At 51.1% G+C, this 461,373-nt stretch carries 427 protein-coding genes, 5 pseudogenes, 3 riboswitches and 1 other annotated feature (1 of these 436 only partly in view); of the genes and pseudogenes, 360 read left to right on the top strand and 72 right to left on the bottom strand.

Annotated elements, in window-relative coordinates; all coding sequences use genetic code 11:
• Positions 1–559 carry the 5' portion of a hypothetical protein gene (locus MKX70_RS16210; RefSeq protein WP_042138799.1) on the bottom strand. Its footprint begins 2 nt before the window's first position, so 559 of the gene's 561 nt are visible here — the first part of the coding sequence; its start codon is at positions 557–559; only part of the stop codon is in view: it crosses the left edge, with 1 base visible at position 1.
• Between the two features lie 162 nt (positions 560–721).
• On the opposite strand from MKX70_RS16210, the gene MKX70_RS16215 reads away from it, so the two are divergent.
• From MKX70_RS16215 to MKX70_RS16230, 4 genes are all read left to right on the top strand, one after another.
• Entirely contained in the window at positions 722–1,297 is a 576-nt protein-coding gene (locus MKX70_RS16215; protein WP_340840345.1) for a TetR/AcrR family transcriptional regulator, read from the top strand.
• A 157-nt stretch (positions 1,298–1,454) separates the two neighbouring features.
• Positions 1,455–2,120, top strand: coding sequence for a ribonuclease H (rnhA, locus tag MKX70_RS16220; protein ID WP_340840346.1), 666 nt, complete (start codon positions 1,455–1,457; stop codon positions 2,118–2,120).
• 70 nt (positions 2,121–2,190) lie between these two features.
• The gene (gene ung, locus MKX70_RS16225; RefSeq protein ID WP_039295373.1) at positions 2,191–2,859 is read left to right on the top strand and encodes a uracil-DNA glycosylase; all 669 of its coding nucleotides are present in this window, start codon (positions 2,191–2,193) and stop codon (positions 2,857–2,859) included.
• 31 nt (positions 2,860–2,890) lie between these two features.
• On the top strand, positions 2,891–3,295 hold the full coding sequence (locus MKX70_RS16230) for a hypothetical protein (protein ID WP_039295375.1): 405 nt from the start codon (positions 2,891–2,893) through the stop codon (positions 3,293–3,295).
• 950 nt (positions 3,296–4,245) lie between these two features.
• Here the strand turns inward: MKX70_RS16230 and MKX70_RS16235 are convergent.
• The gene (locus tag MKX70_RS16235; protein WP_063840078.1) at positions 4,246–5,385 is read right to left on the bottom strand and encodes an AI-2E family transporter; all 1,140 of its coding nucleotides are present in this window, start codon (positions 5,383–5,385) and stop codon (positions 4,246–4,248) included.
• Between the two features lie 211 nt (positions 5,386–5,596).
• Here MKX70_RS16235 and MKX70_RS16240 point away from each other — a divergent pair, with 211 nt between their 5' ends.
• Positions 5,597–6,070 carry a general stress protein gene (locus MKX70_RS16240; protein WP_340840347.1) on the top strand — a complete coding sequence of 158 codons (474 nt, stop codon included), beginning with the start codon at positions 5,597–5,599 and terminating at the stop codon, positions 6,068–6,070.
• Positions 6,071–6,083: 13 nt separating this feature from the next.
• Here MKX70_RS16240 and MKX70_RS16245 read toward each other — a convergent pair whose 3' ends face one another.
• Complete coding sequence (locus tag MKX70_RS16245) at positions 6,084–6,383, bottom strand: hypothetical protein (protein ID WP_042237985.1); 300 nt, start codon at positions 6,381–6,383, stop codon at positions 6,084–6,086.
• A 400-nt stretch (positions 6,384–6,783) separates the two neighbouring features.
• Between MKX70_RS16245 and MKX70_RS16250 the strand changes: the two genes are divergently transcribed.
• From MKX70_RS16250 to MKX70_RS16280, 7 genes are all read left to right on the top strand, one after another.
• Positions 6,784–7,545: a DeoR/GlpR family DNA-binding transcription regulator gene (locus tag MKX70_RS16250; protein ID WP_197072957.1), complete on the top strand. Its 762-nt coding sequence runs from the start codon at positions 6,784–6,786 to the stop codon at positions 7,543–7,545.
• A gap of 40 nt (positions 7,546–7,585) precedes the next feature.
• Positions 7,586–8,497, top strand: a complete 912-nt coding sequence (gene pfkB / locus MKX70_RS16255) for a 1-phosphofructokinase (RefSeq protein WP_042237981.1) — start codon at positions 7,586–7,588, stop codon at positions 8,495–8,497.
• A 44-nt stretch (positions 8,498–8,541) separates the two neighbouring features.
• Positions 8,542–10,491: a PTS fructose transporter subunit IIABC gene (locus tag MKX70_RS16260; RefSeq protein WP_340840348.1), complete on the top strand. Its 1,950-nt coding sequence runs from the start codon at positions 8,542–8,544 to the stop codon at positions 10,489–10,491.
• 204 nt (positions 10,492–10,695) lie between these two features.
• A complete protein-coding gene (tnpB, locus tag MKX70_RS16265; protein ID WP_340840349.1) occupies positions 10,696–11,817 on the top strand; it encodes an IS200/IS605 family element RNA-guided endonuclease TnpB in 1,122 nt (373 codons plus the stop codon).
• Positions 11,818–12,031: 214 nt separating this feature from the next.
• Positions 12,032–12,532, top strand: coding sequence for a Crp/Fnr family transcriptional regulator (locus MKX70_RS16270; RefSeq protein WP_340840350.1), 501 nt, complete (start codon positions 12,032–12,034; stop codon positions 12,530–12,532).
• A 315-nt stretch (positions 12,533–12,847) separates the two neighbouring features.
• Entirely contained in the window at positions 12,848–13,534 is a 687-nt protein-coding gene (locus MKX70_RS16275; RefSeq protein ID WP_042237973.1) for a YitT family protein, read from the top strand.
• 433 nt (positions 13,535–13,967) lie between these two features.
• Positions 13,968–14,765 (top strand): TIGR00266 family protein, encoded by a 798-nt coding sequence (locus tag MKX70_RS16280; protein WP_042237971.1) that lies wholly within the window; start codon positions 13,968–13,970, stop codon positions 14,763–14,765.
• A 414-nt stretch (positions 14,766–15,179) separates the two neighbouring features.
• Here the strand turns inward: MKX70_RS16280 and MKX70_RS16285 are convergent, their stop codons facing one another.
• Positions 15,180–15,977, bottom strand: a complete 798-nt coding sequence (locus MKX70_RS16285) for a class I SAM-dependent methyltransferase (RefSeq protein WP_340840351.1) — start codon at positions 15,975–15,977, stop codon at positions 15,180–15,182.
• 107 nt (positions 15,978–16,084) lie between these two features.
• Here MKX70_RS16285 and MKX70_RS16290 point away from each other — a divergent pair, with 107 nt between their 5' ends.
• Both MKX70_RS16290 and MKX70_RS16295 read left to right on the top strand, forming a co-directional pair.
• Positions 16,085–16,783 carry a response regulator transcription factor gene (locus MKX70_RS16290; RefSeq protein WP_340841671.1) on the top strand — a complete coding sequence of 233 codons (699 nt, stop codon included), beginning with the start codon at positions 16,085–16,087 and terminating at the stop codon, positions 16,781–16,783.
• A gap of 1 nt (position 16,784) precedes the next feature.
• Positions 16,785–17,759, top strand: coding sequence for a sensor histidine kinase (locus tag MKX70_RS16295; RefSeq protein WP_340840353.1), 975 nt, complete (start codon positions 16,785–16,787; stop codon positions 17,757–17,759).
• A gap of 23 nt (positions 17,760–17,782) precedes the next feature.
• On the opposite strand, the gene MKX70_RS16300 is transcribed toward MKX70_RS16295, so the two are convergent.
• The 3 genes from MKX70_RS16300 to MKX70_RS16310 all read right to left on the bottom strand — a co-directional run bounded on the left by MKX70_RS16300 (position 17,783) and on the right by MKX70_RS16310 (position 19,754).
• Positions 17,783–18,058, bottom strand: coding sequence for a PQ-loop domain-containing transporter (locus tag MKX70_RS16300; RefSeq protein ID WP_039295394.1), 276 nt, complete (start codon positions 18,056–18,058; stop codon positions 17,783–17,785).
• 128 nt (positions 18,059–18,186) lie between these two features.
• Positions 18,187–18,621 (bottom strand): MarR family winged helix-turn-helix transcriptional regulator, encoded by a 435-nt coding sequence (locus MKX70_RS16305; RefSeq protein WP_340840354.1) that lies wholly within the window; start codon positions 18,619–18,621, stop codon positions 18,187–18,189.
• A 95-nt stretch (positions 18,622–18,716) separates the two neighbouring features.
• A complete protein-coding gene (locus MKX70_RS16310; protein WP_340840355.1) occupies positions 18,717–19,754 on the bottom strand; it encodes an NADH:flavin oxidoreductase/NADH oxidase in 1,038 nt (345 codons plus the stop codon).
• A gap of 249 nt (positions 19,755–20,003) precedes the next feature.
• On the opposite strand from MKX70_RS16310, the gene MKX70_RS16315 reads away from it, so the two are divergent.
• The 5 genes from MKX70_RS16315 to metE all read left to right on the top strand — a co-directional run bounded on the left by MKX70_RS16315 (position 20,004) and on the right by metE (position 26,776).
• Positions 20,004–20,774, top strand: a complete 771-nt coding sequence (locus MKX70_RS16315) for an ABC transporter ATP-binding protein (protein ID WP_042237956.1) — start codon at positions 20,004–20,006, stop codon at positions 20,772–20,774.
• Positions 20,749–22,698: an ABC transporter permease gene (locus MKX70_RS16320; protein WP_340840356.1), complete on the top strand. Its 1,950-nt coding sequence runs from the start codon at positions 20,749–20,751 to the stop codon at positions 22,696–22,698. The genes MKX70_RS16315 and MKX70_RS16320 overlap by 26 nt, the downstream gene beginning before the upstream one ends.
• Positions 22,699–22,713: 15 nt before the next feature.
• On the top strand, positions 22,714–23,337 hold the full coding sequence (locus MKX70_RS16325) for a DedA family protein (RefSeq protein ID WP_340840357.1): 624 nt from the start codon (positions 22,714–22,716) through the stop codon (positions 23,335–23,337).
• A 25-nt stretch (positions 23,338–23,362) separates the two neighbouring features.
• A complete protein-coding gene (locus MKX70_RS16330) occupies positions 23,363–24,223 on the top strand; it encodes an undecaprenyl-diphosphate phosphatase (RefSeq protein ID WP_340840358.1) in 861 nt (286 codons plus the stop codon).
• Positions 24,224–24,475: 252 nt separating this feature from the next.
• Positions 24,476–26,776 (top strand): 5-methyltetrahydropteroyltriglutamate--homocysteine S-methyltransferase, encoded by a 2,301-nt coding sequence (gene metE / locus MKX70_RS16335; RefSeq protein ID WP_340840359.1) that lies wholly within the window; start codon positions 24,476–24,478, stop codon positions 26,774–26,776.
• Positions 26,777–26,962: 186 nt separating this feature from the next.
• Here metE and MKX70_RS16340 read toward each other — a convergent pair whose 3' ends face one another.
• Complete coding sequence (locus MKX70_RS16340) at positions 26,963–27,115, bottom strand: DUF1540 domain-containing protein (RefSeq protein WP_076245672.1); 153 nt, start codon at positions 27,113–27,115, stop codon at positions 26,963–26,965.
• A gap of 370 nt (positions 27,116–27,485) precedes the next feature.
• On the opposite strand from MKX70_RS16340, the gene MKX70_RS16345 reads away from it, so the two are divergent.
• On the top strand, positions 27,486–28,631 hold the full coding sequence (locus MKX70_RS16345; protein WP_340840360.1) for a DUF4349 domain-containing protein: 1,146 nt from the start codon (positions 27,486–27,488) through the stop codon (positions 28,629–28,631).
• A gap of 50 nt (positions 28,632–28,681) precedes the next feature.
• Positions 28,682–29,089, top strand: a complete 408-nt coding sequence (locus tag MKX70_RS16350; RefSeq protein ID WP_042237950.1) for a GNAT family N-acetyltransferase — start codon at positions 28,682–28,684, stop codon at positions 29,087–29,089.
• Between the two features lie 112 nt (positions 29,090–29,201).
• Here MKX70_RS16350 and msrA read toward each other — a convergent pair whose 3' ends face one another.
• Both msrA and MKX70_RS16360 read right to left on the bottom strand, forming a co-directional pair.
• The gene (gene msrA / locus MKX70_RS16355) at positions 29,202–30,188 is read right to left on the bottom strand and encodes a peptide-methionine (S)-S-oxide reductase MsrA (protein WP_042237949.1); all 987 of its coding nucleotides are present in this window, start codon (positions 30,186–30,188) and stop codon (positions 29,202–29,204) included.
• Positions 30,189–30,279: 91 nt separating this feature from the next.
• A complete protein-coding gene (locus MKX70_RS16360) occupies positions 30,280–30,888 on the bottom strand; it encodes a TVP38/TMEM64 family protein (protein WP_042237948.1) in 609 nt (202 codons plus the stop codon).
• A 148-nt stretch (positions 30,889–31,036) separates the two neighbouring features.
• Between MKX70_RS16360 and MKX70_RS16365 the strand changes: the two genes are divergently transcribed.
• From MKX70_RS16365 to MKX70_RS16380, 4 genes are all read left to right on the top strand, one after another.
• Positions 31,037–31,972, top strand: coding sequence for a Gfo/Idh/MocA family protein (locus MKX70_RS16365; RefSeq protein ID WP_340784346.1), 936 nt, complete (start codon positions 31,037–31,039; stop codon positions 31,970–31,972).
• 32 nt (positions 31,973–32,004) lie between these two features.
• Entirely contained in the window at positions 32,005–32,334 is a 330-nt protein-coding gene (locus tag MKX70_RS16370; protein ID WP_042138776.1) for a hypothetical protein, read from the top strand.
• A gap of 126 nt (positions 32,335–32,460) precedes the next feature.
• Entirely contained in the window at positions 32,461–32,778 is a 318-nt protein-coding gene (locus tag MKX70_RS16375) for a winged helix-turn-helix transcriptional regulator (protein ID WP_042138775.1), read from the top strand.
• Between the two features lie 356 nt (positions 32,779–33,134).
• Complete coding sequence (locus MKX70_RS16380; RefSeq protein WP_340784351.1) at positions 33,135–33,857, top strand: hypothetical protein; 723 nt, start codon at positions 33,135–33,137, stop codon at positions 33,855–33,857.
• 157 nt (positions 33,858–34,014) lie between these two features.
• Here MKX70_RS16380 and MKX70_RS16385 read toward each other — a convergent pair whose 3' ends face one another.
• Together MKX70_RS16385 and MKX70_RS16390 are read right to left on the bottom strand one after the other, a co-directional pair.
• On the bottom strand, positions 34,015–34,458 hold the full coding sequence (locus tag MKX70_RS16385; RefSeq protein WP_340784355.1) for a hypothetical protein: 444 nt from the start codon (positions 34,456–34,458) through the stop codon (positions 34,015–34,017).
• The gene (locus MKX70_RS16390) at positions 34,445–34,660 is read right to left on the bottom strand and encodes a helix-turn-helix transcriptional regulator (protein ID WP_042237945.1); all 216 of its coding nucleotides are present in this window, start codon (positions 34,658–34,660) and stop codon (positions 34,445–34,447) included. The genes MKX70_RS16385 and MKX70_RS16390 overlap by 14 nt, the downstream gene beginning before the upstream one ends.
• A gap of 232 nt (positions 34,661–34,892) precedes the next feature.
• Between MKX70_RS16390 and ric the strand changes: the two genes are divergently transcribed.
• The 6 genes from ric (at position 34,893) to MKX70_RS16420 (ending at position 40,844) form a co-directional block, all read left to right on the top strand.
• The gene (gene ric, locus MKX70_RS16395; protein WP_042242967.1) at positions 34,893–35,588 is read left to right on the top strand and encodes an iron-sulfur cluster repair di-iron protein; all 696 of its coding nucleotides are present in this window, start codon (positions 34,893–34,895) and stop codon (positions 35,586–35,588) included.
• 144 nt (positions 35,589–35,732) lie between these two features.
• Positions 35,733–36,419: a hypothetical protein gene (locus tag MKX70_RS16400; protein ID WP_042237943.1), complete on the top strand. Its 687-nt coding sequence runs from the start codon at positions 35,733–35,735 to the stop codon at positions 36,417–36,419.
• A 202-nt stretch (positions 36,420–36,621) separates the two neighbouring features.
• Positions 36,622–39,048, top strand: coding sequence for a nitrite reductase large subunit NirB (gene nirB / locus MKX70_RS16405; RefSeq protein WP_081956599.1), 2,427 nt, complete (start codon positions 36,622–36,624; stop codon positions 39,046–39,048).
• 25 nt (positions 39,049–39,073) lie between these two features.
• Positions 39,074–39,415, top strand: a complete 342-nt coding sequence (nirD, locus tag MKX70_RS16410) for a nitrite reductase small subunit NirD (RefSeq protein ID WP_042237941.1) — start codon at positions 39,074–39,076, stop codon at positions 39,413–39,415.
• A gap of 24 nt (positions 39,416–39,439) precedes the next feature.
• Positions 39,440–40,258, top strand: a complete 819-nt coding sequence (locus tag MKX70_RS16415) for a formate/nitrite transporter family protein (RefSeq protein ID WP_042237939.1) — start codon at positions 39,440–39,442, stop codon at positions 40,256–40,258.
• A 103-nt stretch (positions 40,259–40,361) separates the two neighbouring features.
• Complete coding sequence (locus MKX70_RS16420) at positions 40,362–40,844, top strand: NUDIX hydrolase (RefSeq protein ID WP_042237937.1); 483 nt, start codon at positions 40,362–40,364, stop codon at positions 40,842–40,844.
• Positions 40,845–40,978: 134 nt separating this feature from the next.
• Here the strand turns inward: MKX70_RS16420 and MKX70_RS16425 are convergent, their stop codons facing one another.
• Positions 40,979–41,698 carry a Crp/Fnr family transcriptional regulator gene (locus tag MKX70_RS16425; RefSeq protein ID WP_216626496.1) on the bottom strand — a complete coding sequence of 240 codons (720 nt, stop codon included), beginning with the start codon at positions 41,696–41,698 and terminating at the stop codon, positions 40,979–40,981.
• A 411-nt stretch (positions 41,699–42,109) separates the two neighbouring features.
• Here MKX70_RS16425 and MKX70_RS16430 point away from each other — a divergent pair, with 411 nt between their 5' ends.
• The 19 genes from MKX70_RS16430 (at position 42,110) to MKX70_RS16520 (ending at position 69,427) form a co-directional block, all read left to right on the top strand.
• Entirely contained in the window at positions 42,110–44,413 is a 2,304-nt protein-coding gene (locus tag MKX70_RS16430) for a glycoside hydrolase family 65 protein (RefSeq protein WP_042237935.1), read from the top strand.
• Positions 44,413–46,749 carry a glycosyl hydrolase family 65 protein gene (locus tag MKX70_RS16435; RefSeq protein WP_340784365.1) on the top strand — a complete coding sequence of 779 codons (2,337 nt, stop codon included), beginning with the start codon at positions 44,413–44,415 and terminating at the stop codon, positions 46,747–46,749. Before MKX70_RS16430 ends, MKX70_RS16435 begins: the two co-directional genes overlap by 1 nt.
• A 98-nt stretch (positions 46,750–46,847) precedes the next feature.
• Positions 46,848–47,477, top strand: coding sequence for a beta-phosphoglucomutase (pgmB, locus tag MKX70_RS16440; RefSeq protein WP_042237931.1), 630 nt, complete (start codon positions 46,848–46,850; stop codon positions 47,475–47,477).
• A gap of 79 nt (positions 47,478–47,556) precedes the next feature.
• Positions 47,557–48,357 (top strand): alpha/beta hydrolase, encoded by an 801-nt coding sequence (locus MKX70_RS16445; protein WP_042242962.1) that lies wholly within the window; start codon positions 47,557–47,559, stop codon positions 48,355–48,357.
• Positions 48,358–48,397: 40 nt separating this feature from the next.
• Positions 48,398–48,907, top strand: coding sequence for a GNAT family N-acetyltransferase (locus MKX70_RS16450; protein WP_042237929.1), 510 nt, complete (start codon positions 48,398–48,400; stop codon positions 48,905–48,907).
• A gap of 18 nt (positions 48,908–48,925) precedes the next feature.
• Complete coding sequence (locus MKX70_RS16455; protein ID WP_042237927.1) at positions 48,926–49,888, top strand: alpha/beta hydrolase; 963 nt, start codon at positions 48,926–48,928, stop codon at positions 49,886–49,888.
• 164 nt (positions 49,889–50,052) lie between these two features.
• A complete protein-coding gene (locus tag MKX70_RS16460; RefSeq protein WP_042237926.1) occupies positions 50,053–51,846 on the top strand; it encodes a cache domain-containing sensor histidine kinase in 1,794 nt (597 codons plus the stop codon).
• A 13-nt stretch (positions 51,847–51,859) separates the two neighbouring features.
• Positions 51,860–53,188 carry a response regulator gene (locus tag MKX70_RS16465; protein WP_042237924.1) on the top strand — a complete coding sequence of 443 codons (1,329 nt, stop codon included), beginning with the start codon at positions 51,860–51,862 and terminating at the stop codon, positions 53,186–53,188.
• A gap of 116 nt (positions 53,189–53,304) precedes the next feature.
• Entirely contained in the window at positions 53,305–54,228 is a 924-nt protein-coding gene (locus MKX70_RS16470; protein WP_042242960.1) for a carbohydrate ABC transporter permease, read from the top strand.
• A gap of 1 nt (position 54,229) precedes the next feature.
• Positions 54,230–55,102, top strand: a complete 873-nt coding sequence (locus MKX70_RS16475) for a carbohydrate ABC transporter permease (protein ID WP_042237922.1) — start codon at positions 54,230–54,232, stop codon at positions 55,100–55,102.
• A 133-nt stretch (positions 55,103–55,235) separates the two neighbouring features.
• Positions 55,236–56,702 carry an ABC transporter substrate-binding protein gene (locus MKX70_RS16480; RefSeq protein WP_042237920.1) on the top strand — a complete coding sequence of 489 codons (1,467 nt, stop codon included), beginning with the start codon at positions 55,236–55,238 and terminating at the stop codon, positions 56,700–56,702.
• A gap of 447 nt (positions 56,703–57,149) precedes the next feature.
• Positions 57,150–59,771 carry a bifunctional acetaldehyde-CoA/alcohol dehydrogenase gene (gene adhE, locus MKX70_RS16485; protein WP_042237918.1) on the top strand — a complete coding sequence of 874 codons (2,622 nt, stop codon included), beginning with the start codon at positions 57,150–57,152 and terminating at the stop codon, positions 59,769–59,771.
• Between the two features lie 262 nt (positions 59,772–60,033).
• On the top strand, positions 60,034–62,295 hold the full coding sequence (gene pflB / locus MKX70_RS16490) for a formate C-acetyltransferase (protein WP_042237916.1): 2,262 nt from the start codon (positions 60,034–60,036) through the stop codon (positions 62,293–62,295).
• Between the two features lie 123 nt (positions 62,296–62,418).
• A complete protein-coding gene (gene pflA / locus MKX70_RS16495; protein ID WP_042237913.1) occupies positions 62,419–63,156 on the top strand; it encodes a pyruvate formate-lyase-activating protein in 738 nt (245 codons plus the stop codon).
• A gap of 334 nt (positions 63,157–63,490) precedes the next feature.
• Positions 63,491–64,894: an ABC transporter substrate-binding protein gene (locus MKX70_RS16500; RefSeq protein WP_340784386.1), complete on the top strand. Its 1,404-nt coding sequence runs from the start codon at positions 63,491–63,493 to the stop codon at positions 64,892–64,894.
• Between the two features lie 171 nt (positions 64,895–65,065).
• Positions 65,066–65,950, top strand: a complete 885-nt coding sequence (locus MKX70_RS16505) for a carbohydrate ABC transporter permease (protein WP_340840361.1) — start codon at positions 65,066–65,068, stop codon at positions 65,948–65,950.
• Positions 65,950–66,777 carry a carbohydrate ABC transporter permease gene (locus tag MKX70_RS16510; RefSeq protein WP_340840362.1) on the top strand — a complete coding sequence of 276 codons (828 nt, stop codon included), beginning with the start codon at positions 65,950–65,952 and terminating at the stop codon, positions 66,775–66,777. Before MKX70_RS16505 ends, MKX70_RS16510 begins: the two co-directional genes overlap by 1 nt.
• Before the next feature lie 27 nt (positions 66,778–66,804).
• Entirely contained in the window at positions 66,805–68,658 is a 1,854-nt protein-coding gene (locus MKX70_RS16515; protein ID WP_340784391.1) for a cache domain-containing sensor histidine kinase, read from the top strand.
• Positions 68,636–69,427 (top strand): response regulator transcription factor, encoded by a 792-nt coding sequence (locus tag MKX70_RS16520; RefSeq protein WP_340840363.1) that lies wholly within the window; start codon positions 68,636–68,638, stop codon positions 69,425–69,427. Before MKX70_RS16515 ends, MKX70_RS16520 begins: the two co-directional genes overlap by 23 nt.
• Before the next feature lie 92 nt (positions 69,428–69,519).
• Here MKX70_RS16520 and MKX70_RS16525 read toward each other — a convergent pair whose 3' ends face one another.
• From MKX70_RS16525 to MKX70_RS16535, 3 genes are all read right to left on the bottom strand, one after another.
• Complete coding sequence (locus MKX70_RS16525; protein ID WP_052416604.1) at positions 69,520–69,954, bottom strand: nitroreductase family protein; 435 nt, start codon at positions 69,952–69,954, stop codon at positions 69,520–69,522.
• 10 nt (positions 69,955–69,964) lie between these two features.
• Positions 69,965–70,981, bottom strand: coding sequence for an iron-siderophore ABC transporter substrate-binding protein (locus tag MKX70_RS16530; protein WP_340840364.1), 1,017 nt, complete (start codon positions 70,979–70,981; stop codon positions 69,965–69,967).
• 91 nt (positions 70,982–71,072) lie between these two features.
• Positions 71,073–72,449: a helix-turn-helix domain-containing protein gene (locus MKX70_RS16535; RefSeq protein ID WP_340784399.1), complete on the bottom strand. Its 1,377-nt coding sequence runs from the start codon at positions 72,447–72,449 to the stop codon at positions 71,073–71,075.
• Between the two features lie 551 nt (positions 72,450–73,000).
• Here MKX70_RS16535 and MKX70_RS16540 point away from each other — a divergent pair.
• The 8 genes from MKX70_RS16540 to MKX70_RS16575 all read left to right on the top strand — a co-directional run bounded on the left by MKX70_RS16540 (position 73,001) and on the right by MKX70_RS16575 (position 83,016).
• On the top strand, positions 73,001–75,301 hold the full coding sequence (locus MKX70_RS16540) for a copper amine oxidase N-terminal domain-containing protein (RefSeq protein WP_340784401.1): 2,301 nt from the start codon (positions 73,001–73,003) through the stop codon (positions 75,299–75,301).
• 274 nt (positions 75,302–75,575) lie between these two features.
• Entirely contained in the window at positions 75,576–76,037 is a 462-nt protein-coding gene (locus MKX70_RS16545) for a Fur family transcriptional regulator (protein ID WP_039295454.1), read from the top strand.
• Between the two features lie 2 nt (positions 76,038–76,039).
• Positions 76,040–76,303 carry a membrane protein insertion efficiency factor YidD gene (gene yidD, locus MKX70_RS16550; protein WP_042237893.1) on the top strand — a complete coding sequence of 88 codons (264 nt, stop codon included), beginning with the start codon at positions 76,040–76,042 and terminating at the stop codon, positions 76,301–76,303.
• Positions 76,304–76,656: 353 nt separating this feature from the next.
• Positions 76,657–78,690, top strand: a complete 2,034-nt coding sequence (metG, locus tag MKX70_RS16555; protein WP_042237891.1) for a methionine--tRNA ligase — start codon at positions 76,657–76,659, stop codon at positions 78,688–78,690.
• A 225-nt stretch (positions 78,691–78,915) separates the two neighbouring features.
• Entirely contained in the window at positions 78,916–79,884 is a 969-nt protein-coding gene (locus tag MKX70_RS16560) for a metal ABC transporter solute-binding protein, Zn/Mn family (protein WP_042237889.1), read from the top strand.
• A 34-nt stretch (positions 79,885–79,918) separates the two neighbouring features.
• Positions 79,919–80,668: a metal ABC transporter ATP-binding protein gene (locus MKX70_RS16565; protein ID WP_042215981.1), complete on the top strand. Its 750-nt coding sequence runs from the start codon at positions 79,919–79,921 to the stop codon at positions 80,666–80,668.
• A gap of 743 nt (positions 80,669–81,411) precedes the next feature.
• Positions 81,412–82,215, top strand: coding sequence for a metal ABC transporter permease (locus MKX70_RS16570; RefSeq protein ID WP_042138749.1), 804 nt, complete (start codon positions 81,412–81,414; stop codon positions 82,213–82,215).
• Between the two features lie 87 nt (positions 82,216–82,302).
• Positions 82,303–83,016 (top strand): cytochrome c biogenesis CcdA family protein, encoded by a 714-nt coding sequence (locus tag MKX70_RS16575; RefSeq protein WP_042237882.1) that lies wholly within the window; start codon positions 82,303–82,305, stop codon positions 83,014–83,016.
• A 9-nt stretch (positions 83,017–83,025) separates the two neighbouring features.
• Here the strand turns inward: MKX70_RS16575 and splB are convergent, their stop codons facing one another.
• On the bottom strand, positions 83,026–84,102 hold the full coding sequence (gene splB, locus MKX70_RS16580) for a spore photoproduct lyase (RefSeq protein ID WP_340840365.1): 1,077 nt from the start codon (positions 84,100–84,102) through the stop codon (positions 83,026–83,028).
• A gap of 192 nt (positions 84,103–84,294) precedes the next feature.
• On the opposite strand from splB, the gene mntR reads away from it, so the two are divergent.
• The 3 genes from mntR (at position 84,295) to MKX70_RS16595 (ending at position 87,600) form a co-directional block, all read left to right on the top strand.
• Complete coding sequence (gene mntR / locus MKX70_RS16585) at positions 84,295–84,720, top strand: transcriptional regulator MntR (RefSeq protein WP_039295471.1); 426 nt, start codon at positions 84,295–84,297, stop codon at positions 84,718–84,720.
• A 175-nt stretch (positions 84,721–84,895) separates the two neighbouring features.
• On the top strand, positions 84,896–86,572 hold the full coding sequence (locus MKX70_RS16590) for a family 10 glycosylhydrolase (protein ID WP_340784421.1): 1,677 nt from the start codon (positions 84,896–84,898) through the stop codon (positions 86,570–86,572).
• A gap of 68 nt (positions 86,573–86,640) precedes the next feature.
• A complete protein-coding gene (locus MKX70_RS16595; RefSeq protein WP_042237876.1) occupies positions 86,641–87,600 on the top strand; it encodes a patatin-like phospholipase family protein in 960 nt (319 codons plus the stop codon).
• A 101-nt stretch (positions 87,601–87,701) separates the two neighbouring features.
• Here the strand turns inward: MKX70_RS16595 and MKX70_RS16600 are convergent, their stop codons facing one another.
• The gene (locus tag MKX70_RS16600; protein ID WP_042237874.1) at positions 87,702–88,043 is read right to left on the bottom strand and encodes a hypothetical protein; all 342 of its coding nucleotides are present in this window, start codon (positions 88,041–88,043) and stop codon (positions 87,702–87,704) included.
• Positions 88,044–88,050: 7 nt separating this feature from the next.
• A complete protein-coding gene (locus MKX70_RS16605) occupies positions 88,051–89,004 on the bottom strand; it encodes a DUF1385 domain-containing protein (protein ID WP_152679709.1) in 954 nt (317 codons plus the stop codon).
• A gap of 207 nt (positions 89,005–89,211) precedes the next feature.
• Between MKX70_RS16605 and MKX70_RS16610 the strand changes: the two genes are divergently transcribed.
• The 4 genes from MKX70_RS16610 to MKX70_RS16625 all read left to right on the top strand — a co-directional run bounded on the left by MKX70_RS16610 (position 89,212) and on the right by MKX70_RS16625 (position 92,955).
• On the top strand, positions 89,212–89,703 hold the full coding sequence (locus MKX70_RS16610; RefSeq protein WP_042237871.1) for a YqhR family membrane protein: 492 nt from the start codon (positions 89,212–89,214) through the stop codon (positions 89,701–89,703).
• Between the two features lie 75 nt (positions 89,704–89,778).
• Positions 89,779–90,849 (top strand): M24 family metallopeptidase, encoded by a 1,071-nt coding sequence (locus MKX70_RS16615; RefSeq protein ID WP_042237870.1) that lies wholly within the window; start codon positions 89,779–89,781, stop codon positions 90,847–90,849.
• A 45-nt stretch (positions 90,850–90,894) separates the two neighbouring features.
• Positions 90,895–91,452, top strand: coding sequence for an elongation factor P (gene efp, locus MKX70_RS16620; RefSeq protein WP_042237868.1), 558 nt, complete (start codon positions 90,895–90,897; stop codon positions 91,450–91,452).
• A gap of 249 nt (positions 91,453–91,701) precedes the next feature.
• Positions 91,702–92,955, top strand: coding sequence for an aspartate kinase (locus MKX70_RS16625; protein WP_039295541.1), 1,254 nt, complete (start codon positions 91,702–91,704; stop codon positions 92,953–92,955).
• A gap of 537 nt (positions 92,956–93,492) precedes the next feature.
• Here the strand turns inward: MKX70_RS16625 and MKX70_RS16630 are convergent.
• The gene (locus tag MKX70_RS16630; protein ID WP_042237864.1) at positions 93,493–94,359 is read right to left on the bottom strand and encodes a YitT family protein; all 867 of its coding nucleotides are present in this window, start codon (positions 94,357–94,359) and stop codon (positions 93,493–93,495) included.
• A gap of 340 nt (positions 94,360–94,699) precedes the next feature.
• Between MKX70_RS16630 and MKX70_RS16635 the strand changes: the two genes are divergently transcribed.
• From MKX70_RS16635 to MKX70_RS16820, 38 genes and pseudogenes are all read left to right on the top strand, one after another.
• Positions 94,700–94,963 (top strand): YqhV family protein, encoded by a 264-nt coding sequence (locus MKX70_RS16635; protein ID WP_445323668.1) that lies wholly within the window; start codon positions 94,700–94,702, stop codon positions 94,961–94,963.
• An 82-nt stretch (positions 94,964–95,045) separates the two neighbouring features.
• Positions 95,046–96,047: a stage III sporulation protein AA gene (gene spoIIIAA / locus MKX70_RS16640; RefSeq protein WP_340784435.1), complete on the top strand. Its 1,002-nt coding sequence runs from the start codon at positions 95,046–95,048 to the stop codon at positions 96,045–96,047.
• On the top strand, positions 96,040–96,558 hold the full coding sequence (gene spoIIIAB / locus MKX70_RS16645; RefSeq protein ID WP_042237859.1) for a stage III sporulation protein SpoIIIAB: 519 nt from the start codon (positions 96,040–96,042) through the stop codon (positions 96,556–96,558). Before spoIIIAA ends, spoIIIAB begins: the two co-directional genes overlap by 8 nt.
• A 13-nt stretch (positions 96,559–96,571) precedes the next feature.
• The gene (gene spoIIIAC / locus MKX70_RS16650) at positions 96,572–96,775 is read left to right on the top strand and encodes a stage III sporulation protein AC (RefSeq protein WP_020426549.1); all 204 of its coding nucleotides are present in this window, start codon (positions 96,572–96,574) and stop codon (positions 96,773–96,775) included.
• Between the two features lie 9 nt (positions 96,776–96,784).
• Entirely contained in the window at positions 96,785–97,174 is a 390-nt protein-coding gene (spoIIIAD, locus tag MKX70_RS16655; protein WP_039295491.1) for a stage III sporulation protein AD, read from the top strand.
• Between the two features lie 46 nt (positions 97,175–97,220).
• On the top strand, positions 97,221–98,474 hold the full coding sequence (spoIIIAE, locus tag MKX70_RS16660) for a stage III sporulation protein AE (protein WP_340784440.1): 1,254 nt from the start codon (positions 97,221–97,223) through the stop codon (positions 98,472–98,474).
• Positions 98,475–98,547: 73 nt separating this feature from the next.
• Positions 98,548–99,351 (top strand): stage III sporulation protein AF, encoded by an 804-nt coding sequence (locus MKX70_RS16665; RefSeq protein WP_340840366.1) that lies wholly within the window; start codon positions 98,548–98,550, stop codon positions 99,349–99,351.
• Between the two features lie 54 nt (positions 99,352–99,405).
• Positions 99,406–100,044, top strand: coding sequence for a stage III sporulation protein AG (gene spoIIIAG, locus MKX70_RS16670; protein WP_039295496.1), 639 nt, complete (start codon positions 99,406–99,408; stop codon positions 100,042–100,044).
• A 78-nt stretch (positions 100,045–100,122) separates the two neighbouring features.
• Positions 100,123–101,013 carry a SpoIIIAH-like family protein gene (locus tag MKX70_RS16675; RefSeq protein ID WP_340840368.1) on the top strand — a complete coding sequence of 297 codons (891 nt, stop codon included), beginning with the start codon at positions 100,123–100,125 and terminating at the stop codon, positions 101,011–101,013.
• Between the two features lie 271 nt (positions 101,014–101,284).
• Positions 101,285–101,794 (top strand): acetyl-CoA carboxylase biotin carboxyl carrier protein, encoded by a 510-nt coding sequence (gene accB / locus MKX70_RS16680; RefSeq protein WP_042237852.1) that lies wholly within the window; start codon positions 101,285–101,287, stop codon positions 101,792–101,794.
• Between the two features lie 56 nt (positions 101,795–101,850).
• Positions 101,851–103,194, top strand: coding sequence for an acetyl-CoA carboxylase biotin carboxylase subunit (gene accC / locus MKX70_RS16685; RefSeq protein ID WP_340840369.1), 1,344 nt, complete (start codon positions 101,851–101,853; stop codon positions 103,192–103,194).
• Between the two features lie 119 nt (positions 103,195–103,313).
• A complete protein-coding gene (locus MKX70_RS16690) occupies positions 103,314–103,730 on the top strand; it encodes an Asp23/Gls24 family envelope stress response protein (RefSeq protein WP_039295505.1) in 417 nt (138 codons plus the stop codon).
• A gap of 72 nt (positions 103,731–103,802) precedes the next feature.
• Positions 103,803–104,342 carry an alkaline shock response membrane anchor protein AmaP gene (gene amaP, locus MKX70_RS16695; RefSeq protein ID WP_042237850.1) on the top strand — a complete coding sequence of 180 codons (540 nt, stop codon included), beginning with the start codon at positions 103,803–103,805 and terminating at the stop codon, positions 104,340–104,342.
• A 15-nt stretch (positions 104,343–104,357) separates the two neighbouring features.
• Entirely contained in the window at positions 104,358–104,591 is a 234-nt protein-coding gene (locus tag MKX70_RS16700) for a DUF2273 domain-containing protein (RefSeq protein ID WP_042138734.1), read from the top strand.
• Positions 104,592–104,734: 143 nt separating this feature from the next.
• Entirely contained in the window at positions 104,735–105,184 is a 450-nt protein-coding gene (gene nusB, locus MKX70_RS16705) for a transcription antitermination factor NusB (RefSeq protein WP_039295510.1), read from the top strand.
• Positions 105,185–105,215: 31 nt separating this feature from the next.
• Entirely contained in the window at positions 105,216–106,073 is an 858-nt protein-coding gene (folD, locus tag MKX70_RS16710) for a bifunctional methylenetetrahydrofolate dehydrogenase/methenyltetrahydrofolate cyclohydrolase FolD (protein WP_042237848.1), read from the top strand.
• A 9-nt stretch (positions 106,074–106,082) separates the two neighbouring features.
• Positions 106,083–107,468: an exodeoxyribonuclease VII large subunit gene (gene xseA, locus MKX70_RS16715; protein ID WP_340840370.1), complete on the top strand. Its 1,386-nt coding sequence runs from the start codon at positions 106,083–106,085 to the stop codon at positions 107,466–107,468.
• Positions 107,440–107,697, top strand: coding sequence for an exodeoxyribonuclease VII small subunit (gene xseB, locus MKX70_RS16720; protein WP_039300434.1), 258 nt, complete (start codon positions 107,440–107,442; stop codon positions 107,695–107,697). Before xseA ends, xseB begins: the two co-directional genes overlap by 29 nt.
• Positions 107,684–108,631 (top strand): polyprenyl synthetase family protein, encoded by a 948-nt coding sequence (locus tag MKX70_RS16725; RefSeq protein ID WP_340840371.1) that lies wholly within the window; start codon positions 107,684–107,686, stop codon positions 108,629–108,631. Before xseB ends, MKX70_RS16725 begins: the two co-directional genes overlap by 14 nt.
• Before the next feature lie 96 nt (positions 108,632–108,727).
• Entirely contained in the window at positions 108,728–110,641 is a 1,914-nt protein-coding gene (gene dxs, locus MKX70_RS16730; RefSeq protein ID WP_340840372.1) for a 1-deoxy-D-xylulose-5-phosphate synthase, read from the top strand.
• A gap of 41 nt (positions 110,642–110,682) precedes the next feature.
• Positions 110,683–111,582, top strand: coding sequence for a TlyA family RNA methyltransferase (locus MKX70_RS16735; protein ID WP_340840373.1), 900 nt, complete (start codon positions 110,683–110,685; stop codon positions 111,580–111,582).
• A gap of 124 nt (positions 111,583–111,706) precedes the next feature.
• Positions 111,707–112,177: a hypothetical protein gene (locus MKX70_RS16740; protein WP_052416600.1), complete on the top strand. Its 471-nt coding sequence runs from the start codon at positions 111,707–111,709 to the stop codon at positions 112,175–112,177.
• 28 nt (positions 112,178–112,205) lie between these two features.
• Positions 112,206–112,655, top strand: coding sequence for a transcriptional regulator AhrC/ArgR (ahrC, locus tag MKX70_RS16745; RefSeq protein WP_039300423.1), 450 nt, complete (start codon positions 112,206–112,208; stop codon positions 112,653–112,655).
• A 56-nt stretch (positions 112,656–112,711) separates the two neighbouring features.
• The gene (gene recN, locus MKX70_RS16750; RefSeq protein ID WP_340840374.1) at positions 112,712–114,439 is read left to right on the top strand and encodes a DNA repair protein RecN; all 1,728 of its coding nucleotides are present in this window, start codon (positions 112,712–112,714) and stop codon (positions 114,437–114,439) included.
• A 114-nt stretch (positions 114,440–114,553) separates the two neighbouring features.
• Positions 114,554–115,687: a SpoIVB peptidase gene (gene spoIVB / locus MKX70_RS16755; RefSeq protein ID WP_042237836.1), complete on the top strand. Its 1,134-nt coding sequence runs from the start codon at positions 114,554–114,556 to the stop codon at positions 115,685–115,687.
• 170 nt (positions 115,688–115,857) lie between these two features.
• A complete protein-coding gene (spo0A, locus tag MKX70_RS16760; RefSeq protein WP_042237835.1) occupies positions 115,858–116,676 on the top strand; it encodes a sporulation transcription factor Spo0A in 819 nt (272 codons plus the stop codon).
• A 182-nt stretch (positions 116,677–116,858) separates the two neighbouring features.
• On the top strand, positions 116,859–117,833 hold the full coding sequence (locus MKX70_RS16765) for a tyrosine-type recombinase/integrase (protein ID WP_340840375.1): 975 nt from the start codon (positions 116,859–116,861) through the stop codon (positions 117,831–117,833).
• A gap of 407 nt (positions 117,834–118,240) precedes the next feature.
• Positions 118,241–118,576, top strand: a complete 336-nt coding sequence (locus tag MKX70_RS16770) for a hypothetical protein (RefSeq protein WP_340840376.1) — start codon at positions 118,241–118,243, stop codon at positions 118,574–118,576.
• Positions 118,577–118,589: 13 nt separating this feature from the next.
• Positions 118,590–118,829 carry a hypothetical protein gene (locus MKX70_RS16775; protein WP_340840377.1) on the top strand — a complete coding sequence of 80 codons (240 nt, stop codon included), beginning with the start codon at positions 118,590–118,592 and terminating at the stop codon, positions 118,827–118,829.
• A 391-nt stretch (positions 118,830–119,220) separates the two neighbouring features.
• Positions 119,221–120,123 carry a hypothetical protein gene (locus tag MKX70_RS16780; protein WP_340840378.1) on the top strand — a complete coding sequence of 301 codons (903 nt, stop codon included), beginning with the start codon at positions 119,221–119,223 and terminating at the stop codon, positions 120,121–120,123.
• Positions 120,124–120,804: 681 nt separating this feature from the next.
• Positions 120,805–121,053, top strand: coding sequence for a hypothetical protein (locus MKX70_RS16785; protein WP_340840379.1), 249 nt, complete (start codon positions 120,805–120,807; stop codon positions 121,051–121,053).
• Between the two features lie 516 nt (positions 121,054–121,569).
• Positions 121,570–121,836, top strand: coding sequence for a hypothetical protein (locus MKX70_RS16790; protein WP_340840380.1), 267 nt, complete (start codon positions 121,570–121,572; stop codon positions 121,834–121,836).
• Positions 121,837–122,502: 666 nt separating this feature from the next.
• Complete coding sequence (locus MKX70_RS16795; protein WP_340840381.1) at positions 122,503–122,772, top strand: AbrB/MazE/SpoVT family DNA-binding domain-containing protein; 270 nt, start codon at positions 122,503–122,505, stop codon at positions 122,770–122,772.
• A gap of 730 nt (positions 122,773–123,502) precedes the next feature.
• Complete coding sequence (locus tag MKX70_RS16800) at positions 123,503–125,290, top strand: type I restriction-modification system subunit M (protein ID WP_340840382.1); 1,788 nt, start codon at positions 123,503–123,505, stop codon at positions 125,288–125,290.
• Positions 125,275–126,537, top strand: coding sequence for a restriction endonuclease subunit S (locus tag MKX70_RS16805; RefSeq protein ID WP_340840383.1), 1,263 nt, complete (start codon positions 125,275–125,277; stop codon positions 126,535–126,537). The genes MKX70_RS16800 and MKX70_RS16805 overlap by 16 nt, the downstream gene beginning before the upstream one ends.
• A 2-nt stretch (positions 126,538–126,539) precedes the next feature.
• A complete protein-coding gene (locus MKX70_RS16810; protein WP_340840384.1) occupies positions 126,540–129,656 on the top strand; it encodes a type I restriction endonuclease subunit R in 3,117 nt (1,038 codons plus the stop codon).
• A 350-nt stretch (positions 129,657–130,006) separates the two neighbouring features.
• Positions 130,007–130,138 (top strand): annotated as a pseudogene (locus MKX70_RS16815) (sporulation initiation factor Spo0A C-terminal domain-containing protein); the annotation flags it as partial.
• A 188-nt stretch (positions 130,139–130,326) separates the two neighbouring features.
• Positions 130,327–130,608: a copper amine oxidase N-terminal domain-containing protein gene (locus tag MKX70_RS16820; RefSeq protein WP_340840385.1), complete on the top strand. Its 282-nt coding sequence runs from the start codon at positions 130,327–130,329 to the stop codon at positions 130,606–130,608.
• Positions 130,609–130,672: 64 nt separating this feature from the next.
• Here MKX70_RS16820 and MKX70_RS16825 read toward each other — a convergent pair whose 3' ends face one another.
• Positions 130,673–131,044, bottom strand: a complete 372-nt coding sequence (locus MKX70_RS16825) for a hypothetical protein (RefSeq protein WP_042237833.1) — start codon at positions 131,042–131,044, stop codon at positions 130,673–130,675.
• A 269-nt stretch (positions 131,045–131,313) separates the two neighbouring features.
• Here MKX70_RS16825 and MKX70_RS16830 point away from each other — a divergent pair, with 269 nt between their 5' ends.
• Together MKX70_RS16830 and MKX70_RS16835 are read left to right on the top strand one after the other, a co-directional pair.
• Positions 131,314–131,973 (top strand): helix-turn-helix domain-containing protein, encoded by a 660-nt coding sequence (locus MKX70_RS16830; RefSeq protein WP_042237829.1) that lies wholly within the window; start codon positions 131,314–131,316, stop codon positions 131,971–131,973.
• A 119-nt stretch (positions 131,974–132,092) separates the two neighbouring features.
• Positions 132,093–132,401, top strand: a complete 309-nt coding sequence (locus MKX70_RS16835) for a hypothetical protein (protein WP_039300408.1) — start codon at positions 132,093–132,095, stop codon at positions 132,399–132,401.
• Positions 132,402–132,509: 108 nt separating this feature from the next.
• Here the strand turns inward: MKX70_RS16835 and MKX70_RS16840 are convergent, their stop codons facing one another.
• The 5 genes from MKX70_RS16840 to MKX70_RS16865 all read right to left on the bottom strand — a co-directional run bounded on the left by MKX70_RS16840 (position 132,510) and on the right by MKX70_RS16865 (position 137,423).
• Positions 132,510–135,134, bottom strand: coding sequence for a bifunctional 2',3'-cyclic-nucleotide 2'-phosphodiesterase/3'-nucleotidase (locus tag MKX70_RS16840; RefSeq protein WP_445323669.1), 2,625 nt, complete (start codon positions 135,132–135,134; stop codon positions 132,510–132,512).
• A 191-nt stretch (positions 135,135–135,325) separates the two neighbouring features.
• Positions 135,326–135,505 (bottom strand): sporulation histidine kinase inhibitor Sda, encoded by a 180-nt coding sequence (gene sda / locus MKX70_RS16845; RefSeq protein ID WP_042237823.1) that lies wholly within the window; start codon positions 135,503–135,505, stop codon positions 135,326–135,328.
• A gap of 265 nt (positions 135,506–135,770) precedes the next feature.
• Positions 135,771–136,109, bottom strand: coding sequence for a LytTR family DNA-binding domain-containing protein (locus MKX70_RS16850; RefSeq protein ID WP_340840386.1), 339 nt, complete (start codon positions 136,107–136,109; stop codon positions 135,771–135,773).
• Between the two features lie 143 nt (positions 136,110–136,252).
• Entirely contained in the window at positions 136,253–136,771 is a 519-nt protein-coding gene (locus tag MKX70_RS16860; protein WP_340840387.1) for an accessory gene regulator ArgB-like protein, read from the bottom strand.
• Positions 136,752–137,423, bottom strand: a complete 672-nt coding sequence (locus tag MKX70_RS16865) for a hypothetical protein (protein ID WP_340840388.1) — start codon at positions 137,421–137,423, stop codon at positions 136,752–136,754. The genes MKX70_RS16860 and MKX70_RS16865 overlap by 20 nt, the downstream gene beginning before the upstream one ends.
• A 130-nt stretch (positions 137,424–137,553) precedes the next feature.
• Between MKX70_RS16865 and MKX70_RS16870 the strand changes: the two genes are divergently transcribed.
• Both MKX70_RS16870 and MKX70_RS16875 read left to right on the top strand, forming a co-directional pair.
• Positions 137,554–138,072 (top strand): DinB family protein, encoded by a 519-nt coding sequence (locus MKX70_RS16870; protein ID WP_340784485.1) that lies wholly within the window; start codon positions 137,554–137,556, stop codon positions 138,070–138,072.
• Between the two features lie 15 nt (positions 138,073–138,087).
• Positions 138,088–138,342, top strand: coding sequence for a hypothetical protein (locus MKX70_RS16875; protein ID WP_042237815.1), 255 nt, complete (start codon positions 138,088–138,090; stop codon positions 138,340–138,342).
• 119 nt (positions 138,343–138,461) lie between these two features.
• Here MKX70_RS16875 and MKX70_RS16880 read toward each other — a convergent pair whose 3' ends face one another.
• A complete protein-coding gene (locus MKX70_RS16880) occupies positions 138,462–139,031 on the bottom strand; it encodes a thymidine kinase (protein WP_039300387.1) in 570 nt (189 codons plus the stop codon).
• Positions 139,032–139,188: 157 nt separating this feature from the next.
• Between MKX70_RS16880 and MKX70_RS16885 the strand changes: the two genes are divergently transcribed.
• Genes MKX70_RS16885 through MKX70_RS16895 form a run of 3 tightly spaced genes read left to right on the top strand, consistent with a single transcriptional unit; the run spans position 139,189 to position 143,047 of the window.
• Complete coding sequence (locus MKX70_RS16885) at positions 139,189–139,422, top strand: hypothetical protein (protein ID WP_156123253.1); 234 nt, start codon at positions 139,189–139,191, stop codon at positions 139,420–139,422.
• 18 nt (positions 139,423–139,440) lie between these two features.
• Positions 139,441–141,219 carry an ABC transporter ATP-binding protein gene (locus tag MKX70_RS16890; RefSeq protein ID WP_340840389.1) on the top strand — a complete coding sequence of 593 codons (1,779 nt, stop codon included), beginning with the start codon at positions 139,441–139,443 and terminating at the stop codon, positions 141,217–141,219.
• A complete protein-coding gene (locus tag MKX70_RS16895; RefSeq protein WP_042237810.1) occupies positions 141,200–143,047 on the top strand; it encodes an ABC transporter ATP-binding protein in 1,848 nt (615 codons plus the stop codon). Before MKX70_RS16890 ends, MKX70_RS16895 begins: the two co-directional genes overlap by 20 nt.
• 466 nt (positions 143,048–143,513) lie before the next feature.
• Here MKX70_RS16895 and MKX70_RS16900 read toward each other — a convergent pair whose 3' ends face one another.
• Positions 143,514–143,819, bottom strand: coding sequence for a DUF2627 domain-containing protein (locus MKX70_RS16900; RefSeq protein WP_042237807.1), 306 nt, complete (start codon positions 143,817–143,819; stop codon positions 143,514–143,516).
• A gap of 167 nt (positions 143,820–143,986) precedes the next feature.
• Between MKX70_RS16900 and lpdA the strand changes: the two genes are divergently transcribed.
• The 5 genes from lpdA to lipB all read left to right on the top strand — a co-directional run bounded on the left by lpdA (position 143,987) and on the right by lipB (position 150,175).
• On the top strand, positions 143,987–145,408 hold the full coding sequence (gene lpdA, locus MKX70_RS16905) for a dihydrolipoyl dehydrogenase (protein ID WP_340784493.1): 1,422 nt from the start codon (positions 143,987–143,989) through the stop codon (positions 145,406–145,408).
• A gap of 269 nt (positions 145,409–145,677) precedes the next feature.
• A complete protein-coding gene (locus MKX70_RS16910) occupies positions 145,678–146,709 on the top strand; it encodes a thiamine pyrophosphate-dependent dehydrogenase E1 component subunit alpha (protein ID WP_042237805.1) in 1,032 nt (343 codons plus the stop codon).
• Between the two features lie 3 nt (positions 146,710–146,712).
• Entirely contained in the window at positions 146,713–147,699 is a 987-nt protein-coding gene (locus MKX70_RS16915; protein ID WP_042237803.1) for an alpha-ketoacid dehydrogenase subunit beta, read from the top strand.
• 270 nt (positions 147,700–147,969) lie between these two features.
• A complete protein-coding gene (locus MKX70_RS16920; protein ID WP_042237801.1) occupies positions 147,970–149,400 on the top strand; it encodes a dihydrolipoamide acetyltransferase family protein in 1,431 nt (476 codons plus the stop codon).
• 73 nt (positions 149,401–149,473) lie between these two features.
• Complete coding sequence (gene lipB / locus MKX70_RS16925; RefSeq protein WP_197073128.1) at positions 149,474–150,175, top strand: lipoyl(octanoyl) transferase LipB; 702 nt, start codon at positions 149,474–149,476, stop codon at positions 150,173–150,175.
• Positions 150,176–150,248: 73 nt separating this feature from the next.
• Here the strand turns inward: lipB and prli42 are convergent, their stop codons facing one another.
• Positions 150,249–150,350, bottom strand: a complete 102-nt coding sequence (gene prli42 / locus MKX70_RS16930) for a stressosome-associated protein Prli42 (protein ID WP_099052488.1) — start codon at positions 150,348–150,350, stop codon at positions 150,249–150,251.
• Between the two features lie 97 nt (positions 150,351–150,447).
• On the opposite strand from prli42, the gene MKX70_RS16935 reads away from it, so the two are divergent.
• The gene (locus MKX70_RS16935; RefSeq protein ID WP_042237795.1) at positions 150,448–151,575 is read left to right on the top strand and encodes a M20/M25/M40 family metallo-hydrolase; all 1,128 of its coding nucleotides are present in this window, start codon (positions 150,448–150,450) and stop codon (positions 151,573–151,575) included.
• Positions 151,576–151,729: 154 nt separating this feature from the next.
• Here the strand turns inward: MKX70_RS16935 and MKX70_RS16940 are convergent, their stop codons facing one another.
• Entirely contained in the window at positions 151,730–151,903 is a 174-nt protein-coding gene (locus MKX70_RS16940) for a hypothetical protein (protein ID WP_160311813.1), read from the bottom strand.
• Positions 151,904–151,980: 77 nt separating this feature from the next.
• On the opposite strand from MKX70_RS16940, the gene MKX70_RS16945 reads away from it, so the two are divergent.
• The 3 genes from MKX70_RS16945 (at position 151,981) to spoIIM (ending at position 154,447) form a co-directional block, all read left to right on the top strand.
• Complete coding sequence (locus MKX70_RS16945) at positions 151,981–152,553, top strand: NUDIX hydrolase (protein WP_042138703.1); 573 nt, start codon at positions 151,981–151,983, stop codon at positions 152,551–152,553.
• Entirely contained in the window at positions 152,544–153,740 is a 1,197-nt protein-coding gene (locus MKX70_RS16950; protein ID WP_340840390.1) for an endonuclease Q family protein, read from the top strand. The genes MKX70_RS16945 and MKX70_RS16950 overlap by 10 nt, the downstream gene beginning before the upstream one ends.
• A 71-nt stretch (positions 153,741–153,811) precedes the next feature.
• Positions 153,812–154,447, top strand: a complete 636-nt coding sequence (gene spoIIM, locus MKX70_RS16955) for a stage II sporulation protein M (protein ID WP_340784508.1) — start codon at positions 153,812–153,814, stop codon at positions 154,445–154,447.
• A gap of 138 nt (positions 154,448–154,585) precedes the next feature.
• Here spoIIM and MKX70_RS16960 read toward each other — a convergent pair whose 3' ends face one another.
• Complete coding sequence (locus tag MKX70_RS16960; protein ID WP_156123251.1) at positions 154,586–154,822, bottom strand: hypothetical protein; 237 nt, start codon at positions 154,820–154,822, stop codon at positions 154,586–154,588.
• A 612-nt stretch (positions 154,823–155,434) separates the two neighbouring features.
• Here MKX70_RS16960 and fur point away from each other — a divergent pair.
• The 7 genes from fur to MKX70_RS16995 all read left to right on the top strand — a co-directional run bounded on the left by fur (position 155,435) and on the right by MKX70_RS16995 (position 162,068).
• On the top strand, positions 155,435–155,902 hold the full coding sequence (gene fur, locus MKX70_RS16965) for a ferric iron uptake transcriptional regulator (protein WP_042237788.1): 468 nt from the start codon (positions 155,435–155,437) through the stop codon (positions 155,900–155,902).
• Positions 155,903–156,103: 201 nt separating this feature from the next.
• Entirely contained in the window at positions 156,104–156,337 is a 234-nt protein-coding gene (locus MKX70_RS16970; RefSeq protein WP_042237787.1) for a DUF4227 family protein, read from the top strand.
• Positions 156,338–156,482: 145 nt separating this feature from the next.
• Positions 156,483–157,376, top strand: coding sequence for a site-specific tyrosine recombinase XerD (gene xerD / locus MKX70_RS16975; RefSeq protein WP_340840391.1), 894 nt, complete (start codon positions 156,483–156,485; stop codon positions 157,374–157,376).
• A 199-nt stretch (positions 157,377–157,575) separates the two neighbouring features.
• Positions 157,576–158,754 (top strand): phosphopentomutase, encoded by a 1,179-nt coding sequence (gene deoB / locus MKX70_RS16980; RefSeq protein WP_042237783.1) that lies wholly within the window; start codon positions 157,576–157,578, stop codon positions 158,752–158,754.
• 243 nt (positions 158,755–158,997) lie between these two features.
• A complete protein-coding gene (locus tag MKX70_RS16985; RefSeq protein ID WP_042237780.1) occupies positions 158,998–159,822 on the top strand; it encodes a purine-nucleoside phosphorylase in 825 nt (274 codons plus the stop codon).
• Between the two features lie 51 nt (positions 159,823–159,873).
• Complete coding sequence (locus tag MKX70_RS16990) at positions 159,874–160,737, top strand: purine-nucleoside phosphorylase (RefSeq protein WP_042237778.1); 864 nt, start codon at positions 159,874–159,876, stop codon at positions 160,735–160,737.
• Positions 160,737–162,068: a pyrimidine-nucleoside phosphorylase gene (locus MKX70_RS16995; RefSeq protein ID WP_340784517.1), complete on the top strand. Its 1,332-nt coding sequence runs from the start codon at positions 160,737–160,739 to the stop codon at positions 162,066–162,068. The genes MKX70_RS16990 and MKX70_RS16995 overlap by 1 nt, the downstream gene beginning before the upstream one ends.
• Before the next feature lie 173 nt (positions 162,069–162,241).
• Here MKX70_RS16995 and MKX70_RS17000 read toward each other — a convergent pair whose 3' ends face one another.
• Positions 162,242–163,285, bottom strand: a complete 1,044-nt coding sequence (locus MKX70_RS17000; protein WP_340784520.1) for a serine hydrolase domain-containing protein — start codon at positions 163,283–163,285, stop codon at positions 162,242–162,244.
• A 294-nt stretch (positions 163,286–163,579) separates the two neighbouring features.
• Here MKX70_RS17000 and MKX70_RS17005 point away from each other — a divergent pair, with 294 nt between their 5' ends.
• The 28 genes from MKX70_RS17005 (at position 163,580) to MKX70_RS17140 (ending at position 195,152) form a co-directional block, all read left to right on the top strand.
• Positions 163,580–164,530 (top strand): DUF1177 domain-containing protein, encoded by a 951-nt coding sequence (locus tag MKX70_RS17005; RefSeq protein WP_340784522.1) that lies wholly within the window; start codon positions 163,580–163,582, stop codon positions 164,528–164,530.
• Positions 164,531–164,642: 112 nt separating this feature from the next.
• Entirely contained in the window at positions 164,643–165,314 is a 672-nt protein-coding gene (locus MKX70_RS17010; RefSeq protein ID WP_340784524.1) for an AroM family protein, read from the top strand.
• Positions 165,315–165,330: 16 nt separating this feature from the next.
• The gene (locus MKX70_RS17015; RefSeq protein WP_340840392.1) at positions 165,331–166,275 is read left to right on the top strand and encodes an aminopeptidase; all 945 of its coding nucleotides are present in this window, start codon (positions 165,331–165,333) and stop codon (positions 166,273–166,275) included.
• Positions 166,276–166,386: 111 nt separating this feature from the next.
• Complete coding sequence (locus MKX70_RS17020) at positions 166,387–167,040, top strand: aspartate/glutamate racemase family protein (RefSeq protein WP_340840393.1); 654 nt, start codon at positions 166,387–166,389, stop codon at positions 167,038–167,040.
• Between the two features lie 766 nt (positions 167,041–167,806).
• Positions 167,807–169,333: a PucR family transcriptional regulator gene (locus tag MKX70_RS17025; RefSeq protein WP_340841674.1), complete on the top strand. Its 1,527-nt coding sequence runs from the start codon at positions 167,807–167,809 to the stop codon at positions 169,331–169,333.
• Between the two features lie 254 nt (positions 169,334–169,587).
• Positions 169,588–170,598, top strand: coding sequence for an ABC transporter permease (locus MKX70_RS17030; protein WP_171716738.1), 1,011 nt, complete (start codon positions 169,588–169,590; stop codon positions 170,596–170,598).
• A 30-nt stretch (positions 170,599–170,628) separates the two neighbouring features.
• Complete coding sequence (locus MKX70_RS17035) at positions 170,629–171,528, top strand: ABC transporter permease (RefSeq protein WP_042237769.1); 900 nt, start codon at positions 170,629–170,631, stop codon at positions 171,526–171,528.
• Positions 171,529–171,674: 146 nt separating this feature from the next.
• A complete protein-coding gene (locus tag MKX70_RS17040) occupies positions 171,675–173,279 on the top strand; it encodes an ABC transporter substrate-binding protein (RefSeq protein WP_340840394.1) in 1,605 nt (534 codons plus the stop codon).
• Between the two features lie 144 nt (positions 173,280–173,423).
• Positions 173,424–174,707 carry a M20 family metallopeptidase gene (locus tag MKX70_RS17045; protein ID WP_340840395.1) on the top strand — a complete coding sequence of 428 codons (1,284 nt, stop codon included), beginning with the start codon at positions 173,424–173,426 and terminating at the stop codon, positions 174,705–174,707.
• Positions 174,708–174,733: 26 nt separating this feature from the next.
• Positions 174,734–175,711: an ABC transporter ATP-binding protein gene (locus MKX70_RS17050; RefSeq protein ID WP_042215690.1), complete on the top strand. Its 978-nt coding sequence runs from the start codon at positions 174,734–174,736 to the stop codon at positions 175,709–175,711.
• The gene (locus MKX70_RS17055; protein WP_340784541.1) at positions 175,708–176,670 is read left to right on the top strand and encodes an ABC transporter ATP-binding protein; all 963 of its coding nucleotides are present in this window, start codon (positions 175,708–175,710) and stop codon (positions 176,668–176,670) included. Before MKX70_RS17050 ends, MKX70_RS17055 begins: the two co-directional genes overlap by 4 nt.
• Before the next feature lie 273 nt (positions 176,671–176,943).
• Positions 176,944–177,972, top strand: coding sequence for an acyltransferase family protein (locus MKX70_RS17060; RefSeq protein ID WP_340784544.1), 1,029 nt, complete (start codon positions 176,944–176,946; stop codon positions 177,970–177,972).
• A gap of 99 nt (positions 177,973–178,071) precedes the next feature.
• Entirely contained in the window at positions 178,072–178,497 is a 426-nt protein-coding gene (locus tag MKX70_RS17065; protein WP_052416594.1) for a hypothetical protein, read from the top strand.
• Positions 178,498–178,795: 298 nt separating this feature from the next.
• On the top strand, positions 178,796–179,530 hold the full coding sequence (locus MKX70_RS17070) for a FadR/GntR family transcriptional regulator (protein WP_340784547.1): 735 nt from the start codon (positions 178,796–178,798) through the stop codon (positions 179,528–179,530).
• 8 nt (positions 179,531–179,538) lie between these two features.
• Positions 179,539–180,723 carry a M20 metallopeptidase family protein gene (locus tag MKX70_RS17075; protein WP_340784549.1) on the top strand — a complete coding sequence of 395 codons (1,185 nt, stop codon included), beginning with the start codon at positions 179,539–179,541 and terminating at the stop codon, positions 180,721–180,723.
• A gap of 23 nt (positions 180,724–180,746) precedes the next feature.
• Positions 180,747–182,327, top strand: a complete 1,581-nt coding sequence (locus tag MKX70_RS17080; protein WP_340784552.1) for an ABC transporter substrate-binding protein — start codon at positions 180,747–180,749, stop codon at positions 182,325–182,327.
• Between the two features lie 91 nt (positions 182,328–182,418).
• Positions 182,419–183,336, top strand: a complete 918-nt coding sequence (locus MKX70_RS17085; RefSeq protein ID WP_042237754.1) for an ABC transporter permease — start codon at positions 182,419–182,421, stop codon at positions 183,334–183,336.
• 16 nt (positions 183,337–183,352) lie between these two features.
• Positions 183,353–184,282, top strand: coding sequence for an ABC transporter permease (locus tag MKX70_RS17090; protein ID WP_340840396.1), 930 nt, complete (start codon positions 183,353–183,355; stop codon positions 184,280–184,282).
• Between the two features lie 13 nt (positions 184,283–184,295).
• Positions 184,296–185,267, top strand: coding sequence for an ABC transporter ATP-binding protein (locus MKX70_RS17095; protein WP_042237752.1), 972 nt, complete (start codon positions 184,296–184,298; stop codon positions 185,265–185,267).
• A complete protein-coding gene (locus MKX70_RS17100) occupies positions 185,267–186,286 on the top strand; it encodes an ABC transporter ATP-binding protein (protein WP_042237750.1) in 1,020 nt (339 codons plus the stop codon). The genes MKX70_RS17095 and MKX70_RS17100 overlap by 1 nt, the downstream gene beginning before the upstream one ends.
• Positions 186,267–187,049, top strand: a complete 783-nt coding sequence (locus MKX70_RS17105; protein WP_052416593.1) for a creatininase family protein — start codon at positions 186,267–186,269, stop codon at positions 187,047–187,049. The genes MKX70_RS17100 and MKX70_RS17105 overlap by 20 nt, the downstream gene beginning before the upstream one ends.
• Before the next feature lie 15 nt (positions 187,050–187,064).
• Positions 187,065–188,291, top strand: a complete 1,227-nt coding sequence (locus MKX70_RS17110) for a trans-sulfuration enzyme family protein (protein ID WP_042237748.1) — start codon at positions 187,065–187,067, stop codon at positions 188,289–188,291.
• A 30-nt stretch (positions 188,292–188,321) separates the two neighbouring features.
• Entirely contained in the window at positions 188,322–190,787 is a 2,466-nt protein-coding gene (locus MKX70_RS17115) for a S9 family peptidase (RefSeq protein WP_340784563.1), read from the top strand.
• A gap of 254 nt (positions 190,788–191,041) precedes the next feature.
• A complete protein-coding gene (locus tag MKX70_RS17120) occupies positions 191,042–192,253 on the top strand; it encodes a D-alanyl-D-alanine carboxypeptidase family protein (RefSeq protein ID WP_442950527.1) in 1,212 nt (403 codons plus the stop codon).
• 186 nt (positions 192,254–192,439) lie between these two features.
• A complete protein-coding gene (gene spoIIAA, locus MKX70_RS17125; RefSeq protein WP_036727462.1) occupies positions 192,440–192,793 on the top strand; it encodes an anti-sigma F factor antagonist in 354 nt (117 codons plus the stop codon).
• Positions 192,790–193,245, top strand: coding sequence for an anti-sigma F factor (gene spoIIAB / locus MKX70_RS17130; protein WP_042237747.1), 456 nt, complete (start codon positions 192,790–192,792; stop codon positions 193,243–193,245). The genes spoIIAA and spoIIAB overlap by 4 nt, the downstream gene beginning before the upstream one ends.
• An 11-nt stretch (positions 193,246–193,256) precedes the next feature.
• Entirely contained in the window at positions 193,257–194,012 is a 756-nt protein-coding gene (gene sigF / locus MKX70_RS17135) for an RNA polymerase sporulation sigma factor SigF (RefSeq protein WP_036727459.1), read from the top strand.
• A 603-nt stretch (positions 194,013–194,615) separates the two neighbouring features.
• Complete coding sequence (locus tag MKX70_RS17140; protein ID WP_340784575.1) at positions 194,616–195,152, top strand: RNA 2'-phosphotransferase; 537 nt, start codon at positions 194,616–194,618, stop codon at positions 195,150–195,152.
• 90 nt (positions 195,153–195,242) lie between these two features.
• Here the strand turns inward: MKX70_RS17140 and MKX70_RS17145 are convergent, their stop codons facing one another.
• Positions 195,243–197,414, bottom strand: a complete 2,172-nt coding sequence (locus tag MKX70_RS17145) for a YDG domain-containing protein (RefSeq protein ID WP_340840397.1) — start codon at positions 197,412–197,414, stop codon at positions 195,243–195,245.
• A gap of 312 nt (positions 197,415–197,726) precedes the next feature.
• On the opposite strand from MKX70_RS17145, the gene MKX70_RS17150 reads away from it, so the two are divergent.
• The 3 genes from MKX70_RS17150 to MKX70_RS17160 all read left to right on the top strand — a co-directional run bounded on the left by MKX70_RS17150 (position 197,727) and on the right by MKX70_RS17160 (position 201,634).
• Positions 197,727–199,307, top strand: a complete 1,581-nt coding sequence (locus tag MKX70_RS17150; RefSeq protein ID WP_340784579.1) for a sigma-70 family RNA polymerase sigma factor — start codon at positions 197,727–197,729, stop codon at positions 199,305–199,307.
• A gap of 251 nt (positions 199,308–199,558) precedes the next feature.
• Positions 199,559–200,701, top strand: a complete 1,143-nt coding sequence (gene tnpB, locus MKX70_RS17155; protein ID WP_340840399.1) for an IS200/IS605 family element RNA-guided endonuclease TnpB — start codon at positions 199,559–199,561, stop codon at positions 200,699–200,701.
• Between the two features lie 204 nt (positions 200,702–200,905).
• Positions 200,906–201,634, top strand: coding sequence for a metallophosphoesterase family protein (locus MKX70_RS17160; RefSeq protein ID WP_231637688.1), 729 nt, complete (start codon positions 200,906–200,908; stop codon positions 201,632–201,634).
• A 12-nt stretch (positions 201,635–201,646) separates the two neighbouring features.
• On the opposite strand, the gene MKX70_RS17165 is transcribed toward MKX70_RS17160, so the two are convergent.
• Positions 201,647–202,582 carry an aldo/keto reductase gene (locus MKX70_RS17165; RefSeq protein WP_042237738.1) on the bottom strand — a complete coding sequence of 312 codons (936 nt, stop codon included), beginning with the start codon at positions 202,580–202,582 and terminating at the stop codon, positions 201,647–201,649.
• Between the two features lie 151 nt (positions 202,583–202,733).
• On the opposite strand from MKX70_RS17165, the gene MKX70_RS17170 reads away from it, so the two are divergent.
• From MKX70_RS17170 to MKX70_RS17215, 10 genes are all read left to right on the top strand, one after another.
• Positions 202,734–203,348, top strand: coding sequence for a TetR/AcrR family transcriptional regulator (locus MKX70_RS17170; RefSeq protein WP_042237736.1), 615 nt, complete (start codon positions 202,734–202,736; stop codon positions 203,346–203,348).
• 135 nt (positions 203,349–203,483) lie between these two features.
• Positions 203,484–205,178 (top strand): oleate hydratase, encoded by a 1,695-nt coding sequence (locus MKX70_RS17175; protein ID WP_340840400.1) that lies wholly within the window; start codon positions 203,484–203,486, stop codon positions 205,176–205,178.
• A gap of 137 nt (positions 205,179–205,315) precedes the next feature.
• Positions 205,316–205,537 carry a hypothetical protein gene (locus MKX70_RS17180; RefSeq protein ID WP_042237732.1) on the top strand — a complete coding sequence of 74 codons (222 nt, stop codon included), beginning with the start codon at positions 205,316–205,318 and terminating at the stop codon, positions 205,535–205,537.
• A 140-nt stretch (positions 205,538–205,677) separates the two neighbouring features.
• Entirely contained in the window at positions 205,678–205,989 is a 312-nt protein-coding gene (locus MKX70_RS17185) for a hypothetical protein (RefSeq protein ID WP_042237731.1), read from the top strand.
• A gap of 250 nt (positions 205,990–206,239) precedes the next feature.
• The gene (locus MKX70_RS17190; protein WP_042237729.1) at positions 206,240–207,298 is read left to right on the top strand and encodes a FecCD family ABC transporter permease; all 1,059 of its coding nucleotides are present in this window, start codon (positions 206,240–206,242) and stop codon (positions 207,296–207,298) included.
• Positions 207,299–207,300: 2 nt separating this feature from the next.
• Positions 207,301–208,335: a FecCD family ABC transporter permease gene (locus MKX70_RS17195; RefSeq protein ID WP_042237727.1), complete on the top strand. Its 1,035-nt coding sequence runs from the start codon at positions 207,301–207,303 to the stop codon at positions 208,333–208,335.
• Positions 208,336–208,362: 27 nt separating this feature from the next.
• Complete coding sequence (locus MKX70_RS17200) at positions 208,363–209,403, top strand: NAD(P)/FAD-dependent oxidoreductase (RefSeq protein ID WP_340784594.1); 1,041 nt, start codon at positions 208,363–208,365, stop codon at positions 209,401–209,403.
• Between the two features lie 157 nt (positions 209,404–209,560).
• Entirely contained in the window at positions 209,561–211,144 is a 1,584-nt protein-coding gene (locus tag MKX70_RS17205; protein ID WP_081956593.1) for a spore germination protein, read from the top strand.
• Positions 211,134–212,339: a Ger(x)C family spore germination protein gene (locus MKX70_RS17210; protein ID WP_042237724.1), complete on the top strand. Its 1,206-nt coding sequence runs from the start codon at positions 211,134–211,136 to the stop codon at positions 212,337–212,339. The genes MKX70_RS17205 and MKX70_RS17210 overlap by 11 nt, the downstream gene beginning before the upstream one ends.
• Positions 212,340–212,374: 35 nt before the next feature.
• Positions 212,375–213,472, top strand: coding sequence for a GerAB/ArcD/ProY family transporter (locus MKX70_RS17215; protein ID WP_042237722.1), 1,098 nt, complete (start codon positions 212,375–212,377; stop codon positions 213,470–213,472).
• Between the two features lie 11 nt (positions 213,473–213,483).
• Here the strand turns inward: MKX70_RS17215 and MKX70_RS17220 are convergent, their stop codons facing one another.
• A complete protein-coding gene (locus MKX70_RS17220) occupies positions 213,484–213,705 on the bottom strand; it encodes a hypothetical protein (RefSeq protein WP_042237720.1) in 222 nt (73 codons plus the stop codon).
• 250 nt (positions 213,706–213,955) lie between these two features.
• Here MKX70_RS17220 and MKX70_RS17225 point away from each other — a divergent pair, with 250 nt between their 5' ends.
• From MKX70_RS17225 to MKX70_RS17240, 4 genes are all read left to right on the top strand, one after another.
• Entirely contained in the window at positions 213,956–214,315 is a 360-nt protein-coding gene (locus tag MKX70_RS17225) for a (2Fe-2S) ferredoxin domain-containing protein (RefSeq protein ID WP_039301636.1), read from the top strand.
• A gap of 113 nt (positions 214,316–214,428) precedes the next feature.
• Complete coding sequence (locus MKX70_RS17230) at positions 214,429–214,620, top strand: hypothetical protein (protein ID WP_340840401.1); 192 nt, start codon at positions 214,429–214,431, stop codon at positions 214,618–214,620.
• A gap of 311 nt (positions 214,621–214,931) precedes the next feature.
• Positions 214,932–216,089 (top strand): AI-2E family transporter, encoded by a 1,158-nt coding sequence (locus MKX70_RS17235; protein ID WP_042237718.1) that lies wholly within the window; start codon positions 214,932–214,934, stop codon positions 216,087–216,089.
• A 19-nt stretch (positions 216,090–216,108) separates the two neighbouring features.
• Complete coding sequence (locus MKX70_RS17240; protein WP_042237716.1) at positions 216,109–217,587, top strand: carboxylesterase/lipase family protein; 1,479 nt, start codon at positions 216,109–216,111, stop codon at positions 217,585–217,587.
• Between the two features lie 139 nt (positions 217,588–217,726).
• Here MKX70_RS17240 and MKX70_RS17245 read toward each other — a convergent pair whose 3' ends face one another.
• On the bottom strand, positions 217,727–218,905 hold the full coding sequence (locus MKX70_RS17245; RefSeq protein WP_042237714.1) for a PstS family phosphate ABC transporter substrate-binding protein: 1,179 nt from the start codon (positions 218,903–218,905) through the stop codon (positions 217,727–217,729).
• 227 nt (positions 218,906–219,132) lie between these two features.
• A riboswitch (FMN riboswitch) is annotated at positions 219,133–219,281 on the top strand.
• 129 nt (positions 219,282–219,410) lie between these two features.
• On the opposite strand from MKX70_RS17245, the gene MKX70_RS17250 reads away from it, so the two are divergent.
• From MKX70_RS17250 to MKX70_RS17275, 6 genes are all read left to right on the top strand, one after another.
• Complete coding sequence (locus MKX70_RS17250; RefSeq protein ID WP_340841675.1) at positions 219,411–220,382, top strand: DMT family transporter; 972 nt, start codon at positions 219,411–219,413, stop codon at positions 220,380–220,382.
• A 530-nt stretch (positions 220,383–220,912) separates the two neighbouring features.
• A complete protein-coding gene (locus MKX70_RS17255) occupies positions 220,913–221,572 on the top strand; it encodes a stage V sporulation protein AA (RefSeq protein ID WP_042237709.1) in 660 nt (219 codons plus the stop codon).
• A 2-nt stretch (positions 221,573–221,574) separates the two neighbouring features.
• Complete coding sequence (locus MKX70_RS17260; protein WP_042237707.1) at positions 221,575–222,000, top strand: stage V sporulation protein AB; 426 nt, start codon at positions 221,575–221,577, stop codon at positions 221,998–222,000.
• Positions 222,001–223,244: 1,244 nt separating this feature from the next.
• Positions 223,245–224,918 (top strand): spore germination protein, encoded by a 1,674-nt coding sequence (locus tag MKX70_RS17265; RefSeq protein WP_340790180.1) that lies wholly within the window; start codon positions 223,245–223,247, stop codon positions 224,916–224,918.
• A gap of 193 nt (positions 224,919–225,111) precedes the next feature.
• Positions 225,112–226,446, top strand: a complete 1,335-nt coding sequence (lysA, locus tag MKX70_RS17270; RefSeq protein ID WP_042237706.1) for a diaminopimelate decarboxylase — start codon at positions 225,112–225,114, stop codon at positions 226,444–226,446.
• A gap of 140 nt (positions 226,447–226,586) precedes the next feature.
• Positions 226,587–227,018, top strand: coding sequence for a peptidylprolyl isomerase (locus MKX70_RS17275; protein ID WP_039301672.1), 432 nt, complete (start codon positions 226,587–226,589; stop codon positions 227,016–227,018).
• 67 nt (positions 227,019–227,085) lie between these two features.
• Here MKX70_RS17275 and MKX70_RS17280 read toward each other — a convergent pair whose 3' ends face one another.
• The gene (locus MKX70_RS17280; RefSeq protein ID WP_340784611.1) at positions 227,086–227,847 is read right to left on the bottom strand and encodes a YwaF family protein; all 762 of its coding nucleotides are present in this window, start codon (positions 227,845–227,847) and stop codon (positions 227,086–227,088) included.
• A 275-nt stretch (positions 227,848–228,122) separates the two neighbouring features.
• Here MKX70_RS17280 and MKX70_RS17285 point away from each other — a divergent pair, with 275 nt between their 5' ends.
• From MKX70_RS17285 to glpK, 23 genes are all read left to right on the top strand, one after another.
• Positions 228,123–231,623 (top strand): collagen binding domain-containing protein, encoded by a 3,501-nt coding sequence (locus tag MKX70_RS17285; protein WP_340840402.1) that lies wholly within the window; start codon positions 228,123–228,125, stop codon positions 231,621–231,623.
• 178 nt (positions 231,624–231,801) lie between these two features.
• A complete protein-coding gene (gene mscL, locus MKX70_RS17290) occupies positions 231,802–232,203 on the top strand; it encodes a large-conductance mechanosensitive channel protein MscL (protein ID WP_197073126.1) in 402 nt (133 codons plus the stop codon).
• 106 nt (positions 232,204–232,309) lie between these two features.
• A riboswitch (FMN riboswitch) is annotated at positions 232,310–232,482 on the top strand.
• Between the two features lie 223 nt (positions 232,483–232,705).
• Entirely contained in the window at positions 232,706–233,806 is a 1,101-nt protein-coding gene (gene ribD / locus MKX70_RS17295; protein ID WP_042237702.1) for a bifunctional diaminohydroxyphosphoribosylaminopyrimidine deaminase/5-amino-6-(5-phosphoribosylamino)uracil reductase RibD, read from the top strand.
• 189 nt (positions 233,807–233,995) lie between these two features.
• Positions 233,996–234,664, top strand: a complete 669-nt coding sequence (gene ribE / locus MKX70_RS17300) for a riboflavin synthase (protein WP_042237700.1) — start codon at positions 233,996–233,998, stop codon at positions 234,662–234,664.
• Positions 234,665–234,724: 60 nt separating this feature from the next.
• Positions 234,725–235,978: a bifunctional 3,4-dihydroxy-2-butanone-4-phosphate synthase/GTP cyclohydrolase II gene (locus MKX70_RS17305; RefSeq protein WP_042237698.1), complete on the top strand. Its 1,254-nt coding sequence runs from the start codon at positions 234,725–234,727 to the stop codon at positions 235,976–235,978.
• A 42-nt stretch (positions 235,979–236,020) separates the two neighbouring features.
• Complete coding sequence (gene ribH, locus MKX70_RS17310) at positions 236,021–236,488, top strand: 6,7-dimethyl-8-ribityllumazine synthase (RefSeq protein ID WP_042237697.1); 468 nt, start codon at positions 236,021–236,023, stop codon at positions 236,486–236,488.
• Positions 236,489–236,724: 236 nt separating this feature from the next.
• Positions 236,725–237,516, top strand: a complete 792-nt coding sequence (locus MKX70_RS17315; RefSeq protein WP_042138653.1) for a segregation and condensation protein A — start codon at positions 236,725–236,727, stop codon at positions 237,514–237,516.
• On the top strand, positions 237,485–238,087 hold the full coding sequence (gene scpB / locus MKX70_RS17320) for an SMC-Scp complex subunit ScpB (protein WP_039301691.1): 603 nt from the start codon (positions 237,485–237,487) through the stop codon (positions 238,085–238,087). Before MKX70_RS17315 ends, scpB begins: the two co-directional genes overlap by 32 nt.
• A gap of 183 nt (positions 238,088–238,270) precedes the next feature.
• Positions 238,271–238,966, top strand: a complete 696-nt coding sequence (locus MKX70_RS17325; RefSeq protein ID WP_340840403.1) for a DUF2953 domain-containing protein — start codon at positions 238,271–238,273, stop codon at positions 238,964–238,966.
• 82 nt (positions 238,967–239,048) lie between these two features.
• Positions 239,049–239,537 (top strand): GerW family sporulation protein, encoded by a 489-nt coding sequence (ytfJ, locus tag MKX70_RS17330; RefSeq protein WP_042237694.1) that lies wholly within the window; start codon positions 239,049–239,051, stop codon positions 239,535–239,537.
• Between the two features lie 173 nt (positions 239,538–239,710).
• Positions 239,711–240,949: a D-alanyl-D-alanine carboxypeptidase family protein gene (locus MKX70_RS17335; RefSeq protein WP_042237692.1), complete on the top strand. Its 1,239-nt coding sequence runs from the start codon at positions 239,711–239,713 to the stop codon at positions 240,947–240,949.
• Between the two features lie 294 nt (positions 240,950–241,243).
• Positions 241,244–241,915, top strand: a complete 672-nt coding sequence (locus MKX70_RS17340; protein WP_042237690.1) for a nucleoside recognition domain-containing protein — start codon at positions 241,244–241,246, stop codon at positions 241,913–241,915.
• Positions 241,916–241,922: 7 nt separating this feature from the next.
• Positions 241,923–242,456 (top strand): spore maturation protein, encoded by a 534-nt coding sequence (locus MKX70_RS17345; protein ID WP_156123243.1) that lies wholly within the window; start codon positions 241,923–241,925, stop codon positions 242,454–242,456.
• Positions 242,435–243,070: a hypothetical protein gene (locus tag MKX70_RS17350; protein ID WP_156123241.1), complete on the top strand. Its 636-nt coding sequence runs from the start codon at positions 242,435–242,437 to the stop codon at positions 243,068–243,070. The genes MKX70_RS17345 and MKX70_RS17350 overlap by 22 nt, the downstream gene beginning before the upstream one ends.
• 49 nt (positions 243,071–243,119) lie before the next feature.
• The gene (locus tag MKX70_RS17355) at positions 243,120–243,608 is read left to right on the top strand and encodes a hypothetical protein (RefSeq protein WP_042237687.1); all 489 of its coding nucleotides are present in this window, start codon (positions 243,120–243,122) and stop codon (positions 243,606–243,608) included.
• Between the two features lie 812 nt (positions 243,609–244,420).
• Complete coding sequence (locus MKX70_RS17360; protein WP_042237685.1) at positions 244,421–244,765, top strand: hypothetical protein; 345 nt, start codon at positions 244,421–244,423, stop codon at positions 244,763–244,765.
• A 20-nt stretch (positions 244,766–244,785) separates the two neighbouring features.
• Complete coding sequence (locus MKX70_RS17365) at positions 244,786–245,544, top strand: pseudouridine synthase (protein ID WP_039301714.1); 759 nt, start codon at positions 244,786–244,788, stop codon at positions 245,542–245,544.
• Positions 245,545–245,656: 112 nt separating this feature from the next.
• A complete protein-coding gene (locus MKX70_RS17370; RefSeq protein WP_340784629.1) occupies positions 245,657–246,181 on the top strand; it encodes a redoxin domain-containing protein in 525 nt (174 codons plus the stop codon).
• Positions 246,178–247,866 (top strand): cytochrome c biogenesis protein ResB, encoded by a 1,689-nt coding sequence (gene resB, locus MKX70_RS17375; RefSeq protein WP_042237683.1) that lies wholly within the window; start codon positions 246,178–246,180, stop codon positions 247,864–247,866. Before MKX70_RS17370 ends, resB begins: the two co-directional genes overlap by 4 nt.
• A complete protein-coding gene (ccsA, locus tag MKX70_RS17380; RefSeq protein WP_340840404.1) occupies positions 247,863–249,125 on the top strand; it encodes a cytochrome c biogenesis protein CcsA in 1,263 nt (420 codons plus the stop codon). Before resB ends, ccsA begins: the two co-directional genes overlap by 4 nt.
• Positions 249,126–249,200: 75 nt before the next feature.
• Positions 249,201–249,917: a response regulator transcription factor gene (locus MKX70_RS17385; protein WP_039301726.1), complete on the top strand. Its 717-nt coding sequence runs from the start codon at positions 249,201–249,203 to the stop codon at positions 249,915–249,917.
• Positions 249,918–251,357 (top strand): HAMP domain-containing sensor histidine kinase, encoded by a 1,440-nt coding sequence (locus tag MKX70_RS17390; RefSeq protein WP_042237678.1) that lies wholly within the window; start codon positions 249,918–249,920, stop codon positions 251,355–251,357. It begins immediately after the preceding gene.
• Positions 251,358–251,478: 121 nt separating this feature from the next.
• Positions 251,479–252,972 (top strand): glycerol kinase GlpK, encoded by a 1,494-nt coding sequence (gene glpK / locus MKX70_RS17395; protein WP_042237677.1) that lies wholly within the window; start codon positions 251,479–251,481, stop codon positions 252,970–252,972.
• A gap of 196 nt (positions 252,973–253,168) precedes the next feature.
• Here glpK and MKX70_RS17400 read toward each other — a convergent pair whose 3' ends face one another.
• The 6 genes from MKX70_RS17400 to MKX70_RS17425 form a co-directional block, all read right to left on the bottom strand.
• The gene (locus MKX70_RS17400; RefSeq protein WP_042237675.1) at positions 253,169–254,161 is read right to left on the bottom strand and encodes a 3-oxoacyl-[acyl-carrier-protein] synthase III C-terminal domain-containing protein; all 993 of its coding nucleotides are present in this window, start codon (positions 254,159–254,161) and stop codon (positions 253,169–253,171) included.
• Positions 254,162–254,262: 101 nt separating this feature from the next.
• The gene (locus MKX70_RS17405) at positions 254,263–254,613 is read right to left on the bottom strand and encodes a hypothetical protein (protein WP_042215586.1); all 351 of its coding nucleotides are present in this window, start codon (positions 254,611–254,613) and stop codon (positions 254,263–254,265) included.
• Between the two features lie 200 nt (positions 254,614–254,813).
• Positions 254,814–255,176, bottom strand: a complete 363-nt coding sequence (locus tag MKX70_RS17410; protein ID WP_042242919.1) for a carboxymuconolactone decarboxylase family protein — start codon at positions 255,174–255,176, stop codon at positions 254,814–254,816.
• A 51-nt stretch (positions 255,177–255,227) separates the two neighbouring features.
• On the bottom strand, positions 255,228–256,871 hold the full coding sequence (locus MKX70_RS17415; protein WP_052416588.1) for a thiamine pyrophosphate-binding protein: 1,644 nt from the start codon (positions 256,869–256,871) through the stop codon (positions 255,228–255,230).
• Positions 256,872–256,989: 118 nt separating this feature from the next.
• Positions 256,990–257,086, bottom strand: a riboswitch (cyclic di-GMP riboswitch).
• 503 nt (positions 257,087–257,589) lie between these two features.
• Positions 257,590–258,840 carry a methyl-accepting chemotaxis protein gene (locus MKX70_RS17420; RefSeq protein ID WP_042237673.1) on the bottom strand — a complete coding sequence of 417 codons (1,251 nt, stop codon included), beginning with the start codon at positions 258,838–258,840 and terminating at the stop codon, positions 257,590–257,592.
• A 119-nt stretch (positions 258,841–258,959) separates the two neighbouring features.
• Positions 258,960–259,919 (bottom strand): helix-turn-helix transcriptional regulator, encoded by a 960-nt coding sequence (locus MKX70_RS17425; protein ID WP_042237671.1) that lies wholly within the window; start codon positions 259,917–259,919, stop codon positions 258,960–258,962.
• A gap of 181 nt (positions 259,920–260,100) precedes the next feature.
• On the opposite strand from MKX70_RS17425, the gene MKX70_RS17430 reads away from it, so the two are divergent.
• The gene (locus MKX70_RS17430) at positions 260,101–260,457 is read left to right on the top strand and encodes a hypothetical protein (RefSeq protein WP_197072951.1); all 357 of its coding nucleotides are present in this window, start codon (positions 260,101–260,103) and stop codon (positions 260,455–260,457) included.
• 38 nt (positions 260,458–260,495) lie between these two features.
• Here the strand turns inward: MKX70_RS17430 and serA are convergent, their stop codons facing one another.
• Together serA and MKX70_RS17440 are read right to left on the bottom strand one after the other, a co-directional pair.
• The gene (gene serA / locus MKX70_RS17435; protein WP_039301745.1) at positions 260,496–262,088 is read right to left on the bottom strand and encodes a phosphoglycerate dehydrogenase; all 1,593 of its coding nucleotides are present in this window, start codon (positions 262,086–262,088) and stop codon (positions 260,496–260,498) included.
• A gap of 241 nt (positions 262,089–262,329) precedes the next feature.
• Positions 262,330–262,556: a binding site (T-box leader), on the bottom strand.
• 113 nt (positions 262,557–262,669) lie between these two features.
• Positions 262,670–263,575 carry a hypothetical protein gene (locus MKX70_RS17440; RefSeq protein WP_042237668.1) on the bottom strand — a complete coding sequence of 302 codons (906 nt, stop codon included), beginning with the start codon at positions 263,573–263,575 and terminating at the stop codon, positions 262,670–262,672.
• A 65-nt stretch (positions 263,576–263,640) separates the two neighbouring features.
• On the opposite strand from MKX70_RS17440, the gene MKX70_RS17445 reads away from it, so the two are divergent.
• Genes MKX70_RS17445 through MKX70_RS17455 form a run of 3 tightly spaced genes read left to right on the top strand, consistent with a single transcriptional unit; the run spans position 263,641 to position 265,435 of the window.
• A complete protein-coding gene (locus tag MKX70_RS17445; RefSeq protein ID WP_042237666.1) occupies positions 263,641–264,234 on the top strand; it encodes a CPBP family intramembrane glutamic endopeptidase in 594 nt (197 codons plus the stop codon).
• On the top strand, positions 264,231–264,608 hold the full coding sequence (locus tag MKX70_RS17450; RefSeq protein ID WP_042237664.1) for a hypothetical protein: 378 nt from the start codon (positions 264,231–264,233) through the stop codon (positions 264,606–264,608). Before MKX70_RS17445 ends, MKX70_RS17450 begins: the two co-directional genes overlap by 4 nt.
• Positions 264,605–265,435 (top strand): metallophosphoesterase, encoded by an 831-nt coding sequence (locus tag MKX70_RS17455; RefSeq protein WP_340784646.1) that lies wholly within the window; start codon positions 264,605–264,607, stop codon positions 265,433–265,435. The genes MKX70_RS17450 and MKX70_RS17455 overlap by 4 nt, the downstream gene beginning before the upstream one ends.
• 147 nt (positions 265,436–265,582) lie before the next feature.
• Here MKX70_RS17455 and MKX70_RS17460 read toward each other — a convergent pair whose 3' ends face one another.
• Complete coding sequence (locus tag MKX70_RS17460) at positions 265,583–266,494, bottom strand: polysaccharide deacetylase family protein (RefSeq protein WP_340840405.1); 912 nt, start codon at positions 266,492–266,494, stop codon at positions 265,583–265,585.
• Between the two features lie 85 nt (positions 266,495–266,579).
• Between MKX70_RS17460 and MKX70_RS17465 the strand changes: the two genes are divergently transcribed.
• The 52 genes from MKX70_RS17465 (at position 266,580) to MKX70_RS17720 (ending at position 311,597) form a co-directional block, all read left to right on the top strand.
• Positions 266,580–266,951: a hypothetical protein gene (locus MKX70_RS17465; protein ID WP_039301760.1), complete on the top strand. Its 372-nt coding sequence runs from the start codon at positions 266,580–266,582 to the stop codon at positions 266,949–266,951.
• 285 nt (positions 266,952–267,236) lie between these two features.
• Complete coding sequence (locus MKX70_RS17470) at positions 267,237–267,851, top strand: genetic competence negative regulator (RefSeq protein WP_039301763.1); 615 nt, start codon at positions 267,237–267,239, stop codon at positions 267,849–267,851.
• A gap of 150 nt (positions 267,852–268,001) precedes the next feature.
• The gene (gene prsW, locus MKX70_RS17475) at positions 268,002–268,697 is read left to right on the top strand and encodes a glutamic-type intramembrane protease PrsW (RefSeq protein ID WP_042237660.1); all 696 of its coding nucleotides are present in this window, start codon (positions 268,002–268,004) and stop codon (positions 268,695–268,697) included.
• A 400-nt stretch (positions 268,698–269,097) separates the two neighbouring features.
• The gene (ypeB, locus tag MKX70_RS17480) at positions 269,098–270,456 is read left to right on the top strand and encodes a germination protein YpeB (protein ID WP_042237658.1); all 1,359 of its coding nucleotides are present in this window, start codon (positions 269,098–269,100) and stop codon (positions 270,454–270,456) included.
• 184 nt (positions 270,457–270,640) lie between these two features.
• The gene (locus MKX70_RS17485; protein WP_340840406.1) at positions 270,641–271,294 is read left to right on the top strand and encodes a flagellar brake protein; all 654 of its coding nucleotides are present in this window, start codon (positions 270,641–270,643) and stop codon (positions 271,292–271,294) included.
• Between the two features lie 214 nt (positions 271,295–271,508).
• A complete protein-coding gene (gene cmk / locus MKX70_RS17490; protein WP_039301774.1) occupies positions 271,509–272,219 on the top strand; it encodes a (d)CMP kinase in 711 nt (236 codons plus the stop codon).
• On the top strand, positions 272,216–272,803 hold the full coding sequence (locus tag MKX70_RS17495; protein WP_042237655.1) for a lysophospholipid acyltransferase family protein: 588 nt from the start codon (positions 272,216–272,218) through the stop codon (positions 272,801–272,803). The genes cmk and MKX70_RS17495 overlap by 4 nt, the downstream gene beginning before the upstream one ends.
• A 156-nt stretch (positions 272,804–272,959) precedes the next feature.
• The gene (rpsA, locus tag MKX70_RS17500) at positions 272,960–274,273 is read left to right on the top strand and encodes a 30S ribosomal protein S1 (protein ID WP_081956592.1); all 1,314 of its coding nucleotides are present in this window, start codon (positions 272,960–272,962) and stop codon (positions 274,271–274,273) included.
• 173 nt (positions 274,274–274,446) lie between these two features.
• Entirely contained in the window at positions 274,447–275,772 is a 1,326-nt protein-coding gene (der, locus tag MKX70_RS17505; protein ID WP_042237654.1) for a ribosome biogenesis GTPase Der, read from the top strand.
• Between the two features lie 12 nt (positions 275,773–275,784).
• Positions 275,785–276,402 (top strand): glycerol-3-phosphate 1-O-acyltransferase PlsY, encoded by a 618-nt coding sequence (plsY, locus tag MKX70_RS17510; protein ID WP_039301782.1) that lies wholly within the window; start codon positions 275,785–275,787, stop codon positions 276,400–276,402.
• The gene (locus MKX70_RS17515; RefSeq protein WP_340784664.1) at positions 276,395–277,435 is read left to right on the top strand and encodes an NAD(P)H-dependent glycerol-3-phosphate dehydrogenase; all 1,041 of its coding nucleotides are present in this window, start codon (positions 276,395–276,397) and stop codon (positions 277,433–277,435) included. The genes plsY and MKX70_RS17515 overlap by 8 nt, the downstream gene beginning before the upstream one ends.
• A 66-nt stretch (positions 277,436–277,501) precedes the next feature.
• On the top strand, positions 277,502–277,777 hold the full coding sequence (locus MKX70_RS17520; protein ID WP_039301788.1) for a stage VI sporulation protein F: 276 nt from the start codon (positions 277,502–277,504) through the stop codon (positions 277,775–277,777).
• Positions 277,778–277,967: 190 nt separating this feature from the next.
• On the top strand, positions 277,968–278,147 hold the full coding sequence (locus tag MKX70_RS17525; protein WP_039301791.1) for a DUF2768 family protein: 180 nt from the start codon (positions 277,968–277,970) through the stop codon (positions 278,145–278,147).
• A gap of 80 nt (positions 278,148–278,227) precedes the next feature.
• Entirely contained in the window at positions 278,228–278,845 is a 618-nt protein-coding gene (locus MKX70_RS17530; RefSeq protein WP_340840407.1) for a hypothetical protein, read from the top strand.
• 26 nt (positions 278,846–278,871) lie between these two features.
• The gene (locus MKX70_RS17535) at positions 278,872–279,240 is read left to right on the top strand and encodes a 2Fe-2S iron-sulfur cluster-binding protein (RefSeq protein WP_340840408.1); all 369 of its coding nucleotides are present in this window, start codon (positions 278,872–278,874) and stop codon (positions 279,238–279,240) included.
• Between the two features lie 50 nt (positions 279,241–279,290).
• A complete protein-coding gene (locus MKX70_RS17540; protein WP_340840409.1) occupies positions 279,291–280,043 on the top strand; it encodes a hypothetical protein in 753 nt (250 codons plus the stop codon).
• A gap of 561 nt (positions 280,044–280,604) precedes the next feature.
• Complete coding sequence (gene spoIVA / locus MKX70_RS17545; RefSeq protein ID WP_039301803.1) at positions 280,605–282,083, top strand: stage IV sporulation protein A; 1,479 nt, start codon at positions 280,605–280,607, stop codon at positions 282,081–282,083.
• A gap of 364 nt (positions 282,084–282,447) precedes the next feature.
• Positions 282,448–282,720: an HU family DNA-binding protein gene (locus tag MKX70_RS17550; protein WP_019909963.1), complete on the top strand. Its 273-nt coding sequence runs from the start codon at positions 282,448–282,450 to the stop codon at positions 282,718–282,720.
• A gap of 110 nt (positions 282,721–282,830) precedes the next feature.
• Positions 282,831–283,079: a trp RNA-binding attenuation protein MtrB gene (mtrB, locus tag MKX70_RS17555; protein WP_042138627.1), complete on the top strand. Its 249-nt coding sequence runs from the start codon at positions 282,831–282,833 to the stop codon at positions 283,077–283,079.
• Between the two features lie 106 nt (positions 283,080–283,185).
• Positions 283,186–283,725, top strand: a complete 540-nt coding sequence (locus MKX70_RS17560; RefSeq protein ID WP_340840410.1) for a hypothetical protein — start codon at positions 283,186–283,188, stop codon at positions 283,723–283,725.
• A 113-nt stretch (positions 283,726–283,838) separates the two neighbouring features.
• A complete protein-coding gene (locus MKX70_RS17565; protein WP_042237643.1) occupies positions 283,839–284,708 on the top strand; it encodes a heptaprenyl diphosphate synthase component 1 in 870 nt (289 codons plus the stop codon).
• A gap of 27 nt (positions 284,709–284,735) precedes the next feature.
• Entirely contained in the window at positions 284,736–285,464 is a 729-nt protein-coding gene (locus MKX70_RS17570) for a demethylmenaquinone methyltransferase (RefSeq protein WP_042242904.1), read from the top strand.
• Positions 285,457–286,332, top strand: coding sequence for a UbiA-like polyprenyltransferase (locus MKX70_RS17575; protein ID WP_039301813.1), 876 nt, complete (start codon positions 285,457–285,459; stop codon positions 286,330–286,332). The genes MKX70_RS17570 and MKX70_RS17575 overlap by 8 nt, the downstream gene beginning before the upstream one ends.
• Positions 286,329–286,931 (top strand): UbiX family flavin prenyltransferase, encoded by a 603-nt coding sequence (locus tag MKX70_RS17580; protein WP_042237641.1) that lies wholly within the window; start codon positions 286,329–286,331, stop codon positions 286,929–286,931. Before MKX70_RS17575 ends, MKX70_RS17580 begins: the two co-directional genes overlap by 4 nt.
• Before the next feature lie 3 nt (positions 286,932–286,934).
• A complete protein-coding gene (locus tag MKX70_RS17585) occupies positions 286,935–287,795 on the top strand; it encodes a menaquinone biosynthetic enzyme MqnA/MqnD family protein (RefSeq protein WP_340840411.1) in 861 nt (286 codons plus the stop codon).
• A complete protein-coding gene (locus MKX70_RS17590) occupies positions 287,792–288,760 on the top strand; it encodes a polyprenyl synthetase family protein (protein ID WP_340784683.1) in 969 nt (322 codons plus the stop codon). Before MKX70_RS17585 ends, MKX70_RS17590 begins: the two co-directional genes overlap by 4 nt.
• Before the next feature lie 137 nt (positions 288,761–288,897).
• A complete protein-coding gene (gene ndk, locus MKX70_RS17595) occupies positions 288,898–289,341 on the top strand; it encodes a nucleoside-diphosphate kinase (protein WP_340840412.1) in 444 nt (147 codons plus the stop codon).
• Between the two features lie 27 nt (positions 289,342–289,368).
• Positions 289,369–290,172 carry a CheR family methyltransferase gene (locus MKX70_RS17600; protein WP_042237635.1) on the top strand — a complete coding sequence of 268 codons (804 nt, stop codon included), beginning with the start codon at positions 289,369–289,371 and terminating at the stop codon, positions 290,170–290,172.
• Positions 290,173–290,280: 108 nt separating this feature from the next.
• Complete coding sequence (locus MKX70_RS17605; RefSeq protein WP_167549564.1) at positions 290,281–290,457, top strand: hypothetical protein; 177 nt, start codon at positions 290,281–290,283, stop codon at positions 290,455–290,457.
• A gap of 186 nt (positions 290,458–290,643) precedes the next feature.
• A complete protein-coding gene (gene aroC / locus MKX70_RS17610) occupies positions 290,644–291,813 on the top strand; it encodes a chorismate synthase (RefSeq protein WP_340840413.1) in 1,170 nt (389 codons plus the stop codon).
• Between the two features lies 1 nt (position 291,814).
• Positions 291,815–292,918 carry a 3-dehydroquinate synthase gene (gene aroB, locus MKX70_RS17615; RefSeq protein ID WP_042237632.1) on the top strand — a complete coding sequence of 368 codons (1,104 nt, stop codon included), beginning with the start codon at positions 291,815–291,817 and terminating at the stop codon, positions 292,916–292,918.
• A complete protein-coding gene (gene aroH / locus MKX70_RS17620; protein WP_042138621.1) occupies positions 292,912–293,283 on the top strand; it encodes a chorismate mutase in 372 nt (123 codons plus the stop codon). The genes aroB and aroH overlap by 7 nt, the downstream gene beginning before the upstream one ends.
• 352 nt (positions 293,284–293,635) lie before the next feature.
• Positions 293,636–295,192, top strand: coding sequence for an anthranilate synthase component I (gene trpE, locus MKX70_RS17625; protein ID WP_340784693.1), 1,557 nt, complete (start codon positions 293,636–293,638; stop codon positions 295,190–295,192).
• 133 nt (positions 295,193–295,325) lie between these two features.
• On the top strand, positions 295,326–296,366 hold the full coding sequence (trpD, locus tag MKX70_RS17630) for an anthranilate phosphoribosyltransferase (protein WP_039301835.1): 1,041 nt from the start codon (positions 295,326–295,328) through the stop codon (positions 296,364–296,366).
• Entirely contained in the window at positions 296,356–297,186 is an 831-nt protein-coding gene (gene trpC / locus MKX70_RS17635) for an indole-3-glycerol phosphate synthase TrpC (protein WP_042237627.1), read from the top strand. The genes trpD and trpC overlap by 11 nt, the downstream gene beginning before the upstream one ends.
• Complete coding sequence (locus MKX70_RS17640; RefSeq protein ID WP_340840414.1) at positions 297,179–297,859, top strand: phosphoribosylanthranilate isomerase; 681 nt, start codon at positions 297,179–297,181, stop codon at positions 297,857–297,859. The genes trpC and MKX70_RS17640 overlap by 8 nt, the downstream gene beginning before the upstream one ends.
• A complete protein-coding gene (trpB, locus tag MKX70_RS17645; RefSeq protein ID WP_340840415.1) occupies positions 297,856–299,052 on the top strand; it encodes a tryptophan synthase subunit beta in 1,197 nt (398 codons plus the stop codon). Before MKX70_RS17640 ends, trpB begins: the two co-directional genes overlap by 4 nt.
• The gene (gene trpA / locus MKX70_RS17650) at positions 299,052–299,873 is read left to right on the top strand and encodes a tryptophan synthase subunit alpha (RefSeq protein ID WP_340840416.1); all 822 of its coding nucleotides are present in this window, start codon (positions 299,052–299,054) and stop codon (positions 299,871–299,873) included. The genes trpB and trpA overlap by 1 nt, the downstream gene beginning before the upstream one ends.
• A gap of 57 nt (positions 299,874–299,930) precedes the next feature.
• Positions 299,931–301,028: a histidinol-phosphate transaminase gene (hisC, locus tag MKX70_RS17655; protein ID WP_340840417.1), complete on the top strand. Its 1,098-nt coding sequence runs from the start codon at positions 299,931–299,933 to the stop codon at positions 301,026–301,028.
• Positions 301,029–301,083: 55 nt separating this feature from the next.
• Positions 301,084–302,178 carry a prephenate dehydrogenase gene (locus MKX70_RS17660; RefSeq protein ID WP_340840418.1) on the top strand — a complete coding sequence of 365 codons (1,095 nt, stop codon included), beginning with the start codon at positions 301,084–301,086 and terminating at the stop codon, positions 302,176–302,178.
• 963 nt (positions 302,179–303,141) lie between these two features.
• On the top strand, positions 303,142–303,729 hold the full coding sequence (locus MKX70_RS17665; RefSeq protein WP_042237617.1) for an RNA polymerase sigma factor: 588 nt from the start codon (positions 303,142–303,144) through the stop codon (positions 303,727–303,729).
• Positions 303,730–303,734: 5 nt separating this feature from the next.
• On the top strand, positions 303,735–304,325 hold the full coding sequence (locus MKX70_RS17670) for an anti-sigma factor family protein (protein WP_042237613.1): 591 nt from the start codon (positions 303,735–303,737) through the stop codon (positions 304,323–304,325).
• Between the two features lie 157 nt (positions 304,326–304,482).
• Positions 304,483–305,070, top strand: coding sequence for a histidine phosphatase family protein (locus tag MKX70_RS17675; RefSeq protein ID WP_042237611.1), 588 nt, complete (start codon positions 304,483–304,485; stop codon positions 305,068–305,070).
• An 89-nt stretch (positions 305,071–305,159) separates the two neighbouring features.
• Positions 305,160–306,248, top strand: coding sequence for a hypothetical protein (locus MKX70_RS17680; protein ID WP_340840420.1), 1,089 nt, complete (start codon positions 305,160–305,162; stop codon positions 306,246–306,248).
• A gap of 11 nt (positions 306,249–306,259) precedes the next feature.
• Complete coding sequence (locus MKX70_RS17685) at positions 306,260–306,766, top strand: gamma carbonic anhydrase family protein (RefSeq protein ID WP_042237606.1); 507 nt, start codon at positions 306,260–306,262, stop codon at positions 306,764–306,766.
• An 18-nt stretch (positions 306,767–306,784) separates the two neighbouring features.
• Positions 306,785–306,964: an IDEAL domain-containing protein gene (locus MKX70_RS17690; RefSeq protein WP_039309877.1), complete on the top strand. Its 180-nt coding sequence runs from the start codon at positions 306,785–306,787 to the stop codon at positions 306,962–306,964.
• An 80-nt stretch (positions 306,965–307,044) separates the two neighbouring features.
• Entirely contained in the window at positions 307,045–307,467 is a 423-nt protein-coding gene (locus tag MKX70_RS17695) for a DUF2487 family protein (protein ID WP_042237604.1), read from the top strand.
• Positions 307,468–307,691: 224 nt separating this feature from the next.
• Positions 307,692–308,246: a ubiquinol-cytochrome c reductase iron-sulfur subunit gene (locus tag MKX70_RS17700; RefSeq protein WP_039309880.1), complete on the top strand. Its 555-nt coding sequence runs from the start codon at positions 307,692–307,694 to the stop codon at positions 308,244–308,246.
• Between the two features lie 5 nt (positions 308,247–308,251).
• Positions 308,252–308,923 carry a menaquinol-cytochrome c reductase cytochrome b subunit gene (gene qcrB / locus MKX70_RS17705; RefSeq protein WP_020427667.1) on the top strand — a complete coding sequence of 224 codons (672 nt, stop codon included), beginning with the start codon at positions 308,252–308,254 and terminating at the stop codon, positions 308,921–308,923.
• Positions 308,924–309,021: 98 nt separating this feature from the next.
• Positions 309,022–309,897: a menaquinol-cytochrome c reductase cytochrome b/c subunit gene (locus MKX70_RS17710; protein ID WP_042138609.1), complete on the top strand. Its 876-nt coding sequence runs from the start codon at positions 309,022–309,024 to the stop codon at positions 309,895–309,897.
• A gap of 91 nt (positions 309,898–309,988) precedes the next feature.
• Positions 309,989–310,636 (top strand): DUF1405 domain-containing protein, encoded by a 648-nt coding sequence (locus MKX70_RS17715; RefSeq protein WP_042237602.1) that lies wholly within the window; start codon positions 309,989–309,991, stop codon positions 310,634–310,636.
• A 55-nt stretch (positions 310,637–310,691) separates the two neighbouring features.
• A complete protein-coding gene (locus MKX70_RS17720) occupies positions 310,692–311,597 on the top strand; it encodes a sporulation protein YpjB (RefSeq protein ID WP_340840421.1) in 906 nt (301 codons plus the stop codon).
• Positions 311,598–311,964: 367 nt separating this feature from the next.
• Here the strand turns inward: MKX70_RS17720 and MKX70_RS17725 are convergent, their stop codons facing one another.
• Entirely contained in the window at positions 311,965–312,837 is an 873-nt protein-coding gene (locus MKX70_RS17725) for a YitT family protein (RefSeq protein ID WP_042138607.1), read from the bottom strand.
• Positions 312,838–313,004: 167 nt separating this feature from the next.
• Here MKX70_RS17725 and MKX70_RS17730 point away from each other — a divergent pair, with 167 nt between their 5' ends.
• The 24 genes from MKX70_RS17730 (at position 313,005) to MKX70_RS17845 (ending at position 337,210) form a co-directional block, all read left to right on the top strand.
• Positions 313,005–313,334, top strand: coding sequence for a nucleotide pyrophosphohydrolase (locus tag MKX70_RS17730; RefSeq protein ID WP_042237600.1), 330 nt, complete (start codon positions 313,005–313,007; stop codon positions 313,332–313,334).
• Positions 313,335–313,393: 59 nt separating this feature from the next.
• On the top strand, positions 313,394–313,915 hold the full coding sequence (locus MKX70_RS17735) for a tetratricopeptide repeat protein (RefSeq protein WP_042237599.1): 522 nt from the start codon (positions 313,394–313,396) through the stop codon (positions 313,913–313,915).
• Between the two features lie 33 nt (positions 313,916–313,948).
• Entirely contained in the window at positions 313,949–314,752 is an 804-nt protein-coding gene (dapB, locus tag MKX70_RS17740) for a 4-hydroxy-tetrahydrodipicolinate reductase (RefSeq protein ID WP_042237598.1), read from the top strand.
• A 15-nt stretch (positions 314,753–314,767) separates the two neighbouring features.
• Positions 314,768–315,190 carry a methylglyoxal synthase gene (mgsA, locus tag MKX70_RS17745; RefSeq protein WP_039309895.1) on the top strand — a complete coding sequence of 141 codons (423 nt, stop codon included), beginning with the start codon at positions 314,768–314,770 and terminating at the stop codon, positions 315,188–315,190.
• Positions 315,190–315,894, top strand: coding sequence for a bacillithiol biosynthesis deacetylase BshB1 (bshB1, locus tag MKX70_RS17750; protein WP_042237595.1), 705 nt, complete (start codon positions 315,190–315,192; stop codon positions 315,892–315,894). Before mgsA ends, bshB1 begins: the two co-directional genes overlap by 1 nt.
• A gap of 92 nt (positions 315,895–315,986) precedes the next feature.
• Positions 315,987–317,144 (top strand): N-acetyl-alpha-D-glucosaminyl L-malate synthase BshA, encoded by a 1,158-nt coding sequence (gene bshA / locus MKX70_RS17755; RefSeq protein WP_042237593.1) that lies wholly within the window; start codon positions 315,987–315,989, stop codon positions 317,142–317,144.
• Positions 317,145–317,154: 10 nt separating this feature from the next.
• Positions 317,155–318,558 (top strand): CCA tRNA nucleotidyltransferase, encoded by a 1,404-nt coding sequence (locus MKX70_RS17760; protein WP_340840422.1) that lies wholly within the window; start codon positions 317,155–317,157, stop codon positions 318,556–318,558.
• Positions 318,548–319,348, top strand: a complete 801-nt coding sequence (locus tag MKX70_RS17765) for a biotin--[acetyl-CoA-carboxylase] ligase (protein WP_445323670.1) — start codon at positions 318,548–318,550, stop codon at positions 319,346–319,348. The genes MKX70_RS17760 and MKX70_RS17765 overlap by 11 nt, the downstream gene beginning before the upstream one ends.
• Before the next feature lie 319 nt (positions 319,349–319,667).
• Positions 319,668–320,534 carry a 3-methyl-2-oxobutanoate hydroxymethyltransferase gene (gene panB, locus MKX70_RS17770; protein ID WP_340840423.1) on the top strand — a complete coding sequence of 289 codons (867 nt, stop codon included), beginning with the start codon at positions 319,668–319,670 and terminating at the stop codon, positions 320,532–320,534.
• A 1-nt stretch (position 320,535) separates the two neighbouring features.
• Complete coding sequence (gene panC / locus MKX70_RS17775) at positions 320,536–321,426, top strand: pantoate--beta-alanine ligase (RefSeq protein ID WP_042237589.1); 891 nt, start codon at positions 320,536–320,538, stop codon at positions 321,424–321,426.
• Positions 321,419–321,802 carry an aspartate 1-decarboxylase gene (panD, locus tag MKX70_RS17780; RefSeq protein ID WP_340840424.1) on the top strand — a complete coding sequence of 128 codons (384 nt, stop codon included), beginning with the start codon at positions 321,419–321,421 and terminating at the stop codon, positions 321,800–321,802. The genes panC and panD overlap by 8 nt, the downstream gene beginning before the upstream one ends.
• A gap of 114 nt (positions 321,803–321,916) precedes the next feature.
• Entirely contained in the window at positions 321,917–322,558 is a 642-nt protein-coding gene (locus tag MKX70_RS17785; protein WP_171716658.1) for a hypothetical protein, read from the top strand.
• A gap of 116 nt (positions 322,559–322,674) precedes the next feature.
• Positions 322,675–325,533: an ATP-dependent DNA helicase DinG gene (gene dinG, locus MKX70_RS17790; RefSeq protein WP_340840425.1), complete on the top strand. Its 2,859-nt coding sequence runs from the start codon at positions 322,675–322,677 to the stop codon at positions 325,531–325,533.
• A 217-nt stretch (positions 325,534–325,750) separates the two neighbouring features.
• Positions 325,751–326,404 carry a redox-sensing transcriptional repressor Rex gene (locus MKX70_RS17795; RefSeq protein WP_042237585.1) on the top strand — a complete coding sequence of 218 codons (654 nt, stop codon included), beginning with the start codon at positions 325,751–325,753 and terminating at the stop codon, positions 326,402–326,404.
• Entirely contained in the window at positions 326,391–327,692 is a 1,302-nt protein-coding gene (locus MKX70_RS17800; protein WP_340840426.1) for an amidohydrolase, read from the top strand. Before MKX70_RS17795 ends, MKX70_RS17800 begins: the two co-directional genes overlap by 14 nt.
• Before the next feature lie 26 nt (positions 327,693–327,718).
• Complete coding sequence (locus MKX70_RS17805; protein WP_340840427.1) at positions 327,719–328,240, top strand: cell wall elongation regulator TseB-like domain-containing protein; 522 nt, start codon at positions 327,719–327,721, stop codon at positions 328,238–328,240.
• Positions 328,241–328,528: 288 nt separating this feature from the next.
• Positions 328,529–329,296 (top strand): aminoglycoside adenylyltransferase domain-containing protein, encoded by a 768-nt coding sequence (locus MKX70_RS17810; protein ID WP_042237578.1) that lies wholly within the window; start codon positions 328,529–328,531, stop codon positions 329,294–329,296.
• A gap of 614 nt (positions 329,297–329,910) precedes the next feature.
• Complete coding sequence (locus tag MKX70_RS17815; RefSeq protein WP_340840428.1) at positions 329,911–330,453, top strand: hypothetical protein; 543 nt, start codon at positions 329,911–329,913, stop codon at positions 330,451–330,453.
• Positions 330,446–331,948: an AAA family ATPase gene (locus MKX70_RS17820; protein ID WP_340840429.1), complete on the top strand. Its 1,503-nt coding sequence runs from the start codon at positions 330,446–330,448 to the stop codon at positions 331,946–331,948. Before MKX70_RS17815 ends, MKX70_RS17820 begins: the two co-directional genes overlap by 8 nt.
• A 132-nt stretch (positions 331,949–332,080) precedes the next feature.
• On the top strand, positions 332,081–332,953 hold the full coding sequence (locus tag MKX70_RS17825; RefSeq protein ID WP_042237572.1) for a 3-hydroxyacyl-CoA dehydrogenase family protein: 873 nt from the start codon (positions 332,081–332,083) through the stop codon (positions 332,951–332,953).
• The gene (locus MKX70_RS17830; protein ID WP_042237571.1) at positions 332,950–334,158 is read left to right on the top strand and encodes an acetate/propionate family kinase; all 1,209 of its coding nucleotides are present in this window, start codon (positions 332,950–332,952) and stop codon (positions 334,156–334,158) included. The genes MKX70_RS17825 and MKX70_RS17830 overlap by 4 nt, the downstream gene beginning before the upstream one ends.
• A gap of 21 nt (positions 334,159–334,179) precedes the next feature.
• Positions 334,180–335,475, top strand: coding sequence for an asparagine--tRNA ligase (asnS, locus tag MKX70_RS17835; protein WP_340840430.1), 1,296 nt, complete (start codon positions 334,180–334,182; stop codon positions 335,473–335,475).
• A 23-nt stretch (positions 335,476–335,498) separates the two neighbouring features.
• Positions 335,499–336,266, top strand: coding sequence for a DnaD domain-containing protein (locus MKX70_RS17840; protein ID WP_042237569.1), 768 nt, complete (start codon positions 335,499–335,501; stop codon positions 336,264–336,266).
• 143 nt (positions 336,267–336,409) lie between these two features.
• Positions 336,410–337,210 carry an aminoglycoside N(3)-acetyltransferase gene (locus MKX70_RS17845; protein ID WP_042237568.1) on the top strand — a complete coding sequence of 267 codons (801 nt, stop codon included), beginning with the start codon at positions 336,410–336,412 and terminating at the stop codon, positions 337,208–337,210.
• A gap of 102 nt (positions 337,211–337,312) precedes the next feature.
• On the opposite strand, the gene proC is transcribed toward MKX70_RS17845, so the two are convergent.
• The 3 genes from proC to proB all read right to left on the bottom strand — a co-directional run bounded on the left by proC (position 337,313) and on the right by proB (position 340,717).
• Positions 337,313–338,179, bottom strand: coding sequence for a pyrroline-5-carboxylate reductase (gene proC / locus MKX70_RS17850; RefSeq protein ID WP_042237567.1), 867 nt, complete (start codon positions 338,177–338,179; stop codon positions 337,313–337,315).
• Positions 338,180–338,271: 92 nt separating this feature from the next.
• A complete protein-coding gene (locus MKX70_RS17855) occupies positions 338,272–339,519 on the bottom strand; it encodes a glutamate-5-semialdehyde dehydrogenase (RefSeq protein WP_340840431.1) in 1,248 nt (415 codons plus the stop codon).
• A gap of 94 nt (positions 339,520–339,613) precedes the next feature.
• Positions 339,614–340,717, bottom strand: a complete 1,104-nt coding sequence (gene proB, locus MKX70_RS17860; protein WP_042237565.1) for a glutamate 5-kinase — start codon at positions 340,715–340,717, stop codon at positions 339,614–339,616.
• 441 nt (positions 340,718–341,158) lie between these two features.
• Here proB and MKX70_RS17865 point away from each other — a divergent pair, with 441 nt between their 5' ends.
• Positions 341,159–341,356 (top strand): hypothetical protein, encoded by a 198-nt coding sequence (locus MKX70_RS17865; RefSeq protein ID WP_340840432.1) that lies wholly within the window; start codon positions 341,159–341,161, stop codon positions 341,354–341,356.
• Between the two features lie 84 nt (positions 341,357–341,440).
• On the opposite strand, the gene MKX70_RS17870 is transcribed toward MKX70_RS17865, so the two are convergent.
• Positions 341,441–342,352 carry a LysR family transcriptional regulator gene (locus MKX70_RS17870; RefSeq protein ID WP_042237562.1) on the bottom strand — a complete coding sequence of 304 codons (912 nt, stop codon included), beginning with the start codon at positions 342,350–342,352 and terminating at the stop codon, positions 341,441–341,443.
• Positions 342,353–342,596: 244 nt separating this feature from the next.
• On the opposite strand from MKX70_RS17870, the gene MKX70_RS17875 reads away from it, so the two are divergent.
• The 9 genes from MKX70_RS17875 (at position 342,597) to MKX70_RS17915 (ending at position 353,430) form a co-directional block, all read left to right on the top strand.
• Entirely contained in the window at positions 342,597–342,989 is a 393-nt protein-coding gene (locus MKX70_RS17875; RefSeq protein ID WP_042237560.1) for a hypothetical protein, read from the top strand.
• Positions 342,990–343,186: 197 nt separating this feature from the next.
• Positions 343,187–344,611: a 3-isopropylmalate dehydratase large subunit gene (leuC, locus tag MKX70_RS17880; protein ID WP_042237558.1), complete on the top strand. Its 1,425-nt coding sequence runs from the start codon at positions 343,187–343,189 to the stop codon at positions 344,609–344,611.
• Positions 344,612–344,641: 30 nt separating this feature from the next.
• Positions 344,642–345,244: a 3-isopropylmalate dehydratase small subunit gene (gene leuD, locus MKX70_RS17885; RefSeq protein ID WP_042237556.1), complete on the top strand. Its 603-nt coding sequence runs from the start codon at positions 344,642–344,644 to the stop codon at positions 345,242–345,244.
• A gap of 214 nt (positions 345,245–345,458) precedes the next feature.
• The gene (locus tag MKX70_RS17890; protein ID WP_042237555.1) at positions 345,459–347,033 is read left to right on the top strand and encodes an N-acetylmuramoyl-L-alanine amidase family protein; all 1,575 of its coding nucleotides are present in this window, start codon (positions 345,459–345,461) and stop codon (positions 347,031–347,033) included.
• 163 nt (positions 347,034–347,196) lie between these two features.
• Complete coding sequence (locus MKX70_RS17895) at positions 347,197–348,639, top strand: N-acetylmuramoyl-L-alanine amidase family protein (RefSeq protein WP_042237553.1); 1,443 nt, start codon at positions 347,197–347,199, stop codon at positions 348,637–348,639.
• 109 nt (positions 348,640–348,748) lie between these two features.
• Positions 348,749–349,405 (top strand): GerMN domain-containing protein, encoded by a 657-nt coding sequence (locus MKX70_RS17900; RefSeq protein WP_042237552.1) that lies wholly within the window; start codon positions 348,749–348,751, stop codon positions 349,403–349,405.
• Positions 349,406–349,427: 22 nt separating this feature from the next.
• The gene (locus tag MKX70_RS17905) at positions 349,428–352,238 is read left to right on the top strand and encodes an S-layer homology domain-containing protein (RefSeq protein WP_340840433.1); all 2,811 of its coding nucleotides are present in this window, start codon (positions 349,428–349,430) and stop codon (positions 352,236–352,238) included.
• A 212-nt stretch (positions 352,239–352,450) separates the two neighbouring features.
• Positions 352,451–353,161, top strand: coding sequence for an endonuclease III (gene nth, locus MKX70_RS17910; RefSeq protein WP_042138565.1), 711 nt, complete (start codon positions 352,451–352,453; stop codon positions 353,159–353,161).
• A gap of 2 nt (positions 353,162–353,163) precedes the next feature.
• On the top strand, positions 353,164–353,430 hold the full coding sequence (locus tag MKX70_RS17915; RefSeq protein WP_039308864.1) for a hypothetical protein: 267 nt from the start codon (positions 353,164–353,166) through the stop codon (positions 353,428–353,430).
• Between the two features lie 145 nt (positions 353,431–353,575).
• Here MKX70_RS17915 and MKX70_RS17920 read toward each other — a convergent pair whose 3' ends face one another.
• The gene (locus MKX70_RS17920; RefSeq protein WP_052416580.1) at positions 353,576–354,133 is read right to left on the bottom strand and encodes a DUF2812 domain-containing protein; all 558 of its coding nucleotides are present in this window, start codon (positions 354,131–354,133) and stop codon (positions 353,576–353,578) included.
• Positions 354,123–354,473 (bottom strand): PadR family transcriptional regulator, encoded by a 351-nt coding sequence (locus MKX70_RS17925; protein WP_042237550.1) that lies wholly within the window; start codon positions 354,471–354,473, stop codon positions 354,123–354,125. The genes MKX70_RS17920 and MKX70_RS17925 overlap by 11 nt, the downstream gene beginning before the upstream one ends.
• A 367-nt stretch (positions 354,474–354,840) precedes the next feature.
• On the opposite strand from MKX70_RS17925, the gene MKX70_RS17930 reads away from it, so the two are divergent.
• From MKX70_RS17930 to MKX70_RS18015, 18 genes are all read left to right on the top strand, one after another.
• Positions 354,841–356,508 (top strand): dynamin family protein, encoded by a 1,668-nt coding sequence (locus tag MKX70_RS17930; RefSeq protein ID WP_340840434.1) that lies wholly within the window; start codon positions 354,841–354,843, stop codon positions 356,506–356,508.
• Positions 356,465–358,495: a dynamin family protein gene (locus MKX70_RS17935; RefSeq protein ID WP_340840435.1), complete on the top strand. Its 2,031-nt coding sequence runs from the start codon at positions 356,465–356,467 to the stop codon at positions 358,493–358,495. Before MKX70_RS17930 ends, MKX70_RS17935 begins: the two co-directional genes overlap by 44 nt.
• Positions 358,496–358,643: 148 nt before the next feature.
• A complete protein-coding gene (gene purT / locus MKX70_RS17940) occupies positions 358,644–359,834 on the top strand; it encodes a formate-dependent phosphoribosylglycinamide formyltransferase (protein ID WP_042237549.1) in 1,191 nt (396 codons plus the stop codon).
• The gene (locus tag MKX70_RS17945; RefSeq protein ID WP_039307750.1) at positions 359,824–360,288 is read left to right on the top strand and encodes a GNAT family N-acetyltransferase; all 465 of its coding nucleotides are present in this window, start codon (positions 359,824–359,826) and stop codon (positions 360,286–360,288) included. Before purT ends, MKX70_RS17945 begins: the two co-directional genes overlap by 11 nt.
• Positions 360,289–360,920: 632 nt before the next feature.
• Positions 360,921–362,570 (top strand): response regulator transcription factor, encoded by a 1,650-nt coding sequence (locus MKX70_RS17950; protein WP_042237546.1) that lies wholly within the window; start codon positions 360,921–360,923, stop codon positions 362,568–362,570.
• Between the two features lie 3 nt (positions 362,571–362,573).
• Positions 362,574–364,400 carry a sensor histidine kinase gene (locus MKX70_RS17955; RefSeq protein ID WP_081956590.1) on the top strand — a complete coding sequence of 609 codons (1,827 nt, stop codon included), beginning with the start codon at positions 362,574–362,576 and terminating at the stop codon, positions 364,398–364,400.
• On the top strand, positions 364,397–365,419 hold the full coding sequence (locus MKX70_RS17960; RefSeq protein ID WP_042237544.1) for a substrate-binding domain-containing protein: 1,023 nt from the start codon (positions 364,397–364,399) through the stop codon (positions 365,417–365,419). The genes MKX70_RS17955 and MKX70_RS17960 overlap by 4 nt, the downstream gene beginning before the upstream one ends.
• A gap of 147 nt (positions 365,420–365,566) precedes the next feature.
• Complete coding sequence (locus MKX70_RS17965) at positions 365,567–366,646, top strand: galactose ABC transporter substrate-binding protein (RefSeq protein ID WP_156123228.1); 1,080 nt, start codon at positions 365,567–365,569, stop codon at positions 366,644–366,646.
• A 151-nt stretch (positions 366,647–366,797) separates the two neighbouring features.
• On the top strand, positions 366,798–368,309 hold the full coding sequence (locus tag MKX70_RS17970) for a sugar ABC transporter ATP-binding protein (RefSeq protein ID WP_042237542.1): 1,512 nt from the start codon (positions 366,798–366,800) through the stop codon (positions 368,307–368,309).
• Positions 368,310–368,361: 52 nt separating this feature from the next.
• Entirely contained in the window at positions 368,362–369,369 is a 1,008-nt protein-coding gene (gene mglC / locus MKX70_RS17975) for a galactose/methyl galactoside ABC transporter permease MglC (RefSeq protein WP_340784802.1), read from the top strand.
• Between the two features lie 1,149 nt (positions 369,370–370,518).
• A complete protein-coding gene (locus MKX70_RS17980) occupies positions 370,519–372,483 on the top strand; it encodes a WG repeat-containing protein (protein ID WP_042237539.1) in 1,965 nt (654 codons plus the stop codon).
• A gap of 344 nt (positions 372,484–372,827) precedes the next feature.
• The gene (locus MKX70_RS17985; protein ID WP_042237537.1) at positions 372,828–373,616 is read left to right on the top strand and encodes a CAP domain-containing protein; all 789 of its coding nucleotides are present in this window, start codon (positions 372,828–372,830) and stop codon (positions 373,614–373,616) included.
• A 658-nt stretch (positions 373,617–374,274) separates the two neighbouring features.
• Positions 374,275–375,204 carry a GDSL-type esterase/lipase family protein gene (locus MKX70_RS17990; protein ID WP_052416578.1) on the top strand — a complete coding sequence of 310 codons (930 nt, stop codon included), beginning with the start codon at positions 374,275–374,277 and terminating at the stop codon, positions 375,202–375,204.
• Between the two features lie 91 nt (positions 375,205–375,295).
• Complete coding sequence (locus MKX70_RS17995) at positions 375,296–376,264, top strand: ABC transporter ATP-binding protein (protein ID WP_042242878.1); 969 nt, start codon at positions 375,296–375,298, stop codon at positions 376,262–376,264.
• Entirely contained in the window at positions 376,257–377,246 is a 990-nt protein-coding gene (locus MKX70_RS18000; protein ID WP_042237534.1) for an ABC transporter permease, read from the top strand. The genes MKX70_RS17995 and MKX70_RS18000 overlap by 8 nt, the downstream gene beginning before the upstream one ends.
• A 70-nt stretch (positions 377,247–377,316) precedes the next feature.
• Positions 377,317–379,299 carry a DNA topoisomerase IV subunit B gene (gene parE / locus MKX70_RS18005; protein WP_042237532.1) on the top strand — a complete coding sequence of 661 codons (1,983 nt, stop codon included), beginning with the start codon at positions 377,317–377,319 and terminating at the stop codon, positions 379,297–379,299.
• 480 nt (positions 379,300–379,779) lie between these two features.
• The gene (gene gyrA, locus MKX70_RS18010; protein ID WP_340840436.1) at positions 379,780–382,221 is read left to right on the top strand and encodes a DNA gyrase subunit A; all 2,442 of its coding nucleotides are present in this window, start codon (positions 379,780–379,782) and stop codon (positions 382,219–382,221) included.
• Positions 382,222–382,615: 394 nt separating this feature from the next.
• The gene (locus MKX70_RS18015; protein ID WP_039309191.1) at positions 382,616–383,053 is read left to right on the top strand and encodes a MarR family winged helix-turn-helix transcriptional regulator; all 438 of its coding nucleotides are present in this window, start codon (positions 382,616–382,618) and stop codon (positions 383,051–383,053) included.
• Between the two features lie 55 nt (positions 383,054–383,108).
• Here MKX70_RS18015 and MKX70_RS18020 read toward each other — a convergent pair whose 3' ends face one another.
• Entirely contained in the window at positions 383,109–383,855 is a 747-nt protein-coding gene (locus tag MKX70_RS18020) for an RluA family pseudouridine synthase (protein WP_340840437.1), read from the bottom strand.
• 3 nt (positions 383,856–383,858) lie between these two features.
• The gene (locus MKX70_RS18025; protein ID WP_042237524.1) at positions 383,859–384,722 is read right to left on the bottom strand and encodes a class I SAM-dependent methyltransferase; all 864 of its coding nucleotides are present in this window, start codon (positions 384,720–384,722) and stop codon (positions 383,859–383,861) included.
• 418 nt (positions 384,723–385,140) lie between these two features.
• Here MKX70_RS18025 and MKX70_RS18030 point away from each other — a divergent pair, with 418 nt between their 5' ends.
• The 6 genes from MKX70_RS18030 (at position 385,141) to MKX70_RS18055 (ending at position 388,866) form a co-directional block, all read left to right on the top strand.
• Positions 385,141–386,046, top strand: a complete 906-nt coding sequence (locus MKX70_RS18030; RefSeq protein ID WP_042237523.1) for a helix-turn-helix domain-containing protein — start codon at positions 385,141–385,143, stop codon at positions 386,044–386,046.
• A gap of 110 nt (positions 386,047–386,156) precedes the next feature.
• A complete protein-coding gene (locus MKX70_RS18035; protein ID WP_042237521.1) occupies positions 386,157–386,531 on the top strand; it encodes a VOC family protein in 375 nt (124 codons plus the stop codon).
• Positions 386,532–386,534: 3 nt separating this feature from the next.
• The gene (locus tag MKX70_RS18040; protein ID WP_042237519.1) at positions 386,535–386,930 is read left to right on the top strand and encodes a VOC family protein; all 396 of its coding nucleotides are present in this window, start codon (positions 386,535–386,537) and stop codon (positions 386,928–386,930) included.
• 254 nt (positions 386,931–387,184) lie between these two features.
• Positions 387,185–387,637, top strand: coding sequence for a flavodoxin (locus MKX70_RS18045; RefSeq protein ID WP_340840438.1), 453 nt, complete (start codon positions 387,185–387,187; stop codon positions 387,635–387,637).
• Positions 387,638–387,672: 35 nt separating this feature from the next.
• Positions 387,673–388,419, top strand: coding sequence for a hypothetical protein (locus MKX70_RS18050; RefSeq protein ID WP_156123226.1), 747 nt, complete (start codon positions 387,673–387,675; stop codon positions 388,417–388,419).
• Positions 388,420–388,497: 78 nt separating this feature from the next.
• Complete coding sequence (locus MKX70_RS18055; RefSeq protein WP_042237514.1) at positions 388,498–388,866, top strand: winged helix-turn-helix transcriptional regulator; 369 nt, start codon at positions 388,498–388,500, stop codon at positions 388,864–388,866.
• A 44-nt stretch (positions 388,867–388,910) separates the two neighbouring features.
• Here MKX70_RS18055 and MKX70_RS18060 read toward each other — a convergent pair whose 3' ends face one another.
• From MKX70_RS18060 to MKX70_RS18070, 3 genes are all read right to left on the bottom strand, one after another.
• Positions 388,911–389,981 carry an SDR family oxidoreductase gene (locus tag MKX70_RS18060; protein ID WP_042237512.1) on the bottom strand — a complete coding sequence of 357 codons (1,071 nt, stop codon included), beginning with the start codon at positions 389,979–389,981 and terminating at the stop codon, positions 388,911–388,913.
• Positions 389,982–390,199: 218 nt separating this feature from the next.
• A complete protein-coding gene (locus tag MKX70_RS18065; protein WP_042237511.1) occupies positions 390,200–391,051 on the bottom strand; it encodes a GNAT family N-acetyltransferase in 852 nt (283 codons plus the stop codon).
• A 12-nt stretch (positions 391,052–391,063) separates the two neighbouring features.
• On the bottom strand, positions 391,064–391,339 hold the full coding sequence (locus MKX70_RS18070; RefSeq protein ID WP_039309214.1) for a GNAT family N-acetyltransferase: 276 nt from the start codon (positions 391,337–391,339) through the stop codon (positions 391,064–391,066).
• 113 nt (positions 391,340–391,452) lie between these two features.
• Between MKX70_RS18070 and MKX70_RS18075 the strand changes: the two are divergent.
• The 8 genes and pseudogenes from MKX70_RS18075 to MKX70_RS18110 form a co-directional block, all read left to right on the top strand.
• A pseudogene (locus tag MKX70_RS18075) lies at positions 391,453–391,589 on the top strand (peptide ABC transporter substrate-binding protein); the annotation flags it as partial.
• Positions 391,587–391,726: pseudogene (locus MKX70_RS18080) on the top strand (peptide ABC transporter substrate-binding protein); the annotation flags it as partial. The pseudogenes MKX70_RS18075 and MKX70_RS18080, both read left to right, overlap by 3 nt.
• Before the next feature lie 293 nt (positions 391,727–392,019).
• Positions 392,020–392,634 carry a 50S ribosomal protein L25 gene (locus MKX70_RS18085; RefSeq protein ID WP_340840439.1) on the top strand — a complete coding sequence of 205 codons (615 nt, stop codon included), beginning with the start codon at positions 392,020–392,022 and terminating at the stop codon, positions 392,632–392,634.
• Between the two features lie 195 nt (positions 392,635–392,829).
• The gene (locus MKX70_RS18090) at positions 392,830–394,167 is read left to right on the top strand and encodes a vWA domain-containing protein (RefSeq protein ID WP_042237508.1); all 1,338 of its coding nucleotides are present in this window, start codon (positions 392,830–392,832) and stop codon (positions 394,165–394,167) included.
• A gap of 306 nt (positions 394,168–394,473) precedes the next feature.
• A complete protein-coding gene (locus MKX70_RS18095; RefSeq protein ID WP_156123222.1) occupies positions 394,474–396,312 on the top strand; it encodes a fibronectin type III domain-containing protein in 1,839 nt (612 codons plus the stop codon).
• A 265-nt stretch (positions 396,313–396,577) separates the two neighbouring features.
• The gene (locus tag MKX70_RS18100) at positions 396,578–397,207 is read left to right on the top strand and encodes a YhbD family protein (protein WP_042237507.1); all 630 of its coding nucleotides are present in this window, start codon (positions 396,578–396,580) and stop codon (positions 397,205–397,207) included.
• Positions 397,208–397,221: 14 nt separating this feature from the next.
• Positions 397,222–397,908 carry a hypothetical protein gene (locus tag MKX70_RS18105; RefSeq protein ID WP_042237504.1) on the top strand — a complete coding sequence of 229 codons (687 nt, stop codon included), beginning with the start codon at positions 397,222–397,224 and terminating at the stop codon, positions 397,906–397,908.
• Complete coding sequence (locus tag MKX70_RS18110) at positions 397,898–398,578, top strand: hypothetical protein (RefSeq protein WP_042237502.1); 681 nt, start codon at positions 397,898–397,900, stop codon at positions 398,576–398,578. The genes MKX70_RS18105 and MKX70_RS18110 overlap by 11 nt, the downstream gene beginning before the upstream one ends.
• Here MKX70_RS18110 and MKX70_RS18115 read toward each other — a convergent pair.
• Complete coding sequence (locus MKX70_RS18115) at positions 398,575–399,210, bottom strand: GyrI-like domain-containing protein (RefSeq protein ID WP_340841677.1); 636 nt, start codon at positions 399,208–399,210, stop codon at positions 398,575–398,577. The two genes, MKX70_RS18110 and MKX70_RS18115, sit on opposite strands and share 4 nt — an antisense overlap.
• 220 nt (positions 399,211–399,430) lie before the next feature.
• Between MKX70_RS18115 and MKX70_RS18120 the strand changes: the two are divergent.
• The 7 genes and pseudogenes from MKX70_RS18120 (at position 399,431) to MKX70_RS18150 (ending at position 408,984) form a co-directional block, all read left to right on the top strand.
• A pseudogene (locus tag MKX70_RS18120) lies at positions 399,431–399,866 on the top strand (SMP-30/gluconolactonase/LRE family protein).
• A gap of 378 nt (positions 399,867–400,244) precedes the next feature.
• Positions 400,245–401,204 (top strand): ABC transporter permease, encoded by a 960-nt coding sequence (locus tag MKX70_RS18125; protein ID WP_340840440.1) that lies wholly within the window; start codon positions 400,245–400,247, stop codon positions 401,202–401,204.
• 15 nt (positions 401,205–401,219) lie between these two features.
• Positions 401,220–402,113, top strand: a complete 894-nt coding sequence (locus tag MKX70_RS18130; protein WP_042237496.1) for a carbohydrate ABC transporter permease — start codon at positions 401,220–401,222, stop codon at positions 402,111–402,113.
• Between the two features lie 30 nt (positions 402,114–402,143).
• Positions 402,144–404,000: an ABC transporter substrate-binding protein gene (locus tag MKX70_RS18135; protein WP_042237494.1), complete on the top strand. Its 1,857-nt coding sequence runs from the start codon at positions 402,144–402,146 to the stop codon at positions 403,998–404,000.
• Positions 404,001–404,130: 130 nt separating this feature from the next.
• A complete protein-coding gene (locus MKX70_RS18140) occupies positions 404,131–405,876 on the top strand; it encodes a sensor histidine kinase (RefSeq protein WP_340840441.1) in 1,746 nt (581 codons plus the stop codon).
• Positions 405,869–407,281, top strand: coding sequence for a response regulator transcription factor (locus MKX70_RS18145; protein ID WP_340840442.1), 1,413 nt, complete (start codon positions 405,869–405,871; stop codon positions 407,279–407,281). Before MKX70_RS18140 ends, MKX70_RS18145 begins: the two co-directional genes overlap by 8 nt.
• Positions 407,278–408,984 carry an extracellular solute-binding protein gene (locus MKX70_RS18150; protein ID WP_052416570.1) on the top strand — a complete coding sequence of 569 codons (1,707 nt, stop codon included), beginning with the start codon at positions 407,278–407,280 and terminating at the stop codon, positions 408,982–408,984. Before MKX70_RS18145 ends, MKX70_RS18150 begins: the two co-directional genes overlap by 4 nt.
• A 147-nt stretch (positions 408,985–409,131) precedes the next feature.
• On the opposite strand, the pseudogene MKX70_RS18155 reads toward MKX70_RS18150, so the two are convergent.
• Both MKX70_RS18155 and MKX70_RS18160 read right to left on the bottom strand, forming a co-directional pair.
• Positions 409,132–409,467 (bottom strand): annotated as a pseudogene (locus MKX70_RS18155) (hypothetical protein); the annotation flags it as partial.
• A gap of 27 nt (positions 409,468–409,494) precedes the next feature.
• Entirely contained in the window at positions 409,495–410,004 is a 510-nt protein-coding gene (locus MKX70_RS18160) for a YbaK/EbsC family protein (protein WP_042237485.1), read from the bottom strand.
• A gap of 155 nt (positions 410,005–410,159) precedes the next feature.
• Between MKX70_RS18160 and MKX70_RS18165 the strand changes: the two genes are divergently transcribed.
• Complete coding sequence (locus MKX70_RS18165; protein ID WP_042237483.1) at positions 410,160–410,804, top strand: DUF1796 family putative cysteine peptidase; 645 nt, start codon at positions 410,160–410,162, stop codon at positions 410,802–410,804.
• 148 nt (positions 410,805–410,952) lie between these two features.
• On the opposite strand, the gene MKX70_RS18170 is transcribed toward MKX70_RS18165, so the two are convergent.
• Entirely contained in the window at positions 410,953–411,396 is a 444-nt protein-coding gene (locus MKX70_RS18170) for a MarR family winged helix-turn-helix transcriptional regulator (protein WP_042237481.1), read from the bottom strand.
• 174 nt (positions 411,397–411,570) lie between these two features.
• Between MKX70_RS18170 and MKX70_RS18175 the strand changes: the two genes are divergently transcribed.
• The 3 genes from MKX70_RS18175 (at position 411,571) to MKX70_RS18185 (ending at position 414,624) form a co-directional block, all read left to right on the top strand.
• Positions 411,571–413,025 carry an MFS transporter gene (locus MKX70_RS18175; RefSeq protein ID WP_042237479.1) on the top strand — a complete coding sequence of 485 codons (1,455 nt, stop codon included), beginning with the start codon at positions 411,571–411,573 and terminating at the stop codon, positions 413,023–413,025.
• A 149-nt stretch (positions 413,026–413,174) separates the two neighbouring features.
• On the top strand, positions 413,175–413,621 hold the full coding sequence (locus MKX70_RS18180) for a carboxymuconolactone decarboxylase family protein (protein WP_340784888.1): 447 nt from the start codon (positions 413,175–413,177) through the stop codon (positions 413,619–413,621).
• Between the two features lie 64 nt (positions 413,622–413,685).
• Positions 413,686–414,624, top strand: coding sequence for a sigma-70 family RNA polymerase sigma factor (locus MKX70_RS18185; protein ID WP_042242866.1), 939 nt, complete (start codon positions 413,686–413,688; stop codon positions 414,622–414,624).
• Between the two features lie 110 nt (positions 414,625–414,734).
• Here MKX70_RS18185 and MKX70_RS18190 read toward each other — a convergent pair whose 3' ends face one another.
• Positions 414,735–416,090, bottom strand: a complete 1,356-nt coding sequence (locus tag MKX70_RS18190) for a PFL family protein (RefSeq protein ID WP_269322117.1) — start codon at positions 416,088–416,090, stop codon at positions 414,735–414,737.
• 33 nt (positions 416,091–416,123) lie between these two features.
• Entirely contained in the window at positions 416,124–416,393 is a 270-nt protein-coding gene (locus MKX70_RS18195) for an ACT domain-containing protein (RefSeq protein ID WP_042237473.1), read from the bottom strand.
• A gap of 247 nt (positions 416,394–416,640) precedes the next feature.
• On the opposite strand from MKX70_RS18195, the gene MKX70_RS18200 reads away from it, so the two are divergent.
• The 12 genes from MKX70_RS18200 (at position 416,641) to MKX70_RS18255 (ending at position 433,749) form a co-directional block, all read left to right on the top strand.
• On the top strand, positions 416,641–418,275 hold the full coding sequence (locus MKX70_RS18200; RefSeq protein WP_340840443.1) for a GGDEF domain-containing response regulator: 1,635 nt from the start codon (positions 416,641–416,643) through the stop codon (positions 418,273–418,275).
• 48 nt (positions 418,276–418,323) lie between these two features.
• Positions 418,324–418,695 (top strand): response regulator, encoded by a 372-nt coding sequence (locus MKX70_RS18205; protein ID WP_171716592.1) that lies wholly within the window; start codon positions 418,324–418,326, stop codon positions 418,693–418,695.
• Complete coding sequence (locus MKX70_RS18210; protein ID WP_340840444.1) at positions 418,682–421,939, top strand: ATP-binding protein; 3,258 nt, start codon at positions 418,682–418,684, stop codon at positions 421,937–421,939. The genes MKX70_RS18205 and MKX70_RS18210 overlap by 14 nt, the downstream gene beginning before the upstream one ends.
• Before the next feature lie 405 nt (positions 421,940–422,344).
• Positions 422,345–423,319: an aldo/keto reductase gene (locus tag MKX70_RS18215; protein ID WP_042237467.1), complete on the top strand. Its 975-nt coding sequence runs from the start codon at positions 422,345–422,347 to the stop codon at positions 423,317–423,319.
• Between the two features lie 526 nt (positions 423,320–423,845).
• The gene (gene lspA / locus MKX70_RS18220; RefSeq protein WP_042237466.1) at positions 423,846–424,301 is read left to right on the top strand and encodes a signal peptidase II; all 456 of its coding nucleotides are present in this window, start codon (positions 423,846–423,848) and stop codon (positions 424,299–424,301) included.
• A 258-nt stretch (positions 424,302–424,559) separates the two neighbouring features.
• Positions 424,560–426,431 (top strand): assimilatory sulfite reductase (NADPH) flavoprotein subunit, encoded by a 1,872-nt coding sequence (locus MKX70_RS18225; protein ID WP_340841678.1) that lies wholly within the window; start codon positions 424,560–424,562, stop codon positions 426,429–426,431.
• 84 nt (positions 426,432–426,515) lie between these two features.
• Positions 426,516–428,231 carry an assimilatory sulfite reductase (NADPH) hemoprotein subunit gene (gene cysI, locus MKX70_RS18230; protein WP_340840445.1) on the top strand — a complete coding sequence of 572 codons (1,716 nt, stop codon included), beginning with the start codon at positions 426,516–426,518 and terminating at the stop codon, positions 428,229–428,231.
• A 377-nt stretch (positions 428,232–428,608) separates the two neighbouring features.
• Positions 428,609–429,355 (top strand): type I methionyl aminopeptidase, encoded by a 747-nt coding sequence (gene map, locus MKX70_RS18235; protein ID WP_042237463.1) that lies wholly within the window; start codon positions 428,609–428,611, stop codon positions 429,353–429,355.
• Between the two features lie 176 nt (positions 429,356–429,531).
• A complete protein-coding gene (locus tag MKX70_RS18240; protein WP_340840446.1) occupies positions 429,532–430,962 on the top strand; it encodes a SpoIIE family protein phosphatase in 1,431 nt (476 codons plus the stop codon).
• A gap of 82 nt (positions 430,963–431,044) precedes the next feature.
• Positions 431,045–431,437, top strand: a complete 393-nt coding sequence (locus MKX70_RS18245) for an ATP-binding protein (protein WP_340784909.1) — start codon at positions 431,045–431,047, stop codon at positions 431,435–431,437.
• Positions 431,438–431,459: 22 nt separating this feature from the next.
• A complete protein-coding gene (locus tag MKX70_RS18250) occupies positions 431,460–433,469 on the top strand; it encodes a methyl-accepting chemotaxis protein (RefSeq protein ID WP_340840447.1) in 2,010 nt (669 codons plus the stop codon).
• A complete protein-coding gene (locus tag MKX70_RS18255) occupies positions 433,462–433,749 on the top strand; it encodes an STAS domain-containing protein (RefSeq protein WP_339841658.1) in 288 nt (95 codons plus the stop codon). Before MKX70_RS18250 ends, MKX70_RS18255 begins: the two co-directional genes overlap by 8 nt.
• 102 nt (positions 433,750–433,851) lie before the next feature.
• Here the strand turns inward: MKX70_RS18255 and MKX70_RS18260 are convergent, their stop codons facing one another.
• The 3 genes from MKX70_RS18260 to MKX70_RS18270 form a co-directional block, all read right to left on the bottom strand.
• Positions 433,852–434,256 (bottom strand): CBS domain-containing protein, encoded by a 405-nt coding sequence (locus MKX70_RS18260; RefSeq protein ID WP_039293958.1) that lies wholly within the window; start codon positions 434,254–434,256, stop codon positions 433,852–433,854.
• A gap of 213 nt (positions 434,257–434,469) precedes the next feature.
• The gene (locus tag MKX70_RS18265; protein WP_042237459.1) at positions 434,470–434,895 is read right to left on the bottom strand and encodes a VOC family protein; all 426 of its coding nucleotides are present in this window, start codon (positions 434,893–434,895) and stop codon (positions 434,470–434,472) included.
• A 322-nt stretch (positions 434,896–435,217) separates the two neighbouring features.
• Positions 435,218–436,123, bottom strand: coding sequence for a TIM barrel protein (locus tag MKX70_RS18270; protein ID WP_340841679.1), 906 nt, complete (start codon positions 436,121–436,123; stop codon positions 435,218–435,220).
• Between the two features lie 485 nt (positions 436,124–436,608).
• Between MKX70_RS18270 and MKX70_RS18275 the strand changes: the two genes are divergently transcribed.
• The 8 genes from MKX70_RS18275 to MKX70_RS18310 all read left to right on the top strand — a co-directional run bounded on the left by MKX70_RS18275 (position 436,609) and on the right by MKX70_RS18310 (position 448,593).
• Positions 436,609–437,712 (top strand): winged helix DNA-binding domain-containing protein, encoded by a 1,104-nt coding sequence (locus tag MKX70_RS18275; protein WP_340784921.1) that lies wholly within the window; start codon positions 436,609–436,611, stop codon positions 437,710–437,712.
• Positions 437,713–437,764: 52 nt separating this feature from the next.
• Positions 437,765–438,244 carry a heme-degrading domain-containing protein gene (locus MKX70_RS18280; protein WP_340840448.1) on the top strand — a complete coding sequence of 160 codons (480 nt, stop codon included), beginning with the start codon at positions 437,765–437,767 and terminating at the stop codon, positions 438,242–438,244.
• A gap of 90 nt (positions 438,245–438,334) precedes the next feature.
• Positions 438,335–438,802: a GNAT family N-acetyltransferase gene (locus MKX70_RS18285; protein WP_340840449.1), complete on the top strand. Its 468-nt coding sequence runs from the start codon at positions 438,335–438,337 to the stop codon at positions 438,800–438,802.
• Positions 438,803–438,966: 164 nt separating this feature from the next.
• Positions 438,967–440,133, top strand: coding sequence for a small-conductance mechanosensitive channel (locus MKX70_RS18290; protein ID WP_340840450.1), 1,167 nt, complete (start codon positions 438,967–438,969; stop codon positions 440,131–440,133).
• Between the two features lie 13 nt (positions 440,134–440,146).
• Positions 440,147–445,570, top strand: a complete 5,424-nt coding sequence (locus MKX70_RS18295) for a diguanylate cyclase (protein WP_340840451.1) — start codon at positions 440,147–440,149, stop codon at positions 445,568–445,570.
• A gap of 96 nt (positions 445,571–445,666) precedes the next feature.
• Entirely contained in the window at positions 445,667–446,509 is an 843-nt protein-coding gene (locus MKX70_RS18300) for a methyl-accepting chemotaxis protein (protein ID WP_340840452.1), read from the top strand.
• Between the two features lie 91 nt (positions 446,510–446,600).
• Positions 446,601–446,855 carry a hypothetical protein gene (locus tag MKX70_RS18305; RefSeq protein ID WP_340784930.1) on the top strand — a complete coding sequence of 85 codons (255 nt, stop codon included), beginning with the start codon at positions 446,601–446,603 and terminating at the stop codon, positions 446,853–446,855.
• Positions 446,856–447,000: 145 nt separating this feature from the next.
• A complete protein-coding gene (locus MKX70_RS18310; protein WP_340840453.1) occupies positions 447,001–448,593 on the top strand; it encodes an amino acid permease in 1,593 nt (530 codons plus the stop codon).
• 44 nt (positions 448,594–448,637) lie between these two features.
• Here MKX70_RS18310 and MKX70_RS18315 read toward each other — a convergent pair whose 3' ends face one another.
• The gene (locus MKX70_RS18315) at positions 448,638–449,234 is read right to left on the bottom strand and encodes a TetR/AcrR family transcriptional regulator (RefSeq protein ID WP_042237442.1); all 597 of its coding nucleotides are present in this window, start codon (positions 449,232–449,234) and stop codon (positions 448,638–448,640) included.
• Between the two features lie 219 nt (positions 449,235–449,453).
• On the opposite strand from MKX70_RS18315, the gene MKX70_RS18320 reads away from it, so the two are divergent.
• A complete protein-coding gene (locus MKX70_RS18320; protein WP_340840454.1) occupies positions 449,454–450,566 on the top strand; it encodes an NADH:flavin oxidoreductase in 1,113 nt (370 codons plus the stop codon).
• A 91-nt stretch (positions 450,567–450,657) separates the two neighbouring features.
• Here the strand turns inward: MKX70_RS18320 and MKX70_RS18325 are convergent, their stop codons facing one another.
• A complete protein-coding gene (locus tag MKX70_RS18325) occupies positions 450,658–451,359 on the bottom strand; it encodes a hypothetical protein (RefSeq protein WP_340840455.1) in 702 nt (233 codons plus the stop codon).
• A gap of 157 nt (positions 451,360–451,516) precedes the next feature.
• Here MKX70_RS18325 and MKX70_RS18330 point away from each other — a divergent pair, with 157 nt between their 5' ends.
• The gene (locus tag MKX70_RS18330; protein WP_042237436.1) at positions 451,517–452,221 is read left to right on the top strand and encodes a response regulator transcription factor; all 705 of its coding nucleotides are present in this window, start codon (positions 451,517–451,519) and stop codon (positions 452,219–452,221) included.
• Entirely contained in the window at positions 452,218–453,621 is a 1,404-nt protein-coding gene (locus MKX70_RS18335) for a sensor histidine kinase (protein WP_340840456.1), read from the top strand. The genes MKX70_RS18330 and MKX70_RS18335 overlap by 4 nt, the downstream gene beginning before the upstream one ends.
• A 92-nt stretch (positions 453,622–453,713) precedes the next feature.
• On the opposite strand, the gene MKX70_RS18340 is transcribed toward MKX70_RS18335, so the two are convergent.
• The gene (locus tag MKX70_RS18340; RefSeq protein WP_042138440.1) at positions 453,714–454,751 is read right to left on the bottom strand and encodes an asparaginase; all 1,038 of its coding nucleotides are present in this window, start codon (positions 454,749–454,751) and stop codon (positions 453,714–453,716) included.
• A gap of 182 nt (positions 454,752–454,933) precedes the next feature.
• Between MKX70_RS18340 and MKX70_RS18345 the strand changes: the two genes are divergently transcribed.
• Together MKX70_RS18345 and MKX70_RS18350 are read left to right on the top strand one after the other, a co-directional pair.
• Positions 454,934–455,857: an MBL fold metallo-hydrolase gene (locus MKX70_RS18345; RefSeq protein WP_340840457.1), complete on the top strand. Its 924-nt coding sequence runs from the start codon at positions 454,934–454,936 to the stop codon at positions 455,855–455,857.
• 14 nt (positions 455,858–455,871) lie between these two features.
• Complete coding sequence (locus tag MKX70_RS18350) at positions 455,872–456,717, top strand: GNAT family N-acetyltransferase (RefSeq protein ID WP_340840458.1); 846 nt, start codon at positions 455,872–455,874, stop codon at positions 456,715–456,717.
• A gap of 157 nt (positions 456,718–456,874) precedes the next feature.
• Here MKX70_RS18350 and MKX70_RS18355 read toward each other — a convergent pair whose 3' ends face one another.
• A complete protein-coding gene (locus MKX70_RS18355) occupies positions 456,875–457,630 on the bottom strand; it encodes a PIG-L deacetylase family protein (RefSeq protein ID WP_340784950.1) in 756 nt (251 codons plus the stop codon).
• A 43-nt stretch (positions 457,631–457,673) separates the two neighbouring features.
• Positions 457,674–459,011, bottom strand: coding sequence for an MFS transporter (locus MKX70_RS18360; RefSeq protein ID WP_340840459.1), 1,338 nt, complete (start codon positions 459,009–459,011; stop codon positions 457,674–457,676).
• A gap of 317 nt (positions 459,012–459,328) precedes the next feature.
• Between MKX70_RS18360 and MKX70_RS18365 the strand changes: the two genes are divergently transcribed.
• Positions 459,329–460,918, top strand: coding sequence for a methyl-accepting chemotaxis protein (locus MKX70_RS18365; RefSeq protein ID WP_340840460.1), 1,590 nt, complete (start codon positions 459,329–459,331; stop codon positions 460,916–460,918).
• Positions 460,919–460,941: 23 nt separating this feature from the next.
• Entirely contained in the window at positions 460,942–461,367 is a 426-nt protein-coding gene (locus MKX70_RS18370) for a chemotaxis protein CheW (RefSeq protein WP_042237428.1), read from the top strand.
• Positions 461,368–461,373 lie beyond the last annotated feature (6 nt).

Consider the following 461,373-nt stretch of genomic DNA (forward strand, 5'->3'; position numbering starts at 1 on the left):
ATTTCTTGACTTCAGTCACACCGGTTACCTTGCCTTGGTCAGCTGCTGTGTAGGTAGCCTGGTATTTGGCATCCGAGAAATAGACATTGCCTTCGATGGTAGCATTCACAACAGCGAAGCCGTCAGCTTCAACGTAGACATCCCCAACAAAGGTACCGCCCTGAATACGGGCATTTTCACTGCGGATTGTCATTTTTGGAGCGGTAAGTGTGAAGGAATTGGTGATGTTGTGATCTGCATCCTGGGTATAGAGCGCGATTTTGCGGGCCGGCTCTTCCTTATTGATGAACTGTCCGTCTACCACAAGCTCTTCCGTGAAGGTCAGGTCATTCAGGACTGCGGCGATCCAGTGGCCGTCTTTGCTGATCGCCTTCTTGAAGGCTTCATTATTATCAACGACGGAGACTGATGTTACAGCATCCGGTGCTTCGGTGGCCGTGGCCGTATTGCCGTTATTTGCGGACGTGTTTGTATTTGCCGCATTGTTGTTGGCCGAGTTGCCGCATCCGACGAGCAGGGTCAGAGTGAATACGGCTGCTATTGCTGCGAGCTTTCTCATGTAAATAACCTCCTTATGGTGTGTGTTGCTGTAGATTTATTTTTCCTTTAAAATTAATATAGAATGACTAGTGCGGAATTAATGTGATTCAATTCACAATTGTTAATTATATTTACCGATCGTTCTATAAATGGTAAAATTGACTCAGAAAGGAGCATGGTGATGGCGAGAAGCAAAGAATTCGAGATTGATGATGTACTGTTAAAGGCGATGAATATCTTCTGGCAGCAGGGCTATGAGAAAACCTCGATGCAGGATCTTGTAACTGGCATGGGGATTCACAAGAGAAGCATGTATGACACATTTGGAGACAAGCATACTTTATATATAAAAGCACTGGAGCGGTTCGCAGCCATCAACGCCTCCCGGATGGAGAGCCGGATCGAAGGTATTTCCTCGGCTAAAGCTGCGATTACCCTGCTGTTCGAAGCAACGATTCACAGAAGTGAAGACGAGCCCAAGGGTTGTCTGCTGGTGAATACCGCAGTGGAGCTGTCCAATCATGATCCGGAAGCAGCAACCAAAGCGAATGATGCTTTTCTGAATACCGAACGTCTCATTGAACGGCTGATCCAGCACGGACAGGCTAGCGGTGAGCTCTCCGGTCGGTATCAGGCCTCCGCGCTTGCTGCTTACCTGCATAATGCCCTCGTCGGGCTGCGGGTCATGGTCAAAGCCACCCGGGATATGGACAAGCTCCAGACTATCGTTAACACTACGCTTGCCGTACTGGAATAATGCGGCCCTAATAGTATGAACGCGCCTGCTGGTAATTATCCAATTTAAATTTCGGCTCACAGCAGGCGCTGAGCTTATTTGCACTTCAATATCGCCGCGGTTTGGATTACAATATGATTTTGATGATTCATGAGGCGTGCAGGAAGGAGCTATATTCATGGCTAAGCAGAAATACTATGTAGTGTGGGAAGGCAAGCAGCCGGGAGTGTACAGCACTTGGGCAGAATGCCAGGCGCAGACCGATCATTATACCGGAGCGAAATATAAATCCTATGAGAGCAAAGCGGCGGCGGATACGGCCTATAAGGCGGGCTGGAAAGGCAACTGGGGAACAGGTGCGGCATCAAACGGCACGGGTGCCAAGAGTAAAACGGCAAACAGCTGGAGCCGCAGTGCCTCGGTAGAAACGTCAGAGGAGATTGATTATGACAGCATCTCTGTAGATGTCGGCACCCGCGGCAATCCCGGACCGGTAGAATACAAAGGCGTAGACACGCAGACCGGAGACATTATTTTTTCCTGCGGTCCAATCAGTAAGGGAACGAATAACCTCGGGGAATTTCTGGCGATTGTCCATGCGCTGGCTCTGCTTAAGAAGGAAGGCAGCAGCCGTACGGTCTATACCGACTCCGTGAATGCTATGAAGTGGGTGAAGCAGAAGAAGGTCGCTACTACCTTGCCCCGGGATGCTTCCACAGCGGAAATCTGGACGCTGATTGACCGGGCGGAGAGCTGGCTGCGCAGCCATACATATGAGAATAAGGTGCTGAAATGGCAGACTAAGGTGTGGGGCGAGATCAAAGCAGATTACGGGCGCAAATAAATTCTGCGGGTTCTGGTTAATAACAGGTAATGAATGAATACTACAGGGAAGCAAGCAGGAGGAGAACGGGATGTTCGGCAATGATTGGGATGAGGTACTGCAGGAAGAAACGCATAAGCCCTATTTTGAAGAGCTGCGTTATGCGCTGGCACGTGAATATAAGCAATATACAGTCTATCCGCCAAAAGACAAGCTGTTCTCAGCGCTGAAGCTGACGCCTTACAGCAAGACCCGGGTGGTCATTCTGGGTCAGGACCCCTATCATGGGGCGGGACAGGCTCATGGCCTGAGTTTCTCGGTCGAGCCGGGAGTGCGGATTCCTCCGTCACTGCGCAATATCTATACCGAGCTGCATAATGATCTGGGCGTACCTGTGCCGAACCATGGTTCTCTGCTCCACTGGGCAGAAGAAGGCGTGCTGATGCTTAACGCAGTGCTGACCGTACGTGAAGGCCAGCCGAACTCGCATAAAGGCCTGGGCTGGGAGACGTTTACAGATGCCATCATGGAGAAGCTCAATGAACGTACAGAACCGATGGTGTTCATCCTGTGGGGCAGTCATGCCCAGCTCAAAGGGGCTTCGATTGACCGCAGCAGGCATAAGGTTATTCAGTCTCCGCATCCAAGTCCGTTCTCGGCCCACCGCGGATTTCTAGGCAGCCATCCGTTCTCACAGGCTAACTCCTATCTGGAGTCACACGGGCTTACAGGAATCGATTGGTCCATACCGAATGTATAAGTAGCACGGACACAGCGAAGGGGGTGGAGCCATGAAGCATTGGGTAGGCAGACCGGTCATTATGTACTGCGGAGAAGAGCCATATACAATCATGAAAGGCGTGCTGCGCAGATGGGACCCTGCAGCTTCAGTAGCCGTAATCGGACATCAGGAGATTGCCGTCCCTTTTCGTGACATTGTGTTCATCAAGGCATTGGCTCCCAAGGAGAGGGCATTGCCCCCGGTCCTCCATTCCGTAGGGTATGTGATGAGGGAACGCCAGCAGTTTGACAACGCGGTATATTTCAAGTCGGCGGTCACCATCTGGAAAGGCGATCAGCTGGTTGCCCTCAATACGACCATCGTAGCGCACACCAAGGGTTCAGTTACGCTCCGCGACGGGCAGAACCTGCTGAAGGGCAATCACATTTTTGTGGTGCGCTCTCTGCGGGGCTGAGATTGCGAAACGGAAGGCTTCGGAAGGTACAGCAAAACGGGCCAATCTCTTATTTAGAGATTGGCCCGTTTTGCTGTTTTTGTTATTTGGATATTATGATATTTGACTGTTGTGGATAAGATCTGCGTATTAGTTATAGATAAGATGCTTTCGAATTGTGGCGATCCGTTTGTAGAATGAATTAATTCTTATTCTTATATCAGAAATCCCTCTGTTCCCGCCGATAGTAAGCGGAACAGGGAAATTAAAGGGATAAATTCCTCTAATCCCGCCGAAAGTAGGCGGAACGGAGAAATCAAGGGGATAAATCCCTCTAATTCCGTCGAACTTTGAGCAAATGACCAAATGAGGAACATTAGTGCTCTTGATTCCACCGGACGCAACCCAAATGAGCAAATGAGGGGCATTAATGCCCTTGATTTCACCGGACGCAACCCAAATGAGCAAATGAGGGGCATTAGTGCTCTTGATTCCACCGGACGCAACCCAAATGACCAAATGAGGGACATTAATGCCCTTGATTCCCCCGGACGCAACCCAAATGAGCAAATGAGGGGCATTAATGCCCTTGATTCCCTCGGACGCAACCCAAATGAGCAAATGAGGGGCATTAGTGCTCTTGATTCCACCGGACGCAACCCAAATGAGCAAATGAGGGGCATTAATGCCCTTGATTCCACCGGACGCAACCCAAATGAGCAAATGAGGGGCATTAATGCCCTTGATTCCCCCGGACGCAACCCAAATGAGCAAATGAGGGGCATTAATGCCCTTGATTCCACCCCCTGGTATCCCAGAATTAGTCTACTTGGAGCAATGTGAGGTTGCCTTATAAGCTTTATTGCCTGTATGAGCTTATATTAGTTCGCACATGCCCCATCTGCTCCAGCAGAATTCGCCCTTGGGCGAATCAGTCTTGAAATATAACACTCAAACCAGGTTTAACTGAACTACAACTGCTCTTCCTTAACTATCTCGACCTCAATCCCTTCCGGTGCTATAGGCCCGGGACCGCCCGGATCATCCTCACGCTCAGCGATAATGATTTCATAAATTCGCAAGAAGAGGATTTTGAGAATCATATATACAGGCAGCGCAATGAGCACACCGATAATGCCGAAGAAGTCGCCGCCTATCAGGACAAGCACAACGGTTGTCAGCGGATGTACATCCAGGGATTTACCGTAGATAATCGGTGACAGAACATTATCCTGAATCTGCTGGGCAACGACGATGATGACCAGAGACCAGAGCGCCATCGAAGGTGATTCAATGAATCCTACGATAATAACCGGGATTGCCGCTAGCAGCGAGCCGACATACGGAATGAAGTTAAGCGGAATGGAGATGACGGCCAGCAACAGGGAATAAGGCAGGCCGATTACCAGGAATCCGATGTAGAGAATAATGCCCAGCACCACATTCAGCAGGACGCGCGTAACGATGAAGCCGCTTAGCGCACTGTCGATATCCTTCAGCATATCCTGGCCTTCCTTGCGGAACTTTCTTGGTATCAGGCCCTGAAGAATCGGAGACAGCTTATGTCCATCCTTCAGCATGTAATAGAGAATAATCGGCAGCGTGGCGATGACTACTACGATGCTGGAGATGACACCGATCAGATTGGACATGGAATTGGTCACCCAGGTAATAGCGTCATTCAAGTACCCGGAGAGCCGGGTAGCCAGATCGGTATCGCCCTTGAAAAAACGGGATAATGACGGATCATTCTGCAGCTTGTTGAACTGATTCTGCAGTCCCTCTACCAGATACGGCGTGTTGTCAATGAAATTCTGGATTTGCTCGCGCAATGTCGGCCAGACCAGCACCCAGAACAGGACGAACAATCCGATAAAGACGAGATAGATTAGGAGAATCGAGAGTGCGCGTCCAAGTTTTTTGGTCTCCAGAAAGTTGACGAGCGGGCGAAGCAGATAAAACATGAAGCCCGACAGCATCATTGGCACAAGCAGAAGATTAAAGATGGACACGAGAGGCGTGAATAAGAAGATAACTTTGGAACCCAGATACAATATCGTCAAAAAGGCGATAATGGCCAGGCTTGTCCGGAAATATTTGCTTTGAAGCACAGGAGCCCCTCCAATCTTATAATTTATGTTTATGTATACGCATCAGGAGCAACAGCGTTCTATCTTATTTTATAAGACTGCTGTATATCAATTTGCCTGATTCTATCTTTATAACCGAATTAGGAGAGATTGATTCACTACTGGTGAGTCTTGCCGTCAGGTTCAAGCTGCAGGCAGAGTGGTAATATCGCACTAACAGGAGGGATGTTAGATGCCTACATTGGTACTCGGGATTTTTGGCCATCGGACCGATGCTGCACTGGCGATTGGGGAAATGAAAGAGAATGGAATCAATTCGAAGAATATATCTGCAGTAACCAAGCAGAAAAATACGCTGGAGATCATCAGCCACGATACCGGAATTGGTACTGCGCAGACCGGGGAAGGCAATGAGGGATTATTCGGTACAGCCCGCGGGTTAGGAGCTGGACTCGACATGCTGGCCGATACTGCTGTGGCTGCGGGTCCGGCTGCACGCAAACTGGCTGGAGCGGATATTGAAACGGATGGTCTTACTGTAAGTCTGATCGGTATTGGCATTCCGCAGGAGGATGCGGAGGCTTATGCCAGGCATGTAGAGCTGGAGCATATTATAGTCATTGTTTTCCTTGATGAGGAGGAGCAGCGAGAGAAGGTGGACTCTATATTCGCGAAGCATCAGGTTCTGCCTTTGAAGATTTCTTAAGCACAAGAATATATCAACGCGGCCGGCGGGATTTTCGTCTGGCTGCTTTTTTTTTTCGTGACTGTACGAATAGGATAGGGTCCACTTCAAAGCCTGCCTGTCCTCCGGTTTCTTTGGTGACCTGTTTGGCTTTGACCAGAGAGAGAAAAGCAAAGATTTCACCTAATGCCCCAAAACCTGCGGCAATGATTGCATAGTCTTCGGCACTAAGTTCTTCAGCTTCTGCAGGGGAGGATTTGCCCGCACCTCCGTTAGTGTTATTGTTGTTACCGCCTGTATAGCCGGATCCATAATTATTATTGTTATAGGCCATCTCCTGTTCACCCGCTTTTCCCCATATGTAATATAAAATATGTCGCTGAACGCGTTTGTGAAATAGGCGTTCGGGTGGTTATTTGCTGCAGCCGGTATTTGCCCCTTTCAGGATGAAATGAGCAGAGATGAGCATCCATTCAGCCATTCGATCAGCGGATAACGAAAAAAGCCGCCGCATAAGGCATAGTATAAGCTTTTTCCGTAAAAAATAAGCGGATAAAAAAGCACTTTACAGTTTATGAAAACGCTGTTACAATCATAAATGAGCAGAAATGATCAATATCAGTCACGAATGAGCTTTTATATAAATTCAATTAACAATAAGCCCGAACACAAATAGACGATTGTGTATAAAAGGAATCCGGCAGCAGGTGCTGCAAGTCCGAGGAGTGAAGCGCATGTTTGAAGAAGAACGGAAGCTGAGTATTCTGCAGTTTATTGAGAATCATACAAGAGCATCGGTTCAGGAGCTGAGCCAGGAGCTGTCCGTTTCAGAATCAACGGTCCGCCGCGATCTCAAGGAGCTTGAGGAAGCACGGCTGCTGAAACGTACGCATGGCGGGGCGGTATCCCTGCAGAGTGTGAACTTTGAAGCGGCTGTTCCGGATAAAGAAGACCGGTTCCTTGATGAGAAGCTGCGGATTGCCCGCAAGGCCGTGGAGATGATTGAGGAAGGCGATGCAATTCTTCTGGATGGCGGAACGACTACGCTGCAGATTGCCCGGGCGCTGAAATCCTTCCGTAATCTCAAGGTCATCACCAACTCGATTATGGCGCTTAATGAGCTGAAGGATTGCCGCCATATCGAAGTCTCGATTACAGGCGGAATGCTGCGGCCGGACACGATGGCTTTTGTCGGACCGATGACAGAACGCTCACTGGATATGGTTCGGGTAGACAAAGCCTTCCTTGGAACCAACGGGCTGGATATACATGAAGGCATCACGACTCCCAATATGCTGGAGGCTGCAACCAAGCGCAAAATGATTGCTGTCGCAAAGCAAGCCATTCTGCTCGCAGACCATAGCAAGATCGGGCAAATCTCCTTTTGTAAAGTCGCGGATCTGCAGGAGATGGATCACTGCATTCTTGATACGGATACGCCGGATAACTTCCGCCGGGAGCTGGAGAAGATGGACGTTGATTATACATTGGTGTGAGTGTGAGAAGAAGACAAACATTATAAATGAGGGATGAATGATGATTTATACAGTGACACTTAATCCTTCCGTCGATTATATCGTGGAGGTTGAAGAGTTTACACTAGGCGGGTTAAACCGGATGAAGCGGGATATGAAGCTGCCTGGTGGGAAGGGAATCAATGTATCCCGCGTACTGAAGCAGCTGGGGGTCGAGAATACGGCAACCGGATTCCTTGGCGGTTTTACGGGCGGATATATTGAACAGTGGCTGCGTCAGGAGATGATTGCAAGTGATTTCGTTCACATAACAGATGATACCCGGATCAATATCAAGCTGAAAGCCGGGGAAGAGACGGAAATTAACGGAGCCGGACCGGAGATTTCGCAGCCTGAGATCGCTTCTCTGCTGCACAAGCTGGATGCCCTGAAGCAGGGTGATGTTGTTATTCTGTCGGGAAGTACTCCACCGTCACTTGGCGGAGATTTCTATAGCAGGCTGATCGCAGTATGCAAACAGAAGGGGGCAGAGTTTGTAATTGATACAACGGGACAGGCGCTGAAAGACGCGTTGCCTTTGGGACCGCTGCTTGTCAAACCGAATCACCATGAGCTGGCAGAGCTGTTCGGCGTTCAGATCAGCACCAGGGAGGAGATTATTACCTACGGACGCAAGCTGCTGGAAGCAGGGGCCAGGCATGTGCTGGTATCGATGGCCGGTGAAGGGGCATTGTTTATTTCGGAGCAAGGTGTCTACCATGCAGCTGCTCCTGCAGGGCAGGTGAAGAATTCAGTAGGTGCAGGAGATTCCATGATCGCCGGGTTTGTGGGGAACTTGTCGCTGACCGGAGATGTGCTGGAGGCATTCCGTGCCGGCGTCGCCTCAGGAAGCGCAACGGCATTCTCGGACGATCTGGCGGACAGACAGAAGATAGATCAGCTTCGGCCGCTCGTTGTAATTTCCCAGCTGTAAACAACATAACGAAAGATTTTAAGTAAACCGGGGAGTTGAGATTAATGAAAATTACAGATTTGATGATACAGGAAACTATGATTATGGAGCTGAAGGCTACAACGAAGGAAGCGGCGATTGACGAACTGATTGCCAGCCTCGCAGCCAGCGGACGCATTAATGACGTGAAGCTGTTCAAAGACAAGATACTGGACCGTGAAGCCCAGTCCAGTACGGGAATCGGCGGAGGCATCGCTATGCCTCATGCCAAGACCAAAGCTGTGAATGAAGCAACGGTTGTGTTCGCCAAGAGCAGCGCCGGACTAGATTTTGCCTCACTGGATGAAGCGCCGGCTCATTTGTTCTTCATGATTGCAGCGCCGGACGGAGCTGGAAATATGCACCTGCGCACACTGGCTGCATTATCAAGGCTGCTCATTGAAAGCGAATTCATCGAGCAGCTCATGAGTGCCAAGACTCCTGCTGAAGTAACACACTTGTTCGATGCCAAGCAAGCTGAGGCCGAAGCTCAGGCGGAAGCGGAAGCTAAGGCAGCTGCGGAGCAAGAAGCCCGGAAGACAGCGGCGCCGCAGGCTGAACCTGCACGGATGATCACCGGGAACCCGGATTCGCAGAGCTTTGTTGTGGCTGTGACAGCATGTCCTACGGGAATTGCCCATACCTTCATGGCTGAGGATGCCCTGAAGAAGAAAGCCAAAGAGATGGGAGTTAACATCCGTGTAGAAACGAACGGTTCAGAAGGTGCGCAGAATGTGCTGACTGCGGATGAGATTGCCCGGGCGAGCGGAGTTATTATTGCTGCGGATAAGAACGTGGAGATGGACCGCTTCAACGGCAAGCCTGTACTTCAGCGTCCCGTAAGCGATGGAATCCGCAAGTCAGAGGAATTAATCCGCATCGCGGTCCAAGGCAATGCGCCAATCTACCGCAGCTCCGGCCGTAATGAGGATGGTGCCGCATCGGCGAAGTCCGGTACAATCGGAAGCAAAATTTATAAAGACCTGATGAATGGCATCTCCCACATGCTGCCGTTCGTAGTCGGCGGCGGGATTCTGCTGGCGATCTCCTTCCTGATTGAACAGGTAGCCAGTGTCGATAATCCGCTGGTGAAGCTGCTGCAGACGATTGGCGGAGGAGACGGGGCGTTCCACTTCCTGATTCCAATTCTGGCCGGATTTATCGCACTTAGCATCGGCGACCGCCCGGCGCTGATGCCTGGTATGGTCGGCGGTATCATGGCTCTAAATGCCAATGCGGGCTTCCTGGGCGGCCTGGCTGCCGGTTTCCTGGCCGGTTATGTGGTGATTATGCTCCGCAAAGCCTTCTCTGGCCTGCCGCGTACGCTTGACGGCCTGAAACCGATTCTGTTGTATCCGGTGTTCAGTTTGCTTATTACCGGCGCGGTCATGTTCTATCTGTTCAATCCGGTATTCAGCTGGATTAATGAAGGTATGATTGATGCGCTTAACCACCTGGGTACTGGCAACAAAATACTGCTGGGATTGGTGCTTGGCGGTATGATGGCTATCGATATGGGCGGTCCGTTCAATAAAGCAGCATACACCTTTGCTATCGGTGTGTTCACCTCAAGCGGCAATACAAACGGACTGATGATGGCTGCCGTCATGGCCGGAGGGATGGTGCCTCCGCTGGCGATTGCCCTTGCAACTACGTTCTTCAAGAATAAATTCACTGAAACTGAACGCAAATCCGGATTAACCAACTACGTGCTGGGCTTGTCGTTCATCACCGAAGGTGCCATTTCGTTTGCTGCAGCAGATCCGCTGCGGGTGCTCACTTCCTGTATCGTGGGTTCAGCCGTAGCCGGCGGACTGACCCAGCTGTGGAATATCAATGTACCTGCACCGCATGGAGGTGTGTTCGTAGCCTTCTTGTCCAGCAGCGCGCTGCTGTTCCTGCTGGCTGTGCTGATCGGCTCCGTTATTTCCGGGCTGATGCTGGGTCTCTGGAAGAAGCCGCTCGCATTGAAGTAACGTAATCATTTCCTGTCCTTAACCGTATGGAAGCAGAGCAACATTCTGCATTCATACGGTTTCTTTGTTTGCACGCTCCATTTTATCTAAAAAAGCTGAGAATACCCCACCCTCGATAGGGTGGGGATGAATCTGTAGTTTTCGATTTCAAGACGAACGTATGTGCTATAATATGGATGAGATCACTAAAAGGAGGTGTTGCACATGCTCGTGTCTGCGCAGGAGGTTTCTTCGAAACACCTGGTTCATCAAGCCTATAAATATCGGATCTACCCCAATACAGAGCAACAGCAACTCATTCGTCGAATGTTTGGCTGCTGCCGTTTTGTGTTCAATTACTTCTTGGGAGCTTGGAATCAAAGCTATGCGGAAACGGGAAAAGGCTTGTCTTATCACGCTTGTGCGACACAACTCCCCGGTTTAAAAGCACAATACGACTGGCTGAAAGAAGTCGATAGCATCGCTTTGCAGTCGGCTGCTCGTCATGTGGCGGATAGCTTTGATCGTTTTTTCAAGAAGCAAAATCAAGCGCCACGCTTCAAGAGCCGAAAGCATCCGATTCAAAGTTACACGACCAAATTCACCAACGGGAATATCGCCATGGAGGGCAGTCGCTTGAAGCTCCCCAAACTCGGCTGGATACGTTTTGCAAACTCCCGGAAGCTGGAAGGCCGGATATTGTCCGCTACCGTTCGTAAAAACGCCAGCGGGAAATTTTTCGTCTCGCTCGTTTGCGAAGTTCAAAAGAACCCTCTGCCCCAAGTGGATACACCTATTGGCATCGACTTAGGTTTGAAAGAATATGCAGTATGCTCAAACGGCGAACATATCGCCAATCCTCGCTTTTACCGTCAATACGAGAACAAGCTGGCGTTTTGGCAGCGGCGGATGGCTCGGCGTACTCCGGGCGGCTCCAACTGGAAGAAAGCAAGGCAGCATATCGCTCGTATTCACGAACGCATTGCCAATAAACGAAATGACTTCCTCCACAAGCTGACCACGAGACTGATTCGTGAAAACCAAACGATTAGTATCGAACATCTGCGTGTGGCGAATATGATTCAGAACCCCAAGCTTTCAAAATCCATTGCTGATGCGTCTTGGGGCGAGTGGGTGCGACAGCTGACGTATAAAGCGAAATGGTATGGACGAAATCTTCGGATCGCCGACACGTTTGAGCCGACCAGTCAGCGTTGCCATGTGTGTGGCACAATCCACCCCGAGGTGAAGAACCTGTCCATTCGGGAATGGACGTGTACGGCCTGCGGGACGATCCATGACCGTGACGAAAACGCCGCTCACAATATTGAACAAGTAGCGGTTTAACCCCCACCTAACCAAACGATAGAATTCAAGATTTCACTAGCGTCAAAAATGTAAAACTGCGGGAACGCAGGGATCGCTTGCTCCATAAGAAGAGGGTACTCTTCTGTTCGCAAGAATCCGCCACTTCAAGCGTTAGCTAAGTGGGGGAGAATTCAATGTCGTATTTCGGTATAATTAAAAATATATATAAAGAGAAAGCAAAGGAGAATGCGAAATGATTCTGCACAAAGGGGAAGTCTTGTTCCGCCAGGGCGACGGCGGCGAGAACCTGTACCGGGTGAAGAGCGGGCTGTTCAAGGTGACAAGACTGCACGAGAACGGGAACATGGTACTGTTCAACCTGCTGTATCCGGGTGAGACCGTCCCCCATCATTCCCTCATTTCGCCGAAGGAGGCGCATGGAACAGCGGTGGCAATGATGAGAAGCGAGGTCGAGATCGTTCCCGCTGCGGAATGGTACCGCGAGCTGCGGGAGAATCCTGAGAAGGTGATGGAGATCGCCCTTTTGCTGCAGGAGAAGGTGCGGTTTATGCAGACACGGCTCGACCACCTCACGGTCGGATCACCCGCAGAACGGATGGCACTCCTGACCGACTGGCTGAAGGAATATTCTCATGGCGCACAGCTCACAGATCTGCTGACACAGGAAGAGATCGGACAATTAATTGGTGTACGCCGGGAAACAGTCAACCGCTTATTGCGAAATCAGGGCTAATTGCTTATTTTTACTGGAAACTGTTTAGAGTGGCCGTTCCGCGTGGTATAATCTATTCAGAACATATCAAACTAAAGAAAGGATCAGGATACCATGTGTCCCCGAAGGACGATTCCCCAAAGGACGATTTGGAAACGTTATGATCTGTCTTATACTTAGCTTCCCTGTAGAATGTGCGCGAACCGTTGTTAATTGACGAACCGCCTCTGCGAGGGAAGGGAGTATTGTATGCGAAGGAGCAACACCTCCGGTTTAACCCGTCGTAGAGGCTGGTGGGACGTCTAGCCGCCATATACGATAAGGGGAGACCGAGTAATGAGGAAACAAGACAGTGGCATGAGTTTGCCGCTCCGACTAGCTGTTATTTTGTCCGGAACACTATTGCTTGCATTTACGTATTATCACATTAATTATCAGAACCATTTGACCGAGGGCGGATTCGTAGGCTTGTCCCTGCTCGGCAAATATGTACTAGGGATTTCACCATCACTATCGATCCTGATCTTAGACATTCCAGTGCTCTTAATCGCCATCATCTTCAAAGGGAAATCGTTCGTTGTGAACACCTTCATTTCTGTAGCGGCCTTTACGGTATTCTACGGATTGATGGAACGTTATTCCGGATGGGTTATTGATCTGCAGGGTAACTTGCCGCTTGCGGCACTGTTGTCCGGTGTACTGACAGGTCTAGGAGCGGGAATGGTTCTGCGAGGCGGCGGAGCGAGCGGCGGTGATGATATTTTGTCGCTATTGATTAGTGAATGGAAGGGAATTAAGGTAGGAACCGTATTTATCCTGATGGATGTAATTGTACTGGCATTGTCCCTCTTCTATATGCCGTTAAAAGAGACCCTGTACACAGTGATGGCTGTAGTTGTGGCCGGATATGTGATTACTTTTACAACCTCTCTGGGCAGACCGAAGCTGGTCAAGGCTCCGAAGATTCCATCTCCACTAGCCAAGACTCAGGATGGCACGGTGAATGTGAACAATGCAATGTGAACCCCTATACGGGGATGATGAAAGGTCAGCGGACTTAAGTCCAGCTGGTCTTTTTTTTGAAAAAATCCTGCATTTCATACAACATTCCGCCCGTAATATCGACCGTAACCGGAAATTGCTTTATGAAATGCAGCATTCTGCCCCCTCCAAGCCGATTAACGAGAGGATTCTTGTATTTCATACAACAATCCTTCCGCACACCCCGGTATCAGTGAATCGAAGTTGTAATATTGCAACAATTTTACATATCATCCTCTGTTAGTTTGTTTTCGGTAAAATGTGTATTTCTTCGTTTGCGCCACAATTCACACATTGACCTCCCAGGTGTTCCTGGATACTGAAACCGTGAGGCGTGAGCGCGCGTATATATTTCATTCAAACTGCAAGGCCCGAGGTTACACTATGCTCAGAATGTAGAGGAGGATGTACGAGAATGAGTGCTCACGAAATTGATTATGCGATTATGGGTGAGGAAATTCAGTGTGTGGAGGTGCAGCTCGACCCGGGGGAGAGTGTCATTGCTGAAGCGGGCAGCTTCATGATGATGGACCCGGAGATTACGATGGAGACGATCTTTGGTGACGGCAGCGGCAACTCGCGGGGCGGCGGCGGACTTATGGGCATGCTGAAGGGTGCAGGCAAACGGCTGCTGACCGGGGAGAGCCTGTTCATGACCGTCTTCACGCACAGCGGGGCATATGGACGGAAAAGCGTAACCTTTGCCGCCCCATACCCGGGCAAGATTATTCCGCTGGATCTTCAGCAATACGGCGGCAAAATCATCTGCCAGAAGGATTCCTTCCTCTGCGCAGCCAAAGGCGTGTCGATCGGCATTGAATTCCAGCGCAGGCTGGGGGCGGGCTTCTTCGGCGGCGAAGGCTTCATCATGCAAAAGCTCGAAGGAGACGGACTCTCCTTCGTTCACTCCGGAGGTCATGTGCTGGAGCGGACACTTCAGCCTGGAGAGACCATCAAGCTCGACACCGGCTGTCTCGTCGCCATGACATCCAATGTCGACTATAATATCGAGATGGTCAAAGGTGTGAAAACTGCGCTCTTCGGCGGCGAAGGCCTGTTCTTCGCGACCCTGCGCGGACCGGGCAAGGTGTGGGTGCAGTCGCTGCCGTTCAGCCGGATGGCTGACCGTATTCTGTCGGCCGCCGGACCTTCCGGGCGCAAGGAAGAGGGCAGCATCCTTGGCGGATTGGGTAATCTGCTGGACGGCAAGTAAGTGGAGCGGCGACAAAATAAGCCGCCGCTCCAAATTCAACCGTAACAAATTGCCGCCTCGCGGGATTGAGCGGAATGCAGCCGCTGCTTCACGGGATTCCCCGGTAAGTGCAACAGCCGCCTCGCCGGATTCCCCGGGAGGCGGCTGTTTGGTCTGCGGAGGGAAGCGGACTGAGATGCCCTTATTTCCCGGAAAGACCTTTTTTTGCTGATGAAACGGACTGCAGAGATTCCTTTATCCTGTTGATTTCAGCTCAAAAGGAGGAATAATCGGCCCCATAACGGAATCTGAGTCCGCTTACCCTGTGAAATCACTCGATTTGCACAAATAACGGAATCTCAGTCCTCCCCACAAGCTGATGAGTGAGTTATGAAGAACCGCAATTTTGTTTCTCAAACGCACGCTATATACCGGCTAATTCTTCACCGCAGACAGCAGCAGGAACATCGGACGCCGGGTTTCCTCCTGCCAGGCAGCATTATTCTCCAGCATAGCTGCAGTCGGCTGCAGCTCGGAGATCCGGGTCAGGGTGAAGCCGGAACCGATCAGCGTATTAATGTAGGTGGCGGTATTACGGTGGTACTTCATGACTGCATGATCAAGGAAATTGGCTTGCCTCGGTCCTTCGAGATGATAATTGTCAACAGGCCAATGCTGCTTCCCGCCTTCAAGACCGTAATGCCAATCCTGCGCGGCGAGCGCGGTGAAGATGGGATGCTCGACCGAGAACACGAAGGCTCCGCCAGGCTTCAGGCAATAGTAGACCTGGCGGCAGAGGCTGGCGATGTCTTCTACATAGTGAATGGCAAGTGAACTGATGACTGTATCGAATTCATCCGCACCGAAAGCGGCATCTTCAATTGCCAGCTGGAGGTATTCAATCTTCGGATCGCGGGTCATCGCCCTGGCCCGCTCCAGCATATTCGCGGAAAGATCGATGCCCACTACAGATACGGCCCCCTGCTCACGGGCATACCGGCAGTGCCAGCCGAAGCCGCAGCCCAGATCCAGTATCCGCTGACCCTGCAGGTCAGGCAGCAGCGTGCGGAAGGTTCCCCATTCTCCGGCGGACTCAAGTCCGCCTGTAGAGCGCGGCATCCGGCTGTAATTTTCAAAAAAGCTGGTCTCATCATATTTGTTTTGCTTCATGCGGGGTACCTCCTTAACGGCTTTAAGCCCGTTATTTTTTCGAAACAGGAATTGTACTGGCATTCACCGCTTCCCGGAAAGTATACCGCAGATTTGACTGGAACGCAGGTACTGTATATATTATGGGGCAAACCCCTTAGACTACTTAAGGCGGCAACCGGAGGGCTATGATGTTCAAAATATTTATCATTGAGGACGACAAGGGACTGGTAACCCTGCTCCAGGACTACTTACATAAGTTTGGATACGAAACACGGGCGGTGCATGATTTTGAAGCGGTACGGACCGAGTTCGAGACGTTCGCCCCGCAGCTGGTCCTGCTGGACGTGAACCTGCCCAAATTCGACGGATATTATTGGTGCCGCCAGATCCGTGCGGTCTCGACTTGTCCCATTCTGTTCATCTCCGCGCGAGACGGGAAGATGGATCAGGTCATGGCGCTGGAGAATGGCGCGGATGATTATATTACGAAACCCTTTGATTACGAGATTGCAATGGCCAAAATCAAAAGCCACCTGCGCCGCGCTTACGGCTCCTACGCCGGGGGCGGCACTGAACGCAGCCTCACCGTCTCGGGACTGATGCTGGACGTGGAACGGCTGATCCTGACACGGGGCGGAGCCAGAATCGACCTCAGCCACACCGAGGCCAAGATTCTCGATGAGCTGATGCAGAAATCCGGTACCCTCGTTACGCGTGACCGGCTGCTGGAGAAGATTTGGGATACCGAAGCTTTTGTGGATGACAACACACTGAATGTCTACGTAACCCGGGTACGCAAGAAGCTGGCTGCGCTGGACATTATGGAGGGGCTGCAGACGGTGCGCGGTCAAGGGTACAGGCTCACCGGGAATTGGGAGGAGGGGTGACATGAAGCTGTTCATGCGGGAACAATCGCCTTTGATCATCGTCTATCTGGCCCAGCTTATCATAATTACGCTTGTCTACCGGCTGGACGGGGGGAGTGGAGTCACAGTGAGCCTGTATGCGGCGCTGCTCAGTACAATTCTGCTGCTGGGTTATCTGGCCTACCGTTATCTCACAAACCGTACATTCTATGAGCGGCTTTTGACGGTGCCGGCATCGCTCGAGGAATCCGGCGGGCCGGCGCAGAACACGCCTTTGGCCGGGAGTCTGCGTATGTTGCTGGCCCAGCAGTTCCGGCTGTACCAGAACGACCTGCACAACTACCGCCACAAGCTGGAGGAGCATATTCACTTCATCAACCAGTGGGTGCATGGCATGAAGACGCCGCTTTCAGTGATTCATCTGATGATACAGGATAAAGACGGGGCTCCGTTCACGGCCATTGGCGATGAGCTGGACCGGCTGAAGAAAGGGCTGGAAACGGTGCTCTACACCGCCCGGCTGGATACCTTTGAGCATGATTTCTATGTCGAGCGGCTGGAGCTCTCGGCCGTGGTGCGGAGCGTAACCTCGGAACAGAAACGGCTGTTTATCCGCAAGCGGGTGTTTCCGGTGATTTCTGTGGAGAGCGGGATTTCGGTTACCTCGGACGAGAAATGGCTGTCCTTCGTCATAACCCAGCTGATAACCAATGCCCTGCGCTATACAGTGGAGGAGGGGAAGTTTGTGCATTTCCATGGGTATCTTCAGGAGCAGGGCAGGGCTGTGCTGGAGGTGCGCGATGAAGGCGTGGGCATCCCTCCGGGTGACCTGCCGCGGGTATTCGATCCTTATTTTACCGGCGTCAATGGGCGCAGCTTTCAGGAGTCTACAGGCATGGGCTTGTATCTGGTGAAGCAGATCTGCGGCAAGCTGGAGCATGAGGTGGAGATTACCTCGGAGGTGGGCAAGGGGACGGCAGTACGGATTACATTTTGATACAAGCGGTAGTCAGTTCGGCTCTACCTGCTGCCGGCCCGGTAGCGGATAATCAGGAGGACGACCGTTGATACGACTGCCAGCGACAGGGTATTGGTAATCAGAAAAGCGAGCCCCACCCCCTGAGCGGCCAGGTTAACCGCATAGGCTTCCATAAGGGCGATGCCCAGCAGCATCAGCAGGTAGGACTTCAGGCTAAGGTCTGCGACAGACCGGGTCTTGATGATTTGCAGAATTTGTGGAATCCAGCCCACAGAGAGAATGATACCGCCAATCAGCTGCATAACCGTGAACAACATGCGTACACCCCGCTATTCTTCGTTTAGTACGTTGTATGCTCAATGGGCGGATGAGGTTCGGTCCATATCAAAAACCCGCCGCCCCTGTAAGGGACGGCGGGTTCACCCGGCAGGCGCTCTGCCCGGGTCTATTGCTGTTTCAGCTGCACAAGCTGTTCCAGCAGCTGCTGTATATCGGCTACAGGAAAGGCTTCCTGCAGCACTTCATTTACGGTCACCTGCGCCCGGTCCACCTTATTCTGACCGATGTCAGTCAAAGAGGTATAGATGCTTCTGCGGTCATCATCACAAACCTTGCGTTGCAGCGCGCCGCAGCCTTTGGCTTCGAACCGGCTGACCAGCCGGGATACGGCGCTCTGGCTCAGCCCGACCATGGACTCAAGCTGCTGGAGCTTCAGCTTCTTCTCGGGTGCCTCGGACAGAAACAGCAGTACGTAGAACTCCTTGAGCGATAACTGATAGTTCTCCACCAGCTTTGCTTCAAGTGCAGCGGCAACATTCATTTGTATATGAGAGAGTGACAACCAGCTGGTTATCAGGTCATTTGCAGGGGTGTTCTTCATGTCTTCAATCCTCCCGGTGCATGCCATTCATGAATATATATTTCACTCTAGTATATCATCTGGAAGAAGAGAAGGACATCTCAGGGAATGCTGAATTATTTGGCGGCCCGGGGAAAACCGAGCTCATACTGCTTAGGAACACCCGCGTCTTTGCCGAGCACTACACCTGCTTCCAGCGTCCAGTAAGGGTTTCTCAGCATGCCCCGTCCAACCGCTACGAGATCAGCCTCTTCATTGCCGATAACCGCATTGGCGAGTACCGCTTCATCCAGCCTGCCGACGGCAATTACCGGTACATTCAGCTCCTGCTTGATAGCTCTGGCCAGCGGCACCTGATAGGCAGCATGTGTGCCCGGTCTGCCGGCTGCAGCTATCGGGCCTTCACCGCCTGCACTGATGTGGAAGATATCCGCTCCGGCTTCCTTATAAGCTCTGCTGATTATCAGGCTCTCGGTGAGTCCATAGCCGCCCTCAACGTATTCCTGCGCGGAAATGCGCATGATCAGCGGCATACCCTCAGGCATTACGCTCTTCGCGGCGGCAATCACTTCCCGGCCGAACAGCGTCCGGTCCTGTCCGTATTCATCCGTTCTCTGGTTGGTCAGTGGTGAGTGGAACTGGTGAATCAGATAGCCGTGGGCACCATGCAGTTCAATGACATCGAAGCCGGCCTGAACAGCCCGCTGCACACCCAGCTTGAATTTGCCTACCATAGCTTTCACTTCTTCCGTAGTCAAGGCATGCGGAGTAGTGGACTTATCGTCAAAAGGAATAGCGGAAGAGGAGACAGGAAGCACGGCATCCTCGGCCTTGCGTCCGGCATGGGCGACCTGAATCCCCACTTTGGCACCGTAGGCATGGCTGGCCTCCACGATCCGGGCCAGGGCAGGGATCTGTTCATCGGACCAGAGTCCCAGATCATAGTCGGTGATACGGCCATCCGGGTCAACATCAGCCATCTCTACAATAATCAGTCCGGCACCGCCGACTGCACGGCTCACATAATGGTTATAATGCCAATCTGTAGCGATTCCATCTTTATTGGTGACCGAATACTGGCACATAGGCGGCATAACTACCCGGTTCTTCAGCTTCAGGCTCTTATACTCATAGGGGGTGAACAGATCCTTCATTATTCGTCGCGCTCCTTCGTTCCATCTGGAATTGGCATGCGGCAGGGGGAGGATTATGGTAAAAATCGGCTCTCCATAAAATACATGCATGCTCATGCATTTAAATATAAGGCTTTATTTCTACACTGTCAACTATCAACTACAACTGTGCTTACAATACTGTAAGGTAGCTGTAAGTTTCAGAAATAGCAGCATTAGTTTACAGTTTGTATAATGAAAGCAATCCAGGTGAAAGAGGAGCGGTAGCCCTTGCCCCTATTAGACGTACACAATTTATCCAAAATATATGAAGGCAAGGTATCCATTCACGCGCTGAACCATATCCGGTTCGCCGTAGAGAAGGGGGAATTCGTCGGAATTATGGGCCCGTCCGGCAGCGGCAAAACCACGCTGCTCAATGTTATCGCGACGATTGATGAACCCACCTCAGGCCAGGTAATGATCAGCGGCCGGGACCCTAACCTGCTGGGCCGTAAAGAGAAGGCGCTGTTCCGCCGCAAGGAGCTGGGGTTTGTATTCCAGCATTTCAATCTGCTGGACACGCTCACGGTAGAAGAGAATGTAGTATTGCCGCTGACGCTAAGCGGGAGTTCCGTTGCGGAAATGGAAAAGCGGCTGGCCGAAGTGGCCTCCAGGCTGGATATTGCCGGGCTGCTGAACAAACGCACCTATGAAATCTCCGGCGGCCAGATGCAGCGTGTAGCCATTGCCCGGGCGATGATCCACCGCCCTTCGCTGATTCTGGCGGATGAACCCACCGGCAGTCTGGATTCCAAGGCATCGGAAGAAGTGATGGGGCTGCTGGCTGAAGTGAATGAAGCCGAGGGGGCCACTGTGCTGATGGTTACGCATGACGCGGTGGCAGCGAGCTTTTGCCACCGGGTGATTTTTATCAAAGACGGCCGTTTCTACAGCGAGATGTACCGGGGCAGCAGCAGAGCCGCATTCTTCCAGAATATCATCGACATGCTGTCGCTGCTGGGAGGAGCCGGCCATGACCTTTCGGCAATTCGCCTATAGGAATGTAACCCGGAGCAAGCGCAAATATGCCGCCTACTTCGTCAGCAGTGCCTTTTCGGTGATGATTTTCTTTCTGTGTGCCCTGTTCATCTTTCATCCGGTAATCTCAGGAGATCTGATCCTGGATACTGCGGCTAAGACAATGATGATGGCGGAAGGGATCATCTATGTTTTCTGCTCATTGTTCGTACTGGTATCCGTCGGCTCCTTCCTGCAGTCCCGCAAGCTGGAATTCGGTATTCTGCTGATGCATGGCATGACCAAGCAACAGCTCAACAAGATGGTGTTTCTGGAAAATATGCTGATCGGCGGCTCGGCCATCTTCACCGGCACACTGCTCGGGATGCTGCTCGGTAAGCTGTTCCTGATGATCGGCTCCGCCTTTCTCGGCATTCCCCCGCTGGATTTCCATCTAAGCTGGCAGGCACCCGTGCTGACTATTATCAGCTTTGTGCTGCTGTTCGTACTGATCTCGCTGTGCACCTTCTTTTTTATCGGCAATGAGTCGCCGCGGGGAATGTTCCAAGGCGGACGCAGAGGAGATACGGAGCCGCGCGTTCGCCGCTGGCAGGCGCTGCTCGCCGCTCTGCTGCTGCTTGGCGGTTATGTGCTGGCAGTGCTCACTACAGCCACAACGGTTGAGGTGATGATGTTCCCGGTAGTGGCTATCACGGTTGTGGGTACCTACCTGTTCTATACACAGCTGAGTCTATACGTGGTGGAACAGCTGAGAAGAATCCGGCGCTTCTATTGGCAGCGGATGCGGATTATCACCTTCTCGGGTTTATCCTACCGCTGGAAGGATAACGGGCGGATGTTCTTCATGGTGACCATTGTCTCGGCGGTATCCTTCACTTCGGTGGGCGTTTTCGCCTCAATCCATACCCTGTCCCGGGAGCTGAAGCTGGATTATCCCGCAGCCGTAGGCTACGTCGCCAAAGGCGGAGCGGCCAGTTCCACGGCAGTGCAGGATCTGGACGGCATCGAGTCGGAGCTGAAGCAGTTGGGACTAGCGTATGATACCTTGTCGATCCCGGTGAAATATGCCGATGTGGCCGCGCAGAGCGGACCGGACCATACCGAACGGTTGCCGCTCATGGCTTACAGTGACTATAGGCTGGCTCTCCAATATGCCGGCTTCGATTCCTCTGAACCTCCGCTGGAAGGACACGACGGTCTGGTGATGATCGGCTCTCAGCGGGACCGCAGCCTGATCAGTGAGCGTGTCAAAGCCACTTATACGCTGGAGCAGGGAACAGATATCCGGGAAATTGGCTACACACAGCATGTGCCGGTTGCCGAATATCTGCTGCCGGAGCTGGACGGGCGGGGCGGAGGAGATTTCAGCGGCCTGGTGGTCAGCGACAGTCTCTATAACTCTATAGCTCCGGTCCAGCAGGATATATACTACGGCTTTTACATGGAGGATTTCCCCCAGACGGTAGGCATTGCTTCAAGTCTTGCGGACGGTGGCAAGGTCGCCTATGAGCAGAAGGCAAATTACGCTGTCGTGGTCAGCGGAACATTGTTTGAGATTCAGCGGACAATGTACAGCACCATGCTGTTTGCTTCCCTCCTGGTGGGGACCGTCTTCTTCATCGCGGCAGGAAGCTTCCTGTATTTCCGGCTGTACATGGATCTGGAGCATGACCGTTTCCAGTATTCTGCGTTGTCCAAAATGGGCTTCACCGATCAGGAGCTGGACCGCAGCGTCACCCAGCAGCTGGCCCTGATGTTCTTCGTTCCGGTGCTGCTGGCCATATTGCACAGCGTCTTTGCTTTCATTGCCCTGCAGCGCCTGTTCTATCTGTCGATTGCGGCCGAGACAGGGGCAGTGCTGGCCGGCTATCTGGCAGCCCAGGGAATCTATTTCTTCTTCATCCGCAGCCGTTATTTACGTAATCTCAAGAAAAATCTGCTCTAAACAGGAGGCCCGCATATGCAAACATGGATTACGGATTTTATGGAGCAGTTCGGATACTTCGGCATCTTTCTGATGCTGGCGCTGGAGAATGTTTTTCCGCCCATTCCCTCAGAGGTCATTCTCCCCTTCGGCGGATTCATGACCACTACGACTGACATGACGATTCCCGGAGTGCTAATCGCTTCAACCGCCGGTTCACTGCTGGGAGCAGTGATTCTGTACTGGATCGGACGGATGCTGGATGTGGACAGACTGGAGCGGATCGTAGACCGCTGGGGCGGCCTGCTGCGGATCAGCGGGAAGGATATCCGCAAGGCGGACGCCTGGTTTGACAAATACGGCTACTGGACCGTGCTTTTCTGCCGGATGATTCCGCTCGTACGTAGTCTGATCTCCATTCCCGCAGGGATGTCCGGGATGAAATTCGGCGTGTTCATGCTGTTTACAACGATCGGAACCTTAGGCTGGAATGTGCTGCTGGTGCTGCTTGGGGCCGCGCTTGGAGAGTCGTGGGAGGATATTGCCGGTATTATCGGCACCTATTCCAGTGTCGTATACGCGATTATTGCCGCAGGACTATTGTTGCTCGGATTTCTGTACTACCGTAAAAGACTGAACACCGGCAAGGCACGGGGATAAATTCATCAACTAAAGGAGGATAACCATGGAGCTGCTGACCATTGTCAAAGCAATCATACTGGGAATTGTAGAAGGACTAACTGAATTTGCTCCGGTATCCTCAACAGGCCATATGATCATCGTTGATGATATGTGGCTTAAATCGCAGGAGTTTCTGGGAAAATATACGGCGAACACGTTCAAGGTTGTTATTCAGCTGGGCTCCATCCTTGCTGTAGTAATTATTTTCCGTAACCGGTTCATCGATCTGCTCGGACTGAAGAAATTCAGCCGCAAGGAGCTTACGGTGGTGCCTGAGGGGCAGCCGCAGGCACCTGCCGAAGGCCGTCTGAAGTTAGCCCAGGTAATCGCAGGCCTGATTCCGGCCGGGATATTCGGTTTTTTGTTCGAGGACTACATTGATGAGCATTTATTTTCCACTTCTACAGTGCTGATCGGACTGGTTGTAGGTGCTGTATTTATGATCTGCGCCGACCGGTTTGCACCCAAAACCATCACAACAGAGAGTGTGGACCAGATTACATATAGGCAGGCGCTATCGGTCGGATTGATCCAGTGTGTCTCCCTGTGGCCGGGGTTCTCGCGGTCCGGCTCGACGATATCCGGCGGTGTTCTGCTGGGGATGAGCCACCGCGCGGCTGCCGATTTCACCTTCATTATGGCTGTGCCGATTATGGCCGGAGCGAGCCTGATTTCGCTGCTGAAGAATTGGCAGTACTTCACACTGGATGCCCTGCCGTTCTTCATTGCAGGCTTTATCAGCGCCTTCCTGTTCGCGCTGTTGTCGATGCGTTTCTTCCTGAAGCTGATTAACAGAATTAAGCTGCTGCCCTTCGCCATCTACCGGATTATTCTCGCCGGTGTAGTCTATCTGATCTGGTTCTGAGCCGTCTGCACGGTTGCCACAGCCGCACCTCCTTCATTGGAGACTGCGGCTTTTATTATGTTCGGGGTCCCCGCAAAGTACCTGAGTGATCCCCGAAGCTATCCCCCGCTTTGTGTGGGGATTTGCTTTTGTTATAAGGAATCTGTATAGCCAAACTCCCCGGAATCTGTTGCGGACCTCGGAAAATGTGAAGTAAGATGGCAGCAGATTAAGGATGCAGCACCTAACTTAACCCAAGAGGAGCGGACATAAATGAGCAAAGGAATTAAGACAAGCAGCCTCGGCTATCCGAGAATCGGCAAGAACCGCGAATGGAAAAAGACATTGGAGGCTTACTGGGCCGGGAAAATAGATGAGCAGAATTTCCGCTCGCAGATGGAAGAAATTCAGCTACAGCATTTACAAACCCAGCAGCAGGCTGGCATAGAGCTGATTCCGGTGGGCGACTTCACCTTCTATGATCATGTGCTGGATACAGCAGCGATGTTCGGAATTGTACCGGCGCGCTATGGTTATCAGGGTGGAGAGATTCCGCTCGACTTGTACTTTGCCATGGCCCGCGGCAATGCAGGGGCTACAGCCTGCGAGATGACCAAATGGTTCAATACGAACTACCATTATATTGTGCCTGAGATTGGCAGCATTACACCTGTCCTGACAGAGAATAAGCCGCTGGCAGCCTACCGGTTCGCTAAAGAGCGGGCGGGCATACAAGGCAAGCCTGTTATAGTAGGGCTCTATACCTTCCTCAAGCTGTCCAAGGGCTTCCCGGCTGCCGAGATATCCGCAGTTGCTGCCCGCTTCCTGCCGGTATACGTGCAGCTATTGCAGGAGCTGCTGCAAGAAGGCGTGGCCTGGGTACAGATCGATGAGCCGGCAATTGTAACGGGTATAACGGCAGAGGACATCACATTGCTTAAGACAATCTACGGGGAGATCGCCGCTTCAGTACCGGGCCTTAATGTTATTGTGCAGACGTATTTCGAAGCTGCCGAGCCGCTGGAAGCCTTGCTGGAATTGCCAGTGCAAGGTCTGGGCCTGGATTTCGTCCATGATGGAGGCAAGAACCTGGAGTCCATTGCCCGGCTGGGCTGGCCGCAGGATAAGACCTTGGCTGCCGGAATTATCGACGGACGCAATATCTGGCTTTCGGATATAGATGCCAAGCTGGAGCTGGTTGCTGAACTGCAGAAATATGTGCCACAAGAGCAGCTGATTCTTCAGCCCGCCTCGAGCCTGCTGCATGTGCCCGTTACAGTCGAAGGGGAAAATAAACTGAAATCCGCGGTCAAGAATGCATTAGCCTTCGCCAATGAGAAGCTTAAAGAGCTGGTTCTAATTGCGGCAGCTGCAAACGGGGGGACTGAACGTTATGCAGCGGAGCTCGCTGCAAACCGTGAGAAGCTTGCTGTATTCCGTGCCCTTCCGGAACGTGGGCGTGAGGATGTAGCTGAGCAGGTACGCTCATTGGAGAAGCTGCCGGACAACCGCAGTCTTCCTTTTGCAGAGCGGGTGAAGGTTCAGCAGGAGAAGTGGCGGTTACCGCTGCTGCCTACAACCACTATCGGCAGCTTCCCGCAGACAGCTGAGGTCCGCCAGGCCCGGCTGAAGTGGCGCAAGGGGGTATGGACCCAGGAGCGTTATGACGGGTTCATCAAGCGTCAAATCGCTGAGGCTATCACCCTTCAGGAGGAGCTTGGGCTTGACGTACTGGTACACGGGGAGTTTGAGCGTACAGATATGGTCGAATTCTTCGGAGAGAAGCTGGCCGGTTATCTCTTCACCGGAGGCGGCTGGGTTCAATCGTATGGCTCACGCTGCGTGAAGCCGCCGGTTATCTATGCCGATGTTGCTTTTATCGAGCCGATGACCGTCAAAGAAAGCCTGTATGCCCAGTCGCTGACGAAGCTGCCGGTCAAGGGGATGCTGACGGGTCCGGTCACGATCCTGAACTGGTCCTTTGTCCGCGATGATCTCAGCCGTGAAGCCGTTGCAGGGCAAATCGCACTTGCGCTGCGCCATGAGGTAACAGCCCTGGAGGAGGCGGGTATCGAGATGATCCAGGTCGATGAACCGGCCATCCGCGAAGGCTTGCCGTTGAAGGCGGGAGATCATGAGCACTACCTGAACTGGGCTGTGAAGTCGTTCCGGATCGCGACGAACCATGTCAAGGATACGACCCAGGTGCATACGCATATGTGCTACAGCGAATTCAACGACATGATTGGTTCGATCTCGGCGATGGACGCGGATGTTATCTCCATTGAGACCTCCCGCAGCCACGGGGAGCTGATCGTCAGCTTCGAGGAGCAGGAATATGACAAGGGCATTGGACTTGGAGTGTATGATATCCACAGCCCGCGGGTTCCGGTCGTAGAGGAGATGACTTCGGCCATCGAGCGGGCGCTGCGCGCTCTTGATGTGCAGCAGTTCTGGATTAATCCGGACTGCGGATTGAAGACTCGTGGATGGGAAGAGACCACAGCCGCGCTTCGTAATATGGTGAAGGCTGCTGTCCTTGTACGGGAGAAGAGCGGAGCAGTCACCCGATAAACGATTTAGCTAATCTGTGGTAGCTGCCGGACACAAATAAATCACTATATCCGGGGTAATTCACTCTGGTTAAAGTGATTTATTTTCATTTTTTGAAAGAAACACTTGATAATAATTATCATTCTTGATAAAATGAGAAAAAGAAAAGAAGGAACCGTGGAGGGTCCCTTCGATATTTTTCAGAACTTATTTGCTTTCGAAGGTTTTGCAATCTGTTTCTTCAGAATGAGTAGGTTCTTTGGAGCTGTGGTAAGCAACGAAGATGGACTCAGCGTTGCATTTGTTTTCTTCAGCCCAGTAAGTACAGGAGTTAACTGCACACAATACGTCTTTTGCCATGAGGGTTCACCTCCTCTTATAGTAGTTGGCATCATAAATCAGTTAGCAATTGAATAGATCTGTCCGGCAAGGTGGAGCTTGTCCGAACAGCACCTTACCCTTATTCCTTGAGAATGGAGGGTATTTGGTGTTTTTTGTCTTTTACAAACACTATAATTGTAACAAATAAAGAGCTATTACGCAAACGGGATCATTCAGCTGTTGAGTGGTCCTGTTTGGCATTTTACCGATATGGGAAAAAACACAAAAAAAGGCTGCGATCCTCCTAATTGTCTGCAACCTTCCAGCTTTTGGAACGTCAAAGGTATAAGTGCGGAAGAGATCTATAGATATAACGGCCTTTCGCAATTACACTTTTGGAGGAATGAACATGCGAAAATGGGGTCTGCATTCTTTGTTATGTTTAATTGTTTTGGCAGTGGTTCTGGCAGGTTGCGGGGCTGGAAACAACAATTCCAATTCGGCGGCAGATACAGCGGGTAATGCGCTGACTGCTGAGTCCGCGGCGGCAGTGGAAGAAGACTCAGCTGCCAGTGTGCCGGCAGCGAAGGAAATGACCGAAAATTTCAACTCCACCACCGCGGTGGCTGTGAATGATCAGAATGCAGTGCAAGTCAGTGGTGCGAATCCTGCGGTCCCTAATCCGGGAGCAGAGCAGGCGGCAGACGCTTCAGCCGGGTTCACAGGAACCGATGTAGTGGCAGGACTGAACAAAAAGCTGATCTATAAGGCTAACCTCAACATGGAGGTGGCCGATTACGGGGCGGCACAGACCGAAGTACGGAATATGATTACACTGGCAGGCGGTTACATTATTGAATTTTCAGAGAATATGTCTGAGTATGAACAGGGCGGAACCTTCATCCTCAAGGTACCGGCGTCGGGTTTCTCTTCTTTTCTGAACAATCTGGAGAAGGTCAAACATGAGAAGCTGCAGAGAAGTATTCAGGGGCAGGATGTCTCGGAAGAGTACGTAGATCTGGAGTCACGCCTCAAAGCCAAGCAGATGATGGAGACCCAATATATCGATTTTATGAAAAAAGCGACCAAGCCGGCAGATCTTGTGCAGTTTGCCAACCAGCTGGGTGCAATCCAGGAGCAAATCGAACAGATCAAGGGCAGAATGCGTTACATCGACCAGAACGTATCCTTCTCAACCGTGGAGCTTCGCCTTTACCAGTCAGAGGAGAGCAATGCCGTCACACAGGTAAAAGCACAGGGGCCGCTGGGTGAACGTGCTTCGGAGGCGCTGCAGGGCAGCATGAAGGCATTATCTGTGATGTTCCAGTGGCTTGTAGTTGTGCTGGCGGCAGCGCTTCCGGTGCTGATTGTGGCTGGAGTGGTTGTGGCCATTGTGATCTGGGTCCGCAGAATCTATAAGCGGCGGGAGCGGGAGCACCTGGCAGGGGTACGTCAGGGCAACCGGGAGCAGAACCGGGAGCTGCTGAACCGTGACGTTGAGGCGCCTATCGCACCAGCTGAAATAGAGAGTGATACTGAGAAAGACAATAAATAAGCAGTTGAATAGTCATGTTCAGAGTTTGAAGTGATTAAGGGGGATGTAGAGTGGGCTTTACTTACCGCACAGATATTCCGGACATGGATGAGTATTACAGCTTATATCAGTCCACCGGCTGGAATGCAGACGGGCTCTGGACGAAGGAGCATATGCACATGGCGCTGAAGAACAGCTGGCATGTTCTCACGGTGTATGAGGATAACCGCCTGGTGGCCTCCGGCCGGATCGTGTCCGATGGTGTAATCCAGTGTTATGTATGCGATATGATTGTGCTTCCGGCTTATCAGAAGCAGGGGCTGGGACGCGTAGTTATGGATCAGCTGATCAATCATTGCCGCAGCCGGGGAATCCGCTGGATTCAGTTGTCATCCGCCCAGGGGAAATCGGGCTTCTATACTCAGTTCGGATTTCAGGAACGTCCTGCCGGGGCGCCGGGGATGACTTTGTTTTTATAGGAGCGATAGCGTCATTACACAAAGCCTCCAAACCCGTTGTAACCGGGCTGGAGGCTTTGTGCTGTAGCTGTAACTGTCTATGGGTGGATGAGACGGCCCTTATTCCCCTGCATCAGGCATGCTGAAAAAGAACGCGGTACTCGCCGTAGCCTTCCTTCTCCAAATCTTCTTTGGGAACAAAACGCAAGGCCGCAGAATTGATGCAATAGCGCAGCCCGTTTGCCCCGGGACCATCATTAAAGACATGGCCGAGATGGGAATCGGCTTTTTTGCTGCGCACTTCGGTACGGATCATCAGATGGCTGAGGTCAGTTTTCTCCTTGACCGCATAATCGCGGATCGGACGCATGAAGCTCGGCCAGCCGCAGTCGGAATCGAATTTATCCTGTGAGCTGAACAGGGGTTCACCGGAAACAATATCCACATAGATTCCATCCCCGTGATGATCCCAGAATTCGTTGCGGAAAGGAGATTCGGTAGCGCTGTTCTGCGTAACTTCATACTGCAGCGGAGTCAGACGCTCCTTCAGGCTTTTTTTGTCTTCCTTGTGGGTCCAGTGGGTTTCGATAAAAGCTTCCCTTCCTGAGCCCTTGCGGTAACGCTTGTAATGGCCGGGATTCTTGTGGTGATATCCCTGATGATATTCTTCAGCCGGATAGAATGGCTTAGCCGGAAGAATCGGAGTCACAATAGGAGCAGAGAAACGTCCGCTGGCTTGCAGTGCTGCCTTAGATGCCTCAGCCTGCTGCCGCTGTTCTTCCGAATGGGTGAAAATCGCTGTTCCGTAGGAGGTTCCACGGTCATGGAATTGTCCTCCGGCATCAGTAGGGTCAATCTGCTGCCAGAACAACTCAAGCAGCTTGGTATATGGGAAAATATCCGGATTAAACGTAATCTGCACAGCCTCGACATGTCCGGTCGTTTCCGAGCAGACTTCCTCGTAAGTCGGATTCGCGGTATGACCGCCTGTATAGCCGGAGATTACCTCGACAATACCGGGAAGTTCTTCAAACGGGGATACCATGCACCAGAAGCATCCGCCGGCGAACGTAGCTTTTTCCGTCTTGACGTTTATAGAATCAGATTGAACTTCACTCATTAATATCCCTCCATCTATAGAATGCAATTAAATAGATCACAATTTAATTATAAATCAAATAGCTGCACTCTGCCAGCTTGACGGGTCACGCTCAGATTTTAGCGGACCGCGGACGCAGGGAGAATCCGGCAGCTGCAAGCACGGCAACGTATAGAATCACGGCAATGGCAGCACTGCGCGGATGCTGGAACATCTGGCCGCCGAGGAAGGCGTACAGGGTAATCCCCGGGATTTTACCAATGCCGGTTGCTGCAAGATAACTCCAGAAGGGCAGTCCGGCAGCACCGGCGTAGATATTTACGGCCATTTGTGGAATCACAGGCGCCAGCCGGGCAAGGACTACAGAGGCAAACGGACGCCGCTGTACGGCCCCGGTGAATTTATCCAGCGCCGAAATCGAGTTCAGATAAGTCATGGATTTATTCTGGAACATAAATTTAACTAGACCATACACGATCGCTGCAGCCAATGTGGTTGCGCTCCAGCATAGTAACGCTCCCGCCAGGCTTCCATAGGCGTATCCGAACAGACCGATGATCAGCTTGTAGGGGATTACCGGAAATAAGGCCAGAACAGTGGCGGCGAGCATGGACAGCAGCAGATTATGGTCCTCTTTGAGCCAGGCCAGAATGTCATACCTGTAGATAAACGCAAGGATTATAGACGAAACATACAGAATTACGGTCAACCATTTTCTCATTTTACTATGCCCCTTCTTCACTCCATACATTTCATCATACTGAAAAAAAAGTGATTATTGAAGCAAAGATCATTGTCGAAGCCGCTTGTCACGGTATAATACACCTATAAGGGATAGAAATCCCCCAATATTTAAGGGAGATACCTCAATGAATATACCTGTACGCAAAAGAGTAGCATTAATTGGCATCGGCGATATTGCCCGTAAAGTCTATTTGCCGCTGCTCTCCCGTCATGATCAGGCAGAAATTGTAGGGGTACTCAGCTATTCCTCTGCGACGGTGCAGCGGGCAGTTCAGACTTATCGTCTTCAGAAAGGGACAACAGAACTGAATGAGCTGTTATCCTGGGATCTTGATGCTGTATTCGTGCATAGCCCTACACCTACACATTATGAACTTGTTACCCGTTGCCTGGAACATGGGGTGTCCGTATATGTGGATAAGCCGCTGTCGTATAATCTGGAAGAATCCCGGCGGATGGCTGAACTCGCGGAGAACAAGGGTCTGCTGCTGGGTGTCGGCTTCAACCGCCGCTATGCTCCGATGTACATGGCGGCCAAGTCCTGGCTGCTGAAGGCCGGGGGCATTAGCCAATGCAGTGCAATCAAGCACCGGACGAAGCTGCAGCAGGGAGCAAGCCGTGAGACTATTCATGATGATCTGATCCATATGCTGGATCTGCTCCTCTGGCTGTGCGGCGGCGATTATGAGCTGCTTCACAGCAGCCTGAAGACAGATGCGGAGGACAGATTGTTACAGTCATTGGGACAGCTGGACTGGAAGAGCGGAGCAACCGGAATATACAGCATGGTGCGTGATGCCGGTGCTGATCTGGAGAAGCTGGAGCTGCACGGAAACGGCAGATCAGTCGAAGTGACGGATATGGAACGGGCGACATTATATGAGCAGGGTTCCCTGCCGCGCACGCAGAATTTCGGCAGCTGGGACACTATACTGGAGCGCAGAGGCTTCAGCGGAGCCGTCAGCCATTACCTGAGTAATATCGCGACTCCGGAGCAATGCGGCATTTCCGCTTCAGCCGTATTGCCGAGCCATGAGCTGGCAGCGAAGCTCAGCCGTTGAATTATCAGATGAGCAGCAGAGAGGAGAACAACATGGAGGATCAGGATTACGGCAAGTCAATGGAAGAGAGAATTATCGAAAGCTACAAACGGGATGAGGAAATGATGATTCTTGTTTTTGCCCAGTGGTGTGTGAATAACAAGTTGGACCCGCACGCACTGTATTTACAGGCATATCCGCAGCAGGAAGGCAATCAGGCGCTGAGCAATGCCCTGGCACTGACTGTATCCGAGGAAGAGGCCGGTTTTATCTCCGATGACACCGTACTTGGTGTACTGTCGCTATATAGCAATGATGACCTCGCTTACGTGGTAACTGAAGCGATTCATCAGCGGGAGCAGAAAGCAGACACAAGGGATTGACAACGAAGATATAATAGTTATGGTTAATGAACTTTTTTTTGGTAAACGATGTTCATTACAGAATAAATGTGGTAAAATTATATATACTAACTAATAGTAAGCTTCACAAGTGAGAGGTGAAAAACAATGGAAGAACATCAACTGACGATGTGCCCGAGATTCGAGACGGCCTTTTCTTTTTTAGGCAAACGTTGGAATGGACTTATTATTCAGACATTGATGAGCGGCCCTAAGCGGTTCAAGGATATTTCCGGACTGATTCCGACAATGAGCGACAAGATGCTGTCCGAGCGTATGAAGGATCTGGAATGTGAAGGCATTCTGGTACGGCATGTGTACCCGGAAACACCTGTGCGCATTGAGTATGAATTAACGGTCAAAGGCCGGGCGCTTGAGCCGGTTATGCAGCAAATTCAGTTCTGGGCCGAGAGCTGGGTTGAGTAGTTACGTTTCATATTCCTAATGACAGCCCCTTACCCGGTCTCCGGTTTAAGGGGTTTTTGCTTCGGTTCTGCTAAATAAAACTTGCACTGTGTCCAAACCTGTGTAATATAATAGAACAAACTAAAGTTACGGATGTGTGGAAGCGCTGACAAAACTGGGAAAAGCCTAAGGAGGATGTGAATAAGCCAAAGTTAAGGCAAGCAAACTAAGACGAGGCTTTCGGGGCAAGTTTTGAACGATGTCTGATTCAGGGATGTTTAGGCTCACAAAACCAAGCGTATGCTTTCGATGCAAGTTTTGAACGATGTCTGATTCAGGGATGTTTAAGCTCACAAAACTTTTAGGAGGCGAGGATCATGACCATCACCTTGTTTTCCCGCGAAATAGCCTATGGAAAAAAGGATGTCGCTGAACTGGAGACTGCTTCAATTAGAGTGCAGCTGATTTATGACAAGGTGTTGTTTATGCTTCATAGCCATCTTCCCGCTTCATTATGGGATGCCTGGATTGGCGTGCCTTATGAGATCATATCCTCTCTATATAAAGGGGACAATGATGGCGGCAGTGTGTTTCAGAAGTGGATTCAAAGCCCCTCCGGCTGGAAATGCATCGGTTGTGAACGGCATTGTCTGGAGCCTGTCGCGGCTGAGGCTGGCGATCTGTCCGGACCGAAGCGCCGATTCACATTTCATAACGGAATTAGCCAGAGCATGGTGCTGCAGGCGGTCATCTGGTCGATGTATGAGAATACACTGCTCCTCCAGCCCTACCTGGGCGGAGAGGCTTTTCTAAGCGAGGACGATTTGGAACTTATAGCTGCCTATTTCGTGCCTACCTATCTGACACAGACCCCGCTTATGGAGAGGAACAAGCCTGCTAAAGAATATAAGGACAAGAATATTAGAGTCTATCAGGAATGGATCTCCGCCCCCGATCTGGTGCTGGAGTGGAATGGAGGTCTGACTGAAGGCAGATGGATGACGGGTGTGTACGTGGACCATTCGCGCTTTGCCGGACTCGGACCCTATCTGAAGGATGCACAGGGTAAGCGGACGTATATGCAGGCGACTGTTCAATAAATCATATTATGCATACATTGAAGAGTTAAAGGTGGCTTTGAGAATGATTCTAGAGGAAAAACAAGAATGAAAGTGCTGCTGAATAACTTGTTGAGCTCCTTGATGCGGCAGCACTTTGGGAATGATTGAGTATCATTAGGAATCCGCCAGGTACTTTTTACGCCTCATCCCGGTTATTCCTTCTTCTGATCCAATAAACCAAACTTAAGATCACCACTCCAACTGCTGCAGATATGATCAGAATTGCGTTTCCGCTTGCACTACCGTCTGGTATTATCGGGGATGGACTCATGCGCGCGGTAATAATGATGCATACTGCAATCAGAATTGCTAGAAGGATAACGGCTGCGCTTCTGCTATTAGCTGTCAGGCCCTCCCGTCCAGGTCCTACATAGGAACCGTTCCAGATCAGACGTACCAAATAGGAGCCGACACCAATCATAAAAATAACATAATTACTCAATGGATACTTGAGCCAGTCTATTCCGTAATTATGCAGGCCCATATCTGCCAACAGCAGGAAGGCCAGTAAAATAAATGACTGATTCCCCGCTTTGTTCCGCTTCAACAGTTGTCTTTCGTCCAGGTTAGCTTTGCTCATGCTCAGTTCCCTCCCAAAAAAGTTGATCCAGCGTCTTACCCAGTGTTAGGCAAATATCAATACATAACCTGATTGTGGGATTGTAGTCACCGTTCTCAATCGCAATAATCGTCTGTCTGGTGACCCCCACAGCATCCGCCAGCTGCTTCTGCGACATATCTTTTGCCGCTCTTGAGGCCTTAAGCCTCAGGTTTTTCCCCATTCCCTCACCTCGCGTAGATTGTAATATATATTTAACATTATGTCTACTATATTATACACAGTGGATTTTATCATAATCATTCCGTTCAATAAAATTTTATATATCCAGTGCGTACAATCACTAGTCCGACTTCCTGCCGGTGTTAAGGTGTAAAGGTGATCAGCAACAAAAACCTATACCCATAACATGAGGAGGGGCCACAATGGCGTCCAATCAATTAAACGATATAACAATTCAATCAGGTTTTACCTCTGAAGCAATGGTCAGAGACATCGTCCTGCAGTTCCCTAAGTCTGCGGATTATTTCAAGGCTAAGCGCATTGATTTCTGCTGTGGAGGCGCGAAGCCGCTGGCTGAAGCTGCTGCCGAGAAAGGGCTTGATCCGGAAGCGATGATTCAGGATCTGAACAAGCTGCAGGAAGAGCATCCGGTGCTGGAAGAGGATACAGCCTGGAACGAGGCCTCCTCTGAAGAGCTGGTGAATTATATCGTGAACAAGCATCACCGCTACCTGCGTGAAGAGCTTCCGTTAATCAGCCAGAATGTGACCAAGGTCTTCCGCGTTCATGGCGAGGATTCTCCGCATCTGGGTGAGATGCACCGCCTGTTTAATCTTTTGCGCGAAGATCTGCTTCAGCATACGGCGAAGGAAGAAGAGAGCGAATTCCCTAAAATGCTGGCCTACACACAGAACCCGACTGAAGAAGGCCTATCGGAGCTGCGCGGCCTGCTGCATAATCTTGAAGCTGAGCATGACGGTGCCGGTGAGATCCTCCGCGAGCTCCGCAGGGTAACCAACGATTACACACCGCCTGCGCACGCCTGTACGACTTACCGCCTGACCTATGCACGCCTTGAGGAGCTGGAGGGTATGACCTTTGAGCATGTGCATCTGGAGAATAATATCCTGTTCCTGCGTTATCAATAAAATGTAGTGCTACGGAAAGTCCCTCCGGGGACTTTTTTGTTATAAAGAACGTTAGGTTTAGAGCAGAAATAATTTGAGAACAGGTCTTCTATGCGGTATCCTTAAAGGAGTCAGGGATATTACATAAGAAGGCGGTGCCGTGGAATGTCCACGAAATGGATGGGGCGCTTACTACTGTGCCTTGTTTTTATACTCACAGCCAGCGGCTGCAGCTCGGATCTGGGACCGGGAAATACGGGCGGCAGCACAGGACTATCTTTTTCAATTCTGGTGGGTGAACGTGAAATGGCCGGAACCTCCGGCAGACTGCTTAACGAAGCTTATATTGAAGGTAATTCCATTATAGAACTGCTGAGAAAGAGCGGGATCGTTACTTTTGCAGCAGACGGCTATAGTATTCTTGAGGTCAATAGGGTTGCGCTCAGTCAGGATATGATGTGGGAAGTACAAGTGAACAGCAAGAAGCTTACGGACTGGAACAGTAAAATCGAGGCTGGAGCAGCGATTGTCTTCTCAGCGCAGCCGGCCGCAGCCGGGGCGTTATTTCAACCGGTTATCCTTATGGTGAATGGCGGGAGTGAACAGCCTGAGCTGACACATTCGCATGTGCTGTCCTATACGGAAGATTTGTCAGTGAAGGGACTTATGAAGAACAGCGGAATGATTAAGCTGGCAGAGAATAACAAGACGGTTCTTACCGTAATGGATTACACACCACTCAGCAGTGAGGAGTGGAAACTGAAGGTTAATGACAAAGCGCTGCTGGGAAATGGTGTGGATATGAAGCTCAGACCGCAGGACAAGCTGGAGATATCACTGGTTCTGAGGTAATTACGATAGCGGAATCCGTTTTATCGGATACAAGGATTTCTGTGCCGAGTGCGCAGGGGTCCTTTTTTTGTATTTTACTTTATGTGAAATGTTTCACATTTAATGTGACTGGAATCACAAATGCCGGGGAATTTTGGACAGTATAATTTCAATATCAAGCAAGTTTGTGAAGAAATCTGAGTTTCGAAGGAGGGTTCTACCAGTGACAGCGAACAGAGAAAAGTTAGTGCTGATTGGCAATGGCATGGCGGGTGTAGGCACTATTGAGCAGATTTTAAAGCTGGGCGGGGCTTATGATATCACGATTATCGGCAGTGAGCCGCATCCCAATTACAACCGGATTATGCTGTCCTATGTTCTCGAAGGCAGTAAAACCATTGAAGATATTATTCTGAATGACCGCCAGTGGTATGAAGATAACAATATTACCCTGCATACTGGAACGACTGTGATCCGGATTGATGAACAAACCAGGCAGGTGATTACTGATAACGGACAGGCGGTTCATTACGACAAGGTTATCATTGCTACGGGTTCTAATTCGTTTATATTACCTGTTCCTGGCAGTTTAAAAGACGGGGTAGTCGGCTTCCGTGATATCGCAGATTGCGATGCCATGCTGGCTGCAGCGAAGCAGTACCGCACGGCAGCTGTGATCGGCGGAGGTCTGCTTGGTCTTGAAGCAGCCAAAGGCCTCGTGAATCTGGGGATGGACGTTACCGTTGTGCATCTGCTTGAGGATCTGATGGAACGGCAACTGGACCGTACGGCATCTTCTATGCTGCAGGCGGAGCTTGCGCGTCAAGGTGTGAAATTCGCCATGGGTAAGCAGACGGTCGAATTGACTGGAGAAAAGCGGGTTACGGGGCTGCGCTTCAGTGACGGCAGTGAGTTGCCCGCAGAATTTGTGGTAATGGCAGTCGGAATTAAACCTAATGTTCAGCTTGCCAAGGATAGCGGCATCGAGGTTAACCGCGGGATTGTCGTCAATGACTATCTGCAGACCTCCATGGCTAATGTGTATTCTGTCGGTGAATGTACGGAGCACCGGGGCACCTGCTATGGTCTGGTAGCGCCTCTCTTCGAGCAGGGGATGGTACTGGCCAAGCATTTGTCTGGTGTGCAGACTCCGGGATACGAAGGTTCGGTTGTCGCGACGAAGCTCAAGATTTCCGGTGTTGATGTTTTCTCGGCCGGAGAGTTCACCGAAACAGCGGAGCATACCGTCATATCCGCCAAGGATGAGTGGAAGAGAACCTATAAGAAGATTCTGCTCAAAAACAACATTATTGTCGGCGCGGTTCTGTTCGGTGATGTAACGGAAGCAGCGAGCCTGCAGAAGCTGGTGAAGCAGGGAACAGAAATGACCGATGAGATCTATGGAGAGGTCATGGGCACAGGCTGCTGCGGCGGAGGCGGAGCCAAGAAAGGGCTATCGGTTGAAGCGATGGCCGATGAAGAAATTGTCTGCGGCTGCAACGGGGTAACCAAAAAGGCGATTGTTGATGCCGTTACGGAGAATGGATTCACTACAGTGGATGAGATCAAGGCTTGTACAGGCGCAACCCGCTCATGCGGCGGCTGTAAGCCTGTAGTTGAGCAGATTCTGCAGTTCGTTCTGGGAGATAGCTTCCAGCAAAGCGCCAAGCAGGGGATCTGCAGCTGTACCCCGCTTAGCCGGGATGAGATTGTAGCCGAAATTACGGCTAAAGGCCTCAAAACCACCAAAGAAGTTATGCATGTGCTGGACTGGAAGCAATCAGAAGGCTGTTCTAAATGCCGTCCTGCTGTGAACTATTATCTGGGTATGATCTATCCGGACACCCATGAGGACGAGAAGGAATCGCGCTTCGTGAATGAACGGATGAGCGCCAATATTCAGAAGGACGGAACTTATACGGTTGTTCCGCGGATGTACGGCGGGGTTACCACTCCAGAGGATTTGAAACGCATCGCCGATGTTTCCCTGAAGTATGATGTGAAGGTTGTGAAGGTGACCGGCGGGCAGCGTCTGGACCTGATCGGTGTCAAAAAAGAGGATGTGCCGAAGGTGTGGGAGGAGCTGGATATGCCATCCGGCTATGCCTATGCGAAATCCTTACGTACGGTCAAGACCTGCGTTGGTTCACAGTTCTGCCGCTTTGGCACACAGGATTCCATGGGCATGGGCGCTATGCTTGAGCGCAAGTATGAGCGCCTGGATATGCCAGCCAAGTTCAAAATGGCGGTTAACGGCTGTCCGCGCAACTGCGCAGAATCCTGCACGAAGGATATCGGCATTGTTGGCAACGACGGCGGCTGGGAAGTATTCATCGGCGGCAACGGCGGGATTAAGCCACGGATCGCAGATGCCTTCTGCAAGGTAAGAACCGATGAAGAGCTGGTCGAGGTCTGCTCCGCCGTAATGCAGTATTACCGTGAAACCGGAAATTACCTGGAGAGAACTTCAGAATGGGTAGAACGTATGGGCCTTGAGCATATCCAGAACGTTATTCTGGGCAGTGATGACAACCGGAAAGAACTCGCTGCACGGATCGACTTCGCCCTGGCACAAGTCAGCGATCCATGGAAAAAGATGCTGGATGACAACAGTACCCGCACAGCACTGTTCGAACAGACACGGGTCTAGCCTGAAGGGAGAGGGAGAGAAAATTATGGAACTCAGTAATCGAGAGTATGCAGTAGGAGCCGCAGACGATTTCATGCTGCAGATTGGCCGGGTAGTAAATGCAGGCGAGGTGGAGTTAGCGATATTCCGCACATCGGATGGCGCTTTCTATGCCGTGGAGAACCACAGTCCCCACCCCAAGGGCGGTCCGCTCGCTGAGGGGATTGTATCCGGCTATTATTTGTATGACCCGCTTCATGACTGGAAAATCGATCTGCGGACCGGAGAAGTTCAGGCTCCGGACCGCGGTCAGGCAGTAGTCCATCCGGTTGTTGTGGAGGACGGAGTCGTCAAGGTTAGTCTGCCTGCGGCAGTGGCAAGGCTATAAATTAAAAGAAGAGCAGGTGTAGATATGTTTACGCAGAGCGTAGAGAATATCGTTGAGACAGCCGTAGGCAAACGCGACAAGATGAATGAGAGCCTGCCCAAATATTTCTTGGCGGCACTCCTGGCAGGAGCTTATGTAGGTATTGGTATTATTCTGATCTTCTCGCTGGGGGCGCCGCTGGCAGCGATCAAGTCACCGTTCCAGCCGCTGATTATGGGTGCATCCTTCGGGATTGCCTTGACCCTGGTTGTATTCGCTGGCTCGGAGTTGTTCACAGGAAATAATATGTTCTTCACGGTAAGCACGCTTGCCGGGAGAACTACGGTCTGGGATACCGTGAAGAACTGGGTTCTCGTCTTCTTTGGCAATGTAGCCGGAGCAATAATCTTGGCCCTGCTCATTCAGGGTTCGGGACTGTTCAAGGCAGCTCCGGTGGATCATCTGATCTTCACTGCAGCAGCCAAGAAGATGAGCCTGCCGTTCTCGGAGCTGTTCTTCCGCGGTATTCTGTGTAACTGGCTTGTCTGTCTCGCACTGTGGATGTCCTCCCGTGCCAAGAGTGAAGCGGCGAAGCTGGTGCTGATCTGGTGGTGCCTGTTCGCCTTCATCGCAAGCGGCTACGAACACAGTGTAGCGAACATGACGCTGCTCAGCGTGGCAGTGCTGCTGCCGAATCACCCTGAGACCGTGAGCATTGCCGGCTGGCTGCATAACATGATTCCTGTTACGCTCGGCAATATCATCGGCGGCGGTGTATTCGTCGGCATGGCATACTGGCTGATCTCACCTGTGCGTAGTCCCCGTAAAGTATCAACTGCCATGCAGACTAAGAAAATAAGTTAATTTAGAAGCCCCGCAGTTTAATTACTGCGGGGCTTTTTTGTCACTGAAAGGAGCATCTATCTGTGGTAAGCTGTTTAGGACTCGAATCAGGGAGTGGACAGTCATGAAGAGCTTTAACCATTTTGGCGTATATGGAATTTGCCAGTGTGACCGCAAGCTGCTGGTAATTCATAAGGGAAGAGGGCCATACACGGGAAGATACGATCTGCCTGGTGGAAGACTCGAAGAGAACGAATCACTGCTTGACGGCCTGGTCAGAGAATTCAAGGAAGAGACCGGATTCACAGTCAAGGTAGAACGAAACCTGGGCATATTCGATTTTTTTGTCCGTTATCAGGAGGAAGAATTCACGCATATGCATCATTTGGCAGCGTTGTACCAGGTTGAATTGGACGGGGAGCAGACGCCAGCAGTTATTTCAGCTTTTGCGGAACAGGATTCGAGCGGAATGGAATGGGTGGAATTAGCACGGATCACGCTGGATTCGGCTTCACCGGCAGCTGTACTGGCAGCGAAATGGCTTAGCGGGGATGTGCTGACTATGGGGACGGAATACTATGATTCTTGGGAAATAAAGACCTTGTAGAATTGCTGGCAGCGCGGGAATCTCTTCAGCAGACAAGAAAAAAAGACGCCGGACAAGGCGCCTTCGACCACTCTATTAATTTATTGGGTCATATATGTTTCATTGAGGTGAATAGAGGGTATTATTATTAGGAATTAAATTCGGCAGATTTCGTTAGGGCACAATTCACAATGGCAGATGTCTTGAAGCATCGACAGATCCTTAATGACAATCATGCCGTTCTCATACTCTACAGCGTCTTTTTTACGCAGATCACTCAGCATGCGGTTAACACTCTCACGGGTAGCGCCGATCATGTTGGACAGGTCTGTATGCGTGATTTTTTTGTTGATCAGAATGCTGTCGCCTGTCTTCTCGCCATAGGTGTTGCCCAGACGGATCAGCGTAGAGCAGAGTGCACCTGGTTTGCCGTACATCATCAGATCGCGGAATTTCGTCTGCGTGAGACGGTGATGAATCCCCATCCATTTCATGAAGTCAATCGCGAAATCACAGTGCTGGCAGATCAGAATCTCCAGATCCTTCTGCTCGATGACGCCGACTTCACTTTCTTCAATTACTTCGGCAGTAAAGCTATGCTTCGTGCTGAAGAAGGGGTCTGCCTGACCAACCATGTCACCGGCCTGATACATATACAGGATTAGTTCCTTGCCTTCGTCAGTTGATTTGGTTAGTTTCACACGTCCACGTTTGATATAAAACAATTTATCCGAATAGTCGCCTTCCCAGAATAGGTGAGAGCCTTCAGGGACCATGCGCTCCTTCATTGTGACCAATAGCCGGTTAAAGTTCTGTTCGGAGAAACAGTTTGTATTGCCGCGGGCTTCGATAACATTATAATGTTCCTTTATCATAATCGACATCCCCTTTATTCCCTCAGTTTTTCAGTAAATTTTAAATTAATTATACATGTTAATTCCTCTTTATGGTTAAAAAATTTCGCGAAAAAGTGTCGATTTTTTTACATTGTGATAATTTTCACTTCGTTTGTGTGAAATATGATATGTTTTCGCACCAAAAGTGGGTCCATAACCTGTATTACAGGATATTATAGCAGCTGTCTCCTATTCTGGATAGATCCTGGGAGCTTGCGGCTTTTTTTGTTTTTGCTGGATCTCCCCATTTCCGTAAAAATGCACATAACTCCGTTATAAGCAGACCTTGGTCCTGAAGGTACTTAGAGATACTCTGGAACTGAGCGTCCGTACCTCCGTGGACAACTGCGGGAAGGGCGGAACATTCCCTTAGAGAAGGAGAAATCAAATATGGCAAAAGTGGCGGACAAATATCTGAAGGTCGATCCGTGGGCGATAATAGAAGAGGGCTTTGATCCGGAGCGTAACCGGACCTCGGAATCGATTTTTTCACTGGGCAATGAGTATATGGGCGTGCGGGGGTATGCCGAAGAAGGGTACAGCGGAGATTCACTGCCTGGCAGCTACTTGAATGGGCTAAACGAGCAGATGAATGTCGGCAACCATTATAAGGGCATTATCCGGACACTCCGTTATATGGTGAATGCGGTGGACTGGCTGTATACGCGAATATCCGTTGATGGCTTACAGCTCGATCTGGCTCATAGCAAGGTTACGAATTACTCCCGCAGACTGGATTTCCGTACCGGGACATTCCGGAGGGAATTCATCTGGCATCTGCCGGACGGCAAACAGCTGCAGATCAGCTTCGCGCGCCTGGTAAGTATGACAATGTCTCATCTGGGTCTGCAGCAGATCACCTTTGAGCCGCTTAACTTCACGGGGAGTGTAGATATCTGTACGGGTCTTGATTTCAACATGATCCACGAAGAACACGGCCAGAGCATGTGGAAGCAGCTGCGCAGCGGAGACGTAGAGGCAGTTACAGCTATCCTGGGAAGTACGCTGACAACCGGGAACAAGCTTTTCTCCGGGTTTATACTTCAGTCCTCCCAGCCACTAAATACAGAGCTTGTGGAGCGTGACCGGTTCATCGGACGGAAGTTCTCTCTTGAACTGTCTCAAGGAGAACCGGCTTCCTTCACCAAGCTCGTCGTGAATGCGGCGGACAACAAAGCCTCCCGTACGGAGGATAGCCTCTGGGCTGAAGGTATGGAGCTTGCGGCCGGGGTAAGCGGGCTGGAAAAGCAACAGGTGTTTGCTGACCAAGCCTCTTACTGGAGTGGTATCTGGGCAACCAGTGATATCACTATTGAAGGCGATCCCGAGAATCAGCAGGGGATAAGGTTCTGCATTTTCCAGCTGTATCAGACCTATCATGGAGATCATCCGGGCTATAACATCGGTGCCAAAGGGCTGACGGGAGAAGCATACCGCGGTCTGGCCTTCTGGGATACGGAATCCTACTGTCTGCCGTTCTATATGTTCAATAATCCGAAGGCGGCCCGCAGCCTGCTGGAGTTCCGCTATAAGTCACTGCCGGAAGCCATGCAGCGCGGGAAGGATGTGGATTGCGAAGGTGCTTTTTATCCCATTGCCACGATTGACGGGACTGAGAGCTGTGATCTGTGGCAGCACTCTAACCTTCAGCTGCATGTTGGAACAGCTGTTTCCTACGGCATCTGGCATTATGTGAAGAATACAGGTGACCGGGAATTCCTCTACAGCAAAGGTGCTGAGATGCTGATTCAGATCAGCCGCTTCTATGCAACCCGCGGCCAGTGGGGTCAGCGCAGCGGAGAATACGGTTATTTCGGAGTAATGGGACCTGACGAATTTCAGCTGATGGTCAACAATAACTGCTATATCAATCTGATGGCTAAGAAATTATTTGAATTCACACTCGAAACCATTGCCGAGATGAAGGTGAAGACGCCTGAAGCATATGCAGCCGTTGTTGCCAAAACGGAGCTCCGCGAAGAGGAATTGGCGGATTGGGACAACAAACACGAGCATATGAAGATTCCGCTGGATACGGAGAGCGGGGTGTATGAGGAGCATGACGGATTTTTTGATATGCCTCATATTGATATTCACTCGATTCCGGTATCCGAATTCCCGCTCTACTCGAATTGGTCTTATGACCGCCTGTACCGCTATGACATGATCAAGCAGCCGGATGTGCTGATGTTCATGTTCTTATATAACGGACAGTTCTCCAGAGAAGCCAAGCTTGCGAATTATGAATACTACGAATCCAGATGTATCCATGAATCTTCACTCTCGCCGTCCATTCATTCCATTCTGGCCAGTGAAGTCGGCAAACATGAGGAAGCGTATCATTTCTTCGAATTCGCTACCCGGCTGGATCTGGATAACTACAACCGAAATACCAGAGAAGGATTGCATACAACTTCGATTGCAGCAGCCTGGATGAACATTGTGTACGGCTTCGGCGGCATGCGTTCTGATGGTACCCGTCTGTCCTTCCAGCCTACACTGCCGCAGCGCTGGACCTCCTATAGCTTCCAGGTGAGGGTTGAGGGCGTGCTGCTCGGAATTATTGTGAACAAGGATTCGGTTAGCTTCAGAGCCATAGAGGGTGGAAGCACTGAGGTTATGATTTACGGACGGCTGGTGAAGGTGGATGTTGCAGGTACGAAGCTTCCGCTGGGTGAAGGGATGATGGCATAATGAACTGGACCGTAAGCGAAAGCAGCTTCGAACCTGGCAGGATTACAACCAACGGGAATAAATATATGACCGGTAACGGGTATATGGGCTTCCGGGGTGTGCTCGAGGAGTTCGGCAAGGAGCAGCTCACGGCGGTTACTTTGGCCGGGGTATACGACAGAGCGGGAGATAAATGGCGCGAGCCGGTGAATGCCCCGAACGGTATGTTCACCGTAATCAGCTGTGACGGGAAAGTGCTTAGCGTTCTGGAGACGGAGCCGCAGGCTCATATACAGAGCCTGGAACTCCGCGCAGCAGTCCACCGGCGGGAGACGGTGTTCAGTGTCCGGGACGGTGGACAGTTGACCCTCACAGCGGAGCGGTTCGTCAGCATGGATCAGCTGCATGTGCTGGCCGGTAAATGGACAATTCATAGTACGGTGGATTGCCGGATAGAGATTGAAACAGGGATTGACGGTGAGGTCTGGGATATCAACGGCCCCCATCTGTTTGAGCAGCGGAATCAGCTGAAGGAAGGCGTGCTCCTGGCAACGGCTGTTACGGGTGAATTACAGCTGCCGGTCGCGGTTGCTGAGCAGGCGGATTTCGCGTTTGCGGAGCAGCGTATCCATGGGGAGGCAGCGCTCCGGACGGTTTCTTTTGACGCCAAGGCTGGAGAGATCTATGAATGGTACAAATATGTGGCCGTCTTCACCGGGCTGGACATGGAGGGGGAAGCTGCTGTACAGGCGGTACGAACAGTCAGGACTGCGGCTGCGGCAGGTTATGCAGAGCTGCTGGCAGCCCATTGCCGGAAATGGGAAGAGCGGTGGTTAAGCAGCGATGTGGTGATCGAAGGAGATAATGATGCGCAGTTCGCTCTCCGGTACAGCATTTATCAGCTGCTGATTATTGCGCCAACGTTGTCTGAGAAAGTATCCATTCCTGCACGCGGCCTATCCGGCCAAGTCTATAAAGGAGCTGTGTTCTGGGATACGGAAATGTTCATGCTGCCGTTCTTCCTGCATAGTGATCCCGGCATTGCCCGCAATCTGATGATGTACCGCATCCATACACTGGACGGTGCCCGCCGTAAGGCAGCAGAGTATGGGTATCTGGGTGCTTTTTATGCCTGGGAGAGCCAGGATTCGGGAGATGATGCCTGTACACTGTTCAATGTGAATGATGTGTTTACCGGACGGCCAATGCGGACCTATTTCCGGGATAAGCAGGTGCATATCAGTGCAGATGTCGTGCACGGGATCTGGCAGTATATCCAGTTCACCGGAGATGACAGTATGCTTGCGGACGGCGGAGCTGAAGTCATCTGGGAGTGTGCACGTTTCTTGTACTCGTATGCTTATTATAATCCGGTGAAGAAACGTTACGAGATTCTGGATGTTACCGGACCGGATGAATATCATGAGCGGGTCAACAATAATGCGTTCACCAATGCTCTGGTGCAGGAGACACTGGAAATTGCACTGCGGACAGCGGGTCTGCTGCAGGACAAATACCCGGCTGTGTATGCGGAGCTGGCAGGACGGTTTGCTGAGGGGCCGTTCCTGGCTGAGTTCACAGATATGCTGGAGCATTTCTATGTTCCGCAGCCGGACCCGGACACCCTGGTTATTGAACAGTTCGACCGCTATCTGAAGCTGGAAGAGGTTGCACTGGCTGAGCTGAAATCACGGGTGATCAACAAACATGAATACTGGGGTGGAGGCAACGGGCTGGCCACCTCCACAAGAATATTGAAGCAGGCTGATATCGTGCTGATGCTGAACCTGTTCAAAGAGAAATTCAGTAAGGAAGTGAAGAGGGCCAACTGGGAATTCTATGAGCCGCGAACCGAGCATGGTTCCAGCCTTAGTCCGTGCATTTACGCACTTGTCGCTGCCGATATCGGCTTACCTGACTGGGGATATCCGTACTTTATGCGTACAGCCACTGTAGATCTCACCGGAGAATCGAAGCAGTATGTTGGCGATCTCTATATCGGCGGGACCCATCCGGCTGCGAACGGCGGCGCATGGATGGCAGCGGTGCTCGGCTTCGGAGGTCTTCAGTTTGATGGTGTGACCGCTGTGATGAATCCGGCGCTGCCTAAGGCGTGGACAGCTGTGGAGCTGCCGGTTGTGCTGCGAGGAGGCAGCTTCCGGCTGCAGATCAGCCGGGAAGAGATCACCGTCACCGCGGCGCCGGACAACAGTGAAGCTGTAGCATTCGCCGGCTTCGGCGGCGAACCGGAGCTGTGCCGTCCGGGCATACAGCTGCGGCTGCGGGCTCAGGGTAGAGTGGAAGGGGCTGCAGAGGAGAATGCGGACTCCGGAGTCACGACAATTCGGCAACATTAGAATTAATATTGTATGCTGGGCAGGAATTAGATAATTTACCGGATCTTCACTACAAAATAATCAAGCAAACAAGAAGCAATAAGGAGGACATATAACAGATGCTGGAGCAAATGAAAGGTGCTATTTTTGATCTGGACGGTGTAATTGTAGATACCGCCAAATATCACTATCTTGCGTGGCGCTCGCTGGCAGAAGAGCTTGGATTCCAGTTCACGGTAGAGCATAATGAACGGCTCAAGGGTGTCAGCCGGATGAGGTCACTGGATATCCTGCTGGAGATTGGCAGGCTGGAATTCAGTGAAGCGGAGAAGCTTGTCATGGCAGATAAGAAAAACCGCCTTTACGTGGAATACATCTCCGGACTGGATGAATCGGAGCTGCTGCCTGGTGTCATGACATACCTCAGCGGTCTTAGAATGCGCGGTGTAGGGGTTGCCCTCGGTTCAGCCAGTAAGAATGCCGTATTTATACTGGATAAGCTGAATATTGCTGGGCTGTTCGATGCCGTTGTTGACGGCAATAAGGTATCCCGGGCAAAACCGGACCCGGAAGTGTTTCAGACTGCCTGCCGGGAACTGGGCCTGCAGCCGCAGGACTGCGTGGTATTCGAGGATGCCGAGGCCGGTGTAGCCGCCGGGAAAGCTGCGGGAATGCAGGTCGTTGGCATCGGGAAACGGGAAGTGCTGAAGGAGGCAGATCTGGTAGTATCCGGATTGCATGATCTGTAAGACCTTGATAGAATTGCCTAGAGGAACTTATTTCCTCTACTACCTATTCTATTATAGAAGGAAAGCTTGAGGGATGATGATGGAAACGTTATTGCTATGGCCTGAGGGTGCGCCCGGAGCGCTGGGAAACAGTGATGAGGACCGGCCCGCGATTACACCTTATTTAGTTGAAGGCAAGCAGAATGCCGCTGTTGTGATTTGTCCGGGAGGCGGCTATGCGATGCGTGCCGATCACGAGGGAGGGCCGGTTGCAGAATGGTTGAACACACTCGGGATTTCAGCGTTTGTGCTGCGCTACCGTGTTGCACCTTATAAATACCCGAGTGCGCTACAGGATGCGCAAAGAGCGTTGCGGACGATCCGCTTCCGGGCGGATGAATTCGGAATTGACCCGGACCGACTGGCCATTCTGGGCTTCTCCGCCGGTGGACATCTGGCTTCGACGGCCGGGGTGTTATATGATCTGGGAAATCCCGATCATCCGGAGCCGCTGGAGAGGCTGTCCAGCCGGCCGGACCGGCTGATTCTATGCTACCCGGTCATTTCCATGACCGAAGGGGTAACGCATCAGGGCTCGAAGGAGAACCTGCTGGGAGTAAGCCCGGATGAGCAATTGCCGCTGCGGCTTAGCAGTGAGTTCCAGGTGAGCGCAGAGACTCCGCCAACATTCCTCTGGCATACCTCAGATGACGCTTCCGTTCCCGTAGAGAACAGCCTGCTGTTCGCCGCAGGGCTGAGCCGTCACCGTGTTCCGTTCGATCTGCACATTTATGCACATGGGATACACGGGATTGGTTTAGGAGCCGATGAGCCGCATACACGGACCTGGACCGATGCCTGTGCTTCCTGGCTGGAATTGAACGGCTATACCAAAGCATGAGCGTCTGCTTCGATGTCCGCGCCCAAAGGAGGTACATATAATGAAACTTAGATTTCCACATGTGCATACAGCGGAAGAAACCGCTGAAGTTGCCCGATTGGCGGCAGAAATATGGCGCGAATATTATGTTTCCATTATTACCGCCGAGCAGATCGAGTATATGCTTGACAAGTACCAGTCGGTTCCTGCAATTACGCAGCAGATCCATCATCAGGGTTATGAATATTACTTAATCCATAACGGGGAAGGCGCCACGGTGGGGTATATGTCGGCGAGACAAGAGGAAGGAAAGCTCTTCTTGAGCAAGTTCTATATAGGCAAGGAGTACAGGGGTCGCAGCTATGCCAGCCAAGCGTTGGCCTTCCTGGAGAAGCTGTGCCAAGAGCGGAACCTGACTCATATTTGGCTAACGGTCAATCGTGATAATGCATCCAGCATTGCAGTCTATAAGAGAAAAGGCTTTCGGACCCTAAGGGAACAAATGGCGGATATCGGGAATGGATTCGTCATGGATGATTTTATTATGGAAAAAGAAATTCCGGTCCCCTGAGAGAGGGACGGCATATTTATGAACAAGGATTCTTCCTATAATCAATCGGTGACCTATTGGAAACAATATCAAAAGTTTTTCCCTGATGACATGCAGATCAATGAAAGTCACTTACCCACAGAAGAGTGGATGACCTGGAACAATGCTCATATTCACCTGGATCGTATGCCTGTTCCTGATGCACAATTGAAAATCATTTTCATTCATGGAGCTGGCGGCAATGGCAGGTTGCTCGCTCCTTATGCACGAATGCTGCAAACCTACGGTTATGAAGTAGTGTCGCCGGATCTGCCGCCTTATGGTCTAAGCTATACCGATTCAGCGGAATCATTGGATTATCAGCTCTGGATTGACATCCTTAATGAATTGATCGAACAGGAGCTGAAACGGGACGGCAAGCCTGTCATTCTGCTGGGCTCCAGTATTGGAGGCATGTTAGCTTATCACACGGCTGTACAAAGTAAACGGGTCAAAGGGTTGATTGCAACAACATTTGTGGATACGAGTGATTCAAAAGTTCGTGATCAGTTAGCTCCTAACAAACTCATTAGCCGGTTAGGGGGATGGTGTATGAATCAATTCCCTTCCCTATTAGACTCCTTGCAGATCTCTGTCAATAAAGTATCCCGGATGAAATGGATCACGAACAACGCTGAACTGACCAGACTCATTATGAATGATCCTCTTGCGGCAGGCACATCTATTCCCTTACGCTTATTAAGAACGTTCTTAAATATGAAACCTGTGATTAAACCTGAGAACTTTGAGGTTTGCCCGGTATTGCTCGTTCATCCTCAATTAGACCCTATGACTCCTTACCGCTTCAGTAAACCGTTTTATGATAATCTCAAAAGCAGAAAAGAGTATGTGAGTTTAGAGGGTGCGGGTCATTTTCCGATTGAACAACGGGGGCTGGAGCAGATGATTGTTGCTGTGCTTGCTTTTTTGAGAACGATAGAGAACGAACTCGAGAGAGAATGATTGTGATAATAACCAGTCTGACACGGTAGCTTCGTGTTATGGCTGGTTTTTGTTTAAATATAATAATGGTGAAACTCCATACAAATGAACATAAAGAACTTTGAAATAAACATATGTAAGCGCTTGTAGGTTTGTTATATTATTGAAACTGGAGGTGTATCCAGATGTTGTCGATGCTTATTAAACCTATCGTGAAGCTGAACGTCAAGCAGCAGCTGATTCTGCTGTTCCTGATTATGATCTCGCCCATCCTGATTTTGAACAGCTACGGCAACTATAAGGCAGAAGAGATTCTTAAGCGCCACGTCACCAATGCCTATGTGGAGCTGAACAAGCAGAATTTCGCCATCATTAACAGAGATATTGATACGGTTAACAAAATAACAACGACCGTCATCCAGAATCCGATCCTGCAGCAGCTCAATATGAGCGGGGATGATCCCGTGCTTGAACGCGTTGAGCGGTACGAAACCATTGAGAAGCTGCTGGGCAGCTACTCCCAGGGAGCCGAGCGGGGCGACGGGATCTATTACTCGCTGTATGTGTATGATCCGGATAACTATTACTTTTTCGCTCCCAATTTTCCTCAGGTGAAGAAGGCGGGGGTTTATTTTTTCTCCAAGGGTGAAATGCCGTATTGGTTCGAGCAGGTGGTGCAGCAGAAGGGCCACGGTTATCTGATGTTCACCGAGAAGCTGAGCCCGCAGGCCGAGGATCTGAAGACACTCACTTATGTCCGGGCAGTTAATAATATCTATAGAGGTGCTGGGACGATCGGTGTGCTCGTTGTGACCAAGATGGAATCGAAGATCGGTGAATCGCTGAAATCCATCTCCCTGCCGGACGGGGAAATTTATCTGACCGACATGAGTAACCGTGTGCTTGCCTCTACTACGAATTCAACGGGGGAAGTTATTGCTCTGCCTGAGGGATCTGAAGCCGGTGACCCGGAGGGGACCGAGGATATCATCACGGATGACTTCATATATGTAGTCAACAACAATCACGCCTTCGAGCAGAAGCTGGTGTATAAGGTTCCGGTCAAGGCGCTGCTGCAGCAGCAGAACGAAATGAAACGTGTCATTCAATACATAACCGTTGCGTACGCACTGTTTGGGCTGATCATCATCACCTACTTCTGGCGTTCGCTGATGACTCCTTTGCAGAAGCTGGCTTTTTTTGTGCGCAAGTATGAGCCTGGCAACCGCGTTCCCGAGACTCCCCGGAGAGGCAGCAATGATGAGGTCAGTGTGCTGATCGCTTCCACCTATGATATGGCCCGCAGGCTCAACAGCCTGATCATGTACAAATACCAGATGGAGATCAAGCAGAAGGAATCTCAGCTGCAGCTGCTCTATCAGCAGATCAATCCGCATTTACTATACAACACCCTGGAGAGTATTTATTGGAAAAGCTCGCTGGAGGGCAATGTGGAATCCGCGGAAATGATCAAGGAATTATCCAAGCTGATGAAGATCAGCTTAAGCCGGGGGAGAGAGCTGATCACGCTTGAGGAGGAGCTTGAGCATGCCAGTGCCTACATCAAGCTGCAGCAGCATCGGTATGACTATGTGTTCGCCGTCATCTGGAATATTGCTCCTGAAACCAAAAGCAATCTGATTCCCAAGATCACCCTGCAGCCGTTAATCGAAAATGCCATTATTCACGGTGTCAAAAATATGGATGAGGACGGCGAAATCATCATCACCTCCGTTCTGCAGAATGACAGGATTCTGATTACCATTGAGGATAACGGCTATAAGCAGGTCGACTACAAGGCAATTGATCTGGTGCTGAATGATGAGAGCCCCAATCCTGTCAGCGGATATGGCATCCGTAATATTAATCAGCGGGTTCATCTGCATTTTGGCCCGGACTACGGAATCAGCTATGGCCCGCGTGCCGCCGGAGGAACCGTCGTGACAGTAACCCTTCCGAAATCAGAGACTATAGAGTAGAGGAGATATCCTGATGTTCAATATATTAGTTGTTGATGATGAGCCGCTCATTTGTAAAGGACTCAGCAATCTGCTGGCTGCCTCCGGGCTGGATATCGATCATATTTTCACCGCGAACAGCGGGTTTGAGGCACTGGATTGTATCCGGATGGAAGAGATCGATCTGCTCGTCACGGATATTCAAATGGGTGCAATGAGCGGGATCGAATTGATGCAGCATGCCAAAATGACCAAGCCCTGGGTGCAGACGATTGTCATCTCTGCGCACGAGACCTTTCAATATGCCCAGATGGCCGTCCGGCTGGGAGCCAAGGATTACCTGATCAAGCCGCTGAACAGCGAGCAGTTTCTGGACTCGGTGCGGAGTGTTGTGCTCAAAATGGATAAACCTTCCCCCGAGCTGGTCACCTATATGGCCGATATCAGTGAAAGCTTCCGTCTGGAGGAGCCGCTTCCGGAATACAGCAAGCTGCTGAATGTACTGCTGGCCGAAACGGCTGCGGTGCTGGGAACGGAGGAAGAGCTGCGCAAGCTGGACGAACTGAAGCTGCAGGGGCCGTTCTTTGCTGTAATCAAGATCAAGCTCCCCTTCCCGGAGGAGCACCATGCACAGAAATATACCTCCCGTGACCACGGACTGCTGCGTTACGCTGTTCTTAATATTGCCAAGGAGCTGCTGAATCAGGAGTGGAATTCCACAGCATTCTATTCCCCCGATGAAGAGATTACGGTCATTATTCAGTGGGATGAGAAGAGCTACGAGGAATCGGCGACAGGCCAAGTGAGCAGGCTGGATGCGCTGGGCCGCAGTCTGCATTTCAATATTCACCGTTATCTGCATCTGAATGCTGTAATAGGGATCAGCCAGATTCTGAAGGGAATCAGTTTCATGGATGTGCTGAACCGGCAGGCTTCGAAGGCCATTCTCTGGAACAAGGAGCATGCGGACCATTATGTGTTCTACTACGGGGATTTCAACTGGAACAACTATGCTGCCGATCCTTCCGCCGAGGAGCTGCATACGCACAGCAATCTGATTGTGCAGAAGGCGAAGGAATATATCGATGAGAATTACGCCCAGAAGGGCTTGACCATCCATGAAGTAGCCAAGAAGAATCATGTCAGCCCCAATTACCTGAGTTATCTCTTTAAGAAAAATACAGGCCATAACCTGTGGGAATATGTCATCAAGCTGCGGATGGAGGACAGCCGGGAGATGATTCTGAATACCGATCTGCGCCGTTATGAGATTGCCGAGCGGGTGGGGTATGAGTCGCCGGAGCATTTCAGCAAGATTTTCAAAAAATACTATGGAATCAGCCCCAGCGAATTGAAGAAGTAAAAACGCTTACGATTGCCATAGATATAGACATGTTCAGTCCCTCCCCCATTTCCTACAATTAAGGTAGGAGGCGCTTTGCGAAAGTGCTGAAAGACGAAAGGAATGAGGGAGCCAGAATGAACCAGTCTGCTGCGTTACACGATCAACTTCCAGCGGAACTAGAGAGCAAGCCGTATAAACAGAACCGCTGGAAAAAGAACTTTTGGGGCTTTATGTTCCTCGTCCCCGCAATCATCATCTTTATCATGTTTATGTGGGTGCCCATTTTCAAAGGATTTCTGTACAGCTTCTACACGGTGGATTTCGTCAAAGGAAATACATTCGTAGGCATGGACAATTATGCCAGAGCGCTCACGGATTCGGATGTGCTTATCGCTGTGAAGAACACCCTGTACTACATGCTGCTGTGTCTTGTAATCGGTTTCTGGGTTCCGATTGCGTTTGCGATCGCGATTTCGGAGCTGAGAAAATTCGGCGGATTCGTACGTGTAGCAGCGTATTTGCCTTATGTCATGCCTGCGGTTGTCTTGTACGGACTGTGGAGATGGCTGTATGATCCCGTCGGACCGATTAATGCCCTGATTGGCAGCACGGGGGCGGACCAGATCGCCTTCCTGACCGATACCAGGTGGTCGATGATCTCGCTTGTCTTCATGGAGACCTGGCAGCAATTCGGCTCGGGGATGCTCATCTATCTGGCTGCCGTGCTCAGTATTCCCAGGGACTGGTATGAGGCCGCCGAGATTGACGGAGCCGGAGTCTGGGCACGCATCCGCCATATTACACTGCCTTCGCTGCGCAATCTGATTCTGCTCATGCTGATTCTGCAGATCATTGCTACCTCTCAAGGGTACCAGTCGCAGATGGCCCTGCTCGACGGAGGACCGAACAATGCTACGCTGACCTATGCGCTGCTCATTGTGAAATATGCTTTTACAAGACTGGATTATGGTACGGCGACTGCGCTGGGAATGCTGATGTTTGTTGTTCTGGGCGGTTTGGGCATTTTACAGTTCAAGCTTAACAAGGAGGACAACTAGGATGAAGAGCGCAGACAGAGGGATTCTCTCCGAACATGATCTTAAGAAGACCGGCAATAAAATCGTATATGGAATCATGGTGTTTTTCATTCTGTTAATGATTTTTAGCATGCTATATCCTATATTGATGACCATGTTCAACGGACTTAAGTCCAATGTTGAGGTTAACTCATTCCCGCCGCATTTTTTCCCGCAGGAATGGCATTTCAGCAATCTTAAGGATGCGCTGGATTATATCAATCTGCCGATGTTTCTAAGAAACACGCTGTACATTTTCGCCGGGAACATGGTAGCTACCCTGGTTGTACTGGGCCTGGCCTCCTTCAGCATCTCGCGGATGAATGTGCCTTACCGCAAGGCCTTCTACTTCTTCTTCCTGATGACGCTGTTTATACCGGCCACGAGCTATATGATTCCGAACTTTGTCAATCTCAAGGAACTCGGACTCTTGAACCAGTATGCTGCTTTCTGGCTGCCGGCAGGTGCGAATACCTTCTTCTTCCTGCTGCTCAAGAACTTCTTCGACGGAATTCATCCTGAGATTCTTGAAGCCGCACGGATTGACGGGGCCTCGGAGCCGAGAAGCTTCTTTACCATTGCTGTTCCGCTGTCCATTCCGATTTTTGCGACACTCGCGATCTTTATCTTCTCCACAGCCTGGAACGACTGGTTCTGGCCGTCGCTTGTCATGCACAGTGAGGAGAAGTACACTCTCGCAACAGCGATCTATAAATACGTTATTAATGTAAAAGCACTGAATACGAATATCAAATTTGCCATTCTGTTCATTGTCTCGCTGCCGCCGATCCTGGTTTTCCTGATCTTCCAGAAGTTTATTATGCGCGGTGTCTCGTTGTCGGCTGTTAAAGGGTGATCAGAATTATGCTGCAGAAGGATATGGATCGTAAACCTGCACATGAAAGGAATATAAATACACCTCGTTTGTAAACAGTTTCTCTTTTATGATGAATTTGTAAGCTAATTATGAATTGAAAAGGGGAGTTTCAATGCGTAAATTTTCCAGTGTATTAGCATGTCTCCTGGTGACGGGATCGTTATTGTCCGCTTGCGGCGGCAATAATAACGGGAACAAACCGGCGGCAAATGGAGGAGAGGCGACACCAGCACCAGCAGCTACTAATGCAGCAGAAGAGACCACGGCTCCTACAGAAGCACCGGTAGATGATATCACCCAGAGAAAAGTAACGATCAAAATTCACTATCCAACTCCTGACCTTACCGAAGTAAGAGCACAGGAGGATGACAAGATCAAACGGTTCCAGGAAGTCTATCCGAATGTGGAGATTGTCAAGGATGACTGGCAGTACAATGTAAGTGAAATCGGTGTGAAGATGGCTGCGAACGAAGCGCCAACCTTCTTCAATACGTACGCAACAGAAGCGAAATTCCTGGTCGAGAAGGGCTGGGTCGCTGATGTTACGGATCTGTGGAATAACTATGAATTCAAGGATCAGATCAACCCTGTACTGCAGAACCAGTTCATTATTGACGGCAAAGTGTACGGTGTAACGCAGAAGGGCTATGTCACCACGACGATGATCAATAAGAAGATGCTCGATGAAAAAGGTGTAGCTGTCCCTCCAATGGACTGGACCTGGGATGACATGCTGAATACAGCCAAAGGCGTAGCAGATACCAAGAAAGGGATCTCCGGTATTGCTCCAATGGGTAAAGGCAACGAAGCAGGCTGGAACTGGACCAACTTCCTGTTCGAAGCAGGTGGTGAAATCCAGAAGATTGAAGGCGGCAAGGTTGTAGCTACATTCAATTCGGATGCCGGTGTGAAGGCGCTGGATTTCTATAAGAAGCTAAGATGGGAAGCAAAAGCTGTTCCTCAGGACTGGGCGCTTGGCTGGGGCGATGCTGTAGGCGCGTTCCAGCAGGGACGTACTGCTATGGTAATGGCCGGATCTGACGGTGTTATCGAGCAGGCGCTCAACCAGGGCGGACTCAAACCTGAAGATGTACTTACTTACCCGATGCCTGCTGCTGAAAAAGGCGGCAAGCATACCGGCGTACTCGGCGGGGACTATCTGGTTATCAATCCGAACGCCAGCAAAGACGAGCAGGAAATGGCCTTCCGCTATATTACTTTCGATTACTTCTCTGACAAAGGTCTTGAAGCTCTTGACGCGATTATCAGCCAGCGCAAAACGGACGGCAAATACTACATCCCGCCGCTCCTTGATTACTATGCTGCCGATTCCGACTTCGGCAAGAAGACCAAAGCTGTCTATGACAAGTACGACATCGTCTATCAATATAGCCCTGAAATCATGGCGCTGCTTGATGGTAAACCTGAAGCGCAATACAATACTCAGGATTACTACGCCACCATGTCTAATGTAATCCAGGAGCTATTCTCGAAAGAGGGTACAGATTCCAAGGCCCAGCTCGACGCTGCAGCCAAAACTGTGCAGGAGAAATTCTTCGATACTATTAAAGTGGAGTAGCAGCGGGTTTCATAAATGAACGGTTCAGGAGTATTGAACTGAGCAATATTACTTAAAGGCAGGGGGCCTTAGTCTCCTGTCTTTTTGCTATATTATTTATATTATAACTAAATGCAGGAATGGAATTTGGGGGTCCAGAGCCGAGTGGAGCATATGACAGAGGAGATCCTGTTCAGAAATTTAGAGCCGATAAGAAGGCCTCCAAGGATGAATGCGGCTAAAACAGATGATCTAGGCAGTACCCCGTTAGCAGAAAAGACAAAATTCGAGCAATTATAACACATAAAATGGTAAAATAACCTGATTATGATCGAATGAAAGCGCTTTGAAAACAAATCAAAAAAACTTTATACTTTGTGAAAGATTTCACTATACAATGCGTAGAGAATATGATAAGATAAATGTGTAGAGAAAAACAACCTAAAAATTGACAGGAGGACGAGGGAGATGGCAGTTAAAAACGAAGTCGCCGCCCAAGTGAAACAAACCACCGCTGAAGAATATATTCAGACTTTGGTGGATAAAGCAAAGAAAGCTCATGCAGAGTTTATGGGGCTGGATCAAGAGCAGACAAACACAATCGTTCATGCAATGGCGTTGGCCGGACTCGACAAGCACATGTACTTGGCTAAGCTGGCTGTTGAAGAAACAGGCCGCGGTGTCTATGAAGACAAAATTACGAAGAATATCTTCTCAACTGAATATATCTGGCACGGAATTAAGTACGACAAGACAGTAGGCGTTATTGAGGATAACGCTTATGACAACTTCCAGAAGATTGCTGAACCAGTCGGAATCATTATGGGTATCACACCGGTAACCAACCCAACATCCACCACGATGTTTAAAGCGTTGATTTCCGCCAAGACACGTAATCCTATTATATTCGGTTTCCATCCGTCAGCGCAAGAGTGTAGTGCGGCAGCAGCCAAAATTCTACATGATGCAGGCGTAAAAGCCGGCGCTCCTGAGAACTTCATCCAATGGATCGAGCTTCCGACCATGGACAAAACAAATGCACTGATGAACAATCCTGACGTTGCACTGATTCTGGCAACCGGCGGATCGGCAATGGTTAAAGCAGCTTACAGCTGCGGCAAACCGGCACTCGGCGTAGGTCCTGGTAACGTACCTGCCTTCATTGAGAAGAGTGCTGACATTGATCAGGCAGTAACTGACCTTATCCTTTCCAAGACTTTTGATAACGGTATGATCTGTGCTTCTGAGCAAGCGGTTATTATTGAAGAAGCGATTTTTGACCAAGTGAAGAAAAAAATGATTGCGAACGGCTGCTACTTTGTAAACAAAGAAGAAGCTGGCAAGCTGACAAGCGGCGCAATGAACGTAGAGAAATGTGCGGTTAACCCTGCTATCGTAGGCCAATCCGCTGTGAAGATCGCTGAAATGTGCGGTATTCAGGTTCCTGCCGGAACGAAGATCCTGGTAGCTGAGCTTGAAGGCGTAGGTACTAAATATCCGCTGTCTGCTGAGAAGCTGAGCCCGGTTCTGGCTTGCTACAAAGTGAAGAATGCTGACCAGGGTATTGAACGCGCAGCTGAAATCGTTGAATTTGGCGGCATGGGCCACAGCTCGGCCATCCACTCCAACAACGAAGAAGTAATCATGAAGTTCTCCAACCGTCTGCAAACCGGACGTATTCTCGTCAACTCGCCATCTACACACGGCGCAATCGGCGATATTTACAACACCAATATCCCTTCACTGACACTGGGCTGCGGATCTTATGGACGCAACTCTGTATCGCAAAACGTGACTGCAATCAATCTGATCAACGTGAAAAGGGTGAACCGTCGTACCGTGAATATGCAATGGTTTAAAGTACCTGACAAGATTTACTTCGAAAAGGGATCCACACAGTATCTGGCCAAAATGCCTGACATCACTCGTGTAGCAATTATCACCGACCCTATGATGGTTAAACTGGGTTATGTAGAAAGAGTTGAGCACTATCTGCGTCAACGCCAGACTCCTGTAGCTATCGAAGTGTTCTCGGAAGTTGAACCGGATCCATCGACAACTACTGTAGAAAAAGGTACTGCCATGATGAACAGATTCCAGCCTGACTGCATCATCGCACTCGGCGGCGGTTCCCCAATGGACGCAGCAAAAGGAATGTGGTTGTTCTACGAACATCCGGATGCAGACTTCAACGGCCTGAAACAGAAGTTCATGGATATCCGCAAACGGGTATACAAATTCCCTAAGCTCGGCAACAAAGCGAAATTCGTTGCAATTCCAACAACTTCCGGTACGGGTTCCGAAGTAACATCGTTCGCAGTAATCACAGACAAGACAACGGGTAATAATACAAAGTATCCGCTGGCCGATTATGAGCTGACTCCAGACGTAGCGATTATCGATCCTGAGTTTGTATATAGCTTGCCTAGAACTGCTGTTGCCGATACAGGTATGGATGTATTGACACATGCAATCGAAGCTTATGTATCTGTAATGGCTAGTGACTATTCAGATGGTCTGGCAATCAAAGCGATTCAACTGGTGTTCCAGTGGCTGGAGAAATCCGCACTGACTGGCGACAAGCTTGCCCGCGAAAAAATGCACAACGCATCTACACTTGCCGGTATGGCCTTTGCAAATGCATTCCTGGGTATCAATCACAGCTTGGCGCACAAATGGGGCGGCCAGTACCACACAGCGCATGGCCGTACTAATGCGATCCTGATGCCGCACGTTATCCGTTACAATGCTAAGAAACCTACGAAGTTCGCTTCGTTCCCTAAATATTCGCACTTTGTAGCTGACGAACGGTATGCTGAAATCGCCCGTATCCTGGGATTGCCAGCACGCACTACTGAAGAAGGCGTAACCAGCCTGATCAATGCAATCCGCGACATGAACAAAAAACTCGGCATCGAAGAATCCTTCTCGGCTCTTGGTTTTGATCCTAAGGACTTCGAATCCCGTGTAGATTACCTGGCTGACCGTGCATTTGAAGACCAATGTACAACTGCCAATCCAAAAATGCCGCTGGTATCTGAGCTTGCTGATGTATACCGCAACGCATTCTACGGAAAATTCGACAACTAATCTAAGATTGCCTGGTAAAGTATAAGGTTAAAGGTTAATATGGAACTGGATGGAAGTGACAAATATCACTGAAAGAGTGATATTTGTCACAGTCCTTTTTCAGAAAATAAACTAAAATGTTTATATAAACAACGATCCCAGTTATGAAGTCGCGATTGTGAATTTTATAACAACCGAGTAGCTATGGGATCACGAGACACGGGATTAACCTTCAAGCCCGCGATCTCTACAAATATACTAAATATAAATGGAGGGATTTAGCATGTCGGTGATTGAAAAAGAAGTACAAGAGGTTAAGTCGAGTTGGAGAAGTTTTACTAAAGGTACATGGGCCAAGAAAGTTGACGTTAATAACTTTATTGCCAAGAACATCAATCCTTATGAAGGAAACGAAGAATTCCTTGTAGGTCCTACCAGCAATACTACTGAATTGTGGAAGATTATCTCCCAACTGAGTAAGGAAGAAAGAGAAAGAGGCGGCGTATGGGATGTTTCCCTCGATACTGTCTCCACCATCACTTCCCATAACCCAGGTTATATTGACAAGGACAAGGAACAAATTGTCGGCGTTCAGACTGATGCCCCTTTCAGACGTTCCATTCAACCGTTCGGCGGTATCAAAATGATGATCGATGCTACTAAGGCTTACGGCTTCGAACTTCCGCAAAATATCGTTGACATGTTCACGAACATCCGCAAAACGCATAACCAAGGCGTTTTTGATGCATATACACCAGATATGAGAGCTGTGCGTAAATCCGGCGTAATCACAGGTCTTCCTGATGCATACGGCCGCGGACGCATTATCGGCGACTATCGCCGTATTGCCCTGTACGGTATCGATTTCCTGATTAAAGACAAGAAGCAACAACTAACCGAGCTTGAAGTGGATTCCATGACTGAAGATGTAATTCGTCTGCGTGAAGAGCTGTCCGAGCAAATGCGCGCTCTGGGCGAATTGAAGCAAATGGCTGCTGCTCATGGTCTTGATATTTCCAAACCTGCTAATAACTTCAAAGAAGCTACTCAATGGGTATACTTCGGTTATCTTGCAGCAGTTAAAGAGCAAAACGGTGCCGCAATGTCCTTGGGACGCGTATCCTCTTTCCTTGATATTTATGTACAACGCGATTTTGAAGAAGGTACTCTTACTGAAGAACAAGCGCAAGAAATCGTTGACCATTTCGTAATGAAGCTGCGTATCGTGAAATTCCTGCGTACGCCTGACTATAACGATCTGTTCTCTGGCGACCCTACTTGGGTAACTGAATCCATCGGTGGTATGGCTGAAGACGGAACAACTCGCGTAACCAAGAACAGCTTCCGCTTCCTGCATACCCTGTACAATCTGGGTCCTGCACCAGAACCAAACCTGACTGTACTGTGGTCTGAAAAGCTGCCTGAAGGCTTCAAAAAATATTGTGCCAAGGTTTCCATTGAAACCAGTGCTATCCAATATGAGAACGATGATGTAATGCGTCCATACTGGGGTGAAGACTACGCGATTGCTTGCTGTGTATCCCCAATGCGTATCGGTAAACAAATGCAGTTCTTCGGCGCCCGCGCCAACCTTGCAAAAGCCTTGCTGTATGCGATCAATGGTGGTGTAGACGAGAAGTCCGGTGCCCAGGTAGGTCCTGAATATCCTGCTATTACTTCCGAATATCTTGATTACAACGAAGTAATGAAACGCTTCAAACCGATGATGGAATGGCTGGCTAAGACTTATGTCAATACCCTGAATATCATCCACTATATGCATGACAAATATTCCTATGAACGTATTGAAATGGCGCTGCATGACCGCGACATTCTGCGTACAATGGCTTGCGGTATTGCCGGCTTGTCCGTTGCTGCTGACTCCCTGAGCGCAATTAAATATGCCAAGGTTAAACCGATCCGCAACGAACAAGGTATTGCAATCGACTTCGAAACAGAAGGCGAATTCCCTTGCTACGGCAACAACGATGATGCTGTTGACAATATCGCAGTGGAACTGGTTGAAACCTTCATGTCGATGATCCGCAAAAACAAAACTTACCGTGATGCTGTGCCGACTCAATCGGTATTGACAATCACTTCGAACGTGGTATATGGCAAGAAGACTGGTACTACTCCTGATGGACGTAAAAAAGGCGAACCATTCGCACCTGGTGCTAACCCAATGCACGGACGCGACAAGAAGGGTGCACTTGCTTCCCTGAACTCTGTTGCTAAACTGCCTTACTCCGATGCACAGGATGGTATCTCCAACACATTCTCGATTGTTCCTAAGGCTCTGGGTAAAGACGAAGAATCCCGTAAGTCCAACCTGGTATTCATGATGGACGGATACTTCCACAACAACGCTCAGCACTTGAACGTTAACGTATTTAACCGTGAGCAGCTGATTGATGCAATGGATCACCCTGAGAACTACCCGCAATTGACCATTCGTGTATCCGGCTATGCTGTTAACTTCATCAAGCTGACCCGCGAACAACAGTTGGATGTTATCAACCGTACGTTCCACGATTCCATGTAAGAATTGTTCTTGCAGATCAAGAATTGAAATAAATCAAAGAGCTGCCGCCCTTGCAAGAGGGCGGTACACTCTTGTTTAAAAGTAATTAAAATTTTAAGGTTTTTTTCGAAAGGATGACATCTCATGCTTAAAGGACATATCCACTCCTTAGAAACATTTGGGACGGTGGATGGCCCCGGTATCCGCTTCGTGCTTTTTATGCAGGGCTGCCTACTTAAGTGTCAGTATTGCCACAACCCGGATACCTGGGGACTGAATGAAGGCAAGGAAATGACCGTTGAAGAAGTGCTTGCGGAAATTGAACCTTACCTGAATTATTATAAAACTTCCGGCGGCGGGCTTACCGTATCCGGCGGTGAACCCACACTGCAGGCACATTTCGTCAAACAGCTATTCACCGAAGTGAAGAAACGCTGGAATTTGCATACTACGCTTGATACTAACGGCTATAATGATGGTTCGAAAATCAGCGACTTGCTGGATGTTACCGATCTTGTGTTGCTGGATCTGAAGCACATCGATGATGAAGCTCATATTAAGCTGACTGGCAAATCCAACGACCGTACCTTAAAGCTTGCCCGCTGGTTGTCAGATAATAACCGTAAAATGTGGATTCGCCACGTATACGTTCCCGGCATTCATAATAAGGAAGAGGATTTGCGGAATCTCGGCCGATTCATTGGTACGCTTAATGGAGTAGAGAAGTTTGAAATTCTGCCTTATCACGTAATGGGAATTTATAAATGGAAAGAGCTTGGCCGTCCCTACGAGCTTGAAGGGGTGGAGTCACCGGACGAAGAAGAAGTGCAGCGTGCATACCGGCTGATTGAAGAGGGCCGTAAACAGTCTGCTTTGGTATAAATTCATACACGATATAACGAAAGCGGAGCTTCCAATTTGAGGAGTTTCGCTTTTTTGATGTACGGTGTAGTGAGTTCAACATACATAGCAACGTGTGAAATTGATAATTGTAATTTATATGTATAGGTATTCTGACGTGAAAGTATTGGAATTTCTTTTTTGAAGCTTTTGTGTGATGAAATATAACTTAATGATGTCACTAAACACAACTGAATTCGCTTACATTAGAGTATTTTATCCCTATTGTAGATGAATCTTAACCTTACGATTACAATCAGGGTTTTCTATAATAAGAGTTGTAAGGGAAACCATTAAATAGGGAGGGTCACCCGTAATGAGAAAAAGCTTAACTATGCTGTTGTCCCTGATGTTCGTTACCTCAGCGCTGCTGGCAGGTTGTGGAGGCAACAATAACAATGCTGCTGCAACGGAAGAACCGGCTGCAACGAATGAGCCTGCTGCAACCAATGCTGTCGAAACCGAAGAACCGGTTAGCGCTGAACCTTTTGAAATGACGGTCCGTCATACTCAGGTAGGTGCAGATAAACAGAAACGCCTGGCGATCCTGGAGGATGTAGTCGGCAAGGTGCAGGAAGAAGTACCGGGATTGACCTTCAAGCTGGATGGAGTCGATTCGGATGTGAACCGTAAAGAGAAGCTGCGCGGGGAAATGGCGGCCGGGAATCCTCCGGAGATCTTCGACCTGTTCGGCAGTCCGGATTCCAAGATCTATGCCAAAGAAGGTAAGCTTCTCGATCTGACCCCGATCCTCGATGAACTAGGCATTAAAGACAAATTCTCCAATCTGGATCCATTTACTTACGAAGGTAAAATCTACGGTCTGCCAATCGGCGGTTCAGGTGAAGGGTTCTTCTACAATAAAGAATACTATGACAGCAAGGGCTGGAAGGCTCCGGCCACCTTCGCTGAGCTGGAACAGCAGCTGGCTGATATCAAGGCTGACGGCAAAGTGCCGCTTGCCGGGGCTTCCAAGGCTGGCTGGGTACCGCTAATGCTTGCCAACCATCTCTGGTCACGTTATGCCGGACCGGATGTTACAGCGAAGTTCGCTACGGGTGAAGCTAAATGGAATGATCCGAATGTAGTCAAAGGCTTTGCGAAATACAAGGAATGGGTAGACAAAGGCTACTTCAAAAAAGGCGAACTCGGCTTCGAGTATGCTGAATATACAACCCAGTTCACCAGCGGCGAAGCAATCCTGATGTATGACGGCACATGGAAGTCCTCTGTATTCAAAGCCGGACAATCCGGTGAAGGTCTGATTGGTAAAGTCGGATTCTTCAATATTCCGGCGGTAGACGGCGGAGTGGGCGATCAGACGGCACTCATGCGTGATGTGAACAACGGCTATGGCTTCTCGGCATCTGCAGGTGAAGATGAACGTCAACTCGCTGCAGTCAAATCATTCATTAAGAATATGTTCAATGAAGAAATGCAGCTGCGCGGTCTGGTGGAAGATGGAGTACTGCCGGCTATGAAGATTGATCAGGCGGTACTAAATGAGAATATTACCGATGATCTGATGAGTGAGATTGTAGCAGTACTCAACAGCTCACAGTCCTCCTTCCCGGCATTTGACTCTCTGGTGCAGGCAGATGTGACTACCGAGATCAGTAATATCCAGATTCAAAGCTTGATTGGCGGACAGACCACTCCTGAGAAGATGGGAGATGCACTGCAGAAGATTCAGGAAGAAGCGAACGCAGCAGTAGAATAAGAGGCGGTAAATTGAATGTACCCTGGTGCTTGCTCCAGGGTACATTTTTAAAAGACAAGACTTTATATGTTTCGGGGTCCCCGCAAAGTACCTGAGTAAGCTTCGAAGCCAAAGCCCCACTTTGTGGGGTTATTTTAAAGTGAGAGATGTCTAAGCAACTTGGAGGTAGTCATGAATAAGGCACTAAGAAATCCTCTGGTGTTCATTCTGTTCGTTATACCGGCACTGGTTCTGTTCATTATGTTCTTCATTTACCCTATTTTCAGTTCACTCTACTATAGCTTCACCAGTTGGAACGGTGTATCCGATACAGTGAAATACGCCGGACTGGGCAACTTCAAAAAAGCCCTGGGAGATGAACGCTTCTGGGTTTCTGTTAAAAATAACGGCTGGTTCATTCTGTTCTCCGTATGCATTCAGGTGCCGCTGATTGTCTTCTTCTCCTTATTAATTGCTAATGTGAAGAAGCTGAAGGGCCTTTACAAGACAGCAGTATTCATGCCATCCATTATGTCTACTGCAGTTATCGGTATTCTGTGGGGCTTCATTTATGAGCCGAATATCGGCTTGTTCAACAAAGTGCTTGGTCTTGCCGGCATTGAGCCTGTCTACTGGCTGTCGGATGAACGCTTCGCCATGCTGTCGATTCTGATTACGAATGCCTGGCAATGGACCGGATTCTACATTGTAATGGTGCTGGCGGCTATTCTCTCCATCCCCGGTGAACTGGATGAGGCTGCGGCCATCGACGGTGCTACGGGCTTCCAGCGTGCTACACGCATCACTTTGCCGCTGATCGTTCCCATTATCTCGGTAGTAATCATGCTCTCTATTGCCGGAGCGATGAAGGCCGCAGATATCGTCATTGTTATGACCAAAGGCGGCCCGGCAGGTTCAACTGAGGTTATGGCCACCTATATGATTAAATATGCGATCACTAATTTCAAGTATGGGTACGGCAATACGATTGCAGTTCTGATCTTTATGTTCACGCTCGTGGTTACAGCTCTCTATCAGCTGCTGTTTGCCCGTCGTAATGAAAGGATTGAATACTGATGCTGCGCCTGAAGAAAAGCTTACCTCATGTTGCTCTGCTGGGATACCTGATCGTTGTACTCTTTCCGTTTCTCTTTGTCCTGTTCTCCTCGGTGAAGAAGGATAACAATGCGATCGCCCTGAATCCGTTCGGGATTCCGAAGACATTCGAATTCTCGAACTACGTTGAAGCATGGGTGAACGCTAAGATCAGCACATACTTTTTTAACAGCTTATATATTTCGATCCTGTCATCGGTGGTATCCATTCTGCTGGCTTCTATGTTTGCCTTCGCGGTTACGCGGATGCGCCAGGGGAAATGGAACAAGATTCTATTTTCGCTGGTCCTGATCGGCATGCTTATTCCGAACAATGCACTGATGCTGCCTATCTACACGATTGTCCGCAAGCTTCATATTCTCAATACACACTGGGCACTGATTATTCCTTATATCGCCAATGCAATTCCATTCACGATTATTATCCTGGCTGCATTCATGCGCTCACTTCCCAGTGAAATTGAAGAGGCGGCGGTCATGGATGGCTTGAAGGCTCCAGGTATCTTTGCTAGAATTATTGTACCTTTGACAGTTCCCGCCATGGTTACGGTCTTCATTGTTAATTTCCTGGGAAATTGGAACGAGTTCCTGCTGGCTAACTATTTCCTCTCTAATGACGAGCTGCGCACCCTTCCGGTGGGCATGGTTCAATTCCGTGATCAATATCAGATGAACTACGCGCAAATGTCGGCGGGTATTGTCTACAGCGTGGTCCCGGTTATCATCATTTATGCTATTTTGCAGGAGAAGATTATTGAAGGCGTAACGGCAGGCAGTGTAAAAGGATAACCCTATTCATGTCAGGAGCATGGGCCGATGAATTTGCGCTACAAATTATTTACGGCATTTCTGGGCCTGATTATCATTCCCTTATTCATTCTTGGCATGATTATGTTCTTCGTCACCTATAATTCGATAGAGAAGAAGTACAGCCAGCAATCTGAATATTCACTTAAGGCGATCAGTTACAGCATTTCGAATGTATTTAAAGATATGGACAACGTGACAGACAACGGAATTGCCACCTCGGTGTTTCACATGGCGCTCAGTGCGGATGATCCCTCCAAACAGGATTTGACCGACGCCGAGCAGCTCAGCCTGAATGCCAGCCAACGCAATTTCCGTAGTCTGCTCTATAATCATCCGTCGATCAGCTATGCGTTTCTGTATAATTTTAATGGAAAAGGCAGCTCGGAGATCGTATCGGTATTCACCAAAGAAAATTTCCGCACACTCCCTTACGATAAGTTCAAAGGAAGTGATCTCTACCAGGAGGTTATGAAGCTAAACGGGGTTCCGAAATGGCTGGCTCCGCATGAGTATCCCGAACTGACGGGAACGGAGGCTGTGTTTACCCAGATCCGGCTGATCAAGGAGCTAAGCTTTTTTCAGAACATCGGTATTCTGGTAGTCCAGATCAAGAACTGGGAGTTCGAATCGATATTCCGCAATCTCAAGATCGGGGACAGCAGCCAGAAGGTATCTTTTATGCTGGTCAACGATGACGGGATGATCCTGCTTGACCCCGACAGGCAGCTGGACGGACAGGATTTCCGCGACTTTACTACGAAGGATATTACCTTTAACCCGGGCTTCCAGAGCTACAAAACCCAATTTGACGGCGAAAAGAGCATTCTGTCAGTCTACCACCTGAAGGACTATCCCTGGAGCCTGGTTTCTGTGACCTCCTGGGGCTCGTTGTCCCATGAAGTAACTGTGTTTGCCCGTTGGTTTGTGGTGGTTATATTCCTGTGCCTGCTCGGTGCAGTGATCTTCAATCTGTTCTTCATGAACCGGATTACAGGGGGGATTGCTGTGATCGTCCGCTTCATGCGGCGGGTGGAGGATGGAGACCTGACAACCCGGGTCGAGGAGAAGGGCAGTGACGAAATGACGCTGCTTGCCAGAGGCTTCAATGATCTTATGGACAAAATCAATTCATTATTCAACAGGGTCAATGAAGAGCAGCGGCGCAAAAATCAGGCGGAAATGCGCGTGCTGCAGGCGCAGATCAAACCGCATTTTCTGTTCAATACGCTGGAATCCATCAATGTGCTGGCTGTGCAGAATGAAGGGCGCAAAGTCAGTGAGATGGTCTACAGGCTGGCCAGTATTCTGCGGATCAGTATCCAGGACAGAGATGAAATCACGCTGGAAGAAGAGGTTAAGCATCTGCGCAACTATCTGGATATTCAAAAATTCCGGTTCGAGGACTTGTTCGATTACCAGCTTGAGGTTCCGGAGGAACTGCTGGGCTGCGGGGTTCTGAAGCTTACACTGCAGCCGCTGGTCGAGAACAGCATTCAGCATGGCTTTGAAGGGATCAGCTACAAAGGACTGGTAAGTGTCAGGGTCTGGGAAGAACGGGGGAATCTGATTCTGCGGATTCAGGATAACGGGATCGGCATGACTCCGTCCCAGCTGTCCATGTTTCAGTATATGGTTAACGATCCGGCGGAGCAGAAGCCTGAAGGTAAACCGGAACACGGAATTCACCTGGAACGGAGGGGGCTTGGCGTTCGCAGTGTAGCAGACCGCATCCGCATAGAGTACGGCGACAGATATGGGATTTTCATCTGTGCGAGTCCTGGTGAGGGGACAATTATCCAGTGCGTCATACCTAAATACGGGCAGGGGGAAGATCATTATGCTAAAGGTATTATTGGTTGACGATGAGGCGCCTATCCTGAACAATCTCAACAAAGTGCTGCCTTGGCATGACATGGGGATGGAGGTTACGGGGATGGCCCGCAGCGGAATGGAAGCTCTGCGTATCGCTGAAGAGGCGACGCCCGATCTGGTGCTCTGTGACATCCGTATGCCGGTGATGGACGGACTTACATTCATCGGCAAGCTGCGTGAGATGGGGCTGGAGAGTGAGGTTCTGCTACTAAGCGGGTATCAGGAGTTTGATTATGCGCGTGAGGCCATCCGCCTTGGTGTGAAGGAATATATCTGCAAGCCGATACATTATGAGGAGCTTGGCAACAAGGTGCGGGAGATTGGAGCCCTAATCCGCAGCAAACAGTATAAGGATAAACTGTATAACAGTATTCCCTTGTTTCAGGAGATGCCTGTACCCGAGGATTCCGCCAAAAAAACTCCGGATCAATTGATGAGCCAGGCGGCGAATTATATTACCGAGCGGCTGAGCTATGACCTTGGCATTGAAGAGGTAGCGAACCGGATCGGCATTAGCAGCAGCTATTTCTGCCTGCTCTTCAAGAACCGCTTTGCGATGACCTTTGTGGAGTATGTAACTTTGCAGAGGATTGAAGCCGCCACATTCATGCTGGCCAGCAGTGACAAAAGCATTACTGCGATCAGCTCGGGAGTGGGTTATCAGGAGCGGCGTTATTTCACCAAGGTATTCCAGAAACAGACGGGGATGTCCCCTAAGGAATACCGCGATAAATACAGGACAGCTGAGGCACGGTAAGTCTGCCTTCATATCATTTGAGCTTGCGGAAAAAAGAAGCCAGCGGCTAAGCAACCGCTGGCTTAAGTATGTTCATCTGTCGGGGGAATTCATCAGTCTTCTTCATTAAAGGCTGTTCTCTTCCATACCACGCCGATTTCCTGTTCCCAGGCCAGCAATTGAACATTCTGAATCAGAGCGGCAGTTGCTGCCAAGGCCTCCTCCCAAGCCTTTTGGGGAAGGGCGCTATTCATAATCACGAGGAGGTGGGCTGGAATCCGCCTGCAATACGTATCATAGATCTGTGCTCCGTATTGTTGAATGAAGGCTTCTGGACGTGTTTTCAGAACGGCGTCGGCAAATTTCTTCCGGCCGGACCCGGCGAGCAGGATGAAGCGCCAAGGCTCTTTTTTGGAGTGAAAGGGTGCCCAAACCGCGTTGTTCAGCAAGCCGAGAAGTGTGTTCCGGGCAATGGGAACGCCATTGAATTCCTGTATGGTTCTTCTGCCGCGTATCGTCTGTATGAGCTGGCTGTCAGGAGAGGTCATAGCTTGTCCCTCACATTTCCGGTACGTAGGCACCCGAGATTTCGTCAATGACCTTGCTGAGTCCAATGGGGCCATAGCCTGCAAACCACAGATTTGCATCTCCGATATATACATGGTTATTCTTGACTGCTGTAAGGTTAGCCCAGATTGAAGTGTTCATAATGTTATCCAGAGCCGTCTGATTACTGTCACCGGGACGGAGAATGATGAACATACGGTCAGGATTCAGCTCGGGGAGTACTTCTTCAGAGATGGCTACATTCCATGAGTCCTTGAAATCTATGCGCTCTGTGGAAGCAGGGGTTCGTCCGAGAGGACCGAACAGCGTGAAGTTATCACCCGGTTGGATCAGCTGCAGCTGCTTGTCCTGTATCCGCATATAAGCGACAGTTTCATTAGGAGCAGCAGCAGCCAATTTGTCTCTTACCTTGGCTATCTTCGCTTCATAATCGGCATGGATCTGGTGAGCCTCGGCTTCTTTGCCGAAGATCTCTGCCGTTTGCCGGAATCTTGTCCAATCTTCTTCGTTCTCATTATCGAAAAGTATCGTTGGTGCTATCCTGGACAGCTGCTCATAGTTTTCCTCATTAAGTGTCTTTGAAGCGAGAATGAGATCCGGCTCCGACTCGAGCAGTGCTTCCAAGTTAGGGGCTTCTCCTGAGCCGATAGCGATAGTATCCTTCATCTGGTCCGCCAAGTATTCGGGGAATCCCAGGTCATTGTATGTAACCATGGCATGCGGTTCAATTCCGAGTGCCAGCAGATGGTCTGCAAAAACATATAGCATGCCCGCAACCTTTTTTGGATGAGCCGGAATTTCTATATCCCCTTTAATGGTTGAGATAATCCGGGTTTCTGTATTCTCTGCCAAGTTGGCAGCTGCTGGTGAAGGAGTGGCGGCAACCGCTGAACTTTCTTTATTTCCGCTGTTGCTGCATCCAACGATTAATCCCAGCATGAGTACTCCAAGCAGGCCGATGACCCCCAGGTTAAATTTGTGACTGAACTTTTGAGTACTAGGAAACACAAGCCACACACCTTTCATAATTGAGTTTGATAATCATTATCACCACCTAATTATAAGGAGCTGCCTACCTGGGTGCCATGGATAAAAATGCTCATCGTCTGGACATATCGCTCATGAGCAATGAACTTGAACGACGCAGAAATAATTCATGGGCCAGCGAAGTATAGCAGGAATAGAGGCTTGAATCACCGAGCTCGTAGACATTTCCTTGCTGTACGGCGCGTAATTCCTTCCAAGCTTCCTGTGAAGCAAGCGAGTGATGGATCATGTTACGCTGTGCGGTGTTACCCGATGTAAATAAAATCAGATGGTCAATACTATATTCCGACAGCTGATCTGCAGTAAGAAGAGCAGAATGCGCTACATTCAACAATTGCCGGGGTCTGGCCAGCTGCAGATCGTTATACAGGACGGTACCCAAGTTACGGTTGCCGAACAAACGGAAGCGGCCCTGCTCATATTGTGCTACAGCAACGTTCTCGTCTGCCAGCTTCTCTCTAACATTGACCCGCAGTCTCTCGGCGAGCTCTTCGTATGCCGCCAGCCACTGCTGCGCGATATCCAGGCGGTTCACCGCTCTCGCAATTATCCGGAAATGTTCACGCCACTCCCCTTCGAATGGAACAGTACACGTTGGCGCAATGTGGGGGAACAAGAAAGCTTTGTCCGGTTCCGCATAATCCGAAGGCTCGAAGCTGATTATCAGCTCCGGACGGGCATCTGCCAATCTGTCTAGGTCGGGCTGGTCATGTCCCAGGCTGATTATGTTATGCAAGCCGTGGCCGGACCCGCGTGAATTGTTCAACAGCGCTGCATAAGGTGTTAAACCGAGCGCCAGCAAATGAGAAGTGTAGGGATGGGCCATAGAAGCAATTTGTGTGGATGTGCGCTGTTTTTTGATATACACAGATGGTGAAATGCCAGTGACTGATTTGAACTTACGGCTGAAATAGAATTCATCCTGATAGCCCACACGGTTCGCAGTATCACGGAGGGTGAGTTCAGAGCGGAGCAGCAAATCACCCGCATGGCGTATGCGGATAGAATTCAGATACTCCATCGGACTCCGCCCCACATATTTCTTGAACAGCCGGGAATAATGGGCAACGCTCATTCCTGTCAAACCGGCAAGCTTCTCTCTGGTCAAGGGCTGCGCAAAATTACTGTCGATATAGGCTTTGGATTGATTAATCGCTCCGCTTGCAGCATTGTTATCCCTAGTTCCTGATTGGGCTGGTCTCCATAACTGAAGCAGCAGTTCCTGAAAACGGATTGCCGATTCCATCTGGTCCCAGTGGCTGCCCTGCCAGCAAGAGTAGATCAGGCCAGCCTTTTCTGACACTTCAGACCAATGTGCGGGCGGGAAAATAGCGGCCTCCAGCTCTCCGCGCTGAAGTGTACCCTGTCCGTCCACAGCATATGCATCAAAAGTGAAAGAGTAATATTTCAGAGAAGGATTCTCCTTCACGAACATACGCCATGGTGTATCAGGGAGCAGCAGCACTACATCGCATGAACCAAATTCAGAGTGATAACCATCAGCTTCAACTTCCCCGTTGCCTTGAAATGCTATAAGGAGGGTATGCTGATCAGACTTATGGATTTCAGATTCAGATGGAGCTGCATTAATGCGCCGGACGTCAGTAAGTTTGTATAACCCGTCAGTTGTGTTCATATCGTCAGCTTAAATGCTCCTTTCACATGAGGTCTGCTTCCATTATACTCTGCCGTTGACAGCAGTCACATTTCTCATGAGCGAAAGTGTACTTAGAGCATTCAGAGCACATTAGCTTGGTTTGGTTACCCCAATGAAAATGGAGAGATATGGATTTTATTTGTTCTTTCTTTACACTAAATGAAACTTTTCGGAGTGGGGTGCGTCTAATACTATGTTTTGTAAAATGAACGTGGCAAAAAATTCTGCCGTCCTGTAGAGGGCGGTTGCGTTTTTGCGGGGAATATAAGGTGAAGAAAGATAATGCCTTATACACTACAATTGGGAGCAGAAGGAGTCGTACAATGAATTTGAAAAAAATGATCTTAGTGGCAGTATTGGCCGTTTCACAAACCGCAGCAGCGGTTCCGGCCTTTGCAATCCCTGCCAGCACACAAAGTACCACAAGCAACGTTGCCGCAGCGGTGAATACCACCCAGACGGATGTAACGCAGGAGGAGCCCTCGGCTACAGATCCATTGCCTCCATTGGTTACTGAGGCGCCTGCAGGTACAGTTACGCCAACACCAACGCCAACACCGATCCCGGCAGCAACGGAAGTTCCAGCAGTGCCGGCAGCAACAGGAACACCCATTCCGGCAGTAACTCAGGCTCCTGTTAATGGCGCTGTTTCAACAGACGCTGCTGTTCCAACGGCTACTCCGCTACCCGGCAGCACCCCGGCAGGGCAGGCGCTTACAACTTCAGGCCTGACCACCTCCGCTACTGGCGGCGGCCAGCTCATCCTGATGATGAACAGCAACAAAATGTACAGAAACGGTACACCGTATACTGCCAACCAGCCGATGGCTGTCAAGAACGGCGTCTCGTATGTATCGATCCGTGCAATGGTGGAAATGGTCGGAGTAAGTTATACCTATGACTATAAAACCAAGGAAGTTATTGTTACTAAAGGCACCAGTATTATGCGGTTCAAAACGGACAGCAAAGTATATACGATCAATGGGACCAAATATACCATGAAAGGTCCAGCCTACCAGTTCAAAGGCACTTTCATGATTCCTTTAACCTCCATTACGTATGCGCTGAATATTCCCTATACGGTGGACAATGTGCAGAAGCGTGTCATTCTTACGCTGAACACTAAGCCGACAGCATCCTTTACGGTCCAACCGACTGAGATATATGCAGGTCAAACGACTGTGAATTATGTTACTTCGTATTCTTCACCGAATGGTACACCGATGGCTGAAGAACAATGGGGCGGCAATAAACTGGATATGTACGATCAGCCGGGATTCTATACCGTAACTTATTCTGTGCGTGATGCGAATAATTTGTGGAGTGATCCTTACTCTGTAACGATCCAAGTGCTGCAGCCAAATCAGCCGCCGGTGGCTCAATTCACGACTGACAAAGATGAATACAAAATGGGTGAGCCGGTAATTCTGACAGATACCAGCTACGACCCCGAGTACGAAGAATTGACGACCACTTGGAGCAACCGTGGCCTGGCCTATTTCAACCCCGGTCCTACGTCCATCCAGTTGACGGTAACCGATAAGCATGGTCTTAGCAGTACTTTTGAGAAGACCATTAACATTACAAGCGAACAACTGTACACCCAGGATGAGGTAGCGAAGCTGTTCACTATTCCCGGGGATGTTCTTACATTTGACGGCGGATTAATCCCGGCGCTTCCTAACCTGCCGTACAATCTTTCTTCTGACAGCTATACGCTGATCCGCAGTAACAGCCCTGAAACAGTTAATACAGAGGGTGTGCTGTATCGTGAGACTTCCGTAGGGAAGACACGTTTCCTGGTACATCATATGAACAATATGACTACACGACAGAAGCTGTATGTGATCGCCACGAACAACGGCATATATCCAGCAACGATAACGACGGAATACTCAGGTATTGCCGGTCCGGTAACTTCTCCGGAATATACAGGCAGAATTTCCATTCAGAAATACTATAATTCCATGATTACAGGTTCAAGCAAATCTCAAATCACCCTGCAGCCGGGACAAAGTGTGCCGATCATGACGGATCTGAATAAGATTGCCATGAAACCGAAAGAGGTGCTCTCACTCAGCGCCGATCTGATTAGTGATTATCCTATTCTATATAATGTGGTAATGGTTGAGCAGACTAAAGATCCGGTAGCTGTGCTGCCGACACTGCCAATTCTTGACCGCGACGGCGTGCATAACCGCGGAACGTATCCGGATTCAACACGCATCATCAACGTAACTGATGTAGTAGGCACAACGCAATCCAAGCTGATCCTGGGGGATAATAAAAATGACCTCAATCTGATTGGTATTGATCCGATGACTGGAACGGAGGCTTCTAATTCCGGGAACTTCGGCGTCTTGTACAAAATCGTGCTGAACCGTGTGGCAGCGAACACACTGATCACCTTCAACCCGCGTGGAGGTAATTATCTGGGTTCGTTACTGGTGAACGGAACGATTGTGAATCTGCCGAACAAGGGCAGCTTATCCAGCTCGGACATGAATGCAGTTATATTCCGTACCGGCGAATACGAAGGTCCGGTAGATATCACCTTCTCCGTAGCTTCCGGCAGCAATCTCCCTGTAAACTTTGTGTTTACTCCGCTTCCGGCCAAAAAATAAATATAACTTCAATGCAAATGCAAACGGCAGCGTTCCTGAGGGGACGGCTGCCGTTTTTTTTGAAAGTTAAGAATTTATATGTTTCGGGAATCAGTAATTAATTGTGAAATCAGGGGATATAAGCTTCTGCTTTGCGGGGATTTATTTTATGCAATGCACCCGCAGGAATGTGGGGCAGGCTGCAGGACAGGTACACTTCATTGACGGGGCAGTACTTTTGGGGCATTATAAAGAGAGTGCAATACAAACGACCTATGTTATGGGAGATGAGCGAATGCTGTCGACAGAACAAATACTGGAAGCCATGTCGGGGCAGGGACTGCGAATCACCGATCAGCGCAAAACGCTTGCCAGGTTATTCGGCGAGAATACGGGATATTTGTCTGCGAAGGATGTATATGAGCATATGGGCCGCAAATACAGCGGACTCAGCTTCGATACGGTCTACCGCAACCTGCGTGTCATGGAGGAGCTTGGTGTGCTGGAGCAGATTGTCTTTGAAGACGGTGTCAAATTCAAAGCAAGCTGCAGTCAGGACCACCATCATCATCATATGATTTGTCTTCAGTGTATGAAGACTTACCCGATTCATTTCTGTCCGATGAATTTAACAGATACACCGGATCAATTCCGGGTGGTCAAGCATAAATTTGAGGTGTTCGGTTACTGCAAGGACTGTGAACAGGGCCGCGAAGAAGAGTCCGCCGTAGCTGCTCACGGCAAAGAAGGCCGCTGAATATGGCTATCTTAAGAAGAACAGTCCAGGCTCCAATCCGGGTCTACCGCAGGTTCATATCGCCGCTTAAGCCGGCAACCTGCAGGTTCTATCCGACTTGTTCAGCCTATGCGCTTGAAGCTATTGAGGTCCATGGACCGCTGAAGGGTTCATGGCTGGCTGCAAGGCGGATCGCCCGTTGCCATCCTTTTCATCCGGGTGGGCTGGACCCGGTGCCACCGCGCAAAGAGCAATCACCAGGAGATAAGCCTGTTCATACGACTTGACATGAGCCTCTGTGATGGGTATATTTTGAATAATAAGCAATATTCCGAGGAACGGATGAGTAAATGTGGACAACCATTACAGAGAGCCGGGGCTGCTGGAAGCCGGTATGGGATGCCAGATTGAATATGGTCCGGGAGGAACTGTGTTCGAGCAGAAGCCGGTAGTTGCGGCTTGCGTAAGATAACGGCGTGTTCCAGCGTTAATGGACAGTTCCGTAAGGGACTGGCGAAGCCTGTGCTCTGTGAGGAGCCGGGGAACTTTGGGTGGTATCGCGTGAGTTTACTCTCGCCCCATATAGGGGCGGGAGTTTTTTGCGTCAATATGAGAAGGTATACGAAGGGATGACAACGTAATGAGTGAGAACAAAACCTTTTATTTAACTACACCGATCTATTATCCAAGCGATAAGCTGCATATTGGTCATGCGTATTCAACGGTGGCCGGTGATGCGATGGCCCGCTACAAGCGTCTGCGCGGCTATGAGGTCCGCTATCTGACTGGAACGGATGAGCATGGGCAGAAGATCGAGGAGAAGGCTGGTAAGGCCGGTAAGACCCCTCAGGAGTTCGTTGACGGAATTGTCGTAGGCATTAAGGATCTGTGGCGCAAGCTTGATATCTCCAATGATGATTTCATCCGTACCACTGAGGAGCGTCACAAGAAAGTGGTGGCGGATATTTTTGACCGCCTGCTGAAGCAGGGCGATATCTACAAGGGGGAATACGAAGGCTGGTACTGTATTTCGGATGAGACCTTCTACACCGAGACACAGCTGGTGGACATTGAACGGGATGCTGACGGTAATATTACCGGCGGTAAAAGTCCGGACAGCGGACATCCAGTTGAACTGGTTAAGGAAGAAAGCTACTTCTTCCGCATGAGCAAATATGCTGACCGCCTGCTGCAGTTCTACGAAGAAAATCCGGAATTCATCCTGCCGGAATCGCGTAAGAATGAGATGATTAACAACTTTATCAAGCCTGGCCTTGAGGATCTGGCCGTATCCCGTACGACCTTTGACTGGGGCGTTAAGGTAAAAGGCGATGAGAAGCATGTAGTGTACGTGTGGATTGATGCACTTACCAACTACATTACGGCTCTCGGCTATGGATCGGAAGACCGCAGCCTGTATGATAAGTTCTGGCCGGCGGATGTGCACATTGTGGGTAAGGAGATTGTCCGTTTCCACACGATCTACTGGCCGATTATTCTGATGGCGCTCGGTGAACCGCTGCCGAAGAAGGTGTTCGCGCATGGCTGGCTGCTGATGAAGGACGGTAAAATGTCCAAATCCAAAGGAAATGTCGTTGATCCGGTTACTTTAATCGACCGCTATGGTCTGGATGCTCTGCGTTATTATCTGCTGCGCGAAGTTCCGTTCGGTTCGGACGGAACCTTCACACCGGAGAGCTTCGTGGACCGCATCAACTATGATCTGGCCAACGACCTGGGCAATCTGCTGAACCGGACCGGGGCGATGGTAGAGAAATATTTCGCCGGTGAGCTTCCTGCTTATGCAGGCCAGGTGACAGCATTTGACGGGGAACTGGAAGTGGTAGTGCAGAGCACCTATGTCAAAGTAGAAGAAGCGATGGAGAAAATGGAATTCTCCGTAGCCCTGACCGCGATTGGCGCCCTGATCAGCCGGACGAACAAATATATCGACGAGACCCAGCCGTGGGTGCTGGCTAAGGATGAGAGCAGAACCGGCGAGCTGGCTTCGGTGATGAGACATCTAGTAGAGGGACTGCGCACCGCGTCCATCCTGCTGCAGCCGTTCCTGACCGGTGCTCCGGCGAAGATCTGGGAGCAGCTGGGCATTCAGCCAGGCGAGCTGACCACCTGGGAGAGCGGCAAATCATTCGGCCTGATTCCAGCGGGAACCAAGCTGGCCAAGGGCGATCCGATCTTCCCGCGCCTGGACGTGGCGCAGGAGGTGGCGTACATCGCCGAAGCGATGGGAGCCGGCAAGCCTGCAGAAGCAGCTGCTGAAGCTGCGCCTGCAGGGGCTGCAGTGACGCCGGATGCGGCTGCGGAGGGTCCGGAGGAAGAGGAGCATAAGGAAGAAATCGGCATCGACGATTTCGCCAAAGCGGAGCTGCGTGTAGCCCAGGTCATCGCCTGCGAGCCAGTGAAGAAGGCGGACAAGCTGCTGAAGCTGCAGCTCGATCTTGGATACGAGCAGCGACAGGTCGTATCCGGCATTGCCAAGTTCTACACACCGGAAGAGCTGGTGGGGCGCAAGGTCATCTGTATCGTGAACCTGAAGCCGGTGAAGCTGCGCGGCGAGCTGTCGCAGGGTATGATCCTGGCAGCCTCCAAGGGCGACCAGCTGACGATTGCAACTGTACCGGACAGCATGCCGAATGGAGCCATTGTGAAATAAGCCAAGCTGCATAGTTGAATGATAGGAACAATCCCCGTGTGCTTAATGCAGCGGGGATTGTTGTAGTGTAAATAGAGAATATACGTTATCAGGTGCTGGCCTTAAGCATAAGCAGCTTTAGTCTGACTACCGGGAGTCTGGCCAGAAGATCAGAGTTGACTTATCGTAACGATTACTATTATAATTCTCATAGTAAATTTTACGATTTAAGGGGTCGATTGAGAAATGTTATATAGAAGCTTGCATAAAGGGCTTTTGCTCGTTGTTGCCGCTCTGCTGCTAATGATGCTTGCCGCTTGCGGACCTAAGAGCAGCGGAAGTATCGTCGAGGGAAAAGTGAATGTCATTACTACTTTTTATCCTATATATGAATTTGCCAGTGAAATCGGCGGGGAAGATATCAATGCGATCAATCTGCTTCCGGTTGGGGTAGAGCCGCATGACTGGACGCCGCGCAGCCAGGATATTATTAATACCTCGAAGGCACAGCTGTTTCTGTACAACGGAGCAGGATTGGAGGGCTGGGTGCCCAATTTCCTCAAAAGCCTCGACAGTGACAGTGAAGCCAAGGCTGTAGAAGTCAGCCAAGGGGTTGATCTGATTATGACCGACGAGGAAGATGGCCATGATCATGGTCATGAGGATGAAGGTGCAGAACACAGCGATAGCCTACACACGGACCCGCATACTTGGGTAAGTCCGAAGTCGGCGCTCGTGATGGCGAAGAATATTAAGGAAAGCCTGCAGTCCGTAGATCCTGAGCATTCCGCTGGTTATGAAGAACGGTATCAGAAGCTGGTTGAACGCTTGAGTGCGCTCGACAGCAAGTTTACCGAGGAACTGGGCAAGCTGCCGAATAAAGAGATCGTTGTCTCTCATCAGGCCTTCTCTTATCTGGCTCGTGATTATGGTTTGTCACAGCACGCTATTATGGGGCTGTCACCGGATGCTGAACCAAGGGGACAGGATCTGCTCGATTTGGCGGCATTGGTCAAAGAAGAGGGCATCCGCTACATTTTCTTCGAAGAACTGGTATCCGATAAGCTGGCCAAAACACTCGCTAGTGAAACCGGCGTGTCCACGATGGTGCTGAATCCGGTAGAGGGTTTGACTGAAGCCCAGGAGAAGAATGGCGACAACTATTTCACGCTAATGGAGAAAAATTTGCAAAATCTCATTCTGGCTTTACAATAATAAGGAAAGTATAAGTTGAAAGGTGGTACTTCACATGCAACCGGTATCCCTGGACTGCCATCAGCATATGATCGAAATACAGGATTTGTCCTTCTCCTATGGGGAACAGAAGGTAATCTCTAATTTGAATTATACAGTGAAAGAACGTGATTTTCTCGGCATCATCGGTTCGAACGGTGCCGGCAAGACTACTCTGCTCAAGATGATAGTCGGCCTGCTGCCTGCTACCAGCGGGGAGATCAAATTATTCGGCCAGCCGGTCCGGAAGTTCAAGGACTGGGAACGGATCGGTTATGTTCCGCAGAAGAATGCCTTCAATCCGCTGTTCCCCGCTACCGTGCGTGAAGTGGTATTGTCAGGCTTGTACAATAACAAGAATCTGATCCGCCGCGTATCCAAAGCCCAGCACCGCCAATGTGAGGATGCGCTTGAAGTGATGCGGATTCAGGATATTGCGGAGAAAAGAGTTGGCCAGCTTTCCGGGGGCCAGCAGCAGCGGGTTTTTCTGGCCCGCGCCCTGATCAACCATCCGGATCTGCTGATCCTCGATGAGCCTACCGTTGGCATTGATGCCGAGACGCAGGCCGGATTCTTCGACCTGATCATGCATATGCATGCCCATCACCACATGACCTTTCTGATGGTGTCGCATGACATTGACATGATTAAGAACTATCTCGGCAACGAGCCAGTGCAGAAGAACGGCAAGATCAATTTCTATTGCCGCCATTCTCATGATGTTCAGGACTGCGTTGTTGATAATTTGCAGCATACACTGTCTTAAGTAATCGGGACTTTCGGGCTCGACTTAAGCTTCAATTGTATTTAGTACATCAGATTGCTCGCAAAAACGCTCAAATTCTGCTTCTGTTGTACTTTGTACTTTAGAATTGAGTAAATTCCCCTTATCACAACCTAATTGCCAATTTCTATTGCACGAAATACAGTAGAATCGCATTTAGCAGGCAATATTGGAGAATCTGTTGTATGTTCTGCAATAGAGTTAATTTGTGGTCGTCCATTGTACAACATCGGACGGCCTTCGTTCTTATCTTTTGCACTTGATCTTTTGCACTTGATCTTTTGCACTTGATCTTTTGTACTTGATCTTTTGTACTTGATCTTAAAATGTAGATAGATCCTGCATAAAGTTAAGCGCATCCCGCAGGGAGGAAAAGCGGTCCTGCTTCAACATCTCTAAGCAGCGAAAGTCTGCCGTCCCACGCCAATTGCACTTAACGGGTGTCCAGAGGGCAGAGCCCTTGGGGCCCTCCCTTGGAAGGGAGGGTTTGGGTGGGATCGAAAGGTTTGGATCGAAAGGTTTGGATCGAAAGGTTTGGATCGAAAGGTTTGGATCGAAAGGTTTGGATCGAAAGGTTTTGGATCTAAAAGGTTTTGGATCTAAAAGGTTTTGGATCTAAAAGGTTTTTGATCTAAAAGGTTTTGGATCTAAAAGGTTTTGTCCTAAAGGTTTAGATCTAAAAGGTTCACTCGAAAAGGTTTGATTCATAAAAGGAGAAAAATATCTTGGAAATTCTATTTAGTGACTTTTTTCAGCGGGCGCTGGCAGGCGGGTTGATGATTGGGATTACCGCGCCGCTGATAGGCGTGTTTCTGGTGCTGCGGCGCCTGTCCATGATCGGAGACACGCTGGCCCATGTGACCATTGCCGGGGTGGCGCTTGGCTTCCTGACCGGCTTCTACCCGCTCGGAGCGGGGCTGATCTTTGCCGTAGTGGCCTCGTTTGCGATTGAGAAGCTGCGCAAGGCGTACAAAAGCTATGCCGAACTCTCCATTGCCATCATCATGTCGGGCGGGGTAGCGCTGGCTTCGCTTTTTTTCACCCTGGGCAAAGGCTATAATGCGGATGTGATGAGTTACCTGTTCGGCAGCATTTACACGCTGAATAACACCGATCTGATTGTAGTAGGTATTGTTACCATTGCGGTTGTGGTTGTAGTTTCGCTGTTCTTCAAAGAGTTCTTCCTGCTCAGCTTTGAGGAGGATGCAGCCAGTGTCAGCGGATTGCCGGTGAAGCTGCTTAATATGCTGATTACCGTGTTGACCGCACTTGTAATCAGCACGGCGATCAAAATTGTCGGCTCCCTGCTGGTATCTGCACTCCTGACCATTCCCGTGGCGATCAGCTTGCTGCTGTCCCGAAGCTTCAAGTCTTCAGTCATTCTATCCGTGATTATCGCTGAGATCGCCGTAGTCGGCGGCCTTGTCATTGCCGGGGTGTGGAATCTGGCTCCCGGAGCCACCATTGTTCTACTGCTGATTGCACTGCTGACGTTAACACTGATCGGCAAAAAAGGCTTGCCAGCCTAAAGCCTGAAGCGCCCAGTGGCCTAAACTACATATGCTTGAATGCTGCCTTCGTGAACTGAACCCGATTAGGGAAGGAGAGATGCGCCAGTGTCCAACCTGAATGCAGGAATCGCTTTTGCCGCCGGAGTGGCGTCGTTCATATCGCCTTGCTGTCTGCCGCTCTACCCTTCCTATCTATCTTATATTACCGGCTTATCGGTACAGGAGCTGAAGAGTGGAGGCAACAGCAAAGAGGTCCGTTTCCGGACCCTCTCGCATACGCTGGCTTTTATCTTGGGCTTCTCGGCGGTGTTCTATACCCTTGGTTTCGGGGCCGGACTGTTTGGTGAATTCTTCAACGGCCAGCGGGATCTGATCCGCCAGTTGTCGGCTATTCTGATTATTGTGATGGGGCTGTTCCTGCTCGGTATTTTTCAGCCGCAGTTTCTGCTCCGGGAGCGCAAGCTGGAGCTGAAATGGAAGCCTGCGGGATATCTGGGCTCGTTTATCTTCGGCATCGGCTTCTCAGCGGGCTGGTCACCGTGCATTGGTCCCATTTTGACGGCGATTATTGCGCTTTCTGCCAGTGATCCGGGAACCTGGTTTACTTTGATTACGGCATACAGTATCGGGTTTGCGCTCCCGTTCTTCGGACTTGCTTTTTTCCTGGGCGGCGCGCGGAAGATCCTGAAGTATTCCAATCTGCTGATGAAGCTTGGCGGCACACTGATGGTGTTCATGGGCATTCTCCTGTTCACCGACCAGATGTTCCGGATAACGATCTGGCTGCAGGGGATTACGCCGGAGTGGCTGATTTTCTAAGCCTAAAGGTTAAGTGAAATAATCAATAGCCGCTTCCGGAAAATGTTCAAAAATCCGCTCTGTGATGAATTCGCGCAGGGCGGTTTGCTGTTCATCAGGGTAGACATATTTGTTCTGCCCCCATTTGCCCCATTTCTTCTTGCGCTTCTCGATATCCATCTCCAGCTTGGATTTCGGATAACGTTTCTCGATCACAGTCTTGGCCGTTTTGGTGAACCTGTGCTGGATCATTTCAAAAGTTAGACCCTTGCCAATTCCCGTCGGCAGTGTACGGGCCAGCTTCTCCAGCAGCTCGGCATAGCCTTCTTCCCAGCCGTCATGCCAGATGATCGGAGCAATGATGAAGCCGAGCGGATAACCGGCACGGGCAATCTGACCGGCAGCCTCAATCCGCTCCTCAAACCGCGAGGTGGCTGGCTCGAAATTCTTAATTACATAATCGGCGTTCACGCTGAAGCGTACGCGGGTATGGCCGTTATGCTTCAGTCCAAGCAGAGGCTCCACATGCTGGTACTTCGTCACGAAGCGCAGCCGTCCGAGCGGCTCTTCGGCCATGAATTCGATCAGCTCGGTCAGTGAGCCGGTAATATGCTCCAACCCCAGCGGGTCAGAGGTACAGGCAGCTTCAAATGTAGTAATCTCCGGGGCGCGCTCGCCGATATATTTTTTGGCCGCATCGATGATGTCTCCAGTGTTTACATATACGCGAATGTAAGGCTTGGAACCCAATGTAGTCTGAAGGTAACAATAATGACAGTGGCCCATACAGCCGGTGGCAATCGGAATCGCATAATCGGCAGACGGCTTGGACTGGTCAAAAGTCAGCGTTTTGCGGAGACCGACGACAAGTGTTCTTTTAGCGATTTTGTATTGCTCCACTTCGGTTTCGCCGGGCAAATTGGTGATCCGGTTATGCGAAGTGGTCATACGGAAGGGGATGTTACGGGCCTTAACCCACTCCATAATCCGCTCCCCTTTGGGGTAATTCAAGGCATCCGGTTCGAAAAAAACCAGCTCCGGAATGAAGAGACCCGTCGGCTTCCGTGGTCTTTTGGCAGGAGGGCGTTCAGGGGTGACTACGTTCATGAATTCACGCTCCTTATAGATGAGGATACCGTTATTGTGCCGTTAAGCGGGTGAATGGAATCATGGTAAACATCGCTAAGCAGAGAAGCGGCGGACCTGTAGGACTTGCCAAGGAGCGGCAGAAACATGTATCATTGTTAGAGCAAGACCCGGCCCCATCGCCACGCTCAATATAGAAAAGAGGTAAAGTTAATGCCAACACCCAGCATGGAGGATTATTTGGAGCGCATATACAAGCTCATCGATGAGAAGGGTTATGCGCGGGTCTCGGATATTGCCGAGGGACTGGAAGTACACCCCTCCTCTGTGACCAAGATGATCCAAAAACTGGATAAGGACGAATATCTCATCTATGAGAAATATCGTGGGCTTGTCCTAACAAGCAAAGGAAAAAAAGTGGGAAAACGTCTTGTGGACCGCCATCAGCTGCTGGAGGAGTTCCTCGGGCTTATTGGAGTTCAGCAAGAACATATTTATAAGGATGTTGAAGGCATCGAGCATCATTTGAGCTGGGATTCCATCACCCGGATCGAGACACTAGTGGAATACTTCCGCCGGGATGAAGCGCGTTTGCAGACCTTATACGATATTCACCATGAAATGGTCAGTGATTCATAATTTTGGCTGTTTTTGTTTGATTAGCGCAACCTTTCCAGTTTGTTTACGTCAAAACGGATACCGTTCCTTTTTCACCTAAGGAAGGACTCCGTTTACTAAAGAAACGGCCTTCTCCCTGATTCAAGGATGAGAAGGCCGTTTCTTTGTTATATCACTACAACATTTGGGAGGAATTATGAATTACCGTAAATGGATTTTTGGGTTGCTGGTAGTTATGCTATGTCTGCCTGTGTGGACAACAGGGGCACGCGCTGCTTCGGTGCAGATTACCATTGAACTGGATGGAGAGAGCTTAAGCACGGATGTTCCGCCTTATATTACGCGGACCAATGTTACTATGGTCCCTGTCGGGGTAGTCAGTAAAGGAATAGGTGCCGGCGTGGTCTGGGATCAGGCCAGTAAGACGGCTACAATCAGCAAGGGGAATAATGTGCTGAAGCTGACTAGCGGAAGCAAAAGTGCAATCGTTAACGGTGATTCAGTCCCTCTGGATACCTCTGTGCAGATTACACAGGGCAGAGTGATGGTGCCGCTGCGGTTCGTCAGCGAGCAGCTCGGGCTGCAGGTGGTCTGGAATCAGGCTGCGAAGCATATTGCCTTATATTCAAATGTAGAGATTGGCGGGCCGTCTACACCTTCGACACCGTCTGTTCCGACAGTGCCTACACCATCCGTACCAACGCCTGTGGTGCCGGCACCGACCGTGCCAACGCCAACCGTACCTTCCATTCCCGGGGCTAAGACCGGAAAGGAGATGAAGGGCGCGTGGGTGTCCACCGTATTTAATCTGGACTGGCCGTCAACAGCTTCGGCCGGTAATGGAGACAAGCAGAAGAAAGAGTTCGACAGCATGCTGGACAAGCTGCAGGCTGCCGGTTTCAATAGTGTATTCGTACAGGTCAGACCCGCCGGAGATGCCCTGTATTCCTCACAGCTCGTCCCCTGGTCCAAGGTGCTTAGCGGTACCCAAGGGAAGGAGCCCGGCTATGATCCGCTCCAGTATATGGTTAGCAGCGCCCATTCACGCGGCATGCAGCTGCATGCCTGGTTCAATCCGTTCCGGGCAACTACCGATGCCTCCACTACAGGGCTTGCCGCCAATCATGTTGCCAAGCTGCATCCGGAGTGGATTGTCAAAGCTGACAGTAAGCTGTACATAAATCCGGGTATTCCGGAAGCGCGGCAGCATATCATTGACACCGTAATGGAAGTGGTCAGAGGGTATGACATCGACGGTGTGCATCTGGATGATTATTTCTATCCTTCCAACGTAACTTTTACCGATGACACGGCATTCAAGACCTACAACGCTCAGGCAATTGCCACCAAGGGAGACTGGCGCCGGGATAATATCAATCAGTTCATCCGGCAGCTGGGTGCAGAGATTCATGCGGTGAAACCGGCAGTTTCGTTTGGCGTTAGCCCCTTTGGGGTATGGCGCAATAAAAAAGCTGACAGCACCGGCTCGGATACCACGGCAGGCGTGTCTGCGTATGATGATATGTATGCGGATGTACGCACATGGATTAAGAGCGGCTGGGTCGACTATGTAGCTCCGCAGATATACTGGAGCCTCTCTTTCAGCGCCGCCCGTTATGACAAGCTAGTCGATTGGTGGGTGAATGAGGTCAGTGGCACGGGTGTCAAGCTGTATATCGGCTTGGCCTCCTACAAAGTAGGGGACACCAAACAAACCGCGGAATGGCAGAGCGGCGATCAGATTATCAACCAGCTGAAATATAATGAGAAATACGATGAGGTTTCCGGCAGTATTTTGTTCCGGGCCAATGATATTGTGGTCCGTGATCCATTTGGCCTGGCCAGCCTGCTCAGCTTTTATTTCAAATCATAGTCAGTCATGAATAGTCCCCCGTGCTCATAGATAAGCAATAAGATCTATGGAACGGGGGACTCTTATGTATGGAGATTAACGCAGTTTTTGAAGGCGGTGGAGTGAAGGGGATTGCGCTCGCAGGTGCGGTGGAGGCAACGGAGCGGGCGGGCCGGACCTTCGGGAGAGTAGCCGGAACCTCTTCAGGCTCCATTATTGCTTCGTTGCTGGCCGCCGGATATGACGGGGAGGCGATGAGCCGGATCATCAGGGAGACGCCCTTCACATCCTTTCTCAAGCGCGGAGCGCTATATAACACCGCTGTAATAGGACCGGCAATCCGTGTGCTGATCAAAAAAGGCCTTTACTCGGGCCAGGCTCTGGAATCCTGGATCCGCGGCATTCTGCTGGAGAAGGGTGTGGTTACATTCAGCGATCTGCCGCGCGGCAGGCTGACCGTTATCGCATCAGATATTACTAACGGGAGAATTGTCGTCTTGCCGGATGATCTGGAGCTGTACGGGATTTCACCGTACTCCTTTGAAGTGGCCAAGGCTGTGCGGATGAGCTGCAGCATTCCCTACTTCTTCGATCCGGTGATGCTGCGGCTGAATGGGGAGGCAGCCCGGAGAAAGTCTTTTGCCGAGCAGTTTGTGTATATGGTGGACGGGGGGATGCTCAGCAATTTTCCGCTGTGGCTGTTTGATGAGAAGAAGGATGGCTTCCAGTCCCCTGAGCGCCGTACGCCCACAGTAGGCTACCAGTTAATCGGTAAGACACAGCCGCAGCCTTACCGCATTACCGGGCCGTTCAGCATGCTTCAGGCCATGGTAGGGACGATGCTCTCCGCCCATGATGAACGTTATATCGAGACGGATAAATTCGTACGCACTGTCAAAATTCCCACGCTGGGCATTTCCACCACCCAGTTTCATATCTCCCCGGAACAGAGTGAGGCGATCTATACTGCGGGGCTGACGGCTGGAGCGGATTTTTTCAAAAATTGGCGGCCGTCGCTTAGAACGCGTCCATACATTCACCCGGCCTAAGCGCGCCGGATCTGAATTATAACCAAAAAGGCATCCCGCATGTCGTAACGACAATGCGGAGATGCCTTTTGTTGCTTGAATCTTAGCGGATAGCCGGGAGTTCAATGATATTTGGGAAGCTGGTCGTCGTTCTTACCTTTGCTGCCTTCAATCACCTGGAATGGATAGGTTTTACGCTTGCCGGGTGAGGCGGCCTGGGTTTTGCGGATACCCGCAACCTTGGACATCGTCTTGGCCGATGGCTTGACTTTGGTGCGCGGCCGGCCGGGACCGCCGTTTGTTCTTCCGGGAACGATCTTGTACGCATAATACAGCAGCGCCAGCAGAACTAGCGGAAGAATAAAGACAGATAGTGCAGCAAGGCCGCGTATCATAAATTCCGTTACCAGCCCCCATGCTGCGAGAGCTATTGAAATCCAAACAATCAAAGTATGTCTGATCATAGGCTAATCATCCTTTCGCAGGATCCAAAATGCCGCCTGACACACTTGCCTCCGAATATCCTCTTGCTTCAATTGCGGCATCCAGCTCCCGCATCCGGTTGAACGAGGCGATGGACACCTCAACCATGTCGTCTTTAGGCTCTTTGGTCGTCAGCAGCTGCAGCCACAGACCCGGATACCCCAGATACTTGAGCCCGGGAATATCTCTCACGGCATTGGTGCCCTTCAGCACCTCAAAGGAGATCCCGATGACTACCGGCAGGAGAATAATCCGCTGCAGTACCCGTTCCATAAGATTATCCCATGGGACAACAGAGTAGATAATCACACCGAGGATAATGGTCAGCATCATGAAGCTGCTTCCGCAGCGGTAATGCAGACGGCTGTATTTCTGTACATTCTTAACAGTCAGTTCTTCGCCGGCTTCAAAAGCACTGATTACCTTATGCTCGGCACCATGATACTGGAACAGCCGTTTGATCACCGGAGTCTGTGAAATCGCAAACAGATAAACGAGCAGGAGAATCAGCTTAATGCCGCCTTCAACAAGGTTGTGCAGAATATAGTTATCAAATGCATTCTTGAATAAAAAATCTTCTACGAATACCGGCACCAGAGTAAAAATAATCTTGCCGAAAAGGAAAGAAAGAATACCCATGACAGCTACCCCGAAAATCATACCGAGGCTCCAGCCCTCATCTTTCTTCTTGTCTTTATCTTTCTCTTTCTGCTTAGCAAGCTCTTCAGGCTCTGTCTCATCCTCGGCATAGGATTCCGCCGAATAATTCAGGTGCTTCGAGCCTTTGGCGCTGGAATCTATAATACTGACAATGCCGCGAAGCAGCGGAATCTTGCGCAGTTTAAGGACCCAGCTCTTATCGCTCTTCGGCACCTCCAAAAATGTAATTTCCTGATTCTTCCTTCTTACGGCTGTTACGTTGATATGCTTGCCGCCGAACATGACGCCTTCAATGACGGCTTGGCCGCCGTAACTGGGAGTTTCCTGGGACAACCAATTCACCTTCCCGTATTTTAATGTGATTTATATAATACATTGTAACGAATTTTTAAGCACATTACTAGTTGGATTGCCGTTTGCTGTACATACTAGTCTATAGAGAGCGGAGTGGAAACCGGATTAACCCTATATTGAAAGTGAGGCTGCTCTATGAGTTCTTCTAACAAGCAAAAGTCAGTCCATACGAATCCGTTTTATTTTGCCATTGAACTGGGTTTTTTCGCCGGCATCATTTGGGGAGGAGCCCGCTGGCTGATGTACGTCCTGCATTTCACCAAGGTGATTCCGGGATTTTTGGCGGAGCCCTTCTTTAAACATGAATTTTTGGTGTCGCCTGCCGGGCATCTGCTCGGATATTTATCCTTTATCGTCTTCTCGGTGATCGTTTCCCTGATCTATGTGCTTATTTTCCGCAAGCTGAAGGGGCCTTGGCCGGGTATGATTTACGGTGTGCTCTGGTGGTCGGCCCTGTTCCTTGCCGGCTCCTGGCAGTTCCTGATGCAGCCGCCTTTCAAGCTGCCATGGAACTCTGTGATCAGTGAATTCTGCCTCTTTTTACTCTGGGGATTATTCATCGGATATACTGCGGCGATGGAGTATACGGATGAGCGGAAACGGGAGCAGCAGACAAAGCTGGCCTAAGCGTCCGAAAAAACTTCTCAGGTGGCATGCCACTATGTTAAAATACAATGTGGCTATTTCGAGAGGAGAATGAAAATGAGCAACAAGCGCGTCTCCAAGCTGCGTAAGGTTTTGCAGGAACAGGGACTGGATGCGATGTTAATTACCAGCGGCTATAACCGCCGCTATTTGAGCGGATTCACCGGCTCCTCCGGGTATGTGCTGGTTACCGGTGATGACAGTTATCTGCTGACTGACTTCAGGTATATGACACAGGCCTCGGAACAGGTAAACGGCCTCCAGGTAGTTCAGCATGCTTCGAAATTCATTGACACCGTACGCGAGCTGCTGCCGCATGGCGGACAAGTCCGGGTTGGATTCGAGCAGGATGATGTAACCTTCAGCGCGTACACTGCCTATGCGGCGGCTCTGCAGCCGGCTGTCATGGTGCCGGTATCCAAAGCCGTGGAGAATCTGCGCATGTTCAAGGACGAAGAAGAGCTGGCTGTCATGCAGCGGGCGGCCGATCTGGCCGACGCCACGTTCAGTCATATCCTGAATGTGATCAAACCAGGCATGACTGAACGTGATGTCGATCTGGAAATGGAATTCTACATGCGTACGCATGGTGCAACCTCGTCTTCGTTCGATACAATCGTTGCTTCCGGCGAACGCTCGGCCATGCCGCATGGCGTAGCCAGCAGCAAGATCATCCAGAACAACGAATTCGTAACCCTCGATTTCGGCGCTCTGCTGGACGGTTACTGCTCAGATGTAACACGTACGATTGCTACGGGATCGCCAGATCCCAAGCTGAAGGAAATCTATGATATTGTGCTTGAAGCGCAGCTTCACACACTGGCACATATCAAGCCCGGCATGACCGGCCGCGAATGTGATGCCCTGGCCCGCGACATCATCACCCGTTACGGGTATGGTGAGTATTTCGGCCACAGCACAGGCCATGGTCTGGGCATGGAGGTTCATGAATCCCCGCGTCTGTCCAAGCTTGCCGATGAAATTATGGAGCCGGGCATGGTAGTTACCGTAGAACCGGGAATTTATCTCTCCGGCCTCGGCGGCGTGCGGATTGAAGATGATATTGTCATTACCGAAAGCGGCATCGCGCTGCTGACACATTCGTCTAAGGAATACACGGTACTGTAAGACACACTTATTCAGTTAATTCATCGATTCCAGGAGGGATTTTTTGTGATTTCAGTTAATGATTTCAAGACAGGCTTGACCGTAGAAGTAGAAGGGGATATCTTCACCGTTATCGATTTCCAGCACGTGAAGCCGGGTAAGGGCGCGGCATTTGTCCGCTCCAAGCTGAAGAACCTGCGTAACGGCAATACCGTTGAACGTACATTCCGTGCAGGCGAAACGATCGGCCGTGCGATCATCGAGAACCGTGGAGTACAGTACCTGTATGCCAGCGGTTCAGAGCATGTATTCATGGACAACGAAACTTATGACCAGTTCGAGTTGACTGCGAAGCAGCTGGAATGGGAGCTTAACTTCCTGAGAGAGAATATGACTGTCAATATCGTCAGCTACCAGGGCGAAATCCTCGGAATCAACCTTCCTACAAGCGTTGAGCTGAAGGTTACCGAAACAGAACCGGGCGTTAAAGGCAATACCGCTCAGGGTGCAACTAAAGCGGCTGTTCTGGAAACCGGCCATACGGTACAGGTTCCATTGTTCATTAATGAAGGAGACGTTCTCCTGATCGATACCCGCGAAGGTAAATACATCTCCCGCGCGTAGGAGCTGTCTTAGCTCCGGGTTCAACGTTATTTAAGACGGCCTCCCCGCACTATGCGGCGGAGGTTTTTTGTACAGCTTCAGCTGAATATAATTTGCCCTGCCAGGCTTAGAGGAATGGACATGTTCGGAAAATTGGGCGCTTTTTTTGTGAAACTATTAACGCATGTCATGATTTTCGTATTATACTGTGTTAAAGCGAAAACCAAATAAAAGCTACTACTTACAGCGAAATAGGGAGTGAATGGGACTTTGTCACTTTATGTTATGAAATTCGGAGGCAGCTCCGTCGGCGATATTGAACGTATGAAGCGTGTCGCCAAGCGCATCGCAGATAAGCAGGATGAGGGACATCGCTGCGTTGTGGTTGTATCCGCTATGGGGGATACGACAGATGAACTGATCGATCAGGCGAAACAGCTGAACGGGCAGCCTCCCGCACGGGAAATGGATATGCTGATGACTACGGGGGAACAGATCTCAGTAGCGCTTCTGTCCATCGCTCTTCATGGAATCGGGCGGAATGCTGTATCCTATACAGGCTGGCAGGCCGGGTTCCGTACCGATGAGACCCATGGCCGTGCGCGGATTAGTGAAATCGTTCCACGCCGTGTTCTGGAGTCGCTGGAGCGTGAGCAGATTGTTATCGTTGCCGGGTTCCAGGGAATGACACTGGACGGTGAGATTACCACGCTGGGCCGCGGAGGTTCGGATACAACGGCGGTTGCGCTGGCTGCTGCGATCAAAGCAGATGTCTGCGAAATCTATACCGATGTGGACGGCATCTATTCCACAGACCCGCGTATTGTGAAGACTGCGCGGAAGCTGAAGGAAATTTCATATGACGAGATGCTGGAGCTGGCTAATCTCGGTGCAGCCGTACTGCATCCGCGCGCGGTGGAGTATGCCAAACGATATCAAGTGAAGCTGGTCGTCAGATCGAGCTTTAACCATAATGAGGGAACTGTTGTGAAGGAGGAAGCAAGTATGGAGCAGGGTGTAGTAGTTAGCGGCATTGCGTATGACAAGAATGTGGCCCGGATCAGTATTCTGGGAGTTCCGGATGTTCCGGGTGTACTTGCCCAGGTCTTCGGCAAGCTGGCCGAAGAGGGTGTGGACGTTGATATTATCGTACAGAGCGGCGTTCAGAATCAGACCGCAGACTTCTCCTTTACCGTAGCCCTTAGCGATCTGGAAAAGGCTAAGCAGGTAATTGAAGGATTGCACAGTGTCTTGCCGTACCGTGAAGTGACTTCCGAGGATAGTCTGGTCAAGGTGTCGATTGTCGGCGCCGGCATGGTCAGCCATCCGGGGGTTGCGGCCCAAATGTTCGAGGTGATCTCGAACGAAGGTGTGAGCATCAAGATGGTCAGCACCTCCGAGATCAAGGTTTCCTGCGTCATTGAATCCGGCAATCTGCAGCAGATTATTCAGGCGTTGCATACCGCTTATAATCTCGACACCGCAGAGCAGGCCTTCGTGGGAGGCCCGCAGGACCGCCGGTAAGCTTCTGGACTGTAATTCTACAGCATGACCATTGGGGATGTTTCTTCAGCCGGAAGGCTGGAGGACATCCCTGTTTGGCGCCATGTGGCAGGTGAACCCTAAATTGAGTTGGGACTTGAGCGAAAAACCGGATACATTGTGTATGCGAAAAACCGAATACATGTGCCTGTGATTGGGTAGATGAGCCAAATGTATGCGGAAAACCGAATGTAATGTGCCTGGGATAGGGTAGGCGGGCCGAATGTATGCGAAAAACCGAATACATGTGCCTGTGATTGGGTAGATGAGCCAAATGTATGCGGAAAACCGAATACATTGTGCTGACGTGGATGTAAAGCGGATAATGTATAAGACAAAGAGACAAAGATCTATTAGAACCAACAATCATTAGTCAAAAAGAGTGCTGTTCCCTGCGCGAGCGGAGAGCAGCACTCTTTTTGTATAGTAAATGTGGCTAGCAACGGTATAGGCGGTATGCTTAAAATGTTCGCATCTCTTTTCGCTGGTTTTAATTGCACATTATACAACTATCCTCGTTTAACTCAATCGTCTGAACCGGCCCATAATCTCCACTGTCTCCAGCACGTTGACGAAGGATTTCGGATCGGTCTCAAGAATCGTCTTGCGCAGGTCAGCCAGCTCGTAGCGGGTCGTTACCGTCATCAGCATCGTATTACCCTCATGGCTGTATCCGCCCTCCGCATTCACGACGGTGATGCCGTGAGGCAGACAGGTCAGGCGGTTCAGCATCTTCTCCCGCTCCTTCGTAACGATGAAGCAGGTCAGCTTGACATGGCGGATATGGATCATATCGACCACACGGCTTTTGACGAAAATACATAGCATCGCGTACAGCGCCGAATCCCAGCTTCTGAAGAAGCCCAGGCTTAGAATGACCAGACCGTCCATCACGAACAGCACAGTACCCATCGGAATATCCCGCTTGCGCGTAATGATGGAGCCCAGAATATCGAATCCCCCGGAAGAGCCTCCCGCCCGCAGCGAGAAGCCGACACCGCCGGCAATGATCACACCGCCAAAAATACTGGCCAGAATCGGGTCCTTCGTCAGCTTGACCAGCGGAATCACATTCAGAAACCATGTGGTCGATACGACGGACAGCAGGCTATAACAGATGTATTTCTTTCCCACGGCTACGAAACCCCAGATCAGGATCGGCAGGTTAATGGCGAAATAATACAGCGAGATGTACTTCGGATTCGTTACATAACCGATGATGGAGGCCGTTCCGGCTACGCCGCCGCTGAGCAGCTGATGCGGAATCAGGAACAGCCTGAGCCCGCTCGCTAACAATAGTGCCGAGAATATAATGATGGCTACTTCTTTGACCTGTCTGGCTACTGTTCCCGATACGAGCGGTACTACGAAATTACGAACTTGCATGACTGTGATCCCCTCTTTTTCCGATGTCTTTATCTGTATTTCTGCGGCGCTCGAACCCACTCCAGAAGCGTTTAGGAAGGCTTAGTTTCTCCAGCGGCCTGCCCTTCTATTTTCCAGAGCTCCATTTTTTTGCACGCGCAAAATTAATTTTATCATACCGATGATATTTTTTTATAGAGGAGAGCACTATGATTTCTTTCACATCTGCTTAAATCTCTGCTAGCTTCCTGCATTTCTTCTTGTCTAAAGTGGACCTCTTCTGCATATCCATGGATAACAGCTTGTTTATTCGCAGCGGATTCTTTGGTATCCATAGATTTGTACAAGGGAGTTGAACAGATTGGACAAGTATGTGAGCTGGATGGCGGGACTTCGGCTGCTGTCAGGCAGTGTGGAGATTGCTGCTGCACTGATTATGCTGAGGCTGAACCAGGTGGATAAGGCGCTCGCGGTTAATTCCGGGCTGGCACTGGTCGGCCCGACAATCCTGATTCTGACCACAGCAATCGGCCTGACGGGGATGGCCCAGCAGCTGTCGTGGGGCAAGCTCGGCTGGATCGGCTGCGGTGTGGCCTTTCTCTTAATCGGCATTCTGAAGAAATGATAGATGATAGTCATAAAGTACAAGTACAAGCATAAATATGGAATAAAGCTATTAAGTAGAGGACAACTTGGGGGTACTTTGTATGGCAAATGATTGGCTTCTATTGTTTCCCGAAAAAGTAAGAGCGCTGCTCGGCGGCCTCCCCGCTGCGCTCCTGGACAAGGTGGAGGAAGTGCGCGTCCGTGAAGGACGGCCGCTAGAGATTAATTACTCCGGCAAATATCATTTTGTCGGCGTGAACGGCAGTCTGACACAGCTTCCCGTTGAAGCCTACAAGCCGGACCGGGAGGATACGCACCGGCTGCTGGACCTGATCAGCAATCATTCGCTGTATACGATGGAAGAGGAGCTGCGCAAGGGCTTCATCACGATTCCCGGCGGGCACCGGATCGGCTTATCCGGCCGGACGGTCTTAAGCGGCGGGGGGGTTGAGCATCTCCGCGATATTACCGGCTTCAATGTGCGGATTGCCCGCGAAGTGCACGGGCTGGCAGACGGCGTGCTGCCTTATCTGCTGGACCGGGGACGGCAGCGCATTATGCATACGCTGATCCTCTCGCCGCCGCAGCATGGCAAGACCACGCTGCTGCGTGACCTCGCCAGGCAGATCTCGTCCGGAGGGCAGGGCGGACGCGAGGGCAGCCGCCCCGGCCTTAAGGTCGGCATCGTCGATGAACGCTCCGAGATCGCCGGCAGCCGCCGCGGGATTCCAGCCTTCGATGTCGGCCCGCGCACGGACATCCTGGATGGCTGTCCCAAAGCGGAAGGCATGATGATGATGATCCGCTCACTTTCACCCGATGTGCTGATTGCCGATGAGATCGGCCGCCTGGAGGATGCGGATGCAGTAACCGAGGCGCTGCACGCCGGCATCTCGGTAGTCGCTTCCGCCCATGGCAAGGAAGTGTCCGAGCTGGCCCGCCGGCCCGGCCTTGGCGGTCTGCTGGAGCACCGGATGTTCGAGCGGTACGTAATCCTGCACCGTTCGGAGGTTGGCCTGTCCTTCCGCATCCTGGACGCCCAGAAGCGCGGGCTGCTGCTGATCTCTCCAGAAGAGCGGATAGGCGGTGACCGGCATGCTTAAGCTGCTCGGGGCAGTGCTCATCGTGCTTGCGGGCACGCTGGCCGGCTTCAAGCGGGCTGCCCAGTATGCTGAGCGGCCCCGGCATATCAGAGGCCTGATCGCAGCGTTGCAGCGGCTGGAGACGGAGATCCAGTATGGCTATACCCCGCTGCCGGAGGCGCTGCGCCGGATCGGGATGCAGAGCAAGGAGCCGCTGAGAGCATTCTTCCTCACGGCAGCGGAAGAGATGAGCCCGCCGCATAACTACAGCGCCGAGGAAGCTGTGCAGCGGTCCATGGAGATTCACTGGAGCAGCGCCTCCCTGAAAGGAACAGAGAAGGAAATTTTCCGGCAGCTCAGCTGCACACTCGGAACCAGTGACAGATCGAATCAGAGCACGCATATTGCACTGGCTCTGCAGCAATTGAAGCAGGAAGAGACAGCGGCCAGAGAAGATCAGGGCAAATATGAAAAGGTGAGCAAAAGCCTGGGTCTGCTGCTTGGAGCATTGATCGTCATTTTGATCTTTTAGCGAGGTGCCAGGAATGAATATTGAAGTTAACGCGATCTTTCAGATTGCCGGCATCGGCATCATTATCGCCATGATCCACACGGTGCTTAAGCAGATGGGCAAAGAGGACATCGCCCATTGGGTAACGATTGTCGGTTTTATCATCGTGCTGTTCATGGTGATCCGCATGCTGGACGGACTGCTTCAGGAAATCAAAACGATCTTTCTTTTTCAATAGGCTGGGGTTATGGAAATCATTCAAGTAGTGGGAATAGGGATTCTGTCGACCGTCCTCATCCTTGTCCTGAAGGAACAAAAGCCGATGTTCGCTTTTCTGCTGACTACTGCGGCAGGCATACTGATTTTTCTGTTTCTGATCGGCAAGATCGGAACGATTCTTGGCACGCTGGAGCGGGTGGCAGAATCCTCCGGGATGGAAATGATCTACATCAAAACCGTGTTTAAAATCATCGGCATTTCGTATATCGCGGAGTTCGGGGCACAGATCGTGCGCGATGCCGGACAGGAATCGATCGCTTCCAAAATCGAGCTGGCCGGCAAAGTGCTGATCATGGTGCTGGCCGTACCGATTATCAGCATCATTATTGAAACGGTGATGAAGCTGCTGCCTGCTTGAGATTCAGAAGGAGTAGCGGAAGGCCACAGGAAAGCGGGGTGAGGGTATGCAGGAGCGCAGTATTTTTCGTCCGCCAAAATTAAACAGGCTGCTCGTTCTGCTCCCCTGTCTGCTGCTTCTGCTGTGTGCAGGAACCGCTTATGCAGCTCCGGCTTCTCAAGCGCAGACACAGACGCAAACGGGAGGCAGCGGAGGGTCCTCATCCCCTGTAGACCAGTGGGTGAAGGGGCAGGTCGAGAACCTTCCGACAGACGGGGTGGAGACGTACTGGGATCAGCTGATGAAGGACTACGGGGGATTCTTCCCGGAAGGCAAAACGCCTTCGCTGATGGATATGCTGCTGCCCGGAGAAGACGGTTTAAGCTTCAAAAGCGTATTGTCCGGCTTGACCCGCTTCATGTGGCATGAGGTGCTCTACAACGGCAAGCTGCTGGTTACGATTGTGATGATCAGCGTGCTGAGTATGATTCTGGAGACGCTGCAGACCGCTTTTGAACGGAAATCCGTCAGTAAAATCGCTTATATGCTCTGTTACATGGTGGTACTGGTCATAGCCGTGAACAGCTTCAACATCTCGATGGGCTACGCCAAGGATGCCATTGACCGGATGATCGATTTCATGATGGCGATGATTCCGCTGCTATTCGCGTTGCTGGCTTCAATGGGCAATATCGTAACGGTGTCAGTGACCCATCCGCTGATCGTGTTCATGATCCACACGGTGGGCACGATGATTCATACCATAGTGTTCCCGCTGCTGTTCTTCTCGGCGGTGCTGCATCTGGTGAGTGCGATGTCGGAGAAATACAAGCTGACCCAATTGGCCAACCTGCTGCGCAATATAGGGGCCGGATTGCTCGGAGTACTGCTTACCGTCTTTCTCGGGGTAATCTCGGTCAGAGGAATCACCAGCTCGGTCACTGATGGAGTAACCATCCGCGCCGCCAAATATATCACAGGCAATTTCGTGCCGGTTATCGGCAAAATGTTCGCTGATGCCACTGATACCGTAATCTCGGCATCACTGCTGGTGAAGAACGCTATCGGGCTCTCGGGGGTCATCATCATCCTCTTCCTCTGCGCCTTCCCGGCGATCAAAATCCTGGTGCTGGCCCTGATCTACAACGTAGCCGCCGCCGTTATGCAGCCGCTGGGTGAAACGCCCATTGTGACCTGCCTGCAGACGATCGGTAAAAGCATGATCTACGTATTCGCCGCGCTGGCTGCCGTATCGCTGATGTTCTTCCTGGCCGTCACCATCATGCTGACTGCCGGGAATGTTACCGTAATGATGCGGTGAGGCGAATAACATCCTGGTCCGTTTGTATGAGGTATGAGGCTGGTTGTGTGAAGAAACTTTCAGGAGGTGTGCCATGAGCTGGCTCAGCGGATGGCTCCATGAACTGATTCTGGTGGTGCTGATGGCCGCGTTTGTCGAGATGCTGCTGCCCAGCAAATCCATGGAACGTTATGCCAGACTGGTGCTCAGTCTGCTGGTTCTGCTGACCATGCTGAGTCCGATCGTCTCTATGCTAAAGGGTGACGCCAGCAAGGAGCTTAGTCTGGCCATGGAGCAGCAGGAGCGGAGCGGCGGGCTGCTCTCAGGTGCAGGAGACGGCGCGGACTCGCTGGAGAAGATTCTGGCGGACGGGCGGATGCTGGCAGAGGGCGCGCGCGATCAGAGCCTGAAGCTTGCCGCCGAAGAAATAGCAGGGCAGATGCGCGATCAGATTGCCGGCAGCACCGGCATCCGCGGCGCAAATGTTACGGTGACGCTGGGCATGGGGCCGAATCCGAGTGCGCCTCTGGGCGAAGAGGTGCCGGTGATCTCCTCGGTCACGGTAGATATACCAGTGTCGGGAGCGGTTGCTGCAAGCGGCATACCGGGTTCAGCAGAGGGCTCACAGCCTGCTGCAAGCCCGGCATCCGAACCGATACTGATTACCCCTGTAGAACCGGTCCAGGTCAGCCTGGACAAGGACGGGACGGCAAGTGAAGGTTCTGGAGCCGCAACGGGTGTTTCGCAGCCTTCAGCCACAGGAAATGGGGCGCAGGAGGAACAGGCAGCAGCGGTTGTAGAGGCCGAATCGGTCAAAAGGCTGCTCGAGCAGAACTGGAACCTGGACCCGGATTCGATACATGTGCTGAGCGGCGGCACCAGCGCCGTGAAATCATAAGACAGTGACCAGGGAAATCAAGGCAGAATGCCATAAACAGAAGGAGGGAAATCAATGGCCAATTGGCTGAAAAAGCTTGAGCAGTGGGCCGGCGGCGGAAGCGGCAACCCGAAGAGGAGTCATACTTTCCGCTGGCTGATCATTATTGGCTTGCTGGGCGTTGCTATCATGCTGTTCAACTCCTTCGTGAATGTGAAGAAGCTGGACAGTGAGAATACGGGACGTGAACCACCCGTAAGTGAGACCTCTCAGGCGGTCCTGCAGCAGGAGGCGGTGCAACCCAATTCTTTTGACAGCATCGAGCTGGCGATGGAGAACCGGACGAAGGAGATTCTGGAGAAAATCGTCGGGGTCGGGACGGTTGACATTATGGTCACCGTGGATTCCACAGAGGAAATAGTCGTGCAGCGCAATATGAATGATTCGCAGGCGCAGAGTGAGGAAACCGATGCCAGCGGTGGTAAACGCCATACCACACAATACACCAGGGACGGCGAAATCGTAACCTACAGCCAGTCCGGTGACGAGACCCCGATTATCACCAAACGGATCAAACCCCAGGTGCGCGGTGTGCTGGTTGTCGCCAAAGGGGCAGAGAATAAAGTGGTGCGTAACCTGATCGAGCAGGCTGTCGAGAAAGGGCTGAACGTGCCGAGCTACCGGATCTCCGTCGTTCCGCGCAAGCAGGAATAGGCGTTCAGCTTACAAGCCAGACATACGCAAGCGAATTCGTAGAGGCATATTTAATAAAACTTTTAGGAGGAATCACAAATGAAGGGCAAAAGACAAACGATTTGGCTGGTTTCGATGCTCAGTTTAATGGTGGTGCTCTCGGCTTATTATCTGTTCACGGAGGACACAGGTGCTTCCATTCCTAAAGAAACTGCAGGCAGCATTCAGGTGGACACCGTGAAGGATGGGACGGGCGGCGGGACAGCTACTACGCTTGACAGCGGGCTCGTGATCAACGAAGTAACAACTGATGATTCCGTTACTGCCGATGCGGGAACCCAGACAGAGGACAGCAAAACTGCTGCTGTAACTGAGGATGCCGACAAAGCTGTTGCAGACGATACCGCAGCCGCTGCCGTGACGGATGATACCGCAACTGCAGCAGTAACAGATGACAGCAGCTCAGCAGCTAACAGTTCCAACGCTGACAAGGAAACGGCCGCAGCAGATACAGCGGGCAAGACAGACAAACCGGCTGCAAGTGCCGACAAATCAGCAGCAGCTTCCACAGATAAGACTCCGGCCAAGGATGATGCGGCTATTCTGGATGAAGTAGCTTCAGAGAGCGTGTCGGCCAGCAGCATGTTCACGAACTACCTGTATGAACGCGAGCAGCAGAATCTTAAGGACCACAATGATCTGCTGGCCCTGATTAATGACATGGATAAGACACCTGCGGAGAACGCGGTTGCCCAGGAACAACTCAGCAAGCTGGAGGAAAAAGAATCAAAGATCACCGGAATTGAGGAACAGCTCCAGCAGAAATACGGAGAAGCTATTGTGAAAGAGGAAGCCGGAGATGCGTACACGATCGTAGTGCTCAGCGATAAGCTGGATGTGAAGCAGGCCGTGGGCATCGTTGACCTTGTAATGAAAGAACTGAGTGTGTCCCAGGACAAGATTAAAGTCCAATACGTATCGGAGCAGTAAGCCCCCCTGAATTAATTGAAAGAAAATAGAATAAAATGCCGAAAGAGTCCGGGCACGTCCCGGGCTCTTTCCATTTCTAGCGTTTGTGATATAATACATAAAGTTATCTTGAAATATAAGAAGAATACGCAGGCAGCGGTTATCCTGAAAGCGATTCTAAAGAACCGCAAGCAGGCCGAATCACAGGTTACCCGGGAAGAACGGAATATCGTACCCTGCTTATCTGCGTCCAAAATGGCTTTGAGAGAAAGCTGAAGGAGTGAACTACCCAATGTTCAAGTTAAGCGAGATTAAGGAATTAATTAAATTGCTGGACCAGACCTCTTCCGTACATGAGCTGGAGATTGAAAGCGAAGGTATGAAGCTGGCTATCCGCAAACCGGATCGCCCTGAAGCTGATGGAACAGCAATCCAGGCGACTCCTTATGCCTACCCCTTTACGCCAGCATCGCAGCCGCAAAGTCCGCAGCATGTTGCTCCTCCGGTTGTCAGTGAAGTTCCTGCTGTAACGCAGCAGCAATCACCCTCCGCTGAAGGCGCATTACATAAAATCGTCTCTCCGATGGTAGGGACCTTCTATAGTGCTGCTTCTCCGGAAACACCGTCCTTTGTAAGTGTGGGAGACCGGGTTCATGAGAAATCAACGGTCTGTATCATTGAAGCCATGAAGCTGATGAATGAGCTGGAAGCGGAAGTGAAAGGCGAAATCGTCTCCGTCCTGGCCGAGAACGGCCAGTTAGTGGAATACGGCCAGCCGCTGTTTCTGGTGAGAGCGGAATAATTGCCGCGAGAATCATGAGGAGCCTGCAAGCTTCGCTAAACTTTGGGAGGAAAAGCATGAACATTCAAAAAGTGTTGATTGCCAACCGCGGCGAAATCGCGGTCCGCATTATCAGGGCCTGCCGTGAACTGGGCATTTCCACCGTAGCAGTCTATTCGGAGCCGGACCGGGATTCACTGCATGTCCGTCTGGCTGATGAAGCGTACTGTATTGGTCCGATGCCCGCCAAGGACAGCTATCTGAACTTTACCAATATTATGAGCGTAGCCACGCTCACGGACTGCGATGCCATTCATCCCGGCTACGGCTTCCTGGCCGAGAATGCGGATTTCGCGGAGATTTGTGAATCCTGCAATATTACATTTATTGGCCCTTCTCCGGATGCGATCACACGGATGGGTGACAAGGCTGTAGCCAAAGAAACCATGAAGCTGGCCGGAGTTCCGATTATTCCGGGCTCTGACGGGCTTGTTGGCGACATCGAGGAAGCGGTTATGCTGGGCCGTGATATTGGTTATCCGATCATCGTCAAGGCCACAGCAGGCGGTGGAGGCAAAGGCATCCGCATCGCCGAGGACGAAGCATCACTGGTGAAGCAGATTACGGCTGCCCAGCAGGAAGCGCAGAAGGCTTTCGGCAACGCTGGTGTGTATCTTGAGAAATTCCTGACCGGCATGAAGCATGTGGAGATTCAGATTATCGCCGATAACCATGGCAATGTAGTCCATCTGGGCGAACGGGACTGCTCCGTGCAGCGCCGCCGCCAGAAGCTGATTGAAGAAGCGCCTTGCTCTGTACTTACGCCGGAGGTCCGTGATGCGATGGGCCAAGCGGCTGTACGGGCTGCTCAGGCAGTTAATTACTCGGGAGCGGGTACACTTGAATTCCTGCTGGGGCCGGACGGACAGTTCTACTTCATGGAGATGAACACGCGTATCCAGGTTGAGCATCCGGTAACGGAGATGGTCACCGGCGTGGATCTGATCAAGGAAATGATCTCTGTGGCGGAAGGCAACCCCTTGTCCTTCACCCAGGAGGATATTGTGATCAACGGCTGGTCAATCGAATGCCGCATTAACGCTGAGGACCCTGAACGTAATTTCATGCCGTCTCCGGGCAAAATCGGCTTCTACCTGCCGCCGGGCGGTCTTGGAGTGCGGGTGGACAGCGCGGCTTATCCGGGCTACACCATTTCACCTTTTTATGACTCGATGATCGCCAAACTGATCGTCTGGGCGCCGACGCGCTATGAAGCCATTGCCAAGATGAAACGGGCTTTATCCGAATTCGCTGTGGAAGGCATACATACAACCATACCTTTCCATCAGAGATTGCTGGAGCATCCGGTATTTTTGGACGGGAGTTTCGATATCAAATTCCTGGAAGAGTATGAAATTTAGGACGACTTCTCATTGTTTGTCATAAAGTTCGTCAAATGATATAGTATGTTTAATAAGAGACGTGCTGCCTGCTTGAAATGTCCGAATAACTTTTTTACTGGAAAGGTGTGAAGTCCAAAATGAGTACATTGCCCACAGAATACGAACGTACGGAAATTGGTGAGATCCAGATTGCTCCCGAAGTGATCGAGGTTATCGCAGGTTTGGCAACCGTAGAGGTTAAAGGCGTGGCCGGAATGAGCGGCGGTTTCGCCGGAGGAATCGTGGAGCTTCTCGGACGCAAGAACTTGTCTAAGGGCGTTAAGGTTGAAGTTGGACAACGCGAAGCTGCAGTGGATGTATCCGTAATCATTGAGTACGGCAACCGTCTTCCTGAAGTGGCTGCTGAAATTCAGCGCAACGTTAAACGTTCCATCGAAACCATGACCGGTCTGACTGTTGTAGAAGTGAATGTGCATATCCATGATGTGCAGTTCAGAAACGCCACAAGTGTTGACAAAAGCGAAGATACAGATGCGGTTATCCGCGTGAAGTAAGAGCCTTTGTTCTTCCATAAACCCCCGACGTACGTCGAGGGTTTACCTTAATTTAAGGAGGTTATGTGACTCGTGGCCAAAATTCTGGACAGGCTTCTGCTGTTCCTTTACAGCTTAAGTATCGGAATACTATCTGTAATTGCCATCCTCCTCTTGAGCGGCGTCATTCCGGACACGTTTGAGATTCCTGACGGGCCGGGGGCCTATATCGCTGCGATTACAGCTGCGGTTATTCTTTTCCTGCTGAGCATCCGTTTCTTCTACATCTCTCTGCGCCGCGACCGTGCTTCCCTGCCGTCCGTTGATCAGCGTACAGAGTATGGGGACATTCAGATCTCCATGGAAACCATCGAGAACCTCAGCCTCAAGGCTGCAGGCAAAGTGAAGGGCATCCGTGATCTGAAGTCGCGAATCCGCGTCTCGCAGGCCGGACTTGAAATTATGATCCGTGCAGTTGTGGACGGCGAGCATTCCCTGCCTCTGCTTACTACGGAGGTGCAGCGCCAGGTGCATGATTTCGTCCAGGAAACAACCGGAATTCCGGTAGCGGATGTATCTGTATATATTGCTAACCTCACACAGTCACCAAGCTTCAAAAGTCGAGTGGAATAGAGGTGAGTTTCCCTTATGTCTTGGAGAGAAGTATGGGAAAGTCACGGGGGTAGAATTGCCGGAGTTACCTTCGGGGTCGTTCTCGGTTTGATTTATCTGATTAGCGGTTTTTGGGATATGCTGTTCTTTGCACTGGTAGTGTTCATCGGATATACGCTTGGCAAAAGAAAGGATACCGCGCAGGCTCCCCTGTTTCAGTGGCAGGAGCTCGTGAGCCGGCTGTCCGGACGCTGGCGTCCCTTCAAATGAACCGCGATAGTCTTTCTCCCGGAAGCCTGGAACCCGTTACTTTGAGTTGCTGACCTGCGGAAGAACGGCTGCGCGGTTTTTTGGTAAGAAGATTTAAGAAATTCAAATACAAAGTATGCTAGTTAAGACTGTAGGAGGAACAAATGAAAAGACGTTTAGCGAGAGAAATTATTGTCCAGAGCCTGTACCAGATGGAAATGAATGATGTGGAAGTTACCGAGGCTGTAGAAATGCTGATTGAGGAAGCTGCAGATGAGAACGAAACCGAACGCGTCATCACTGACGAGACCGAGCTGAAGGCTTATGTGATCGCCCATGTTAACGGCGTGTGGGAGCACAAAATGGCCATCGACGATATGCTGGAGCATTACCTCAAAGGCTGGCAGATGAGCCGTCTGTCCCGTGTTGACCGTCAGATTCTGCGTCTGGCCACGTTCGAGATGATCTTTGCCAGCGATGTGCCGGCCAAGGTAGCTGTCAATGAGGCGATTGATCTGGCCAAGCATTTCGGCACCGATGATTCCGGTAAATTCGTTAACGGCGTACTCGGCAAGATGATTCAGGATGTAGATACGCTTAGAGCGGATCTGTAATCGTTAAATAGACAAAAGGGGAGAGACTTACATGACAGCAGCGATTATCAGCGGTAAACAGGTATCGGACGAAATTCGGATCAGCATTGCCCGGGAGGTTGCAGAGCTTACGGAACGTGGCGTTAAGCCCGGTCTTGCTGTCGTTCTGGTCGGTGAAGATCCGGCTTCTCAGGTCTATGTGCGCAACAAAGAGAAATCATGTATTGAGCTGGGCTTCCATTCCGAGGTTCACCGGCTGGATGCGGCAACCAGCCAGGAGGAGCTGCTGGCACTGGTGGCTGATCTGAACGGCCGTGATGATATTGACGGCATTCTCGTGCAATTGCCGCTTCCGAAGCATATTGAAGAGAAGGCAGTCATTAATGCCATCTCCGTGGAGAAGGATGTTGACGGGTTCCATCCGGTCAATGTAGGGAATCTGGTGATCGGTGATGACAGTCTGCTCCCTTGCACTCCTGCGGGTGTCATCGAATTGATCAAACGGACAGGTACTGATATTTCCGGCAAGCATGCTGTGGTTATCGGCCGCAGCAATATTGTCGGCAAGCCGGTGTCCCTGTTGCTGCAGCGTGAGAATGCCACGGTAACCATGTGCCATTCACGCACCGCGAACATGGCTGAACTCAGCCGCCAGGCGGATATTCTGGTTGTTGCCATCGGCCGGGCTAACTTCATCGATGCTTCCTTCGTGAAGCCTGGCGCCGTTGTTATTGATGTCGGAATGAACCGCCTGGATACCGGCAAGCTTGCCGGTGATGTTGATTACGAGAGTGCCCGTGAAGTCGCCGGGTTTATTACGCCTGTGCCGGGCGGAGTAGGGCCGATGACGATCACCATGCTGATGAGCAACACGCTGATCGCGGCCAAACGCCGCCACGGCCTGAAGTAGGCTAAGCTTATGGCGGCAGAGCGGCAAGTCTACTCCATAAAGGAACTTAACAAGTATATCCGCATGAAGCTGGATTCGGATGTAGTGCTCTCCGATGTATGGATCCGCGGTGAAATATCGAATTTCACCCACCACGGAAGCGGGCATATGTATTTCACGCTGAAGGATGAGAGCAGCCGGATCAAGGCGATCATGTTTGCTTCACATAATTCGCGGCTGCCTTTTGTACCGAAGGAAGGCACCAAGGTCATTGCCAGAGGCAACGTGACGGTCTATGAACGGGACGGGCAGTATCAATTCTACGCCACCCACATGCAGCCGGACGGAATCGGCAGCCTGTATCTGGCTTACGAACAGCTGAAGAGTAAGCTGGAGCAGGAGGGGCTGTTCGCAGCGGCGCGCAAGCGTCCGCTGCCGCGGTTCCCGCGCGTGATCGGTGTAGTTACCTCGCCGACAGGAGCGGCGGTGCGGGATATTATCATCACCCTGCAGCGCCGTTATCCGCAGGTGGCGGTAGTGCTCTATCCTGTACTTGTACAGGGTAAAGGCGCCGGCCCTTCCGTTGTGAAGGCCATCGAGAACCTGAACGCCATGGGCGAGGCCGATGTGCTGATCGTAGGGCGCGGCGGCGGCTCCCTGGAGGAGCTCTGGGCCTTCAATGAAGAGGCCGTCGCCCGCGCGATTGCGGCCTCCAGGATTCCGGTCATCTCGGCTGTCGGCCACGAGACCGACTTCACGATCGCCGACTTCGCCGCCGATCTCCGTGCGGCAACCCCTACGGCGGCAGCGGAGCTTGCCGTGCCGAGCGCAGCCGAGCTCGCCGGGCAGCTGCGCACCGCCCAGCAGCGGCTGCGCCAAGGGCTGCTGCGCCGCTCCCAGCGCAGCGGCGAGCGCCTCGCGGCGCTGCAGCGCTCGCTGGCGCTGGCCGGCCCGCGCCGGCAGCTGGCACAGCACGCGCAGCGGCTGGACATGCTGCGCGCGGCCCTGGTCCGCGCAGCCGAGGCAAGGCACAGCCGCGCTCAGGGGCGCAGTGCGCTGCTGCATCAGAGCCTGCAGCGCTTCCATCCGCAAGGCAGCATCAGCGCTGCCCGCCGGCGCACGGATAGCCTTACCCGTGAGCTGACGGGGGCGATGCAGGCGCGCTTCCAGGATAAGCGCGCGCGCTATGTGGCTGAGCTGCGCCATCTGGATGCGCTCAGCCCGCTCAAGGTGATGTCACGGGGCTACAGCCTCGTGTACGATGAGAAGGAAGAGCATTTAATCAAATCGCTGAAGGAAGTTGAAGTAGGCGATAAGGTGAACATAAAGCTTAATGACGGACAGCTAAACTGCCAGGTATGGGGAATGAAGGAGGATGTTGAAACGAATGGCAAAGGAAGCGGAACTGGATTTTGAGGGAGCCATGGAGCGCCTGGAGGGAATCGTACGCGAGCTTGAGCATGGCGACGTTCCCCTGGAGAAGGCGATTGATTTATTCCAGCAGGGAATGAAGCTGTCGCAGCTCTGCGGCAGTAAGCTGGAGCAGGTAGAGCGCAAGATCGAGATGATTACGGTAGAGGATGGCGAGCTGCGCAAGAAGCCATTCGGAGCCCGGCTGGAAGGCGATGGCGATGAGTCGTTCTGAGCTGGAACCGGGCAGCAGTGAAGCGGAAGCACACGGGCGCGCACCGCTTGAGCAGTATATTGCAGAGGTGGGACACTGGGTTGCCGATGCACTGACGGCAACCCTGCCTGCGCAGTGGACTGTGCCTCAGGTGCTCAGGGAGGCGATGGACTATTCGCTGCAGGCCGGAGGCAAACGCCTGCGCCCGCTGCTGGTCATCGCCGCCTGTGAAGCGCTTGGCGGCAGCCGTGAGGCTGCGCTGCCCGTAGCGGCAGCGATTGAAATGGTGCATACCTATTCATTGATTCATGATGATCTGCCAGTCATGGATAATGACGACTACCGGCGCGGGAAGCTCACGAACCACAAGGTCTTCGGGGAAGCTGCGGCGATTCTGGCCGGGGATGCACTGCTGACGCATGCATTCTATAGCGTGGTACAAGCTTCGCGTAAATTTGGCGTTCCGGCAGAGAATGTGCTGTCCATCGTTGAGGATCTGGCCGAAATGGCCGGTCCGCGCGGAATGGTCGGCGGGCAGGTTGCCGATATGGAAGGCGAGCAGGGCTTAACCGATCTGCATCAGCTTCAATATATCCATCTTCATAAGACAGGCGATCTGATGATCTTCTCGCTGCTGGCAGGAGGCAGAATCGCCGGTGCGGATGAGCGTCAGCTGGAAGCGCTTCGCCAGTTCGGAACGCAGATTGGTCTGGCTTTTCAGATTCAGGATGATATCCTTGATCTGGTCGGCGATGAGAGCAAGCTGGGCAAAAAAACCGGCAGTGATATCAAGCAGCAAAAGGTGACCTATCCCTACTTCATCGGCCTGGAAGCCTCGCGTGAAGAGGTGAAGCGGCTGACCGCTGAAGCACACAGCGCGGTCCTTGAGGGCGGATTTCAGGATCATACCCGGCTGCTTGAAATTGCGGATTATTTGATGTCACGCGATCATTAGGTACATTTCGGAAACGGCTGTGTTTCGACAGCCGTTTCGTTTGTGTTATAATGGGGTTTATATATTTTACAACATCTAGGAAAGCGGGGAATACTCGTGCTGCTTCCACAAATAAATGATCCTCAGCAACTTAAATCTTTGTCAGTCGAGGAGCTGGCAGCCCTTGCGGAAGAAATCCGCCGGTTTTTAATAGACAAACTTACAGTAACCGGAGGGCATCTCGGATCCAACCTGGGGGTAGTGGAGCTCACGCTGGCCCTGCATTACTGCTATGACAGTCCCCGGGACAAGATGATATATGACGTCGGTCATCAGGCGTATGTACACAAGATACTGACTGGCCGCCAGGACCGGTTTGATACACTGCGCAAGCAGGGCGGCTTATGCGGCTTTGTGAAGCGTTCGGAGAGCGAGCATGATGTCTGGGAAGCCGGACACAGCAGTACCTCTTTGTCTGCCGCAATGGGAATGGCTATGGCCCGGGATTTGAAGGGCGAGGACAATAGGGTCATCGCTGTGATTGGCGACGGTGCGCTAACCGGGGGAATGGCCTTTGAGGCGCTGAACCATATTGGACATGAACGCCGCAAGCTGATGGTGATCCTCAATGACAATGAGATGTCTATCGCACCGAATGTAGGAGCCATGCATAATTATTTGAGCAAAATCCGCTCGGACCGCCATTATCTGCGTGCGAAGGATGAAGTGGAAGGTCTGCTCAAGAAGATCCCGGCGATTGGCGGGCGGCTGGCCAAGACGGCGCAGAATGTGAAGGACGGTCTGAAGAACATGCTCGTTCCCGGTGTTCTGTTCGAAGAGCTTGGATTCACGTATCTGGGACCCGTGGATGGTCATGATCTGGAGAAAATGATCGACACCTTCCATCAGGCAGATAATGTGTCTGGTCCTGTGTTGGTACATGTGCTGACGACGAAGGGCAAAGGCTACAAACCGGCCGAAACGGACTTCTATAAATCACATGCGATCTCACCCTACAAAATTGAATCCGGCCAGTCCCTTAAGGCTGTGAAGGCTGTCAGCCACCCCATGTATACTGAAGTATTCGGGGAGACGCTGATTGAGCTAGGCCGGCAGGATTCAAGACTGATTGCGGTCACACCGGCAATGCCGGGCGGCTCGGGCCTGTTCCCGTTCGCCAAGGAATTCCCGGACCGGATGATCGATGTCGGTATTGCTGAGCAGCATGCGGCCACACTGTGCGCCGCTCTGGCCATGGAGGGGATGAAACCGGTCTATGCCGTCTACTCCACTTTTATGCAGCGTGCCTATGACCAGATTGTCCATGATATCTGCAGACATAACGCCAATGTAATGTTTGCGATCGACCGCGCCGGTTTTGTCGGTGCGGACGGGGAGACCCATCAAGGGGTATATGATATAGCGTTCATGCGGCACATCCCGAATATAGTGCTTATGATGCCTAAGGATGAGAATGAGCTGCGCCATATGATGAAGACGGCATTGGAATACAATGACGGACCAATCGCTTACCGTTATCCGCGGATTGAGGGCACCGGGGCGGCTGTAGATGCCGAACTGCATTGTCTGTCTATCGGCTCCTGGGAGCGTCTGCGTCCGGGAGATGACTACGCAGTGCTGGCCTGCGGCCCTATGGTTCAGTTAGCCGAGGAGGCAGCTGAGCTGCTGAAGCGTGAAGGCATTCAGGTTAGCGTAGTGAACGCCAGGTTCCTGAAGCCGCTTGATAATACCATGCTGCTTGAACTGGCTCATGCCGGAACCAGCATGGTTGTGCTTGAAGAAGCCAGCCAGGCAGGCAGCCTTGGCAGCGCTGTGCTCGAATTCTATGCGGAACATGAGATTTATGATGCACGTGTCCACTTGATGGGCGTGCCGGACATCTTCGTTGAGCATGGCTCCATCAAGGAGCAGCGCCAGGAAACCGGCCTCACCGTTGAAGCCTTATGTGCGCGGATCAAGGCGATGCAGGCATTGAGCACTTATACCTACAAGTCGACTTCCAATTCCTGAGTACAGGGTGGAAGCCGGACCCAAGTGACCAGGAGATGAACATGGAACACCCTAAGGAACGTATAGATGTACTGTTAGTAGAGCAAGGCTTCTACGACAGCCGTGAGAAGGCCAAGGCAGCAATCATGGCGGGTCTTGTGCTGGCGAATGAAGAACGGATTGAGAAGCCGGGAATGAAGGTGCTGCGCAGCTCTGTCTTAAGAGTCAAAGGAGCTGTGCATCCCTACGTCAGCCGGGGCGGCCTGAAGCTGGAGAAGGCGCTGCGGCAGTTCGGCATTGACCTGAACGGAAGGAATATGCTGGATATCGGCTCTTCTACAGGAGGCTTCACCGATTGTGCGCTCCAGAACGGGGCAGCACATGTGTATGCTATTGATGTCGGCCATAACCAGCTGGACTGGAGCCTGCGCAACGACGAGCGGGTAACTGTAATGGAGCAGACCAACTTCCGCTACATGACCCCGCCAGACCTGAAGGGGCCGGTACCTGACTTTGCCAGTATTGATGTGTCCTTTATCTCGCTGAAGATTATTCTGCCGCCGTTGATGGCGCTCCTGAACCGACCGTCCGATATCGCTGCGCTGATCAAGCCGCAGTTCGAGGCCGGACGTGAAAAGGTTGGGAAATCCGGTGTAGTCCGCGAATCCGCCGTTCACAAAGAGGTGCTAGTTAATGTGCTGTCTATGGCGGCCGAGCTGGGCTATAAGCTGGAAGGGCTGACCTTCTCTCCAATTACCGGAGGGGAAGGTAATATTGAATTTCTGGCCCACTGGAAGCTACTGCCTGAAACTGTGGACAACTCTCCGGATGAACAGCACGAACAGCAGCTTTTCCCGGCTGAAGTACAGCCGAATCCTTTCGCCGCGCTTGCCGAATCCGTCATCAAGGAAGCGAATGCAACCTTTAGCGCTACGAACAATGGAAACTCATCTAAACGATGAGTTTCTTTTGCTGCAATAATAACGAATGAAATGATCTGCCGGTTCTGCTTGCAATAAACCAGTTGTTCCCTACAAGCAGGATTTCGCCTGCCCTCACGCGAATAGATTCACCGAGGTGATGGGAGTGGCGAGCTCTGACAAGGCCGTTGTGGCACTCATTGGACTGGCGGCGGCAATCTTTATCATTTACCGGATCTACATCTGGCTCCAAGGCTCCCCAAGATCGTTCATGAAGGACCGGGTGCCGATCAATACCATTATTCAGCCTCATCCTTCCATCGGACTATTAGAGGATGCCGGTTACGAGGTCATTGGCGGCAAGCTGAAGATTCCTTTGTCCTTTCAAGTGAACGGGGCACCGATGTACAGCAGGCTGTTCATTGATTATGTGGCCAGCAAAGATGAGGAGCATTTCTATCTGGTTATTCTGTCCCGGCCGCGCAAAGGGCTTGAGTTCACCGGCAGCGGACTTCGCGACACCTTGCTTCCTTATCTGCTGATCTATCCGGATTGCAGCGGTGTGCTGTACGTGGATACGGTGAATTCAGCAATTCATGTAATTAAGTTAGGCAAAGACGATGGTGAATCCAATTGAGATCAACTTATAAATACGGGAGGCAACAATGAAGGGACACAGGCACATCAAAATAAGAGAAATTATTACGCAGAGGGAGATCGAGACCCAGGATGACCTGGTTGAGGCTCTGCGTGAATCCGGATTTCAGGTTACCCAGGCTACAGTATCACGGGATATAAAGGAACTGCTGCTGATTAAGGTACCGATGGATGACGGGCGCTACAAATACTCCCTGCCGACTGACCAGCGCTATAATCCGACCCAGAAGCTTAAGCGGGTGCTGGTGGATAATTTTGTGCAGATCGATTTCTCCGCCAACCTTGTGGTCATGAAATGTCTTCCGGGAACAGCCAATTCTGTGGCTGCACTGATTGATAATATTGACTGGCCGCAAATTATGGGCACCATCTCGGGCGATGACACCATTCTGATTATCTGCCGCCAGCCGGAGGACAGCAAAGGCGTTATTGCACAAATTATGGGCTACATCTCATAACTCTATCACACGTTTAGACTTAAATAATCGATCATCTTTTCGGAGGTGCTGTATTCGTGTTAGACACGTTATCAATCCGCAATCTGGCCGTCGTTGAGGCGGTGGATGTGCATTTTTATCCCGGCTTTCATGTTCTTACAGGGGAGACGGGGGCAGGGAAATCGATTATTATCGATGCGCTAGCACTCATTGCCGGGGGCCGCGGTTCTGCGGACTCTATCCGGTATGGGTGTGAAAAGGCAGAAATGGAAGCGCTTTTCAGCTTGCCTGGAACCCACCCGGTCTGGGATACGCTGGAACGTCTTGGCATTGGAGCAGAACGCGAAGAGCATCTGGTGATCCGCCGGGAGATTACCGCTCAAGGCAAAAGCACTTCGCGGGTGAACGGCCAGATGGTCAATCTCAGCATGCTGCGGGAAATCGGTGAACAGCTGGTTAACATCCACGGGCAGCATGAGCATCAGAACCTGCTGAAGGCAGAACGTCATCTGGGGCTGCTGGATACTTACGGCGAAGCTGTGATTGGCCCGCTTAAATCTGACTACCAGGAGAAATATACGGCCTTCGCCAAAGTGGAAAAAGAACTCCGGGAACTTCAGGAATCCAGTCAAAAAGCGTATCAAATGCTTGATTTGTACCGTTTTCAGCTAGAGGAAATTTCTGCTGCTGGACTAAAACCGGGAGAAGATGAATTACTTAACGAAGAAAGGGTCAAACTATCCCACAGTGAGAAAATGATGGATTCAGTATCCGGCGCATACGAGCTGCTGTATGACAGGCAAGGGCTTGAATCCATCGGGAGTGTCATCTCCAAGCTGGAGGATGCGATCCGTTATGACGAGAAGGGCCTGAGAGCTGTATTCGAGCAGCTGCAGTCGTCGTATTATCAGCTGGAGGATGCGGCCTTTCAATTACGTGACTACCGTGAAGAGATCGAATTCAACCCGGCGCGGCTGGAGGAAATTGAGAACCGTCTGGATCTGATCACAGGGCTGCGGCGCAAATACGGGGATAGTGTTGAGCAGATTCTGGATTATTATGAGCAGATTCACCGGGAGACCGATCTTCTGGAGAATAAGGACGAATACATTGAGAAATTGACGGCCAAACGCGATGGCCTGCTCGGCACTTTAATGAAAGCTGCCGGAGCACTTAGCGCGGCACGCCGCCAGTGTGCTACGGATCTCGCTTCGCAAGTGGAAGGTGAGCTGAAGGATCTGCAGATGGAGCGGACTTCGCTTCAGGTCAAAATGGATACACTTGAAGACCCGCGTGGTATTGAGTATCAGGACCGCCGTTACCGTCTGACCCGGCAGGGGATCGACAGCGCGGAGTTCATGATCTCCCCGAACCCGGGCGAGCCCCTGCGGCCGCTGGGCAAAATCGCTTCCGGCGGTGAGCTGTCGCGGATCATGCTGGCGATGAAGAGCATTTTTGCCCGGCATGATGCCATTCCTGTCCTGATCTTCGATGAAGTGGATACCGGTGTCAGCGGGCGCGCGGCTCAATCCATTGCGGATAAATTATACAAGCTGTCCTCCACCTGTCAGGTGTTCTCCATTACTCACTTGCCGCAGGTGGCCTGTATGGCGGATCATCAATATCTGATTGTCAAAAAAGTCGAAGACGGACGCACGATGACCGAAGTGGACTCCCTCTCGGCAGAGGGCCGGGTCCTTGAGCTGGCCCGTATGCTGGGTGGTGTGGAAATTACCGAAAAAACATTGCATCACGCACAGGAAATGCTCGGTTTGGCCGAGGCCAGCAAAGCTGCTGCTGGGTAAGCGGGACAATGATTGACAGTAATAAAAGCCTGGGGGCAAGGTTATCTTATAGGTACGCAATTGGCGACCACCTTTTTCGTCAAGCGAAAGAAGCAAAAGGGAGCGTGACAGCCATTGAAGCCGAACCTCAGGAAGTTAATGCCCGGTCTTTTATTTGCCTTCTTTCTCAGCTTAACAGGCATAACGGGACCTCAACAGAGCTTTGCAGCACCGCTGGAACATCAGCCGCATAAAGCGGTTCAGGGGAATGACAATGAGCTTAGAGTCATCCCGGGAGGTCAGACGATTGGTGTGAAAGTGAAGTCAGCAGGGGTTCTGGTCGTGGGCCATCATCTGATTGAAGTATCGGAGCAGTCCAAGATTTCACCCGGCGAGAACAGCGGACTGATGCCTGGTGATCTGATGATCTCCATTAATGGAGTCAAGCTGGATGAGGTATCCAAGGTAGCAAAGCTTGTGGAACGTGCCGGTAAAAGCAATGATTCCTTAAGTATTGTGTACAAACGCAGCGGCAAAGAGCACAAAGCTCAGCTAAAACCCGCGTATGACCGCAATGACAAGGTATGGAGACTGGGGCTCTACATCCGCGATTCCGCAGCAGGTGTGGGTACCCTGACTTTCTATGCTCCGAAACAAGGCGTATACGGTGCTCTGGGGCATGTCATTACCGACATGAACACCGGTACACCGATCGTTGTCGGCAGCGGCCATATCGTCCAGTCCAGTGTCACCTCCATTTCCAAAAGCCAGGATGGCGATCCTGGGGAGAAACGGGCTCATTTTCTGAAGGAAAGCCAGGTTCTTGGTAATGTGGAGAGCAATACGGATTTCGGAATCTTCGGCAAAATGACCCGTAATCCAGAGCACAGCCTGTACCAGGAACCGATACCCGTTGCAATGAGCGCAGAAGTGAAGGAAGGCCCGGCACAGATTCTTACAGTAGTCGATGGTCAGCAGGTGGAACGTTTCAATGTGGAGATCATTCATGTGGCACGCCAGCAGACTCCGGCGACCAAAGGAATGGTGCTGCGCATCACCGATTCCCGTCTGATTGATAAGACCGGCGGGATTGTTCAGGGGATGAGCGGCAGCCCGATTGTCCAGAATGGCCGGCTGATCGGTGCAGTGACCCATGTATTCGTCAATGATCCCAAGTCGGGTTACGGCTGCTTCATCGAATGGATGCTTCGTGACTCCGGTGTGGTGCAACAAGAGAATTTGCTTCCCTACAATCTTAAGGCGGTTTAGCCTTAAGATTTTTTGTCGAAGGCCAACGAGAAACATCGAATCGTGAAACAAAATATTTAATTATAAATCAACGCTGAAAAAAAATAAAGAAAAATAATTTTCGACAGAAGGATATTCAATCTTCATGTCGAAAACTTAAGGGAGAGAAGATAATAAGGAGGAAGTAGCCAATGCAGAATATTGAAGTGTTGTTGGCCGATGATAACAGGGAGTTCACTAACTTGCTTGCCGAATACATTACCGAACAGGAAGATATGACCGTGACAGGCATTGCCTATAATGGTGAAGAAGTGCTTCAAATGCTGAGCGGAGCACGCAAAATTCCCGATGTCCTTATTCTTGATATCATTATGCCGCATCTGGACGGCCTCGGCGTTCTGGAACGCCTGCGCGATATGGATCTGAACCCCCAGCCGAAGATCATCATGCTGACCGCTTTCGGCCAGGAGAACATCACCCAAAGAGCGGTTCAGCTCGGAGCATCTTATTATATTTTGAAGCCTTTCGATATGGAGGTTCTGGCGAACCGTGTGCGTCAGCTTGTGGGTGCCCAAGGCAGCATGAGTACTTCTGCCAGCATGTCCGGCTATTCGAGTTCCAGATCTTCCAGTAATGTGGTACCTTTGTCCAAAGGAAAGAATCTGGATGCCAATATTACATCGATCATTCATGAAATCGGCGTACCTGCGCATATTAAAGGTTATCAGTACCTGCGTGAAGCTATTACCATGGTCTACAACAATATCGAGATTCTGGGTGCTATCACCAAGACACTCTACCCTGCCATTGCCGAGAAATTCAAGACAACGCCTTCACGTGTGGAGCGCGCCATCCGCCATGCGATCGAAGTCGCCTGGACCCGTGGCAACATCGACAGCATCTCCCTCCTGTTCGGCTATACCATTAATATCTCCAAATCCAAGCCAACTAACTCAGAATTTATTGCCATGGTAGCCGACAAGCTGCGCATTGAGCATAAGGTGTCTTGAAGGGGTAAGGATGATTAAAGGAACAGGGGTTACAGGGGATTGGAAACAGCATCCAGCCAGAACAATTATGGCTACTAATATCCGAAAAAGCTGTTTTCATACCAACTAACTTCTAAATGAAAACTCAACTAATACCACTTATTTATTGGTTCCCAAAAACCATTAGAGGAGTGGTATTTTTTATGACGAATTTCGATTTTCAATTGGACAATTTCATGCTTTATTGTTCCTCTAAGAATCTGTCCCGTAAAACCTTAGCAAGCTATGAGCAATCATTAAAATTGTTCGGGAAGTTTCTCCAAGACCAGTTTCAGATTGAAGATGTCAAAAAGGTTCAATCAGGTCATATTCGACAATACATTAAGTATTTAAGGGAGCGGGGGAAGTATTCAGTTGTCACTGACCCGAGTTCCAAAAACAACAATCATCCAGAACAGCGAACTGACTATAAAAAAGATGTCTCTACCACAACGATAGCCAATTATGTGCGGAATATAAAAGTGTTCTTTAATTACTTGTATAAAGTGGAGCGAGAAGTGCCGAAGAATCCGGTAGAAAACATTGAAAACCCAAAGGTAGAGAGGAAAATAAAGAAGACTCTTGCGCCAGAGGAATTAAAAAAGGTACTTGGTCAATTTGATAAATCTGCTTTTCATGGATATCGAAATTATGTGATCACAAGGCTTTTGCTCGATACAGGAATGAGAATAAGTGAGTGTTTGCATCTGCAACCGAAATCCTTTGACTTTAAGCATAAAAGTATTCTTATCAAGAATCCCAAGAATGGTCAGGAACGATATGTTTATTTTTCTTTTAAATCTGCCAATGAGATTAAGAGTTGGATGCGATATAAAGATCGTTATTCGGATAGTCCTTTTTTGTTTCCCACCACCAGAGGAACACAATTAGAACTCAGAAATTATGAACGGGCACTTAAGGAAGCAGGAGAAAAAGTAGGTATTTCTATTCATCCGCACCAACTAAGAAACAACTTTGCTAAGTACTATATTCTCAATAATGGCGACTGGTTCAGCTTGTGTAGAATTTTAGGTCATTCTTCTGTTGAGGTTACACAAAAGGCATATCTTGATTTCACGGATGAAGAAATCGGCAAGAAGTATCAGAAGCATAGTCCCCTAGCAAATATGGAGCTTTGAGTTATCGCTGAATAGAACAAAATAGATAATTTGAACAGAGTCTGTTAATCACCTTAATACAGCCTATATAAGGATTGTAATGAGCATTATATTTTTAGAGCCATTCCTACTGCTGGGATGGCTTTTTTGGTTTGTATGGGGCTCATACAGGCTCTGTATAGCATGTGTTATGAAGTTCTTCAATAAGAAAAAGTATATGTGAGCTTCTCATTGCTTCTTTTACCATGTCTATCATCATTTGTGTATGTCTGTATTTAATTAGCGCATTATTTATGCACCAATAGGAAGTATTAGAGATAAGGGAAGTTCCTCCTTCTCCTCAGAAGATTTTGTTTATTACGGTGTGGCTGGTTCACCATGCCGTAATGTATTTCTGAAAACCCATTATTAAGAAAGGAAGATTTAAGATGATAACTCAATACGAAATTAAGCAAACGTATAATGTGGAGGGGCTGTTGTTTTATTTGGCTAAAAGGGCATTTCATATTAACGCTTCTAGGCATTATTTTGTTGATTTGACTTCATTATCTACTATTTTTAATGTGCCAGAGAAAACACTAAAACAAGTAATAGATTGGAATATGCCTTTGAAAAATCAGTATGGTGTTGCCATAAGTGAAGATAATAAAAGAACAGTAATGTTGAGAGTGGACGCGATTAATATTTTACTTTCTGCTTTAAACGTAGGACTTGAAAAATCGAAGGAAATCAAAATTCTGCTTCAAAATATTAAAAAAAACTAGAGGAGCTAAAAAAATGAATAATGAGAATCCAAAAAATGAAGAGCACATTGTAGAGAATTTAAGAATTGATGATACAGGCAAGAAAAAGATTTTGACGTTATCGCTAGACGATTACACTTATTTTTACCTCAAATTCATGTCTGCTATGGAAAGCTTACCAATAAACGCCATACTTACAGTGATGGTTGAAGAAGATATGCAAAAGAATAAGGACATTGTTGATATTTATAATCAAATTAAATTTCTTAAATGACATACTTTTTGAAGATTATTCTGATATACCGTAAGAAAATGAACTTTTGCTATCCCCCGCTTCTGGGGGATTTTTTAGGTGAAGAAAAATGAAAGCGAATTTGTAAATATATATTAATCAGTCATAACAAGGCGTTATTTTGCACGATTATGGAAGATTGTAATTATGACAATTGAAAGGAGAGAAATGCATGGGGAAGTTAGTTAATGCAAAGGATATATGCCAGCGGTTTAGCACCTCAAAACGAACGCTCTGCCGCTGGGGAAATAAAGGAATACCTTCCATACAGTTATCCTATAACATGGTCAGATATGATATTGCGGCGGTTACAGAATGGGTTATGAAATAGAAATTTGATAAGAAATAATATATTAGAGGAAGCGGGAAATATATGAATACCGGAATCATAGAAATGGATGGGGAACAATTTCTCATTGCGAAAGCAGACAAATACGAAGTAATAAGTATAGCACAAAAGGAAGGCTATAAAAGAAAGCTTGAGCTTGAAGCATATAAGATTAATGCAAAAGGTAAGAACTTTGTAATTTGCTATAATGAATCTGTGAAAGAAATAGCAACCAAGTTAGAATTGCATGAATTAGGTGCAGTGATCATGCTCCTGCCGTATATGTTTTTTAAAAGGGATGGCTTGCTTTCTAGAGATGGAGAAACAATGAAAATGGAGCAGATAGCAACTGTAATTGGAAGAAGTATTCCACAAACAAAAAAAATAATGAAACGTCTTATTAGTGTTGGCATTATTATTAGGGGCGGCTCGAACAAAAAGCCCACTTATAGTATTAGCAAGGAGTACCATACTATGGGAGAAGTAATTGATGGAAGAATGTTCACGAAGTTGTATCAAGTAGAATCACGCAAAGGGTTAAAGGAAGTTACATTACACGAAGCAGGTATACTATATAGAATCCTTCCTTGGTTTCATTATCAGAACTATTACCTTTGCTCCAACCCCGACGAAAATGATCCAGAGGTCATACATCATCTTTCACACCAGGAATTAGCAAAATTAATCAGAGTTGATGAAAAGACAGCTTACACTCACATGAGAAAATTGATTTATAGAGGATTCATCATCCAAATTAAGGGTATTGGTGGTGCAGTCAACTATAGAGTTAACCCTGATATTATGTCAAAAGAAAAGTCAGGAGTATTAACGACAGAAACAGAAAGCGTGAAAGGAATGTTCCGAGAATTAGCAAGAACATTCGAACGAGAAAAACAGTTAAAGGAATTAGGTTTGCATAGATCCGATCAAGCAATCGGGAGGATATAATACTATAAACAGCTATTCATCGGGAGGATATAATACTATAGATATGCTGAAAAACTCAATGGTATCAAGGCATGTAGCAGTTTTCAATGATTTTCTATTCTTTATCTTATTAACCACAATATATAATTTTCTATAAAAATCTTATCTCCAGCATCTAGCTTTGACAATTTCTACAATAATTTTCACTATACAGTCATAGCGTAGAAGCTGAATCACCCATAGGGGGATTTAATGATATAACTGTACAATGAGCTATCCACTTAAAGGTATGCTCCCTCCCTTGATAATAGATACTTACTGCAACCGGGAGGGAGTTCTGTACAAGTTAATATCTTCCGTAGTCAGCGATATGAATATTATTAATCATCACTCCTGCCTATAGAAAACCCTATACAGCTAAGGATCGAGCCGTGCAAATCGGTTATATACGAGTATCATGCAATAAAGATCTTGAATAATATCTTGCCTTATACATGTATAACAAATGCTTAACAAGGCAAGAGCCGACTCTAATCGGCAATATTAATGTTTTAAATTTATTTATTGATAACGACCAGTAAAGTTAACACAAATAATCATTGCTGACATTTGAAGATTTAAGAATCATCAGCAAAGAGCCGGGTTGAAAGGCATTTCTAATCCGGCGATATAAAAATAATAACTAATTAAAGGAGGACAAAAATGTCAATAAAAACATATAAGGTTGCCTATGGCGTGAATCGTGATTTCTCTGTGCAAATAATGAGTCATAAAGAAATTGATTCATTGGTATCTGAATCACTGAAAAGAAAATCTATATCGACCAATGAACCAAAGCCCAAACCGATTGCTAGGCTAAGTGAACCATTTGCTCACTTGAAAGCGTCTGACCTACCAACTAAGAATAAGTCAAATAAAGAGCCTTTTGCACACTTAATAACTAATCGTTAAGGATTACCCTTGATCACAGCAAGTCTTCGTATTCACAGGTATTAGTATCATTAGATATATCGTTCGGAACATTTTGTTGCAAAGGATTTCTAATATACTGATTGTTTAGTATATTAATTCGTTAAACTAATGAATTACCGTTCAGATTATCGTTTATCCAGATATTGTGAATATATGTGAGAGTATACTTAAAATTATTAATAATAAGGGTCTATGAAAAGTGAGTATGAAGACTATCTTGGTTATAAACTGAAAGCTGAGAGTATCTAAAAGCTACCTTCTATGGAGATTTAGTGTATCAGTGGAGTGATCTTCTATAGTATGTATCTGCCTTTAGGAAATAATCTAAGGGCTATTACTTTTGAAATTTGATTTTTCAAATTGTCTTCCCTTTGATAAGTTAAGTGAACTGAGAAACAAGTTATAATATAATTATAATATATTCCATAATTGGTAATATAAATTTATTTATGTTATTATAAATTCCTAACTATGAAACCGCAAAGGGGAACCAAAATGAATCAAAAGAGACGTAAGAGAAAGCATTACACGGATGATCACAGCCAAAAAACATACTACATTGAGAATAGTGTGCTTGCAGCACTTAATGAAATTAATGAAAATGTTTGGGGAGAAACCTCTAAAACTGTGAATAAGGCGTTGAGTGCCTATATTACCGATGAATATCCTGAAATCGCAAAAAAACATGCTTTGCTTAACCAAGATATAATAGAGGAAGCAAAAGTTAAAGTAATGTTCAATGTAGTAATATCACACATATGATGAATTAAGCTCTGCCCAATGTTATCAAGGCTTACATGTTGATTTCTTACTGCAAAAGTTGAGTATTTAAGGGGTATATGGGAGAAGCCATAATGCTGCGGATTTAAGAATTTCATATTGTTGTCTCATAATTTCTCTAATGATATTATATTAATAAACAAAACACATCTATATACTAAAGAAAAGTCCTTGTCGCTGTAACGACAAAGACCCTCTAGATCAAGAAAGACTGTGGATTGCCACGGCGCACAAGAATTACAAAACCTAATTCAAGCGAAGCCCACCGTAGGCGGTCAACCTATTTAACGGTGGGTGTTTTTTTCTAAGAGTTTCATTCATATTCAATGTAGGACTTTATAGAGTCGCTTAGCTGATCTGTTTGTTCCAGTCTATCACTTATATCAGGTACTTTTAGTTTGACTAAATTGATTATTTTAATGGTGTATGTCCCCTTTTTTTCAAAAGTTGAAACTTAATTTAATACACCGCTAGTTGTATAATCGAGGTACCACATCATAACTTGTTTCTTACATTAATAATCCTGTGTGCGCCTTATACAGAGGGGATATTACTTACATGTAAAATTACTTATGTAATATTCAAACGTGTCTCAATCAAGCTTGTAGAAGTTAACAAATGCACATAAAGGAAAGGGTGGGTTTCGATATGACTACCATAACGATATGCAAATGGGGAAACAGCTTGGCTGTCCGCATCCCACAGAACGTAGCAGAACAATTGAACTTAAAAGATGGCACCAAAGTAGAAATGATTGTTAGAGGAAATATCGAAGTCGTTATTCGAAATACTTTTCCGGCAGCCGAGGACCAAGAAGCTTTACGAGAACATTTTTTGGCGCTACGAGCAAGGAGTATTCCTGGCATGGTTAATCATAAAGAAATATTTGCTGACCCAGAAGGAGACGAAGTGATATAGGTTCAATGAGGGAAACTTTATAATTTGATCCTCTAGTTTCTCTTGTTATAATATCACGTGAGATAAGCATAAGAAATCCATCAACCTTTTTTAGGTTTGAGTGGATTTATTCTTTTCTGTGACTGAGCAAGAGTTAGTACATTTGAAGCGGATATGGCAAAGAATATTTCAAAGTTAGGTGAAATGAAAATAGTAGAAAGACTAATTCTCTATTATTTATACCTCATCTACTAGGAGTTATCATTGGAATGTCGTTAAAATGGGGCTCTTCGCTATACTGCGTGGTTAAGGATACGTTTGATTGAGTAATAGAGCGATTTGACATGGAGCTTCTGCAAGCATGGGTACTCGCGAAAGCCGCGAAGCACAAGGACTTCACGATGCTAACCAGCTTATCATGTCCGCCTCTCCCTAAAAAATCGCTATCTATAATACCACTTCGTGTAGAGAGGAGGCTAAATGGAAACAGTTTGTCGAATAAAGGGATTTTCAGTAGTATTGTGGAATAAATCTAAAAGGATTATCACATAAGGATAAAAGTTACCTAACAGAGGTAAAAGAATATCTGGTTACAATCATAAAAGAACTATGGACTATAGCGGATAGCATATAGGTATTATTCTAGTCTTAAAACACTATGTGATCTAGGATTGTTCTTAACTTTTATTGATGTCCTTGAATAATAACCGAAAAAAGATACAGAACAGTAAATGAAAGAGGGTTAATTAATATGCAAGATATTTATTCAAGTAAGCAAACAGCAGTAAACATCTCAGAGAAATCAAATATGATATGGAACAATGCTAACCACTTAGTGGGACTATATAAACCACATGAATATGGTAAGGTTATTCTCCCTATGACGGTTATCAAGCGTTTTCACGATACACTTTTACCAACTAGAGAAAAAGTGCTTGAAACCTATGAAAAGGTTAAAAACTTTGAAGTTAGGGACGGGTTTTTGGAAGTTGCTTCAGGGCTCAGTTTTTATAATACTAGTTCTTTTACGTTTGAGTCCCTCTTGTCAGACTCTTCTCATATTGAAGATAATTTTCGTGCATACTTAAATGGTTTTTCAGACAATGTTCAAGATGTTCTTGCGCACTTTGAATTTGACAAGGAGATTACCAAACTTGCAAATAATAATATCCTATTTTATATAATTCAAGAGTTTAACAAAAAATCAAGTTACCTTGGTGCAGACTCTATCACAGCCGTTGATATGGGTTATATTTTTGAAGATTTGATAAAAACCTTTTCAGAGTCTTATAACGAGGAAGCAGGAGCACATTTTACAAGTCGTGATATCATCTATTTAATGACCGATCTTTTAATATGTGGTGAAAAAGATGTTTTGCTTGAAAATGGTGTTGTTAAAACTGTGTATGACCAAACAATGGGTACTTCACAGATGCTTGGCTGTATGGAAGAACGCCTTCGTGCATTAGATGCGGATGCTGAAATTCGTTGTTTTGGACAGGAGTTTAACCCGGAAACATATGCTATTGCAAAGGCTGATATGATAATCAAGGGCGGAAGTTCTGACAATATGAAGTTTGGCGACACTCTCTCTGATGATAAATTTTCTGGTTATACCTTTGACTACTGTATTTCAAACCCACCTTTTGGTATAGACTGGAAACGTGAAGAAACCGCAGTTAAGGCAGAATACAAGCTTGGAGATAAAGGAAGATTCGGAGCAGGACTACCAAAAATAAAAGATGGTCAAATGCTGTTTATGCTAAATGGTGTAAGCAAGCTAAAGGACACAGGCAAAATGGCGATCATCCAAAATGGCTCACCATTATTTTCTGGTGCTACTGGTTCTGGTGAAAGCGAAATTAGAAGATATTTAATTGAAAATGACTGGCTTGATGCTATTATTCAGCTATCTACGGATGCTTTTTACAATACAGGAATTACAACCTATGTTTGGATAGTCACAAAAAATAAGCCTTCACATAGAGAAGGAAAAGTCCAGCTGATTGATGCTTCTAACATGTACGAGCAACGAAGAAAATCTATTGGTAATAAGAGAAATGATATAACTGACGCCTGTAGAGATATTATCGTGCAGGCTTATGGTGACTATCAAAATAGGACCTATACAATGGGGAATAAAATCTGTGAATCTAAAATAATTGGAAATATTGACTTTGGGTTTAATAAGATAACCATTGAAAGCCCTTTGCTTGATGAAAACGGCAAGCCAGTTATGAAGGCTGGGAAAATAGTGCCAGACCCTTCTAAAAGAGATACAGAAAATGTTCCACTAACAGAGGATATTGATGTCTATTTTAATAGAGAAGTAAAGCCTTTTAATCCAAATGCGTGGATAGATAGAAATAAAACTACCGTTGGTTATGAAGTTCCATTCACAAGGTATTTTTACAAATATGTTTCCCCTGAAAAAAGTGAACATATAGCAAAGAGAATAAGCGGACTTGAGGAAGGCATTTCCGCTTCCCTTGAAAGACTGTTTTCAGAAGGTGGTGAAACAAAATGGGACGAGAGATGAAAGATAGCGGGATAGAGTTTATTGGAGAGATACCAAAGTATTGGGGGGTAATTCCAATACAACGAGTCTTTGATGAAGTGAAAAACCCAAATAAAAGTAATTCTGAAAGTAATGCGATGTCTTTTAGATATGGTTCGATTGTCAAAAAGAAGGAAGTAGGGAATATCGACGAATTTCAAGAAACATATCAAAATTATAATGTTGTCATGCCAGGAACAATAATGATAAATGGTTTGAATCTTTCATTTGATTTTGTAACACAAAGAGTCGGATTAGTAAATGAAAAAGGGATAATAACATCCACTTATATTGCTATGATTCCAAAAGACTTAATAGCTAGTAGTTACTCTTACTATCTTCTTAAAAGTTATGATAATTGTAAAGCGTTTCATAATATGGGAAGAGGATTAAGAAGCATATTAAGCTATAATGAATTAAAAAAATATAAGATTGTACTTCCTCCCCTCATGGAACAACATCGCATTGTCGATTATCTTGAAAAGAAGTGTGCTGAGATCGACATTGTTATAGAAAATACAAAAGCATCTATCAAAGAATATAAAGAGTATAAACAATCGATTATCACCGAAGCGGTTACCAAAGGCTTATACCGAAATGTAAATATGAAATCTAGCAATGTTGAGTGGATTGGGGAGTTTCCAGAGCATTGGGAAACAACAAAGTTAAAATATATTTTTTCTATAAAAAAGGATATTGCTAATGAATTAGGTCATGAAATTCTGTCTGTAACTCAATCTGGACTAAAGATAAAGGATATTTCTAACAACGAAGGTCAAATATCATCTGACTACAGTAAATACCAACTCGTTGACATTGATGATTTTGTTATGAATCATATGGATTTACTTACAGGCTGGGTTGATTGTTCAAAATATATGGGAGTCACAAGCCCTGATTATAGAGTTTTTAAGTTGAATAAAGCAGAACATCATTGTAAGGAATTTTATACTTACTTATTTCAAATTTGCTACAAGAACAGAATATTTTACGGATTAGGGCAAGGTGTATCTAATTTAGGAAGATGGAGATTGCAAACTGACAAGTTTATAAACTTTATGCTTCCTATGGTGCCATTAAAAGAACAACAAGCCATAGCCTACTACTTAGACCAAAAATGTATTGAGATTGATAACCTAATATCCCAAAAGCAACAGATAATATCAGAACTTGAAGCCTATAAAAAATCTCTTATATTTGAATGTGTAACAGGCAAGAAGGAGGTGTAGTGATGCAAGATAATGAAAAACGCTTTGAACACGATATAGAAAGTTTTTTGCTTTCTCATATGGGTGGTTACACCAAAGGTGATCTCCATACTTATAACCGTGAAAAGGCTATCGATATGGACAAGTTTGTTGCCTTCCTTTCTGCTACACAGTCAAAAGAATGGGATCGACAAGTTAAGCGCGACGGAGCAGATGCAAAGGCTCGACTTTATCGATGCTTACAAACAAATGTTGATAGTGAAGGTCTAATCTATGCATTACGACATGGTATCATTGACCGTGGTATCAAGTTTAAACTTGCCTTCTTTAGACCAGAAACAAGCCTTAATCCTGATGTTATAATGCAGTATAAAGGTAATATTCTTACTTGTACGCGCCAGTTTAAGTATTCTGCACAAAATGAAAATTCAATTGATATGGTCTTATCTTTGAATGGAATCCCTGTTGTTGCATTAGAGCTTAAAAATCAACTAAAAGGGCAGTCGGTTGATAATGCCAAAAGTCAGTTTATGTATGATCGAAATCCAAAAGAATTTATTTTCGGGTTCAATAATAGGTTACTTGTATATTTTGCAGTTGATCTTTATGAAGTGGCAATGACAACAGAACTTAAGGGAAAAAACACTTTCTTTTTACCTTTTAATCAAGGTTCAAATGGTGCAGGCGAAGTTGGGGGTGCAGGTAACCCTGAAGGCGATGGCGAGGGATATATTACCTCATATTTATGGGAAAAGGTTTTGCAAAAAGACACCTTACTTGACATTATACAAAGATACATACACTTAGATATTTCAGAATCAACTGAAAAAGTAAATGGCAGGCGTAAAATAAAGGGTAGCAAAAAAATAATCTTCCCTCGTTATCATCAGCTTGATGTAGTTACAAAGCTCTTATCAGATGTTAAAGTAAATGGTAGCGGAAAAAATTATTTAATTCAACACTCCGCAGGGTCTGGTAAGAGCAATTCTATTGCGTGGCTTGCATATCGCTTGGCAACCCTACATGATGAGTTTAATAACAGTGCGTTTACTTCGGTTATCGTGGTAACGGATCGCCGTGTGCTTGATAATCAACTTCAAAATACTATCTCGGGTTTTGACCATATAGAAGGTATAGTTGAAACTATTGACGATAAAAAAACTTCAAAAGACTTGCGTGATGCTGTTAATGATGGCAAGAAAATTATTATCACTACATTACAAAAGTTTCCTGTTATCTATGAAGAAATTGATGATAACAAAGGCAGAAAATTTGCTATCATAGTTGATGAAGCTCATTCTTCTCAAACTGGTAATAGTGCTAAAAAATTAAAAGCAGCATTAGCAGATGTGGTAGAAGCACTGAAAGAATATGCTGAAATTGAAAATACAGCTGAGTCCGATGTGGAAGATGCAGAGGATAATCTTATAAAAGAGCTTATCACTCATGGACGACACAAGAATTTATCGTTTTTTGCATTTACTGCAACACCAAAGGAGAAGACCCTGGAAATGTTTGGGGAAAAGCAACAGGATGGGTCCTTTCGTGCTTTTCATAATTACAGTATGCAACAAGCTATAGATGAAGAATTTATCCTTGATGTGCTTAAAAACTATATGACATACAAAACCTGTTTTAAAATTGCTAAGAATACACCTGATAACCCAGAGGTGCCGACCACAAAGGCGGTTAAGGCAGTTAGTCGTTATCAGGAGTTGCACCCACATAATTTGCAACAAAAGACAGCGGTTATGATTGAGCAGTTTAGAGAAATAACAAAAAATAAAATTGGTGGCAATGCAAAGGCTATGGTGGTAACAGCATCTCGCCTTCATGCTGTACGTTATTATCACGAGTTTAAGCGTTATATCGAGAAGTATAAGTATAATGATATTGATATTCTAATTGCTTTTTCAGGTGTGATAAATGATCTGAATGATTATGGTGACATCGTAGCCTATACAGAAGTAGGGATGAATAAGCGAATAGACGGCTCAACCATTAAAGAAAAGCAGTTGCCAGAAGAATTTCATCACGACTTTAACTGTCTAATTGTTGCAGAAAAGTATCAGACAGGGTTTGACGAGCCTTTATTGCATACAATGTTTGTTGACAAAAAACTGGATGGAGTTAAAGCTGTTCAAACACTTTCAAGGTTAAACCGCACTTGCCGTGGTAAAGATGATACATTCATTTTGGATTTTGTAAACTCAACAGAGGATATGAAAAAATCCTTTTCCCGCTTTTATGAAGCTACTTTTCTAAATGAAGAAATAAATATCAATCTAATTTATCAGGCACAGAATTTATTGCGTAAATTTAAGCTATATAATGATGCTGACATAGAAAAGTTCATTAAGATTTATTACAAGAATGGACAGCAGACAGATAAAGACCTTGGCAAAATGACCGCATTATTAAAGCCAGTTGTAGTCAGATACAATGAGCTTGATATTGAAGCGCGTTATGAATACCGCATGACTATTAGGAATTTTAACAAGTGGTATTCCTATATCGCACAGATAGTTAGAATGTTTGATAAAAGCCTTCAAAGAGAATTTGCCTTTACTTCATATTTAGCAAAGATGCTACCAAAGGAAAATGACAAAAAGGTTGATCTAGAGGATAAGTTACGCTTAGAATTTTATAAGCTTGAAGAAACTTTTAAAGGAGATATTGCTCTTAATCCTTCAAAAGAAGATCAGACACTTGTTAATCCAAAAAGATTTGTTCCTGAATCTGTTATCATAGGCGATGATGAGCTTCTAGAAAACATCATTAATAAGATAAACGAGCGTTTTAATGGTGTATTTACAGAGGGGGACAAGGTTATCGTAGAAACAATTTATAATAAAGTTGTTAAAGATAACAAGAAACTTAGGACGTACGCGAAAAATAACGACGCAGAAGTATTTGAGCGAAGTATCTTCCCTGAAATCTTCAAAAAGATTACTCAGGAGTGTTATATGGAATCTATGTCTTCATTCTCAAAGCTTTTTGAAGATAAGACGTTTTATAATTCCGTCATGGAAGAAATCGCAAGGGAGTCTTATAAGGATTTGAGAAGTGAAACTACGTACTCTGAAAGTTATAAAACCCAATACCCGAAGGTTGCTGAGGAAAGAGAAAAAAGTTATTGAGTAAGATATTTAGTTATATAAGCCTAACAACTTTAACACACAAGATGGAATAAGCACTTTTAGTGAAAATTAGAATAATATATATCTGAGCCAGCGTCAGTTAATTTAGGTGTGGACATTGGGAATAGGGTTGAATATCCCCCTCCCCCCATACTGTTTGACCAGCAACATCGACTATGTAGCGACAAAGGTATAATTGACATTCTTGTCCAAATGGGTTATTTTGGTCGTAGGCATTAATGCCCGTAAATAATTCAACAGGAACCCAATAAATAAATGGTTTTCAGCTGAATTTTCGTTTTAGAAGAGTTCCTATAACTCCTGTGTGAAACCTTGTAACCCTTGCGGCTCTAGGCGGCAACATCGACAGCATCTCCCACCTGTTCGGCTATACCATTAATATCTCCAAATCCAAGCCAACTAACTCAGAATTTATTGCCATGGTAGCCGACAAGCTGCGCATTGAGCACAAGGTGTCTTGAAAGGGTTAGGATTAGGATACGTGAAGATTTAACGGGGAACTGATGAGTCAATCAGTTTCTGCTGAGAATATGTACAAAACACTCCTTCATGGGTATGCAAATCCCTTGAAGGAGTGTTTTTAAAGTAATGTTATAAAATAAAATAATATAAATGGAAAATATTAGATTGAATATATATTATGTAGTCTATGCGGCCGATCTTTGAGAAATATGGAATGAGCATTGAATGGGATAATGTTACGAAAACAGTAACTGCAACGAAAGAGGGTACGGTCATTAAATTAACGCATAATTCTCATGATGGAGTTATTAATGGAGAAAAGGTTGCTTTAACTCAGGTTCCGACCTTAGAACCGAACAACAATATATTTTACGTTAATCTGAGATTTGTCTCTGAAGCATTAGGGGCAGCGGTTCAATGGAATAAAACAAACGATGATGCCTCAATCTACATTAGCTTTCCTGAATAATTGTTAAAATTAAAAAAGGTGATCCCCAACTCAACCGGTTAGGAATCACCTTTTGTATGTTTTTTTAGTTAATCGTCTGGTTAGACAAGCCGTTCAGGTAAGCATCTGCTTCTTCATAGGTCGGGTAGTGGACAGCGAATTTGCCGAACAATCGCTTCATCTGCATTTTCCATACCGGGGAATCTGCAACGTAGACCCAGCCGCCAACACCTGAGGCAATCGCCAGGTCGCCCGTCGGAGCAAGCAAAGCTGCTACTTCCGGAGACAGTACAGTAGGGGAACCCGTTACATCGGTTACGCCGGTGAATCCCGGTTTCAGTTTCTTCAGAGCACTCTCGAAATCGGCTATGTATGCAGGCACATCACCTTCGGTGAGGCCATAGGCTCTAACAATCACCTGATTTTTTGCTACATTTACTTCCATGGTGTAAGACATAATAATTCCCCCAGTAGTGATTTTGATTATACATTAGTCTTTATCGGATAATAATGCAGTGTATTTGAGAGAATAAGGAAATCAAATCAGATCCGTTCACAGTTATGGGAATTACCTCCATTTAAAGCGGATTTAGCCTTAAGTTTAGCTGCCCTTGAGTGCTAATGTTGGATTTTTTATTGATTCTGCCTAAAGAATTTACACAAACAATTGTTATAATGAAACACAAATTGTTATCTTGTGTTATGATATAGGTAGAGGTGGCTCCTATGAACGATTTCGATAACTATCCCGATGAGCTGGGGAATTTCATCCGGCACTTCCGCAAAGCTCGAGGTTTGACCTTACGAGGGCTTGAAGAGAAGAGCGGCATCAGCTATTCACAGCTTAGCAAGATTGAACGGGGAGAGAGTATTCCGCTTAAAGATAACCTGGACAAGATCATTGAGGCGCTCGGAGGGGATCTTAAGAACCGGATGTATCATTTGGCAGACTACATGCCTGACATTGAATACATTAAGACTCTCAAGCAGGGCTACAAGCTGCCGCAGCATAATCAGTCCCAGGATTACATCTATGAAACGGCGTTTAACAAGCTGAAGGAGTTCCGGGCTAAGGAAGACAAAGAAACGTCATATGTTTCGTTTGATTCTGACGAAGTTATCGTTTATGAAACGGAATATGGGGCAGGAATGGTAATAGAGAAGATCGAGAAATACAACCTGACCGACGTCCTGAACGATATATTCGAGGGAAGTCTGGATAGCCTCCGCAAACAGCCCCGCAAAGGGCGTCAGGCCTATTTGTTCGGAGAGTGGCTCCGCGAATGCATCTATGAACTGAAGGAAGAAGAGCAGGATCAGGTTATCCAGTCATTGAAGGAATTCACTCAGTTCAAAGTCCAGCAGATCAAGGGCGTGTATAAGTGAAGAAGGGCCTAGCTCAGCTTGTTGTCAAAAATGAATAATGTTGCCCTTTCTTGCAGCCATCTATTCATCTTGATCCATAAACAACTACAAATGGTTAGACAGAAAAGGGGATACGAATCATGAGAATCAATATGAAGTTTACCAGCAAAGGTAAAGCTGCAATCGAGAATTTCAATAACGATGAGCTGTTGGAGATCTTTGCAAGATACATCAAAACACTTACTAAGAAATACGATATTGAAGTGGATGTGCCTCTTGAAGTGAACCAGAATATCGTAGGCGACGGTACGATCATCGCCCTGGCGCAGAATGTGAAATGCGATGTGGATACTTTCTTCAAAGAGCTGGGCCGTGATATCAAGGTTCCACTGAAGAAGAGACTCGGCGGCAAGCTGGAGAATGTCTTCAAGACAGAATTCATCGAGTAGTCCCTTGTGTACTAACATAAAAAGCCATCCCCGCACGTATGTGGAGGATGGCTTTTTTGCGTCTGTGCATACTGTTCAGTATAGCCTTTCAGCGCTCACAGCTGAGGGTTACTCTACAGAAGCAGACAGCAGGCTGGAGATTACTTTGGCGGCTTCAGCGCGTGTGGCAGTAGCCTTAGGGGCGAAGCTGCCGTCTGTGCGTCCAGCGATAATCTTCTTATCGACAGCGACGGCTACAGCGGATGTTGCCCAAGCGCTGATGGAAGCCGAATCGCTGAAGCTGACTGCTGTGGAGGCAGTCAAGATTTTACCGGCACGAAGATCCAGCCCCTGCTTCACCATAACCGCCATCTGTTCACGGGTGATGGATGCATTAGGTGCGAAGGTATCGGCGGTTAGACCGCTTACCAGCTTGTTCTCATGAGCTGCTGCAACGGCACCTGCATACCAGGCGGATGCGGGTACATCTTTGAAGGCTGGAGATACGTTGACTTGTAGCTTCAAGGCTTTGGTCAGCAAGCTGGCGAATTCTGCGCGGGTTACCAGGCCGTTCGGATCAAAAGTATCGGCTGTTTTGCCGGAAATGATCTTATCCGCAGTGAGGCTATTGATGTAACCAGCCGCCCAGTGTGACACGGGAACATCCTTGAATACTGCAACGGCAGGCTGTTGCGTAACCGGATCAGCAGCGGGTAGAGATGGCGTTACAGCCTTGCTCACGTCCAGTGTGAAGACACCAAAGCCCTTCTCATCCACTTGACCTGTATAGGCAATGTTATCCGTCGTTTTGGCATAGGCCTCTGCTTTGGGAGATGAGGTGAAGGTGACCTTCACATTCCCGGAGATTGGTGCAATCGACCAGTTGTTGTCGGCGGACGGATTAATGGTCTTGCTGGCCGTGATATAATCCATCAGGATCTGGCGGTTCTCATCCGGTGAGTCGATGATGTATTTGCTGCCTTTGACACCAGGGAAGTTACCGCCGCCGCTTGCGCGGTAGTTGTTAGTTGCCATGATGAAATCCTGATTCGGATCAATCGCTTTGCCGTTATACTGCAGATTGATAATCCGGGTGGAGGAGGCGTCATTCACGGTACCATCCGGTTTGTACTTGGCTGGTTTGGTAACATCGACCTGATAAGTTACACCATCAATTACGTCGAAGTTATAGACGGCGAAGGAGGAATTAAGCAGTTCCTGCGCTTTTGTAGCGGACGGATCGATCTGATTGAATTTGCCCGCAGACATTTCCAGCCATTCCTTGACCACAGAACCCTTCACGAGAATCGCCTTCAGCGTATTGTCGTACAGGTACAGGTCACCTGCGCTCTTAATGGCCAGTGGACCCTGAGCAATATCAGTATATTCTTCCGGGCCGTTACGTCCGGCCTTAAATGGAGCACCGACGGACAGAACCGGGATACCTGCATATTGCGGAAGATTAACTTTGATGTAATTCTCTACATACTGTTTCTGCGCAGTGGTAACGATCTGTACGGATGGATCATCCTGAACCAGTCCGAAGTAGCTGTAGATCGGAGCGGTCGTAGTGCCAATTGGACTGTTCGCATAGGCTATCGTTGCTTCATGATCGGCCTGCACGGCATCCACAATGGCCTGATCCACGTCTACCGTAGATTTTTTGGCAACGGCATCATAGATGGCTTTGGTGGAGGATTGCGATGAAGTGACCTTCCACTTGCCATCTGTTTTTTCCAGAGTCAGATCGATCAGGCCCAGATTACTGCCGCCGTAGCCGGCCTGTACTGCCGGGACACCGTTGATGGTTCCTTTGGCATTGTCGACACCAGGCAATACTTTGCCGGAGGCATCCTTGAAGAGGACATCCAGCGACTTCTCATCTGCTGCGGGGAATACTTTATGCGTATGAGAGAAGGTGATCGCATCAATACCGGCAACCTTACTCAGCGGGAAAATAGCATCCTCTGCCTTCACATAAGCTTCGGCACTGCCGTTAAACCCGGAATGGGTCATGGCGATAATCAGATCTGCACCGGCTGCGCGCATCTGTGGAATGAATTTCTCAGCTGTAGCTACGATATCCTTGGTAATGACTTTGCCTTCCAGATTGCTCTTGTCCCATTCGGTAATCTGCGGAGTGACAAGGCCGAGCACCCCAATCTTCAGCGTCTGCATATTGCCGGCTTCATCCTTATAGGATTTGGTAATGATCTGATAAGGGCTGTATTTGTTAACATCGTTGTCCGGATTGCTGTCTTTGTCAGCTACATATACATTGGCGTTAATATAAGGGAAATTGGCGCCTTTGATCGCCAGATCCAGGTATTCCAGACCATAGTTGAATTCATGATTGCCGAAGGTGGCCACATCGTACCCCATCAGGTTCATTGCTTTGTACACAGGGTGAATCTCGGCGCCCTTAATCGGGTTCACAAGCGCTTTGTATGTGCCCAGAGGTGTACCCTGGATCAGGTCGCCGTTGTCTACCAGCAACGTATTACCAACCTCTTGGCGGGCTGCTTTCACTAGATTAGCTGTGCGGGCCAGTCCGACGGTCAGAGACGCAGCGCTCTTATAATAGTCATACGGGAGCAGGTTGGTGTGGATATCTGTAGTCTCCATAATGCGCAGCTCCATGGTAGAGTCAGCCGGCGCAGCTGCCGCGAACATTCCACTGAATGGCAATACAGACAAAGTTACGAGTGAAGATAGAACAGTTTTGTGCAATAAGTGCTGGAAATTGTACCTCATGCAATCTTTCATCCCTTCTATTGTCAAGTTAGATAACAAACACAAAGAATAGTATATAGGAAAGATATTAAAATTAAAATTAAAAATTCAAAAAAATTTATCTCAAAATGACAAAAAAGTATATTGCCCGGCAGGCCGGGTCAATATACCAATAAGTAGGATGGCTGTATAGGAGGGCTTGAAAATATGGATCAGGCATCATAATGATCTGAGCCTAACAGATTTCGGCCAGAAAGGACATTCCTGATGATTTCGATAAAATCGACTGAAGCTTTGGCTTCAAGCGCCAATTCATAGATGTTAATTAATTGTTCGTCAGACAATAGCTCAAGTGATGAGGGGCGCGGAGAAGGATGAAAATAATATTCCATTACATTCCTCCATCTGTAGTTGAGAGTGCCAGCAAATAAGTGAATTGTTTTAAGTCATTACGAATCTATCAAAATGGTACCATTTGGAAGATGATCCGTCTGCTGTCATTCGCCCTCTGAATTCATCTTTACAAAAGATGGGTAATATGGGATAATAATTGGCTTTGGTTCGAACACTTTGTATCTACATTTGTAGTTGGAATATAAATAATCCCGGAACCTGTAAAGTTCCGGGATTATTTATATACTGAATCACAGGCGGAGACTAGGACTCAGACATATTAGATTGGCGAGCATTCAAATATTTCTTGATCCGGGACTCGTTGGACTCCGAAACATGAGCGAATTGTTCTCCTTGACTAAATAAAACGACTTTGCGTTCAATGTCATAGTTTTCAATATTGCTAAGACAAACAACATTGCTGCGGTCCAGACGTTCAAATCCATTATCCTTGTAAGCAGACAACAGATCGGAAAGGGTGGTGGGGAGAACGAATTCGCCTTCTTTCGTATGGACGAATATTGTATTCTTATAGTTAGAGAAATACAATATTTCTTCTTCCTGAATATACCGGGAAGAGCCGTCGTTTAGTAGAACACGCATGTTGTCCCCATCCTTGTTCGGTTACTTACGTAATTCTTGTGGAGCTTCTGGACTGTGGAATCCTAGCTTCATAACAGCTGCAAAAAAGCGGGCAGATACGTTAAGGGCAGAAGAAGCATGTTTTGCGACCTGTCTTTTCATGATTAGCACCTCCTTTTCCAAGGAATTATTGTAACTGACTGGATTAAAAATGCCAGTCCGATGACGGAGGAAGCCATAAAAAAATTTGAACAAACCATAATAACTGAAATTAATTTTAGTGAAGGGAACCATTTTACTGGGATGTGGGTGTTTTTATCTGGATTTGGTGCAAATAGAAGCATTAGAATTAAGGAAAGACCTGTTATGTACCAAAGAGTGGTACCTGTAAGCTGAAATAAATAGGGGGTCATAGAGCAAATTAAGATCGTCACAATATTGCATGCTGTTGCTGATTTGAGATGAACACCACCTGAAAAAATACGAAGTAATGAAAGACTTAAATAGAATATTAGGGTCTCTATGAAATTGTTTAATACTAAGCCAATAGACATGGTAACAATAAAAGTTAAGAGGGTATTCAAAATAATACTTAATGAATACTGCATAACTTCAACAGATACTGTTTCTTCAGGGTTAGTTTTCTTTATAGCAAGTGAAATTTTAAGAGCCAAACTGTTCAAAATCATCACCCCGATTTTTTTTGTCCGATTGGTACAGGTATCCAAATAAAAGTAGAGCATAAATTAAAGGTATAATAAAGAAAAATCTGAATAGATGTTCTGCGAAAAATAGCATTAGCATAGCAAATATGATCGAAGGAATTGTTAGAATAAACATCATTTTCTCGCGTTTTCCGATAGTGATTTTTTCATCAGGTTTATCCGGTATAAAGTCAAATCCTTTTCTTTTTTTACCCACGTAATTAGCAATAATAAAGGTAATTGTTGCGGTGAGGATTTGCAATAAATAGATTCCTGTAGAAATCGTTGGATATTTAAGCCCGTACATCCCTGTATAATCAATGATTAAATATAGAAGGGACTGTATTAACAAATAGGATTGGTAAGCAATCGCTGTCATTATAAATGCATAAAATATATGAATGCGAAAAAGTAACCATAAAAAGCAAATAATAAGAGTGTATTGTACTAGAACATCTAGTTCTGCGAGTTGGTAATCGTAGCGGAGGACATAAGAAAAAAACGCCATAATAATACCCGCAAAGATAATCTCTTTAGAATAAAGATCAATCTTGAATAATTTGAATCCAAGATAGAACAATGCAGAGCTTTCTAATACGGATAGAATTATAAAGAGCACAAAATCCAGCATGCCTACACTCCCAAACACCAAAGTAGCTATTCTTGGTGATATTATACATAATAGGATAAAATGCAACAACAGGTTTTGACACTTTCCGGCAAATATTTCTTAAAAAATGTATTTTGAGAGGAGTTTTACCATGATTGAGCGTCCAGAGCAGGGAGAATACACCGAATTCCAGTCTAGGTATATTACACTGGTGCCGCCAGAGGGAGATTTGAAGGTCATTCTAAAAGAGCAGACTCAGCATGTATTGGCTTTGCTTGGCGGGCTGACGGAGCAGCAGGGTGAATACCGCTACGCCCCAGGGAAGTGGAGCATCAAAGAAGTCATCGGGCATCTGACGGATAATGACCGCATTATGTCCTACCGTCTGCTTTGTTTTGCCAGAGGAGAGCAGGCAATGCTGCCTGGGTATGAGGAGAATGATTACGCTGCTGCTGGCGAATTCGACCGCTTCACCCTGCAGGAGATGATCACGCATTACCGGATCGTCCGGGAGTCCACCCTGGCGCTGCTGGATAGTCTGCCGGAGGATTCCTATACACGTAAGGGGAGCTTCGGTGGTATAGCCATGTCGGTTCGGGCGCAGGCCTGTCTGATTATCGGACATGAGCTGCATCATCTGCGGGTCCTTCATGAACGTTACTTGAACTAAAGGAGGGGAATGCCTGTGAGCTTGCTCAGAAGCATCTGGCATTTCTTCATTCCGAGAGAACGCACATTAGTATATACCACTTTTGACCAGGGACAATATTTTAAAGTTAAAGGTCTTCTGACGGCGGCAGGAGTACGGCACCGCTCCAGGATTAACGGCGGAATGAAAGCAACCACCCAGCGTGCTAATTATGGAGGAAAGGCTACGGTTCAGCATGACCTGTATGTCCGTAAGGAAGATGAGCACAGGGCGCTGACGGCCATTCATTAGAATAAAACACTAAAAACGCATTTCAGCCTAACAAGGGCTGGAATGCGTTTTGGTGTTTTCTATCTATAAAATGAGTAAAGGAAATAACAAAAGGCTAAATAATAGAAATATATTCTTTTTTACAATGGAGGATTCTTGTGGCATTTGCGGCAGACCGGGTAATAGGCTTCATTGCCGCCGATCTGAATCTGTTTGCCGCTATATACAGGCTTGCCGTCTTCGACCCGCAGTGCCATGGTGGCTTTCCGGGCGCAGAACCAGCAGATGGTCTTCATTTCCTCAATCTTGTCGGCGTAGATCAGCATGTACTTGCTGCCTTCGAACAGATTGTTCTGGAAATCATTTTTGAGGCCGAAGGCCATGACCGGAATGCCGAGCTCATCGACAATGCGCACGAGCTGGAGAATGCAGTCCTTAGTCAGGAACTGGCACTCATCTATCAACACACAGTGGGGTTTCGGCAGATTACTGCTGACAATGCTGTAGATATCCGTATTCTCGTCGATAGGGATGGCCTGCTTGCGCAGTCCGATCCGGGAAGAGATGTAACCGACTTCGTCCCGGTCGTCAAGGGATGGAGTGAAGATCAGTACCGACTTGCCCTGCTCCTCGTAATTATGTGCAACCTTGAGAATCTCAATGGATTTGCCGCTATTCATTGCCCCATACTTGAAAAACAACTGTGCCACGTCCATCTATCCTTTCGCTGTTCAGCTTGGTTAATATTATCCGAAAAATGCGACCTTATTAGAGTATCATATTCGGGGCCGGGGTAGCCAGTGAAAAGATTGCTCCAGCGGGGATGTGATATAATGAACGCAATTATGTCTTCAGCAGGAGAATCCTGTGAACAGAAAGGAAGTTGCCCTAGTGACAGAGAAATTGGAGCAATACAAGGAACGGCTGAACCTACTTCAGGAGAAGGGGGAACTAAGCCCTGAGTCGGAGGCTTTACTGGTCGAAATGCTGGCAGAATTGACGGAGCTAAACCGCAGTAATAAGGCACTGCGCCGGGTGATCCTGAAATCGGGACAAGGCACAGCGATGTCTACCCGTCTTCGGGATGCGCTCTACGAATAAATAAATGGGGTATAACCGATGAAGCTAACCTTCTCTTATCTTAAAAAATACCGTGTCGCAGCCATTGCCGCGCTGGTAATGATGCTGATCGAGCTGGCAGTAGAGCTGTCGCAGCCATTGCTGATCTCCAAAATCATTGATGAAGGCATCCGGGAAAAAGATACAGCAGTAGTCTGGCTGTGGGGCGGTGTGCTTGTGGGAAGCGCAGCAGTGGCGTTTCTTGCCGGAGTGCTCAGCTCCTTTTTTGCCTCGCATGCCAGCCAGGGGTTCGCGTTCGACCTGCGGGACAAGCTGTATGAGAAGGTGCAATCCTTCTCTTATGAGATCTTCAGCCGCTTCCCTACTTCGTCGCTGATTACACGGCTTACCGGTGATGTGTCTCAGCTGCAGGATACGATATTCATGGGTCTGCGGTTCATGACCCGTATCCCGCTGGTAGTGGTGGGCAGTGTAATTATGGCGCTCGTGGTGCATGTCAGGCTGGGGCTGCTGCTTACGGTGACGCTGCCGTTTTTGGTGATATTCCTCCTATGGCTGATGCGCAGAGCCTCTGTTCTGTTCCGCAATGTGCAGAACCGGCTGGATGATGTCAATGGTGTTATTCAGGAGAACCTTACCGGTATCCGTCTGATTCGTGTATTTGTGCGCATGGGTCATGAGATTGGCCGGTTTGCCTCGTTCAGCGGGAAGCTGATGCAATCGACCGTTGCCGCACTGCGGCTGACAGAGACCTCGACACCGTTCATTATGATCATCGTGAATGCTGGGATTCTGGCTGTATTATGGTTTGGCCGGATTGAGATTTCTTCGGGAGATGCAACGCTCGGGCAGACCGTTGCAGTCATTAACTACTCCCTGCGCACCATGGGTGCACTGTCTGCGCTGTCTTGGATCATGGTAAGCTTCTCGCGTGCCAGAGCTTCTTCCGTGCGCATCGATGAAGTGATGTCGGCCAGTGAAGGTCCGGGGGAATTGGGGATGGCGCCTTTGAAGGGGATGGGGCCAGCCCAAACGGGCTCTCTGCATCAGAATCAGGTGCGAGCCATTAAGGGGAAGGTCGAGTTCCGGAAGGTCGGGTTCAGTTATCCCGGCAGTGAAATTAAGGTGCTGGAGGACATTTCCTTCACCGTGCAGCCGGGGGAGCGCGTGGCAATTATGGGCGCAACCGGCTCCGGTAAATCCTCTCTGGTAACGCTGATCCCCCGTCTGTATGAATGTGGCAGCGGTGTCATCAGGATTGATGGGATGAAGACTATGGAGATGGACATACAGGCATTGCGGGGGGCGATTGGTTATGTACCGCAGGAAGTGCTGCTGTTCACCGGCTCGATCCGTGAGAATATTGCCTGGGGGAACGCGCAGGCGAGTCAGGCGGAGATTGAACAGGCGGCAGCAGCCGCACAGATTCATGAGACTGTTGCTGAACTGCCCCAGGGCTACGACACTAAGCTCGGACAACGCGGAGTTAATCTGTCCGGCGGACAGAAGCAGCGTCTGACCATCGCGCGGGCGCTGGTACGCAAACCGGCGATTCTGATTCTGGATGACAGCACCAGTGCGCTTGATGCGGTGACGGAGGGGCTTTTACTGGCGGAACTGAAGAAGATGTCCTGCACAACGTTCCTCATCACCCAGAAGATCAGTTCCACTGTGTCGGCCGATCTGATTCTGCTGCTGGATGAAGGACGATTGATTGCCCAGGGGACGCATGCAGAACTGATGGATGAGTCCCCGTTGTACCGCAAAATCTATCAGTCACAGACAGGGGAGGCGCAGCATGTTCAAAGCACTCATTGAGCCGTTCCGCCATCCGAAGCTGGAGGTCGGACTGGGAGAAGGGAAGATCTTCGGGGCGATGGGCGCCCGGAAACCGAAGGCCAAAGCTAAGAACTGGTCCGGTACGCTTGGACGGATATGGAGTTATCTTGCGGAGCGCAGGGCTAAGCTGGTATTGGTACTGTTTATGGTTCTGCTCAGCTCAGGGCTGTCCCTGCTTGGACCATACCTGATCAGCCGGGCGGTGGACCGCTATCTTGAAGGGGACGGGGGCAGGACCTGGGTAATTTTTCTAATCATACTGGCGCTTGTCTATCTGCTTAATTCTCTGATCTCCTGGCTGCAGAATATCTGGATGATCGAGATTGCCCAGGAGACCGTATACCGGATGCGTACGGAGCTGTTCTCTCATCTGCACCGTCTGCCGATCTCCTTCTTCAACCGCAGGCAGCAGGGGGAGATTATGAGCCGGCTAACCAATGATATTGAGAATATCAGCTCGACGCTGAACAGCTCGGCGATTCAGATTTTCTCCAGTATCCTGACACTGGTGGGCACAGTGGGCGTGATGCTGTGGCTCAGTCCCTTGCTGACGCTGCTGACCTTCATTGTTGTGCCGTTGATGATGCTGGGTATGCGCTGGATTACCCGGCGGACAGGCCCGCTGTTCAAGGAGCGGCAGCGCAATATGGGCGAGCTGAACGGCTATATAGAAGAAACCTTGTCGGGGCAGCGGATTATCAAAGCCTTCTCGCAGGAGGAGCGGGTCATTACCGGCTTCAGAGAGCGCAATATGCGGATCATGCTGTCGGGGTATTGGGCCCAGTCCATCTCAGGCTTCATCCCCAAGCTGATGAATGGTCTGAACAACCTAAGCTTTGCAATCGTTGCCGGAGTCGGGGGGCTGCTCGCCATCCGCGGACTCGTAACAGTAGGGATAATTATTGCTTTTGCCGAATATGCACGTCAATTCACACGCCCGCTGAATGATCTGGCGAACCAGTGGAACACGCTTCTATCGGCAATTGCCGGAGCAGAGCGGGTATTCGAAGTACTCGATGAAGAAACCGAAGCCAAGGATGAGGGGGCAGCGGTAAAGCTGCAGCATGTGGAGGGCGCGGTGAAGTTCTCAGGCGTGTCATTCTCCTATGATGGAGGTGCAGCTACGCTGCAGGATATTTCTTTTGAAGCTAAGCCCGGAGAGATGATTGCGCTGGTTGGACCTACTGGAGCCGGCAAAACCACCCTAATCGGCCTGCTGTCCCGCTTCTACGATCCGAGTAAAGGAAGTATTACGCTGGACGGAAGAGAGCTCTCCACGATTACCCGGGAAAGTCTGCGCAGCCATATGGCCTTCGTATTGCAGGATTCCTTTCTGTTCAAAGGTACGATCCGCGATAATATCCGTTACGGAAGACTGGACGCATCCGACGAAGAGGTTGAGGAGGCTGCTAAGCTTGCCAACGCCCACGCCTTCATTATGAGGCTGCAGGGCGGTTATGACCGGATGTTGTCCGTAGACGGCAGCGGCATCAGCCAGGGGCAGAAGCAGCTGCTTGCTATTGCCCGGGCAATTCTCGCGAATCCCTCTATGCTGGTGCTTGATGAAGCTACGAGCAGTATTGATACGGTGACCGAGATCAAGATTCAGGAAGGCCTTCAGGCGCTGATGAAAGGGCGGACAAGCTTCGTGATCGCCCACAGGCTGGGCACGATCCGGGCTGCTGACCGCATACTGGTGCTCCAGGGCGGGCGCCTGATTCAGCAGGGTTCTCATGAGGAGCTATTGCGGCAGGGCGGTCTCTATAGCGAACTGGTACAGGGGAGCAAGGGGGCTGCAGCGCAGTAAGTTGCTGCAGGCAAGGATGGGATTGGGAAGATCCATTGCTGAAATAGGCGGTGCAGAGATCGGGCGAATTTAATGAAATCCTGCAAAATACAACATTCCCCTCTTCCTACCGGCCTAAAACCAAAATTGTTGTAGAAAATGCAGGAGTTCACCATATTTAAGCGGCTTAGCCGGATTATTGTTGTATTTCATACAACAATCTATCTGAACACCTGGATATCTGGGTATCAAAGTTGCAAGACGTACAACATTGTTGTCTACAGCGGCCGAATAGAAAATGCTTCCTAAGCCGGCAATGAATCAAGTATAAGAGGTTGTCGTATTCCGGGTGCGGATCAGAATTTTCTCCAGCTCAAGCTACATTGCATTTGATTTCAGAACATTCGAACTGCAAAAGGGGATGCCTCAGCAGCCATTTCAATCCTGGCTTGGGACATCCCCTGCTTATTAGTGTTATTGATTATTGTTAGGGTGTGGCATTGGTGGGTGGGGGCTGCTGCGCTTTCTGTTTCTCTCTGAACCGAGGTCCTACGTAGTTCTTCTTGCGGTCCCGGGTCAGAATCCAGCCGCCCAGAAAGCTCATTCCGGCCAGAAATAAGAGCAATCCGCCGCCAAAATGCGACCAGGCGAAATCCGGAGTGACGGAGTCGTCGCCATGCATGGAGATAAAGTTGAAAATATCATCTTTCATCATCAGGAAGCCCTTCATGGCCAGAAGGCCGGGGATCACCAGGATAAGGATGGCAATGAAGCGTGAAATGAGCAGTTTCATAATCGTCCCTCCTCTTCGCAGCCGTTTGAATTCACCCCTATGATAACGCTTCAATTAGTAAAAGTCCATGGATACATGACGTTTATAAGTTTTGTAATAGAATCAAAAGAGAGTACAATATAATAGGTTAAACTGAACTTTAGAGGAATGACTGGAGGATACATATCATGACAATTACCTGCGATGTGGCAATACTTGGTGGAGGTACCGGCGGTTATGTGGCGGCGATCCGCGCCGCGCAGCTCGGCAAATCCGTCGTCGTCATCGAAATGGACAAGCTGGGCGGAACCTGCCTGCACCGCGGCTGTATTCCCAGCAAATCACTGCTGCGCAGTGCCGAGGTATTTGCTGAAATCAAGGAGAGCGAAAGCTACGGTATAGAGACAACTGGCGTAGAGCTGGTGTTTCCCAAAGTGCAGCTGCGCAAGGAAGCGGTAGTGGAGCAGCTCCATCAGGGAGTGCAGTATCTGATGCGTAAGAATAAAATTCAGATTCTCAAAGGCAAAGGCCGGATCATCGGTCCGTCTATCTTCTCTCCGCGCAGCGGTGCAGTTGCCGTGGAGATGGAGGATGGCGAGATGGAGACGGTGGTCTCCACCAATCTCATCATTGCTACCGGATCACGTCCACGTATACTGCCTGGCCTTACGCCTGACGGCAAGGTGATACTGAGCAGTGAAGAAGCGCTGACGCTCGAAGAGCTTCCGGCTTCTATCATCATTGTCGGCGGCGGGGTTATCGGCGTGGAATGGGCCTCGATGCTGGCTGATTTCGGTGTGCAGGTAACTATTGTCGAGGCCGCCGGCCAGTTGCTGCCGCAGGAAGATGAAGAGATCGCCCGTGAACTGCTGCGTCTGCTTAAGAAACGCGGTGTCAAAGTGTTGACGGGGACTACCGTGGATGCGGAGACATGTACGCTATCGGAGTCCGGAATTACGATAGAAGCCCGCAAGGGTGAGCAGAGTCAGAGCCTGTCGGCGGAGAAGCTGCTGGTATCCGTAGGGCGAGTAGCGAATATCGAGAATATCGGCCTGGAAAATACAGATATCCGCTTCGACAAAGGTGTCATCGGAGTGAATGCCAGCATGCAGACGGGGGAGCCTCATATCTACGCTATTGGCGACTGCATCGGCGGACTGCAGCTGGCACATGCGGCCAGCCATGAAGGCATCCGTGCTGTGAATCACCTGGCGGGCGAAACGCTCCATCCGTATGAAGCACATCTTGTTCCCCGCTGTGTCTATACGCGGCCGGAGGTGGCAAGTGTCGGTTATACCGAGAAGGAAGCGAAGGCGCTGGGACATGAGACTGTAACCGGCAAATTCCCGTTCTCGGCTATCGGCAAAGCGATTGTCTACGGCATGAAGGACGGCTTCGTAAAAGTGGTCGCCGACTCGAAGAGCGGGGATATCCTCGGCGTGCAGATGATTGGCCCGCATGTGACGGACCTGATCGGTGAAGCGGCATTGGCACAGATTCTGGATGCAACACCCTGGGAGGTTGGAGAGGCGGTCCATGCCCATCCGACACTCTCGGAGATCATCGGGGAAGCGATGCTGGCGGTGGATGGAAGAGCAATTGGATTCTAAGATACGTTGAAGGGGCTAAAGTGAATGCCGGACGGAGCTGAGGGCGCTTGATGCGCCTAAACAGCTCCATAGCGGTATTTCTTGGCTTTTCTTTTTGTATGGAAAGGGATTATAATGAACATAGATTGAATTTAGTACCTGGTTTTAAGATCAGGGCATATACTTTGTTGAGTCATACTTAGCAAAGCTAGCGAACGCTTCCGGAGCCGGGTTGTACGACCTGAATTCAGGAAGTTATGCTTACAAAACTTTTAGGAGGTACCTCTTATATGGAATCCCAAGGTACTGTAGAAACCGTTAACCGACATAAACAGCTTGGACTCAGCGACGGCCAGGTTATCGATATGTACAGATTCATGCAGCTCGGGCGCAAATACGATGAGCGCAGTCTGCTGCTTCAGCGCGCAGGCAAGATCAACTTCCATGTGTCCGGCATCGGACAGGAATCGGCACAGGTCGCGGCGGCTTTTGCGCTGGACCGGGAGAATGATTATTTCCTTCCGTATTACCGTGATTATGCGTTCGTGCTGTCGGTAGGAATGACCACGCGTGAGCTGATGCTGTCCGTATTCGCCAAGGCGGAAGATCCCAATAGCGGCGGCCGGCAAATGCCGGGCCACTTCGGAAGCAAACGCCTGCGCATCGTAACGGGATCAAGTCCGGTTACGACCCAGGTTCCGCATGCTGTAGGCTTCGCGCTGGCGGCCAAGATGCAGAAGAAAAAGTTCGTTTCCTTTGTTACGTTCGGTGAAGGCTCCAGTAACCAGGGTGATTTTCATGAAGCGTGTAACTTCGCCGGTGTGAATAAGCTGCCGGTCATCATTTTCTGCCAGAACAACCAGTATGCGATCTCCATTCCGGCCCACAAGCAGCTTGGAGGCAAGGTAAGTGACCGCGCCCTCGGCTATGGATTCCCGGGTGTCCGGGTGGATGGCAATGATCCGCTTGAGGTCTACCGTGTGGTCAAAGAGGCGAGGGAGCGTGCGCTCGCCGGAGAAGGACCCACCCTGATTGAAGCGATGATGTACCGCCTGTCCCCGCATTCCACCTCGGACAATGATCTGGCTTACCGGACCAAGGAAGAGGTTGACGAGAACTGGAAAAAGGACGGTATCGCCGCGTTCCGCACATACCTGACCGGACTGGGTCTGTGGAGTGACGAGCAGGAGCGTGATCTGGTTGCCGAATATAATCTTGAATTGAAAGAGGCCATAACCTACGCCGAAAATGCACCGTTCCCGAAACCGGAAGATACGCTGCTGCATGTGTACGATGAATCCGGCCTCAAGGGAGGAGCATAAACAATGGCGATGATGGAATATATCGATGCAATCCGGCTGGCAATGAAGGAAGAGATGGAGCGCGATGATTCGGTGTTCGTGCTGGGTGAGGACGTCGGCGTGAAGGGCGGCGTGTTCACGACCACCAAAGGACTGCAGGAGCAGTTCGGTGCAGAGCGTGTGCTTGACACTCCGCTTGCAGAGTCAGCCATTGCCGGTGTTGCGATCGGCGCAGCAATGTACGGCATGAAGCCGATTGCCGAAATGCAGTACTCGGATTTCATGCTGCCGGCTACGAACCAGATTATCAGCGAGGCGGCCAAAATCCGCTACCGCTCCAATAACGACTGGAATTGTCCGGTAGTGATCCGCGCGCCTATCGGCGGCGGGATCTTCGGCGGATTATACCACTCCCAGTGTCCGGAATCGATCTTCTTCGGGACTCCGGGACTGAAGATTGTAGCCCCGTATTCAGCCGCAGATGCCAAGGGACTGCTGAAGGCTGCTGTCCGTGACCCTGATCCGGTGCTGTTCTTCGAGAACAAGAAATGCTACAAGCTGATCAAGGAAGATGTGCCGGAGGGCGACTATATTGTGCCGATCGGTGAAGCGAATCTGCTGCGTGAAGGCAGCGATATTACGGTGATCGGGTATAGCCTGCCGCTGCATTTTGCGATGCAGGCAGCGGAAGAGCTGGAACGCGAGCAGGGCATCACCGCGCATATTCTGGATCTGCGCACCCTGCAGCCGCTGGACCGCGAGGCGATTATTGCCGCTGTCCGCCAGACCGGCAAGGTGCTGATTGTCCACGAGGACAACAAGACCGGAGGCATTGGCGGGGAAGTGGCAGCGATTATCGCTGAGCACTGCCTGTTTGATCTGGATGCGCCAATCTTCCGCCTGTGCGGACCTGATGTGCCGGCGATGCCCATCTCTCCGCCGATGGAGAAGTTCTTTATGCTGAGCAAGGACAAATTAAAGGTGGAGATGCTGCGTTTGGCGCAGTACTAACATATCGGAACAACAGATGGATATTTAAGCTCACCCAGTATGTACATTGGGTATGAATGTTGCAATTATTGCAGTTTAGATTCGAAATTAGCGGTGGGTTGGGCAGATTGCTGTATGAAATACAACAATTTGCACGCTTCTCGGCTTGGATAAAGAGAAATGCTGCCTTTTGTACAACTTTTTTGATTTTTGACCGATATGCTTCCGAAGCCAGTTTTGTCGAAGCTAACTCAGGAAGTAAATGCTTACAAAATTTTAAGGAGTGACATTATGTCTGACAATACAAAGCTGACGGATGTAATCATGCCGCAGCTGGCAGAATCGCTGGTATCGGCAACGATCGGGAAATGGCTGAAGCAGCCGGGCGATACGATCGAGCAATATGAGCCAATCTGTGAGCTGATTACGGATAAGGTAAATGCTGAGCTGCCGGCTACCGTAGACGGTACGCTGGTGGAGCTGCTCGCCGAAGAAGGCCAGACGGTCAGCGTCGGCGAGATCATCGCGCGCATCGCAGTAGCCGGTGCAGCAGCCCCTGCGGCATCCGCTGCGGCCCCGTCACAGGCAGCTGCCGCTGCGGGAACTGCCAATGCCGCAACCCCGGCGGCACCCGGCGCAGCGCCGCAGCCTGCCCACGCCTCCTTCCGGCAGTCTGTGCCGGCTGCGGCTTTTGACGCGGATGCTCCGATGCGTTCCCGTTACTCTCCGGCTGTGCAGACGCTGGCCGCCGAGCACGGCATCAACCTTGCGGCCGTGCCGGGCACCGGCCTGGGCGGACGCATCACACGCAAGGATGTGCTCGCGTTCCTGGAGAGCGGTGCAGCTGCGGCTCAGCCAGCAACTACAGCCCCAACTGCTGCTGCTCCTGCGCCGCAGCAGCCTGTATTCCAGCCTATTCAGGAAGAAGTGCGCGAAGAGCTTCAGCATTTGCGTCACTCCGGCCTGCACTTAAGCGAGTCGCCGAAGATTCCGACGATCGAAGTGGAAGGCGGGCGGGGCAGCAGCTCGGAATACCTGATCGACGTTACGCCGATCCGTAATACGATCGCTACCCGTATGCGGCAGAGCGTCTCGGAGATTCCGCATGCCTGGACGATGATTGAGGTGGATGTGACCAATCTTGTCGTGCTGCGCAACAAGCTTAAGGATGAATTCAAGCGCAAAGAGGGCATTAACCTGACCTATCTGGCTTTTCTGATGAAGGCAGTTGTCAGTGCAATCAAGGATTACCCGATCATGAACTCGGTCTGGGCCGTTGACAAAATCATCGTTAAACGCGATATCAATATCTCGCTTGCCGTAGGCACGGAGGATTCCGTAATGACACCGGTCATCAAAAAGGCCGACCAGAAGAACGTTGCCGGCTTGGCCCGCGAGATCGACGAACTGGCGCTGAAGACCCGTGAAGGCAAGCTGCGGCTGGAAGATATGCAGGGCGGCACGTTCACGGTTAACAACACCGGCTCGTTCGGCTCGATTCTGTCCTATCCGATCATTAACTATCCGCAGGCGGCGATTCTAACCTTTGAATCTATCGTGAAAAAACCAGTGGTCATCAATGATATGATCGCCGTCCGCTCGATGGCCAATATCTGCCTGTCTCTGGATCACCGGATTCTGGATGGAGTCATCAGCGGGCGTTTCCTGCAGCGTGTGAAGGATAATGTGGAAGGTTATACGCCGGACACCAAGCTGTACTAATGCTTTAAGGCAGCTGCGGAACCCTGTGACAGGGAGAATATGAAGCAAAGGGGACCTTATGACCATGGACAACCTGAACTTAAGCAAACTGGAAGTTTCCTATCTCCCGCTGATGGAATACGGCGCGGCCTGGGAGCTGCAAAAGGAAGCGGTGCAGGGGATTGACGCAGGCATAGCTTCCGAGCGGCTGATCCTTCTGCAGCATCCGCCAACCTATACCATCGGTTCACAGAATCATCCGGAGCATCTGCTCCTTAGCGTGGAACAGCTTAGGAAACAAGGGATTGCGCTGTTTGAAATCGACCGCGGAGGAGATATTACATATCACGGGCCGGGCCAGCTTGTAGGTTATCCTCTCCTGAAGCTTGGCGAAGACGGCAAGGTCGATCTGCACGGATATCTGCGCAGGCTGGAGGCCGTTATTATTGCCTTTCTGGCTTCACACGGGATATCAGGAACCCGCAAGCAGGGATATACGGGCGTGTGGGTCGGCGATGAGAAAATTTGTGCGATCGGCGTCAAATTCAACAAGAGTAAATTCCGCAGAGGTTTTATTACCAGCCACGGCTTCGCCTTCAACATCTCAGCCGGAATCAGCCAAAGCGGCTTCTCGGGAATCATCCCCTGCGGCATCGCTGAATATGGGGTCACTTCACTTGAGGAATGCACCGGGCGCTCCTTTGGCCTGGAGAGCGTTGCTTCCGAGCTGGTGCCTTATTTCTTGCAGCAGTTTCCGTATGAAGCGGTTGCCGGGGCTGCAAGTGCTGCAGAATAAGGAATGCTGAATCCAGGCAACGTCAAACAGCGCCCGGAGAATCCGGACGCTGTTATTCAAGTACTAAACGTGACTAACCGGCCATAAACGGCTCGATGACAAAGAGCACCGTAGAGGCGATCATAGCGATTAGCATAATGTAGATAATGATGCGGAACCATTTTTTCTGTTGCATGAGTGACTCCTTTGAGATTAGTTTAAGTTAAGAACGTAGGCGTTAGACAACGCAGTACAACCATTGTAACGTATCCGCGAAAGAGAGGGAAGTCCAAGTGATATCACAAGACCGGTTGATTAATGAATTCATGGAGCTTGTCCGTATTGATAGTGAGACCAGAAATGAACGGCCGATTGCCGATGTACTTAAGGAAAAATTCAGCAATCTGGGACTGACAGCTGTTGAAGATGATTCCCAGGAGAGAACGGGACACGGGGCGGGCAATCTGTTCGTAACCTGGCCTGGGGACAGTGGCGTGAGCGCGCCTAAGCTGCTCTTCACCTGCCACATGGATACAGTGGTTCCCGGGCAGAATATTAAGCCTTCCCTTGGGGAAGACGGCTGGATTACCAGCGATGGCAGTACAATTCTCGGAGCGGATGACAAAGCGGGACTTGCCGCATTGTTCGAAGCGATCCGGGTGATTCAGGAGCAGAAGCTTCCGCACGGGCAGATTCAGTTTGTCATTACGGCAGGCGAAGAGTCCGGGCTGATGGGCGCACGCGCAATGGACCCGGCGCATCTGGATGCCGATCTTGGCTTCGCGCTTGATTCCAATGGTGAAGTAGGAGCGATCGCCATTGCTGCGCCGACACAGGCGCGCGTAACGATGCAGATCTTCGGCAAATCCGCTCATGCCGGAGTTAATCCGGAGGATGGAATCAGTGCGATTCAAGTGGCGAGCAAAGCGATTTCGGCGATGAAGCTTGGACGGATCGATAATGAAACGACAGCGAATATCGGCAAATTTGCCGGCGGCGGCCCGACCAATGTGGTCTGCGACCATGTGCAGCTGGATGCGGAAGCCCGCAGTATTGTGCAGGAGAAGGTAGAACTGCAGATTGCCTCTATGCGTGAAGCCTTGGAGACAACCGCACGTGACAACGGCGCACAGAGTGAATTCCGCAGCGAAATCATTTATCCGGCGTTCAGCTTTAATGAACATGATCCGGTGGTACAGCTGGCAGACCGCGCGATTACTTCACTGGGACTGACTACCCGGCTGTTCGCTTCCGGAGGCGGCAGTGATGCCAATGTGTTCAATGGCCTGAAGGTTCCTACTGTGAATCTGGCTGTCGGCTATGAGGATATCCACACAACGAAGGAAAGGATCAAAGCCGAAGATATTGTCAAAGTAGCCAGCCTGGTTGTTGCCATTGTGGCTGAGAGCCAAAAGGGCTGATATCAAAAACTGCGCAGATGCCTGCCGGTATTGAGGCCGGCTGCGCTTAAATGTAACAAGAAGGAGCTGTTCCGGAATTCACCGGGAGACAGCTCCTTCTTGTTACTAGGTGAAGCTAATCTTCCTCACGGATATCCGGAAGAACGAAGCGGCATTATCCTGCCTTGGAAGCTGTGATCCGCGTTTCCGCCTGGAGCAGCAGGATGTAGGATAGGGGCATATCACGCCCGTACTGCTTCATCCATCCGGCCATTACAGCCTTGATCTGCTCCGGTTTACCTACCATTGTAACTGCGGATGAGCTTGCTCGGACAAGACAATCATTCATGCCTGCATTCCTTCTTTCCTTTTAAGTTTGCTATAATACACCCTATGCATAACCATGCCAAAGGAGACCACAAATCTATGAAAAACGATGAAATCAACCGCAACCCCGCATTGGATGAAGAAACATTGTCGACGAAGCCGATCTTTACTGGCAACATTATTTCGCTGCAGGTGGACACGGTGAAGCTGCCTGACGGCAATACAGCAACCCGTGAGGTGGTGAAGCATCCGGGGGCCGTAGCTGTACTGGCACTGAATAACGGTAAAATGCTTGTAGTGGAACAGTACCGCCAGCCGATGCACCGTACTGAAGTGGAGATACCTGCAGGCAAGCTGGACAAAGGCGAGGATCCGCTGGCGGCTGCGGGCCGTGAGCTTCAGGAGGAGACCGGATTCCACAGCGGCGGGCTGAAGCTGTTGAAGTCGTTCTACACCTCTCCCGGCTTCGCCGATGAGATCATTCACCTCTATGTGACAGAAGATGCCCAGCCGGGTGAGATGGCGCTGGATGAGGATGAATTCCTGGAGGTTTCCGAGCTGACGCTGGAGGAAGCGTACCAGTATATCGCGGATGGACGTATTGCGGATGCCAAGACCATGATGGCTGTCTACGCCTGGCATCTGTATACGCTGACGGGACAATGGCACTAGAGTCCACGCTGCAGAGCGTTTACTGCGACCTGCATGTGCATATCGGGCGGACTTCAGAGGGACAGGCGGTCAAAATCAGCGGCAGCCGCGAGCTCACCTTCGCCGGGATTGCCAAAGAGGCGGCGGAGCGCAAGGGGATCGGTCTGATCGGCATCATCGACAGCCACTCCCCGGGGGTGCTGCGGGATATTCATGCGGCGCTGGATTCCGGCGAGATGACGATAGCAGAAGGCGGCGGAATTGCCTACAGGGGGACTACGATCATCCTGGGAACCGAGATTGAGATCCGTGAGCCCGGGCGAAAAGAGTGCCATGTCCTGGCCTTCATGCCGGACCTTGGGACCATGGAAGAGTTCAGCAGCTGGATGAGCGCCCATATGCGGAACGTGAATCTAAGCTCCCAGCGCCTGTATGCACCCTCCCGGGTGCTGCAGGACGAGATTACCGGACGGGGAGGATTGCTGATTCCGGCACATATTTTCACTCCGCACAAAGGGCTATACGGCTGTGCAGCGGAACGTCTGGCTGACTTATTTGACCTGGAACGCATTGCGGCAGTGGAGCTAGGACTCAGTGCGGATTCGGAAATGGCCGGATATATTTCAGAGCTTGACCCATACAGCTTCCTGACCAATTCTGACGCTCATTCCCTGGGCAAAATCGGCCGTGAGTATAATGTGATTGAGATGCAGCAGCCCTCTTTCCATGAGCTGGAGCTGGCGCTGAAACGCTCGGAGGGACGCCGGATCAGTGCCAACTTCGGGCTGAACCCCAAGCTGGGGAAATACCACCGCACATATTGCGGCGGCTGCGGCAGCATTATCGATGAGGCGTACGCGACTTCAGAGCACTGTCCGTATTGCGGCAGTCCGAAGCTGGTGAAAGGTGTGCTGGACCGTATTCTTGATATTGCGGACCGTGAGCAGCCGCTGGTTCCGGCATACCGTCCGCCGTACCATTATCAGGTGCCTCTGGAGTTTATTCCGGGACTTGGCAAGCGCAAGCTGAATGATCTGCTGCAGGCGTTTGGCACAGAGATGAATATACTGCACAAGGCGGGTGAAGCCGAGCTTGCGGCTGTCGCCGGACAAGAGCTTGCAGAGCTAATCGTACTGGCCCGTACCGGCAAGCTTGCGCTCTCTTCAGGAGGCGGAGGGACGTACGGCAAGGTCATTAAGGGGAAGTAACCAAGGACAAGTCATAGAGCGGGACATTCCTTCATATGGTGTAACATGTGACCGGAAAGGAGAATGTCCTGATGCGCAGTTTAAGGCTGATGATGAAGGAACAGACGCCTCTTTATATTTTTGTCGCGGTATTATTCCTGGTCGGGGTCGTATTTGGAGCGCTCATTGTCAGTGCGTTAACGCTGGATCAGCAGCAGGAGCTGGGGGATTATTTGGGCAATTTCTTCATGACCGTGGATCAACAGGGACTGCCTGCCGCGCAGGATTCGTATTGGGGGATTGCCGCATTCAATCTGAAGTGGGTCGGACTGATCTGGATCCTCGGCTTGTCGGTTATCGGACTTCCAGGGATTCTGATTCTGGATTTCCTCAAAGGCGTGCTGATCGGCTTCACCGTCGGCTGTCTGGTCAGCCAGTATTCCTGGCACGGCATGCTGTTTGCCCTGGTTTCTGTAGCCCCGCATAATCTGGTGCTGATTCCGGTGTTGCTTGTATGCAGCGCGGCAGCGATCGCCTTCTCCCTGCTGATGATCCGCAGCCGGGTGCTGGGACAACAGCGGCGTACCAAGGTGACCCGGCCTTTTGTAATGTACACCCTGCTGTCACTCGGCATGGCCCTGCTGGTTATGGGAATCTCCGGATTTGAGGCTTGGGTGACCCCGGTGATGATGAGATGGGTGACGCCGATGCTGGTAAGTATTAATTGAATATAGTAGTGTTTTTCAAAATGATCAAATGGATGCAACAAAAAACCTTCAAAACAAGGTCTCCCACTGCAATAAAAGAAACAAGAAAACCAGCAGTACAGGATATCCCATACTGCTGGTTTAATTCGTATACTCTTATTAATCAGAGTAAGCTGTAACGGTAAAGCTTTCGGGTCCGATCCGGACCGGTCCGAGGGTCGTTGTGCTAACAAATGCTGAATAGATCAATTGATTATTCTCAGGAGCAGGGACATTGAAATCAGAACCTATGACCGTGATGGGCAGCACCTGTTCATTCGTATTGGATGGCAGAGACACTTCGAGTGCGGAATAGATGATAGAATCGTTCGTAGTGGTTCCTCTAACGATGATCACGAAGATTCCAGTTGGAGGAGTACCGGCAGGTAGTAAGATAGATACGGTAGTGAAAAACTCTACCCTGATAGTCCCTGTGGGTATCACAATGTTCAATCCGACTTGTCCGTATAATTGGGGGGATAGTATAGCTGGGAAAGGAACGCCAAGAGAAGAGGCAAAGCTTGCATTTTGTGATGTGCGAGAATCTAGTAAAAGAGTCATAAAGCACCTCCTTTCTGTTTATTCAATAGCATATGCAGATCCTCACACGAATTTCTCATAGATCGTCCTTTCTATAAAAAAGGCGTTTTGATGGAAAGGCATGTTTACGTTGATTTATGTGATCCTAAGTTTAAGTTCAAATAGAGCTCTTGAAAGGCAGACACTGTTTATAGGTGATTGTTATTGTTTTTCGGATTTGATCCCAATAATTTTTGGATATATTACGAATCCGCCTTAAGGGGCTACTTTTTAAAGAGGGGATTCACATAGGTATTAATGTCATACCAATTAAGCCTATTTAAGTCTGCATACATCCTAAAACCGTTTGACTTCTCAAACTAACTCCCCCTATAATGGAAGAAGTGGCTTGAAGCCCGGTGCGGTAATTTTCCAAGGGGGAGGCAGACAATGGAAGCCCGGATAGACAAGATTAAGCAACAACTACAATCCCAAGGATACAAGCTTACACCTCAACGGGAAGCGACCTTAAGAGTTCTCCTGGAGAACGAGGATGATCATTTAAGCGCTGAAGATGTATTCATGCTGGTGAAAGAAAAGGCTCCGGAGATCGGTCTCGCCACCGTATATCGTACCCTGGAACTGCTCAGCGAGCTTCATGTCGTGGAGAAGATTAATTTCGGAGACGGTGTTGCCCGTTATGATCTGCGGACGGATACAGCGAAACATCATCATCATCATCTGATTTGTGTACAATGCGGAACCATGGATGAGATTCGTGAGGATTGGCTGGGCCCGCTGGAAGAGCGTCTTGAGAAGGATTATAATTTTACGGTGCTTGATCATAGACTTGATTTTCACGGAATTTGCCACCGCTGCAAGGATAAGAATAATGCAGACGGCAATACTCCCGAATAAGCTTATATAGAGCATGAACTCTTATACAAATGAGGAATTACCGCACAAGCTCTCCCCGGCTGAATGGCCGGAGGGGGCTTTTTAACTGATTATTCAAAGAGCAATACATAACACCGCCCTCCGGCGCATAAAGTGAAGGACGAGTTCTGCAAAGTAGAATAGTGAAGCAGATGCTGCCATAACTTTTAGGAGGTTATCCGGATGATTGTCTCCATTCCCAAAACCGTACGCCGGCTGTATTTCATGACCTTACTCGTTGCGATCAGCTGTGTGCTGTATTATGTCCTAAGCTGGATTAGTGCCTGGATCAGCCCCGCTCAGAATTATGATATTCCGGAGGGCACAGCCATCCGGGCATTTCATGATGTGAAGCAAAGCGATGATGGGCTGAGCGCAGGTCAGCGCCTGCGGTTCTACTATTGGTACGGGGAGTGAGTGCTCCGCCGGTTGCAGGAAAAAGCTAGAAGCCTGTCGAATGAATCTAGAGCATGTAAGGGACGCCCCGCGTTCTGACTGCTGCCGGACCCCAACCGCTGCAGAGTGGCATGAAGCAGCCTGAGTATGACAGGAGCGTGAATAGATGAAGTCACACTTGCAGCCGTTTATGCAGTATTTGTCCGGGGACAAGGGATTGTCTCCTAGTACGCTGGAATCCTATGGACGGGATATTTCACAGTTTCTGGAGTTTACCGAAGAACGTGGCACGGCTGCGATGGAAGAAATCAAAAGATCACATATTATGCTTTACCTCGGCGCTCTGCGCGGAGCGGGCAAGGCAACGGCAACAGTCAACCGGAATACGGTATCGCTGCGCGCCTATTTTCATTTTTTACTGAAAGAACGGCTGATCGGGCAAGACCCGACAGTGGATATGGAAACGATTAAACCGAGTAAGAAACCGCCGATGATTCTTAGTATTGAAGATATTGAACGCCTGCTGGCCGTCCCTGATGAATCTGCTCCACAGGGGATGCGCGATAAGGCGATGCTTGAGCTGCTCTATGCAACGGGTATCCGTGTTACGGAGCTAATCTCGCTGAATGTGGAGGACGTGAACACCGGGCTGAAGTTCGTCCGCTGCAGCGGCGCTTCCGGCAAGGAAAGAGTGGTGCCGCTGGGTACGCTTGCTGCGGATTGCGTGGCCCGTTATACCGCCGGAATGCGGGACAAGCTGCTCCGGGTGAACCAGGAGGAGCCGGCACTGTTCCTTAACAGTCTGGGCGGGCGGCTGACCCGTCAGGGATTTTGGAAAATAATCAAGAAATATGCGCGTGAAGCCGACATCCAGCAGGACATCACACCGCATACCCTGCGGCATTCCTTCGCCGCTCATCTGCTGGAAGGCGGGGCAGACCTGCGCTCTGTGCAGCAGATGCTGGGCCATTCCGATATTTCGACCACTCAGATTTATAGCGGAATCACCCGCAAGAATATGAAGGAAGTCTATGAGAATCACCATCCCCGGGCGAGGTAGCCACACTGTATTACGCTGGTGTAACCAGAGATAGAACGGGTAATGGGTTGGATTAGCCCGAAAAGATGCTTTTTGTGAGTAAGAAAGTTATGATGGAATCATACTGAAAGGATAGCTCCCGGGAGAGGTTCTCCCGGAGTTTCTTCCTGTTTTGAGCAGACCTTACGATTATGCAAACTACGAAGGAGTGAAGACGGCAATGTCCTCATTTAAACGCATCGGATTTATTGTTCTGGATAGTGTAGGTATCGGTGAAGCGCCGGATGCCGCTAATTTTGGAGATACAGGCTCCCATACACTGGGCCATATTCTGGAGCGGGTTCCGGGTCTAAAGCTTCCGAACCTGCAGCAGCTGGGACTGGCGAATATTGCTCCGCTGCCGCCGCTTGGACCGGTAGCTGCCCCAACAGGCTATTACGGCAAAATGCAGGAGGTTTCCGTAGGCAAGGATACGATGACCGGCCACTGGGAGCTGATGGGCCTCAAGATTGAGGTTCCTTTTAATACTTATTTTGACGGATTCCCCGCAGAGCTGATTGCGAAGTTCGAAGCGGCAACCGGACGTAAGGTGATTGGCAACAAACCGGCTTCCGGCACGGAGATTCTCGTAGAATACGGCGAAGAGCAGATGAAGACCGGCGCATGGATTGTGTATACTTCGGCAGACAGCGTTTTCCAGCTTGCCGCGCATGAAGATATCATTCCTCTGGAAGAGCTGTACAGCGCCTGCCGGATCGCCCGCGAGCTGACGATGGCTCCCGAATTCTCCGTAGGCCGTGTCATCGCCCGTCCTTATATCGGCGAACCGGGGAATTTCGTGCGTACCCCGAACCGTCATGACTACGCGGTGAAGCCGCCGGAGCCGACCGTTATGAACGCTCTGGAGGACATCGGCAAGGATGTAATCGCCGTGGGTAAAATCAATGATATCTTCACTGGCGAAGGTGTAACAGCTTCCTACCCGACGAAGAGCAATGAGCACGGCATCCAGATTACGATTGATGAGCTGCGCAAGCCGTTCAACGGATTCCTGTTCACCAATCTCGTTGATTTCGATTCCCTGTATGGCCACCGCCGTGATCCGGAAGGCTACGGCCGGGCGCTGGAAGTGTTCGATCAGGCGCTGCCTGAGCTGCTGTCCACCCTTGGAGAAGATGATCTGCTGATCATCTCGGCTGACCACGGCAATGACCCGATCCATGCCGGAACGGATCATACCCGTGAATATGTGCCGCTCCTGATCTACAGCCCGCGATTCAAGACTCCGGGTAGCCTGGGTATCCGCCAGACTTTCTCTGACGTTGCCGCTACCATCGCCGATAACTTTGGAGCGAAGGCACCGCAGTACGGGACGAGCTTTTTGTCTGAATTAATTTAATATAAATAATAAATCAAGATGAACTGAAGGATATATCTAAAAGCGAGAAGAATCGAAGGGGAAATTTGGAACTGTAGGAGCGATAGCGACCGCCTTTGTCTACGGATTTCAACCGCTAAGCGGGTCAATATTGAAGAAATCTGTAGACAACAGCGGCCGGAAGTCCAAATATCACCGTAGTGACGGCTCAGCTTTACGTTGATGACTAAAGTTCATCCCACCCACCTCAAGGAGGAACCAACCATGACCGCAGTTACCCAAAGCAATATTCAAGAAGCAGCAATATATATCAAAGACAAATGTACCGTCGCCCCCGAGATCGGGCTGATTCTCGGCTCCGGTCTCGGTGTTCTGGCCGATCTGATCACAGACGAGGTAGTCATTCCTTATCATGAAATTCCCCATTTCCCCGTATCCACTGTTGAAGGACATGAAGGTGAACTGCTGATCGGTATGATCGAAGGCCGCCGCGTGGTCATGATGAAAGGCCGCTTCCACATGTACGAAGGGTACGGACCAGAAACTACGGCATTCCCGGTGCGCGTAATGAAAGAGCTGGGCGTAACCAGCCTGCTGGTTACTAACGCTGCCGGGGGGGTCAACACCGATTTCACACCGGGTGATCTGATGCTGATTACTGACCATCTGAACCTGACAGGCCGCAATCCGCTGACCGGACCGAATGATAATGCGCTGGGCGTACGTTTCCCGGATATGTCTTCGGCTTACAGCCCGCGCCTGATCGCAGCCGCCAAAGAAGCTGCTGCAGCGCTGAACTTCGAGTTCAAGGAAGGCGTATACGCCGGTCTGCTCGGACCCAACTATGAGACTCCTGCTGAAATCGTTATGCTGCGCCGCCAAGGGGCAGATGCAGTAGGGATGTCCACGGTATCTGAGACGATTGTGGCCCGTCATGCCGGTATTGAAGTGCTTGGTATTTCCTGCATCACCAACATGGCTGCCGGAATTCTGGAACAGCCGCTGAACCATGCAGAAGTGATGGAGACAGCGGAACGTGTGCGCGAGCAATTCCTGAAGCTGGTGCTGGCTTTTATTCCGAAGATGTAGTTCCTGCTTCAAGCTATTTACAAGACAATTCATATCCGGGAGGATCAACCTATGACAACACCATCAACAGTCCCATACGGCACTCAGGTTCAAGAAGCTGCTGAATATATTCAATCCAAATTCGGTTCTTACACACCGGGCATCGGACTTATTCTAGGCTCCGGCCTTGGGGATCTGGGCGATCAGATCGAAGATGCGGTATATCTGCCTTATGAAGAAATTCCGCATTTCCCGCGTTCCACGGTAGAAGGTCATGCCGGACGGTTCGTGATCGGTAAGCTGGAAGGCAAGGATGTTATGATCATGCAGGGCCGTTTCCACTACTATGAAGGTTATGAAATGCGCAAAGTGGTGCTGCCGGTATACGTAATGGCTAAGCTTGGCGTAGGCACACTCGTAATTACCAATGCAGGCGGCGGAATGAACAGAGCGTTCAAAGCCGGCGACCTTATGCTGATTACCGACCATCTGAATATGACTGGCGACAATCCGCTGATCGGACCGAATGATCCGGAGCTGGGTGTGCGTTTCCCTGATATGTCCCGTGCCTATGACCCTGAATATATTGCGCTGGCCAAGAAGCTTGCGGGTGAAGTTAAAGGTGTGGACGGCGAAGCGCTAGTGCTGCAGGAAGGCGTATATGCCGGCATCAGCGGCCCTACCTATGAAACTCCGGCTGAACTCAAAATGCTGGCCTACCTCGGCGGCGATGCCGTTGGGATGTCCACCGTGCCGGAAGTGATCGTAGCCAGCCACAGCAAGCTTCGCGTGCTCGGCATTACCTGTATCACGGATATGGCGATCGGGGACGAGCTGGAGCCGCTGACTCATGAGCAGGTGGTAAAAGTCGCTAACCTGACCAAGCCGAAATTCATCGGCCTTGTGCGCGCCTTTGTCCGTGAGGTACAGGTATAATGCGTGCAGTTGATCTTATTCAGAAAAAAAGAGACGGCGGAGAGCTCAGCCGTGAAGAAATAGCTTTTCTGATTCAAGGCTACAGCAAAGGTGAAATTCCTGATTACCAGATTTCCGCCTGGGCGATGGCTGTCTATTTCCGCGGAATGAACGCACGGGAGACCGGTGATCTGACCCTGGAAATGGCGATGTCCGGTGACCAGGTGGATCTCAGTCCGATAGCCGGCATCAAGGTAGACAAGCATTCTACCGGTGGTGTTGGCGACAAAACGACGGTTGTTTTGGCCCCGCTTGTAGCCGCAGCCGGAGTTCCGGTGGCCAAAATGTCCGGACGCGGCCTCGGCCACACTGGCGGCACACTCGACAAGCTGGAGTCAATCACCGGATTCTCCGTGGAGATGGACCGGGAGCGATTCTTCACCCAGGTAGGGGAGATCGGCGCAGCTGTCATCGGCCAGTCCGGTAACATTACGCCTGCGGACAAGAAGTTGTACGCGCTACGTGACGTGACTGCAACCGTGGAATCCATTCCGCTGATTGCCAGCTCCGTAATGAGCAAGAAGATCGCCGCAGGTGCGGATGCCATCGTCCTTGATGTGAAGACCGGCAGCGGCGCGTTCATGAAGACGCTGGAGGATTCCATCGCACTCGCACAGGCAATGGTGGATATCGGCACGCATCTCGGCCGCAACACGGTCGCAGTGATCAGCGACATGGACCAGCCGCTGGGCTTCGGCATCGGTAATGCGCTGGAGATCAAAGAAGGCATTGAGACCTTGAACGGTCACGGGCCGAAGGATCTGCAGGAGGTCTGCCTCATTCTGGGCAGCCAGATGCTGGTGCTCGGCGGCAAGGCGAAGGACGAAGAAGAAGCGCGCTCCATTCTGCTGTCCCATATCAAAGACGGCAGTGCGCTGGACAAGTTCAAGCAGATGGTGTCTGCCCAAGGCGGCGATGCCACGCAGATTGAGTCGCCGGATACTTTGCCGGCAGCGCGCAAGTTCATCGAAGTGAAGGCGGAAGCCGCAGGGTATGTGGAGAGCATTCAGGCCGAAGAGATCGGCGTAGCGGCAATGCTGCTCGGCGCCGGACGCGAAACGAAGGAATCCGTCATCGACCTGGCCGTTGGCATTCAGCTGGCGATTAAGGTCGGCGATGCCGTAGCCGCAGGCGATACGCTTGCCGTGCTGCATGTGAATGATGCCAGTGAGAGCAAAGTGCAGGAAGCCGAAGCCAAGGTGCTGGAAGCTTACCGCATCTCCGCTCAGCCGGTTCCGCCGCAGCCACTGGTATTCGCGCTGGTGACTAAGGATGGCGTAACGCGCTACTAAACCGGGTTACCGATTCCTGATTGCTTAGCAATGAATAATGAATAGCCAAAGAAGCCCTACGACCAGTGAATTGCTGGCGTAGGGCTTTTTGTAATATGGAATTTACAGGCTTCGCAATAGAATGGTTCCTTCTCCATAAGCGTGAAAGCCTATAGTGCGCGGAAGGCCTGCTGTTACAGCTGCAGATTCTCCTCCACGGCCAGCATCATCCGGTAAGTCCCTCTACTCCGGTTGCAGAGAGCGGTGAAGGTTACGCCGCTTGCCGGATAGACTGCCGAGCGAAAGGAGACCCCGGGATCGGAGCCCATGAGATGGTATTTTAACACCCCGCCGTTTCGGATCGTAATCCACACTCCATAGCCGTAGTAAGTATCCTCATCCTCAAGAATATGCGGTGTGAGCAGCAGGGCAGTCGTCTCTGGCTGCAGCAGCTTGTGCCCGAGCAGGCATGTCCACAGCTTCTGCATATCCGCTGCCGTGACAAAAGCACCGCCATCGCCGCCGCCCACCACCGGAATGGAATAGATGTTGCTGATATTCTCTCCGGTCTCATTGTCGATATAACCGAGAGCTGTATTGGCCGGGAGGGCATCCAGGGCGAAATAACCGGAATCCTTCATCCCGCAAGGCTGGAAAATATGCTGCTCCACATAATCCGTGAAATTCATTCCGCTGACCGCTTCGACTACCAGGCTAAGCAAGATATAACCCGCATTGTTATAGTGGAAACGATCGCCGGGAGTGAATTTCATCGGCAGGGCTGCAAATAGTGCCAGGAAATCACCGGGTCGCCTGAGCGTATACATCGGTATATCCTCCCAAAGTGCTGAGAAGTCGTCCATAACCTCCTCATCGAAATAATCCGGAATGCCCGAGCTATGCGTCAGCAGCTGATGAACCGTGATCTCCGGGCTGAACAAGGGGAACTTCTGCTCATGTAAAACTTCCAGTACCTTGCCGTCAAAAGAAAGCTTGCCCTGCTCCACCAGCTGGCAGATGGCTACTGCTGTGAACAGTTTGCTGCCGGAAGCAATCCCGAAGCAGGTGTTAAGCTGATTAATCCGTTCCTCCGCTACATTGGAGTGTCCGCAAGCAGCCGCTGCGAGGGTCTGATCGTGTTGCGTAACCAGTACCGTACCCGAAAATCCGGAGAGCAGAACCTCCTGATCGATGGTTTGTTGGAGCTCTTTTTGAGGCTCAGTCTGTTCCAGCTTCATGTAGTAACCCTCTTCCATAATTTGATGATGTGTAACCTTCTTGTAATTCGCCATATGGAATAATTAACCTTTATTTATATTTCTTTATGTGATGAAACGGGGTATTTAGGGGTTTAATGGATGCCGGATGCTGCTTAAAGGCCGAAGAGTGTACCTTGCGCGTAAGGTTTATGTGCAAAGGACAAGAAAAACAACTTAGTTTTGGCAGGGCGGTACATTGTGGACGTTTCGAATTTTAAGATAGTATGAATTCAAACATCACAATCATGAGCATGCATCCGGGGAGGAATTATAATGGCACTTCATCAGACAATTACAGTTTTGAACGCACTGGACAGCGCTTATGTTAATGGTGAGCAGGTCAGGCAGTTATTCGCAGCATATCCTGCGGTTAAGGTTGAGGTTCAGAAAGTGGAAGGTGAAAAAGGCAGTACGGAATTCGTCAAAATCACCATTCCGGGCAGTCAAGGCAAGCTTGGAGGCGGCAGCGCGCCAACCTTCGGAATTGTCGGCAGACTTGGCGGAATAGGAGCGCGCCCCAGCCGGATCGGCATTGTCTCTGATGCAGACGGCGCAGTGGCGGCAATCGCTGCGGCACTGAAGCTGGCAAACATGCAGACCAAAGGAGACGTACTGCAGGGTGACGTCCTGGTTACGACGCATATTTGCCCGGATGCTCCGACACTGCCGCATGAGCCCGTTGATTTCATGGATTCCCCGGTGGATATCCTGCAGATGAATGAGCACGAGGTATTGCCGGAGATGGAAGCGATTATTTCTATTGATACGACCAAGGGCAACCGTGTGGTGAATCATAAAGGCATTGCAATCTCACCTACGGTCAAAGAAGGGTACATTCTGCGGGTCAGTGAGGATCTGCTGCGCATCATGGAAATGACGACAGGACAGTATCCGGTTACTTTTCCGGTAACTACGCAGGATATTACTCCTTACGGTAACGGACTATATCATATCAATTCCATCCTGCAGCCGGCAGTAGCGACCTCGGCTCCCGTTGTAGGGTTGGCGATTACTGCCCAGTCCATGGTGCCCGGCTGCGGTACAGGGGCTAGCCATGAGATTGATATTGCCCAGGCGGTGCGTTTTGCCATTGAGACAGCCAAAGAGTACACTCAAGGCATATGCTCTCTCTACAACGAAGCTGAATTCGCACAGATTACCGAGCTGTACGGTTCGATGAAAGTGCTGCAGACGCTGGGTAAACCGGCTGTAACCTCTCACTAGGAATAGAACGGAATAATTAGCAGGCGCTGAGCAAGGTTCAGCGCCTGCTAAATGTATACAGGCATGGGTTTGCCACGATTTCAATCCGTATAGAGAAGCGGGAGGGAGCAAGATGAGTAATAATATAGGGTTAATCACGATCGGACAAGCTCCCAGGAACGATGTTGCGCCGATTATTGAGAAGTATCTGGAAGGTAAGGCCGGACTGGTTCAGTCCGGGGTACTTGACGGATTCACTGCTGACCAGGTACGCGAATTCTATAGTCCTGGACCGGGGGAGTATGTGCTGACTACCCGCATGGCGGACGGATCAGCTGCGGTAATCTCCCGTGAGCGGATAAAGTCCGTTTTGCAGGGGAAGGTTGATGCTATGGAAGCTGCTGGAATTCAGACGATTCTGCTGGCCTGTACCGGTGTTTTTCCGGGACTTCATACGGCCAAGGCCCATCTGATTGAACCGGACCGGATTATCCCTCCGGTTGTTATGGCGATGCTTGACGGACGCCGGCTGGGGCTGATTGGTCCTCTGCCCGAGCAGGAAGAGAGCATGAATGAGAAATTCGCGGGAGCCGGAGCGCGGCTGCCGTTTGCAGCTGCTTCTCCGTATACCGGTACGGAAGCGGATTTCCGAGCGGCTGCTGAGCGCCTGCGGGACTTGGCGGATGTGATTGTGCTTGACTGTATGGGATATGTGGAGCAGCATAGACAGTGGGCGGCCTCCGCAGGAGTGCCTGCCGTGCTGTCCAATGCCCTGATGGGCAAGCTGGTAGCAGAAATGGTGTAACCGGGAGGAAACGAGAATGAGTGAGCAACGAATACTGATTAGCATGAATGTCCTTAAGGACTGTCTGGGGCTTGGCAGCGGTGAATTGCTGGCTGTAGTGGCCGATGACGACAAGCGGGAGCTTGCCGAATCCGTCTATGAAGCAGGGAAGCGGCTCGGGGCCGAATCGATGCTATTGATTATGCAGGCACGGAGCAAATCCGGCGAGGAGCCGCCGGCTCCGATTGCTGAAGCTATGGCCAAAGCGGATGTGGCGATATGCATTACGACACATTCGATGACACATACGGCGGCGCGCAAGCAGGCAGCCGCAGCGGGAACGCGGGTGGCGACCATGCCGGGCATGACAGATGACATGTTCAGCCATGGCGCGATCACTGCGGACTATGCGCAGGTGAAGACATTAACAGAGCAGGTTGCTGCGCTGCTGTCTGAGGGAAGCCAGGTGCGTGTAGTTAAAGACGGACTGAGTCTGAGCTTTTCGATTGAGGGCCGGGATGGCGTGCTCAGCACCGGATTGTATCTGAATCCGGGCGAATCGGGCAACCTGCCTTCGGGCGAGGCTTATATTGCGCCAATGGAGGGTACAGCCACCGGCCAGATTAAGGTGGACGGTTCGATTGCAGGTATTGGCGCGCTGAACAGCCCGATGGTGCTGGCGGTAGAGCAGGGCCGTTTGGTTAGTGCAGAAGGCGAGAGCGGTGACAGGCTGCTGGATATGCTTGGTCCCGGTGACGGCAGGCTCCTGGGCGAGTTCGGCATTGGTACAAACAGCAAGGCCAGAATTACAGGTGTGGTGCTGGAGGATGAGAAGGTCTACGGGACCATCCATGTCGCTTTTGGCAGCAATAATACGTTCGGCGGGGTTGTAGCGGCTGGTGTGCATATTGATGCCGTTGTGATGAAGCCGGATGTATATATTGATGATAAGCTGATTATGCGTGCAGGAGAACTGCTCTAGGCTGCGCGGTTGCTGTGTTGTTGTCAGGGTTATGGCGGTACGGGATGAAGCAAAAGTATATGGTGAGGATATTCAGAACGCAGAACAATGGCTGACCAGGGGGAGATAAGGATGCTTGGAATTATACGTGTAATCACACTGCAAGAGGAGTCTGCAATTCATTTGCACGGAGAATTGATTGAACACCGGTATGGCCTGCCGGTAATCAGCCGCTGTATTCCTGATCAGCCTCAGGGCGTATACAATGACGAGACCGAAGCAGAGTCAGTGCCGAAGATTATCAGCCTGGCCCGGGATCTTGAGCAGCAGGGCTGTACGGTCATCGGCATCAGCTGTGCCGCGGATCCCGCGCTGCTGGAAGCTAGGATGGCAGTAAATGTACCGGTTCTGGGCGCAGGCTCTTGTGCAGCCCATATGTCGCTGGCATACAGCGATAAGATTGGCGTGCTGACGATCCTGACCGAAGTGCCGCCGCTGATCCGCAGCATTCTCGGCGATGCTTACCTCGGCATGGACCGGCCTGATGGGGTAACGACCACTCTTGATTTGAGTACGCCTGCCGGACGGGCAGGCGCACTTGCCGGAGCAGCCCGGCTGGTGGAACGCGGTGCGCAGGCCATAGTCCTCGCCTGCACCGGGTTTGCCACCATCGGCCTGGCGGCGGAGCTGGAAGAACAGCTCGGCATCCGCGCGTTTGATCCGATCCTTGCGCTTGGCGCTGCGGCCGCTGCGGCTGCTTTCTTGCCTGGGGGAGTGCGGCGCTGATTGCGCTGTGCAAGATGCTAAGCAGGGATACTAGTGCAAAGTAGAGTTACTAGTGCAAAGTAGAGTTACTAGTGCAAAGTAGAGTTACTAGTGCAAAGTAGAGTTACTAGTGCAAAGTAGAGTTACTAGTGCAAAGTAGAGTTATTAGTTCAAAGTACAGATAAAGTTAAGCGTTCCTCCAGACTTCGGGTCCGGGGAACGTTTTTGGTTGTTGAACTAGTTGTTTAACAAGCTGTTGAACAAATTGAGTAACTAAATCAAGATTTTTTGTCACGTCAGCGAGCTGTTCCTGAATGAAGGAGAGTGTAAATTGAGATAAGTGGGGAGGGAGAGGAAGTGAGGAAGTGAAGGGCACTAATGCCCCTGAAACCGCCGAAAGTCGCCCGCCGCCTGAAATGAGGGGCACTAATGCCCCTGAAACCGCCGAAAGTCGCCCGCTGCCTGAAATGAGGGGCACTAATGCCCCTGAAACCGCCAGAAGTAGCCCGCCGCCTGAAATCAGGCCACAACCTCCACTAATCTTGCCGCAAGCCCCCCCTCTGCAAGCCCACTTGCTCTCTTCTCCCCTGCCAAATTAATATTTATCTGCAATTTTATATATTTTTCCTGTGGCTGGGCGGGAATGTCTGATAAACTAGCGGGAATGCGAATGTAAGCTGGTGGCCTTCGAGTGGCTACGGGGGCTTACGGGTGATACGGGTACGTACAATTGGCATATTTCAGGAAAAATCATGAAATACTGAAGACAGCAGAGGGAGGCAGAATGTTGAATACACGAGGAATTACGCTACGGGAGCTGATGGAGCTCTCTGTTCTTGGGAAAGCGAAGGTTATTAGCGGCCAGCAGGGGCTGGACCGGGTAGTCCGGTTCGTAGATATTATGGAGGTTCCGGATCTGAAGGGCTGGATCAGTGAAGGCGTCATGCTGCTGACTACGGCGTATTCCATCCGCCATGATCCTTCGCTGCTGACTGAGCTGATCTATACACTCGACAATCTGGGTGCAGCGGCGCTGGCGATTAAGCCGGCCCGCTTCCTGAAGGAAATTCCCCAAGGAGCGATCGAGGCCAGCAATGCCTGCGGTCTGCCTATTGTGGAGATCCCGCCGGAGATTCCGTATACGGATATTACCCAGCCGGTGATGGAGCTGCTGCTCGGACGGCAGGCAATGTTGCTGCGCCGTGCGGAGGAGGTCTACCGCACGCTGACAACAATGGTGCTGGAGAACAGCGGCATTCAGGCGGTCAGCGATAATGTGGCGGATTTCCTGAAAGCACCGGTTGCGCTTGTGGATACGGAGCGGAAGATCATCGTATCCTCGCCGGCTGATTTCGACTGGTCACAGAGCCATGCTCCGCTGAACTGGAATATCCATGTGGACCGGCGGACGGTAGCCAGACTGTTGGTGGATAAAGAGCAGCTGGATGATATGGAGGAAGTGGGCATAGAGCAGGCCAGGCTTGTCTTCGCTCTGGAGCTGATGCGGCGCAAGGTCGCTGAGGATACCGAATTCCGGCTGCGCGGCAACTTCATCGATGAGCTGCTGACTCCGCCGCTGCCTTCGCGGCATGAGGTGGAGCGGCGGGCACGCCAGCTCGGGATGAATCCCGAGCATAAGTGGGAGGTTGCTGTAATCGAAGGGGAGACAGCGCCGAGTGAGGAAACGGTGAACCGGCTGCTGGAGCGGGAAGCGAAGAAACGCGGAGTTACACCCCACGTAGAATACCGCTCCAGCCGGGCTGTGCTGTTCCTGCCCACGCAGGAGGGCCGTAAATTCACGCCGGGCGGAGATGCACAGGAGCCCTGGGAGAAGACGCTGGAGGGCTGGCTGAAGGACAAAAGCGAAGGTCTCAGCAGCTACAGAAGCGGAATTGGCACCTCGGAATACCTGTGGGACATCCACACCAGCTACAACGAAGCGCGCAAAGCCTTGTCTATCTCCAGAAGGCTCGGACAAGGGACAGGCGGTGTCACCCGCTATGAAGAGATGGAGGTATACCACTTGCTGGAGGGCCTTGGCGGTCCGGGCTTCGAGCGGCTGTTCGAGCGTAAGCTGGGTAAGCTGCTGAAATACGACCAGGAGCATGACAGTAATATGATGCTGACGTTCTATCATTACCTGGAGTGCCGGGGCAGCCTGATTGAGACGGCGAACAGTCTATACATCCACCGCAACTCGGTCAAATACCGGCTGGAGCGGATCCGCGATATTACCGGCTTCGATCTGAATGATCCGCGCGAGCAGTTTGTCTGCCATTTGTGCCTGATTTACTACTACCTGCAGGAAAAATAGGCGGGACTGGAACTTTTATGGAATTGTATGTTAGGAAAGATTACATATAGAGGTGTTGATAGTGCACAATCGACAAACGGTTGTGCTTTTTTTTAGCTGAACGGGACGTAGAGTGGTGGTCAAATTCTATGTAGAATTAGCACAACTACTAAAGAGGACAAGGAAACCGCACAGTACCTGACATGGGAAGCGCGTTTCCGTCAACAAGAATGTCACAGCATGGATGGCATAGAAGCCGTAAGGGGGTTGATTCATTGTTTGCTTACACATTAAAAAGACTTGTGCAGATGATTCCAGCCTTGCTAGGTATTATCGTCATCACCTTCATTCTCTCAAGAGTGCTGCCGGGTGACCCGGCGATCATGCTGGCCGGAGAGCAGGCTCCGGAGGAGATTGTGGACAAGATCCGTCAGGATATGGGGCTCGACAAGCCGCTGTATATCCAGTTCTTCACTTACATCGGCCAATTGCTGCAAGGCAATATCGGCTATGCGTATCACACCGGACATACGGTAGCCAGCGATTTGGCTTCGCGGTTCCCGGCCACCATTGAGCTGACCCTGGCCAGCATTCTGATCGCGGTTCTGGTGGCGATTCCCGTCGGGATTGTCGCAGCTACCCGCAAAGAATCGTTTCTGGATCACATTTCACGGGTGTTCTCGCTGATAGGTGCATGCGTGCCGATTTTCTGGCTGGGCCTGATGTTCATTTACGTCTTTTATTCCATCCTCGGCTGGGCACCGGCACCGATGGGACGGATCAGCGGAGACTTGAATCCGCCGGTGCATATCACCGGGCTGTATGTTCTGGACAGCATTCTCTCAGGTGATACCGCTGCACTCAAAAGCAGCCTCTCGCATCTGCTGCTTCCGGCTATCTGCCTCAGTACCGGCACGATGGCGATCATCGCCCGGATGACCCGTTCCAGCATGCTGGAGGTCGTGGATCAGGACTTTGTCCGCACCGCCCGGGCCAAAGGGCTGCGGGAATCAGCCGTCATCTACAAGCATGCGCTCGTCAATGCACTAATACCAACCTTGACCGTTCTCGGTCTGCAATTCGGCTTTTTGATGGGCGGCGCGGTCATTACGGAAACGATCTTCTCCTGGCCGGGAATCGGCGGCTATGTCACTGACTCCATTCTGGCTGCGGATTATGCGCCGATTCAAGCCTTTACTCTGGTCAGCGCAGTGCTCTACTGCGGAATTAACCTGGCGGTAGACCTGATCTATGGCTTCATTGACCCGAGAATCCGCTATGAATAGAACAGCATGTGTGAGAGGAGGAGATTGCTTGTGAGCACTGCAGCACATTCAGCACAGGGCAGTCCGGCCAAACCTGCTGCGGCGGTAAAACCCAAAACGTTGTTGTCCCTGCTGCTGCATAACCGTCTGGCTGCCCTGGGGCTAACCTTTATTCTGATCTGGACCGTGGTAGCCATTATCGCACCCTGGCTTGCACCGCATGATCCTTATGTAACGGATATGGCGAACAAACTCCAGGCGCCTTCAGGCAGCCACTGGTTCGGAACCGATAACTTCGGGCGTGATATTCTCAGCCGGGTACTGTACGGTGCGCGGATCAGTATCTGGACCGGCCTGATCGCCGTCTCGATTTCCTTTGTCATCGGTGTGCCGCTCGGCGGAATTGCCGCTTACTATGGCGGCCGTACCGGCACCATCATCATGCGGCTGATGGATGTACTATTGTCCTTCCCGTCACTGGTCTTGTCCATGGCGATTGCCGCTTCGATTGGTGCAGGTCTCAGCAGTGCGATGATCGCCGTGGGGATTGTCGGCATCCCGGAATTTGCCCGGCTGATGTTCGGGCAGACCGTCTCGCTCCGTGAGAAGGAGTATATAGAAGCCAGCCGGGCGATCGGCGTGAAGAATACAGTCATCCTGTACCGCCACATCCTGCCGAACGCCCTGGCTCCACTGATGGTTCAGGCTACGCTCGGGATGGGCTTCGCCATCTTGACCGCTTCCAGTCTCAGCTTCCTCGGGCTTGGCGTCAGACCCCCGATTGCCGAATGGGGAGCGATGATTTCTGAAGGCCGGGAATACATTATTTCCGGGCAATGGTGGCTGGTTACTTTTCCAGGGTTGTCCATTGCCACTTCCATCTTAGGCTTTAACCTGCTCGGAGACGGTTTCCGGGACGTTCTTGATCCGCGGTTGCGTTCGGGTAAATAAGGCGGAGCAGGGGATCACTCCTCCGAAGCTCCGCAGTATCCCGGTAAATATAGATCACAGCTTGCCGGAGCTGTTGCGGCAGGGTGATCACAAGCAGCACCAGTATTACCAGTGCAGGCAGGATATAGAAAAGGGAGGAACTACTGATGAAAAGAGTTAAATTATTGTCCACACTCGTCGCTTTTTCAGTCATGCTTGCCGGATGCGCCAGCAGCGCCAATCCGCAGACACCTGCTGCCACTACAGCAGCTTCAGGAACTACAGGGACGGCTGCTCCTGCTGCCAAGTCAAATCTCACGGTTGCTTATTCCGAGGGCGGCACTACGCTCGACCCCGCAGAAGCTAACGATTTGACCTCCGATACACTCGTGCTTGCCGCTTATGATCAGCTGGTCACCTACGGCATCAAAACCGAAAATGGCGCAAGCATCGCCAACACTGAAGACATTCAGCCCATGCTGGCAGAGAGCTGGGAAGTGAACGCCGATAACACGGTGTACACCTTCAAGCTGAAATCCGGCGTGAGCTTCCAGAGCGGCAATCCGGTGGATGCCGAGGCGGTTGCGTATTCTTTTGACCGCGTGGCTAAATCAAGCTCCGGCAGCTTCCTCTACGGAATGGCGGCGATCAAGACAGTTACAGTCAAAGACGCTTCCACAGTTGAAATCACACTGACTAATGCCAATCATAATTTCCTGCAGATTCTCGCGATGTACACCTTCTCTATCGTGGATCAAAAGACTGTAGAAGCGCAGGGTGCTGACTACCTCAAAACGAATGCTGCAGGTTCCGGCCCGTTCACGCTTGAGAAGTGGGACCCGGCGACCGAAGCGGTCTTCACCGCTAATGAGAGCTACTGGCAGGGTGCGCCTAACCTCAGCAAAGTAACCCTGAAATTCACCAAAGAAGCCTCTAACCGCGTACTGCTGCTGGATAAGGGCGATGTAGATATGGCGATCGAGATTCCTCCGAAGGATGTTGCCTCCCTGAAGAGCAACACGGATCTGACCGTCGCCTCCAATGCGAGCAACCGGATTCTGTTCTTCGCAATGAACAACAAGGTTAAACCGTTTGACAATGTAAAAGTCCGTCAGGCGATCAACTATGCGATTCCTTATGAGGAGCTGCTGAGCGGGGTAATGTACGGCCAGGCCAAGCAGATGAAGAGCTCTGTGGCGAGCAACACGCCGGGCTTCACCGATGCAGGCTACGTTTACGAGCACAACCTGGATAAAGCTAAAGAGCTGCTGACAGAAGCCGGCTATCCGGACGGATTTACCTTTGACTTCACACTCGGTTCAGGGTTCGATGACTGGGAGGATGATGCGGTCCTGATTCAGGCAGAACTGGCCAAAATCGGTGTAACCATGAACATCAACAAGCTGGCCCGCGCCCAGTTCCTCGAGCAGCAGAAGACCAATAATCTCACTTCTTATATCTCCAAATGGACATCATTCGTCAATGATCCAGGCTACCACCTCGGCTTCCTGCTCTATGGCAAAGGCTCCTCCAACTACATCAACTACTCGAACGCTGAAGTAGACAAGCTGTGGGATGAAGCGAACCTGGAGACAGACGCAGCGAAACGGACGGCACTGTATGAGCAGGCGCAGGAAATCATTACGACCGAAGCGCCTTGGGCTTATCTGTACGAGTACAACCGTATTGTCGGCATGAGCAACAAGATCAGCGGCTACGCCTTCTACCCGGATGAAGTCATTCGTTTCTATCCGCTTTCGATTACAGAATAAGCAGGTTTGGCAAAAAATGCTGAAACGGTACCGTCCTAACAAGGACGGTACAGCCGTTTCTGCTTGCTCTTTTTATATAATTCATAAAAACCTCGCGCCAGCCTCAGTGCAGGCAGCAGGGAATGCAAAGGAGAATTACAAACCATGATTGACTGGAAAAGCAAGGTGCTGGAAGCGATAGATGCTGAGCAGGATCAGCTGCTGGAGCTGTGCTCACAGCTGATCCGCTTCCCCTCGGAGAATCCGCCTGGAGATTCGCGCGAGATCAGCGCCTTTATCATTGATTATTTGAAGCAGGCCGGCATTGATACAAGTATCCATCCGGCAACCGATACGATGCTGAATCTGGTGTCTACACTGGGTACAGGGGCTGAACAGCCGTCCGGCAAAAACCTGATCTTCTGCGGACATACGGATGTCGTGCCTGCCGGAGACCGATCGCGCTGGGATTTCGATCCGTTCTGCGGAGATATCGTTGACGGCTATCTGCTGGGCAGAGGGGCCTCCGATATGAAAGCCGGCCTGGCCGGGCTGATCTATGTGACAGCGCTGCTGTCAAAGCTGGGCGTTCCGCTGGGAGGTGACTTGTCCCTCCTGATCGTGCCGGACGAAGAAACCGGCGGCCACCTGGGTGTGCCTTGGGTGCTGGAACGCGGCTTGATCAGCGGAACGGCTGCGGTGATCGCCGAGCCTTCCGGTCCGCTGAACCCGACGATCGGGCAAAAGGGCAGCTGCTGGTTCGAATTCACCGTCGAAGGCACGCCGGGCCACGGCAGCCTGTCGCCGGTTGTCGGCGACAGCGCGATTGTCAAAGCAGCCAAGGGCATCGAGGCCTTGCAGCGTCTCTGGGATATCAAAGTCGATATTCCAGATGAAGTGAAGGAGATCATCCGCATCTCGCAGGATTATGTGAAGGAGCGCGAACAGGACGGCTCGATCGCCTATCAGGTATTCGATCATGTGACGGTGAATATCGGAACGATCCAGGGCGGAACCAAAGTAAATGTGGTGGCGGACCGCTGCACGATCCAGGTCGATTCCCGTGTACCGTTCGGCGTAGACTACCGTGATGTGCTTGACCGTGCCCGTTCCCTGCTGCTGGAGGCAGGCATTGAGTCCGAAGTGAAGGGCTTCGGCTTCCAGGGCAATGCCAACTGGACCTCGAATGAGGAGCCGGTCGTCAGTGACCTGGTGGAGAGCATCTGTGAAGTCAGCGGGGAAGAAGCTTACGGGGTGCTACAATGGGCGTCCAGTGATGCCCGCCATTTCCGGACGCATAACATACCTGTACTGCAATACGGCCCGGCTGAGCTGTCAACGATTCATAACTTTAACGAGAAGGCACCGGTCTGGCAGATCATCCAATGTGCGAAAGTATATGCCCTGACGGCACTTAAATATCTGGGCGTGGAAGATACAGAGAACTGAATGATTAATTTGTGGGAGGGGCAATTATGACAGAACTGCTGGAAGTATCAGGGCTATGCACCGAATTTCAGACAGCGGCAGGCACGATCCGCGCGGTGGACGGCATCAGTCTGTCAGTGCGCAAAGGTGAGACGCTGGGGATTGTCGGCGAATCCGGCTGCGGCAAAAGTATCACCTCCCTGTCGATCATGCAGCTTCTGCCCAAACGGATTAGCCGGATTGCCTCCGGCCACATCAGGTTTGAGGGCAAGGATATGCTGGAGATGTCGATGAAGGAGGTGCGGGGTATCCGGGGCAACCGGATTGCGATGATTTTTCAGGAGCCGATGACCTCGCTGAATCCGGTATTTAAGATCGGCCGCCAGATTTCTGAATCTGCGCGCTACCATTTGAAGCTGAGCAAGAAGGAAGCGGCGGAGCGGGCGGTGGAGATGCTGCGCAAGGTTGGGATTCCCCGGCCGGAAAAGATCGCGCAGCAGTATGCCCATCAGCTCTCCGGAGGCATGCGCCAGCGGGTAATGATCGCGATGGCGATGGTCTGCAATCCCCAGCTGCTGATTGCGGATGAGCCTACAACGGCACTGGACGTAACCATTCAGGCACAGATCCTTGATCTGATGCGCGAGCTGCAGGAGAAGGAGGGCATGTCCATTCTGATGATTACGCATGATCTTGGCGTAGTGGCCGAGATGTGTGACCGGGTCGTCATTATGTATGCCGGTCAGATCGTGGAAGAGACGGATGTAGCTACCTTGTACAGCAATCCGCTGCATCCGTATACCCGGGGGCTGCTGGCTTCCCTGCCTCAGCTTGCGGGTGATGAGGACCGGCTCAGCTCCATCCCGGGCCAGGTGCCGAATCCGGCTAACCTGCCGTCCGGGTGCCGGTTCGCGCCGCGCTGTCCGGTTGCTGTAGAGCGCTGCAGTGAGAAGCTTCCGGAGCTGCTTGAGGTGCAGCCGGGCCACACATGCCGCTGTATTCTGCAGCAGGAGGGAGTCATATGAGCACAATCCTTGAAGTCCGCAACCTGAAGAAGCATTATCCGATCCGCAAAGGCTTCTTCTCCAAGCAGGTCGGTGCTGTAAAAGCCGTAGATGGAATTACGTTATCCGTACAGCAGGGGGAGACGCTTGCGGTGGTCGGTGAATCCGGCTGCGGCAAATCCACCACCGGCCGGGCCATCCTGCGGCTGATTGAGCCGACGGAAGGCGAGATTATGTTTAACGGCACCGATGTGCGCGCTCTGAGTACTGAACAGCTGCGCAGGTTCCGTACCGATATGCAAATGGTGTTCCAGGACCCTTATGCTTCACTCGACCCGCGCTGGACCGTCCAGCGTATACTGGAGGAGCCGCTTCGTACACACGAGTCCGCTCCGGCCAGTGAGCTCAAAAGCCGGGTAGAGCAGCTGATGGAGGTGGTGGGCTTGTCCCCCTATCAAGCCCACCGCTTTCCCCATGAATTCTCCGGCGGCCAGCGGCAGCGGATCGGGATTGCCCGGGCGCTTGCACTGAATCCTAAGTTCATTGTCTGTGACGAGCCGGTATCTGCACTGGATGTCTCTATCCAGGCCCAGGTGCTGAATCTGATGCAGGATCTGCAGGAGCAATACGGCCTTACCTATATGTTCATTTCCCATGACCTGTCCGTTGTGAAATTTATCAGTGACCGCGTGGCAGTGATGTACCTCGGACGGATCGTCGAGCTGGCACCGACGGGGTCACTGTTCGCGAAGCCGCTGCATCCCTATACGCAGGCGCTGATGTCGGCAGTCCCAGTGCCGAGTCCGGGAGTGAAGAAGCAGCGGATTGTCCTGACCGGTGACGTTCCGAATCCGGAGACGCCGCCGAGCGGCTGCGCCTTCCATCCGCGTTGCCCCTATGCCATGGACCGCTGCAAGAGTGAGGCTCCGGTGCTGCGCGAGCTGGACTCTGGCCACCAGGTCTCCTGCCATTTGTATTAATGCATATAATGTAGAGTTAAGGGCCATCCGGCAGCGGGTGGCCCTTGCTGTGCGCGGGTGAGAGTCAGACTTTAGCCCTAGTATGGCAAGCCGAAACAGATACGAGTGTCATCTAGGAGCAGCGCCTTATTTTCTACGTTGTTCGTCCGTTGTTAAGTGCCATTCTTTTCAGAAACAACACTGAAATATTTCATTTAAAATTGAAATAAATAATTAACCAACCTATAATTATAATTAAATAACATCTGAAATGGGAGGAGATGGAAGGGGAAAGTGAAAAAAAGACGTGAATTATGGATTGATGCGGCCAAGGGCTTCAGTATTATTTTTGTAGTGATGGGCCATTCCGGCGATGCGGCAACGAATCATTATTTGTCCTGGTTCCGGATGCCGTTGTTCTTTCTGCTAAGCGGGCTGGTGTTCAAACCGGTCGATCCCGGACGTTATCTGGGTTGGGCGGCGAAACGGACCAAGGGACTGATGACTCCCTATTTTGCCTACGGTCTCCTGATTGCGGTGGTACTGCTGCTGTTCAGCTTCAATATACGGGGATTCGCGGAAAATATAGCGAGGCTGCTGTACGGGGGGCTGTCGCTGACCGGTCCTTACGGGGTGTTCTGGTTCATCACCTGCCTGCTGTTTACGCAATTGCTCTTTGGATACATCGTCAGATATTCCCGCAGAACACAACTTCTCCTGATCACCTCCGCCTACCTTGTCTCCCATTTGATCTCCCTGACCGCGCTTAAGAACTTCAATCTTCCCTGGAACATCGATGTTGCACTGCTTGCGGTTACTTATTATGCACTCGGGTTCTATGGCAAACAAGCCATTCCTACGCTAATCAGCCGCTATTCGGCCTTGCTGGTACTGCTTCCTTTGTCTACACTTGTGCTGCTGCTGGAACGGACAGGTGTCATTCATTACAGTCTGAATATGAAATACAAAGAATATGAGTCGCTGGTGCTGGATCTGGCTGTTCCGCTGCTGATTTCCTTGTCGATCTGTGCGGCGGTGTACCAGCTTGCAAGGCTGATTCCGCTGGGCTGGATGGGCAGCCTTGGAAGGAATACCATCACCATTATGTATCTGCATCTGCCTTTGAATTACAGCCTTAAATATCTGCTTGGTGCGGATTACGGGCTGGTACCCTTCACACTGATTGGAGTGGTTCTGCCGCTGCTTATCGCCAAGTGGACTGAGCGCTACCCGGTATTGTCGAAGCTCTATCTTGGAAAAGGTACAGGCAATACTCCGGCAAACCGGCACGGCAAGGCTGCATCTGTCTCTAGTAATGGATGAATCTGCTGCATAAATAGGCAAAGCTATTGATAGAAGTGCACAAGCTCTTTTTCATAATGTTCATATACTTTAGTAGAACATGATAAGGAGTGATACAGCATGGTTAAAACGCTTTTGGATTATAATGCATCGGTAGTTACACCGATTACTAACGGGGTTTCCATTCCGGTTCCGATTTCTCCGGCTGGCGTGCAGATTGCAGGAACGTCGGTTTATATCGATCCGGCGGTTCCTGCCCATTTCCCGAATAAGGTAGAGCTCAAAGCAACAATCGGCGTAAACGTTACGCTGGATACCCCGAATATCCTGGTGCGCATCTGGCGTGCAGGCTTCGAAATCTTTTATGCACGGGCAGAGTACGAGGATTTCTTCAATGACGACGGCATTATCTCGTTGCATATGGTAGATATCAACGTTCCGGCCGGTGTCCAGAACTATCAGCTGATTGTTGAGAATCAGGATGCCAACTCTACGGCTGTTGTGGTTGGACCCGTTATTTTCAGCGCAATGGCCATTGGAGGCTAAGCCGGCAGCTATTATAGATGCTGATGTTGAATGAAACCTACGAACAAACAAGGTGTCCAGAGCCGATGTAGGCTGCTGAGACACCTTTTTATTTCGCTCATTTGCTTTACTCTTCAATGTTATCTTTTATCACATTCCGGTTAAAACTTATATTTTTATTTAAATTTGCGTTATATATATTGACACGGGGCTGGGCGGATCGTATTATTACCCTAATAAATGTCTTTTTTTTGATCTTTTTAAAGGTCTAAGGTTTGAACCATATAACATTAGTGCTGATGAAATGGAGTGTGAATGAATGCAGCTTCAATTTCCATTGCAATTCGAGAAAGTGAACTCCAAAAAGGTAAGTGATTTTATCCTCGAACAATTAGAGGAGGCTATTATTCTGAAGGAGCTGCTCTCTGAGGAGCAGCTGCCAACGGAGAGGGAGCTTGCGACAATCTTTAATGCCAGCCGGCTGGCAGTACGTGAAGCGCTCGGGCAGCTTGAAGCCAATGGGCTGATTGAGAAGCGTGTGGGTGCCAAAGGCGGAACCTTTGTCCTCCCGGTTACGATGAACTCCCACCGCCGCACGAAAAAAGAAATTGAGCGGGAATGGGACAAGATGCTCAAGGTATTCGAGTTCCGAATGCTGATTGAACCGGAGGCAGCCTTTCTTGCAGCCGGGCGGATTACACCGGAGGAAGTGGAACAGCTTCAGGAGCTTTTGGATATGAGCAGAGCTGAGGATTGTCCGCGGGAATTGTTCCGGGCGCTGGATGTGAAGTTCCATCTGAATATCGCGAAGTCTTCCAATAATCTGTATTTTGAAAAAGCGGTTCGCCAAATCCGGACGCAGATTAATCCTGCACTCGATCTGATGCCGTATAACCATGAAATCCGCTCAGTAAACTGTGAAAACCACAGTCTTCTGCTTGAAGCTATTCAGGCCAGGGATGCCGGGCTGTCCAAAGAAATTATGCGTCAGCACATTGCCAAATCGGCGGAAGCTATTTATGCAAGGGTTTTTGACGGAGGAGAGAGGGGGTAGCGCGAGCAATGTCCATGGATCATATTCTGAGCCTGGCACAAGAGCTGGGCAGTCGGCTTACCGGCTGGCGGCGCGATTTACACCGGCATCCCGAACTGGGGTACCAGGAAACGCGGACAGCAGCAATAGTAACAGAGCATTTGAGGAATCTTGGGCTTGAAATCACCACACAGGTTGGCGGTACAGGTGTTGTCGGACTGCTGCGGGGAGAACAGGATGGACCGACCATTGCCCTTCGGGCTGATATGGATGCTCTGCCGATTCAAGACCTCAAGGAAACCGAATACCGCTCACAAAATGCGGGTGTGGCCCACTTATGCGGACACGATGCGCATACCAGTATGCTGATGGGCGCTGCAGAGCTGCTTACCGGTCTGGGGAAGCCGCAGCATGGGAATATTAAATTCATCTTTCAGCCGGCGGAAGAAGGACTGGCGGGTGCCAAAGCGATGATTGACGACGGGGTGCTTGAGAACCCCAAGGTCGATGCCATTGCCGGCATTCACATGTTCCCGGGTCTGGACACAGGCACCTTCGGCGTTTCCAAGGGGGTAGCCTTTGCTTCGACGGACAGTCTTAAGCTCAAGATCATCGGCAAGGGAGGACATGCCGCCCGTCCGCAAGAAGGGATAGATGCAATAGCTGTATCCGCCCAAGTAATCTCGGCGCTCCAGAACATTCCGAGCCGGATGGTTGATCCGCTGGAACCGGTCGTAATTACCATCGGCACAATCAGCGGCGGCTACATGGGGGCAGCTCTGGCCCCGGAAGTCGAGATGGTAGGGACGGTGCGTACGTTGTCCGCAGGCGTTCGTTCGCAATTGCCGAGCCTTATTGAGCAAGTGGTTTCCGGAGTGTGCAGCTCCTTTGGAGCGGGCTACGAGCTGAGCTATGGCGAAGGCTATCCGATCGTGCTGAACGATGAGGATATGGTAGATCTGATGACAGAGACCAGTGAGCAGCTGCTGGGCAGAAAGGTATGGAATTACATTAAGCCATCCACAGGCGGCGAAGATTTTGCCTTTTATTGCGAACAGGTTCCTGGAGTATTCTTCCGGCTGGGGTCCGGGAATGCTGACGAGAGCACACGTTACCCGCTGCACCATCCGAAGTTTGACCTTGATGAAACGGCCCTTCCGTACGGGGTTGCGATGTTGTCGGCGATCGCCTTGAATTTTGTGAACCGAACCTAGAACAGATACGAGGAGTGGAAGAGATGACAAAGCGTAAATGGACTTCAGGCTTGTTAACGTTTCTGGTAGCGGCAGTGGTGTTATCCGGCTGCGGAGGTAACAATGCGACTGGCGGGAATACGGCACAGAGCGCGGCACCTGCAGCAGGCAGCAATACTGCAGAACAGGGCAGTAAAGTGCTGACGATTGCTAATATCACCGATATTGAGAGCTTTGATCCGCACAACAACAACAATACGGTCAGTGAATCGGTGCTGGTCAATGTGTTCGACTACCTGCTCAAGAATGACAGCGAACAGAAGAAGGTGCCTGGACTGGCCACCTCCTGGGAGCAGGTGGATGATACCACCTGGCGTTTCCACTTGCGTGAAGGCGTGACCTTTCATAACGGAGATCCGTTTACGGCCGCAGACGTGAAATATACGATTGAACGTGTAGCCAAGGACAGTGCGCTCAAGCAGAACTCATATTTTAAAAACATTGTTGAAGTAAAGGCAGTTGATGATCTGACCGCCGACATTATTACTACCGGGCCGGACCCGCTGCTCCTGAACCGTCTCTCGAAGATGGGCGCAGGCATTCTGCCTTCCAAGTACATTGAAGAGAACGGCATTGATGCCTTTCTGAAACAGCCGGTAGGTACAGGTCCTTACAAGTTCAGCAAATGGACCAAGGATGATCGTGTAGAGCTGGTGAAGAACGATAATTATTTCGATGGGGCGCCAAAATGGGATGAAGTTGTGTTCCGTTCCATTCCGGAAGCTTCTACCCGTGTCTCTGAACTGCTCGCCGGAGGAATCGACATTGCTGCCGGAATTCCATCTACCGATGTAGCCCGTGTGGAAGATGCTGATCGTAAACAAATTGTTAAAGCGCCTATCCAGCGGGTACTGCAGTTGATCCTTCGTCAGACTGAAGGCAGCCCAACCGCCGATCCGAAAGTTAGAGAAGCAATTGATCTGTCGATTGACAAGCAAGGGATTGTAGACAGTATTGCCGGCGGAGCCGGTATTGTCACCCGTACCTCTGTAACTCCAGGTAACTTCGGAGCGGATGCCTCTCTCTACAAGCAAAGTTTGTATGATCAGGCCAAAGCCAAGGAATTGTTGAAGGAAGCCGGTTATGCTGAGGGCAGTCCGGAGCTGACGATCTCCGTATCCTCGCAGTACAAAGAGTACTCCGAAGTCGTGGCCGCCATGCTGGAGCAGACAGGATTCAAGGTCAATCTGGATGTGCTGGAGCCGAGTGCATTCAGCGAGCGTTACAGCTCGAAGTCCTTTAAAGAAATCTTCATGATCGGGATCGGCAACTCCCTGTTCGATGCCTCCAACAACTACAATCGTTTCCTGGCGGAAGAGGCGAAGGGTGAGACGGATTACAATAATCCGGAGGTCGAGAAGCTCCTGCAGCAAGCACTGGTGAACATGGACCCCGCCTCGCGTGAAGAACAATACAAGCAGGTGCAGCAGATTCTGGCGGATGACCGCCCAGCTGTATATTTGTTCCAGATGGAAGGAATCTACGGGACTAATGACCGTGTGACCTTCACACCGAGAAGCGACGAAATGTTCTTCGCAGAGGAAATCACGCCTGCTAATGAATAGATGCGATAAGAGCGGCGGGAACCTGGACTTCAGGTTCCTGCAGTTCTTTCATGAAGAAGTCAAGCTTGGCTGAGGCTGGAGGTGAATCAACTTGCTAAAATATATCGTCAAATCTCTGTTGCAGGTCATCCCGACCTTACTGATAGTCTCTCTGATCGTGTTCGTGCTGGTCCGGGTTACAGGTGATCCCGTAGCGCTGATGCTGCCGGAGACGGCAACTGCCGCGGACCGGGCGGCATTGACCCAGGCGCTGGGGCTGGATCAGCCGCTCGCGGCCCAATACATCAAATTCCTGGGCAGTGCACTGCAAGGGGATTTCGGCAATTCGTTCCGCTATGGGGAATCCGCGCTGCCGCTTGTCCTTGAGCGGCTGCCGGCCAGCTTCGAGCTGGCTGCCGCTGCGATGCTGTTCGCTGTTCTGATGGCGATCCCGCTCGGTATAGCTTCTGCGGTGAAGCGCAATACGTTCACCGATCTGATGATTTCCGGGGTCTCGGTTATTGGCAAGGCGATGCCGAACTTCTGGATGGGCATCATGCTGATTCTGCTGTTCTCGGTTATTCTCGGGGTACTGCCGGTATCCGGGCGGGGAGGATTTACCCATCTGGTGCTGCCTGCGTTCACACTGGGCGTGGGGCTCGCGGCACAGATGACCCGGCTGATCCGTTCGAGCATGCTGGACATTCTGAACCAGGACTACATCCGCACCGCGCGCAGCAAGGGCATACAGGAGCTGCTGGTTGTAGGCAAGCATGCTTTTCGCAATGGAATGATTCCTGTGGTGACGATTATGAGCCTGCAGTTCACCAGCCTGATCGGCGGAACCTTGATTACAGAGACGGTATTCGCCTGGCCGGGCCTTGGACAGCTGCTGGTCGTTGCAGTGAATACGCATGATATGGCGATAGTACAGGCAGCTGTTTTTGTGATTGCTTTTATTGTGGTAGTTACGAATATTCTGACCGATGTAGCCTACCGTCTGCTCGATCCGCGGATTAAATACAACTAGAAGGGAGGAATGTGCTATGACAGGGTCTACTCTGAGTGGATCACTGGATGGAGCCATCGACGGGCTCGTTGCAGAAGGTAAGCCGTCCGGGTTCGGACTGGGCTGGAAAAGGCTGCTGCGCAGCAAGACCGGAACCTTCGGCGCTGTTCTGGTGCTGCTCGTTACACTGACAGCGCTGCTTGCACCGCTGCTCGCCGGGCAGGACCCGGCTGCGATTGACCCGCTTAACCGGCTGAAGCCGCCGATGTGGATGGATGGCGGCTCTGCAGCCCACTGGCTGGGCACAGATAATCTCGGCCGGGATATGTGGAGCCGGATCGTCTATGGTTCGCGCGTCTCGCTGATCGTAGGCATCGGGGCTGTACTCGTCTCAGGGCTGATCGGCGCGGCACTCGGCTTGATGTCAGGCTTCTACGGTAAATGGGTGGATGCGGTGATTATGCGGGTAGCTGACTCTTTTATGGCTATTCCGACAATTCTGTTCATGCTCGTTGTGCTGGCTGTAGTCGGTCCCGGACTGACTACGCTGATCTTCGTCATCGGGGTGACAAATTGGGTGTCCTACACCCGTGTCGTGCGCGGAGAGGTGCTTAGCATCAAAGAACGGGACTTCGTCAAAGCGGCGAGATCGGTAGGGGCGAAGAACGGGCGGATCGTGCTTAAGCATATTTTGCCCAATATTCTCTCTTCGTTCATTGTCCTCTCCGGGATGAATGTGGCGACGACCATTATTATGGAAGCCTCTCTAAGCTTTCTGGGGCTCGGCATCAAGCCTCCGGCTGTCTCCTGGGGCGGCATGCTGAGTGACGGCAGACAATATATAGCAACAAGCTGGTGGGTTGCAACATTTCCGGGAATAGCGATTACCATAACCGTGCTCGGTGTAATTTTTCTGGGCGACTGGCTTCGTGATGTGCTGGACCCGCATATGAAGGCGAAAGGATAAGGGGGAATCGGACATGACCCATTTGCTGGAGGTTCGCGGCTTACAAACTTATTTTCAAACTGAAGGAGGGCTGCTCCCTTCGGTGGACGGCGTCAGCTTCTCGGTGGACCGCGGGGAAACCCTGGCGATTGTCGGGGAATCGGGCAGCGGGAAGAGTGTGACCTCCATGTCCATTATGGGGCTGGTGGCTTCACCGGGACGAATAGTGGGTGGAGAGATTTCTTTTGAAGGCAGGGATCTGCTGAAGCTGTCCCGGAGCGAGATGCGGAGGCTGCGGGGCAACGACATCTCTATTATTTTTCAAGAGCCCATGACCTCTCTGAACCCTGTATTCACGATTGGCAATCAGATCAGCGAAGTACTGCGCAAGCATCAGGGACTTGGCAAACAGGCAGCAGCACAGAAAAGCATTGAAATGCTGGAAAAGGTCGGCATTTCGAACGGCAGGAAGATTGCACGAAGCTTCCCCCATCAGCTCTCCGGAGGCATGCGACAGCGGGTTATGATTGCCATTGCGCTGGCCTGCCGTCCCAAGCTGCTGATTGCGGATGAGCCGACCACCGCCCTTGATGTGACTATTCAGGCGCAAATTCTTGATTTGATTGAAACCCTTAGTATAGAGGAGAACACCGGAGTTATTCTTATTACACATGATCTTGGTGTTGTGGCTGAAATGGCGGACAAGGTGGCTGTGATGTATGCCGGTGAAATTGTGGAGGAGGCCTCGGTCTTCGAATTGTTTGAGCATCCGAAGCACCCCTATACAATAGGCCTTTTGGGCTCACTGCCCAAGATAAACGAGCAGCGTGAGCGTCTGGATTCCATTCCCGGCTCTGTGCCGAATATGCTTTCCATGCCCTCAGGCTGCCCCTTCCACCCGAGATGTACTTATGCGGATGAGCGCTGCAGACAGATCAAACCCCGGCTTGAGGAGAAAGCGGCGGGACACCGGGTCAGCTGTCTGAAAGCAGAGGAGGTGCACTGATGAGAAGTCACCGGAAAGAGGTACCCTTGCTGGAAGTAAGGGGGCTGAAGAAGTATTATCCAGTCAAGAAGGGCTGGCTGGGAAGAGAGTCAGGCGCGGTTCGTGCTGTAGACGGGCTGGATTTCCATGTATTTCCGGGTGAAACACTGGGAGTAGTTGGAGAGTCGGGCTGCGGTAAATCTACGATGGGCCAGCTCGTTACCAGGCTGCAGGAGCCTACCGAAGGCGAGATTATTTTTGAAGGCAGAGACCTTGCAGCACTGAGCGAAGGTGAGATGAGGCGGGTTCGCCGGGACCTGCAATTTGTGTTCCAGGATCCTTACTCTTCACTCAATCCGCGAATGAAGGTGTTTGACGTAGTTGCAGAACCGCTGATCGTCCACGGTCTGGCGAAGGGAGCAGAATTAAAAAGGGAAGTCTACCGGCTGCTTCGGGCGGTGGGGCTTGACGAGAATCATGCCGCCCGTTACCCGCATGAATTCAGCGGAGGACAACGGCAGAGAATCGGGATAGCCCGTGCGCTTGCGCTGAATCCGAAGCTGATTGTCTGCGACGAGCCGGTATCCGCGCTGGATGTATCCATTCAGGCGCAAATTCTCAATTTACTGAAGGATCTGCAGGAGGAATTCCAGCTAACCTATATCTTTATTGCTCACGGCTTGCCATCCGTCAAGCATATCAGTGACCGGATTGCAGTCATGTATCTGGGACGGATTGTGGAGATTGCCGAGCGTGACGCGCTGTTTGAGCGGCCGGACCACCCGTATACCGAAGCGCTGATGGCTTCGGTTCCGGTCTCCGATCCGAAGCTGCGCAAGAAGCGGACACTGCTGAGCGGCGAGCTGCCGAATCCGGCGAATCCGCCGCGAGGCTGTGCCTTTCATCCGCGCTGCCCGTATGCGACCGGGCTGTGCCGGGAGCAGGCACCGGAGCTGGTGGAGCATCAGGAGGGCCATTATTCGGCTTGCCATTACCCCCTGCATCGAAAGGAGCATGAAGATGCCGCAAACACCAAGTAATTATTTGAAAGAGATGAGCTGGGCCGCCTTCACGGAACGTAAAAATGAAACGGATCTGGCCATCATTCCAGTGGGGGCCATCGAGCCTTACGGCCATCATCTGCCGATGGGCTCTGACACTCTGGTTGCAAGCAGGCTGGCGGAGCGGGTTGCTGCCCGTACCGGCGCTGTCATTGGTCCGGTGCTGGAGGCCGGGGATTCGGCAATGCTGGATGAATTTCCGGGCACGATTACAATTTCTCCCGAGAGCTTCAAGGGCTATCTGAACGATGTCATGAACAGTCTGCTGAAATGGGGATTCAAGGATTTCCTGTTCTTGAACGGCCATGCGGGAAATGTTGGCATTATCAGCCAGATTGCTTATTCGCTCAGGGAACGCACCGGTATCCGCAAAGCACAGATCGATATTTGGCGCTTCATGCAAACCGTGGACCAGGACGTGCTGCAGTCAGGGGCACTGGCCCATTCTCATGCCGGAGAGGCGGGCACCTCAGTAATGCTGGCGCTGTACCCGGAATTGGTTCACATGGAGCTGGCACGCAGCGTACAGCGCAAGTCGCCGGATGCTTTTCCGGAGATTATGAAGTATGGCAAGCTCTCAGACAACAGTGAATGGGGGACGATGGGCAATTCTACGCTCGCAACAGCAGAGAAGGGCCATCATCTCGTAGATCATGCGGTAGACCGGATGGTACGGTTTCTGCATGAGGAGTGGGGAATCAGGGATAACGCACAGCTGGCAGCACTATCAGAAGAATCATGAAGGAGGGACTGCACGATGGCACACCCAGACTGGCGTTTTGACACCTTGGCTGTCCATGGCGGGCACCAGCCGGATGACCTTACCAGAGCTGTCTCACAGCCCATTATTCCAGCTGTGGCGTATGCGTTCCCGGATACGGATACTGCCGCTGAAGTAGTTGCGGGCCAGCGGGAAGGCACGTATTACGGAAGATACGGCAATCCGACAACGCAGACGCTGGAGCGGAAGATGGCCGAGCTGGAGGGCGGAGAGGAATGCATTGGGCTTAGCAGCGGCATGGCGGCAATCTCTGCCGCACTGCTGGCGTATCTACAGGCAGGAGATCATGTTCTGGTCACTAAGGATGTATATGGCGGCACTTATAATTTTGTTACGTTGATGGCCCCGCGTTTTGGAATCACTCATTCATTTGTAGACTGTACTGATCTAGAGGCAGTGTCTGCGGCTGTTCAGCAGAATACGAAGGCAATATTTGTTGAGACACCGTCCAATCCACTGCTGACTGTGCTGGATTTAAGTGCTTTGGCTGATCTGGCTCATTCCCGCGAGCTTCCGCTGATTGTGGACAGCACGTTTATGACGCCATATCTGCAGAAGCCGCTGGAGCTTGGGGCAGATATTGTCGTACACAGCGCAACCAAATATATCAACGGACATGGCGATGTCGTGGCCGGGCTGGTGATTGGCCGCAAGCCGGTTATTGAATTCATCCGCAAGCGCATTACGGGGGATCTGGGACAGAACCTTAACGCATGGGAGTCCTTCCTGATCCTGAGAGGATTGAAAACTATGGGCCTGCGGGTCCGCACTCATTGTGAGAATGCGCAGAGGGTCGCTGAATACTTGCAGGGGCATCCCTTAATCAGCAAGGTCCATTATCCGGGTCTGGCCGGGCATCCGCAGCATCAATTGGCACAAGTGCAGATGAGGGGCATGGGCGGCATTGTCTCCTTTGAGGTGGAAGGGGGAATGGCTGCAGGCAAGAGGTTCATGGACAGCCTGAAGCTGGCGATGATATCCTTCAGCCTTGGTGATCCGGAGACGCTGGTTCAGCATCCGGCCAGTATGACCCACTGTTCCATCCCTGCTGCAGAGCGGCTGAAATTCGGCATTACCGACGGTTTGATCCGCATGTCTGTCGGGCTGGAGGATGCGGAGGATATCATTGCCGATCTGACGCAGGCGCTTGCTGCATTGCAGCCGGATTATAAGTGCAGCAATGTTGTAGGAACTGGTTCCTGAGTTCGCGTTCAATCTAAGGAGGATCTGCTTATGGGAGCAAAACGGGTTGAACCCGAGACTTTGAGGCAATACCGACTGGTCAGTGACCCGGCGGTACATCCAGCCGGTCACATGGCAGCCTACCTGGTAAAGGAGATTCACCCGGTAAACAATGAGTACCGGACCTATATTCGGGGGGTGTCCCTGGATGGAGATTCAGATACGCTCCTAACGGAGGGCGACAAGGACAGCGCTCCGCAGTGGTCGCCGGATGGAAGCCGCCTGGGCTTTATGCGTGATGCCGGGGATGGACGGCAGGTATGGGCGGTATCACCCTCGGGCAAGGAGCCAGTACAACTGACACATGCCAAGCGCGGGGTCCTCAGCTTCTCCTGGTCACCGGACAGCCGGATGATTGCATATACGGCTAAGGTCAGCAATGACAATCATATAGAATCGCTTCCCCCCGAGCAAGCCAAGTCGCTGGAGAACAGCCTTGGCCGAGCTTATGAGCGGACGATTCCGAAGGCTGAAGGCGCGGGCTGGTGGGACGGCTTGTATTCCCATCTATTCCTGCTCTACACCGGCAGCGGCAAGGTTGTCCAACTGACCTCTGGGAAGTATAATGCCGCGCAGCCGGCATGGTCGCCGAATGGCCGGGAGCTTGCTTTTCTGACGAAGATTGTGGACGAGGAGGTGCAGGACCCTGATCTGCTGCCCTTCAATGATCTGTATACGATGGATCTGACCGACATGAGGGTTAGAAAGAGATCATCTTCGACTCTGAATATCAGCCAATTCACTTATTCTCCAGACGGCAGCGCGTTTGCACTTATCGGAGATGACCGCACCTATGGGAGCGGAACCCATAACCGTCTGTATGCTTTGCCCGCTGAAGGAGGCACGCCGGAGGCCTTCCATGCCGAGACGGAAATGCAGCTCGGTAATTTTGTGTTGAATGATGTGAAGTCAGGCATGGCGGCTCCGGGCCCTCTGTATTTGAATGGCGGGACTGATCTGTATGCACTGGGAACTTCACAGGGCGGGGTTCATCTATACCGGTTCGTCCGGAATGAAGCTCCGGTGGCTCTTACAGCTGGTGAGCTGGATATTCATCAGATCTCCGCTGCTGCAGATGGCCCCTATGTGGTGGCTGCCGCCATGGATAAGAGCGGACCTGCAGAGTTGATCCGTGTTGATACCCGGACGGGCGAAGTGTTTGGATTAACGAACATGAACAAGACGCTGATGGGCAAGTTACACGTGATTCTTCCGGAGCCGGTTGCTGCAGATACAGCAGATGGCTATAAGATCCATGGATGGATCATGAAGCCGCAGAAGCTGGCAGAAGGGCAGAAGGTGCCGCTGATTCTGGTCATTCACGGCGGCCCGCATGCCATGTATGCACCAGCCTACAGTCATGAGCTTCAGGTGCTGGCTGCAGAAGGCTATGCGGTATTGTTCGCCAATCCCCGGGGCAGCTTCGGTTACGGTCAGGATTTCGCCAAGGCCTGCCGCGGGGATTTCGGAAATGGCGACTATCAGGACCTGATGGATATCGTGGATGCGGCTGTTGCGAATTATAGCTTCATTGACGAGAATCGGCTGGGCGTAATGGGCGGGAGCTACGGCGGCCTGATGACCAATTGGATAGCTGGACATACCACCCGTTTCCGCGCTGCCGTCTCGCAGCGGGGCATCTCCAACTGGTTATCCTTCTATGGGCTCAGCGACATTGGGATCACCTACACAGAAGGAATTGCCGGCGGCAATCCATGGGACCATGCGGAGCTGCTGTGGTCCAGATCTCCTCTGGCCTATGTGAATCAGGTGAGAATTCCAATGCTGATCATGCATGGGGAGCAGGATCTCCGCTGTCCTGTCGGACAGTCGGACGAATGGTATACCGCACTGAAGCGTCTCGGGAACCCGGCCCGTCTGCTCCGTTATCCCGGCTCAGGCCACATGTTCCTTAAGCTGGGCAAGCCTTCTTACCGTGTACAGGCCCTGCAAGAGGTTAATTCCTGGTTCAAGCAATATTTGACCGGAGGTGATGAGATGAAGCAGAGAATGCAGCTTCCGCTGCCCCTTGCTCTGCTGCTTGAGAACGTCCGGAGCAGCGGAATGCCGGAGCAGACTGTGATTGACAGTTTGAGGACAAAGGATTTTTCAGCTGTGCAGAGCTTACTGGCTGAACCCGGAATGGACACCCGGGAACGCGCACAGCTTGCTGAAGACATGCATGTGGATTGGAAGCAGGCGGTCCGGGAAGGATATGAATTCGGATTCCTGCATACCAATGGACTGAAGAAGCTGCTGAGGTTCCGGTTCCGGCTGATCGAGAATGAGGATTATGTGCAAGAGGGAGCAAGTCTGAAAGGGCTTGAGCTGACCAGGGAACAGGCGGAGACGCTTCATACCCTAATTTACCGGCAGTGGAATGTGGTAGAAGAAGGACCGGCTGCGGGAGAAGATTCAAGGAATTATACGCTGCAGAGTAAAAGCGAACTTGTATAGTGAAGCAGTCCAGGCAAATGCCTTTACTCGGAATAAACATGAACTAAAAAAGTTATTCTATAACTACAGCCCACATCTTGCTGACAAGGTGCGGGCTTTTTAACGCTTCATGCAGCGTGAATTATATGGAGCTGATTCTAGTGTTATTTGCTAAGCTCCTTTTTTCTGCGCAAAAATGGAATAATTTCCTGCACTTTTGACGAAACTGGAACACAGTACCTGTGAAATGAAGGTTAACGTTCAGGAGGGGAACCATTGTGAGAAAAATTCGTTATGTAACGCTTGCGCTGTGCATCGCTGTTTCGGTTCTGGGAGGGGCATCCGGCGCTTTTGCTGAGGAAAAATCCAAAGGCACTGCCAATGCTGGCAATACCGGAAGCACTGCAGTTGACCTCGCACCCGGGGCACGTTCTGCCATTCTAATGGATGCCAGCACGGGCACGATCATCTACGAGAAAAACAGCCATGACAAGCTGCCGCCGGCCAGTATTACCAAAATTATGACTATGCTGCTGACCGTGGAGGCGCTGGATGAAGGCAGGCTGCAGCTGACCGACAAAGTGCGCACCAGTGAGTATGCTGCATCGATGGGCGGTTCTCAGATTTTTCTGGAGCCGGGTGAGGAAATGACGGTGGATGAAATGCTGAAGGGCATCGCCATGGCTTCCGGCAATGACGCTTCTGTAGCGATGGCGGAGAAAATCGCCGGCTCGGAGAGCGCTTTTGTGGATCTGATGAACCAGAAAGCTGAAGCCTTGGGTCTGAAAGATACCCACTTTGCCAACTGCAATGGACTGCCGGCAGCGAATCATTATTCATCTGCGCATGACATCGCCGTAATCAGCCAGGAACTGCTGAAGCATGAGCGGATTATCAAGTACACCGGCTCCTATCAGGATTACCTGCGCAAGGATTCGGCCAAGCCGTTCTGGCTGGTCAATACGAACAAGCTGGTGCGTTTCTATACAGGCGCTGACGGCCTGAAGACGGGGTATACGGCTGAAGCGAAGTTCTGCCTGTCCGCAACTGCGGCCAGAGACGGACTGCGTGCCGTTGCGGTTGTACTGGGTGAGCCGAATACCAAAACACGCAACAGTGAAGTGTCGTCGATGTTCGATTACCTCTTTTCCCAATATAAGCTGCATACGATTCACAAGGCGGGGGACCCCATCGGCACAGTGAAGATTGAGAAGGGCGTGAAGACGGAGCTGCCGCTGACGGCGAAGGAAACTTACAGTGTATTACTCAAAAAAGGAATTACCCAGGAGGGTATCCGGCATGAGCTGGTGCTGGAAGAAAACTTGAAGGCTCCTGTGGCCGCAGATCAGACTGTCGGCAAGCTGGTCGTATATCAAGGGACTGACGTGCTGAAAGAATACGAACTGAAGGCAGGCGAAGATGTGGCTAAGGCAGGCTGGTGGAAGCTGTTCAAGCGTACAACGGGGTCGCTTTTTACCATTGATTAGAGCTAGTGATTAATTTCTTGCATTTTGTAGATTCGTCCCATGCTTTATGTAAGTTCTTAGGGGTTTTCTTCTAGTTTTGTCGTGAGGCAGGAATCCTCAATTGCGGTGTAGAAAACCTTGTCCTTGTAGGGGAAAGAATGGTGTTACAGGGCGGTTGTCCAAGCAACGAAGAGGAGAGTGGCAAGGATGAATTCTCATGTGGAGATGGAGCATCACCGGGGTGTGCTGATTGTCCGTTTGTCTGGTGAACTGGATCATCACGCAGCCGATTATGTACGTATGGATATGGATGAAGCGATTATGCGGGGCCAGGTGGAGCATCTGATTCTCAGCCTCAAGGAGCTGCAGTTCATGGATAGCTCAGGCCTCGGAGTCATTCTGGGAAGGTACAAGCTGATCCGCAGCAAGGGCGGCAAAATGGCAGTCTGCGATGCCACAGCACCCGTGAAGCGCCTGCTGGAAATGTCGGGCCTGTTCAAGATCATGCCCCTATATGACGACGAGAGCGCTGCACTCTCGGATTTGGAGGTTGCGTTATGACAAATAGTGAAGCTCGTAACTTCATGAGCGTCCAGTTTGCCGCACTGTCGGAGAATGAATCATTCGCACGTGTGGTAGTGGCATCTTTTGTCTCCAGGCTCGATCCGACCATGGAGGAGCTGAATGACCTGAAGACGGTTGTGTCGGAGGCGGTCACCAACTGCATTATCCACGGATACGACAGTGATCCTGCAGGAGTGGTCAGCATCTCCGCTTCCATTGATGTTGAGACGGTGCATTTGACGATTGAAGATCAGGGCAAGGGCATTGAGGATTTGGAGCTGGCCCAGCAGCCACTGTATACCTCCAAGCCGGAGCTAGAGCGGTCGGGCATGGGTTTTACCATTATGGAGAATTTCATGGATGAATTCGAAGTTACCAGTGAACCGGGACGCGGGACCTCCATTTCAATGAAGAAAACCATCGTCTCGAAAAAAGCTTTATACAATTAGGGGTTGGAGCCATGGATGCAGAGTCAAAAAAAGCTCCGCCGACCTATTTGGACGATGCGGAGGTCAAACGTCTAATCGCACTCAGTCAAGCCGGGGATCATACGGCCCGCGACACGCTGGTCAATTGCAATATCCGCCTCGTCTGGTCGGTGGTGCAGCGGTTTATGAACCGTGGATATGAACCGGATGATTTGTTCCAGATCGGCTGTATCGGACTTCTGAAGTCCGTTGATAAATTCGACCTCAGCTATGAGGTCAAGTTCTCCACCTATGCGGTGCCGATGATTATCGGCGAGATCCAGCGGTTCCTCCGCGATGACGGCACACTCAAGGTCAGCCGTTCACTCAAGGAAATGGCCAATAAGGTGCGTAAGATGAAGGATGAAATGTCCAAAACGCTCGACCGCCTGCCGACCATCGGCGAAGTGGCGGAGGCGCTGGGCGTGACACCCGAAGAAATCGTCTTCGCCCAGGAAGCCAACAAGCCGCCGACTTCGATCCATGAGACGGTCTTCGAGAATGACGGCGATCCGATCACACTGATCGACCAGATCGCCGACGAGTCGCAAGAGCGCTGGTTCGACAAGCTTGCCTTGAATGAGGCCATCGGAGCCTTAACCGAGCGCGAGCGCCTGATCGTCTACCTGCGCTACTACCGCGACCAGACCCAGTCCGAAGTCGCCAGCCGCCTCGGCATTTCGCAGGTTCAGGTGTCGAGGCTGGAGAAGAAGATTCTCGCGAACATCCGTGAGCAGATCGCGCAGTAGGCCGGAATCAAGGGTTCAGCAGCGATGCAGCAGTCAAACAGCCCCGTCGTTGGCGTTAACCGCCAGGGTGGCGGACTGGAAGTACAGTTGAGCATGAATAGGGTATGAGGATGTACAGTGACGGGTGCAAGGAACGGCAATGTGTGCAGGATGCAAGAGGCTGCCTCGGGAGGGGCGGCTTTTTGCTGTGGACAGGACGCCCAAGACAATGGAACCGCCGCCGCTAATGTGACCATTGCCGCACCGCCACCGCGTTAGTTACCGCCGCCGATACGTTCGCCTTTGCCCACCGCCAGTCATTCTCGCCGCTGATGTCACAGCCATCTCTCTATTAAGACGCTGCCCCCGTCATCAATATCAGCCAACTTCCGCCTCCACCGCCCAAAATGTTGTTTAGAGCTAACACATATCGGATTCTGAGTCCGCGTGCTCCGCAAATCCGTCTGATTAGCTGAAATAGCGGAATTTCAGTCCTCCTCTCCCCAGCCGAAGGATTATATATAGCCTATGCCGTATTATGTTGGGCAGCGTTACCTATGATAAACTCGTAATCAGATATGTTATTTTTGACGCCAATGCGGCATTTTAGTGAGGAGGTCTGATATGGATTATTCGAAGGTCAGTAAAGAGGTTTCATATGCACTGCGTCACGCGCCTTGGGAGTATGAACTGGAATTAGATGATGAGGGCTTTGTAGAGATACAGCAGCTATTAAGCGCACTGCGCCTTGAGCAACAATGGAATTCAGTAACTGCAGATGATCTGGCTAAGATGATAGAGGTATCGGCTAAACAGCGGCATGAGATTGTGGAGGGCAGGATAAGGGCGCTATATGGTCACTCTGTGCCTCAAAAGATAATTAAGCAGAATGAAACCCCACCCCCCGTTCTGTACCATGGGACAGCCAGGCAATGGGTGGAGACGATTCTGCACGAGGGCCTTAAACCAATGAAGAGACAGTATGTGCATTTCTCGGTTGATACCGAAACAGCAAAGCTGGTTGGAGGCCGTAAAGATTCTAATCCTGTGATCTTAATAATTGACGCCGGGCGGGCAGCGAACGAAGGAATCAAGTTTTACCAAGGCAATCATAATATCTGGTTAGCGGACTACATCCCGCCTGAATTCATTTCTGACTAGTACCGCTCCATCATCAAAAAGCGCCCCAGCCAGCCGGTTTACGGCTCGCGGGACGCTTTTATCTTTTAACAAGTGTTCACATATCTCTGCCTAAGGCGCTACAATTACACCTATGGAAATCATATAATTCCCTGGTGCCAAATAGTTCGCGGCATCGTCCCCGGATAAGGTGTAGACTACGGTGATGATTTTGCCGCTGCCCACAGCAGCGTCGCTGTAAGCCGCCGTTGCGCTGACCGTTACATCATCTCCCGGAAGGACTCCAATCAGAGTGCCTGGAGTAACTTGCGCTGATAGCGTTCCGTCAAAGAGCTTGGACTCCGTGATGGCTGGTGGGGTAATGTCTAACTGCAAGGCAGTGATAATCCCCGTGCTTATGGTGTAGCTAACAGGCGGGAGATAATTGCCAGCGTCTGGACCTGTCAAAATGTACGAAATAGTTATGATTTTATTCATTCCTACATTGACATCGCTGTATTCACCAATACCTTCTACTGTGACGATATCACCAGGTTCGATTCCGGTCACGGCCCCGGCAACCACTGCCGCCGCAGTAGTTCCATCATAGACTCTGGACCGTGTAATCTGGTCCTTATCAACTTCTCCATTCGTAGCGATGTAGTTCACAGGTGCAATATAATTTCCGGCATCAGCACCGCTAAGTGTATAGACTACAGTTATGGTCTTGCCCGTACCCACTGCAGAGGTATCATAGTTGGCAACGGCGCTCACACTGACATCTTCGCCGGGGATTACTCCAACGAGCTGACCAGGGATAACAGCTGCCGTGGTTGTTCCGTCCTTGAACTTCGCCAAGGTCAGATCCGGAGCCCCGACGGTCAATGGATTCAGCGAGATGATCCCCGTATGTACGGTGTATGGGGCTGGAGCAATATAACTGGCTGCCTGGGCTCCGCTTAAGGTGTAGATAACTGTTATAGTCTTGCTGATCCCGGGCACCGCGCTGCTGTAAGAAGCGGATGCATGCACTTCTACTACGTCACCGCTCAGCACGCCTTGCAGAGGACTTGCGGTTACCGCTGCGGTGGCAGTGCCATCATAGGTTCTGGACTCCGTCAGTGAGGCCGGAGCATCTAGGGACAGCTCAATGGCTATAACCTCAATCGTGCTTGAAGGGATTGAAATATTGCCGGAGCTATCTACAGCATATACAACATAATGATCTGCAGGCAGGCCCTGCGTGTTCAGCTGGGAATAGACGGAGGCAGTTACCGCCAGCTTTATCCCGTGGTCAGCTTGGACAGAATTCTCCAGACCGGTTGGGGTGACAATTACTGTAGAAGGGACCAGATACAAATAACCCGCTTCGTTACTTGTCCCGTATACATTGTCTCCTACAGTAACGGCTCCAAGAGTTACACTTGTAAGGATCGGGGCTGTCGTATCTGCCGGATCAGGAGTCACAGTCGGAGCCGCTGTAGGTTCTGATGTTGCTGTAGCTTCCGGTTCTGGTGCTGCTGTAGGTGTGGAGACAGGTGTGGACGTTGGAACTGAAGGAATATCGGGGTTCCGGGGAGGTGAAGGTGTAGCCGTCGGTGAAGCTGTTGGACTGGCTGCCGGAGAGGCAGTTGCCGAAGGGGTGACCGTGCCTGTATTATCCGGTGTACTGGCCGGTGCAGCCTCAATGGCCTTAGTCCTAGTTAATGATACTACTGCTTCCGCGCGTGTAATATCCCTGCCGGGCTTGAAGCTGTTATCTTCGGAATACCCTTTCATGATCCCTGCGGAGGCTACTGCATTTACAGAACCCAGTGCCCAGGCGGCAATATCCTTGGAATCGCTGAAAATAGCGCTGGTCTGCGCTGCATCCAGCTTCAATAACCGGTTGATGATTACTGCGGCTTCCTGTCTGCTGATGGTCTTGCCTGTACCGATGGTCCCATCTGAATATCCGTTGACATATCCGGCTTTGACTGCTTTGGCAACCTCGGCGTAGGCCCAGTTGCTTGAAGAGAGGTCCGTATAGGAGACAGCCGCAGTTTCAGTGAACCCAAACGCACGATTAATCAGCGCCATGAATTCGGTTCTTTTCAGACTGTTATCCGGCTTGAAGCTGCCGTCGGCGTATCCCTGAATGAACCCGTTTTCAACCCATTCCGTCACTTCGTTCTGAGCCCAGTGGCCTGTGATGCCTGTTAATGAAGGTGCTGCCGCGCCAAAAGCTGTTCCAACCGAAGAAGAATAAAGTGCGGTAACAATCATTAGTGTGGAGAGAAAAAGTCTGCCGGGTTTAGGTTTCAATGTTATGCCTCCTGAAATTTGTAATGTCTCCGATGAAATAAGCTGTTGTTATTCGCGTTAAATATCCTCCCAGGCTCCAAGATTTGCTAAATGAAATAATAGTAACACACATTATTAAAAATTAATTAGAATAAAATTAGTTTGTGTAAATTTAATTTATCAAAATATAAACCTGACACTGGTCAATAAACTAAGGGCATGTAGCATAGATAGGCTAACCCGGATCTTGAACAATGATTTGTAACCTTTTCCTCTTGGAATGGCACTTATCCTTAGAACAGATGAAAATACAGAAATGAGGTTCGCAGGCTTATGCTGCAGTGGATTGAAGAAGCACAGAAAGGGGACGCCGGAGCATTCAGGCAGCTGACAGAGCATGTCCGGGGTATGGCTTACGTAGTGTCTTACCATATGCTGGGAGATGTTCAGCTGGCGGAAGACGCGGTGCAGGAGGCATTTATTGAGGCGTATATGAACCTTGGGAGTCTGCAGGAGCCGGCGGCGTTTCCGGGCTGGTTCAGAACCATTGTGGTTAGGCAGTGCCACCGGTTGCTGCGGCGCAGACACCAAACACTGCTGCCGCTAGAGGCAGCAGTACATGTCGCCGGGTCTTCTCCAGGCGTTGAGGAAATTGCCGAACGCAGAGAATGGGCACAGGTGCTGCATAGCTCGGTGGCAGAATTGTCCGCCAGGCTGCGGGTACCGCTGCAGCTGTTCTACTTCTATGGCTATTCGCTACAGGAGATTTCCGTTTATTTGGGAATTCCGGCCGGAACGCTGAAGAAAAGGCTGTATGACGGCAGACGCAAGCTGAAGGGGGCTTTTCCCGTAGCCGATCTTGCGGCCGCATTGAATCTGTTACAAGAGGGAGGACAGCGTATGCTGCATATTGTGAACGGTGATTTCGTTGGAGATAAGCTGAAGCAGGGGATTGTCCAAGGAGATGTGCTCGTATGGAGAGAAATCTACACGGCGGGGCCGATATTCATGGATCCGTCGTCAGTGCAGGAGCGGCGGCTGCGGGCGGAGGTTCTGCAGGCCACACTGGGAATTCCGGCAGAAGAATATATGAAGGGCTGTGAGGAGCAGGAGCGCATGCTCAGCGGATTTCAGCGTTATGATGAAGTGGTCCTGTGGTTTGAGCATGATCTGTTCGACCAGAGTATGCTGGCCTACCTGCTGCACTGGTTCAGCAACCGGAAGCTGGGCAGCACGAAGCTGAGTCTGCTCTGCATCGGGGAATTTCCCGGAATTGAGCTGTTCCATGGTCTGGGCCAGCTTACGGCAGACCAGCTTCAGACCTTGTCCGGAACCTGGCAGAATATCGGCACGGAGGAGCTGAAGCTTGGGAGCAGGCTATGGCAGGCATATGCATCTCCAAACCCCCGGCAGCTGGCACAGCTCCTGGAAGAGAGCAAGCCCGAGCTGGCCAAATCCGCGTTTTCTTTTGCCTATGATGCCTTTAAGCTTCATCTCTCACGTCTGCCTTCAATTGATAACGGTCTTGGTATTGCCGAACAGACGACGCTTGAGGCTGTGGCTGGCGGAGCGGATACGCCCCTGAAGCTGTTCCGTCAAGTTACAGATGCACTGCACCGACTGGGAATGGGAGACGTGGAATACTGGAAGGTTCTTCGCACGCTGACGGCTGGAGAGCATCCTCTACTTATTATTGAGGGTACGGCAGAAATTACAGACTACAGAGAAGTACCGGAATTCCTGAACCGCACAGTTATTATGTCAGAGCTGGGGGAGAGGGTATTGGCCGGAACAGCGGATAGAGTGAGGATACAAGGTATAGATGAATGGTACGGCGGGCTGCATCTGCAGGGGCATGAGGTGCCTTGGCGCTGGGACAGCGCTGCTGAATTACCAGTGCAGGTCGGAACGTAACACAGAGCGAATAGTATTGGATGAAGAGGTTTCCCGGCTGAGCGGGCTAACCTCTTTTTTCTGCAGGCTGCTGTCCGCATAACCGCTTACAACCGGTTTTCAGCAGCAGGGCCGTGCGGAAATCCGGGTTTATCTAAAAAAGCTGAGAATACTCCACCCTCGATAGGGTGGGGATGAATCAGTAGTTTTCGATTTCAAGACGAACATATGTGCTATAATATGGATGAGATCACTAAAAGGAGGTGTTGCCCATGCTCGTGTCTGCGCAGGAGGTTTCTTCGAAACACTTGGTTCATCAAGCCTATAAATATCGGATCTACCCCAATACAGAGCAACAGCAACTCATTCGTCGAATGTTTGGCTGCTGCCGTTTTGTGTTCAATTACTTCTTGGGAGCTTGGAATCAAAGCTATGCGGAAACGGGAAAAGGCTTGTCTTATCACGCTTGTGCAACACAACTCCCCGGTTTAAAAGCACAATACGACTGGCTGAAAGAAGTCGATAGCATCGCTTTGCAGTCGGCTGCTCGTCATGTGGCGGATAGCTTTGATCGTTTTTTCAAGAAGCAAAATCAAGCGCCACGCTTCAAGAGCCGAAAGCATCCGATTCAAAGTTACACGACCAAATTCACCAACGGGAATATCGCCATGGAGGGCAGTCGCTTGAAGCTCCCCAAACTCGGCTGGATACGTTTTGCAAACTCCCGGAAGCTGGAAGGCCGGATATTGTCCGCTACCGTTCGTAAAAACGCCAGCGGGAAATTTTTCGTCTCGCTCGTTTGCGAAGTTCAAAAGAACCCTCTGCCCCAAGTGGATACACCTATTGGCATCGACTTAGGTTTGAAAGAATATGCAGTATGCTCAAACGGCGAACATATCGCCAATCCTCGCTTTTACCGTCAATACGAGAACAAGCTGGCGTTTTGGCAGCGGCGGATGGCCCGGCGTACTCCGGGCGGCTCCAACTGGAAGAAAGCAAGGCAGCATATCGCTCGTATTCACGAACGCATTGCCAATAAACGAAATGACTTCCTCCACAAGCTGACCACGAGACTGATTCGTGAAAACCAAACGATTAGTATCGAACATCTGCGTGTGGCGAATATGATTCAGAACCCCAAGCTTTCAAAATCCATTGCTGATGCGTCTTGGGGCGAGTGGGTGCGACAGCTGACGTATAAAGCGAAATGGTATGGACGAAATCTTCGGATCGCCGACACGTTTGAGCCGACCAGTCAGCGTTGCCATGTGTGTGGCACGATCCACCCCGAGGTGAAGAACCTGTCCGTTCGGGAATGGACGTGTACGGCCTGCGGAACGATTCATGACCGTGACGAAAACGCCGCTCATAATATTAAACAAGTAGCGGTTAACCCCCACCTAACCAAACGATAGAATTCAAGATTTCACTTGCGTCAAAAATGTAAAACTGCGGGAACGCAGGGATCGCTTGCTCCATAAGAAGAGGGTACTCTTCTGTTCGCAAGAATCCGCCACTTCAAGCGTTAGCTAAGTGGGGGAGAATTCAACAGTATAATTAATATTCTGAGTGTAAGGCTTCTTATGAAAAGAAGAGGAGGAACGAGTATCAGAACTTTAGTGATTAGTGACATTCATGGATGCGTGGAGGAATTCAACCTGCTGCTCCGCAGAGCCAACTATATCCCCTCCGAAGACCAGTTAATTCTGCTTGGTGATTATGTGGACCGGGGGCCGGACAGCAGGGCGGTGGTTGAGCAGGTGAAACGTCTTGCGGAAGAGCACGGTGTTATCGTGCTGCGGGGCAATCATGACCAGATGGCGTGTGATGCGCTGGCCGGTGAAGATGACAAGCGCGATACACACTGGATTACAGGTGGAGGATTTCATACCTTGCTGAGTTATTGCGGAGGCCGCGATTCGGTCCTGCTGCGCCCGGATTCAGGCTGGAAGGAGTATGCGGAGATGAAGGAATATATGCGCCGCGAGTATCAGGAGCATCTGGATTTTCTGGGTACGCTGCCTTTCTATTATGAAACGGACACCCATGTATTCGTCCACGCAGGAATTGATCCTTCTCTTGCCGACTGGACAAGCCAGCGGGAGTATGATTTCATCTGGATTCGCGAGCCGTTCTACAATCATCCGGTAACCTCTACCGCAAAGACGGTCGTATTCGGCCATACCTCCACGGTAGATTTGCAGGACGGGGCAGGAATCTGGTTCAGCCCGCATGGAGACAAGATTGGCATTGACGGCGGCTGTGTATATGGAGAGCAGCTGAACTGTCTGGAGATTAATGAAGACGGGTATAAGACCTATTCAATCCGGTTTGGCGAAAAGGAATAACTGCAGCCGCGATTACCAGCCCAGCTGCTGATTCCGGATCTCCTTGTCCCACAGCTCCTTGAGCCTCACCACATGCTCCGCCGGCATCACCTCATGGCTTGCGGATATATTCTCGGCCAGCTGTGTGCTGCTGCGTACTCCGGGAATAACGGTGGTGACCTGAGGGTGAGCAAGGATGAAGCGCAGCGCAGCCATAGTCATGGTCGTCTCTTCGTCCGTTATGAACCGGATGCGATCCACCAGGGCCGCGCGTTTCGCGATCACCTCCGGAGACCAGCGGCTTCTTACCCCTTCGAAGGTGCTGCTGCTGTCATATTTGCCGGAGAGCCAGCCGGAGTCCAGAGGGACCTTGACGATAATCGCTATGTTTCTCTCATGGGCCAGCTCGAAAGCTTCCGCCGTTTCCTGGTAAAAGATATTGAACATCACCTCCATAACGCCGATATCCGTATGGCGGATGACCTCCAGCATTTCCGGCACGGAATCGACCGAAACTCCGTAAGCGAGAATTTTTCCTTCAGCTTTTAGCTTGTCCAGCTCGTCGTAGTGACCGTATTTGCCGTCCAGCAGCTCAAAAGGCGGATTATGAATCAGCACGGAATCCACATAATCCGTCTGCAGACGCTGTAAGCTGCCTTCGACGGAGGCCCGAATGTGGTCCGCATCAAAGCTGGTGCTGCCATCTGCCCTGTGACCGAATTTGGTGTTGATCACAGCACCTGTGCGTCTGCCGGATAGGGCTGCTCCGAGCAGGGTTTCACTGGCACCGTGCCCGTAACCCGGGGCGGTATCGAAGAAATTCATGCCGAGCTCCAGCGCTTCATGCACCAGAGAGACCGCTGCACGATCCTCCATAGCCTCCCAATCCTGCTTGTTCCCAAGCTGCCAGGCACCGAAGCCAATCTCCGATACAGTCTTTCCCGTATTGCCGTACCTTCTTCTATTCAAGCGTATCCACTCCCGTAAGGTTATTATGAAAACCTGCTCTTAATTGGTTATAATTGGAACATCTATACCGTATTGTAGAACCTTGAAGCCTAATAAGCAATGCAGTAAATGCAGAAGTCTGGTTAAGTTCTACTGCAGTAAGGGGGAAGAAATGTCCAATTCACTGTTAACCAAGAACGCTTTAGCCCGGTCACTCAAAAAACTCATGCTCGCAAAGCCCCTGAACAAAATTACGATCCAGCAGCTTACAGCGGATTGCGGCGTGACCCGGCATACGTTTTATAATCATTTTCAGGATATCTACGAGCTGCTCGGCTGGGTCTACAGGTCAGAGGTAATTGAAGGGCTGGAACCCTACCGCTGCTGTGCCGGCTGGAAGCAGGGATTCTTAAGCGTCCTGCGGTACATCGTGAGTAACAAAACCATCTGTCTGAACACCTTTCATTCGCTTGGACGCGAGCATTTGGAACAGTTTCTGTACGGAGTTATTTATGGTGTCATGATCAGGGTAGTGGAAGAACTGGACGGGCAGGAGCAGGATCGTGAAGGACAAAAACAGATACCGGAACAGGGGAGAAGCCAGGCCAGACAGGACATTGCCGATTTCTACACACTGGCTATCCTTGAACAGGTGATCCACTGGCTCAAAGCAGGGGCAAATACCGACCCGGCCGAAATGGTGGAGAAGGTAGCGCGGATTATGGAAGGAAGCATCGCCCGGGGCCTGGAACACTACCAGGCTGCCGCCGCCCACCCGGCCCAGTGAAATGACACAATCTACGGCAGATGTGTAATCCCTGTACAGTCACGCCAAGCTGTCCATAGAATTCATTGTTCACGGTGGGTATAGTGAAGGCAGTTAGCAGGCACTTATCCCCAGATCATGGAAGGAAGAGGACATATGGGTACCTATCAAAGAATTCATCCGCTGGTACAGGAAGGCATCGCTTCACGTAAGGCATATCTCGTAGGAGGGGGGATCGGCTCGTTGTCGGCAGCCGCTTTCCTGATCCGTGACGGCCATATGCCGGGGCGCAATATTCATATCCTTGAGCAATCAGCGGTCTATGGCGGCTCGATGGACGGGGCTGGCAACGCCAAAGACGGATACAGTGCCCGCGGCGGACGCGAGATCGAAGAGCACTTTGAATGCTTCATGGAGCTGTTCGGCTTCATTCCCTCATTAACGAATCCGGACCGGACGGTGCTGGATGAATTCCGTGAGCTGAATCTGGCAGAACCGATCGAATCCCACTGCCGTCTGGTAGAAAAGGAAGGGCAGCCCGCCGATTTCTCAACGCTGGGACTCTCCACTGCGCATGCGCTGCAATTGGGAAAGCTGACCCTGGCGACGGAAGAAAGACTTGGGGCGGTGACGATTGAGCAGTTTTTTGACCCGACCTTCCTGGAGACGAACTTCTGGTATTTCTGGCGCTCGATGTTCGCCTTCGAGAATTGGCATAGTGTAGTTGAGGTGAAGCGTTACATGGAACGCTTCATGCACCTGATCTCCGGGATGAACCAGCTGAAGGGAATCCTGCATACCGAATACAACCAGTTCGATTCACTGATTCTTCCCTTGATGAAATGGCTGGAAAGCCAGGGGGTCCATCTTGACAAAGGACATCAGGTAACAGATCTGGAGCTTGATTTCACCGGCGGGGAGAAGACCGTAACCGCTATTCAGCTGCTCGTAAACGGAACACCGAAGACCCTCTCAACAGCACGCGGAGATCTGGTTATGGTCACCAATGGCTCGATGACAGAGAACTCCACTCTGGGCGATTTGGACCATCCGGCGGTTCTGAACCGCTCTGTTACGGAACGCGGCTGCTGGAGCCTATGGGAGAAGCTTGCCGCGAAATCTCCGGATTTCGGCCACCCGGAAGTGTTCTGCGGGGACATCGACAAGTCCAAGTGGCTGTCGTTTACAATGACCTTTACCGATGATGATATTGTATTCCCGTACCTGCTTGAGCTGACCGGGGATGCTCCCGGTATGGGCGGCGTTGTGACCATCAAAGACTCCAGCTGGATGATGTCCTGGACCGCACCGAAGCAGCCGCATTTCATTAACCAGCCGGAGAATGTGAAGGTGCTCTGGGCCTATGGATTATTCCCGGATGCCGAAGGCGATTATATCAAGAAGAAAATGAGTGACTGCAGTGGACGCGAGCTTCTGGAGGAGCTGATGTACCATATCGGTCTGAAGAACCGCATTCCGGAGATTCTGGAGCATACGACCAATGTTATTCCTTGTATGATGCCTTATATCACTTCACAGTTCATGCCGCGTGTCGCAGGAGACCGCCCGCAGGTGATTCCGCAGGGCAGCACCAATCTGGCCTTCCTCGGCCAGTTTGCCGAAGTTCCGGACGACTGCGTCTTTACCGTAGAATATTCGGTCCGCTCCGCGATGATGGCAGTGTACAATCTTTTGGCGCTCGAAAAAGAAGTGATTCCTGTCCATCCGAGTAAATATGATGTTCGGGTGCTGCTGACAGCGCTCAGAACCTGCCTTGGCAACAAGCCGCTGCCGCTGGATAAGACGCTCGGCCAGCTGCTGGCCGGAACAGTGATTTCCAAATTACTATAAAAGGTTAAGAAGTATAACATATATCAGGGGATGTCCCGGAGCCGGGACATTCCCTGTTTGTATAGCGCCAGCTTTCGACATATTCCTCCCGCAGAATATGGTACAGTAAGACTAAAATTTCTGCGGAGGAACCCCTGATGAGAAAAATCTTAAGCCGTATAGGTCTTGGACTGCTGCTGCTGATTATAGTGGCAGTTGTGCTGTGCTTCTATTTCAATCAATTTACTTATGCCTACACACTGCTTGTAGTGCTGCTGTTCATATTTGGCGGGATGGGGCAGATGTATAAGCTGAAGAATGATGAGTACATGTATTCGAGGCATAACCAGAAAGATGAGTATGAGGAATACACAAGGTAAGAAGAATTACATAGATAAGCAGAATTACATAGATAAGCAGAATGTGTTCCGGCCGCTCAAGGCATGCTCAAGGTCCGGCTAACATAGGATGGTATTAAGCAAGCGCTTTAACCATTCAGTCACAGCAGGAGGGAGACCGCGTGAACGAGAGACTGGCAGCTTTAATTCTGCGGATTGACGTTATTGCCACGGATATCATTGTACCGCTGCGCCGCAAAATCATTAATGAAGCCGCCCTGCTTCAGTTATATGAGGCGCTGGATGAAACGTATCTGCTGATCGAGCATGAGAAGCAGATTGACCGGGAGCTCGCAGCTATTCTGTTTCTGATCTATTCACAGCTGGTCAGCCAGTCTAATTATGTGTATGACAAAAGCACCTTCGTTCCGCATATCGGCAAGCTGGAGGGATATATCCGCAGACTATTCGGCGGTACGCTTCAGAATGTATAGTACGAAACCCCCGGACATTCCTGTCTATTCAGCAGCTATTGAACAAGGCAACCTGACTCCCAGATACATCCCCTGAGGATGTAATCGGGATACAGGTTGTCTTTTTTCATGCGGATATCCTGCGCGAAATGGATGATTAGAGACTTTCTATGTACAAGGGTTAGATTTGTCCATTGCCAAACAGTGACAAATTCAATTACAATATTACAATGATAATGAGAATCAATTTCACAGAAAACGGGTGACATTCATGAATCAACAGGCAGTGTCCAGGAATGGGCTTGATCAGAGAGCAGAACCGCTCAAACTACGTTCGCGCCCTTGGGCGGCAACGCTGATCCTAATTGGCGGTTTGATTGCGCTGGCGCTGGGCATCGCTGTTTCAGTATCGTTTGGGGCAGCAGATATTAAGCTTTCTGTCGTTTGGACAGCAGTGTTCCACTTCAATCCGGAACTTACAGAGCATCAGATTATCCGGGAGCTGAGGCTGCCGCGGGTTCTCGGCGGAGTGATGGTCGGAGCCAGCTTCGCAGTGGCGGGAGCCATCATGCAGGGGATGACCCGCAATCCGCTAGCGGATTCGGGACTGATGGGCATTAACTCGGGGGCGGGTTTTGCGCTGGCCGTCTGCTTTGCTTTTTTTCCGAATTTGTCGTTTATGTATCTTATTCTATATTCCTTCATCGGGGCCGGAGCCGGAGCCGGTATCGTCTATGGCATAGGTTCACTGGCCAAAGGAGGACTTACCCCGGCCCGGCTGGTACTGGCCGGAGCCGCCTTCAGTGCGCTGCTCTCGGCGCTCAGTGAGGGCGTGGCGCTGTACTTCAAAATCGGACAGGACCTCGCCTTCTGGTATGCAGGCGGCTTGGCCGGAACGAAATGGTTCCAGCTTCAGGTCATGTCTCCCTGGGTGATTGCGGCAATCATCGGGGCGATTATTCTGTCCCGTTCCATTACGATGCTCAGTCTGGGGGAAGATATCGCCAGAGGACTGGGACAGCGTACCGGTCTGGTCAAATTGGCCGGGGCCTTAGTCGTCCTGATTCTGGCTGGCGCTTCCGTAGCTATAGTAGGAGCGGTAGGGTTTGTCGGGCTGATTATTCCACATCTGACACGTTATCTTGTAGGTGTGGATTACAGATGGATTATTCCCTGCTCCGCCGTGCTGGGTGCATTGCTTGTGGTAGGGGCGGATCTGACCGCGCGGATGATCAACCCGCCGCATGAAACGCCAGTAGGAGCAATTATAGCGCTGATCGGGGTGCCATTCTTCCTGTATCTGGCCCGCAAAGAAAGAAGGGAGCTGTAAAGATGCAGAGAACCAGGGTAGTTTCCTTCGAAGAAGCAAGGCTTAAGCATGGTCTGACTGTACTTAGTGTGCTGGCCGTACTGATTATTATCATGTTCATTATAAGTATGAATACAGGATACATACGTTTAACTCCGCTTGAGCTGTTGAATACGCTGTTCGGCAAGGGGACGGATAAGCAGGAATTAATTCTGTTTCAATTCCGCTTGCCGCGTATTGTAATTTCCATCCTGATTGGAGCTGCATTGGCAGTTTCCGGAGCGGTGATGCAGGGGGTTTTCCGCAATGATCTGGCCGATCCGGGGATCCTGGGCATTAATGCCGGAGCCGGATTGATGGTTATGCTGATGGTATCCTTCTATCCAACGACCTCTGCGGCACCTGTCTATCTGCTGCCGGTAGTTGCATTTGTCGGGGCGGCATTTACTGCCGCATTGATCTACAGCCTGGCCTATAAGCGGCATCAGGGAATTGCGCCGATCCGTCTGCTGCTCACCGGTGTCGCAGTTGCGGCAGGGATGAGTGCAGCGATGATTGTGCTGACGCTTCGCTTAGATCCGGACAAATATCAATTCGTCGCCACGTGGCTTGCGGGCAGCATCTGGGGCACCAGCTGGAAATTTGTATTGTCCCTGCTTCCCTGGATTGTGATTCTCCTGCCCTACGTCATCTATAAGGCAAGGGTTATGAATGTGCTGAATCTGGGCGAGCAGACGGCTACCGGTCTTGGTGCTCATGTCACCAGAGAACAGTTCCGGCTCCTAGCAGCGGCAGTCGGACTTGCGGCTTCAAGTGTAGCCGTAAGCGGCGGGATTGGCTTCGTCGGACTGGTCGGCCCGCATTTGGCCAGACGGTTGGTGGGACCGAAGCATCAGCTGATGCTTCCAGCCTCCGCACTGCTAGGCGCACTGCTCGTCATCACTGCAGATACGATCGGCCGCCGGATTCTGCAGCCGTCAGAGATCCCCACCGGCATTGTTGTTGCCGTTATAGGCGCTCCTTACTTTCTGTATTTGCTGGCCCGGACCAAATCTTAAATACACCTAGAAGCTGGAGGGAAACAGATGAACGAATCCATGGAATTATATGATGTAACGATTATTGGCGGCGGCCCCGCAGGGATGTATACGGCTTTTTACAGCGGAATGAGAGATTTGAAGACGAAGCTGATTGAAGCGAAGGAAGAGCTGGGCGGACGGATGCTGATCTATCCCGAGAAAATGATCTGGGATGTCGGAGGTGTTACACCGACGCTCTGCCGTAAGCTGATTGACCAGCTGGCAGAGCAGGCGCGGACCTTCGATCCGACCATTGTGTTCGGGCAGCAGATTGTGCATCAGGCGCGCCAGGAGGACGGGACTTATATTCTGACCTCGGCGACTGGTGAGCAGCATTGGACCCGGACCGTTATCCTCACCATCGGGTACGGCATTCTGCAGATGGCGAAGCTGGAGATTGAAGGTGCTGACCGCTATGAAGTGACGAACCTGCATTATACGGTGCAGGAGCTCGAACCGTTCCGCGGCAAACGGGTATTGATCTCGGGCGGCGGCAATTCAGCGGTGGACTGGGCGAATGAACTGGAGGGAATTGCCTCCAGCGTGACAATTGTGCACCGCCGGGAACAGTTCGGCGGCCATGAGAAGAATATTGTCCGCATGAAGGAATCCTCTGTGAATGTACGTGTACCCTATGCAGTAAACCAGCTGCACAGCAGCAATGGCGAGCAGATTGACCAGGTTACGATCAGCCATATCGAATCCGGCGAGAGTGAGCAGCTTGAGGTGGATGCCGTTATTGTCAACCACGGGCTCAAGAGCGATTACGGTCCGTTGAAGGACTGGGGGCTGGACATGGGGGAATGGTGGGCCAAGGTCAGCGGCAAGCTCGAAACGAATCTGCCCGGTATCTTTGCTGCAGGAGATTTTGTGGATTATGACAGCAAGGTAAGACTGATCGCCGGAACATTCACGGATGCGGTGCTTGCCCTCAACAGCGCGAAGCTGTACATGGACCCTGAAGCGGATAAGGTGGCCTATGTCTCATCGCATAACGACCGGTTTAAGGAGAAGAACAAGGCGCTTGGCGTAGTTGATGATCACTAGTTTTAACACATAAAGGCTGTTCCTTACACGGGAGATTCCGTGCGGGGAGCGGCCTTTTTTGGCGTAAGCTTTGCTCAGTCCCGCGTTCCTCAAACATTCCATAAGCTGCATAAAAAGAGGATAGCGGGCGAATAGTAACGGTAAGGAGGTGCTGATCATGGATAAGACAACCAAAGAACCCGGCAGAGCCGTACAGGCGGTGAACAGCGCCGGCGGACAGCCCCACAATCCGCCTATCTCCACTAATCTGGATGAGAATATTACTCAAATCAAGGCCAGGCTGGGGAACAGCCCGGATCTTATTATACGGACCTATGACTTGATCAATAGAACGGCTCAGGTAGCTGCGGTATACATGATTGGCATTACGGACAGAGTGATGGTTGACCATTTCATTTCACATGTGATGTCGTTCGAATCTCTGAACGATGATATGCAGCTTGCAGCGACCGCAGACGAGGTATATTCCTATATCAAAGACAATGCTCTTAGTATCGGGAAGGAGAAGCTCGTTAAAGATATCAATGGACTTCTTGAAGCACTTCTGTCCGGGGATACGGTTATTCTGGTCAACGGACTCACTGAAGCGGTCAGCGGAAGTACCTGCGGCGGCGAGGTTAGAGCGGTAAGTGAAGCTTCGACCCAGGTGGCGATCCGTGGCTCGAAGGAAAGCTTTACGGAGACCATCAGCACCAATATCGCCCTGGTCCGCAAAATCATCAAGAATCCCGATCTCTGGACCGAAACGATGAAGCTTGGGGATGTCACTCATACGGATATCACGATTATGTATATCAATGGTATTGCCGACCCGGAAACGATTCAAGTGTTCAAAAAAAAACTTAAGGAGATAAGGGTAGATTCCATTCTGGAATCGGGATATATAGAGCAGATTATTGAAGATAACAAGTATTCTCCATTTCCGACACTCTACAACACGGAACGGCCGGACAATGTGGCGGGAAATCTGCTCGACGGGCGTATTGCCATCTTTGTGGACGGCACTCCGTTTGTGCTGATTGCCCCGACAACCTTCTTTATGTTCTTCCATACGGTAGAGGATTACTATCAGCGTTATGATATCTCAACACTGATTAGACTGCTGAGGTTCCTGTGCCTGCTTATCTCATTGTATGGACCTGCATTGTTCGTGGCGGCGCTCAACTTCCATCAGGAGATGATCCCGACACCGCTGCTGATCAATTTGGCGTCACAGCGGGAAGGTGTGCCATTTCCCGCCTTTGTCGAAGCGATGATGATGGAGATCACATTCGAGATTATCCGTGAAGCAGGAGTCCGCATGCCTTCGCCTATCGGCCAGACAGTCTCGATTATCGGCGGTCTGGTGCTCGGAACAGCGGCGGTTCAGGCGGGAATTGTCTCTCCGGCCATGGTTATTGTCGTATCTCTTACAGGGATTTCCAGCTTCGCTACTCCGGCATTTAATATGGCACTCTCGATCCGGATGCTGCGGTTTATAATTATGGTCGTTGCTGCGTTTATTGGGCTGTATGGCATCGCGATTTTTACAATTATGCTTATTGCCCATATGTGCAGCCTGCGTTCACTCGGAGTGCCGTATATGTCACCTATGGGGCCGTTTGTGCCGGAGAACCAGAAGGACACTATCATCCGTTCTCCCGGAACCTTCATGAAGATACGGAAACGTCTGTTGAATAACGCTGAAGATCCCAGGGGCTCCGGAAAGCAGGCATCAAAGAGGAAATCCTATGAACATTAAGGGCATTTTCCGCTTTACGGCTATTGCATTAATTACACTGATGCTTAGCGGCTGCTGGAATAGCAGGGAATTGAATGAACTTGCTATTGTGAGTGGTATCGGGGTTGATCTGGTTCCGGAAACCGGTGATTTTCGCGTTACGTTTCAGCTGGTCAATCCATCCTCAACGGCTTCGAGCTTTAGCGCCAGCACCGGACAGCCCTCAGTTATGGTGGTTTCCACCACGGATAAGACCTTGTTCGCGGCTTTGCGCCGGGCGTCCAAGCGGGTAACGCGGCAGCTCTTTTTTGCCCATACTCAGCTCGTTGTTCTGGGAGAGTCCTTGGCGCGCAGCGGAATTAACGATGTGTTTGACATCTTTGAACGATCGCATGAGTTGAGGCTGAATTCAGCAGTGCTTGTCGCATATAACAGTGATGCTGCATCAGTCTTGAAGATACTGACACCTATAGAAAGCCTGCCCTCCATGGGAATGGTCAAGAAGACTCAGAATACCTCCAGCGTGTGGGGAGAAAACCGGGTGATCAGGGTGTTTGATATCATTAACGGTATTACGGGCGAAGGAGATTTGACAATAAATGGAATATCCGTCCAAGGAGACACTTCTGAAGGCATGAAGAAATCCAGTCTGGAGCAAACCGTCACACAGGCGGGGACCGTAATGAACGGACTTGGTGTATTCAGGGAGGGCAAGCTGGTCAGCTGGATGAAGGGGCCTGAAGCAAGAGGTACACAGTGGCTGCTTAACCGGATAGAAGAAACCATTCTCAATATCGATTCTGTATATAAGAAAGAATCTGTTGCAGTCAATATCAATTATTCAAGAACGAAGGTGAAGGTCGATATCCAGGACGGACTGCCGGTGTTTCATGTCAATATCCATGAAGAAGGGATTGTGAATGAAGCGGACGGTTTCGTCGATCTGAGCAAGCGGGAAGACATTATGAAGCTTGAAAAGCAGCTGCAGGAGCAGACCGGAAATGAAGTGAGGCAGGCTTTGCAGATAGCACAGCAAACGGAAAGTGATATTTTTAATTTTGGTAATGAACTGAAGCGCAGTGATCCGCAGGGATGGGCTGCACTGGATAAGCATTGGGGCCGTTTGTTCGCCCAAGGGAAGCTGGATCTGCATGTGGAAGCATACATCCGCAGTACAGGAATGAGCCTGAAGCCCTATCACCCCGCACCTGAATAATCCGGCTTTTAATGCAGAAATAAGGTGAATGGTATATGAGAAAAGAAGTTATTGGTCCGAGTCAGCTTTTTGCGATGATAGTTTTGTTTGAGCTTGGAACGGCGCTGGTTGTACCCGTGGGGCTTGAGAGCGGACATGCTGTCTGGCTCTCTATCCTGATGGCACTTCCCGGAGGTATTCTGCTCTATTGGGTGTTTGCACATCTGTACCTGCAGTTCCCGGACCAGATCATCAGCGGTTATGCACGTATAATCCTTGGACCTTGGATAGGCTGGCCGGTGAGTCTGCTGTTTATCCCGGTAATGCTGTATAACGGCTCCAGAAATCTGCGTGAAGCAGGTGATTTGCTAATTTCAGCCTCCTACGACAAAACTCCGATACTAATTATTAATTCCATAATGATTATTGCGGTGATGTACATCCTGATTAAGGGGATTGAGGTATTCTCCAGAACAGCGGAGATTTTCTTCTGGATCATTGTCATTATGGGGTTAATCTGTAATTTTATTGTGATCGTTTCCGGACTGGTGGAGCTTAAGAATCTGTTTCCGCTTCATGCCAAAGACCTCTGGGAAGCTCTGGGTTCAGCCTATCCGAATATTTGGATTTTCCCCTTTGGAGAACTGGTTTGTTTCACGACCATTCTGCCGCACTTTAACAAATCATGGAAAATAAAAAAAACCGGAATGATAGCCATCACTGTAAGCGCCTGTCTGCTCAGCTTCACGCATGCTGTTGAGATGGCAGTACTTGGAGAGAACCTCTACAGCAGGATAACCTTTCCGATGTTTACAACCATTACACTTGTAAATGTGGCTAATTTCATCCAGCGTCTGGATGCATTTGTCATGCTTACATTGATCATTGGGGTGTTCTTCAAGATGACTGTCTATTGCTATGCCGCTGTGGCCATTGCTGCGGATCTTTTCAAGGTCCGTAATTCACACAAGCTGGTGATCCCGGCAGGAGTGGTAATGCTGTTCAGCTCTTTCGTCAGTGCGGAGAATTATCCGGTGCATATGAATGACGGGAAGGCTTTTCTGGAGAATATTCTGCCAATTTTCTGTGCGGTTATACCTATTCTGCTGCTTGTCATTCACCGGATCCGGCGCAGGTTCGGCCTGTACCGTTAAGGAGGCTGTCTTCAGCGGGTGCGGCTGCGTTTAACAGCGCTTGCGATAACCTGAATCAAAGGGAGTGTCAGGAAGATCAGTATGCATATCATTTCATACAATGTCGTTGTGGCAAAGACTACGGAAAGAGAATGAACGGACTCAGCCACGCTGGTTCCGGATAATACATCAACCAATGTGATCAAAATCAGGGTAAGGGCGGCAAACAGGAAATAGATGCTGAGAATCTTCATGGGGATTGCTCCTTAATGCACCGCAAGTAATTTGCCTATTCCAGGCAGGCGGGCTACAGATATTATCTCCATTTATGGACGGAGTAATCAGCAAAAAAAGCTGCCGAGAGCCGGTTAAGGTTGCCCAGACAGCTTCATGAACATTCTGTGACTGCCCCGAAGTCAGCTATTGACGATCCTCTGAATGGTAAGTAGAGTTTAGGGAGACAGACAAACAGGGTACTGTTGTACTAGAGGGGGCGGGAATTCCATGACGACCTGGAATCTGCAAGGGACGGTCAGCCATCTGCTGATCTGTAACGGAAGCGACTGCAAGAAGCATAAGGGTGAAGAGGTCGCTGACGCGATAGAGGATGAAATCGGGAAGCAGGGGGCAGACAGCCTGATTCATACTACCGTAACCCGCTGCAACGGAAGATGTTCGGATGCGTGTGTAGTCATCTCCTATCCGGAAGGCGTATGGTACAGGGATATCACCCCCAAATCAGCCAAAAGCCTGGTACGCAAGGTACTGAAGGGTGAACGGCTGGAAGAGAATGTACTCTACACTTATGATGAAGGCCTGAAAGCCGCAATTGAAAAAGGGGCAAAGGGTAAAAAGAAGAAATAAAACATCAAAGAACAATGCAGTCCTCCACTGGAAAGTATTCGGTGGAGGATTGTTTATTTTTGTAAGATGGAGGATTATGATGGATAGAAAAGATAGTGTAAGGGGGAAGCGGGATGTTTGTGGATTTCGGGCCGGATGACCGTGTGCTGCACAGTAAGGCGTTCTTGCAGGAAGAGGTGGAATATAATCTTCTTCACCTTATCGCCGGAAACCCGGAATCGCTCCGGATCAAGACAGCCGAGGATCATCTGATCTTTGCGCAGACGGAGGGTCATAACCCCTGTTATGGATTGCACCCGAGGTAGGCGCTGATCAGCGCAGAGCCATGGTTCGCTAGCTTGTGGAGCGGCTGAAGGGCCGCGTTCCAACAAGGTCTATCAGTCGATCGGTTTTGAACGGACCGGCAGTGTTGTGGATTTGCGGTTTCAGTAGGCGGTTTGGCTGAACTCCCTGGCTTTGGTGGAAGGTCTGCTGGACGGCCTGCAGTCTTCACTGCACTAGAGCTTTTTTGGGGGGGCAGAAAATTTGACTTGCAGCCTCCGTGTTGACTATGCTAATACAAAGTGCAATTAATCACACTTATATTGTAAGTGTTGTAGCAAAGGGGCGGCAGTATATGGATAGACGTCAGGTCTGGCCGGATAAATTCAAAAAGTTTTTTCTGAATAACAAGTTTGTGGTGGGGCTATTAATTGCGTTGCTGATTGGTGTTACCGTGCTCGTATTCTCAAAGATTCCGTTTATATTCAAACCGTTGTCAGTGCTTCTGCATACAGTGGCAGCGCCGCTGCTTCTCTCGGGAGTTGCTTATTACCTGCTGAATCCGCTGGTTGACCGCCTGGAGCGGAGAAGCAAGGTGAAGCGCGCTTACGGAATTGTTACGATGTACCTCGTAATAGCCGGAATTATTACACTGATCCTGCTGATGGTTATTCCGATTATCCGTACCCAGCTGATGGGGCTGATCGACAACTTCCCGATATACAGCGCGCAGATTCAGGAGGAATTCCTACATCTGACAGGCAGTGAGTTTTTCGGAAAGCTTCAGGAAAGTGTGGGTACGGATCTCAGTGATATCACCGGCAAGGTGACTACCTGGGGCACCTCGTTCATCAATAATGCCGCCAGTGGCGTAGGCAGCTTTGTAGGCACTTTGACAGAGATTGTCCTGGCAGTGGTGACTACGCCGTTCATTCTGTTCTATCTGCTGCGCGATGGCAAAAGACTGCCCGACTACCTGATGCGGTTCATTCCTACTGCACTGCAGCCGCAGTCCCGGATGGTCATGCAGGAAATGAACAGCCAGGTGGCATCCTACATCCGCGGGCAGATTATTGTCAGCTGCTGTATCGGCGCATTGCTCTATATTGGTTATCTGATCATCGGGCTGGAGTATTCCCTGGTACTTGCTATCGTTGCCGCTTGTACTGCGGTAGTCCCTTATCTGGGACCGGCGATCGCGATTACGCCAGCACTGGTGGTAGCCATGGTAACCTCGCCTTTTATGCTGCTTAAGATGGTGATTGTCTGGACTGCCGTTCAGCTGATCGAAGGGAAGTTTATCTCTCCGCAGATCATGGGTAAATCGCTGAAGATTCATCCGATCACGATTATTTTTGTAATTATTTTTGCCGGCAAAATGTTCGGGGTACTCGGCATCATTCTCGCGGTACCGGGTTATGCCGTACTCAAAGTAGTGGTTACCCATATCTTTCAGTGGTTCCGTTTCCGCTCCGGACTCTATAAAGTAATTGAAGAAAAAGCTGAGGAATAAAGCGAAAAGGATGAGTGTAATGACAGGACAACTAGTGACAACAGCCTATGGGCAGCTGCAGGGAGAACAGAGCGGCGGAGTGAATGTCTGGCGCGGAATCCCGTTTGCTGCTCCTCCTGTCGGAGAGCTGCGCTTTCGTGCACCGCAGCCGCCGGAGCCCTGGAATGCTGTAAGGGAGGCGAAGGAATTCGGCCCGGTCAGCCTTCAGCCGGTAAGTACCAGCGGTACGCGCTTCGGCGGCAGCAATCCGGTGTACTCTGAAGATTGCCTGTACCTGAATGTCTGGTCACCGGCAGCAGCGCAGGAGGATGCCCTGCCGGTCATGGTCTGGATTCATGGGGGCACCTTTGTAACCGGTGCGGGCAGCCAACCGATGTTTGACGGTGCCCATATGGCGGCAAGCGGCCGGGTTGTACTTGTTACGGTGAATTACCGGCTCGGTCCGCTCGGATTCATGCATCTGTCCCCGATGGGTACGGGACTTGGCTCCAATCTTGGACTGCTGGACCAGATTGCCGCTCTGGAATGGGTGCGGGAGAATATCGCCGTATTTGGCGGTGATCCCGGGAATGTTACAGTGTTTGGGGAATCAGCAGGCAGCATGAGTATTGCTGCGCTGCTGGCGATGCCGGCGGCCAAGGGGCTGTTCTCGCGTGCGATTATGGAGAGTGGTGCAGGGCAGAGCCTGAGCGGTCAGCAGGGGGAACAGATTGCGGCAGCCTTCCTGGCAGAGCTCGGTCTTCAGCCCGGCGGTGACACGCAGCTGCTGCATACACTGCCTGCGCAGCAGATCATGGAAGCGGCCGGAAGGATGGCGTACAAGCTGTCCGGGAATTCGCTGAGTATGTATTTCCAGCCGGTTATTGAGCCGTTGACCTTGCCGGTGGAACCAGCGCAGGCGGTACGCGAAGGAGCGGCAAGCGGCATCCCGCTGCTGATCGGGACGAATCTCCACGAAGGCAATCTGTTCTTCCGTGAAGGGCAGGCAAGCGAAAGCTTCGACCGTTCACTCAAGTCGCTGGAGCTGCTGATGGGCATCGAAGACCTCTCAGAGCTGACCTCCGATTACAGCAAAACCTGGGAAGGGCAAGCCGAGGTGCTGACCGACCTTTTCTTCTGGGCCAGCTCCATTTCGTTCGCGGAGAAGCAGCTGGATCACGCTCCGGTCTGGATGTACCGGTTCGACTGGACCGTCACCGGCCATCCGCTGCTGGAGAAGGCTATACACGGAGCGGAGATTCTTTACGTATTCAACAACCTGCCGCTGCTGAAGGAGTACGGCCTGAAGGTAACCCCTGAGATGGCAGCGGTGGCCGAAGCGATGCAGAGAGCCTGGACCGCCTTTGCCCGCTACGGTGATCCGTCTGCACCGGAACTTGCATGGCCGCAGTACACTGCGGAGCAGCGTGCTACGCTGCTGTTCGATCAAATCTCCAGAGTAGTGAACGATCCGGACGGAGAGAAGCGCAGACGGATTTTTGAGCATTACGTAGGGTGAAAGCGGCTCTTGATTTCAAGAAGCGCTGAAAAAAGCAGCAGTCCTTACCGGAGAGACTAATTTCCCGGCCAGAGGGCTGCTGCTTTTTAAGGTTAGTCTCAGCGCACGCCACGAATCAGGAACATGCGGTCCGAAATCATTATTTCACCGGTGTATACCCCGTCTTCCCGACCAGCTCCTGTCCTTCCGGGGACAGAATCCAGTCTAGAAATGGCTCAATATTGGGATTGGTGCTTCCCGCAGTTACCGCGTAGAATTCTGCTGCGAAGGGGTACGCCCCGCTGCGGATGCTCTCCTTGGTGGGAGGCACACCCTCGATCTCCAGCAGCTTAATCTCATCGCTGACGTTCATCTCCGAGGCGTAGAACAGGAAGCTGAAGCCGAGCGCATTATTATAATTGCGGTAGCTGGCGGTCAGGCTAATAATCCCGCTCATGACGTCTGCAACATTCTCCTTCGGTGGGCTCATCAGCGTCCGGTCCTCCATGATTTTCTCAAGCATGGTCTGGCTGCCGCTGTTCTCGTCCCGCTGAAAAGCCCGGATGGACGCCTTCTTGCCACCGACCTCTTTCCAGTTTGTTACTGTGCCGGAGTAGATATCCTTCACTTGTTCAGTGGTTAAGCTACTGATCGGATTGCGCTTATTAACAAAGAAGACAAAAGCTTCGCGCCCGATCGGAGTGAGCTTCAGTTCAGTGCCTGCCAGCTTCGCCTGTTTGGTCTGGGCGAGTGAGGGCGCTGCGGCAAATATAATATCGGCATCCCCTTTGATCAGCCGCTTATAGGCTTCGGAAGTGGTGGTGCATACGGCAAGATCATTCCCGGTCTCATAAATACTATGGTTATAAGTATCGGGCGGATACACCGCTTGAACAAAAGCTGAATATAGCGGATAGAGTGCAGTTGCACCGTCCAACCGTGGCATTTGTTCCTGAATATGATAGGCAGCCTTATGATCCAGGCTGGCGGCTTTGGTATTTACTTCAAAAGGTGCGTACTGGAGCAGATTGACCTCCTGTTCCCTTACTTCGGCAAGACTGTTCACATAAGCCTGCCTTATCTCATGACCAGCTGCGCTCAGCAGGCAGATTCCGGCAAAAGCCGCGAGCGCGGTCAGGCGGAAGCGTTTGCTGAAGAGTTCAAAGATAGAGATTACAGCGAATACTGCAAGCCCACCCGAAGCGGCGAGGACGAGCGGTGCATAGAACAGCATACCTCCGGTAAATGTAGCCATGATATAAGCAATGAAGCCTATGATTGTGATGACGGCCAAGGCAATGATGGAGAATAACAGCTTGGTTTCAAATGATCTTTTCACAGCGCCCTCCGTTATAGTTACTATAATATGGATAAATAGTTTATTCGTATCTTATTCTATAACAAGGCTCCGTTTCTGCCAAACTATGCAGTTCGTGTAATTGCGAAATGAAGCATTTTCTCAGAAAAATGATTGTACGATGAAAAAAATGCGGATATTTTCATAAAAAGGCTAGACGAATTCATGAAACGGAGTTATCCTGAGATTGTGAAAAAAATAACAGAATACAAGATTCTCGGGGTAAGGTGAAATTCCTGACCGGCGGTGATGTTCCAAGTGAACTAAGCCCGCGACTCGTTACTCTTTTACAAGAGAAAGCGACTGATCTGGTGACAATCCAGAGCCGACGGTAAAGTCCGGATGGGAGAGGATCATAAGGTAAAGGCAGCGGGTGTATTCCCTGATGTCTTTATTGATAATGGCCCCCGTTGTTTGCCCTGTTTACAGGTGACTCGGGGGCTTTTGGTCTCTTATCGAGGGTTTGTATCGACAAGGAGAATGAATGATGAGTAATGTATCTGCTTCATCTCAAGGCGTCCGTACCGCACCGCTGCGCAGCGGATTCTGGCTGGTAGTTCTGGGGGCAGCCCTATGGGGTGTTGACCCGCTGTTCCGTATTATCCTGCTGAAATCCCTGACCTCTTCACAGATCGTCCTGCTGGAGCATGTAGTGCTCTTCCTGGTTGCTGCACCTGTAATGTGGCACCAGCGCGCCGAACTGAAGGGGATTCGCCTTCGCCAGGCCGGTGCATTGCTGGTTGTATCGTGGGGCGGTTCAGCTGTAGCAACGATTCTGTTCACCAAAGCATTATCCAGCGGAGATTTCAATGCTGTACTGCTGCTGCAAAAGCTGCAGCCGCTCTTCGCCATTGGTCTGGCCGCTGTTATCCTTAAAGAACGCTTACCTAAGAATTTCGCACCGCTTATCATTGTTGCACTATTAGGCACTTACCTGCTTACCTTTGGCTGGACGATTCCGTTCGGCCATGTGAACAGCTTCATGGGTGTAGGCAGTCTTATGGCGCTGGGCGCCGCCGCATTATGGGGCGGGTCGACTGTCATGGGCCGCTATCTGCTGGGTTCCATGAAATATGAAACTGTAACTTCCCTTCGCTTTATTCTGGCGTTGCCGCTTTTATTCGTGATTACCAGCATGGAGGGAGCTCCGTGGCAGATTACCGGCGGAATCAGCGGTTCGGCCGCTGTTGCCATTAATCTCCTGCTGCAGGCTCTGCTGCCCGGATTGCTCAGCATGCTGCTTTATTACAAAGGCCTGAACACAACCAAGGCTTCTGTAGCCACTCTGGCTGAACTCAGCTTCCCGATGACGGGGATTCTGATTAACTGGATTGTATATCACCAGCTTGTGACTCTGCCGCAAATTATTGGCTTTGCGCTGATCTGGACGGCGCTGTTCTTTATTTCGAGCCAGCAGAGCCGTCAGGGACATCAGGCTGAGGTTATCAAACAGAATTAACAACGGATAGCCGCAGCCTGAGGGGACGACCCCAGGGTTACGGTATCACCAAAAGAGGATGTTCCCGCGAGCCGCAATGGCCCGGGACATCCTCTTGTTTTTTTATAGGTATGATGACCCGAATCTGCTAGTGATTCTGAGTCCGTTTGGCCGGCGAATCCGACGGATCTGCCCGAATAGAGGATTTTCAGTCCTCCCTGGCTAGCGGTGGGGTCATGAAGAGCAGGCCAAGCTCCAGTTATGAGAATGAATAACCGGCCGGCTCAGTCTGCCAGACATCCGGTTTGTGTTCTCGTCCTGCTGCTGTTATTACTGCTGCAGGTATGGAGTTTGTTATATCCCAACTGCTTCAGCTGTGTCTGCGAGATGTACAGCCTGTTTCCTCTTTTCATAACCTTCCATCCCTCTATGTAAATAACAATAAATATGAATTGCAGGGTTAAAGAGTAAAAATAAACCTTTTCTCCCATACTACCGTTATTCTTGCATCTTCAGCTGCTTCACACTACAAACCTTAGGAGGCACCGCCAATGGACAATCCTCACCCGGCTCCCGCCATTTATATACAGCTCAAAAACCGGGTAACCGTGCCCAAAGGCAAGGATGTGATGCTGCGCGATGTAGCCTTTCTGATTACCGAGCCGGAGTGGCGGGAGCCGCTGTATTCACTGCTGCTGCTGCAGCCGGAGCAAAGTGACGGCAATCTGATTCTGATTGATCTGCTGACGGTGATTCCCCGGATCCATGAGCTGCTTCCGCATGCGGAAATCCAGCCGATTGGCGAAGGGCGGACGATTGTGCAGATTGAAGGTCCGGCAACGGCAAACAAACCTTCCATAGCTTTGTTTGTACTGGTATGGCTGCTGCTGTTCTTCGGCTCGGCGCTGACGATCATGAATTTCCATGCTGATGTCAGCATGCAGGAGGTGCAGATCCGGATTGTGGAGATGCTGACCGGCCGCAGGGATGAGCATCCATACGTATTTCAGATCGCCTATTCGCTGGGCATTGGACTGGGGATGGTTATTTTTTTCAACCATTTGTTCAAAAAGAAATGGAACGAGGAGCCGACACCGCTCGAAGTGGAGATGTTCCTGTATCAGAAAAATATCGACCACTATGTCGTCAACGAGGAATATAGCAAAATGAAACGCCGCGGAGATGATGCATCGGTGCGCAGGGGGGAGTGAGCATGACTGCACAAGTATCACTCGGGCTTAACCTGCTGCTCGGCATTGCCGGAGGAATCGCTGTCGGCGGCGGGGTAATCGCTCTTTTTATAGTGCTTGATATGGTGCCCCGGCTGGCGCAGCTGACCTCCTCCTACGATAAAGTGCACTGGTATGAAGGGGCCATGGTCGGGGGCTCACTGCTGGGAACGATGAGTGATTTCTGGAACTGGAAAATAAATGCAGGCCCGCTGATAGAGCTGGGGGTTGGACTGTTTGACGGAGTATTCATCGGTATGCTGGCCGCTGCATTGACGGAGGTACTGAATGTACTGCCGATTCTGGCCAAAAGACTGCATATGACACATATGTTGTTTGGACTACTGATGGCTATGGTATGCGGCAAAGTGGCAGGTTCATTGTTCGACTGGTTTGTATACCGACAGTAAAAGGAGGCTACGGGGTGGTTAGGTATATTCACAGCGGTGATCAGGTGGAAGCGGATAAAAAGCATGGCAAGCCGGAACAGCAAAAGCCGCCGCAGCATGAAGCGCAGGCTGCACAGCAAAGTGTTGCAGACGGGGGCCAATGGCAAGATGAACGCTTAGCTGCGCAGCAGGAGGGGGTAGACGGAGTCCAACCGCAGGGTGAAGCGAAGGCTGCACAGCGGGATGGTGCTGATAGAGTTCAGACGTGGCAAGAAGGACAAGTTGTAGATCAGGATGGTGTAGGCGGACGACAACCGCAGGAGACGGAGGTTTCAGGTGAGCTGGGAGCTGTTACCCGGCCGATAGAGGGCGGTGCGGAAATCCGCTCTGGCATGGATGCCGGTTCGCGTGCAGAAGGCAGGTCCTCTGAGGCAGAGCCTGCTGATAGTAATGCAGCGGAAGGCCGTGAAGCTGGAGACGCAGCAGATAACGCGGCTGCAGGCAGCACAGCGGAGGACAGCCATGAAACAGGAGACGCAGCGGATAACGGGGCTTCCGGCAGCACACCGAAGGACGGCAACGCAGCCGGAGACGATTCGGATAGCCAGGAGTCCGGTGGTGGCGTCAAAGGATTTTTGAGCAGCTTGTTTGGAGATGATGCCGGACCGGGACAGGGAGACGGGGCGAACTCCGGTGACGCACAGAATCAGGATACTGAGGCTGCGGACGAGCTTGGCCAGCCCGGCCGGCCGCAGGGAGGTTCCGCCTCAGTTGAACAAGTAGATAAAGCTGCAAGTGAAGAGGAATCTGGTGGAGATCGCGGAGCGGAGTCCGGTGCGGATATCGGAGTGGATTCCGGAGCAACCGGTTACGGGGACCACGACTTGCAGGTTTCCGATGGGGCGGGTACACCGGATCAGGAGGGCCCGGACAAACCTGATCAAGGCCGTCCGGCTACAGAGAAGACTACCGCCCAGGGTACAAGTGGGGAAGATGAGGACAAGCAGGAAGCCGAGGTATCCGCTGCTGACGATGATGCTGGCACAGCTTCAGCATCCGGCGAAGACAACCCGCCAGCTCCAGCCTCCGGCATCCAATCACAGGATACGGAGACATCAGACGAACTGGGTTCCGAGACAACGGAGAAGAGCCATAAAGGATTTTTTGCCAGATTGTTCGGAGATGATGAAGAGCCTGAGGAAGAAGATCGGGACGCTTCTGGTGAAGATGAAGGTGAAGAGGGATCGTCCAGGCAGGCACAGAGAGTGGGTTCCGCAAGTAATGATCCAGATAAATCTGGAGCTCCGCAGAAGGCCGGGGATCAGTCCGGCACCAAGACTAAGAAAGCCAAGGCCAGTCAAAAGGTAGACTCCGCCGGTAAGCCCAAAGATCTGCGGCAGCAGAAACGCGACAATGAACGTTCCGACTCTCTGGAGGAGTCTATTAAGTACTGGCAGGGCAATGATAAGGTATCGAGTAACCTGGAGGATACCAAAAAAACCCTGACTGAAGTCATGGGTTTGGGTTCATCTTTTGATATCGTCTTCAGGGAAATGTCCTTTGGGGGGCGGCGCGTTGCGTTGCTCTGCATCAGCGGGTTCGCCAAGGATACCATTATTGACGAGATTCTGAAGCGTCTGACCTATCTGACCCCGGATAATATATCTACCGATGTGTTCGCCAGCTTCATGAGCGAGTATATTCCCCATGTCCAGGTAGAGAAGGGTGAGCTGCTCAGCGAGAGCATCAATAAAGTCTTATCAGGCATGAGCGTGTTCTTCATCGAGGGCGAAAGCCAGGTTATTATCATGGATACCCGTTCGTATCCTTCGCGCAGTCCGGACGAGCCTTCAATTGAACGGGTGGTCCGCGGAGCGCGCGACGGCTTCACAGAGACGCTCCTGAGCAACGTGGCTCTGGTCAGAAGACGGATACGCGACCCGGGGCTGAAATACGAGATGCATCAGATCGGACGCCGGACCCGGACCGATGTCTGCGTAGCCTATATTGACGATATCGTCGACAAGACTCAGGTGCAGGCCGTTACCGATAAGCTGAAAAGCGTCGATATCGACGGAATTCCCCTTGCTGACAAACAGCTCGAGGAGGCGATTGTCGGCGGCGGATGGAATCCGTATCCGCTGGTGCGGTACTCGGAGCGGCCGGATATTGTGGCTTCCCATCTGCTGGAGGGCAGAGTGGTAGTCTTCGTGGATACCTCGCCGAGTGTCATGGTTCTGCCGACGACGTTCTTTGATCTCTGCCAGCATGCGGAAGAGAACCGCCAGACGCCTTTTATGGGAAGCTATCTGCGATGGGTCCGCTTCATCGGTATCTTTGCCTCGATGTTCCTGCTGCCGCTGTGGATGCTGCTGGTTATTCATCCGGAGCTGAAGCCGGCCATGCTGGAATTTATCGGTCCGCAAAAGACGGCGAAAATCCCGCTTATCGCCCAATTCTTAATCGTTGAATTAGGGGTGGATCTTCTGCGGATGGCCGCTGTCCATACACCTACACCGCTCGGCTCGGCGATGGGGCTGATTGCTGCGATACTGGTAGGTGACATCGCCGTGCAGACCGGTCTTTTTGTCAACGAGGTGGTGCTCTACATGGCAGTGGCCTCCATCGGAATGTTTGCAACGCCAAGCTATGAGCTGGGGCTGGCCAACCGGATTGTCAGGCTTGCACTTCTGCTGGCGGTGGCCGCGTTCCAGATTCCAGGCTTCATGATCGGGACAACGCTGCTGGTGGTGCTCTTGACTACACACCGGTCCTACAATTCTTCGTATTTGTGGCCGTTTATACCGTTTAATGCAAAAGCGATGGGTGAAATCCTCCTGCGCCAGCCGGTGCTCAGCTCCAAAACAAGGCCTTCCTTCAACAAAACACGGGATAATACCCGGATGCCGCCTAAGCAGGAGAAGGAACACAAGTCGTAGGAAAATACAAATCAACTGCAAATTAGTCCATTCTATGGAGTTCCCTCTGTCTGCTATACTGAATACACTAAACAGCCACGCAATAAAGTGAAATTCCTCTCCTGAGGCCACACTTTAAGGAACGCTGCGGGGTTCTGTAACATATACTAGACAGGGTGGAACAGATATTCCACAGAAATTGGAGGACTGCGCAATGTTTTTACACGGGACGAGCCGAATTAACGATGCAGGGCATTTGGAAATCGGCGGATGTGATGTGACAGAATTGAAAGCGGAGTATGGTACCCCGCTATATATAGTGGACGAGCAATTGGTCCGGCGCCGCTGCCGCGAGTACATGGACGCTTTTACAGCTTCAGGACTCGGTTTCCAGGTTGCCTACGCCAGTAAGGCTTTCTCAACGATGGCCATGTGCCGATTGGCGGATGAGGAAGGACTGTCGCTGGACGTCGTTTCCGACGGAGAGCTGTATACCGCGCTGCAAGCGGGTTTTCCGGCTGAACGAATTCATTTCCACGGCAATAACAAGACACCGGATGAGATTGAAATGGCGATTGATGCAGGCATCGGCTGCTTTGTAGTCGATAACCTGGTTGAACTCAGCCTGCTGCAGGCGATTGCTGGCCGTAAGGAAGTAACGGTTAACATTCTGCTGCGTGTCACACCGGGCGTTGAGGCGCATGCCCACCATGCTTACGCATCCACCGGACAGACGGACTCCAAATTCGGTTTCGATATCGGCAACGGTTCGGCGCAGGAAGCGGTTAAGCAGGCAGACAGCAAAGCTAATCTGAAGCTGCTTGGGGTTCACTCCCATATCGGTTCGCAGATTTTTGAGACAGAAGGCTTCCAGCTGGCGGTTGAACGGATTGCCGAATTCACCCGCAAAGTGAAAGAAGAGCTTGCCATCGGCTTCCCGGTCGTCAATCTTGGCGGCGGCTTCGGCATCCGTTATGTGGATGGTGATACTCCGCTGCAGGTTTCGGAATATGTTGCGGCCATTACGGATGCGGTGAAGACGCATTTTGCCGGTATCGGCGAGGGGCTGCCGCAGATCTGGGTTGAGCCGGGCCGCAGTATCGTAGGCGATGCCGGTACGACCTTGTACACCGTAGGAACAAGCAAAGAAATTCCGGGTGTGCGCAAATATGTTGCCGTTGACGGCGGTATGACGGACAATCCGCGTCCGGCGCTGTATGAATCCAAGTACGAAGCCGTGCTCGCAAGCCGCGCGACTGAGCCTAACGAGGAGACCGTATCCATCGCCGGCAAATGCTGCGAGAGCGGGGATATGCTGATCTGGGATGTAGAGCTTCCGAAGGTGGAGAGCGGAGATCTGCTCGCTGTTGCCTGCACAGGAGCCTACAATTACTCCATGGCCAGCAACTATAACCGTATCCGCCGTCCGGCGGTTGTCTTCGTGCAGAACGGCCAGAGCGATCTGGTGGTTCGCCGTGAATCGCATCAGGATATCGTGGCCAATGATATTGTGCCGGCACGTATTGCCAAACAGACCGTTACGAATTAAACCATACCTGCTGCATAAGCTGCAGGGCACTCCATGAGGGCAGGCGGGAATCGTTCCCGCTTGCTTTGCTTTGTACCCCGTTTCATAGTAAACTAATAAAAGTGTTCAATATTTGTCATTTCGAAAGGGGTCATTTACATATGGCTAAGCAAGCGAAAATTACACTCGAAAACGGCGGTGTCGTGCTGATTGACTTGTTCGAACAGGATGCGCCTAATACTGTAGCGAACTTTGAGAAACTGGCTAAAGACGGATTCTACAACGGACTGTTGTTCCACCGTGTAATTCCAGGTTTCGTAGCTCAAGGCGGCTGTCCTAATGGTACAGGCTCCGGCGGCCCAGGTTACACCATCAACTGCGAGATTAACCCGAACAAGCATGAGCGCGGCTCTCTGGCTATGGCCCATGCGGGTAAGAACACAGGCGGAAGCCAGTTCTACATCGCTTATGCTCCACAGCCTCACCTTGACGGGGTACACACTGTATTCGGTAAAGTGGTTGAAGGTATGGACCAAGTCGATGCTTTCAAAGGCCGCGACAAAATGGCTACCGTTGAAGTAGTAGAAGTATAATACAAGCATCGTCAAAGCACCCGGCTGGATTATCCAGCCGGGTGCTTTTTTTTGCCCATATTAGCCTTTACCTCGTTCCGGTCCAGCCTCTGCGGCTGCGCCGGGAGGCATACAGCTCGGGTAGCTTGAAGAAGATCAGGAACATCAGCAGGAAGATGACAAAGGCAAAGGCCTCTTCGACGAGCAGATAATACGGATAGGGGCCGAAATAATCAAGTACGGAGAACGTGCCGGGCTTGTGAGCCAGAAACATATAGTTGGAATCCAGCAGCATATCGGCGGCATAGACACATACGGCGATAACATTCAGGCAGAGCATGGTGAAGAAGAGCGAGCGCCAGGTAGGCTTATAGCCTTCAATCCAGGTCATGTACAGGGATGCCAGAATAATCGACCCGTGGGCGATGAAGAACAGCAGGAAGCGGAAATGCGGAAACGGGTAGACCAGATTAGGCGTAAGCAGGGCGATGAATGCACCGCCGATCCCGGCAAAGTAGAGAAAAGAATACAGCAGCCTGCTGCGTGTAAGTAGCATGATCACCGACAAGAGCAGGGTAATACCGCATAGTTCAAGCGGCAGGGAGGAACTGCGGCTCCAGATATCCTGGGAGACATACCAGACATGGAGCCCACCCTCGCAGGCGATCAGCAGCAGTACCAGCAGCAGGCGGACACTGCGCCTCAGACCGGAGTGTGTACGCAGGACGAAACGCGATCCGTAGAGCAGCAGACAGCATAGGGCGACGATGGACATTGCCATGAGATGCGGGGTTGAGAACATTAAGAAATCGTGATTACGATGGCGGTCCCAAAAAAGATTAAGGTTCACTGTGCTCTCTCCTTGAATCCAGAAATAAATAAAAGAAAATAAAAGTTCAGAATTTGAATATAACTGATTCTAAAGATCTACTCTTAGGTGATATAAGTATATATCGTTCGGGCTAGACAGAAAAGACAGGAGTATCGGTTTATTTACATAAGATGGACGCATATGCCCGTATACATAACGACCCATAAGGCGGAGTGTTTTTACCGGTGCGTTCGGCAGCCATCTTTTCTGTATGCTCGTTTCATATCAAACTTAAGAACGGGGGCTTCTGGGAAATGGTGAAAAAAAGAACAAGTCTAGCAATTGTAATAATCATGCTGTTTGTGCAGTATGCCTACGGACTGGGGTTCACCCAGCAGGTTAAAGCGGAGGGAATCGAGCAGGACAGAGATATTATTACCAGTGTATCGATGGCCGTGTATGGGCCGGACGGACAGACCGTAACCGGAAGTGTATATGATGTGGACTCTACTGTTACGCTGGATTATACCTGGTCGCTTCCAAACGGGCACGGGTATATCCAGGGAGATAGCTTCACCTTCCAGCTTCCTGAGCAGTTTGAGCTGTTCAATGATATCCAGGGCGGACTCGTGTCCGACGATGGAGATGTCGGGACGTTCACAGTGAGCCAGTCGACACATCAGATAGTCATGACTTTCAACGACTACATCGAGAGTCATGACAACGTACAGGGTACCCTGCGGATTAATACCAAATTCGATAAACAGGTGATAAGCGGCAGTACGGTTCAGCAGATTCTATTCCCCGTAAACGGCGGGGTACAGACCATTAGTGTGGCATTTAAGCCATCCGTAGGTTCGACGATTGAGAAAAAAGGTGTGTCCAGCGGCTTCAATGCTGATCATATCTTCTGGACGGTGGATGTCAATAAGAAGCTGGAACCGGTCAGCAATGCGGTGGTGACAGACCCTGTTCCTGCCGGGTTGTCGCTGGACAGCACGGTAACCCTTGCGGTGTACCAGCTGAATGTTCTGCTTGACGGTACAGTGACTCAAGGCCAGCTTGTAGACAGCAGCAATTATACCGCTGACGTTTCCGGCAGTGCACTTGTTCTCCGCTTCGCGGACCCTGTAATCACAGGTGCGTACCGCATTGCCTATACAACCCAGGTAGTCAGCGACAGTCTGACCAGCTTCACGAATACCGCTACCTTCACCGGTGATGGACGTGATCCGGTAAGCAGCTCGGCTACAGTCGTTATTGAACGCGGAGGAAGCATCAAGAAGAAGGCAGCCAGCTATGAGTGGGGGAAGCAGACCATCACCTGGGCTATTGAATACAACTACAATAAACGCACGATCTCTGCAGAGAATGCGGTGTTGACAGATGTATTCAATCATTCCCAGCAGCTGGTTGCAGACTCGCTGCGGATTTATCCGGTGACGCTGGATTCTGCAGGAGGAGCTACGAAAGGGACGGCTCTAACCGCAGGTGCAGACTATACAGTAACGCCGGTTGTTGAAGGCACAAACGACGGATTCAAACTGGAGTTTGCAGATGCTGTGACCTCTGCATATCTGATCGAATATAAGACCAAAGCAGTAGACCGCGTATTCAGCGACACCACTATTACCAACACTGTCTCAGACAGTACTTATAGCGATAAGGCTACACAGCTTATCCGGCCGGCCATCATTTATAAGAATTTGTCAGGAGTCAACTACGCCACCCATGTAACGGATTGGAAGATTACGCTGAACGGCGATAATTATCCGATGAGCCAGGTAGTGGTTACGGATAGTTTCCCTTACGGCGGCCAGAAGTTTATCGCGGGTTCACTGGTCGTTCGCAATGAAGCCGGCACCGTGCTTAATGCTTCAGCGTATTCACTGATTGCCGGTTCACCTGCACAGCCTAACGAAGGCTTCAAGGTGAAATTCAATTCGCCGATCAGCGGCACATACACAATTAGTTATCGGACTGAATTCAGTAATGACTGGCTTACAGGTACTACAGATAATTTCATTAACGTAGCGCGGATTGACTGGAAGGACAGCGCGAATAACGCTCAATGGACAGAAGCCAGAGGGCAGTTCATTCCGGGTCCTGAGGTGAAGAACAACGGCTTCAAATCCGGGGTATATGATGCGTCTGCCAAAGAGATCACCTGGACAGTGGGCGTCAATTACAACAGTAAGGCTATTGCTGATCCCCGGGTAACGGACATACTGAACGCGGGACAGTCACTGGTGCCGGGTTCACTAAAAGTGTACCGGATGAATATTGCTCCCGGAGGGGCTCACAGCTTCGGCACCGAACTTGCCGCCAGCTCCTATAGCTACACTGTCGGAAGCGGGAATGAGCTTCTGGTGGATTTTGACAATGCGATCAATTCACCTTATTATGTTGTATTCAAAACAAGCCTTGCAGGGCAGTTGATTGGTACTAACGTTGCTAACACAGCCAATCTGCTGGATGGTACCAAGAAGGTCTCCAAAGATCTGAAGGCCTCGGTGAATATTCCGCATGGCGATGAATATGTGTTCAAAGACGGCGTTCAGATCGGTGATAAGCTGCAGTGGACGATCGCTATTAACCGGACGCAGTCCCATGTGAAGGATGCCTTAATTACAGATGTGCCAAGTACCAATCAGATTCTGCTGCCGGACACGTTCCATCTGTACCGGACAGTTACAGCCGTGAATGGTGATGTAACGAAGAGCGGACCTGAGCTTGTAAAGGATACGGACTACACCTTGAATATCAGTGCTGATGCAGAGGGTAAGCAGACATTTGTGCTTAGCTTCCTCCAGGATATCCATTCCGCATATGTGCTTGAATATCAATCCCTGATCGTAGCGAATACGGGGGATAAGCTGGTCAATACCGTTAACTTCAGCGGGAATAATGTCGTACAGGTCACCAAGGAGACCAGCAAAGAAATTATAGTCGGCGTATCCAGCGGCTCGGGAACGGGCAGCGGGGTCAGAGGAACGCTGAATGTCCACAAAATTGATGCAGGTGACAGCACCAAAGCACTTGCCGGTGCCACCTTTGAATTGTACCGCCTGAACGGCAGCGATCGTGTGCTTGTGAATACCCGGACTACGGATGCAGCGGGCAATGCAGTATTCAACAATATCTGGCTGGGCAGCTATGTACTGATTGAAACTGCAGCACCGGCAGGTTATGTGCTCGATACAAGTGAGCATGCGGTGACTATCGGTTCATCCGCAGCAGTGAATCTGACCTTAGCGAATACCCCTGCGGAGCAGCCGACAGCCACACCAACGCCTATACCGACAGCCACCATTGCGCCGACAGAAGCACCGACAGCCACGCCGCTTCCAACGGTACCGCCTGTAGAGACAGCTGGGCCAACGGCTGCTCCAACGGCAACGAATGGACCGGAGGTAACGCCGAATCCTACAGCACCGCCTGTCACACCAGATATTTCGCCGGTACCAACACCGGCGGGCACGGTGGTTCCGGGGATCATTATTGATGATCTGGAAATTCCGGCAGGTCCAGGCTTACCCGCAACAGCGCAGCCTTCTGCGCCGGTAGCGGTGGTTACACCGGCACCAGCCACGCCGGCACCGGAAGTGCCGGTTGATGAGGACATTCCGCTCGGCGGTGTTGATATTGAAGATGAAGACATCCCGCAAGGGACGGTCACGGCAACAGACTCCGGCGGAACACTGCCGCAGACTGGAGAGAACAGCCCGCTGCCGATCTATATGGCAGGACTCGGTTTGATCCTGATCGGGTTCGTATTACACCGGGTGTTCAGACGGAACCGGAATCAGGAATAAACGGTAGTGGATCAGGACAGCTGATTATATGATCAGCCTTCACCAAGAGCAGGCGGCAGATTATAGCTGCCTGCTCTTTTTGCCGTGACTTAAGAAAGGCTAAGAATTGATTGGTCATCCGCGGCGGAAATGCTATAATTACTAAAATTCAAAGTTTCGGAGGGATGCAGCAATGTCCATGTGGAAGGAATTCAAAAGCTTCGCCATGAAGGGAAATGTGCTTGATCTGGCAGTGGCAGTTGTAATCGGGGCGGCTTTCGGCAAAATTGTTACTTCTTTGGTTAGTGACATCATAATGCCGCTTATCGGCTTAATAAGTGGAGATACCAATCTGAAGGAGCTTCATCTGGGCAGCGGAGAAGCCGCCGTGAATTACGGCCTATTCTTACAGTCCGTACTGGACTTCTTCATTATTTCCTTCTCGATCTTTATGGTGGTTAAGCTGACAAGCAGATTCAGACGCAAGGAAACTGTTAAAGTCGAAGTTGTCGAGCCCCCTGCTCCGGCACCGGAGGTTGCGCTGCTGATCGAAATTCGTGATTTGCTGAGAGCGGACAAGCAGCGGGAGTCAGGGAATTAAGGGAACTAAGTTACATAAATAAAGTAAATTTCCGAAACACACTTGCATTTCCCGCACGTAAGTGATAATTTTGTTGTAGGCAAAACTTATTATTCAACTGAATATATCAATCCTTCAGGGCAGGGTGTAATTCCCTACCGGCGGTGATGCTGTTAGATTGGCTGTTTCTGGCCAGTTCTGCTGCTCAGTCCGCTACCCGATCCGTATGCTGGTGGTACGGACGGTGGACCTGGTGCAATTCCGGGACCGACAGTATAGTCTGGATGGAAGAAGGAGAGATTGACGTGCTGTGCTTATATAGGCGGCCGTGCTGCAGTATTTTCGAACATTACGTGCGAATTTTCACAATGCCATAAGTCCGGCGTTTATTTACGCACCTATTTTTTGAGCTGCTGATACCTCTCGTATATCCCGTCTTGAACTCCTCCTGGAGATTGAGACGGGTTTTTCTGTTTAAACTGTGCACATTATGAATATAGCCGGCTGATTGGAGGGAAGTCACATGGATAAGATGAATGATGAGTTTTATATGTCTCTTGCGCTGGATATGGCGGAAAGGGCTCAAGGACAGACCGGAATCAATCCCGTGGTCGGATGTGTAGTTGTGAAGGATGGTGCCATGATCGGGATCGGCACGCATCTGCAGCGCGGTACCGGGCATGCCGAGGTCCATGCGCTCAACATGGCTGCTGGTAAGGCTCAGGGAAGCACAGCGTATGTTACGCTCGAGCCCTGCAGCCATTATGGCATCACGCCTCCCTGCAGCCAGCGCCTAATCGATGAAGGGGTCGCAAGGGTTGTCGTTGCCTGTGAAGATCCTAATCCGCAGGTTGCAGGCCGCGGAATTGAAATGCTGCGTGAGCAGGGCATAGAGGTTGAGGTAGGTCTGCTCCGGAGCCGCGCTATCCGGCTGAATGAGAAGTTTATCAAATACATTCTGACAAAGCAGCCTTTCATTACACTGAAGAGCGCCAGCACCTTGGACGGCAAAATTGCCACCCGTACAGGGGACAGCAAATGGATATCCAATGCTGAATCCCGGGAGCTAGTACATACGCTGCGCCATCGCCATCAGGGAATCATGGTCGGGGTGAATACGGTGATTGCCGATAATCCTTCGCTGACGACCAGGCTGAATGTGCCCGGGCTCAATCCAATCAGGATTATCATCGACTCTACACTGAGGCTGCCTCTGGAGAGCGCCGTTGTCACTGACGGACTGGCACCTACGGTGGTCGTTACCACTGAAGCGGGTGATCCGGCCCGGAAGGCAGCACTGCTCGCTGCGGGTGTTCAGGTTGTTGCCGCTGGCAGCGGACCGCGTGTCGATCTGCAGGCCGCAATGATAGCATTGGGCGGAATGGAGATCGGCTCCATCCTGCTCGAAGGCGGCGGCACGCTGAACGGAGCGATGCTGGAGCAGGGACTGGTTGACCGCGTAGTTCTCTTCTTCGCTCCTAAGATTGTCGGAGGCGGGGCTGCTGCGGCAGGTGCCTTTGACTTCCCGGGTGTGGAACTGATGCGGGATGCCATTACACTCGAAGGATTGGAAGTGGAAGTGCTCGGGGATAATGTCTGTATCAGCGGCACCCCGGCACGCTAATAGAAGCGTAGTGAGTTTTGGACAAAGGGATTTTGGAACTGTAGGAGCGGTAGCGACCGCCTTGTCACCGGATTTCTACCGCTAAGAGCGGTTTGAATCAAGAACTCTGGGGACAACAGCGGCCGGAAGTCCAAATATCCACTGTAGTAACACATGAGCTTTAAGTTGTAATTTTGAAGGAGGGATAGTATGTTCACCGGCCTGATTGAAGAGGTGGGTATCCTCCGCAGCGTCACCAGCGGAGGGGAGATGATGGTGCTGAATATCGGCGCCTCCCTCATTATGGGAGATCTGAAGATTGGCGACAGCGTCTCCGTCAATGGGGTCTGTCTTACAGCCACATCCATAGGTGACCATTATTTCACGGTTGATGTGATGCCTCAGACCTACCGCAACAGCAATCTCAAAAACTTACGGACCGGGGGCAAAATGAACCTGGAGCGCGCGATGGCAGCAGGCGGACGTTTCGGCGGGCATATTGTCCAGGGGCATGTGGATGGAACCGGTGAGATCCGCAGCGTGAAGCGCGATCAGAATGCGGTGGTATTCGAAATTGCACCGGACCGCAAATCGCTGTTTAAGTACATCATTCCCAAAGGCTCCATTACGATTGACGGCATCAGCCTCACCGTAGTGGATACAGAGTCGTCCACGTTTACTGTCTCTATCATTCCCCACACCCTTGGAGAAACGGTGCTGGCCCATAAACGGCCGGGTGACAGTATCAATATCGAATGTGATGTGCTGGGCAAGTATGTGGATCATCTGCTGCATTATGGTTCGCGTTCCGGCAATGAAGAAGATGAGAAGAGCTCGAAGATCAGCCACGATTTTCTGGCGGCCAACGGGTTTGTATAATTAAAGATTAGGCATACGGCGGCCGGTAAGGCAGCGTACAGCCATCAGGAGGACAGTAACATGAGCGAGCAAGACAAGAAGGACAGCGTCCTGGACCCGATTGAGGATGCCATATATGATTTGATGCGCGGGAAGGTGATCATCGTTGTTGATGATGAGGACCGCGAGAATGAAGGAGACTTCATCGCCCTTGCCGAACGGGCAACCCCTGAAGTTATCAACTTCATGATTACCGAGGGACGCGGCCTGGTCTGCGTGCCGATTACCGCGGAACGCGCAGAGGAACTGGATCTGCAGCCAATGGTGGCCCAGAATACCGACAATCACGGTACCGCTTTTACCGTATCGATTGACCACAAGGATACGACCACCGGTATTTCCGCCGGGGAAAGATCCATGACTATCAAGGCAATGCTGGACCCGAATGCGAAGCCTTCCGACTTCCGCAGACCGGGCCACATGTTCCCGCTGATCGCGAAGAAGGGCGGGGTATTACGGCGTTCAGGGCACACGGAAGCCGCTGTTGATCTGGCCCGCATGTGCGGCGCTTATCCGGCTAGCGTCATTTGTGAAGTGGTGAAGGTGGACGGTACCATGGCCCGCCTGCCTGACCTGATTGAGATTGCCAAGAAACATGATCTCAAGCTGATCAGCATCAAGGACCTCATTCACTACCGTAATGAGAAAGAACATCTGGTTACCCGCGAGGTAGCCGTGAATCTGCCGACCGACTTCGGTGATTTCCAGACGATTGCCTACACGAATGAAGTGGATGACAAAGAGCATGTGGCCCTGGTAAAAGGTGATATCTCCGGTGACGAGCCTGTGCTGGTGCGTGTGCATTCCGAGTGCCTGACCGGCGATGTATTCCATTCCCACCGCTGCGACTGCGGCCCGCAATTTGAAGCGGCGCTGCGCCAGATTGAAGAAGCAGGCCGAGGGGTGCTGCTCTATATGCGCCAGGAAGGCCGGGGGATTGGCCTGATCAACAAGCTGCGTGCCTACAAGCTGCAGGAGGAAGGACTGGATACGGTAGATGCCAACCTGAAGCTGGGCTTCGCCGCAGATCTGCGTGATTACGGCATCGGTGCACAGATTCTCAAGGACCTGGGCGTCCGCCAGATCAGACTGCTGACCAACAATCCGCGCAAGATCAAAGGGCTGGAAGGCTACGGCCTTGAAGTTGTGGAGCGTGTAGCCATCCAGATGCCGGAGAACAAGGACAACACTAAATATCTTCATACAAAGCAGGCCAAGCTTGGCCATCTGCTGACTTTTGACAAGATAGAACAAAACGAGGATTCCAAAATTTAATTATAGAATCACTAACTTATACATGAAGGGTTGATGAGTATAATGCCAAATTATTTTGAAGGACATTTAGTATCTGAAGGATTGAAATACGGGGTTGTCGTAGGACGTTTCAACGAATTTATTACAAGCAAGCTGCTCTCCGGAGCGCTCGATGCCTTCAAACGCCATGGCGTAGCTGACGATGAAGTGGATGTTGCCTGGGTACCGGGAGTATTCGAAATTCCTCTGATCGCGCAAAAAATGGCCGAAAGCGGCAAGTACGATGCAGTAATCACACTGGGTACAGTTATTCGCGGATCTACAACACACTATGATTATGTGTGCAATGAAGTAGCCAAGGGCGTAGCGGCCATTAATCTCAAGACAGGCATTCCGACGATTTTCGGCGTGGTAACGACTGAGAATATCGAACAGGCCATTGAGCGTTCCGGAACCAAAGCGGGCAATAAAGGCTGGGATGCGGCGACTGCTGCCATCGAAATGGCGAACCTGAACAAGCTGTTTAAATAACGCCCCTCTTGACGAATCAGCGTAAGTCGTGCTTATTTATATGTATGAGAAGAAAGCATGAACATAAGGAGCTGCGAGGAAATTAGTATCCGCTTTTGTTGACAAATCTCCATGGGTTTGGGAGTTATGTCAACAAATTAGCGGTACTTTATTTCGTCGCAGTCTCAAGGATCTTTCTACTTGTGTAGCGTCCGTGCGGCGCTGCACTTTACTTTTTTTGGGCTGGAGGAAACCGCGTGACTGTATTGTACAAGCTGGAGACGTTCGAAGGTCCGCTCGATCTGCTCTTGCATTTGATTGACAAAGCGGAAATCGACATCCAGGACATTCCGGTCAGCGAGATCACCGAGCAGTACATGGAATACCTGCAGGGGATGCAGGAGCTTGAGCTGGATATCACCAGCGAATTTCTGGTTATGGCTGCTACCCTCTTGTCGATCAAGAGCAAGCTGCTGCTGCCGAAGCCGCCGGTGATCGAAATTGAGGATTTCGATTATTACGAGGACGACGGATATGATCCGCGGGCAGAGCTGGTTCAGCGGCTGATTGAATACCGCAAATTCAAGAGCATTGCTGTGCAACTGCTGGATATGGAGAGCGAGCGCAGCCTGATTTTCACGAAGGAACCTGAGGATCTGGGCCCCTTTGTTCCTACGCAGACCGATAATACGCTGAAGGGACTGCACACCGCTGATTTGATTGCGGCGTTCCGTAAGGCGCTGAGCAAGGCGGCCCGGAGATCCTCTTATCAACGGATTACCCGTGATGAGATTTCGGTGAAGGACCGGATTCGAGATGTGTCGGAAGCACTCCAGCGTAAGGGAATGGGCGGCAGACTGCGCTTTTCGTCGCTTTTGCATGATGAGATGGCCCGGCATGAGATTGTAGTGACCTTCCTGGCCATTCTGGAGCTGATGAAGATGAAGGCGATTTTCTGCTACCAGGAGAAATTATTTGACGATATTGTGATGGAGTGGAGAGGAGGAGAGGAAGTCAGTGGACTACAACACGCTGAAATCAATTATTGAAGGCCTGCTGTTTCTCTCAGGGGATGAAGGTTTATCCGTGCGCCAGATTGCCGAGATTACCGAGCAGCGGCCCGATCTGGCTACACGGGCGCTGGAGGATTTGAAAGACGATTACAGCTCGCAGGGCCGGGGCCTGCAGGTAGTGCAGATCGCCGGGAATTACCGTCTGGCGACACTGCCGGAGCATGCGCAATATTTCGAGCGTCTGGCGTATTCCCCTTCCAGATCATCCCTGTCCCAGGCAGCGCTGGAGACACTTGCGATTGTGGCGTACCGCCAGCCTATTACCAGAGTGGAGATCGAAGAAATCCGCGGGGTGAAGTCAGAACGGGCTATTCATACGCTGGGAAATAAGGATCTGATTCATGAGGTAGGCCGGGCAGAGGCTGTCGGCCGTCCGATCCTGTACGGAACGACCAAGTCCTTCCTGGACAGCTTTGGCCTGGCCAGCCTGAAGGAGCTTCCGGAGCCGTCGAGCTTCGATACTTCAGAGGGCCTGGAAGAAGAGACGCAGCTGCTGTTCAGCAAGCTGGACAGCCAGATGACCTTTGAAGAGGTAGAGACAGAATAAACGCAGCGGATATACGCTGTTCCAGCAATGCCGTTGTCCCCGCCGGGACAGCGGCATTTTTTTTGGCGGCAGAATCTTTTGGAGATGTTTGCTGAAATGCCGAATTTTATCCAGCAGGATTTGCCATACTAAACCAGAGGCTCCACTATTCACATTACCTGAGGCTGCTTGGAGGTTACGATTGTGACGTTATGGCTTGTGATACCCTTATCCCTGCTGCTGCTGGTTATTCTGCTGTGCCTGCTGGTTCTGGCTTCATCGATTCATTTTCATTTCCGTCTATGCAGGCTGGGAAAGGATGACCGTATTGAATTTGATATTAAAGCTGTATACGGGCTGGTCAAATTCCATTATGAGCTCCCTGCGCTGGTCTTTGACAGCCTAGAACAAGGCATTAAGGTTAAGCTCGAAAAAAGCGGAATCGCCCCTGTGAAAATGGACAGCGACAAAGAAGAAAAAATCGACCGGGAGTCCGTGGCGGAATGGTTAAAGAACATCCGTACAGCGATCAAGTCAACCCGCGGTTTCAAAAAATGGCTGGTTGGCACGTTATCGCATGTCCGGATTACCAAGCTGGACTGGTCCACGGATTTCTCGCTGGGCGATGCGGCAGATACGGCAACCGCGGCTGGCGCTTTATGGGGCATGAAGTGGACCATGGTCGGCTGGGTATCGCGTTTCGTCAGATTGCAGCGGAATCCGCGGATGTTCGTAGCCCCGGTGTTCCGGGACGAGCCTTGTTTCTCAACGGAAGCGGTCTGCACTGGCAAGCTTTCTGTGGGCTATGCTTTTTATGCGGCACTGTTATTATTGCGGCGTGTATCGAAGGTGGAAGGCGGCCTCGGGAGATGGAAGAAACTGCTTAGCCGGGGCCAGTGATAAAAAGACTACATACTCCCTTCCATAGTGGGCAAGATAAGACTGCAGGTACACTTATATACACACGAGGAGGAGAAAAACAATGTCAGATCATCCTATTCAAGGTCTCATGCAGACGGCTATGGAAAATATCAAAGGCATGGTGGATGTAAATACCATTGTCGGAGATCCAGTAGAAACACCAGATGGCAGTATCATTCTGCCGATCAGTAAGGTCGCGTTCGGTTTTGCCGCAGGCGGCAGTGACTTCCGGGTAGAAGACGATGCTCCGGGCGTGAACGGCAGCGGAACCGGAGTCAAAATGCTTCCCTTCGGGGGCGGTAGCGGGGGCGGTGTATCTATACGGCCAATCGCTTTTCTGGTAGTGGGCAGGGATGGGGTACATATTGTGCCGCTTGACAATCAAACCCATCTGTTCGAGAAAATTATTGATGCCACACCTAACCTGATTGATAAAATCCAGAATATGTTCCAGCCGAACGGCATGCCGTTGGGGGCAGACGCACCAGGTACCACGGTGACCAAAACCGTAGTGAAGACTGAGCCGGATACGCATTCAGCAGCACACTAACACATCTGTTGAACGCGGCGGGATAAGAATAATCGGGGGTATCACCTTTCAATGGTGATATCCCTTTTTTGACGGACAGCAGCGGATGGGACATACCAGTCCCCCGAACCGCATACACTTGTACAACCAGGCAAGACGGAAGAACCGCTGCCCTAGACCTGAGAAGCCGGAGGATGAACATGAAGACATTAACCCGAAAATCGTTGATTTCCTTAATATTGTGTTTACTGCTGCTTGCACTGGTTCCGTTGTCTTCTATCCGGGCTGAGAATAGTTCTATATCTACTCATGCCAGAGCGGCGGCGCTGATCGATGTGGAGTCGGGAAGACTTCTATACAGCAGCCGCGGGGATGAGCCGATGCTGATTGCCAGTTTGACCAAAATAATGACAGCACTTGTAGCGATAGAGCACGGTGATTTGACCTCAAAGGTCAAGGTCGGCAAAAATGCTTTTGCCAAGGAAGGTTCTTCGCTGTATCTGAAGCAGGGCGAAGAAATGACGCTGGAGGATATGCTGTACGGATTAATGCTGCGTTCAGGAAATGATGCGGCAACCGCAATTGCCGAGCATGTCGGAGGCTCCGAGCAGGGCTTCGTCTACCTGATGAATGCCAAGGCGGAGGCGCTTAACTTAACCCATACGCATTTTGCCAATCCGCACGGGCTCGATGCCGAAGGGCACTACTCCAGCGCAAATGATCTGGCTGTATTGACTGCTTACGCGATGCATAATCCTGTGTTCAAGGAGATTGTGGCTACCAAAGAGAAGACGGCGGACAATCCGTATGAGAAATGGGATTACAAGTGGAGCAATAAAAATAAAATGCTGCGCCTCTACGAAGGGGCGGACGGTGTGAAGACGGGTTATACCAAAAAAGCACTCCGCTGCCTGGTCAGCTCCGCTACCCGAAACGGCCAGCAGCTTGTCGCTGTTACGCTGAATGACGGCAATGACTGGAATGACCATTCGGCGCTGCTGGATTTCGGCTTCAACCACTATCCGCTCAAGACATTAGTGGAACGCGGAGAAACCGTCAGCGGCTACACGCTGGTTACCGGCAAGGATTTCGCCTATCCGCTCGGACAAGGGGAAGAGGCAAGGCTTATTAGCAAGCTGGTATTAAGCGAAGAGAAGAGTACCGCAGGGACAGAGGCGCGTGCCAGTGACGGCACTAAGACAAGCAAAAACACCAGCAGCTTCGGGCTGAAGGGTGTGATTATAATGCAGCTGGGCGGCAAGGAAATCGGCCGGGTTCCGGTGTATACGCCAAGCCAGCTGCCGCCGGAAACATCACCCTATGAGAAAAAATACAGTCCTGCGGGAGGTACTGCTTATCCGGCGGACAACTGGCTGCAGGCATTCGGCAGCGCGCTGCGTGCCATGTTCCAGAGCGGCGAAGATCAGAGATAGTTGCATAATGTGCAATTAAAAACAGCGAAAAGGGTTGCTTGCAACTTATAAGTGTAGTCTGTACAACTAAATCTGCCCGAATCGCTGGAAATCATCTACACCTGGCAGTTTAATTGTACGAAATACAACTAAACGGATAATAGGTTGAGAATCAGACGTTTTAGTTGTACAAAGTGCAATTAAGCCAAAAGCATATACCGTAATATTGTCATTGCAAAGCAGCTTTTCAAAGTGTAGTTATGCAGAGGGCTAGGGCAGCAGATAAGAAGAATAGCGCTGGAGGAGGGGATAAGCATGTTAAATGGTATCTGGCTGGGGATGATCCTGATCGGGTTTGTATTTGCGGCGGTAACCGGACGGATGAACGAATTCACAGCTGCCGTGTTTGACGGAGCCAAAAGCGGGGTCACCGTAAGCTTCGGGCTGATCAGTGTGCTGGTGTTCTGGCTGGGGATTATGCGGATTGCGGAGGATGCAGACCTGCTGAAGAAGATCTCCAGAGTATTGGGACCGGTAGTATCTTTTCTGTTTCCGGATGTGCCCAAAGGCCATCCTGCGATTGGTTATATTCTCTCCAATATGAGCGCCAACCTGCTGGGACTCGGAAATGCCGCTACACCCATGGGCATTAAGGCAATGCAGGAGCTGCAGACACTCAACCCGGATAAGGAAACCGCAACGCCTGCCATGTGTACCCTGCTAGCACTGAACACTGCCAGTATCACGCTGATTCCGGCAACTCTAATTGCGATCCGGCTGAATTACGGATCGGCTGACCCGGCGGCAATCGTCGGTACCACGCTGGCGGCAACGGCCGTGGCTACTCTTGCCGCCATTGCTGCGGACAGGCTGTGCCGGCGCCTAACACTGCTGCGCAGGCCGCCCGGACCGCCGCCTGCGATAAGATCCGGCACCGCTGCAGCGAAAGGGAGCGCGGCGCTCCCACATTCTTCAGTGAAAGGGTGAGCCTGTCTTGTTCCAGTTCATCAGTCTAATATCCGCCTGGGCGATTCCGGTAATGGTCACCTTTATTCCGCTATATGCGTTCTCCCGCAAGGTTCCGGTCTACGAATCTTTTGTGGAAGGTGCGAAAGACGGCTTCGGCACAGCCATTGCGATCATCCCCCATCTTGTCGGCATGCTGGTGGCGATCAGTGTCTTCCGCGCTTCGGGTGCGCTGGACTTCCTGATGGGCTTTGTAAGCCCTCTTGTACAAAGTCTTGGGATTCCTGCTGAAGTCCTCCCGCTCGGTCTCCTGCGCCCTCTGACGGGCACTGGATCGCTTGCCTATACGACAGATCTGATCCGGGTCCACGGCCCGGACTCATTGATAGGCATGATTGCTTCTACTATACAGGGCAGCACGGATACAACCTTATATGTGTTGACTGTTTATTTCGGCGCTGTGGGGATCCGCAACGGCCGTTATGCCCTTAAGGTGGGTCTGTTCTCGGATGTCGTCGGCTTTATCGCAGCTATTGCAGTTTGTCTGCTGGTATTCGGGTAAGAGAATTTTTTTGGAGCAAGAAGGAGTATTGCAGCTCTGGAAAGAATTGTTCACTGGCAAGGATTTCAATGGATAGTTTCTGCCGTAGCATTGAACTTCCAGAAGGAGTAACGCCAGTGGGAGAAATGATTGTTATTTTACTGTTTCTTTATGCATTTGTTTTCATTCATTTGATCCGGCATGCGGCTGATGTTTTACGGGAAGAGTGGAAGCAGGAGCAGGACCGGAAAGATCTGGCCCGCAAACTGCTGATTTTATGTGGAGGGTTTATCCTGCTTCTCCTGATTGATTTTTTGGTCCTGAATGTAGGCCGGGAACACGCAGGAAGTGGCGTCCTGCAATACAACGCAGTGCTTGGGGTCATCGTGTTCTCAGGACTCTTAGCGCTTTTTGCCCGAAGGAAGATTCTAGCTGCCTTCATGGGATGCTTGTACATATATGATCTGATTATGTTCCATTATTACGGAGCCAACATTACAGGTAATGGTCTGGATGATTTCGGACTTGGCTTAAACAGCATGTTCAGTTCATTCATGAATCTGATTGTTGCTGTAGCGGCACTTTTATTAGACCGAGCTGTTCCGCTGGAAGAGCCGGACGATACGATAGTATAGTGAATGGGCACTGCTGCACATCGATAAGTTAAAGGGAGCATGGAGCAAAGTGGAACCTATTGTTTTTTTGTTGGCCTGTTACATACCCGTTTTACTGTATCTGCTCCATTTCGGGACAGATGTTTTTGAGACAGCGTGGAATTTGAACCACCGCGTTCTGATCCGCAATTTACTGCTGTTCTTTGGAGTGTTTTGCCTGCTTCTCGTTATTGGCTTTCTCGTTTTGAATGTGAACCGGAAGCTTGCGGGAGGGGACTCGATTTTATTTTTGAATATTTTTTGCGGAGCTATTGTACTTGCCATCCTGCTGGGCATCTTTGCCGGCCGGTATGTTTTCGCAGGAATTATATCTATTTTGTATGTGTTTGATCTCGTTCAGTTTCATCAATTCCTTGCCGCCGTTACCGGAGACTCTTCAAAGGACAGCGGTATCGGTTACGGATATCTCTTTACTTTGTTCATAAATCTGGCTGGTTTTGCCGCAGCTGTTTTTATAGATCATATAGTCCAGCTAGTCCAGCGGAGAACCAAGGCTTAAGGTTACATAAGGATTTGAAGCTGTATGTTTATATGGGGTTGTACACCGCTGAGCAACCGGGTACATGCAGAATGTTGTAAGGAATACAACTCACATACAGCGATAAACCGGTTTGCGGGAGGATTGTTGTATGTAGTAGAAGAATTTTTCCGTTTTTTCTCCAAAAAGGAGGGGAAATGATGCCTTTTATACAACAATCTTCGATTAAGGCCTATATCTCGAAGGAAATGTTGTATTTCGTGCAGGATTTAGACTGCGAGATAATGGTACGGGCACCGCGGCCACCCGGAAGCTCAAATAATCATCGAAGGCTGGCTCTAAGCTGATACTTTAAGTTCAGCTTATCTCTGCTTCTCTGCTTCTCTGCTTTCTTAGCGCATGTTCCAAGCAATGCGCAGCAGCAGCTTGCCCCTGCAGTCTTCACCCACTACCCCAGGGTGAGGACTGTTTGTTTCATTCTTTGAAATAGTTGGCGTACTGGGCTGGCGGTGTAACGGAGAGGGAGTTTGGAACTGGAGGAGCGTTAGCGGCCACCTTTAAAATTGGATTTCAACTGCCGCATGGCAGTTGGATCAAGGGAATCCTACTTTAACAGCGGCCGGAAGTCCAAACATTCCCCGGAGTTACGAGTAGTCCGCGCCGGCTTTGCCCCCGCGCCCCGCTTTTGCCCCCGCGCTCCCGCCCGCTTTTGCCCTCACGTTCCCCGCAACCTCAGGCCACGCCTAACCCCAAAGATTTTAACAATCGGCCATCACCTCGCACCTTTTCACTTCATATGCTATTTCAGCAATACGGAGGAAGGAGGGCAAGGGATGGAATACAAAGGCTTTATTCTTCATCATTCCCGCTGTCCGTCCATTAACGGCAAGGGCTTTGACTTCTGGGTCGGGCTGGAAGGGGGGATCTACGCTGCGCCGCTGCTGACAGATCCCGAACATATTCATATCTGCCTGGAAGGGAACTACGGTGAAGAGGATGAGCTTCCCGGCTTACCGGAACGCCAGCAGCAGCTATTTGCGGCAGGCAAACTCATTTTGGAGCTGGCAGGGCGCTATCAAATTGCGCCATTACTCGTTGAACCGCATAGCCAAACTTGTCCGGGAGCATTTTTTCCATGGAATGATCTTGTGATTTATCCCTCCGATGGTTATCATTAACCTGAGGTGAGTAGTCGAAAATGGAAAGATTACAGAAAATTTTGGCGCAAGCAGGTGTTGCGTCCAGACGCAAATGTGAAGAAATGATTTTGGCCGGTAAAGTGGAAGTCAACGGGGAACTCGTAACTACGCTTGGCACGAAGGTGGACCCCGCAACAGATATTATTAAGGTCTCCGGTAGACTGATCCGGGGCGAGAACAAAATCTACATCATGTTCAATAAGCCCAAGGGTGTAATTACAAGCGCATCCGATGACAAGGGCCGCAAGGTGGTAACCGATTACCTGAAAGGCATTACAGAGCGCGTATACCCTGTAGGCCGTCTGGATTATGATACGGAGGGGCTGCTGCTGCTGACGAATGATGGTGAGTTTGCGAACCTGCTCACGCATCCGAAGCATCACGTGCCGAAGACGTATCTGGCGACGGTCAAGGGTGTGCCGCACGGCACGGCGCTGGACAAGCTGAAGGCCGGAATTAAGCTGGAAGACGGCATGACGGCTCCGGCAGAAGTTGAATACAAAGACGTCGATGAAGCCAATAAAGAAACGGTCATCAGCATTACCATCCATGAAGGCCGCAACCGTCAGGTACGGCGGATGTTTGAGGCAATTGCCCACCCGGTGATCCGACTGAAACGGATTTCGTTCGGAGATATCCTGCTCCAGAATCTCAAACGCGGTTCTTACCGTCATTTGACCAAGGATGAAATCAATCATCTGCAGCAAATAGCCAAGGCCGGCGCGCTAAGAGAGAATACGACACGCAAAGACACATAAAGTTCACAATTCCCCCTCCTAAAACTGTGACAATATTCGTTATAATGTTCATAGGATGTTCACACCTAACAACTAAAGTAATGAGTTGCGTCACAGAAGGGGGCACCCTCGTATGGGCAAGGCCAGAAAGCCAATACAAATCGTGATACTATTTCTAATCCTTCTGCTCGGGGGTTATGCAATCGGTTCCTCCGTGTTCGGAGGGGACGGCAAACCCACGGAAGGCGGGAGAGCGCCGGACTTTGAACTGCTTGGGCTGGACGGCGTGACCCATACGCTGGAGGAGTACAAAGGAAAGTCGGTTGTGCTTAACTTCTGGGGCTCCTGGTGCGCCCCTTGTGTCAAGGAGATGCCTGCCCTGCAGGCACAGTGGGAGAAGTGGAAAGACCAGGGCGTAGTGGTCGTAGGCGTTAATGTAGGCGAGGATCAGATGACAGTGGACAATTTCGTGAAGCTCGTGGATATCGATTTCCCGGTTGTGATGGATACGGGGCGTGATGCCGTCCGCAGTTACGGGGTTTCCCCGCTGCCTACCACCTTCTTCATTAATACGAAGGGCAAGGTAGACAGCATTCATATCGGCCAGCTGGATTTGAGCTCGCTTGACGAGCAAATCGGGAATCTGGTGGGAGAATGAAGGAGCACATGCCGCTAATCAGCAATACCAAATGTGAATGCGGTCACCAGAATCCTGTGGGCACTGTTCTCTGCGAAGCCTGCGGCAAGCCGCTGGATGAGAAGGAATGGAACTCTTCCGAGAATCTGGAGATGCGTTACGATGGGGTAGCCCGCCGTTCACAGCGTGTAGGTCCCGGAGTGATCGACAGGGTCTGGAACTTTTTTTCCTCAGTCAAAATCGCCATCTATCTGATTGTGCTGACACTGCTAGGCGCTATGCTGGGTACCATTTTTCCGCAAGAGAGCACTTTTCTGAATATTGACGCTTCAACATATTATCAAGAAACGTACGGAACAGCCGGGAATATATATTATAGACTCGGCCTTTCGCATACCTATGAATCCTGGTGGTTTGTGACGCTGCTCGTAATGATCGGAGCTTCTCTGGTCATTTGCAGCCTGGACCGTGTGCTTCCGCTGTACAAGGCATTAACCCGGCAAAAGATCCGCAAGCATCGCCAGTTTCTGACCCGTCAGAAGCTGACGCTCGTAACGCAAGTGGAAGAGGAACCGGAGGTGTGGGTGGCGCGCATCGTCCAGCCGCTCAGGAAGAAAGGTTACCGCGTCCGGACGGAGGGCGGCGCTTTATTGGCCGAGAAACACCGTTTCAGCCGCTGGGGACCTTATGTAATACATATCGGCCTGATTATTTTTTTGCTCGCCGTGCTGGCGAGAGGACTTCCGGGGCTGAATATGGACCAGCATCTTGCTTTTCCGCAAGGGGAGACCGTCAAAATACCGGACACCAGCCTCTATCTTAAGAATGAGAAGTTCACCGTAGAATTCTACACGGAAGAAGAGATGCCTGAGGAGTTCCGCGGAATCAAGGTGCTTCCCAAGCTCTACGAGACCCGGGCGGTTCTCTATGAATGTACTGCCGGTTGCACGGACCCGTCTAAGGAGCCGGAGCTTACGGAAGTGGCCCGGCATGACATTCAGGTGAATTCACCGCTCAGCTACCAAGGATTGAAAGCGTATCAGTTTGATTATGACCTGACTCCTGTGCTGCGTTCTGTGCAGCCCGGTCTGACGAATTCCTCCACTGGCGAGATTTACGGCAAGCTTGAACTGGATATGAAGAATCCGCAGCGCAGCTTCCAGGCAGGTCCATATACGCTGGAGCTCAAAGAGAAATATATGGATTTCGGACTGAGCGATCAAGGCCAGCCAGTGTCCAAGTCGCCGTATCCGAATGCCCCTGCATTCCTCTTCCTTATTAAAGGGCCGGAGCTTCCGGCCGGGGGGCAGCAGTATTTCTATTTTCCGAAACAGATTGACAAGGAGCAATTCCAGCAGTCAGCCATCAACGACAAGCTTGGCGGCAGCGGGCGGTTCTTGGAGCTTGAGGTCGGCAGTATGAGTGATGTTGACTTCTCGGAATCCACCACCTATCTCAATGTACGGGTCGACCGGGCAATGCCATTTGTCTGGGTTGGTGCGGGCATTATCATGCTGGGGCTGATACTCGGCTTCTACTGGCAGCATAGACGCATCTGGTTGACTGTCGACGGCGGGGAACTGGTGCTAGGAGGCCATACGAACAAGAACTGGTTCGGCTTCCGCCGTGAGATCGTTTCTATTCTCCAGAAGATAGACATGACAGTCGATGAAAAATCATTGGACAACGGAGGAGGCCTGGCATGAGCTTGCTCGATTTCAGCAGTGACGTCTTTATTGCCGCATTCTTTTTATACAGCGGAGCATTCATGTTGTTCACCATCGCCATTATGGGGCGCAGATGGTCCGGCAGGAAGCCGGAGGAGCATACCGCGCGCTGGGGGAGAATCGCTTTTATCGCCTCCTCGCTCGGGCTGCTGTGCCATCTGGCATACTTCATTACACGCTGGATGGGATCGGGTCATATTCCGGTAAGTAATATGTACGAGTTCATGACTTTTTTATCGATGATGGTAATGGTTGCGTTTACTGTGATCTTCGCGATTTACCGCAAAATTATTCTCGGTGTCTTCGCGGTTCCGATCTCGATTATTGTGATGGCGTATGCAGCGGTATTTCCGCAGGAAGTACAGCCGCTGATCCCCTCGCTGAAATCCATCTACCTGAATATTCATGTCACACTGGCGGCACTCGGGGAATCATTTTTTGCCGTAGGCTTCGCGGCCGGACTGATGTATCTCCTGCGTACGGTGAATTTTAACAGCAGGGAACGCAGTGACCGCAAGCAGCAGAGACTTGTCGAATTTACTCTCTTCTCAATCATTGTTATAATTGGTTTTCTTGGATCTGTATTTGCATTCCGCGGTGCCGGCTATGAATCTGTTTTTGTCCGTTCGAACGTTACGATTGACAGCCCGGGGCAGGGAGATAGTACAATAGAGAAAGTGAGTTATAAAATGCCGCCGATTGTGGCACCTTACCATAGCGAAATTGAGAGCTTCCAGTCGTTTCTTGGCATAAAAGAACCGCTCTTCGAAGCTCCATCCTGGATGAATGGTGTCAATGCCGGGCGCAAGTTCAATACCGTTATCTGGTCACTGCTGTCCGGGCTGATTCTATATGGAATTCTCCGCCTGGCTGTCCGCAAACCGCTGGGTAAGGCGATACATCCGGTTCTCGACGGAATTGATGAGAATGATCTTGATGAAATAACGTACAGGGCAATCGCCATCGGTTTCCCGATCTTTACACTGGGGGCTTTGATTTTTGCGATGATATGGGCTCAAGTGGCCTGGGGCAGGTTCTGGGGATGGGACCCTAAGGAAGTGTGGGCACTCGTCACCTGGTTGTTCTACAGTGCTTATCTCCATTTGCGGCTGGCCCGCGGATGGCAGGGACGCAAGTCCGCTTGGCTCGCTGTACTCGGCTTTCTGATCGTAATGTTTACCCTGGTTGGCGTTAATCTTGTGATCGCCGGACTTCACTCTTATGCGGGGACAGACTGAGTAGACTATATTCTCTGGCACGCACAAGATTTAGGGTAACGTTCTACTGTATTTGATGAAGGGGTTGTTGTGTAAATGGCAGAGCACTTGAATAGAATTCTGGTGGTGGATGACGAAGAACGCATCCGCCGCCTGCTCAAAATGTATCTTGAAAAAGAAGGTTATGAAATTGACGAGGCAGAAGATGGAGAAATTGCTCTGCGCAAAGCAACAGCCAATGACTACGGTCTGATATTGCTGGATGTTATGCTGCCGGGCATCGACGGGATTGAAGTGCTGACCAGACTCAGAGGAGTCAAATCTACGCCGGTCCTGATGCTTACTGCCAAGGGTGAAGAGATTAACCGGGTTCAAGGGTTTGAAATGGGCGCAGATGACTATGTCGTTAAGCCGTTTAGCCCGCGTGAAGTGATTTACCGGGTGAAGGCGATAATGCGCCGTTCTTCCGCAACTGCTTTTTTGTCCAAAGAGAGCAATTCAAGCAACAATATCGTGTTTCCTTTTCTTATTATTGAGCATGATGCACACCGCGTAACCGCCGGCGGCCAGGAGGTAAGTCTGACCCCTAAGGAATATGAGCTGCTGCATTATTTGGCGATCTCCCCGGATAAGGTGTTCTCGCGTGAGGAACTGCTCAAGGATGTGTGGAATTACGAGTTCTTTGGAGATCTGCGTACCGTGGATACCCATGTCAAGCGTCTTCGCGAGAAATTGAATAAGGTGTCCCCGGAATCGGCGGCTATGATCACTACCGTATGGGGAGTCGGCTATAAGCTTGAGGTGCCTAAATAAGTGAATTTCTGGAGAAGTCTTGTCGGTAAGCTGTGGATCACGATCATCTGTCTGGTTGCTGTCGTGCTCATTACGCTAGGGCTGTTTCTGTTACCCTACATCGACAGTAATTTCGCCAATTCCGGGGCGATCAAGCGTTTATTTATGTATACCTGTATGATCGGGTTTTCCTTAACGACATTCTTTGCCTTATTCCTGTTTACGAAGATTACCCAGCCGATGCAGCAGGTGATTGAGGCGGCCAATGATATCCGCCGCGGCGAATACGGGACGAGACTGACGCTGGTCACCAGCGATGAGATCGGCCAATTGGCGACATCCTTCAATCACATGGCAGAAGAGCTGGAAGAGAATATACGCAGTCTGAATAATGAAAAAGGGCATTTGTCCAGCGTCCTGCGCAGTATGAGTGATGCGGTGATCACCTTCGATATTGAGGGGCAGATTATCCTCACCAATCCGCATGGCCAGGCGCTGCTGGAAACCTGGAGTGATCTTACCTGGGAGCAGGAAGAGGATAGCGGGCTGTATCCACAGGCTGGACCTGCCCGTGATGTGCCTCCGCCGCTGCGGCCGTTGTTCTTCAGTACCCTCAGCGTAGGAGGCGATAAACGCTCCAATATCCATGTCCGGCAGGGTGTATGGTCTGTGCATATGGCACCCTTATATTCCGAGGATAATCTCCGCGGGGCGGTGGCGGTGCTGCGCGATGTGACGGAGGAAGTGCGGCTGGAGAAGATGCGCCGCGATTTCGTCGCCAATGTCTCGCATGAGATCCGCACACCACTCTCGATGATGCAAGGCTACAGCGAGGCGCTGCTGGATGGAATGGCCTCCTCCCCGGAGGAGAGCAGTGAGCTGGTCCAGGTGATCCACGATGAGTCGCTCCGTATGGGCCGGCTGGTGAAGGATCTGCTCGATCTGGCCCGCATGGAAGCGGGGCATACAGATATGCTGAAAGTGCAAGTGGATGCAGGGGAACTGCTGGAACGGGTGTACCGCAAGTTTTCGGTTAGAGCCAAGGAGCGGGATATTATTCTTGAGCTGAAGAGACCGGATACCGAATTGCTCCTTAAGGCTGCCGATGAAGACAAGCTGGAGCAGGTGCTCACCAATCTGCTTGATAATGCGTTCCGCCACACGCCGGCCGATAAACGGATATGCATTCGGGCGGATTCCACCGTGCTGGAAGGCCGGAGGGTTCTGGAGATTGAGATACGGGACCAAGGGGTGGGCATAACGCCTGAGGATCTGCCGTATATCTTTGAGCGCTTTTACAAAGCCGACAAAGCACGTGTAAGGGGAGAATCGGGAGGGACCGGTCTGGGACTAGCGATTGTGAAGAACATCGTCGAGTCGCATCATGGGAGTATCCATGCCTCGAGCAAGCTTGGAGAAGGCACCGCTTTTACCCTGCGGCTTCCTGTCGAAAAACAGTAAATCCGGACAATGCATGACAGCGCCTCTGACAGCAGAGGTGCTTTTTGTTGAAACCACCACATTAATCTTGTTCAACGTGGAACATATCATAGAAGCTGAGGCTTGCAGGAGGCTGTGCATAATGATCTTATCCTTGGACCAAGGTACCACCAGTTCACGCGCGATTCTCTTTGATGAGGAGGCGGGAATGATCGCGCAAGGGCAATATGAGATTAGACAATCCTTTCCCCGGCCGGGTTGGGTAGAGCATGATCCGGAGCAAATCTGGGAGAGTCAGCTTGCTGCGGCCAGAGACGCTATTGCGGCAAGCTCCGCCCCTGCTGATAGTATTACGGCCATCGGCATTACCAACCAGCGCGAGACTGCACTGATCTGGGACAAGACTACCGGAACGCCGGTCTATCCGGCGATCGTCTGGCAGGACCGCCGGACTGCGGAGCAGTGTGAGGCGCTTAAGGCGCAGGGAATGGCCGGAGAGATCGCTGAGAAGACGGGTCTTGTCATCGATGCTTATTTCTCGGCAACGAAGTTGGCCTGGATTCTGGACCATGTGCCGGGGGCGAGAGAGCGGGCGGACCGGGGGGAACTGCTGGCCGGAACCGTAGACACCTGGCTGATCTGGAAGCTTACAGGAGGCGCTGTGCACGCTACGGATGTTACCAATGCTTCACGTACCATGCTCTACAACCTGCATGAGCGCAAATGGGATGACGGCCTGATCGAAGCGCTGCGTATTCCGTCTTCGATTCTGCCTGAAGTGAGGATGTCCGGCGGGGACTTCGGGGCTGCAGACAAGCAGTGGTTCGGTGTAGACATCCCCATCCGTTCTGTGCTTGGGGACCAGCAGGCGGCATTGTTCGGTCATACCTGCTTGGAGGCAGGCAGCGCCAAGAACACCTACGGCACAGGCTGTTTCATTCTGATGAACACAGGGACTGAGGCAGTGACTTCGAGTCATGGCCTGTTGACCACGGTAGCCTGGGGCATGGGAGACGAACTCTATTATGCCCTTGAGGGTAGTGTGTTCGTGGCTGGAGCAGCGGTACAATGGTTGCAGGAGGGCCTGGGGCTGATCGTAGCCCCAGCCGACTCGGAAGAGAAGGCGAGTGAGGTGGAGGACAGTGAGGGGGTTGTGGTCGTACCGGCCTTTACCGGCCTTGGTGCACCCTACTGGGATATGTATGCCAGGGGTGCCGTGTTCGGACTGACCCGGGGAACGACTGCCGGACATCTGGTCCGCGCAACACTGGAGTCGCTGGCCTTTCAGTCCCGCGATGTCATCGGGGCGATGGAAAAAGACGCTGGCATGCCGCTCAGCGGCTTGAGAGTGGATGGAGGCGCCGTGCGTAATAATCTGCTGATGCAGTTCCAGGCGGACATTCTTGGGAGCGACGTAACCCGTACAACGTATGCGGAGACCACAGCGCTCGGTGCTGCGCTGCTGGCAGGCCTTACCTCCGGCATATGGACCCGGGAGCAGCTGGAGAGCTTCAATAAGGCCGAGAAGGTATTCTCGCCGCAGATGGGGACGGAAGAGCGTGAGCGCCGTTACAACGCCTGGCAGGACGCGGTGTCCCGGACAATGGGCTGGGAGAAGCATGAAGGACAGAGGTAACGAGAACAGCTGCTGATATGGCAGCCTGCGCTTACCGAATGAACCGGATAGATTCACCTTAGGCAGGATGAACGCTGCAGGTTCTGTCTGAGGTGAGTCGAAACCTGAAGTATACATAAAGAAACAGCCCGCTGGCAGAAGTTCTGCTGCGGGCTGTTTGGATATCAACGAGAAACTATAAGTTCAACAGCTAAGATTAATACTCCATTACAAGAGCGACGTTCTGCCATCCGGCGCCTACTGTCCAGAACAGGACCTTGTCTCCGCGTTCAAGCTGTCCGGTAGTCACTGCTTTGTGCAGGGCGATAAACGGACTGCTGGTGGAGGTATAGCCGAATTCATCCCCGATGTAGACGGCTGCATCAGCGTCAATTCCGGTTTTGCCGGAAACGGCCTTGATGTTCGGAAGTGACAACTGGGAGAAGCAGGCGGCCTTGATGGATTCAGGTGCGATTCCGTTATTGCTGAGCAGAGTGTTGATTGATTCTGAAGCAGCATCCACACAGATGGAATCATCGAACGGGATGAACTTCACATTGAATTCTCCTGCAGCCACACCTGTACGTCCGAGATTAGCTAAACCTTCCGCCGGGAACAGCGAGTTACCGTAGACGCAGGTGTCGGTCTGATAGATCGAATCGATGAAGCCTACCGAATTCTCGTCACGCTCCAGAATGAGCGCAGCAGCTGCATCGCCGAAGTTGGCGTAATATACCGGGTCATTCTTGTCCGCATGCGGGGCAACGTAGTCAGAACCGATGACAAGTGCACGGCGGATTCTCGGGTTCGCCATCATTTGACGGCTGACCTGTTCAACCGAGGCAGTCATTCCTGCACAGTTGGCATTACTGTCGATACAGATCGTGTGCGATGCACCATTAATCAGGCGGTGAATCATCAATGAGTTCGTTGGGAAAATATATTCAGGAGTCTGGCTTGCATAAGCGATCAGGTCAATGTCTGCACCGGTCAGGCCGGTCTTGTCCAGTACATTGCTTGCGGCTTCAAAAGCCATTGTCAGGGAGTTCTCATCCTTGCTGTCGATACTGTAGCGGTTTTCACGGCCAAGAGCAGCCAGCAGGCCACGGATATCAATTCCCTTCTCATCGAAGTGCTGAATGAAGAAGTCATTGCCGATTCTTTTGCTTGGATGATAGATATCAATGTCCTTAATGCGAATCCCTGCCATAGTAAACCTCCTAAAAGTTTTGTAGCCCGTAAGCATACACTTCGTTTCGTGAGCGAATCTTGCGTTTCAAACCGCTAATAATGGTTTAACAATAAGTTAACTTAAGCTTGTACGGTAGACGTAATTTCCAGGTTTTCGAGTCCTGCTTTGCGGCCCAGACGCGCCAGCTGCATTTTGAGAATAGGGTTATTCTCAAGGGTAAGGCTCACTTTTTGGAAGCCGTCTGCCTTGAACATGATGAAGCAGCCTTCGAGCAACGGCACCACATCTGGAGCGGTTACATTAAGCTTGCGGCAATCGATATCCAGTGCATATTCGGATGGGTTGATCGGATTGATGGTCTGCTGATAGGCTTGTATCGATTTAAGACCGTCCTCGTTCGAGAAGGTTCCTTCCAGCTCGATGTTAATTACTTTCTTCGCAGTGTCCGTTTTCAAAATAAATTGTCCCATGTTCATCTCTCCCGTAATTTAAATTGCATGACTATTCAGAGTGACCTGATGATTCATCATGTTGATATCCCGAAAAACTACGTTCCTGCGACGATATTCGACAAAGTGAACTTGGTTTTGGGATATTTTGCCTTCATTATAACCAGAACTTTCTTGATTACGCAATACATAAGTCGAATGATGTAATATTATGCTATTAATTAACGAATATCTTCCAGCGTCTGCAGCAGAACATTGAACGCCGAGATCACTCTGGGTGCGCCGATACAAGGTGTCAGATGAAGCAGGATACCTTTGATTTGATCTACGGTCATCCCCACGCGAAGCGCCATTACATAGTGAACACCCAACTGCTCAAATTGTCCCATGGTGATCAAAGAAGAGATGACAGCAATTTCTTTCCAGTCAGAGCCGATGGTGGTCCGCTGAAAAATATCACCGTATGCATTGCCCATGATATACTCGGCTAATTCGGGAAAATGCTCTTTAATAGGAGCTAGGGCTTTGGCCCCATAGTCCCCGGAAAGATTGGTGAAATGATCCAGTCCACTGTCTACGTTCATATTCACTTGTTTGCCTCCTGATAGTAAGTTAGAGAATCAGTAAATTACAGCCTAGTTGAGATCCAGTGTACGGTGGGCCGTAGGAGGCATTTCGTCACGGTCGGTCAACAGCTCAATAACGGCTACGCGGTTAAGTTCAACTGCTTGGCTGATTGCAGAGGCAAACTCCTCTTGCGTCTCTGCGCGGAAGCCGGCGGCTCCCAGGGACTCAGCAAATTTCACTGCATCCATAGGGACTTCGAAAATGGTTCCATCGATACGTCCTGTTGTTTTTTCCATACCCTTAAGTGCCATATCCAGCTGCATATTGTTCACAACGATGAAAATAACCGGGATATTCTTGCAAACCGCTGTGTTAATTTCAGTTCCGAGCATCATGAAACAGCCGTCACCGGTAATGCAGAAGACCGTCTCTTCCGGCGAAGCAGTTTTGGCACCGATGGCCATGCCGATTGAATTCCCCATGCAGGCAAAGTAGGCATCAAATACAAAGCTCCCCGGTTTCTTCACGTTGAACCATTTGACCGCATTGAAGCCGTGGCTGCCGTCATCAACAAACACACTGCTGTTGTATGGAATCAAATCGCTCATCGTGCTCATTACCGAAGCCAGCGAGAGCTTGGGCAGCACTGGCAGCTCTTCAGTATAATGATTGGAGATCTCTGTTTCACGTCTGGTTATGGTGGACGGATCAACCTTGCTGAGATACAGCTCCAGGTTGTCACGCAAATCGCCGCCGACGGAAAGAGTGCGGGAAGTCAGTATTTTACCAACAAAAGTAGGATCAACATCGAACTGGATCAGCTGATCCGGATGATTCTCCCTCTTCAGATTGCATATGGTCATATCACTCAGACGCGAACCAAGCACGATAAACAGATCACTGTTGTTCAACATCTCATCCCCGTGCGTACATCCCCCAACGCCCACAGGACCGTGATAGAGCGGATGATCCGCAGCAATGGCTCCTTTACCGCCGGGAGAGGTTACTACAGGTATGTTGAACGTCTCGGCCAATTGAACCAGTTCCTTGTGCGCACCGGAGCGGTTAACCCCTTTACCCGCAATGATCAGAGGTCTGCTGGAAGCATTGATCGCTGAAATGAACCGTTCGTAGTTGGCGTAGCTGACGAGCTTTTCCCGCTGCGGCAGGACAATCCGGCATTCTTCAAGGCGCTCGGTCTGAACATCAAACGGAATACATAAATGAACAGGTCCTTTCTTGTCACCAAGGGCGATAGACAGGGCATGATTGAAAATTGTACTGAAATGGTCGCCGCGTTCAACCAGCTTGCTGAAAAGAGTGGCTGGTCTGAACATGTCCGCCAAATCAGCGAGATAGGATGTAGAATCCTGACACTGGGGAATACCCAGCTCTTTAATGGACTGATGGCCTGTAATGAATAGTACCGGGAGATTGTTGGCTTTGGCGTGTGCTGCTGCGGTTAGCAGGTTCGTTCCGCCTGGACCGGAGGTGCCGAAGGCTACCCCGAGACTGCCTGTTTTCAGTGCATAGCCGCCTGCTGCAAAGCCGGAGCTGGACTCATGTCGGCCGGGAATAAACTCAATGCCATAGTCAACAAGCTTGAGGGCTATAGGACAAATGGACTTGCCAATAATACCAAAAGAATGTGTTACCCCAAGATCGCGTAATGCTTCCGCCATATAATCTGCAACTGTCTTCAGAACATCCACCCCACAAGTTGTTTTTTGATTGTATGCTAGCAATAGAAAACCTGTACTCGAAATAGGAGCACAGGCCTGTTGCACGAATCACCATTACTGAACCGGATTCCCGGGGGGTTCATAGTTTTTCAGCAACCTGGCTGTCATGATCTCACCGGAAAAGTGAGACTGTAGATCCATGGCTTTGCGTCATTCCCTTTCGGTGAATTTTGCCTCTTATGTTGTTATCAATACAGCGAAGGATAATTTTCCTTTACAATATATTCCTCGCTCGCCTTTTGTCAATAAGCCTTGTGCAACAAAACGCGAAATTTGGCGAATATTCAGAAGTAATAGGAGATGAAATAATAGATATTCAAACTTTTGAAAATGGATGCGTCTGGAAGGCCAAAGTCTTATAATGCAAATGCAGAAAAAGAGCAGGGGTTAATCTGCATAAGCCATAAGCCTCATAACATTATAGGAACCTCATGAAACCATGCGGATGTATTAAAATTATAGGCTGGTAGAACCCCGGAATAGGTCTTAAGAAATGGGTAATTAAAATTTGAAATTATGTTAGTTTATTAGTAATAAAGAATTAGCAGTAAAGAAGTGCAAAGGCGGTTTTTTTGCGTTATGCACTATTTTAACACTTTGTGAATATTACATCACAATCTTTTTTTTCATGCCAAAAAGAGACCTTTCCCTCAGACTGCTCTGTGGAAAAGGTCTCTTTGGGCTGCTGCTAGAATTTGAAAATATGGATTGTTTTTTGCAGCTGGAAGACAGATTGTGTCATTTTATCGGTCTCTTCCGCTACGGACTGCAGGGCATGAATTTGTTCGTTCATCGCTGCGGATACCTCCTGGGTACCTGCTGCTGTCTCCTGGGTAATGGCTGAGATATTCTCTATCGCTCCAGAGATCTTGAGCGCGCTCTCCAGCATCAGATCACTCTCTGCGGAGAAGGAGGAGATCTGCTCGGTTATGTATTGCACACTATGTACGATTTGCGCGAAAATATGTGCGGTCTCCGTAATCATCTCGTTCTGCACCTGAACAACCTCTTCATTAATAGCGATATTATCGATAGCCTGCTTGATATCGGCCTCGATGCTACGGACCAGCCCGAATACTTCCTTGGTGGAGGCGGTTGATTCTTCGGCAAGCTTGCGGACCTCCTGGGCTACTACTGCGAAACCACGTCCGTGTTCACCTGCGCGTGCAGCCTCAATAGAGGCGTTAAGTGACAAAAGATTGGTTTGTTCGGCAATTTCCGTGATGGTCTTGGTGATCATGGTAATCCCGCGGGCATTCTGTGAGAGTGCTTCGATCGTATCTGCTACTTTTTGCGTAGCCTGGATATTCTTCCGCATGCCTTCGGCTTGAGTGTCCACGGACTGGCGTCCCTTTTCAACCAGCTCCAGCGTATGGGTGGAGCGTTTATTCATTTCTTTGGTGGAGTTCGTATAATTGGAGACTTTAGTTTCGATATCTTTGATCGATTCCGTCATGTCGGCAATATCTACCGAGATTTCATTCGCACCCAGGGCAAGTTCGTTGGAGGAGGAGGCTACCTGTGTCATTACGATCTTAAGGTTCTGGTTCTTGTCCTCAATACCCCGGCTGGCATCCATAACCTGGCGGGTAAGCTGTGAAACATCGGTTAGGATCTTCTTCAATTTATCGATCATAGTGTTGAAGGAGCGGCTGATGTCGCCCATTGATCCGTTCTCGTCTGCACGGCTGGTGAAGTCGCCTTTGGCGATCGTATGCGTCACATTGGAGATATCCTCAAATGAAGATGTAAGCGTTCTCTCAATGAAGCGCGCAAGCGGGTAGGTCAGTGCAGCCAATACCGCAATCAGAATAATACCGATAATTACCTTGCCCATTGCGATGAGCGTAATTAATACAGGGACAGCGAATAAAGCGGCGACCAGGTAACATCCGGCAACGATTCTTTGTTTTAACGGCAGCTTGTTCATCCAGTCCATAGACTATAGTTCCCCCTAGAAATAAATATTGTGTATTGTAATATTATAGGGGATTAAAGCGTAATCGGTCTATTGTAAGAACTGACATAATTCTTTCCGGCTGTTCAAAAAGAGTATGTTTACACATTGTCTGCATATAATGCAGCCGCTTCGCGCAGAGTGGTCGCAACATTGTCAGCAAGCTCTGCCGGAGCGGTAACTCTAATGCCCGGGCTTAGGGATAAGATGATCCTGCAGGCAGACTCCAGCGTATTGAATTCGGCTTCGACTGTGTACCAGCCGGGTAAGGGTGAATGCTCCTTGAGTAGTACGGAAACATAACGTTCTTGTTTGAGATCCTTCATTATATTGTCCTTCACGAGCAGCTTGGCAGGATAGCGGGGCAATGCAGATTTGAATGCCATAGTAGAAGCTTCCCAGAAATGAGCCAGATTGAAATCATGGGGTCTGCTAAAATATTCATCCGTGACTTCAGCACTACTTATTCTGGATACCCGGTAGGTCCGCATTTCACCGCCTGTTTCGGCCACGGTATACCAGACACCACGTTTGGCTACGAGTCCAAAGGGTGAAATCAGCCGCTCTGATCTCTCCTCCCCGCGCATGTAACTGATTATCACTTTTCGGTCCTCCCATATAGCCTCCTGCAATGCAGTGAGACTGGGATAGGTTTCGCCCGACGGATGCCAGCCCGCACCATCAATATGAATACGCTCATTAAGAAGGCTGAAAGCTGCAGCGGGTTGTCTTGCACCAGCGGCCTGCAGCTTACGGACAGCGGAAGAGAACTCCGCCTGAATTCCCAGCGCCTGCAGAATGGCCGGGTCTGCCGGCAGCAGCAGCGCACCAATCTCTTTAGGGTTCATACCTGTCAGGGAGGTCCGGTAGCCCTCAGCCAGCCTCCAGCCTCCCTCCCGGCCGCGTTCTGCCAGCACGGGAATGCCGGAGATGCTCAGTGACTCCATATCCCGGAAGATGGTACGTTCGGAAACCTCCAGCGTTTGTGCCAGCTCGCGGGAGCTTATTTTACCGCGGCTTTGCAGCAGCAGCAGAATGGATAATAAACGGTCTGCTCTCATGGATGAAGACCTCCTGGTTATAAAGAGATTTTTCTGATTATTCAGGAACGGCAAAGCCGTTTCCACTTAAGCAGAACATATTTTAAGTTTATCATATATATATGTCAGTTGATGTCATATATAAGAGTTGATATTAATAAAGTGAGCCGTTGGTGCAAGGGGAGCTGCGGCTGGGATCGCTGTGATTCCCTTATCGCCTGGCTGGATGCGTACAGAACTGGTGCTGGAGAGCATGAAGACGCATGAAGAGCACTGGCAGGAGGTAGAGGAGCTGCAGGCCAGTGAGACTACGGCGTACACCGGCCGGGCTGCCGCAGCGCTCGCTGCTGATCCTGAGGTGATGCAGCTGACAGGCAGACCTCAGCAGGTGGGGATGTCTGGGTTGAGAAATATGTGTATACAGACACAGAGGGGCGGGGGGGCCCCATATTTAATATTCCGGAATAACCCCGAAGCCGCAAGATGTAAAAAACACTCTTTTGAAATGCCGGCACGTGCCGGCATTCCTCAAGAGTGTTTTTTGGTGCGCTTATATTGAACTCAGGTATTCCAAGAACATAAGCCTGCGTTCTTCAGCTACAGCAGAGTGATTTCTTCCGCAGTATTGATCTCCGGCAATCCGGCGAGCTTGACTAGTACATCCTGCGGAACAGCCTTGTCAGCGGTCAGCAGCATAATTGCAGCTCCGCCGACAATTTTACGGCCAACCTGCATGGAGGCGATGTTGACGTCGTTCTGACCGAGCAGTGTACCGACGAGTCCGATGATACCCGGCTTATCGTTGTGGGAAATGACGATCTGATGACCTTCCGGAGCGATATCTACCGGGAATTTGTTAACCTGCACAATCCGTTCGCCATAGCCTTGCAGCAGGGTTCCGGCAACCAGGCGTTCTTCGTCATGCTCAGCCTTGAGTGTAACGGTAATGAGGTTAGTGAAGCCTTTGGTTTTGGAAGCTTTGGTTACTACTACGTTAACATCACGCGTCTTTGCCAGGTGCATGGAGTTGACAATATTAACATCCCCGGCAAAATGGCGGGAGAGCACGCCTTTGACAATATAGCGGGTCAGCGGCTGTGTATCGACGTCGGAGAGGTCACCGGCATATTCCACATGAATCTCACGGATCGCTCCATCCGTAATCTGAGTCACGAAACTGCCGAGCTTCTCGCCGAGGGTGAAGTAAGGCTGCAGCTTGTTCATTACACTAGGAGCAACCGGAGGGATGTTCACGGCGTTAATGAACGGCTCGTTACGCAGAATATGCAGCACTTGCTCCGATACATCGATCGCAACATTCTCCTGGGCTTCAACGGTCGAAGCGCCCAGATGCGGGGTCACGATAATCTTTGGATGCGAGAGGAACGGGTGATCCGCTTCCGGCGGCTCTTTCTCAAAGACGTCAAACGCAGCACCGGCAACAATACCGCTGTCGATAGCTTCAACCAGTGCCATTTCATCAATTACACCGCCTCGGGCACAGTTGATGATGCGCATTCCTTTTTTCATGACTTCAAATTGCGGACGGGAGATCATGTGGCGGGTTTCCGGTGTCAACGGTGTGTGAACAGTAATGAAGTCTGCTCCCCGGACGATGTCATCTACCGAAGCAAGCTTTACTTCCAGTTTCTCTGCACGGTCTGCAGTCAGGAAGGGGTCGTAGGCCAGAATATCCATTCCAAAAGCCTTGGCCCGTTTGGCTACTTCGCTGCCGATCCGTCCCATGCCGAGCACACCCAGGGTTTTGCCGCGCAGCTCTACGCCGAGGAAAGTCTTTTTGTCCCATACGCCGGAAATGGTCTTGGCATAGGCTTGAGGAATGTGACGGGCCAGAGCCATCATCATGGCAAAGGCATGCTCACAGGTGGTGATCGTATTTCCGTCCGGAGCATTAATGACCACCACACCGCGTTGTGTGGCTGCCTCCAGCTTAATATTGTCCACACCGACCCCGGCACGGCCAATCACTTTAAGATTAGTACCGGCTGCGATAATTTTCTCAGTCACGGTTGTCTGGCTGCGAACGAGTAAGCCGTCGTATTCGCCGATGATTGCAATAAGCTCGTCTTCACTAAGTCCTGTTTTTTTGTCCACAGTCACATCGCTTGCGTCCATCAATTGCTGAATGCCCAAATCACTGATCGGATCCGATACTAATACTTTAAACATGGTCTCTTGTCCTCCTTCAAATTGGAAAGCCTATTATATATGCCAAGGATTCCCTGGTGGGGTAATCCGCAGTACCAGATTCATAAAAAAGGAATGAAATTTGTCGGAACAACGGGGCAACGCGTTGTCGCATAAAAGAAAAGGCGTGCAGAAGTACTGATTCAGGCAGCGTATGGGCAGGGTGGGCGGATTTAGAGAATCCGGGTACAAAAAAAACTCCCTACCCCATACTACTGCCGTAGTAAGGGACGAGAGTTCTCGTGGTACCACCCTAATTCACTGCAACGGTCAAGAAGCAGCCTCATTGGCCTGAATAGGCCACACTGGTAACGGAGGTGATCCGATTGTATCTACTCAAGGTTCAATACAATATCTCAGGAGCGCTAAAGATTTCCGTCTGCCACCGGTTTGCACCACCCACCGGCTCTCTGAAGACATCAGTAATCTTTGTTCCATCATCGCTTTTGCTTGATTAATTTTTCATAATGTAACATGGTGATGCCAAGTGTGTCAATAGTCTTCTTCTACAGTGTGCCGCCTTGAAGTGAGCCCTGTTTTTCGTTATGATGCAATAACTGGTTCTACTCATAGAAGAAAGGGAGCTGCGGCATCGTTTCCTTGCCGTAATATTGCTCCCGCCATTTAATGAAGTCCTGCTCCTGCACAGCACCGGTAGAAATGAGCAGGGTGACTGACGACTGGATATCCCCAAGCTTCAGGGAATTGGCGGTTCCGGAATAGATCATATCGTCGATCTTGGCTGTAATATCCTGCGGGTCATAACCGGCATAAATTCCGCGGTTCAGCATTATGTTTGCGATAGAAGCATTCTTGAGGAGCAAAGGCATCTTTTTCCACTGAATGAAAGTCAGTGTCTTCAGCTCCCCGGATACATCGGGTATAGCAGAGTTGGCCTTGGCTCCCCACTTCAGCATAGAATCATAGAAATTCTTCTGGGCCATCAGTCCGAATTTCACAGCGCTGGCGGTAAAATTATCACTTCTCAGCAGCTTGGCGGCTTCTGCTCCTGAAGATCCAGCAGAGACCTTCCCTGAAGCCTGTGAGAATAGAGTCAGGCTCTTAAGGACGTTAAGCTGTGACTCATACAGCAGCGGCGAATTGGTGAAGATGGAATCCTGCGTGACCTTATCATACTGCTTGTCCGCCAGAATGCTAAGGTTCTTCAACGTTGCCGCGTTCTGCCGTGCATCTGTGCTCCGTGCAAGGCTGTCCACCTGATCGTTCCAGTTGCGCTTGAATTCCCGATAGGGCAAAAATACGTTATGATAGAACGTAACAAGATCCTGCTGCTGGTAGGAACCGGAGAACTCCTCCGTAACTTCATGTCCGGCCAGCTGTGCATATTTGGCCTCCGTTTTGTCTGCTCCAACCTTTACTCCCGTAAAAAATGAGGCGAATGCGGATATTAGAAACAATATAAAACCTAGTGTGTACAACATTTGAGTGCGGGAGGTACGGCTGTTCATAATTAGTGCTCCTTCTTATAGGGAAATTATCTTATGTAAAAATATTAAAGAACAGGCAGGTTACAATGAAAAAATTCAAATTGGGTGAAATCAAAATTAAGAAAGCCGATCCTCAGCAGTTAACAGACAAGCTGCTGTTAATTAATCTGTATATAACTCAGGGCCTTACTCTATTTATCGGTTTGATATGGATATTATTACAGAAAAGAAATCCTATTCACATATTAAATTTTCCGGAGAATGCACATTTTGTGTATTGGGGCCTTGGACTTGCTGCTGTTATGCTGGTTGTTGATTTCCTGCTGACCCATATTGTGCCTGAGGACAGCATGGATGACGGGGGAATTAATGAGCTGCTGTTCGGTAACCGTCCTTTGTGGCATATTATTGTCATTGCAGCGATTGTCGCAGTATGCGAAGAGCTATTGTTCCGTGGCGCCATACAGCATTCACTGGGGCCGTACTGGACGAGCATTCTCTTCGCTGTTATTCATGTGCGTTATCTGCGCCACTGGATTCCAACAGGCTGGGTATTTCTCAGCAGCTACGGCCTCGGCTACATCTATATTCATTCCGGCAGTCTATGGGCACCGATCCTGTGCCACTTCCTCATAGATTTGTTCTCAGGAATGGTGATTCGATACAGGAGGGCATCATGAGCGAAGAACTAAGCCGGGTAAGGTCCCGCCAGAAACAGTATAAGGGCGCAGGACAGTCTCCTGTCAAAGAAAATAATGGAAATGGTTCTTCCGAATCAGCTGCCAGACAGCTGGATACTCCAGTCCTTGCTCCAGGAACTTTATCGAGAAAGGTCCGACATGCTGAGAAGCAGACCTCTAGGAAACCGAAGCGTGAAGTGGAGCAGCAGGAAGGAGAGGCAACCCCCTCCCGGACGCAGAGTTATCCGTCAGAACGAATCCGTTTCAGCAAAATGTTTATTAACTCGCTAATCGTCATATTTTTAATGCTGCTCGCCTTTCTTTTGTTCTGGGGAATAAAAGGAGCACCTCCGCTGCATGAGCTATGGCAATGATGTGGCTGCTGATTCTCTTGAGCGTATGTGCTGGAACGGCGGGGACTGCGGGTATAGTCATGGTTGCCGCAGCCTTCAAAAAACGCATTATTGCCGAGGAAATAGTGCTGGACAGACTGCCGGCTGCTTTTGACGGCTTCCGTATTCTGTTCATTACGGATATTCACCGCCGGCGTCTTCCAGCTGTGATGCTGGCACCGCTCCGCGGGAAGGTAGATGCGGTCTTCCTGGGCGGCGATCTGACGGAGAAGGGCAGTCCGGCAGACCGCCTGCTGGATAATATGACATTTATAGCATCTCTGGCGCCTGTCTACGCAGTTCATGGCAATCATGATTACCGGGCGAATACCTCGCTTGTCGATAATATCATCCGCGGCAGCGGAGCCAGACTGCTGCTGGATGAGAATGTAACTATAGAACGGTCCGGTTCAAGAGTTATACTCACCGGCATGGATTTCCCGAGAAAAGGCGGTAAGAAGGCATATTCAGCACTGCCGCCCGTGGCTGCCGCAGATACAGAGCTCCTGCGGATCATCCTGGTGCATGATCCGCTGTGGCTGTCCCAGCAGCAGGAAGTGCCCGCTGATCTAATATTGGCTGGACACACACATGGCGGACAAGTCGTGCTTCCCTTTATCGGAAGCAGGCATGGTGATGAATTCTACCGTCACTATAATGCCGGCATGTACGACATTCCCGGGTACGGGAATGTAGATCACCCGCTGAAGCTGCTGATCAGCCGGGGTTTCGGGACTGCGCACTTGCCGCTGCGCTGGGGCAGCCCGGCCGAGATGCATGTACTTACACTCCGCTGCCGGCCGGATTAACTTGCCGGGAGCCGTTTTGCTTATTCCTGTGATTTTAGAACCGGTCCTCTATCTATAGTTATAAACAAAAAATCGCTCAAGCCGGAAGGATGGCGGATACCTTCATTCGGCTTGAGCGATTATTTTTGTTGTAAAGCAGTATGGATTCTAACGCATTTTCAGTTCAATGCTGCGCGGATCGACAAAGCTGTAGCCTTTGCCTTCAAGCGTAGTCAGCAGTGTATCCAGCGCTTCCACAGTCCACGGAAGCTCGTGCATCAGAATATTGCTGCCGGAATGCAGCTGGCTGGTAACATTCGTAATCAGCTTTTCCGTTTTATCCGTGTCCTTTTCCTTCATCTCCCAGTCCAGCGAGCCGACAGACCAGGTCATATAGAGCAGCCCGTTGTCAGCGGCGATTTTTTTGCCGACGTCCCCGCCTGCACCGTGCGGCGGGCGGAAGAACACGGGGGTCTCACCAGTGACCTCTTTGACAATATTCTGCACATCTTCAATCTGTTTCTTTACTTCCGCCTCGGATTTATCCTTCAGCACAATATGATCCCAGCTGTGATTCCCGATAATGCCGCCGCGGTTATGAATCAGCTCAAGCAGCTCAGGATGCTCCTTCACCCGGTACCCGTTGACGAAGAAAATAGCTTTGGCCTTGTGCTTGTCCAGTGTATCCATCAGCGGATTGATTAATTCCGCATCCTTAGGCCCGTCATCGAAGGTCAGCAGGACGATCTTTTTGTTGGTTGCGGCATCGTTCGGGATGATATCGTAGTTTTTGTTCATATGGTACAGCAGCGGTACTTCCTCTGAAGCTGCTGCCCCGGTTGGCTGATCGGTTGGCGTAACTGCCGCTTCCGCTGTTGTGGCAGGCGTTGCCTGCGCAGCGGGGGATTCACCGGCAGGAGGGTCCGCCTGAGCCGGAGCAGAGGCAGGCTGAGCTGATGCCGGAGTCTGGGTCGCATTCCCCGCAGCGGTGTTGCCTGAATTCCCGACGTTGTTGCTGCAAGCTGACAGCAGAAAAGCAGCCAGGAGCAGCAGTGTTGTTGCTTTACCCACTTTTTTCATCTCGCTTTCTTGTTGTTTGGCTGTATGAGCCGGAATCTTTCCGCGAACACTAAGCATGATTTTACCATACAAGGAGGTTAGAGATATGAATACTTCGTCATTTCTGTGCGGAGTGCTGATGGGTGCGGCCGCTAGTATGATTATGTCCAAAAAACGCAGCGCCATGATGTCTTCACTGCTTCACACGGGCGGTTCTTCAGAAAGTGCCGGTGAGAAGGCCAAGGACAAAATTATGGGAATGGCCATGACCGGCTTTGGAAGTACCGCTGAGGGCAGCAGTCATGATAACGGCTCTCATGCATCCGGCAGCAGTGAACACAAGAAAGAGGATTCACCGGTGAAGTCCAAAGAATCCAACTTGAATATGCTCAAAGACTTCATCCGCAGCAATCCCGACGTGAAGCATGAAGTAGAACAGATTCTCAAGGATACACATACAGCCATACCGGGATTGTAACCGGATTTGGCCGCTGCAGAATCATTTTGGAGACACCAAAGTCGCCAGAATGATTCTTTTTTTGTCCGCGAAGAGGTTTTGAATACATGCATGTGCATACAATGAAAAGGCGGTGAAGCCGGTCTTTGCAGATATTGGGCAGTAAATTGGGCCTTTTCTATATTTATTTACGTGCATTTGTAGCGTCAAAATGATAACATACATACATAGTAACCATTTTTGGCTCATTACTCGGGACTCATCATACATTAATACTAAATGAGCTTGCAAAAGGAGGATCCTGTCATGAGAATAGAGCGATTAAGTCAAGATAAGATACGGATTTTCCTCACTTTTGACGACCTGAGCGAGCGGGGCATCCAGAAGGAAGACATGTGGCAGGAAGTTCCCAAGGTGCACGACCTCTTTACGGAAATGATGGATCAGGCGTATAGTGAACTTGGTTTTGACGCTACCGGTCCGCTTGCCGTGGAAGTGTTCGCATTGCCCGCGCAAGGCATGGTCGTTATTGTGACCCGGGGGAAATATGATCACCATTCGTACGGTGGTCCCGGGGAAGATGAATTGCCTGAAGAGATTTACGAGATGGAAGTTACTCTTGAACAAAGCGACTCCATTGTGTATGCATTCCGCGATTTTGAGGTTCTGGTTGAAGCGGCCCATGTGCTCATCGGCAATATTACTTCTCAAGGACAGCTGTATTCTTATAATGATAAATGGTATCTCTACTTTGATCCGAAGGAATTTGAAGAAGCGGCATTATCGGGTCTTGTAGGCGTGCTTGCGGAGTTTGGAGATTCATCTCCGGTTACTCAGGCTGTTCTGGCTGAATACGGCAAGACAGTGATGGCGGAGAATGCAATCGAGACCTTGTGCACTCATTTTAAACGCCAGGAATAAAGACGGAGAAGGGCAAGGAAGCATCGGCTTAACTGCCCTTCCCTGAGGTTTTGCTGACGGAAGACGATCGTATTTAAGGACGGGCAGTAGTTCAGCCCAGGATTGAAATTCAGAAGGATACTAGTTTTTAGGCGCGGGGGAGGCTATTCGGTGCTTTTGTTATCGGTTATTTCGTCAGCAGTGGCACCGGGTCTTGCGCTGCTGACTTTTTTCTATCTGAAAGATAAGTATGATCAGGAGCCGCTCCACATGGTGCTGAAGGTGTTCCTGCTCGGCCTACTTATTGTTTTCCCGGTTATGATCATCCAGAGGGGTCTTGTGCTCGGTCTGGACGGCGGCCCTTATGTGGATTCGTTTCTGATCTCCTCCGGCGTGGAGGAAGGTCTGAAGTGGTTTGTGCTGTACCATATGATTTACAATCATACCGAATTTGACGAGCCCTATGATGGAATACTATACGCCGTAGCGATTTCGCTCGGCTTCGCAACGATAGAGAACGTAATGTATGCCTGGTACAGCCATGCTTCAATCGGTTCAATGATCATGAGGGCGCTGCTCCCGGTATCCGGCCATGCCATGTTTGGTGTCATTATGGGATACCATATGGGGAGGGCCAAGTTTTCAAACGGAGTCAAGACCAGAGGAATTCTGCTTATTTCCCTGCTGCTGCCATGGCTCTGGCACGGGATTTATGATTTTATACTGACGACTACGGCTAACTATTGGATCTGGTTCATCGTGCCCCTGATGGCTGTTTTATGGTACGGAGGCATGGGCAAGGTGGCGCGGGCCAACAGCCGCTCCCCGTTTCGTTTTTTGAAGCGGGAGGAAGAGGTTAACCTATAATAGAGATGGACACACTTAATCCTATAGGGCAGTTCCGTAAGGCTAGGAATTCCAGAGAGGAGAGGGGTGTCTTTTTTTGCGTGTAAAAGTTCGGATTATCTGCAAACAGTGCGGCGAAACCTACATATTAAGAGGTAACAAGGAGCAAGGAGTCATTCAAACTGGCTTCAAGCAATGCTTATGCAGCAGTGTCAGCGGTTTCGATATTGAAGAGCGCGCCTGACAACTGTTAATAGAGATAGAAGAATTTATATGCTTCGCATGATACTTATCCTTCTATTTCTCGCCAGAACGCCCCTCCTTTAAAGGAAGGCGCTGCTGTTTCCGCATGGGTGCATAAGACTTCTCAGTTATTGTCAAACTAACGGCAATAAGCTACTGAAAGGAGTTTGGCTCACCTATGTACAAAAGATTAAGCGCTATAATGTTCCCGCTGACCGCACTCTTGCTGCTTGGAGCACTGGTCTGGGGGTATCAGGAGAACCAGGAAAAGAATTCGATTCTGATCAAAGCGGAGAACCAATATCAGCGTGCGTTCCATGATCTGTCCTATCATGTGGAGCAGCTTCATGGAGAGCTGGGTAACACGCTGGCAGTCAACACAACCTCCAACGGAATGCACCGCAAGGGCCTTGTGAATGTATGGCGCATTACGAGCGAGGCGCAGAACGAGATCAATCAGCTGCCACTTACGCTGCTGCCGTTCAGTGAGACGGAGGAGTTCCTCTCGAAAATCTCTAATTTCTCTTACAAGGCAGCGGTACGTGATTTCACCAAGAAGCCGCTGACCGAAGGTGAAATGGCTAACTTGAAGACACTTTATGCGAACTCGGCGGAGATCTCCAAGGATCTGCAGGATGTCCAGAACAAAGTCATCAGCAACAGGCTGCGCTGGATGGACGTCGAAACGGCACTTGCTACAGAGGAGAAAGCGGAAGACAACACGATCATCGACGGGTTCAAAACTGTTGATAAGCGGGTTGCTGCCTATCCTGAGCTGGACTATGGGCCATCGGTAGCAAGCATCTATGATAAGCGTTCAGTCAAGAAGCTGGGCGGTAAGCCCGTCACAGCAGAGCAGATCAAAGCCAAGGCTTTGAAATTCGCCGATTTGGGCGGGAATGCCAATGTGAAGATGCAGGAGAATGGCAAAGGAACCGAATGGGCATCCTATACGGCTACAATCACATCTAAGGAACACAAAGAGCCGGTCACAATGGATTTCACCGCAGAAGGCGGGCTGTTGATCTCCTACAACGACAACCGTGAGGTAGGCCCGGCCAAGGTGTCCATGAAGCAGGCCGTGGAGAAGGCAGGCAGGTTTCTGGAGAAGAAGGGTTATCCCGGCATGACCGCAGTCAGTGCAGACAGATATGATAATCTGGGCAATTTAACCTTTGTTACCAGCCAGGATGGTGTCCTGATCTATCCAGAGAAGATGACGGTACGGGTCGGACTGGACACGGGAGAAGCCACGGGTTTCCAGGCCAGCGATTATGTGCAAGAGCATAAGGAGAAGCGCGTAATTCCTAAGCCGAAGCTGTCACTGGCCGAAGTCAGAGCGATGCTGAACCCGGAGTTCGAGGAGCTGTATAACAGGCTTGCCTGGATTGAGAATGAAGATGCTGAAGAACTGCTGACCTATGAATTCGGAGGCAAAATCAACGGATCTCAGTTCCGGATCTATCTCAATGCTGCTGACGGTAATGAGGAAGCGGTAGAGCAGATCCGTACGTCTTCCGGAGCACAGGACAAATAACCGGACATTCCGCAGTGTAAGCTTAATCTTAAGAAAGGCGCATTTCCAAAACCGGAAAGCGCCTTTTTTGCTGGATGTATAGCGGGATTTAACCTCTTAGCCCAATAATATTTCTGACCGGGCATGAAAGGCCATGCTATAATCGGGTTAGCATTAATTACTAACTCAAGCGGCGGTGACAGGTTTGTATCCCAAAATCAACGAATATTTATACCTGCAGGTTGCTTCCAGCGATGCAGCGGAGTCAGAGGTCGAATACCGGGCAAGAATTGCTGACATGGAGGAAGATACTTTTCTGATAGAAATTCCCATGCAGGAGAGTAACGGGCGGCTGAAAAAATTGTTTGTCGGAGATGAGCTGTCTGTTTATTTTCTTACAGAAGGCGGAATTAAAAATTATTTCAACACCCATGTAATTGGCTTCAAGGAAGAGGTCATCCGGATGGTGCGGCTGCACAAGCCGGCAGTGGAATCCATCTTCAAGATCCAGCGCCGCAGCTTTTTCCGCGTGAATGCCGAGCTGGAGCTCGCCGTTAAAGATTCTTTGGGCAGCCGCTTTCTGGTGCGGACTGAGGATATCGGCGGTGGAGGGACCTCATTCTTAAGCGATGCCAAAATTACTTTGAAAGTTGGAGATAAGCTGGCCTGCTGGCTGCTGGTAGCATACCGTAACGGCAGCACGGAGCATGTTAATTTCGAAGGTGAAATTGTACGGATCAAAAAGCTCGAAACCGGACGCAATCTGGTCATGCTGAAATTTTCGTCCATTTCTGATTCGGAACGCCAAAAAATAATCCGTTACTGTTTTGAACGCCAATTTGATTTCCGTAACCGGTGACGGTGCAGTGCGGGAGATTCCCCAAAAGGCATCAATATAAGCTTTTTTCTCCTCAAAAACCTCCGAGTCATTTTGCACTGAGGGTTAAACTGTGGTATAATTTTATAAGTCGCAGGCAATGCCTGCTTTTTTCTTGATAATATGAGCAAGTCCCTAGAGAGATATGTCGATAGGCATATTTCCTGCGGAAGAGTGTTTGAGGAGGAATGCCCCGTTGGACAGGCAGGGGACACATACTTACGACAGAATTAACGTCGCCATCGACGGACCTGCCGGGGCAGGCAAGAGTACTGTAGCCCGATTGGTAGCACGGGAGCTGTCTTACATTTATGTAGACACGGGTGCAATGTACCGGGCAATCACCTGGTATATGATTCGTGAAGGCATATCTGCGGAGGAGCATGAACTGGTGGATCAGAGGGTCCAGGACATGAATATTGACCTTCTTCCGGAGAAAGACGTGCAGAAAGTGTTGATTAATGGGGAAGACATGACCCCGCATATCCGGAGTCTTCAGGTCAGCGGCCAAGTGTCGCAGTATTCGAAGATCGAGGGTGTAAGATCCAGACTCAGCCAGCTGCAGCGCCAGATGGCACTCCGCAAGGGAGTCGTAATGGATGGCAGGGATATCGGGACAACCGTACTGCCGGATGCCGAAGTGAAGATTTTCATGACGGCAAGTGTGGAGGAGCGTGCTCTCCGTCGTTACAAGGAACTGAAGGATACGGAAACAGTGACTCTCCAACAGCTTGAACATGATATTGCAGCACGGGACCGTCTTGACGAGGGTCGTGAGATTTCACCGCTGCGCCGTGCCGAAGACGCTGTTCTTCTGGATACGACCCATATGGATATCAGTCAGGCCGTGGAAGCCATCGTCTCCCACTGCAGAACTTATGTTGACGGGGAGAGAAATCATCTATGATTTATGCAATTTGCTGTGGATTGCTTCGCTTTATTTATGCCATACTGTTCCCGCTTAAGATTGTGGGAAGGGAAAATGTGCCAAAGGAGGGCGGAGTACTGCTCTGCGCAAATCACATCAGCCTGCTCGATCCGATGACGATTGGGATCAAGCTGAAACGACAGGTGAAATACATGGCCAAGGCGGAGCTCTTTAATGTTCCTGTATTAGGCTGGCTCATTAAGCAACTGGGCGCTTTTCCTGTCAAACGTGGCGGCGTAAGCAAAGAATCCATAAAAACGGCCCTTAATACGCTTCGCAGCGGAAATGTTATGGGCATCTTTCCGGAAGGCACGCGCAACTCTGACTCCGGTGTAGCTAAGAAAGGCGCGGCAAGTTTTGCCCTTCGCAGCGGCGCAGCCGTTGTACCTGCAGCTATTATCGGATCTTACAAGCCCTTTCGCCGGATGACTGTTGTTTACGGGGCTCCCATAGATCTCAGTTCGTTTGAAGGAGCAGGAAGTGAATCTCTGGAAGCGGTAACCGATGTTATTATGGGGCGTATCCACGAGATGATCCAAACAGGCAAGCCCAGTACGCATTAAGCCCGGGCTCCCTGCATCTGCGAAACGCAGATGATTAATAGCATAACCGCTATTTTTTGGAACATACTAACGTACAAAGTGCAATTGATGATTGTTTTGAACTCTGCTATACGCGGGTTTAAATAAATGGGGTTTTGAATCGAGGAGGGTAATCACATGTCTGAAGAAATCAAAAATCAAGAAGCTGCGGATAACGTTGAGAACAACGAAACCGTGGAAGGGGCAGAAGCTGTGGAATCCGCAGAAGCTGTTACTGGTACTGAAGAAGAAGTGACAAGCCAAGAAGGCCTGGAAATCATTTCTTTGAAAAAAGGCGATACCGTGAAAGGAACGATCGTCAAAATCGAAGATAACCAAGCTTATGTAAGCATTGGATATAAATACGACGGCGTCATTCCTATTCGCGAATTGTCTTCCGTACAACTGGACAATGCCGCAGCAGCGGTAGAAGTAGGACAAGAAGTGGAATGCAAGGTTGTCAGCATCAACGACAACAAGGAAAGCCTGGTTCTTTCCAAACGTGCAATTGACAGCGAAAAATCATGGGAAGATCTTGAGAAATACTTCGCTTCCCAGGAATCGTTCGAAGTTACTGTGGCTGACGTTGTCAAAGGCGGCCTCGTGGCTGATGTTGGCGCGCGTGGATTCATTCCGGCTTCCATGGTTGAGCGTCACTTCGTTGAAGATTTCAGCGACTACAAAGGCCGCACATTGCGTGTGAAAGTGAAAGAACTAGACCGTGAGAACAGCAAGGTTATTCTTTCCGCCAAAGAAGTTCTGGAAGAAGAATTCGAAGCTAACAAGCAGAAGATCATGTCCGAGCTGTCTGAAGGACAAATCATCGAAGGTACTGTACAACGTCTGACCCAATTCGGCGCATTTGTGGATGTTGGCGGCGTTGACGGCCTGGTTCACGTATCCGAGATCGCCTGGAACCACGTGGAGAAGCCGTCCGATGTAGTATCCGAAGGTGATAAGGTTCGCGTAAAAGTACTTAAGGTTGATCCTGAAAAAGGCAAAATCAGCCTCAGCATCAAAGCCGCTGCTCCAGGTCCTTGGGATTCCGCAGCCGGCCAGATCAACATTGGCGATGTAGTTACAGGCGAAGTTAAACGCCTTGTGAACTTCGGAGCATTCGTTGAACTGCTTCCAGGCGTTGAAGGCCTTGTGCACATTTCCCAGATCTCCCACAAGCACATTGGCACACCGCATGAAGTGCTCAAAGAAGGACAGGAAGTACAAGTGAAAGTGCTTGACTTCAATCCATCGGAGAAGCGCGTAAGCCTCAGCATCAAGGAAACCGAAGAAGCTCCGGCTCCTACGGCTAGACCTGAACGCAGCAACAGCAGAGACAGAGCGCCTAAAGAAGTGCTGAACAATCCTAACGTATCGCTCAGCAATGAAGGCCTCAGCTTCACACTGGCTGAACGTTTCGGCGACAAGCTGGACAAATTCAAGGGTAACAACTAATCCCTTTGTTATTTCATCATAACGGGTAAAGTAATCGGCGAGCCCTCGATAAGAGGGTTCGCCGATTGTGTTTTACAGGTGAATGCGGAGCGGCAGAACAGTTGTAAGACTGTTAGCCAATTGCATTGTTTTTTGCTATGATGAGTAACGTAAGGAAGACAGGAGGAATGAATATGGCAAGACCCGTTGTGGCCATCGTTGGCAGGCCTAACGTCGGTAAATCGACGATTTTTAACAGGCTTATTGGCGATAGACTGGCCATTGTTGAAGATAAACCGGGGATTACACGTGACCGGATATACGGAGTTTCAGATTGGAACGGCAAATCCTTCAGTGTGATTGATACCGGGGGGATTGAAATTGACGGTGAAGACGCCATTCTGAAGTCGATCCGCGTTCAGGCGGAGCTGGCAATTGAAGAAGCGGATGTCATCGTCTTTATGTGCGAGGCGAAGAGCGGACTTACGAGTTCGGATGAAGAAGTTGCACAGATTCTTTTCCGTTCCGGCAAGCCGATCGTTCTGGCTATTAATAAAGTGGATAACATGAAGCGTACCGAAGATATTTATGAATTCTACAGCCTTGGAATTGGCGACCCGATTGGAATTTCAGGAAGCCACGGAACCGGAATCGGAGATTTACTGGATGCGGTTGTTGAACGTCTGCCAGATAAAACCGATGAGGAATATGAGGATGATGTCATTCGAGTAGCGCTGATCGGCCGTCCGAATGTAGGTAAATCCTCACTGGTGAATGCTATTCTGGGCGAAGAACGCGTAATTGTCAGCGATGTTGCGGGTACTACACGCGATGCGATCGATACACCGTTTGAACGGGATGGCCAACGTTATGTGCTCATTGATACTGCGGGTATGCGTAAACGCGGCAAGGTCTATGAAAACACGGAAAAATACAGCGTTATGAGAGCTATGAAGGCTATTGAGCGTGCTGATGTTGTACTGGTCGTAATCAACGGTGAAGAAGGCATTATCGATCAGGACAAGCATATTGCCGGTTACGCCCATGATGCGGGCAAAGCCTCTATTTTTGTCGTCAACAAATGGGATGCCATCGAGAAAGACGATAAGACGATGCAGAATTTCGAACGCAATATCCGTGATCACTTCCTGTTCATGAGCTATGCGCCAGTGGTGTTCCTGTCTGCGCTTACCAAACAGCGCCTGCAGAAGCTGCTGCCAGTCGTTCAGCATGTCGCACAGCAGCATGCACTCCGGATTACCACGCATCTGGTGAACGATGTGGTATCCGATGCAGTCGCGATCAATCCTCCGCCGACAGACAAAGGACGCCGTCTGCGCATCAACTATGTAACCCAGGTTGCTACGAAGCCGCCGACAATTGTGGTATTCGTGAATGATCCTTCGCTGATGCACTTCTCCTATGAGCGTTATCTGGAGAACAAGCTGCGCGCGGCATTCAACTTCGAAGGCACACCGATCCGTCTATTTACACGGCGCAAATCCGAAAACGAAGGTTAGGGGAGAAGAGTAGTGGCGTTTGAACTTCTGGTTATCGTTGTAAGCTATTTGCTTGGCTCTATCAGCTTCAGTGTATTGCTCGCCCGGCTGCTTAAAGGCATTGATATCCGCCAATATGGAAGCGGCAATGCGGGAGCAACCAATACACTGCGTGTGATGGGGAAGGGACCGGCCATACTGGTGCTGTTTCTGGACGTACTGAAGGGAATTGCCGCAGTCTGGCTTGGAACATGGGCCGGCGGCTGGGGAACCTGGATTGCAGTGGGCTGTGGGATCGCTGCTATCATCGGGCATAATTGGCCGCTCTATTTTCACTTTCGCGGAGGGAAAGGCATTGCAACGACAATTGGCGTAATGGCTACGCTTGTATTTTGGCCTGCACTGATTGCGGGCTTGATTGCTATTCTGGCAATCGTTCTGACCCGGTATGTGTCGCTGGGTTCTCTGATCTTCGTGGCATTGACACCGGTATTCCTGTTGTTTACCGGGTTCACAACGCCTGAGCTGTGGGGCAGCCTGATTATCGCACTGTTTGCGTTCTGGCGTCACCGCAGCAATATACTCAAGATTTCACAGGGCCGGGAGAACAAAATCGGCTCCAAAGTTAAGGAGGCGAATCGCGTTGTCTGATAAAGTAACCGTGCTGGTCGCGGGCAGTTGGGGAACTGCGCTGGCCTCTGTGCTGGCGGCTAACCACTCGGAGGTTTATCTGTGGACGCGAAAGCCGGAACAAGCTGCCGAGATTAATGAAGCCCATACGAATCATCATTTTCTGCCGGGGGTCACTCTTCCTGCGAACATTATTGCCACTACGGACATGGAGACGGCTGTTTCCGGTTCGAAGGCGGTCGTTATTGTTGCGCCTTCTTCCGGAATGCGCCAGGTTGCGCACAGCCTGAAGCCCTTCTGGAAGGAAGATATGCTCTGTATTCATGCTACGAAGGGCTTTGAGACGGAGAGCATGAAGCGTATGTCGACAGTAATTTCAGAAGAGCTCGGCTGCAATGAAAGTCAGGTCGTTGTCCTATCCGGCCCGAGTCACGCGGAGGAAGTAGTCCGGCTCTGTCCGACTACTGTTGTGGTGGCTTCACCAGACGACAGCCGTGCCGCTGCAGCGCAAGGGCTGTTCATTAACAATGACTTCCGGGTATATACCAACCGCGATCAGGTCGGCGTAGAGCTGGCTGGCGCACTTAAGAATATTATCGCGCTGGGTGCAGGGCTATCCGACGGGCTGGGCTTCGGGGACAATGCCAAAGCAGCGCTTCTTACCCGCGGCTTGGCCGAGATTTCCCGCGTCGGTGTAGAGCTTGGGGCGAATCCGCTGACCTTCTCCGGCCTTGCCGGACTCGGTGACCTTGTCGTGACGGCGACCAGCAAGCACAGCCGCAACTGGCGTGCCGGTTCCATGCTGGGCCAGGGCAAGCCGCTGGCAGAGGTGCTGGACTCCATGGGGATGGTAGTGGAAGGTATCCGGACAACGGAAGCTGCTTATGCGATATCGCTTAAATTAGGTGTGCAGATGCCGATTACGGACCAGATTTATCATGTGCTGTTTAAGGGAAGAACACCGCGTAATGCGGTGGAAGCCTTGATGGGCCGTGACCGCAAGACAGAGATGGAAGCCATTTCACAGGAAACCTGGGAGCAATGGCATTCCTGATCGCGTTCACCTTTTGCCGGAGAGCCTCATATGTTGTATTGGGGATTGACGGAGGAGGGATGAATAGTGAGCAGAGATTTTTCCAAGGATGCTTTGAACGCCATTAACAAGAAGGCGGGCAAGAACATTACGGAAGGTGCCATCAAGAAGCTGGCCGGAACGGTCAAGCCGGGCACCACGCAGAATGAAGCCCAGCTCCGCCAGTTAATTAAGCAGGTGTCAGCAATGGCCAAAGTGCCAGTCAGTGAAGCTACCGTGCAGGAAATCATCAATGCCGTTAAAAAAGGCGGCGCGGGTTCCGGTTCGATGGAGTCTTTAATGAAAATGCTGCTGAAAAAATAGCATATCATGCATAAAGGAGCCAACCCTCAGGGCTGGTAAATTGCTTGTCTGCTTGTGTTGGGCAAAAACCCGGGAATCTAGCCAGATTCTGAGGTTTTTGCTCTTTTTTTAGTATAAAGACTTATAAAATCTAAGGTTTCACGCTATAATAGTCGCAATCCGGGTATAGTGAAATGGAGGGGCATGGACCATGGATCCGATGACGAAAATGTGGCTGTCTCTGATTGCGGTACTGATTATGGGTTTATCCGTTTTTTTGATTACATTTGCACGCAGCAGGACCAAAGGCTGGCTTAGAGGCGTACTATCCGTACTTGCATTTGTGATTATGCTGATTGGGATATTAGGCGGAGCCGCTTCAATTATGTAAGCATTTACAATTCGCTCAGGCAGACGTATTTCTGACAGAATCAATTGATGATTTTACAGGAATGGAGCGTGTGTTGATCTATGACCGGTTCAGGAATCCCCTATGCACTTGAGACAGCACTGGGCAGCATAGTAGAAGAATTAGAATTCTACGGGCTGGGCAAGCCCCCTGAATGGCTTCTGGGAGGGAGCTGCGGGCTGCTGCTGCACGGGGCCCAACTGGCTGCCCCGCCGCATGATATTGATATCTATTGCGACCTGAAGGATACCTGGCAGCTTCATCAATTACTGCTCCGGTATGCAGTCAGTCCGCCGGAAGAGGATTTCAGCGGAAGCTGTTATTCACTGCGTGCTCTCTATTTCATGGGAGAGGCCAAGGTTGAACTGGTGGGCGGGTTCAGAATGGGCAGCGGCGAATGGCAATATTCAGTGGATGTCGGCATGATGCAGCAGTATGCCCCGGTACGCAATTACGAAGGGGTTGGCCTTGTGCGACTGATGCCGGTTGCTCATGAGCTGATATTTAATCTGCTGCGGGGCAGGGACGGGCGCTGCCAGGCAATCGCAAGGCTGATCAAACAGGATTTGGCCACCCATCTGCCGCTGCTGTGTCAGCTTATTCAAGAGAACCATCTGGAAGATCACCTGCAGGCGAAGCTGGAGGAATTGCTGGAGATATCCACATCCATACAGATTTAAGATGAACCAAGGAAGGAAATAACAACATGGCACCTCATAAAAAAATAAATGTCACTTTCCTGCCCGACACCCGGCGTGTCTCCGTAACACATGGAGTATCGCTGCTTGAGGCTGTACACAGAGCCGGAATCGTTCTGCCCACCCGCTGCGGAGGTAAAGCCGGATGCCTGATGTGCAAAGTGTCAATAGATCCCGGGGAGTCAGCAGCGCTGAGACCTCCTTCAGAGGCGGAGCGCCGCAAGCTGGGCAGCCTGCTGGATCAAGGCGTCCGTCTGGCCTGTCAGGCCGCTGTCTGGGATGATGTGAGCGTGCTCATTCCCGAGGACCCGCTTAAGGCGGCCGTACGCCGCAGACTGGAAGCTGCGCGGCGTGGAGAAGCAGAGGACTTATGGTGACTGGGAAGGCTTAGCAGATAACCAGAAAAGGGGGCGTATTTATCAACTCCATGTATCAGGTGAAACGCCGGCAATCGCTGAGAAGAGCAGCCCTGCTGCCTTGGGTTGGCCTACTGCTATGGTCACTTGGGGGCTGCATGTATCCCGGTGATTCTGAGCAGCGGCAGCCAGGCAGCGTGTACCGCGAGAGTGTGAAGCGGGTGCAGGCAGCGGTAGATGACTATCAGGAGCAGGAGGGCCTGCTTCCGATTAAGACCAGCGATGAAGCAACGCCAAGGTATGAGAAATTCGTGGTCGATCTTAATAAGCTGCAGCAAGCTGGGTACCTGGATGAAATACCGGCAGCGGCTTTTGAGAAGGGCGGCAGCGCGTATTTTCTGATTCTGGACGAAGAAAGTGATCCTCAGGTGAAGCTGATGGACCTGGTGACCGCGCAGAAGGTTAATGATGTCCAGCGCAAGGTTAACCTCTATAAGTCCGCACATGGTGGAGAACTACCGGCGGAAGAAGAAGTGTATCCGGACCTCACTGCGATTGATGCCAAGAAGGCAGGAACAGCGTCTATTAAGCTGATCAGTGTATATTCCGGCCAGCCCCTGCAGCTCCTTATGGACAAGGACGGAAAGGTATATGCTGATTACGGTGCGGATATCAGCTCAGCTATAGATAAGAATGGCGGGGCGCCTGAGGCGGACAGAGACTTGCGTCTGGAGCTGGAGCAGGCGTCGTATTACGTACCCGTTAAGTCATTGCCTTATTTGTGGGTTGACGGCCGGCCGGTTCCGCAGGCTCCGCTGGAATAGAAGCTTGAGAAGGCTGTCCCAAAGCAGCGAATTGGCTGCCTGGGACAGCCTTCTCTTGTTCATCCGGTATAATCCGCAGTTCGATTGCTCCACTGGCAGCTGCCCGGGGTTTCCGGGTTATTTTGGCTGTCTGCCGGCAATCTGGAGGAGAATGCTGGATGCTCAAACGGGCTTTTTTTGCTGAAGTGGACTGAAATTCCTGAGTTCAATCCATATAGTGGTTCTAGGCGAAAACCCGGCTTCATAGGATTGATGAGAAGACTTCCGGGCGTCGTGACGCATTGGCGTTCTAGAGCGGGCATACAAAATTTCAGCTGCAAAATGCACGGACGAGGGTCATAAATCCGTTCTGGATACATATGATGATACTAGTCCAAATGCATGTCCGAGCATTCGGAGTTTAGCGCGGGGCAACATGTTCCGCCTCAGGCAGTAGCTAGGCTTCGGGCGGACAAAGCTTAGTCCGGTGGTTGTCCTGCAAGGGTCAGTTTGCCGGCGGAACGCGAAGTCGATGCTCTTCAGGCATTTTTTCTTCGGAGTAATATGAGGAGGGGATCTCTTTTGGAAAAAGTGGATATTTTCAAGGACATTGCCGAGCGTACCGGCGGAGACATTTATCTCGGCGTCGTCGGCGCGGTTCGCACGGGGAAATCGACATTCATCAAACGGTTCATGGAAACGATTGTTCTTCCGAACATCACAAGTGAAGCGGACCGGGTAAGAGCGGTGGATGAACTGCCGCAAAGTGCGGCGGGCAAAACAATTATGACCACTGAGCCCAAATTTGTACCGAATAACGCGGTGCAGATCAAGGTGGCGGAGGGTCTGGAAGTCAATGTCCGGCTGGTCGATTGTGTGGGTTATGCAGTAGAAGGTGCCAAAGGTTACGAGGATGAGAATGGTCCGCGTATGATCTCAACACCGTGGTTTGAGGAACCGATTCCGTTCCAGGAAGCGGCTGAGATCGGCACACGCAAAGTGATTCAGGAGCATTCCACACTCGGTGTGGTAGTGACAACCGACGGTACGATTGCTGAAATTCCCCGGAACTCGTATGTGGATTCCGAAGAGCGCGTCATCGCTGAGCTGAAGGAGGTTGGCAAGCCGTTTGTGCTTGTAATCAACTCCACCCGGCCGCGCAGTGAGGAAGCACAGCAGCTGCGCAACGAGCTCGCGCTCAAATATGATATTCCGGTAATGACACTCAGTGCCGCCAATATGACGGAAGATGATGTGACCGGGGTACTCCGTGAAGTGCTGTATGAATTCCCGGTACATGAAGTTAATGTCAATCTGCCAAGCTGGGTTATGGTGCTGGGCGAGAATCACTGGCTGCGCAGCAGCTACGAGAATTCTGTCCGCGATACGGTGAAGGATATCCGCCGCCTGCGGGATGTGGACCGGCTCGTCTCCCAGTTTACAGAATATGATTTCATCGACAGGGCTGGCCTCAGCGGCATGAACATGGGCCAGGGGGTAGCGGAGATCGATCTATACGCTCCTGAAGAGCTGTATGATCAGGTTCTCATGGAGGTGGTCGGCGTGGAGATCCGCGGCAAAGACCATCTGCTCCAGCTGATGCAGGACTTCTCCCATGCCAAACGTGAGTATGACCGCTTCTCGGAAGCACTGGAGATGGTCAAAACTACAGGTTATGGTATCGCAGCCCCATCCTTGGCCGAGATGGCTCTGGATGAGCCTGAGCTGATCCGTCAGGGCTCCCGCTTCGGAGTCCGGCTGAAGGCTACAGCACCTTCGATCCATATGATCCGGGTCGATGTCGAATCTGAATTCTCGCCGATTATCGGCACAGAGAAGCAGAGTGAAGAGCTGGTGCGTTACCTGATGCAGGACTTTGAGAATGACCCGATCAAGATCTGGGAGTCGGATATCTTTGGCCGTTCCCTGCATTCCATCGTCCGTGAGGGCATCCAGGGCAAGATTGCCATGATGCCGGATAATGCCCGCTATAAGCTGCAGGAAACGCTGGGCCGAATTATTAACGAAGGTTCAGGCGGACTGATTGCCATCATTCTCTAAATGTAAGCAGGCTTGCGAGAAGAGCGGAAGAATTTCCGCTCTTTTTTGCTGCTGATTTTTAAGATTTCGAGGATAGCTTACCAGCGGACAAAAGGGGGATTCTCCCAGGGAAGACTCCGTTTTTACGGTATAATTGGTAGTAATAGACTGCACGATACCCCGAAAACAGGTGGAAACATGCTACTTTCTGCTCCTTTTTTGAGTAACGCCTTGAAATTATGGGTGGGCTGTATTACTATAAGTTTGTTGCGCTTCTAGAAGAGAGGCGCCAGTATCCAGTAATAAACGGGATTATCACGTATATTTTGCGTTGAAACGGAAACAGTGTATGATACCGGAAATTTGCCCAGGGAGGTGAGAAAACATGAACAAATCAGATTTGATCAACGTAGTTACAGAAGCAACTGAACTTCCCAAGAAAGATGCTACTAAAGCGGTAGATGCCGTTTTCGAAGCTATCACAGGTGCGCTGCAAAGCGGAGATAAAGTACAGCTGGTTGGATTCGGAAACTTTGAAGTGCGTGAACGTTCCGCACGTAAAGGCCGCAACCCGCAGACTGGTGAAGAAATCGAAATTCCTTCGAGCAAGGTACCGGCATTCAAACCCGGTAAAGCGCTGAAAGACGGAATCAAATAGAGATTTCTACATATCTATCCCATAGTCCTTGAATAACAACTATGCCGCCCTCCAAGGCGGCATTTGTTTTTTAGAAGCATAGGCTAACCAAACTTTAAGGAGGATCATAAATGACTGAGAAGCACAATGAAGTGAATCCTGCACCATCAGGCAGCGATTATATCGTAATCAAAGCCAAAGAGAACGGAGTTCAGGTCATCGGACTGACAAGGGGCCTGGATACCCGCTTTCACCATACGGAGAAGCTCGATAAAGGCGAAGTCCTCATTGCCCAATTCACAGATCATACCTCAGCAATGAAAATCCGCGGCAAAGCTGAAATCTGGAGCAAACACGGACAATTAGAGAGTGAAAGCTGAGAAGCAGGCATAGCCTGCTTTTTTAAAAATATAACTAGATATAGGGCTGTCAGCGGTACGGTATAATCCTGCTGCGCAGCGGAAATTCTGAGTAAGGGGGCTTGTCATGAACCGGAGCTGGCTGATTGGAACTGTTTTGCTGCTGACCGCGGCGTCTACCATGCTGCTGCCTCAGCTGGCCAGTCTCGGGACAGTCCCCCAGGGCGCCTATGGTACAGTGGAGACTATAAGCCGGGACAGCACCGTTCTGGGCGATGACAATCTGGTAGATAGGCTCGGGGAGATCCCCTTTAGCCTGGTTATAGACAAGGCGGGCTGGAAGGACCAGGTGTTAACTCTGGATCTTAAGGTGACCGGCAATGACCATGAACCGCAGGAGCTGTATCAGAACATGGCGCTGGCGATTGCTTTTGCCTTTCAGGAGACCGGCAATGTTGATCAGCTGCTGCTCCGTGTGGTGGCTGAGGATAAATGGCTGGATACCCGCCGCCTGCTGCTGGCTGGTGACATCCGCCGGAAGGAATGGTCTCCCCGGCTGCAGGATGAGCTGCAGAATGCCGGCAATTCCCCGCTGCCCGGTTCTCTGAAGAACGGCTTCCGCATTAGTGAAAGCGAGCTGTGGAAAAAACAGTTCATTTATCCCTGAAGTGGGTAAAAGAAACTAGAATGCACGACCGTGCGTGACCAAAAAACATGTGATATAATAGACAAGATTGTGAACAAAGATATAGTCAAACGTCAATGGCTTCGGAGGCTGAAATGAAACCGTACCGCATACCGCAACTGGCTAAACCCTACACCGACTACGACATGATTCAGCGGCATACGGAATTGCCGCCGTTCTCAGACGGGCGGGGTCATTTGTTATATATTTTTCTGGGTCACGGCAGGAGTGCCGGATTCCAGAGTGAAGAGCTGTTCACTCTGGTGACCGGGCTTGTGCAGCTCGGGCTGGATACACATGAGAGCATCGACCGTTATCAGGATGAGCCCGGCGGTGATATGATGCGTTCCCGCCAGCTTAAGGTGCTGGCCGGCGATTACTTCAGCAGCTGGTTCTACCATCTGCTCGCCAAACATGAACAAATTGAGATGGTGGGCATTCTAAGCACGGCTATCGCTGATTTTAATGTGATGAAAGCTAATCTTTACGGCAAGATGAAAGGAATGCTTTTCACAGCCGAACAATATTTAAAGCACACGGTACAGCTCAATATGAGGCTGTTTCTTTCTTTTACACCGATGATTGAGGAGCCGCTCCGGGATAGCTGGGAGAAGCTGCTGGTGGAGTTCAGCCAGTGTGAAACCGTAACGCAGGAGCTGCGCCGCGGCACAGACCCAGTAAGTGCTCTGGAAGGCTACTGCTACTGGAAGGTGCTGGAGTCAGCGACGGAAGAGGAGCGCCAGCTGCTGGGTGAGCAGGAACTGGACATCAGGGATTGGAAGAAGCTTAAGCTAAGAAGCAAATGTGATGCCCTGCTGACAGACAAGCTGCATGCATCACTTGAGTCCATTCAGGGATTGCTGCAGGGTATCAAGGACGAGGAACTGATCAGTGAGCTTAGTGCTGCGCTGAACCGCCTTCTTCTGCAAATGAAAATTTCCGGACAAGCTGCCGTGGAGGGTTAGAGAATGACCGTAGATAAAACTTCCGTTATGGGTGACCAAGGCATCAAGCCGAAAGAACAATTCGTACATTCTGTATTTGAGAGCATTGCCGGCAAATACGACCTAATGAATGATATCCTTAGCTTCCGCCGCCATAAAGCGTGGCGCAAGTTTACAATGCGTAAGATGAACATGAAGCGCGGGGATTCGGCAGTGGATCTGTGCTGCGGGACCTGCGACTGGAGCATCGCCCTGGCTGAGGCCAGCGAGACCGGCTGTGTCATGGGACTGGATTTCAGTGCAGGCATGCTGGAGGTCGGCAAGCGTAAGGTAGAGGGGCGCGGACTCCAGGACCGGATATCCCTGATTCAGGGCAATGCAATGGATCTGCCCTTCGGCGATAATTCGTTCGATTATGCGACGATTGGCTTTGGACTCCGCAATGTGCCTGATCCCGTTCAAGTGCTGAACGAAATGAAGCGTGTGGTGAAGCCGGGCGGTATGGTGGTATGCCTGGAGCTTTCGAAGCCGATGAAGCAGCCGTTCAAAGGGATTTATTATTTCTATTTCCAGCGTGTGCTTCCGTTGCTCGGCAAGCTTTTTGCCAAGCGGTATGAGCAATATAAGTGGCTTCCCGAGTCACTCGCCCTGTTCCCGGACAGAGAACAGCTGGCAGTGATCTTCCGTGAAACCGGCTTGCAAAAAGTGGAATCCTTCCCCTTGACCGGCGGCATCGCGGCATTACATATTGGGGTCAAGGAGAACAGCAATGTTTAAGAAAATCGGCATTTTTCTACAAATGATTAAATTTGAACATACGGTTTTTGCACTACCCTTTGCTTTTATGGGCGCTTTGCTCGGATCGGTTGTAATGTTTGGTGAACTGCCTTCCTGGAGCCAGATCGGCTGGGTTGTGATTGCCATGTTCGGTGCACGCAGCGCGGCTATGGGACTTAACCGGCTGATCGACCGGATCAGTGATGCGAAGAATCCCCGGACAGCCGGGAGAGCGATTCCTGCAGGACTGCTGAAGGTTGGAGAAGTATCGCTATTTATCGCCTTCTCGTTCTTTTTGCTGTTCTGGGCTGCGTTTAAGCTGAATCCGCTGTCAGCGAAGCTGCTGCCGATTGCTGTTTTCCTGCTGGTGTTCTATTCGTTCACGAAACGCTTTACCTGGGCTTGCCACCTGATTCTCGGTCTTACCATCGCACTTGCGCCGCTGGGGGGCTGGGTTGCGGTGACTGGAACCGTAGATTGGACCTCCATGGTATTCTATTTCACTATCGTTTTTTGGACAGCGGGTTTTGATATTATTTATTCCTGCCAGGATGTGGAATTTGATCTTAAGGAAGGGCTGTACTCTATTCCTGTCCGCTTCGGAGTTGCCCGTGCGCTCCTTATTGCCAAGGTGTTTCATCTGCTTACGGGAATCGGATTTGTATCGCTGCTCTTTATTACTGAATTGAGCTGGTGGTATGTGGCAGGTATGCTGATTGCCTACATTATTTTATTCTATGAGCATTATATCGTATCCCCAAGCGACCTCAGTAAACTGCAGACGGCGTTTTTCACAATGAACGGGGTGCTTAGTATTGTAGTCTTTTCCTTTACTCTGATTGACCTGGTGGTGCAGTTCTACAAATGAACGAGCGTAAGCCTAAAAATTTCGTGGTTGGCATTACCGGCGCGAGCGGCGGGATCTACGGCATCCGGCTGACAGAAACCCTGCTCTCGCTCGGTTACACGGTGCATCTGGTGGTTAGCAATGCAGGCTGGCGCGTCTTCAAAGAAGAATTAGGCTTCACGGCCTCAGACCGGGAAGGGTTTCTGGACGGGCGGTTCAGCAGCTATCCCGGTTCTCTTCTGTATCACCCTATCGCAGATATTGGTGCTTCAATTGCCAGCGGTTCCTTCCGGACGGAAGGGATGATCATTATGCCTTGCTCGATGGGAACACTGTCTGCTGTAGCGCAGGGCAGTTCCGACAATCTGATGACGCGGGCTGCGGATGTCATGCTGAAGGAAGGGCGCCCTTTGGTGCTTGTTCCCCGGGAGACACCGCTGCACGCGATTCACCTGGAGAATATGCTGAAGCTGTCCCGGATGGGAGTCAAACTTATCCCGGCGATGCCGGCGTTTTATTTTGGACCTGTAACAATCGATGATCTGATTAATTTCATGGTAGGCAAAGTGCTGGACAGCTTTAATATTGAACATACTTTATTTCGCAGATGGGGGGAATGAAGGATGACACATCCAGAGCACACCGTTATCGGTAAAATCAGTTACACCAACTCATGGCCGGTATTTCATAATTTCCATCCTTCTTCTCTAAGCTTCCCGGCAGAGATGGTGAGTGAAGTACCCGCCATTCTCAATCAAGGCATGGCTGACGGGAGCATTCATGTAGGCGCATTATCCTCCTTCGCGTACGCAGCGGCCAGCGACCGGCTTCTGCTGCTTCCGGATCTGTCTGTCAGTGCTGACGGGCCGGTCAAATCGATCCTGCTCTTCTCAAGAATGCCGGTGCAGTCTATCGGCAGCGGCAGGATCGCCGTAACGAATACATCGGCCACTTCTGTCAATCTGCTGAAAATTCTGATGGACAAAGCTATAGTTGCCACCCCTGAGTACATCAGTGTCCCTCCTGATCTGAACGAAATGATGGAGCAGGCAGATGCCTGCCTGCTGATCGGGGATCATGCCATCCGTGCATCCTGGCAGGATCAGGGATATTACGTAACGGATCTGGGCGAGCTATGGAAGGAATGGACCGGACTCAGCATGACTTTTGCCGTCTGGGCCGTTAACCGCGGGGCTGCTTTGCGTAATCCGGAAGCGATTGCCGAGATTGCGGAAGCCTTTGCCGTCAGTAAAAGACGGGGCCTGCGCGATCTGGGGCCAATTACACAGGAAGCCTGCTGCACTATCGGAGGTACGGCATCCTATTGGAACGATTATTTCCGTAATTTATGTTACGACTTTGGGGAAAGGCAGCAGGAAGGTCTGAACCTCTATTTCCGCTATGCCTATGAAATGGGCCTGCTGCCGCAGGAAGTGAAGATGGAGCTTTGGAGCCACAATCTGCTGACACGGGTGAAAGAATGAAGCGAATGCAAATATTCGGCTTGCTGAACAAAGATATGGATCAGATTGAAAAGGAACTGTACCGCAGTGTCCAGGGTGATGATGACCTGCTGACAGAAACCTCGCTGCACCTGCTCAAGGCGGGAGGCAAGCGCCTTCGTCCGGTATTTGTCCTCATGGGCGGCAAATTCGGACAATATGACCTCGACAAGCTGAAGCGTGTTGCAATTCCGCTGGAGCTGATACATAGCGCCTCGCTTGTCCACGATGATGTCATCGATGATGCTGAACTGCGGCGGGGGGAGCCCACCGTCAAGGCGAAATGGGGCGACAAGATCGCCATGTATACCGGCGACTATATCTATGCCAAGGCACTGGTCATGACTTCGGAGCTGAAGAATCCCCGGATTCATCAGATTCTCTCCAAAGCTATGGTGGAGATGTCGATCGGAGAGATGGAGCAGATTCGTGATTTCTTCAACAGCGGGCAGAGCGTACGTCATTACCTGCGGAGAATCCGCCGCAAGACAGCACTGCTAATAGCCGTCAGCTGTCAGCTCGGCGCCCTGGCTGCAGAAGCAGAGCCGGAGACAGCAAGGCTGCTCTATAATTACGGATATAACGTGGGGATGGCGTTTCAGATCCGTGATGATCTGCTCGATCTTTCCGGAACGGAGAAGCAAATCGGCAAACCGCCTGGCAGTGATATGCGCCAGGGCAACATTACATTGCCGGTGATTTACAGCCTGCAGGACTCAAGGCTGCGCGAAGGACTGATGGAAGAGCTGGAACGGATCCGCGCGGGGAATGGCGGGGTTGGCCGTGCAATCGACCTGATCCTTTCCGGGGACGGAATTGCCCGTGCGGAGGAGCTGGCTTCCCGTTACATCTCTAAGGCGCTGGAGGCGCTGGAGCAGCTCCCGGGCAACAGGACCAAACGTAATCTGCGCGACATCGCCTTTTTTGTCACAGGACGCGCTTATTAATCTGGCAGTTTCCGTAGATTAAGCGTTCACAGATGCCGAGGTTTCTGATAATATCAGACAATGAACAACCTGATTATGCAATCCCGTATAGACAAACCTAGCATTCATTAAGAATTGGGGAAATGGAGAGTGACTCTATGGAACAAACGTATCTGATGATCAAACCAGACGGTGTACAACGCGGATTGATCGGGCGTATTGTCGCCCGCCTGGAGGATAAGGGATTCAAGCTGGTTGCTGCGAAGCTGATTACCATTACGGAAGCACAAGCCAAGAAGCACTACGCAGAGCATGAAGGTAAAGATTTCTTCCCGGAACTGGTAGGCTTTATCACCTCCGGTCCTGTGTTTGCCATGGTATGGGAAGGCGATGATGTTGTATCACTGTCGCGTCTGCTGATCGGCAAAACCAAAGTGGGCGAGGCATTGCCGGGAACGATCCGCGGTGACTATGCCAGCCACACCCCGCTTAATTTGATCCACGGATCAGACTCGCCGGAAAGCGCAGCACGTGAAATTGCCAATTTCTTTGCTCCGTCTGAACTGGCCCAGTATAACAAAGACATCTCAGTCTGGATGTAAGGTCCGGCGGGAGACAGGAGAATATTTATGGCAGAACGTGAAGAACCCGCATTAACCCCAGACCCGGATTACACCGGATTTATTCATAATGTCAAACAGAGCACCGGAATTGATCTCGCCCAGTACAAGGAAGCGCAGATGAAGCGGCGTCTTACGACGCTCCGCATGAAGAACGGTTACAATTCTTTTAGTGATTTTTATGCCGCAATGATGAAGGACAAGGCTTTATTCTATGAATTTCTCGACCGGATGACCATTAATGTCTCCGAATTCTGGCGTAATCCGAACCGCTGGGAAGTATTAAGGGATGTTATTCTGCCTGATCTTCAGCGTTCCGGCCGCAGACTGAAGCTGTGGAGTGCCGCCTGTTCTACCGGAGAAGAACCTTATACACTGGCGATGATCCTGTCAGACAAGAATATTCTGGCCCAGACCGGTATTCTGGCCACAGATATTGATGACGGGGCCTTGGCCAAAGCGAAGCAGGGGTTATATCTGGAGCGTTCCTTAAAAGATGTCCCTAAAGATGTGGCTGACCGGTATTTCACTCCGGAGGGACCCGTGTTCAAGGTCAGTGATGGGCTGAAGAAGAGTATCGATTTCCGTAAGCAGAATCTGCTGCTCGATAAGTTTGATGAAGGCTTCGACCTGATCATCTGCCGGAATGTAATGATCTATTTCACTGAAGAAGCCAAGAATAAGCTGTATCACAAATTCTCGGCCAGCCTGCGTCCCGGCGGCTATCTGTTCGTGGGCAGCACGGAACAGATTTTCACGCCCGCGCAGTATGGATTCGAATCTACAGAAACCTTCTTCTACCGCAAGAAATAGGGAACGGTTGCTTATCCGCAGGGCCTGTCGCCACAGGTATACTTTAACTTCTTTTCAGTGATACTGAAGAGTAGAAACCGTATGCCAAGTGAAAGGTCGTTATAGTAGATGGACAAAAGCAAGGTTATAGCCGCGTATCGACGCGGCTTCCTCACAGTCCGCGAATGCGGACAGGTTCTCGGGATTGAGGAGCTGCAGCTGCAGAGCCTGCTTGCAGCGGAGGAGGGCAGAACCGGCAGCCTGCCTCCCGCACCGGGTAACCGGCAGCTGGAGACAGGTTCTTAGGGCGGGGATGCACAGCAGCGCCGTTTCTGCTCGAAAGAGCAGGAGCGGCGCTGTTCTTGTTGAGGAATAGAGTGGCACTTGAAGGTGACCGCTTTCTTGTCAAAGCCGATGGCCTATACTATAATAAGCAAAGACATTTAACAATTTAGTGGTTTACAGTCTAAAAGTGTGAAGGGGGAACGCAGCATGAATTTACGCTATTTAACAGCGGGGGAAACGCACGGCCCCCAGCTTACAGCCATTATTGAGGGATTGCCCAGCAATTTGACACTTGATTTCGAAGAGCTTAATTTCCAGCTGCACCGGAGACAGAAGGGCTACGGCCGCGGACGCCGGATGCAGATTGAGAAGGATACCGCCGAGATTGTAGGCGGCGTACGCCACGGTTCCACAACGGGTGCTCCTGTTGCCCTGGTGGTGGTGAACAAGGACTGGACGCACTGGAAGAACATTATGAATATCGAGCCGATTCCAGGCAGTGATGAGGAGAAGCGCCGGGTCAACCGTCCGCGTCCCGGACATGCCGACCTGAACGGCGGCTTGAAGTATAACCTTACGGATCTGCGCAATGTACTGGAGCGCTCCAGCGCCCGTGAGACGGCTGCCCGGGTCGCGGTAGGCGCAGTAGCCCGCCAATTGCTGGCAGCATTCGGGGTGAAGATTGCCGGACAAGTGATCCGCATCGGTGAAATCGAAGCACCAGCCAATCAGCTTACGGTAGATGAACTGATTGCGCAGACAGAAGAGTCCTCTGTGAGAGTCGTGGACAAAGAGACGGAACAGAAGATGGAGGCTTACATAGACAAGATCAAGGAGGAAGGCGACTCTATCGGCGGGATTGTGGAATGTATTGTCGAGGGTCTGCCGGTCGGCCTTGGCAGTCATGTGCAGTCTGACCGCAAGCTCGATGGAGCCATCGCCGGAGCCGTTATGTCGATTAATGCCTTCAAAGGTGTGGAGATCGGCATCGGCTTCGAGGCCGGTAAGCTGCGCGGCTCACAGGTTCATGACGAGATAATGTATGAAGCCTCACAAGGATACTACCGGGCAAGCAACCGGCTGGGCGGTTTCGAAGGCGGAATGACCAATGGGATGCCGGTGGTGGTCCGCGGAGTAATGAAGCCGATTCCGACGTTGTATAAGCCTCTGCAAAGCGTAGATATTGATACGAAGGAACCGTTCACTGCCCAGGTTGAACGTTCGGATGCCTGCGCAGTTCCGGCAGCCTGTGTTGTACTGGAGAATGTGGTGGCCTGGGAGATTGCCAAGGCTTTCCTGGATAAATTCGGCGGCGACTCCATGGAAGAGATCAAAGCCAACTATAATAATTACCTGGCGCAGCTGGAGAGCTATTAAGATGCGCAGTATTACGGTAGCTCTGGGTGAACGGTCTTATCCTATTTATATCGGCAGCGGACTGCTGCAGAATATTGGTGAACGCTGCATAGAAGCCGGTTTCCCGCAGCGCAGTCCGCTGCTGGTTGTCACGGACAGTGAAGTGGCTCCGCGGTATCTGGATCAGGTGGAGGCATCCCTGCGCGGCAGCGGATATACGGTAGTCAGCCATGTAATTCAGGCAGGTGAAGCTTCCAAATCTCTGGCCGTCTATGAAGAGGTCATTACGACAGCCATTCAGGGCGGGCTGGACCGCAGCTCTGCAGTGCTGGCGCTTGGCGGGGGGGTTGTAGGGGATCTGGCCGGATTCGTCGCCGCCTCTTATATGCGGGGAATCGGATTCATGCAGATTCCTACCACGATCCTCGCCCACGACAGCAGTGTAGGCGGCAAGGTTGGAGTCAACCATCCGCTGGCCAAGAATATGCTTGGCGCCTTCTACCAGCCGTCCATGGTGCTGTACGATCTGGACACCCTTGCTACACTTCCTCCACGCCAAGTTGCTTCGGGACTGGCTGAGGTTGTGAAACATGGTCTGATCTTTGACAAAGAGTTCGCGTACTGGTGCCGTGAACATGCCGGAGAGCTGCTTGCCCTGGAACCGGAGGCTCTGGGGTACGCACTGGAACGCGGCTGTGCGATCAAGGCTGACGTTGTTTGCAATGATGAGACGGAGCAGGGGCAGCGTGCGATTCTGAACCTGGGGCATACCATTGGACATGCTATTGAAGCAGTAGGCGGCTACGGCGTATTTCTTCATGGTGAGGCTATTGCCATTGGAATGGCCGGATCAGCCCTGCTGGCCGCGAAGCTGGGCCGGGACAGAGCGATCTATGAAGATACGGTATCTATGCTCACCGCATTGTCTCTGCCGGTCAGACTGCCGGCGGAATACGGCGAGGATGAGCTGATGGAAGCCATGATGCATGACAAGAAGTTCAAGGAAGGCAGAATGACCTTTATCGTACCGGACGACATCGGCGCTGTCAGTATTGTGGGCGATGTGCAGGCAAGTGATGTACGCCGGGTTATCGCCCAGCTCAAGAAGGAGGAAAGCCCATGGTGAACCGGGGGATACGCGGTGCAACAACCGTAACGAAGAATGAGGAAACCGAAATTTTGCGCGAGACTGTTGTGCTGCTGAGGGAAATTGTTGAGCGCAACGATGTTATCGCCGAGGATATCTGCAGTGTGTGGATCACGATGACCGCAGATCTGGACGCCACCTTTCCGGCGCGTGCCATCCGTGAGATTGAAGGCTGGGAAATGGTACCGCTGATGTGTTCGGTGGAGATTCCGGTCAAAGGCAGCCTGCCACAATGCATCCGCCTGATGGTTCAGGTTAATACGGATAAATCACAGCGGGACATCCGCCATGTGTATCTGAATGAAGCCCAGCGGCTTCGTCCGGATCTCTCACAGGGCAAGTAATAAATTACATATGCGGGGTTGTCATTAACCGCCGTCATCATGTATAGTGTAGTTAGCCGAGTGAAGCAGAGTATAGTTTAGTTAAGATGAGTATAGTTGAGCAGAGTGCAGGACTTTTTTTGAAGAGCAGACCATTGATTATCAGCGTTCTTTTTTTGGCATACCCGTATAGAGTTTGTGCAGCAGCTGCCCATACGCTATAAGTGTATCCTTTGAGGGGATGATCTGTACTCGATTTGGTTTTTGCCGGTCCCAGGCGCTTATTCACATACTTGCTAACACAAACCTCTACTCCGGTAGAGGTTTTTCTGTATTTCGGACATTACCTATAGAATCCCAGGAGGTTAGCCAAGTGACGAATCCGAGCATTGAAGAAGTAGTGTCGCTGTCGCGGAAGTATAATCTGATCCCGGTAGTGAAGAGGCTGCTGGCAGATATGGAAACACCCATCCGCTTGTTCCAGCGTTTTGCGGAGCAGGATCGTGCATTCCTGCTGGAGAGTGTAGAAGGCGGCAGCCAATGGGCGCGTTATTCCTTTATCGGCAGTGATCCGTTCCTGATGATTTCAGGCAAAAAAGGCCTGATCCACGTTGAAGTCGGCGGTGAAAAAAAACAGCTGTTTGGCAAACCTGTCGAGGAGCTTAAGGCGCTGCTCCGCTCTTACCGCAGTCCCAAGCTGGATGGGATGCCGCCGTTTACGGGTGGTGCTATCGGATTCTTCGGCTACGATCTGTTGCAGTATTACGAGAAGCTGTCAGCGCATGCCGTAGATGACCTGAATATGGACGATATCCGCTTCATGTTCTGTGACCGCATCATCGTCTTCGATCATGTGAAGCAGCAGATTCTGCTGGTAGGCAATCTGCATATCAAGGATGGCGATACCGATTCCGAGATTCGCGCAGGTTACGAGGAACTAAGCCGCCGCCTGGAGAACATGGCTGAAGAGCTGCAAAAGGAAGGACCGAAGGAGAACGTCAACCGCCGCAGCATCCCGCAGGACATTGACCTGGGTGAGATTCACTCCAATCTGACCAAGGAACAATACATCAGCAATGTGGAGCAGGCCAAAGAGTACATTCGCGCTGGTGATATCTTCCAAGTGGTGCTGTCCCAGCGGCTGCATATAGAAACCGAAGTATCTCCACTGCATGTGTACCGCATGCTGCGGACGCTGAATCCTTCACCTTATATGTATTATCTGAAAATGGACGAAGAGATCATCGTAGGCACTTCACCGGAAGCGCTGGTTAAGGTGGATAGTAGCGGACGGGTCGAGACCCGCCCGATTGCCGGAACCCGGCCGCGCGGAGAGACAGAGGCGCAGGACCGCCAGCTCGCCGCTGAACTGCTGGAGGATGAGAAGGAACGCGCGGAGCATCTGATGCTCGTTGATCTGGGCCGTAATGACCTGGGCCGTGTGTCGAAGTTCGGCACGGTGAAATGCGACTCGTTCATGGAAATCGAGAAATACTCGCATGTGATGCATATCGTCTCGAACGTGTCCGGGACGCTGGCAGACGATAAAGATTTCTTCGATGCCTTCCTCTCCTGCCTCCCGGCAGGGACTGTATCGGGGGCACCGAAGCTGCGGGCGATGGAGATCATTGCCGAACTGGAAAAGGAAGCACGCGGCGCTTATGCCGGCGCCATCGGTTATCTCGGCTTCTCCGGGAATATGGATTCCTGCATAACCATTCGCACAATTATTTTCCGCAAAGGCCGGGCTTATGTACAGGCTGGAGCCGGAATTGTCTGGGACTCGGTTCCGGAGAAGGAATATGAAGAGACCCTGAACAAGGCCAAGGGCATGCTGAAGGCGATCCGGATGGCCGAAGCCATGTTCCCCGCTGAGGTGAAGGAGAAACAGGTTATCAACCAGGACTATATGTACGAGTATACCCCGTGAGCCGGGGATAAGCAGAGATGAGCTAAGACGAGCAGAGAATGCTCCATACTATTTTTGGCGTATGCTCCGGATCCGGTTTTGTAAGAAGCTGATTCAGGAAGTCCGCCTACAAAACTCTTAGGAGGGAATCAATATGGAAGCAAGCCAGTTAATACAATCAGGAATTGCCGGATTAATTGAAGGAAAGGATCTTACCCGCACGCAGGCACGGGAGGTAATGGGGACCATTATGGAGGGGGCGGCAACACACGCGCAGATCGGTGCACTGCTCACAGCGCTGCGTATTAAGGGTGAAACGGTAGAGGAAATCACCGGGTTCGCGGAAGCGATGCGCGGTTTCGGGACACCGGTACTTACGGAACGTAGCCAGCTGCTCGATACCTGCGGCACCGGAGGCTCCGGTATTCATAAATTTAATATCTCCACCGCCTCGGCAATCATCTCGTCTGCCGCTTCTGTAAGAGTTGCGAAGCACGGCAACCGTTCGGCTTCCGGCAGAGCAGGCAGCGCCGACGTACTGGAGGCTCTCGGCGTCAATATTCATCTGAATGCGGAGCAGGCCCGGCAATGTCTGGACAGCATCGGAATCTGCTTCCTGTTCGCACAAATCTACCATCCGTCAATGAAGCATGCTGCTGCTCCCCGCCGTGAGCTGGGTGTGCGTACTGTATTCAATATGCTTGGCCCGCTGACGAATCCGGCAGGAGCTGACCGGCAGCTCATGGGCATCTATGACCGCAACAAAACGGAGACTGTGGCCAAAGTGCTGGGCGAGCTGGGCTCCAAGCGGGCAATGATTGTCAGCAGTCTGGACGGTCTGGATGAAATCAGCATCTCGGCGCCGACCCAGGTCTCCGAGCTGAGAAATGGTGTGGTCACAACCTACGAGGTTACACCACAGGAGCTCGGGCTGAGCCAGCATCCGCTGGAGGATGTGCTCGGAGGTGATGCGGCCGAGAACGCGGCAATTATCACTACAGTACTGGAAGGTCAAATCAATCCATACCGTGATATCGTATTAGCGAATGCCGGGGCATGCATCTATGTTGCCGGTCTTGCAGATACACTGCGGGAAGGCGTAGACCGGGCAAGAGAGGTAGTGGATTCAGGAGCAGCACTGCGCAAGCTGGAACAGTTAAAAGCCATGACGAAGGAGCTTGATTATGTATCTTGACCGGATTGTTGCCACCAAAGTGAAAGAGGTGGAGGCGTTAAATAAGACATTTTCATTGGAAGAGGCTGAACGGGCTATCGCTGCTCTGCCTGCAACGAGAGGCTTCCGCGCTGCGCTGACCGGGCGGCGGAACCGGGACATGGGGCTGATCGCCGAGGTGAAGAAGGCTTCGCCTTCCAAAGGCCTGATCCGTGCCGATTTTGATCCGGTTGAGATTGCTAAAGGCTATGCGGCAGGAGGCGCGGACTGCCTGTCGGTGCTTACGGACCGGGAATATTTTCAGGGCAGCGGATCGTATCTGCAGCAGGTAAGGGCAGCGGTGGAGCTTCCTCTGCTGCGCAAAGATTTCATCATTGATGAGAAGCAGATCTACGAAGCGCGCCTGCTGGGAGCAGATGCTATTCTGCTCATTGCCGCTATTCTGACATCTGAACAGCTGAGCGCATTCACCGATACCGCTGCAGCGCTTGGCCTCGATATTCTGATTGAAGTACATGACCGCACCGAACTGGAAATGGTGCTGGCCACCGGCAAGGCTGTTCATCCCGGCGTGTTGCTTGGCATCAACAACCGGAATCTGAAGACCTTTGAGACCGCGCTTTCTGCCACAGCCGAGCTTGCGGCACTGCTTCCGGAGGGACTGCCGGTCATCAGTGAGAGCGGGATTACCGGTCCGGAGGACATCGCATTCTTAAGCAAGACCCGGGCTACCGGCGTGCTGGTAGGAGAATATCTGATGCGCCAGCCGGATGTAGAGCAGGCAGTAAATCAGCTGCTCGGACCGCTTCCTGCAGGGAAGGACCGTGCGCTGCATGGCTGACACAATCGTAAAAATCTGTGGACTTCAGGACGTTGAAGTGCTAAAATCTATGAAGAGTTTGCCTCTGGATTATATCGGATTGGTATTTGCCCCGAGCCGCCGCAGAGTGACTGCTGGAGCTGCTGCCGAGCTTGTTGCAGAGCTGAAGGAGTGGAATACTGGGACAGCACCCCGCGCTGCGGGAGTCTTCGTCAATCCGCAGCTTACTGAGCTGACTGAGCTGCTCAGAACAGTACCGCTGGATGTCGTGCAGCTGCATGGGCAAGAGAGTCCGCTGTTCTGCAGCGAGGTCAAGCAGGCTTTTCCGCAGATTCAAGTATGGAAAGCACTTTCTGTGGCGGGCCATGCCCCTGATGCCGGAACCGGCATTCATGCTCTCCTGGAGAGCTACAGCGGCACAATCGATGCGCTGCTCCTGGATACCTATGACCCGCAGGGCAGCGGAGGCTCCGGACGTACGTTTGACTGGAAACAGATTCCGCTATATCAACAGGCGGCGGAGGAGGTCGCACTGCCTTTATTTATAGCCGGAGGACTGTACCCGGACAATGTGAACGAGCTGCTGGACGGCTACGCGCCATATGGCGTGGATGTATCCAGCGGAGTGGAGAGTAACGGCCTTAAGGATATCGCAAAAATGACAGCTTTCGTGGAAAGGGTGAAGCAATCATGATACAAGTACCGGACAAGAACGGACGTTTTGGTTCTTTTGGAGGCCGCTTCGTTCCTGAAACCTTGATGAATGCACTGATTGAGCTGGAGGAGGCCTACCGTAAATTCTCGGCAGACCCGGCTTTTCAAGAGGAAATAGATTACCTGCTTAAGCAGTATTCCGGACGTGAGACCCCGCTGTATTATGCAGAGCGGCTTAGCAGACATCTGGGTGAGGCGAAGATCTATCTGAAGCGTGAGGACCTGAATCATACAGGTGCGCACAAGATCAACAACGCTATCGGACAAGGCATTCTGGCCAAAATGATGGGTAAAACCAAGGTGATTGCCGAAACAGGAGCCGGCCAGCACGGCGTGGCTACCGCTACAGTTGCAGCCTTGCTTGGTATGGAATGCAAGGTATTCATGGGCGAGGAGGATACCCGCCGCCAGGCACTAAACGTCTTCCGTATGAAGCTGCTTGGTGCAGAAGTGATTCCCGTAACCTCCGGGTCAAGAACCCTGAAGGATGCCGGTAATGAGGCACTGCGCTACTGGGTGAGCAACGTTGAGGATACCTTCTATATTCTTGGCTCGGCGGTAGGCCCGCATCCTTATCCGATGATGGTCCGTAATTTCCAGCGGATTATCGGGGATGAGACCCGCCGCCAGATTCTGGAGGCTGAAGGACGCTTGCCGGATCTGCTGGTTGCCGCGGTAGGCGGAGGCAGTAATGCCATCGGCATGTTCTATCCTTTTATGGAGGATGAGCAGGTTGGTATGATTGGTGTTGAAGCTGCCGGCAAGGGAATTGATACTCCGTTCCATGCAGCAACCATGAGTAAGGGAAGCCACGGCGTCTTCCAGGGCTCGCTCAGCTACCTGCTGCAGGATGAGCACGGACAGGTGACCGAAGCCCATTCCATTTCGGCCGGACTGGATTATCCCGGTGTCGGACCCGAACACTCCTATCTGAAGGATATTCACCGCGCACAGTATGTGCCGGTTACGGATTACGAGGCGCTGGATGCACTGAAGCTGCTCTGTCAGACGGAAGGCATCATTCCTGCCCTCGAATCTGCCCATGCGATTGCCCACGTGGTGAAGCTCGGCAAGACACTGACCAAGGATGATATTGTAGTCATCTGCCTGTCCGGACGCGGCGACAAAGACGTAGAATCGATCATGGCCTATACGGAAGGGGCGGGGAAATAATGACTACCGAAACTACAAACCGGATGGATCTGACCTTCAAAAAGCTGCGGGCAGAGGGCCGGGCAGCCCTGATTCCTTTTCTTACCGTAGGCGATCCCGATCTTGAGACTACGCTGGATATTATCGCTGAGCTGGAGGCGGCCGGTGCAGATATTCTGGAGCTTGGCGTTCCCTACTCTGACCCGCTTGCCGACGGTCCGGTCATTCAGCGGGCTTCCTCCAGAGCCCTGCGCAGCAATATTCATCTCCGCACCTGCATGGAGACAGCCCTTAAGGCACGTCAGGCCGGCAGTCAGCTGCCGTTCATCCTGTTCACCTACTATAATCCGGTGATGCAGATGGGGCTGGATACTTTCTTCGCAGAGCTGGATGCCCATGAGATCAGCGGACTGATCATCCCCGATCTGCCTGTTGAAGAGTCGGAGGACATGCGTGAGCGCAGCCGTGCAGCCGGAGTGAATCTGATTCCGCTGGTAGCCCCGACTTCCAGTGAACGGATCGCGCGGATTGTTTCCGGCGCCAGCGGGTTCGTCTACTGCGTATCTTCGCTTGGTGTAACCGGCGAACGCTCTACCTTTCATACCGGAGTGGATGACTTCATTCAATCCGTCCGCCGCTCTACAGACCTGCCGATCGCTGTAGGATTCGGTATATCCACTGGAGAACAAGTGTCTAGGTTTGCCAAAATTTGCGATGGTGTAGTCGTCGGCAGTGCGATTGTCCGCAAGGTAGAGGATGTCATTCCTCTGTTGTCCCAGCCGGAGACAAGAAGTGCGGGACTGTTGCAAATTCGTGAATTTGTGGCACAATTAAGACCATAACGGTCTGAATACAGACTAGTATATTAGCGAATTACTTCTGGAGAGCGAGGATCAACCATGAACCCGAAACCGAACATCATCGACCTCCCTGTCTACAAGCCGGGGAAACCGATTGAAGAAGTCAAGAAGGAGCTGGGCTTGAGCGATGTTATCAAGCTGGCATCTAACGAGAACCCTTACGGGGCTGCGCCAAGCGCAAGAGCCGCTATTGTAGCAGAGCTGGATAATCTGTATTTATACCCGGACGGTTCGGCTGCAGAGCTGACTGCAGCACTGGCTAAGCAGCTGGGAGTAACCAGCGACAATATTATTTTCGGATGCGGATCTGACGAGATTATTGCGCTGATCGCCCGTGCTTTTTTCCTGCAAGGTGACGAGACGATTATGGCTGATCAGACCTTCTCTGTCTACAAGAGCAATGCTGATATAGAGGGTGCTGTATCTATTGAAGTGCCTTTGAAGAAGGGTACCCATGATCTGGATGCTATGCTTGCCAAGATTACAGATCGCACCAAGATCATCTGGATTTGCAATCCGAACAATCCGACCGGAACCATTGTGCCGGAGGATGCCCTGATTACTTTCCTGGATGCGGTACCGGCTGGAGTTATGGTTGTGCTGGATGAGGCATACTTCGAATATGTGACTGATTTGAGTTACTCTAACGGCATTAAGCTGCTGGACTCGTATCCTAATCTTGTTGTCCTCCGTACATTCTCCAAGATCTACGGTCTTGCTGCACTCCGTATCGGTTATGGGGTGGCCAGTCCGCAGATTATCTCCTTGATTAATAAAGTGCGGGAACCGTTTAATACGACCCGTTTAGCCCAAGTGGCGGCTTTGGCTGCACTCTCTGATCAGGAATATGTTCAGCAGTGCCGTACGCTTAATAGTGCTGGTATTGTACAGCTTCAGGCTGAATTCCAGCGTCTAGGCCTTGAGTCCTTCCCGGCACACGGCAATTTCATCATGGTGGATGTGCGCAAGCCGGCCTTTGAGGTCTTCGATGCGTTGCTGCGGCAAGGTATTATCGTGAGAGCAGGCCACCACCGCTACCCGACCTTCATCCGGGTTACTGTCGGCTCTGCCGAGCAGAATACAGCCTTCATCGCTGCCCTGGAGAAGGCGCTTGAAGAACAGGGAGTACGCGCATAACCTGTTATCAGAAGCAGGATTGACCATATCACAGAAGGCAGGTAGTTCTAAGAACATGACGACAAAAATAACAATTTTCGGTGTCGGTCTGATCGGCGGCTCACTGGCCCTTTGCTTCAAAGGCAAGGAGGGCCTGACCGTTGTAGGGCATGCCCACCGTCCTGAATCAGCAATCAAATATGTCAGCAGAGGTGTGGTTGACGAGGCTACCCTATCGCTTGAGGAAGCGGCGCTGGGTGCCGATTATATTTTTCTGTGTGTGCCTGTTGGCATGATAGAGGATTATCTTCAGCAGCTAAGCCGCCTGCCGCTGAAGCCGGGCTGTATTATCACTGACGTCGGCAGCACCAAGGCCAGTATAGCAGCCTGCGCAGTCTCGCTTGACCTTCCTGGTGTGCATTTCATCGGCGGCCATCCCATGGCCGGCTCGGAACGCTCGGGTGTAGAGGCGGCCTCCTCATTGCTGTTCGAGAATGCCTATTACGTGCTGACGCCTCCGCCCGGTGTTCCTGAGGAAGCGTATCATGCACTGGAATCCTTGCTTCTACATACCAGAGCGCATATTGTCCGGCTTGACCCGGAGCGCCATGATGAGATTGTCGGAGCGATTAGCCACCTGCCGCATATTATCGCGGTGGCGCTGGTCAATCAGATTCATGCTTACCATGATTCAGACTCTTTGTACAGCACGCTTGCGGCCGGCGGCTTCCGGGATATTACGCGGATTGCCTCGAGCGATCCGATCATCTGGCGCGATATCCTGCTGAATAACCGCTCGGTTATGCTGCGTCTGCTCAAAGATTGGAATGACGAGGTTTCATCCTTTATTCATCTGCTAGAGCAAGGGGATGGTGCGGGGATCGAGTCTGCATTCCATGAGGCGAATGAATTCCGCAGCCAGCTGCCTGAGCGCCGAAAGGGAATGATTGTCCCGCTGTTCGACCTTCATATTGATGTCCCCGATCATCCCGGGATTATCGGGCGTATTACCACGGAGCTTGGCGACCAGGGCATCAACCTTAGCAACGTGCAGATTATTGAGAGCCGGGAGGATGTTCCCGGGATCATGCGCCTGTCGTTCCGCCAGGAGCATGATATGGAGCGGGCCAAGATTGTGCTGCAGCAGAGTGATTATACGGTATATGTGTAGCGAAGAGCCGGGGAGTGGTTCCCCGGCTTTTTTTAATGTAAGAATTTATTTGCTGCGCATGATTACTTGTCCTTCTATTTCTCGCTGAAAAGCACCGTCCTTTAAAGGACGGCATAGCCGTTTCCACTTGATAGCAAACTGTCAGGCCAGCCACCCCTCCCCAGATCCATATATCCTGAAACGGACTGAGATTCCTATATTCCTAAAATATACTGTAATACACTTTTCAGGTCAATTAAGCGATTCTGAGTCCGATTAACCGGCAAATTCGCTGATTTTACTCAAATAACGGATTCTCAGTCGCCTCACTGACGGGCAGGTTATGAAAGGTTGCGGTCACTCTCAACGGTCAATGACGCAGAGCGGAAGATTTCGCGGAGCGTATCTGTGTCGTTACGGACTGCGTTTCGGATGATTAGGTTAGGGGAGTATAATGCGCCTATAAATTATCCAATTGTTCGTAAAAATGGACAAAAAAAGACCGCTTACATAATAAGCGGTTACAGTTCACAATGTATTGGAACCGTGCAGTGTTTGGATAGGAGTGGAGAGAAACCATACTGTACTTTTATTATATGTATACGGTTACATTCTGTCAACCCCTTTCTCAAACATTAATAATACCGCTTTCAATATTCGACTTCCCGCTGAATCTAAAAGTCTATTAATGTCATCCTGTTAGAATGTATGCTATACTGGGTTAAGTATGTTTATAGATTTCTTCCAAGTATAGGGAGCCATATGCCTATCTGAACAGTATTAGAAATTTGTAAAGATGCGAATTTCTTTCTGTATTTACATACAGTATGCCTTAATTAACGGCTGGTTGAATATACATAGGAAGTATTTCATTTATTTGTACGAATTTGTAGCAATGCCGCAACTTTTTCTTACCTGACCGGTATAAGTAGGTACGGACCGGACGGGATTAATCGTGCAAGGGCGAGGAGGGCCGAACTCACCATGACGGATTCCCAGTTGATCCAGCTTATCAAGCAAGGAGATACAGAATTATACTCGGAATTGATGCGACGTTATCAACGCAAAATATTGGCGTTTGTGTATCATATGCTTAAGAACTCCCATATGGAGCTGATTGCCGAAGACCTTTGTTCTGAGACCTTCTACAAGGCTTTCCGGAGTCTTCATTCGTTCCGTGAAGTGGATGCTTCTTTCTCTACTTGGCTGTACACTATTGCCCGTAATACGGTGCTGAGTGAGCTGCGCAAGAACCGTGCCGGAAATGTATCGCTTGAAGAGAGCGGTTATACTCCTGTGGCACCGCTTGACGTTGCCCCGGAACAGGCGGCATTACGTAAAGAACGGATGAATCTGGTCCGTGAAGCCATTAACAATCTCCCGGAGAAGCAGCGTTCTGCGCTCATTCTGCGTGAATATGATCAGATGGATTATCAGGAAATTGCAGTGATTCTGGATCAGAGTGTCAGCTCCGTGAAATCACTATTGTTCCGCGCCAGGAGCAGTGTGAAGCTCCAGCTCGAATCCTATTTCTATGAGCCTGAATTTGAAGAGCAGGCTGAGAGGGTGTAAGGCCAATGAATTGCAGGGAAGCGCAGGATTCCATTCCGCTCTTGTGGGACGCTCCCCCCACAGATCCCAGACGGATTAGACTTGAGAAACATATCGCGGCTTGTTCCTATTGCAGTGCCGAATGGGCGTTGTGGCAGGAGACAAGTGAGCTTATGCAGGACTCAAGGTTTGAAGTCAGTGATGAACGTGCAGAAGCGATTAACCTTAAGGTTATGGAGCGGATCTATCTGGAAAGTCCCTGGCTTATGCCTGGGGACGGTAAGTCTGCGGGCAGCTCCGCTGTTTTCCGCCGTAGGCTGAGCCTGTGGATTGCCTGTTTTCTGGCAGTGTTTATCTCCAGCTTTTTATATTTCACCATGTTCAAAACACCCTCGAATACTACTGCAGCCCAGAGCGGAATTGTAGAAACAGGTGTGGCAGGACTGACATTGGATTGGTCATCTTCTTATCCGGTCGAGTCAGAAGGCGGTATTATTGAACCGCTTGTTGCCAATATGGGCCCCTCCCACCCGCAATACTGGATGGTGTTATCGACGCTGGGTGTCGGGTTGTCTATATTCCTGCTGGTGCGCCTGAACCGTTACCGCAGACAATGAAAGCCCCTTTACTTAAATAGTGAAGAGGGCTTTTTCGTATCCGGATATGAGCTTCAAGTGAGGAATAGACCTGTAATTTTGTTAAAAAAGAAGACATTTGTTTTCATTCGTGTTACATTATTAAGCAAACATAAATGGAAGGGAAAGGTGATAGGCAATGCTGATCGGCTTAATACGCCACGGGCTGACGGATTGGAACGCGGAAGGTAAGATTCAGGGACAAAGTGACATTCCGCTTAACGACGAAGGCCGCAGGCAGGCTGAGATGCTGGGTGACCGGCTTCTGCAGGAGCCCTACCACTGGGACTATTGCATTACGAGCAGTCTTTCCCGCGCAGCTGAGACAGGAAAGATCGTTGCCGCTAAGCTGGGAATTCCTTTGCTGGAACCTGATCATCGGATCCGCGAGCGCGCTTATGGCCAGGTAGAAGGAATGACGGCTGCAGCCCGTGAAGCTAAATGGGGTAAGGATTGGAATCAGTTAACATTGGGGCAGGAGAGCGATGCGGCGCTTCAGGTACGCGGGCTTGCTTTTCTTGAGGATCTCTCGGCCCGTTATCCGGATCAGAATGTACTGGTCATCTCTCATGGAGGGTTTCTTGCACAACTGTACACCGCATTATATAAAGACAAGTATTCTGAACGTCTCGGTAACCTCTCCCTGACGATTTTGGAGAAAATCGAGCAGGAATGGAATCCGGTATTGTACAACTGTACCCGTCATATCTTGCAGAATCAGCGTTAACCCGGCCCTCGGGTTATTTTTTTTGAGTAATAAGGAATAAAAAGGGCTATATTTCCCATAATGGTAGTAAAACGGTGAGGCGATAAAAGATGAATCTGGCGGATATGCTCACTTACGCAGACATTGGTCAGCTTACCGCCATTGCGGGACGCTATGAATGTGAGTGCAAACGGAATTCCAAACATGATTTGATTCAGAGTATTCTCATTACCTTGGGCAGCCGTGAGTTTATGGAGTCTCATATCCGGGGCTGTACTCCGGAGGAACTGCGGTTCCTGAACACTTTGCTATTTGATGAGCGCAGCCACTTCAGTCTGGAAGATCTTCTTGCCGCCGCAAGGCAGGCATGTTTTGACACACCCTCCGGTAAAGGCGGCAGCTATCGCGATATGGTCAGCAGGTTCAAAAATGGCGGCTGGCTCTTTACCGGTGCATCGCAGCAGAGCAGGTATCTGTTTCAGGTCCCGCTGGATCTGAAGATCCGCTTCCGCGACAGGATGGGGGAGCACCTGAAGGAAGGGATTACTCCAAGTCCTGAACCGGCAATGTACCGGGGCGAGGGCGATCTGCTGGCGGGCGATCTGCTGCTCTTCCTGCGCTATGTTAAGGATAACGAGCCTGAACTTGGGCAGGAGGGGGCGCTGTATAAACGCAATCAGCAGGGAGTGATGAATGCCTTACAAATTGCTGAGCCCCTGCTGGGCAAAGGCGGGTGGAGATTCGGCTACGGAAGGGCCTGTGAGCACTATCCGCCGAGATTTGCCCTGCTGTATGATTATGCCCGCCACCGCCGCTGGATCTCGGAAGAGGGCTACCGTCTGAAGCTCACAGCGTCAGGGGAGCAATTCCTGGAGGAAGGGAAATCGGAAAAGCTGATGCAGTTATTCTCCTTTTGGTTAAGACTGTATAAAGGCGCAATTCCTAACCTGCCATCGCTAGTCTATTGGATCAGTCTTAGTGCAAGCAGATGGGTTACCGTGGCTTCGCTATCCGAAGGGTTGGGCTGGCTGATTAAGCCGTTCTATTATGATGATGCCGGCGCCATACTCGAACAACGTATTCTGCGGATGATGCTGCATCTGGGTATGATCAGACTCGGTGAAGGTGCCGAAGGGCCGGTGGTTATGATGACGCCCTGGGGAAGTGAAGCGGCCGTACCGAAGCTGCTGCTTAAGTAAGGGGGAGAGAGATGCGGATAGCTTATGGGAATTACATACCGCAGCTTGATGAATCAGTCTATGTGGCGGAAGGCGCTAAGCTCGTTGGCGATGTAAGAATGGGGAAACAATCCAGTATCTGGTTCAATGCTGTGCTTAGAGGAGATTTGGCTCCGGTACTAATCGGAGAGCGCTGCAATATTCAAGATGGTACGGTGGGTCATGTGGCTGAGGGTTTACCGCTGATTCTGGGTGATGATATATCGGTCGGCCATTCCGCGATTATCCACGGCTGCCGGATAGGCAAAGGCACATTAATCGGAATGGGAGCAATTGTATTGAACGGAGCAGAGATTGGTGAATATGCTTTAATAGGAGCCGGCTCCATTGTAACCGAAAACAAAATCATTCCGCCGTACACGCTCTCCTTAGGCACCCCAGCCAAAGTGATCCGTGAGTTGACGCAGCAGGATCTGCTGAGGATGGCACTTACTAGTGAAAGCTATGTGAAGAAGGCATTGGAATACGGAAACTCTTAAACAGCGGAGGTGTATCGAATGGACAAAATGAAGGCTACTTATGAAGTGATGCTGGGGCTTGCTGCAGAAATGGTTTGGGATGAAGCGTTAAGAAAGCGTCGTACCGACATCTTGTACCGGAAGATTGACACGGCGCTGGCTGCCGGAGATGAGGCAGCTTTCCGGAATCTGACTGAAGAACTGAAAAGTTTGGCATAAGGAAATGCGCCTGGCGCATTTCTTTTTTTACATTTATGATGTTCTAAATGCTGCATAAGCGGCAAGAAGGGGGCGAGCCGATGAAATTCAGTGATTTTGACCGTGAGACTTGGGAAGCGGGTGGACATTTCTACGATACCTGTGTAATCCCGTATACAGGACTTCAAGGGACAGAGACACCTCCCGAGACCGTTGCAGCGCTGGAGCGTCAGCGTGATTTCCTCGATTTAGTCGAGAAGCCTTTTCAAGGGCGTGTGGTAACGTATCCGGCGGTACAGTATGCAGGAGCAGAAAGTATAGCTTTACTTAACGATCTTTGCCAAAAAGTCAAATCCATTGGTTTCCAATATGTTATTGTGTCTTCTGCGAATGAAGTGCTTTTAACACAAGAGGTTTATGAAAGCGATTTACTCCTTTGCCTGCCTGAATTGAAGAGGAATTCGGATACTCCTGTGAGCTCCCGTATACGGGATGAAATCCAGAGATTATGGTTAAATAGATAATGAGTTAAATGTGACGAAAAATCAACAATTATTATGAAATCAGCCACAAATGCCTGTCACAATTTAGACAATATTCTTGACGGGTTTTGGAGCCTAAGCTATGATTAGGTTGAACTTATATGTCATGTGATTTTTTTCATTGAAAACGAATTAATTACCATAATTGTCTTTCAACGGACTCTGCAGGTGCCTTCTCAAATTTTGAAAAGGGGGTTACACACAGTATGAGCAGCCTTAATGAAGAACAGGAACCGCTTCCGCAAGAACAGCCCCAACGGAAGGATATATCGCGTAGACAGTTTTTGGCCTATACCCTAGGCGGTGCCACCGCTTTTATGGGAGCCGGGGCCATTCTGCCGATGATTCGTTTTGCTGTAGACCCGATATTACATAAAAAAGGCGAAGGAGACTTTATCAAGGTAGCGGAAACGTCCAAGATTACCGATGTGCCACAGGAGTTCACCTTTGAACTGCCGCAGCAGGACGGATGGTATGCCAGTACAGCAATGCTGACGGCGTGGATCCGTAAAGATGAGAGCGGACAAATTTATGCGCTTTCACCGGTATGCAAGCACCTTGGCTGTACGGTAGGCTGGAACAATGATAAGGCTTTTCCGGATGAATATCACTGTCCTTGCCACGGAGCGCGTTATACGAAACTGGGCAAGAATCTGGCAGTAGCCCCGAAGCCGCTTGACCAGTACACCACCAAGATTGACGGCGGCTGGGTGTATCTGGGCGACATCGTTCCAAATACTGAAGCTAAGAAGGAGGCGTGAATCCAATGTTTAAAAATGTCTATAACTGGATTGACGAACGTCTGGATATTACGCCGATCTGGAGAGATGTTGCCGACCACGAGGTTCCCGAGCATGTCAATCCTGCCCATCACTTCTCAGCCTTTGTCTATTGCTTCGGTGGACTTACTTTTTTCATAACCGTCATTCAGATTCTGTCAGGCATGTTTCTGACAATGTATTATGTACCCGATATCATAAATGCCTATGCTAGTGTGGAGTATCTTCAGACCAAAGTCGCCTTCGGCCAGATTGTCCGGGGGATGCATCACTGGGGAGCGAGTCTGGTCATTGTCATGATGTTTCTTCATACGATGCGTGTGTTCTTCACCGGCTCCTATAAGGCTCCGCGCGAGATGAACTGGGTGGTCGGGATGCTGATCTTCTTCGTTATGCTTGGGCTGGGATTAACCGGCTACCTGCTGCCTTGGGATAACAAGGCGTACTTTGCAACCAAGGTTACCCTGGAGATCGCGAACTCTGTTCCGGTTATGGGGCCGGTGCTGAAGGAACTGATGCAAGGGGGGACGATTGTAGGCGCCGAGACGCTGACCCGCTTCTTCGCCCTCCATGTATTCTTCCTCCCGGCGGTCCTGCTTATACTGCTTGTGGGACACTTCATTATGATCCGCAGACAAGGAATTTCCGGCCCATTGTAACTTAGGCTCACCAAAACTTAAGAGTATGCTTCCGAAGCGGGTTTTGTACGAAGCGGTTCGAGAAGCAGAGGCTCACAAAACTTTTAGGAGGAACGGTCATGGCGCATAAAGACGACTCCAAAGAGAAGGTGGTATTCGTAGGGGATTCCCGGGTCCGCAGGGGCAACGGGTTCATTACTCCGCCTGACTATTCGGCCTATCCGGGCAAGTCTGAGGCTTTTATACCTAACTTTCTGCTTAAGGAATGGATGGTTGGCGTAGTAGTGCTGGTGGGTATTCTGGTTCTGACGATATCGGAGCCGGCTCCGCTTGGATTTCCCGCAAATGCCACAGCAACAGTAATTCCTATCCCGGACTGGTACTTTCTGTTTCTCTATCAGTATCTCAAGCTGCCCTATGCATCGGGAGATTATATCGTGCTGGGAACGCTTGGCGTGACCGGTGTGGCGTTTGGATCACTGCTCCTGGCCCCTTTTCTGGATACGGGCCGTGAGCGCCGGTTCTACCGCAGACCGATTGCTTCCTCCCTTATGTTCCTGTCCCTGGCGGCCATTGTGTACCTCACCAATACCGCCTGGACGGAATACAAGCACGAAATGGCGGAGACAGGACAGATTCCGGAGGATGTGCAGCGTGAGGAGAAAGCGGCCGAAAACAGGGCGGCTGGCTTGCCTACCACAACTGTCGTCCAGACAAAGGACATTGCCATTGTGGACAAGGATGATCCGGCGATGGCACTCTATAAGCAAGCCAGCTGTGTATCCTGCCACGCGGTAGATATGAAGGGTACCGGAGGGCCGCCTTCACTGCGCGGGGTCGGGGATAAGCATGATAAGGCAGCGATTCTTACTATTATTAAAGAAGGCAAAGGACAAATGCCTCCGATGTACGAGACCGCGATGGGAGCGGGGCTGTCCGAGCAGGATATTGATGATCTGGCCGGCTGGCTTGCCAAACAAAAAAGCGAACAGTAAAATAAAATTAACGCAAACCTGATCGTGCATGCGGTCAGGTTTTTGCTTTTTTTAGATTGAGGCTGCTTACAGTCGGGAGGAAGTTGTCTATATGCCGGTTCATTGGTTTGACAGATTATTCAGGGACAGAAGGATCATTTGGCTACTGTTCATCGTGAATCTTCTGGGTACGGTTTACGGATACATGTGGTATGGCAATCAGCTGGCGTTTACCGCTGATAATTATCCGCACTGGCTGCTTCCTTTTGTTCCGGACAGTCCTACAGCCAGCCTGTTCTTTACCGCTGCATTACTGCTGCTGCTGTATCCGCCTAAGGGGCTTACCGGAACTTTGGTACGCCAGCTGATCGAGGCGCTGGCTGTAGTCACATCGGTGAAATATGGCATCTGGGCGGTCAGTATGATTGTTGCCGGCGGTTATCAAGGGGATACGGTCACCTGGAAAGACTGGATGCTGATGATATCCCATACCGGGATGGCAGTTGAAGCGTTAATCTATGCCCGTTTCTTCTCGTTCCGCAGAATGCTGCCCATTGCGCTGTTATGGACTTTCGCGAATGATATGATCGATTATTCAGAGGGCGTATTTCCGTGGCTGCCTTCAGTGCTTGATGATGATATCAGCGCCGTTCAGTATTTCACTATGGGTCTTACCTTGTTCAGCACAGCTGCGGCGTGGTTATCCGGCGGCAGAACAAGGCGTCCGGCTCTTCCCGCCAAATCTGCTGACAGGCATTGACAGGCTGTTCTAACTCTTGTCCCTCCGCCATACATTAAGGTGGGAGGGATGTCACATGCCGCGCAGGAGAAGGTTCATACTGTCAGGGATTGTGCTGTGCTGGCTGCTGGCCGGAGTGAATGGAGGAAGAGTTCTGGCCGAAGCAGAAGCAGCGGCTGCCGGTGCGAATTCAGGAACTGAAGCATACATAGAGGCAACAGGAGTCACCGTCAGTGATCCCGCTGCCCTCACCGGCAGAAGCGGGGCACAGCGGCTGGAGCAGGCAGCGGATGCCTTATATGCTTATGTGCTTGAAGGCGATGTGGTCAAGGCAAGGCAGGAGAGTGAGGAGATCTCGCAGATTTTTATCTCTTCTTCCTTCGAAGGGTTGACATCGGTAGAGGGAATCCATGCGCTCTCTACAGTAATTATGGACATGAAGTCTGCAGTGGCTGCTGTAGAGGCTTCTCCCCAGCGGTGGGAAGCTGCCGCAGCTAGGCTCCGGCTCGCCGCGAACAGTCTGAATCACCCCCGGCAGCCCATGTGGCTGCAGTATTACAAGCTGGTCCGCGAGGATCTGAATAATATGGAGCAAGGCGCTGCCGCTAACGATCTGAAGAGCTGGAAGGACGCTCTGGCCAGACTGCAGAGCCGGTACGATAATATCCGGCCTGCGGTGATCATCTCCCGGCCGCCGGAGGCCGTCAATGCGTTTGATTCCTGGATCTCGTATGCCCAGGGAATCGCCACCTCCGCGCAGCCGGTGGAACGGGCCCGGCTGCTGGAGATTGTGTCTTACGGGCAGGATGCAGCCCGGGTCATGTTTGGCAAAGAGCGCGATGAGCCGGCCTTGTCGCTACCGCTCGCCCCGCAGCCGTACGGGGCTTGGGGACTGCTGGCAGGTGCGTTCATCCTTACCGTGCTGGCCTATGCCGCTTACCGCAAGTACCGGGGCCAGAACGGGGATTGGAAGGCTGTGTAGCTGGGAGGGAACTATCCGCTGAAGCTGGAGTACTTCCCCTCAGGCATATGAATCCTCAATACTCACAAAAGCTCCCTTCCCGCTTAGGCGGATGAAGGGAGCTTTTTGAGTACAATGCTGCTGACTGAACCTAAGTATCTTAAGTTTGCACGGTACAAACCAATTGTTGTAAGTATTACAACTTGGATATGTAAATACAGGAGTATTCAGGAGGATTATTGTATGGAATACAACAATTCCACTGCTAAGCTGCTTGAAGGAAGCGGATTGCTATCTTTTATTCAACAATTCTGGGTATTAACCAAGATCATGAGGCAAATGTGGTACTGTGGGCAGTATTTCATGTTATAAGCTTCCCCTCAGCCTGTCAGGTCTCCCGGAAGCCCTCGCCATGTACATCATGGACATCGCTGATAATGACGAAGGCCTTAGGGTCAACAGACTTAACCAGCAGGCTGAGCCGGCGGATTTCCTGTCTGGAAACAACGCAGTACACCATGTGTTTGGCCTGTTTGGAATAGGCTCCAATCGCCGGGATTAATGTGACGCCGCGTTCCATCTCTGCGGTAATCAGCTCGGCTATCTGCGGAGCATCATCACTGATGATGGTGAACGCTTTGGCGGCATAAGCGCCCTCTTGAATGAAATCAATGACACGTGAAGCAATAAAGACGGCGACTAGGGTGTACAATATTTTTTCGCGGGGGATATAGAGCAGGGATGCGCCAATAATGATCACATCGACTGCCAGGATAATCTGTCCCATACTCCAGCCGAACTTGCGTCCGAGGATCCGCGCTACAATATCTACCCCGCCGGTGGTGCCGCCGAAACGGAAGACAATCCCCAGTCCCAACCCCAGTGTTACCCCGGCATATAATGAAGCAAGAATAAAATCATGCTCCGTACTGAACGTTACAATCCAGCCTGCATTAATCATTCGTTCGAACAGCCAGAGGAAAAAGGACAGGGCGCCGATACCCACGCCTGTGTAGACGATCTGATTCGCCCCCAGCACCTTCCAGCCAAGCAGGAAGAGCGGGAGATTCAGCAGCAGTGTGGTCAAAAAGATCGGTATGCTAAAAGCATAGTTGAGCAGGATGGTAATCCCTGTAACGCCGCCTTCCATCAGCTGATTGGGTACAATGAAGTACAGAAGTCCAAAGGCGTAGATTGCAGCTCCCAGCATGATTGGGGCAATGGTTTTGCTGATGGTGCTGAATTTAATTGATGATTTCATATAATCCCTCGCCTATGCCTCTAATGGGCAGTTTATAGGTATTTACTCTCACGGATACAGCTGCAAATTCACGAAGACTTTCAAAAAAGATTTGTCTTCAAAACGTCTTTACGATAACATAGGGGCAAACAGATGGCAAGAACATACGGGGGGTGAAACAACAATTTATGGAAAAAAGTCTTAGTGATATACAGCGTGAGGTTGATCAGTATATCTCACAATTTAAAGAAGGCTATTTCAGCCCGCTGTCCATGCTGGCCCGGATGTCCGAGGAAGTTGGAGAGCTGGCCCGGGAGGTAAACCATCAGTTTGGCGAGAAACCGAAAAAAGCGAATGAAGCCGATAATTCGATCGAGCTGGAGCTGGGCGACATTCTCTTCATTACCGTTTGTTTCGCCAATTCACTGGGCATAGACCTCACTGAAGCCCATAACAAGGTTATGCATAAGTTCAATACACGCGATGCCGGGCGCTGGACGCTCAAAAACACCGATTAGGCCTTCACTACATATGCTGTACCAAACGAACGGGAATTAGCCGTGAGGATGGTGAGGATATGAATCATAACGACTATGTAAAAGCGGCATACCGCTCTATTCTGCGCAGTGACTTCGCTGAGGCCATCACTTTGTTCGAAGCGGCCATTGCGGCCAGTCCGGATGATGCTGAGGTAAGGTACCGCTGCTCTATCACCTATGCCCGCAGCGGAATGCTGGAGAAGGCTCTTGAACACGCTATAGCAGCGCGCAAACTGGATGATTCCAAACCGGAGTATGAGCTGCACCTCCAGCATTTGCAGGCGCTGCAGCTGGTGCAGGAAGCGAAACGGCTGCTGGAGGATGAGGCGGCGGTACCGGTGAATCCATACCGTCCGGTTACCTTGCTCAAAGAAGCGGTATCGCTTGACCCCTTATATGGGGATGCTTATGTATGGCTGGCTATTGCACACAGCCGGATGAACGAGCATCTGCAGGCCATAGCTGTACTGAAAGAAGTGATGTCGCTGCATCCGGATGATACCGGTCTGCGTCAACTGATGAAGGATCTGCAGAAATCACTGCAAAAATATATACAATAATATCAGAGCCAGGGAAAGCGAGGAGGAATTCATTTGAGCGACAAGATCAGGGTTATTGTCTCCGGAGCCGGAGGGAGAATGGGCAAAGAAGTTGTGAAGCTGGTGCTGCAGGATGATGAACTGGAGCTGGCTGCAGCTGTCGACCGCTCTGCGGGCGACAGCGATGCCGGCCGGATGGTTGGCCTTGAGGATAGTGGTGTTCGGGTTACTTCGGACCTGGAGGCAGCTCTTGCAGGAGCTGCTGCAGATGTGCTGGTGGACTTTACCATTCCGCAATCTGCCTACAGCAATACTGCCCTGGCTATTAAATATGGCGTTCGTCCGGTGATCGGGACTACAGGATTTACGCCTGAACAGATCGCCGAGCTGGACAAGCAATGCCAGGATCAGGAAATCGGTGGACTCATTGCACCGAACTTCTCCATCGGAGCCATTCTTCTAATGAAATTTGCGGCTCAGGCTGCCAAATATTTCCCGCACCTGGAAATAATCGAGTATCATGGAGACCAGAAGCTGGATGCGCCGTCAGGAACAGCCATTAAGACGGCTGAGATGATCTCTGAGGCACGGCAGGAGCTTCGCCAGGGGCACCCTGGGGAAGAAGAGATTATTGAGGGGGCGCGCGGCGGTTACTATAACGGGTTCCGGATTCATAGCGTACGTCTTCCCGGTGTTTTTGCCCAGGAGGAAGTGGTGTTCGGCGGGTTTGGACAGTCGCTTAAGATCCGCCATGATTCATACGAGCGTGCCGGGTATATGCCTGGAGTCAAGATGGGAATCCAGAAGGTGATGGGATATACCGGTTTGATTTACGGATTTGAGCATTTTATAGAATAGACGGGGGAGAGCAACATGTTAAAAATCGCATTTATCGCACATGACCGCAAAAAAGATGAGATGGTGAATTTCGTAACCGCCTATGAGCATGTATTTGAAGGGCATCAGTTATATTCCACCGGAACGACCGGACAACGGATTATGGAAGCAACCAAACTTGTCATTCACCGCTATATGTCCGGCCCGCTGGGCGGAGATCAGCAGATTGGCTCCATGGTGGCGACGGATGAGCTTGATTTAATTATTTTCCTGCGTGATCCGCTGATGGCACAGCCGCATGAACCGGATATCACGGCGCTGCTCCGCCTGTGTGATGTATATGGAATCCCGGTGGCTACCAATATTGCCACAGCGGAAATTCTGGTAAAGGCAATCGACCGCGGAGATTTCGGCTGGCGCGAGCTGGTACATAAATACAAACCGGGTGTGGATGAATAATGAAACTCGACATTCTGGTATTCGGTGCTCATGCCGATGATGCGGAGATCGGCATGGCGGGAACCATCGCCAAACATACGGCTGCCGGCTTCAAAGTGGGGATGTGTGATCTGACACAGGCGGAAATGTCTTCGAACGGTACGGTGGAGCTCCGTAAACTTGAGGCTCAGCAGGCTGCAGACGTGTTGGGGGCTGCGGTGCGTACGAACCTGGGACTTCCTGACAGGGGGCTCTATATGACAGAGCACTATCTGGCGGCAGTGACTGCGGAAATCCGCCGCTATGCCCCTTCCATAGTGTTCGCCCCTTACTGGGAGGACAGGCACCCGGATCATATCGCCTGCAGCAAGCTGGTGGAAGAAGCCGTATTTAACGCCAAGCTGCGTAAGTATATGCCGGACATGCCTTCTATCCCTGAACCGCAATTATATTTCTACTTCATTAACGATCTGGGCCGTACCGATCTGATTATCGATGTATCGGAACAATATCCGCTCAAAGAGCAGGCGTTGTCCTGCTACCGGTCGCAATTTGGCATACTCCCTGGTGAGGATGCTGTGAAGACCCCTTTGACAGAAGGGTATATCGAGCGCGTCCGTTCGAGAGATATGCTGCTCGGACAGCGGAGGCTCATTCCTTATGCAGAAGGGTTCGCCAGCAAGGTGCCGCATACGGTGGATTACTTCCGTGTTGCCGGTAAATAAGGCGCAGATTTGAAAAAGACCGAAAAACAACTATAATAAATCCATGTCATTACTTGAAGTAATAGATTGATGTAAAATGAAGGGGCGGAGCTATGGACCGGCTTAAAATAGGCATCACTTGTTATCCGTCTCTTGGCGGCTCGGGCGTAGTGGCAACTGAACTGGGCAAGCTTTTGGCCGAGAAGGGCCACGAGGTCCACTTTATTACACACAGCATCCCGTTCCGGCTGGGAACGTTTCAAAAAAATATATTTTATCATGAGGTAGAGGTTAACGATTATTATGTGTTCCGTTACCCGCCTTATGATCTGGCGCTGGCGACCAAGATGGCTCAGGTAGCCAAGATGCAGAAGCTGGATCTGTTCCATGTGCATTATGCGGTGCCGCATGCCGTCTGTGCTTTTCTGGCCAAGCAGATCCTGGGCAACGACATAAAAGTGGTTACGACCCTGCACGGCACGGATATTACGGTACTGGGCCAGGATGAATCCCTGAAGGATCTGATCCGCCTGGGCATTAACGAGAGTGACGCGGTGACTGCCGTCTCCCAGGATCTCATCAAGGAGACTCGTAAGGCGCTTGATATTACACGGGAGATTGATCTGACCTATAATTTCGTGGACAAACGGGTGTATTATCCCCGTGATGTAACGGACCTGCGCGGCGACTTCGCTGCTCCGGATGAAAAAATCCTGATGCATATCAGCAACTTCCGTCCGGTTAAAAGGGTAAGTGATGTGGTGGATGTATTCGCGAAGGTGAATAAACATCTGCCTTCACGTCTTCTTCTGGTGGGGGAAGGGCCTGATCTGCCGAAGATCCAGGCCAAAATCAGCGAGATGGGCCTGGATGACAAAGTGCGGTTTCTGGGTAAGCAGGATGAAATTGCCCAGGTGATTTCACTGGCTGATCTGCTGCTGCTCCCTTCAGAGAAGGAGAGCTTCGGGCTCGTTGCCCTGGAGGCGATGGCTTGCGGCGTTCCGACCATCGGGTCCCAGACCGGCGGGATTCCAGAGCTGATTCAGCATGGCAAAACCGGATTCCTCGCGCCGGTCGGAGATACTCAGGCGATGGCTGACTATGCGGTTCAACTGCTCTCGGACGATGCGATGGCAGAAAGCTTCAGATGCGCCTGTCTGCAACGGGCCTGTCATGATTTCAGCAGAGATATGATTACGAATCAATATGAAGATATATATTACCGCGTGCTTGGACGCAAGGTACTCGGATTGGATCATATCCGGGGGTAAGGAGCAGGGCATGGAATGGACAATGGCATCATCCGGCATGGCGGAAGCCGCCGGCACCGTCATCACCGGTCTGCTGGCGGGCGGGCATGAAGCTTATTTCGTGGGCGGCTGCCTGCGCGATGAACTGCTGGGCAGACCGGTGCATGACATGGATCTGACCACCTCTGCTCTGCCGGAGGCGGTTATGGCCCTGTTTCCGCGCTGTGTTCCTACCGGGCTGGCTCATGGCACGGTAACTGTGCTGCAGAATGGTTATAGCTTTGAAGTTACGACGTACCGGACGGAGAGCGGCTATGCCGATCACCGCCGTCCGGAGCACGTCTTTTTTGTGAGTGATGTGAAGGAGGACCTCCGCCGCCGCGATTTCACGATCAACGCCATGTGCACCGGGCTTAATGGTGTGCTGATTGATCCCTTTGGCGGGGAGCGGGATCTGCAGCTCCGCCGTATCCGCTGTGTGGGCCAGGCGGAGGAACGCTTCGGCGAGGATGCGCTGCGGATGCTGCGCTGTGTGCGCTTCGCCTCCGTTCTTGATTTCGCTATCGCCAAGAATACGTGGCGCGGCCTGATGCGCCAGCGGGATAAGCTGGCGCATATTGCTGTGGAGCGGGTGCGCGCGGAGGTCGAGCGCATCGTAGAGGGCCCGCATCCGCAGCGCGGGCTGGCCCTCCTGCTGCGCAGCGGTCTGCTGCCGCGCGGCAAAGCGCCGTTCCCGTGGACCGGCAATGACCTGGCGGCAGCCGCCGCCCGTACAGCCGGTCTGGAGAACCTGCAGGACGCCCGCCTGCGGTGGGCGCTCCTGCTGCATGCCCTGGGCTCGTCCGCCGCTGCGGCGGATGAGCTCCTGCGGGCATGGACGTTCCCGGGGACGACGCGGGTAAGCGTCGTCGCCGTGCTGCGCGTCCGCGAAGCCTGGGACGCGGCGCTGTCTTCGGTGGCACCGGAGGCTCCGGGTGCCACCGAAGGCCTGCGGCGGCGGTGGATCGCCGCCGTGCTGGCCCATGGCCAGTCAGCCGCCGAAGGGTGGCTGACACTGCTTGCGGCGGCTGAGGATGCCGCCGCGGGGCCTGTCCCTGCGCCGGATCTGGCGCAGGGTTCAGCGGGTGCGGCGCTAGCCCGACGTGCCCCCGGCGAAGCCAGCCCCTCCGCCGATGCGCCCGCCCGGCCAGCCTCCGGCGAAGCCAGTACACCTGCCCGGCTTCTGCGCTCCTGGACCGCAGCTATGCCGCTCCGCAGTCTTGCGGAGCTGGCGGTGACGGGCCACGAGCTGGCAGAATTGCTGCAGAAGCAGCCCGGGCCATGGCTTGGCGTGCTGCTGAACAAGCTTCTGCTGGCAGCAGCTGCCGGCGACACTGCGAATGACAAACAATTATTGCTGCAGGAAGCACAAAGGATGGATAGAGATGAAGAGTGATGATACGCTGCCGTCCGGCCATATGAAGCGGGAGAACTTTGTTTCAAGCTGGCCTGGCGAAATCGTACGGATGGATTCGGTGGCGTCTACACAAGAGGAGGCCAAGAAGCTGGCCGAGAACGGTGCTCCTGAGGGCACCGCGATTATGGCCGAGGAGCAGACCGGCGGCCGGGGCAGAATGGGCCGCAAGTGGCATTCCCCGCGCGGCAAGGGAATCTGGATGAGCCTGGTGCTGCGTCCGAATCTCCCGCTGTCCCTGACCCCGCAGCTGACTCTGCTGGCAGGTGTAGCTGTCTGCACGGCGATCCGTGAGGTTACCGGGGTCCCTGCCGGCATCAAGTGGCCTAATGATCTGCTGGCCGGCGGACGCAAAATTTGCGGCATTCTGCTTGAATCCTCCCTTAGGGAAGGCCGCCTTCATTACTGTATCGCCGGAATCGGCATTGCCGTTAATTTGACCCGTGAAGATTACCCGGCTGAACTGCAGGAGGTGGGAACCTCCCTGCTGATTGAAGGGGGCGGCATTCCCGTTGACCGTACCAGGCTTACGGAAGCGGTGCTGGCTGAGCTCGAATTTCTGTACATTCAATACATAGAGCAGGGCTTCCGGCCTATTCGGGAGCTCTGGGAGTCGATGTCGGTTACGCTGGGCCGCCAGGTGTGTGTGAATACGCCGCAAGGCCGCACCGAAGCCACGGCCGTTGGTCTGGATGACAACGGAGGACTGCGGCTGCGCAATAGCGCAGGTGAGATTACCAGCGTGCTGTCAGGGGAAATCGAAATGATCTGAGCGTCAAGACATGCCGCCTTATGTCATATTTTTAGGTGTAATTGTCTGCAGATTTTGTTATAATAGCCTCAGAGGCGGCATCGCTATGGCGAGCTGTACTTAAGCAACTGAATTTTTATAGAATTGTTTTACCGGATTTACCTTCATAACTGTATGTAACGGTTACGTTGGATTCTGCTCTGAGCCGTAAGGACCGAGACAGAAGGGACGATCGCGAGTGACTCTTTTTTGCCCTTCGGACCTTTTTAGCGGACCATGCTAAAAGGTTTTTTTGTTTGCGCGGTAACGCGTATTTTATGGAAAAGGGGAATGAGAGCTAATGGCTGAGAAACATCCGCTGAATATTATCAAAATGAAAAAAATGAAAACGGAAGGTGTGCCGCTGAGCATGCTGACCGCTTATGACTATCCATCAGCCCTGCTCGCCGAGGAGGCAGGTGTCGACCTGATTCTGGTAGGAGACTCGCTCGGGAATGTCGTGCTTGGTTACGATACCACCCTGCCGGTTACCATAGACGATATGGTCTACCATACCCGTTCGGTGAAGCGCGGGGCGCAGAACACATTTATCATCGCGGATATGCCTTTTATGACCTATCACGGAAGTGTGGATGAGACCTTGCGCGGGGTGCGCAGGCTGATGCAGGAAGGCCAGGCCCATGCCGTCAAAATGGAAGGCGGCCTTGAAATCTGCAATGCGGTCTCCGCTGTAGTTGCCGCCGGCGTGCCTGTTCTCGGACATATCGGCTTGACTCCGCAATCGGTGAATATGATCGGCGGCTACCGGATCCAGGGCAAGGATGCCAAGGATGCACAGCGGCTGATCGATGAAGCGAAGGCGCTTGAAGCTGCAGGAGCCTTCGGTATCGTGCTTGAACTGGTGACGGAAGAAGTGGCCGCAGCCATCTCCAAGGCAATCAATATTCCGACCATCGGCATTGGCGCGGGCCGCTATTGTGACGGTCAGGTCCTGGTCTTCCATGATGTGCTGCGCTATGCCTCCCCTTACCGGGAGAAACGGTTTGTCAAAACCTATGCCGATGTCGGCAGTCTGATCCGTGAAGGCATCAGCAGCTATGTACGGGAAGTGAAAGACCGCTCCTTCCCGGCAGAGGAACATGTGTTTAATGCGGATGAAACGGTACTGGAATCCCTATACGGCGGTACCGGCAAAGGAGCGAAATAAGATGAGAGTAGTCAGAACGATTGCACAGATGCGTGAAGCGCTGGAATATATGCGTCAAGGCGGCCATGGGCCGGTCGGTTTTGTACCTACCATGGGTTATCTGCATGAAGGCCATGCCAGCCTGCTGCGCGCAGCAGGTGAGAAGAGCGGCACAGTGGTGATGAGTATATTTGTCAATCCGCTGCAGTTTGGCCCTAATGAGGATTTCGCTTCCTATCCCCGCGATGAGCAGCGTGATCTGGCGCTTGCTGAACGCGAGGGTGCGGATATTGTATTTATACCTAGTGTCGAGGAAATGTATCCCCAGCCGATCCGCACGGGAGTATCGGTATCTTCACTTACTACACAGCTCTGCGGAGCTTCGCGTCCGGGACATTTTGACGGAGTGACTACGGTGGTCAGCAAGCTGTTCAATATTGTACAGCCGGATTATGCCTTCTTCGGGTTGAAGGATGCCCAGCAGGTAGCTGTTCTCCGCCGGATGGTAGCGGACCTGAATATGAATGTTGAAATTATCGCCTGCCCGATCGTGCGGGAAGAAGACGGACTGGCTCTCAGTTCACGCAATGTATATCTGAGCGCTGAAGAACGCAGACAGGCACTGGTGTTGTCCCGTTCCCTGCGCGAAGTCCGCCAGGCATTGGAAGACGGCAAGGTGAGAACAGTGAATGAGGCGCGGGAGATGCTGGTTTCGGTTATTGCTGAATCCCCGCTTGCGGTCATCGATTACGCGGAAATCCTGACTTTCCCGGATCTGGAGAGCCTGGAAGGCGGCAGTAAGCTGAGTGCTGCCGGCGGAGAGGTGATTATGGCACTTGCCGTGAAATTCGGCAGAACCCGCCTGATCGACAATAATGTATTTATTCCCAAGGAGGCTCACGCTCTTGTTTAGACATATGATGAAATCCAAAATTCACCGTGCTACCGTCACCGAAGCCAATTTGAATTATGTCGGCAGCATTACCATTGATGAGAATCTGATGGAAGCTGCGGATTTGCTGGAGAACGAGAAGGTGCAGATCGTGGATAACAATAACGGCTCCCGACTGGAAACCTACGTGATCCCCGGCCCGCGCGGCAGCGGCGTTATTTGTCTGAACGGTGCAGCCGCACGCCTCGTGCAGCCGGGGGATATCGTTATCATCATTTCCTACGCGATGCTGTCATCCGAAGAGCTGGCGGAGCATAAGCCGACTGTTGTATTTGTAGATGCCGACAATCAGCCGGTGAAGCTGGCGGATCATGAGATTCACGCGACGATTGCCTAAATCCCGCTGTTTGAGCCATGTAATCAATGGCAGGGATGAAGACACCCCGACTTGTGAAAAATGAAGTCAGGCAAGCTTAAGCTGAATTCATTATCAGTAAGGGTGGGATGTCCGGTGTTTCAACATTTATTTGCTGAGATGAACAAGATGCTGCAGGAGATCAGTGCTGACTATCCTACTGCGGAGGGTGCCCGCCGCAACGACCTTTTATCCAAATATAATATGCTCCACAGGATCAGCGATGATGTAATGGATGAATGGCTGGCCTTTGCTGAGAAGCTTAGCCAGTTCCGCGATCAGGCAGATTTTCAGCCGCAGCCGGAGCAGGAAATCCCTGAGGAGGAAGCGCCAGAGCTTGCTATGGATGCTTTTGTCAGGGGTCAGGGTTATTATAAGCTGCTTATGTACCGCAAATGTATTGAGCAGTTCAAGGAAGTCACTGCACGGCATCCGGACAGTCTGGCTGCCCGGCTGTATCTGGCCATGGCTTATCTGCAGGAGGGTGAAGGGGAGACGGCATGGGGGCATCTGAATCATATGCTCGGCCTCATCCGTGAAACGAAGCTGAAGGCGATGATTTATAATGCGCTTGGCTGCATCAGAGCTTCTCAGGAACGTTTTAATGAAGCTAGTGAGCTGTTCAGTCTTTCTCTGCTGCATGATCCCGCTCTTCCTGAGCCAAACGTTAACCTGGAGGTTTGCCGCAAGCGGGGCGGGAAGCTTCAGTTCGGACAACAGCTGGTCTCGCTTTTATAATTAATATTCATCCATTCAAGCGATGTGGCCCTGCTTCACCAGGGTGTGCATCGCCTTTTTTCGTAACTTCTGTTATGCTGATAAAGAGTCTCAAGTGAAAGGGAATAGAACTTATAATGAAATTTGCCGTGCTTGATTTTGAAACTACGGGAACCCAATCTGTGGGAGAGATCATCCAGGTTGGCCTTGCCATTATAGAGGAAGACAGGTCCATCTCCCGGGTGTATGGTTCCTATGTCAAGCCCGGAGCACCCATTCCTCCTTTTATTACGGGCTTGACCGGAATTACAGACAGTGATGTGCAGGATGCGCCGGAACTTGATGAGATGATGATGGAACTGGTGCCGCTGCTCGATGATGTTGTGCTGGTTGGACATAATGTGGCGTTTGATTTTCATTTCTTGCAGAATGCGCTGGACCGCTGTGGTTATTTGCCGTTTCAGGGCCGGATTCTGGATACGATCGATTTTCTCAAAATATGCTTTCCCTCGCTGACTACCTATCAGCTTGGGTCCGTAAGCAGCCATTTCGGCCTTACCCATGAGCGTCCCCATCAGGCGGACAGTGATGCCCTCGCGACTGCGCTTGTGCTGCTGAAATGTCTGGAGGAGCTGGACAGCCTACCTCTCCTGACCATCCAGCGGCTTAATGAGCTATTCGCCGATGAAGATAGTGACCTGGCCTGGTATTTCGACGGTCTGCTGCGTGAGCGCGAAATGGAGACCTTCCAGCCGGAAGGGGACCTGACCTTCTACCGCCAGCTGGCCCTTGCTGTAGGCGACTGGGCAGAGCTGGCTCCTCCCCGGGAGGAAGGATCTGACAACCCGCTGCAGAATATTACCTTCAGGGAGTATATGGAAGAGGTAACCAAGCGCCTGAAGGATACCCTGCCGCAGTATGAGAGCCGTGAAGCCCAGGAACTGATGATCCAGGAGGTCATGACGGCGCTTGATCAGGATAAGCATCTGCTGATTGAAGCAGGAACCGGCACCGGCAAATCGCTGGGCTATCTCCTTCCAGCCATATATCACAGTGTGCGCAGTAATCAGAAGGTCATGGTCAGCACGCATACGATCAATCTTCAGGATCAGCTGCGTGAGCGCGACATCCCTCTTTTGACGAGTGTTGTGCCCTTCCCGTTCAAGGCAGCGATCTTTAAGGGGAGAGGTCACTATCTGTGTCTCCGCAAGTTTGAACATAGAATGAATAAAAGGGACTTCACAAGTCCCAGGGAAGAAGCGCTTACGGCCGCCCAGATGATGGTCTGGCTGACCCAGACGGAGACTGGCGATGATGAAGAGCTGAACTTAAGCGGACGCGGCGGTGATTTCTGGGAGACCGTAGCCAGTGATACCGACTCTTGTCTGGGACGCTCATGCCCATGGTTCCGGAAATGTTATTATCACCGGGCCAAGCATGAAGCCGGTATTTCCGATGTGGTGGTGACCAACCACTCCAAGTTATTCGCAGATGTTAAGGCCGGGCATCAGCTGCTTCCGGCTTACGAGCATCTCGTAATTGATGAGGCTCATCATCTGGAGGACATTGCCGGCAAACATCTCGGAATGCAGATGAAATATTTTACCGTGGCGCATACGCTCACCCGTCTGTACAAGGACAGCCGGAGCGGACAGCTGCCGGCCTTGCGCCAGACCCTGCAATCGTCCGGCAGTGAGCAGGCTTCGGAATGGAGCGGCGTTATCGACCGGATCTATCCGGATCTGCTTACTGTCAAGGAGTCCTGGGATACGCTCAGCGACAAGCTCTTCGGCTTGCTGCCTGAACGCAGCGATGCCGGAGCCGGTGAAGCCGGCCAACTGGTCGTACGCCTGCAGCCGGGCAAGAAGCCCAAAGAGTGGGAGGAGCTGGCCGCTCTGGAGAATACACTCCATCTCAGCTTGAGCGATATCATCCGCAAGGGTGATAAAATGCTCAGTGAGATGCGTGATACGGACAGTCAGTCCTCTTCGGACAGTCTTGTGACGGATATCGGCGGGTTGTTCAAGGACCTGGCCTCCATCCGGGAGCAGATCCGTTTCTTTATGGGACTGAATGACGAGAATATCGTGTACTGGCTGGAGGGGAGCGGCAATTACCGCGGCAAGTCGCTGCAGATGTATGCCGTTCCGGTGGATGTGAGCACTCAGCTCAGGGAACTGTTCTTCGATAAGAAGAAGAGTATCATCCTGACATCGGCTACCTTGTCTGTGGATAAGTCATTCCAGTTCATGATCGATAATCTCGGTCTTGGTGAGGCTGCAGAGCAGGGACGTCTACAGACAGCTCTGCTTCCGTCACCGTTCAAATACCGTGAGCAGGCACTGCTTGTCATTCCACGTGACTTCCCTAGTGTCAAGGGAAGCATTGGGGATGCCCGCTTTGTGGACACACTGGTTCATTCTCTGGCAGAAACTGCTGTGGCTACCCGCGGGCGGATGCTGGTGCTGTTCACCTCCTACAAGATGCTGCGCCAGGTCTATGATCCGCTGAAAGAAGCCCTGACTTCGCAGGATATCGCGGTGCTTGGACAAGGCGTAGAAGGCGGTAGCCGGAGCAAGCTGATCCGTCGGTTCCAGGACAGCTCGGCGTCAGTCTTGCTGGGGACGAGCAGCTTCTGGGAAGGTGTAGACATTCCCGGGGAAGCTCTGACCTGTCTGGCTATTGTCAGACTGCCGTTCCAGCCGCCCAATCATCCGCTGGCTGAAGCGAAGTCTGAGCTGCTTCAGGCACAGAAGAAGAATCCGTTCATGAAGCTGTCCGTCCCGCAGGCCGTAATCCGCTTCAAGCAAGGCTTCGGGCGGTTGGTCCGCACCGCGCAGGACCGCGGAATCGTTATTGTATATGATACCAGGGTAATCGAATCTTATTATGGGAAGTATTTCCTGTATTCGCTGCCCGGACCCAAGATGGAGCATATGCTGACGGATCAGATCGTTCCGCGGATTGCAGAATGGCTTGAAGATGGCGGGGTTTAATAATCCGTCGCCGGCTGATATTATGTATAAGTAATTATTGTTCTGAAGTCCCGCGCTCCACGGCTCCTGCCTAAACGGGCAGGCCTGGAGCACGGTTCCTATAACCGGCTTAACAGCAGTGAAGCTATGCTATCAAAACTAAGCGTATGCTTACGAAGCAAGTTTTGTGAAGTTGAATCAAGCAGCATATGCTATCAAAACTTTAGGAGGAGAAAACATGAAATCGGATAAAATATCAGAGGCCGTTGTTCGCAGACTCCCAGTGTACCTGCGTTTCCTGAACGATCTCCAAAAACGTGAAATCTCAACAGTTTCTTCTCAGGAGCTGGGACAGAAGCTTGATCTCAACCCCGCCCAGATCCGCAAGGACCTGGCTTATTTTGGTGATTTCGGCAGAAAGGGCATTGGTTATGATGTCTCTTATCTGATTGAGAAGATCCGGCATATTCTGAAGCTGGACCAGCAGATTAATGTAGCTCTGGTAGGTGCAGGTAATCTCGGCCACGCCTTGTCGAATTACAATGCCTACTTGAAGGATACGATGAAGATTACAGCTGTATTTGATGCTTATGAGCCTAAGGTAGGCCAGCAGATCAACTCGCTGACTGTCCAGCCGATGAGTGAGCTGGGGGATACCATCCGTGCACAGGGCATCCGTATTGGGATTATTACCGTTCCGGACAGTGAAGCACAGAACGTTGCTGACATTCTGGTGGATTCGGGCATTGAGGCGATCCTGAATTTTGCCCCTGTAATTCTTAAGACTCCATCCAATATCCGGATTCATGCCGCCGATTTCACTACGGATTTGCAGAGTCTGGCTTATTATTTGCATGACGGAAAGGACGAAGCTGAAGATGAGCAGCAATAAAACCATTATTAAAGACGGCCGTTTTCTGGTTCCTGGCAGCGATAAGCCGGTGCTGAGCGGTTATATGACCATCGAAAATGATCTGATTACTTACATAGGTGAAGCGAAGCCTGTAATTGAAGAGGATGCCGAGGTTATTGACGGTAGCCGGCTGCTGTTCATGCCGGGTCTCGTCAACACCCACGGCCATGCGGCGATGTCGCTGCTGCGCGGCTACGGCGATGATATGGTGCTGCAGGCTTGGCTGCAGGAAAAAATGTGGCCGATGGAAGAGAAATTCACCGGTGAAGATGTATACTGGGGCACCTCACTATCCGTTCTTGAGATGCTGAAGGGCGGCACTACGACCTTCCTCGATATGTATGATCATATGGACCGGGTTGCTGAGGTTACGGAGCAGTCAGGCATCCGTGCAGTACTTATGCGCGGTGTTATTGGCCTGTGTCCGGAAGAGGTGCAGAACCACAAGCTGGCGGAGGCGATTGCTTTTGCCCGGAACTGGCATGGCAAGGCTGACGGCAGAATTACTGCAATGCTCTCGCCCCATGCGCCTTACACCTGTCCTCCGGAGTTTTTCATGAAGTTTGTTCAGGCGGCACATGATCTTGATCTGCCGATGCACACGCATATGTCCGAAACGCGCCATGAAGTGGAGCAGAATGTGGCCGATTACGGCCTGCGTCCGGTCGCGCATCTGGAGAAGCTGGGAATGTTCACCCGGCCGTCCCTGATCGCCCACGGTGTTCATCTGAACGATGAAGAGATTGAGATTCTGGCCCGCCATAATGTTGGCGTATCTCATAATCCCGGCAGCAACCTGAAGCTGGCGAGCGGAGTAGCCCGTGTTCCTGAGCTGCTTAGAGCAGGAGTTAAGGTATCCCTGGGTACGGACGGCGCGGCAAGCAACAACAATCTTGATATGTTTGAGGAAATGCGGCTGGCCGCGCTGATTCATAAAGGCGTAAGCGGTGATCCAACGGCAGTACCTGCTCCTGAGGCGCTGCTCATGGCGACAGAATATGGTGCACATTCGATTTTCCTGAACCAGGTAGGCCGGCTTGCAGCAGGGATGAAGGCTGACTTCATTGCGATTGATATTGATCAGCCGCATTTGCTGCCGCATACCGACCTCTTGTCCCATGCCGTGTATTCGGCTAGTGCCAAGGATGTGGAACATGTCTGGGTCAACGGTAAACAGGTTGTGAAGCACGGACAATGTCTGACACTCGATGAAGAGGCTATCCGCCGCAAAGCGCAGGAAACGTTCGAAGGACTGCTGAAACGGTAATTTAGGTTATTTGGAAAGGAAGCTGCATGTTGAAGAAGAGGAGAAAATGGCTTCCGCTGGGGATTTCCCTGGTTCTGCTCCTTCTGTTCGGACTAAGCCAGTTTTATGCCTACATTATGAAGGATCAGTGGAACGAGCGGAGTGAAGCCAAAGAGATTGCCAGAGCACGGGCTGGCTTAACTGAGGTATCCAAAGCACAGAAATCCGTCTGGGATGAAAATGCGATTTACTGGGTGCTTACCGGAAAAAATGATGCTGGAACCAAGCTGATGGTTTGGGTCCGCTTTACCAAGGAAGGCCAACCAGCCGGAGGCGAAAATGATTTATATGCGGAGGAGCTCAGCAAAGGGACTTCGGAGGCGCAGATCCGTGATATTATAGCTGCCCAGCTTCCGGGTATTACGATTAAACGGCTGCTGCCGGGAGTGTATAACGGAGAATATGCCTGGCAGCTGTTCTACAAAAAGGACGGCAGGTTCTATTACAGCTTCTATCGCTTCACAGACGGCAGTGCCATCGGTGAAGGGTATAGCCTGCCCAACCGGTAAGCGGCAGCAAGAATGGACTACAGCAGGAGCGGGGGGACAGTTGAACTGTTCTCCCGCTTTTTTAAATGGTTCTTCAAGGGAGAGAACAATCTATAACCATTCTTGGACTTGTAGCCTACTTGGAGCTATGGCTTAATAATAGGGGAGGAATAGATGAATCCATTTCGATGGCTTGACAGCTGGATAGCATCTCAGTATATGCGATGATACATACCGGATTGTCATATCGGAAGTATTCATTCCCGGCATCTGCTTCAACCATAACTGACATTCAGGAGGATCACGAAGTTGGAAATTCTAGCCTATTTAGATCAGGCGGTAACGTTGTTCAAAGAGGAGCTGGGGACAAATTTGTCCGGGATTTATCTGCACGGTTCGCTGGCGATGGGCTGCTTTCATCCGGATAAAAGTGATATTGATCTGCTGATTGTCATACACGACAAGCTGCCTGTAGAGGTCAGCCGGAAACTGGCCAAGAAAGTGATAGCTTATCACGACAGTCTGCCTAACCAGCGCGGGATTGAGCTAACTGTTGTACTGAAGCAATACCTGAAGAACTTTGTACATCCTACTCCTTTTGAGTTTCATTTCTCGGACTTTCATCTGGACCGGTACAGAAAGGATGAGCATTATCTGTGCGGCGGTTATGAGGATAGAGATCTTGCGGCTCAATTTGCCGTAGTCTATCAGCGGGGATTTATTTTGTACGGCGAACCTATCCGCGATGCGTTTCTGCCGGTGGACCGGCAATATTACCTGGATTCTATCCTTGGTGATATTGGGGATGCAGCTCAGCAAATCATAGATTCTCCAGTGTACTACACACTGAATTTGTGCCGGGTGCTGTATTTTGTGCGGGAAGAAGCTGTGTCTTCCAAAAAGGAAGGCGGGGAGTGGGGCCTGCAGCATTTGCCGGCTAAATATCACGGATTGCTTAAGCAATGCCTGGATGAATATAGCGGAGGGATAAGCGGCGGCGGATATGATCATGCGTTATTAATTGATTATGCAGAATACATGGCCGGCGAAATCAGACAGCATCAAGCTAAAGTGTAAATTCAAACTATCGCTGAGTGAAGCGGACTGAGAAGCCCCTATTTCTTCTAAAAAGCTTATTTTGGCATCAAAGCGGACTGAGATTCTGTTATCTTGTTCATTTGAGCCTGAAATGGGTTGTAATCGGTCAATTAACGGAACCTGAGTCCGCTGGGCCCGCAAATCCGCCTAATCTGCACAATTAACGGAACCTGAGTCCGCACCAGCGGCAGACGGATAATGGAAGCGTCGACCCTCACAAAGAGGGTAAAGCCGCTTCAGCTTTGGTCCTGGAGGAATTAATGCGACTCCTAAGTCCATGTCATACAAAAAGAGAGCGCCACAGGCATATATTGCCTAGAGGGCGCTCTTTTTCTGTTACCCTACCAGCAAAGCTAAATCTGTCCACATGTATTGCCGATAAGAAAGATAATCTACTGGATCATCCAGAAATTAGAATCAAAAATTTTAAATATATTCACACTTTTATGTAAAATGGTATATACACTTATGATATACTACTACTTGTATCAAGACATGCTTACGAGCATGTCAGTCTCGGAAGGGCGCTAGACACGCTAGTTTGGTCATTATTATAGATTTATGCTCGGTCATTTTTGAGAGGAGGACGTTTCTTGAAACTGCGTCTTATGCCTGTACTGCTAACGTCTCTGCTGTCCGCTGCATTGTTATTCGGTGGCTGGTATTCGTACCGCCAGTTCGCTGTGCAGGAGCCGCTGCAAAAGCTTGTGTCATCCTATGAGGGAGTGAAGGATTCCCATATTAGTATTAAACGCAATGAGGTTACTTTGAAACTTGATTTGCAGCCAGGCACGAAATTACTTGAGCTCGTGCAGTATGTATCCAAAGAGGGCAGCTCAGCTATCAACGGCCGGACGCTCAAATTGGATGTGCAGCAGAACTCCAGCGCTTTGCTGGATGAGTATTGGGATAAAGCCATGTTCTCTGTTGCAGAGGCGATGGAGAGCCGGAAGTATACATTAATACCTGCTAAGCTGGATGGTCTGAAGACGCAAGACAGCAAGTACAGCGGGGTTACAGCAACAACGGAAATTGATGACAACAACGTGTATGTGAGTCTAAGCAACGGTACAGAGAGTAAGTTCATCATTCTGCCGCGTGCGGCGGCTACGATGGGAGTGTGGAACAATGCCTAAGTATTGGAAAGAGGTGCTGGCCGGATTTGTTCCGGTCATGCTGATTTTTATGGTTTTTGTCGGGATTAACATTTTCCCTGTGATTATTGCATTCGGCATGGTCATTGCTCTCCTGTTTATTGCCCACGCACGCGGCGGTCTGACGGTAAATGCAGGCGCAGATAAGAAACGTAAGAAGAATGGGCCCTCCAAGCTGACTTTTGAAGAAATCGGCGGCCAGGACAACGCTAAGCAGGAATTGCGGGAAGCACTGGACTTTCTGATCCGGCATGAAGAAATCAGCAAATTCGGGATTCGCCCGCTGAAGGGGATTCTGCTGACCGGCCCTCCGGGAACCGGCAAGACGCTGATGGCCAAGGCTGCGGCACATTATACCAACTCAGTTTTTGTGGCTGCATCAGGCAGTGAGTTCGTGGAAATGTATGTCGGTGTCGGTGCCGGACGTGTCCGTGATTTGTTCAAGGATGCCCGTACCCGTGCGCTTAAGGAAAATAAGCAAAGTGCCATTATTTTTATCGATGAGATTGATGTCATCGGCGGCAAGCGTGAAGGCGGACAGCAGCGTGAATACGATCAGACGCTTAATCAGCTGTTGACCGAGATGGACGGGATCTATAACAATGAAACCCCGCGCATTCTGCTGGTAGCAGCAACGAACCGCAAGGAAATGCTGGACTCCGCACTGCTTCGTCCGGGCCGGTTCGACCGTCACATCCAGGTGGACATGCCGGACAAGAAAGGCCGCAAGTCGATTCTCGATCTGCATGCCAAGAACAAACCGCTGCATGAAACGGTAAGTCTGGATAAAATCGCCGAGGAAGCTTATGGCTTCTCAGGTGCGCAGCTGGAAAGCGTGATGAACGAAGCGGCGATTTACATGATGCGTGAGAATCTGACCCAGGTAGAGCAGCGTCATCTCTCGATGGCCATTGACAAAGTGATGATGGGTGAGAAGACCGACCGGGAAACGAATCATGAAGAGAAACAGCGGGTAGCGATTCATGAGCTGGGACATGCTATTATGGCTGAACTGCTGCGTCCGGGAAGCGTAAGCCAGGTTACTCTGACTCCGCGTGGACAGGCTCTCGGATATGTAAGACATAATCCGCAGACCGAGCAGTATTTGTACACGAAGGATTATCTGGAGAATCAGATCATGATTGCCCTGGGCGGAGCAGCTGCCGAAGAGATGTATTACGGCGGACGCAGTACCGGTTCACGCGGAGACTTTGACCAGGCGCTGAATATTGTAGAGACGATGATGAAGTCAGGACTTACCTCTCTCGGAATAGCGAATCTGCAAATGGTAACCACTGAAGAGCTGATGAAAGAGAATAGTAAAATTCTGGATGAACTGATGGTCCGCACGAATGACCTGCTCAATAAGCAAAGAAATGTATTTGATTACTCTCTTGACATTTTAATGAAGGAAGAAGTTCTCTCCGGAGAGCAATTTCGTTGTCAATTTCGTGACAGTGTCCTTTTACCGGCATAATTCTTTATGCCGGTTATTTTTTTTTACTTTTCAGACATGCTAAGATATCATTATATGTCGGGCTACATATTTTTTACGACAGACAAGGTACAATACAAAAGTATAGATACCTGAAAGGATGGAGACTTTTAAATGAACTTTAAAAAAATTGGTGTCATCGGCGGTGGCACAATGGGTCAAGGGATTGCTGAAATGCTGGCAGCCAAGGGCCTGGATGTAATGCTGGTGGAGAAAACTGCAGACAGACTGAACTACTCCTACGAAATGATCGAGACCAGTCTCGACAAGCAGCTGGAGAAATGGGCTATTACCCAAGCGGAGAAGAAGCTTATTCTTAGCCGTATCCAGAAAGTAACACATTTCGCTGAACTGAGCTCGTGCGATATGGTCATTGAGACCATCGTTGAAGATCTGGAAGCGAAGCAAAAGGTATTCAATCAGCTCGATCAGGTGTGTCCGAGCCACATTATCCTTGCCAGCAACACGTCAACTTTAAGTTTGACTGAGCTTGCAAGCTCGACAATGTATCCGGAACGCGTAATCGGCATGCACTTCATACATCCTGTAGCGAAGGTTGATCTGGTTGAAATCGTGCGCGGACTGAAAACTTCCGACAGCACTTTTGAAGATACCAAAACTTTTGTTGATGAGATCGTTGAGAAAAAAGGCGTTATGATTTATGAATCCCCCGGATTTGTAAGCTCACGCCTCATTTGCCTGTTCATCAACGAGGCTATGCACGTTCTGCAGGAAGGTGTTGCTTCCCCTGAAGATATTGACGATGCTATGCGTATCGGTTATCAGTTCCAGAACGGGCCGCTTGAAATGGCAGACCGCTTTGGTCTGGACTCCGTCCTTGCCGCACTTGAGAACATGTTCCGTGAATACGGCGAGCTGAAGTATCGTCCTTCAACGATTCTTAAGAAGATGGTACGTGCAGGACAACTGGGTGCGAAATCGGGCGAAGGCTTCTTCAAGTATGACAAGGATGGTGACCGTATATGAATATTTTAGTAATTAACTCCGGCAGCTCTTCACTGAAATACCAGCTGTACAATATGACTGATGAATCTGTACTTGCCAAAGGTCTGGTAGAACGGATCGGAATGGATTCCTCCATTCTGAACCATAAGCCAACCGGCAAACAGGAAGTAACAGAAGTAAGTGAAATTCTTGAACACAACACGGCAATCCGCAAAGTGCTTGCTTGTCTGACTGACAAAGAGCATGGCGTGATTGCTTCCATTAACGAAATCAATGCTGTCGGCCACCGTGTAGTACACGGGGGGGAATTCTTCAAAGCTTCCGCACTTGTGGATGCAGATGCGAAGACAAAGATCCGCCAGCTGTTTGACCTTGCGCCGCTGCATAACCCGGCTGCGATGATGGGGATTACGGCAACTGAAGTGAATATGCCTGGAGTACCGCAGGTTGTTGTATTTGACACTGCCTTCCACCAGACGATGCCTGAGAAGGCTTATATGTATGCTATTCCAAGAGTGCTGTACAACAAATACAAAGTCCGCCGCTACGGCGCACACGGAACTTCCCACGATTTCGTCAGCAAAGCTGCTGCAGATTATCTGGACCGTCCTCTGGGCGAACTTAAGATTATCACTTGCCACATCGGTAACGGTGCCAGCGTAACTGCAGTTGCTGGCGGAGTGTCGGTAGATACTTCCATGGGTATGACTCCGCTTGAAGGCCTGATGATGGGTACACGCAGCGGTGACCTTGACCCGGCAATCGTTCCTTATGTGATGAACAAGGAAGAGCTGTCTGTCGGTGAAGTGAATTCCATGCTGAATAAGCACAGCGGACTGCTGGCTATTTCTGGCGTTAGCAGTGACATGCGTGATATTATTGACGGTGCGGAGAAAGGCGAGCCTAATTCTACGCTTGCTTTTGAAATGTATGAGTACCGTTTGCGTAAATACATCGGCTCTTATGCAGCTGCTATGAACGGCGTAGATGTGATCGTGTTTACTGCCGGTGTGGGCGAGAATGCTTCCCTGCTGCGTGAAAAAGTACTGAACAATCTTACGTTCCTCGGAATCGAACTGGATGCAGAAGCGAACAAGGTTCGCTCCGGCGATCCGCGCCGCATTTCTACGGCTGGTTCCAAGGTTCAGGTGCTTGTGGTTCCGACAAACGAAGAGCTTGTCATTGCACGCGATACTTACAGTATTGTGCAAGGAATTAACGGCTAAATTAGAGGAGAGATCTTAGGCATGGCTAACAAGAGTGTAATCAAGAGCGTGAATGAGCATGTCGGAGAGAGCGTTGTTATCGGCTGTTGGGTTAACAACAAGCGCTCCAGCGGTAAAATTCAGTTCCTGCAGCTTCGGGATGGTACAGGCTATATCCAGGGCGTTGTGGTCAAATCGGAAGTACCTGAGCAGGTCTGGGATGATGCCAAGAGCCTAACTCAGGAAAGCTCGCTGTATGTTACCGGAATTATCCGTGAAGAGCCCCGCAGCCAGTCAGGTTTTGAAATGACGGTTACAGGCATAGAGGTATTGCATCTTACTGAGAATTATCCGATTACGCCCAAGGAGCATGGTGTCGACTTCCTAATGGATCATCGTCATCTCTGGCTGCGTTCTTCCAAGCAGCGGGCAGTAATGGTGATTCGTGCAGAGATTATCCGTGCGGTTCAGCAGTTCTTCAATGAGAGTGGATTCACGAAGGTTGACCCGCCGATTCTGACACCAACGTCAGCTGAAGGGACGACCAACCTGTTCCATACGAAGTACTTCGAAGAGGATGCGTACCTGACCCAAAGCGGACAGCTGTACATGGAAGCCGCAGCTATGGCACTTGGACGCGTATATTCCTTCGGACCTACCTTCCGTGCGGAGAAATCCAAAACCCGCCGCCACTTAATCGAGTTCTGGATGATTGAACCGGAGATGGTGTTCACGGATCATGAAGAAAGCCTGCGCGTGCAGGAAGATTTCATCAGCTTTGTGGTACAGTCTGTACTTACGAACTGTCGTGCTGAGCTGGAAGCGGTTGGCCGCGATGTCTCGAAGCTTGAGAACATCAAAGCGCCGTTCCCGCGTATTTCTTACGATGATGCGATCAAGTTCCTGAATGAAAAAGGCTATGAAATCGCCTGGGGCGATGATTTCGGTGCACCTCATGAAACGGCTATTGCCGAAATGAGCGACAAGCCGGTCTTCATTACCCACTATCCGGCTTCGTTCAAAGCCTTCTACATGAAGCCGCATCCTGAGCGTCCAGAAGTGGTGCTGTGCGCGGATATGATCGCTCCTGAAGGCTACGGTGAGATTATCGGCGGATCACAGCGTATCGACGATCCAGCGCTCCTGGAAGCCCGTTTCAAGGAACATAATCTTTCGATGGATACCTACAAATGGTACATGGATCTCCGCACTTACGGTTCCGTTCCTCACTCCGGCTTCGGTCTGGGGCTGGAGCGTACCGTGGCCTGGATTTGCGGTCTGGACCATGTGCGTGAAACGATTGCCTTCCCTCGTACACTGTACCGTCTTTACCCGTAAGGATGGGCAAAGGGGGCTTAAGTATGGACGGAAAAGGATGGAATACCTGGGGCGAAGGCGTAGCCTTCGGCCTGGAGAACGGAATGGCCGTCATTCCTTATGCACTCTTGAAATATTACCGGAAGTTGAATCTGACCGGCAGTGAAGCAATGCTGCTGATTCATCTGCTCTCGTTCCGGCAAGTGGAGGGAATTGATTTCCCATCGCTCGAGGAGCTGCAGGCCGTAACTGGACGCAGTATCTCAGTGATTGCCGGTGAGCTGCAGAAGCTCATGAAGGAAGGATTCATCAGCATCGACGGAGATAACGACGAGCTTCGCGATATCCATTATGAACGCTACAACTTCTCCGGACTGTATGGTAAGCTCGGTGCTTATCTGGCCGAAGTCTCGCAAGAGTATTCGGAGGAGAAGCGAAGCCGAGCTGAGAGTGAGCCTGGTTCCAGAGCTGCTGCCCATTATTCCGGGTCACCTGCTCCGGAGGGCGGTTATGGCCGGCCGGCCGCGCCGGGGGGCACGGAAACCGAGGAGAGCCGCAGTCTGTTCAGTATTTTCGAGAAGGAATTCGGCCGTCCGCTGTCTCCGATGGAATGTGAGTCGATTTCCGGCTGGGTCGATGAGGACAGGTATCCAGAAGAGCTGATTCTGCTTGCACTGAAGGAATCTGTCTTCGCCGGGAAAGTCCATTTCCGCTATATTGACCGCATTCTGCTGGAATGGGCCCGCAACCGGGTGAAGAATGCCCAGGATGTCAAAGCCTATTCCCAGAAATTCCGCAGCGGCGGAAGATGAAATTATAACGTTACCATGCCTGTCATAGAATGAAGTGAATTCAAGGGCACTGCTTTCCAGGGTACACCGGAGACAACCCCGCAGCTTACTGCCGGGTTGTCTTTTTGGTATATATATTGAGTTCAGAAAAGGGAGTGGAGCGTATGACCGAACGTAAAGAACCCAGGCAGATTCTTACAAAGGAAGAGCTGGTGGAACAATTAAGGGCTTGCGGGATCAAGGAAGGACAGAGCTTGATAGTACATGTATCCCTCAGCCGACTGGGTTTCGTGATTGGCGGGGCGGAGACGTTAATTCGTGCGCTGCTGGAGCTTGTCGGTGTGAACGGCACCCTGATGATGCCTTCGCAGACCTGGAAGAATCTCGATCCTGAGACCGGGGTGCACTGGGAAGAGCCTGCGGAGTGGTGGCCGCTCATTCGTAAGCACTGGCCTGCGTACGACAAGGAAGTTACTCCGGCGATCGGGATGGGAGTAGTGGCAGAAATGTTCCGGAAATGGCCGGGAGCCACCAGATCGGATCATCCGGCCCGTTCTTTTGCCGCGCTCGGCAAACATGCGGAGTATCTGGTAAAAGACCATGATCTGAGCAATATCTTTGGCGCCGGTTCACCCCTGGACAAATTGTATCAGCTGAACGGGCATATTCTTCTGATGGGCGTAGGCTATGACAAGAATACATCGCTGCATCTGGCCGAGACCCGAGCTGACTATCCGGGGAAGCAGATGGTTAATGAGAGCAGTGCTGTTTTGGTGAATGGTGTCCGCGAGTGGTTAACTTACCCGACACAGGCAGTGGATGACAGTGATTTTGTCCCATTGGGGCAGGAGTATGAGCAGGCGGTGAATCTGCAGATTCACCGGGCCGGGAATGCAGAGGTAAGATTAATGGAACTCAGGTCATTGGTAGATTGGGCAACGGTTTGGATGGAGCAGCACAGGTAGGGGGAAGGCAGACAACAAATAGCCCGCAGATGCTTCAGGGAAGCGGTCTGCGGGCTGTTTTGTGGAGATAGGGTTAATGTAACATGAACAAATGCTAAAGAATTATTGCAGCTCTTTCTCCAAAGCCGATCCCATTTCACGGGAACGCTCGGCACAGCGGTTAACTGCAGCGATGACCGTTTCGAAAAAATCTCCGCGTTCCAGCACTTCAATCGCGGCTTGGGTAGAGCCGTTCGGCGAGGTGACCTTCTTGCGGAGCGCGGCAGGTTCTTCACCCGTCTGCTGCACCATCCGGGCAGCTCCCAGCACGGTCTGAACCGTAAGCTCGCGGCTCTGCTCAACCGGCAGTCCGCCGCGGATGCCGGCGGCAATCATGGCCTCCATCATGTAGTAGATATAGGCCGGGCCGCTGCCGGAAATTCCTGTTAAGGTTTCCATCCGCTCCTCATCAATTACGGCTGTTAACCCGACAGCTTCGAAGATATTAAGGGCTGTGCGGCGGCTCTGCTCGTCAACCTCCCTGGAGAAGGCTATGCCGGTTGCACCCAGTCCGATGGAGCTGGAGGTGTTGGGCATCGAGCGGACTACAGGCTGCTGTGTACCCAGCAGACCCTGTATGGTGCGGATCGTAAGTCCGGCAATCACGGAGATCACGAGCTGATCCGGTGACAGCAGCGGGCCCAGATTACGCAAGGCTTCTGCAGCATCCTTAGGTTTCATCGCAAGCACAATTACAGGAGCTGTACGCAGAGCTTCTGTTTTTTGCTCAGGAGCATTGTAACCCAGAACACCATAACGGCTGCGTAGTTCAGCCAGACGTTCGCTGCTGCTGCGGTTTAGCATGATGATTTTGCCGGATTCCACTACGTTCCGGGTGATCATTCCGCGCACAATTGCCTCAGCCATCGAGCCTGCGCCATAAAAAACGATATTAATATTGAGAAGTGGAATGGATGGTTGCTGACACATGGCTGGTAGTCCCCCTAAAAGTTATGTTAGCTTAGGATCTCTGCAGTTTCCCGCTTCTGCTTCCCCTAAAACTTGTATCCGAAGCCACTTGCTTATCCCCTTATTTGGCCGGAGCCATGGATAATGTACTTGCATGAAGTGAGCGCAGGCAGCCCCATCGGGCCGCGGGCGTGCAGCTTCTGGGTGCTGATCCCGATTTCGGCACCAAAGCCGAATTCAAAGCCGTCAGTGAATCGGGTGGACGCGTTATGATATACAGCGGCAGCATCCACTTCCTGCAGGAAATGGGCGGCATTCGAGGTATCCTCGGTCACAATGCACTCGGAATGTTTGGTACTGTACTCAGCGATATGCCCGAGAGCCGTTTCAAGAGTGTCCACGATTTTGACATTGAGAATATAGTCATTGTATTCCGTGGCGAAATCCTGCGGTGTAACCGGCAGAGCCCAAGGGACAAGAGCGATTGTAGCCGGACAGCCGCGTAACTCCACATGGACACCGCGGAAGGCCTCCGCCAAAGCCGGCAGGTGATTGGCGGCAAAATCACGGTGAACGAGCAAGGTCTCCATAGAGTTGCAGACAGAAGGACGCTGCGCCTTCGCATTCAGGCTGATCCGCTGCGCCATCCCGGGTTCGGCAGTGGCATCCAGATAAGTATGGCATATGCCTGCACCTGTTTCAATTACCGGTACCGTGGCGTTAAGCACGACATTCTGAATGAGTGAACTTCCGCCGCGCGGAATGATGACATCCAGCAGACCATTCAGCTTCAGCATTTCATCCACAGAGGAACGGTCCGGATCTTCGATCAGCTGAAGGGCATCAGGCGGCACTGCAGTTCCCGCCAAAGCTCGGTGCAGTACCTCTGCGATCGCACGGTTAGAGGAAAGAGCGGACGAGCCGCCGCGCAGGACCACGGCATTGCCAGTTTTGAGGCACAGGCCCGCAGCGTCAACGGTTACGTTCGGACGGGCCTCATAGATGATGCCGATAACGCCAAGCGGAACGCGGACCTTCTCGATGAAAAGGCCGTTCGGGCGTTCGATGGTTTCCAGATTGTCACCAATCGGATCCGGCAGTACGGCGATCTGCCGCAAGCCTTCGGCTATGCTATCAATCCGGCCTGCATCCAGTGCCAGCCGGTCGAGCATCGACTCCGGTGTGCCGTTTAGCCGCCCGCGATTCAAGTCCTCGGCGTTGGCGGCAATAAGATAATCCGCTTCAGCGCGCAGGGCTGCGGCCATGACAAGCAGCGCTTCATTCTTCTGACCGGTAGTCAAGCTTGCGAGTACCCCTGTGGTCGCTTTGGCCAGCGTCGTTTTGTTTACCACTTCACTCATGACGATTCCCCCTAAAAGTTATGTTGGCATTATGCATCTATGAAACTGATTCGTACAAAACTCATTTTGAAAGCATACGCTAAGTATGGTGAGCTTACCGAAGTGTGATCCATTCGTCGCGGTGGATAACCTCGAGCCGGTGCACTTCGCCGAGTCTTGGGACAACCTCGCGGCTGGGAAGCCCCTGGATGCTGCGGAGCTGGGTATCATCATAATTGACGATGCCCCGTCCTAGCAGTTTGGCATCCGGGCCGAGTACTTCTACAACATCTCCGGAATGGAAGCTGCCCTCGATTCGTCTGACCCCGACCGGCAGCAGGCTATGGCCTCCATGGAGCAGAGCTTCTACCGCGCCGTCGTCAACATACAGGGAGCCCAGCGGGGTGGACATGAATCCAAGCCATTGTTTCTTGACAGGCAGGGAGGAGAGGGTTGTGGCAAAATATGTGCCTTTGCCTGTGCCTTCAGCTGCCAGTGAAAGATCACCAGGCTCCGTAACTCTGCCTACAAAGACAGGAACGCCTCCCCGAGTGGCAATCTTGGCAGCATCGATCTTCGAACGCATGCCGCCAGTGCCTACGCTTGAGCCAGCGCCGCCTGCAATAGCATAGATCTCCGGTGTAATCTCTTCTATATGCTGATACCGGACTGCATCCGGATGCTTGCGAGGGTCCCCGCTGTATACGCCGTCCATATCCGTCAGGACCAACAGCCGTGAGGCCTTCAGGAGATTGGCGACGAGCGCCGACAGGGTATCATTATCACCGAATTTCAATTCGTCTACCGATACAGTGTCATTCTCGTTGAACACGGGTACTGCGCCCTGCCGAAGCAGTTCCTCCACAGTCATCATGGCGTTGTTCATGGCGCGGCGGCTGCAGAAGTCCGTGCGTGTCAGAAGAATCTGTGCTGTAGGAATACTGTGCCCGGCAAAGGCTTCTTGATAAGCCTGCATGAGCATAACCTGTCCTACCGCTGCTGCGGCCTGCTTCTCGTGCAGCAGCTTGGGGCGGGACGGATAGCCGATAGCACGGAATCCGGCCGCCACCGCTCCTGAGGTAACCAGAAGAACTTCACAGCCTTGCTTACGGAGTGCGGCAATCTCGGCGGCGAAGAAGGCGACCGCAGACCGGTTCAATCCGCCCTCAGGGCCGCTCAGTGAGCTGCTGCCGATTTTGACCACGATTCTTGTCGTCATTGTCTTTCACTTTCCTCTCAAATTTCAATCGCTGTAAGCCCGAAAATGACAAAAAGCCCCCATCCTTAGACTTAGCAAAGGACGAAAGCTTGGTTAACTTCCGCGGTACCACCTTCATTGATGAGGGTTCATCCGACTTCATTCTCGTAACGGGAGTATCCGTCCTGCTGGGCAGGCCGCTCGGGGGTAGGATTCGGAATGGACATCCGCGGTAAATTCTCCCAGCCTTCCGGAATTTACTCTCTGCGCGCGAATCATTGTCAATTCTTACTGGTCCCGTCTGCACGTTTCACTATTTGTCATTTAGGATACCATGGCCAAGCAGGGTTTGCAAAGAGCCGTCCTGCGAATTTTTTTGGGATGGAGGGGAGCGAAATTAATGTTTGATCTTCAGGGGGGCGGGTAAAATATTTATAATCTGTTACCAGGAGGTGGATTGAATTGAGTAAGAGCACTAATATCCAGCAGGAACAGAAGCAAAATGCCAAAGAAGCCGCTGAAGTTCAAAATAAGGCGATCAGAGAGTTTGTCGAGGATAAGGCCGGGGATTCCCGTACTAGGGGACCGGTTGATGAGAGTACAGGCCGTCTGCCGGATGATCAGAACCGCCTGATCACGCAGCATAATTTGCGCAAATAAATAATTACTTCCCGTGAAAAATACAGCAAATGCCCATCCGGCTTCCAGACAGGTGCCGGATGGGTATTTGCATTGTTCTGCTGTTTATTCGTCCGCCAGTCCGGCAACCGTTGCTTTGAAGGTTTCAATGAAAGCTTCAGCGGCCCGGGATAAGTAGCGTCCGCGCCGGTAAGCGACCACCAGGGTACGGCTGGGTACCGGATCAGCCAAAGGCAGGTAGACAGGTACAAATTCACTCCTCGGAGCACGTGCGATGAAATGGGGCACCAGCGTTACACCCATCCCTGTGGCTACAAGCGACTGAACGGTCTCCATATTATTGCTTTCAAATACAATCTGCGGCTCAAAACCGGCTTCACGGCAGAGTTCAACGGTCATTTTACGGAAGCCCTGACCTTCTTTGAGCACGATGAACGGTTCATTCTTAAGCTCATGCAGTGAGGTGCGGATACCCAGAGCACTCCGCGCTGCCAACGGATGCTCAGGCGGGACCGCCAGATCGATCCGTTCCTCGCCAAGGACCTCATAAGCCAGAGTCGGAATCTCCAGCGGCAGGGAGAGCAGGCTTAGATCCGTCTGGCCGCTGGCGGTCAGCTTCTCCAGATTCATAGAGGAGTCCTCCAGCAGGGTGATTTCAACCTCGGCATATGTACTTTTGAATACCGGCAGTACATGCGGGAGCAGGTGCGCACCAGTGATCGGCATGCTGCCTACCACGACCCGTCCGGTCCGCAGCTGGGAGATATCGGACATTTCCTGGCGTAGCAGCTCCACGGCATCAATGATCGCCTGGGCCTGCTCAACGAATTTCTCCCCGGCATAGGTCAGCTCAACGGAGCTGGTATTACGCTGGAAGAGAAGAACACCCAGCTCTTTTTCCAGTTTGGAGAGCTGCTGGCTTAAGGAGGGCTGGGCAATATGCAGCTTGTCTGCTGCTCGTGAGAAGTTTCTTTCTGCAGCGATCTGAAGTGTGTACTGCAATTGTCTGAGTTCCACGGATAGGCTCCTTTATTAAAAAGAATGGATAATCTGTCTATAAGTATAACCTATAGATATCCGATTTAGTATAGGTGGATGTTTGGCAGCGAAGAGAGTGGTGTGCATCAGCAGGTTGATAATCTTACATAATCTGCATATTAAATATCTTTATTTTGAACATAGGGATATACTTAAATTATTCTTCAGGAGCCCTTATGCATGCTCTAGGCATACGTTCTTCGAAATAAACGGGGGGGGTATTATGGGCGTTCTGGCAAGATTAATACAATCATTTGACGAGCTCGAAGAACAGCTGGGGTATTTTATTCATAATAATTCGGCCATCGAGCCATTGGATGAGAATCATAACTATCTATACGGGGAGACCGGCTTCTGGTCTAAGCCACAGCCTCATCAGGCCTATATGCAGAAGCATGTGCTGGCGGATTACCTGCAATTAACCGCTCTCTGCAGCCAAGTTCTCGTCAATGTCAAAAGCGAACATTATCACAAATTCGAGCGGAGCACGGCTGTCGTACTCAGTCATATCAGGCAGAACACACTGCTTCCGAGCAGGACACTGGAAGATGTTTTTAATGAGATTAAGCTGGAAATGGACATTCAGCGTGGAATCATTGCGGGTACGTATCAATAAGGAAACAGCAGAAGCTTAAAGAGTAAGGAACTACTTTCGGCGGTTGTACTGCAGGCGCGCGCTATAGGATGAACCTATAAGTGCTATAGAAATCATATCTTGGAATTATAAACGTACTGATGTTATATTTAGAACATTCAAGAGAGACTCCACGCTCTCATCCAAATGGAACGATTCTACTATATGAGGTGAAATTCATGGGCAACAAGACAATGTTTGAAAAGATTTGGGAAAATCACGTTATTCATCAAGAGGAAGGCAAGCCAAGTATCATCTATATCGATCTGCATCTGGTTCATGAGGTTACTTCTCCACAGGCCTTTGAAGGATTGCGCTTGAGCGGCCGTCCGGTCCGCCGTCCGGGGCTTACTTTCGCGACTATGGATCATAACGTGCCTACCAAGGACCGCTACAATATTACAGATCCGATCTCCAAGCAGCAGATAGATACCCTTTCACAGAACTGCCGTGATTTCGGTGTCAGACTGTTCGATCTGAATGATATTGATCAGGGTGTTGTACACGTTATGGGGCCGGAAATTGGCCTGACACATCCCGGCAAGACCATTGTCTGCGGGGACAGTCACACCTCCACACACGGAGCGTTTGGTGCGCTAGCCTTCGGGATCGGCACCAGCGAAGTTGAACATGTGCTTGCGACCCAGTGTCTGCAGCAGTCCAAGGCGAAGACAATGGAAGTACGCTTTACGGGTAACCGTAATCCGGGAGTGACCGCCAAGGATATGATTCTCGGCGTCATCGCCAAATACGGTACGGATTTTGCCACTGGTTATGTTATCGAATATACAGGCGAAGCAATCCGTGAACTGTCGATGGAAGAACGCATGACAGTCTGTAATATGTCGATTGAAGGCGGAGCGAGAGCCGGCCTGATCGCACCTGACGAGACTACATTCGACTATCTGCGCGGACGTCAATATGTGCCGCAAGGCGAAGCGTATGATGCTGCTGTGGAGATCTGGAAAGGTCTCGTAAGCGATGAAGGCGCACAATATGACACCATAGTGGAATTCGATGTAGAAACGCTGATTCCGCAGGTTACCTGGGGCACCAGCCCGGGAATGGGTACGGACATTAACTCCAGTGTGCCGAATCCTGCAGACTTCACCACTGAGAACGAACGTAAAGCCGCTGAAAAAGCGCTTGAATATATGGATTTGGCTCCAGGTACGCCTATCTCTGAAATCGGTATTGACTATGTCTTTATTGGCTCCTGCACCAATGGCCGGATTGAGGATTTGCGGGCTGCGGCTCAAGTAGCCAAAGGCCATAAGGTATCCGATAAGGTGACGGCAATTGTTGTACCGGGCTCCGGACGCGTTAAGCTGCAGGCTGAGAAGGAAGGTCTGGACAAGGTCTTCACAGAAGCCGGTTTTGAATGGCGTGAAGCAGGCTGCAGTATGTGCCTGGCCATGAATCCGGATGTTCTGCAGCCTGGACAACGCTGCGCATCGACCTCCAACCGTAACTTTGAAGGACGCCAGGGACGCGGCGGACGCACGCATCTGGTCTCTCCTGCCATGGCGGCTGCGGCTGCAATTAAAGGACGGTTCACCGATGTCCGCGACTGGAATTACAAGACGGAAGCCGTCAACTCATAGAATAATTGAGAGAGCAGGAGGACACAGCAAATGGAAGAATTTAAAAAATTAACAGGTGTCGTAGCCCCGGTAGACCGGGTTAATGTAGATACGGATGCAATCATTCCGAAGCAATTCCTGAAACGGATCGAGCGTACCGGGTTTGGACAATTTCTTTTTTACGAATGGCGTTTTGATGAAGCAGGAAATGATAATGCAGCGTTTGAGATGAACAAGCCGCGCTATCAGGGAGCATCCGTGCTGATCTCGCGTGCGAACTTCGGCTGCGGCTCCTCCCGGGAGCATGCGCCTTGGGCTATCCTGGATTACGGGTTCAGAGTGGTAATCGCCCCGTCCTATGCCGACATCTTCTATAACAACTGCTTCAAGAACGGCATTCTGCCGATTAAGCTGTCGGAAACACAGGTGGATGACCTGTTCAGCCGTACCGCAGAGCATGAAGGCTATACACTGACCGTAGATTTGGAGAACAACAGATTGAGCGATGAATACGGCCTTGCCATTACGTTTGAACTGGATGAGCACCGCCGCCAGTTTCTCCTGCAGGGATTGGATGATATCGGTCTGACGCTTCAGCATGCAGATGAGATTGCAGCGTACGAAGAACGTCATGCTGCCAAGCTTTTCGGCTAAGCAATGTCGGGATGCTTGCAGGGAAGAGAGTGAACATCTGGCGAAGAATTCGTAAACTTTACAATTTTTACACAAAACTTCTATTTCCGGTGTCGGAAATAGAAGTTTTTTTGCTATAATCGATATATTCATTGCCTGTGAAGGCAACTTTTGGAGATTTCTGTCGTCTTAATCTTATCTATGGTTCTATCAATTGACAAAAGGAGAGGAAAGGATGAAGAAAGCCGGACAACGGATGTTATTCCTACTGCTGCTGCCGCTCTTGTTACTGTCATTCCCCGTTCATGATACTGCCGCTGCCGCAAGCAGCCAGGGAAGGATTGTAATGGACAGTAAGGAGCTTGCGCTGCCCAAAGGGGTCATCCTTGAAAACGTGAATGGAAGCGTTATGATTCCAATCCGGGTGGTGGTGGAGAATCTTGGTTTTGAAGTGCTCTGGGAGCAGACCACCCGCAAAGTAACCGTCCAGCAGGACGGCAAGACGGTACAGCTTGCAGTAGGTAGCAAGACGGCTGAAGCCGATGGCGTAAGTCTGCTGCTGAATGCCGCTCCCAAGCAGAATGGCGGTACGGTACTGGTTCCTATCCGTTTCGTGAGTGAACAGTTCGGACTCAGTGTCGGCTGGGATAATTCCGACAAAACAGTTTACTTAAGCGGCGGAATAACTCTGGATACACCTGTATCTGCAGATCCTCTGCCTTCAGCTACCGTGGCGCCTGCAACCTCTCCAGGCCCTGTGGTGGCAGTGCAATCCCCTGCTCCGACACCGCAGCCTCAGACCAATACAGAGATTCCTGAAGAGGTCGAGGGCAGCATTACGGCCTCTCCGACTCCAGCAGTTACGTCCCCGACTGTTAAGGGGGCTGTATTCAGTGAGAACCGTCTTATTGTTGCGGTTGCCGGAGGTGCCAAGCCTACGGTAACCAAGATTACCGGACCTGACCGGATTGTAGTTGATTTTCAGGGAGCTGCGTTTGCCTCTGATTTCAGCGGTAGCTTTCCGGGGGTATCTGCCAGCGGCAGTCCGCAGGGAAGGCTGGACGTAAGCGGTTACCCGCTGGTATCTGAAATACGCTATGCGCTATTTAGCACCAGTCCTTCTACGGTCCGGTTCGTAATCCAAACCGCAGGCAGCCAGAATTACCAGCTGAGTACGGATGACAGTACAGGGCTGGTGACAGTAGATCTCAATACGGAGAATAGCGGAGCTGGTACACCGGTGAATACAGGACTTACCGGCAAGCCAATTGTAGCGCTTGATGCAGGTCATGGAGGCACACAGCCGGGAGCAATCAGTCTCACAGGCAAAGCGGAAAAAGACTTCAATCTTGCGGTTATCCTTAAAGTTGGAGCGATTCTGACACAAGAGGGTTGGGCGAATGTTGTATACACACGAACATCTGATGTTACTCTCGGTCTGCAGGACCGAGTGAAAACTGCTGAAGCCGCAAAGGCTACGCTGTTTGTTTCGCTGCATGGGAATTCGTTGGATGTAGGGTATCCGAACCGTGACAAAGTCAATGGCAGTGAAACCTATTACAGCCGCAGCGAAAGTCTTCCGCTTGCCCAAATCATGCAAAAGCATCTGGTTGCCGGTACAGGATTCAAAGATAACGGCGTCAGATCGAAGAGTCTGCATGTCACCAGAGAGACAAGCATGCCAGCCGTACTGCTGGAGGCAGGTTATCTGACGAATCCGGGAAATGAAGCGGCTATGTACAGCGAGCAGATGCAAAATAATCTGGCACGGGAAATTGTGGCGGGAATTAAAGAATATCTTGGGCTTTAAATAACGTGGCAAGGGAGCTGCGTGTGAAGAGTCCTGATTTTTAATGGTATTTATTCGCAACTTTTAGGTTCATCGGGCGTCTAAACTATGTCGAAGATTGTCAGTAGGATTGCACCAAGAACGCTCGTTTGGGGGCGGAATACTAGAGTCTTAGAGGTGAAGAATGAAGAAATTTGCTTGTATGCTGTTGCTGCTGTTGTTCTTTGTTGTGATTCTGCCGGGGCAAGGACAAGCTGCTGCGGCTACCAACAAGATTTTCCTGGATGGACAGGAACTGACCGCAGGGCAGGATGTTCCGGTGGAAAATGTAAACAACTCCATTATGGTACCGCTAAGAATGATCGCTGAGAACCTTGGATACAAGGTGAACTGGAATCAGACAAGCAAGACCGTTACGATTGAACAGCAAGGTAAGACTATGCAGCTGATCGTTAATCAGACTGCAGCCTCCGTAGACGGTAAGACCGTGATCTTGACGACGTCACCGCTTCTGCGGAACGGTACAACTCTCGTGCCGATCAGATTCATCGGAGAGCAGTTTGGCCTTACAGTCAAATGGGACAATACGAATAAGATTGTAGATCTTATTACCCCGGAAATCCCGGATACTAACACAGAAACAGGTGGAAGTAACGGAGACGGGGGAACTGTTGTAGTCCCGCCGGATGATGCGGCAAGCGGCCTGAGCATGATTAACGGAATCAGCTTCAATGAGAACAGGCTAACCATTGCACTTGAGGGCAACACCCAGCCGATGGTTTCCAAAGTGAGCGGACCGGACCGGATTGTAATTGACTTGCCGAATGCCACTTTCTCGGATGTATTCGGTACAGGACAACAGCTGGATCCCAACCTGAACGGTATGCTTACGGTTACTGATTATCCGGATGTATCCGGTGTGCGTTACTCGCTCTATAGTACCGCCCCGTACACTGTACGTTTTGTAATTGACCTTACTACTTCGAGAAATTATAGCGTTGAAGTTTCGGGCGATGTCTCCAAGCTGATTGTCATTGATTTGAATGCGCAGAGCACTGGAGATACTTCTACACAGCCCGGCAACAGCGGGCGTAAACTGGTGGTGCTCGATGCCGGGCATGGCGCCAAGGATTCCGGGGCCGTTGGTGTTACCGGTAAATACGAGAAGAATTTCAATCTGGCTGTTATTCTGAAGGCGGCGGAGCTGCTGAAGCAGGAGAACAAAATTGACGTGGTTCTGACCCGCAGTGATGACACCTTCCTTGAACTGAAGGACAGGGCGGCAATTGCTAACAACCTCAAGGCTGATTTATTCATCTCTGTCCATGCCAACAGCAGCGGCTCTTCCGCAGCAAGCGGAACGGAGACCTACTATCAGCGCGAAGCCAGCAAGGCTCTGGCGAATGTGATGCACAAGTATCTTGTACAGGCTACCGGACTTAGTAACCGGGGCGTACGTTACGGCAACTTCCACGTTATACGCGAGACAACGATGCCTGCGGTACTGCTTGAAGTTGGCTACCTCAGCAACAAGAATGATGAGGCACTTCTGTTCACGGAATCACTTCAGAACAAAGTTGCTGCATCAATGGTAAGCGGGATTAAGGAATATCTCGGGGTTCAATAACAACGGGCGGTAGCCAGGGCCGCAAAGTCGGATTTCGGCCATGGATTGGGGTCAAAGAGACTTTGCGGCCCTGTCCCGCCCGTATTCATATGGAGGGGGTTATTTAGTGATGAACAAGAAATTGACATATGCAGGTATAGCAGTATTACTGCTCGCAGTAATTTCGGGATGCGGTGACAAACCAACCGCCTCACCGGCCGATGCAGCCGGACAGGATTCATCCGCCGTATCGAGCGGAGCGGAAGGGGACGCAGGGAACGCCAGCAGTGCTAATAGCACTAATGCACCTCAGGCTACAAGTACGCCGGAGCCTGCAGCTACGGAAGCTCCTGTAGCTACTGAGCAGCCGGCAGCGCCAGAGAAGCAAAGCCAGAATATCCAGGTCTATTATACAGATCCTCAGCAGACTGATCTGGTGGCGGCCGAAGTCTCTGTCAGCTTCACAGATGCCAAAGAAAAATACTCAGAGGCCTTTAAGTCTCTCCAGAGCAGCAAGAATGCCGACCAGATTCCGCTTTGGAGCAAAATTGAGCTGAAATCTCTGGAATTCACGAATGGACAGATTGTTCTGGATATTCATAAGCCGGATGAAGCACAGCTTGGTGCAGGCGGTGAAGCCCTGGCAATCAGCGCGTTATCCAAGACCTTCTTCCAGTTTGAAGAAGTGAAGAATATCGATGTTCTGGTAGACGGAGAACAAGTCGAGAGCCTGATGGGACATGTGGACCTCGTGCATCCAATGACCCGAGAGAATAACGGATTGTAAGCATTACGCAGGAATTAGGCTAATGGCTGACGAAATAGCCAACATAGAAATTCAGATAAGCCATGGAGAGGGGAATATCGAATTGTCCGGTCACAAAAAATTAAAGCGTAAGGTTCAGTCTTATTCTGCTAAAGCGGTGTCCGCTGTTCTGGCCGGCACTATGGTGCTTGGCGGTACAGGAGCGGTGTTTGCCGACAGTACCTCAACCGGAACACCAATTGCAGCGGTAACTACCCAGAGTGCAGCAACAGCTGCAGGGATATTTAGTGATGTTAAAACGGGCTTCTGGGCCGAAAAGCATATTTACAAGCTGGCTTCCCAAGGTATTGTTGTCGGTAATAACGGCTTATTCCGTCCGGGTGACTCCGTTACCCAGCAAGAGGCTGTTCTGATGGCGCTGCGCTTTATGAAACTGCAGGGCAACGTAAACACAAGCACAGATGTGGTTCTTCCTGCTGATTTCATGGTAACTAACTATTACAAGCCTTATGTTGTGCTAGCATTTCAGCAGGGACTGCTGGATAAGACGGTAGAAATGGCTGTAGATAACCTGAAGACCTCTTGGGGAGAACGCAAGGCCAGCCGAGAGTGGGTTGCAGAATTACTGGTCCGGGCACTGGGTAAGAGTGCATCTGCAGCAGCGGCAGCGGGTGAACCGACCGGTTTTGCCGATGATTCCAAGGTATCTGCGAATAAGCGCGGCTATATTAACACCGCAGTTGATCTAGGCCTGGCCAACGGACTGGACGGCAACCGCTTCGACCCGCAGGGCGCAGTAACCCGTGCCCAGCTTGCCACCTTCTTCAGCCGTGCTGAGGCGCACAACACGCTTGACTACGATAATACATTCAAAGGAACGGTAAGTTCACTGAAAGACGGCAAGCTGACACTATTTAGTAACGGCAGCACTACGGACTTCACTTTGAATGCGAACACTGCTTATTTCACAAGTACTTCAGAGACCCGCATCTCTCTGAACGAGATACAGCCCTACACCAAAGTGACCGTTATCGGTGCAACGTATAGCGCAGCTTATGTAGAGCTGACTGATCCGACACAACAACTCGATCAGGCTGAGGGTACTTTTACCAAGGTCTCTTCAGGTATTGTCTGGGTGGATTCAGCATTGGGTTATGATCAGTATGACTATGATGCCGGTACTGTATTCACCGATGTGAATGGTACAGTGATCCAGCCGTCATCGATTACTGCAGGCAGCAAGATAAGATTGACCCGTGAAACGTTCAGCGGTTCTCATAAAGTGGTGAAGGTCCAAGTGACCTCTGGCGTAGTTAATAAGACTGCAACCGGCACGATTCAGAATGTAGATGCGGCTTCCAAGAGCATAACGTTCAAGAATACAGACGGAACAACGGAAAGCTTTAAGTGGGAGGATGGGATTTCATTATTCAGTTCCCAGAATTCCATTCTTCTGCCGGCTGATTTGAAGGCAGGTGCTGCCGTCTCCTACACGATCAAGGATAACCTGATCCGTTCTGTAGAGGTTACTTCTGGTATAGAGCGTACTGTTAAGGGCTTTATATATGAGTTGACGGATTCTACCATTGTCTATCAAAAGACAGATGGCAGCCGTGAAGTTAAACTTCTGGCCAGTAAACCGGTAATTGTAATTCCAAATGTGGCTAATCCTGTGATAGGTGATCTAATCTCTGATAAAACAGGCGGAGACAATGTTCAGCTTACGCTGAACAGCAGTGATCAGGTGACCCATATTGAGGTGGTCAGCCGGCAAATCAATCAGTTTACCGGAGCAACAGTGGTTGATTTTAACGCGAAGACCCAATTCCTTACCTTCACTGATAATCTTGGCAAAGCACATGTAATCAAGCTCGATACAAATACTAAGATGTCTTATGATGGTACCCCGACAACATCAATTACCAGTATGGGTGCAAGGCTTGCCGAAAACCGGAAAGTAGATGTGACTTCGATTAATGAGCGGGCATTGTCAGTTGAGCTATCTACCAAATATTCCGGTATACTGACTGCCATTAATGCCTCGACTAGGACCATTGTTTTCAAAATGAGCAATGGCCAGCTGATGACCATGGGATATCCGCTTAACGTAGATATATTTGGCAAAACCAGTGCGACTATGGCAGATGTTTCGGTGAATGTACCAGTAACTGCAGTGCTCACCGGCAATCAAGAGATAATTTCGGTCCTGCGGGTAGCCTCATCGGTACAGCTTGAGGTTGCAGGAGTGAATGCCAATACTAACAAAGTCACTGTCAAGTCAGGCAGCGGAACCAGCGATATTTATGTAGCGGCCGTTCCTCTTAGTAATGAGGCGGGCCAGACAATCACACTTAGTGAAATAAAGACAGGCGATTATGTGAATATTAACTTTGACGGAGCCACAGCATTGTCGATGCAATCGGTTAAGCAGTATTCCGGTCAAGTCTCTGCGGTTGACGCTGCAGCCAGAACTTTCACTGTAAAGGATTATTCCGGTGTGTCCCAGAATTTCGCCGCCAGTGCTGGGGTGAGAATTACCCGTGACGGTGTAACCACTACTGATCTGAGTGGCCTTACTACAGCGGACCGTGTGATAGCGCGTAAGGATGCCAGTGGAGTAATTATTATTTCAGTATTCAGTCAGCTTAGCCGCACCTTCGCACGCTATGAGAGTGCAACGAGTGAAGTCATGACCAAACGCGCCACTCTGAATGAAAATTATAAGTTTGTACTTGCGGCAAATGCATATATTCATCAAGGTGACACGACTTTACCCGTGCAATCTCTCAAAGAAAATGATAATATTATAATGTATTTCAACAACGACAAGATCGTGGAAATAGTGAAACAATAATCGTTTTGGTGATTTTCCGTGTGAAACACCGTCTTGATTCAGGATTTTGTCCTGAATCAAGACGTTTTTTTTGAAATATAAGGACAGCGCTGTGTTCACTTGAACGCTATGGAAGTATACGATATAATGTATTCTTTGCTTATATTTCTTTTATTTAGAGAAGTTATGCCCGTATGAAACTGCGGGTGTAAGTACTCCGTGGAGGGGACGCTATGAAAGTTGCAGAAGTCCGCCACATCCTGGATACCATCGGAGGCATGTTCCCTGATGCGCATTGCGAGCTGAACCATAGTAACGCTTTTGAGCTAACTATAGCGGTGCTGCTCTCGGCCCAATGTACGGACGCAACAGTGAACAAGGTGACCGAGGACCTGTTTCAGAAGTATAAAGCTCCAATCGACTACATTTCAGTGCCGCTTGAAGAGCTCGAGCGGGATATCCGGCGGATTGGCTTATTTCGCAACAAGGCCAAGCATATTCAGAACCTCTGCTCCATTCTGATTGAGCAGTATGGCGGAGAAGTGCCTCAGGCCCATGATTTGCTGGTAACCTTACCGGGTGTCGGCCGCAAGACTGCGAATGTGGTCATATCCAACGCTTTCGGCGTACCGGCCATTGCCGTGGATACTCATGTGGAACGGGTAGCCAAACGGCTCGCGCTTGCGGGCTGGAAAGATTCGGTGCTGGAAGTGGAGAAGAAGCTGATGAAGGCGGTGCCGCGTGACGAATGGACGTTAACGCACCACCGGCTGATCTTTTTCGGGCGTTATCACTGTAAGTCGCAGAATCCGCAATGTCAGGTCTGCCCGCTGCTGGATGTATGCCGGGAAGGCAAAAAACGTATGAAAACCGCTGTAATCAGGAAAGATAAGGTTCATACGAAATCAAACAAAGATTTAGAGATGAAGAAGAGGATGGGATAGAGATGAAGTGCATTTCTGTATACACCGATAATTTTGAAGCGTTCTCCGATATTTTTGACCGTGTGGTGGACAGCCCTATGGAAGAAAATGAAGAGCAGGAAGTAGAGGGCATCACAATCAGCCATTCCGGCGATGTGCCTGAGTTCTACCTGGAACGTATGTCCGTGAAGCCTGAAGTGGTTGTTATGAAGGACAAAGCCCGCGGCCTTACCATTCTGCAGCACGGTAAAGTGTTCGAAATCCTGCTTCCAGTCCTGGAAACAGCTTAATAGCAATTCATATGTACAAAGAGCCGGCCCGAGGGCCGGCTTTTTGCGTCAAACGATAAGAATATATATGTCTGGGACCCGGCAAATTCCTGAGTAATCATCGAAGATAAGGCCTTAGTGAGTGTGGTGTTATATGCGTGGTTGGCTAATCTGAGAACGCTCTAAGCCTTAGAGAATAGGCAATGTAAACCATAAGAGAAGGCAGGAAGAACACGGCACACAGCAGCAGGGAAACATGCGAGATGTTTTGAAGCAGCTGATGGTCCCACACCTGCCGGGAAAGATATAGCAGCACACAAGTGATGAGCGTCAGCAGCATGACTACAATAGCGAAAACTTTGCTGGCACGGGTGATTTTGCGGTATTTCTCATAGAGTGTTGAGCGGTCTGTATGAATGGGAACGGTTCCCGGTTCAGCAACGAAGATATGCATATCCCCGGCGGAACACACATAACCCCAGCCGCTGTCAGCGAACATTTCACGGTACTCATTCTGGTCCTTCTGCGGCACATGCTGGATGTCCAGACAATAAATTTGCTTATGCGCTGGACCTCTGCGGACAATGAAGCCAGAACCAAACAGGGAGAACCGCTCCAGCAGCCAGCCTTTCTCCGACAACCTGCTTAGTTTAGTCATTTCATTCTGCTCGGCAAAAGCCAGTCCTTTAGACGGAATGTACCGTGTCTGCTTATTAGTTTTCATGAGTCAACGCCTCCTTAGCATTTAGCTGTGCTATATTCCCGTGCCTCGACATGCGCAGTCTCCGTTCAATCTCAGCCTCCACCAGACCCGTTCCGCTTGAAGTAATCTGATAGGTCTTGCGCCGTTCATCCTCATCCTCGTTCAATAGAATGTAGCCGGATTTCTGCAGTTTCTTGATTAGTGTATAGAGTGTAGCGGGTCCCATCCTGACTTCGCCTTCGGTTAGCTCTTCGATGTACTTCATGATTGCATAGCCGTGCTTCGGAGTGAGCAACGCGAGCAGAATATAATAAGCTGAGTCGGATAATTGCTCCGTTTGCAATGGGTTATTCTTGGTCATTACACACCTCCTGTCCGATAATAGAAGAACCTAAGATATATATCGTAATTGGTTATATCCAACTATGATATATCCATTATGGATATAGTAATAAATCTGGAATCATCTGTCAAGGGGTCGATTAGTCCAGCGAAGTCTTGTTTTTCGTGAAGGATTATAGCTGATTTTGTAAAAGTGGCTAGTTGATTTGTGACAATCTGATGATAAAATGTAATTATTCTATTCTTGCTGATCAGATAAACATACTAATGTTATAGCTTCACATAAGTGGAAGCCCGAAGCTTATCTATTCTTATCTATAAATAAATGGATGCACATGTTGTAGATTGCAGAAGGTGGGGTTGGTGTGGGAGCAGAACGGAGCAGGATGAGGGAAGTAATATCCAGTACGTCAACGCTTATGCTGCTGAAGCAGAAGCTGGAGAGCTGGGGCGAACAGAATAGTGCGCAGATAGCAGCAGATTTGATACTTAAAGAGCAAGCGGGAGAATTGACCCTTGCCTTCTGCGGACATTTCTCTGCGGGTAAATCCAGTATGATTAATGGCCTATGCGGAAAAGCAGTGCTGCCATCAGGTCCGGTTCCAACCAGCGCCAATATTGTATCGATCCGCAGCGGGGCTCCGCGGGTAGTGCTTCATGCAGATCCGGAGGCACCTGGGAGTCATGCACCGGCAATAGAAACTACACCAGACCGGCTGCAGGAGTACTGCCGCCAGGGTGCTGAATATTTAGCGATTGAGGTCTGGGAGGAAGTCCCGCTGCTGGGGAAGCACGGCGTTCTAATGGATACTCCGGGGGTGGATTCCACCGATGAGGGGCATCAGGCGGCGACTCACTCGGCGCTGCATTTGGCTGATGCCGTGTTCTACGTTATGGATTACAACCATGTGCAATCGGAGAATAATCTGGCGTTTGCCAAAAGTCTCAGCGACTGGGGCAAGCCGCTGTACCTTATCATCAATCAGATCGACAAGCACAGAGAACTGGAAATCTCCATAGTGGAATACCGGCAGCAAGTGGAAAGCGCTTTCCGGGAATGGGGGATTCATTCCGCTGGTCTGTTGTTCACTTCACTCAAAGTGAAGGATCACCCTCTGAACCAATGGGATGATCTGCTCGCGGTAATTGCAGCTCTGCTGGAGCAGCGAAAAGAACTGCTCGGCTACAGTCTGTCCCGTTCCATCCACCATACGGCGGCTGCGGTGCTTGCAGCTTACCGCGAGGAGCAGCAGGAGGAGCGCTCTCAGTTACTGGAAGCGGCCGGGGATGCCGGTAAGGAAGCGGTGGAGGCAGAAATCCGGGAAATTTCGCAGGCTGAGGAGCTGCTCGTGCAGCTGCCGGAGCGGATGCGGCTGGAGCTGCGCAGTAAGCTGGATGCCCTGCTTGGCAACAGCAATCTGATGCCAGCCGATGTAAGGGATGCTGCTGGAGCTTATATCGAGAGCAGCAGCCCGGGTTTCCGGCGCGGGCTATTGTTCACCGCGGCGAAGCGGGAGAAGGAGCAGGCAACGCGGCTTCTCCACTGGCACGGGCTTCAGCAGAGAGAGATCACTGCCCAGCTGGAGTGGCATATACTCCAGCTCGTGCGTGACTGGGCTGAAGGCGCAGGGCTGTGGCAGGAAGGGGCAGAGCCGCTGCTGAAGCAGGCGTTCCCGGCGGTGAGCCAGCAGTGGCTGGCGGATCAGGTGAAGCCGGGGACCGGGTCGTCGGGCGAGGCGCTGCTTAATTTCTGCCGCACGCTTGCGGCAGAAATTAAGGCACAGTTCCGCCGCGCGGCTCTGGCCTTCGGCGAGCAGCTGCTGGCCCAGCCGCCGCCGCTGCTGGACGAGCGGCGCGCGGAGCTCTCGCGCCGCGAAGCGGCCCTGCAGCGGCAGGCGCACGCGCACGCCGCGCTGGCCGCTCTGGACCGCGCGCGGCCGCGCGCGCGCGGGCGAACTCGCGGCGCTGCTGCCGCCGCGCCGTACCCTCACCCCCGGCGTCCTGCCGGAGGTGAGGGCCCTTACGGCTGGCGCGCCTTGCGCCGCCAGCCCTGAGCAGCCGCCGCGCAGCGCAGCGGCTGCTCACCCCGCCGCCGCACCGTGGGCGGCGGGTACGGCTTCGCCGGCGGGCGGGCGCCGCCGGCTGACGCAGGCCGCAGCGGCGCTGCACGCTGCGGCCGGGCTGCTGCGCGAGGAGCCGGCCATGGCCTCGGCTGCGCGCAGCCTGGCGGCGCGGGCGGAGGACCTCGCCGGCGGCCGCTTTACGATGGCGCTGTTCGGAGCGTTCAGCGCCGGCAAGTCCTCCTTCGCCAACGCCCTGCTGGGCGAAGAGGTGCTGCCTGTGTCTCCGCATCCCGCCACGGCTGCCGTCGGCCGCATACTGGCCCCCGAGGGCGGATTCGCCCACGCGACTGCGGCCGTGACCATGAAGTCAGCGGAGGATTTCTGGGACGATATCCTCCATTCCTTCAGTGTGCTGCAGCTGGCACCGCCGCAGCACACCACCTGGACTGCAGCGGTGGCCCGCCTGCAGACCAGCGGGCTTCATCCGTCCTCGCTGCCGCATGCCGGATTCTTGCGCGCAGCGGCAGCGGGCTGGGAGGAATCCGGCCCGCTGCTCGGAACAGAGCGTACAGTCAGCCTTCAGGAATACCGCAGCCTGGTAGCCGATGAGAAACGGGCCTGCTTCGTGCAGAGTACTGACCTATATTATGACAGCCCTCTGACACGGAGCGGCATCGTATTGGTTGACACCCCCGGAGCGGATTCCTTACATGCCCGGCATACCGGTGTAACCTTTGGCTACATGAAGAATGCGGATGCGATCTGCTTCGTGACCTACTATAATCATGCCTTCTCCAAAGCCGACCGCAGTCTCCTGGCCCAGCTGGGAAGAATCAAGGACAGCTTTGCCCTAGATAAAATGTTCTTCATCATCAATGCGTCCGACCTCGCTTCAGACGAGGCAGAGCTGGAAGAAGTGAAGCAGCATGTGACGCAGAATCTGCGTGCCGGCGGCCTGACCTCCCCGCGGATCTATGCCTTGTCTAGTCTGCTTGCCCTGGAGGGCAAGTCGCGCGGGGTACGGGAGTCCTACGAGGCTTCCGGATTCAGCAGCTTCGAAGAAGCGCTGTCTGAATTTGCGGGTGAGGAGCTGCCACGCCTGTCACTGGCGGCGGCGAGGGATAGCCTAAGCTCGGTCCGGCTCCGCGCGGAGGAATGGCAGCATATGGCGCTTATGGCAGCGGACCAGCGGGAAGAAGGGCTGCGGCGGTTCCGGCAGCGCCGGGATGACGCAGGCCTCCGGCTGGCACAGCTTGAGCGGGAAGAGCGGCCCATCCGGGATCTGCGCCGGGAGGGTGAGGAGCTTCTCTATCATGTCCGGCAGCGCCTGTCCTTCTCCTTCGGCCGTTCCTTTCAGGAATCGTTCCATCCCTCTATCCTCCGGGAAGAGGGCGGTCATCTGAAAGACATCTTCATTGCCTGCGGCCGGGAGCTGGAGCGCAGTATCCTGCGTGAACTGGAGCAGGAGCTGTGGGCGACCACCCTGAGGCTGGAGGCGGCAGGGCGCAGGCTGGTAACTCAGGCGGCTGCAGCCGCAGCCGCAGAACTTTCCATCCCGGGTCAGGAGCTTCAGCTTCTGGAGAATTCAGACGAGCGCTGGCCCGTCCCGGCAAAGCTCGATTGCTCCCTAGCCCCTCTGGATTGGGCAGCACTGTGGAGCCGCTTCAGATCACCGCGTTATTTCTTTGAAGGCCCTGGACGGGCAGACATCCGCACAGCTGCCGAGCACTGGTTCAAGGAGGCTATTGCTGCTGCGGCTGTAAGCCAGGAAGAACGGCTGCTGTCTTTCTATACCGGTGCGGCAGCGGCGGCACTTTCCCTTGCCGCAGAGCAGCTGCGTGAAGGTCTGGCCGAGCAGGAAGCGGCCATGTCGGAACTCCTGAAAGGGGGTGATTCAGCGCAGCACTGGGGCCAAATTGCCCGCGAATTATCGCTCATGGAGCAATCTTTCGTCAATATGGTGGACAGTCATCTGTGAAGTTTGTAGGAAAATGTCGAAGAATGCTTGCAATCTGCTGGTTGATGGATGAAAATAAAGAAGCCTGAAAATTTACAATGAAACTGCGACAATTTACAGAAATAGAGAAGTCGGCAGTCAAATTTGCGAAAAGAGGTTGGAGTCGACAATGTGGGGAGCTCCTTTTTCAGCCCGGAGTAAGAAGCTGCTGCTGCTCGGCAGCGGTGAACTGGGTAAGGAAGTCATTATCGAAGCTCAGCGCCTTGGCGTAGAGACCGTAGCTGTGGATCGTTATGAAGCTGCACCGGCGATGGGTGTAGCCCACCGCTCTTATGTACTGGATATGCTGGATGCAGAGGCACTGAAGCAATTAATCCGTTCAGAGAAACCGGATTTGATTGTCCCCGAGATCGAAGCCATTGCTACCGGAGCGCTGGTGGAACTGGAGGAAGAAGGTTTCCTCGTGGTACCGACCGCACGTAGCGCTAGACTGACGATGGACCGGGAAGGCATCCGCCGCCTTGCGGCTGAAGAGTTGGGTCTGCCGACCGCCGGATACCGGTTCGCTGACAGTCTGGACGAACTTCACCAGGCCGTAAGTGAGCTTGGAACACCGTGTGTGATCAAGCCGATCATGAGCTCTTCCGGCAAGGGACAGAGTATTTGCAGGACACCTGAGGATGCCGCAGAATGCTGGAATACGGCTCTGGAAGGAGCACGTGCCAAAGGTACACGCGTCATTGTAGAAGCTTTTGTCACTTTTGAGAGTGAAATTACACTACTTACCGTCCGCTCGGTTAGCGGAACCGTATTTTGTCCGCCGATCGGCCACATCCAGAAGGATGGCGATTATGTGGAGTCCTGGCAGCCGCATCAGATGAGTGAAGCGCTGCTTGCCGAAGCACAGTCGATGGCCCGGGCCGTTACGGATGAGCTTGGCGGATATGGGATTTTTGGAGTGGAGCTGTTTCTGACCCCGGACGGGGTACTGTTCAGCGAAGTATCACCCAGACCGCATGACACAGGTATGGTTACAATGATTACGCAGGATTTGTCGGAATTTGCTCTGCATGTCAGAGCCATTCTTGGATTTCCGCTGGAATCGGTACGTTTGTTAACACCGGGTGCTTCAGCTACCCTGAAGGCCGAAGGAACTGGACAAGCTTTTGCAGTAACCGGGATAGATAAGGCGCTAACCTTTCCCCGAACGCAAGTCCGTGTATTCGGCAAACCGGAGATCCGCCCTGGACGGCGGATGGCAGTAACACTCAGTTCAGCGGAAGATGTGGAAATCGCGCGGACGACGGCCAAGCAGGCGGCGTCTATGCTAAAAGTGGAGGTATACGAGGATGAACAGTAGTACTCAGGAGCAGGTACTGCAAATTCGCAAATGTGGCATGAATGATCTGGAGAGAGTTACAGCCCTTCTGCGGGAATTCGGCTATCCGACGACGCTTAGCGTGATGAAAGAGAGAATGGAAGGCATGGAGCATGATCCGCTCCACTGCACAATGGTCGCAGAACTCAATAACGAAGTTGTGGGAATGATCGGACTCCGGCAGGTGAAGTCCTATTACAAACATGCAGATTGTATTACGGAAATTACCGCGCTGATCGTATCAGAGGAACTTAGAGGACAAGGCCTTGGCAAAAGACTCGTATCCGCAGCGGAAGAATGGGCACGCCATCAAGGCTGCTGCCAGCTGTTCCTGCGAAGCGGCAACCGCGTGGAGCGTGCACCGGCACATGCCTTTTACCGCCATATCGGGTTCGAAAAGACAACAGGCTACCGCTTCAACAAAGCATTGCTATAATTCCTATACGTGACCGAACATCCCCATCCCGGCATAAGCGGGATGGTTTTTTTTATGCCGATTCACAGAATTTATAAGTCTCACACGATAACATACCCATCTATTTCCTTCTGAAACGGTAGTCCTTATTCATGATTGACAGCGACGAAGACGTTTCCTCAAGTAATTAGTGGAAAAAGAGCATCTAATTTTGCCGGAACAGACGTTTCTTGAACAGTAGTTGGAAAAAATACATTTATTTATCCACCATTCGTCACCTGGCGCTCGAATCAAGGGAGTAAGTGTTGTTATTCCACTTACAATGGTGGTGCCCAATTATATGATGAAATTAAGTGTCCAAATTCCACTTATTGTTCATGAAGCGGGATGGACCGCACCTCACCTATAGGAGTGTGATTCAGGAATGTAGCGGCGTCAGGCGGTCCGGGGAATTTCATTCTGTAATGGATTCGCACTATGTATGTACATAATATTTACTTGCAATAAATGCACTCAGCCTATATAGTGAATTGCTCCCCATATTTGACTTGATCCGCTACTGCAGCTTTCATTATTTAAACATAGATTGAGCTTACTGAATCAGCTATTATAATGCTGTAAAACTCCAAACGATATCCGAAGAGGGATGAAGCATGTATAAATTAATTCTCGCCGAAGACGAGGAAGATGTAAGAGAAGGCATTATCGCCCAGATCGACTGGGAGAAATACGGATTTGAAGTGGTGGAACAGGCGGAGAACGGCCGTGAAGCCGCAGATGCGATAGACCGGTTGCTGCCGGATGTGGTGGTTACCGATATCCAAATGCCGTTCATGAATGGACTGCAGCTGGCGGAATGGATCCGTAGCCGTCACCCTAACACGAAGATAATCATTCTGACCGGCTATGATGAATTCGAATATGCCCAGAAGGCGATTAAGCTGCAGATTGATGAATATATTCTTAAGCCCTTCTCTTCTCAGGAGCTGATTGATGTCCTGCTGAAGGTTAGAGCTGCTATTGAGACCGAGATTGCCGAGAAGGAGAATGTATTCGTGCTCAGCGAGCATTACCGCAAGAGCCTGCCGGTGCTGCGTGAGCAGTTCCTGTCCTCTCTTGTGTCACGCCGTCTGCGCTCCGTAGAAATTACCGAGAAAAGCGCAGAATATGGCATCAATCTGAGCGGGGAGCTATTTCAATCCTCTGTTATCAGCATTGATTATATCCGTCCGGACAGAAGCTCCGGCGTTCCTGAGGCCAGGCCGGTATCCCTGCGTGACACCGGGGACCGTAATCTGCAGCTCTTTGCCGTCCTGAATATTGCCGAGGAAATCTGCCAGAAGCACAGCTTCGGCAAGGTGTTCATCCACCGCGATGATGTGGTGCTGCTCTCCGTGAGCCAGGGAACCGATGAGAGCGAAATGACAGCCAGAACCTTCACCATTCTTGAAGAAATCCGCCAGAATGTACAACGTTTCCTGAAACTCACAGTGACTGCAGGTGCAGGAACGGTATGCCGGATGCCGTCCATGCTGTTCAATTCCTTCGGGGATGCACTGCAGGCACTGGATTACCGGCTGATTCTCGGCAACAACCGTGTGATCTGGATTGAGGATGTGGAGTCGAGATCCAGCCAGATGCTGGCCTATGATGAGCTGACCCAGCAGTCGCTGATCCGCACGATCAAGCTGGGTACAGTCCAGGAGCTGCGGGAAGTAGTGGACGAGCTGTTCGGGGGACTGGATACGGCGCAGGTCTCGACACAGGATTATCAGATTTTCCTGCTGGAGATCATTACATCGATTCTGCGGGTGGCCAAGGAATCCGGAAGTGAAACGAATGACTTTATCGGCTCAGGCATTTCATCGCTGACCGAGCTTAATAAGTTCAACAATATGGGGGAAGCCAAGCAGTGGATTATCACGGTGTGCAGCCGGCTGATGGATACCATTGCATCCGAGCGGCAGTCGAGCTATAAGCAGCTGATTGACCAGGCCAAGGATTATATCCGTGCCCATTATGAGGAGTCCGACATTTCCATCGGCAAGGTATGCCAGCATCTGCATATCAGCACAGGTTATTTCAGCAGTATTTTCAAGAAAGAAATGAAGATGACCTTTGTCAGCTATCTGCTGCAGATCCGGCTGGAGGCGGCGAAGGAAATGCTGCGCTCGACCGAGCTGAAGGCCTTTGAAATCGCCGAGCGGATCGGTTTTGCCGATCCGAACTATTTCAGCTTCTGCTTCCGCAAGAAATACGGACAGTCACCCAAAGAGTATAAGAACAGCTCGCGGGGAGGATAACCCATGAATAAGCCGAAGGGTACTTTCTTTCCGCTTCGCCCGCAGCCCCGCAAGAGAGGCAAAATCCGCCTGTCGTCCAAGCTGCGCAGCATTCAGCTAATTATTACCCTGACTTTTACGGCGGTCACTGTGGCAGTAGCGGTGATCGTCAGCATTATGCTGTACGGGAAGTTTGCCAACACGGCGGAGGAGAATGCCAATCTCAATATGCAGCAGATTATCGAGCAGGTGAATTATAATCTGGAGCTGTATGTTAAAGGGATGGGCAGTATTTTTGAGACGGCGGAGAAGCAGATCACCACGAGTCAATCCATTGACTCTCCGTTGCTCTATGAACGGATGTACACACTAATGAGCAGCCGTGAGGACCTGGTATCCATGGCTGTTTTTACACCACAGGGCAAATATGTAGTAGGTACGCCTGGTCAAAGCATGCGCCTGAACACTCAGCTGGAGAGCCAGAGCTGGTTCACTACGGCCAAGCGGACCTCGGAGATATCCTACTCAGCCCCGCATATTCAGAATTTGTTCAAGGGACGGTATACCTGGGTCGTATCGATCAGCAAAATGATTCAGTACAGGGAGAAGGGTGAGCTGAAAACCGGTGTCCTGCTGCTGGATTTCAATTTCAGGACGATTGATGAGCTAAGCCGGCAAGTGAAGCTCGGTAAAAGAGGATACGCTTACATTCTCGATCCGCTCGGGAATATCGTCTACCATCCGCAGCAGCAGCTGATCTATGCCGGCCTCAAATATGAGAATGTAGAGCCGGTGCTGGAATATGCCTTCCGCAGCTATCTGGATGAGTCCACCGGAGAGAAGCGGTTTATTACCGTGCGCACGCTGGCTCAGACCGGCTGGAAGATCGTCGGTGTCGCTTACTATGATGAGATTGTAACGACCAAACGCGATCTGAACCAATTTCTGTCCTGGTTCCTCGCAGTTGTCCTGGTGTGTGTAACCGCCGTATCTGTGTTCCTGTCCTGGCTGATTGCAAGTCCGATCCGCAAGCTGGAGCGTACGGTCAAGCAGGTGGGCGAGGGAGATCTCAATACCCCGATCAATGTCAGCGGCGCCTACGAGGTGGAGCAGCTGTCCAAACGCTTCAATATGATGCTCCAGCGTATCCGGCAGCTGATGGATCAGATCATCTATGAGCAGGAGACCAAACGCAAAGGCGAGCTTGAAGTCCTGCAGTCGCAGATCAACCCTCATTTTTTATACAACACACTGAATTCGGTCATCCGGCTGGCAGAGCGCGGCAAAACGGATGAGGTCGTCACGATGATTCAGTCCCTTTCGAAATTTTTCCGGATCAGTCTGAGCAAGGGCAAGAATATAATTACCATCCAGGAGGAGCTGGATCATATCCGCCATTACCTGGTGATTCAGAGCTTCCGTTTCAAAAATAAGTTCCGTTACGAAATAACGGCACAGGATGAAGTATTACAGTACCAGACGATTAAGCTGATCCTGCAGCCAATCGTTGAGAATGCACTTTACCATGGGATCGAAATGATGCCGGATGAAGGGCTGATCTCGATCAGCGCTGAGCTTCAGGATGGACTCATTATCATCAGGGTCAGTGACAACGGCCTCGGGATGTCCATGGAAACGATGAACGTGATTCTGAGCGGAGGCGTTAAAAGCGGAAGCGGGTCTGGAGTCGGCGTACGGAATGTTCATGAACGGATCGGCTTATATTATGGCCGCGAATATGGGCTTGCTTTTCAGAGCGAAATTGAGGAAGGCACAATCGTCACCATCACATTCCCGGCCCGCCTGGCCGGTGAAGGACTGGAAGAGGAGAAGGAGGAGACAAACCGGTGAGAAGCATACGTTTTTGGCTGACTCTGCTGCTGTGCGGGGTGCTCTGGATCTCCGTGTCGTCTTGCTTTAATTCGTCACCTGCTTACATCAGTACGAACAAGACGCGCAATATTCATTTGATCGTCAAGATGAATAAAGGGGATTACTGGAATACGGTGAAGCTGGGAGCGGAAGCTGCAGCGAAGGAATTCAATGTCAAGCTGACGTTCAAAGCGCCGGATTCGGAGAGTGATATCGATGAGCAGGTGGTTATGGTGGAGGAATCCATTAAAGAGAAGGCGGATGTGATTATTCTCGCTGCCAGCAGCTATATGGGACTGGCTCAGGTCGTAGACCAGGCAGCATATTACAGAATCCCTGTGATTTCAGTTGATGCGGAAGTCGGATCAGCCAGGGTACAGGCCTATGTAGGGTCGAACGGTTATGAAGCGGGACAGAAATCTGCGGAGAGGCTGATCCAGCTTTTGCAGGGATATGGCGAAGTCGGAATTATCAATTTCACCAACTCCTCTTTGAATGCGGGCCCGGGGTCTACAGGCAGCATTGATTACGGGGCCAGAGATGCGGATGAGCGCGAGAAAGGATTCCTCAATTACGCAGCCCGTTATCCGAATGTCAAAGTGGTGCAGATCTCCTACACTTCCTCAAGCACGATGGAGGCCGAGACCCTGACCCGGGAAATGCTGGAGAAGCATCCGAATCTGCGCGGGATTGCCACCTTGAATGAAATAGCATCCCAGGGAGCAGCCAAAGTCATACAAAGCTTAAAAATGGGCAACATAAAGATGGTTGCGTTTGACAGTTCCCCTTCCATGATGGAATCGCTGCAAGATGGCACGGTGCAGGCGACCGTGATCCAGAACCCTTTCAGCAACGGGTATTTAGCCGTAAAATACGCCGTAGAAGCGCTTGAAGGTGTGACTATTCCAGAGCGGGTGGACACTGGTACCAAGCTGATTGATCTGGAGAATATGCTATGGCCCGAGAACCAGAAGCTGCTGTTCCCTTTTGTCAGATAGGAGTAAATCAGATTTTAGACATTAGAATTTTCATGAAAATGAGTAGTATTTTATATTCGCAACCGTTTTCATGTAGGGCATAATAAGGATGTACCCGGGACACACCGGGATAACAAAAAAGAAATATCCTCAGGAGGTCAATTGATTATGAAAAAAATCACTTCCGTTTTACTTGCTAGTGCTTTGCTGGGTGCTGCTCTTGCAGGCTGCGGCGGCAACAATAACGCTGCTGACACTGGTAACAAAGCTAACACAGGCAACGCTCCTGCAACTGCAAACTCTGGTTCAGCTGCTGAAACTCCAAAGGTTGGCGTAGCGATCTACAAATTTGATGATACTTTCATGACGGGTGTCCGAAACGCCATTGATACTGCTGCCAAAGGCATCGCCACTGTAGATATTGTAGACAGCCAGAACTCCCAGCCTACACAAAATGACAAGGTGGATTTGTTCGTCACCAAAAAATATGACGGCATGCTGATCAACCCGGTTGACCGCACAGCTGCAGGTGTTATCATCGACAAAGCAAAAACAGCTGACATTCCGGTTGTATTCCTGAACCGCGAACCGCTTCCTGAAGATATGAAGAAATGGGATAAAGTTTATTATGTAGGCGCAAAAGCAGAAGAGTCCGGTACGATGTCCGGCCAGCTGATTGTTGACTACTGGAAGGCTCACCCTGAAGCTGACAAGAACGGCGACGGCGTGCTGCAATACGTAATGCTCAAAGGCGAACCGGGACACCAGGATGCTGAGCTGCGTACCACCTACTCCATCCAGGCTATCGAAGATGCCGGCATCAAGGTTGAGAAATTGGCTGAAGATACTGCAATGTGGGATCGCGTAAAAGGACAGGAAAAAATGGCAGCCTTCCTCGGCTCCCACGGCGACAAGATTGAAGCCGTTCTTGCCAACAACGATGACATGGCTCTCGGTGCAATTGAAGCTCTGAAAGCTCAAGGATACTTCACTGGCGACAAATACATGCCGGTAGTAGGCGTTGATGCAACTGCTCCAGCGGTTCAAGCGCTGCAAGACGGTACTATGCTCGGTACTGTACTGAACGACGCTAACAATCAGGGTAAAGCGGCAATCGTCCTGGCGTCCCTGCTGGCTAAAGGCGAAACACCTACCAAAGAAACCGTAGGCTTCGACATCACTGACAACCAATACGTATGGATCTCCTACAAAAAGATCACTAAAGACAATGTAGCTGACGCTCAATAATCGTTAGATTGCTCCAGATACAGATAAGCTTCATAAACAAAAATCCCGGAGAGTGGTCACCCGCTCTCCGGAATTCCTTTCGGGTAGGGAACAGGATGGAACCGCTGTGCCTCTCATGGAAAAAGAAAAAAAGCGTAGGGGGCGTAACAACATGGCAAATGCTGAGTTTTTGCTGGAAATGAACGGCATTACTAAAGAATTTCCCGGCGTTAAGGCGCTGGACGGAGTCAGCATAAAGGTAAGACCGGGTTCGGTTCATGCACTTATGGGCGAGAACGGTGCAGGCAAATCGACACTGATGAAATGTCTCTTTGGAATCTATTCACCGGATGCCGGTGAGATCTTCCTGGATGGCCAAAAGGCCACCATCTCTAACTCCAACGATGCACTTAAGCACGGAATTTCGATGATTCACCAGGAGCTGCACCCGGTACCTTTCCGCAGCGTCATGGAGAACATCTGGCTAGGACGTTTTCCGACCAAGGGCATCGGGCCGATTCAGTTCATTGACCACAAAAAAATGTTCACGGACACGGAAAATTTATTTAAAGATCTGGATATCGATCTGAATCCCGAAACTTTGGTGGGCAAGCTGTCCGTATCCAAGGTCCAATCCATTGAAATCGCGAAGGCTGTCTCTTTTCATTCACGCGTCATTGTCATGGATGAACCAACCTCTTCCTTAACTAGTGTAGAAGTTGAGCATTTGTTCCGGATTATCCGGGATCTGCAAAAAAGAGGCGTAGCTATTATCTATATATCTCACAAGATGGAAGAAATTCTGGAGATTTCTGATGAAGTAACCATCATGCGTGACGGTAAAAAGATCGGCACCTGGCCTTCGGCCGAGCTTACCACAGATCTGATTATCTCCAAAATGGTCGGCCGTGACCTTACTAACCGATTCCCTGAACGCACAAATGTTCCGGGCGAAGTCTACATGAAGGTGGAAGGATTGACCTCACCGGAGCCAAGATCATTCAAAGATGTATCCTTTGAGCTGAGACGTGGTGAAATTCTCGGTGTTGGCGGTCTCGTGGGTGCGCAGAGAACAGAGGTTATCGAAGCCTTATTCGGTCTCCGCGCCATTAAATCCGGCTCCATCTCCATTGAAGGCAAGAAGGTGAAGATCAATTCGCCGCAGGATGCCAAGAAGCATGGCCTGGCCCTGTTGACAGAGGAACGCCGTGTAACCGGTATCTTCCCGGTATTGTCCGTGCATGAAAACGGGGCAATCGCCAACCTTGACCATTATAAGACGCCTTACTTCCTGCTTAACGGCAAAAAGAAGAAAGAAGAAGTCGATAAAATGATCGAGAAGCTGCGTACCAAAACACCAACAACCAAAACACAAATTATGAATCTTTCCGGCGGAAATCAGCAAAAGGTGCTGCTGGCTAGATGGCTGCTTACAGAGCCTGAAGTCCTGCTGCTGGATGAGCCGACCCGAGGTATCGACGTTGGTGCCAAATTTGAAATCTATACGATTATTGCTGATCTGGCGAAGCAGGGTAAGAGCATTATCATGATTTCTTCGGAAATGCCTGAGCTGCTGGGCATGTCTGACCGTGTAATGGTGATGTCGGAAGGACGGCTTACAGGAATATTAGAAGGCGAGCAAGCTACGGAAACCGAAGTTATGCGTCTCGCTGCACAGCATTAAGGAGTACGGATAGGAGAATATGCTCGCGTAATTTTAAGGGGGATCACTACTAATGAACGTTAAAAAAGCTCAGTCCTTTGTGACTCAAAACGCAATTTACATCGTGCTGGTACTGCTGATTATGGGGATCATCATATATGAACCAAGCTTCATGTCCATCAACACCCTGCGTGACGTACTGATTCAGTCGTCAACACGCGTAATTATCGCGCTGGGGGTAGCCTTTATCCTCATCACAGCGGGTACCGACTTGTCAGCAGGCCGGGTAGTTGGTTTCACGGCGGTTATTTCCGCCTCCATGCTCCAGATACCGGATTACTCACGCCGGTTCTTCCCTGATCTGCCGCAGGTCCAAGTATGGCTTCCCATCCTGATTGCCATTGTTGCCGGTCTGCTCTGCGGTCTCGTCAATGGTATCATTGTCTCCAAGCTGAATGTACCGCCATTTATCGCTACCCTGGGTACCATGCTCATCGTGTACGGACTTAACTCCCTGTACTTCGATATGGACCCTAACCAATCGCAGCCAATCGGTGGTCTGCGTCCTGACTTCACCAAAATCGGCTCCGGCTTTATCGGCAGCGGCCAATATTCAATACCTTACATCGTTCTCATAGCCCTGGCGGTCGCGGCCGTGGTCTGGGTGCTGTTCAACAAAACCAAACTGGGTAAGAACATGTACGCTATCGGCGGCAACATGCAGGCTGCTAAGGTTTCCGGTATCAACGTTTCCAAGAACCTGATCTACATCTACGCTATCGCTGGTGCCCTTTACGGTCTGGCCGGTGTGCTTGAAGCTGCAAGAACAGGCGGCGCTACCAACAACTATGGTAACATGTACGAGCTTGATGCCATCGCGGCTTGCGTAGTCGGCGGCGTATCCACAACAGGCGGTATCGGTACTGTGCCGGGTGTCCTGGTCGGTGTTATCATCTTCACCCTGATCAACTACGGTCTGACCTTTATCGGCATCAGCCCTTACTACCAGCTGATCATCAAAGGCCTCATCATCATCGCAGCTGTCTCGTTCGATATGCGTAAATATTCTTCGAAGAAATAATTGTGGTTCGGTGATTAGCCGTAGCTGCGGTGAATGTTTGGACTTCCGGGTGCTGGTGCACCCGGATTTCTTGCATTCAATGTCCATGTAAGATGTAAAATGAACTGGAAATCTTAAATATCAGGTATGATCGTAACTGCGGTGAGTTTTGGACTTCCGGCCCCTGTTAGGTTTGGATTTCCTGATTTTATTCCGCTGTTTGCGGTAGAAATCCAAACAAGAGTATGCTTCCGAAGTGAGCTTTCCTTTGGAAAGCTTTCAGGCGGACGCTATCGCTCCTACAGTTCCAAAATCTCCTCCGTTACTCTTACCTTATATAGGTTAACAGTTCATAGTCCATCTCACATTTCGATTGAATGCAAGAATGGTGCTGCCGTACCTCCAGTTCCAAACTTTACCTTCGTTACTCCCATCACCTCACCGGGGTGGGAGGGAGCATCTTAAGCGTTTGCGGTATTTCGCAAACGCCTTTTGCTTTGAGATTGTTGATTTTGTCGCAACGTTGCTCCACAACCATGCCAAATATCTGCACACTTAAGTGTGCAGCACACCCGAAAAGTAACCAGGTGTATAAATGTTGTATTTGGTGCAGGATTTTATATTGAAGAGGAAGTAGTGATAGTGAAGTTGCTCTTTTTTCTCTCCAATGCCAGCGCACGTAGCTGCAGAACCCCAATAACAAGTGAAAGGGCAGGCGAAGCAGCCCTTGAACATCCGGCTAACACCCTCTGAAAGGGTGTTTTTGTGCTGCTCTTAGGGTTGCAGTTTATGCTTTGATGTAGTTTGTGCCAGTGACCTTGGTTTTGCTGCAGAAAGGTGGAGAGTAACGGAGGGGAAGTTTGGAACTGTAGGAGCGATAGCGTCCGCCTTTAGGTTTGGATTTCTACCGCGAACGCGGTCAAAATCAGGAAATCCAAACCTAACAGCGGCCGGAAGTCCAAACATTCACCGCAGTTACGGCCGCACCTTTCCTAATCTTTTAACGCATGTATGCCCTCACGCTCTTAATGCATTCGACGCTCTTAACGTATTCCACACTCACGTTGACGCTCATACTCAAGCGTCTCGGCAGCCCCAGGCACATAAACACCCTTTCCCCCTCACTCTCATATTCTATAGGCAAATGCCTTTGTAAGGGAGAGCGACAGAATGCTGAGGATTAAGCTGAACGAGCTGGGAAAAGAGAATGACAATGGTCTGATTATGGCGGAGGTATGGCGGTGGGACGGGATCGGCTGGAATGAGGCTATTTCGCAGCAGGAGGAGGATTTCATCCGAGCGGATGATGAGCTGTTCGTGACGATCCCGGCAGAAGCGGGATTATACCGCGTAGACTACTCCAAAAAGCCGCTGGAGGCGCTTATCATCCTTCCGGAGGTAGATGCCAGCGGGCTGCGGGCGGAGCTGCTGCACCCGGCTCCTTTTAAGCTTAAAGAGGGAACCCTGTGGGGCTACATTAATAACGACGGACGAACTGTGATCGAGCCCAGATACGACTATGCGGAGGATTTCCAGGAGAATGGCCTGGCGGTAGTGCAGCGCAAGAATTACAGCGGCCTGATTGACAGCTCCGGGCGGGAGAAGGTCAAACCGCTATATTCCTTTATTGCTCCGTTTGCCGAAGGGCGGGCTGTGGTTTCGGATGCTAAGGGCTACACTTTTATTGATGAAAAAGGCAAAGAGGTCACGTCCGCGCGGTATGACTATCTGAATTCGCTGCATGAAGGCCGCGCGCTGTTCTCCAAGCAGAATACAACCGGGGGGAACTCATACTACGGATATCTGGATGCCCAAGGCAAAGAGGTGCTGCCAGCGGTGTATCTGGATGCCGGGGATTTCAATGACGGAACGGCTCTGGTCAAAGTCGCTGAGGGTGAGTACGCGCTGATTGATCCCCAGGGAACGGTGCTGCATACGTACAAATATCCATTCGTGGGGTATCCGGGGGAGGGTCTGCTGGCTTTTCAGGCTACAGAGAACGGGAAATACGGTTACCTCCACACAGACGGCAGCATTGCCATCCAGCCGCAGTTTACAGCAGCCTTGCCTTTCTCCGAAGGGCGTGCGGTAATCAACACAGCAGAGAATTACGGTAATGCTTATGGCCTGATCGACAAGCAGGGCAAAGCCATTATTCCGGCAACTTACTATGAAGTCCAGCAGCTTGGTGAGAACCGGGTTGCGCTGGGAACTCCACTTTATGCCGATCAGCCGTACCGGGGCTCACGCTATGTGATCGCAGATGCGCTTACAGGAAGAATTCTCAGTACCCATCCGCTGCTCGGGGTGAACAATTATCAGAACGGGCTAGCGTCGGTGTATGATGCCAAGGATACGTATTTTATCGATAAAAGCGGTAAAAAAGCTGCCCAGCCGCCGGTCATTGCCGGCTCAGGATCGCTATCCTTCAGCGGCAACCTGATCCGTGCGGATGTAGACCAGCGTACTGCCTACTATGACCGCAGAGGCAAGCAGGTTTGGCGGCAAAATGGGGTCATTCCGCTCAGACCGCCGTATTCCGTGCTGGAGAAGAAATATAAACCGAACAGGGATTACCTGGTCTACTATCCGGTCGTGGAAGGTATTGCCATCTCCGAAGTGTCCAGAGCCGTCAATGACAAGCTGCGCAGTCTCTCACTCGCAGAAGGTGCGGGAACTGGGGGAGCGGGGCAGGATTTCAGCTATACGGGAGATTTTGCCGTATCCTTCTTCCGCAAGAATCTGCTGGTACTGGAACTCAGCGGATACCGCTTTCCATTTGGGGCGGCACATGGGATGCCGACAATGCTCTATGAGCATATCAATTTGCGCAACGGCAAATTTTACACGCTGAGTGATCTGTTCAAGCCTGGCAGCAGATATGTGCAGAAACTCAGTGATATTGTCGGAAAACAGATTGCGAATGATCCGCAGTATTCCTATGTTTTTCCGGATACGTACAAAGGCATTACGGCTGACCAGCCTTTTTATGTAGATGGCGAAGCGCTGTATCTCTATTTTGCCCCTTATGAAATTGCTCCGTATGCTGCGGGCTTTCCAACATTCCGGATTCCGTATGCCGAAATTATGGGCCTGATCTCGACAGAAGGGGAATTCTGGCAGTCCTTTCATTAAGCGGCGGCCGGTGAAATGCCGATATTAACTATAAGAACATGCGACCGTTCTGAAGAGGACGGTTTCTTGAAATATAAGAATGTATATGCTTCACGCTCTATAGATTATCCTACTATTTCTCGCTGAAACGGTACCGTCCTTATTATGGAACGGCAAGCCGTTTCCACTTTTTTGTAGAGGAACGGACAAGCCTCAGGCCTGAAGGGAAATGTCATAATTTAGAAGCGCACAGCGGGAACTTTTATGTTACAATGACTGAGGAACAAATTACAACTTTGTAACAATTGATGTCCGCAACTCTCGGCAGCCAGGTAATTCTACAACAAGAATAAGGAGATGGCAGAATGAAAAGCAAGACTTTAAGAGCAATGATAGGTGGAAGTGTAGCCGCTGTTATGGCACTTAGCATTTCACTTCCATTACAGGCAAGCGCAGCAGCTGGAGCCACTACGGCAACCGCTTCAGATACGAATTTCGCAAAATTCATGGAATATTTCACACAGTACAATTCGAAGGCATTTGTATTTGACGGGAATACGTTCACCGTATCCCAAACTGTTATTTATAAGAATCCGGTAGCGACAGCCCCGGCAGCAACAGCTAAGCCAGTGGCTACCGCTGTACCAGTAGCGACAGCTAGACCAGTAGCCACAGCTGCGCCAGTAGCAACGGCTAAGCCTGCTGTTACACCAGCACCGACGGCTGCCCCTGTGGCCACAGCTAAGCCAGTAGCTACACCAGCTCCAGCTGTCGCAGACAGCGCTTCAAGCTACATTCAGCAGGTTGTAGCCCTGGTGAACAAAGAACGCGCTGCTGCAGGACTGGCTCCTGTCTCCGCACTGGACAGCCTGAACAAAGTGGCAGCGGCCAAGGCTACGGATATGCGTACGAACAACTATTTCTCCCATACTTCCCCGACCTATGGATCGCCTTTTGATATGATGTCCGCGTTCGGTATTACTTATCAGGCAGCCGGAGAGAATATCGCAATGGGCCAGAAAACGCCGCAGGAAGTTATGACTGCCTGGATGAACAGCCCGGGCCATAAGGCTAACATTCTGAGTACGAATTTCAACTACATCGGCGTAGGCTTTGACAATAATTACTGGGTTCAAGAATTCATCGGTAAATAATATAACAACTCAACGTAAATCAACTAACCTCTTATGCTTCATTTGTAAGGCTTCACTCGTCCTCCGGCTTGCCGGGGGACTTTTTTTGAGGTTTAGGAAATATCACAATCGTCTATGGTGGATAATAGTGGAGCGGGAATGACACTTGAAGAATGAACTCGATAGGCCCGGGCTTTGCTGGGAAATGAAATTAGTTGGATTTTGTCCATCTGCTGAAGAAGCAATGGACCGCGTTAAAACCATAGTTGGAAAAACAACACTTAAATTATGTCCTTTCACCCAAAGTAGCGAAAACTTACATTATTAGATGTTGTTTATCCACTTGCTTCCGTCCACTGCTCAGAAATTGACGAATTTTAGATACATTTTTCCACTTGTGAGAGTGGATGGAGCTTTGCGGTTTCGCACGATCAGCGCAGCGCTATAGTGCCGCCCTGCCTGCTCCACACCGTTTAGGTGGAAGCGGCGGAGGGGATTTTGGAACTGTAGGAGCGGACAACAGCGGCCGGAAGCCCAAAATCACCGCAGCCGCGCCCATCACCTAAACCCCCCGCTTTATTTGCAAATTAAGCAAAGAAGAATTATGTTTATCTACATAGTTAAGAAGTTTGTAAAATGTGGAACAATGGAGAATAGATCGGCATACGGAGGGATAGCATTGAACGATTCCAAATGGACCTGGAGGGCAGTGGGCCTGGTATCCATCCTGGCAACTTTACTTTTAATTATAGGGTTTGTGTACGCGGTAAGCGATATTATCAACCCCAAAGGGGAGACACTCCTGTCTTCCCTCCCGCAGGAAACAGCTGCACCGACAGCAGCGGCAACGGATGAATTGAACATACTGGCGCTGGGGGATTCTCTGGCCAAAGGGACCGGCGACAATTCCGGACAGGGGTTTGTGAAGCGTACGCTGGAGGCGTTATCGGCGGACGGAGGCAAGGCGGAGCTGCTCGGCAACATGGGCATTAACGGCTTAACCACAGCCGGACTGCAGAGCAAGCTTCAGGAGGAGGGTGTACAGTACGCGCTGCGCCAGGCGAATGTAATCCTGATCTCTATAGGCGGCAATGACCTGTTCCGAGGCTCGGATATTATGGGATCAGGCAGCAGTAGCGGAGAGGCAGCATCGTCAGCAGATACGGAGAATCCTACGAACGGAATAGCACCGCTCGGGACTGAATCCGCTGCGAATAACACGGTAGAAGGTTCAGCACCCGTGCCTACAGCCTCCACCGACGAATTGACTCCCGAGTCTCTGCTCTCGGCTCTGCCTGATGCATCGGGGCGGCTGGGCAGTATTCTTGACACCATTGCCGGGATTAATCCGCAGGCACAGATTTATTACGTGGGATTGTATAATCCCTTCGGAGATATTGCGGACCTGCTGGTTCCGGGCAATCAGGCTGTAACTGCCTGGAACAATGCAGCGATGGATATCATCAACACCCATAGCAATATGACACTCGTTCCGACCTTCGATTTGTTCAACCGGCATCTGAACAAGTATCTCTCGAATGATCATTTCCACCCGAACGGGGACGGTTATCAGCGGATAAGTGAACGGATTGTTCAAGCTGTGCACTAGTAAGGAACACAGGGATTGGAATGGAGCCAGAACAGGAGCATTGTGAACAGAAATGAGTGCAGCAAGGAGTTGGATATCGATGGCTAAACCAATGCAAGAAGCCTCAGGGGAGGTAGTCCTGTCCGTACAAGGGGTCCGCAAAAAAATAGGCCGTAAATGGATCATAGATGATGTTACGTTTGACGTCCGGAAAGGCGAGATATTCGGTTTCCTGGGTCCCAATGGTGCCGGCAAAACAACGACAATTCGTATGCTGGTTGACCTGATCCGGCCAAGTGAAGGAACAATTACCGTCTGCGGCTACAATGTAAACCGTGACCCGGAAAAAGCATTGCAATACGTAGGCTCCATCGTCGAAAATCCCGAGGTATATACCTATCTGACAGGCTGGGAGAACCTGCAGCATTTCGCCCGCATGCAGCCCGGTGTGGACAAGGCGAGGATTGCCGAGGTTGTGGATATTGTACGGCTGGATCAGCGAATTCATGACAAGGTGAGCACGTATTCACTGGGGATGCGCCAGCGGCTGGGCATTGCCCAGGCACTCTTGGGCCGGCCACGGCTGCTGATTCTCGATGAGCCGACGAACGGCCTGGACCCGAAGGGCATCAAGGAGCTGCGCGAATTCATCCGCAAGCTGGCGGATGAAGGGCTGGCCGTGTTCGTCTCCAGCCATCTGCTGAGCGAGATTCAGCTGCTGTGCGACCGTGTGGCGATCATCAGTAAAGGGCGGGTACTCGCCGTGGGCGGTGTGGACGAGCTCGTTGCCCGCAATTCTCCATACGTCCTATGGGAGCTGGAGCCGCTGAAGCAGGCAAGAGAACTATTAAACAGCCGGCCGGATATCCGTCTGCTAGAGCTGGATGAGGTAACACTGGACGACTCCATTATCGCAGGCATGGGAGAGAATTCCCTGATCACGGTTATGGAAGAGGAGCTAATCCCGGAAATTGTCGCCGTACTGGTTACAGATGAGGTGGAGGTCCGGGCTGTGCATAAAATCAACCCAACACTGGAACAGCTATTCTTGAAGCTAACGGAAGGTGAAACTATTGACTAACCTGCTGCCGCTCATCCGCAATGAGTGCCTCAAAATCATAAAAAAGAAACGGTTTTATGTCATCCTGCTGATTCTGCTTGTGCTTGTGCCTATGTTTACCTATGCACAGATGCGGATAGCAGAACGGAGCCGGGATAAGTTTAACTCTGACTGGAGGCTGGAGGTCCAGCAGCAGATTACCGATAACCAGAACTCCCTCGGCAGCGACCGGATTCCGGAAGAATGGAAGTCATACCGGAGGATTTTTGTCCAGCAGCTGCAGTATTATCTGGATCACGATGTGAACCCGAACGAGCCAAGCGGCGTTACCTTTACCCGTGAGTTTCTGGACAATTCCGTATCCCTGTTCATTCCTCTGCTGATTATGGCGGTGGCCTCGGATCTGGTCTCAGGAGAGAGAACAACAGGAACGATCAAGATGCTGCTGACGCGTCCGGTCAAACGCTGGAAGGTGCTGTTCAGTAAAATGACGGCCCTCATGATGTTTGTCTCCTTAATCGTCCTGTCTGCTTTTATCATCAGCTACCTGGTGTCAGGGCTGGCTTTTGGATATAAAGGATTCGATGTTCCGGTGTTCACTGGCTTTCAGCTAAGCGGGGATACGGTCGATATGACCACGGTTCACGCCGTGCCGCAATGGAAATACCTGCTGATGCAGGGCGGTCTGATCTGGTTCGTCAGCGTAGTTGTTGCTCTACTGGCCTTCATGGTGTCGGTTCTGGTACGCAGTACGGCAGCCAGTATCGTGGTGATGATGGCGGCGCTGATTGCAGGCACGATCCTGACGAATATGGCTTCAGCCTGGACTGCGGCCAAATATTTATTTATGGTTAATATGGGGCTTACCGGGTATTTAGCAGGTACTCCCGCACCGATTGAGGGCATGACACTGGCATTTTCGATGGCGGTATTGGCGATTTGGGGACTGGCTGCAGTAATCATTTCATTCGCCGTCTTTACGAAACGGGATATTTTGAATTAGAATGTACAAAGTGAACGAAAACGTTTGTTTGCATTTTATAGAGATAGTGACACAAGAAGGAGGAGCATGAATGCTCGAACAGATCGATATGTTTGCAAAAGTCTCTAAGAACGCCGAAGTTGGCCGGACTGGATACGATGCTGACGACATTCAGGTGCTCGAAGGTCTGGTTGCGGTCCGCAAACGGCCCGGCATGTATATTGGCAGTACGAGTTCCTCGGGACTGCACCATTTAGTATGGGAAATAGTGGACAATGCCGTAGATGAGCATTTGGCCAAGTTTTGCTCGAAGATTGATATCACACTCCGCAAGGACGGATCGGTCACCGTAATTGACAACGGACGGGGAATTCCGACCGGAATGCACAAGACGGGAGTGCCGACTCCGCAGGTTGTTTTCACCATTCTGCATGCGGGTGGTAAATTCGGAGGCTCCGGCTATAAGAAATCGGGCGGTCTGCACGGCGTAGGGGCATCAGTAACCAATGCTTTGTCCGAGTGGCTGGAAGTGGAGATTTACCGTGAAGGCAAGATCCACCGGCAACGCTTCGAATATTGGGTCGACAAAAACGGGAAAGAACATGTCGGCGAGCCTGTGACTGGCCTTGAGGTACTGGGAAATACGAATAAGACCGGTTCGAAGATCACCTTCAAGCCGGATATTCGCGTCTTCCCGACTGGCATTTCACTGAATTACGATACACTTGCGGAACGGGTGCAGGAGATCGCCTTCCTGAACTCGGGCCTGCGGATCAACCTCAGCGATGAGCGGAGCGGGCGGCAGGATGAGTTCTTTTATGAGGGCGGCGCGAGCCAGTTTGTACAGTTCCTCAATGAGGGTAAGGATGTCTTGCATGATGTGGTTCATTTCAGCTCCGAGAAGGATGAGATTGAAGTGGAAATTGCACTGCAATACAATGCGGGGTACACGGAGACCATTGCTTCTTTCGTCAACTCGATTCCTACGCGCAGCGGCGGGACGCATGAGACCGGCTTCAAGACAGCCTATACCCGTGTGCTGAACGACTATGCCCGGCGGACGCAGCTGCTTAAGGAGAAGGATAAGAATCTGGAGGGCAATGATCTCCGCGAGGGAATGATGGCGGTCATCAGCATTAAGATGTCGGATGTGGAATTTGTCGGACAGACGAAGGATCAGCTGGGAAGTGCTTCTGCCCGCAGTGCCGTGGACTTTATTGTCTCGGAGAAAATGGCGCGCTTCCTCGAGGAGAATCCCCAGGTCGCGCAGAGCCTGCTCAAGAAATCGATCCAGGCTTCCAAGGCGCGCGAAGCGGCCCGCAAAGCCCGCGATGAAATCCGCAGCGGCAAGAAACGCAGCGAGAGCTCGAATCTTGGCGGCAAGCTGTCGCCTGCACAATCCAAGGATGTTACGCGTACCGAAATCTTCATCGTAGAAGGCGACTCCGCCGGAGGCTCAGCCAAGCAGGGCCGTGATTCGAAGATTCAGGCCATTCTTCCTCTGAAGGGGAAGCCGATGAATCCGGAGAAGGCCAAGCTGCTGGATATCTTGAAGAACGATGAATACAAGGCGATTATATCGGCGATTGGCGCGGGCATAGGTCCTGATTTTGCCGTGGAAGACAGCAATTATTCCAAAATTATCATTATGACCGATGCCGATACGGACGGTGCGCATATTCAGGTGCTGCTGCTGACCTTCTTCTACCGCTACATGAAGCCTCTGATCGATGCCGGCAAGGTCTTCATTGCCCAGCCTCCGCTGTATAAGCTGACGCGTAAATCGGGTAAGCTGGAAACCGTCCGCTACGCCTGGAGTGATGAGGAGCTGCAGAATTACCTGAAGGAATTCGGCAAGAATTTCGAGCTGCAGCGGTACAAGGGACTCGGTGAGATGAACCCGGACCAGCTGTGGGAAACAACGATGAATCCGGATTCCCGCACGCTGCTGCAGGTGCAGATCGAGGATGCCGCCAAGGCGGAACGCCGCGTCTCCACACTGATGGGCGACAAGGTTGATCCGCGTAAGCGCTGGATCGTCGAGAACGTCGACTTTACAGAGATAGTAGAGTAGGGGTTAGTGGGGAAGTAACGATTACTTCCGCTGTTTTTAATTTTTTGATGATCGGTTTACGCGCAGCGGTTGGTTCTTGAATTCAATGGATGGTGAACTATGTCTTGATAAACTGATACAAGGGAAAGTAACGGAGGGGATTTTGGAACTGTAGGAGCGACAGCGTCCGCCTTTGTCACCGGATTTCAATCGCTATAAGCGGTAAGAATCAAGAAATCCGGAGACAACAGCGGCCGGAAGTCCAAACATTCACCGCAGTTATGAACAACATCTCATTGGATTCATTTTAAGTTCAATCTATTAAGCGTATGACTAGAATCTAAATATAACAGCGGCCGAAAGTCCAAACTCACCGCAGTTACGACTTACCTGTTATCAAAATTTTGTTTGGTTTTTGAATTTAATAACGCAAGAGCGCAGCGGTCAGATCATCAATATTTAAAGACGTGGACAGATTGAGGAACAGAAGGTGAATAGGGAATGAGCAGTTTATCAGAGCAATTTTTGCCGGCTTTTCTGGAAGAGGTCGTTGGTGACCGATTTGGCCGGTATTCCAAATATATCATTCAGGACCGGGCGATTCCGGACGTCCGCGACGGGCTGAAGCCCGTGCAGCGCCGGATTCTGTACGCGATGTACGATTCGGGCAACACGCCGGATAAGCCATACCGCAAGTCGGCCAAAACAGTCGGTGACGTCATGGGTAACTACCATCCCCATGGAGATTCCTCGATCTACGACGGGATGGTCCGGATGGCTCAGCCCTGGAAGATGGGACATGTGCTTGTCGACGGACACGGCAACTGGGGTTCAATGGATGATGACCCTGCAGCAGCTATGCGTTATACAGAAGCGCGCCTGTCTCCAATCGCTTTGGAGATGATGCGTGATATTGAGAAACGCACCGTGCTTTTCAAAGACAATTTCGATAATACGGCAAAGGAGCCGGTCGTGGTTCCATCCCGGTATCCGAATCTGCTTGTCAACGGGACGAGCGGGATCTCTGCCGGGTTCGCCACGGAAATTCCGCCGCATAACCTGCGTGAAGTCATCGATGCCTGTATCGCTGTCATGCAGAAGCCGGACATCGCGCTGGAGGACATCATGACCTTCATCAAAGGTCCAGACTTCCCTACGGGCGGAACGATTATGGGCGGCGATGGCATTATGGATGCGTACCGCACTGGTAAAGGCCGCATCTACCTGCGTTCGAAGACGGAGATTGAGAACCTGCGCGGCGGCAAGCAGCAGATTGTTATTACCGAAGTGCCTTTCCAGATTGTGAAGTCACGGCTCGTGACCTCCATGGAGAACATCCGCCTGGAGAAGAAGATCGAAGGCATTGCCGAAGTCCGCGACGAGAGTGGCCGTGAGGGTCTGCGGATTGTGGTTGAGCTGAAGAAGGAAGCCGATGCGAATGGTATTCTGGCCTACCTGCTCAAAAAAACCGATCTGCAGATCACCTATAACTTCAACATGGTGGCCATCGTTAACAAGGCTCCGCAGCAGCTCGGCCTGAAGTCGATCCTTGAAGCCTATATCGCCCATCAGCGTGAAGTGGTTACCCACCGCACCCAGTTTGATCTGGAGCGTGCAGAGGACCGGGCCCATGTCCTGGAAGGGCTGGTTAAAGCTCTGAACATTCTGGATGAAGTCATCGCCGCAATCAAGGCATCGAAGAACCGCCAGGATGCCCAGAATAATCTCGTGTGGATGTTCGGCTTCAGCGAACGCCAGGCCGATTCGATCCTTACCTTGCAGTTATACCGGTTAACCAATCTGGAGATTCATTCGCTCCAGAAGGAGCTTGATGAGATGCATGCCAAGATTGCTGTCCTGCAGGGCATTCTGGACAGTGACAAGAAGCTGATTGCCGTCATCCGCAAAGAGCTGCTCGAGATCCGTGATAAATACGGGATCGACCGCCGTTCACTGATTCAGGGTGAAGTGGAGGAATTGAAGGTCAGCATGGAGGTTCTCGTGAATGCGGAGGATGTGCTGGTCGCTATTTCTGAGGGTGGCTATATCAAGCGGACAGGCATGCCATCCTTCACCCGTTCAGGCGGAGAGCGCCACGCATCGGGTGTCAAGGACGGCGACCATATCGTCAGGCTGTTGGACCTGAATACCCGGGACAGCCTGCTTGTGTTCACCCGCAAGGGCCAATACTTCCTGCTTCCGGTTCATCAGATACCGGAATTCAAATGGAAGGAGCCTGGTACGGCGATTGTGAACGTGATCGGTCTCGCAAAGGGTGATGGCATTGTCAGTGTGCTGCCGGTCGGCAACCTGGAGGACCCGCTGGCAAGTCTGGTCTTCATCACTCGTAAGGGACAGGTGAAGCGTACAGAGCTCAAGGAGTACTCTACAAGCCGTTCCGGAGCCGTTGCCGCCTGTAAGGTAGCTGACGGTGATGAGATCATTACAGTGGCGCTGAGCAGCGGAGACAAGGACATCGTGCTAGTGACCCGTGAAGGGATGAGTATCCGCTTCCGGGAGAGTGAAGTTAACCCTATGGGCCGTGTTGCCACCGGGGTAAGAGGGATTCAGTTGCGAGAAGGCGACGAGGTTGTCTCCAGCTTCTGGGTTAGTGAGGACGAAGGGGAGATTCTTGCGGTTACCGAGATTGGCTATGCCAAACGCTCTCTATTGCTGGATTACCCTTCACAGAGCCGCGGAGGCAAAGGGATGCCGACATTCGAGTTCAAAGAAGGCAAACGGGTTCGCCCGAACGGCAGCAGACTTGTGGGGGCCTTCTACTGCAAAGAGCCGGTGGAGCTGACCGCTATCACCCAGAGCGGTGCGGTTCATACCTTCTCCTCCGAATCGGCACCGATTGGTGAGCGCCGTTCCATCGGCAAGCAGCTGGTTGCTGTCGAGAAGAAGGATGAGATCATCAGCCTGTACCCGGCAGTCAAATAGCTGGGGCAGAAGCTTATAATATTAATTAATTTAAACGGCGTCCGGCTGCTCAATTTTAAAGAGCTCCGAACGCCGTCTATTTGTATTAACCTGGGATTTACAAGTTTGATCAGGCAACGGAGAATTACACGGTTCGCTCCGAGACACGTCAAACAGTGTATAGAATGATTACTTTTGCAGGTATTATAACTTAGATTCATGGATACCAAGGTATAATCAGCAGTCACTCCATCACCACCACAAACAGCGGGTTCATTGAGAAATCTGTAAGTGCGTACCTTAAATTCACTAGCGGCCGTGATTTTATTTTTTTCTTTTGCAGGAAATGGAATTTATTTCGCGAAAATGTTTAGGTATACCGGATAGAGATCCGCAGGGAAAGGAAGGAATAAGTGTGCACTCCACTGAATTCAGTAAAATCTGGCATAAGATATTAAAGGACTATAAGCTACATATGGATAGCAAGCTTGCCCCTACACTGACCGATGCCCAGCTTACCGTACTGGAATTGCTGCAGGAACGTGACGCGATGAAACCTTCTGATTTGGCTCCGCATCTGGCCACCAGCCCGGCGGCTGTAACTATGCTGCTTGACCGGATGGAGAAACATAATCTGATTATCCGTGAACGTGATGCCTCCGACAGGCGGATCGTCTGGGTAAGCATCACCGAGACTGGCAAGAACGAGACCTCTCGCGGACTGAAGATCCGCAGCGATTTTTTTGCCGAAGCGCTCGATCCCATTTCATCACATAACCAGCAGCTGCTGCTCTATTTGATGGGGAAGATGGCGGTAGCTCCCGCTCCGGCTCCGGAAGGTTCGACTCCTTAATAGATGTCCAGTGTTGACCTCATATAGATGCATACACACAAAAGCAGGCTGTCCGTTACCGGATAGCCTGCTTTTGGTTCTGCGGGGTCCACAGATTCCAGGGATAGGTCTGTGGAGGCAGGGAGATCAATTCAACTTCCTCTTTGGTCACCGGATGCGGGAACCCGACAAGTGCTGACCACAGCGCAATCTGCTGGCCGGGTCTGTTCACTGCGGCCCCATACTTCTGATCTCCGTACAGCGGGCAGCCGATGCCGCTCATCTGCACACGGATCTGATGGGAGCGTCCGGTAAGCAGGTCGATCTTGAGTAAGGTGTAGCCCTCAGCGCTGCCGAGCACCGTATAATCGAGAATTGCTTCCTTGCCGCCCGGTGTTCCTGTGCGGACAATACTGACCGTGTTGCTCCGCTCATCCTTCAGCAGCGTATTCACCAGCCGGCCCTGGAATGCAGGGGGCTTGCCGTGAACCACAGTCAGGTACACTTTACGGAAGGCGTGGGTGCGGACACTCTCAGACAGCCGTGAGGCTGCCTTCGAGGTCTTGGCGAAGATCATTGCTCCTCCTACCGGCCGGTCCAGCCGGTGGACGAGACCCATGAAGACATTCCCCGGCTTGGCGTAACGTTCCTTCACATCTTCCTTGAGGAGGGTCAGCAGATCAGCATCGCCGGTAGCATCCTCCTGCACCGGAATATTAACGGGCTTCACGATGCCGAGCAGATGGTTGTCCTCATACAGAATTTCAAACCGGGATTGTCCGCTGCCGGACACCCCGGATGTTCCGTTGTTCTGCGCGGTCATGGCTTACGCCTCCCAGCGGCCCAGAATTCCGCAAGGCAGATTCATGCCTGAGGAGGTGATCGGCAGTCCGATCTCACCGGAGGTAAGCTTACCGCCGTAGCGCTTGCCCATCGTCATCGACAGCATGTTGCGCAGTACGGTAGGTGAAATGCCGGTAGTGTAGGAGTTAATCAGCATGAACAGGGGCCGATCGCTCATAATCTCCATGCAGCTCTCCAGGAACGGATAGAGACTGGCTTCGAGCTTCCACATTTCGCCGCCCGGGCCTCTTCCGTAGGAAGGCGGGTCCATGATAATCGCATCATATTTGCTGCCGCGGCGCTGTTCACGCTGCACGAACTTGAATACATCATCTGTAATGTAGCGGACCGGCTTGTCGGCAAGCCCGGATAAGGCTACATTCTCCTTGGCCCACTGAACCATACCCTTAGCTGCATCGACATGAACTACGGAGGCTCCGGCACTTGCCGCTGCAACGGTTGCTCCGCCGGTATATGCGAACAGGTTAAGCACGGAAATTGGGCGGTTAGCCGCAGCGATCTTGTCCATCATCCAGCGCCAGTTGGCCGCCTGCTCAGGGAAGAGACCCGTGTGCTTAAAGTTCGTCGGACGGAGATGGAACTTCAGCTTGCCGTAGCTGATTTTCCAGTCATCCGGAATGCTTTTCTTCATTTCCCATTGCCCGCCCCCGGCGGAACTGCGGTGATAGTGTCCGTGCACATCACGCCATTTGGCACTCTCGCTGGCCAGCGGCCAGATGATTTGCGGATCCGGGCGGCGCAGGATAATATCGCCCCAGCGTTCCAGCTTTTCTCCGCCACCGGTATCAATCACTTCATAGTCCTTCCAGTCACTTGCTATATACATTATTAATCCATCCTTCAAAAAGTCATTTAGCCTTTATTGTACAACATTTAAGCCTGCTGCTACAAACAAATTGGTTGCAAAGCTGCGACTCTTCTCATTTTAGCCAAGAGATCACCGGTGTATGATATTGCCATAAAAGTATAGGAGAGCAGGCTGAACCGTGGCAGTTTCGAAGACAAAGTCCCGGATGACCGTGCAGGTAGTGCTGCTGGCACTTCCTGCACGGATTGTGTATGATCAGATTACACGTGGACCGACGGAATTAGTAAACAGTTCCCGGAAGATATCAGGCTTCGTGACAAGATCAAACCCAATAGTGAATTTACTACAGGCTATTAAAATATATCAGCTTAGGCGCAGATGAACGGCTAACTCCGTCCCTTGCAGCCTGAGCATAACGAAGGTGAGGCCGGATGTTATGTTCAACCTCTCGGAGTTGTACCATCCGATTACAGCGAACCCGGCCGGAGGCGGCGAGTACCGGCCCGGCAGGCTGCTGCAGCCGTACATCCGCTGTTTCTGGGGTTCTGTATCACCAACGGCGGAACCGCTGGATGCACAGTCCGTTGGAATTACAGAAGGGAATAACGGAGCAGATATAAGTGAAACTGAAAGTGAAAGTAAAAGTGTTTTCAGTAACCGGCCGGAAACGATCATACCGGATAGTTGTATGGACATCATATGGGAATGGGACGAGCGTACAGGGGAGTCTGGCGGGATTTTTTGCGGCATTAACGATGCCCCGTTTGAAGTGGGACAAGCCCGCCAGCCTGCGGGGAAACAGCGTTTCGCCATCCGGTTTCATTTCTGGGCGGTTCATCTGTTTGCAGATGAGCAGCTGCAGGATGTGCTGAATGTTCATGCTCCGGTGGAGCAATACTTCCGTTCCTTCCGTATGGAGCTGGGAGACAAGCTGCGGGGGACACACACGATGTCTGAACGCATCGCCATCGCAGAGGTATTCCTCCTGCGGAGACTGGATTATGCCGGCCGCAGCAGTGACGGGATGATGAATGCTGTCCACAGGATGCTTAAATCCCGCGGGGTGGTGAGTGCAGGGGAGCTGGAGCTTAGCTCTGGCCTTAGCAGCCGCCAGCTTGAACGCCTGTTCCGCCGGCATATCGGACTTCCTCCCAAAAAGGTGGCAGATCTTGTCCGCTTCCAGAATGCCTGGCTGGAGCTGTACCGGACTCCGCTGCACAGAGGCGGGCTGCAGGATATTGTATTTGCTTACGGCTACAGCCACCAGTCGCATTTCATCAACAATTTCCGCAAATTCGCCGGCAGAACGCCGCTGGATGCCCTGAGCTATGCGCGGAGCTGAATGTCGTTTTTTTGCAATACAGGCCCGGCAGGGCAGAAGTACAATGAGTTCAGACAGGCTAATCACGGCCGGATCATAATACAGCTACAGAACGGAAGGAGATTTAACTTATGATAACAAGTTTTGACGGCATCAATCTGTACAGCAAGGACCCGGCGGCGCTCGCGGCATTCTATTCCGAGGTGCTGGGAGTCCCGATTCCGTTTGAAGGCTTTGGACAGTATGACGGCGCGAAGATTGGTTTCGACCGCAGACAGCCGGGGCTGATTATCTGGGACGAGAGCAAATGGGGCAAGCACACGACAGGAGTCGTTAATTTGGTATTCTCCTGCAGCAGCCTGGATGAAACCTATGAGCAGCTTAAGGGGAAAGGGCTGGATTGTCAGCCTCCGGTGACGATGGAATACGGCGGGAAAGAAATGAATTTCCGTGATCCGGACGGCAACGGCATTACCCTGCTTGAAGGCGGATATTTGGAGGTTTAGCGCATGAAGCTGGGAGCAATCGCCCTGTGCGTGGATGATATGGAGAAGATGGTCCGGTTCTACAGAGATTTAATGAGGATGGAACTGGACTATGACGGCGGCGGGTTTACAGGAGTCAGGACAGCAGGAGGCATCTATTTCAATTTGTGTGAGCGTGCACTGTTCGAGAGCCAGTTATCGAGGAAGTTTGACTATCCCGGCGGGTTGAACGGTACGATGGAAATCACTTTTGGTGTGCCACACTTTACAGATGTCGATCTGGAATATGACAGGCTGATAGAGGCCGGTGTCCAACCGGTGTACCCGCCTACAACTGAACCATACGGACTGCGAATCTGTTACGTCGCTGATCCGGAAGGGAATCTGATCGAGATTTGTTCGGACGGCAAAGGAGAATAGGTTAGGCCTTCTTCACTGCATTTCATCTGAAAATATGGATATATACCAGCGGCAATGCCGGACAGCAGTTCAAGTCCGGCATTGCCGCTGGTTCTGTTATCGGGGACAAAAGTGCCTAAATTCCGGAGCGGCTAGCTTTTAAAATATTGACAATGATAATCATTATCAAATAGAATGGGATTAGCAAAACATGGTTGCCTTTTGAGATGGACTATACAGAATACATTTCATATTTACCTTGGGAGGACAGAGTGATGGCTAAGGTGCTAGTGGCATATGCCAGCCTGACAGGCAATACGGAGGAAATCGCTGAACTGATTGTGGAAGGGATACGCCAGGCAGGCGGAGAGGCCGTGCTGAAATCGGTCACTGACTGCAATGCGGATGAGATAAAGGCTTATGAGGCTGTGCTGCTGGGTGCGTATACCTGGGGGGACGGCGAGCTGCCGGATGAATTCCTTGACTTCTATGAAGAGCTGGATGAGCTCGACCTCAGCTCCTGCAAGGCTGCCGCCTTCGGAAGCGGAGATACCGGTTATGAAATCTACTGCGGAGCGGTTGATCAGATTGAAGAGAAGCTGAAGGAACGCGGTGCCGAGATCGTACAAGCCAGTCTGAAGATTGAGTACGGGCCGAACGCAGCAGAGAAAGAGGCTTGCCGCAGCTTCGGACGCCAGTTCATCGAGACCTGCGCGGCGGTTTCTTAAGGATGGGCGCCGGGGCAGGATGCTTCGCAGGAAAGATGCAGGATGCAGGGACTGTCCGCTACAGCCGGCTGAATGATTTCCGGATGGAGCATATCATGCTGGGCGGAGCAGAGATGAACGGCAGCGGAGCTCCGGCCACGGGAATTCCCCGCTGGAGACAGCAGGTCCAGTACGCGGTCGGACATACGCTTAATGACTTCTACAGTCTGCAGCCTGAGGTGCGCCGGGAGACGCCTGTGCAATTTCTGCTGGAGCGCCGCTGGCCGCCGAAGGGTCATGCTTTTCCTTCCCTGATGCATTATTGGGATATCAAGCAAACGGTTGCCGATGAGCTGACGCGGATTGTTGCCGGCAATCATACCGGTGAGATTCCGGTAATGCTGTATGAGCAGTGGCATGTTCCTGTACCGGAGCTGGCGATCGAGCTGGCGATGATTTTCCAGCTTGCCTGGAACTCAGGGCAGGAGGGGCGTTGTCTGAACATCCAGAAATTTATGGTAAACGGGAATGAGGATGTAATCACCGGTTTTCTGCATATGGCCAGTGTCTTCTGCCATCAGGCCTACGGGAAACCGGCAGAAACGATCGGAATCTATTCGCTTCTGGATGGACGCCGGCATATCTTTGACGGAGCGGGTATCCCACTGCAGGAGTCGCTCGACTATGTGCGTCTGCTGTCTGTGTTCCTGGAACGGGAAGAGCATGTGGAAGGCTGCATGAAATACGGCAGCCGCCGGAACGACCGGGATGAGCCTATCTTTCGCGGATACGGGCTGATGTAGGCAGGAGAACTTCGGCGTAATCCTTGCAGGGGGCGTTCAAAGAAGATATGGTTAAGCCACAGGAGGTGTCCTTGGCCTATGTCTGAAGGAATTAGAACCTACAACACCGGAGTGGAAGCGACACTCGAAGTGATTGGGGGCAAGTGGAAACCGGTCATTTTGTTCTTGCTCACCTTTGGGAAGAAGCGCAACGGGGAGTTCATCAGCCAAATGCCGTTCATTACACAGAAGGTGCTTACGCAGCAATTGCGGGAACTGGAAGCGGACGGGGTGATCACAAGAACCTCGTATAATGTGGTGCCTCCCAGAGTGGAGTATGAGCTGACCGACTATGGCTGGAGCCTCAAGGAGATTCTGCATCTGATGTGCAGATGGGGCGATGCCCATGTCGAAAGGGTTTACGGGGATACGGCAGTTGTGCTCTCCCAAACGCAGAAGGAAGAATAGAACAGCCGGTCTCTGAATTTCAGAGACCGGCTGTTCTGCGCGGATCAGGGAATGATCCGGCGGTGGCGGAGATCCGCAAAGATGTCCATAAACATGGCTTCCGTATCCATAAACTCAAGGAACCCTGCCCGGCGTGATTTGGTGCTGTCGGCAAAGAAATCATAGTCCCAGGAGAATACAAAATCACCGAAGGCCCACGAGGAGACACTTGCATAGCTGTTCTGCTCCAGCCCGTATTTCTCGACCATACGGTTCCAGAGCGGCTCTTTGTCCTGCATAACCATCGATAGGGACATCGGGAGCGGGGGCGCCGTGTCCAGATTGAAGCTGGAGGCAATCTTAGGCCACAGCTCGTTCCAGCGGAATAGATCGCCGTTGGTGATATTGAAGGCCTGATTGGCACAGCGCGGTTCTGTTGCTGCCCACACTGTTGCTCTGGCAAGCAGACCGGCATCTGTCATCTCAAGCAGGCTGTGATAAGCGCCCGGCTTGCCGGGGAAGCGCAGCGGAATTCCCAGCTCCTTCGACATGGAGGCATAAATGGCGATTACCATCGCCAGGTTCATGGGATTACCGAGAGCGTATCCGCAGACGACGGAAGGCCGCAGGGCCGACCAGGTCCAGCTTTTGCCAGACTGCTTCTCTTCCAGATAATCCTGCTGCGCAATATTGAATTCCGGCGGCATATGATTGGCATCGGTTTCGCGTGCCGGTGTTTTGAACGGGCCGAGATGCGCGCCATATACCTTATATCCCTGCATGAGGCTGATGTGCCGGAGCTTGTGCGCCGCAGGTTCAACCGCCTCAACCGCGTGAACAAGCATAGCCAGATTAGGCGCGACCAGCTCTGCCCAGGTAGGCCGGTCCTGATACGCGGCATAGAATATATGCGTCACTTCCGCCAAGCCGCCAAGCTTCTGCCGGCTCTCCGATGGGTCCAGTAAATCAGCAGCTATATAACGCACACGGCTGGTGTCCTGACCTCCCCGGCGCGACACGCCGATGATATCCCAATCAGGAAGCGCAGCCAGATGATTAATCAGGTTACGTCCGATGACGCCGTTCGCGCCGATTACAAGTGCTGTTTTACGTAAGTCTGAATCTAAAGGGTTCATGTGCAGTTCTCCTTCACTAAGTATTCCATCATTATGTATTGCCGCAGGAATACTGAACAGTACGCACTTTAAGGTCATATAGGAACCTTGAGGTAACATAAGGACAACAAAAAGCATCCTTTCCTGAGGGCTGATCCGGCCCGGAGGAAAGAATGCTTGACTGTCGGTAACTATAATTCTGAACAGTTGTTAAATGTGCTTACAATGATGCTTAAGGTTCAGAGCGCAGAACGGTAGTAATCCTGCTGGTTCAGAATGACGAACCCGCAGCTCTCATAGAGCTTCAGCGCATTCGGATTATCCAGGGCCACCTCAAGATTCACGTTGTTGTAATTCCGCCGTTCCCGCTCAATGGTCTGCATCAGGGCGCTCCGGCCGATGCCGAGGCCCCGCAGGTTCTTGTCTACGGTAAGGCCGAAAATCCAGGTCTCGTTGTCTTCGGACCACAGCCGCATTTTGCCGGCCGGCCGGCCGTTCATTTCGATGATAATATGCTCCTGTGAGCCTTCGAGCTCAAGCTGCGCGTACGTTTCGGTGGCGTCTTCCTCGGTCATGTTGAATCCGTCGCAGTCGAAGGCGATTAATACCGGAATCTCATCGGCACGTGCAGGCCGTAGCATAACGTTACCGGCGGCTGAACTTGCTTCAGAGGCCCCGCGATTCTTGGCTGCGTCATCCCATTTCATCTGAAATTCCGCGTGACTGAATTCCAGCGGCAGTGTCTTCAGATAAGCAGTACCTGAGGCAGAGGCCGCGGGCGTATTCAACAGCAGCGTCTTAATCTTACTGCGTGAGATGAGGGTCTGCGCCCGTTGCCAGAGTGAGCTGAAGATGCCCCGGCGGCGGTATCCCGGCCGTACCATACCGCAGACCTCCATATCACCGCCGATATTGTATAACCCGATGAAGCCGACCAGCAGCTCCTCTTCATAGGTCACCAGCCATTCCACTCCGCCTGTTCCGGCCGGTAGCCGCAGCATGTCCCAATTCAGTTTGAGTGTGATGCCTTCGTATTGCTCGCAGCGCTGCTGCAGTTCTTCTATTTCTTTCAGTGTATCAGCCGTAGTCAATCTAACTTCCCCCTATGTCAGCAGATCCCGGTACTCCGTGTGCTTCTCGAATTGATGGGCCGCATACGGGCACTCAGGCACTATTTTAACTTTCTCTTCCCGGGCCAGGTCAACGACCGCCCGCACAAGCTTCTCCCCGGCACCCTGACCGCGCAGCTCTTCGGAGACATAGGTATGATCAATCACGAGGTTACCTGTAGCCTCTTCCGTTCTGTATGTAATCTCGGCAAGGTCCTTACCGTCACCAGCTATATAGAAACGTCCTTCTCCCTTAGCAATCTGTTCCATGTTTCTTCACTCCATTCCGGTGTATTGCCTATATTTTACTACCCTGCCCGGCAAAAAGCGAGAAAAGGCATGGCAGGAATGCCAGCAATAAGACATGCGTATTCCATAAACAGCTGGACCGCACAGCGGAACATGTCAAAGCAGTGGACGACATCAGTAGTAAGCTTCGTCCGGGCGAGACGTTCGGCCTTGTCATCGAATCCTGCACTGCATAAGCACTGTGGGACGGCCAGTGCTGCGGCTGACGGATATTCCGAGCCCGGCGAATCCGCCGTCCTGCTGTAAATTCCATATGCGCTGCCCTTTCGCCGTAGTGGTCTGTAGTTGGAGATTCCACTGTTCCGGGACGCGGGCGATGGCCATTTTGCAGCCTGTATTTTAGTATAAAATATATTAAATATGGATTTAAATTGAATATCCACCTATTTTGACTTGCCTACTTCCCAGTGCTATACTGATTCCACAGCAGGCAAATATGGTTAATAAGAGACTGATTAGACTTAAGACATCTAATTGGTCTTGTTTTTTATTACCTAAGCAATAAGCCAGTATTGTACGAAGAATCATTACTTGCAGCTATGCTGACACCACTTGGCGGATGCTTGCAGGGCCAGCTTTGTTCAGCATCAGAAGCTGCCCCTGAAAGTGTGTACCGCTAAAAAACCTTTAGGAGGAATATCATGAATACCACAGTACGCTTGACAGAAAGATCCGGCTCTACCTCTTCCCAGCGCAGCAAAGGCCTTGTACCGGTCGTCGTCTACGGTGCAGGTTCAGATACCCAGTCCTTTACAGCAGAAGCCAAAACACTCAATGAGATTCTCGGCAAAAACCCGCGGGCCATCCTGAAAGTGGAATTCCCCGGTTCAGGCTCCAAAAATGCGGTCATTCAGGAAGTACAGCGCCAGCCGCTGTCACGTTCCTTGCTCCATGTAGACTTGCAGCAGATTGATATGAAGGCAGAACTCGACACCAAGGTTGCGTTCCACTTCACCGGCGATCCTGTCGGTGTCAAGAGCGGCGGTGTCCAGCAGGTAGAGCTCTACGAGCTGGATATCCGTACCTTGCCGGACAAGCTGACCGCTTCCTTCGAGGTGGATATCAGCGGACTGGACATCGGTGATCAGTTGCTGGTCTCCGATCTGCCGAAGCATGAAGGCTGGGAGATCCTTACCCCTGAGGATACGCTGATCGTGCGGATCTCACCTCCACTTGTCCTTGAAGAGCCTGCGGATACAGCTGCTGCTGAACCAGTAGCGGCAGAAGCAGCTGACGAAGGTAAGACAGAAGAGTAACTTATTATATATTTATAGTCCAGTTCATTGGACAAGCCGCACCACAGCCCGTTTAGTCTGGCTGATATGCGGATCATAAGCTTGATCAACCGGGAGCAGACATATCCTCATCAGGGAGTTGTCTGCTCTTTTTTGCTAAAAGCTGAATCCTGCAATCATCTAATATACATTGTGAAATTAAGGGAGAGTGCATTCATGAATCTGAATATCGTTAAGCTGGTCACCGGCTCCAATGCCAAGCTGGATGAAGCCTCGCCGCAGGCGACGGTGAAGATCTCCTGCAGCAGCTCACCGGCGGAGCTGGATATCAGCTGTTTCATGGTCGGGGAGAACGGCAAGGTTACGTCCGATGATTATTTCATCTTCTACAACCAGCCCGCCGATCCCAAGCGGATCGTAGAGTTCAATGCCATCGACAAGTACAGCGGCGAGTTTGCCATTGACCTGCATGCGCTGCGGCAATCTGAGGTTGCCAAATGCGTTTTCGCAGCCACGCTGGACGGGCCGGGGACTTTTGCCGATGTCAGGGGCTGCAGAATCAGTGCGGCTGCGGCCAACACGGAGCTGGTGTATGAAGTAAATGAGAGTAATGCCGAGACCTCGCTGGTGCTGGCAGAGTTATACCGTCATGGCGAAGGCTTCAAGCTTAGAGCTGTCGGCCGGGGGTTTCACGGCGGCCTGAAGCCGCTGGCTGAAGCGCACGGAGTCGAGGTGGAGGACGAAGAGCCGGAGAACAGAAACAGCAGCCAGGCAGCGTCAGAAGTGATGCAGGGTCACCCGGAAGCTGCTGCTACATATAGCGGAACCGAGGGAAGTGTGGCGCAGGAGACGGCTTCCCGGCCTCCGCTGAACTTAACGAAGATTGACCTGCTGAAGCAGAAGGTCGGGATCTCGCTGAGCAAGAAGAATCTGGAGCAGGAGAAGGCAAGGGTGGCTGTTGTGTTCGATGCATCGGGTTCCATGTCCGGGCTGTATGCGAAGGGCGTTGTTCAGCGGGCATTTGAGCGGATTCTGGCTGTGGCAGCCAGCATGGATGACGACGGCAGGCTGGATGTATGGTTCTTCGCGACCAAGAGCAAGCGGATGCCGAGTGTAGATGAGCACGGGTACGAGGATTATGTGAAGAGAACATACCCGGGGCCGAAGATGTTCGGCGGGCTGGGCATCGGCAATAATGAGCCGGTGGTTATGGCTGATATCATCAAAAAGTACACGAAGGAAGAGCCGGGCGCTCTGCCCGTTTACATTGTGTTCTTCAGTGACGGCGGGATTTATGAGACACCGAAGATCTCGAAGCTGCTGATCCAAAGCTCGAAGCATAACCTCTTCTGGCAATTTGTCGGGCTGGGCAACGCGGACTATGGTGTGCTGCGTGAGCTCGATGATCTGCAGGGCCGTTATGTTGATAATGCCGATTTCTTTGCGCTGGACGATCTGGATGAGGTCAGTGATGAGGATTTGTATGACCGCCTGTTCAATGAGTATCCTAAGTGGCTACATGAAGCCCGGGAGAAGGGTGTCCTGCGCTCATAGAAAGCAATTGAAATGAGAGTAAAGCTCCGGAGCGTTAATCAGCATTCCGGAGCTTTTTGGCATGCTTTGCTGTCAAAAAATGCATATTAACGAATTCTGCAGAAACCTATTCAGGACTTTCGCTTTGTCGAAAAAAGGGGCGAACAGGCGTTTCGCCTCATTTAGTAAAAATGTCCCAGTTTTAGATTGACGAAAGCGCTATCAGAGCTGAGAATGAGGATAAATACCATGGTATGGCATAGCTTGACCCGCTTTTTCGCCCTTTGAAAACGCTTTAGTGATAGATTCGACCAAGGAGGAATATGGATGAAAAGAAAGCTTATTCTCTTCCTGATGACCGCAGTGCTGATTCTGGGTGCTGCGCTGCCCGCTGCCGGTATTGCCCGCGCGGATGCGGCAAGTGATGCTTCAAACCGGGCGCTGACCTGGCTGCAGGTGCAGCAGGATGCAACGGCCGGATATGCTTTTGACGGATTGGTTGACAGCTTCGAGGATTTCTGGGGTCCGGACAATCCAAAGCAAATCGTCTACACGTACGATCAGGCCGTCGCAGCCATCGCTTTCATCGTCAAAGGGGAACGGACCCGGGCTGAGAAGGTGCTGAACAAAATGCGTGACATTCAGGACCCGTCCGGCTATTGGCTGAACTCCTACTGGTACAATAACGGCTATGGCGAAGAAATCCGTAAGCATGTCGGACCTGTATCCTGGATGGCCATGGCGGCTATGGCATATGAGAAGCAGTATAATGATACCCGCTATCGTCCGATGGCGATTAAGGCGCTGGACTGGTGCCTGACCTACTCCAAAGCAAACGGCGGCATCGCCGGTGGCTGGAGCGCATGGAGCAATTCGGATGAGCCCTGGAGCTCGACGGAGCATAATATCGATCTGTACCGCGTGCTGCAGTACTATGCATCTGTAGATTCCAGCAAGACGGCATCCTATACAGCTGCGGCAACGGGTGTGAAGAGCTTCCTGGACAATGTGGTCTGGGATGATGCGGCTAAGCGCTTCAAGGGCGGCTGGAAGAATGATACGAACCTGATCGATCCCAAAATCCCGCTGGATGTAAATCCCTGGGGAGTGCTCGCCCTCGGGCTGAACGGAACGCGCAACTACGGGGCAAGCCTGACCTACGTGGAGAATGCGGCCGGTACACCGGGAACACTCGCTAATCCGCGCTATAAGCAGAACCTGACCTATAACGATGCCGGAAATACACTTTCCGGGTATGATTTCGACTGGACGGATGAAGTGCTCCCGGCTTATGACGACAACGGCAATCAGATTGGCAATACGGGGGCGGATGTATGGCTGGAGGGAACGGCTTTTATGTCGCTTGCCTACTACATGCAGGGAAATACAACGAAGGCAAATGCCATCAACACGGAGATTATCAAAAAACAGGGAACCAGCGGCCCGTCGCTCGGCGGAATCCCTTATTCCCTCAAGGGTACAAGCAACAGCTACTGGGTGATGGCCCAGCAGAACTGTGTATCAAGCACCGGGTGGCTGATCCTCTCGCTGCACCGTTTCAACCCGTTCACCGGCCAGTATCTGACCGGGGGCAGCAATCCTGGAGATACTACGGCACCTACGGTACCAGGGAATCTAGCCTCTACAGGTAAAACAGACACGACAGTCAGCCTAAGCTGGTCGCCATCCACCGATAACACGGGAGTAACCGGCTATTACGTGTACCGCGGCGGTACCCAGGCGGCTTCCGTTACCGGAACTGCAGCAACCGTCAGCGGCCTAACGGCTTCAACGGCCTACACCTTCACGGTAAAAGCGGCCGATGCCGCAGGCAACCTCTCCGCTGCAAGTAATGCCGTGACCTTAACCACGAACGCTTCCGGCGGCAGCGGGAATCACGTGACAGCGGATTATACGGCAGGCGTAACCAAGGTATCGGCTGCTGAGGCCAGCATCTTCATCACACCGGTAACCTCCGCTCTGTATGTGGATGTCCACTATAAGGTGAACGGCGGCGCACAGCTGAATTACCGCATGACGCTTACTTCAGGAACCTGGCGCCAGACGGTAAGCGGCCTCAGCACAGGCAGCAGTATTGAATACTGGTTCACCTACGAGAAATCCGGCCCGCAGTACGACTCGCCGCATTACACTTATGTACAGTAAACAGCGTTAGCTGGTTGCGGAATAGAGCTATTGTCATGAAGTAAGCAGGAGTAGCCAGGCAGCCAATTGGTTGCCTGGTTTTTTGGTGATGATTAAGAAAACGTCTAGAGAATTATGGAACTGAAGGAGAGGGGTGTCAGGTTTTGTCTGCTGAATTCTACTGATAACCTCAGTATGAATTCAAGAAAGTATATAAAGAGTAATCGCAGCTTGTTTATTTACTACGTAACAGTGTTATGTTACGATGGCCGCAAGGAGTGATCGTATGGAAGAGGATTTAATCTCCAAGAAGGAGCTGCTGGATGAAACCGGCATCTCATACGGCCAGTTATACCGCTGGAAGAGGAAACAATTGATTCCTGAGGAATGGTTCATCCGCAAGTCCACGTTTACCGGACAAGAGACTTTTTTCCCGCGGGAACGAATACTGGGACGGGTGCAGCATATTTTGCAGAAGAAAGATGATCTTTCTCTCGATGAACTAGCCGGAAAGCTGTCAGAGCCTTTGTCTCAGCATCAGGTCATATTAACAGTAGCGCAGCTAAGGGAACGTAACATTGTTTCGAACAGTAGCCTGGAGCGGTTCGGCAGGCCGAACAGTGAAGGGATGCAGCTAACCTTTGAGCAGATTCTGAATCTATTCACTGTAGATCTGCTGCTGAGCAAGGGTGAGCTGAATCTGGAGGAAGCAGACCGGCTCTATCTGACACTTGGAGTGCATACCCCGGGATTTGCGGGAAAGAACTGGGAGCTGTTTTTTGTACGGAAGATGGGGGTCAGTTTCTATCTGATGGCGCTGTCCGGGGCAGAGCTGGCCTTCGATGAAGGCGTCCGGGTAGTCAGCAGGCTTAGTCTTACCGATCTGACAGAACAATTGAAAATAAGATTAAGCTAATGGGAGGACTGGCAATGGAGAAGAAGGAGCTGCCGGATTTGCAGATGGATGGGGTCAATACCGCCGCCGGAGGCAAGTATAACAAGGTGAATATTAATGGCGTAAGCAAGATTAACGGAGCGCTGAGTGCGCATACCTATAAATGTGACGGCGTAATGAAGATGAATGGTGATCTTGCCGCGGAAGAGATGGAGATTAACGGTAATTTTAGACTGAAGGGCAACCTCCAGGCTGGTGTAATGAAGCTGAACGGTGTGCTGACCGGAGACGGCAGTCTGCGGGGCGAGCGCTGTGAGCTGGACGGCATGCTGAAGCTGAAAGGCAATTGTGAGGTTGAGGAGCTGATGGGTGAAGGGGTATTTACTATAGGCGGGCTGCTCAGTGCAGGGCGGATAGAATTCGGGCTTCATGGTTTGGCAGAGGCCGGCGAAATTGGGGTGGAGAGCCTGATTATCCGCAAAACCGGCTCCGCAGCCTGGGGCAGGCTGTTCGGAGGAATCATTCCCAAGTTCAAACTGGAGCTGCGGGCCAAGCTCATTGAAGGGGATTATATTGATCTGGAATATACGGCAGCAGATGTGGTCCGGGGCGGCACCGTCATTATCGGGGAAGGCTGCAGCATCGGGCGGGTCGAATATAGAACGGGACTGACAGTACATCCCGGAGCCCGTGTGGAGAAGGAGGAGAAGAATGGTGCATGATTCCGTAACGCGCAATGATCTGAAGATATTGGGGACATCCAGTTCTGTTGGCGGGTATTTCAAGGATGTCAAAGTGACCGGAGAATGTAAATTCACCGGGGATGTGGATTGCCTGAAGTTCAGCCAGACCGGAGAGATCAAAGTGGACGGCAATCTGCGGCTGCAGCATATGAAGATTACCGGAGAGTGTGAGGTTAAGGGGTTGATCAACGGAGCCAGTCTGCGCGGACAAGGTCAGCTTACGGCAGGCGCAGGCCTGCGGATAGAAGATATCAAACTAACCGGCGGGATTATGGTTACCGGAGATTGCGAGGCAGAGGAGCTGCTGCTCACCGGAATCATTGAGGTAAGCGGACTGCTTAATGCAGGGAAGCTCGAGCTGGGATTGTTTGGCCCTTGCAGAGCGGATGCGGTCGGCGGCAGCAGCATTTCTATCAAACGCAGCCGGACCGGGGCCTTGCTGAGGCCCGGACAAGGCAAGAAAATGAGCTTTCAGGCCCGGCTGATTGAAGGGGATCAGATTGAGCTGCAGAGTACGCAGGCGCAGACTGTGCGGGGCGGAAGGGTTATTATCGGCACAGGCTGCGAGATCGATACTGTGGAATACCGTGATACCCTAGAGATTCATAAGAGCGCAACGGTACGGAATCCGGTGAAATTACTGCGTTAATTCTGGCGTGATACCTTGAACCTCAGTACCGTTCTCAGCTTCTCCGGCTGGACCCGGCGGGCATCCGAAATATAGATTTCCCGGTGAAGATGAGAAATCCGCTGCAGCTCCCGGTCTGCACAATATTGCTCCATCCTTGCGAAGCTGTGCGGCTCATCATCATAAGGTCCGGTATGAAGCATTTGTACACTGAGGCCGTCTTCGAAGCTATCGAAGGCGGCTTTGTGCAGCAGCGGATGCGGCTTGCTGTGCTTGACCTTCTCCAGAACTTCAGCGGCAAGCTCCGGGGTTACAAAGTCCGGCTGCCGGATCATCAGGGTGTACACCAATTCGTCTTTATCAAGGACCGCTTTCTTACGGCCGGCTTCGCTGAGATCCCACACGCCTTCCAGCGGGAAGACCGTATAGTCGTAATACCCATCCGGTTCGGGCCCTTTTTTGGGCAGCATCTTAATGGCATAAGAGAGGGAGTACAGTACGCCGACGGCTTCAGCGAAAGGCGCAGCATTCGGATTGCCTTCACCCCGCAGTATGAAATAATTATAGGCGGGCACTTGAATCAGCGCGGGTTCGGCAGGGGGCAGGTAAAGAGATTTGTCTTGTTTTCTCCATTCAACTTTCAAACGGTTCACCTCATTCATTATTATTCTGCTATATGAAGGATACCATGCTGAACTGGACAGGTGTATGTCATGTTGGCAGGCAGACGGTAGTACAAATAGTCTTGCGGAGGCAAGAGCTGGGAAGTAGAATAATCAGGCAGTGTATTCATGCAGATTCATATTAAATTCATGATGAGCTTGGGAGGGCTTCCGTTGACCGGACAAATCGCTGACCTTCACGGTGGATGCGATGGAATATTCACTGCATGACGGCTCCGTAAGCGGTCGCAGACCGGTGATCCGTTTCGCTGAAGGGGAAGGCAGGCCGGACGGGATGACGATTGACAGTGATGGCATGCTCTGGATTGCCCACTGGCGCGGGAGCTGTGTCCCGCTGGGATCCGCAGACCGGGGAGCAGCTCCGGAAGATTGAAGTTCCGGTTCCTTATGTGACCTCCTGTACCTTCGGCGGTGAACATCTGGATGAGCTGTATATCACCACGGCACGCGGCGGAATGAGCCCGGAGGAGCTGGAGCGCTGGCCGCTGGCCGGCGGATTATTCAAGATCAAGCCAGGTGTGAAGGGCGTAGCGGGGAACCGCTGTGCAGTTAATGCGGATAGTATAACATCAGATTTACTTAAACGGCCATATGTAGAGCGGTTCTCACCCATTCGGGAGATTTAGTTGTACAGAATATAGTTATTGACGCCAGCAAGCTTTTCGCTGTTTTAATTGCACATTTTACAACTATCACATGCTGTGATATTGAATCAACATCAGCTCACATCTCTGGTTCTGATGTTGTGCTAGCTGTATATGGATATCATGAATATCTCCGTTCAATTCAGGTAAGGTCAGGTGTTGTCTATTTGGCAGGAGTGCTGCTGATGGACAACATCTTTTTTTGCTGCTGGTTTGTGAAAATGGTCCGCTGCGCTGTGAAAATGGTCTGACAGCCTCCTACCGCTGTCACGCGCCGGGAGCCGTTCCTCTCTCCTGTTAGCGCGGTGCTTTCTGCTAGACTGAAAGCGCGAACAAAATCTGGATATAGGAGATTACGATATGGGAGTACCCTCTGGTGAACTGCTGCATAGTGTGGAGCCGGCCCCGCCGCCCCGCAGGAAGCTGCAGAACAAATACAAGCTGTTTTACATGGCGCTTCCGTTTCTGGCGGTAACTTTTATTTTCTATTATTTGCCGGTCAGCGGATGGATTTATGCCTTCTATGATTTCATTCCCGGCATTCCCCTGTCGGACACGCCATTTGTCGGCCTGAAGTGGTTCAGGACCATTGTTGCGAATTCCACGCAGACGGCTGAAGTGCTGCGGGTGCTGAAGAATACGGTCGCGATGAGCTCACTCGGGCTGGTGACCTCGGTGTTTCCCGTAATCTTTGCAATACTGCTGACCGAAGTCCGGTCAGGCTGGTACCGCAAGCTGGTGCAGACGCTGACCACGATTCCGAATTTCATCAGCTGGATTCTCGTCTATGCGCTGGCCTTCTCGCTGTTCTCCGTAGACAGCGGCGTGGTGAATCACCTGCTGGTCCAGTTCGGCTTCGCGGATGAAGGCTTCAACTTCCTGGCCTCCAGCTCTCATGTCTGGATCACGATGATCGCCTGGTACTGGTGGAAGTCGCTGGGCTGGGGAGCGATCCTGTACCTTGCGGCCATTGCCGGAATTGACCAGGAGCTGTATGAAGCGGCGGAAGTGGATGGAGCGAGCCGGTTCCGCAAGATCTGGCATATCACGGTTCCCGGCATCATTCCCACCTTCTTCGTCCTGCTGCTGCTCTCCATCGGCAATTTTGTCAATAACGGAATGGAGCAGTATTTTGCCTTCCAGAATGCGATGAACAAGGACACGATTGAGGTGCTGGACCTCTACGTGTACAATATCGCTTTTGCCAACAACTTCCCGTTCGCTACGGCGGTCAGCATGCTGAAGTCGGTGGTCAGCGTTATCCTGCTGTTCGCGGCCAATACACTCTCGAAGATTGTGCGTGACGAATCCATTATTTAAGGGCGGTGATTCCACATGCGGAACAAGCGTAAACCGGGCAATGCCCTCTTTCAGGGAATCATCTATCTGCTCTTCGGATTATTCACCCTGAGCTGTATTTATCCGTTCTATTATCTGTTCATTAACACGATTAGCTCCAATGATCTAAGCGCCGGAGGGTATATCAAATTCTATCCGCGGCAGATTCATTTCGACAACTACTTCAAGGTCCTGCGGATCAGCGGGCTAAGCCACGCGGCACTGGTCTCGGTCTACAGAACAGTAGTCGGCACATTCCTGACGGTTGGGGCATCGGCTTTTCTCGGCTATCTGTTTACCAAGAAAGAAATGTGGGGCCGGCAGATCTGGTACCGCAGCATTGTGGTAACGATGTATTTCAGCGCGGGACTGATCCCCTGGTACATCACGATGCACAATCTGCATCTGACCAACAATTATCTGGCCTATATTCTGCCGACGATTATTACCCCGTTCAACATTATTCTGGTCAAAACCTTCGTGGAGGCGATCCCGCCTTCCCTGGAGGAATCGGCAGCGATGGACGGTGCTGGATACCTGCGGGTATTCTGGAGCATCATTGTGCCGCTGACCACGCCGATTCTGGCGACGATTACGATTTTCTCGGCGGTGAACCAGTGGAACTCCTTCATTGATACGGCGTTCCTGATGACTGACACGAAATATTACACGCTGCAGTTCCTGCTCTGGCGGTATTTGAACGAGTCCAGCTCGCTCGCCGCGCTGATCCGCAATTCACCGGATATGGCAGCCGGCATCCAGAATATGCAGACACCGACATCGGTGCGGATGACGGTAACGATGATCGTGGTCATGCCGATTCTGATTGTGTATCCGTTCTTTCAGCGTTTCTTCGTCAAAGGCATCATGATCGGCGCCGTCAAAGGCTGACCGAACTAATATATCAGGGGGTATGAAGCAATGAGATTCAGATTCAGACAAGTATCGCTATTTCTGCTAAGCATGATAATGGTGCTGGTGCTGGCAGCCTGCGGCGGGGGAAACGGAAATTCAGGCAATTCAGGCAATTCGGGTACGGCGGCCAGCACGGATAAGCCGGCGGCCGAAGCCACGCCAGCCGCCGGCACAGAGGCCACGGCGGCTCCGGCAGACGGGGCACTGGACCACACCAAGCCGCTCAAGCTGACCGTATTCTCGACAACGGCCAATTACGCCGGCCCGCAAATCGGCTGGTTCGCCAAAGTCATCAAAGACAAATTCAACATTGAGCTGGATATTGTCGCCTCCAACCTGACCGGCGGGGATACCAAAATCTCAGCCATGATGGCCTCCGGCGACCTCGGCGATGTCATCATCTTCGGGGATGATAAGAACCATTATCCGAACGCGATCAAAGGCAAGCTGCTGCTGGACTGGACGCAGGACGGCCTGCTGGACAAATACGGCGCGGATATTGTGAAGCAGTTCCCCAAAGCGATAGAGAAGGCTAAAGTGGCCTTTGGCGGCGGAAGCTCCGTCTTCGGTATCGGCAATAACGTGGCAACCAACCCTTCAGGACCTTCTGAGGGCAAGGATATGACCTGGGGACCCGACCTGCGCTGGGACCTGTATCAGCAGCTCGGTGCGCCTGAAATCAGCAAGATTGAGGATTATCTCCCGGTGCTAAAGCAGATGCAGGAGCTGGAGCCAAAGAATGAGCAGGGGAAGAAAACCTATGCGTTCTCCTTATGGTCCGACTGGGACGGGAACTATAAAATGACGCTGGCGAAGCAGTTCGCCAACATGATGGGCTATGATGAAATTGCCGATACAGCGTTGTATGTCAAGGCGGATGAAGAGAAGTACTATGATTTCCTTTCCGAGGACAGCTGGTATATGAAATCGCTCAAGCTCTACTTCGAAGCGAATCAGATGGGCCTGCTTGACCCGGACTCGCTTACCCAGAAATTCGATGATGTGGTAGCGAAATACAAGGACGGCCGCCTGCTCTTCTCCTGGTTCCCGTGGCTGGGCGCAGCCAACTACAATACACCGGAGAGAACCGCAGAAGGCAAAGGGTTCGCGCTTGTACCGTTCAAGGATGAGCTGATGTACTCCACAGGCTTCAACGTATACGGCGGCAACGGAATTATCGCCATCGGCGCCAAGGCCAAAGAGCCGGCCCGCATCATGGAGTTCATCAACTGGATGTACACACCGGAAGGCGCGATGATCTCGGCAGGCAGCGGAACCGCAGTCTCCAATGGACCGCAGGGTCTGGCCTGGGATATTGACAGCAGCGGCAAGCCGGTCGTGACTGACTTCGGCTGGAAGGCTTATGCCGATCAGCAGAACACGCAGGTTCCCGAAGAATACGGCGGCGGTGACTACTATTACGGCTCGAATCAGATGAACTTCTCCTTCGTGGTTCCGGCGATGGTGAATCCGGCTACGAATGAGCCGTATGACCACAATCTGTGGCAGACCACACTGAAGCGCAATCCGTCGAAGCTCGACAGTGACTGGAGAGCGAAGATGGGCGTGCTTACGGCCAAGGAATATTTTGAGAAAAATAATCTGCTCGCCGTAGCGCCGCAGGGCTTCACCGGCAAAGAGCCGCTGACGATGGACAAAACGCTAGAGCAGAAGAACAAGCAGATCGGTACCGTGATCCAGCAAATCTCCTGGAAGATGGTCTTCGCCAAAAATCAGGCGGAATTCGATAAGCTGAACAAAGAGATGCATGACAAAGTTAACGGTCTCGGCTATCAGGACGTGATGAACTTCTCAGTGAAGAAAGCGGAAGAGCTGTTTGAAGCCCGCAAAAGTGTAAAGTAAGCGGAAGCGGATAGGGAATAGGCAGGGCAGCGACCGGGCTGTTCTGCCTTCTTATTTTCAGAACAAGAAAAATCTGGTATTCTGAGTCTATATATTGAAACGCTTTCATTAAGAGATGAGGTCCTGCCCCATGCCTGGAAAGAAGCAAGCAGGCCATCCGCCGAAGGGGAAGTCCCTGCGGACTACTTTGGTGATTTATTTGCTGATCGGTACGCTGCTGCCGCTGCTGATTGTCGGCTTCATATCCTACACTTCCATCTATTCCATTCTCTCCGGCAAAATCGGCAGCGGCATCAGTGCCAGTCTGCGCCAGGAAGCACTGAGCCTGGAGAATGCGATCGACAATCTGGATTTCGCCTCCAAGCAGTTTGCGCTGGACGGACAGATTGTGGAGGAGATGTCTTCTTTTCTGCAGGAGAAGCAGATCTACCGCAAGTCGCAAATGATGAATTCGATCAATCAGAAGATCAACCTGGTCAATTTCACCAATCCCTATATCGGCCTGACCGCCTATATCATGCCTGGAAGTGAAGATCCGGTGCTGTTCACCAACATGAGTACGCGAAGGGGCTTCGATCTCAGCAGCCTGCCTTCATTCATGCGCTATAACGGGGCTGATTATTATGGTCCGCATGGCACGATGTATGCTGTCGGCGATAATGTCGTCTTCTCGGAGCGGCGGATCGTACGGGTAAGCGGGCAGCATGAGCTGTATATCTTTCTGGAGACCAATTACAGTCTGCTGCGCAAAATTTTCAATCAGGAAGCCTACGGGATGAAGGTCAATCATCTCCTGGTGAATCAGAGCGGCACCCTTACTCATGTCATTGACGGTGAATTGCCGGAAAGGATCGTCAAGCAGGCCGGCCAAAACGGGGGTTCCGCCCATGAGGTGCTAAATGGCTATCATTTGTTCCGCTATGAGAGTCCACAGGGCTGGAAGCTTGTAGCCGTGGTCAAACGGTCGGTGTTCAACAGTGAGATTTACACCTGGATCTACAAAATGATTCTGCTGGCGCTGCTCACCCTCCTGTTCGCAGGATTCCTGGCCTGGCTGATCTGGAGAAGGGTTTATGGTCCGCTGCGCAAGGTCAATCTCGAAATTATCCGCATGGCAGAGAATGTCACCACGCCGGTAGCATTCACGAACGTGGAGGAATTCGATTCTGTCCTGAACAACTTCCAACAGATGAAGGATCAGGTGAATGAGCTGATTCTGGCTGTGGCCCGCAATGAGAAGCAGAAAAGCCAGTTCGAGATTGAGAAGCTGCTCAGCCAGATCAATCCGCATTTCCTCCATAATACGCTCAATACGGTGCAGTGGCTCGCCCGGCTGAACGGACAGAAGGAGATTGATAAGCTGGTAACCCTGCTGGTGAAGGTGCTGCATTATAATCTCGGCAAGCAGAGCATCATCGTCACCATCGGGGAGGAGATTGAAGCGATCCGTAATTACATGGAGCTGCAGCGCATCCGTTACGATTATGAATTCGAGTTCAATGTAGAGGCCGATCCGGAGGTGCTGTCCGCTGCGGTTCCCCGGTTCCTGCTGCAGCCGCTGGTCGAGAATTCCATCTATCACGGACTGAGTGACAACGGTAAGGTCGATGTAATCATTACCGCGCAGGGTACGGATGAAGTGAAGCTCATGGTGAAGGACAACGGTGCGGGAATGGATCAGGCAAAGATTGAGGAGCTGCTTGCGGAGGAGGCCGTGCGGAGACGGGGACTTGGCATCGGCTTCGCTTATGTGATGCGGATGCTGCGCATGTATTACGGGGAGCAGATGAGCCTGGAAATTCTCAGCGGGGAGAGCGGCGGGACAACGGTATCCATCATCATACCCATAATGAGCAAGGAGGACTTCAATGATTAAAGCTGTGGTCGTGGATGACGAGCGGCTGGTACGCAAAGGCTTCATCTCGCTGATTGACTGGCCGTCCTTCGGGGTGGTGATTACTGGTGAAGCCGGGGACGGCAATGCTGCACTGGAGCTGCTCCGCCAGCAGGAGACGGATCTGCTGTTCGTGGATCTTACAATGCCGGGCATGACCGGGTTCGAGCTGATCCGCCAGGTCAGGCTGCGGTTTCCGGCTGTCCGCTGTGTGGTGCTAACCTGCCACCATGAATTCGATTATGTGCAGGAGGCACTGCGGCTGGGAGCAGTCGATTATATTGTGAAAACGCTGCTGGAGGTGGAGAATGCCGACGAAACCATCCGCAGGCTGGTGGAGCGGATCAGGTGGGAGGACGGCAACCGGGGTGCCCTGGTATCCGGCGAACTGAAGGTTATGTCTGCGGACAAGGCTCTACTCTATCTGCCCCTGGAGCCTGAAGGGAAGGAAGCGGAGCTGTTTGAACTGTCACTGGTCAAGAACCATCCGCTGATCTCATTCCAGAACCTGTGGATGACCCCGCTTCCCTGCCGTGTGGCCGTGGAGGAAATCCGCCGTGAGCTGGAGGCTGTGCTTGGAGCAGGCTGGTCAGCTGTACTTGTGGAAGGTGTGCGTGATCAGCCGCTGAAGGAGCTGGAGGATGTTCTGGAACGGGCGGTTCCACAGGCGCTGTTCTACTATTCCGGAAGCGATGAGCTCCCGAGGCTGAACTTTGCTGAACTGAAGGCGCTGGCCGGAGGGGGCCTTCCCGCTGATGCTGCAGAGAATGGGGAGCCGCTGGCGATTGCAATGAATCTCCGGTGGACGCTTGATCGGGGAGCCTGGGAAAGTTTCACTACAGCCGTTCTGTCCCGGCAGCCGCGCCAGAAAGAGGTCGCGGGGTTTGGAAAGGAACTGCTGCAGAGTTGGAGCGGGCTGCTGATGAAGCCGGAGGAGGCGGCAGAGCTTGCACTATCGGCACACCGCAACCGGAACTGGTGCCAGTGGAAAAGCTGGCTGCGCCAGTTCTCCGGTCAGGTTCAGCAGCGGATGATTGAGCTGGGCATGAGCAAAGAAGTGATGTTCTGCCTGATTAGCGCTGTGAACTATATGAAGAGCCATGCCGGGGATAAAATCAATCAGGGCGATGTAGCCGCCGCCATTAATATGAGCCGCGGCTATTTCAGCCAGTGCTTTGCCCGCTTTGCCGGGGAGACCTTCGGGGACAGCCTGCGGAGCATGCGGCTGGAGCTGGCCAAATCCCTGCTGCGCGATACCCATGCGCCGGTCTGCGAAATTGCCTGCCGGTCCGGCTTTGAGGATGACCGCTATTTCAGCAGGCTGTTCCGTGAGCATGTAGGCAAGCTGCCCAGTGAATACCGTGCAGAAGGGATGGGGGAGCGGTGAACCGGGTCATGAGATATTCCCTGCCTCTATTGCTGCTGCTCAGTCTGTCCGCCTGCCGCAGCAGCGGTGCAGGGGGGCCTGCGCAACGGGCAGTGCCAGCCCCGAATGCTGCCGATGCCGCTGCTTACGGCCGGTATGAGGAGCCGGTTGTGATGCGGATCGGATTCAAGGTGCCGGATTCCCGGCTGACTACAGGCGACAGCAATGATAATAATCCGATCTCCCGCTATCTGGAGAGCCTTACGAACATCAGAGTCATTCATTCCTGGGAGGCGAAAGGCGAAGAGCCGTTTACACAAAAGGCGCAGCTGGCCATAGACAGCAATGATCTGCCGGATGCAATGGTGGTGGACCGGGATCAGCTCAGCAAGCTGATATCAAGCGATATGATTGAGGAACTGACCGATACGTATGAGCAGTACGGCTCCGAACTGATCAAGGATATGTACGATTCGACTCATGGCGAAGCCCTAGCCGACGCGCAGCGGGGCGGAAGATTGTACGGACTGCCCAATGTAGCCATTCATGCCGATTCGACCTCCCTGCTGTGGGTCCGCCAGGACTGGCTGGACCGGCTGGAGCTGCCGGCTCCGCGAACGCTTGGGGATATTGAGGCAATCGCCAGAGCTTTTATCGACAAGGACCCGGACGGCAACGGTAAGCGTGATACCGTGGGCATTAGCGCCTACAGGAATATTGTGTACGGGACCAAGCCGTATGTGAACGGTCTGGACGCAGTGTTCAGCGCCTTTCATTCCTTCCCGACCAACTGGATTAAGGACAGCGGCGGTAACGTAGTCTATGGCTCGGTTACCCCGGAGACACGCCAAGCGCTGGGCCAGCTTGCCGCATGGTACAAACAGGGATTAATTGATCCTGAGTTTGCGCTGTACAAAGAAACCCAGGAGCCGATTATTGCCGGCAAAGCCGGAATTTTCTTCGGGCCCTGGTGGATGCCCTTCTATCCTTTGTCGGAAGCGGTTGCCCAGGATACCAAAGCCGAATGGCGGGCCTACGCCGCACCGCTGGATGAGTCCGGCAAATTCGTGGCCCATATAGCCCCGGTCACGGACCGGTATCTGGTTGTCCGCAAAGGATACGGACATCCCGAGGCTGTAGTGAAGCTGCTGAATGTGTTCACCCGGCTGGAAAGAAGACGCGATCCTAACGTGGAGGAGGTCAGCAAGCTGGATGATTTCGCGGCGCAGACCGGTATTCAGCCGCGGGCGTATTACCCGTTCGATCTGCTGATTGACTATAGCGATGCCATCGAGCAGCATTATGCAGATATTCAGCAGGCGCTGCACGGCAAGATTGACCCGGATGCGCTCGACCCCGATACCCGGCTGATCTATGAACGCTGGCTGGCGGAGGAAGAACAGCCGAAGAAGAATCTGGAAGGCTGGAAGGTGGCCAATGCCTACAAATACGGGGTTGCCGTATTGTCCACAACAGCCGTTGAGGGAGTGCGCAGCGTGTATTACGGAAGTACGCTGCATATGGCAGCGAAATGGCCGGCGCTGCAGAAGCTGGAGAGTGAGACGTTTCTGAACATTATCGTCGGCGATGCGCCGCTAAGCTCTTTTGACGAATTCACCGTGAAATGGATGAGCATGGGCGGCGGACTAATCACGCGGGAGGTCACGCAAATTGTGAACCTCCGGGATGCCGAGGGTAAGCAGGCTAACAGCAGTAGCCGGTGAACAAGAATCGTAAACAGGATGCGGTGAACAGGGATCAGCATATCCGCAAAAGATGCAGCCTGAACATTGCCAAGGCCGGAGCCCTTCACAGGACTCCGGCCTATTGGCAATGTTCAGGCAGACTATATCAAGGAATAGGCGGCTTCCTCAGGCGGTTTTACCGATTTCGGCTGCAAGTCTATGTTCTGCCTTATCGTTGCGGGTGGAGCGATAGCTGACCCATGCTCCGCACAGGGCCAGAACGGCAAGTCCCGAGGCCAGCCACGGAATCGAGGCGATCCCCAGTGTGTTGATAGTCACCCCGCCGAGATAAGCACCGGCGGCATTGCCCAGATTCAGCGCCGAATGGCTGGATGTTGTGGCTAGCAGCGGTGCTTTATGTGCCAGATTCATGATCCGCAGCTGAATGCCGGTCATAATCCCGAAGGCGGCGATCCCCCAGAGAAAGACGTTGGCAACGGCAAGGAGCGGATGATGCAGCGTCAGATTTGGTTGTAGCGTATTTCATAATCAGATGTTGTCTCCGATCTGAGATGTTGTAGGTTCTTCCTTCCAGCCTTTGCAGACATCGACCCATGCCCGGCTTCCGGAGTATTCGGCAAGTTCACCGCAGGTTAGTTCAATGGCGGAATTGGTGCTGCCGCAGGCCGGGAAAAGCGTGCTGAACCGCTTCATGGACTCATCCAGATATACATCCAGCGGACGGGCCAGCCCGAAGGGACAAACCCCGCCGATCTCGTGTCCGGTCTGTTCCAAGACCTCATCCGGACTTAGCATCCGTGCCTTGAACCCGAAGGTCTCGCGGAACTTCTTGTTGTCAATCTTGGCATCTCCAGCCGCAACGATGAGTATGGCATCTTCTTGTGCACCGCGGAAGGAGAGGGTTTTGGCAATTCTGGCCGGAATGACGCCAATCACAGCGGCTGCCATCTCTACAGTAGCGCTGGAGGCAGCAAACTCCTGTACATCCTGCTCGCGGGAGAACTTACGGAAATGTTCTTTAACATTGGCAATCGACATGATCTTGACATCCTTTCTGAAATTACATGGTTTTCATATTGGGTTACATTCTAACCTGTTTCACCAGACTCTGCAAAACATTCCTCATCTATGATCCAAACATTTCAATCACCGGCGGCATTTAATATAGAAATAAGGGTGAGAGGTGAGCGCGGATGAAATTTGAGGAAATCAGGGGAGGATATGATTGCATTGTCAGTCTGGGAAGCTCATGCGAGCCTGCAGCCCATTTGCGCCACAGAGGCCTCCGGGTATTTTCATCGCCGCTGGACTGGGTGGTGTCGTTATCGCTTACGGATGTGAACCGGCTGCTGGGCCAGCGTTTCTCGGGGGATATGGAGCTCCCGAATATGGGTGTGATCGATGGCAATGATGTGTTTGTGGACAATGAAGTCGTCCAGCCGGTCAAATCCTATTTCGTGAAGGACTTTCATTATAATGTAATTTCAGTGCATGACTTTCCGGTGCTGGAGGGGCTGGAGTGGAGCCACGTCTACCCGGATTTCAAGCAAAAAATCAATATGCGATCCCAGCGCCTGCTGGACACCCTGCAGATGAGCCGGAAGGCGCTGTTCATCCGCTGGGGCAGTACGTATGAGGAAGCCTGTGAGCTTCAGACCGTGCTGCGCACCTTAACCGGCGGGGATTTCCATATTCTGATTGTAAACGGTGTCGATGGACTGGAGTCCGTGCTCGACCGTGACTGGCCGCTGCCCGGTATTGCGTCTCTGGCAATTCCGAACCGTGCGGGGGATGCGGAGAGCTGGGATCATATTCTGGACGGTATATATCTGCTGTAGGGATTATAAGCAGACTATAATATAAGCGAACAGCAGAGCAGCGGCTCCCTGGAAGACGGGAGAACCGCTGCTCTGCTGTGTTTCACGGATTATAACATCCTATATAACCTGAGCTGGATAACTTGCACAGCCGCTGGAGAAGCTGCTGTCAATTCTGCCCGTTCAGCAGGTCTGAATTCCGCGTGACCTTATGGAGCAAAGTAATCAGAGTGTCGATTTCTTCCCCGGTTAGATCTGCAGACAGCTTGCGGTTGAAATCATCTAACAGCGACTGGAATACCGGGGCGAATTCGAGCGCTTTGGCCGTCGGGTACAGCAGGGAGGAGCGGCGGTCCTTGGGATCAGTCCGGCGTTCGATATATCCCGAGGCCTCCAGATGTTTCACGGAGCGGGCGGTGGTGGCTTTATCACATTTTATTTCACTGGTCATCTGATCCTGTGTGATCCCCGGGTGGCTCAGAATCAGCTTAAGGAAGCTATGCTGCCCACCGCTGCCGATACCATAGGGCAACAGCTCTTTGGCCAGAATTTTTTGATTCTGGCGGTGCAGATGGGAGATCAGCTTGCCGATCGGTTCTTTGTTTGAAGTCACTGACGGACACCTCTTCAGGGGATAATGACGGCGTTCTGGATACCTCTGAATACCGTCTGCCTCAAATACTACAACAATATGGTTGCGTGTGCAACTAATTTGCAGTACACTGGGATTGGCTGTTTTGTTGCGCATGCAACTAGTTGTTCAATATGACGCAAGAGGTGTTTGCAAATGAGCAGTATAAGTGCTACATACCAGGAGGATGCAGTGATTCAGAAGAAACGCTGGATTATTCTGATCGTCCTGAATTTATTTACATTTATGTCTACGCTGGACGGAAGTATTGTGAATATTGCGCTGCCGGTGCTGGTGAAGGAGCTGCAGCTGCCGGTTGCTCAAGTAGAATGGGTGACTACCGGATATTTGATGGTCATCTGCACTGTCATCCTATTCTTCGGGAAGCTTGGCGATATTGCCGGGAAGATCAGGATTTTTAAGTTAGGCATGATTATATTCACCGCCGGCTCCCTGCTCTGCGGTCTAAGCCACAGTCTGCCGCTGCTGATTGCGGCGCGTGTGGTTCAGGCGATCGGCGCTTCGATGACTATGGCGAACAGCCAGGGGATTGTTACGGATATTTTCCCGTCCACCGAACGCGGCAAGGCATTGGGACTGATCGGGACCTTCGTGTCACTGGGCAGTATAGCCGGACCAAGTCTCGGGGGAATCATAGTTTCCACTATGGGCTGGGAATATATTTTCTGGGTAAATGTTCCGATTGGACTGATTGCGATTGTGCTCGGGTGGAAGGTGCTGCCGAAGGATCTAGTCCGGGTGAAGTCCAGAATCGATCTTCCCGGCAGCCTGCTGTTTGCTGTCTTTATTGTTACTTTATTCGCCGGTCTGCTGCTTGGCCAGCAGCTTGGATATAGGGATAACCGGATTCTAGCCTCCCTGATAGCGGCTGCTATAACCCTTATAGCATTTCTGATGGTGGAGCTGCGCCGCAAGCAGCCGCTGCTTCAGCTGTCGCTGTTTAAGAATCCGCTGTTCTCGCTGAGTATTTTCTGTGCTTTTCTGGTGTTTGTCTCCAACTTCTGTTTCAACATTATCGCGCCGTTCTATGCACAGAATATGCTGAATATGTCGCCCTTCAGTGCCGGCTTCCTGCTGATGCTCTTTCCGATATCCATGGTCATTGTCGCGCCGCTTAGCGGGGCGTTGTCCGATAAGATTGGTTCAGAGCTGCTGACCTTTGCCGGGCTGATTGTTATGGTCATTGCCCAGTTCGGGCTGGCCAGGCTGCATGAAGGCAGTCCGGTACTGCTGGTCGGCGTATGGATTGCCATGCTCGGAATCGGCAGCGGTTTATTCGGCTCGCCGAATAATTCACTGGTGATGTCGACCGTGCCGCGCACCCAGCTTGGCTCCGCAGGCAGTGTGAATTCACTGGTCCGCAATGTAGGGATGGTCGTGGGAATCACTGTTGCTACGTCCATACTATTCAACGTGATGAGCAGCAGGGCAGGCTACCGGGTGACCGGACTAATCGAAGGACGCCCGGACATTTTCCTCTCAGGGATGCATGTGGTCTTCATGACCTCGTCCAGCATTTGCCTGTTATCGGCGCTGCTGACCGGCTGGCGGCTGTTCTCGTCCCGCAGGGCTAAGAGATTGAACGCTTAAAACGAACTAAATCACTTTATGGAATTTTCCCGCTTAAACAGCGGAGAGGTGTTTAGAAATCCGAGTTAATAAATTTGTCTATATCCTGTCACAAACCACAGCCCCATCTTGTCTACAGTAATGTAGAACACGAATGGAGGCGATTGGACATGAGTCTGAGAATGAATTATCGTGAGGTTAACGCGCCGGCTTTCCGGGCAATGATGATACTGGAGCAGCATGCAGGAAGCCGCAGCAAGGATAAGGTACTGTATGAGCTGGTCAAAATACGTGTCTCCCAAATCAACGGCTGTGCGTTCTGTCTGGATATGCATGCCAAGGATCTGATGAAGCTGGGCAACTATGCTGATCATATTCTGCTGCTGAGTGTCTGGCGTGAAGCGCCGATATTCACTGATAAAGAACGGGTGCTGCTGGAATTCGCCGAGCATGTAACCCTGATTAGCCAGGCAGGTGTTCCGCAGGAGCTGTATCTCAAGGTACTGGAGCATTTCAGCGAAGAGGAAATGGTTGACTGGATTATGGCGATCAATACGATCAATAGCTGGAACCGGATTGCAATTACCACGGGGATGTTCCCCGGATGTATCAGCTGAGTTTGAAATAGATAGTCTTAAGGGTAAGGAGGGGCAGCGCGTGGAGATCCGGGATAATGAAGGCATGAAGGTTGAGAGTCCGTCTGCGGAGAGTTTAGGTATGGAGGAGCTGTATCAGCACTATAAAGGCTATGCATTCTCCATTGCCTACCGGATGTTAGGTGTGGTTGCGGATGCGGAGGATGCTGTTCAGGATACATTCGCAGAGCTTCAGCGCCGGGACCGGAGCGGAATTCAGAATATCAAAGCCTATGTGGCCAAAGGCGTCACCAACCGTTGCCTGAATATGCTGAATTCTGCGCGCAGCCGGAGAGAGACCTATATCGGAGAGTGGCTGCCGGAGCCGGTCAGCACAGGGTATGATGGTCCGGAAGCGGAGGCAGAGCGGAAGGATAGCCTATCGTATGCTTTTCTGGTGCTGCTGGAACGTCTGGCGCCAACGGAGCGGGCCGTATTTGTACTGCGTGAGGCATTCCAGTACGACTACGAGGAAATTGCCGGGATGGTTGGCAAGACGGAGAGCAACTGCCGGCAAATCTTCAGCCGGGCGAAGCGCACACTGCAGGCGGAGCGTGCGGCTACATCGCCTTCCCCTTCTCCCGGTTACGGAGCCGTCAAAGAGAATCTGCTGCGGAGCTTCACTGCCGCGTTCACCTCTTATGATGTCGGCAGCATGCTGAAGCTGCTGGGGGAACATCCTGTGCTGGTTGCTGACGGTGGCGGACAGGAAGTGCATACGATTCTCCGGCCGATGACCGGCCGCAAAGGCGTGCTGGCGCTGCTGACCTCACGCAGGGTGATGCATTATCTCCGGGAATGGGAGCAGCACTATGGAATAGTCAATGGCGAGCCTGGCCTGATCTTCACCCATCAGGGTGAGATCAAAGGAGTGATCTGTCTGATTCCCGACCGGAGCGGCGAGCAGATCCAGAACATCTACCTAATGATGGACCCGGCCAAAATGAGCCATATTACAGTTCATCCGGTGACGCCGCGGAGTTAATCTCGGAGCAGAACCCAAAGACCCGTTACAAATCCCTGCCGGGAGAGTAACGGGTCTTTATGTTCTTAAGGGCGGTCCTCAACCAGCCGTCCTGTCGCTATCAGGGTGTCCTAGTTCTTGAAGCTGTGGATCGGCGCCGGAATACGTCCGCCGCGGTTAACGAAGCCTGCACAATTGAACGGGTTGACCGCCATGACCGGTGCATAACCCAGCAGGCCGCCGAACTCAACCATTTCGCCGACGTCCTTGCCGATAACCGGAATGACGCGGACTGCGGTTGTCTTGTTGTTGACCATGCCGATCGCCGCTTCATCGGCGATGATACCTGAGATGGTCTCCTTGCTGGTGCTGCCCGGAATGGCAATCATGTCGAGGCCGACGGAGCACACGCAAGTCATTGCTTCGAGCTTCTCCAGCGTCAGTGCACCGCGCTGAACAGCCTGGATCATGCCGTGGTCTTCGCTGACCGGGATGAACGCGCCGCTTAAGCCGCCGACATAGGAGGAGGCCATGACCCCGCCTTTTTTGACATTATCGTTAAGAATAGCCAGCGCGGCCGTGGTGCCGGGAGCTCCTGCTTCTTCAAGACCCATGACCTGGAAGATCTCGGCAATGGAGTCGCCAATTTCAGGTGTAGGCGCCAGCGACAGATCGATGATGCCGAAGGGCACATTCAGCCGCTTGGAGGCTTCCTGGGCAACGAGCTGCCCGACGCGGGTAACCTTGAAGGCGGTACGCTTAATGGTCTCGCACAGCGTTTCGAAGTCCTGTCCCTTCACTTCTTCCAGCGCCCGCTTGATTACGCCGGGACCGCTGACGCCAACATTAATGACACATTCCCGTTCGCCGACACCGTGGAAGGCTCCAGCCATGAACGGATTATCTTCAACGGCGTTGCAGAAGACGACCAGCTTGGCGCAGCCGATGGAATCGCGGTCTTTGGTGCGCTGTGCAGTCTGGATGATAATATCGCCCATCAGCTTCACGGCGTCCATGTTGATGCCGCTGCGCGAGGAGCCGACATTCACGGAGGAGCAGACGCGTTCCGTCACCGCCAGCGCTTCCGGGATGCTGTCGATCAGAATCCGGTCACCTTTGGTGCAGCCTTTCTGAACCAGTGCGGAATAACCGCCGATAAAGTTGACGCCAACCTCCTTGGCCGCCTTGTCGAGAATCTGTGCTACAGGAACATAAGTATCGGTATGTACAGCGCCGGCAGCGATTGAGATCGGAGTTACGGAAATACGCTTGTTCACAATCGGCACGCCGAATTGACGCTCCAGATCCTCACCGGTCTTCACGAGCTTTTCGGCGGAGCGGGTAATTTTGTCATATACATTGCGGTTAAAGATCTTCATATCCGTATGCGCGCAGTCCATCAGACTGATGCCCATGGTAATCGTGCGCACGTCCAGGTTCATTTCCCGGATCATTTTATTGGTTTCCTGCACTTCTCCAATTGAGATCATAGTATGGTTGTTCCTCTCTTTGCCGCCCGGCTAGATCCGGTGCATAATATTGAAGATATCTTCATGCTGAAGCTTGATTTCCACACCGATGTCCTCACCGACATGCTGCAGATCCTCTACGATTTCCTCGAAGGACTTAGAGGGTGCAGAAATGTCCACAATCATCATCATATTGAAATAGTCCTGCACAATCGTCTGGGAAATATCCAGAATATTCAGATTGTGTTCTGCGAGATATGTACATACTTTGGCAATAATTCCCACTTTGTCTTTTCCCAGTACCGTAATAATCCCCTTCAATTGAAAGCCTCCTATTTTAGATTACTCTGTTTTCTCCGCCCACTGCCGCTTTAACGGAATGAACGGTTTCAATTATTATGTCAAATGAATAGAAGGTTATCAACCAAAGCTTTTTTTGTAGGGCTGATTAGAGATTTGAGCTTGCAATTCGACAAAAATAGATAAAAATTGACACCGTCTTAAAAATATGATTAATTAAAATTTTGAAGAACCAATCGATTTGAAGGAACGAACTGAAGGAGCTATTATGACAACGAGAAAATATAAAGAGCTGGTTGAACAGCGCACCAGACAAACCTTGCAGAAGTGGTCGCAGCAGCCGGCAGTTGAGGAAAGGGATATCTATCGCTTTCTGCATAATTTAAAAGGCACTTCCGGTACAGTGGGCCTTGACGCGGTGGAGGCGTTCTCCGGTAACTCTCTGCTCTATTTCTCGGATGATAACCATAGAAGCTGGACGGAAGCCGAGTGGGGGGATTATTTATATCCGCTGCTGGAGCTGTTTGATGAGCCTAAAAGTACAGGTGCAGTGCCTCCCCAGATTCCGGGAATTGCGTTGTCCCATGGGAGCATCCACCATCAGTACGAAATTCTGGTCATTGACGATGATGTGGAGCTGGTGGCTTTTTTGCGCGAGTCGCTGGAGAAGCAGTCATACTATGTAAGCATTGCCCTATCTGCTGAACGCGGACTTAAGATTTTTTATGAGACCAAGCCGGATTTAATTCTGCTGGATATTCTGCTGCCGGACCGCAGCGGGATTGATGTGCTCAATCAGATTATCGGCAAAGCCAAAAAAGAGCGGATTCCGATCATTATCATCAGCGGTGAACACTCCAAGGAAGTCCAGAAATATGCCTATTCGCTCGGTGTGATGGATTACATCCGGAAGCCGGTGGATATCGACCTGTTCCTGGTGCTGATCAAGAACCGGTTTGAACTGAAAAAAGAATGGCAGGAATCCATCATTGTAGATGAGCTGACGGGTGCTTTTAACCGGAAATATTTCAATCAGACCCTGAAGATGCTCTCATCGGACTTCAGACGGACGGGCCGGACGTTCTCGCTCGCGCTGCTGGATCTGGATTACTTTAAGCATGTCAACGATACGTATGGTCATCTTGTGGGGGACGAGGTCCTGCAGACTTTTTCGGAGCTGGTCAGAGATTCAATTCGTACGGAGGATACACTGTGCCGCTACGGGGGAGAGGAATTCGCCCTGTTCATGCCAAATACCTCTGCGGACTCAGCGCTGCTTGTCATTGAACGGATTCAGGAGAAATTCGCCTCCAGGGAATTCTGTGCCAAACGGGAAAGCTTCCATGTTACCTTCTCCTGCGGCATTACAGAGATAAGCGAACGGCAGCAGGATACCGATAAACTAATTGACGAAGCAGACCAGGCTTTGTATTCCAGCAAGTATAGCGGACGAAACCAGACAACCTTGTACAGCGAGGGAATGTTAACGGGCCAGATGGAAACGGTACTCAATGTAATAATTGTTGATGATGATCCGCTGATCCGCAGAATTATTACAGGCAATTTCGCCTCCTGGGAGCCGGGGAATATCGGTGGAATTAAAGTGAACAGTTATGCCGACGGCGAGCTTTTTCTGAAATCGGACTGGTATGTTCCGGAGGAGAAGTACATTATTCTGCTGGACGGGGTGATGCCCGGCCTCGACGGTCTTGAGGTTCTGGAGAAGATCCGCAGCAGCTATCCTGAAGTGAACATCCTGGTGATTATGCTGACAGGCCGCAATAATCAGCGCGATATTATCCATGCCCTGCAGCTGGGGGCGGACGATTATGTGATTAAGCCGTTTCATGTGCCGGAGCTGCTGTCCCGGATTGAGCGCCTGGCCCACAGATTCTTGTTCTAATAGCAATATATCCATCCATGGATAAACTGAAAGTGAGCGTGAGTGTTAATGCAAAAAATACTGATTGTGGACGACGAAGATGTACTGCGCATGCTGATTGAAGATACGCTGGAGGATCTGGAGGATGTAGAGATTCATACCGCCGAGAATGGGGTTGAGGCGCTAACGCGGCTTACTTCGGACCCCTATGATCTCGTGATTCTGGACTATATGATGCCGGAAATGACCGGAATTGAAGTGCTCGGTGAGCTGAATGAAGAGCTGAAGAACAAGACCCCTATTATGATGCTGACAGCCAAAGCACAGGAAATGGACCGGAACAGGGCAAGGGAAGCCGGAGCACGTTATTTCATGCCTAAACCGTTCAGCCCGATGGAACTGCTGCAGATCGTGGAGGGCATCCTTAGTGATAAACAATAAACTTGCTGATGTGAGCATCAAAACCAAGTATTTCCGGATTATTTTCATCTTGTTTCTGGTGATTATGTTATCTGGTATCGGCCTGTTCTTCTACATCAATAACCAGCAGGACAAGCTGAAGCATGACCGCGGTGTCCTGCAGCATAAGACAGAGACCATCAATGAGCTGGCGGCGACGCTGAATGATGTCTTTTTCCGGGCGAGAGGTTATGTTGCCCTCAAAAGCGACGGTGAGCTTAAGCTGCTGAACACTGCACTCACGGGCCTTGATAGAATTCTGGAGCAATATTCGGCTCTGAATCTGTCGCCTGAAGAAGCGCAATACCGTGATGATCTGAAGTTATTCTATGAGCAGTACAAGACCAAGACCCTTCCTGAAGCGATCCGGCTGGTGGAGAATGATGATTATACGGGCATCCGCCATCTCTCTCAAGGCGGCAGCACCCAGGCTCTGAATGAATTTCTGGCCTATACCAAAGCGTTCAAAACAAGCTCGGACAGCAAGCTGAACGCCATGGATTCTCAGTCCATCAAGCAGGCGGACACCTTCACATTTATCGCCTTCGGGCTCAGCGCTGTACTGCTGTTATTCTTCACACTGATGATCTGGCGGATGCTTAGAGTGGTGCTCGATCCGATTGTTAAGCTGGAAGAAGCAACGAATTCGCTGGCGGCAGGCGAGGCTGTGCTGCTCGGCAAGCTGCATAAGCAGGATGAGATCGGCCGCCTCTATGAGGCCTTCCTTAATATGGCCCGGAGTATCCAGGATAAAGAAGAAGAGCTGATGATGCAGAATGAAGAGCTGCATGCCCAGCAGGATGAGCTGCAGGATCAGCAGTTCAAGCTGGAGCGTTCACTCAGTGAAATCGAAAGTATGATGAAGGCGCTGAATCAGACCTCCGCTGTCGGCATTCTGTCCAGCAAGGGAGTATTCACCTATGCCAATGATAACATTAGCGTCTACACCGGCTACAAGAACGCTGAGATTATCGGATATACCTTCCGTTTGTTTGAACTGCATAATATTTCGGATATTCAGATGGAACAGATTATACGCAAGCTGGCGACAGGAGGTGTATGGAGCGATGAGTCACAAATTGTGGCAAAAGATGGTTCTGCCGTCTGGCTCCAGCTGACGATCATGCCGTATCTGAATGATGAGGGTCAGATTTACCAGTACATTCTGATTGCTAACAACATTACCTCCATGAAGAGTGTCCAGCAGGAGCTGGCCGAGACGCTGAAAAGCACGGAGCAGACCACCATCATGCTGGAGCTTAACAACCAGCTCAATCATGAAATTACCTACACGCTGGACAAGCAGGAATTTGCCGAGAAATTCATCAAGTTCATGAACCGGCTGTACTCGTTCGACAGCAGTCTTTTCCTACTGGTCAAAGATAAGATATCGGTGGTCAAAGGGGTTCCGCAGGAGAATGTGGAGCGCTATATCGATGCCAACAGCAAGGATATGTTATACCGGATGAGCACGGAGAAGTCCTATATTGTGAAACGGACCGGAGTCCCCAGAGAGCAGGGAATCTCCGCCAAAGAAGTTTACTGCTATGATTTCTATACAACTGTAGTCAATGCCGAGGATGAGATCCTGGCGATCTTCTGCGGTACACGAATTGGGCATTCCTTCACCGAAGAGGAAATCAGCGAAATTCAGGGGATGATGAACCGGGTGGCGCTGGCCATCGAGCGGTTGTTCATGTATGAGGAAATCGAGAATGGCCGCAAGCTGAACCGGGATATAGTCAACAATGTCAACGAAGGCATCCAGTTCGTCAACACGGAAGGCGTCATTCAGCATATCAACAAGGCGCTCAGTCAATTGTTCGACTATGATGTGTGGGCAGAGGGGATGCTGATCCCTAAAGAGCAATGGATGGATCACTTCACCCTTCGCGTGAATGAATCGGAAGAGATGGGGCAGTTCTACCAGAAGGCGATGTCCGAGCACTCCGTGGATTCCAGCACGATGAAGTATTCCCTGGGCAAGGAAGCGATGAAGCATGTCGACGTCTATGCGATTCCGGTGTTCCGCCGTGAAGCGCGGGTGGGAACGTTGTTTGTACACCGGGATATCACCCGGGAATACGAGCTGGATCTGATGAAGTCGGAGCTGGTCAGTACGGTCAGCCATGAGCTGCGGACACCGCTGTCCAGTGTTCTGGGCTTCACCGAGCTCCTGTTATCCAAGACAATGAAGCCGGAGAAGCAGCTGAAATACCTGGAAACGATTCATAAGGAAGCCAAACGTCTGACTGAGCTGATCAATGATTTCCTTGACCTGCAGCGCATGGAATCCGGCACACAGCTGTACAATGCAGAGCCGGTCAATCTCAGCGAGACCGTTCTTAGTGTAATTGACCAGTACAAGCTTAGCGGTACCCACCATATCCTTGTGGAGGATGAGGCGCTGAACGCCGAGGTCGAGGTGGATAAGGATAAGATTATCCAGGTGCTGACCAACCTGCTGAGCAATGCCATCAAGTTCTCTCCAGGCAGCAATGAGATCAAGGTAACGCTGCATAATGAGCGGGATTCGGTTATAGTCCGGGTACAGGATCATGGACTGGGAATTCCGAAGAATCAGATCGGACAGCTGTTCCAGAAATTCCGCCGGGTGGATAACAGTGCATCCAAGCGGATTGGCGGAACGGGTCTCGGACTTGCGATCTGCAAGGAGATCATTGAGAAGCAGAAGGGGATGATCGGAATCGATTCGGTTGAAGGCGAAGGCACCGCGGTGTGGTTTAGCCTGCCGGTCCTCCAAGCGGAGAGCAGCCGTCATGAAGAGGAGCCGCATAAATGGAGTGCCGACAAGGAGCAAAAGCCGAATGTGATGATCGTTGAGGACGATTACAGCTTGTCCCTGCTGCTCTCTGAGGAGCTTAAGGGCAAAGGCTTCAGAGTGACTCATCACTATCATCCGCAAAAAGCATTTGATCAGGCGGTGAAGACGCCTTTTGTAGCTATCGTCGTGGATCTGATGCTCGGTGAAGAGCTGGACGGCTGGGATCTGATCCGTATGCTGAAGAATGATCCCCGCACGGAGAATGTGCCGATTGTCATCTCCTCGGCGCTGGATAAGGAAGATAAGAGCATGATGGATAAAGTGCAGAAATATCTGACCAAACCGTATCCGCCGGGCGAGCTGTCAAATACCTTGCAGGATATTGTGCAAATCAAGCCGAAGACGGGTGAGGTTCTTTTCCCGGACAGCGCTGAGCAGTAGGCGTATAATAGAGAACATAGTTATATAGAGTGAATGCAATCTTTTGCTGATTATATATATTCATTGAACAAGTCCTTCTTCGCGGAGGGCTTATTTTTTTGAGTATATGAGCATAAACAGAACATCACCGGAGTCTTCATACGTTATTCAGTTTGCTGGTTAAATAAGATTAAGCGGACTGAGAAGACCTTATATTCACTGAAAAGCTCTTATCACAGCTGAAACGGACTGAGAATCCGTTATATTGTTAATAAGCCAGCATAAGCGAAGTCCCCAGCGTCTGCCCGGCCCAGCAATACTGCAGCTTGAAGTTTGTCCAACAAAAAGCTTGCCTTAGAGCCTACTCTAAGGATTATATTAAACCCGATGCAGACAACCTAACCGAAATGAATGGGAGGAAATGCGATGAAGTACAGCTATTTGGGTAAATCCGGTTTGAAGGTCAGTCAATTATGTCTGGGCACGATGAATTTCGGGCCGGAAACCGAGGAGAAGGAAGCGTTCAGGATTATGGATGCCGCACTGGATGCGGGAATCAATTTCTTCGATACGGCCAATGTGTACGGCGGCCAGGACCGCCGCGGCTGGACCGAGGAAATTATCGGCCGCTGGTTTCAGCAGGGGGGCGGACGGCGCGAGAAGGTTGTGCTGGCCACCAAGGTGTATGGTGACATGTTCGACGAGCAGGACGGACCCAATTCCGCCTCCGGCTTATCCGCTTATAAGATCAGACGGCATTTCGAAGGCTCATTGAAACGTCTGCAGACGGATCATATTGAGCTTTACCAGATGCATCATATTGACCGGAATGTATCCTGGGAAGAGCTGTGGGGCGCATTTGAAATTCTTGTCTCCCAGGGCAAAGCTGATTATATCGGCTCCAGCAATTTCGCCGGCTGGCATATCGCCGCTGCGCAGGCTAAGGCCAAAGAACGTCATTTCCTCGGCCTTGTGTCCGAGCAGCATTTGTATAACCTGCTGGAACGGACACCGGAGCTTGAAGTGCTGCCGGCATCCAAGGAGCTGGGGCTGGGCGTCATTCCATGGAGTCCGCTGGCCGGAGGCTTGCTGGGCCGCAACGCCTTGTCCAAGACGGGTGTGCGCAGCGCCCGCTCCGCCAAGCTGGAGCAGCACCGCAGCCAGCTGGAGCAATTCTCCGCGCTCTGCAAGGAGCTTGGCGAGCATGAGGATCAGGTTGCTCTGGCCTGGGTACTCGCTAATCCGGCAGTAACAGCGCCGATTATCGGGCCGCGTACGATAGAGCAGTTCGAGGATTCGCTGCGTGTTACGGAGATTGTACTGGAAGAAGCTGTGCTGAAGAAGCTGGACGAGATTTTCCCTGGACCGGGCAAGCCTGCACCGGAAGCCTACGCCTGGTAAGATTGTAAGTACCATAATTCAATACAAATTCTTGTTCTTATAACGAGAAAGGCCGGACTATCCTTTGGGAGGTAGTCCGGCCTTTCGTTTAAGCCCTTCGACTGTGGGACTAAGCTGCTCAGAATTCACCGGGTTTTGCCTGATGCGTGCCGGATTCAACGACGCATTGCGGAAGACCAACTCCCTTCGCGTCAATATCCAGATCTCCCTGGGTTACCGGTTCCTATTGCGGCTTCTTCAGAATGCTGAGCGAGCCGTTCGTTTCATAGATCGCATAAGCAACCTCATTTCGGCGATCAGCTTAATGAATATCGATCCGTACTCCATTGGCTGCCACCCTCCAGATATGAATGAATCTAAGAGCGTTTAACCAATGCCCCAGATCATGTAACAAGCAACTTCTGGCCGGGACAGCGGCCTGTCCGCTGGAGCTGGCAGGATGATTCCCGGCTCCGACCTGTGATAGACTAGAAGGTGAGAAGTGAAATCATTCTGATGATATCACAGGGGGATGAGGTGGCGGCAAATGCTTTTTTATCTGATTTCCATATTGGTAGTGCTGATTGACCAAGCCGCCAAATGGCTGGTCCGTACTCATATGGAGCTTGGGGAGAGAATTCCCTTCTGGAGTCCGCACCTGCAGTTCGTCTATTATGAGAATAGCGGGGCAGCCTTCAGCTCCTTTCAGGGCTACGGGAAGTATTTTTCCATAATCGCTGTGGTTTTTGTAGCGGCAGTGTTCTATTACCGGCGGCAGGGCAAAATTCGCGGGCCTTTGCTTGAGGCAGCCAGCGGGTTACTAGTCGGCGGAGCGCTCGGCAATGCGATTGACCGTGTGATCTACCATCAGGTAACGGACTTTCTAGTGTTCGGTAACCGCGGGGGGATTCTCAATCTGGCGGATCTGGCGATTAATGCCGGGGCAATCCTGATTGCAGTCTACCTGCTGGTTGACCACTTTGGACACAAAGCTGCCCGGTAAGGGAAGCAAAGCGGTCCTAAGGCTATTCCGGTTTATCATTTTATCTAATGCAAGTTATCATTATTTGTAATAAACCCGCCTAAATCAGAGCTTTTTACTATGATTTAGGCGGGTTTTGTGTGTTTTGTACCTTTATTAAGCTTTTATACCATAAAATGACTGTTATCTGCTTCGTTGATCGTTTCTTATTAATGTGTTAGCCTGAATTCATGATGTTAAGAGGATAGAAGATTGCACGTTAAGGAGAGGTCGATATTGTTGCAATTACAAGTTACGAACAGTCCCTTTAATGAGAGCCAGGTTGAGCTTCTGAACCAGCTGCTGCCGACGCTGACCCATTCGCAGCAGGTATGGCTAAGCGGTTATTTATCCGCTGTGTCTCTGCTGGGAGACACGGGTCAAGCAGGCCCGGCGGTGCTCCCCCTTGCTGCTAAAGCGGCACCAGGAGTGTCAATGTCTACAGCCACAATGCCCCAGCCGGAGGTATCCCGTGAGGTGACCGTATTGTTCGGCTCCCAGACCGGCAACTGTCAGCGGCTGGCGGCGAGTCTTGCGCGTAAGCTGGAAGAGCAGGGCTTCAAGGTTACGGTTGCCGCAATGAACAGCTTCAAGCCGAATGGACTGAAGAAGATCGAGAATCTGCTGCTGCTAGTCAGCACCCATGGTGAAGGAGAACCGCCGGATAATGCACGTGCCTTCCATGAATTTCTCTACAGTAAAAGAGCCCCGCAGCTTCCGCAGCTGCGTTACTCGGTACTTGCACTCGGCGACACTTCCTATGAATTCTTCTGCCAGACCGGGAAAGATTTCGATCAGAAGCTGGAAGAGCTTGGCGCACAGCGCTTAACATCTCGTGCGGACTGCGATCTCGATTATGATGAGCCTGTAGCCGAATGGTTCGAGCATGTTATCCGCTCGCTAAGCGGTTCCGGTTCGCAGCAGGCTGCGGGGATCGCGGATGACGCTGTGCTGGCAGCCGAGAGCGCAGAATCGCTGGAATCGGCATATTCGCGGAATCATCCGTTCCATGCCGAGGTGCTGGAGAACCTGAATCTGAACGGACGCGGCTCAGACCGCGAGACCCGCCATCTGGAGCTGTCGCTGGCCGGTTCGAATATTACGTTTGAGCCCGGTGATTCGCTCGGAGTCTATCCGGAGAACCACCCGCAGCTTGTGCAGGATATCATTGCTGCCATGGGCTGGGAGGCTGGTGAATCCGTTCCCCTGAACAAGAAGGGGGAAGAGGGCACACTGCATGAAGCGTTGCTGCGGCATTATGAAATTACCGTACTGACGAAACCGCTGCTGGAGCAGGCAGCCAAGCTGAACTCAACACCTGCCCTGCAGGAGCTGCTGTCCCCGGACCGGCAGCAGGAGCTGAAGAATTACATCCATGGGCGTGATCTGCTGGACTTGATTCAGGATTTCACACCGTGGGAAGTTCCGGCCCGCAGCTTCGTGACGATTCTGCGCAAGCTGCCGGCAAGATTGTATTCCATTGCCAGCAGCTACAATGCCAACCCGGATGAAGTACACTTCACGGTACGGGCTGTGCGTTATGAGTCGCATGGACGTGAACGTTACGGGGTCTGCTCCGTACATTGTGCGGAACGTGCAGAGCCGGGCGCTACACTGCCGGTTTACATCCAGAACAATCCGAACTTCAAGCTTCCGGCAAATCCGGATACGCCGGTGATCATGATCGGACCGGGCACTGGTGTCGCCCCGTTCCGCTCCTTCCTGGAGGAACGGGAAGAGCAGGGGGCACAGGGGAAGTCATGGCTGTTCTACGGCGACCGGCATTTCGTCACAGACTTCCTCTACCAGACGGATTGGCAGAGAATGCTGAAGGACGGTGTTCTTAACCGGCTGGACGTTGCCTTCTCACGTGATACAGACGAGAAAGTTTACGTACAGCACCGCATTCTGGAGAAGAGCCGGGAGCTGTACACCTGGCTGCAGGAGGGTGCACATGTCTATGTATGCGGAGACGAGAAGCATATGGCCCATGATGTACACGCTGCGCTGATTACAGTAATCCAGCAGGAAGGCGGACTGAGTCCGGAAGGGGCAGCCGCTTATCTGGAGAATCTGCAGCAGGAGCAGCGTTATCAGCGTGATGTATATTAAACGATATCCAGCGGAGGGACCTCCGCTGGGCTTGCGATACAATTCTTGAAGAGCGCGAGGCAATGCGGAAGGAGAGGATCAATAGTGGCAAACAATGAACCAGCGGTGAAGCCAATTGGCGGACCCCCGAGTGATGTTGAACATATTAAGCTGGAGAGCAATTATCTGCGCGGTGCGCTTGTCGAAACCCTCAGCAACCCGATCACCGGAGGGCTGCCGGAGGATGACAACCGCCTGCTGAAATTCCACGGCAGTTATATGCAGGATGACCGGGATTTGCGCAGTGAGCGTGAACGCTCCAAGCTGGAGCCTGCTTACCAGTTCATGCTGCGTGTTGTAGCGCCAGGCGGAGTGGCGACACCGGCGCAATGGCTCGTAATGGACGATCTGGCCCAGAAATACGGCAACGGCACACTGCGTATCACGACAAGACAGGCTTTTCAAATGCACGGAGTGCTTAAGTGGAATCTGAAAAAGACGATCAAGGGGATTAATGATACGCTGATGACTACGCTCGCAGCCTGCGGTGACGTCAACCGCAATGTCATGAGCGGACCCAATCCGTATCAGTCAGAGGTTCATGCCGAGGTAAACGAGTGGGCCAGAAAAATCAGTGACCACTTAGCCCCGCGCACCGCGGCTTACCATGAAATCTGGCTGGATGGCGAGAAGGTAGTGGACAGCAAGGTGGTTGAACCGATTTACGGGCCTGTGTACCTGCCCCGCAAGTTCAAGATCGGCCTGGCGGTACCGCCCTCCAACGATGTAGATGTGTTCTCCCAGGACCTGGGCTTCATTGCTATTCTGGAAGACGGGAAGCTGGCCGGATTCAATGTCTCGGTCGGCGGCGGTATGGGGATGACGCATGGTGATACCAGCACATATCCGCAGCTGGGACGGATTATCGGCTTCTGCCGTCCGGAGCAGATGATTGATCTGGCGGAGAAGACCGTCACCATTCAGCGCGACTACGGCAACCGTTCGGTCCGCAAGAACGCCCGCTTCAAGTACACGATCGACCGCCATGGTCTGGACTGGTTCACGGGCGAGCTGCATGAGCGGCTGGGCTGGACGCTTGAGCCGGCACGTGAATATCATTTCGACCACAACGGCGACCGCTACGGCTGGGTGAAAGGCTTCGACGGTAAATGGAATTTGACGCTGTATATCCAGAGCGGACGGATTCAGGATGTCCCGGGATATCCGCTGATGACCGGCCTGCGGGAGATCGCCAAGATTCACGGCGGGGATTTCCGCCTGACGCCGAATCAGAATCTGATCATTGCCGGTGTCAGCCATGCGAAGAAACGCAAGGTAGCCGAGCTTGCCAAGCAATACGGGCTGACCGACGGAGCTCATCATTCCGCGCTGCGCAGAAGCGCTATGTCCTGCGTGGCGCTGCCGACCTGCGGTCTTGCGATGGCGGAGGCTGAGCGATATCTGCCGCTTCTGCTCGATAAAATGGAAGTCATCATAGATGAAGCCGGACTGCGTAATGAAGAGATCATCATCCGCATGACCGGCTGCCCTAACGGCTGCGCCCGGCCTGCGCTTGGCGAGATTTCGTTCATCGGCAAAGGCCCGGGCAGATACAATCTGTACCTGGGTGCCGGCTTTACCGGAGACCGGCTGAACAAGCTGTACAAGGAGAACATTGACGAGAAGGAGATTCTCGATACTCTCGGGCCGATCATTCACCGTTATGCCAAAGAACGCAGTATAGGTGAGCATTTCGGAGACTTTGTGATCCGCAGCGGATATGTCAAAGCCGTTACTTCGGGACTTAACTTCCACGATTGATCATAGATGGCTGACGAAGCATTACGCATCCTGACTTGTCCGGCATCAAGGTAATGTATAAAACGAACCTGTTTTCCGGCGTTTACGCGGAGGACAGGTTCGTTTTGCGCAAATCCTGTACAGAATACAACATTAGCCTATACAATATGAAACTTAAGCCTCTCGGGTTCTACCAGCAACTTATTAGGCGTGGGGATTTGGATAAACCGTTTATAACATAAGCATTGATCGGTTACCTGTAGCTTTAATTTCTATCCTTTCACAGAATGAATTTGGATTTCCGGCGGTTTTCTTACATAATATAGAGTAGCACTACAAAATTATAACCAAGGGCCATTGCTGTGAGCAGTGGCTTCTGTACAGAAGAGGCGAATTTAATGATCATCATGAAAACGATGGAAGAGATCGAGAAAATGCGTGCGGCCGGCAAAATATTGGCCGAATGCCACCGGCAAATCGCTCAGATGCTGAAGCCCGGAATTACGACCTGGGAGATTGACCAGTTTGCTGAGAAGTTCATTCTCTCCCAGGGTGCTACCCCTGAACAAAAAGGCTATCATGGCTATCCATATGCGACCTGCGCATCTGTGAATGATGTCATCTGCCACGGCTTCCCCAAGCACGAGGAGCTGAAGGATGGGGATATTGTAACGATTGATATGGTAGTCAACTTGAACGGCTGGCTGGCAGATTCAGCCTGGTCCTATGGCGTTGGCACAATTAGCGAGCAGGCGGACAAATTGCTGGCTACCACCAAAGAGGCTATGTTCAAAGGCATTGAGCAGGCTGTGGCCGGCAATCGGATTGGTGATGTCGCTCATGCCATCCAGGTATACGCGGAAGCTAACGGCTACTCGGTAGTCCGTGATTTCATCGGGCACGGCATCGGCTCTGAAATGCATGAAAAGCCTGATGTGCCTCACTATGGCCCGGCAGGCAAAGGCCCGCGCATCAAGGAAGGTATGGTGTTCACCATTGAACCCATGCTGAACACCGGCAGCTACCGGACCAAGGTTGATGCGGACGGGTGGACAGCGCGTACCTTTGACGGCGGATTGTCGGCACAGTATGAGCATACGCTGGCGGTGACTCCGCAGGGCACTATTATTTTGACAGAGCTGTAAGAACAGCTTCTGCCTGCTATTTAATGAAGGATGCAAGGTTACAACCCGGACTGTGGTCATGTTTTCATGCCGCAGTCCGGTTTTTTTGTCTAACTGTGTCGGAATTCACGTCTTATCCCAAATGTATGGAATATAATGGGGAGACCTAAAAGCTGAATAGAATAGAGGCTTGTGAAATGGCAACAGATAAACCGTGTAAGAACCTGCATCGCTCCCCCAGCCCGGCGCAGTGCATGGACCATTATGGCTGCATCTATGAGAACAATCATCTCATTACGTTACTGGTGGACCCGGAGAACGGCAGAATTGCTGATGCCAACCGGGCAGCATGCGAGTTCTATGGCTACAGCCTCCGGCAGTTCAGGCAGCTTCTGATCTGCGATCTGGCGGCTGACCCGAAATCAGGAGTTCAGGAATTTGTAGAGAAGGCACTGCCTGCGGGCGATGAGCAGAGTAACCGTATGTTCATTGACCGGCATGTTCTGGCCAGCGGGGAACCCATTGATGTGGAGGTTCACACCGGCATGATGAAGATGCTGGGCAAAAATTGTGTATACACCGTAATTCACGATATCAGCGAACGGGTCAGTTCCGAGCAGCGGCTTCGTGAAAGTGAAGAACGGTACAGAGATCTGGTCGAGCTGTGTCCCGAGGCCATTCTGGTCTACAGCGGTGGTATCATCCTGTTCGTCAATAAGCAGACAGAGCGGATGTTCGGCAACAAGAAGCAGGAACTGATCGGCAAAAGAATCGAGGATTTCTTCAATGAGGTGTACTTCCAGAGTGCAGAGCATAACAAGCTGAAGACAACGGGGCTGCTGAAAGAACGTTTCCGTATTGAGCAGCGGCTGATCCGGCGGCATGACAATCGCATTTTTGATCTCGAAATTTCCGGGGTGCCGGTTATTTATGAGGAAGATAAGGCTCTGCAGCTGGTGATCAGGGATATCACCGAGAGTAAAAGAGAACTGGAACGGGCCATACACCTTCAGGAGCACCGGCACGCTGTATCCTTTCCGCTGGACAGCAAGGCGGTTCTGGAGAAGCTCTACATCCCGGCCCGAACCTTAAGCGGCGATTTCTTCCTCTTCCATAAGATCAATGAGGAGCAGGTCATTGGCATTATCGGTGATGTTACCGGAAAGGGGATTACTGCAGCGCTGAATATTTCGGCTCTGCGAGTGATGTTCATGGATAGTTTGTTGTCCACGCAGAATCCGGTACAGGTACTGAATGATCTGAATCTCAAGGCGCTGCAGTATTTAGGTGAAGATTATATCGCCGGCTGCTGCTTCCTGTTCGACTTCGGGACAGGACTGCTCAAGGCAGCCGGAGCCGGGATTAATGAGTTTCTTTATGTTCCCCGCGGCAGGGACTGCGAGAGAATAACCGTTAAGGGTGCACCGCTCGGCATGTTTGAGAGCAGTGAATTTGAAGAGAAGAGCATTCCGTTTGAATCCGGTGACCGGTTTTGCTTTTATAGCGACGGGATGGAGCTGCTGTTTAACAGTGATGAGCTGGGGCGGGATTACGGGTATCTGCTCGAGAGATTTGCCGGGGCAGCACTGCAGGATGACTGCACCTGGCTCGGCCTGAATATCCAGTGACAGACGGGGCGCTGCTTGCAGGGCTGATTCTCAGTGTGTACATACGCAGGACGATGATTTCAGATCTTATAAGGAGAGAGTCATGGGAGCTATTCAAAAGGAAGTGATGCTTCACGGTCTGGAGTGTCATCAGATGATTATTGACGGAATCATTCAAGAGCTTGACTTAGAAGCCTATGCGTTTGATATCCGCCTGATTCTGATCGAAGCGGTGACCAATGCCTATTACCACGGGAACCTCAGCGATTGCAGCAAACCGATTACCATCCGGTATCTGCTATTGGATCAGCTGCTTGAGCTGCAGATAGAGGATTCGGGGGCCGGGGACAGCGAATTGGTGTTCCCGGAGGCTATCGGGAGCGATGAGCTGCTGGAAGAAGGGGGAAGAGGGTTATACCTGATCCGCTGTTTCTCGGACAGTGCAGAGATGATACATAATACGATGTACATCAGCAAGAGTATCTGTCCCTTATAGAATTCAAAAGGGGAGAATTTCGGTGAAATTAAGTTTAAAAGTCAAAATGAGTATCCTGTTATTTCTGATTATCAGCGTGCCGCTGGGCATATCCGGGGCTGTATCCTATCAACTGGCTTCGGGAGCTTTGCAGAAGACGATTGAAGAGGAATTAAGGGGGACTACCAACTCTACTGCAAGAGCGGTGGAGGCTGAGCTTGAAGCGGTAGGCAATAATCTGGGAATCGCCAGCAAGAACAGCGTACTAGCTGATTATGCTGCGAATCCTTCTGCCGCATCACTAAAAAGCACAGCATTTAATTATGTTTCCGGTGTGCAAAAGGACAACGCAGAGCAGATGGAATCGCTGATCATCGCGGATACCAAGGGCAAGGTGCTGATTACCAGCAGCTCTGAATCGCCCGGGCTTGATGTGTCGGACCGTGCATACTTCCAGGAGGCGCTGCAAGGCAAAGACGCCGTCAGTGAAGTAATTCTGTCACGGGAGACTAATGAATACATCGTAGCGATCGCCAGACCGCTGCGGGTAAATGATCAGATTACAGGCGTGTTAATCGGTACCGCCTTGTTTGGGAATATCGCTTCCCCGGTAACCGAGGTGAAGATTGGAGAGAATGGATACGCATATATGATTGACCGTACCGGCCTTATTGTCTCGCATCCAGACCAGGGCAAAGTGCTCAAGGAGAATGTTGACGCCAACAGTAATGCTGATTTGAAGGAGCAGGTTCAGTTAATGAAGGCCGGAGAAACTGGAGACGGCTTCTACAGCTATGAAGGGGTACATAAATATGTTTCGTATCAGCCCTCAGGCAATTGGGTTGTAGCCACAACGGCAAGTGTACAGGAATATATGGCTCCGGCGGACGAAATCCGTAATACTACACTGGTCATTATCCTGAGCTTTATCGTCGTTGCCATGCTAGCCGCATACTTCTTTACCACACGTAATATTGTGAATCCGATCAAGAAGCTGGAGAGAGCCATGGGCTTGGCTGGTGACGGGGATCTGACCGTTCATACCTCTATCCGCTCCGGAGATGAGCTGCAGACGCTGAGTGAATCATTCAATACCATGATTGACAAGCAGGAGGCCATTATTGAGAAGGTAAGAGCAGGTTCAGTATCCTTAACCTCGATGTCAGAGGAAATGGCAGCTTCTTCAGAGGAGATCAGCGCATCGATTCAAGAAATCAGCTCCAGTACCCAGGAGATTGCTTCCGGAGCCGAGAACAACAATCAGTCGGTCATCAATGCTTCCCAGGTGCTTGTACAGCTATCCAGTCTGGTGCAGCTGGCGCAGAGTAAAGCGTCGGCTACCTCCGGTAATGCCGATAACACGAATCAGGCAGCGCAGGAAGGCAGAGCCAGAGTTATCAGTACAGTACAGGCGATGGATACGATCCACAGCAGCACCAAGGAGACGGAAGAGCTATTGCTGACGGTTAGCGGGCTGTCAGAGAAGGTATCCACAATGATCGGAACGATTAATAAGATCGCCCAGCAGACCAATCTGTTGGCCCTGAATGCTGCCATCGAAGCAGCGCGTGCCGGTGAGCATGGCCTCGGTTTCAGTGTAGTGGCCGGTGAAGTACGGAAGCTGTCGGATGAGACGCATACCCAGGCTGGCGAAATTACAGGTCTGGTTAGTGAGATGGTCTCGCGGATTACCCAGGCTGTAGATTCCATGAGAGGCGCAGCAGAGGCGGTAGAGAGCGGCGTAAGCATTGTAAATGAGACGGACCGCACGTTCGTGCATATCATTCAGTCTGTTGAGAGGATTACGGAGAATGTGCAGGAGATTCTGGATATTACCAGAGATGAAGTAGCAACCTCTGATCAGATTATTAAGCTGATTGATTCTATGGGTACGATATCAGAGCTTGCGGCAGCGAATACAGAGAATGTATCCAGTGCAACGGAAGAGCAGGCGGCAACGGTCAATAATTTCGCGGCCTCCGCTCAAGAGATTAGTGCTATGGCTAATGAACTGGAGATTCTTGTTGAGAAATTTATAATCAGGGGTGAGTAGCTTGAGCGAGATTATGATTGAGATGCCAGAGCTGTTCTCGGTTGAGGAAGCCGGACATTTCAGAGAAGAAGTACGGAATTATATTCTTGGCGGCCATTCAAGCTTCATGCTTGATTTCGGGACCTGCCGTTTCATTGACAGCACCGGACTTGGCGTGATTGTCAGCTCCTACAAGAAATGTGTAGAGACAGGCGGCACTATTAGGCTGACGGGGATGAATGAGAATGTCCGGAAGATTTTTGAGCTGACCCGGCTGACTCGTGTGTTTGAGATTATTTAGTTTTGCTGACTTGAACAAAGGCAGGACCGTCCTTCAGTGGACAGTCCTGCCTTTGCCTTTGCTGCGGATGAATAACTTATCACTTAATGCGGCGTTATGATGTTAATCGGTAATATTCCGGGTGTAATACTCGATGATATCCTTGCGGCGGATGATGCCGAGGAAGATCCCGCTGCCGTCCACCACAGGGACGAAATTCTGGTCTGCGGCCAGCGTCAGCATATCCTCCATCTGTGCGTGAATCTCTACGCTCTCGTTATGCACATGACGCTGAATGGTACCTACAGTCACTCCGGTCATATTCTCAAAACTAAGACCCTCGGTGTTCTTCAGTTTCCATAGCAGATCGCCCTCCGACAAGGTCCCAACATATTTGCCTTCTTCGTCAATAATCGGAATGGCAGAGTAATAATGATTCTCCAGCTGCTCCAGCGCTTCCCGCATTGAGATCGAGGAAGTGATAAACGCCACCTGATCTTTGGGCAGCAAAAAAGAGGATATTTCCATAGGTTAGTCTCCTTTACAGTAGGATGTGTACATAAACGTTAGTTCAATTAAAACACATAACATGATGTAAGCGCATTAACAATTGGGTTACAACTTCGTAAAGGAGAGGGCAAAGAGGAAATAATAAAAGGATATGCCGCCCTCCCAAGGGGAAGATTCAACATATCCTTACCGGTTTAATTGAACAAAAAAGATATGTTAATACTGTAATTGTTAGCCGTTCTGGCCGTTATCGTGGCTAAGCTGCCAGTAGATGCCGAATTTATCCTTCAGGCTGCCATAGCATTTGCTCCAGAACGTCTCCTGCAGCTCCATGCTGACCGTGCCGCCTTCCTTGAGCTTATGGAACCAGTCTTTGATCTTATCTTCATCCGTATCCATCAGTGTCAGGTTAATATTATTGCCTTCCACAAAAGGCATTCCGGGAAATACATCCGAGAACATTACTGTGCTGCCAGCAATTCTCAGATTGGCATGCATCACCAGGTGCTTGGCTTCTTCCGGCAGAGGGTGGGAAGGATCAGGAGGAGCTTCGCCAAAAGTCATTATATGCGGAGGTTCGGTCCTGAATACTTCAGCATAATATTCCACAGCTTCCCGGGTATTTCCGTTGAAATTCAAGTAGATATCAATTGCCACATGCGTCACTCCTTAAGTATTAAATTAAGCAGGCACGGTTCTGTCATATTGTATCATGTGCCTGTCTATTTACAAATATACTTGGCAGACTCTAAGATAGGGAAACAAGTGGAGACAAGAATTACAGGAGGATTATGCTGTGAAAATATATGGCTGTGATCTCAGCGCCATAGATTCTATGATGGCCTGCATACCGCTCGCGTATTGTATTTATAAATACGATCTGGAGAAGCACTGGCCTGTCCGGCCGCCATTTGTTACGGAAGGGGAATGGGCGGTAGGGAGCGGGAGGGGCTTGCAGTCAGACTCATTTAAATCATTATCAAACTCCGGATAGAATCCCATCCACCCATGCATAACAACGCTCCAGCTGTTCGGTTGTGATGAGATCTGAGCGGTGCTCGAACATGATTTTCACCCCGCTGTTCTCCTCACGGATGATGCGGAGATAGTCTTCAATGGGTGCCCAGCCGTCTGCGGGACTCAGTTCCGGCAGTGCCGGGTAATGGCTGTGCCGGACAGTGTCCTTGACCTGAACACTCGACAGATGGATTAGTGCTGCGTATTTGGTGTATCTCCTCAGGAGTGCCCGGGCATCGAAATGGGGGTCAAGCTTATCCTGCAGGTACAGCCGGGCTGTGTCCAGACACAGCTTAATATCGGGATATTTAACTAACAGCTGTTCCAGAAAAGCCTGATTATAGACATAGCTGTTCAGTCCGTCGAATTCCAGAATAGGCTGGAAATGATACTCACGCCCTGTCCGGCTCAACCAGTCGAAGAGATACTCACTGCGCTGGATCAGTTCATCCAGAGAGGTTTCACTCTCATAGATGTACTCCCTGCGGTCGCCGAACCGCCACTGCTGCCAGTCCACGCGGTCATCCAGAATGACCGGCTTCGGATAATGAAACAATACATATCCGGGACGGAGGTTGACCATATAATCCAGCTCTTCCTGGATGTGCCGGCACGCTTCGGCACGCTCATACTCATCCGGCGAGAGGAACAAGGCGTCCCGCAGCCGTGTAGGATCGGCGCGCAGCGGGAAATGGACACCGGTGTGAAACTGGTGTTGCTGCGCTTCCGCGATCAGATTCCGGCAATCCTCCTCTGCCTTGAAGGAGCAGGCCTCGATTCCATAGAAGCCGGTTTTGAAATCCTTGTGGAATTTGCTGTAATCGAATCCTCCGTATTGACCAATCATAAATTGCTGCAAATGATTCACCCCGTATGTCTTCGTGATTTGTACTCCGTCACCCAGTGAATATCCGGACTTCCGGGCAGCTGCTGGGGCCGCAGGAAATCCTTGATTCATCTATTTCTGAGGCAGAGATCAGGAGGTTATTTATGGAATCCTGCACATAATCCAACATTTTCCTCATCCTATCGGCCGAAATTCAAAATTGTTGTATAAATGCAGGAATTCACCGTCTCCAAGCGGCTTAGCAGGATTATTCTTGTATTTCATACAACAATCTTCCCGAACACCCGGCTATCAGTGATTCAAAGTTGTAAAACGTACAACATTGTTGTCTACAGTGAGGTTTATTTAGAATGTATAATTCGCCATAATACAGTTTTTACCTGCAAAAGAGTTATACTTGCGGATGCAAATTGCCGGCCGCTCTACCAGCAGCTTACTTATTGGAGATGGACAGCGGATAGGCAGTTACCTATACTGGAGGAAAGTGCCAGGGACAGCAGAGGAGAATGATTGTGACCAACAAGCGTATTGCCGATCAGCGGCTGATTCATCAGCGGATTCAGCAGCCTCCATCCCTTCAGCCCGGAGAAGTGGTGCGTGCGTTCGGTGCGATGCAGGCTCAGGATTATATGCATGCCGTCTGGGCTATAGGGCTGCGAACACCATCAGCAGGATTATTAGAAGTGGAGCAGGCTATCGCGGACAGGAAGCTGCTGCTGACCTGGACGCTCCGCGGGACACTTCACTTCGTGCCGCCGGAGAATGCAAAGTGGATGCTTCAGCTCTGTGCCCCGCGTATTCTGCGTCAGGCGGCTGCCAGGCTGACCCAGCTTGAACTTGACGACAAGCTCCTGGAGCGCTGCCGGAAGATCATCTATAATGCACTGAAGGGCGGGCGCCAGCTCCCGCGTCCCGAACTGCTGAAGCTGTTGGAGGATCAGGGCATCAGCATCTCCGGCCAGCGCGGCTATCATATTCTATGGCATAGTGCGTATAACGGACTGATCTGCTTTGGTCCGCGTAGCGGCAAGCAGCAGACATTCGTCCTGCTGGATGAATGGGTGGAATACTCGCGTGAGCTTTCTTTTGAGGAGTCATTGAATGAACTGGCCTCGCTGTATTTCACGGCCCATGGGCCTGCAACTGTGCAGGACTTTGCCTGGTGGGCAGGGCTGACGTTAACGGATGCAAGAGCAGGTCTTGAGGCAGTGCGGAGCAGGCTGCAACGAGAAGTGATTGACGGCAGTGAATACTGGAGGCCTGATCCTGCGGCAGTAACGGCAGCAGAGCCTGCAGGTGTTCATCTGCTGGCCGGGTTTGATGAATATATTCTCGGCTATAAAGACCGGAGTGCCGTGCTGGAGCCGGAGTCATTCCCGCTGATCGTGCCGGGCAATAACGGCATCTTCCTGGCGACGGTGGTAGCTGACGGGCGGGTAGCCGGAACCTGGAAGCGGACGATTAAGAAAAAAGGCGCCGAGCTGTTCATAACGCCTTTTGCACCCTTGGATCAAAAGGGGATTGAAGGAGTGCGCCAGGCCGCTGAGCGCTATGCACTGTTCCTGGGTCTGCCCTTAACCAAACTTGAATATCTTAAAAGACCCGATTAACTGCAGCAGATCCATCTACTACAACTATAACCGGACTAAGGAAGTGTTGATTATGGAAGACTACACCCCATTATTGGAGCAGATACTTAAGCAGGAACAGGAGCTGCAGTTCAGCGCGTTCAGCAATCAGACAGCGATCCAGGTGGGCAGCGAAATTCTGGCCAGAGCACAGATCATGGACAAGCAGATTACGGTGGATATCCGGAAGAATGGAACCGTGCTGTTTCACGCCAAAATGAATGAGAACGGCCCCGGTAATGATCGCTGGATCGCCCGTAAAATCAATGTTGTGAACCATTTCGGACATTGCTCTTATTATATGAATGTATTGTATAAATCATGGAATACCACAATTCAGGATAATGCTTTTGTAGATCCGATGGAATATGCCGCCGAAGGCGGGTGCTTTCCGCTTCTGATCCGGGGTGCAGGAGCGGTCGGAACCATATCCGTGTCCGGACTTTCCGGTGAAGAGGATCATGAGATGATCGTTGCCGTGTTGGAGCAGATCATTAAGCCGCAAGCCAATTAACCCGCACAACAATTTTGAATTATCACTTAGTTCATGGCCGAAATGGTGTGAGGGTTGAAGCAACCAGTCAGAATAAAGGAGACTTGCCGTATGACAGCTATAGCAATCAGACAGTTGATGCCCGGTGAGGAGAAGCTGATCACCCCATTAATCCGCGAGGCGTTTGATATACATATTTCCGTCAACTACTCGGCGCAGGGTGTTATTGAATTTTACAGGTATATTGAACTTGCCGCCATCCGTAAGCGCATGCAGGAGGATCACGAGATCTTCATCACCACCTCCGAGCAGGGAGTTACAGGAATCATAGAACTGCGCAATAACAATCACATCTCGCTGCTGTTCGTGAAGAATGTGCACAAAGGAACCGGTATCGGTAAAATCCTGCTGCAGCATGCGGTTGATAAAATGAAGGCAGACGGTGTCCGGTCTATCACAGTGAATTCATCGCCGAATTCCACCACCTTTTATGCTTCCCAGGGATTCGTGCCGGTTGGTGAAGAGGAAGAAGAGCGGGGGATACGTTCGCTAAGCATGAGACTCGATCTGGAGGGCTAACTGTATAGAAACTTCTAACGGGATGTTCCATACGTCATGGAAGTGGGCGTTGGGGCATCTTTTTTGTGTGCCGTCAGCAGGAATAATCTGGAGTGTTATCGAATAATAGCGAATATCAACAAAATTCGACTTTTCAACTACATACATAAGCGGGGTATTGCACAATGAAAACATGGAAAAAGACATTATTTCTCATCGTTACCTTTGGATTGATCTTTTTGCTGCCCTTATTAGGGAGTCTGGCGAAATGGCACGGCCTGCCGCCCGGTTATGGTGACTTTCCTGCACAAAAGGTAGAGGCTGACCCCGGGTTCAGCATGCTGTATTTCTCCCTGGCCTGTGTTGTCGCCCTGTTCATTACGCTCGTACTGGTATTTCCCCGCCTGTTTGGCTTCAAGAAAACCGTGGAGGCTCCGCGGCAGGAGGGCTCACCGACACCTTTTCCGGTCTGGTTCTGGTGGAGTCTGCCGGTCCTGGCGCTCAGCTGGTTTCTGATGTGGGCACGGATTAAGCTGTATGTTTCTTTGGAGTATTACACGTTTGTTCCGCTTTGGTGGTCATTCATACTGATCCTGGACGGACTGGTGTATAAAAGAAATAATGGGGCCTCGATTATCTCACGCAAGCCCAAGGTGATGCAGCTGCTGGCTGTGGTTTCCTGCTTCAGCTGGTTTGCCTTTGAATATCTCAATTTCTTCGTCCTTGAGAACTGGTATTATCCCAATAATGAAGTGTTCTCCAATTTCGGCAATGTGTTCTGGTTCTCCTTATCCTACACGACTGTTCTTCCGGCGATCTTCGAATGGTATTTACTCCTGAAGACCTTCCGGCTGTTCCGTACCCGGTATAGTAACGGTCCGAAACTGAAGATCTCCACAATTCTCCTGGTCATCTATTATGTCCTCGGCCTGATCCTGGCTTTTGGAATGGGCTATTATCCTTATCTGCTGTTCTGGGTGCTGTGGGTCGCGCTTGTTCCTATGCTGTCTGCAGCGATGGCGCTTGCCGGCTATTGGACGCCATTTACACCCATTAAGAACGGGGACTGGTCCAAGGTCATTCTGATTGCTCTGGCTACCGTGTTCAACGGGTTCTTCTGGGAGTTATGGAACTTCGGCAGTGAGTGGTTCCATGATGATGCTCCCACCAATCCGAATTATTGGAAATACTCCGTGCCTTATCTGGACAAGTTTCATATTTTCTCCGAGATGCCGCTTCTGGGATACTTCGGTTATTTATTCTTTGGGCTGAATTGCTGGATTATTTGGCTGATTGCCGCGTATGTGTTTAAATTCGACGCCGATATCGAAGTCACGGGAGAACAGAGCTAAAGGTGGAGTAGGAATGATTGTTAACGACAACTATCAGATACTGGAAACCATTTCAGATAATAATATAAAAGCGGTTTACAGATGCAGCGAAGCTTCAACCGGAGCAACAGTCATTCTAAAAGTGTTGAAATCGGAGTTTACCGGAACCGAAGCAGTCATACGCTTCAAGCAGGAATACAAGCTGCTTACAGAGCTTAGCCAAAGTGCGCAGGGGGTCATCCGGCCCCTGAAGCTGGAAGAGCAGAATGGGCAGTACGTCATGGTGCTGGAGGATATCCATGGGCGTTCGCTCAAGAAGGTGCTGGCGGAAGAGAAGCCCGGGCAGGAGGCGCTGCTGGAACTGGCAATCAAGGTTGTGGATATTCTGGCTTCCATCCATGAGCAGAATGTGATCCATAAGGATATTAAGCCGTCCAATATTATCTGGAACCGGGAACAGGATATTGTCCAGGTGATTGATTTCGATCTCGCCGTGAAGCTGTCCAAGGAGAAACGGGAGTTCCAGAACAGCGGTGTGCTGGAAGGCAGCCTGCTGTACATCTCGCCTGAACAGACCGGACGGATGAACCGCAATATTGATTACCGGAGTGACTATTATTCGCTGGGCGTCGTGCTCTATGAGATGATGACCGGCATTAAGCCTTATAATTCACCGGAGATGCTTGAGCAGATCTACTCCATTATTGCCAAGGAGGCGGTTCCTCCCTATAAGGCAACGGGGGGCCGGGTTTCCAGCGCATTGTCGGCTGTTATTATGAAGCTTATGGAGAAGTCTTCGGAAGACAGGTACCGCAGCGCTCACGGAATCAAGGCCGATTTGAAGAAATGCCTGGCCGGACATGAGGATTTCGTGATTGGCACGGAGGACCTGCTGAATACCTTCCGCATTCCGCAAAAGATTGTCGGCAGACAGCAGGAGCTGTCCCGCCTGGAGAATGCCTTCCGCAGCAGCCTCAAAGCGAGTTCGCAGCTGATGCTGGTATCCGGTGACGCGGGTGTAGGCAAAACGGCACTGGTCCATGAGCTGCACCAGACCATCAGCCAGGAGAAGGGGCTGTTCGCAGAAGGAAAGTTCGACCAGTATAACAAGAACATACCTTACAGCGCGCTGATCCAGGCCTTCCGCAGATTGATCAGCCAGCTGCTGGAGAGCCCGGATGAGGATTACAAGAGTTATATCGGCCGTTCGCTGAACAAGGCGCTGGCTGGAAACGGCAGTGTGATTACCGGGTTAATCCCTGAGCTTGCTGCCTGGATCGGTGTTCAGCCCGAAGTGGAGCCGCTGAATCCTGCCGAGGAGACGAACCGGTTCTTCCTGACCTTTGCCAAGTTTGTGGAAGGCATCACCCATAATGACAAGCCGCTTGTCCTGTTCCTGGATGATGTCCAGTGGGCGGACTACTCCAGCCTTCAGCTGGTGGAGAAGCTGGTGCTGGACAACCATCTGCAGAGGCTGTTTGTAATCTGTTCCTACCGGCAGAATGAAATATATGAAGGGCACCCCCTGTTTGCTTCAATCACCAAAATAGAAAAAAGCCGGGAGGTCGGACGTATTCACCTTCAGCCTCTGAACGAGGCGGATGTGCAGAGCCTTATCGCTGATACGCTCTACAGCAGCAAGGAGCGGGTGCAGCAGCTTACCGGGCTGATCTTCAAACGCTCCAAGGGCAATTCCTTTTTCCTGACGGAGATTCTAAAGGATCTGCATAAGCGCGGGTATTTTATTTTCGATAAGCAGGGCGGGGAATGGAAATGGGATCTGGAGCGGATTGAGGAGCTGCCGGTTAATGAGAATGTCGTTGATTTCCTGATGGGTCAGCTGCAGCATCTGCCGGCGGATGTCCGGAGTATCTTAATGCTAAGCTCAGCCATCGGCAATGTGTTCGATTATGGCATGCTGACACTGATTGGTGAAGAACCGCCGGAGGTTATTGCTGCTGCTATCGGCCGGGCGGTACAGGAGGAGTATATTCTCCCTGCGGACCACAAATATGCTATTTTCTCCGGTACGCTGAGTGAAGCAGGGGCGGAACCGTTACAAATGGGAATCCGGCTGCAATTTGCCCATGACCGGATTCAGCAGGCCTTCTACCAGATGCTTGACGCTGAACGGGCCAAGAAGCTGCATCTCAGCATCGGACGGCTTTTGCTGAAGAATCTTGGCAACCGGGATGCCGAAGAAAGAATTGTAGATATTGCGGCCCATATGAATAAAGGCCTGGAATTCATCACTGAGCGCTCTGAGATCGGGGATGTAATCGCCCTTAACCTGCGTGCAGCGCAGAAAGCCAAGGCGGGTTACGGGTATGATTCGGCGTTCATCCTGCTAGAGGCGGCAATTACGCTGCTGCCGGAGAATTCGTGGCTCACGGACAGGGAGCAAACTGCGGAGATCTACAGATTGTATGCGGAATGCGGCTATCTAACCCATCATGTAGAGCAGGCGGATCAGGCTTGTACCCTGTTGCAGATACATACTACAGACCGAATCGCAATCGCGGAAATTTACGAAATGCAAGCCAATCATTATATGTACCTGGGGTTGATGCCGGAATCGATCGCTGCAGGCAGACGAGGATTGCAAGCGCTGGGAATCCGGATTCCAGCCAAGGTGGGAATGGCCTCTGTACTCAAGGAGCTGCTGTTGATCAAGGCATCGCTGCGGGGCAGAACACCGGAAGGGATTTTTGCCTCCCCGGAAATGAAAGATCCGGAAATGAAGCTGGTTATGCGGCTGCTGATTAATTTTATCCCGCCATCTTTTATTTCAGGCGAGACTTCGCTGTTTGGTCTGGTGGTCCTCAAAAAGGTCGGTCTGACCCTGAAATACGGCAACTCCCCCGAGTCGGCACTTGCTTTTATCGGCTACGCGATGCTCTTGTCCGGCTTCGGTGATACCAAGGGGGCATTTGAATTCGGGCGGCTGGGCATCAGAATTAATGACAAGTTCAATGATTTGCAGTGGAAAGGCGCGGCGCATGTGTTATATACGCTGTTCAGCCACTCCTGGACCGAGCCCTGGGATACCTTGCAGGACTGGTTCGGCACCTCGATTGAAGCCAGTCTGCGGACCGGGGATCTGCTCTATCTCGCCCATTCCGCGTTCTATGTGAATCTCTGGAACCCGTCGATGGACATTGCGACCACGCTTCAGGAGAGCACCCGTACGATCTCTATGATTGAGAATACGAAATATAAGGAATCGCTTGCCACAGCGCAGCTGGCCCGGCAGTATTTCCGCAGTCTTGCAGGCGAGCTGCCGGGCCGTGCGTCCTTCAACAGTGAGTCATTTAGTGAAGAAGCCTATTTGAGCCAGCTGGAAGAAGCGCGGTATTATTCGGGGATTGCCATCTATTATATATATAAAATGAAGCTGCTGTTCACCTATGAGAAGCATCATGAAGCGCTGGAGTATATCGATATGGCCTACCCGATCATCGGGACGCTTGCCGGTTCTGCTTTTATGGAGGAATTCGCGCTGTATACCTTCCTGAATCTGGCTTATGCCTATAAGGATTTAAGTGTGAACGGCAAACGTAAAGCCAAGTCCAGAATGCGTAAAGAGTACGGGCGGGTCCGCAAATGGGCCAGGAATGCGCCGGGAACCTTCCGCCAGCATGAATATCTGATGAAGGCCGAATGGGCCAGAATTGCCGGAAACGACAACCAAGCAAGCCACTATTATGATCTGGCGATTGAGACCAGTGAGCAGGGAAGCTTCGTACGGTATAAGGCGCTCAGCAATGAGCTGGCGGCCCGGTTCTATTACCACAAGGAGTTCAATGAGTTCGCCGCTTATTTGCTCAGACAATCCGTGTACTATTATTCGGTCTGGGGAGCCAAGGAGAAGATCAGCTTCATTAACGAGCGATACTCTTCTATTGTCAAAAAAATAAACACCAAGGAATTCCTGCATGGACGGACGGTTACGGACTACACCGAGAGCATCGATCTGGATTCAATGATCCTGGCTTCCCAGGCGATCTCCAAGGAGATTGAGCTGAACAACCTGCTGGAAGCGCTCATGGAAATTGTCATCAAGAATGCCGGAGCCCAGCGGGGCTGCATTCTGATGACCTCCCAGGCGAATCTTCTGGTGGAGGGTGAATATAAAGCCGATACTGACAGAATTTCGGTCGCTATTCATGAGTCATCACAGCTGGATAATTTGCCGGTCTCGATTATCAGGCAGGTGGAAGAGAGCCGGGAGAGCCTGATTTACAATGATGCTTTTTCAGAGACAATGTTTGTGAACGATCCTTATATTGTGAAGCATCAGCCGAAATCGATGGTATGTATGCCGCTGATCAACCAGAATAAGACGATTGCGATTATCTATCTGGAGAACAACCTGGTTACCGGGGTGTTCACCAAGGAACGGATGAAGATCATTAATCTGTTATCCAGAGAAATGGTATTCTCCCTGGAGAATGCAAGCCTCTACACCGAGCTGGAGCGGTCGGAAGAGAAATACCGTGAACTGGTGAACAATCTGCAGGACGGGGTATTCATTACCCAGGACAAGCGGTGTAAATATGTCAACGAGGCCCTGGCGCAGATGCTGGGGTATGAGATGGACGAGATGCTGGATCAGCCTTTCGAGAACTTCCTCAGCCCCTCCGAGAAGGAGAAGGTTATGCACTATTACTCCAGAAGAGTTGAAGGCAAGCAGGTGCCTGATGAATATGAGACCCGGCTTGTTCACAAGGACAAGACCCGTGAAGTCATTGTGATCCACAAGGTCATCCGGATCATGTATATGGACAAACCGGCGATTCAGGGGACCGTGAAGGATATTACCGAGCGCAAGAAGGCTGAGGAGGAGCTGCGGCGGCATAAAGAGCATCTGGAGGAGCTCGTGGCGGACCGGACCAAGGAATTGGAGTTTAACAACGAGGAATTGAACAAATATATCGGACTGATTGAGCAAATCTCGATTACCGACGAGCTGACCGGGCTGTATAACCGCAGATACTTCAATAAGCTGTTCCTGGACGAGGTAGAGAAGGCAGCTGTAGACAAACGGCATTTGACCTACCTGATGCTCGACATAGACTATTTCAAAAAATACAATGATACCTACGGCCATTATGAGGGAGATACCGTATTGCGGAGAGTCGGCCAGCTGCTGAAAGAGCTGGCTGAACGGGCGGACGGTGTTGCGTTCCGCCTGGGCGGAGAAGAGTTCGGCATTGTGGTGGCCGGGTTCACCCCTCAGCAGTCGCGGGAATATGCCGAAGCGATCAGAAGAAGCATCGCGGAGCTGCGGATTCAGCATGAGCTTAGCCCGGAATACGGAAGAATTACCGTGTCCATCGGCGTTGCGGCCGTTCTTGTCGACGGACTCCGCGAGGAGGATATCTATAAGCTGGGGGATGATGCGCTCTATCAATCCAAAGCGGAAGGCCGCAACTGCGTCACGCTGTTCGAGAAATAAGGAAGAATGAGCAAGTCCACAGTGGTATTATAACTGGTTGATTTGCTGTATGGATTTGAGTGCGGAAAATATGAATTGCAGGAGCTGCTAAAGACCATGAATAACGAATATGAAACCGATATAGAGAAATTGCTGGAGGCACTGAAAATAACGCTGCCCCTTGTGCAGCGCTTATTCCCTATTGATGTAATGTTTGCATTAACGGATACGGAAAAGTTCATTTACAATTTGCCTGGGACAGAATTGGATGTCCGGATCCAAGCGGGGACCCCGGTTCCGCCAAACGGGGGAATCCGGACTGCACTCGACACGGGAGAAGAAGTCAGTGCCAATATCCCAAAGGAGATCTACGGGTTACCCTTTAAGTCATCGTCTATGCCGATCCGTGACCGGAACGGAGGGGTTGCAGGCGTATTTACAATCGGAATCAGCCTCAGTAATCAGGAAACGCTTAGCGATGCGGCGAATGCTCTGGCAGTGACCTCTGATGAAATCAGCTCGACTTCCGAGGAGATTGCGGGAACAGCCTCTGATCTTGCGAATACGGTAAGTGACCTGAAGGAGCTGGGCCAGAGGGTGGTGGTGGATCTGCAGCAGACAGACGAGATTCTGGATTTCATCCGCAAGGTAGCGGATAACTCCAATCTCCTGGGGCTTAATGCTGCGATTGAAGCGGCTCATGCTGCGGAGCATGGACGGGGCTTCGGCATCGTCGCTCAGGAGATCCGCAAAATGTCAGTATCAAGCGCTTCATCCGCCAAGGATATCGCCAGCATTCTGCAGATGATCAAGAAGAACATCACCCAGATGGATGCAATACTGATGGATTGTCTGGCCCAAAGTGAACGTCAGGCTGCAGCAACAGAGGAAATCACCGCCTCAATGCAGCAGATGGCAGCTTCGGCCGTGGAGATAGAGAAGATCGCGCGGCTGATCTAGGCAGCATCTGTGTCAAATGGTTCCTCCCGGGCATAAAGTAACTGGACGAAGGCCCAGTTGTGGCTTACACGATCCGTTCACCCAGAAGCTGATGACCTATCATCTGAAGCCCGGACAGGTTATCCAGCGGGCCTATTGCATTAATGAAAAGGATTATGCCAAGGCAGTTGCACCGCTCAAAGAATCGGTTCTTCTTGGACCGCCTCCGGGCTGCGCCGTCGCCGGTGCCGCAGAGAACGCCTTCCATGCGAACGGTCAAGTGATGCCTTATTCCGGTGTACCTCCATACACAGCCCAGCAGCCGGCAGCCGCATTTTATCCTTATCCGGTGTATCCGCGCCGCTAACCGCCAATTGCATACCCGGGGATTTCAAGGGATAGCGGAATTCACTTCCGCCAGACCGGGAAATCCCTTTTTTGCATGAATTTTTGGCTAAATTCCCCGGAATGTGCAGATACTTCTGTTATCTCAAACCGGGAGGCAGAACGATATGAAGAGAGGAAAACAAGGTAATCAGACGGTCCCAGTCAAGCAGGGGAAGGCCGGGAAGTCTGAGAAACCGGGCAAGAAAGGATTATCCGTATGGCAGCTGACAATGCTGGCGCTGGGTACAGTGGTGGGCGGTTCATTTTTCCTGGGTTCCTCCGTTGCGATCCGGGCGGCAGGCCCGTCTGTACTGCTGGCATACGTTATCGGAGGGGTCCTGGTCTATCTCATCCTGTCCGCCCTGTCGGAAATGACAGTGGCGAATCCGGTACCCGGCTCGTTCCGCACTTATACCGAGCAGGCGTTTGGAAGGGGAGCGGGTTTTACAGTCGGCTGGGTATACTGGACAGGCCTTGTGCTTGCGATGTCGAGTGAAGCAACAGCAGTATCCATCCTGCTGCGGGCCTGGTTCCCTGCTCTGCCGCTGGCGCTGGCCGGTACGGGAATCATTGTTCTGGTAACGCTGCTGAACCTGCTTGGCGCTGAACGGCTGGGCAAGCTGGAAAGCGGACTTGCAGCCTTCAAGCTGCTGGCCATAGTTGCTTTTATCGTCATAGCGGTGGCTATTGTAGCAGGAATTGGAACGAAGGGCACAGGAGCTGCAGGTATGAATGTTGTGCGCGGCCAGAGCTTTTTCCCCGGGGGAATTGCAGGTATCGCGGGCAGTATGCTCATGGTGATGTTTACATACGCGGGATTTGAAGTGCTGGGCCTTGCCGCATCGGATACGGGGAATCCCGGAGTTACCATTCCGAAGGCTATCCGGCGGACAATCCTGCTCCTGGTCAGCCTCTATCTGGCTGCGATGACCGCGCTGTTCCTGCTGCTGCCTCCGGCTCAGGTCTCCGAACAGATCAGTCCGTTTGTGTCTGCCCTTGGCCTGTATGGACTCGGCTGGACCGGGACTGTAATGAATATCGTCCTTGTGTCCGCTATTCTGTCTACGATGCTAGCCTCCGTATTCGGCCTGGGCCGGATGCTCCGCTCATTGGCGGAGGAGGGACATACTCCGGCCTGGATGAGGGACCGTTCGGATGTTCCGTACCGTGGTATCCTCATCTCCGGCGGCGCGATGCTGGCCGGGCTCGGACTCGGCATGCTGTTGCCGCAGGGCGTCTACTTGTTTCTGGTCAGCTCCGGCGGCTTCGCGCTGCTGTTCTCTTACTTCATCATCATGGCCAGCCACTACCGGCTGCGCCGGCGCAACGGAGGACCCTTCAAGGGGCAGCGCGGGTTGCGTGGCTATCCGTACAGCTCATGGATTGCAATGGGAGGTCTGCTGGCCATTCTCGCCAGCATGCCGCTCATTCCCGGACAAGGCGGAGGTCTGGCAGCGGGAATCATGTTTGTTCTGCTGTTCTCGGGCATTTACGCGGCGGGGGTATTGCGTAAAGGGAGAGTATCCGGCGGACTGCGGCAGCCTGCCCTGCAGGTGAAGATGCCTGGAGCCAGAGCACAGATGGAGGCAGCGGAGGAGCTGACGGACGGGAAGGGACGGTCAGAAGAGCGTCAGAACCACCCTGCGCAGAGCGGTAAGCGTTATAGTCAGGGACAGAAAAAGTCTGGAGCTAAACAGAAGAAGCGGAAGCGGAAATAACGCTGTTAATAATCATCAGAAGCGTTTGTGCGAATTAGCGTCTCTTATTCTCTGACATCGGCAGTTAACAAGGAGACTCCATTATTGATCAATGGTACTAATCTGCCGGCAAGAGCAGCAGGGGGCTCATGCCGGCCCTCCTTATTCCAGCGGAAGGTAACCCCATAGATTGACCAGCTTAGCAGGGTTGCAGCCGTTTGTAGTGTAGGAGTATCCATAGTGCTGTTAGCTTCGCCCAGGAGTCTTTGCAGCAATTGCTCCAGCCGCATCTTAATATTCTCTTCAATAATCAGCGCCAGCGAATCATATTTCTTCAGGCAATGATGACTTGATTCATGATAATCGCAAAGAGCAGCAACCAGCTTCTGGAGCGTTTCCTCCGTCAGGGTTGCCTTGTCATCTATTTTGCGGAGAACCAGCTCCGAGAAGGCATCCGACAAAAAGGATTCAAGCAGCGCATATTTATCAGGAAAATGAGCATAGAAGGTAGCGCGGTTAATGGTGGCTTTTTTTGTGATATCCTGTATCGTAATCGCACCAAAATCCATTTTATTTAATTGCTCGGCGAATGAGTCCAGAATTAACTGGCGTGTCCGGATGACGCGCGGGTCGTTCGGGTTCGGTGATAGTATACTTGGCATCCTCTATCCATGCTCCCTTCGGTAACTTATGCTTTTTCTATTATAAACATCTGCGGCTGCGCCAACCAAGGTATCCTTGGATAACCAACAATACAATTTAGCATTTCGCTTAAGCAACAGAAGGCGCAGATTGTTGGTTGAATGGGGCAGGTGGCCTTGCTAATATTGCATTCGTACCCCTTAACTGCGGGTGCCAAAATAATATTGGAGGTGCGGTTCATGAGTCATCCGCAGAACAACAATCATTCCATTCAAGCCTTGTTTCAGCCTTATACGATCCATCAACTGACCTTGCCGACACGAATCGTCATGTCGCCGATGGCCCGTGCCTTCTCACCTGAGGGTGTGCCGGGGCCGGATGTAGCCGCTTATTACCGCCGCCGTGCCGAGAACGGTGTCGGTCTTGTGATAACCGAAGGAGCTCTAATTGACCATCCTTCAGCAACCAGTGAGCCCAGATTGCCTAAGCTTTATGGGGAAGCAGCATTGAACGGCTGGGCGGAAGTGGTCAGACAGGTGCATGAAGCAGGCGGCAAAATTTTCCCGCAAATCGTGCATATGGGCATGATCCGGCCGAATGGCTCCCAGCCTAATCCGGAAGCCTTGTCCATCGGTCCATCCGGACTGGATCTGGAGGGGAACAAGGCAGGAGAACCGATGACTACGGAAGAAATTGCGGATGTGATTCAAGCTTACGCGGCTGCAGCGCTTCATGCCAAAGAAGCCGGGTTCGATGGCATAGAGCTTCACGGAGCCCATGGCTTTCTGATTGACCAGTTTTTGTGGGCGAAGACCAATCAGCGGACAGACCGGTACGGCGGCGATCTGGTGAAGCGCGCCCAGTTTGCTGCTCAGATAGTCGAAGCTGTACGTGCTGCGGTAGGTCCGGATTATCCGGTAGCCATGCGTCTGTCCCAATGGAAAATGGGCGATTACACTGCCAGGCTGGCGGACACACCGGATCAGTTGAAGGAACTGCTGAATGTTCTGGTGAACGCCGGAGTAGATATCTTCCACTGCTCAGTACGCCATTTCTGGGAGCCCGAATTTGCCGGTTCCGATCTTAGCTTTGCCGGCTGGGTGAAGAAGCTGACAGGCAAGACGACCATTACGGTCGGATCGGTTGGCATGGACAGTGATCCCGCCGAAGGGGAAGGACGGGCACATCCGGGACTGGAGGGACTTGTGGAGCGGCTGAACGACAACGAATTTGATCTGGTGGCCGTGGGACGGGCGCTGCTCGGAGATCCCGCCTGGGCGGTCAAAATCCGTGACGGACGGGTGAGTGAGCTTCAGGCGTTTACCCCTGAATCGGTAGCGGCGCTCTCCTGACAATTGATTGTCTAAACGAAAAGCAGGCCAAAGGTACCCGCCCTTGGCCTGCTTTTTGCATATCCTGTTCTATAGACGCGTTATTCCGTGCTTACTTCACTTCTTCAAGCTTTTTGGTAAGCTCTTTGTACTGTTCCAGCAGCCCGCCCAGCGCTTGCTTGACCGCTGCGGCATCTTTGGATTCTACGGCTTCAGCCAGTGCAGCCTGCGCCTTGAAGAATCCGTTATCTTCTGTCATCGGGAGCAGTGCCGGGACTGCAGCGGCTGTTATGGAGCCAGAGCTTGTGAGTCCGGCGGACGGGATGCTGTCAGGTGTTGCAAACACAGCGAATTCTGCAGTGGATGAAGCCGCTGTTCCTGTTGCGAAGGCACTGACGGTCCCGTCTGTTATGACAAGCTGAAGATCGGTTGACGGCGCTGAACCGGCAAGGGAAGGTTCGGCTGTTGTCAAGGCTACAGGTGTGGCCAGTTGCACGGCTGGAGCGGTAAATTCTCCTTGTGTATCGAGGTTAAGCACCCTAACATTTAGGCGGATGGCCTTACTGTATCTGCTGAGCGTATCGGTCCAGTCCTGAAGCGTCTCCGGCGCATAGCTTTCAGCAAGACCCAGCAAGTCGGGGAAACGGGAGGCAATCATGATACTGCCTTGCACAGGTGCGGAGGCAGCGCTTAAGGTAACTGCGGGAGCCTGTGTCTGTTGCGGCGTGCGGTCTGCATCGGCAAACACCGGGGTTGCGATGGAGGACAGCAGCAGGGTGGAGAGGGCCATTCTTCTCAAGATTAAACGGTTCATGAACTAACACTCCTTATGGGTGAGGTTTGTCTTACAGCTCCCAATATAGCGTTCTACTGTGGCAGGAAATTGGTGGATTTGTGGAAAAACAATGGCAGGGCCCTACCGCCTCCGGCAGCTTGTTATAATGGAGCAGACAAAACTGTGGAGGGTTACGATGAACAATCAGACGGTCATTGCTGTTGTGGACGATGATGAGAATATACGCAATCTGGTCGAGGCTTATTTACATAAGGAGAATTTCCGCACCATTGGTCTGGGAAGTGCCGAAGAAGCCTGGGCCCTGTGGACAAGCGATCCTCCCGGCATGTGGGTGCTCGATATCATGCTTCCGGGGATGGACGGGTATGAACTATGCAGACGCATCCGTGATGAAGCAGAGGTGCCGATCATTATGATCTCAGCCAAAGATGATGAAGTCGATAAAATACTGGGTCTTGAGCTGGGCAGCGACGATTATCTGGTCAAGCCGTTCAGTCCCCGTGAGCTGGTGGCCCGGATCAAACGGCAGCTGGCAAGGTGGGAACGCCTCCAACAGCCTCTGCCCGCAGCTGCGCTGCAGCCCCCTTCAGGCATAGAGCTGGGCGGCCTGCTGCTGCTTCCGGAAGAAAGGAGGTCCTTCTGGCACGGATCAGAGGTGGAGCTGACGAGTAAGGAGTTCCTGATGCTGAAGGTATTTGCCGGACATCCGAACCGGGCGTTTACGCGGGAAGAGCTGCTGGGTTATGTCTGGGGTGATGATTATTTCGGCAGTGACCGCGCAGTGGACCATCTGATCAAACGCATCCGCAAAAAAATAGACGGCTTACCGCTGGAATCTGTCTGGGGACACGGTTACCGGATGAGAGAAGGGCTGGAATGATGAATATACGGATGAAGCTAAACGGGCAGATGAAGAAGCTGAAGCTGGTGCATCAGATCAATTTTGCCTTTGGACTGTCTATGGTGCTTGTCTTGTCTATCACAGGCGTGATGATTCATTTTGTACTGATGGACCATTTCATCGGTAAGGAACAGGAGGGATTGCGGACGCTAGGCGCTACACTGACCGCCAGCATGCAGCAGCAGCCCGCCGCAGCAATAAGTGCAGTCCCAATTGAAGAAAATGAGTTGTTTCCGGTTCAATACGCTACGCTTTCCAGCGGAGTACAGGCGATTGTGACGGATCAGCAGGGGAAGGTGGTCTCTGGCACCATCCCTGCATCCGGGCAGACGGGGGCAGTTACCGGTATTGCTGCAGCGGAGCCGGACAGCCTGCAGAGCTTATGGGACGGTAATGACCAGCGTTATCTTGTGCAGGTAAATGCGCTTCCCCAAGGTAAACTGACCTTGCTGACGCCTGTCAGCAGAATCAAAGCTATCGAACAGGCACTGCTTAAACGGTTGATTCTCGTCTTCGCCGCCGGTGCAGCCGTGATGTTCCTGTTCAGCCTGTTTATCACGAAGAAGCTGATTGATCCGCTGATGAACCTGCGTGAGGAACTCAAAAAAGTGAAAAACCGCCGGTTTGCCGAGGTGAATCTGGTCCGGGCGGGTGGGGAGATCGGTTCTGTAGCCCAGACTGTATACGAAATGGCCGGAGAATTGCACAGGTTCAACCGGGTACAGAAGCAATTCTTCCAGAATGCCTCGCATGAGCTCAAATCACCGCTGATGTCGATATCCGGTTATGCGGAGGGCATCAGGGACGGGATTTTTGAAGGTGAGGATGTCCGTAGAGGGCTGGATATTATCCTGGGCGAGAGCGGACGGCTGCGGGACCTGGTGAGCGAAATGACGCTACTGGCCAAGCTGGACAGTGAGGAGGATATATTCCGGGCGGTAGAATGCGATCTGGAAGAGCTGCTCTCAGAGGCGGTAGAACGGGTCAATCCGCAGCTGGCTGCAAGAAAGCTATCTCTCAAGACTGAAATCTCCGGAGACAGCGGGCTGATGCTGAGGGCTGACCGCGATAAGCTGCTGCAGGCACTGCTGAACGTATTATCCAATGCTGCACGTTATGCAGACAGGAAGATTGATATCCATGGCTATGTAAGCAAGGGGCTGATTACATTAACGGTTTCAGATGACGGCCCCGGCATTCCGCAGGAGCTGCTGCCCAGCCTGTTTCACAGGTTCGTCAAAGGGAAAAATGGTGATTCCGGGCTGGGACTGGCCATCTCGCGCGCCATCGTGGAGCGCTGCGGCGGTAAGATTACCGCCCGGAACTGCCCGGAAGGCGGTGCCGTCCTAACCTTCGAATTTCCTTCCGCAGCGGGCTGACAGGGATTATCTCAAAAGCAGTCAAAAAAGGGGGTGCCCCGGAAGCCATTATAAGGCTTGCGGGACACCCCCTTAAAGTGATTCCTAATGTTTTAATATTCGTTGAACATTGCGGCAATTTCGTCGTAGCCGGTTGTTTGTGTCAGCGCCAGGGAGAGCAGAATTCGTGCTTTTTGCGGCACCAGACTGTTGCAGGGAATGGAATTGGCGGACAGGTCAATATAGGAGTCCTTGAGCGTGATTCCGCTTGAGATCCGCGAGCAGCGGACCACAGGGATGTTATTGTTCTTAAGCTCGCCGACTTTATCAATCCACGGCTTGCTGTAGATGCCTCCACCTGCACCGGCAATCACAATGCCCTTGGAGATTGTGGCGAGATAATCCAGGATGCCGGGATCGGCGTCGACATGGAAGTAGGCTACGGATACTTCCGGCAATCCGGTCATGGCCGATACATCGAATTGTGAAGCAGTCGTATGTCTTTTGAGCGTCCGGGTATAGAAGAAGGCATGACTGTCGCGCATATAGCCCAGGCAGCCGAAATCACGCTCATCGAAGGCATTGGCCTTGAAGGTATTCACCTTCTGAACATCCCGCCCGCTGTAGATCCCTTCAGCGAAGACAACCATCACGCCTTGTCCGGACGCATCCGGATTCGCTGCCAGTGCAACGGACTGATACAGATTGAGCGGTCCGTCGGCACTGATTGCGGTAGCCGGACGCATGGAGCCGGTAATGATCACCGGTTTGTCAGTCTTGATCACCAGGTTCAAGAAATAGGAAGTCTCATCCAGGGTGTCGGTGCCGTGGGTAATTACGAAGCCGTGCACATCCTCCCGGAGAGCGAGTGTATTGATGTACGCAGCCAGTGTAAGCCAGTGTTCACTGGTGATATCTGCACTGCACAGATTGCTGACCTGTACGCCTGCACAATTGGCAAGCCGTTCCAGGTGGGGCACACTATCCAGCAGATCCTGCACGGGCAGGGCACCGGGTTCGTAGTTCAAGGTTTTATGCGCTTCGCCGCTGCCGGCAATGGTGCCGCCGGTGGCCAGAATAACTACATTTTTGAGACTGGGATTATAGAATGGGGAAGCTGTGAAGTTCACTTCAGGTGCTGGAATAATCATAGATCGTTTCCTTTCAGATCGAATCAGAATGAAGGTTATAGAATGACATTGAATGTATTATAACATACGATTTCCGGGGATATTGATCTGTTTTTACTCCTAATTTTCCCTGCAAATAATTAGTCAATAAGTACATGCCAGATTAAGGTATAATAAGTAAAAATATAAATGGGAGGATATGTATGTTCAAGGTAGAGGAAGTAGCCCATGGAGTGTGGGCGGCAATTGTAACTCCGGGCCGGGGAGCGGTAGGCAATGCCTCCATTATAGATCTTGGGGATACCACAGTTGTGGTCGATACCTTCAGCCTGCCCGGGGCAGCGAAGCTCTTGCGGGAGACGGCTGAGCAGCTGACAGGGAACCCGGTCCAATACATAGTGAATACCCATTATCACGGGGATCATCATTACGGGAATCAGGAATTTGCGGATAGTCTTATCATTTCCACAGAGCTTACCCGTGAAGTGCTGACAACGACGGGTCCACCTGAGCTAGGGGAATGGCAGGAAGGGCTGCAGAAACAGATTGCAGCGCTTCAGGAGGCTCATAGTACTGCTGCGGACACCCGCGTGCAGGCGGCGCTGGGATATGAAATCGAGGAGAAGCAGGCCTTGCTGGAGGCGACACCTGCGATCCGCAGAGTAACTGCTGCTGTGACATTCAAGGATACGCTTGATATTCACGGAGCAGACCGGTCCATACATCTGTTCACTTATGGCGGAGGACATACCATCAGCGATGCCATGGTATATATTGCTGACGTGAAGGTGCTGATCGCCGGGGATCTGGTGCTAAACCAATCTCATCCGGCCATGCTGCATGGTTTCCCTGAAGCGTGGACCGGTATTGTGGAGCGGATTGGCCTGGAGATGGATTTCACCCGGCTGATCCCTGGTCATGGAGGGGTTGCCGGACGTGAGAGCATCGCAGAAATGTTAAGTTATCTCCAAGAGATTCAGACGTATGCCGCAGCAGCTGTCCGGAGCGGGGAAAGCGCGGAGGTATGGATCGCCAAGGGAATCCCGGCACCGTTTGATACATGGGAGGGTTCCCATATCTTTGATTGGAATTTCCGCTGGCTGTACAATACATATAATCAATCCTGAGAAAAGAGGAGAAAATGATGCTGAAGCTGGATAGCCGTGACTATGCCCTGGCTCTGCCGCTGTTAAGCCAAGTGAAGATCAATACCCTGTTCGCAGAAGCAGTACTCAAGGGCCAGACCACCGGTACTGTTTACGTGGATAATGTGCAGAACCCCCGTACCTTTTATGTGGCTCATGACTATGGGATGTCGCTGGTCTATGGGGATTCGGGCAATGAGGCGTTTAACCGGAGCTTATATGATTATATTACCAACCAGTCAGGGGACAGGCAGTCCCCGGAATGGCTGCAGGGTGATCCGGCAGGTGGCTGGTCTCCGCTGGTGGAGTCAATAATTACAGCGCATAACGCACTGTTAAATGCGGTCGAGCCCGGTCCTGAAACGGCTGATACACGGAGGATGTACACTCATACCAGAGTGAATTTCACCTTTGACCCGGAAGTCTACCACAGTGCTAAGGAGCAATGGTTCCGGAAGGATGCAGTAATTGTTCCGATGACTGCCGGGCAGTTTGACGGGCAATCAGGTGCTGTGATTCCGCGTTATTTCTGGAGAGATGCAGAGCATTTCCTAAGTACAGGCATAGGGTACACCCTGCTCTGGGAGGGGGAGAGCGCCTCTAATGCGTTCTCGGCGTACCGTACAGCGGATCAGCTGGAGATTGGGATTGAATCGGCAGAGGGCCACCGGGGGCAGCATTTTGCCTTCTCCGTATGTTCCGCACTGATTGATTACTGCCTGGAGCACGGGCTGGAGCCGGTGTGGGGCTGCCGCCAGGAGAATGAGGGTTCATATAGACTGGCTCAGAAGCTCGGCTTCAAACCGTCGTTGTACATCCCTTATTACCGCTTGGCCGAATGATTAAGAGACAGGGCGATATATCTAATTGACACGAAAAGGGCGCCGGCGGGCGTTCTTTTTTATTGAGTTTTCCGGAGATAATATTATCATTATCTAACGATATTGGGGGTTTATCTCCTCGGCAAGCAGGAGGAAGCAGCTAAAGGCCTTGCAGATGTCAGATCAGCCGGGCATCCACGAAGCAATGCAGATGCAACGGGGACAGCAGCTTCAGGCCTTCGCCAAGCTCGAAGTCTTTGCCTTCGGCGAGCTGGCGACCTTTTTCGCGGAAATAGATCCGGTACATCGCCAGAGTCTCCTCACTGAATTGGCTGCTGTGCAGGGCTAAGGCTGCGAACTTCCGCTCGAAGTGCTCTGTAATGTCAACCACCGTATTCGGCTCCGAGGTGAAATAGAAACCAATGGCCTTCGGCTGCCAGGGGCGGGTGCTTGTCCCCCGGGGATACAGCGGAAGTCCGGACGACAGGAAGGCCTGGGCTGCGGCTCTGCCTGTAACGATATGATCATAATGTGCCTCATAGCTCAGCCACGGATCAGGACAGAGGATAACATCCGGCTGCACGGTACGGATGATCCCGGCAATCTCTTCTGCCAGCGCCGGAATATGCTCCAGGGTGCCGTCGCCGTGGGCCAGCTGATGGAACACTGTGGCACCCAGCAACCGCCCTGCGGCTTCCAGCTCACGTGCGCGGACGGCTGCAATCTCGGCAGAAGACAAATGCTCGTCCACCGCACCGAGATCCCCGTTCGTCACGGTTAAATAATGAATCTCGCAGCCCCGCTCCGCCAAAGAGGCGATTGTCCCGCCGATGCCCACCTCATTATCATCCGGGTGCGGCTGTACGCATAATATTCTGCGGCAGCCTGTCAGATCGGGAGGGGACATCAGTGCGGCCATAGTGGATATATCCATGTTCATGATCACTCCTTATATTAGATAAATGCCTGGGTCCCTTCTATACGGACCGGGTATTCTCCAAATCATTCAGTGTCTGCAGCCGCTGCTTGTCACTGATATTGTAGAACAGAATCGGCAGAATTGCGGCCAGGAAACAGAGGGCGGGCAAGAGAAACATCACGAAGCTGAGCCCCTGCTGGAGCCTTGGAGTCGACGGCTGATTCTCAACATAGCTAAGCAGGCCCAGACTTGCACCGATAATGAGCCGTGACAATGCCCCGCTGAATTTAGTAACAAAGGTGTTCGTGGAGAACACAATCCCCTCGCCCCGGAAGCCCAGCTTCCACTCCGAATAATCAATGGTATCCAGCAGCATTGATGTGCTCACAATGGTTGTCATGCCCGAGAAGAAGAAGCTGACCGCGAAGAACACCAGCGTGGTCAGAACATTGTGGTCACCGAGAAGATAAGGCAGGATGCAGGACAAGCTCCCCAGTATGCAGGAGAGGATGAATACCTTCTTCTTGGAGAAGCGGCGCAAAAGCGGCGGCGTAGCCGTCATTCCCAGCAGCATGCCTACAACAAGACTAATCCCGACCTGGGTTGCATAACCGGCATTCCCCCAGACATAGACCACATAATACAGCTGGATGCTCTGCCGGATGCCGTTGACCAGGTTAATAATCAGCAGCGAGGCAAGCAGGGTGAGCAGCGGTTTATTTTTATACACCGTTTGCAGATTTTGCCGGAACGAGATCTTCACGGGAGAAGGGGCGACCCTTTCCCTGGTAAGGATTCCGGTCAGGAAAATAGAGAAAGCGGCAATGATTCCTATAATAATTGCGGAATACAGATAAGCTTGTGTGCTCCGTTCACCGCCGAAGGCCAGCAGCAGCTGGATACCGCCGACTGTGATCACGACCGCACCGAGGGTTCCGCCGATTTTGCCTAAAGTGACGAACAATGTCCGTTCACCCGGTTCTGTAGAAATGACGGACGACAAGGCCCAAAGTGGCGTATCACAGACTGTATACAGCATCCCCCAGAGCAGATACGATACGGTGGCGATCACCAGCGTCGTTGTAGAGGAGCCTCTGAAGTCCCAGAAGCAGACGATGGTTGCCAGCGCAATCAGGAAGGGGGCGAACAGCAGATAAGGCCTGAATTTGCCCCACCTGGAGCGTGTTTTGTCGGTAATCATGCCCATCAGCGGATCAAGACAAGCATCGAAGATGCTCGCCACTACCAGTATGACGCTGGCAGTAGTCGCCGGAATACCCAGCAGATCCGTGTAGAAGAACAGAATATACATCGACATGAAGCTGTACAGCATATTCTGGCCCAGCAAGCCGCCGGAGAACACCATTTTCTCAGCCAAAGGTACTTTTGTTGTCAATGGGCAGTCCTCTTTTCGTTGTGTATATGTAGGGTTGTACCATTTACTAATTATGTTTATTTATAACTTTTTTTGATGTTCTGTCAAGCTGAATATGGCTAACGCTGCCGGCGGGATAACCGCTACATATAGACAATGTGGAAGCACATTACAGAAAATAAATTAAAAATTTAATAATGCAAAAATAATATATTAACTATTTAACGAAAAATGTCGAAATATAGCTGATGTGTCCGGCTGATGGGGGAGTGTATGGGTGAATACAACAGGATTACGGCAGGATGGACACTAAGAAGTTAACCACAGGGGGAAATCACATGAAATGGTTCGGAAACATGAAAACAGCAACAAAAATTATCTCAGCTTTTATGGTGGTCTCTTTAATTCTGGCGGGACTTGGGGTGTATTCCATTTTCTCGCTGAGCAGCAGTAATCAGAATATGAAGGCCATGTATAACAACAATCTGATTTCGGTCAGAGATCTGTCTGCTGCCAAAATTAATTATCAGGTCATCCGGGTATATATGCGCGATATGAGCAACACCACGGATGCAACCCAAATTGCCGGTTATCAGGACAAGATTGCATCCACCCGGCAGGATCTTATCCAGAAGGTGGACAATTACCGTCCGCTGGCCACGACCGGCACGGAGAAGGAGCTGCTGAACGATTTTGACAAGGAGTATGAGGTCTATCTGAAGCTGTTTGAGGAAGCGCTTGCCCTGGCTGAACTGGATGATCCAGCTCAATTTAATACTTTCCTGACGACCCAATTGAATGCGCAGGGAGAGAAAGTGCTTGAGAACCTGGATGGTCTGATCGAATTTAACGTGGAGCTGGCCGATGAAGCGAACCGCCACTCCCAATCAGCCTATTCCTCGGCGCTGGTGATTACCATTTCAGTTGTCGCGGCTGCTGTAATCATCAGCATTCTTATAGGTTACCTGATCGCCAGATCCATCTCCAAACCGCTTATGCAGATGCTGCGGCTGGCCTCAGAGGTGGCCAGCGGTAATTTGACCCAGCAATCCGATATTTCCACCAAGGATGAAGCGGGCCAACTGGCTGCTGCGCTGAACCGGATGGTTCATAACCTGAAGGACCTGATCAACGGGATTGTTATGAATTCACAGAGTGTAGCTGCGTCTTCCGAGCAAATCTCAGCAAGTACCCAGGAAATCGCCAGTACCAGCACGAACCAGTCTGCGGCGGCAACGAACATTACCGAACTGTTCAAGGAGCTGTCGCTGGCTATTGATTCCGTAGCCTCCAGCGCAGAGGAAGCGGCGGAGCTGTCGAATGAGACGGTGCGCACAGCCCGGGAAGGCGGATACGTGGTTGAGACCTCGCTGCACGGAATGCAGACCGTCAATCACCAGATGAAACAGCTCGAAGAGGATTCCGGCAAAATCGGAGACATCATCGAAGTGATTGATGATATTGCCGAGCAGACCAATCTGCTGGCTTTGAATGCGGCGATTGAAGCTGCTCGTGCCGGAGAGCAGGGCCGCGGCTTCGCAGTGGTGGCGGATGAAGTCCGCAAGCTTGCCGAGCGCAGCAGTGATGCCACGAAGGAAATCACGAAGATCATCAAGGCCATGCAGGAGAATACGAAGCAAAGCGTCCGGGCAGTAGCGGAAAGCGTTGAGCAGTCTTCGATGACCAGCCAGGCCTTTGAACAGATTATCAGTATGGTTAATACTTCTTCACTCAAAGTGAATGAAATTGCTGCCGCCTGTGAAGAGGAATCCGCTCAGGCAGCCGAAGTGATGAGCTCGGTCCAGTCCATTGCCGCCTCCAGTGAGGAATCCGCAGCGGCTTCAGAGGAAACGGCAGCTACCTGCCAGGCTCTGGCCCTCTTATCCGAGGATTTAGCCCAGTCGGCTGCTGCGTTCAAGACTCATTAATTCTACAGACTGAAGGTGAAGCCATGTCATCCTTACAGAAGGAACAGTATATCGAGCTTGCTGTAGGAGCCGAAACCTGCGCAATCCGTATCGAAGAAATTCATGAAATTATCAAAATGCTCAGCATTACAGATATCCCTTTTACCCGGAATGAAGTGAAGGGTGTGGTCAATCTGCGCGGTAAAGTGGTCAGCGTAATGAGCCTGCGCAATTTGCTGGGGATGGCGGATGAGCCATACACCCGGAATACAAGAATTATTGTGGTCAACTACCGGGAGGAGTTCGTGGGTCTCATTGTGGATAAGGTCAATAAAGTGACTACGTATGCTGAGATCCACCCTCCTGCGGGCGGGTATAGCCGCAGCCGCGAAGCGGTTTTCCACGGGATTGGTCAACGGGATGATCAGCTGATTGGCATTCTCAAGCTCGAGGAAATATTGGGCGGTTAGGAAGGG

Source organism: Paenibacillus sp. FSL R7-0312 (genome assembly GCF_038004445.1).
Taxonomy (GTDB): domain Bacteria; phylum Bacillota; class Bacilli; order Paenibacillales; family Paenibacillaceae; genus Paenibacillus_AQ.

Bases quoted from the DNA above. Each gene is read 5' to 3' on its own strand.
- MKX70_RS16215 (WP_340840345.1), top strand. From the start codon at position 722: ATGGCGAGAAGCAAAGAATTCGAGATTGATGATGTACTGTTAAAGGCG.
- rnhA (WP_340840346.1), top strand. From the start codon at position 1,455: ATGGCTAAGCAGAAATACTATGTAGTGTGGGAAGGCAAGCAGCCGGGA.
- ung (WP_039295373.1), top strand. From the start codon at position 2,191: ATGTTCGGCAATGATTGGGATGAGGTACTGCAGGAAGAAACGCATAAG.
- MKX70_RS16230 (WP_039295375.1), top strand. From the start codon at position 2,891: ATGAAGCATTGGGTAGGCAGACCGGTCATTATGTACTGCGGAGAAGAG.
- MKX70_RS16240 (WP_340840347.1), top strand. From the start codon at position 5,597: ATGCCTACATTGGTACTCGGGATTTTTGGCCATCGGACCGATGCTGCA.
- MKX70_RS16245 (WP_042237985.1), bottom strand. From the start codon at position 6,383: ATGGCCTATAACAATAATAATTATGGATCCGGCTATACAGGCGGTAAC.
- MKX70_RS16250 (WP_197072957.1), top strand. From the start codon at position 6,784: ATGTTTGAAGAAGAACGGAAGCTGAGTATTCTGCAGTTTATTGAGAAT.
- pfkB (WP_042237981.1), top strand. From the start codon at position 7,586: ATGATTTATACAGTGACACTTAATCCTTCCGTCGATTATATCGTGGAG.
- MKX70_RS16260 (WP_340840348.1), top strand. From the start codon at position 8,542: ATGAAAATTACAGATTTGATGATACAGGAAACTATGATTATGGAGCTG.
- tnpB (WP_340840349.1), top strand. From the start codon at position 10,696: ATGCTCGTGTCTGCGCAGGAGGTTTCTTCGAAACACCTGGTTCATCAA.
- MKX70_RS16270 (WP_340840350.1), top strand. From the start codon at position 12,032: ATGATTCTGCACAAAGGGGAAGTCTTGTTCCGCCAGGGCGACGGCGGC.
- MKX70_RS16275 (WP_042237973.1), top strand. From the start codon at position 12,848: ATGAGGAAACAAGACAGTGGCATGAGTTTGCCGCTCCGACTAGCTGTT.
- MKX70_RS16280 (WP_042237971.1), top strand. From the start codon at position 13,968: ATGAGTGCTCACGAAATTGATTATGCGATTATGGGTGAGGAAATTCAG.
- MKX70_RS16285 (WP_340840351.1), bottom strand. From the start codon at position 15,977: ATGCCAGTACAATTCCTGTTTCGAAAAAATAACGGGCTTAAAGCCGTT.
- MKX70_RS16290 (WP_340841671.1), top strand. From the start codon at position 16,085: ATGTTCAAAATATTTATCATTGAGGACGACAAGGGACTGGTAACCCTG.
- MKX70_RS16295 (WP_340840353.1), top strand. From the start codon at position 16,785: ATGAAGCTGTTCATGCGGGAACAATCGCCTTTGATCATCGTCTATCTG.
- MKX70_RS16300 (WP_039295394.1), bottom strand. From the start codon at position 18,058: ATGTTGTTCACGGTTATGCAGCTGATTGGCGGTATCATTCTCTCTGTG.
- MKX70_RS16305 (WP_340840354.1), bottom strand. From the start codon at position 18,621: ATGAAGAACACCCCTGCAAATGACCTGATAACCAGCTGGTTGTCACTC.
- MKX70_RS16310 (WP_340840355.1), bottom strand. From the start codon at position 19,754: ATGAAGGATCTGTTCACCCCCTATGAGTATAAGAGCCTGAAGCTGAAG.
- MKX70_RS16320 (WP_340840356.1), top strand. From the start codon at position 20,749: ATGACCTTTCGGCAATTCGCCTATAGGAATGTAACCCGGAGCAAGCGC.
- MKX70_RS16325 (WP_340840357.1), top strand. From the start codon at position 22,714: ATGCAAACATGGATTACGGATTTTATGGAGCAGTTCGGATACTTCGGC.
- MKX70_RS16330 (WP_340840358.1), top strand. From the start codon at position 23,363: ATGGAGCTGCTGACCATTGTCAAAGCAATCATACTGGGAATTGTAGAA.
- metE (WP_340840359.1), top strand. From the start codon at position 24,476: ATGAGCAAAGGAATTAAGACAAGCAGCCTCGGCTATCCGAGAATCGGC.
- MKX70_RS16340 (WP_076245672.1), bottom strand. From the start codon at position 27,115: ATGGCAAAAGACGTATTGTGTGCAGTTAACTCCTGTACTTACTGGGCT.
- MKX70_RS16345 (WP_340840360.1), top strand. From the start codon at position 27,486: ATGCGAAAATGGGGTCTGCATTCTTTGTTATGTTTAATTGTTTTGGCA.
- msrA (WP_042237949.1), bottom strand. From the start codon at position 30,188: ATGAGTGAAGTTCAATCTGATTCTATAAACGTCAAGACGGAAAAAGCT.
- MKX70_RS16360 (WP_042237948.1), bottom strand. From the start codon at position 30,888: ATGAGAAAATGGTTGACCGTAATTCTGTATGTTTCGTCTATAATCCTT.
- MKX70_RS16365 (WP_340784346.1), top strand. From the start codon at position 31,037: ATGAATATACCTGTACGCAAAAGAGTAGCATTAATTGGCATCGGCGAT.
- MKX70_RS16370 (WP_042138776.1), top strand. From the start codon at position 32,005: ATGGAGGATCAGGATTACGGCAAGTCAATGGAAGAGAGAATTATCGAA.
- MKX70_RS16375 (WP_042138775.1), top strand. From the start codon at position 32,461: ATGGAAGAACATCAACTGACGATGTGCCCGAGATTCGAGACGGCCTTT.
- MKX70_RS16380 (WP_340784351.1), top strand. From the start codon at position 33,135: ATGACCATCACCTTGTTTTCCCGCGAAATAGCCTATGGAAAAAAGGAT.
- MKX70_RS16385 (WP_340784355.1), bottom strand. From the start codon at position 34,458: ATGAGCAAAGCTAACCTGGACGAAAGACAACTGTTGAAGCGGAACAAA.
- MKX70_RS16390 (WP_042237945.1), bottom strand. From the start codon at position 34,660: ATGGGGAAAAACCTGAGGCTTAAGGCCTCAAGAGCGGCAAAAGATATG.
- MKX70_RS16400 (WP_042237943.1), top strand. From the start codon at position 35,733: ATGTCCACGAAATGGATGGGGCGCTTACTACTGTGCCTTGTTTTTATA.
- nirD (WP_042237941.1), top strand. From the start codon at position 39,074: ATGGAACTCAGTAATCGAGAGTATGCAGTAGGAGCCGCAGACGATTTC.
- MKX70_RS16415 (WP_042237939.1), top strand. From the start codon at position 39,440: ATGTTTACGCAGAGCGTAGAGAATATCGTTGAGACAGCCGTAGGCAAA.
- MKX70_RS16420 (WP_042237937.1), top strand. From the start codon at position 40,362: ATGAAGAGCTTTAACCATTTTGGCGTATATGGAATTTGCCAGTGTGAC.
- MKX70_RS16425 (WP_216626496.1), bottom strand. From the start codon at position 41,698: ATGATAAAGGAACATTATAATGTTATCGAAGCCCGCGGCAATACAAAC.
- MKX70_RS16430 (WP_042237935.1), top strand. From the start codon at position 42,110: ATGGCAAAAGTGGCGGACAAATATCTGAAGGTCGATCCGTGGGCGATA.
- MKX70_RS16435 (WP_340784365.1), top strand. From the start codon at position 44,413: ATGAACTGGACCGTAAGCGAAAGCAGCTTCGAACCTGGCAGGATTACA.
- pgmB (WP_042237931.1), top strand. From the start codon at position 46,848: ATGCTGGAGCAAATGAAAGGTGCTATTTTTGATCTGGACGGTGTAATT.
- MKX70_RS16445 (WP_042242962.1), top strand. From the start codon at position 47,557: ATGGAAACGTTATTGCTATGGCCTGAGGGTGCGCCCGGAGCGCTGGGA.
- MKX70_RS16450 (WP_042237929.1), top strand. From the start codon at position 48,398: ATGAAACTTAGATTTCCACATGTGCATACAGCGGAAGAAACCGCTGAA.
- MKX70_RS16455 (WP_042237927.1), top strand. From the start codon at position 48,926: ATGAACAAGGATTCTTCCTATAATCAATCGGTGACCTATTGGAAACAA.
- MKX70_RS16460 (WP_042237926.1), top strand. From the start codon at position 50,053: ATGTTGTCGATGCTTATTAAACCTATCGTGAAGCTGAACGTCAAGCAG.
- MKX70_RS16465 (WP_042237924.1), top strand. From the start codon at position 51,860: ATGTTCAATATATTAGTTGTTGATGATGAGCCGCTCATTTGTAAAGGA.
- MKX70_RS16470 (WP_042242960.1), top strand. From the start codon at position 53,305: ATGAACCAGTCTGCTGCGTTACACGATCAACTTCCAGCGGAACTAGAG.
- MKX70_RS16475 (WP_042237922.1), top strand. From the start codon at position 54,230: ATGAAGAGCGCAGACAGAGGGATTCTCTCCGAACATGATCTTAAGAAG.
- MKX70_RS16480 (WP_042237920.1), top strand. From the start codon at position 55,236: ATGCGTAAATTTTCCAGTGTATTAGCATGTCTCCTGGTGACGGGATCG.
- adhE (WP_042237918.1), top strand. From the start codon at position 57,150: ATGGCAGTTAAAAACGAAGTCGCCGCCCAAGTGAAACAAACCACCGCT.
- pflB (WP_042237916.1), top strand. From the start codon at position 60,034: ATGTCGGTGATTGAAAAAGAAGTACAAGAGGTTAAGTCGAGTTGGAGA.
- pflA (WP_042237913.1), top strand. From the start codon at position 62,419: ATGCTTAAAGGACATATCCACTCCTTAGAAACATTTGGGACGGTGGAT.
- MKX70_RS16500 (WP_340784386.1), top strand. From the start codon at position 63,491: ATGAGAAAAAGCTTAACTATGCTGTTGTCCCTGATGTTCGTTACCTCA.
- MKX70_RS16505 (WP_340840361.1), top strand. From the start codon at position 65,066: ATGAATAAGGCACTAAGAAATCCTCTGGTGTTCATTCTGTTCGTTATA.
- MKX70_RS16510 (WP_340840362.1), top strand. From the start codon at position 65,950: ATGCTGCGCCTGAAGAAAAGCTTACCTCATGTTGCTCTGCTGGGATAC.
- MKX70_RS16515 (WP_340784391.1), top strand. From the start codon at position 66,805: ATGAATTTGCGCTACAAATTATTTACGGCATTTCTGGGCCTGATTATC.
- MKX70_RS16520 (WP_340840363.1), top strand. From the start codon at position 68,636: ATGCTAAAGGTATTATTGGTTGACGATGAGGCGCCTATCCTGAACAAT.
- MKX70_RS16525 (WP_052416604.1), bottom strand. From the start codon at position 69,954: ATGACCTCTCCTGACAGCCAGCTCATACAGACGATACGCGGCAGAAGA.
- MKX70_RS16540 (WP_340784401.1), top strand. From the start codon at position 73,001: ATGAATTTGAAAAAAATGATCTTAGTGGCAGTATTGGCCGTTTCACAA.
- MKX70_RS16545 (WP_039295454.1), top strand. From the start codon at position 75,576: ATGCTGTCGACAGAACAAATACTGGAAGCCATGTCGGGGCAGGGACTG.
- yidD (WP_042237893.1), top strand. From the start codon at position 76,040: ATGGCTATCTTAAGAAGAACAGTCCAGGCTCCAATCCGGGTCTACCGC.
- metG (WP_042237891.1), top strand. From the start codon at position 76,657: ATGAGTGAGAACAAAACCTTTTATTTAACTACACCGATCTATTATCCA.
- MKX70_RS16560 (WP_042237889.1), top strand. From the start codon at position 78,916: ATGTTATATAGAAGCTTGCATAAAGGGCTTTTGCTCGTTGTTGCCGCT.
- MKX70_RS16565 (WP_042215981.1), top strand. From the start codon at position 79,919: ATGCAACCGGTATCCCTGGACTGCCATCAGCATATGATCGAAATACAG.
- splB (WP_340840365.1), bottom strand. From the start codon at position 84,102: ATGAACGTAGTCACCCCTGAACGCCCTCCTGCCAAAAGACCACGGAAG.
- mntR (WP_039295471.1), top strand. From the start codon at position 84,295: ATGCCAACACCCAGCATGGAGGATTATTTGGAGCGCATATACAAGCTC.
- MKX70_RS16590 (WP_340784421.1), top strand. From the start codon at position 84,896: ATGAATTACCGTAAATGGATTTTTGGGTTGCTGGTAGTTATGCTATGT.
- MKX70_RS16595 (WP_042237876.1), top strand. From the start codon at position 86,641: ATGGAGATTAACGCAGTTTTTGAAGGCGGTGGAGTGAAGGGGATTGCG.
- MKX70_RS16600 (WP_042237874.1), bottom strand. From the start codon at position 88,043: ATGATCAGACATACTTTGATTGTTTGGATTTCAATAGCTCTCGCAGCA.
- MKX70_RS16605 (WP_152679709.1), bottom strand. From the start codon at position 89,004: ATGTTCGGCGGCAAGCATATCAACGTAACAGCCGTAAGAAGGAAGAAT.
- MKX70_RS16610 (WP_042237871.1), top strand. From the start codon at position 89,212: ATGAGTTCTTCTAACAAGCAAAAGTCAGTCCATACGAATCCGTTTTAT.
- MKX70_RS16615 (WP_042237870.1), top strand. From the start codon at position 89,779: ATGAGCAACAAGCGCGTCTCCAAGCTGCGTAAGGTTTTGCAGGAACAG.
- MKX70_RS16630 (WP_042237864.1), bottom strand. From the start codon at position 94,359: ATGCAAGTTCGTAATTTCGTAGTACCGCTCGTATCGGGAACAGTAGCC.
- spoIIIAA (WP_340784435.1), top strand. From the start codon at position 95,046: ATGGCAAATGATTGGCTTCTATTGTTTCCCGAAAAAGTAAGAGCGCTG.
- spoIIIAB (WP_042237859.1), top strand. From the start codon at position 96,040: ATGCTTAAGCTGCTCGGGGCAGTGCTCATCGTGCTTGCGGGCACGCTG.
- spoIIIAC (WP_020426549.1), top strand. From the start codon at position 96,572: ATGAATATTGAAGTTAACGCGATCTTTCAGATTGCCGGCATCGGCATC.
- spoIIIAD (WP_039295491.1), top strand. From the start codon at position 96,785: ATGGAAATCATTCAAGTAGTGGGAATAGGGATTCTGTCGACCGTCCTC.
- spoIIIAE (WP_340784440.1), top strand. From the start codon at position 97,221: ATGCAGGAGCGCAGTATTTTTCGTCCGCCAAAATTAAACAGGCTGCTC.
- MKX70_RS16665 (WP_340840366.1), top strand. From the start codon at position 98,548: ATGAGCTGGCTCAGCGGATGGCTCCATGAACTGATTCTGGTGGTGCTG.
- spoIIIAG (WP_039295496.1), top strand. From the start codon at position 99,406: ATGGCCAATTGGCTGAAAAAGCTTGAGCAGTGGGCCGGCGGCGGAAGC.
- MKX70_RS16675 (WP_340840368.1), top strand. From the start codon at position 100,123: ATGAAGGGCAAAAGACAAACGATTTGGCTGGTTTCGATGCTCAGTTTA.
- accB (WP_042237852.1), top strand. From the start codon at position 101,285: ATGTTCAAGTTAAGCGAGATTAAGGAATTAATTAAATTGCTGGACCAG.
- accC (WP_340840369.1), top strand. From the start codon at position 101,851: ATGAACATTCAAAAAGTGTTGATTGCCAACCGCGGCGAAATCGCGGTC.
- MKX70_RS16690 (WP_039295505.1), top strand. From the start codon at position 103,314: ATGAGTACATTGCCCACAGAATACGAACGTACGGAAATTGGTGAGATC.
- MKX70_RS16700 (WP_042138734.1), top strand. From the start codon at position 104,358: ATGTCTTGGAGAGAAGTATGGGAAAGTCACGGGGGTAGAATTGCCGGA.
- nusB (WP_039295510.1), top strand. From the start codon at position 104,735: ATGAAAAGACGTTTAGCGAGAGAAATTATTGTCCAGAGCCTGTACCAG.
- folD (WP_042237848.1), top strand. From the start codon at position 105,216: ATGACAGCAGCGATTATCAGCGGTAAACAGGTATCGGACGAAATTCGG.
- xseA (WP_340840370.1), top strand. From the start codon at position 106,083: ATGGCGGCAGAGCGGCAAGTCTACTCCATAAAGGAACTTAACAAGTAT.
- xseB (WP_039300434.1), top strand. From the start codon at position 107,440: ATGGCAAAGGAAGCGGAACTGGATTTTGAGGGAGCCATGGAGCGCCTG.
- MKX70_RS16725 (WP_340840371.1), top strand. From the start codon at position 107,684: ATGAGTCGTTCTGAGCTGGAACCGGGCAGCAGTGAAGCGGAAGCACAC.
- MKX70_RS16735 (WP_340840373.1), top strand. From the start codon at position 110,683: ATGGAACACCCTAAGGAACGTATAGATGTACTGTTAGTAGAGCAAGGC.
- ahrC (WP_039300423.1), top strand. From the start codon at position 112,206: ATGAAGGGACACAGGCACATCAAAATAAGAGAAATTATTACGCAGAGG.
- spo0A (WP_042237835.1), top strand. From the start codon at position 115,858: ATGCAGAATATTGAAGTGTTGTTGGCCGATGATAACAGGGAGTTCACT.
- MKX70_RS16765 (WP_340840375.1), top strand. From the start codon at position 116,859: ATGACGAATTTCGATTTTCAATTGGACAATTTCATGCTTTATTGTTCC.
- MKX70_RS16770 (WP_340840376.1), top strand. From the start codon at position 118,241: ATGATAACTCAATACGAAATTAAGCAAACGTATAATGTGGAGGGGCTG.
- MKX70_RS16775 (WP_340840377.1), top strand. From the start codon at position 118,590: ATGAATAATGAGAATCCAAAAAATGAAGAGCACATTGTAGAGAATTTA.
- MKX70_RS16780 (WP_340840378.1), top strand. From the start codon at position 119,221: ATGAATACCGGAATCATAGAAATGGATGGGGAACAATTTCTCATTGCG.
- MKX70_RS16785 (WP_340840379.1), top strand. From the start codon at position 120,805: ATGTCAATAAAAACATATAAGGTTGCCTATGGCGTGAATCGTGATTTC.
- MKX70_RS16790 (WP_340840380.1), top strand. From the start codon at position 121,570: ATGAATCAAAAGAGACGTAAGAGAAAGCATTACACGGATGATCACAGC.
- MKX70_RS16795 (WP_340840381.1), top strand. From the start codon at position 122,503: ATGACTACCATAACGATATGCAAATGGGGAAACAGCTTGGCTGTCCGC.
- MKX70_RS16800 (WP_340840382.1), top strand. From the start codon at position 123,503: ATGCAAGATATTTATTCAAGTAAGCAAACAGCAGTAAACATCTCAGAG.
- MKX70_RS16805 (WP_340840383.1), top strand. From the start codon at position 125,275: ATGGGACGAGAGATGAAAGATAGCGGGATAGAGTTTATTGGAGAGATA.
- MKX70_RS16810 (WP_340840384.1), top strand. From the start codon at position 126,540: ATGCAAGATAATGAAAAACGCTTTGAACACGATATAGAAAGTTTTTTG.
- MKX70_RS16820 (WP_340840385.1), top strand. From the start codon at position 130,327: ATGCGGCCGATCTTTGAGAAATATGGAATGAGCATTGAATGGGATAAT.
- MKX70_RS16825 (WP_042237833.1), bottom strand. From the start codon at position 131,044: ATGTCTTACACCATGGAAGTAAATGTAGCAAAAAATCAGGTGATTGTT.
- MKX70_RS16830 (WP_042237829.1), top strand. From the start codon at position 131,314: ATGAACGATTTCGATAACTATCCCGATGAGCTGGGGAATTTCATCCGG.
- MKX70_RS16835 (WP_039300408.1), top strand. From the start codon at position 132,093: ATGAGAATCAATATGAAGTTTACCAGCAAAGGTAAAGCTGCAATCGAG.
- MKX70_RS16840 (WP_445323669.1), bottom strand. From the start codon at position 135,134: ATGAGGTACAATTTCCAGCACTTATTGCACAAAACTGTTCTATCTTCA.
- sda (WP_042237823.1), bottom strand. From the start codon at position 135,505: ATGGAATATTATTTTCATCCTTCTCCGCGCCCCTCATCACTTGAGCTA.
- MKX70_RS16850 (WP_340840386.1), bottom strand. From the start codon at position 136,109: ATGCGTGTTCTACTAAACGACGGCTCTTCCCGGTATATTCAGGAAGAA.
- MKX70_RS16865 (WP_340840388.1), bottom strand. From the start codon at position 137,423: ATGCTGGATTTTGTGCTCTTTATAATTCTATCCGTATTAGAAAGCTCT.
- MKX70_RS16870 (WP_340784485.1), top strand. From the start codon at position 137,554: ATGATTGAGCGTCCAGAGCAGGGAGAATACACCGAATTCCAGTCTAGG.
- MKX70_RS16890 (WP_340840389.1), top strand. From the start codon at position 139,441: ATGAAGCTAACCTTCTCTTATCTTAAAAAATACCGTGTCGCAGCCATT.
- MKX70_RS16895 (WP_042237810.1), top strand. From the start codon at position 141,200: ATGTTCAAAGCACTCATTGAGCCGTTCCGCCATCCGAAGCTGGAGGTC.
- MKX70_RS16900 (WP_042237807.1), bottom strand. From the start codon at position 143,819: ATGAAACTGCTCATTTCACGCTTCATTGCCATCCTTATCCTGGTGATC.
- lpdA (WP_340784493.1), top strand. From the start codon at position 143,987: ATGACAATTACCTGCGATGTGGCAATACTTGGTGGAGGTACCGGCGGT.
- MKX70_RS16910 (WP_042237805.1), top strand. From the start codon at position 145,678: ATGGAATCCCAAGGTACTGTAGAAACCGTTAACCGACATAAACAGCTT.
- MKX70_RS16915 (WP_042237803.1), top strand. From the start codon at position 146,713: ATGGCGATGATGGAATATATCGATGCAATCCGGCTGGCAATGAAGGAA.
- MKX70_RS16920 (WP_042237801.1), top strand. From the start codon at position 147,970: ATGTCTGACAATACAAAGCTGACGGATGTAATCATGCCGCAGCTGGCA.
- prli42 (WP_099052488.1), bottom strand. From the start codon at position 150,350: ATGCAACAGAAAAAATGGTTCCGCATCATTATCTACATTATGCTAATC.
- MKX70_RS16940 (WP_160311813.1), bottom strand. From the start codon at position 151,903: ATGAATGATTGTCTTGTCCGAGCAAGCTCATCCGCAGTTACAATGGTA.
- MKX70_RS16945 (WP_042138703.1), top strand. From the start codon at position 151,981: ATGAAAAACGATGAAATCAACCGCAACCCCGCATTGGATGAAGAAACA.
- MKX70_RS16950 (WP_340840390.1), top strand. From the start codon at position 152,544: ATGGCACTAGAGTCCACGCTGCAGAGCGTTTACTGCGACCTGCATGTG.
- spoIIM (WP_340784508.1), top strand. From the start codon at position 153,812: ATGCGCAGTTTAAGGCTGATGATGAAGGAACAGACGCCTCTTTATATT.
- fur (WP_042237788.1), top strand. From the start codon at position 155,435: ATGGAAGCCCGGATAGACAAGATTAAGCAACAACTACAATCCCAAGGA.
- MKX70_RS16970 (WP_042237787.1), top strand. From the start codon at position 156,104: ATGATTGTCTCCATTCCCAAAACCGTACGCCGGCTGTATTTCATGACC.
- xerD (WP_340840391.1), top strand. From the start codon at position 156,483: ATGAAGTCACACTTGCAGCCGTTTATGCAGTATTTGTCCGGGGACAAG.
- deoB (WP_042237783.1), top strand. From the start codon at position 157,576: ATGTCCTCATTTAAACGCATCGGATTTATTGTTCTGGATAGTGTAGGT.
- MKX70_RS16985 (WP_042237780.1), top strand. From the start codon at position 158,998: ATGACCGCAGTTACCCAAAGCAATATTCAAGAAGCAGCAATATATATC.
- MKX70_RS16990 (WP_042237778.1), top strand. From the start codon at position 159,874: ATGACAACACCATCAACAGTCCCATACGGCACTCAGGTTCAAGAAGCT.
- MKX70_RS16995 (WP_340784517.1), top strand. From the start codon at position 160,737: ATGCGTGCAGTTGATCTTATTCAGAAAAAAAGAGACGGCGGAGAGCTC.
- MKX70_RS17000 (WP_340784520.1), bottom strand. From the start codon at position 163,285: ATGAAGCTGGAACAGACTGAGCCTCAAAAAGAGCTCCAACAAACCATC.
- MKX70_RS17005 (WP_340784522.1), top strand. From the start codon at position 163,580: ATGGCACTTCATCAGACAATTACAGTTTTGAACGCACTGGACAGCGCT.
- MKX70_RS17010 (WP_340784524.1), top strand. From the start codon at position 164,643: ATGAGTAATAATATAGGGTTAATCACGATCGGACAAGCTCCCAGGAAC.
- MKX70_RS17015 (WP_340840392.1), top strand. From the start codon at position 165,331: ATGAGTGAGCAACGAATACTGATTAGCATGAATGTCCTTAAGGACTGT.
- MKX70_RS17020 (WP_340840393.1), top strand. From the start codon at position 166,387: ATGCTTGGAATTATACGTGTAATCACACTGCAAGAGGAGTCTGCAATT.
- MKX70_RS17040 (WP_340840394.1), top strand. From the start codon at position 171,675: ATGAAAAGAGTTAAATTATTGTCCACACTCGTCGCTTTTTCAGTCATG.
- MKX70_RS17045 (WP_340840395.1), top strand. From the start codon at position 173,424: ATGATTGACTGGAAAAGCAAGGTGCTGGAAGCGATAGATGCTGAGCAG.
- MKX70_RS17050 (WP_042215690.1), top strand. From the start codon at position 174,734: ATGACAGAACTGCTGGAAGTATCAGGGCTATGCACCGAATTTCAGACA.
- MKX70_RS17055 (WP_340784541.1), top strand. From the start codon at position 175,708: ATGAGCACAATCCTTGAAGTCCGCAACCTGAAGAAGCATTATCCGATC.
- MKX70_RS17065 (WP_052416594.1), top strand. From the start codon at position 178,072: ATGGTTAAAACGCTTTTGGATTATAATGCATCGGTAGTTACACCGATT.
- MKX70_RS17070 (WP_340784547.1), top strand. From the start codon at position 178,796: ATGCAGCTTCAATTTCCATTGCAATTCGAGAAAGTGAACTCCAAAAAG.
- MKX70_RS17075 (WP_340784549.1), top strand. From the start codon at position 179,539: ATGTCCATGGATCATATTCTGAGCCTGGCACAAGAGCTGGGCAGTCGG.
- MKX70_RS17080 (WP_340784552.1), top strand. From the start codon at position 180,747: ATGACAAAGCGTAAATGGACTTCAGGCTTGTTAACGTTTCTGGTAGCG.
- MKX70_RS17090 (WP_340840396.1), top strand. From the start codon at position 183,353: ATGACAGGGTCTACTCTGAGTGGATCACTGGATGGAGCCATCGACGGG.
- MKX70_RS17095 (WP_042237752.1), top strand. From the start codon at position 184,296: ATGACCCATTTGCTGGAGGTTCGCGGCTTACAAACTTATTTTCAAACT.
- MKX70_RS17100 (WP_042237750.1), top strand. From the start codon at position 185,267: ATGAGAAGTCACCGGAAAGAGGTACCCTTGCTGGAAGTAAGGGGGCTG.
- MKX70_RS17105 (WP_052416593.1), top strand. From the start codon at position 186,267: ATGCCGCAAACACCAAGTAATTATTTGAAAGAGATGAGCTGGGCCGCC.
- MKX70_RS17110 (WP_042237748.1), top strand. From the start codon at position 187,065: ATGGCACACCCAGACTGGCGTTTTGACACCTTGGCTGTCCATGGCGGG.
- MKX70_RS17115 (WP_340784563.1), top strand. From the start codon at position 188,322: ATGGGAGCAAAACGGGTTGAACCCGAGACTTTGAGGCAATACCGACTG.
- spoIIAA (WP_036727462.1), top strand. From the start codon at position 192,440: ATGAATTCTCATGTGGAGATGGAGCATCACCGGGGTGTGCTGATTGTC.
- spoIIAB (WP_042237747.1), top strand. From the start codon at position 192,790: ATGACAAATAGTGAAGCTCGTAACTTCATGAGCGTCCAGTTTGCCGCA.
- sigF (WP_036727459.1), top strand. From the start codon at position 193,257: ATGGATGCAGAGTCAAAAAAAGCTCCGCCGACCTATTTGGACGATGCG.
- MKX70_RS17140 (WP_340784575.1), top strand. From the start codon at position 194,616: ATGGATTATTCGAAGGTCAGTAAAGAGGTTTCATATGCACTGCGTCAC.
- MKX70_RS17150 (WP_340784579.1), top strand. From the start codon at position 197,727: ATGCTGCAGTGGATTGAAGAAGCACAGAAAGGGGACGCCGGAGCATTC.
- tnpB (WP_340840399.1), top strand. From the start codon at position 199,559: ATGCTCGTGTCTGCGCAGGAGGTTTCTTCGAAACACTTGGTTCATCAA.
- MKX70_RS17170 (WP_042237736.1), top strand. From the start codon at position 202,734: ATGTCCAATTCACTGTTAACCAAGAACGCTTTAGCCCGGTCACTCAAA.
- MKX70_RS17175 (WP_340840400.1), top strand. From the start codon at position 203,484: ATGGGTACCTATCAAAGAATTCATCCGCTGGTACAGGAAGGCATCGCT.
- MKX70_RS17180 (WP_042237732.1), top strand. From the start codon at position 205,316: ATGAGAAAAATCTTAAGCCGTATAGGTCTTGGACTGCTGCTGCTGATT.
- MKX70_RS17190 (WP_042237729.1), top strand. From the start codon at position 206,240: ATGAATCAACAGGCAGTGTCCAGGAATGGGCTTGATCAGAGAGCAGAA.
- MKX70_RS17195 (WP_042237727.1), top strand. From the start codon at position 207,301: ATGCAGAGAACCAGGGTAGTTTCCTTCGAAGAAGCAAGGCTTAAGCAT.
- MKX70_RS17200 (WP_340784594.1), top strand. From the start codon at position 208,363: ATGAACGAATCCATGGAATTATATGATGTAACGATTATTGGCGGCGGC.
- MKX70_RS17205 (WP_081956593.1), top strand. From the start codon at position 209,561: ATGGATAAGACAACCAAAGAACCCGGCAGAGCCGTACAGGCGGTGAAC.
- MKX70_RS17210 (WP_042237724.1), top strand. From the start codon at position 211,134: ATGAACATTAAGGGCATTTTCCGCTTTACGGCTATTGCATTAATTACA.
- MKX70_RS17215 (WP_042237722.1), top strand. From the start codon at position 212,375: ATGAGAAAAGAAGTTATTGGTCCGAGTCAGCTTTTTGCGATGATAGTT.
- MKX70_RS17220 (WP_042237720.1), bottom strand. From the start codon at position 213,705: ATGAAGATTCTCAGCATCTATTTCCTGTTTGCCGCCCTTACCCTGATT.
- MKX70_RS17225 (WP_039301636.1), top strand. From the start codon at position 213,956: ATGACGACCTGGAATCTGCAAGGGACGGTCAGCCATCTGCTGATCTGT.
- MKX70_RS17230 (WP_340840401.1), top strand. From the start codon at position 214,429: ATGTTTGTGGATTTCGGGCCGGATGACCGTGTGCTGCACAGTAAGGCG.
- MKX70_RS17235 (WP_042237718.1), top strand. From the start codon at position 214,932: ATGGATAGACGTCAGGTCTGGCCGGATAAATTCAAAAAGTTTTTTCTG.
- MKX70_RS17240 (WP_042237716.1), top strand. From the start codon at position 216,109: ATGACAGGACAACTAGTGACAACAGCCTATGGGCAGCTGCAGGGAGAA.
- MKX70_RS17250 (WP_340841675.1), top strand. From the start codon at position 219,411: ATGAGTAATGTATCTGCTTCATCTCAAGGCGTCCGTACCGCACCGCTG.
- MKX70_RS17255 (WP_042237709.1), top strand. From the start codon at position 220,913: ATGGACAATCCTCACCCGGCTCCCGCCATTTATATACAGCTCAAAAAC.
- MKX70_RS17260 (WP_042237707.1), top strand. From the start codon at position 221,575: ATGACTGCACAAGTATCACTCGGGCTTAACCTGCTGCTCGGCATTGCC.
- lysA (WP_042237706.1), top strand. From the start codon at position 225,112: ATGTTTTTACACGGGACGAGCCGAATTAACGATGCAGGGCATTTGGAA.
- MKX70_RS17275 (WP_039301672.1), top strand. From the start codon at position 226,587: ATGGCTAAGCAAGCGAAAATTACACTCGAAAACGGCGGTGTCGTGCTG.
- MKX70_RS17285 (WP_340840402.1), top strand. From the start codon at position 228,123: ATGGTGAAAAAAAGAACAAGTCTAGCAATTGTAATAATCATGCTGTTT.
- mscL (WP_197073126.1), top strand. From the start codon at position 231,802: ATGTGGAAGGAATTCAAAAGCTTCGCCATGAAGGGAAATGTGCTTGAT.
- ribD (WP_042237702.1), top strand. From the start codon at position 232,706: ATGGATAAGATGAATGATGAGTTTTATATGTCTCTTGCGCTGGATATG.
- ribE (WP_042237700.1), top strand. From the start codon at position 233,996: ATGTTCACCGGCCTGATTGAAGAGGTGGGTATCCTCCGCAGCGTCACC.
- MKX70_RS17305 (WP_042237698.1), top strand. From the start codon at position 234,725: ATGAGCGAGCAAGACAAGAAGGACAGCGTCCTGGACCCGATTGAGGAT.
- ribH (WP_042237697.1), top strand. From the start codon at position 236,021: ATGCCAAATTATTTTGAAGGACATTTAGTATCTGAAGGATTGAAATAC.
- ytfJ (WP_042237694.1), top strand. From the start codon at position 239,049: ATGTCAGATCATCCTATTCAAGGTCTCATGCAGACGGCTATGGAAAAT.
- MKX70_RS17335 (WP_042237692.1), top strand. From the start codon at position 239,711: ATGAACATGAAGACATTAACCCGAAAATCGTTGATTTCCTTAATATTG.
- MKX70_RS17340 (WP_042237690.1), top strand. From the start codon at position 241,244: ATGTTAAATGGTATCTGGCTGGGGATGATCCTGATCGGGTTTGTATTT.
- MKX70_RS17360 (WP_042237685.1), top strand. From the start codon at position 244,421: ATGGAATACAAAGGCTTTATTCTTCATCATTCCCGCTGTCCGTCCATT.
- MKX70_RS17365 (WP_039301714.1), top strand. From the start codon at position 244,786: ATGGAAAGATTACAGAAAATTTTGGCGCAAGCAGGTGTTGCGTCCAGA.
- MKX70_RS17370 (WP_340784629.1), top strand. From the start codon at position 245,657: ATGGGCAAGGCCAGAAAGCCAATACAAATCGTGATACTATTTCTAATC.
- resB (WP_042237683.1), top strand. From the start codon at position 246,178: ATGAAGGAGCACATGCCGCTAATCAGCAATACCAAATGTGAATGCGGT.
- ccsA (WP_340840404.1), top strand. From the start codon at position 247,863: ATGAGCTTGCTCGATTTCAGCAGTGACGTCTTTATTGCCGCATTCTTT.
- MKX70_RS17385 (WP_039301726.1), top strand. From the start codon at position 249,201: ATGGCAGAGCACTTGAATAGAATTCTGGTGGTGGATGACGAAGAACGC.
- glpK (WP_042237677.1), top strand. From the start codon at position 251,479: ATGATCTTATCCTTGGACCAAGGTACCACCAGTTCACGCGCGATTCTC.
- MKX70_RS17400 (WP_042237675.1), bottom strand. From the start codon at position 254,161: ATGGCAGGGATTCGCATTAAGGACATTGATATCTATCATCCAAGCAAA.
- MKX70_RS17405 (WP_042215586.1), bottom strand. From the start codon at position 254,613: ATGGGACAATTTATTTTGAAAACGGACACTGCGAAGAAAGTAATTAAC.
- MKX70_RS17410 (WP_042242919.1), bottom strand. From the start codon at position 255,176: ATGAACGTAGACAGTGGACTGGATCATTTCACCAATCTTTCCGGGGAC.
- MKX70_RS17420 (WP_042237673.1), bottom strand. From the start codon at position 258,840: ATGGACTGGATGAACAAGCTGCCGTTAAAACAAAGAATCGTTGCCGGA.
- MKX70_RS17425 (WP_042237671.1), bottom strand. From the start codon at position 259,919: ATGAGAGCAGACCGTTTATTATCCATTCTGCTGCTGCTGCAAAGCCGC.
- serA (WP_039301745.1), bottom strand. From the start codon at position 262,088: ATGTTTAAAGTATTAGTATCGGATCCGATCAGTGATTTGGGCATTCAG.
- MKX70_RS17440 (WP_042237668.1), bottom strand. From the start codon at position 263,575: ATGAACAGCCGTACCTCCCGCACTCAAATGTTGTACACACTAGGTTTT.
- MKX70_RS17445 (WP_042237666.1), top strand. From the start codon at position 263,641: ATGAAAAAATTCAAATTGGGTGAAATCAAAATTAAGAAAGCCGATCCT.
- MKX70_RS17450 (WP_042237664.1), top strand. From the start codon at position 264,231: ATGAGCGAAGAACTAAGCCGGGTAAGGTCCCGCCAGAAACAGTATAAG.
- MKX70_RS17455 (WP_340784646.1), top strand. From the start codon at position 264,605: ATGATGTGGCTGCTGATTCTCTTGAGCGTATGTGCTGGAACGGCGGGG.
- MKX70_RS17460 (WP_340840405.1), bottom strand. From the start codon at position 266,494: ATGAAAAAAGTGGGTAAAGCAACAACACTGCTGCTCCTGGCTGCTTTT.
- MKX70_RS17465 (WP_039301760.1), top strand. From the start codon at position 266,580: ATGAATACTTCGTCATTTCTGTGCGGAGTGCTGATGGGTGCGGCCGCT.
- MKX70_RS17470 (WP_039301763.1), top strand. From the start codon at position 267,237: ATGAGAATAGAGCGATTAAGTCAAGATAAGATACGGATTTTCCTCACT.
- ypeB (WP_042237658.1), top strand. From the start codon at position 269,098: ATGTACAAAAGATTAAGCGCTATAATGTTCCCGCTGACCGCACTCTTG.
- MKX70_RS17495 (WP_042237655.1), top strand. From the start codon at position 272,216: ATGATTTATGCAATTTGCTGTGGATTGCTTCGCTTTATTTATGCCATA.
- rpsA (WP_081956592.1), top strand. From the start codon at position 272,960: ATGTCTGAAGAAATCAAAAATCAAGAAGCTGCGGATAACGTTGAGAAC.
- der (WP_042237654.1), top strand. From the start codon at position 274,447: ATGGCAAGACCCGTTGTGGCCATCGTTGGCAGGCCTAACGTCGGTAAA.
- MKX70_RS17525 (WP_039301791.1), top strand. From the start codon at position 277,968: ATGGATCCGATGACGAAAATGTGGCTGTCTCTGATTGCGGTACTGATT.
- MKX70_RS17530 (WP_340840407.1), top strand. From the start codon at position 278,228: ATGACCGGTTCAGGAATCCCCTATGCACTTGAGACAGCACTGGGCAGC.
- MKX70_RS17535 (WP_340840408.1), top strand. From the start codon at position 278,872: ATGGCACCTCATAAAAAAATAAATGTCACTTTCCTGCCCGACACCCGG.
- MKX70_RS17540 (WP_340840409.1), top strand. From the start codon at position 279,291: ATGTATCAGGTGAAACGCCGGCAATCGCTGAGAAGAGCAGCCCTGCTG.
- MKX70_RS17550 (WP_019909963.1), top strand. From the start codon at position 282,448: ATGAACAAATCAGATTTGATCAACGTAGTTACAGAAGCAACTGAACTT.
- mtrB (WP_042138627.1), top strand. From the start codon at position 282,831: ATGACTGAGAAGCACAATGAAGTGAATCCTGCACCATCAGGCAGCGAT.
- MKX70_RS17560 (WP_340840410.1), top strand. From the start codon at position 283,186: ATGAACCGGAGCTGGCTGATTGGAACTGTTTTGCTGCTGACCGCGGCG.
- MKX70_RS17565 (WP_042237643.1), top strand. From the start codon at position 283,839: ATGAAACCGTACCGCATACCGCAACTGGCTAAACCCTACACCGACTAC.
- MKX70_RS17570 (WP_042242904.1), top strand. From the start codon at position 284,736: ATGGGTGACCAAGGCATCAAGCCGAAAGAACAATTCGTACATTCTGTA.
- MKX70_RS17575 (WP_039301813.1), top strand. From the start codon at position 285,457: ATGTTTAAGAAAATCGGCATTTTTCTACAAATGATTAAATTTGAACAT.
- MKX70_RS17580 (WP_042237641.1), top strand. From the start codon at position 286,329: ATGAACGAGCGTAAGCCTAAAAATTTCGTGGTTGGCATTACCGGCGCG.
- MKX70_RS17585 (WP_340840411.1), top strand. From the start codon at position 286,935: ATGACACATCCAGAGCACACCGTTATCGGTAAAATCAGTTACACCAAC.
- MKX70_RS17590 (WP_340784683.1), top strand. From the start codon at position 287,792: ATGAAGCGAATGCAAATATTCGGCTTGCTGAACAAAGATATGGATCAG.
- ndk (WP_340840412.1), top strand. From the start codon at position 288,898: ATGGAACAAACGTATCTGATGATCAAACCAGACGGTGTACAACGCGGA.
- MKX70_RS17600 (WP_042237635.1), top strand. From the start codon at position 289,369: ATGGCAGAACGTGAAGAACCCGCATTAACCCCAGACCCGGATTACACC.
- MKX70_RS17605 (WP_167549564.1), top strand. From the start codon at position 290,281: ATGGACAAAAGCAAGGTTATAGCCGCGTATCGACGCGGCTTCCTCACA.
- aroC (WP_340840413.1), top strand. From the start codon at position 290,644: ATGAATTTACGCTATTTAACAGCGGGGGAAACGCACGGCCCCCAGCTT.
- aroB (WP_042237632.1), top strand. From the start codon at position 291,815: ATGCGCAGTATTACGGTAGCTCTGGGTGAACGGTCTTATCCTATTTAT.
- aroH (WP_042138621.1), top strand. From the start codon at position 292,912: ATGGTGAACCGGGGGATACGCGGTGCAACAACCGTAACGAAGAATGAG.
- trpD (WP_039301835.1), top strand. From the start codon at position 295,326: ATGGAAGCAAGCCAGTTAATACAATCAGGAATTGCCGGATTAATTGAA.
- trpC (WP_042237627.1), top strand. From the start codon at position 296,356: ATGTATCTTGACCGGATTGTTGCCACCAAAGTGAAAGAGGTGGAGGCG.
- MKX70_RS17640 (WP_340840414.1), top strand. From the start codon at position 297,179: ATGGCTGACACAATCGTAAAAATCTGTGGACTTCAGGACGTTGAAGTG.
- trpB (WP_340840415.1), top strand. From the start codon at position 297,856: ATGATACAAGTACCGGACAAGAACGGACGTTTTGGTTCTTTTGGAGGC.
- trpA (WP_340840416.1), top strand. From the start codon at position 299,052: ATGACTACCGAAACTACAAACCGGATGGATCTGACCTTCAAAAAGCTG.
- hisC (WP_340840417.1), top strand. From the start codon at position 299,931: ATGAACCCGAAACCGAACATCATCGACCTCCCTGTCTACAAGCCGGGG.
- MKX70_RS17660 (WP_340840418.1), top strand. From the start codon at position 301,084: ATGACGACAAAAATAACAATTTTCGGTGTCGGTCTGATCGGCGGCTCA.
- MKX70_RS17665 (WP_042237617.1), top strand. From the start codon at position 303,142: ATGACGGATTCCCAGTTGATCCAGCTTATCAAGCAAGGAGATACAGAA.
- MKX70_RS17670 (WP_042237613.1), top strand. From the start codon at position 303,735: ATGAATTGCAGGGAAGCGCAGGATTCCATTCCGCTCTTGTGGGACGCT.
- MKX70_RS17675 (WP_042237611.1), top strand. From the start codon at position 304,483: ATGCTGATCGGCTTAATACGCCACGGGCTGACGGATTGGAACGCGGAA.
- MKX70_RS17680 (WP_340840420.1), top strand. From the start codon at position 305,160: ATGAATCTGGCGGATATGCTCACTTACGCAGACATTGGTCAGCTTACC.
- MKX70_RS17685 (WP_042237606.1), top strand. From the start codon at position 306,260: ATGCGGATAGCTTATGGGAATTACATACCGCAGCTTGATGAATCAGTC.
- MKX70_RS17690 (WP_039309877.1), top strand. From the start codon at position 306,785: ATGGACAAAATGAAGGCTACTTATGAAGTGATGCTGGGGCTTGCTGCA.
- MKX70_RS17695 (WP_042237604.1), top strand. From the start codon at position 307,045: ATGAAATTCAGTGATTTTGACCGTGAGACTTGGGAAGCGGGTGGACAT.
- MKX70_RS17700 (WP_039309880.1), top strand. From the start codon at position 307,692: ATGAGCAGCCTTAATGAAGAACAGGAACCGCTTCCGCAAGAACAGCCC.
- qcrB (WP_020427667.1), top strand. From the start codon at position 308,252: ATGTTTAAAAATGTCTATAACTGGATTGACGAACGTCTGGATATTACG.
- MKX70_RS17710 (WP_042138609.1), top strand. From the start codon at position 309,022: ATGGCGCATAAAGACGACTCCAAAGAGAAGGTGGTATTCGTAGGGGAT.
- MKX70_RS17715 (WP_042237602.1), top strand. From the start codon at position 309,989: ATGCCGGTTCATTGGTTTGACAGATTATTCAGGGACAGAAGGATCATT.
- MKX70_RS17720 (WP_340840421.1), top strand. From the start codon at position 310,692: ATGCCGCGCAGGAGAAGGTTCATACTGTCAGGGATTGTGCTGTGCTGG.
- MKX70_RS17725 (WP_042138607.1), bottom strand. From the start codon at position 312,837: ATGAAATCATCAATTAAATTCAGCACCATCAGCAAAACCATTGCCCCA.
- MKX70_RS17730 (WP_042237600.1), top strand. From the start codon at position 313,005: ATGGAAAAAAGTCTTAGTGATATACAGCGTGAGGTTGATCAGTATATC.
- MKX70_RS17735 (WP_042237599.1), top strand. From the start codon at position 313,394: ATGAATCATAACGACTATGTAAAAGCGGCATACCGCTCTATTCTGCGC.
- mgsA (WP_039309895.1), top strand. From the start codon at position 314,768: ATGTTAAAAATCGCATTTATCGCACATGACCGCAAAAAAGATGAGATG.
- bshB1 (WP_042237595.1), top strand. From the start codon at position 315,190: ATGAAACTCGACATTCTGGTATTCGGTGCTCATGCCGATGATGCGGAG.
- bshA (WP_042237593.1), top strand. From the start codon at position 315,987: ATGGACCGGCTTAAAATAGGCATCACTTGTTATCCGTCTCTTGGCGGC.
- MKX70_RS17760 (WP_340840422.1), top strand. From the start codon at position 317,155: ATGGAATGGACAATGGCATCATCCGGCATGGCGGAAGCCGCCGGCACC.
- MKX70_RS17765 (WP_445323670.1), top strand. From the start codon at position 318,548: ATGAAGAGTGATGATACGCTGCCGTCCGGCCATATGAAGCGGGAGAAC.
- panB (WP_340840423.1), top strand. From the start codon at position 319,668: ATGGCTGAGAAACATCCGCTGAATATTATCAAAATGAAAAAAATGAAA.
- panC (WP_042237589.1), top strand. From the start codon at position 320,536: ATGAGAGTAGTCAGAACGATTGCACAGATGCGTGAAGCGCTGGAATAT.
- dinG (WP_340840425.1), top strand. From the start codon at position 322,675: ATGAAATTTGCCGTGCTTGATTTTGAAACTACGGGAACCCAATCTGTG.
- MKX70_RS17795 (WP_042237585.1), top strand. From the start codon at position 325,751: ATGAAATCGGATAAAATATCAGAGGCCGTTGTTCGCAGACTCCCAGTG.
- MKX70_RS17800 (WP_340840426.1), top strand. From the start codon at position 326,391: ATGAGCAGCAATAAAACCATTATTAAAGACGGCCGTTTTCTGGTTCCT.
- MKX70_RS17805 (WP_340840427.1), top strand. From the start codon at position 327,719: ATGTTGAAGAAGAGGAGAAAATGGCTTCCGCTGGGGATTTCCCTGGTT.
- MKX70_RS17820 (WP_340840429.1), top strand. From the start codon at position 330,446: ATGCCTAAGTATTGGAAAGAGGTGCTGGCCGGATTTGTTCCGGTCATG.
- MKX70_RS17825 (WP_042237572.1), top strand. From the start codon at position 332,081: ATGAACTTTAAAAAAATTGGTGTCATCGGCGGTGGCACAATGGGTCAA.
- MKX70_RS17830 (WP_042237571.1), top strand. From the start codon at position 332,950: ATGAATATTTTAGTAATTAACTCCGGCAGCTCTTCACTGAAATACCAG.
- asnS (WP_340840430.1), top strand. From the start codon at position 334,180: ATGGCTAACAAGAGTGTAATCAAGAGCGTGAATGAGCATGTCGGAGAG.
- MKX70_RS17840 (WP_042237569.1), top strand. From the start codon at position 335,499: ATGGACGGAAAAGGATGGAATACCTGGGGCGAAGGCGTAGCCTTCGGC.
- MKX70_RS17845 (WP_042237568.1), top strand. From the start codon at position 336,410: ATGACCGAACGTAAAGAACCCAGGCAGATTCTTACAAAGGAAGAGCTG.
- proC (WP_042237567.1), bottom strand. From the start codon at position 338,179: ATGTGTCAGCAACCATCCATTCCACTTCTCAATATTAATATCGTTTTT.
- MKX70_RS17855 (WP_340840431.1), bottom strand. From the start codon at position 339,519: ATGAGTGAAGTGGTAAACAAAACGACGCTGGCCAAAGCGACCACAGGG.
- proB (WP_042237565.1), bottom strand. From the start codon at position 340,717: ATGACGACAAGAATCGTGGTCAAAATCGGCAGCAGCTCACTGAGCGGC.
- MKX70_RS17875 (WP_042237560.1), top strand. From the start codon at position 342,597: ATGGGCGTTCTGGCAAGATTAATACAATCATTTGACGAGCTCGAAGAA.
- leuC (WP_042237558.1), top strand. From the start codon at position 343,187: ATGGGCAACAAGACAATGTTTGAAAAGATTTGGGAAAATCACGTTATT.
- leuD (WP_042237556.1), top strand. From the start codon at position 344,642: ATGGAAGAATTTAAAAAATTAACAGGTGTCGTAGCCCCGGTAGACCGG.
- MKX70_RS17890 (WP_042237555.1), top strand. From the start codon at position 345,459: ATGAAGAAAGCCGGACAACGGATGTTATTCCTACTGCTGCTGCCGCTC.
- MKX70_RS17895 (WP_042237553.1), top strand. From the start codon at position 347,197: ATGAAGAAATTTGCTTGTATGCTGTTGCTGCTGTTGTTCTTTGTTGTG.
- MKX70_RS17900 (WP_042237552.1), top strand. From the start codon at position 348,749: ATGAACAAGAAATTGACATATGCAGGTATAGCAGTATTACTGCTCGCA.
- MKX70_RS17905 (WP_340840433.1), top strand. From the start codon at position 349,428: ATGGCTGACGAAATAGCCAACATAGAAATTCAGATAAGCCATGGAGAG.
- nth (WP_042138565.1), top strand. From the start codon at position 352,451: ATGAAAGTTGCAGAAGTCCGCCACATCCTGGATACCATCGGAGGCATG.
- MKX70_RS17915 (WP_039308864.1), top strand. From the start codon at position 353,164: ATGAAGTGCATTTCTGTATACACCGATAATTTTGAAGCGTTCTCCGAT.
- MKX70_RS17920 (WP_052416580.1), bottom strand. From the start codon at position 354,133: ATGAAAACTAATAAGCAGACACGGTACATTCCGTCTAAAGGACTGGCT.
- MKX70_RS17925 (WP_042237550.1), bottom strand. From the start codon at position 354,473: ATGACCAAGAATAACCCATTGCAAACGGAGCAATTATCCGACTCAGCT.
- MKX70_RS17930 (WP_340840434.1), top strand. From the start codon at position 354,841: ATGAGGGAAGTAATATCCAGTACGTCAACGCTTATGCTGCTGAAGCAG.
- purT (WP_042237549.1), top strand. From the start codon at position 358,644: ATGTGGGGAGCTCCTTTTTCAGCCCGGAGTAAGAAGCTGCTGCTGCTC.
- MKX70_RS17945 (WP_039307750.1), top strand. From the start codon at position 359,824: ATGAACAGTAGTACTCAGGAGCAGGTACTGCAAATTCGCAAATGTGGC.
- MKX70_RS17950 (WP_042237546.1), top strand. From the start codon at position 360,921: ATGTATAAATTAATTCTCGCCGAAGACGAGGAAGATGTAAGAGAAGGC.
- MKX70_RS17955 (WP_081956590.1), top strand. From the start codon at position 362,574: ATGAATAAGCCGAAGGGTACTTTCTTTCCGCTTCGCCCGCAGCCCCGC.
- MKX70_RS17965 (WP_156123228.1), top strand. From the start codon at position 365,567: ATGAAAAAAATCACTTCCGTTTTACTTGCTAGTGCTTTGCTGGGTGCT.
- MKX70_RS17970 (WP_042237542.1), top strand. From the start codon at position 366,798: ATGGCAAATGCTGAGTTTTTGCTGGAAATGAACGGCATTACTAAAGAA.
- mglC (WP_340784802.1), top strand. From the start codon at position 368,362: ATGAACGTTAAAAAAGCTCAGTCCTTTGTGACTCAAAACGCAATTTAC.
- MKX70_RS17980 (WP_042237539.1), top strand. From the start codon at position 370,519: ATGCTGAGGATTAAGCTGAACGAGCTGGGAAAAGAGAATGACAATGGT.
- MKX70_RS17985 (WP_042237537.1), top strand. From the start codon at position 372,828: ATGAAAAGCAAGACTTTAAGAGCAATGATAGGTGGAAGTGTAGCCGCT.
- MKX70_RS17995 (WP_042242878.1), top strand. From the start codon at position 375,296: ATGCAAGAAGCCTCAGGGGAGGTAGTCCTGTCCGTACAAGGGGTCCGC.
- parE (WP_042237532.1), top strand. From the start codon at position 377,317: ATGCTCGAACAGATCGATATGTTTGCAAAAGTCTCTAAGAACGCCGAA.
- gyrA (WP_340840436.1), top strand. From the start codon at position 379,780: ATGAGCAGTTTATCAGAGCAATTTTTGCCGGCTTTTCTGGAAGAGGTC.
- MKX70_RS18020 (WP_340840437.1), bottom strand. From the start codon at position 383,855: ATGACCGCGCAGAACAACGGAACATCCGGGGTGTCCGGCAGCGGACAA.
- MKX70_RS18025 (WP_042237524.1), bottom strand. From the start codon at position 384,722: ATGTATATAGCAAGTGACTGGAAGGACTATGAAGTGATTGATACCGGT.
- MKX70_RS18030 (WP_042237523.1), top strand. From the start codon at position 385,141: ATGTTCAACCTCTCGGAGTTGTACCATCCGATTACAGCGAACCCGGCC.
- MKX70_RS18035 (WP_042237521.1), top strand. From the start codon at position 386,157: ATGATAACAAGTTTTGACGGCATCAATCTGTACAGCAAGGACCCGGCG.
- MKX70_RS18040 (WP_042237519.1), top strand. From the start codon at position 386,535: ATGAAGCTGGGAGCAATCGCCCTGTGCGTGGATGATATGGAGAAGATG.
- MKX70_RS18045 (WP_340840438.1), top strand. From the start codon at position 387,185: ATGGCTAAGGTGCTAGTGGCATATGCCAGCCTGACAGGCAATACGGAG.
- MKX70_RS18050 (WP_156123226.1), top strand. From the start codon at position 387,673: ATGCAGGATGCAGGGACTGTCCGCTACAGCCGGCTGAATGATTTCCGG.
- MKX70_RS18055 (WP_042237514.1), top strand. From the start codon at position 388,498: ATGTCTGAAGGAATTAGAACCTACAACACCGGAGTGGAAGCGACACTC.
- MKX70_RS18060 (WP_042237512.1), bottom strand. From the start codon at position 389,981: ATGAACCCTTTAGATTCAGACTTACGTAAAACAGCACTTGTAATCGGC.
- MKX70_RS18070 (WP_039309214.1), bottom strand. From the start codon at position 391,339: ATGGAACAGATTGCTAAGGGAGAAGGACGTTTCTATATAGCTGGTGAC.
- MKX70_RS18085 (WP_340840439.1), top strand. From the start codon at position 392,020: ATGAATACCACAGTACGCTTGACAGAAAGATCCGGCTCTACCTCTTCC.
- MKX70_RS18090 (WP_042237508.1), top strand. From the start codon at position 392,830: ATGAATCTGAATATCGTTAAGCTGGTCACCGGCTCCAATGCCAAGCTG.
- MKX70_RS18095 (WP_156123222.1), top strand. From the start codon at position 394,474: ATGAAAAGAAAGCTTATTCTCTTCCTGATGACCGCAGTGCTGATTCTG.
- MKX70_RS18100 (WP_042237507.1), top strand. From the start codon at position 396,578: ATGGAAGAGGATTTAATCTCCAAGAAGGAGCTGCTGGATGAAACCGGC.
- MKX70_RS18105 (WP_042237504.1), top strand. From the start codon at position 397,222: ATGGAGAAGAAGGAGCTGCCGGATTTGCAGATGGATGGGGTCAATACC.
- MKX70_RS18110 (WP_042237502.1), top strand. From the start codon at position 397,898: ATGGTGCATGATTCCGTAACGCGCAATGATCTGAAGATATTGGGGACA.
- MKX70_RS18125 (WP_340840440.1), top strand. From the start codon at position 400,245: ATGGGAGTACCCTCTGGTGAACTGCTGCATAGTGTGGAGCCGGCCCCG.
- MKX70_RS18130 (WP_042237496.1), top strand. From the start codon at position 401,220: ATGCGGAACAAGCGTAAACCGGGCAATGCCCTCTTTCAGGGAATCATC.
- MKX70_RS18135 (WP_042237494.1), top strand. From the start codon at position 402,144: ATGAGATTCAGATTCAGACAAGTATCGCTATTTCTGCTAAGCATGATA.
- MKX70_RS18140 (WP_340840441.1), top strand. From the start codon at position 404,131: ATGCCTGGAAAGAAGCAAGCAGGCCATCCGCCGAAGGGGAAGTCCCTG.
- MKX70_RS18145 (WP_340840442.1), top strand. From the start codon at position 405,869: ATGATTAAAGCTGTGGTCGTGGATGACGAGCGGCTGGTACGCAAAGGC.
- MKX70_RS18160 (WP_042237485.1), bottom strand. From the start codon at position 410,004: ATGTCGATTGCCAATGTTAAAGAACATTTCCGTAAGTTCTCCCGCGAG.
- MKX70_RS18165 (WP_042237483.1), top strand. From the start codon at position 410,160: ATGAAATTTGAGGAAATCAGGGGAGGATATGATTGCATTGTCAGTCTG.
- MKX70_RS18175 (WP_042237479.1), top strand. From the start codon at position 411,571: ATGAGCAGTATAAGTGCTACATACCAGGAGGATGCAGTGATTCAGAAG.
- MKX70_RS18180 (WP_340784888.1), top strand. From the start codon at position 413,175: ATGAGTCTGAGAATGAATTATCGTGAGGTTAACGCGCCGGCTTTCCGG.
- MKX70_RS18185 (WP_042242866.1), top strand. From the start codon at position 413,686: ATGAAGGTTGAGAGTCCGTCTGCGGAGAGTTTAGGTATGGAGGAGCTG.
- MKX70_RS18200 (WP_340840443.1), top strand. From the start codon at position 416,641: ATGACAACGAGAAAATATAAAGAGCTGGTTGAACAGCGCACCAGACAA.
- MKX70_RS18205 (WP_171716592.1), top strand. From the start codon at position 418,324: ATGCAAAAAATACTGATTGTGGACGACGAAGATGTACTGCGCATGCTG.
- MKX70_RS18215 (WP_042237467.1), top strand. From the start codon at position 422,345: ATGAAGTACAGCTATTTGGGTAAATCCGGTTTGAAGGTCAGTCAATTA.
- lspA (WP_042237466.1), top strand. From the start codon at position 423,846: ATGCTTTTTTATCTGATTTCCATATTGGTAGTGCTGATTGACCAAGCC.
- map (WP_042237463.1), top strand. From the start codon at position 428,609: ATGATCATCATGAAAACGATGGAAGAGATCGAGAAAATGCGTGCGGCC.
- MKX70_RS18240 (WP_340840446.1), top strand. From the start codon at position 429,532: ATGGCAACAGATAAACCGTGTAAGAACCTGCATCGCTCCCCCAGCCCG.
- MKX70_RS18245 (WP_340784909.1), top strand. From the start codon at position 431,045: ATGGGAGCTATTCAAAAGGAAGTGATGCTTCACGGTCTGGAGTGTCAT.
- MKX70_RS18260 (WP_039293958.1), bottom strand. From the start codon at position 434,256: ATGGAAATATCCTCTTTTTTGCTGCCCAAAGATCAGGTGGCGTTTATC.
- MKX70_RS18275 (WP_340784921.1), top strand. From the start codon at position 436,609: ATGATTGTGACCAACAAGCGTATTGCCGATCAGCGGCTGATTCATCAG.
- MKX70_RS18280 (WP_340840448.1), top strand. From the start codon at position 437,765: ATGGAAGACTACACCCCATTATTGGAGCAGATACTTAAGCAGGAACAG.
- MKX70_RS18285 (WP_340840449.1), top strand. From the start codon at position 438,335: ATGACAGCTATAGCAATCAGACAGTTGATGCCCGGTGAGGAGAAGCTG.
- MKX70_RS18290 (WP_340840450.1), top strand. From the start codon at position 438,967: ATGAAAACATGGAAAAAGACATTATTTCTCATCGTTACCTTTGGATTG.
- MKX70_RS18295 (WP_340840451.1), top strand. From the start codon at position 440,147: ATGATTGTTAACGACAACTATCAGATACTGGAAACCATTTCAGATAAT.
- MKX70_RS18300 (WP_340840452.1), top strand. From the start codon at position 445,667: ATGAATAACGAATATGAAACCGATATAGAGAAATTGCTGGAGGCACTG.
- MKX70_RS18305 (WP_340784930.1), top strand. From the start codon at position 446,601: ATGACCTATCATCTGAAGCCCGGACAGGTTATCCAGCGGGCCTATTGC.
- MKX70_RS18310 (WP_340840453.1), top strand. From the start codon at position 447,001: ATGAAGAGAGGAAAACAAGGTAATCAGACGGTCCCAGTCAAGCAGGGG.
- MKX70_RS18315 (WP_042237442.1), bottom strand. From the start codon at position 449,234: ATGCCAAGTATACTATCACCGAACCCGAACGACCCGCGCGTCATCCGG.
- MKX70_RS18320 (WP_340840454.1), top strand. From the start codon at position 449,454: ATGAGTCATCCGCAGAACAACAATCATTCCATTCAAGCCTTGTTTCAG.
- MKX70_RS18325 (WP_340840455.1), bottom strand. From the start codon at position 451,359: ATGAACCGTTTAATCTTGAGAAGAATGGCCCTCTCCACCCTGCTGCTG.
- MKX70_RS18330 (WP_042237436.1), top strand. From the start codon at position 451,517: ATGAACAATCAGACGGTCATTGCTGTTGTGGACGATGATGAGAATATA.
- MKX70_RS18335 (WP_340840456.1), top strand. From the start codon at position 452,218: ATGATGAATATACGGATGAAGCTAAACGGGCAGATGAAGAAGCTGAAG.
- MKX70_RS18340 (WP_042138440.1), bottom strand. From the start codon at position 454,751: ATGATTATTCCAGCACCTGAAGTGAACTTCACAGCTTCCCCATTCTAT.
- MKX70_RS18345 (WP_340840457.1), top strand. From the start codon at position 454,934: ATGTTCAAGGTAGAGGAAGTAGCCCATGGAGTGTGGGCGGCAATTGTA.
- MKX70_RS18350 (WP_340840458.1), top strand. From the start codon at position 455,872: ATGATGCTGAAGCTGGATAGCCGTGACTATGCCCTGGCTCTGCCGCTG.
- MKX70_RS18355 (WP_340784950.1), bottom strand. From the start codon at position 457,630: ATGGATATATCCACTATGGCCGCACTGATGTCCCCTCCCGATCTGACA.
- MKX70_RS18365 (WP_340840460.1), top strand. From the start codon at position 459,329: ATGAAATGGTTCGGAAACATGAAAACAGCAACAAAAATTATCTCAGCT.
- MKX70_RS18370 (WP_042237428.1), top strand. From the start codon at position 460,942: ATGTCATCCTTACAGAAGGAACAGTATATCGAGCTTGCTGTAGGAGCC.